The organism is Brevibacterium pigmentatum, assembly GCF_011617465.1.
Taxonomy (GTDB): Bacteria; Actinomycetota; Actinomycetes; order Actinomycetales; family Brevibacteriaceae; genus Brevibacterium; species Brevibacterium pigmentatum.
Genome location: NZ_CP050153.1, coordinates 1,843,099 through 2,304,471 on the forward strand (window position 1 = coordinate 1,843,099; position 461,373 = coordinate 2,304,471).

Genomic DNA, 461,373 nt, shown 5'->3' on the forward strand with positions numbered 1-461,373 from the left:
CGTGATCACGCGGTCGGTGATCTCGAGTCCGATGGTCTTCGACGTCGAACCGGTCGAGAGCAGAACGTTCGTGCCCTTGACGGTGTGGTTGCCGTCTTCGCCGGTGACCTCGACGGTGTCCTTGCCGACGAGCTTGCCGGTGCCGAAGTAGGTGTCGATTCCGCGAGCCTTGACCAGACCCTGCAGACCCTTGTAGTTGCGGGTGATGACCCCGTCCTTGTACTCGAGCACCTTGGCGATGTCGATCCCCTTGAACTCGGCTTCGATGCCGAAGGTCTCGGAGTTCTTGGCGGTGTCGGCGACTTCTGCGGCGTGCAGAAGAGCCTTCGTCGGCACGCAGCCACGGTGCAGGCAGGTGCCTCCCACCTTGTCGCGTTCGATCAAAGCGACTTTCATGTCGAGTTCAGCGGCTCGCAGAGCAGCGGCATAGCCACCGGTTCCGCCGCCCAGAACGACAAGGTCGTAGGTCAATTCGTCACTCACGGATTTCTCCTCGTAGCTGTGAATAAGCCTGCAGTACGCAGCTTTCAGTCTTATCTTTCCACTTTTCTTGCGCGGGGCGAAGAAAAACGCTGTCTGATTGGACACAGGTGGGCATCATCACGTTCACCTCGACAGCGTGTAGAACCATCGTCCTCAGGCCTTCGCCTTCGCGATTTCGATGAGCGTGCGAACCGCAGCTCCGGTCGCCGCCTTCGGTGTGTAGCCGAAAGGCGCGGACCCGTTGAAGCTCGGTCCGGCGATATCGATATGCGCCCAGTTCGCATCCTCGCCGACGAATTCCCGCAGGAATGCGGCTGCGGCGAGCATGCCGCCGGGACGCGGTCCCGAGTTCGTGAGATCGGCGGCAGTGGAGTCGAATCCGGAGAGCATCTCCTCGGGGATCGGCATCGCCCACATCTCCTCACCGGCCACGGACGCCGAGGCGATGACCTCAGCCCGTGCGGCTTCCGAACCCATGACACCGGAGGTGCGTTCGCCGAGAGCGACGATCTGAGCACCGGTGAGAGTGGCCACATCGATGAGCAGGTCCGGATTCTCGGCCCCGGCGTCGGTGAGCGCATCGGCGAGGACGAGGCGGCCCTCGGCATCGGTGTTCGTGACCTCGACGGTCTTGCCGCTGCGCATCGTGAGCACATCACTGGGCCTTTGCGCCGAGGATCCGGGCATGTTCTCGGCCATCGGCAGCCATGCGGTGACGCGCACCGGCAGTTTGAGGTCGGCGATGCCGAACAGCGCCTGCACAACGGCCGCGGAACCGGCCATATCGGACTTCATGTCCTCCATGCTCTTCGCGGGCTTGAGTGAGATGCCGCCGGAGTCGAAGGTGATGCCCTTGCCGACGAAGCTGAGATGACGCTTGGCTCCGCGCGGTGCGTATTCGACCTTGACCAGCCGAGGTCCGCGAGTCGACCCTTGGCCGACGCCGATGATTCCGCCGTAGCCGCCGGCCTTGAGCTCCTTCTCACCGAGGACGGTGACCTTGAGTTTGCGTTCCTTGGCCTGATCCTTGACGATCTCGGCATAGGACTCGGGGTAGAGATCGAGCGGGGGAGTGTTGACGAGGTCGCGAGCTCTGTTCGTCGCGGCCGCGATGACTTCTCCGGCGTCATGGGCGGCAGCGAAGGTCTTGCCCTTGGGGCCGATGACGGTGATCTCACCCGACGTCTTGCCTTCGCTGCGGTAGTCGAGGAATCGGTACGCTCCGAGTCCGGCACCCACAGTGACCGCTTCGACCTCGGCCGCAGTGACGGCAGGCAGGGCCAGAGCGATCGAGTCAACTGCGTCCAGGGCGCGCAGTGCCGCACCTGCACCTCGGCGCAGCGCTTCGGCCTTCGCAGCGATATCGGAGTCGTCGGCATCGAAATCGCCGAGCCCGACCAACAGGACGGAGTCGGCTGTGACACCCTTCGGAGCGGGAACACGGGCGGTGGAACCGGCCTTTCCGCTGAACCCGATGGCCCGAGCCGCATCGTCGAGGGCGGTCTTCGCCGCCTTCGCGCCTTCGAGCCCGAGGACCGTCGAATCCGCTGCCGCCAGCACCAGTACGGAGGCGGTGGCCTTCACCGGTGAGGTCGTGGAGTAGCTGCTGAGGGTGGATGCACCAGCCATGAGTTCCCTTTCAGTCGTCTTTGAACGTTGATTCGATCCTAATGCCTAAGACGTGCGCGTGCTGAAGCGGTGAAGCCGGCGCCTGCTGAAGCGCCGAGGGACTCTGACATATTCTTGACTCCGTGTACTCATTGATCTTCAGACTTCTCTTCGTTCCGATGGATGCCGAACGGGCCCATCACCTCTCGTTCACCGCCCTGCGGCTCCTTGACTCCATTCCCCTGCTCGGACGTCTGCTCCGCTTCGTCTGCGCCCGCGGCACCGTCCGGCCCGTCGAGGTGATGGGCCTGCCCTTCGCCAATCGCGTCGGTCTGGCCGCCGGGTTCGACAAGAACGGCGTCGGGGTCCGCGCGCTGTCGTCGTTGGGCTTCGGCCATATCGAGGTCGGAACGATCACCGCCCATGCGCAGCCGGGCAATGATCGCCCGCGGCTGTTCCGTCTGCGGAAGAACCTCGCCCTGCTCAATCGGATGGGGTTCAACAACGATGGTGCCCGGCAGGCATCGTTCAACATCACGACCGAACGTGCGAAGATCGACGCCCTCCCGCAGAGTCTGCGTCCGATCGTGGGCATCAACATCGGAAAGACGAAGGTCGTCGAGGCGACCGACGCGGTGGCCGACTACGCGGCCTCGACTCGTGCGCTGGCTCCCTTGGCCGACTACCTCGTGATCAATGTCAGTTCACCGAACACCCCGGGTCTGCGTGATCTGCAGTCCGCGAGCAGCCTGGCGCCGATCATCACGGCAGTCCGCGACACGGCCGCCGAGGTGGTGGACAGTCCGCGCTCGACGCTGGGACATGTGCCCCTGCTGGTCAAGATCGCTCCGGATCTGGCCGACGAGGATGTGGTCGAGATCTGCGAGTTGGCTCTGCGCACCGGCGTCGACGGACTCATCACGACGAATACGACGATCGACCGGTCCGTGCTCACCGGCGCCGAGGCGGACTTCGCCGCAGGTCAGGCCGGAGGGATCTCCGGACGCCCTGTGGCCGAACGCTCACTCGAGGTGCTGCGTCTGGTGAAGAGGCACGTGGGCGACGAGCTCACGGTCATCTCCGTCGGGGGAGTCGCAGACGCGAAAGACGCCCGGGCACGAGTGGCCGCGGGCGCCGATCTGGTTCAGGTCTATTCGGAGATGATCTACTCCGGTCCGTTCTTCCCGGGCCGCATCGTCCGCGGCCTCGAGTCGAGCCGACTGCTCACTCGGGGTACTGACGCCTCTTGACCTGAGGCTTGGGCATGCGCAGCGGACGCAGCTGGATGCTGCGCATGACCGCATAGAAGGTGATTCCGCGTTCGACTTCACCGAACTTGTTGCGCAGACGGTTCTTCAGGATGTAGTTGAGCACGAATCCGTCGAGCACGATAAGCGCAATGAGACCCCAGACAGCATAGGTGAAGTACTGCTGGATCTGCACCGGCTGGGTGAACGCGATGACGAGGATGAGGATCGCGGCGGGGATGAAGATCTCGCCGATCGAGAAACGGGCATCGATGTAATCCCGGATGTACCGGCGCTGAGGTCCCTTGTCACGGCGGGTGAGGTACTTCTCCTCACCGTTCATCATTCCGATGCGCGCGCGATCACGGTCCTGCCGAATCTGCTCCTTGGCCTTTTTGTTCGCAACCTTGCGATCCTTGTTCACCAGGGGCTGGCGGCGCGCAGACTCCTGTTGGCTGCGCTTGGGTGTGGGCCGGCCCTTCTTCGCCTCCGCATCGCGCCGGGCGTCGGCTTCTGCGGAGAGGTCATCATGGGCAGGCTGAGAGGCGGAGGTTTCGTCTTCCGCGCGAGATTTTTTGCTTCCGAACACGAGATGAATACTACCTTTGGAGAATGAGCGAATCGACTTCAGCACTTGACAGTGCACAATTGCATGCCGAACTGGACTCCATCTTCGACGAGGTCCTCGGCAATCTCACCGATCTCGTGGCCATCCCGTCCGTTGCCTGGCCGAGCTTCGACGCCGCGAATGTCACGGCCAGCGCCGAGGCGGTCGCCGGCTTGGCGCGCAACCTCGGCCTCGACGTCGACATCCTCAGTGCGGACCAGCCCGACGGAACCCCGGGCTACCCGGCCGTCGTCGCCTCGGTGCCGGCACCCGAAGGTGCCCCAACCGTCCTCCTCTACGCCCACCACGACGTCCAGCCGCCCGGACGCGCCGAGGATTGGGATACCGAGCCGTTCGTCGCCACCCGCAAGGGTGATCGGCTCTTCGGCCGGGGAGCCGCCGACGACAAGGCCGGAATCATGGTCCACCTCACGGCTCTGCGGCTGCTGGCCGACCGCCTCGGCGTCGGTGTGACCCTCTTCTTCGAAGGCGAGGAGGAAGCCGGCAGCCCGAGCTTCCGCAACTTCCTCGAGGCCTACCGGGACCGGCTGCGCGCCGATGTCATCGTCGTCGCAGACTCCGGCAACTGGGCCGCGGGAACGCCGGCGCTGACAACGAGCCTGCGCGGAATGTGCGCCGTCGAATTCGAGGTCTCCACCCTCGACCATGCCGTACATTCGGGAATGTACGGGGGAGTGGCACCGGACGCGATGCTCGCGATGACGAAGCTGCTGGCCACACTCCACGATGACAACGGCTCCGTCGCGGTCGCCGGGCTGCACTCGAGTACTGAGACGGACATCGACTACGACGAGGCGACTCTGCGCACCGATTCCGGAGTGCTCCCGGACACCGAACTCATCGGCGCGGGCACCCTGGCCTCCCGGCTGTGGACCCAGCCGTCGATCACCGTCATCGGCCTCGACATCCCGGATGTGGCGGTCTCGTCGAACACCCTGCAGTCCTCCCTGAAGGCCAAGCTCTCCATCCGACTCGCACCCGGGGACACCCCCGTCTCGGCGGTCCGCGCCGTCGAGGAGCATCTGCGGGCGAATCTGCCCTTCGGCGCGCAGCTGAGCATCGGTGAGACCGAGGGTGGCAGCCCCTGGCAGGCCGATGAGAGCGACCCCGTGGTCCAGACCGCTCGGCAGGCACTCACCGATGCCTGGGGAACCGAGTCGGTGACGATGGGCATCGGCGGATCGATCCCCTTCATCGCCGATCTGCTCGACGTCTTCCCCGGCGCGTCGATCCTCGTCACGGGTGTCGAAGACCCCGACGCCAGGGCCCACAGCGCCAACGAATCTCTCTACCTGCCCGATTTCAGGGCCGCGATCGTCGCCGAAGCGCTGCTGCTGCAGCGCCTCGGGGACATTCGATGACACGAACGGGGAATAGCTTGCCGGGCACCGATGTTGTCACCGGTGTAGCCTGGGGACAGGAACGCGAAAAGGAGTAACCATGACTGTGACCGAAAAAGCCGAAGCCACCCACGAGGTGGAGCTGTCGTCGACCGCTGCCGACAAGGTCCGCAGCCTGCTGGAACAGGAAGGTCGTGACGACCTGCGCCTGCGTGTGGCTGTCCAACCCGGCGGATGCTCCGGACTGATCTATCAGCTCTACTTCGATGAGCGCTTCCTCGACGGAGACGCAGTGCGCGACTTCGACGGCGTCGAGGTCATCGTCGACCGGATGAGCGTTCCCTACCTCAGTGGTTCGACCATCGACTTCTCCGACACCATCGAGAAGCAGGGCTTCACCATCGACAACCCCAACGCCGGCGGCTCCTGCGCCTGCGGAGATTCGTTCCACTGATCAGCCTCGGCTGAGGAGGACCGCTTCTCATGGACCTGGAAGATCTGCGTGCCGTGTCGTATACGGCCACGCAGTCCCAGGTCCTTTTGTCGTATCGGGCCGGTCTCTTCCCGATGGGAGTCGGCCACGGCGGGACCGGTCGGATGGGTTGGTGGGCTCCCCGCCGCCGCGGGGTCCTGTTTCCCGGTGACTTGCGCGTGACGAAGAGCCTGCGCAAATCGATGAAGCACTTCACCTTCACCACCGACCGAGCCTTCAGACACGTCATCCGCTCCTGCGCCGATCCACGGCGCACAGGCAGCTGGATCACCGAGGAGATGATCGAGCTCTATCAGGGCCTCCACGACGACGGTTGGGCTCATTCGGTGGAGGTCTGGAACGACGACGAGCTGGTCGGCGGACTCTACGGAGTCGCCATCGGATCATTCTTCGCCGGCGAATCGATGTTCCACACTCAGCGTGACGCGTCGAAGGCGGCGCTGGCCCACCTCGTCGGACTCTTCGACGGCATCGACGTCGTCAGCGGAGAGAGCCGGACCGCCTCGGCGGATGAGGGCACGAAGCCGGGGGACTGGCTCATCGATACGCAGTGGCAGACATCACATCTCTCGACCCTCGGCGTGTCGGAGATCAGCGGCCTCGAGTACTCTGCGCACCTAGATTCCGCGCTCAGGGGCCGCATCTGTCAGGATATTCTCAACAAATGAACACCTGCGGGTGAATTTCTACCGCGTGTAGCGGTAGTCTTATGGGTGACAGAGTAAGTACCCGTCTCTCGGCCTGACCTGGAGACGCAGAACGTTGTGAAAGGCTGCACGTGGATTCTCCGAATCAGTCAGGACCGCAGCGGTCCTGGGCGAAGCGGCTCGGCATTCTGAGCGCCGTGTTGATACCGGCGTTGCTATCGGGTTGCACGAAAGAGCAGATCGCCACAGGATTTTTTCCCGTCGAATCGCAAGGCGCGACGAACCACACGGATGCCTATACAGCGCTGTGGAACGGCGGATGGATCGCCCTCCTCATCGTGGGCCTCATCGTCTGGGGTCTCATCCTCTGGGCCATGGTCGCCTACCGCCGCCGTAAGCACGATCGCGGCCTGCCGGTGCAGATGCGCTACAGCATGCCGATCGAAATCCTCTTCACCGTGACTCCGGTCGTCCTCGTCCTCGGGTTCTTCTTCCAGAACGTCCAGGTCATGGAGAAGACGACGGATGACACGACCCCCGGCGAACAGGTCATCGAGGTCGCTGCCAAGCAGTGGGCCTGGGACTTCAACTACGAGACCGAGAACGTCTACTACGCCGGCACTCAGGTTGCGCTCGACGGCACCGAAGAGCCGGAGGAGACCGCTCCCGTGCTCTACCTCCCGGTCGACACCGACCTCGAGATCCGCCTGCACTCCCGCGACGTCCTCCACTCCTTCTGGGTCCCCGCCTTCCTCGAGAAGCGGGACATGATCCCCGGTCACGATCAGAGCCTGCATCTGCGTGCCGAGAAGGAAGGCGAATACGTCGGCAAGTGTGCCGAGCTCTGCGGTGAGTACCACTCGGAGATGCTCTTCAACGTCAAAGTCGTGTCCAAGGAAGAATTCCAGGAGTACACGCAGTCGCTTGCCGATCAGGGCAACACAGGCCAGCTGGGACCGGAGTACGACCGCAACTGGTACCCGAAAGAAGGTGCTGAGAAATGACCGCCACGATGGATCAGGCGGCTCTTGACGCTCCAGTAGTTCCACGGAGCAAGGGCAAGATCATCGTCGACTGGATCACGTCGACGGACCACAAGACGATCGGGTATATGTACCTCATCGGCTCGTTCTTCTTCTTCTGCGTCGGCGGCGTGATGGCGCTCATCATCCGCCTCGAGCTCTTCGAGCCCGGCATGCAGATCATCGAGACGAAGGAACAGTACAACCAGCTGTTCACCATGCACGGCACATTGATGCTGCTGATGTTCGCCACCCCGCTGTTCGCCGGCTTCGCCAACGTCATCATGCCGTTGCAGATCGGTGCGCCGGATGTGGCGTTCCCCCGCCTCAATGCCTTCGCATTCTGGATGTACCTCTTCGGCAGCCTCGTGGCCATCTCCGGATTCCTCACCCCGCAGGGTGCGGCATCCTTCGGTTGGACGGCCTACGCGCCATTGAGCAATACGACGTTCACACCTGGCGCCGGAGGAAACCTCTGGGTCCTCGGACTCGCTCTGCAGGGCTTCGGAACAATCCTCGGCTCCGTCAACTTCATCACCACTGTGATCACCATGCGTGCGCCGGGCATGACCATGTTCCGCATGCCGATCTTCACCTGGAACGTTCTGGTCACCGGTATCCTCGTGCTCATGGCCTTCCAGCCCCTGGCTGCTGCGCTGCTGGTCCTCGGTTCCGACCGTGTCCTCGGCTCTCATGTGTTCAGTCCGGGCAACGGCGGACCCATACTCTGGCAGCACTTGTTCTGGTTCTTCGGTCACCCGGAGGTCTACGTCATTGCGTTGCCGTTCTTCGGAATCGTCACCGAGATCTTCCCGGTGTTCAGCCGCAAGCCGGTCTTCGGCTACAAGGAGCTCGTCTTCGCGACGGTCGCCATCGCTGCTCTGTCGGTGACCGTGTGGGCCCACCATATGTACGTCACGGGCGTCGTCGCACTGCCGTTCTTCGCTTTCATGACGATGCTCATCGCGATTCCGACAGGTGTGAAATTCTTCAACTGGATCGGCACGATGTGGAGAGGCTCGATCACGTTCGAGACGCCGATCGTGTGGTCGATCGGCTTCCTCGCCACCTTCCTCTTCGGTGGACTCACCGGCGTCATCCTGGCCAGCCCCGCTCTCGACCAGCAGGTGTCCGACACCTACTTCGTCGTGGCGCACTTCCACTACGTCGTCTTCGGCACGGTCGTCTTCGCGATGTTCGCCGGATTCTACTTCTGGTGGCCGAAGTGGACGGGCAAGATGCTCAACGAGAAGCTCGGACACATCCACTTCTGGATGCTCTTCATCGGCTTCCACGGCACGTTCCTCGTCCAGCACTGGCTGGGTGTCGACGGCATGCCGCGTCGTTACGCCGACTACCTGCCGCAGGACGGCTTCACCTGGATGAACCAGGTGTCGACGGTCGGATCGCTGCTGCTGGGTCTGTCCATGGTTCCGTTCTTCTGGAACGTGTGGATCACTCATCGCAACGCACCCAAGGTCACGGTCGATGACCCGTGGGGCTACGGAGGATCGCTCGAGTGGGCAACCTCGTGCCCGCCCCCGCGTCACAACTTCACCTCGCTGCCGCGGATCCGTTCCGAACGTCCTGCTTTCGACCTCAACCACCCCGAGCTGCTCGAATACTCGGGCCACTCCAATGAGGAACAGCTGACGACAGGAGGAGCAGCCAAATGAGAGCTTCGATCTTCGTCTTCAACTTCTCTGCCCTGTTCTTCATCGCAGTGGCGGTCGTCTACGGCTTCTACACCGACTTCACCGAGATGGTCGGATTCCCCGCGCTGCTGCTCCTCGGTGGGATGGCGGGAATGATCGGCGTCTACCTCTGGCTGACCGATCGTCGCGTCGGACGCCAGCCTCAGGACAACGAGGATGCTGAGATCTCCGACGCTGATGCCGACTACGGCATGTTCAGCCCGTGGAGCTGGTGGCCGATCGCGAGCGCGGGCGCTGCCGCCGTCGCATTCTACGGAATCGCCATGGGTTGGTGGATCTTCCCCTTCGGTGTCGTGCTCGGCATCATCGCGCTCGTCGGTCTCACCTACGAACACGATCGTGGGGACTTCGCCCACTGATACGGTGATCTGATTTCCTCACCACTGTGGCCCGGACTCGATATGAGTCCGGGCCACAGTGCTATTCAACTGCTGATCCACTCGACTTCATAAGCTGCGCTCTCCGTCCCAAACAGGCATATTCTCCGCTTAATACAGGCGTTCTCCGCTTCTCCAAGCAGATGGGCAGGGCGTAGTCCCGCCGCACGGACATTGCCACCGCCTTTGCGGCGCACATAGGAATCCACTTGTTCGTGGGCGGCCCTATGTGCTCTGTTTGACAGCTTGTGTCCCCACTTAGTGGACACCGGACGAGCCACTTCTACCGCACGGAATCTGAACCATGGTCGGAATGGTGTTTTGGTCTGGTTTGTTCCGAACTCATCACCTTCTTCGGTGACCATTCCAGACGATTGAGTACCAATCAGTCAGATCGCACCGCTGCAAAGAAGCTTCTGCGCCGACGTCATCGTCGATAATCGAAGAGGATGAGTGGAAACGATGCACTCGGCATACGGGCGACTGAGCCCCTTTGAGCCTCTGAGAGACCATCGGACAAGCTTGGCGCTTTACGTCCCCTGGACGCGTTGAACCGCCACCGTTGATCCCATTCAGGCATACCTGGACGTACCCAGAAGCGACCCAAGGCGCACGGAAGTCTGTGTGACCTCCTTCGGTTGGCAATATCCGGGAGTGGAGTGGCGCCTCAGGGCGAAGGGAATCGCTCATTCAGAACCTTCCTGCGAGGCCCTCAGGAGCCGTTGAGAGGCGCAGACGAACTCGTTGGTCGTCCAGATCGAATTGAGGCGCGGGAAATGGTTCTCAGGACGTTCAGTGTGTATTCATTCGCGGAGGCGATATCCGGTCCACATGGGAATGATTCAAATGGTGGGGCACTGGCTCAGGGCAGGCAGCATCGGCTCCGACCAGGCTCTACCTGTCCAAGCGAAGTGGGACTGAAACTCCCCAACAGCCTCAGATCGTCAGCTCAGTACGAAGTGCATGTCGTATCTGCCGGGGGAGGGAGGCACTGCAGATCCTTCCGGTGAATAGAACGAGGGGCTCAGCAGTTCAACTGCTGAGCCCCTCGAGCTTCACTGGTCAGACCGGTCAGCGTCCGATCTCTTTGTGGTTCGAACCCTCGACCTCATCGTGGTCGTGGTGCGAAGCTTCGAGCTCCTGCTTCGTCACCGGTGCCACACGATCCTCGAAGAAGAAGCGAGACAGACGTGCGCGGAGCTTCTCCATGCCCGTGATCTTGCCTTCGGCGTTCGGTTCCGCCGGAATGTAGGCAGGGGACTCGAACGCGGTGATCTTCCACAGCTTGTGCGGGGGAAGAGCCTCGTGGCGTTCGAGGAACTCACCATGGGGCAGACGGATGATGTGTGCCGTCTCGCGTCCGTGCAGAGCGATCTCGCGATCCTTGCGCTGAAGTGCAAGGCACATGCGCTTGGTGATGACATATCCGATGATCGGTCCGAAGAAGAACAGGAACCGGAAGATGTAGATCATGTCATTGAGCGACATCTGGAAGAACACGGCGATGATGTCACCCGATGCTGCCGCCCACATGTTGCAGTAGAAGATGATTCCTGCAACGCCGATGGCGGTACGAGTCGGGTTGTTGCGCGGACGATCGAGGATGTGGTGTTCCCGATGGTCCTTCTGCAGCCACGCCTCGAAGAACGGGTAGATGAACATGACTGCGAACACGCCGCCCATGACGATCACTGCGCTGTTGATGTTGAACGAGATCGGCCATCCGAAGATGTAGAACTCGAACCAGCCCGGGACGATGCGGAGGAATCCGTCGGCCCAGCCGATGTACCAGTCAGGCTGCGTACCTGCAGAGACCGGTGACGGGTCGTATGGACCGTAGTTCCAGATCGGGTTGATCGTGAACAGGGCCGAGATCAGCGAGAGCAGACCGAAGATGAGGAAGAAGAATCCTCCGCCCTTGGCCGCGAAGGTCGGCAGAACGGGTTCTCCGACGACGTTCTTCTCGGTGTTGCCGGCGCCCGGGTACTGAGTGTGCTTGTGCACGACGACGAACATCAGGTGGATGCCGATGAGCGCGATGAGCAGTGCCGGCACGATCATGATGTGCAGTGTGTACAGGCGGGCGACGATGTCGATGCCCGGGAACTCGCCTCCGAAGAGGAAGAACGAGATGTAGGTTCCCACCAGCGGCAGCGACTTCAGGATGCCGTCGATGATGCGCAGACCGTTGCCCGAGAGCAGGTCATCCGGCAGGGAGTAGCCGGTGAAGCCGGCTGCCATGCCCATGATGACCAGCAGAACGCCGACGACCCAGTTGAGTTCACGAGGACGGCGGAAAGCTCCGGTGAAGAACACGCGCAGCATGTGAACGCTCAGTGCGGCGACGAAGAGCAGTGCGCCCCAGTGGTGCATCTGTCGGATGAACAGTCCGCCGCGGATCTCCAGTGAGATCGCCAGAGTGGAGTCGTAGGCCTCGGAGATCTCGACTCCGCGCAGCGGCAGCCAGGGTCCGTCATAGTGCAGCTCGCCCATGGCGGGTTGGAAGAAGAACGTGAGGAACGTTCCGGACAGGACGACGATGATGAAGCTGTAGAGAGCAACCTCGCCGAGCATGAACGACCAGTGCGAAGGGAAGATCTTGCGACCGAACTCGCGGACGAGGACGGACGCCCCGACGCGGGTTTCGGCGAAGTTCGCCGCCTTCCCGATGGTGGTGGTTGGCTGTGTAGTACTCATGGGTGGTTGATCTCCCAGAACGTAGGTCCGACAGGCTCAGGGAAGTCCGACTGGGCAACCAGGTAGCCTTCGCTGTCCACGGTGATGGGCAGCTGAGGAAGCGGTCGTTTGGCCGGGCCGAAGATGACCTTGCAGTGCTCTGTCACGTCGAAGGTCGACTGGTGGCAGGGGCACAGCAGGTGGTGCGTCTGGTGCTCGTACAGCGCCACAGGGCAGCCGACGTGCGTGCAGATCTTGGAGTAGGCGACGATTCCGTCGTGTGACCAGTCCTTGCGGTCCGGATCCTCTTTGAGTTCCTTGGGATCGATGCGCATGAGCAGCACGGCCGCTTTGGCCTTCTCGTTGATCGGGTGGTCGCTGGCCTCGTGATCGCCGATGCCCGAAGGCAGCACGTGGTAGGCCGAGCCGATCGTGACCTCGTCGGCCTTGATCGGACGCTCGGAATCCACCGAGGGGATGCCGCCCGGATCGCGGATGAGGCGAGTGCCCTTCTCCCACAGCGTGTGGAACAGTTTGTCGCCCGGCAGCGGTCCGAGGTCGCGGAAGACGAGGACTGCAGGCAGCGGTGCGATCGCCAGTGCGGCGATGAGCGTGTTGCGCAGCAGGGGACGACGGGCGATTCCCGACTCTTCCTTGGCCTGGTGGAGGATCTCGAGCGCGATCGCCTGATCCTCGTCGCTGCCGCCGATGTCATGACGTTCGTCGATGCCCTCATGGTCGCTCATGAGGTTCTTGGCCCAGAGCACAGCGCCGAAGCCGATGGAGAACATCGCGACAGCGGCGCCGAGGCCGACGAACATGTTGTGGAGGCGGATGCTCTGCATCGATTCGCCCGGCGTGAACAGGAAGTACGCCACGATGAACCAGATGGTTCCGATCATCGAGAGGATGAACCAGGCGGCTACCTGCCGTTCGGCGACCTTCTCGGCGCGCGGGTCCGTGTCGGACAGTCGTGGTTTGTGCTCGGGCAGACCTGGGTTCGTGAACCCGTTCAACTCCTCGAGCTGGCTGCCGCCGCCGGAGTGCTCTTTCGAGGTCATTGAATTCCCCGTCTATTCTCGTAATTGATGGTGAACGACACTGTCGGACTCACTTGGCCCTGGATGACAGCCACACTGTCAGACCGATGACAGCGGCAAGTCCGAAGAACCAGATGAACAGGCCCTCTGCCACTGGTCCCAGCGATCCGAGCTTGAAGCCGCCGGGGGAGGGGTTGTCCGAGACTTCCTTGACGTAGGCGATGACATCGCGCTTGTCTTCGGGAGTCAGGTTCGCATCGTTGAAGATCGGCATGTTCTGCGGTCCGGTCTGCATCGCTTCGTAGAGGTGCTTCTCGGAGACCTCGGAAAGGTTCGGTGCGTACTTGCCGCGGGTCAGTGCACCGCCGGAGCCGACCACGTTGTGGCACATGGCGCAGTTGGTGCGGAACAGACCGCCGCCGGCAGCCGGGTCGCCCTTCGAAGCATCGAGGTACTCGTCTTCGGGAACTGCCGGTCCGGGGCCGAGCGAAGCAACGTAGGCAGCGAGCTGAGCAGTCTGCTCCTCATCGAACTGCGGTTCCTTGACACGTGCCTGCGGACCGTTGGCCTGCAGCGGCATGCGTCCGGTGCCGACCTGGAAGTCCACAGCAGCGGCGCCGACGCCGATGAGGCCGGGTCCGGCCTTCGTGCCTTCGGCGTTCATGCCGTGACAGGTGGCGCAGTTGGCCGCGAAGAGTTTCTTGCCTTCTTCGATATCAGAGGCGCTGGCTGTGTCCGCCTTGGCGCTCGAAGTCTGCGTGAAGAGTGCATAGGCTCCGCCGGTCAGCAGCAGTCCCACGAGAAGAAGCGCGACCAGCGCCATGGGATGTCTGCGGCGATCTGCTAGAAGCTTCACTTGATCGTCCTTTGCTTGAAGTGTTGTGAGTCCTGGGGGCCGAGCATCTCAGGCCGGCTACTGGAGCAGGTAGATGACGCCGAACAGACCGATCCAGACGACATCGACGAAGTGCCAGTAGTAGGACACGCAGATTGCGAATGTGGCTTCATGGTGCCCGAACTTCTTCGCTCCGTAGGCACGTCCGATGACGAGCAGGAAGCAGATGAGTCCGATGGTCACGTGGATGCCGTGGAAGCCCGTTGTCAGGTAGAAGACGGAACCGTAGCCGTCGGAGTTGATGGAGATGCCCTCGCTGACGAGAGTCGCATACTCCATGACCTGACCGGAGACGAAGATCGCGCCCAGGGCGAAGGTGAGGTAGAACCACTCGACCATTCCCCATTTGGCGATGTTGAACAGCGAGCCGGTCCGCCGGGGGCGGAACTTCTCTGCTGCGAACACTCCGAGCTGGCAGGTGAACGAAGACGACACCAGGATCAGCGTGTTGCCGAGAGCGTAGGGGATGTCGAGGATCTGGGTCCTCGCCTCCCACAGCTCCGGAACGACGGACCGGATGGTGAAGTACATGGCGAAGAGCGCGGCAAAGAACATCAGGTCGCTCGCGAGGAACACGATGAAGCCCACCGTGGTCACATTCGGACGATTGACAACCGGATGTGCTGGCGCTGTTTGAGATGCAGTGGCAGTTGACACACCCCCATTATTACCCGTCTCGGGGTGAGTTTTCATCTTTTACCCAGGTTTCGAGAAAGAAATTTCTACACGACGTAGCAAAAACCGCGATCTGGTGCCGAAATCTCGTTTCCCAACCAGCTTCCGCCCGCGTGTCGAAGTCGCGATAGTATGCCGCAGGTAAGGTCCGCCCCAGATATCAGGGCGGCGGCAACGCCTAGTGAGAGTTCAAACGGATGACCGATTCCACGCCCTTGACCACCTCGGCAGCTCAGGCTTCCGAGGCCAGCACCACGGTTCCGGCGGCGGCTGTGAACTGGCCCGACCTGCTCATGGCGCTGATGCACCAGCAGGACCTCGACGGCGATAAGGCGGCTTGGGCGATGGATCAGATCATGTCGGGCAAGACTCCGGATGTGACAATGGCCGCATTCCTCGCCGCTCACCATACGAAGGGTGAGACGGTCGAGGAGATCGCCGGCCTCGTTGCGGCGATGATGGACCACGCCGTCCCCCTGCCCGGCCTCGAAGACTCCGTCGACATCGTCGGCACCGGAGGCGACCGTGCGAAGACGGCGAATATCTCGTCGACCGCAGCCATGATCATCTCCGCGGCCGGACAGCGGGTCGTCAAACACGGCAACCGCGCGACATCGTCGGCGTCGGGTTCGGCCGATGTGCTCGAAGCTCTCGGTGTGCGCTTCGACATCACACCCGAACAGACCGGTCAGATCGCGCAGGAGGTCGGACTGGCCTTCTGCTTCGCCAACGTCTTCCACCCGTCGATGCAGTTCGTCGCCGCCGTACGGCGACAGATCAGCGTCCCCACCGCGTTCAACATCCTCGGCCCTCTGACGAACCCGGCTCGGGCACGGCATACGGCCATCGGCGTCGCCGACGCCCAGATGGCCCCTCTCGTCGTCGGCACCCTGGCCAAACGCGGCCACCAGGCCGTGGTGTTCCGGTCACGCGACGGTCTCGACGAGCTGAGCAACACCGCCGTCAACGATGTGTGGGAAGTCCGCCACGGCGAGATCGAGCACACGACCTTCGATGCACTCGATCTCGGCATCGAGCGGGCGACGAAGGAGGACCTGCGCGGCGGCGGCCCGGATGAGAACGCCGCCATCACCCGAGCGGTCCTCGACGGTGAGCGGTCGGCCGTGCGCGACATCGTGGCGATCAATGCCGCGGCCGCTCTCGTCGCCGCCGACGAATCGGCGGTGGGCTCGTTCACCGAGCGCTTGGCTCTCAAGCTCGAGACTGCGGTGGAGACGATCGACAACGGCGGAGGCGCGAACAAGCTTCAGCAGCTCATCGACGTCTCACACCGGGTGGCTGAGACGAACCGCGCCTGAGCTGTGTGCGTGGCTGGTCGCTCCCTGCCGGGGCAGCGACCAGCCACAATCGTCTGCGGGGGTCACGGAGATGAGTTCGGCGGTCTCCAACCAGCCGGACAGCAGGCGCGTCTCCTCGGGAAGTGAGTCTGTGTCCTTGGGCAGCGGGCCGGGGGCAGGGACCCATTCGGCCGTCGAACGCAGCGCCATCAGGGAATCTCCCATGGCGGTCCTGGCTGACACATGGCCGGCACCGGCGAGCTTCCCGTGGCGGATGATCGCCAGGTCCCAGCCGGCCTCGAACCCGGGTGCGACAGCAACCAGTTCGGGAACTCTCCGCAGCGCCGTGACCTGTTCCGCACGTGCCGCGATCGCCACCGCCGAGCGCATCGCATCACGGACCTCGGCGGCCGTTTCGAATCTGGCCTCCCCGGCCAGTCTCTGCATCCGCTCGGCAGCCAGACGCTGCAGCGACGACAGATCTCCGGCGAGCAGGTCGAAGAGCTCACCGATGGACTTCCGGTAGTCATCGGCATCCGTGATCCTCGCACACGGACCGCCGCACTGACCGACCTGGGCACTCACACAAGGACGATGCTCGCCGAGGCTGCGCTTCGTGATGGTGGCCGTGCACCTCTTGACCGGGTAAAGGGTATCGAGGAGTTCCTTGACGGCCTGTGCCGACTTCCGCGATCTGAACGGTCCCAACGGCGGGGCAGGGGAGCGTTCGAGAGCTGAGTTCGCACGGACCACCGACAGCCGAGGGAACAGCTCATCACTGAGCACGACCCAGGAATTGCGTTCCGGGTTCTTCGAACGCCGGTTGTACGGCGGAGCGAGCTCACCGATGAGACGGATCTCGCGGACTTCGGCTTCCAGCGCATGGGCGCAGGGAAGGCAGCTGACCTCCTGTGCCGCGGTGATCATCTCGGCCATGCGGCCGCGGTTCTCCGAGGCGTTGAAGTACCCGCGCACCCGCCTGGCCATATTTCCGGACTTGCCGATGTAGAGCACACGACGCGTGCCGTCGAGGAACATGTACACGCCGGGTTCCGCGGGAACGCCCTTGGCCAGATGGGATTTCGCCTGCCGCTTCGCCCAGCCCGACTGGCGGACGGTGGACAGCTCCTCCAGGGTCGTCACTCCATAGCCGCCGAAGCGTTCGAACAGATGGTGGAGGAGCTCTCCGGTGGCACGAGCGTCGGAGAGAGCACGGTGATCGGGTTCGACCTGGGTGCCGAAATGTGCGGCGAGGGTCGAGAGCTTGTGATTGCGCACTTCGTCGCGGCCGACGACGCGTCGGGCCAGAGTGACGGTGTCGAGCACAGTGGGCGCCGGCCAGTGATAGTCGAGGCGTTCACATGCCGAGCGGAGGAAGCCGATGTCGAAAGGCGCATTGTGGGCCACCAGCACGGCTCCGATGGAGAACTCCAGAAAGCTCGGCAGAACGGAGCTGATCGGTGGGGCGTCATCGACCATCGCGTGCGTGATGCCGGTGAGCCGGGTGACGAACGGGCTGATGACGGAATGTTCGGGTTTGACTAAGGTCTGGAATTCGCCGATGACCTCGCCGCCACGTGTCTTGACCGCACCGATCTCGGTGATCTCCGACTGCCCGGCCCGGGTGCCGGTCGTCTCGAGGTCGACTATGACGAAGGTCACGTCTGACAGGGGAGTGCCGAGACTGTCGAAGGACAGCTGGGAGTTGTGCAGTGCGCTGGGTGCGCGGTCGAACGGGGCGGTCATGAGGTTCAGTCTCTCAGGTCCCGCTGACATGAACTGCGGTCAGTACGGTCACACCGAGGATCCGTCGCCGTCGTCGGCCGATCGATGGCTCGGCAGATGGAAGAACAGTCCGACCGCTCCGCCGATGCCGACGGCCAGTCCGATGAGCAGGTACCACCCCGGCAGCGGCCGGAAGAAGATGGCGCCGATGAGCAGCAGCACGACTGCGCCGAGGGCTGCGGCCCAGGACAGCACCAGAGTGGGCGAAGCGGTGCGCCACCCGATCGGTTCGGCCGGTTCGGGCTCCCAATGCTCGGCATCCTCGAGGGCGTCGCGCACATCCTCGGCGGGCATATCGCCCCCGGTCGCCGAGGGTTCGGCGATCTGCCGGACGAGGTCGTCCCACTCGTCGTCGCTGATGCGCGATCGGTCGTGTCCGATCCGCTCTGGATCGGGGACGTCTCGCCACCAATCGTCCCGGCCCTCGTCGTCGGGAGTCGAAGCGCTGCCGTCGTCGTTCATGTCCGTTTCAGCAATTCCTCGGTCCGCGCTATTCCCGGGTCTCCGACGGGGAATGGACGGCCGCCTCGGGGCGGGCTGCCTGCAGGACCGCCTCGGCGATGGTGTTGGCATCGAAATCGAGGGTCGCCACATGCCGGGACTGACGCAGAGCGACGATTCTCGGCGGGTGCGGAAGGTTCGATCGCAGCGCCCGCAGCGTCCGCGGGCCCACGACATTGTCCTCTCCGGAGACCATGGCGGTGACGGGGCAGTCGACCTTCCACAGATCGTCGCGCACGAAGCTCAGCGCACGATGGAACGTGGCCAAGGGAGCCACCGGCGTCCGGTCGTAGGCGTACTCGTCGCGGTCCGGGTGGGCGATGTCCCCGCCGATGGACGGGATCGTGCGCACGACGTGCCGGAGCACCGGCAGCAGAGAAGCGAAGGGCGAGTCGACATAGAGGGCGGGGTTGACGACGATGCCCTCGGCGGCGATCGCGCGGGCGATCGGCACCCAGGAGACGGGAGAGCCGGTGAGTCCGTGGAGGAACAGCACCGCAGTCGACGAACCGGCACCGAGGCTGCGATAGGCGGCCGTCGGATCCGCCCTGAGTGTGAAATCGATCTCCATTGTTCCAGCATGGCACGGATGTGTCGTCGACGGACTTCGCTGTTCACGGTTCGTGTCGATATATGATTGCCGAGGACGACAAAGAGTCGTAGTCGGAAGGGTGCGCGTGTTCTACTGGTTTCTCAAGCGAGTCCTCGCCGGACCCATCCTGCGGATCCTCTTCCGTCCGTGGGTGCGCGGCCTGGACAATCTGCCGGCCGAAGGTCCAGCGATCATCGCCGGAAACCACAATCACTTCATGGACTCGATCTTCGTCCCGCTGCTCGCTCCGCGCCCCGTGGTGTACCTGGCGAAGAAGGACTATTTCACCGGCCGCGGCATCAAGGGCGCAGTGACGCGCTGGTTCTTCAAGCTCAACAACCAGCTGCCCATGGATCGCGGCGGCGGCTCGGGATCGCAGGCTTCGCTCGAATCGGGGCTCAAGGTCCTGCGCGAAGGCAACTCGCTGGGCATCTACCCCGAAGGCACTCGCTCGCCCGACGGCAAGCTCTATCGGGGACGCACCGGCATCGCGCGTCTCGTCCTCGAATCCGGTGCCCCCGTGGTTCCCGTGGCAATCATCGGCACGGACAAGCTGCAGCCTGCCGGTCGCATCGTCCCCAAACTCCGGCGTGTCGGAGTGGTCTTCGGCGCACCGATGGATTTCTCGAAGTATTCGGGCCTTCCGGTCGACCGCTTCATGCTGCGGTCCGTCACCGACGAGATCATGTACGAGATCATGCGCCTGTCCGGACAGGAGTACGTCGACACCTACGCGTCGACGGTCAAGACGAAGCTGCTGACGAGCGCGAAGCCGAAGAGGCCGGAATCCGAGAAGAACGCCGCGAAGGGCCGGGATACGGCGAAGGGCAAGGACGCTCCGAAGGGCAAAGGTGCGACGAAGGCGCAGCAGGATTCAACGGACCGGAACGAGCCTGAATCCGGCAGTGAGAACCCGTCGACCTCGGCCTGAACGACCCGCCGCTTTCCGCTCCGAGACGCCTGAAAGACATCCATGTGACATGTTCGAATACTGCGGTAACGGCGACACGCGGAAATTGTTACCTCGAGGTGTTTGTCCTGGCCGGGACGGCAGAATAACTTGGAGTTGTTGAATCCCACTGTAGGTTCGCTGGGAAGAGAGCTAGAATGACTATGTTCTCGGTCCTTCCAAGCGACCTTCGCTTCCCCCAGGGACTTTAAGGAGGAGTCGGTGTGAACCGCTCAAGTCATGAAAGCGTCGACGTGACGCCGATGCCGTCAGCAGCCCAAGGGCTGCTGTTCGATGATGATCTGCCCGTACTCGATGAAGAGGCCGGCTACCGCGGTCCCACCGTCTGCAAGGTCGTCGGCATCAGCTACCGTCGCCTCGACTACTGGGCACGCACCGATCTGGTGACCCCGTCGATCCGCAATGCGACCGGATCCGGCAGCCAGCGGCTCTACAGCTTCCGTGACATCCTCGTTCTCAAGATCGTCAAGCGACTTCTCGACACCGGCGTCGGACTGCAGTCGATCCGCACAGCGGTTGAGCACCTGCGCTCCCGCGGCGTCGAGGATCTCTCCCAGATCACCCTCATGTCCGATGGTGCCAGCGTCTTCGAGTGCACCTCACCCGATGAGGTCGTCGACCTCCTCCAGGGCGGGCAGGGCGTCTTCGGCATCGCCGTCGGTCGCGTCTGGAACGAAGTCGAAGGCACACTTTCGGAGTTCCCGAGCGAACGGATCCTCGAAGATGATGCGGCACTCGAGGCCATGGACGAACTCGCCGCCCGTCGCGCACGCAAGTCCGGCTGACAGCCGACAGAGAACTCACACCACCACCGAGGCGGTCCGCTCAGTCCGAGCGGACCGCCTCGGTTCGCATTAGGGACCTGATGATCTCGGACAGTAGGGGATGGATCTCGCACAGCTCAGGATCACGGTCGATCTTCATCCGAAAACAGATCTGCCGCCGCGAACCTGAGTTCGCGACGGCAGTCGAATCGCTGTTGGGGGAGCGGCGGTGAGAGTCTCACTTCTTCTCGGGCTGCTGAGCACCGTTCTTCGCCGGGGCGGCACCACGCCGGCCGCGGATGTTCTCCGAACGCAGTGCGCGTTCGAGGAGAGCGTCGAATGAACCGGCGACTTCCTCGGCGGGCTTGCCCGGCCAGGAATGGATCGGACGTGCCGAACCCTGAGCCTGCTGCATGACGGCACGTTCGGCCAAAGGCGGATTGAGCACGAGCGGACCGAACATCTCACGCATCTCCTGGATGCGATAGTCATGTTCGGTCGAACCGGCACGCACCCGGTTGACGACCAAGCCGAGCGGCTGCAGGTCGGAAGCGCCACGCTGCCGCAGCTCATCCGTTGCCCGCAGGGCACGGTCGGCAGCCGCGACGGAGAACAGACTGGGCTCGGTCACGACCGCGACTCGGTTGCTCGCTGACCACGCTGTACGGGTGAGGCCGTTGAGGCTGGGCGGACAGTCGATGAGGACGAGCCGGTAGCCCTTGGCGATCCGAGACAGCGCATCTTCGAGCCGGCGCAGATAACGCTCGGACAGCGAAGGCCGATCGAATTCTGCGGCACGCGGAGAACCGGAGATCACATCGAGGTGGCCGAGCCTGTCGCCGACCCACCCGGAGGGGATGATCGCCTCGGACAGGATCTTCTGGGACTTCGGAGCAGCGAGCACATCGGCGATGTCGACACGCGTCGAGGTCGGCACATCGAGGCCGGTCGACGAGTCCGCCTGCGGGTCCATGTCGACGACCAGGGTGGGAATCCCCCTGTTGTAGGCCGCCGAGGCCAGACCGAGCGTCACGGATGTCTTACCGACTCCGCCTTTGAGGCTGCTGATACTTAGGACAAGCACCCTCCTACGTTAACGTATCGGCGGCTGCCGAGCCGTGCCGACCACGCCGAGACTCACGTCTCAGTCGAAAGTCGACCCCCGGTCGCAGAGGTGTTCCAGGTCACTGAGTAGAGTATGTTTCCGACAGCTTGTCGAACAGTCGCCCAGTGCGGCCGATACAGAAGTGAGAGACACCTATGTTCTCTAAAGTTCTCGTGGCCAACCGCGGAGAGATCGCCGTTCGCGCGTTCCGTGCCGCCTATGAGCTCGGAGCCTCCACCGTCGCAGTCTTCCCTTATGAGGACCGCAATTCCGAACACCGCATGAAGGCCGACGAGGCCTACATGATCGGTGAGGAGGGTCACCCAGTCCGCGCCTACCTCAGCGTCGAAGAGATGCTGCGGGTGGCGAAGGAATCCGGCGCCGACGCCATCTACCCCGGATACGGCTTCCTCTCTGAGAACCCCGACCTGGCGCGCGCCTGTGCCGAAGCGGGAATCACCTTCATCGGGCCCAAGGCCGATGTGCTCGAACTGGCCGGAAACAAAGTCCAGGCACTGGCCGCCGCACGAAATGCCGGCATCCCGGTCCTCGACTCCACCCGTCCCTCGGCCGATATCGCGCAGCTGCTCGCCGATGCGGAATCGATGGAGTACCCCCTCTTCGTCAAGGCCGTTGCCGGCGGCGGCGGACGCGGAATGCGTCGCGTGGGGCAGGCCTCGGACCTCGAAGACGCTCTCAAGGCCGCGATGCGCGAAGCCGAAGGTGCCTTCGGCGATCCCACGGTCTTCATCGAGCAGGCCGTGCAACGCCCCCGTCACATCGAAGTCCAGGTTCTGGCCGACAACGACTCGAACGCCATCCACCTGTTCGAACGTGACTGCTCGGTGCAGCGCCGTCATCAGAAGGTCGTCGAGATCGCTCCGGCGCCGAACCTCGATCCCGAGATCGCTGCCGCCCTGCATGCCGACGCCCTGAAGTTCGCGAAGGCGCTGGGCTACCAGAACGCCGGCACCGTGGAGTTCCTGCTCGAAACCGACGGTCCGCGCGCCGGCAAGCACGTGTTCATCGAGATGAACCCGCGCGTCCAGGTCGAACACACCGTGACCGAGGAGATCACCGACGTCGATATCGTCGCCTCGCAGATGCGCATCGCCGCCGGCGCGAGCCTCGAGGAGATCGGCCTGCGCCAGGACGAGATGCGCATCAAGGGTGCCGCCCTGCAGTGCCGCATCACCACCGAGGATCCCGCGAACTCCTTCCGTCCGGACACAGGCACCATCACCGCCTACCGCTCGGCCGGTGGTGCAGGCGTGCGTCTCGACGGCGGAACGGTCCACGCCGGTGCTTCCGTCAGCCCTCACTTCGACTCGATGCTCGTGAAGCTGTCCTGCCGTGGCCGCGACTTCGCTCAGGCCGTCGGCCGTGCCAAGCGCGCCCTCGCGGAGTTCCGCATCCGCGGTGTGTCCTCGAACATCGGATTCCTGCAGGCCGTCCTCGACGATCCCTCATTCGTCGCCGGCGACCTGTCCACCTCCTTCATCGAAGAGCGCCCGCAGCTCTTCGACGCCCGTGTGAGCGCCGACCGCGGCTCGAAGCTTCTCGACTACCTCGCCGATGTCACCGTCAACCGTCCCCACGGCGAACCGGGTCTGCGCATCCGTCCCGGCGACAAGCTGCCGAACATCGATCTCTCCGCTGCTCCTGCTGCGGGCAGCCATGACCGCCTCGCCGAACTCGGCCCCGAGGGCTTCGCCCGCGCACTGCGTGAGCAGACTTCTCTGGCGGTCACCGACACGACGTTCCGCGACGCCCACCAGTCGCTGCTCGCCACCCGCGTGCGCACTCGCGACCTCCTCGCGGTGGCCGGCCACGTGTCGCGGATGACGCCCGAGCTGCTGAGCATCGAGGCGTGGGGCGGTGCCACCTATGATGTGGCGCTGCGTTTCCTCGGGGAGGATCCCTGGGAACGCCTCGAGGCTCTGCGCGAAGCGGTGCCCAACATCAACCTGCAGATGCTCCTGCGCGGACGCAATACCGTCGGCTACACCCCGTACCCGACGGAGGTCACCGACGCCTTCGTCGATGAGGCGGCTCGCACGGGCATCGACATCTTCCGCATCTTCGACGCACTCAACGACGTCGAGCAGATGCGCCCGGCGATCGAGGCCGTGCGCGGAACGAATACGGCACTGGCCGAGGTGGCCCTGTGCTACACCTCGGACATCCTCGATCCGAAGGAAGAGCTCTACACGCTCGACTACTACCTGCGCCTGGCCGAGCAGATCGTCGATGCGGGCGCTCATGTGCTCGCTATCAAGGACATGGCCGGACTGCTGCGTCCCGCCGCTGCGGTCAAGCTCGTGACCGCTCTGCGGGAGAACTTCGACCTGCCCGTCCACGTCCACACCCACGACACTGCGGGCGGACAGCTGGCCACCCTCTATGCCGCGGCCGCCGCCGGTGCCGATGCCGTCGATGCCGCCTCAGCGGCCATGGCCGGAACCACGAGCCAGCCGAGTCTCTCCGCGCTCGTCGCCGCATTCGAGAACACCGAGCGTGACACCGGCATCAGCCTCGACGCCGTCAGCGACCTCGAACCCTACTGGGAGTCGGTGCGCAAGCTCTACGCACCCTTCGAGTCGGGACTCGCGGGACCGACGGGTCGCGTCTACCGCCATGAGATCCCGGGCGGCCAGCTGTCGAACCTGCGTCAGCAGGCCGTCGCACTGGGTCTGGGGGAGCGGTTCGAAGACATCGAGCACATGTATGCGGCTGCCGACTCGATCCTCGGCCACCTCGTCAAGGTCACCCCGTCCTCGAAGGTCGTCGGCGATCTGGCCCTCCACCTCGTCGGTGCCGGAGTCTCACCGGAGGAGTTTGCGGAGAACCCGGACAAGTTCGACATCCCGGACTCGGTCATCGGGTTCCTCAACGGCGACCTCGGTGATCCTCCGGGCGGATGGCCGGAGCCGTTCCGCACGAAGGCTCTCGCCGGTCGTTCCGCCAAGCCGCTCGTCGAACACCTCGAGCCCGCGGATGCGCAGGCTCTGGAGACTCCCGGCCGGGACCGGAAGGACAAGCTCAACGAGCTGCTGTTCCCCGGACCGACGAAGGAGTTCCAGACGATGCGCGCGAACTACGGTGACCTCTCCGTCGTCGAGACCTCCGAGTACCTCTACGGACTCACCGGCGGCGAAGAGCACGCAGTCGAGCTGGCGAAGGGCAAGAACCTGCTCATCGGCGTTCAGGCCATCGGCGGAACCGACGAGCGCGGAATGCGGTCGGTCATGTTCACCCTCAACGGACAGCTGCGTCCGCTGCAGGTGCGTGACCGGTCGGTCGAGAGCGAGGTCAAGACCGCGGAGAAGGCCGATCCGAACAACAGCGGACATGTCGGCAGCCCGTTCGCCGGTGTCGTGACCATGCAGGTCCACGAGGGCGACAAGGTCGCCGTCGGCGATACCGTTGCCACGATCGAAGCCATGAAGATGGAAGCGACGATCACCACGCAGACGGCGGGAACCGTCTCGCGTGTGGCCATCGCCGACGTCCAGCAGCTCGAAGGCGGAGACCTCGTCGTGGTGATCGATGCCTGAACGCGAGATCCGGCTGTGGGGCGACCCCGTGCTGCGCAGCAAGTGTGAGCCGGTGACGGTCTTCGACGATCACGTCGAAGCACTGGCCGCCGACCTCGTCGACACCGCACGGCCCGAGGGCCGTGCGGCGGTCGCCGCCCCGCAGATCGGAGTCGGTCTGAGGGCTTTCGGCTACGACCTCGACGGTCGCACCGGCTATGTCATCAATCCGGAGATCGTCGAGGTCGGAGGGCAGCTGCGCGATATCGAAGAAGGCTGCCTGTCCGTCCCGGGACTGTTCTTCCCCACCCCGCGCTACGAGTTCGCTCGGGTGCGCGGGGTGGACGCGAAGAATCAGCCGATCGAGATCGAAGGCTCGGAAGTCTTCGCCCAGATGCTCCAACACGAAGTCGGCCACCTCGACGGGCAGGTCTACATCCAGACCCTGCCCGCCGAGCGCCGGCGGGAAGCCATGAAGGCGATCCGCTCGGCTGACTGGTTCCTCGCCCGGATGTCCTAGCCGATCAAATCGCACACCATCGACCAATCTGACTTGAGAAGGAGAAGTTTATGAGCATCCAGCGCACCGCCGTCATCGGCAGCGGACTCATGGGAGCCGGAATCGCCGAGGTGCTGGCGAAGTCCGGCCTCGACGTCATCGTCCGCGAGATCAACGAGGAGGCGTCGGCTGCCGGTCGCGCCCGCATCGAGAACTCCCTCGCCCGCGCCGTGGACAAGGGCAAGCTCGATGCCGCTGCCCGCGACGAGGCCCTCGCCCGGCTGCGGTTCACCACCGATATCAGCGATCTCGCCGACCGTCAGCTCGTCATCGAAGCAGCGAGTGAGAACGAAGACATCAAGAAGTCGATCTTCGCCGAACTCGACAAGGTCGTCACCGACCCGGATGCGATCCTCGCATCGAACACCTCGTCGATGCCGATCATCCGCTTCGCCCAGTCGACCTCGCGTCCAGAACGTGTGCTCGGTGTCCACTTCTTCAACCCGGCACCCGTGCAGCCGCTGGTTGAGGTCGTCTCCTCGGTGCTCACCGCCGAGGATGTCCGCGACACCGTGACCACCTTCGTCGCCGATGTGCTCGGCAAGAACCCGATCCAGGCCGATGACCGGCCCGGGTTCATCGTCAACGCCCTGCTCATCCCGTACCTGCTCAGCGCCGTCAGGATGCTCGAGGCCGGGTTCGCCACGAAGGAGGACATCGACGCGGGTATGGTCGGCGGCTGCGCCCACCCGATGGGTCCGATCAAGCTCGCCGACCTCGTCGGTCTCGACACCTGCCTCTATGCCGCAGAGAGCATGTATGAGGAGACCGGTGATCCGGCCGCGAAGCCGCCGATCCTGCTCTCCCGCATGGTCGACGCCGGTCTGCTCGGTGTGAAGTCCGGTCGCGGCTTCTACGAATACTGAGCCGAATCGGCAGTGATTTCGGCAGAGTCGACGTCTCGGCCGAAATACCCGGCACAAACATGTCCGCCCCCGAAACGAAATGATTCGGGGGCGGACATGTCTCTGTCTGCAGGTTATGGGAAGTTCAGCCGGCCAACAGCTTCTCGTAGCTGGCCAGCCGCACACACGCGACGAGCCCCTGGGCCGCGAGTTCGACCTCGTCGAGGGTCGGCATCGTCGGGGCGATGCGGATGACGTTGTTGTGCGGGTCGAGTCCGTACGGGTGAGTGGCTCCGGCCGGTGTCAGCTTCACTCCGGCCTCTCTGGCGAGTTTGACGACTCGATCGGCGATGCCCTCCATCGTCGTCAGAGTGATGAAATAGCCGCCGTCGGGTGAGGTCCACTGTGCGAGTTCGTCCGCTCCGAGTCCATCCTCCAGCGCCCTGAGCACGGCGTCGAATTTCGGTGCGATGATCTCGGCGTGCTTGCGCATATGTGCTTCGACCCCGGCGGTGTCGGAGAAGAACCGGACATGGCGCAGCTGGTTGATCTTGTCGGGGCCGATCGCAACATTCCCGAGGTTCGCACGCATCCAATCGACCGTGGCCGGGCCGCCGGCGAAGAACGAGACTCCGGCTCCTGCATGGGTGATCTTCGATGTCGAGGCGAAGATCCAGGCTCGTTCGGGATGGCCCTCCTCGGCGCACAGGGTGAGGATGTCGAGATTGTCCGGGTGGTTCTCACGCAGATGGTGCACCCCGTAGGCGTTGTCCCACAGCAGCGCGAAGTCGGGTGCCGCGGTGGGCATGGCCGCGAGTTCCCGCGCTCGGGCCCCGGTGATGGTGATTCCGGTCGGATTGGAATACATCGGCACCAGCCACATGCCCTTGACAGCCGGGTCTTCGGCCAGACGCTGCGCCTCGGCGACGATCGGACCTTCCTCGTCCATCGGGATGGTCAGCAGCTCGAACCCGAGGGATTCGGCCAGGGTGAAATGCCGATCGTACCCGGGCACAGGGCACAGCAGTTTATGCGGACCCTGACCCCACGGACGATCGTCGACGGCCGTTCCGTGCATGAGTGCGAAGGTCAGCGCCTGGGACATGAACGTCAGCGAGGCATTGCCTCCGGCCAGCAGCTGCTCGGCCGGCACCTTGAGCAACGGGGCGAAGATCTCCCGCAGTTCGATGAGCCCATCGAGACCGCCGTAGTTGCGAGTGTCGACTCCACCGGGAGTGAGGTAGTCATCGCCGCTGACGGCGGTGAGCAGATCGGCGGCGAGGTCGAGCTGCTCCGGGGCGGGCTTGCCCCGAGTGATGTCGAGAGCGAGGCCGCGCGAGGCGAATTCCTCATAGGCGGCGGAGGCCTCATCCAGTTTGGACTGGAGATCGGACGGTGCGGACATACTGACTCCTCAGGGCTGGGAACGGGCCGTTGACTCCATCCTATCGACTCGCTGATCGGCGACGACGCTAGAGTGGTCTGCAGCGGTCGCCAGGACGACCGCTGCAGACCTGGTGAAAGGCAGAATCACGATGGTGCGACCACGCGCGCAGCCCGCCCACGGACGCAGTTTCGGCGTCCAGGCCGGAGTCTATGACGAGGTGCGCCCCGGTTATCCCGACGCGGCACTCGATCTGGCGCTTGCCGGTTGGGACCGGCAATGGTCCGATCTGCGCGTGTGCGACCTCGGGGCCGGAACCGGGATCCTCAGCCGCCGGCTGCGCGACCTCGGCGCCGAACTCATCGCCGTCGATCCCGACGCGGTCGCGCTCGAACGCAATCCTGCTCCCACCGTGGTCGGCACCGCTGAGGACACCGGTCTGGAGGCGGAGAGCCTCGACCTCGTCACCGTCGCGCAGGCTTGGCACTGGTTCGACGAAGCGAGTGCGGCCGCCGAGGTGGTCCGCATCCTCAACCCCGGAGGGCGGCTCCTCATCCTCATCAACCAACTCGATGTCCGCGTCGACTGGGTGCTGCGTTTGAGCCGGATCATGCATGCCGGCGATGTGTACCGGCCGCAGTACCGGCCTCAGCCCGGAGCCGGACTGACCCTCATCGACCACACGCTCGTGGAATTCGCCACTGAACTGTCCGTCGACGGTATCGTCGACCTGGCTCGGACGCGTTCCTATTGGCTGCGCTCGAATGAGAAGACGCGGGCCCGAGTCGAATCGAATCTGCGGGAGTATCTGCGAGTGGAACATCCGGTTCCGGACACGGTAGATCTGCCCTATATGTGTTTGGCCTACCTCCTCGAACGGCGCTGATCATCAACGCCACTGAACTCGAACGGTGCCGAACGAACGAAGCGGGCCGCACCCGAATAAGGGTGCGGCCCGCTGTCAGCGTCCGAGTGTCGGAGCGGAGTCCGATCCTCGGTTCACTCAGGTCCGCCGGAGCTCGGCGCCGTTGTCAGCTGTCGACGCCGGGGGAGTGGGGCTCGTCCGACGTGGAGGATTCGACCACCTCGGGGGTGGTCTGTCCGGAAGCGTGCGAGACTGAGATCTTCCGGGGGCGAGCCTCCTCGGCGACGGGGATCGTCAGCGTGAGGACGCCGTCGCTGTAGTCGGCGCGGATGCGATCCAGGGCCACCCGGTTGCCGAGCGTGAGCTGGCGGGCGTAGGTGCCGTTGGTGCGTTCCCTGGTCAGCCACTTCACGTCCTTGTCCGCGACCTCGGACTCGCGGCGGGCGCGCACGGTGAGCGTGCGGTCTTCGACGTCGACATCGATGCTGCTCGGATCGACTCCGGGCATGTCGATGCGGGCGATGAAGACTTCGCCGTCACGGTAGAGGTCCATCGGCAGGGTGGTGGCATTCGGAGTGCGGGTCACCTCGGAGAAGAATCGGTCGAGGTCACGGATGGGGTCGAAACGTGTAGCCATGTGCTTCCTTTCGTTCGGGTCCTACATTGAGTCAAACACACTCAACTTTGAAATGATTCCAAACTCATGAAATTCTCAGTCTGTGAGCCTGGTTCCGATACTCCTCGCCCTTCTTCCCGTCACGGTGCTCATCGCCTTCGGCCTCGTGCTGAAGCGGCTGCCGGGATTTCGGAGTTCGGAGTTCTGGTCCGGTGCGGAGAAGCTCGCGTACTACTGTCTCCTTCCGGTGCTCCTCTTCACCTCCGTCGCCGAGGTGGACGTGGCCCATGTCCCGCTCGCGCGCTTGGCAGCGGCGCTCGTCATCCCCACTGTGATCGTATCCGTGGGCATCGTCCTGGCCCGCCGAGTCATCGCCCGCGATCTCCCCGCCTTCACCTCCGTACTCCAGGGCGGGATCCGGTTCAACACCTATATCGGTCTGTCCCTGGCCGGCAGTCTGTTCGGGTCCGAAGGCAGCGCCGTGGCCGCGATCGTCGCAGCAATCCTCGTCCCCACGGTCAATGTCATCTCGAGCCTCGGGTTCGAGTTCCTGCGCACGGGGCCGACCTCGCTGCTCGCTCTGCTGCGGGCGATCGTGACGAATCCGCTGGTGCTCGGCTGTGTCGCCGGAGCCGCAGTGAACATCACCGGTCTGGGCCTGCCGGATGTGGCGGCGACAGTCCTCGATCCCTTGGCGGCCGCCTCACTGCCCATCGGTCTGCTGTGCGTCGGCGCTGGTCTGCAGATCTTCTCCGTGCGTGCCCATGCCCGGGCCATCATCGCGTCGACGCTCATCAAGCTGATCGTGCTGCCGGGACTGTCGCTGGCAGCTCTGTCCGTCCTCGACATCCCGACGGTGCCGGCGCTGGTCGGACTGCTCTTCCAATCGATCGCGACGGCGAGCTCCGGTTATGTCATGGCCCGGCAGCTCGGGGGAGATGCGAAGCTCATGGCAGCACTCATCGCCGGCCAGACGATCGTCATGCTCGTGACCCTGCCGGTCGTGCTCCTCATCGCACAGTCCGTTCTCGGCTGAGCACGGGGCTTCTTCGTCTTCCGCGCGTGTCTCCCTGCCGTCTGCACGTGCCGCTCTGCCGCCGGTCCGGTCCGGACAGCACAGCGGCCGACCCCGTGATGGGATCGGCCGCTGAGTTCTCGCCTCGCAGTCCCACTCGGCTCATATCGCCGGAGATGAGGGCTGAGCCGAAGTGGTCAGTCTGCAGATGTCACTCGCCGTCGGCGGTGATATCGGGGTGGCGCGAGCCGAGCTCGGAATCGATGCGCAGGACGCCGGCTCCGTCGGTGCCGACGCGCTCGAGGCGACCGATGATCTCGGAGATGCTCGACTCCTCTTCGACCTGCTCGTCGATGAACCAGTGGAGCAGTGGCAGGACGTCGAGGTCGGCTTCGGACTGAGCGGTGCGGTAGAGGTTCCGGATGGACTCGGAGACCTTCTCCTCGTGCGCAAGTGCGGCCTTGAAGAAGTCGATCGGCTGCGAACCGGAGACCTTCGGAGCGGCGATATCACCGATCTGAGGGGCGAATCCGCGGTCGAGGCAGTGCTGGGTGAACTTGGCGGCGTGAACCTGCTCTTCTTCGGACTGGGCACGCATCCAGCGCGTCATTCCGGGCAGATCGAGATCGTCGAGCTGGATGGAGAGCTGGAGGTAGACCAATGAGGCTTCGAGTTCGAGGGTGACCTGCTCGTTGAGGACCTTCTGCATTGCGGGGCTCAGGTGCATCTTTTACTCCTTTGCGGTTCGAGGCGGATCCATTCCGCCTGCTTAGACAATATCCTGACACCTTTTCTAGAACGGTTCCAGTGTGGAAAGGCTCGGCAAACTCTGCCCAGGTTTGCCATACCTGCCTTTCCCTGCCCTTCGTGCCGAAGCGAGCCCGGTTGCGAACTCCGCTTGCGAGAACCGCTCAGAACACGGGATGCCGCGCGTGGTGGCCGGTTGCTGCTTCGAAGGCATGCGCAACTCGGAGCAGCTCGACATCAGCACCCGGTTTCGCCACGATCTGCACACCGACCGGCAGGCCGGAGTCCGAGAAGCCGGCCGGCACCGATATCGCCGGGCACCCGGTTGCCGAGATCAGGCACAGTGCCCGCATCCAATCGAGGTAGTTGTTCAGGGGCACCCCGTTGATCCGCGTCGGGTATTCGATGTCGGCATCGAACGGCAGGACCTGACAGGTGGTGAGCACAAGGACATCGTGTCCGGCGAAGTAGCGGTCGATCTCGCCGTGCAAGCGCGTGCGTGCGGATTCCGCGGACACCACCTCGGCGCCGGTGAAGTCGAGGCCCATGCGGATGTTCCACCTCACCGATTCCTTGATCTTGTTGGGGTGGGCCTCATACAGCCCGCCCCAGGAGCTGACGAAGTCGAGGGCACGACGGACATTGAACACCTCATCGGCGTCGGTGAGGTTCGGGATCTCGTCGTCCACATGCGCGCCGAGGCGGCCGAACACCTGAGCGGCGGAGGCGACGATGTCCTTCACCTCGGTCTCGACCGGCAGCAGTCCGTCCAGATCGGGACTGAACCCGACCCGGAGACCGGTGGGGTCGGGGGAGCGGTCAGTCTCGAGGGCGAATTCCGGCAGGTCGAAGACTCCGCCCGACTCGGGGATCGATCCCGGCGCCGAGGCATGTGGACCGGAGGCCACGGACATCAGCAGCGCCACATCGGAGACCGTACGGGCCATGAACCCGCTCTGCGACAGCCACGCATAGGGATTGCCCGGGGCAACGTGCGGGATGCGGCCGTTGCTCGGTCGGAATCCGACGACGTTGTTGAACGATGCCGGCGAGCGCAGCGATCCGCCCATATCCGATCCGTCTCCGGAGGCCTGTATCCCGGCCGCGAGCACCGCCCCGACCCCGCCGGAGGATCCCGATGCCGATTTCGTGCGGTCGTACGGGTTCACCGTCGTGCCGAACACCTCGTTGAAGGTGTGCGAGCCGGCCGCGAACTCGGGCACATTCGTCTTGCCCGTCGTGGTGATCCCTGCGGCCTTGAGTCGGGCGATGATGAGCGCGTCCGTTTCGGGTACGCGATCAGCCATGAGCGGCGAACCCCAGGTCGTGCGCATTCCCGCGGTGTCGTGAGTGTCCTTATGGGTCATCGGAACCCCATGCAGGGCACCGTAGCTCTCTCCGCGAGCTGTCGCGGCATCGGCGGCTGCGGCCCGGGCGAAGGCAGTCTCATCATCACGGGTGACGACGGCTTTGAGGGCAGGGTTGACCTCGTCGATGCGGTCGAGGTGGGCCTGCAGCGCCTCTCGCGCCGAGACCTCCTTGGATGCGATCCGGGCCGCCAGTTCGCGAGTCGACCACCACAGCATCTCCTCGCTCATGCGCCGTCCTTTCCGACCTTGCTCAGCACTGCAGACAGGGCGGCTCTGATGCCGGTCTCGAGCGTGGTCTCGACATCGTCGGGGGCGAAGAACGGGGAGTGATTCCCGGGCGGAGTCTGCCCGTCGGCGAACTTCGCGGGGGAGTAGCCGCCGAAGAACCAGTACACGTACGGGACTCCGATGTCATCGCCGAAGGCTCCGACATCCTCGCTGCCGGTGGCCGGCTCGGACAGATGAACCTGCTCGGTACCGAGTTCGGCTCCCACGTGGGTGAGGAACGACTCGGTCTCCTCGGGATCGTTGAAGCAGCGCGGGAATCGATACATCTCCTCGATCTCCGGTTCCGGTGCCCCGGACGCCTGCGCCTCGGCGGTGATGATGCGGCGGACACGGTCGAGGACGACTGCGCGGACCTCCTCGGTGAAGGTGCGGATATTGAGTTTGAACTCGGCGGAGTCGGGGATGATGTTCTCCTTGAGTCCGCCGTGGAAGGTGCCCACGGTGACCACGGACATATCGCGACCGGAGATCTCGCGTGACACGACCGACTGGAGACGGGTGATCATATAGGCGCCGAGGACGATCGGGTCGATCGCGTTCTCCGGCTGTGAGCCGTGCGCCTGCTTGCCCTTGACGGTCACACGCAGGCAGTCGGACATCGCCATGGCGGTTCCGCTGCTGACGTAGAGGTGACCCGCTGCTCCGGGCCACACATGCTGGCCGAAGATGACCTCGGGACGCACGATCTGATCCCACAGTCCGTCGTCGAGCATTGCGCGCGCACCTTGGCCGGTCTCCTCACCGGGCTGGAAGATCATGACGACGGTTCCCGACCACAGATCCCTGTGCGTGACGAGGTGCTTGGCGAGGTAGAGCCCGACGGTGATGTGGGTGTCGTGGCCGCAGCCGTGCATGACCTTAGTGGTCTCCCCGTCGGGAAGCGTGCCGTCCGCGGTGGAGGCATAGTCGTACCCGGTGTCCTCGCTGATCGGCAGTCCGTCGATGTCGGCACGGTAGCCGATGACAGGTCCGTCGCCGTTCTCGATCACGGCGACGACTCCGGTCCCGCCGAAGGTGTGGGTCGTGAGGCCGTGGGACTGGAGCCGGGAGGCGATCTCGGCGGCGGTATTCGTCTCCTGCATCGACAGTTCGGGAGTGCGGTGGAAGTGTTTGTAGTCGGCGATCGTCTGGTCGAGATCGGCACTGATCGACGCGCGGATGGCGGGGTTGAGAGACATGATGTCCTTTCAGCAGTGGTCTGGTCTCATCTTGGCAGGATTCGTCGAATGCGGGGGTGGGTCTCGGCAGTCGAGCACCCACCGCATTGCGTTGTCGGCAGTGTTCGTCAGTTGATGCCGACGGTATCGGTGCCGTCGCTGTCGGGCCGCTTGTCCGTGACCGATTTGTTGCGGGTGAACCAGGTGATGAGGATGGTCAGGAACACGACGATCGCGACGTCTCCGGGCGCGAGCACGGGAAACAGCTGAACGAGGACGAGAATGACCAGCGCCGCCATGCCGAGGGCGATGAGCGTCGACTTGAGCTGTTTGAGGGACGCGATGAGCTGGACGGTGACGCCGCCGAGGATGGCCGGGAGGATGTAGAGCTTCGCGACGAGGGTGACCGGCTCGGGGACGAGGGTGACGAGCCACGTGCCGAGGATGCCGACGAAGATGACCATCGAGGCGACGTGGATGATCGCGGCCCCGCAGATCGCCATCGTCGCCGCGTATTCGCCCTTGCGGGTGCCCGGCTTCGCGCCGATGGTGTCCTGAGCGACGATTGCCGAGGGCAGCAGTTTGTTCGAGACGTTGCCGATCATGAACGCCTGGTACATGCCGGCAGGTCCGAGGATCGGGAAGTAGGTGAGTGGTTCGACGATGTAGAAGACTCCGTAGACGGCGAACACGGCGAGGAAGCCCTTGAGGATCTCCCCGAAATTGATGTTCGCGTCCGCGACGAAGAGCAGATAGAAGGGCACCGAGGTGGCGATGAGGAATCCGATGAACAGCGTGATCGAGCCCCATCGGCTGGTGGTGCGTTCGAAGGCCGCGTGTGAGGGTGATGTGATGATCGATGACATGGTCTCTCCTCAGGCTTCGGGCAGTCCGAGACCGGCGTAGTGGGCGAAATAGGCGGCGACGAGGCCGATGAGCAGGGAGAACCCCAGGCCCCATTCCTTCAGCCAGTTCTGTTTCAGTGTTTTGGCCAGCAGCAGGCAGATGCTCATGACCACTGCCGAGACGATGACGGCGATGACGTGGGTCGGCGATTTCGGCAATTCGCGGAAGGTCAGGGCCGCGAAGGCTGCGAGCAGTGCAGCGCCCGGGATGATCGACATGAGCGCAGGATTGACCTTCTCGAGCTTGTGGGAGCTGCGCTTGAAGACCGGGGTGAGGATGAGGGTGGAGATCATCCAGCCTGCTCCCGAGAGGCTCATCGCCATGAGAGCGACGATGAAGACTCCGCGAGTGAAGGTCTCATCGCCGAGGTTCGCACCCATGGTGCCTGCGGCCAGGGAGGCAGAGGCCACTTCTGTGGCGGCGGATCCGATGAGTCCGACGCGGACGATGACAGGGGGAGTGCCGAACAGCGGCAGCAGGGCGATGGCGACGAGCACCACCGACAGAGATGGTCCGATCGCGGCGACACCGCCGGCACGGAAAGCCGAACGGACCTCCTGTTGGCTCATTCCCGCGGACTCGGCGTTCTTCTTCACCGCGGTCATATAGATGAGCGATTGCACGACGACGACGCCCATCACCGCCATCGCGAGTATCCAGAGTATGGGGGCATTTGCGAGGCCGATGTAGTCGGCCGAACCGCTGGCCATAGGCATGGTCAGCTCCTCACTTCATTGTCGAGTTGCAGAGACGCAGACCGACAGGGCAGGTATGGTATACCATCAGTCGCTGCGCAGGAACAAACCTATACTGACCGAACGGTCAGGGACCATAGGTTGGAGAGAAGTTCTCATGTTGCGAGACTGATCACGGCGATAGCCGACTTCTGTCCCGTTGGTGAGGACGCCGCTTTTCGGAGACCAGTCGACGTAGGCTGATGGCATGGATGCAGCAACGGCAGAGCGACTCGATCGCGCGGAAGCCTGTTGGGTCGCAACGCTCCAGCGCGTGCGGGAGACGGACCTGAATCGCACGAGCGGTGCCGACGACTGGACGAATGCGGAGCTCATCAATCACCTCATCGGCGGGGGAGTCCGATACACGAAGCTGTTGGGGCAGGCGAGCACCGCCGAGGTCGAGGCCGTAAGGGGACTCGACCATCTCGGCGATGACATGATCCAGTCATTCTGGACGCACGAGAGCACATTCAGGTCACGTGCGGACACCTGCGATCTCACAGCGCTGGTGGCTCACCGGATCGGGAACATCCCGGGGGAGCAGCTTGTCCAGATGCGCATCCTCGAGCTATCGCTCCATGCCGCGGATCTCGCACGCGGCATCGGCTGCGACTGGCCCATCGACGAAGAGCTCGCTGAGTTCATCTACGTCGAACTCGGCGAGCTCATCATCACCCTCGGGGCCCTAGGCGGATACGAGCCGCCGCGCTCGAGCGGCGATGGGGCTTCATACGCCCAGCGGGTGCTGCGACTCTCCGGGCGGTGAGCGGAAGGGCATGGGCGCAGAGAGCGCCGGTGCTCTATTCCTTCTTCGGTGAGATGTACATGGTGATGTGTGCGGTGACGAAGGCGATGCCATTCGCGTCGAGGACATCGACAGGGACGACCAGGTCGAACTTCTCCTCGCCGAATTCGGGGATCCCTTCAAGTCGGGTGACAGCCGTGACCGGCCCTTTGCTGGCCTTGGCGTTGTATTGCACAGTCATTCCCGCCGGGATCCAGCGGTGAGTGGGCGGCACGGTCGCTTCCGTCATGACGCCGGCGGCGACTTCGGCCATATTGCACGACGCGATCGCGTGATAGGTGCCGATATGATTGTGCATTCCGCGGCGGTTAGGCGCGGTGACGCGGCACAGCCCGGGGCTCAGCTCTTTGATCTGCGGGCGCACAGTACGGAAGTAAGGTGCTTTGAAGCACACGGCCTGCGAGAACAGGCGCTTGCCGAGAGGCATCTCCTGCATCTTCTTCCACAGGGCAAAGATCTTTCCGGTGCCGGGCATCGCCGCCGTCTGCGTAGTATCTGCGGTCATCGTCGTGTCCTTCCGTTGCGGCGTGAAGACTGCGCTCTTGGTCCGACTGAGGCGTTCACGGTCGCTGTGAGCTAAGTTACCTGTCAGTAAACAGTAACAGAGTGGCACTGCAGGGTGACGGATCAGACACAGCACCGACGTCGCCAGGGGAGTGCCGCCTCGGCGCGTTGTCGCTTACTCAGGCGGAGACCGAACCGCGCACTATCTGCTTGTCCCTGTCGGGATCGGCGAGGACGATGACCAGCACTGCACAGACAGCCGAGACGATGCCCACGATGCGGAACGCAGTAGCGTAGCCGAGGCCGGGATCACTCGCAGCATCGACGATGAGGCCTGTCACATAGGGCCGATGAGTCCACCCACCGCCATGAGCGCGAGGAAGACACCGAGGGTTCCCGCCGTCTGCACCGGCGGGCAGATCTCGGAGATCGCCGCATTCGCCAGGGGCAGCACGACCGCTCCGAATCGCCGGCTGCTTCGCCGCCACGTCGCCTCGTGAATCAACCCAGCTGAACGTGCGGTGCCGCACGAGGGCAGTCTATACAGTCGATCTGTCGGAGCCGGTCACCAAGCGGTTCGAGAAGCGGTTCTCGGGCTGCGGAAGAGGTGCTTCTGATCTTTACTTAACATAATGTATATTATCGGCGTTCTATCCAGAGTCGGGCTGGAGCATGTAAAAATGGCCGTGAGCGACACGCTAATCGCTCACGGCCATTTCACGACCACAACGCACATATTCGCCTGCGCATCGTCGATCGTCAGATCATCGTGCGGTCTCAGCCGCCGACGGTGACGTTGCCGGCGAGGCCGACCTTGCCGCTGTCGCCGTCGCCCTTGGAGCCGCCGTCGTCCTTCTTGTCGTCATCGCCGGATCCGCCGCCGTCATCGGCTGCGCCGTTCTCCTTGGTCAATCCGGCCTTTTCGCCGCAGACCGGCCATGCGCCCGGGCCCTGCTCTTCGAGTGTCTTCTGTGCGATGTCGATCTGCTCGGCCTTGCTGGCCTCGTGCGGCATTCCCTCACCGCCGAAGGCCTTCCAGGTCTGCTCGGAGAACTGCAGTCCGCCGTAGTATCCGTTGCCGGTGTTGATATGCCAGTCACCGCCGGATTCGCATTCGGCGACCTTGTCCCAGACGCCCTGCTCAGATGCCTGCGCCGGCTGGGCCGCGCTCATTCCGGTCAATCCGGCGGCTGCAACTGCGCCGGCGCCAGCGAGCAGGGCGACCTTGCGGAGGCTTGTGCTGTAGAGGTTCACTGTGTCTTCTCCAAAGTACGACTGCATTTCGATTCTGTAACCCGGTCGTTACCGAGCCGTTATACACCGTAACGAATCGATTGCCGCATTTGAACCCGAAACCGTGAAATCAGCATCTGAATCGGCTCCGCGGAGCCTGGACGAAGCCTGAGTGGGCACGACTCCCCTGGTCAGGCACTCACATATGCGGCCAGATGCTCGGCGGTCAGCGAACCGTTCGTCTTCGCTCCTGTGACAAGTTCGGCCGGGCTGCCTTCGAACACGATCGAACCTCCGTCATGGCCCGCGCCCGGGCCGAGGTCGATGATGTGATCGGCATGAGCCATCACTGCCTGGTGGTGTTCGATGACGATGACGGTCCGTCCCGAATCGACGAGTCCGTCGAGCAGCCGCAGCAGGTTGTCGACATCGGCCAGATGCAGTCCTGTCGTCGGCTCGTCGAGGATGATCACCTGCGCCGCATCGGCGGCTTTCGCCGACAGATGGACCGCGAGCTTGAGCCTCTGTCGCTCTCCCCCGGACAGCGTCGTCAGCGGCTGGCCGAGGCTGATGTAGCCGAGTCCCACCTCGGCGAGGATCTTGAGAGTCTTGACGACCGCGGGAATACGCGACTCCCCCGCACCGAAATGCTCGATCGCCGAATCCACCGACAGATCCAGGACCTCTCGGATGTTTCGCCCGCCCAAGGTGAACTCGAGCACCTCAGCTTGGAATCCCTTGCCCTCGCACTCGGCGCACGGTGCCGACACACCGCCCATGAGCGCCATGTCCGAATAGATGATTCCGGCGCCGTTGCACACCGGGCATGCACCTTCGGAATTCGCGCTGAACAGGGCGGGCTTGACCCCGTTGGCCTTAGCGAACGCCTTTCGAATGGGTTCGAGCATCCCCGTGTACGTCGCCGGGTTGCTGCGCCGTGATCCCTTGATCGGCGCCTGATCGATCATCACGACCCCATCACGTCCCCGCAGGGCCCCCTCGATGAGGCTGCTCTTTCCGGATCCGGCAACACCGGTCACGACGGTGAGCACCCCGAGGGCCACATCGACGTCGACGCCTCGCAGATTGTGCGACTGTGCGTCGCGGATCTCGAGCGCTCCCGCCGGTTCCCGCACCGTATCCTTGAGCGCAGCGGTGTATCCGAGGTGCCTCCCGGTGAGAGTATTGGACTCCCGCAGACCGTCGACGCTGCCGGTGAAGGTCACCTCTCCCCCGTTGCTGCCCGCGCCGGGCCCGAGGTCGACGATGTGGTCGGCGATGAGGATCGTCTCGGGTTTGTGTTCGACGACGAGGACCGTGTTGCCTTTGTCCCGCAGTGCCATCAGCAGGTCGTTCATCGATCGGATGTCGTGTGGGTGCAGACCGATCGTCGGTTCGTCGAAGACGTAGGTGACGTCCGTGAGCGAAGAGCCCAGGTGGCGGACCAGTTTGATCCGCTGGGCCTCTCCCCCGGACAGTGACCCTGCCGATCGGTCCAGGGACAGGTATCCGAGTCCGATGTCGTTGAAGGCTGCCACATCCGCGCGCAGCGATTCGAGCAGCGCCGAGGCGGCTCCCGGCTCGATCTGGTCCAGCCAATCCGTGATGTCCGAGATCTGCAGGGCACAGACATCGGCGATCGATTTTCCGGCAATCAGTGAGGAGCGGGCGGCCGCGTTGAGCCTGGTTCCCTCGCATTCGGGACAGGTGGTGAAGACCACGGCACGGTCGACGAACTCGCGGATGTGCTTCTGCATCGAGTCCCGATCCTTGGACAAGAACGACCGTTGGATCCGCGGGATCAGCCCGTCGAAGGTGATGTTCGTGCCATTGATCTTGACCTTCTCGCCTTCGGCATACAGCAGATAGTGTCGCTCCGTCTCATCGAAATCGGCGACGGGTTTGTCCGGGTCGAAGTACCCGGATTCGGAGAACATGCGCACGGACCAACCGCCGGGTTTGTACCCGGGGACGGTGATGGCTCCGTCGTTCAAGGATTTCGACTCATCGACCACCTCGTCGATGGAGATGTCCGTGGCAGTGCCCATTCCCTCACAGTGCGGGCACATGCCGCCGTTGACGGAGAAGGACTTGCGTTCGACCTGCTTGCTCTCGCCCTTGTCGATGGTCACTGCGCCCTTCCCGCTGAGGGTGGCGACGTTGAAGGAGTAGGCGTTCGTCGATCCGAGGTTCGGCTCGGCCAGCCGGGCGAAGAGAGTGCGCAGCTTCGCATTGATGTCGGAGACCGTGCCCACGGTGGAGCGCGGATTCGCCCCGATCCGCTCTTGATCGACGAGGATGGCCGTCGTCAGTCCCTCGAGGACGTCGACCTCGGGGCGGGCCATCGCCGGCATGAAGCCTTGGACGAATGCGGAATAGGTCTCGTTGATCATCCGCTGGGATTCGGCGGCGATCGTGTGGAAGACCAGTGAGCTCTTGCCGGAGCCGGAGACTCCCGTGAATACCGTGAGACGACGTTTGGGGATCGCGACGCTGACGTCCTTGAGGTTGTTCTCTCTGGCTCCGCTGACGCGGATGAGGTCATGGCTGTCGGCTGCGTGCACCGGTTCAGCCTCTCTGCTGGATGCGGATCATGTTGCCGGCGGGGTCGCGCAGGGCGCAGTCACGCAGACCGTAGGGCTGGTCCATCGGCTCCTGCACGATATCGGCGCCCTTGGTCTCCACCTCGGCGAATGCCTCATCGACGTTCGGGGTGGCCAACACGATCGCACCGTAGCTGCCCTTGGCGATGAGCGCCTCGATGGTCTCCCGTTCTGTGTCGCTGATCGTCGGGTCGGTCACAGGCGGGGTGAGCACGATCGAGGTGTCGGGCTGTCCGACGGGGCCGACGGTCAGCCAGCGCATGCGTCCGGAGCCGACATCGAGGCGCAGCTCGAAGCCGAGGATGTCACGGTAGAAGGTCAGGGATTCTTCGGCATCGGTATGCGGCAGGAAGCTGGCGTTGATCGAGATGTCCATGTCAGCAATCGTAGACTGCTCAGCTCGGTGGGACTTCTCGATTCCTGACCGGTCTCAGCGCGTTCTTCACCACGACGGTCGGCAGCCGGTGCTCACCTGCGGCGACACCGTCGCGGTAGCGGGTCGGAGAGAGTCCGACGAGTTCGCGGAAGCGGGTGCTGAAGGTGCCCAAGGAGGAGAAGCCGACGGTGAAGCAGATCTCGGTGATCGTGAGATCGCCGCGGCGGATGAGCGCCATGGCCCGCTCGATCCTGCGCGTCATCAGGTACGAGTACGGGGATTCGCCGTAGGCGGACTTGAACTGGCGGCTGAGGTGCCCGGCGGACATGTGCACGCCCGCGGCCAGTGAATCCACGCTCAGCGGCTGGTCGAACTCGCGGTCGATGCGGTCTCGGACCCGGCGCAGAGCCACCAGCTGTTCGTTCATCCCGCGTCGACTCCCTGTTTTAGCGTGCGTCCGCGGAAGAAGTCGGGATGGCGCACGGACTGGATGATCATGATCACCACACCGAGCAGCAGCACCCCGATGCCGAGGACGAAGACGAGTCCGACACCGAAGACCGAGGACCCGGATCCGTAGGCGGGGTCGAGCGAGTCGATCGCGGTGGTGACGAAGATGATCAGCAGGGTCACTCCCCCGATGAGCGGGAACAGGAACCGGAAGAAGAACGTGCGTCCTGAGGCGAAGAGGCTGCGCCGGAAGTACCAGATGCAGGCCAGGCCGGTGATGCCGTAGTAGAAGCAGACCATGAGTCCCAGCGCGGTGATCGTGTCCCACAGGGCGTTCTCCGAGAGCAGCCGCATGACGACGTAGAAGATGATCGCAGCCCCCGCCGAGGTGACGGTGGCCACCGACGGCGACTTGTAGCGGGGAGAGACGCGACCGTACTTCTCCGGCAGCGCGCCGTAGTGGCCCATCGCCAGGATGGTCCGCGAGGGCGAGACCATCGTCGCCTGCAGCGAGGACAGGGAGGACGAGAGCACTGCGATGGAGACGAGCACCGCGAAGGGTCCCATGACAGGGCCGGCGAGAGAGGCGAAGATCGATTCCTGGTTGTCCGGGTTGCCGGCACCGAGGCCTTCGGCGCCGATGCCGGCGAACGAGATGACTGCGACGGTGCAGGCGATGTAGATGATGACGATCGCGATGATCGTGAGCATAGCGGCCCGGCCCGGGGTCTTCTCCGGGTCCTTCGCCTCCTCGTTCATCGTGATCACAGTGTCCCAGCCCCAGAACAGGAAGATCGACAATGACACGGCGGCCGCCACAGTGGAGAAGTCGCCGGCGGACAGCGGGTTGAACCAGTCGAGCGAGACCGGCGTCGGATCAAAGGCGGTGCCGTTGGAAGCCTGTACGATCGCGGCGACGACGAACCATCCCAGGGCCAGCACCTGGAAGGCGACCAGCCACACCTGCAGCTTTTCCGTGGCTTCTACTCCCCTGTACGACACCCAGGCCGCGGCTGCGGTGAGGAGGATCGTGACGGGGATGTTGATCCACAGGACGCGTGTGAGCTCGGCGATCTGCGGGTCGGAGAACACTTGGGACAGAAGGAGAAAGAGGAAGTCGACGGCGACGGCCGCGAGATTGGACAGCACGAGGACAGTGGCGGCGACGAGTCCCCAGCCGCCCATCCAGCCGAGCCACGGTCCGAACGCTCTGGTCGCCCAGGTGAAGGTGGTCCCCGAATCCGGCATCGCCGTATTCAGTTCCCGATAGCCGAAGACGACCAGCAGCATCGGCACGAAGCCGATGAGCAGAACGGCCGGGGTGTGCACCCCGACCTCGGAGATCGTCGGCCCCAGTCCCGAGGTCAGCGTATAGGCCGGGGCGATGCAGGAGATGCCGATGACGGCTCCCCCGATGGCTCCGATCTTGCCGGCGGACAGGCCCTTCGAGCTCAGTCCGCTCGTGTTCGTCGACGGTGACGGCTGTGTGCTGCTCATTTCAGGACTTCTCGCCGAGGATCCTCTCGGCGGTGGCGGTGCCGATGCGCACTGCTCCGTCGACGTGCTGGTAGCCTTCGGCGGCGATATCGGAGCTGGCGAAGTGGATCGGCCCGACGGGGTCGTTCTGGAACGGGCCCCATCGGTGCAGACCGCCGAGGTCGTAGCTCGTCGCATAGGCTCCGCGGGTCCATTCCTCCGCGCCGAAGTCGGAGAGGTAGAACACTCGTGGGTCGACTGCCTTCGGGCCGAGGAACTCGGCAAGGGCTTCGAGGATCCTCGTCCGGCGGGTCTCCTCGTCCAGTGCCCACATGGCATCGGCGTTGACATCGGAGATGAAGCCGACGAGGGTGCCCTGCTCTTCCCCGTGGTTCGTGTTGTCGTAGACCTCTTGGACGAGGCGGGAGGCGCCGAACCCGGTTCCGCAGAGCCCGTCCTCGCGCCAGAACGGGGTGTCGTAGGTGGCGTGGACCTTGATGACGAGTCCCATGGACTGGTGCTGGTGGAAGATCTGCTGGAGTCGCGGCAGGGGCGGTGAGTAGCTGATGCGCGAATACAGGTTCGGCGGAACGGCGACGATCGCGGACTCGGCGCTGACTGTGAGCTCGTCGGTCGAGACGCTGACTCCGGTCTCCGACCATTCGATCCGCCGCACCGGCTGCTGCAGACGGACGATGTCCGCACCGAGTTCGTCTGCCATCTGCACCGAGACCGACTGCATTCCGCCGACGACGCGACGGTCGAGGATGAAGTGATCATCGACGAGATTCGTGAATGATCCCGCCGAGGCTGCCATGAGGATGGCTTGGAGTGCTGAGAAGGCCGTGGCGGGCTTGGTCAGCATGCCGCCCGCGACGAACAGTCCGATGTTCTCGCACGCGAGTTCGTCCTCTGACTGCTCACGCAGCCAATGGTGGAAGGAGATCGAGTCGAGTTCAGCAGCATCCTCGGCGGCCCAAGGGGCCTGCGGACCGATCCGGGCAGCGAGTTCGTCGAGGATGCCGATGAGGCGTTCCATCTCTGCCTGAGTCGACTCCCCCACCGGGAACATCTCGCCCGAGTAGACGGTGCGGGTTCCGTCGGGGGCGATGTAGACGCTGTCGCCGTCACGGTAGCGCGGGTAGGTCTCCTTGCCGAGTTCGTCGACGAGAGCGAGCAACGCGGTCTGGTCCGGGGAGATCCACTGGCCGCCGAGTTCGAACATCTGTCCGTCGATGTGCTCGGTCCAGGTGCGTCCGCCCACACGATCGCGGGCTTCGAGGACGATGACGCTGCGTCCGGCCTTCCGCAGTCGGCGGGCGGCGCTCAGGCCGGATGGACCTGCTCCGATGATGACGACGTCACAGGTTTCCTTCGACATGGTGATCTCCTCGAAAGGGGCTGGGGTATTGGCTTCAGATTAGCCAGCCCACAGTCGAAAACCAAGGTCGAAATCGTGAATGCGAATTCCGTACCCAATAAGCAATTCGTCTGCTATCGCGCTTAGATGCGACTGATTCCTACTGTTTCGATGTCCGATCCGTTCGAAATTCGTCTTTCAGCGAGTTGGGGTGCGGAATCCGCAGTCACCTGCTCGCAGCTCGGTCACGGACTTGCCGTTTGCGGTGTTCGTGATCTTCACCTTGGAACCGAACGGCAGGGTCTTGTGGGCGGCGGTGAGCTTGTTGGTATCGAAGATATCTCCGTTGGCGGTCTTCCTGCCGTCGAATCCGTCACCGCCGCCGTAGTAGGACATCGGGCAGCTGCCGGATTCGCCGGCCGATTTGCCGGAGTTCGACGGTCCGTCGTTCTCATCAGCGTCTCCACCGCCGGACGACCCCTCGTTGCCGGATGTCTCTCCGCCGCCGGTAGATGCTTCGTCCTTCTTGTCAGCGGTCTTCGACGGCTCAGGGCTCGGAGTCTCGATATGAGTGTCGATCGTGACCTCGGCCGGTTTCTCCTTCGCCTGTTTCTTCGCCTTGGCGAGGAACTCATCCGTGGCCTTCGTCGGCTCGGAGACAGCGACGGCAGGCGCTTCCGCCACGACCTGACCGCTCGAGGAGGAGTCATTGGGAACCATTGCGAGGCTCGATGCGACGACAGCTGCGGTAGCGGCGGTCGGCACGATGAACGCGGAGAGCACCGGACGGGTGCGAACGGCTGCCAGCACTCCCCCGGCGGTGTTCTGCCGGCCGGCCGGTGCATGCCGTCCGGTCTTCTTCTTTGCCGTCAGCGCGGAGAAGATCGAGCCGGACTTCTTGGTGCTCGGTGCTGAGTGTCTGCCCACAGTCGTGTTCCTCGTCGTCATCAGAGAGTAATTCGGCAACTCGGAGATGCACGGGAAGACCTCTCGCAACAGTGCGCTCGAGGAAGAGCTCCAAGTTATCTGATCGTTACCTTGACAGATTCTAGTTAAGGAACTGTTACAAAAGCAATGTGGCGCACCCAAACGGTGTGCCACATGAATGCGATTCTGCTCACGGACGGTGTCCGCGCCTCGCCGGAGTTCAGGTCCTCGAAGGCAGTTCGCGGCCGGAGACGGTCACGACCGGAGTCGGTCACGGTCAGCGGGACTTGCGTGTCACCAGCTTCCGGACACCTGCGGCTCCGGACGTCACGGTTTCCTGTGCCTTGTCGAAGGCTCGCTCGACCTTGCCGCTGCGCACGGCGTCGTCGATCGCGTGCGACACGCTTCCCAGCACACGGTTGACGCTGTTCTCGGTGGCTTCGATGAGGCGAGATGTCGAGGCTGCCTCACGCACGTTCTTCACACCGGTGCTCGCAGCTCCGTAAGCGCGTCCGGCAACCCGGCGTGCACGTTCGGTCGGGGACTTCGCGGTCGCGTCGATGACGTCGTCGGGTTCGATGGGTTCGCGGTGTGAGCTCATGGCACCATCCTTGAACAGAGCCCGGATGAAATCAACACCCTGGTTAGGATTGGACTATGAATTCCCAGCGGGAGGTCATCGCGGACCCAGAGATCATCGCGCACCGAGGCGGCCTGTGGCCGGGAACGAGCGAAAACACCCTCGAGGCCTTCACTGCTGCGGCGGCTGCCGGAGTCGAGTTGATGGAGACCGACGTCCACGCCTCCGCCGATGGCGTCCTCTTCGCTGCCCACGATGCCGACCTCAACCGCATCGCAGGACTGGCACACTCCATTTGCGAACTGCCCGCAGACGAACTCGACGAGGTCGAACTCCTCGCCGGGGGTCGACTCCCCCGCCTCGAGGCGCTGTTCGAGACGCTGCCGCAGGTGCAATGGAACATCGACGTCAAGGCCGCCCACAGCATCGGCCCGATGATCCGATTCGTTCACAATTTCAACGCCGCCGACAGAGTCCGACTCGCCTCCTTCGACTCCGGCACCCTTCGTCGTCTGCGCACAGCTCTGCCGGGCGTGCGCACGTCGACAGGGACCACGGAGACTGCCCTCTTCGCCCTCGGTCGGCTGCCGGGAGTACCCGATCATGGGTTCGCTCCTCTGCCGCCGGGCGTCGACGCCTTGCAGGTGCCCGTCTCGTTCAAACGGATCCCGGTGGTCACCGCCGACTTCGTCGACCGGGCTCACCGCTCAGGACTGCTCGTCCATGTCTGGACGGTCAATGATGAGGAGACGATGGGCTCGATGCTCGGCCTCGGAGCCGACGGGATCGTCACCGATGATGTCGAGCTCGGCCTCGAGGTGCTGGCCCGCCGACGGGGTTAGCTGTGTGGACGCTCCGGGAACACCACCGCAGCCTGTCCACGAGGAATATTCGAGCACGGTAGACTGTTACATTGCGTCCAAGGTGTGCAGTCGAGTCGGAAGGTCTTAGATATGAGCGAACGCAGTCTCCGCGGAACACAGTTGGGCTCGCGCAGCCTCGAAACCGAAGAGGGCGTCGAGCCGGCACCCCGCCAGATGGTCGAATTCGAATGCGAAGACGGAACCCGCTTCAAGGTGCCGTTCTCGATCGAAGCCGAAGTCCCCTCGACGTGGGATTCCGGCATCCACGGCATCGGTGTCCGCGTCGGCGTCAACGAACCCGATGGTGAGTCCGTCAAGCACGTGCGTTCCCACTGGGACATGTTGCTGGAGCGCCGGTCCTTCGACGAACTCCAGGTGCTCCTCGACGAGCGCCTCGCGATCCGTCGCGGTGAGGTCCCGGCCCAGAGCTGATTCAGCTGCGCTGAAGGCACCGAAGGGGTGCAGGTCAACAGACCTGCACCCCTTCTCCTTTCGCCTATTGCTACCTGACGGCGGCCCAGCAACCTCGCGCCAGGTTGCTGGGCCGCCGTCAGGTAGCAATAGGGGGTTAGGCGGGTTGTTCGTTGCGACCCAGCAGACGACGGAACTGGTTGCGGCGGCGGGTGAGCCCCCAGCCGGCGACCTTGGTGAATGCTTCGGTGATGATCGAGCCGCTCATCTTCGACTCGCCGAGCTCGCGTTCGACGAAGACGATGGGCACCTCGGCGACGCGGAATCCAGCTTCGACGGTGCGGTAGGTCATGTCGATCTGGAAGCAGTATCCCTGCGACTGGACACCGGAGAGATCGAGCGCTTCGAGCACGGGACGGGTATACGCGCGGAACCCGGCAGTCGCGTCCTTGACCCCCAGTCCCATGACCGCGTTGACGTAGACGTTCGCGCCGCGGGAGAGGAAGTACCTCGACTTGGGCCAATCGACGATCTCTCCGCCGGGCACCCACCGCGATCCGATGATGAGATCCCCGCGCCCCTCTTCGGCGGCGCGGAGCAGCTGCCCCAGGTCGAGCGAACGATGAGATCCGTCGGCATCGAACTCGCAGATGATGTCGTAGTCGCGTTCCAGCGCCCATTCGAATCCGGCGATATAGGCCATGCCCAGTCCGGATTTCTCGCTGCGGTGGAGGACGTTGATGCGGGGATCGTTCTGAGCCTGATCGTCGGCCCACTCCCCCGTTCCGTCGGGAGAGCTGTCATCGACGATGAGGACGTCGACGTCGGGCTGCTGCTCGAACAATCCGGCCAGTGTCACGGGGAGGGCGAGACGTTCGTTGAACGTGGGGATGACGACAAGAATCTTGGAAGGCACGGACCCCACGATACGCGGTAGCCGGGCCAGACAATGAGTCGACACCCCCGCCTTCGGACCACGCAGCAGCGAGTTATCTATTGACGGGAGTGCCGACTCCATCCCACATCAAGCGGAATGTTCACGTCGAATCTAATGGCCGATGCGGACTTTGCAAAATCGCTGTGACCTGGCCTGATGACTGAAATTGCAGGTCACAGGCCCAATTGCAGGAATCGAAATTTTCTATCCATCGGCGTGTCGGCTGGACAGACCGAAGGTTCGTCTCAGAGTTCGACTCGTGTGGGCAGCGCCACGTCGGAAGACAATTCGGGCAAACCGGGTGTTCCCGATCGCGGGTCGGTGCTCCATGCGGCGACTCGCGGGTCGGCGACCTGAACGACGAGGCGCTCTACCTTCCACCGCACGATATCGGCATCGGCCCCTGGGGCGAGCACTCCGCCTTCGGGGTTTCCGGCCGCCCGGTGGGCGAAGCGGGTCGCGGCGTTGAAAGCGGCACGGGCACCGATTCCTCCGTCGCCGACGACGGCATTGCGAACTCCCGCCCAGGGTGATGCCTCGGAATGGCTGAAGGACACCTGCGCTCCGGCGGCGAGCAGCTGTGCCAAGGGCTGCGGCTGCGCCGGGTCGAGGGTGATGGCAATCCCGCTGCGGCCGAGGACCTCGACCTGGTCTTCCGAAACCGAGAAGTCCAGGCGCAGGCGGTAGCCGTGACGCTGGGCATGAGCGGCATCGCCACGCAGGGCCTCGAGCACATCGGTGAGCTGGCCATCCGAGTCGACGAGAATGAAGAGGCTGAGTGCCGGCAGCTGCTCCAGTCCGAGCAGATCGGAGGCGGTGATCGAGGCGCGGCGGGCCTCGGCGGATCCCGAGTCCAGCTGCGGGTAGTCGACGACCGACAGTCCCTCCGGCGCGTCGGCGGCGAACTGCGCGACCGCCTCGGCGGTGCCGATCGCATGCACATGGGTGAACCCCTGCGCATGCAGTTCCGCACCCGTCGGGGACGATTCGTCCACGGTCAATCCCGCATGGACGAAGCCCGGGGTGAGGAAGTCCTCACCGAGGTCGATCGCCTCCGGATCGAGGGCCTTGGCCGCTTCATCGGAACCGATGAACGAGACCTTTCCGTCCGCATGTCCCAGTGCCGTCGCAAAAGGGTCGACACTGCTGTAAACATCTCCACCAAAGTACATAGTCACAGCCGACAGGCTACACCGTCGGCCGTTGCGGCTACACCTGTGTCAGGAGGGTCGGGTATCGTCATCGATTGTGAAGCCCTTGGTTCTGCTCGATACTCCAGCCCTGTACTACCGCGCCTTCTATTCGGTGCCGGATTCGATCGTCAATGCCGACGGTCACCCGGTCAACGCCGTGCGCGGGGTCCTCGACACCGTCGCCCAGATGGTGCGGCGATTCGACACCGATCGTGTGATCGCGACGATGGACGCCGATTGGCGACCAGCCTTCCGCACCGCGATCATGCCCGAGTACAAGGCGGCACGCGTCAAGGACGAGGAATCCGGCACGGAGATCCCACCCGAGCTGGCCGTGCAGCTGCCGATCATGAACCGCGTCCTCACGGCCGCAGGAATCCCCATCGCCGAGGTGGCCGGAACTGAAGCCGATGATGTCATCGCCACGATGGCCGCCCAGTCGACGAGCCCGGTGGTCATCGTCTCACCCGATCGCGATCTGCTGGCTCTGCTCGACTCGTCCGCCGAGGTCAGCGTTCTGCGCCCCCGTAAGGGCGGCGAGTGGGAGGCCCTCACGCAGGCCGACCTGCCGAGGGCCTACGGAGTGCCCGACGGCACCCGCTACCGTGAGCTCGCAGCTCTGCGCGGCGATCCGTCCGACGGGCTGCCCGGAGCCCCCGGCATCGGAGAGAAGACGGCCGCGACCCTGTTGGAGAACTTCGGTTCCCTCGAAACGATCGTCAAGGCGGCCAAGGCCGGTGTGAAGACCGGTGGGCTCAGCCCCAAGCGTGCCGCAACGATCATCGAGGTCGAAGAGACCCTGTACAAGACTCTCGAGGTCATGCGCTGCCTCACCGACGTCGACCACGGCATCGATCTCGACAGCATCCCGAACACGTTTGACCGCACCGCAGTCGATGATGCCGCCGAAGGGCAGAACATCCGCCGCTCCGTCGACAACCTCACCAGTGCACTCGAATCCGTGTCGGGCACAGCCGGCGCGCCGGCGGCACACACCGGCGCACCGGGACTCACGACGGCGCCGCGGCTGTCGAACGAGTCCGCCGAGTCGGCTCCGCGGTCTGCAGCGACCGGTTCGTGGACACAGTCACGGCTCGTCGGCTTCGACCTCGAGACCACCGGAGTCGAACCGGCCACGGCCCGCATCGTCACCGCGGCCTTCGTCGAATCGGCTACCCAGGTGCGCACGTGGCTGGCCGATCCGGGCATCGAGATCCCCGAATCGGCGCGCGCTGTCCACGGCATCACCACCGAATTCGCCCAGGCCAACGGTGCGACAGCCGCCCAGGTCGTTGCCGAACTGTGCGCGGAATTCGCCGCGCTCAGAGAAGAAGGCGCCGTCGTCGTCGGACACAATGTCGTCTACGACCTCAGCGTGATGTCCGCCGAAGTGGCCCGCCATCGCCCGGACATCGACTTCCCGTCGATCATCCCGACGATCATCGACACCTTCGTCGTCGACAAACACATCGATGCGTACCGCAAGGGCAAGCGGACGCTCATCGAGACGGCGAAGACCTACCGCATCGAACTCCTCGACGCCCATGATGCCGCCGCCGATGCCTTGGCCGCTCTGGACATTTCCCGAGCATTGGCCGAAAAGTCCACGGAAATCTCTGCGATGAGCAACGATGAGATCATGGCCGCGCAGGCCGGTTGGAGACGCTCACAGGCGGCAGGACTGCAGGCCTGGCTGCGGAAGAAGGGCAACGCCGAAGCCGTCGTCGACGGTTCGTGGCCGATGTCCTGAACGCTAGACTCGACACCGACGTACAAACGACGAAGGACGACAATGGGATTCTTTTCTCGCCTGCTCAACCGACCCGGCTCTCACGCGGAGAAGACGACAGGTTGGTTCGAGCGCGCCGTCGACGATCTGGACGCGGCCGGGCGCGAATTCTCGAAACTCAGCGATGCCGAACTCACGGAGGCCGCCGGTGAGGTCTTCGCTTCGGGCACCCAGCAGCAGACGCTCATCCGCTATTGCGCTCTGGCGCGAGAAGCCGGTGAGCGGGTCCTGGACGAACGAGCCTATGACACACAGCTGCGCGGACTCGTCGGACTCCTGCAGGGCAGCATCGTGCAGATGGCCACCGGTGAGGGCAAGACTCTCGTCGGTGCCCTGGCCGCAGCGGGCTATGCGCTGCAGGGACGGCGCGTGCACGTCGTCAGTGTCAATGACTACCTTGCCGTCCGCGACCGCAATTGGATGAAGCCGCTGTTCGACCTCCTCGGGGTGAAATCCACTGCGATCTCCGGTGCGCAGGACGACGACGAACGCCGTGAAGCCTACCGTGCCGAGGTCGTCTACGCGTCGGTGACCGAGGTCGGATTCGATGTCCTCAGGGACCGGTTCCTCACCGAGGATGCCGATCAGCGGGTCCCCGAACGCGATGTCGTCATCGTTGATGAGGCCGATTCCGTGCTCATCGACGAGGCGCGTGTGCCGTTGGTCCTCGCCGGCTCGGCCAGTGTCCAGGACTCCGACGCCGCGATCGCCGCACTCGTATCCCGGCTCAGCCCGGGCACCGACTACGAGGTCAGCGCCGACCGCCATGCCGTCTCGCTCACCGATGCCGGAGTCGACCGGGTCGAGGAGGAGCTCGACGTCGAACTCTTCGGAGAGGATTCCGAGACGCTCGCCGCCGTCAATCTCGCTCTCCACGCCCGGGCGCTGGTCAAACGCGATGTCGATTACCTCGTCGTCGACGGACGAATCAAACTCATCTCCTCTTCCCGCGGACGCGTCGCCGAACTCCAGCGTTGGCCCGATGGGCTCCAGGCCGCGGTCGAAGCCAAGGAGAGCCTCGACGCCACCGACAGCGGAGAGATCCTCGACCAGATGACCGTCGAAGAGCTCATCCACGGCTATGGGACCGTCTGCGGAATGACCGGCACCGCCCTGGCCGTCGGTGACGATCTGCGCGAATTCTACGGACTGGAGATCGTGCCCATCGACACCCACCTGCCCGTGATCCGCATCGACGAACCCGATCGGCTGTTCACCTATCAGGAGTCGAAGGAGCGGGCGATCGTCGAAGAGGTCGCCGACAATCATGCCCGGAATCGTCCCGTGCTCATCGGCACCTCGTCGGTGGCCGAGAGCGAGTCGCTGGCCGAACGGCTGACCGAGCGCGGAATCGACGTCGCCGTGCTCAATGCGAAGGACGATTCCCGGGAGGCCGAGATCATCGCGAAGGCCGGTGCCCCCGGTGCGGTCACGGTGTCGACGCAGATGGCCGGACGCGGCACCGATATCCGTCTGGCCGACGATGATGTCGCCGATGCCGGAGGCCTCCTCGTCATCGGCGCCGGTCGCTATCCTTCGTCACGACTTGATGACCAGCTGCGAGGTCGCGCGGGTCGTCAGGGTGATCCCGGCACGTCCGTGTTCTTCACCAGCCTCGAGGATGAGCTGCTCACCAGAGTTCCCGAGATCCAACGGTTCGTCTCCGAAGGAGATGAGACCGGACTCATCGAATCCAAGCGTGCACTCGGCCTCGTCGAACACGCTCAGCGCATCGCCGAGGGGCAGAACACCGCATTGCACCGTGACACCTGGCGTTTCAATGAGCTCATGGCCAAACAGCGCGACCTCGTCCTCGAACGCCGTGCCGAGATCCGCAAGGACGACGAGCCGGTCGACCAGCTGCGAGAGGAGCTCGGCGACCGTGCCGATGAGATCGTGCAGGAGCATTCGGAGGAACTGCTGGACTCGGTACTCCGCGAAGTCATGCTCTTCCACCTCGACGCGCGCTGGGTCGACCATCTCGCCTTCCTCAACGATCTGCGCGAGGGCATCCACCTGCGCACCTTCGCCAGGGAGAAGCCGCACGAAGCGTTCAACACCGAATCCATCCGCGTCTTCTCGTCGTTCTGGTCCGATGTCATCGACGATTCGAAGGCGACGATCGAGGAAGCGACGATCACCGATGAGGGCATCGACCTCGAGTCGCACGGACTCAAGCGTCCATCGTCGACGTGGACCTATCTGACGACGGAGAATGCGTTCGGCTCCGATATCGAGAACATCGTCAAGAAGGCCCGCCGCTGAGACGTCGCCGGTCAGGAGTCGGCGACGACTCCGCGCCGAATGGCTTCGATCGAGCGTCGCACGCGGACTGCGGTCTCCGGGTCGATGACCTCGGCGACCTGGCCGAGCAGGTCGAGGCTCTGCTTGGCCCACCGGACGAAGTCTCCGGCGGCGATATCGCTTCCCCGCAGAGACTCCGACAGCGTTTTGCCCTCGGTCCACCGGTACATCGGTCTGATCAGCCCTCGGTCCGGTTCGTCGGTCGTATTGAGCGCATGCTGTTCCTCGAGGTGGAAGAGGCGCCGCCAGATCGTCTCGGACTCATCGCAGACGGCCTTGAGGTCGGCGCTCGGTGCCCGGTGCGCGGTCAGGGTGTCCCTGCGGGACTGGAAGACGAAGATCGAAGCGAAGGCCGCGAGCTCCGGCTCATTGAGTCGGTCCCACAGTCCGGCGCGGATCGTCAGCGCCACCAGCAGATCGCGTTCTCCGTAGATCCGACGCAGCATCGTCGAATGCTCGGGGTCGAAACCGAGACCGCGCAGGACATCCTGAACTCGTTCGAAGACGAGAGCGATCGAGGTGGTGCGACCTTCGATACGGGCGATGAGAGAGTCGTTCTCTCGGATGAGTTTGTCCGCCCGGTTGGCCCAGCGGGCGTGGAGCTCCCGGTCCGGGCAGTCGTGGCAGGGGTGTGCCCGCATCTGCGCCTGGAGTTCGGCCACAGTGGTGCTCTCACCCTGATGCTGTCTCTTCGATTCCCAGTGGGCCTCGGCATCGACCCTGCCGTCGTGAACGGCGGCTTCGAGGATGGACAGCAGCTGCCTGCGATCACCTGCCTGCCGGTGGTTGAACTTCTTCGGCACCCGGACTCGCCCCTGAGCGGCAACGGGCTCGGTCACCTCGTGCGGGCGCAGGTGCCACACTTTGCCCTGCTCGGTGAGGACGGTGGGGAGCCTGGAGACACCGTCCTTGTTGCTCATCGGGGCGATGATGACCGCGCGACCGCCGACGCGTTTGGCCGGCATCGTCACCACATCGCCGATCTTGAGCGCGGTGAGGGACTCGACGATATCGCGCTGTTTGTTCCGCGACTTCGTCCGGGTCTCCTGCTTCTGCGTGTCAGAGATCGCCCGACGCAGTGCGGCGTATTCGGAGAAGTCACCGAGATCGCAGTGCATCGACTTCTCGTACGCCTCGATCGTGGCTTCGTTCTTGCGTACCTTGCGCGCCAGCCCGACGACGGCCTTATCGGCCTGGAACTGGGCGAACGAGGTCTCGAGCACCTTCGCGGCTTCGTCCGAGCTCATCCGCGACAGCAGATTCGCCGTCATGTTGTAGGTCGGTCCGAACGCCGAGTTGAGTGCGTAGGAGCGGTTCGAAGCCAGCGCGGCCAGTTCGCTGACCTCGATGGTCGGGTGCCACACCACGACCGAATGGCCGATGCGGTCGATTCCGCGGCGACCGGCGCGTCCGGTCAGCTGCGTGTACTCCCCCGGGGTGATCATCACATGCGCTTCGCCGTTGAACTTCACGAGCTTCTCGAGCACGACGGTGCGAGCGGGCATGTTGATGCCCAACGCCAGGGTCTCCGTGGCGAAGACGACCTTGATGATTCCCTGCGAGAACAGCTCTTCGACGAGCTGTTTGAACTGCGGAATCATCCCCGCGTGGTGCGCGGCGACTCCGAGCAGCAATCCCTCGCGAAAGTTCTGATAGCCGAGGATGCCGAGGTCTTCGTCGGCGAGTTCATCGCGCAGCGATTCCAGTGCCGCGTTGACGATCGTCTTCTCTTCCCGAGAGTTCAGGTCGGTGCCTGTGCTCAGGTACTGTTCGACGGCTTCGTCGCAGCCGTTGCGGGAGAAGATGAACATGATCGCCGGCAGCATCGCCGCCTCGGCGAGGGACGCCACGACCTGGGTGCGACTGGGCCGGCGGAACCGTGCTCGGGTGGCCCGTGCGCGCTTCGAGCGCGGTCCTCCGTGCGTGCGCGTGGCATGGTTGAGGGCCGGATCGATGCGGTCGGAATCGCTGTGCGTGAACAGGTCGTACATCCGGTGGCCGACCAGGACGTGGTTGACCAGCGGCACCGGCCGGTGGCTCGTCGAGACGATCGTCGTCGGTCCTCGGACCTCACGCAGCCAGGCCCCGAATTCCTCGACGTTGGACACCGTCGCCGACAGCGACACCATCTGCACTCGGTCCGGCAGGTGGATGATGACCTCTTCCCAGACCGGGCCGCGGAACCGGTCGGCGAGGTAGTGGACTTCGTCGAGGACGACGAAGCCGAGGTCCGACAGTCCCGCCACGTCGTTGTAGAGCATATTGCGCAGCACTTCGGTGGTCATGACGATGATCGGCGCATCACGTCGGATCGATGTGTCACCGGTGAGAAGCCCGACGTTCTCGGCCCCATGGACCTCGGCCAAGTCGTTGAACTTCTGGTTGCTCAGTGCCTTGATCGGGGTGGTGTAGAAGACCCGTTTGCCCTCACCGCGTGCCAGCTCCACGGCAAATTCCGCGATGAGCGTCTTGCCTGCTCCGGTCGGCGCCGTGACCAGCACGTCCTCGCCCTGCTGCAGATGGCTGCAGGCCTCGACCTGGAAGTCGTCGAGGGCGAACTCGGTGCGTTCCATGAACTGTCCCAAGGGAGTGCGGGCGAACTCCGCACGGGCCTTGAAGTCGGCATAGGCGGCAGAGGGACTCAATGGTTCCTCCGGAGGAGTGTTGGTCGAAAGCGGTGTGGGATCAGTCATTCTTCTCTTCGTCGGTCAGTTCGTCCTCGTCGACCCACAGGCCCTGTGCGATGAGGCGCTTCTTGCGCCGGCGATCATTGAAGAGGCAGATCACCCATGCCAGGCAGAACAGGGTCATCATGGGGATGACGAGGAAGAACATGGACATTGCGTCCGGAGTCGGGGTGGCGATCGCGGCGAACAGGAACACGATCATGACGATGATGCGCCACGACTTCTTGATCCTCTCCGCCGACAGGATCCCGAGCATGTTGAGTCCCACCATGAGCACCGGCAGGACGAAGGCGAGTCCGAAGACCACAATGATGATCATCACGAAGCTCAGGTAGTCCTGTGCCGGGATGATGTTCGTGCCGCCCTCGGGAGTGAACGAGGTCAGTGCCTTCACCGCATTGGGCAATGCGAAGAACGCCATCGTCGACCCTGCCAGGAACAGCGGGATGGCCGCGCCGAGGAAGCCCAGCGAGTACAGCTTCTCCTTGCGCTTCAGGCCCGGGACGATGAACGCCCAGACCTCGTAGAGCCAGATCGGGCAGGAGAGGAAGAGACCGATGAAGAACGAGAGTTTGATCTTCAGGTCGAAGGGCGAGGCGACTCCGGCGAAGTTGATCTCGGCCATCCGTCCACCGTTGTCGCGGATGGTGCGGATCGGCTCTTGGAGGATGTCGAGGACGGGGTCGTAGAGGAACCAGCCGGCTACCGCACCCAGGGCGATGGCGATGGCGGCGATGATGACGCGGTTGCGCAGCTCGACGAGGTGCCCGACGACGGGCATCTTCTTCTCAGGATTGTTCTTCCGTGATCGAGAGGGCTTCCGCTGACTGTTCTCTTTCACTTCTCGTGAGACTGCGGGTCCTGCTTCTCTCGCCGCGATTCCTCGGTTCCGGTGGTCTCACCGGCGCCCGGGGTGGAATCGGTCGAGGAGTTCTTGTTGAGCGCTCCCGGCTCGGTGGTCTTGCCGGATTCGTCTTCGTCGTCGCGCAGGTCCTTGACTTCGGACTTGAAGATCTTCATCGACTGTCCCAGGCTTCGGGCCAGCTGCGGCAGTTTGGGCGCGCCGAAGATGATCACGATGATGAGGATCACGATCGCGATCTGCACGAAACTTGGTTTCATGGGAGCTCCTTGGATTGTTGATTCTGTGGACGATTCTACGCGCTGCGGCTGTGCCTTTCATCCACGTCCGGACGCGGTCTTCTTCTCAACCGAGCCTGCGCAGGGCGGCCGCGACCGCCTCGGTGTCGTCGATCTCGGTGATCACATCGGCATGACAGAGCAGGAAGCGGCTGAGCCACTCCACCGAATGCACGAGCAGGCGGATGCGTAGGCTCGTGTCCCCGCTGTCGAGGTATTCCCGATTCGTCACGTCGAGTTCATCTGCCAGCCATGCTCCCCCGGCCGCGAGACCGAGGGTGACCTCGTATGAGGTCGTCGTGGCAACGCTGACCGACATCGGCGGATGCACCGCCGGTTCCCAGGACCGGATGCGGCCCAGGGCGAAGCGACGCGGAGCTCCGGCCGAGTAGCACCAGGCATCAACGTACCAGTCCGCGCCCGGGACCAAGCGGGTCGGGGCGATGGTCCGCGTCGTGAGTTCGTCGCGGGAGCCCACGTAGTAGTCGATGCGCAGGGCGGCGCCGTCCTCGACCGCCTGTCGCAGGGCGCTCAGGAGGTCCTCGTCGGCGTCGATGGGGCTGACGTCGACGGCTGTGCGCAGGTTCTCGCCTGCCGCCGCTCGCAGTTTGGTCGCGGCGGTGGCCACTGCTTCCGAATCGAGTCCGGGCAGGGACGAGAGCATATCGAGCGCGAGGACGAGGACACCGGCTTCCTCGGCGCTGAGCCGCACGGGCACGGAGACCTCTTCGGCGTTGGAGATGAATATCTGCCCGCCTTCCCACGAGGCATCGATGAGGTCATCGGGCATGTGTCCGGGTCGACCGGTGACGAAGAGCAGCTGCAGATCGTCGATGAGGGTGTCGGAGTCGATGCCGAAGTAGGCGGCGGTCTCTTCGAGGTCCGCACCTGGGTGGGCATCGAGGTAGGGAACAAGGCTGAGCAGCCGGGTGAGGCGTTCACGCGCTGAGGACACTGGCGCCTCCCAGGCGGTTGAGGGATTCGCGAATCGTTTCGCGTCTGCGGTCGACGGCACGCACGAGCTCGGGCGGGTCGACCACGTCGACGGCGTCTCCGAAGCCGACGATCTCGGCGGCGAAGGTGTCGACGTCGGAATAGCCGATGATCACATCGTCTCCGTCGGTGCGGATCTGACGGCGCCGCAGCGGATCGGCCCGGTGGGCGCGGATGTGCAGCGTCGCCTCGGCGACGACGGCCATCTCCGAACTCGACTGCAGCGCCAGCTGCGGGGAGAAGTCCGCGGGGATCTCATAGTCCCCGGGCTCGCGGCCGCTGAGCTTCGCGATCCCGCCTTCGACACGGGAGAGCCGGAAGGTGCGCCGCGCCTGCCGATCGAGGTCGAAGCCGAAGAGGTAGACACGGTCACCGCGACTGAGCAGGGCATAGGGTTCGAGCCGCACCTTCCGCACGCTCTGACCGGGCTTGTGATAGCGGAAGCCGACGGCTTCGCGGGCGTTGATGTGGTGGAGCGCGGTGGCGAAGTTCGCACTCGCCAGCCTGTGTGCCGCGGTGCCCGGGTCGACGCTTCCCGGTCCGGCGGCGGACTGGTCGAGATCGATGCCGAGAGCACGCAGCTTCGTCAGCGCCTGGGCCGAGGACTCCCCGAGTTCGGTCTCCGACCAGAATGCGGCGGCCACGGTCACGGCAGCCACCTCGGCGGGGGTGAGCTCGACGTCACCCATGGCGTAGTCGGCGGTGGAGATCCGGTAGCCGGTCTCCCCCACGTCACCGTAGGCATCGTGTTCGGCGCGGGTCGCAATGGTGATGCCCATATGCCGCAGCAGGTCCTTGTCACGGGAGAACTTGCGGTCGAAGGCGACCTCGTCGAGCCCGGAATAGCCATCGATGGCGCTCATCAGCGTCTTTCGCGACACCCAGCCGCGGGACGCGCGCAGGGCGATCAGCAGATTCATCAGACGCTCGGTCTGCTGTCTCTGTCTGCTGGTGCGGGGTGTTTTCACGATTCCACCGTAACCTAGGCCGGGCGATAGTCTTGGGACCATGATTCATTGGCGCAAAGGAATCGTCACAGCGATTCGCTCCACCCGGCCAGGATACACAGAGGTCGACGTCGAACTGGACGAGGCCGTGCCGGGCACCGATGTGAGATCCATCCGGGCGGTCGCCTACACCGATGCCGTCGGGCAGCCGCGCACCCAGGACACCGTCATCGTCAATGTCTCGGCTCTGGCCAAGCGACTGGGCACCGGAGGCTTCGGTCTCATCATCGCCCTGCCCGATGCGCTGCCGGCCGACCCGCCGGACGGTCCCGGTCATCTGGTCAAGGACCGCTACTCCCCTCTCCAGACGATGGTCCTCGGCGTCGACGATCAGGAATCGCAGCATCATTCCACCCTCGCCGAGGCGGAGCACCTCGAGAACATGCCTGTGGTCGTGGCCGATCTGCATTCGGCTCTGCCCGCGGTGATCGCCGGGATCCGGAGCGTCGACCCCTCACTGTCGGTGGCGTATGTTCTCAGCGACGGTGCGGCTCTGCCGGCCCCGTTCTCCCAAGCCGTCGCCGGGCTCAAGGACGCTGCCTGGCTGGCCGGCGTGATCAGCACCGGCCAGGCCTGGGGCGGAGATCTTGAGGCGGTGACCATCCACACGGGACTGCTCGCCGCCAAGCACGTGATGGGCGCCGACATCACGATCGTCGCTCAGGGCCCAGGGAATCTGGGCACCGGCACGAAGTACGGCTATTCGGGCCTGGTCACCGGAGAGCATCTCAATGCTGCGGCCCTGCTCGGCGGACATCCGGTGGGTCTGCTGCGGATGTCGAACGCGGACGCCCGGGGCCGCCATTTCGGCATCTCCCATCATTCGCTGACGCCGCTGAGTGAGATCGCCCGACCGGGGACGACCGTGCCGGTGCCCGATTTCTCCACCCTCACCGAGGCGGAACGGGCAGAGATGGATCCGGACCCCGATGTTGTGGCCGAGACCGTTGCCGAGCAGCTGCCTCGACTGCAGATGCATGATCTCGTCGATGTCGATCTCACCGGACTGTGGGATGCGCTGCGCGCCTCACCGGTGCGTCTGTCGACGATGGGCAGGAAGCTGCCCGCCGATGCGGCATCGTTCCTCGCGGCAGCCGCCGCGGGACGCTGTGCCGCCGAGCTCGTCCGCAGCTGAGGGCCTGTCCCTCAGAAAAGACAGCTGTGGCCGGGTTCCGAAGAACCCGGCCACAGCTGTTTCAGTCAGAATCAGCGGGTGCCGATATCAGCGCACGTTCTCGAGGTCGCACACGAAGATCAGCGTTTCACCCGGCTGGATGACTCCGCCGGCGCCCTGGTCGCCGTACGCCAGGTGCGGCGGGATCTGCAGGGTGCGGCGTCCGCCGACCTTCATGCCCTGGATGCCCTGGTCCCAACCGGAGATGACCATTCCGGATCCGAGGCGGAACTCCAGCGGGGTGCCGCGGTTGTACGAGGCATCGAACTCTTCGCCCGTGGAATGGGCGACTCCGACGTAGTGCACGCTCACGGTGTCGCCGGGTCCCGCCTCGGCGCCGGTGCCGACGACATCATCGGTGATGATGAGCTCGGTCGGGGCGTCGCCGCCGGGGAAATCGACTTCGGGCTTCTGCTTACTCATGTGTTCCTCCTGGTGTCGGTTCTCTTGAGTTGTCGTTCGGGACAGACCAGTCAGTCACGGCCTGACCGGTCTCTCAGCCCTGGGCAGAGAGTATGTCGACGACGAAGATGAGGGTCGAATCGCCCGGGATGGACGGTTCGCTGCCCTGTTCGCCGTAGCCCTTGTCCGGTGGGACGACGAGGACGACCTGGTCGCCGACCTTCTTGCCGACGAGGCCCTCGTTCCAGCCGTCGATGACCTGAGCTTCGCCGACCGGGGCGACGACGAACGGCTGTCCGCCCTTCTTCCAGTTCGAGTCGAAGGTCTTCGACGTGTCGTCCCAGAGCCAGCCGGAGTACTTCACGGCAACACTCTGGCCCTTCTTGACCTCGTCGCCTTCGCCTTCGATCGTCGTGTAGGTCTCGAGCTCGGTCGGCTTCTTGCCCTTCGGCTTCGAGATCGACGGGGCACCGTCGTCGCCCCATTTCACGGTGACGGGATTGTCCGACTGGTCGGCCTTCTTGCCCTCGGCGCGGGTCAGCGGCTTCTTCGTGTCCTCGACGTCGATGACGTAGACGAGCGTCTGCGAGGCTTGACCCTGCTCGGCGCTGCCGTTGAGCGTCATCATCACGCGTGATCCGACCTTGACGTCGATGAGTGCGTTGTACAGATCTTCGGAGATCTGGGACTTGTCCATGGGGAATCCGGCGGCGGAATCCGAGTCGTAGCTGGATTCGACGGTCTTGCCGGTCGTTCCGGAGACCAGCGTCATCTGTGCCGTGACCTGCTCGCCGTCGGCGATCTTGTCGCCGGTGCCCTCCTTGAGCACCTTCTTCTCGGTCTTGTCCATGACCAGTGGGGCCTCGAAGCTGACCTCGGGCTTCTTCCCGATCTTGCCGTCGACGGTGATGTCGTCGAGGCTGGTCGACTTCGCGTCCTGAGCTGCGACCGACGGCGGAGGTGTGGTCGAGTCCTCTGACTCATCACCCTGCCCGCAGGCCGAGAGCAGCAGCAGACCCGCCGCGATGGCGCTGAGCACTTTGGTGCGCACTGGTTTCCTTTCGTCACAGGAGGCCGCGCCCGGGTAGGGGCTCGACCGGATCACAGGGCGATCTTACAGGCCCGCGATGAGTGTTTCCGCCTGCGGGTGAGTCGTGGCGAACGGGTCCTTGAGTGCGACCGCGCGACCGGATTCGTCGTTGAGGCGCAGATGCACCCAGTCGACGGTGTAGTCCCGACGGGCCGCATGAGCCGCCCGCACGAACTCACCGCGGATCGCCGCCCGTGTGCTCTCGGGCGGGACGTCCTTCGCGCGCTCGGCCGCCTCGGCGGGGACGAGGCTCTTCGCCATCCCGGCGGCTTCCAGCTTGGGGAACAGCCCCGTTGCGGGGGTGATGTCGTGGAAGGCGATGTCGAGGCGGTGGATCCGCGCATCGGCGATATCGGTGATTCCGCGCTGCATGGACCGTTCGATGAGGGTGCGTTTCATCACCCAGTCGATCTCCGTGTCCACGGTTGAGAAGTCCTGCGATTCGACCGCGGTGAGCATCCGCGTCCACAGGTCGATGACGTAGTGGGCGAGATCATCATCGCCGAGGCTGTGCTCCCCCGATTCCACGATCCGCTGAGCCCGATCCCGGTAGTCCGACAGCAGTCCCAGCGGAGTCGTGGTGGTCCCGTCGGTGCGTTCGAGCACGACCCGTCCCGTGAGATCTCGGGCGACGAGCCGGATGTCGCGCACCGGGTGGCGCAGTCCGTTCTCCGGGATCCGCGCACCCTGTTCGATGAGGTCGAGCATGAGCACCGCGGACCCGATCTTGAGCGCCGAGGTGGCCGTCGACATCGAGGAATCACCGACGATGACGTGCAGCCGCCGGTACTTCTCCGCATCCGCATGCGGTTCGTCGCGGGCATTGATGATCGGACGCGACCGCGTCGTCGCCGAGGACAGTCCCTCCCACATGACATCCGAACGCGCGGAGAGACCGAACATCATCTCCGTCCGGTCGGCTTCCTCGTCCGGGGTGAACGCCGACCGGCGCGGGATCACGGCTCCCGCCCCGACGAGCAGCTGCCGGGAGACGAGGAACGGCAGCAGCACTGTCGTCAGCCGATTGAAGTCGAGGGTGCGGCGGATGAGGAAGTTCTCGTGGGACCCATAGGAGTTTCCGGCCGCGTCCGTGTTGTTCTTGACCATGTGCACGCGTCCGCCGATGCCGTCGGCTTCGAGCGCGGCCTGAGCCTTGTCCAGCAGGTCGATCATCAGGCCCTCGCCGGCCCGGTCCTGGGCGAGCAGGTCGCCGAGGTCGTCACATTCGGCGGTCGCGTACTCCGGATGGGATCCGACGTCGAGGTAGAGGCGTGAGCCGTTGGGCAGGAACACGTTCGACGACCGGCCCCATTCGACGACGGGGCGGAAGAGGTAGCGGGCGATCTCCTCGGGGCCGATGCGCCGGCCGTCGGGATCGGCGGTGTGGGCGAGTCCGTATTCGGTTTCGAGCCCGTAGATGCGTGCCATTCAGTCCTCCCGCAGTTCGCTCATCGCCGCATCGTCGAGGCGGCGGGACGTCCGCTGCTTCGACGTCGTGCGATCGAGGACGGCGGCCTCGAGTGCGTCGGTGGCCAGCGTCGCCTGGGTTGCGGCGGCCAAAGCGGCGACACCGTGGTTGAACACTTCGCGCAGACTCATCTGCGAGCTGCGCACCCCTGCCAGAGATGCCGTAATCGCATCGGCCTGACCGCCGATGGCCACATGTTCGGTCTCGTCGATGACGGAGCCGTCGTAGCTGAGCCTGTAGAGCTGGTCGGTCTCCGGTGTGAGTCCGAGTTCGGCGACGACGAGTTCGACCTCGAAGGGCTTGGATTCAGTCGTGAAGACTCCTGCCAGCGTCTGCGCGTACGCGTTGGTCAGTCCGCGAGCGGTGACGTCGGTGCGGTCATAGGAGTATCCGCGCAGATCGGCATAGCGGACTCCGGCCTGGCGGAGGGTCTCGAATTCGTTGTACTTGCCGACGGCGGCGAAGCCGATCCGGTCGTAGATCTCAGCGATCTTGTGCAGCGTCGGTGACGGGTTCTCCGCCAGCAGCAGGATTCCGACGTCGAAGCGCATGACGACCACGGAGCGGCCGCGGGCGATGCCCTTGCGGGCGAAGTCCGCCCGATCCTTCATCAGCTGTTCGGGCGAGACGTAGAACGGTGCCTGACTCATCGACGATCCTTTCGCGGAAACGGTGCCGCACTCATCACCGGGCGGTGGCCGTGCGGCGGGCGACGACCTCGGTGGCGGTGTCCAAGACGGTGGCGGAATCGACTTCGGTGACCCCGTTGTCGAGGTCGACGGTGAAGATCGTCGGAGCGATCTGCCGGACGAAATCCGGTCCGCCCGTCGCCGAGTCGTCGTCGGACGCGTCGAAGAGAGCTTCGACGGCCACGGAGATCGCCTGCTCCTGGTCGAGATCGGCCCGCCACAGCTTCTTCAGTGCCCCGCGGGCGAAGCCGGAACCGGAGCCGATGGAATGGAACCGGTGCTCTTCGTACTTTCCGCCGGTGACGTCGAAGCTGAAGATCTGGCCCTGGGGTCGCGATTCGTCGACTCCGGCGAACAGCGGGACGACGGTCAGTCCCCGCATCGCCAGGCCGAGGTTTCCGCGCAGCATCGCCGCGAGTCGGTTGGCTTTGCCGTTGAGCGACAGGCGGGCGCCTTCGATCTTCTCGTAGTGTTCGAGTTCGAGTTGGAAAAGCCGGATGAGGTCGAGGGCGACACCGGCAGTGCCGGCGATGCCGATGACGGAGTAATCATCGGCGGCTTTGACCTTCTCCATCGAATGCGAGGCGATGAGGTTGCCGATCGTCGCCCTCCGGTCACCGGCCATGAGGATTCCACTGGCCGTGCGGAAGCAGATGATCGTCGTGCCCTCCGGGGACTGTTCGGCCAGATCCCGGGCACCGGGGTGCGGCAGCGCTTCGGGGGCGAGGGAACGGGCGAGTTCGACGAACGAGTTGCTCGTCGAACTCAAGAATGCAGGAGGGAATCCTGCCATCTCATTGGCCGCCCTTCTGCACGAAGTTCTTGACGAATTCCTCCGCGTTCGATTCGAGCACGCCGTCGATCTCGTCGAGGATGGAATCGACGTTCTGAGTGTTGATCTGTCCCTGCACGGCCTCCGGCGGATCGACGGGGGCGTCTCCCCCACCGGTCGATTTGTCTCTCTGGACCTGTTCCTGCGAGCTCATCTCACACTCCTTCAGTCGTTCTTCACGCTCAGTCTATCCACTCCGAGTGCCTTGAGCAGGCCCTCGGCGGTCTCGATTCCCTCGACTCGTTCGGCGAGCAGTTCGCGAGTGCCCTTGAGCGGTTCGTGCATGGGCAGGCGCACCACTCCGAAGGCTCCCGCATTGAGTACGAGGGAATCCCAGCTGGCGGCCACCAGATCCTCGCCGAGGCGGCTGACCGCCACGGAGCGCAGGAACGCCCGGGTCCCGTCGGGGGCGTTGGTCACGGCGGCTTCGACCTCGGCGTCGGTGGTCATCCGGCGGATGCGTCCGGCTCGTTCGAGCTTGTGGAAGAGCCCCTTCTCCGGGCGCACATCGTGGTACTGGACGTCGATGAGGGCGAGCTTCGGGTGGTCCCAGTCGATGTCCTCCCGTGTTCGGTAGCTCTCGAGCAGCACCCACTTGGCGACCCAGTCGATGGAGTCGGCGAGAGTCTTCGGGTCGGTCGAGAGTCCGTCGAGGAACCGGCGCCATTCGGCGAGCACCTCGGTGGTCGCGGCGTCGTCGTGATCCGCGTGTTCGATGCAGGCGGAATAGAAGCGCTCTTGGATCTCCAATGCCGTGAGCGTCGTTCCGTCGCTCAGCGGCAGCCGCGCAGTCAGGCCGAGGTCGTGGCTGACATCCCACAGCGACTGCAGAGAGTCGGCGAGTTCGATCCGCGGTGCCAGTCCGGCTTCGATGAGTCCGAGGACGAGGGATGTCGCGCCGAAGCGGACGAACGTTGCGGGCTCCGCGAGGGTGGCGTCGCCGATGATCACGTGCAGCCGACGGTACTTCGCGGGGTCGGCGTGCGGTTCGTCACGGGTGTTGACGATGGGACGGCGCAGGGTCGTCTCGAGGCCCACTTCGGCTTCGAAGAAGTCCGCTCGAGACGAGATCTGGAAGCCTTTGCCCTCTCCTTCACGACCGATGCCGACCCGTCCCGATCCGCACAGGATCTGGCGGGTGACGAAGAACGGGATGAGTCCTGCCACGATGTCCTCGAAATCCGTGGACCTGTCGACGAGGTAGTTCTCATGGGTGCCGTAGGAGGCTCCCTTGGAGTCCGTGTTGTTCTTGTACAGATTGACCGGTTCCGCGCTCTTCTCAAGCGTCCGCACCGATTCCAGGGCCACGAGGTCGCCGGCCCGGTCGAAGGTGACGATATCGCGCGGAGTGAGCACCTCCGGGGAGGAGTATTCGGGGTGGGCGTGGTCAACGTAGTACCGAGCGCCATTCTCCGTGACGACATTGGCCAGATACTGGGCTTCGACGTCGTCCTGAGGGATATGGGTCAGTTGCGAGGCGTCGGCATCGGCGATGTTCATGAAGAAGCCCCGGGCGTCGGCCAGCGGGGACTCGGTGGCGAAGTCCCAGAAGTTCTGCGACGACTTCAGCCCGCGAGGACCGGCATAGGCGTCGACGACCCGGGCCGAGTCCCGCATCGGGTTCGCTCGCGGGTTGCCCGGCTGGCTGAGGCCGAACTCCGTCTCGGCTCCCATGACGCGCCTGACTCTGAGCATCTGCTTCTCCTCCAAGGTCTAGACTCGGGGACGTGGCAACGAAGAAATCTCATCTCCCCATCGCACTGATCGTCGACCTCATCCTCGTGGTTCTGTTCGCGATCGTCGGTCATTACACACATTCTCACAATTTCGATCCGCAGGGGCTGATGACCACAGCGTGGCCGTTCGTCGCGGCCCTCGTCATCGCGTGGCTGCTCACTGCCGTCTGGGATCGACCGATCGCTCCCCTGGCCACGGGCACCGGCGTCTGGGCGATCACCGTCCTCGGCGGACTCGTCCTGCGCGGAATCGCCGGCCAGGGCGAGGATCCGGGCAATGTCGCCGTGAGCTTCATGATCGTGGCGACCTCGCTCAATCTCATCACCCTCGTCGGCTGGCGTCTCATCGCCACCGCCGTCTCCGGCGGTTCGGGCCGCCGCAGACGCAGCCGCTGAACGCCCTTCGCCTCGTCGCGAGGTCTACCCGCGGACATCCGCACACGAAGAGCCCGCCGTGGCCGTCAGCTGACGGAGACGGCGGGCTCTTCGCTCTTCCCGGGTTCGGGACGGCTCAGACGAGGTCGGAGTTCGGTCGCACCTCGGCGATCTCGGTCTCGTACGGCACGGTCGGGGCTCCCCTGGTCGTGTCGAGGTGCATCATCCGCAGATGTGTGACGCGTTCGCCCTTGCGGCCGGAGATCCGCGCCCATTCGTCGGGGTTCGTCGTGTTCGGCAGATCCTCGTGTTCGCTGAACTCCTCGGCGATCGCATCCTCGAAATGTCCGGGACGCAGACCGCGTTCGCCGGTGTCGAGCAGCGATTTGATCGCCGCCTTCTTCGCCCGGTCGACGATGTTGTGGATCATCGCTCCGGAGGCGAAAGCGGAGAAGTGGAGGACTTCCTTCGAACCGTCGGCATAGCTGACCTCGACGAATTCGTTCTCCGGGGTCTCTGCGAACATCCGTTCGACACAGCTGTCGATGAGTGCGGCGACCGCCTCGGCGGGGGTGTCATGACCGGCGAGCACGCTCGAGTGCAGGGGCAGCTCCGCGGTCAGGTACTTCTCGAAGATGTCCCGGGCGGCCTCGGCGTCTGGGCGTTCAATGCGGATCTTCACATCGAGTCGGCCGGGCCTCAGGATCGCGGGGTCGATGAGGTCCTCACGGTTCGACGCACCGATGACGATGACGTTGTCGAGCTGTTCGACGCCGTCGATCTCGGTGAGCAGCTGCGGCACGATCGTCGTCTCTACGTCCGATGATTTTCCGGTTCCGCGGGTGCGGAACAGGGATTCCATCTCGTCGAAGAACACCACGACGGGAAAACCGGCCGAGGCCTTCTCGCGTGCTCGGGCGAAGATCAGGCGCAGCTGACGCTCCGTCTCTCCGACGTATTTGTCCAGCAGCTCCGGGCCTTTGATGTTGAGGAAGTAGGTCTTGCTCGTGCGGACCTTGCCCGTGCGATCGGCCAGGGAGTTCGCCACGGCCTTGGCGATGAGCGTCTTTCCGCAGCCGGGAGGTCCGTAGAGCAGGATTCCCTTCGGTGGTTTGAGTCCGTGCTCGGTGTAGAGCTCGGGATGCTCGAAGGGCAGCTCGACGGCATCCTTGATCTGTTCGATCTGGTCGGCCAGTCCGCCGATGTCGGAGTAGGTGATGTCGGGGACCTCTTCGAGCAGCAGCGAGGAGACCTCGGGCTTTTCGACGACCTGCAGTGCGTAGTGGGTGCGGGTGTCGACGACGACGGCATCGCCGACGCGCAGTCCCGCGTCGACGAGGCCGGCCGCGAGGGTGAAGACCTGTTCGTCATCGCCTGGGGCTCCGACGAGGATGCGCTGGGAGTCGACGAATTCGCGGACGTTGACAACTGATCCCACGGGTGGGAAGTCGCCGGTGCCGATGACGACGAGACCTTCGGATAGGAGCACATCGGCTCCGGCCCGCAGGCCCTCGGGTTCGACCTCGGGCGCGACGGCCACGCGCATCCGGCGGCCGCCGACGATGACATCGGCGGTCACGGCGTTCTCGCCGAGGGCGACGAGCGTGCCCCAGTTGTTCGGCGGCTCGGTCAGGCGCCGAGCCTCCTCCTTGATCCGTCCCAGTTCGTCACGGGCCGTACGCAGAGTCTTCGACAGTGCCTCATTGCGTTTGCCCGCGGTGTAGAGCTGCTGGCGCAGAGCAGCGGTGTCCTCGCGCAGCTTCTTCACCTCGGTCGTGGTCTCTGTCATCGATCCTCCTTCGGCCCTGTGCTCGTGCCAGTCGGGCTGTCTGTGACATCTGTGGTCGGCGCGTCGCCGGATCCCTCGGGCGCGTCGCGCAGGCGTCGGCCTGCCTCGCGCATCACCCGGCGCAGCTTCTTCCCATGTGCGGTGCGGGTGCCGATGGCTGCTTCGGTGACTTCGGGTTCAGTCCACGCCGCCACATCCTCAGCGGCGGCGGTGGCTCCCTGTGGGCGTTTCTTCTTCTCCAGCGGGCTCACGCCATCGGCCATTCGGCGGGCCATGATGAGGAACCCGGTGTGGGCGATCATCCGGTGGTCGGGGCGGACGGCGAGTCCGTCGACATGCCAGCCGCGGACCATGGCCTCCATGGACTCGGGTTCGGCGAACCTGCCGGAGGCACGCAGCGCTTCGACGAAGCGGGAGAGCTGCGGAACGGTGGCCACATACGCGATGACGATTCCACCGGGTGTCAGGGCTTCGCTGACCGCGTCGAGCGTATTCCAGGGGGTGAGCATGTCGAGGACGACACGATCGACGCTGCCGGGTCCGAAGGTCTGCGGCAGGGTCTCGGCGAGATCGCCGACGGTGACCGACCAGTTCTCCGGTTCTCCGTCGAAGAAGTCGGCGATGTTTCCCGCCGCGATCGTCGCGAACTCCTCACGCAGCTCGAACGAATGGACGGATCCCTCCGACCCCACGGCACGCAGCAGCGCCATCGACAGGGCGCCGGATCCGACGCCGGCTTCGACGACGGTCGCGCCGGGGAAGATGTCGCCGAGGGTGACGATGAGTCCCGAGTCCTTCGGGTAGACGACTGCGGCCCCTCGGGGCATGGAGAGCACGAAGTCTTCGTAGCGTGGGCGGAAGACCTGGAAGTCGATTCCCCCGGTGTTCGCGACGATGATTCCCTCTGTGCGCCCGATGATGTCATCGTGGCTGATGAGGCCCTTGTTCGTGTGGAAGTGCTCACCCGGGGCGAGCACGAAGGTGTGCATCCGCCCCTTGGGGTCGGTGAGCTGGACCTTCTCTCCGCGGCTGAGAACGCGCGGGGGCCGGGAATGCAGTGGCTGAGTCATGATGAGTCCACTCTACGCTGGTGAGGATTGCCTCACACAACCGGCTCAGGCCGCGAGCAGTTCGTCGAAGAACTCCTGCAGGTCGATGACTCCGACCAGGGTGTTTCCGTCCATGACCAGGCTGAACTGTGCCTTCGGTCGATGCGTGAGCGATTCGAGCAGGTGCGGGGCGGTGATGTCCTTCGGCACTCCGATCCACCCGGCCAGGGGGCGGGCGACTTCACCGGTGGGAACGGCGTCGAGGTTCTCGGCGAGGCGACCGGCTGCGGCGTGCCGGTCGACGAGGCCGTACGGCAGCCCCTTCTGGTCGAGGACGACGATGAGTGTGCGCTCCTTCGCGTTCCCGAGTGTGTTGGCATAGTCGAGGGTGTCGGCCAGGTCGGCGTCCCAGGTGGCAGCGATCGCCGGTTGGATGACTTGGGAGAGGTCGTAGGTCTCCATCTTCCGGGCGCGTTTGGCGTGGGTCGCGGCATCTCCCGCGGAGAACCACAGCATGATCGCAATGAGCGACATCCAGGCCACGGTGAGCGGTTGGGGTCGTTCGCCGGCCAGCAGCGGGGTGATGACCGACCAGCCGATGAAGCCGACGGCGATGATGCGTCCGACCCAGCTGGCCACGATCGTGCCGAGGAACTGGGATCCGGTGATGCGCCACATGATCGCCTGCAGCGCCCAGCCGCCGTCGAGCGGAATGCCCGGCAGCAGGTTGATGGCACCGAGCGCGACGTTGGCGAAGGTGACGGCGATGAGCAGCAGCCACGGCACCGAGGTGGGGCTGGCGGCGCTGAGACACCACCATCCCAGCAGGGCCAGAACGATGTTGACGATGGGGCCGACGATCGAGATGACGAAGCTCGTCATCGCGGCCTTGTCGCGCGGATTGTCCATCTGGGGTTCGAAGCGCGTGAAGCCGCCCCAGATGTTGAGCTCGATCGCGGCGACCTTCTGCCCGTAGAACTGACCGGCGACGCCGTGAGCGAGTTCGTGGAGGAAGACGGAGGCGAAGAGGAGCACCGCGTAGGCGAAGGCCACGAACCAGGCCCCGATGCCCAGATCCGGTCGGACCTGATTGAGCCACGGGGTGAAGAGGATGGTGATCACGATGGCGGCGAGGAACCACGACCACGCCAGAATCACCGGTGCGCCGAGGACGGTGCCCAAGCGCAGACCCGATGACGCACCAGGGTGGTGGTTTTTCGCGGCCATTGAAGGGGTTCCTCCGGTCGATGTCGTGGTCAGCGGACCACTGGGGGTCGGTAACTCAGCCTAACAGCGACGACGCTCCGACCGCTGGTCGCCACGTCGTGTCCGGGCAGGTCGTTACAGTGGAGTTATGGCCGAGCTCACCAGTCTCTCGCCCTCCCGGGCCAACGACTTCATCCAATGCCCTCTGAAGTTCCGCTTCCGCAGCATCGACAAGCTGCCGGAGCCGCCTTCGCAGGCGGCGTTCCGCGGCACGGTCGTCCATTCGGTGCTCGAGAAGCTCTTCACCGCACCGGCGGCCGAGCGCACGGCCGAACTCGCGCAGACGATGCTCATGCCGGCGTGGGAGGAGCTCGTCGAGAAGGACCCGGACGTCCTCGAGATCTTCGGAGAGGAATCGGAGAAGGAGACGTTCTTCACATCGGCGCGTCGGCTCATCGATTCCTACTTCGTCCTCGAGTATCCGGAGCATCTCGAACCGGAGGAGACGGAGAAGTTCGTCCGCACGACCCTCGACAACGGACTCGAGCTGCGCGGGTTCATCGACCGGGTCGATGTCGCCCCCGGCGGCGAGCAGCGTCTGGTCGACTACAAGACGGGCAAGCAGCCGAAGCCGCAGTACGGGCGGGAGGCGAAGTTCCAGATGGGCTTCTACGCTCTCGTCGTCTACCGGCTCTCCGGCGAACTCGTCCACACCCTGCAGCTGATGTATCTGGGTTCGCGCAGCGTGCTGAAGTCGCATCCGACGATGGCTGAGGTCGAACAGACGCAGTTCGAGATCGATGCGATCTGGAAGGACATCATCGCCTCTGCCGAGTCGGATCGGTGGCGGCCGAAGAAGTCACCGCTGTGCAATTGGTGCACGTTCAAACCGCTCTGCCCGGCCTGGGGCAACACCGCTCCCCCGACTCCGGAGATCACGAAGATCGTCGGGGCCTGAGTTTCAGGCGCTCTGCTGAGCGCGGAGACGTCGCAGTTCGGCGACTCCGCGGCCTTCGAGGCTGTCCCAGAGGATGCGGCCCGGACGCGGTTCGAGGTCGACGAAATGCGGGATCCCGATCGCAATGGTTCCGGCCGCCTCGGCGCTGGCCAGGCCCGGCTTCGAGTCCTCGAGAGCCACACAGTCGGCCGGATCGAGGTCGAGCAGGGCCGCCCCGCGCAGGTACGGTTCGGGATCCGGTTTGCCGGCGGACACCTCATCGCCGGAGACGAGCCCGGCGAAGCTCTCGGGAGGGCAGCTGGCGATGACCGCCTCGGCGAGCGGCCGGTAGGACATCGTGACCATGACGCTCGGGATGCCTTCATCCTTGAGTTCGGCCAGCAGCTCCAGAGCACCGGGACGGAACGGCACGGACTGACGGATCTGTGCGATGACGTTGCCCATCAGAGTTTCGACGATCTCCTCGGCGGGCAGGTCGAGGCCGGCGTCCCGCATCATTCGGGCGGAGACGATCAGCTCGTTGCCGACGAATTCGAGCCCCTGCTCTTCCGACCAGGGCAGGCCGTGGGCGTTCATGAGTTCGGTCTCGGCACGGATCCAATACGGCTCGGTGTCGACCAGGGTTCCGTCCATGTCCCACAGGACAGCGGCAGGGTCGGCTGATGCATGGTTCGTCATACGCCCAGCGTAGTCTGGAACCATGAGTATTCTTCCATCCGGGTCCGGGGCACTCGTGTTCATCGCCTTCGAAGGTCAGGATGCCGATGCTTCCGAAGCGGCGAGTTCGCTGGTCAAGGATCTCATCGAGGTCTGGGACCTGAACGACTCCGAGATCCTCGATACTGATGGGTTCTACGAATTCCGCTTCTCCGAACCCGAGATCATCCGCGACGAGGATGGAACCGCCTCGATCGCCTGGCCGGGTGTCGCGGTTCATCGGGGCCGCCTCGGCGAACGGCCGATCACTGTCATCCACGGTCACGAACCGGGTCTGAAATGGCGGGAGTTCCTCTCCCTCGTCCTCGCTCACGTCGGTGACGACGATACCGTCGTCCTCCTCGGCGGGCTCCATGCCGAGGTTCCGCATACGCGTCCACTGCCGGTGGTGGCCAATACGGAGGACTCGGAGCTCGCGTCCGAGCTCGGCATCGACGCGAACGGCTATGAGGGCCCCATCGGCATTCTCGGGCTCCTCGGAGTCGCCTGCCGATGGCGGAGTGTCAGGGCGATCAATCTGTGGGTGGGTGTGCCGGACTACCTGGCCGAGTCGCCATCGCCGAAGGCCGAGCTCGCGCTGGCCAAGGCGGTCGAACGCTATGCCGGCATCGAAGTCGACATCCACGTGCTCGAAGAGGAGAGCCGGGCCTGGGAACTCGGCGCCGACGAACTCGTCTCCCTCAACCCCAGGCTGGCCGAACTCGTCAGAGCACTGGAGAAGCAGAACGATTCGGCAGAGCTGCCAGAAGCCAGCGGTGACGCCATCGCAGCCGAGTTCGAACGCTATCTGCGCAAACGCGGCCGCGATAAGTGAACCACGGGCATCCGGGGATCCGGCGATGAACGCCGATCGCCGTCAGTCCAGCAGCGTCAGTCCAGCAGCGTCAGTCGAGCAGCGTCAGTCGAGCAGGCGGATGCCCAGCAGGGCATCGACGGCATCGGCGACTCGGTCGCCGCTGAGCGCCGCGGTCTCCGAAGCCTGGGAGTCTGCGTAGTGTTCGGCCCATTCGTCGAGGATGCCCAGGGCCCGGGGGCTGTCGAGGTCATCGGTGAGTGCTTCGCGCAGCAGGCCGATGATGTGCTCGCGCAGACCCTGTCGACATTCTGATTCGCATTTGGCCGCGTGCTTCCATGCCTCGAGGCGAGCCTCGGCGATGGACAGCTGCTCCTCGGTGAAGCTCCAGTCGCTGCGGTAGTGGTTGGACAGGATCACGGTGCGGATGACCATGGGGTCGACTCCGCGCTCGCGCAGCTGCGAGACGAGAACGAGATTGCCTTTCGACTTGCTCATCTTCTCGCCGTCGAGACCAACCATCCCGGTGTGCATATAGGTCTTCGCCATCGGCTTCTTCCGCCACGCAGATGCGTGGGCGGCGCTCATCTCGTGGTGCGGGAAGATGAGGTCGTTTCCGCCTCCCTGCACATCGACGGGGAAGCCGAGGTATTTATCGGCGATGACCGTGCATTCGACATGCCACCCCGGTCGTCCGCGTCCGAGAGTTCCACCGTCCCAGGAGGGTTCGCCTTCGCGTTCGGCCCGCCACAGCAGCGGGTCGATGGGGTTCTCCTTGCCCGGGGTCTCGGGGTCTCCGCCGCGTTCGGCCGACAGTGCTGCCATGGTCTCCCGATCGTCATGGCTGACGGTGCCGAACGGCGGGGTGATCTGAGTCGACACCCGGTAGTAGACGTCACCGTTGTCGAGGGTGTAGGCGGCCCCCCTGTCCACGAGGTCCCGGACACCGGCGGCGATCTCGTCGACGGATTCGACGACGCCGATGAAGCTGGCCGGCGGGATCACCCGCAGGGCTTCCATATCCTCGCGGAAGAGCTGGATCTGGGAGGAGGCGAGTTCGCGCCAATCGACTCCCGTGGCATCGGCCCGCTCCAGCAGCGGGTCGTCGACATCAGTGGTGTTCTGTGCATAGTCGACCTCGAGTCCCGCATCGCGCCAGATCCGATTGAGCAGATCGAAGGCCACATAGGTGGCGGCATGCCCGAGGTGCGTCGCATCGTAGGGGGTGATGCCGCAGACGTAGAGTCGCGCGGTCTGCTCGGATCCGCGCAGTCGGCGCGGGCTGCGGGTGCTCGTGTCGAATACCGTGGGCACCTTGCCGGTGCTGGTCAGACGGGGCAGTTGAGGTTCGGGCCATGACTTCACGGCACCCAGCCTAACCGAGAGGCAGGCGTTCGGCACTTCCGTACCGCCGTGATGCCTGTTTCAGATCGGCGGCCAGGGAATCACGGTGCGATCGGCGGGTGCTTCGGGGAAGAACTCGGCGGAGAGAAGCCGGTTCGCCCGGTATTTCAGTGCTTCCAGTTCGTCGGCCGACAGGCAGTCGCTCAGCTGTGTCCGCAGTGTGTCGTCCATGGCGGCGACTTCCTGCAAGGCATCGATCTCTTCGGCGCAGAAGGAGGTGCGAGAGAAACCCCACAGTACAGTGCGCAGCTTCTCCTCATGGTGGAAGGTCAGGCCGTTGTCGATGCCGAAGATGCCGATATCGGCGGAGGCGGTGCTCGGCAGTGGGCTGCCGGTGATGACATGGCCGGCTTTGCGGTCGGCATTGTTGGCCAGCAGGTCGAAGAAGGCGATGGCTCGCAGCCCCTCGTCGACCGAATGGGAGAGCACGAGATCGCGACCGTCCTCAGTGCGCAGAGCGAAGATCGGGGTGTGATCGACGGGGATTGCGTTCACCGTCGACAGGGTCACCGCTTCGTCAGCGTCGGAGGCTTCGACATAGGCCTGCAGAGAGCCGCGACCGGCGGGCAGGTCGTCGCGCAGCACGGTCGGCGGGACCACTCCGAGGTCGAGTGCGTTGGAGAGTCGGAAGGCTGCGACCTCGCGCAGTGCCAGCGTCTCCAGCGGGAAGTCCGTCAGAGGCCGTTCTCCGGAGATGGGTTTGTACACGGCCTTGATCGCCCGGCCTTCGTGTTCGAGGACGAGCAGGCGGGTGTCGTTGCTGGCGCGTGGGATCGAGCCCATCTCCGTCCAGTCCCCCGCTTCCAGAGCGTCGAGGAGAATCCCATGGTCCATCACAGTTCAGGCGCGCGGGATCCCGTTGGCACGCGGACACAGATGGCCGTCGGGTTCGAGCGGAAGGGAGCAGAACGGACAGTCTCCGCGTCCGGCGCTGACGACCTGTTCTCCGCGGCGGGCGAATTCTCGGGCAGCGGCGGCGTCGAGGACGACGCGCAGGACTTCGCGTTCGACTTCGTCATCATCGGGGTCGGCGGAGGTTCCGGCCTGGGCGTCCGCCTCGGTGAGTTCGAAGCATTCGATGACGAGTTCATGTTTGACGGTGTCCCAGCCCAGGCTCATCGTGCCGACGCGGAACTCCGGTTCGATGGGAACGTTGAGCCCGGCATTGTCGATGCGATCATCGAGCGCCGTCTGCGGAACCCGGGCGGCCGGGTCCTTGATCATCACCATGTCGAGCAGTTCGGTGATCCGATCGGAGAGGATCTCGACCTGCTCCTTCTCGACGACCACGGTCGTGAGCGCATTGCCGGATTTCGCTTGGAGGAGGAACGTCCTCTCGCCGGGAAGTCCGATTGTGCCGACGACGAAACGATCGGGTGTGGGGTGGTCGTACAGAGCTGCCATGTCTTCAGCCTAGTTCAAACACTTACATGTCGGTCCGGCCTGGGATACATTTGAGTCATGAGCACTGATCCTCGTGAGGCCCTGGACGCATTCCTCGAAGCAGTGAGAGCGCACTACGCTGCATCCGCACACCGCAACGGTGACCAAGACCCCCGAGTCGAAGCCGCTTATATGGCTTTGGCCGATGCCTTCGAAATCTACGAAGACGCGATCTACACAGCGTTCGACGAAGTCACCCCGTTCGAACTCTTCGATGATGTCGAGGATGCCAAGGACGATGACGAGTTCCTCCTCGACGATGATGACGAGGACGACTGAGTGCTTCAGACAGAATCGGACCCGCGGCGCTGAGCCGACGGGCGCTCTAGGCCGGCGGACTCCACGAGATCTGGTCGAGCACCTCGGCGATCTCATCGGCCAATTCGACCGCGCTGCCGGTGACCTCGGCCAGTTGCGCCGGGGTGCGCGGCGAGACCAAGGTGCTGGCGATTCCGTGCTGGCGGTTGAAGGCCAGGGCGATGTCCAAGGGTGAGACACCCAGTGCGGTCGCGGCGCGACGGACGCCGGCGAGCACCCGATTCGACCGCTCGTCGAGGTAGGCACCGGCGTATTCGCTCAGCTCCCCCGCCAGGCGCGAATCCTGCGGTGTCGCGTTCCGGTATTTGTCGGTGAGCACTCCGCGGCCCAGCCCGGCTCCGGCGATGAGTGAGACGCCCGCATAGTCCGTGGCGGGGACAAGCTCAGCCTCTGCCTCGCGATTGAGCAGAGAGTATTCGGCTACGGCACAGGCGACCGGAATTCCGGCACCGCGCATCTCCGCCAGCTGCCAACCGGTGTGATGGGACACTCCGACGTAGCGGATCTTTCCCAACGTCAGCAGCGTCTCAACCGCCGAGGCGGTCTCGGCACGGTCGACCTCGGCATCGAAGACGTCGAGGACGAGCACGTCGAGGTGTTCGCGACCCACTGTGCGCAGAAGAGATTCGACCTGACTGAGGATTCTCGAGCGCCCGAGTCCGACCTCGATGTGGTCGGGTTCACTCATGGACACGCCCACTCGGGCCAGCACCAGAATCTCTTCGGGAAGTCGCAGCTGCCCGAGCACCTCGGCGGACATCGTGGCCGAACTGGGCAGCTCGATGAGGTTGCCACCTGCGTCTTTGTACTCATCGACGAGGCGTTGGGCGACTTGGTCATCGACCCGATGCCCCCACTCGAAGGTCCCGAGACCCACATCGCTGACTTCCAGACCGGTGGTGCCGAGGCGTTGGTGCTTCATGTTTCTTGAGGTTACCCGATGCTGCGACTACCGTGGTTTCGTTCCTACCTCATATTCTCAAGGAGTCGTATGTACGACTGGCTGGTCGCTGCCGTTCTCGGAATCGTGCAGGCACTCACCGAGTTCCTCCCGATCTCCTCGTCGGCGCATGTGCGCATCGTCGGCGAACTCATGCTTCCCGGTTCCGATCCGGGCGCGTTCTTCACCGCCATCATCCAGATCGGCACCGAGGCGGCCGTCGTCGTCTACTTCTGGAGCGATATCGTTTCGATCATCTCGAAATGGTGCAAGGCGCTCGTCGGCAAGCATGATCGCAAGGATCCCGAGGTGCGCCTGGGCTGGCTCATCATCGTCGGTTCGATTCCCATCGTCATCATCGGCCTGCTCTTCCAGGACTACATCGAGGGCGCTCTGCGCAGCCTCTGGATCACGGCGACGATGCTCATCGTCTTCGGTCTCATCATCGGCATCGCCGACTGGGCCGGAAAGCGCGAACGCACCCTCGAGGACATGACCTGGGGTCAGGGCATTCTGTACGGCTTCGCTCAGGCTCTCGCCGTCATTCCCGGCGTGTCACGTTCCGGCGGCACGATCATGGCCGGCCGGTTCATGGGCTTCGACCGTCCTTCCGCGGCCCGCTATTCGTTCCTCCTCGCCATTCCCGCCGTCGTCGGTTCGGGCCTCTACGGCGTGGCGCAGACGCTGGGTCGCAGCGAGGCCATGGTGCTCGGCTGGGGACCGACGATCCTCGCCACGATCATCGCCTTCGGGCTCGGCCTCGTCGTCATCCACTGGTTCCTCAAGTACGTGGAGACGAAGTCCTTCGCCATCTTCGTCTGGTACCGCGTAGCATTGGGCATCGTCCTCTATATCCTGCTCGGCACGGGAGTCCTCGCCGCCGTCTGAGTCGACGTCCCGTCCTGCACCAGCATGAACTGATCCCGGCACTCGCTCATGAGTGCCGGGATCAGCGCATTCACACGACTGCCGAGATCAGCGCATTCCGCCGCCGCCGACGGCGGCAGACTGTGCGAGTCCGGCTGCGGTCACTGACATCGCTGCGAGCACCGGCCTATCACCGGAATAGTCGATGACCGTGAATGATCCCGGAGCGACGCTCAGACGTTGGAATTCGTCGAGGGGCATTCCCAGTGCATCGGCGATGATCGCCTTGATGATGTCTCCGTGGGAGACGATCATCGCCCACCGAGGCGGCGCTGGCTTCCCAACGTCGGTCCCTGACTCCGAGGCAGTCCCTGATTTCGAAGCGGCCCCGAGGTCCGCATCGGCGCGTTCCTCCTCGCGCAGCTGCGCCACGAGGTCACGGACGCGGGCCGTCGATCGGTCGGCCGCCTCGGTGATGGATTCGCCACCGGGGAACCTCGCCTGCGACGCTGACGTCACCACGGTCTTCCATAGGGGCTCTCGCCCCAGCTCTTTGAGCGTTCGTCCCGTCCACTCGCCGTAGTCGAGTTCGATGACGGCGTCATCGACGGCGATGTCATCGAATTCGGCCACCTCCGCCGCGACCATCGCGGTCTCTTGGCATCGCTGCAGCGGTGAATGCAGAAGGCGGGCGAAGTGCCGGTGCGGCAGCAGTTCGAGGTTGGCCCGCAGGGCCCGTCTCCCCTCGTCGGTGAGAGACACGCCGGGGGCGCGTCCGGCCAGGATTCCGGAGACGTTGGCGCTGGAGAGGCCGTGCCGCAGAAGAACGATGACGGGCATACCGCCAAGACTAGCCCAGATCGTCTAGGGTGAGGCTATGAAACGTCAGCGTCCACGTATGACCTACGAGTTCCGGAAGGTCTCGTTCTCTCGTGATGTGCCGCGTTCGGTCAGCCTGCAGGAACTCAACGACCAGGCGGAATACGGACAGTGGGAACTCGCTCGGACCCGCATCTCCGTCGGCGGAGTCCGCACCGTCTGGCTGCGCCGGAAGATCATGCCGCTGACTCTGAGCAGCTGATGGTGTGAGGTCTTCCTCCCTCGTCACTGTCCTCACCGCTGGTCTCGTCACGATCGCTGCGGGAGCGGCGATGTCCCTGCAGGGACGAGCGAACGGCCTGCTCGGTCAGGTGCTCGGCCACGCCGTCTTCGCCGCGCTCGTCTCATTCGTCGTCGGACTCCTCTGTGTCGGCATCGCCCTTGCGGTCTCGGCCCGTTCACGAGGGGCGGCCCGACGACTCGTCGCACTGCTGCGTGAACGCACCGTGCCCTGGTGGATGCTCCTCGGGGGCTTGAGCGGCTGTCTCGTCGTCATCGCGCAGGCCACGACCATTCCTCGCATCGGCGTGGCCATGTTCACAATGGCTTTCGTCTCCGGTCAGGTCACCGGCGGACTCATCGTCGATTCCACCGATCTGCCGCCCGGAGGTCGGCAGCGGCTGGGAGTGCTGCGCATCCTCGGCGTGCTCATCGTGCTCGCGTCCCTGGCGTTTGCTGCTGGTGATCGTCTGCAGTCGGGGGTACCGCTGTGGGCTCCCCTGCTGCCGTTCGTCTCCGGGACGCTGACGAGTGTGCAGCAGGCCTTCAACGGCCATATTCGTGCCGCTACTGGGTCGGCGGTGGTCGCGACGACGGTGAATTTCACGGTCGGCTTCGCCGCACTCGTCGTCGGCACGCTCATCCTGCTCGGATCAGGCGTTCCCTGGAGCGGATTCCCGGCCTCCCCGGGTCAGTGGTGGATCCTCCTCGGCGGGGCCTTCGGCGTGGTCTTCATCGCTCTGACCACGGTGACCGTGGCACGGCTGGGCGTGCTGCTGCTCAGCTTGTTCGCGCTCTTCGGCAATCTGGTCGGGGCGTTGGCACTCGATGCGCTGCTGCCGATCCCGGGCTCCGACGTCACGCTGACCACGGTGCTCAGCGCTGCTGGAGTGCTCGTCGGGATCGTGACGGTGCTGCCGGTCCCGGTCAGGCGTTCATCAGGAAGTCGCCGAGAACCCGCGTCCCGAACTTGAGCGCCGAGATCGGCACCCTCTCGTCGACGCCGTGGAACATGGCCGGGAAGTCGAGGTCGCTGGTGAGCTGGAGCGGGGCGAAGCCGTAGCCGGTGATGCCGAGCTCGGCCATCGACTTGTTGTCCGTGCCTCCGGAGAGCGTGTAGGGCAGAACCTTCGCGCTCGGGTCATCGGCGAGCAGGCTCTTCTGCATCTGCGCGACCAGCGGAGTGTCGAACGGCGACTCGAGCGCCTCGCCTTCGTCCTCTGCGGAAATGTCGATGCCCTCCCCCGCGAGCTCCTTGATCTTGAGCATCACGTCTTCGTGCTGACCCGGCAGTGTGCGGCAGTCGACGTAGGCGGTCGCGGTGCCGGGGATGACGTTGTGTTTGTATCCGGCTTCGAGGAATGACGGGTTCGAGGTGTTCTGCAAGGTCGGTGCCACGAACTTCTCGACCGATCCGAGCTCGGCGAGCAGCTGCGGGATCGTCTCTGCCGTGAACTCGATCCCCGTGAGCTCCGAGACGCCTTCGAGCAGCTTTCGCGTGGCCAAGGGGATCTCCTGAGGCCACGGGTGATTGCCGATCCTCGTGATCGCGGCGGCGAGCCGCGTGACGGGGTTGTCGTCATTGCGCTGAGACCCGTGTCCGGCGGTGCCGTGAGCGATGAGGTTCAGCCAGGCCAGTCCCTTCTCCGCCGTCTGAATGAGGTAGACGCGCTGTCCGCGCACGTCCACGGAGTAGCCGCCGACCTCCGAGATCGCCTCGGTGGCTCCGGAGAACAGTTCGGGCCGGTTGCGCACCATATGACGGGCGCCGTAGTTGCCGCCTGCCTCCTCATCGGCGAAGAAGGCGATCACGAGGTCTCGGCGAGGGGTGAGTCCTTGGGCCAGCATCGCCCGGACGGAGGCGACGATCATCGCGTCCATGTTCTTCATGTCCACCGCGCCGCGGCCCCACAGCAGACCGTCCTTGATGACGCCCTCGAAGGGGTCGACACTCCAGTCCTCCGCGGCCGCGGGAACGACGTCGGTGTGGCCGTGGACGACGAGAGCCGGAGCCTGCGGATCCGAGCCCTTGACACGGGCGACGAGATTGGCCCGTCCCGGTGAGGATTCGACGATTTCGGACTTCAGGTCCACCTCGGCGAGCCAGGAGGCGATGAGCTCAGCGGCCGGCAGCTCCGGGTTGGCTTTGTTCCCGCCCCAGTTCTGGGTGTCGATGCGGATGAGCTGACGGCACAGTTCGGTCACTTCGTCCTCTGCGGCACTGAAATCAAACACGGGGACTCCCCTCGGTGGTGGGTGGATCACGCGGCAGTGCTGTGATCGGCCTGACAGTCACCACCGTATCCCACCCGCGCGTCGGAAGCCGGGGAGAATGCGAAGATGGCCTCCGGATCGAAATCCGGAGGCCATCTCCTCGTTGTGCGCGAAGGGGGACTTGAACCCCCACGCCCGATAAGTTGGGCACTAGCACCTCAAGCTAGCGCGTCTACCAATTCCGCCACTCGCGCTGGCAACAGAGATAACTCTACATGCGCGAAACGGTGTCGCAAAATCGAAATCGGCTTTTGTGACGCACTGCACTTCTCACGCCATCAGTTGAGGTGTGCCACCTGCGTGAGGACGTGCGGTTTGCCGTTCTTCAGATCGAAGACAGCCGACTGCGCGGCCTCGTGGCGACGCCCTTCGGTCAGCGCATAGCCGACCGTTCCCGGCAGCAGGATCGGCTTCGCGAACGACACGTCCCAACGGTAGGACTCGAGGCGGGGATCCATCGCCGAGAACGCCCGCGAGGCGCTGTACATCCCGTGTGCGATCTGCTTCGGGAAACCGAATCCCTTCGCGGCCAGACCGTTGAGGTGGATCGGGTTGTAGTCTCCGGAGACCTTCGCATAGCGCTGGCCGATGATCGGATCCAGACGCCATACGGCGCTCGCCTGCGGCGCCGTGAACTCGAAGTGCGGCACCTGCGCCTTCGGCTTGGCTCCCGACAGCTTCCGCCCCTTGGCCAGGTACGTGGAGATCTCGTCCATCACGGGGCGTCCGTCGACCTTCGCCTCGAGCCGCACCTCGATCGTCGTGCCCTTCGTGTGCTCGAAGGGACCGGCGAGTTCGAGGTGGAAGTCGACGACCTCGCCGAGGCGGGCCTGCGAATGCATATCGACGCGGTTGTGGATGTGGACCATCCCCATCATCGGCAGCGGCACCTCGGGATCGGCCAGCAGCTGCATGCTCAGCGGGAAGCCGAGGATGTGCAGATAGCCGGGGTGGACGATGTCGTCCAGGCCGTGGCCGACGACATGGGCGAAGCCCGCATAGGCGACCGGTTCGAGCGGGATGCTGCGATCGATCGCATAGTCCGGCAGCTCCGGACCGGTGCGCGGTCCCACCGGCAGGGTCTTGAGCAGGGCACGAGCGTAGATGGGAAGCATCGAATCCGCCATCATGCACCCACCATGTTCTGACCGCACACGCGCAGGGTCTGTCCGTTGATGCCGCGAGCACCGCTGGAGGCGAGGAAGCCGATGGCTTCGGCGACGTCGACCGGCTGACCGCCCTGCTGCAGGCTCGAGAGCCGGCGGGCGACCTGGCGGGTCAATGTCGGCATCTTCGCGGTCATATCCGTTTCGATGAACCCGGGCGCCACCGCGTTGATCGCGCCCCCACGAGCAGCGAAGTCCTCCGCCGAGGCGGCGGTGAGTCCGATGACTCCGGCCTTCGAAGTCGCGTAGTTCGTCTGGCCGCGGTTGCCCGCGATACCCGACGTCGAGGCCAGGGAGACGACCTGGGCGCCGTCGGCGAAGAGTCCCTTCTCCGCCAGTCGAGAATTGATCATCGTCTGCGCGGCGATATTGACGGCGATGACGGAATCCCATTTGGCCGCGTCCATGTTCGCCAGCATCTTGTCTCGAGTGATGCCGGCGTTGTGGACGAGGATGTCCACGGGTGCTCCGAGCGCCTCGGTGATCTTGTCCGGGGCATCGGCTGCGGTGATGTCGAGCTGCAGCGACTTGCCGCCGATCCGGTTCATCACCTGCGCCAGCGCCTGACCGGCCTGCGGCATGTCGACGCCGACGACGTAGGCGCCGTCACGGGCGAGATTCTCGGCGATCGCGGCTCCGATTCCGCGTGCGGCACCGGTCACCACAGCGGTGCGTCCGGCCAGCGGGCCGGCATCGCCGGTGGACATGAATTCGCTCAGGCTCAGTCGCTGCCCGGCGTCGGAGGAGACCGTGAGGAACTGGCCGGAGACATAGGCGGATTTGCCGGAGAGCAGGAACCACAGGGCCGCTGCCACCGAGGGTGCGGTGAGGTCGACTCCGTCGAGCAGGATCCCGTTGGCGGTGGCGCCGGCGCGCATCTCATGGGCGACCGACCTGGTGAAGCCGGTGATGCCCTGGGCGGTGGCGGCCTGCTCCGGCGTCTGGCTCTGCGCATCCGGTGCCGTCGAGATGGTGATCACTCGACCACAGGCGGCCAGTGAACGCAGGGCGGCACCGACTTCGAGGACGACCGGTGACAGATCGGCCGGAGACTGCGCATCGTCGAGGACGGCGATGACAGCCCGCAGCTTCTCACCGGTCTGGGCGTTGCGGCGGACCTCGAGTCCGTTCTCCAGCAGCTGATCGGCCAGGCCTTGGGCGCCGGGACCAGCACCGAGGACGAGGACCGGCTTGTTCTCATACGACGCCGGGGTGGAGCCGAAGCGGTTGAGCTCGACCGGCTGCGGCAGACCGAGGGTCTTGGCGACCTGCTTCAGCGGTCCGTTGACGAGGGAGAGATAGGTGTCTTTCATGCTGCCTCCACAATCGCGGTGAGTCCCTGTCCGCCTGCGGCGCAGATCGAGACCAGGGAGCGCTTCTTTCCGGTGGTCTTCAGGTGCTTGGCGGTGCTGGCGATGATACGTCCGCCAGTGGCGGCGAAGGGGTGGCCGGCGGCGAGGCTCGAACCCAGTGGGTTGAGCTTGTCGCGGTCGATGGTCCCCAGCGCCTTGTCGAGTCCGACCTTGCCACGGCAGAACTCCTCCGATTCCCAGGCCGCCAGATGCGAGAGCACGGTGGAGGCGAATGCCTCGTGGATCTCGAAGACGTCGAAATCATCGAAGGTCAGGCCATTGCGCGCGAGCAGGCGCGGCACGGCATAGGCGGGCGCCATGAGCAGTCCCTCGTCACCGTCGACGAAATCGACGGCGGCGGCTTCGGCATCGACGAGTCGAGCCAGCGGGGTGTATCCGTGTTCGGCGGCCCAGTCCTCGCTGCCCAGCAGCACCGAGGAAGCGCCGTCGGTCAGCGGGGTCGAGTTGCCGGCGGTCATGGTCGCCTCGGCGGCGAGCTTCTTGCCGAAGACGGGGTTGAGCTTCGCCAGCGCTTCCACGGTCGAATCGGCACGCACGTTCGTATCGCGGCTGACCCCGAGGTACGGAGTCGTGAGATCGTCGAAGAATCCGGACTCCCATGCCGCGGCGAGGTTCTTGTGCGAGGCCACGGCGAGTTCGTCCTGAGCCTGTCGGCTGATGCCCCAGGCAGCCGTGGTGATCGCCTGGTGCTCGCCCATGCTCAAGCCCGTGCGCGGTTCGCCCGTGCTCGGTGCCTGCGGTGCGAGGTAGGCAGGGCGGATCTGCGAGGCGATCTTCGCCTTCTGCACCATCGTCTTCGCACGGGTGAGTTCGAGGAGGATCTCGCGCATCGAATCGTTGATGACGATCGGAGCGTCGGACGTCGAATCCACGCCGGAGGCGATTCCGGACTCGATCTGTCCGGCGTTGATTTTGTTGTTGAGGCTGACCACGGCTTCCAGGCCGGTGGCGCAGGCTTGACCGAGATCGAAGGCGGGCGTCGTCGGCGCCAGGGCCGAGCCGAGCACGGCCTCACGGGTGAGGTTGAAGTCCTTCGAGTGCTTAAGGACGGCGCCTCCGGCGACTTCGCCGATATTCTCCCCGGCCAATCCGAAGCGGGCGACGAGCCCGTCGATGGCCGAAGTGAGCATATCGAGGTTCGTGGCCTTCGAGTACTGCTTGTTCGAGCGGGCGAACGGAATTCGGTTGCCGCCGAGGATGACGGCGCGGTTGTTGGGAGCGGACATGTGCACCTCCGAGTGGTTGATTTAGCCGATACCGACAGTACCTGATACTGTCGGTTACATGAAATCGATCACAGACGGCCGCTCGACGAGGTGGCAGAAGCACCGCGATGAGCGTCGTCGCGAACTTCTGCGCTCTGTGCGGCTCGTCGTCGACGAATACGGCGATGACATGTCGATGGAGCAGATCTCGGACGCGACCGGAACGTCGAAGTCGGTGCTTTACCGATACTTCGCCGACCGGGCGGGTCTGCAGGCAGCCATGGGCGAATGGGCGATGGGCGTCATCGTCCGGTCTCTCGATGAGGCCGCGGCCGCCTCGGCGAAGGGCGAGGGTTCAGCCGCGGCGCAGGAGTCCCTGGCCGCGATGATCCGCGCATTCGTCACGCTCGCCGGGAATTCCCCGAACGTGTATCGCTTCTGCGACACCGCGGTCAACCGGTTCGCGCCCGAGGAGACCGGCGGTTTCTTCAATTCCGTTGCCGGGCAGCTGGCCGAACGCCTCGACCTGAGCGGGGAGCAGGCTCGGCTGTGGTCGGCCGGAGCGATCGGTTTCGTCCGCGCCGCCACCGAGACGTGGCTGTCCCGACCGGACCGGCCCGAGGAATTCGCCACCACCATCACCCATTGGCTCTGGGCAACCCTGCCCGAACAACGAGGAGTAGAAAAATGAAGCTGTCTCTTGACCCGAAAGCCATGAACGACGTCCTCGACGGACATTGGGCAGAAGCTCGCCGACTCGGGCGGACCCTGGCCGAAGCGTCGTCGACCCATGACGATCCGGCCGATGATCTCGACACCGCACGGGCGAAGACCCTCGACGGGGTCATGATGATGGCCGAGACCGGACTGCCGATGACAGGGCTGTCACCGGAGATGGGCGGAAAGAACGAACACGCCACGAACGTCGCCGGGTTCGAAGAGACCGTCACGGCCAACCCGAGCCTGCAGATCAAGGCCGGCGTCCAGTTCGGACTCTTCGGCGGAGCGATCCTCCATCTCGGGGATAAGGAACAGCATCAGAAGTGGCTGCTCGACGCTCAGTCCGGCCGTCTGCTGGGTTCGTTCGCGATGACGGAGATCGGGCACGGATCCGATGTGGCGAACGTGGCGACCACCGCCACCTACGATGAGGCGACCGAAGAGTTCGTCATCGAGACCCCCTTCCGGGCCGCAACGAAGGAGTACATCGGCAACGCCGCCCGCGATGCCCGGGCCGCCGTCGTCTTCGCTCAGCTCATCACCAAGGGAGTCAAGCACGGGGTGCATGCATTCTTCGTGCCCGTCCGCGACGAGGCCGGTGAGCCGATGCCGGGAGTCTCGATCGAAGACGACGGCTACAAGGGCGGGCTCAAGGGAGTCGACAATGGGCGCCTCGCCTTCGACTCCGTGCGGATCCCACGCACGAACCTGCTCAATCGCTATGGAGACGTCACCGCCGACGGCACGTACTCCTCACCCATCGAATCGCCGGGACGCCGCTTCTTCACGATGCTCGGCACTCTGGTCCAGGGCCGCGTCTCGCTCGACGGCGCCTCCGTGGTCGCATCGAAGATCGCCCTCGACATCGCCGTGCGCTACGGACTCGAACGCAAGCAGTTCACGGCCGGCGATGACTTCGCCGAGACGACTCTGCTCGACTACGGCCGGCATCAGCGTCGCCTCATGCCAGCCCTCGCCGCCGTGTACGCCTCGGCGTTCGCGCACGAGAAGCTGCTGACCTCCTTCGAAGAGGTCTTCGCCGGAGCCGATGACTCCGAGGAGAACCGGGCTCTGCTCGAGACCCGGGCGGCTGCGTTCAAGGCCGACTCGACCTGGATGGCGCTCGACGTCATCCAGGAATGCCGTGAGGCCTGCGGCGGTGCCGGATTCATGGCGGAGAACCGCCTCGTGGGGCTGCGCGCCGACCTCGACGTCTATGTCACCTTCGAAGGCGACAACACGGTGCTGCTGCAGCTCGTGGCCAAGCGCCTCCTCGGCGATTATGCGAAGGAATTCGCGAACCTCGACGTCGGCGGAGCCGCCCGCTTCATCGGCACCCAGGCCGCCGAACATACGCTCTACCGCACCGGTCTGGCCAATGCCGGACGGGCGATCTCGGATGCGCTGACCCCGAACCTCGGCGACAAGCGGATCAGGTCGGGACGCCTGCAGCGGACTCTGCTCGAGACGCGTCTGGAGGTCATGGTCGCCGGAGTTGCTCAGGCGCTGCGGCCTGCGACGAAGATGCCGGCCGCGCAGGCGGCCGATCTGTTCAACGTCCACCAGCATGAGCTCATCGAGATGGCACGCGCCTATGTCGAGCTCGAGAAGTGGAAGGCGCTGGACGAGAAGATGAAGGAGCAGACCGACGCCGATCAGGCCAAGGCTTTCCGTCGTCTGCGTGACACCTACGGTCTCGGACTGATCGAGAAGCACATGGCCTGGCACCTCATGTACGGTCGCCTGCCGATGGCGCGTGCACGCCAGATCAACGAGACGCTGAACCGTCTGTGCAAGAAGCTCGCGGCCAATGCCCTCGACCTCGTCGAAGCATTCGGCTACTCGGACGTCCATCGTCGGGCCACCATCGCATCCGGCGTCGAAGCCGAGCGTCAGGCAGAGGCCGCCGACTACTACCGTCGGGCGCGGGCTCGTCAGGACTTCCCGGTCGACGAGAAGCAGCTGCGCCAGGCCACGAAGAAGAAGGCGAAGGCCGCCGCACGGTGACCGCAGGCCCGTGATCCGGGCCACCAGAAGACCCCCGCAGCGAACGGTCTGCGGGGGTCTTCTGGTGTTTGGGGTGATTCGGAGCCGTCTCAGTCGGCGAGGAAGTCGGCGAGTACCGCGGAGATCTTCTCGGTCTCGGTGAGGAACCCGTCGTGGCCGACCGGGGAGTCGATGATGTGGTGCCGGACCCTCCCGGGCAGCGCCTCGGCGAGGATGCCCACCTGCTCCGGCGGGAACAGCCGGTCCGAGGACACGGAGACGACGAGGTTGTCGGTGCAGGCATCGGCCAGTGCGGTCGTGAGGTCGGAGGACCGCCCTCGGCGCACGTCGTGATCGCGCAGGGCGCGGGTGAGCACGATGTAGCTGTGCGGGTCGAACCGTGCGGTGAGCTTCTTGGCCTGGTGGTCGAGGTACGAGGTCACCTCGTAGTAGTCCTCCGAACGCAGCCGACGGGAGAAGCGTTCGTTGAGATCGGCATCATTGCGATACGTCAGATGCGCGATCTGCCGGGCCAGGCCGAGGCCGTGGCTGGGAAAGCTGCCGACGGCCGAATAGTCACCGGAATAGTAGTCGGCGTCGAGTTCGATCGCACGTTCCTGCATCATCGCCCAGGCGATCTGGTCGGCTTCGCAGAAAGCCGGTGCGGCGATGACCGCACATTTGCGGACCTTCCGCTTGTCCAGCAGAGCGAACTCCAGCGCTCTGGCACCTCCCATGGATCCGCCGATGACGGCGACCCAGGAGTCGATGCCGAGGATCTGAGCGAGGTTGTGCTCCAGGCGTGCCATATCGCGGATCGAGACCCGAGGGAATCGGGAGCCGTAGGCCAGGCCGTCATCGTAGGTCGACTGCGGCCCGGTCGTGCCCGAGCAGCCCCCGAGGGAGTTCGCACACACCACGAAGTACTTGTCGGTGTCCACGGCCTCCCCGGGACCGACGACACCCGCCCACCATTCGGTGACGCGGGTGTCGCCGGTCAGAGCGTGTTCGATGAGGATCGCATTGGACCGGTCGGCGTTGAGGGTGCCGAAGGTCTCATAGGCGATCTCGACCGTGCCGAAGGTGTGCCCCGAGTCCGTGCCGAAGCCCAGGATCCTTTCGACGGAGGTGCTCTGGGTGGTCATCTCAGGCCGCGGCCGACGCCTTCGCCGCTGCCGCTGCGAAGCCCTTGTCGAGGTCGCCGATGATGTCGTCGATGCCTTCGATTCCCACGGACAGACGCACCAGGGCAGGGTTGACTCCGGCGGCCTTCTGAGCTTCTTCGTCGAGCTGAGCGTGCGTGGTCGAAGCCGGGTGGATGACGAGCGAACGAACGTCACCGATGTTCGCCACCAGGGAGTGCAGTTCGAGGGCGTCGACGAAGGCCACAGCCGCGTCGTATCCGCCGGCGATGTCGAAGGCGAGCACCGAACCCACACCGTTGGGCAGGTACTTCTTGGCCAGATGGTTCCAGGGGCTCGACTCGAGTCCGGCGTAGGCGACGCGGTCGACCTGGCTGTGTGCCTCAAGGTAGGAAGCGACCTTGTTCGCATTCTCCACGTGGCGTTCGATGCGCAGGCTCAGGGTCTCGATGCCCTGGGCCAGCAGGAACGCGTTCGTCGGGCTGAGCGAGGGTCCGAGATCGCGCAGGCCCTGCACGCGGGCCTTGAGTCCGAAGGACACGTTGGCTCCGAAGGGTCCGTCGGCGCCGAGGTCACGGGCGAAGACGAGTCCGTTGTAGGAAGCGTCGGGTTCGTTGAAGCCGGGGAATTTCTCCGGCTGTGCGCCGTAGTCGAAGTTGCCGCTGTCGACGAGGACTCCGGCAACGGAGTTGCCGTGGCCGCCGAGGTACTTCGTAGCGGAGTGGAGCACGACGTCGGCACCGAATTCGATCGGACGCACGAGGTAGGGGCTGGCGAGTGTGTTGTCGACGAAGAGCGGCACACCGGCTTCGTGGGCGATTCCGGAGATCGCCTCGATGTCGAGGATGTCCGAGCGCGGGTTCGACACGACCTCGCCGAAGAGGAGCTTCGTGTTGTCCTGGATCGCGTTCTTCCAGGCTGCGTGGTCGTCGACGTCGACAAAGGTGGTTTCGATGCCGAGCTTGCGCAGGGTGACATCGAAGAGGTTGACGGTTCCGCCGTAGAGGCTGGAGCTGGCCACGATGTGGTCACCGGCTCCGGCGACGTTCGTAATCGCGAGGAAAGCCGCGGACTGGCCCGAGGCGGTGAGGACGGCGTGGACGCCGCCTTCGAGATCGGCGATGCGGTTCTCGACGACTTCGTTCGTCGGGTTCGTCAGGCGGCTGTAGACGGGGCCGACGTCGGTCAGCGCAAAGCGCGCCGCGGCGTGGTCGACGTCGTTGAACACGAACGAGGTGGTCTGGTGGATGGGCAGGGCGCGCGAACCGGTGACCGGGTCGGGTGCCTGTCCGGCATGGATCTGACGGGTTTCGAATGCCTGGGTCATGGTGACTCTCCTCTGTGAGTGCGGTGGCGGTGTCGCTGGTTGAGGCGATGTGATGTGTCTACTGTCATCGACTTCTCCGGCTTGCGTCCGCCTGTCTGTCATGTTGGCGTCATCATGTGTCATCTTTCGTCACACCCGGACGTGTTCGTGCGTCACACAGCTGCTCCTGTGTCATACCTGGGCCGGCTGTCTGCAGCTGCCGGCGATGCAGGCTGTCTGCAGCTGCCGGCGATGCAGGCTGTCTGCAGCTGCCGGCGATGCCGAGGACACCGGAAATCGGGGTCACGGGGAATCGCGGTCACCGGAAATCGATGTCACCGGAAGTTGCGGGCCTTCGTCGGCAGCTGCACTTCGAGGGGGATGAGTTTGTGCGCGTAGAGGCTCACCACGTCTCCCCCGCGTTGGATGAGCCCGGTGACGACGAGTGCGTTGCGGGAGGTCGCGACCGTGCGGAAGCGCTTCATCAGCCCGGCCGTGGCCACCACATTGAGCATCCCGAATTCGTCCTCGAGGTTGATGAAGGTGATCCCCGAGGCGGTCGCCGGGCGCTGCCGGTGGGTGACGATCGCGGCCACCGTCATCCGGGTTCCGTCCGCTGCACGCGCCGCATCCGCGGTCGATGAGTATCCGCGGGCGATCAGCGACTCGCGCAGGATCTCCGTGGGGTAGCCGTCGACGGTGATTCCGGTGGAGAAGAGCTCGGCCAAGGTCACGTCGAAGGCGTCCATGGCCGGCAGGGTCGGGGCCGAGTCCACGCTCGCCGTCCCCGGCAGCAGCCCCGGATGGGCACCGGCGACTCCCCCGGCCAGCCACAGCGCCTGCCGTCGGTCGAGGTCGAATCCGGACAGGGCTCCGGCTGTGGCGAGGGATTCCAGGGCCTGTCTGCCGATTCCGGTGCGTTCGGCCAGGTCCGCCACCGAGGTGAACGGCGCGTTGTCGCGTTCGGTCTCGATCACCTCGGCGAAGGAGCCGACATGCGCGACGGTGTCCAGTCCCAAGCGGATCCCCAGCTCCTCCGCCGAGGCGGTGCCCCCGTCCCCGGCCCCCGCCTCGGTGATGGTGTGTCCCGGCTTTCCGGGTTCGACCCGTTCGAGGTCCGTGGCTGCTCGGGACCGGTGGATGTCGACGGGCAGGATCGGCACTTGGTGCCGGCGGGCGTCGGCGATGAGGGACTGCGGGGAGTAGAAGCCCATCGGCTGGCTGCGCAGCAGTCCGGCGGTGAAGGCTGCGTGGTGGTGGTATTTGAACCAGGCGGACTGATAGACGAGGTTCGCGAAGCTGATGGCATGCGATTCGGGGAATCCGTAGTTCGCGAAGGCGGCGATGGTGGAGAAGATCGTCTCGGCGGTGTCCTCGTCCACTCCGCGGTCCATGGCTCCGGTCCGGAACTTCTCGGCGAGTTCGGCCATCCGCTTCTCCGACCGACGTGAGCCCATGGCCTGCCGCAGCCGGTCCGCATCGGCCCCGGTGAACCCCCCGACGTCGATGGCCATCTGCATGAGCTGCTCTTGGAACAGGGGGACCCCGCAGGTCTTGGCCAGGGACTTCTCGAGCAGCGGGTGGAGGTATTCGACCTCGTCGAGGCCCTGCCGTCTGCGGATATAAGGGTGGACGGAGCCGCCTTGGATCGGTCCCGGTCGGATGAGAGCGACTTGAACGGCCAGGTCGTAGAACGTCGTCGGTCGCAGTCGGGGCAGAGTGGCCAGCTGAGCACGGGATTCGACTTGGAAGACCCCTATCGCATCGGCTCGGCAGAGCATCTCGTAGACGGCTTCGTCGTCGTCATCGATCTCCGCCCGGTCGATGAGGACCCCGGTGTGGCGGTGGACGAGCCCGACCATCTCGTGCAGGGCGGTGAGCATGCCCAGGCCGAGCAGGTCGAACTTGACCAGGTCCATGGCCGCGCAGTCGTCCTTGTCCCATTGGACGACGGTGCGGTGGCCCATCGTCGCCTTCTCGATCGGTACGACTTCGCCGATGGCGCGGTCAGCGAGGATCATCCCGCCGGAGTGGATGCCCAGATGGCGCGGGGAGCCGAGCAGATCCTCGGCGACGTCGAGCACCGGGGCGGGCACCGGTGAGTCCGCGGCATCGGGCAGGCTCGACCACCGGTTGCTCGACTTCGAGAACGCATCCTGCTGTCCGGGGGCATAGCCGAGGCTGAAGGCGGCGTCCCGGATCGCCGATTTCGCACGGTAGGTGATGACATTGGCGACCTGGGCGGCCCGGTCGCGGCCGAAATGGTCGTAGACGTATTGGATGACCTCTTCGCGGCGGCCGGATTCGATGTCGATGTCGATGTCCGGGTACCCCTTGCGGTCCGGGGACAGGAACCGGTCGAAGAGCAGTCCGTGTTTGACGGCGTCGACGGCGGTGATGCCCAGGACGTAGCAGACCGCGGAGTTCGCCGCCGATCCCCGCCCTTGGCAGAAGATGCCCATATGGCGGCAGAATTCGGTGATGTCGAAGACGATGAGGAAGTATCCGCAGAATCCCAGCTGCGCGATCATGTCCATCTCCCGGTCCAGCTGTTCCCAGGCCCGGGGGTTCTCGGCTCGGGTTCCGTAGCGGGTGCGGCCGCGTTCGGCGATGAGGCCGCGCAGATACGTCTCCCCCTCGGTCTCATCGGGCATCGGAGCCTTCGGCAGATCGGGTCGGGCCGAGGAGAGGACGAAGGAGCATTCCCGACCGATCCGCACCGCATTGTCCAGGGCCTGCCGAGGGAAGCGTGCGAGCATCTCCTCACCGGTATGGATGCGTGCGCTCGCCGTCGCCGGCAGCCATCCGGCCAGTTCGTCCAGGGACTTCCGCGACCGCACCGAGGCGCGCACTTGGGCCGACTTCCACGCGGCCCGAGTGGCGAAGTGGACGGCATTGCTGGCCATGACCGGCAGACCCGCCCGCTGTGCCAGATCGCCGAGGTGGCGCAGCCGTTCGTCGTCATCCGGGGTTCCGTCCCGGCTGAGTTCGACGGCGACCCGGTCGGGTCCGAAGAGTGCGGTGAGTTCGCGCAGAGCGCTGAGCCCGCCGTCATCGTCGCCCAACGCTCGTCGCAGCGGACCTTTGCGGCAGCCGGTGAGGATCATCCAGTCGCCGTCCTTTGCCGCGAGCTCTTCGAGGTCGAAGAGAGGGCGGTTCTTCTCACCGCGCAGGTTCGCCTCGGTAATGGCCTGAGAGAGCTGGTGATAGCCCTCGACGCTGCGGGCGAGGACAAGCAGGTGGGTGGCGTCGGGATCGGTCTGGCCGGGGATCTTCTCGGTCAGCCCGATGGACAGCTCGGAGCCGAACACGGTGTCCAGCCCCACCTCGGCGGCGGCGTGGGCGAAGCGGACGGCTCCGTAGAGTCCGTTGTGGTCGGTCAGCGCCAGGGAGCTCAGCCCGGCGGCGGCACCGGCGGCGACGAGTTCTTCGGGGTCGGAGGCTCCGTCGAGAAAGCTGAACTGGGAATGCACATGCAGCTCCGCCCAATCCACGCTGCTCCGGCACAGCAGCGGTCCGCTGCCGGGGCTTTGAGCGCCGCCGGTGTCTTTCGGCCCCTGATAGCGGCTGAGTCTGTCCGAACCGCCGGGACCGACCGAGACCTGGTAGCGGTCGGGGCGGGAGAACGCCGGGGCGTCGGAACCGTCGGCGTGCTTATCGACCGGGTGATCGGTCGGCTGGTCCACGGGCGGCTTGGCAGCGGACAGCTTATCGACGACCGGCTTGTCGACGTCGTCCTTGCCTTCGAGGCGGCGGGCCAGCTTCGACCACGGTGTGCGCGGGTTCGAGAATCCCATCGGGTCTCCTCCTCTCAGGTGGGGTTGCCGGTCAGCGGTAGCGGCCCGTGAGGTACCACTGGCCGCGTTCTTTGCTCAGCAGGAGAGCACGACCGGTATCGGTGACCACCTGCAGACGGGTCCGGTAGACGGCTCGGCTCGGGTCCCACCATCCGGATTCGATGGGCCAGGAACCGGAGTAGTCGGTGATGGTCTCGGTCTGCCCGGTGGGGAATCTGATCGTCGCCGGCGCCGCACCCAGCCCCGAGGGGCGTGCCTCCACCGGTGATCCGTCGGCGGCGAGCACGTCGACGGCGGAGTGTTCGACGGTCGTCGGACGGGGCGCGTGCAGGGCCCCGGGCCAGGGCGCGGCAGGACTGCGCTCGGGGGCGGCCGTCTGCTGCCACGGGGTCCACAGGTTCGTCTCGGCGGGGTCCCACCCGCCTTGGAGTCCCGGAACCAGGACGGCATCGGGACCGAACAGTCCCTGCAGACGCTCGAGCGTATGGGTGATCTGCCCGGTGTTCTCGTCGAACAGACTGCGCGTGGCACCGATCGGGGTGGTCAGTTCGGCCGCGATGAGACGCAGCGCGATGATGCCGTCCTCGGAGAAGTCCTCGGCATCGGGTGCCGGTTCGTCGACGATGTCGAGCGCCTGCGGGTCAGACTGTTCCGCGCCGGGGTTCTGCCCCGCACGGGTGCTCCGCCCCGGCCCGGGTTCCTGCCCTGGTCCGGAGCTCTGTTTCGGCCCGGAGCCCTGTTGCAGCCCGGCGTTCCCGACTCCGGTGCCCACTCCGGCCAGCCAGCCTTCGGCCTGCCACCGCAGACGGTCGGCGATCGCGTTCTCCTGCATGTCCTCGATCCGCCAGGTCCGGGACGAGGACTGGCCGGCCGCGGCATCGAGTTCGATCGTGATCTGGGTGCAGACCAGCCCCTGCCTGCGCACCTTCCCCAGCAGATCTGCGCCGAGCTGGCGGGCGAGGAAGCCGAGGGTGTCGCTGCGGGTTGTCGGGGCATCAAGGTCGAGTTCGACATCGAGCTGTTCGCCCCGGGCATGATCGGCGAGCGGGGCTCCTGCCCGCCCGGAGGCCAGGTCGTGCAGATGCCGACCGAAGGCACCGAAGCGCGCGTTCACGTCTTTGGCCTCGAGACGGGCGAAGTCACCGAGGGTGCGCAGCCCCAGCTGCAGGAAGACCTCGATCAGTGCGGTCGCCTCGGCGCCGGCGTATTCCAAGGTGGTGATCGGCTGGGCGGAGAGGAAGTCCACGGTCTGCCCGGGTTCGACCCGACGCGCCTGCCCGGCGGCGAGGACCGCGGCGAAGACGGTGTCGGCGATTCCGGGGAAGAACTCCCACCCGGTGTCGGCGACGAGAGCCGAGACCAGAGTCTCGACAGCACTGGCTTCGTCGGCGTAGCCGTGTCTGAGCGAGTCGAGGGGGATCGCCAATGTGCCCGGGCTGAGCAGGGTGAACCGGGCGACGAGGCCCTCGAGGGCACCGACCCCGGCGCTGAAATGTCGGTTGTCTGCCTCTTCGTCCCAGACCGCGACGTGGGCTTCCGGACAGCGGTATCCCACGGCGCGCTTGTTGTTCCCGGCGGTGATTCCGGCGGCACGGGCCGGAGCATTGGCGGCGATCACCCTGCCCGCGTGGAGGACCGCGACAGGACGGCCCGGAGCGATATCGTGTTCGACCGCTGCGGCCACCGCCGGCCAGTCGGGCACGGTGAGTACGAGGGTGCGGCCGGACTCATCCGACATGGCTGATCACCTTCCGCAGCTGCGTGATCGCCGACCACCGAGGATCATCGGCCGTGTCCGCGTTCGTGTCCGTGTCCTCTGCAGGAACGGCGCGGGCTTCGGCTGCCACGTTCGCAGTCCCTGCGGAGCCCCCGCCTGCCACCACTTCCAGCGTCCCCGCGGGGACGCTGGTGGGAGTCCCTGAGGGTCCCGGCAGCAGGAACCGGTGGGTTCCCGTCTGTGAACGAACACGGACGAGGCAGGACTGCAGACGTCCGCGACCGTGTTCGGCACCCGACCAGCGGGTGTCGGTGATCTCGATCTGCTCCGTGCTGCCGGACATGGGGCGGAGGCTGATGAGGCTCATCCGCCGTTCACGGATCTTCGCCAGGAGTCGGGCCCGTTCGGAAGCGCTCGGGGCGAAGCCGGGGTCGACGAGGATGATGTCGAAGGACTCGATGAGGATCGAGGCCACTCGCAGCCAGTCCTCACCGGGAGTCGCGAGGTTGACGAAATGGTCGAGGTCGACACCGAGGTCGGCGATCGAGGACACGGACGGCTCGCCGAGTCCGATGCCGGCACACCACTTCTGCTCCCGGGTCGCCGCAGCGATCGTCGCCAGCCCGCAGCTCAGCGACAGCTCACCGGTGACGGTGACGAGTTCCCCACGCGGCAGGCCGCCGCGACGGAACAGCGGAGAGAGCACAGGATCCACCGGATGGGGTGGGATCTTATCGAACAGCGCCGCAGCCGTGGAGATCCCCGTCTCCCGGCTGAGCTGTTCGATGACTGGTGCTGCTGACATGACATCCATTATCGAACTGGTGTTCTAAATTGGCAAGATTCAGGCAGCCGCATTCTTCTCCCGGGCGTGTCGCCATTCGGCTTCGAACATCCATGCGATACAGAGGCCGAGGTCAAAGCCGTAACCGCCACCGACGGTGCCAGGATCCGCCGCTTTCGTGATCTTCTTGACCTCGGCGACGCGAACCGCTGTGTTGAACATCATCCGTCCCCTCACTCGACTTTCCAGAGGAAGCAGCTGAGAGCCGTCGGGCATGTAGAAGGCAAAGGCGGCGGGACCGCGCATCGCTCCGGCGAAGTCCGCTCCGGTGCGTTCGATGCGCAGCTGGTACTTGTGCACCACGGTGTGGTGACGACGGCAGAGCAGGATGAGATTGTCCATGTCCGTCGCCCCTCCCTGCGACCAGGGGCGGATGTGGTGGGCGTCGCATCGTCGGCGGCTCCGGCAGCCGGGGAACTGGCAGCAGACATCGCGCACACTCAGAGCCAGTCGCTGCCGCCTGCTCACCAGACGCTTCGACCGCCCGAGCATGAGGACGTCGCCTCCGGAGTCCTTGATCACCCCGCTGATGAGAGCCTCGCAGCTCAGACGCTCCGCCGTCGCTGCAGTGATGCCTCCGAATCCCTCGATCCGACAAGTCGTGTCCGCGCGCTCTTTCTGCGTCCCCGCGGGGACGTCTTCCTCGTGCGTCGCCCCCGTCAGCATGTCCGCCCTGGACTTCCCTCCGGCAGACGTCCCCGCGGGGACATCGGTTTCGGTCGCAGCCCTTGCGGGGATGCTCCCCTTCGGGGGCTCAAAAGCAGGGGCGGCCTCCACTGTGGCGCCGCTGCGGGTGATCACCTCGGCGGAGGCATGGACGAGCAGGCGGGCACGGTCGGCATCGACCGAACCGGCGGGCGCAGCGCGCGGGAAGGCCCGGATGACCTCCATCAGGCACATCACCTGGGAGACCGGCTCGTACGGCACTTCCCCAGCACTGTTTTCGACTTCATCCTCCGCACCGGACTCTGCCGTCTCGCCCACCTCGGCGATAGGGCGCTCGAGAACCTGACGGGCGGCGTCGAGCATTGTGGCGATCTCCGCCGCTTCATCCTCCTCGAGCTCGATCGTGATGCGAGTGCGCCCCGGCGCCACCTGACGCATGCTCACACTGTCCTGGGCCAGGTACAACGGGAACGGGCCGTTGTCGATCTTGTCGGCCAGCTGCTGGTAGTTCTGCGAGATCCGACTGATCTGACTGCCGGTGGCAAGTGTGGCCAGACGCAGCGCCTCGTCGTCGCCGATCCGCTCCCCCAGCCGGGTCACCTCCCTCACCTTTGAGAAGCTGACATCACCGCCCGCCAAACTCTCCTTCACCTTCGGCATCTCCCGCAGCGCCCTCATCACACGCACATACTCGCGAGCCGTGTGCATGCTCACTGACGCCACATGCATCACCCACTCGGTCAGGGTCTTCACTCCGACCCATTCCGCCCACAGTCCCCGCCTTTCGACCTCGTCGATGAGGGCGATGACGCGTGCATGGCAGAACGAGATGCATGATATGTTGCGCCGAATGCCATCCACGATCTGCGCACAGGTGAGGGTGCTGAGATCTACGTCGTCCACGGATCCCCCATAGTCTTTCGAATCGACGCTCAGCCCATCGAGTTCTGCGGCCTTCGCCGCACGCGGTCGCACCGTCTCCCCCGAGGTCGAATCCGGCGCTGCCGCTTCCCTCGAGCGCCTTGCCCTCTCCACGATCACATCCCATGAATCGCCCTGTTCTTCGTTGCGCATGGCTCCCCTCCCCGCGGCCATTCGGCCCTCCGGCTCCGCAGCCCCCATGACCGCCGACCGTGCCATCACTCTAGAACTCGGCACTGACACGAGAATCCTTCTTATCCCTCTTTCCACTCATCATTCATTCCATAGATTCGATTCGTTTTCGTTTCCGATGGTGACACTCGCACACCCGACCCGGGCCACCGGTGCTGTGTCCAGACAACGTGCCCAGACGATGAGTCAGCGACGGCGCATCCGGGTAGGGTGACGTCATGACCGACGAAGCCCACGAGACCAGTACGCACGAATCCTCGACGCGTGATTCCTATGACGCGATCGCCCAGACCTATACGGAATGGATCGCCGATGAGCTCACCGCGAAACCTCATGACCGCGCAGTGCTCGGGGCCTTCTCCGAACTCGTCCTCGGCACCGGTTCAGCCGAGGTCCTCGACATGGGCTGCGGTCCGGGTCGCATCACTTCGTTCCTCGCCGCCCTCGGACTCGAGCCGCGCGGACTCGACCTCTCCCCTGCCATGGTCGAACTCGCTCGGGGCCTCTATCCGACACTTCCGTTCGACGTCGGATCGATGACCGCACTGCCCTATGCCGATGATTCCTTCTCCGGTCTCGTCGCCTGGTATTCGACCATCCACATCCCCGATGAGGAGCTTTCAACCGTCTTCGCCGAGGCGGCTCGCGTCCTTCGTCCGGGCGGCTGGTTCCAGCTGGCGTTTCAGCTCGGCGATCGAGTCGATCACTTCTCCGATCTCGCAGGCTTCGACGTCGACCTCGACTTCCACCGACGCTCGATCGATGACGTGCTCACCGCCCTTGCCCCTCATGGTTTCGTTCCGGCCACCCGTCTCGAACGCGAACCCGATCGGGCAGGCCGCTTTCCGGAGACGACTGGGCAGGGGTACCTCCTCGTGCGTAAGGCCAGTCTCTGAGGTGAGAAGATGAGGGGGATATGAATATCGACATCGTCTTCCATACTCCCGAGATCCCCGGCAACACCGGAAACGCCATCCGGCTTGCCGCGGTCACCGGGGCCCATCTTCATCTCGTCGAGCCCCTCGGCTTCGATCTCTCCGATGCGAAGCTGCGCCGCGCCGGGCTCGACTATCACGACCTCGCCCATGTCACCGTCCATCCATCGATCGACGAACTGTGGAGCCACCTCGGTGAGCGTCGGGTGATCGCGTTCAGCACGCACACGGACAATTCCTTCGCCGAGGTCGAGTACCAAGACGGCGACGTCCTCCTCTTCGGGCGCGAGTCGACGGGGCTGCCCGACGAGGTCATCGACGACGACCATGTGGACATGGCGGTGCGGATCCCGATGCTGCCGGCACGCCGTTCGCTCAACCTGGCGAATTCGGCATCCATCGCCATCTACGAAGCCTGGCGTCAGCACGGCTACGCAGGCGCCTGAACCCGCGTAGACTTCTTCGCGAACGCTTTACCTGAAAGGACCATAATGACCGCAAAGGTGCTCACCGTCGCCGGATCCGACGTATCCGGAGGAGCCGGACTCGAAGCCGACCTGAAGATGTTCGACGAATACGGTGCCTTCGGCACTGCCGCCGTCACCTGCATCGTCACCTTCGATCCCAATGACGGATTCGCCCACGTCCTCGAGTTCATCGAACCAGAGGTCGTCACCCGTCAGCTCGAATCGACGATGGCCGTGCACGAGTTCAGCGCCATCAAGTCCGGAATGCTCGGCTCCGTCGATTCGGCTCTAGTCCTCGCCGAGAAGCTGAAGACCAACGATCTGCCGTACGTCTTCGACCCTGTGCTCGTGTGCAAGGGCGCAGGCACCATGGTCGACCTCAAGGATCTCTTCGTCGAGAACCTCGTACCTCTGGCCACCGTCGTCACCCCGAACCTCGAAGAGGCCGCGACCCTGGCCGGGGTCGGCCCCATCGACTCCGTCGAAGGCATGGTCGAGGCCGCGAAGATCATCCACGGGCAGGGTGCGAAGAACGTCGTCGTCAAGGGCGGAGCCCGTCTCGCCGGAGACGATGCCATCGACATCCTCTTCGATGGTGAGAACGTGACGACTCTGCGTTCGCGCAAGGTCAACAACAAGCTCGTCAACGGCGCAGGCTGCTCCTTCGCTTCCTCGATCGCTGCTGGCATCGCCACCGGTCTGGACATCAAGGACGCGGTCGTCTCCGCGAAGGAGAAGGTCGCTCACGGAATCGCGAACTGCCTCGACAACGCCACCGGCGTCGCCTCGCTCTACCATCCGGCGGCTCGGGTGAGTCCCTCCCCCGAGGTCTCGGTCACCGTCGACTGATCACTGCTGCCGTAGCTGCGTCCCCGCGGGGACGCAGCCGGACGCAATCCCGCCGGAACGTCCGCGCGGGGACGCGGCCGACGTGCAGACAGCCAGTCCGCAGACAGCAGATTGCCCCGCACACCATTCGGTGTGCGGGGCAATCTGTATGAAGCTGTTGGGAACGCCAGAGATCAGCGCTTGCCGAAGCCCTTGTAGCGGTCCTTGAACTTCTCCACGCGGCCGGCGGAGTCGAGGATGCGCTGCTTGCCCGTGTAGAACGGGTGCGAAGCGGACGAGATCTCGACGTCGATCACGGGGTAGGTGTTGCCGTCTTCCCACTCGATGGTCTTGTCGCTCTTAGCGGTGGAGCGGGTGAGGAACTTGGTGCCGGAAGCCAGATCGTTGAACACGATCGGCGCGTATTCCGGGTGGATGTCCTTCTTCATTTTCTTACCTCTGCTGAATTCTTTCAGGCGCCTGATATGGGTCCGACCCATCTGCCAGTGCCCGAATTCGTCTGCTGGACACGCTCCGAACCGTAGGAACCGGACACGGAGCGACAGTCAATTCTAACTGATGGTCGTCAGCAAAGCGATTCGACACGGATCTCCTACACTGTGGCCATGACCACGAAGGAACGCCTGTCCACTCAGTTCACTCTCCAACCTGCCGCCACCGCTCCGGAACTCATGGCCGAATCGACGGCTGCCGCTCTGCCGACGGTCACCGGCGATGTCGACGTCTTCGCCATCGATCCGCAGATCGCCGGCACCGCTGCTCTCCTCGGGGCCACGGATCTGCCGCCGGCCACCTCGGCGAACTGCGTCCTCGTCGCCGGTTCGCGAGGCGGTGAAGAACGCATCGCCGCATGCATGGTGCTCGCGAACACGCGCGCCGATGTCAACAAACGAGTCAAGAAGCTCCTCGACGTCCGCAAGGCGTCGTTCCTCCCGCTCGAGCGCGCCGTCAGCGAGTCCGGGATGGAGTACGGCGGGATCGGTCCGATCGGACTGCCGGAGAACTATCGGGTGCTCATCGATTCCCGCGTCGCCGCTGCCGACGAGCTCATCATCGGTTCCGGTATCCGCGGCTCCAAGCTGCTTCTCTCCGGGTCAACGCTGGCGTCCCTGCCCGGCGCCGAGGTAATCGAGGACCTGGCCAACGACATCGAGTGACCGTGTCCCTCAGTCAAACACCAGCTGTCCGTCCAGCCCCACCGGCGTGCCAGTTGCCCACCGTCAGTTCAGTCCCGCTCGTTCGATGACGAAGTCGATGAGCGGGGCGTAGAGGTTGGGCACGACGTCGTCATCGAGTGGGATGGTCGCCTCGATCTGTCCCTGCGCCTCGGCGACGAAGAGGGCCGGATCGTTGCAGTCGGCGTAGCCGATGGTCCGCAGTCCCCTGCTCGCGGCGGCTCCGGCCCACCCGTGGTCGGCCACGACGAGGTCGGGAGCCGATCCGCCGCGGGCGGCGACATCGTCGAGCAGAGCGTGCATGGGCTCGGCCAGGTGGGTGTGCGGGCTGCCGCCGTGGAGATGCCAGGTCCATACGTCGTCGATCTGCCGGACGTCGCCCCCGATCTCCGGGACCGGGATGAAGTGATCGCGGAAGTCGATGACCGCGCCGGCGTACTTCGCGGCCCGGGCGATGGCCATGTGCACGGGCAGCAGTCCGGCCGGGTGACCGGTGGCGAAGAGGATCCGGCCACCTGCCCGGGTGACTTCACCGACTGCCTCGGCGAGTCTCTCCAGTGCGTCGATGCAGGCGTCGGTGGAGATCGTGTCCACCCCTTCGACGAAGTCGGGATCCGGTCGCAGTCCGCAGCGTTCGACCATGAGCGCGAACACCGAGTCATAGTCCCAGCCGCGGGTGAGTTCGACGCCGAAGTCGAACTGCCGTTCCTGGGCGAGGAAGCGGTGGATGTGGGAGAGGTTGTTCTCCCTGGGAGTGGCGACCTCCCCGGTGATCCGTCCGGCTTCAAGGGCATGGGCTAGAGTGCTGCGGTTCATCGGCATTCGCTCGCTCTCGACAGTGGTTCTGGTCAATATGTCTCCGGGACGATCATACGAATGATGAGAGCAATCATCAGATCCTTCTCGGTGGGATCGCTCATAGCGACCAGCAGAATGATGGCTGCCAGAGCATTGTTAGCGATGCGCTGATGTCCGTCGCGGCCGTCACCGTGCTCATTTCCGAAGAGTTGATCGTTGGGAAACCTCTGTGCCACACGTCGGATGATGTCGCGCGCACCTTCCAACGTCAGCGACCAGTCCGGCGCAGTATTCGGAGACGCAATGATGCTGCCCTCATCGAAGTCGCGCAGAAGTGAAAAGCTCGGCACATAGGTCGAAAGCACATCCGCCACTCCCGACACCAGTTCGTCATTCGACCGGGCCAGTACGGACACGATCGTGCCGATCTCAGACAGCCTCCGTTCATTGAGCGCGGCGCCATCGATCGCATATCGCCGGAGAACGTCGTTCGCCCATTTCCGAAAGCGAACTCCCTCGGCCGATTTCACCCGGTATCCGACAGAGAGCACCAGGTCGAGGTCGTAGTGTTCGACCTGGTAGGTCTTGCCGTCCGAGGCAGTTGTCGCAAATTTTGCGACAACTGGAAGGCCCGCCAGCTCTTCGCGTTGGGCATTCGCGATGTGCTTGCCGATAGTCTTGATATCCCGCCCGAACAGCTCAGCCAGCTGTTTTCGTGTCAGCCACACAGAACCCCGTGCAGTGCGGACATCCAAGCGGACTCCGCCATCTTCAGTTCGAAAGATTTCCACTGACTCGATCATGATGACACCGTAGCCTGAGGCACTGACTCAGCCTCACCCCTCCTGTAGGGCGAAGCAGGTGACCGCTGAGGCAGCTGCGACGTTGAGGGAGTCCACTCCCCCGCTCATGGGGATCATCACGGTCGAGTCGCAGGCGGCGATCGTCGATCTCTTCAGCCCGTCTCCTTCGGTGCCGAAGACTACCGCGGTGCGTTCGGGTGCGGTAGCGGCGAACTCGCGCAGGCTCACCGAATCATCGTCGAGTGCCAGAGCCGCGACATGGAATCCGGCCTCCTGGAGCTCGGCGATCCCGCCGGGCCAGGTCTCGATGCGCGTCCACGGCACTTGGAAGACCGTGCCCATCGACACACGGATCGAGCGGCGATAGAGCGGATCGGCGCAGCGCGGGGTCACGAGCACGGCATCGGCGCCGAACGCAGCGGCGGAGCGGAAGATCGCACCGACGTTCGTATGGTCGACGATGTCTTCGATGATGACGATGCGCCTGGCGTCCTCGACCAGGGAAGCGACCGGGGCCAGGACAGATCGGCCCATCGCGGCCAGGGCACCTCGGTGCAGGTGGAATCCGGTCAGTGTTTCGACGGCGGCATCCGTGCCGATGAAGATCGGCACATCGCTCTCAGAAATGATGTCGGCTAAGTCGAACAGCCACTTCGGGCTGGTCAGGAACGATCGGGGTGACAGACCGGCGGCATGAGCGCGGCGGATGATCTTCGAGGACTCGGCGATGAACAGCCCCTCGGCGGGTTCGCGGACGCTGCGCAGGGCGACATCGGTCAGCTGCGTGTAGTCGCGCATGCCCTCGAGGCGCCCGTGCGGGCCGTCGCTCGGACCGGCCCCTGAATTCCCGGCCTCCACGCCGTCGGCAGCCAGGTCCGCTTCGTCGAAGAAACGCAGACGCTCGACGGCGATCCCGAGTTCGGCGGACCGGTCGATGACCTGCTGACGGGTCAGGGGGGCCTTGGCCGGAGTGTTCACAGCGCAATTCCGTTCACAGTGTGAGGATCCTCCAGATCGCGACGAGACCGAGCGCGACGATGACGGCGCGCAGCAGCACCGGCGAGAACTTCCGACCGATGCGGGCACCGAAGTACCCGCCGATGAGGGAGCCGATGGCAATGCAGATCACGGCGATCCAGTTGATCCGGTCGTGACCGACGATGATGTACGTGCTCGCCGAGACCGTGTTGACGACGAGGACGAGGACGTTCTTCAGTCCGTTGAGTCGCTGCAGATCATCGGGCAGCAGAAGACCGAGCAGGGCGATGAGGATGATGCCCTGGGCCGCGGCGAAGTAGCCTCCGTAGATCGCGGTGAGGAAGACGACGAGGAGCACGGCGATGTACCGGCCGGTGGACAGTCGATCCCCCACCGAGGCAGCCCGATGCTCGACGCCTGCGGCCTCGGCCCGGCGCAGGGACCGGTGCTTCAGATACCGCGAGAGATACGGCTGCCCCACGACCATGATCAGAGCCACGACGAGGAGGACGGGCACGATCGTCTCGAACGCATCCTCGGGCAGGTGCAGCAGCAGATACGCCCCGGTCAGCGACCCGAGCAGCGAGGCGGGAACGAACCCGAGGATCCGCTTCCACTGCCCCCGCAGCTCTTCGCGGTACCCGAACGAGGACGCGATGTTGCCGGGGATGAGACCGACCGCATTGCTCATCGTCGACACCACCGGCGGCACTCCGAAGGCGACGAGCGCCGGGAAGGTGATGAGCGTGCCGGAGCCGACGACGGCGTTGATGCCGCCCGCCGCGATTCCGGCGACGATGACGAGGCCGATCTGCCACGGTTCGAGGCTCAGATTCGCCAGGAACTCCATGCTCAGATCGCGGAGCGAGCGTGGTAGCGCTGACCGTCCCGGGTGAGCTTGACGTCGAGGCCGAATGTCGCCGCGAGGTTCTCCGCCGTCAGGGTCTCCTCGATCGGGCCCGCGACCAGATCGGTGCCCTCGGAGAGCAGCAGCACATGCGTGATGCCCTCCGGGATCTCCTCGACATGATGGGTGACCATGATCGTGGCCGGTGCCCACTTCGACGAGAGGATCTCCGAGAGCGCACCGAGCAGCTCTTCGCGTCCGCCGAAGTCGAGTCCGGAGGCCGGCTCGTCGAGCAGCAGCAGCTCCGGGTCGGTCATGAGTGCGCGCGCGATCTGCACGCGCTTGCGCTCGCCTTCGGACAGCGTGCCGAAGGTGCGATCGGCCAGATGCGTGATGTGGAACGCGGCCAGCAGATCGCGGGCGCGTTCGATGTCGTCCTGCTCGTATTCCTCGACCCAGCGTCCGGTGACGCCGTAGGCGGCGGTGAGCACGGTGTCGAGCACCGCTTCGGAACTCGGAATGCGGTTGGCCAGAATCGTCGAGGCATAGCCGATCCGCGGGCGCAGTTCGAACACGTCGACGCGCCCGAGCTGCTCCTCGAGGATGGTGGCCGTACCCGTCGTCGGATGCATGCGACCGGCCGCCAGTTCGAGCAGGGTCGTCTTGCCCGCACCATTGGGTCCGAGCACCGCCCAGTGCTCGCCTTCGGCGACGGTCAGCGAGAAATCGTCGAGGAGGAAATTGGTCCCCCGGCGCACGGACACAGAATCCAGATTCAGGACTTCACTCATATCCTCAGACTCTATCGCAGACGAGCCGTCTATCCTGGTTCGACATGGACCTCACGACCGACTCACTGCTGCTGACCCTGGCGCTCAATCACCGTCTGCGCTCGACCCTGCCTCCTGACGAGGTCTCCTCTGCCTTCCTCGACGACGATCGTGATGTTCCTCTCATCGTCTCCGATGAGGTCTTCGACTCGGCCGTGCCCACCGGTCTGCTGCTGTTCATCGCCGAGGCGGCCGCCGCCGGAATCACTCATGCGCGCTTGGCACTGCACCACCCGTCCCTGCCGCATACGACTCCCCCGGTCGATCGCACCGCCAGGACGAAGGTCGGACGCCACACTGCCCCCGTGGTCCTCCATCGCGGCGACGAGCAGGCCGCGATCGCCCTCATCGGCGCCGAGGCGAACGTGGAGATCATCGCCTGTGCGCCCACCGTCTTCCGCCCCGTCACGGTCGGGTCCGCCCCCGAGGCGCTGCGGCGCCTGCGCCTGCTGGTGATGGAGGGCCTGCGCCTCGTCGAGACCATCGACGTTCCCGAGGACTGGCGGCAGGGGCCGTGGCGTGACTGGCAGGAGGAGCTGTCGACGATGCATCCGATCTCCCGGCTCATCCCCACCGAGGCGGATTCCCGCGCGATCTACGCCGCCCTCGACATCCACCACCGGATGCGCACGGTGCTCGCCCCTGCGACGGTCGCCCCGCCCGAGTTCGGTGCGCTGCTGTCTCAGCTGCACCCCGCCGCCGCGGACTACATCATGGCTGTGGCTACGATGAAGGGGTGAATGAGACGCCTCAGGCCACCGCCTCCCAGATCCCCGTCCAGCTGCTCGTCATGGACGTCGATTCGACGTTCATCAACGAGGAGGTCATCGACCTCATCGCCGCCCACGCCGGAGTCGGAGACAAGGTCGCCGACATCACCGAACGGGCCATGGCCGGCGAACTCGACTTCGCCGCTTCCCTGGCCGAACGGGTCGCCCTGCTGACCGGACTGCCGGAGACCGTGCTCGATGAGGTCCGCGAGCAGATCACCCTCACCGAGGGGGCCGCCGACCTGGTCGCGGCAGTGCACTCCTCCGGCGGCCAGGTGGCGCTGGTGTCGGGCGGCTTCACCGCCATCATCGCTCCCGTCGCCGCACAGCTGGGCATCACCGATGTCTTCGCCAACGGTCTCGACATCGATGACGGGCTGCTGACCGGGCGGACGAACGGCCGTGTCATCGACCCGAGCGCAAAGGCCGAGATCTTCGAGGATCTGCTGGCTGCCGGCGGATACGACCGTGCCGCCTCGGTGGCGATCGGCGACGGCGCCAATGACATCGGCATGGTCGAAGCCGCCGGTCTCGGAATCGCCTTCTGCGCGAAACCGGCCCTCGCCGCCGCAGCAGACGCGTCCGTGGAGACACGCGACCTGCGAGCCGTCATCGACCTGGTCGCTGCGCGTGCGGACGTGTGAGCGATACCTCCGAGGGTGTGGCACCGGCGCCATTGACCACTGACTGACCGAAGACGCCTGTGGCGCTGACGATTGCTTCGTCAGCGCCACAGGCTTCTTGTCGACAGATCGCGTCGGTCAGGCGGTGCGTTCAGACTCCGTGGAAGACCCGGATCTGTGGGGACGGGTAGTGGCCCGGCTCCACGTCCCAGCTCTCGAGGTCGAAGACCGCGATCGACGAGGGACGGAACGTATCGGGAACCCCGCCTTCCGGATTGAGGTGGCCGACCACCTCGGCGACGGTCGGCTGATGGCCCACGATATACGCGCACTGCGCATCCGCGGGGATCGAGTTGATCGCATCCAGCCAGTCGTCGACGGACCCGGAGTACAGCGAAGGATCCTCGCGCAGGGTCAGGTCACCCGGTTCGTCGAGAGTTCCTCCCTGAGCGCGGTTGACGGCTTCGACGACGGCCTGTCCGGTCTGCACGGTGCGCCTGGCTGCCGAGGCGATGGCCACATCGGGTGACCAGCGCTCGGCGATCTCGGCTCCGGCCTCGACCGCTTGAGCCAGACCCTTCGAGTCCAGGGACCGTTCGAAGTCGGTCGGACCGTGCGCTTCCGCCTTGGCGTGGCGGGCGAGGATGAGCACAGGCATGAGTGGTCTCAGGCGCCAGTGGAGTGGAATCCGCCGTCGACGTGGATCATCTCGCCGGTAGTGGCGGGGAACCAGTCGGAGAGCAGGGCGACGATGGCCTTGCCGGCAGGAGTGGTGTCCTTCTGGTCCCAGCCCAGGGGTGCGCGGTCGCCCCACATGTCTTCGAGCGTTCCGAAGCCGGGGATGGAGGTTGCGGCGGTGGTCTTCAGCGGTCCGGCCGAGACGAGATTGACGCGCACGCCGTCTTCGCCGACGTACTTGGCGAGGTAGCGGGCGGTCGATTCGAAGGCGGCCTTGGCCACACCCATCCAGTCGTAGACCGGCCAGGAGATGGTCGCGTCGAAGGTCAGTCCGACGATTCCGGCGCCCTTGTTGAGCACGGGCTTCGCGGCCACGGCGATGGCCTTGAGCGAGTAGGCGGAGACGTGGATGGCCGCGGACACAGAGTCCCAAGGCGTGTCGAGGAAGACTCCGCCGAGGGCGTCCTTCGGAGCGAAGGCGATGGCGTGGACGATTCCGTCGATATTGCCGCCGAGGCGCTCGGGCAGGGCCGCGAGGTCCTCTTCGTTCGTGGCGTCGAGTTCGATGACCTGCGGGGTCTGGGGCAGGCGTTCGGCGATCACCTGAGTGATCTTCATCTGGCGGCCGAAGCTCGAGAGGATGACCTCGGCTCCCTGCTCCTGTGCGATACGGGCAGCGGCGAAGGCGATCGACGCCTCGGTGAGCACGCCGGTGACGAGAATGCGCTTTCCGTCAAGAATTCCCATGGTGGTCCTTTCGAAAGGAAGGTGGTTGCGTGTGCATGACGCCGCTTCGGGCGGTGTCTCTGTATCGAAGTCTACGGGCTGTGGCCCGGCCGGGCCGCATCGTCTGCGACCCAGGATCCGGTTGTAACCGGCCCAGCGCCGTCTGAGTCAGTGGCCCATGCCCAGTCCGCCGTCGACGGGGATGACGGCACCGGAGATGTAGGCGGCTTCGTCGGAGGCCATCCAGCGGACGACCTTGGCGACCTCAGCGGGTTCGGCGAACCGCTTGGCCGGGATGGTGGCGAGATATTCCTTCTGCTGCTTCTCGCTGAGCTCATCGGTCATGTCCGTGCGGATGAAGCCCGGGGCGACGACATTGGCGGTGATTCCGCGGGAGCCGATTTCACGGGTGATGGAGCGGGCGAAGCCGACGAGTCCGGCCTTCGAGGCCGAATAGTTCGCCTGGCCGGGCACTCCGTAGAGACCCGACACCGAGGAGATGAGGACGATGCGGCCCTTCTTCGCTCGGATCATGCCGGTGATGCCGCGCTTGACGGTGCGGAACGCGCCGGTGAGATTCGTGTTGATGACGGATTCGAACTCATCATCGTTCATCCGCATGAGCAGGTTGTCGGCGGTGATTCCGGCATTGGCCACGACGACCTCGACGGGGCCGAGCTTCTCCTCGATCTCGGTGAATGCCCGATCGATCGAGTCGCTGTCGGTGACATCGGCGGCCACTGCCAGCGCCCCTTCCGGGGCCTGACCGTTGCGGGAGGTGACTGCCACCTTGTCCCCCTGGGCGAGGAATTCCTCGGCGATGGTGCGACCGATTCCGCGGTTGCCGCCGGTGACGAGGACTGTGCGTGGATCTGACACGTTGGTCTCCTGTTGATCGACTGTGTTCTTCAAATCTATCGTGGACAAACCTATCCTGTCCTTTGGTCGATGGATACGACTCTCACAAAGGACGAGTATCATGTTTGGCAGTCATCGATCGAAGAAGGATATGGTCAGGCACTCTCAGCAGATCACAACGGCAGACACCGCCCTTGATGACGATATGCGGTCTCGGATCATCAAGTATTCGATCACCATGGGCATCAGGACGGCCTGCTTCGTGGGCGCCTATTTCGCTTTCGTCGCCGATCTGCACATCCTCATGTGGATCTGCGTGGCCGGAGCTGTCGTCCTCCCCTATCCGGCGGTGATCTTCGCCAATGCGGGCCGCGAACGCACCCGAGATGATCGTTCCGCCCTGCTCGAACAGGCCCCGCTGGCAGAGCTGCCGCCGGCGCGCGGTGAGACGATCTCCGGCGACACCCTCGGAGGGGAGACGGTCGACGACCCAGATCCCCGGGGCGGCTCAGATCCCCGAGGCGGCTCCCCTGACGAGACCGATCCAGGCGCGGATCACCGGCACGAAACGATCCGGGGCGAGACGGTCCCGGACGAGACCATCCCGGACGAGACCTTCCAAGGTGAGACCGTCGACGACAACGACGAGGACAGGAGGGACCAGGCTTGAGCGAGCAGCTGCAGTGTTCCGCGAAGGAATGCCGGGCGTTCGCGACTCGCGCCCTGCTGTGGAACAATCCCCGCGTCCACACTCCCGAGCGGAAGAAGACGTGGTTGGCCTGTGATGAGCACCTCGACTATCTGCGTGACTTCCTGACTCTGCGCGACTTCTTCATCACCGACGTCTCCGTCGACGAGATTCCGGAGGACGCAGGTTGAGCCGCTATTCGTTCCTCTTCTCCGCACGCTGGCTCAAATACATCGCCATGGCGATCATCGTCATCATCGCCTGCGTGTTCCTCGCCCTGTGGCAGAAGGACCGCCGCGATCAGCGGGAGCAGGAGATCGCGACGATCACCGCGAACTACTCCGCCGAACCCGTCGACATCACCTCGGTGCTCTCGACACCGAATTCGACGCTGGAGACCACCGATGAGTGGACCCAGGTGGAGCTGACCGGATCGTTCTCCGACGAGGACACCGTCCTCGCACGCAACCGGACGGTCGAAGACAAACCCGGCTTCTATGTGGTGACTCCGTTCGAGATCACCGGCGGATCGACGATCGCCGTCGTCCGCGGCTTCACCGCCGAACAGGATTCCGTGCCGCCCGCTCCTCGGGGTGAGCAGACCGTGATCGCTCATCTGCGTCCCGCTCAGGACGGATCCGAGGATGAGAATCCGAAGGGCCTCATCAAAGCCATCGATCCCGCGCGCATTCCGGGAATGGACGATGCCTATGCACATGTCTACGTCGAGGCCTCACCGGCGGAGACAGGCGGTGCCCCGGAAGAGGGGCTGACCCCGCTGCCGATGCCCGAGCTCGATCCGGGCAACCACCTGTCCTATATGCTCCAGTGGTTCGCCTTCGGAATCATGATCATCATCGCCGTGGTCATCTCGGCCCGACGTGAGCACAAGGCAGCCGCCGAGGCGGTCGAGCACGGCGCTGTCGAGAACGAAATGGTCGTCATCGATAAGGCCGCCCTCGACGCGGGCGCGAAGATCAGCCAGCCCGGCAGCCGCTATGGCCGCAACCGCTGGGCCTCGCCCACCGTGCGCGGGCAGGCCGAAGCCGAGGAGGATGCCCTGTTCGAGGAGCGCTTTCGCTCAAAGTGAGCTTGCTCAGGCGAGCGTGACGAGATCGAGGTACGTGTCGTTCCACAGGTCCTCGTCACCGTCGGGCAGCAGCAGCACGCGGTCGGGGTCGAGCGCGGACACCGCACCCTCATCGTGGGTGACGAGCACGATCGCACCTTCGTAGCGGCGGATCGCCGAGAGGATCTCCTCGCGGGACGCCGGATCGAGGTTGTTCGTCGGCTCGTCGAGCAGCAGCACGTTCGCGCTCGAGACCACAAGGGTGGCCAGCGCCAGACGTGTCTTCTCTCCACCGGAGAGCACCCCGGCGGGTTTGTGCACATCATCACCGCTGAAGAGGAACGAACCGAGCACATTGCGCACCGCGGTGTCGTCGAGGTGCGGGGAGTTCCGCGACATGTTCTCCAGCACTGTGCGCTCGAGGTCGAGAGTCTCATGCTCCTGCGCATAGTAGCCGAGCTTGAGGCCGTGTCCGGGCACGACTTCTCCGGAGTCGGGTTCGTCGAGTCCGGCGAGCAGACGCAGCAGCGTCGTCTTGCCGGCACCGTTGTAGCCGAGCACGACGACTCGTGTGCCCTTGTCGATGGCGAGATCGACACCGGTGAACACCTCGGTCGACCCGAAGCTGCGAGAGAGTCCTTCAGCCGTCAGCGGCACACGTCCGCAGTCGGCCGGGGCCGGGAAGCGCAGATTCGCGACCTTCTCCGTGGCGCGTTCGTCCTCGAGCCCAGCGAGCAGTCGGTCGGCACGCTTGGCCATCTGCTGGGCGGCGACGGTCTTCGTCGCCTTCGCCATCATCTTGTTCGCCTGAGCGTTGAGCGCCGCGGCCTTCTTCTCGGCATTGGCACGTTCGCGGCGGCGACGCCGCTCATCGTCCTCACGCTGTTTGAGGTAGAGCCGGTAGCCCATCGAATAGATGTCGATGGTCTGACGGGTGGCGTCGAGGAAGAAGACCTTGTTGACCACTTCGTCGATGAGATCGAGGTCGTGGCTGATGATGATCAGACCACCGGAGTAGGCCTTGAGATGGTCGCGCAGCCACAGCACGGATTCGGCGTCGAGGTGGTTCGTCGGCTCGTCGAGGATCATCGTGTCCGGAGCCGAGAACAGGATCCGGGCGAGCTCGACGCGGCGGCGCTGACCGCCGGAGAGGGTGCCGATCTCCTGACTGATGAGGGCTTCGTCGAGGCCGAGATTCGCAGCGATGGCGAAGGCTTCGGATTCGGCGGCATAACCGCCGGCGGCGATGAATTCGGCTTCGATGCGCGGGTACCGATCGATGGCCTTCGTCGCCACCTTCTCATCCGGCGAAGCCATCTGACGTTCGGCCTTGCGCAGACGTTTGACGAGGACGTCGAGGTCGCGCACCGAGAGGATGCGCTCCATGCCGGTGGCGGTGAGGTCGCCGCTGCGCGGGTCCTGCGGCAGGTAGCCGACGGTGCCGGAGATCGATACGGATCCCGATTGAGCGGGGTGTCCGCCCATGATCACCTTGGTCAGGGTCGTCTTGCCGGCGCCGTTGCGCCCGACGAGACCGACACGGTCGCCCTTGTCGACGCGGAAGGACACCTCAGACATGAGGGTGCGGGCGCCGACGGCGACTTCGAGGCCGGAGGCCTGAATCATTCTGTCTCCAAACTGCGGCCGATGAGTTCGGCCAGGAATTCTTGGGGGTGGATGCCGCGAGCCTGTGCCCGGGCGACGAGTTCATCTGCGACTGCGGACGGCACCTGACACGACACGACGGTGGTGGCCGGCGCAGCCTCTGCGGTGGCGTGCTCGGTGAGGACATCCTCGTGCAGGGACGGAACTGACGGTTCTTCTGCAGGTGCGTCCTCAGCTGCCGCAGTCGATGTCCCCGCGGGGGACGAAGCCGGGGCCCTCCGGCACAGTCGTGCCCTTCTGGAATGCGGTGGCTGCGGCGCGGGCTCGATCATCGGCGGCCTCATTGAGTTCGTGGTTGTTGTGGCCTTTGACCCACTCGAACTCGACCGTCCGCCCGCTCAGCGCCTCATCGAGGGACGCTAAGAGGTCCTTGTTGAGGACTTCTTTTCCATCGGCCTTCTTCCACCCTTTGCGTTTCCACCCCGGCATCCATTTGGTCAGGGCGTTTGATCACGTACTGCGAATCACAGTATATCTTCAGACTGTCGTCGCACTCGGCGGTCGACCAGAGCAGGTCGAGGACGGCCATGAGCTCGCCGCGGTTGTTCGTCGCGTTCTTCCACCCGCCGGCGTGCCAGGAGGTGTCGTCGATGTACCAGGCCCACCCGGCGGGTCCGGGGTTGCCGAGCGCGGATCCGTCGGCGGCAGCGATGATCGTCAATGGTTCTCCTTGGAAAGTCGGATTCCATTCTTTCACGCCGCATGCGAGTTCTCGGTCCGCGGGGCGGTGATCTCCGCGACCCCGGCACCGGTCACGGTCACCCCGCCCAACGACGATCGCCGAGGCGGGGTGACCTTCTCAGGTCGCCCCGCCTCGGCGATGGTGTCGGGTATCGGATCAGATATTGAAGCCCAGGGCCCGCATCTGTTCGCGGCCGTCCTCGGTGATCTTCTCGGGACCCCATGGCGGCATCCAGACCCAGTTGATCCGGTAGGCCGGCACGATTCCTTCGAGCGACTGTGCGGTCTGATCTTCGATGACGTCGGTCAGCGGGCAGGCCGCCGAGGTCAGGGTCATCTCGATCACGGCGGTGCCGTCGTCTTCGACCGAGAGTCCGTACACGAGTCCGAGATCGACGATGTTGACACCGAGCTCGGGATCGACGACGTCCATCATCGCTTCACGCACTTCGTCGACGCTCGCATTCTGCGGTGCGTCAATGACTTCAGGCATTGTGTTTCTCCTCACGAGCTGCTTGTGATTGGTTGAGTGCGTCCTTGAACGCCACCCACGCCAGGAGAGCGCATTTGATCCTGGCCGGGAACTTCGACACTCCGGTGAACGCCGCGGCGTCCCCGAGTATCGACTCATCCGCTTCCATTGTCCCACGAGAATGCATGAGTTCGTGGAACGCTCCTTCGATCTCGAGCATCTGTGCGACGGACGAATCGGCGGCGAGTTCCGACAGCACCGAGGCCGAGGCCATCGAGATCGAACAGCCGTCACCGGCCCACCGCACCGCGATCGTGCCGTCCTCACGCAGTTCGGTCTCGAGCTCGATCTCATCACCGCAGGTCGGGTTCACCTGGTGCGAATAACCGTGCGGTGACTCTGCGGCGTCGCGGAGCAGTTCGGTGTTGCCGATGCGTGCCCGCGACTGGTCGAGGATGACCTGCTGGTAGAGCTGCTGCATCTGTGTGCTCATCGGTTCGCTTCCCCTCTCATGCGACTCCGAAGAAGGGCCGCACTTCCGCCAGAGCAGAAATGAAGCGGGTGCAGTCTTCGACATTGTTGTACAGGTACGTGCTCGCCCTCGTCGAGGCGGTGACCCCGAAACGGCGGTGCAGAGGCTGGGCGCAGTGGTGGCCCACTCGCACGGCGATCCCCTGCGAGTCGAGATACTGTCCGACATCGTGGGCGTGCACGCCGTCGACGTCGAAAGCCACGGTCCCGATCCGGTCTTTCGCCTCGCCGAGGATGCGGATCCCGGGGATCTCAGCGATCCCGTCGAGGAGGACTCGGGCGAGCTCCCTCTCATGCTCGAGCACATTGTCCAGCCCCACCTCGGAGAGGTAGCCGATCGCGGTCGCGAAGGCCGCCACCTCGGCGACCGGCTGAGTGCCGGCCTCGAACCGCTGCGGAGCTGGCATGAACTCGGTCTCCTCCATGGTCACCGTGGTGATCATGGATCCGCCGGTGAGCACCGGCGGCAGAGCGTCGAGCAGCTCGGACTTGCCCCACAGCGCACCCAGACCAGTGGGTCCGAGCGCCTTGTGCGCGGAGAACGCAGCGAAGTCGATGTCGAGGTCGACGAAGTCCACGGGCATGTGCGGGACGGACTGGCAGGCGTCGAGGACGACGTACGCACCGACGGCGCGAGCCCGATCCACGAGGCGGTCGACCGGGTTGATCGTGCCGAGGACATTGGAGACTTGCGTGAACGCGAGCACCTTCGTCGATTCATCGACGATCGTGTCGAGATCGGCAAGATCAAGCTCTCCCGAGTCGGTCACGGGCAGCCACCGCAGCTGCGCTCCCGTGGAAGCAGCCAGCTGCTGCCACGGCACGAGATTCGCATGGTGCTCCATCTCGGTGACGACGATCGAATCGCCGGGAACGAGGGCGAAGCGCGCCGCGTCCTCTCCCCCGAAGCCGTGGCTGGCCCGATCCATGCCGAGTGCCACGACGTTGAGCGCCTCGGTGGCGTTCTTCGTCCAGCACACCTGCTCCGGGGACCCGCCGACGAGTCCGGCAGCGGCGATCCGCCCGTTCTCGAACGCGTCCGTGGCCTCAACGGCCAGGGAGTGCGCGCCCCGGTGGACGGCGGCATTGCGCTGGCCGAAGTACTCGACGAAGGTATCGATGACGCACTGCGGCTTCTGGGATGTCGCGCCCGAGTCGAGATACGACAGCGGCGACTCCCCGACCCTCGCATCGAGAATCGGGAAGTCGCCCCTCAGACGTGAGAACATCAGACGCCGGCGGTGAAGAAGCGGTCGTAGCCTTCGTTCTCGAGGCGTTCGGCCAGCTCCGGTCCGCCTTCCTCGGCCACCTTGCCATTGATGATCACGTGGACGTGATCGGGCTTGATGTAGTTGAGGATGCGCGTGTAGTGGGTGATGAGCATGATGCCGACGTCGGTGGCGTCCTTGACGCGGTTGACGCCTTCGGACACGATGCGCAGCGCGTCGACGTCGAGGCCGGAGTCGGTCTCGTCGAGGACGGCGAACTTCGGCTTGAGCATCTCGAGCTGCAGGATCTCGTGACGCTTCTTCTCGCCGCCGGAGAAGCCTTCGTTGACGTTGCGCGAGGCGAACGCGGGATCCACACGCAGGTCCTCCATGGCCTGCTTGAGGTCCTTGGTCCAGTTGCGCAGCTTCGGAGCTTCGCCGTCGATGGCGGTCTTGGCCGAACGGAGGAAGTTCGTCACGGTCACGCCGGGAACCTCGACGGGGTACTGCATGGCCAGGAACAGGCCGGCCTTGGCACGCTCGTCGACGGACATCTCGAGGACGTCCTCACCGTCGAGGGTGACCGAACCGGAGGTCACCTCATACTTGGGGTGGCCGGCCAGGGCGTAGGCCAGGGTCGACTTGCCGGAGCCGTTGGGGCCCATGATGGCGTGGGTCTCGTTCGTGTTGATGACGAGGTTGATGCCGTTGAGGATGGGCTTGAGACCGGTTTCGGTGTTGACACCGACATGCAGGTCTTCGATCTTGAGAGTGGACATAATGATCCTTCTTCTTCGGTCTTGAGGTCAGTTCAGGGTGGTGTTCGGGTCGACGAGGATGCGACCTGCGATCTCTTTGCAGTCATAGACCGCGACGGGTTCGAACGCCGGAGGATTCACCGGCTTGCCCGTCGTCAAGTCGAACTGCGAGCCGTGCAGCCAGCATTCGATGGTGCAGTCCTCGACGTCTCCTTCAGCCAAGGACACCTCACCATGGGTGCACAGGTCGTCGATGGCATGGATCGTTCCGTCGGAGTCGCGAGCGATGCAGATCTCGAACTCGCCGACCTCGATGCGCATGGTGCCGCCGGGGGCCACCTCGTCGGTGGCCGCCACGTCGATCATGGTCACAGAACACTCCGGGACAGTTCGTCTTCGATGCGAGCATTGAGCACGTCTTCGATCTCGGGCACCTGGATCTTCTGGATCACTTCGTTGAAGAATCCGCGGACCACGAGCTGACGAGCGACATCCTCGGGGATGCCGCGCGACATCAGGTAGAACAGGTGCTCCTCATCGAAACGGCCCACCGAGGAGGCGTGACCGGCACCGGCGATGTCGCCGGTCTCGATCTCGAGGTTCGGCACGGAGTCAGCACGGGCGCCATCGGTGAGGATGAGGTTCCGGTTGAGCTCGTAGGTGTCGATGTCGAGTGCCTCGGGACGGATGAGCACATCGCCGATCCACACGCTGCGCGCGTCCTTGCCCTGCAGAGCGCCCTTGTAGTGGACGTTGGACTGGGCCTTCGGAGTGTTGTGGTCGATGTAGGTGCGGTGCTCGAGGTGCTGACCGGCATCGGCGAAGTAGAGTCCGAGCAGTTCGGCCTCTCCCCCGGCTGCCGAGTAGCGCACGTTCGTGTTCAGACGCACGACGTCACCGCCGAGAGTGATGTGGATGTGCTTGAACTTCGCATCCTTGCCCACGATCGCATCGTGCTGGCCGAGGTGCTGGGAGCCGTCGTCCCACAGCTGCAGCGACACGAAGGTCACGTCCGCACCATCGCCGATGACCAGCGAGACGAGCTCGGAGTATCGGGCCAGTCCCTCATGCTCGACGACGATCGTCGCCTTCGAGTTCGCTCCGACGGTGACGACGACATGGCCGTGGCCCAGGGCCTCACCGGTGCCGTCGGCGTGGATGATCGCGGCCCGATCGAGTTCGGTGTCCGCGGGGACCGAGTAGTGAGTCACCGCAGAGGCGCGGTTGGCGGCGACGGCCGCGGCGCGATCCTCGGGTTCGAGGATGCCCAGTTCCTGAGCCGACTCGAGCGAGATCTCCTCGACGGACAGACCCTCGGGCAGATCCGACTCGAACTTCAGCTTCGCCTCGGTGGCGGTGTCCTCGAAGAACTCGCTGAACTTGCGCACGGGAGAGAAGCGCCATTCCTCCTCCCGGCCGGTGGGCACGGGGAAGTCGGCGACGTCGAAGCTGCGAGTGCGCGCATCGCGCTTCGAATCGGGCACCTGGACCTCGGAACCGTGCGAGTGTTCCGAGATGCCAAGCGGGTTGGTGGTATCAGTCACAGATTTACTCCTTTGAGTGCAGTGGGCGCTGGATCGGGTCTCAGCCGACCGCGCCTTCCATCTGCAGTTCGATGAGGCGGTTGAGTTCGAGGGCGTACTCCATCGGGAGTTCGCGCGCGATGGGCTCGACGAAGCCGCGCACGATCATCGCCATCGCCTCGGTCTCCTCCATGCCGCGGGACATGAGGTAGAAGAGCTGATCCTCGCTGACCTTCGACACGGTGGCCTCATGGCCGAGTGTGACGTCGTCTTCGCGGATGTCGATGTAGGGGTACGTGTCCGAACGGGAGACGTTGTCGACGAGCAGAGCGTCGCAGAGGACATTGTTCGACGAGCCTTCGGCGCCCGGATGCACGTGGACGAGTCCGCGGTAGCCGGCACGGCCGCCGCCGCGGGCCACGGACTTCGACACGATCGACGAATGGGTGTGCGGAGCGGCGTGGACCATTTTCGCACCGGTGTCCTGGTGCTGCCCCTCGCCGGCGAAGGCCACGGACAGCGTCTCTCCGCGAGCGTGCTCACCGGTGAGCCAGATAGCCGGGTACTTCATGGTCACCTTCGAGCCGATGTTGCCGTCGACCCATTCCATGGAAGCGCCCTCTTCTGCGATCGCGCGCTTGGTGACGAGGTTGTACACGTTGTTCGACCAGTTCTGGATCGTCGTGTAGCGGACCTTCGCATCTTTCTTCGCGATGATCTCGACGACGGCCGAGTGCAGGGAGTCGGTCTTGTAGATCGGAGCGGTGCAGCCCTCGACGTAGTGGACCGAGGAGCCCTCGTCGGCGATGATGAGCGTGCGCTCGAACTGGCCCATGTTCTCCGTGTTGATGCGGAAGTAGGCCTGCAGCGGGATCTCGACGTGGACGCCTTTGGGGACGTAGACGAAGGAGCCGCCGGACCAGACCGCGGTGTTCAGAGCCGCGAACTTGTTGTCGCCGGACGGGATGATCGAACCGAAGTACTCTTCGAAGATCTCCGGGTGCTCGCGCAGGCCGGTGTCGGTGTCCATGAAGATGACACCCTGAGCCTCGAGCTCCTCGTTGATCTGGTGGTAGACGACCTCGGACTCGTACTGCGCGGCGACACCGGCGACGAGGCGCTGCTTCTCGGCCTCGGGGATGCCGAGCTTGTCGTAGGTGTTGCGGATGTCCTCGGGGAGGTCCTCCCATGAGGTCGCCTGCCCCTCGGTGGAGCGGACGAAGTACTTGATGTCGGCGAAGTCGATTCCGGTCAGGTCGGCGCCCCAATTGGGCATCGGCTTCTTGTCGAACAGGCGCAGCGCCTTGAGCCGACGCTTGAGCATCCACTCCGGTTCGTCCTTGAGCTTCGAGATGTTGCGCACGACCTCTTCGCTGAGACCGCGGGTCGCGGTCGCTCCGGCGTCGTTCTCGTCGTGCCAACCGTATGCGTACTGCCCGAGGTCTTTGAGCTCGGGATTCGCATCGATGATCCGATTTCCTGTGTCAGTCATCGTGAACCTCCTTGAGGTCGATCATTGCTGTGGATGAGTGGTCTGGTCAGTTCCGAAGTCGGAATGTGGGTGGTGCACACATGGTCTCCCTGGGCCAACGAGGACAGCCGGCGCACATCGACGCCGAGGTAGTCGGAGAACATCGCGAGCTCTGCTTCGCAGATCTCCGGGTACTCCGCCGCCACGGCCTGGATCGGGCAGTGCCCCTGGCACAGCTGCATCGCCTCCAACGGGGTTCCGGCCGCCACCGGTGTCGACGAGGCGGCGTACCCTTCCCGGGTGAGTGCAGCGGCGAGTGCACGCGAGCGTGACGCCACGGTGGTGCCGCCCCGCTTGTCGAGCTCCGGTCCGAGTCGGTCCCGCAGTCGGCCCACGAGGTCCTCGGTGAAGTCCTCGACTGCCGACTTGCCGTGCTTGTCCTCCATATAGCGCAGGATGTTCACGGCCAATTCGTCGTAGGAATGACTGACCGAATCATGTCCGGCCGTCGTGACCACGTAGTGTCGGGCCGGTCGGCCCCTGCCCGCCTGTTTGCCGGCGAGTTCACGGACCTCGATGAGGCCCTCGCTCTCCAGCGCGTCCAGGTGACGACGGATCGCCGCGGGAGTCAGCTCGAGGGCTTTGGCCAAAGACGAAGCCGTGATCGGCCCTTCGTCGAGCACCGACTGGAAGACCTTCTGCCGGGTGCGGCGATCTTCCGTGTCGTTTGCAGCCATAATCCACCTCCTTGACTAACACAACAATATTGTTGCGTAATTTGTTTCGTAAAACTAGGTGAGCCTAACCACGGCCCGATCCGGCCCCCGCCGCCTGCGGTTTCGACACCTGTTTCGACGCGTCGTAGAATAGCCTGGTGTCATCTCCGGCCCTGACCATTCGCGGTCTCCAATACTCCTACGGCACCCACCGTGTCGTCGACGGAATCGACCTCACGGCCGAGACCGGATCCGTCCTCGGCGTTCTCGGACCCAACGGTGCGGGCAAATCCACGACCATCTCCCTGGCTGTGGGCACCCGCCGCCCCGATGCCGGGACGGTGGCGATCTTCGGACACGACCCCGTCACCGAACACGCCACGACATCGCAGCTGGCCGGGGTCATGCTCCAGGACGGCGGACTGCCGATGAGCTCGAAGCCCCTGCAGGTGCTACGCCATCTCTCCTCCCTGTATGAGAATCCCGTGCCGGTCGACGAACTCGCCGAACCCTTGGGACTCCGTGACTTCGCCGGACGCACGATGCGCCGGCTCTCCGGCGGACAGAAGCAGCGAGTGGCACTGGCCGCAGCCCTCATCGGCCGACCGCGACTCGTCTTCCTCGATGAGCCCTGTGCCGGCCTCGACCCGCAGGCCCGCGAAGTCGTCCACAGCTTCATCCGCGACCTGGCCGACCGCGGGGTCGCGGTCGTCCTCACCACCCACGATCTCGCCGAAGCCGAGGAACTCTCCGACGAAGTCGTCGTCATCGATCGCGGACGGATCATCGCCCAGGGAGCCCCCGAGGAGCTGCGCAGCGCCTCCGCCGGGTCACGGTCGCTGACGATCCGCCTGGCCTCCCCCGTCCCCGCCGCTCTCGTCGCTCGGCTCGCCGAGCTCGGTCCCGCCTCGGCGCAGGACTCACTGATCACCATCGACGGAGCACCGACAACTGAGCAGATCGCAGCCGCGTGCACGGCCATCGCCGAGGCGGGAGCGCAGATCACGGACATCGGAATGCAGAGGCAATCCCTGTCCGATGTGTTCTTCGAACTGACCGGGAGGCCGCTGAGATGACATTCAGGCGCATCATCTCCCAGACGAAATTCGAAACCCTGTCCGTTCTGCGCAACGGCGAACAGCTGCTGCTCTCGGTCATCTTCCCCCTCGGCCTGCTCGTCTTCCTCGCGAAGACTCCCCTGCTCACCGGCCTCGGAGTCATCGACGCAGGCGCCGATCCGCTGTCCATCGCCGTGCCCGGCGCGCTCAGCCTGAGCCTGGCCTCCAGCGCATTCACCGGACAGGCGATCGCAACCGCCTTCGACCGCCGCTACGGAGTGCTCCGGCAGCTCGCGACGACTCCGCTGGGCACGAACGGGCTTATCCTCGGCAAGCTCGGCGCCGTCATCGTCGTCGTCGTCATCCAGTACGCGCTCGTCTTCGCTCTGGCGGCGGCGCTCGGATTCCGGGGACCCGTCGACGCTCTCGGGCTCATCCTGGCCACGCTGTTCGGCACCGCCGCGCTGCTGTCGCTGGGACTGCTCATGGCCGGCACGGTCCGCGCCGAGGCGACTCTGGCGGCGACGAACCTCATCTGGGTGCTCATGGCCGGCGTCGGTGGCCTCGTCATCGCGCATCCGGGAGAATGGGGAACAGTTGTGGGCTATCTGCCCTCCGGTGCGCTCGGCGACTCCATGCGGTCCGCCATCGGAGACGGCGGCACAGACATCAAAGCAATCATCGTGCTCCTGATTTGGGGGCTTGTGGGAACGCTTGCAGCACGCAGGTGGTTCCGTTTCGAATGAGGAGTGAAGTGGTCACCAAGAAGATCCGCATCGCCGCTTGGGCCATGCTCATCGCCCAGGCAGGGATCATCCTGACCGGCGGAATCGTCCGGCTCACCGGCTCGGGGCTCGGCTGCTCCGACTGGCCGAAGTGCACCCCGGATTCGCTCGTGGCCACCAGCGAGATGGGCATCCACGGCGCCATCGAGTTCGGCAACCGCCTCCTGGCCGTGGCGCTGGCGATCCTCGGCGTGGGCATTGCGCTCCTGCTGTGGAAGGGCCGGAAGCAGCGCCCGGATCTGTTCTGGCTCAACATCGGACTGCTGGCCATCGTCCCCGTCCAGGCAGTCGTCGGCGGAATCACCGTGTGGACGAAGCTCAACCCCTGGGTCGTCGCCGGACACTTCGTGCCCTCGGCCGTGGCCGTCGGCGTCGCCGCCTACTTCGTCCGCCGCACCTATGACACGGGCGTCCGCCTGAACATCAAGGCCCCAGCTCCGCTGCCGACATTGGGCTGGATCATCCTCGGCCTCACCGCGATCATCGTGATCTTCGGCGTGCTCACCACAGGAGCCGGGCCACACTCGGGTTCGACGATCTCGACCCGCAACAACCTCGACAACATCTGGATCACTCGCCTGCATGCCGCACCCGTCTGGCTGCTCGTCATCGCCACGATCTCCGCGCTCGTCATCGCACGGAAGAAGGCGCAGACGGCAATGGTCGCGCCGCTGATCGTGCTCCTCATCGTCGAGATCGCCCAGGGAATCATCGGCTACGTCCAGTACGCCCTCGGTGTTCCCGAACTGCTCGTGGCCTTACACATGGTCGGGCTGTCGGCTACGATTGCGGCAAGCGTTGCCGTCCTCGACAGCGCATACCCGAGGAGCACCGATGTCAGTACCGATCGTTCCGTGCCTGTGGTTTCCTGATTGCGCCGAGGAGGCCATGGAGTTCTACTGCTCCGTCTTCCCCGATTCGCGCATCCTCTCCATCGAACGCTATCCCGACGAGTCCCTCGATGAACACTTCAAGGGGATGAGCGGGAAGGTCCTGACCGGCCGGTTCGTTCTCGACGGCACAGAGTTCATCTGCCTCGACGGCGGACCGGCGTTCACATTCAACGAAGCGATCTCGCTGACCGTCGAATGCGCGGACCAGGCCGAGATCGACCACTATTGGTCCAATCTGTCGGCTTCACCCGAGCAGGAACAGTGCGGCTGGCTCAAGGACCGTTTCGGAGTCAGCTGGCAGATCGTTCCCGCGAACCTCGGCGAGCTGATGACCGGTCCGGCACAGACTCAGGCGCTCATGCAGATGAAGAAGATCGTCATCGACGACCTCGTCAACGCCGGCTGAGAATTTGCGTTCCGACCCGAAGCGCAAGGCACAGACGTACAACGGCCCAGTTTGAGCTGGATAGAACTGTTTCAAATCTGTGCTATCCAGCTCAAACTGGGCCGATTGGATCAGCGGGCTCTTCGGCGAGTCACCAGATCCCGGGGATCAGGGTGGGCACGAACGGGTCGATGGCCACCGCCAGGAAAAGCAGCGACAGGTAGGTGATCGATCCGTGGAAGACCTTCATCGCCTTGAGTGAGGTGCCGTCCTTGCCCTGCTTGGCCCGGGAGACCAGCGAGTAGCACGACCACAGGAACCAGGCTCCGGCGCCCACGGCCACGATCGTGTAGACCGGACCCATCGGCGCCACGGGAATGAGTGCGAGCGAGCAGGCGATCATCGCCCACGTGTAGAGGATCATCTGCCGGCCCACGGACGTCGGCGGAACCTTCGACGGCAACATGGGCACATCGGCGGCGTCGTAGTCGGCCTTGTACTTGATCGCCAGCGGCCAGTAGTGCGGCGGGGTCCAGAAGAAGACGACGAGGAAGAGCAGCACGGGCTCCCAGGCGACTCCCCCGGTCACGGCCGACCAGCCGATGAGCACGGGCATGCAGCCGGCGGCGCCGCCCCAGACGATGTTCTGGGTCGTGCGGCGCTTGAGCACGAGGGTGTAGAAGACGGCGTAGAGCAGGATCGCCGAGGCGGTGAGTCCGGCGGTGACCCAGTTCGTGAATCCGCCGAGCCAGAAGATCGAGCCGATGCCCAGCACGAAGGCGAAGGTCAGCGCAGAGCGGGGACTGATCTCACCGGTGACGAGGGGTCGGTCCTTCGTCCGCTCCATCTTCGCGTCGATGTCGCGGTCGACGTAGCAGTTGAAGACCGAGGCCGAGGCCGCAGCTGCGGCTCCGCCGATGAGGGTGTTGATGACCAGCCAGATGTTCGGCATTCCCTGAGCGGCCAGGAACATCACGGGCGCGGTCGTGACGAGGAGCAGCTCGATGACGCGCGGTTTGGTCAGTGCGATATAGGCACTGATGATCGAACGCGGTCGGGTGGAGAGGCTCTGCTCGTCGATGGCCCTCTGCAGAGGTCGTTCACTCTGCTCTTCCCGGTTCTGACGAAGTTTGCTCACGCCCTAGATTCTACCTGTTGTCGAAGTTTTTGCCAGTCGCGCGAAGGCGAGTCGAGTCACTGACGATGCGGACGAGGAAGGCCACTGCAGCACACACGGGAGCCAGCACGACGAGCTGCACGATGAGCACCGAGATGAAGCTCAGCGAAGCGGATTGCAGATCCGTGCCGAGCATGCTGACGTCGACGCAGAGTCCGATGGTGCCGGCGATGATGGAATAGACGAGAGCGGTCGTCCACACCAGCCCGCCGCGTCGCGCGTTGAGCATCACCGCCAACGCGGCGGCGAAGGGCGCGAGCAGAAGCAGTGTGCCGAGCGTCCACAGACCGAGCTCGCCGAGGTCGACGCCGCCGCGCAGCGGCTGCCCGATCGCCGACGATACGGCGACGGTCGCCACGGCGAAGAGCACGGGGCAGGCCGTGCCGATCCGTGAGATCAGCCGACGAATCCCTCGGGTCCGTTCGGCCACCTCGGCGAGGTCGGGCCTCTTGCCCGCCAGCCATTCAGGTCGGCGGTCTCCGCTGTCTTGGGCGGCGGCATCGATCACGGGATCAGCACCTTCGCTCACCCTGTCACCTCTCCTGTGCAGCACGATCTCTTCTCGGTCTGTTCGGCGCACAGCAGTTGTTGAATGTCGAACCACACCTGTGCGCGAGACCACACTCTACCCGTCGGTAGCCCGAATGTCGCGCACCCCGATATTGCGGCAGGTGAACAGGAGCGGCGCTTCCGGCATCCGACGGGTAGAGTTTGAATGCACGCTCTCAGACGAACGAAGGATCGCTCGACGACATGACAACTCTGTCCTGGACTGAACTCGACAATCGCGCAGTCGACACTGCCCGCCTCCTCGCCGCGGATGCGGTGCAGAAGGCAGGGAACGGGCACCCGGGCACCGCCATGAGCCTGGCGCCCATCGCCCATTACCTGTATCAGCACGGACTCACTCACGACCCGGCCGACCCGACTTGGGTCGGCCGTGATCGTTTCGTCCTCTCCTGCGGTCACAGTTCGCTCACCCAGTACGTCCAGCTCTACCTGGCCGGGTTCGGGCTCGAGCTCGACGACCTCAAGGCGCTGCGCACCTGGGGTTCGCTGACACCGGGCCATCCGGAGGTCGGACACACCGCCGGCGTCGAGATCACCACGGGCCCGCTCGGCTCAGGATTGGCCTCGGCCGTGGGCATGGCCATGGCCGCTCGCCGCGAACGCGGACTCTTCGACCCCGAGGCGGCTCCCGGCACTTCGCCGTTCGATCACTCGATCGTCGTGCTCGCCTCCGACGGCGACCTCGAAGAGGGCGTGTCCGGTGAGGCCTCCTCGCTGGCCGGAACACAGGAGCTGTCGAATCTGCTGGTGATCTGGGACGACAACAAGATCTCCATCGAAGACGACACCGCGATCGCCTTCGGTGAGGACACCGCCGCCCGCTACGCCGCCTACGGCTGGCACGTCCAGCACGTCGACTTCACCGCCGGCGATGACTACCACGAGGACATCGAAGCCTTCCACGCCGCCGTCGAGGCCGCTCGTGCGGATTCCCGTCCTTCGTTCATCCGTCTGTCAACGATCATCGCCTGGCCGGCGCCGAACGCACAGAACACCGGAGGGTCCCATGGTGCGGCCCTCGGTGAGGACGAGATCCGGGCGACCAAGGAGGTCCTCGGCTTCGATCCGGAGTCGACCTTCGCCGTCGATGACGAAGTCCTCGCCCACACCCGTCAGGCCCTCGACCGCGGTCGTGCCGCTCACCTCGAATGGGACAAGTCCTTCGCCGAATGGCGCAGTGCCAACCCGGAGAACGCGGCGCTCTTCGACCGTCTGTCCAAGCGCGAACTGCCCGCCGGCCTCGATGCGGCCTTCCCGGTCTTCGAAGCCAGCGAGAAGGGCATCGCCACGCGTGCAGCCTCCGGTCAGGTGCTCAACGCGATCGCCGAGACCATGCCCGAACTCTGGGGCGGTTCCGCCGACCTCGCGGGTTCGAACAACACCCTGATCAAGGGTGAGCCGAGCTTCCTGCCCGCTCACCGGTCCACCGGAGCCTTCTCCGGCCACGAGTACGGACGCAATATCCACTTCGGCGTCCGTGAGTTCTCCGCCGGTCTCGTCGGCAACGGCATCGCCCTCCACGGCGGAACCCGCCCGTACAACGGCACGTTCCTCGTCTTCAGCGACTACCAGCGCCCCGCCGTGCGTCTGGCCGCCCTCCAGCAGCTGCCGAACCTGTTCGTGTGGACCCACGACTCCATCGGCCTCGGCGAGGACGGACCGACCCACCAGCCGATCGAGCACCTCTCCGCGCTGCGCGCCATCCCCGGCCTCGACGTGGTCCGGCCGGCGGATGCGAACGAGACTGCTGTCGCATGGCGGAAGATCCTCGATCGCACCGACGGGCCCAGCGGACTCGTGCTGACCCGGCAGGCCGTGCCGGTCCTCGACCGTGAGAAGTACGCCCCCGCATCCGAAGCCGCACGCGGCGGCTACGTGCTCACCGATACCGGTGACGAGCCCGAGGTGGCCATCATCGCCAGCGGTTCAGAGGTCGCCATCGCCCTCGAGGCCGCCAAAGCTCTGCAGGCGTCGGGCACCGCTGCACGCGTGATCTCCATGCCGTGTCAGGAATGGTTCGACGCCCAGCCGGAGGACTACCGGGCCGCTGTGCTGCCGCGCTCGCTGAAGGCGCGCGTGAGCATCGAAGCCGCCTCGGCGATGAGCTGGCACAAGTACCTCGGCGATGCCGGTCGTGCCGTGTCCATCGAACACTTCGGTGCATCCGCGGACTACCAGACCCTGTACGAGAAGTTCGGCATCACGGCCTCGGCCGTCGTCGACGCAGCCCAGGAATCCATCAACGCAGCAAAGGCGGAAGCATGAGTGAACGTCTCCAGCAGCTCAGCGCAGCCGGAGTCTCGATCTGGCTCGACGACCTCTCCCGCACCCGACTCGAAACCGGGGATCTCGCCCGACTCATCGAGGACTCCTCCGTCACGGGAGTGACGACGAATCCGACGATCTTCGCGAACGCGATCTCGGCAGCGAACGACTACGATTCCGCGATCGCCGAACTCGGTGCCTCCGGTGCCGATGTCGACTCGGCCATCGAGGCCCTGACCACTGCGGATGTCGCCGAGGCGGCCCGCCTGTTCCGTCCGGTCTTCGATTCGACCGACGGTGACGACGGTCGCGTGTCGATCGAGGTCGCTCCCCCGCTGGCCCACGATGCCGCCGGGACCGTCGCCTCGGCGAAGGCCCTGTGGCAACGCGTGGGCGAGCCGAATGCGATGATCAAGATTCCCGCCACCGAGAAGGGGCTGACCGCGATCTCCGAGACGATCGCGGCCGGGATCAGCGTCAACGTCACCCTCGTGTTCTCCCTGACGCGATACCGTCACGTCGTCGAAGCCTTCCTCCAGGGCCTGGAGAAGGCCCGGGCAGCCGGGCACGATCTCTCGACGATCCGGTCGGTGGCCTCGGTGTTCGTCTCCCGTGTGGATTCGGAGATCGATTCCCGGCTCGACGCCATCGAGGATCCGAAGGCCGCAGATCTCAAGGGCAAGGCCGGCATCGCGAACTGCGTGCTCGCCCACGAGATCCACTCGCAGCTGTTCGCCTCCGAGCGCTTCCGGGTCCTCGAACTCGCCGGAGCCCGCCCGCAGCGCCTGCTTTGGGCCTCGACCGGAGTGAAGAATCCCGCCTACGCCGACACGATGTACGTCACCGGCCTCGTCGCTCCGAACACCGTGAACACGATGCCCGAACCCACCCTCGAGGCCTTCGCCGACCACGGTGAGGTCACCGGCGAGATCACGTCCGAGCACTACCGTGCCGCCGACGAGGTCTTCGATGCCCTGGCACGATTGGGCATCGACTACGCCGAGGTCATGACCGTGCTCGAAGAGCAGGGACTGGAGAAGTTCGACGTCAGTTGGACCGAGCTCCAGGAGACGATCCGTACGGCTCTGGACCGCTCATGAAGCTCTCACTCTCGGTACCGGTCGGTGAAGAGTTCGATGCCGAAGCCGCGCGTCTCATCGACGCCGGTCTCGCCTCCCGACTGAGCGCTCAGGATGCCGAACTGTTCGACGGCGCCGCGGATGCCGCGGACCGGATGGGCTGGGTGGATCTTCCGCAGCAGGCCGGGCAGCTGCTCGACGAGATCGAGTCCCTGCGGGCACGCCTGCAGGAGCAGGGTCTGCGCACGATCAGCCTGGCCGGAATGGGCGGCTCGTCACTCGCCCCCGAGGTGATGGCGCAGACGGCCGGCGTCCCCCTCGAGATCGTCGATTCGACAGACCCGAATCAGGTCGCCGAAGCCATCGGCACAGACCTCGAACATACGGTTCTCGTCATCGCGTCGAAGTCCGGAACCACCGTGGAGACGGATTCGATCCGGCGCAGCTTCGCCGCGGCTTTCGACGAGATCGGCGTCGATCCCGCGTCCCGGATGATCGCGATCACCGATCCGGGGACGGAGCTCGAGGCCGTGGCCGCCGAACAGGGCTTCCTCGCGACCTTCCTCGCGGAACCCACAGTCGGCGGACGCTTCAGTGCACTCTCGGCCTTCGGACTCGTTCCCGCAGGTCTCGCCGGTGCGGATGTGCGCGGAATCGTCGATGGAGCCGCTGCGGCCGCCGGAGACCTGTCCGCCGACAGTCTGGACAACCCCGCGCTGCGGTTCGGAGCGTGGCTGAGCATCGCTCACGCCAGGACGACGGAGAAGCTCGTCCTCGCCGAGACCTCCCAGTCAGCGACCGGGCTCGGTGCCTGGGTCGAGCAGCTCATCGCCGAATCCCTCGGCAAGGACGGGCAGGGCATCCTTCCCGTCGTCGTCGACTCCCCCGCGGACATCGGGTTCTCCGACGCACGAGCGGACGCCCTGCTGTGCCTGCTCGGTGCCTCGGCGGATGACACGGAGTTGGGTGCGCCGTCCGGTTTCGAGGCCACGATCGATGGCGGCTTGGGTGAGCTGTTCCTGTTCTGGGAATACGCCACAGCCATCGCCGGATACGGCATCGGCGTCAATCCCTTCGACCAGCCCGATGTGGAAGCGGCGAAGGCGCAGGCCAGGCACCTGCTCGACGGACCGGATTCCGGTACGTCCGAGCAGCCGCAGTTCCGTGAGGGAGCCGTCGACGTCCTCGAGGTCGTCGATGAAGCCACCGATCTCGTCGGTGCACTGCAGGAGCTCTTCTCCCAGGTCGACGAGTACGGGTATGTCGGAATCCAGGCTTACCTCGATCGGATCGCCGACGCCGAGGCGGTGCAGCTGCGTCCGCTCGTGTCCACTCATGCAGGGGTGCAGACGACGTTCGGCTTCGGTCCCCGTTATCTGCATTCGACCGGCCAGTATCACAAAGGCGGTCATCCGAACGGGGTCTTCCTCCAGATCACCGGTGAGGCGCGCACCGATCTGCTGGTCCCCGGCCGCGGCTATGGCTTCGCTCAGCTGCAGCGCGCCCAGGCTGCCGGCGATGCGGCAGTGCTGGTCGAGAAGGGTCGGCCCGTGCTGCGTGTGCATCTGCTTGATCGTGCCCGTGGGCTCGAGCAGCTGCGGGAGGCGATCGAGTCGATCAGCCCGCGCCACCACTTCGGCCAAGACTGATCTGCCGAAACGGCGACTGGCCTGACGAAGCGCACAGAGAAGGACCCCGACCGATTCGGTCGGGGTCCTTCTCATCTGCCCACCTGGCGGTCGCCTCGGTGGCGGTGTTTCACGGTTTCGGCATCAGAAATCGACGAGACTTCAGGAGTTGAACCGGGTGAGGACGCCCAGCAGGATGATGCAGGCGGCCCAGATGATCGCCATCAGCGTCGTGAACCGGTTGAGGTTGCGCTCGGCCACACCCGAGGATCCCAGCGACGAGGACATTCCGCCGCCGAACATGTCGGACATGCCACCGCCCTTGCCCTTGTGCATGAGGATCAGCAGGGTGAGGAAGATACTCGTGAGCACGAGCAGCACGATGAGAATGATGTTCAGGATTTCCACGTCGGATTCAACCTATGTTTCGTCGAGTGTTTCGTCGAATGATGCGTCTGTCAGTCTACTTCGCGACCGCGGCCTTGCACAAAGCGGCGAAGTCCGGGCCGCTCAGGCTCGCGCCTCCCACCAGTGCACCGTCGACATCCGCAGAAGCGACGATCTCGGCCACATTGTCGGCCTTGACCGATCCGCCGTAGAGGATTCGGGTGGTCTGGGCCAGGCTGTCGCCGTACTTCTCTTCGATGCGCGCCCGGATGGCGGAGGCCATCTCTGCGGCATCGGCGGCGGTGGCGGTCTCGCCGGTGCCGATCGCCCACACGGGTTCATAGGCGATGACGAGTCCCGAGAGGTCAGCGGCCTCGAATCCGGCCAGGGATTCGTCGAGCTGTCCGAGAGTGAACTCGACGTGGCTCTTCTCCTGACGCTGTTCCAGGGATTCCCCGACGCAGAGGATCGGGGTGAGTTCGGCCGAAAGTGCGGCCTTGATCTTCGCGGCCACGACCTCGTTGGTCTCATGGTTGTCAGCACGGCGTTCGCTATGGCCGATGACCACAAAGCTGCAGCCGAGGCGGGAGAGGAACGATGCTGCGATCTCTCCGGTATGCGCTCCGGGAGCGTGCTGGGACACGTCCTGAGCACCGTATTTCAGCCACAGCTTGTCGCCTTGGACGAGCGTCTGCACCGAACGGATGTCGGTGAACGGCGGGATGACGACGACTTCGCAGTGGCTGTCGTCGAGTTTGGCGTCCTCGAGTGCCCAGGCGAGCTTCTGGACGGCGGAGATCGCCTCGAGGTGGTCGTGGTTCATCTTCCAGTTGCCTGCCAGCAGCAGGGTGCGGTCGCTCATGGTGTCCGCCTTCCTCATCCGAGTGCGTCGAGTCCGGGCAGGGTCTTGCCTTCGAGGTATTCGAGGCTGGCGCCGCCTCCGGTGGAGATATGGCCGAAGGCGTCATCGGCGAAGCCGAGGCTGCGCACGGCGGCCGCGGAATCGCCGCCGCCGACGACGGTCAGCCGCTGTCCTTCTTCGGTGCCTTCTACGGTCAGTGCTTGGGCTACGGCCTTGGTGCCTGCGGCGAAGGCCGGGAATTCGAAGACCCCCATCGGTCCGTTCCAGAACACGGTGGTCGAGCCGGCGATGATCTCGGCATAGGCGCCGGCCGATTCGGGTCCGATGTCGAGGCCGAGGCCGTTGGCTCCTGCGGGGGTGTCTTCGAGTTCGGCAACGGGCCGGACCCAATTCTCAGCATCAGCGGCGAAGGAGGCGGCCATGACGATGTCCGTGGGCAGGACGATGCGAGCCCCACCGGCTTCGGCACGTTCGAGGTAGCCCGTGACGTCGTCGATGCGGTCCTTCTCGACCAGGCTCGATCCGATGTCGTGTCCGAGGGCGGCGAGGAAGGTGAAGACCATTCCTCCGCCGATGAGCAGATTGTCGGCACGGTCGATGAGGTTGTCGATGACGCCGAGTTTGTCCGAGACCTTCGATCCGCCGAGGACGACGGTGAAAGGTCGGGCCGGGTCATTGAGCAGCCTGTCGCTGACTTCGACTTCCGCACGCACCAGCGAACCGGCATAGTGCGGGAGGAGTGCGGCGATGTCATAGACCGAGGCCTGCTTGCGGTGGACGACGCCGAAGCCGTCGGAGACGAAGTCGTCGGCCAGCGCGGCCAATTGTGAGGCGAATTCCTGACGCTGTGCATCGTCCTTCGACGTCTCGCCGGCATTGAAGCGCAGGTTCTCCAGCAGCAGCACGTCGCCGTCGGACAGGGCTGCGGCCTTCGTCTGCGCATCGTCACCGACGGTGTCGGCGGCGAAGGCGACCGGACGGCCGATGGCGTCGGCGAGTTCGGGGACGATCGGGGCCAGTGAGAACTGCGGATCCGGTTCTCCCTTGGGCCGACCCAGATGCGACATCACGATGACCTTGGCGCCCGCCTCGGCGAGGGACCGGATGGTACCGGCCGAAGCCAGGATGCGGCCGCGGTCCGTGATAATGCCGTCGTCCATCGGCACGTTGAGATCGCTGCGGACGAGCACCGTGTGGCCGGCGAAGATGCCCGCATCGTCGAATGTTCTCATGAGTCCCTTTCGCTGAGAATATAGCTGACCATGTCCTTGAGTCGGTTCGTGTAGCCCCACTCGTTGTCGTACCAGGCCACGACCTTGATCTGGTCTCCGAGCACCATCGTGAGCTTGGAATCGATGATCGCCGAGGCGGTGGTGCCGACGATGTCGCTGGAGACGAGTTCGTCGGTGGAGAAGTCGAGGTAGGGCGATTCGTCCGCTGCGGAGGCGAGGATCGCGTTGACCTCGTCGCGGTCGGCGCTCTTGGACGTGGTGAAGGTGAAGTCGATGATCGATCCGGCCGGAACGGGCACGCGAACGGCCAGTCCGTCGAGCTTGCCCTCGAGGTGGGGCATGACGCGACCGACCGTCCGTGCGGCCCCGGTCGTCGTGGGCACGATGTTGACGGCGGCGGCGCGGGCGCGACGCAGATCTCGGTGGGGTCCGTCGACGAGCATCTGGTCGCCGGTGTATGCGTGGACGGTGTTGAGCAGTCCGGATTCGACGCCGAGGGCATCGTCGAGTGCCTTGACGACGGTGGCCATGCAGTTCGTCGTGCACGAGGCGTTCGAGACGACGGAATGTGCGGACGGGTCGAAGGTGTCTTCGTTCACGCCCATGACGAGCGTCGCGTCAACGTCCTTTCCGGGCGCGGAGAGCACGAGGGTCTGCACGGTGCCGCCGAGGTGGGCCTCGGCCTGGTCCTGGCGGGTGAAGCGTCCGGTGGATTCGACGACGAGTTCGACATTGTGAGAACTCCAGTCGATGGCCGACGGGTCGGCCTGGCTGGTCACGGCGATCTCTCGTCCGTCGACGATGATCGCCTCGTCGGCGGCCTCGACGTCATGGTCGAAGCGCGGCCACACGGAGTCGTGGGTGAGCAGATGGGCCAGGGTCGTCGTATCGGTGAGATCGTTGACGGCCACGACCTCGAAATCGGTATCGGGTTCGAGGGACAGACGGAACAGGGCACGGCCGATGCGGCCGAAGCCGTTGATGGCGATTCGTCTCATGCCTCGATCTTAGCGATCCTCGAGCATTTCCGGGGTGAGACTGGCTTCGGTGCCGGGAATTCCCAGTTCTTCCGCATGCTTGTCCGCCGTGGACAGCAGCCTGCGGATCCGGCCGGCCACGGCGTCCTTCGTCATCGGCGGGTCGGCGAGCTGGCCGAGCTCTTCGAGGGAGGCCTGCTTGTGGGTCACGCGCAGCTGACCGGCGTAGCGGAGGTGTTCGGGGACCTCGTCGCCGAGGATCTCCAGTGCCCGTTCGACGCGCGCGCCGGCGGCCACAGCGGCACGGGCCGAACGGCGCAGGTTCGCATCGTCGAAGTTCGCCAGGCGGTTCGCCGTCGCGCGGACTTCCCGACGCATCCGCCGTTCCTCCCACACCAGCACGGCACTGTGGGAGCCCATACGGGTGAGCAGCGCGGCGATATCGTCGCCGTCGCGGATGACGACACGGTCGACTCCGCGGACTTCGCGGGCCTTCGCGCTCAGTCCCAGACGGCGGGCGGCGCCGACGAGGGCAAGAGCCGCCTCGGGGCCGGGGCAGGTGACTTCGAGAGCCGAGGAGCGTCCCGGTTCGGTCAGGGATCCGTGGGCGAGGAAGGCTCCGCGCCACGCGGCTTCGGCATCGGCGACGGAGCCGTTGACGATGGCCGAGGGCAGTCCGCGGACGGGGCGACCGCGGTTGTCGACGAGTCCGGTCTGACGGGCCAGGGCTCCCCCGTCACGAGTGACACGCAGCAGGTAGCGGTTGGAGCGGCGGATCCCGGCGGCGTTGATGACGACGATATCGGCATGCTGGCCGTAGAGGTCCTTGATCTCCGCGCGCAGTCGTTTGGCGGCCTGGGCGGTGTCGAGTTCGGCTTCGAGAACGATCGAGCCGTTGACGAGGTGCAGTGCGGAGGAGAAGCGGAAGATCGAGGACACCTCGGCCTTGCGGGCGGAGGTGCGTGTGATCTTCACCCGCGCCAATTCGTCCTTGACCTGAGCGGTCAGTGCCATAGCTCGTCCTCCTGCACCTGAATTGCTACCACTGCTCGGCGACGCCGATCCCGGCGTCCAACAACATGTCACGGTAGCATGCCGCCAACTTGAGGCTGTCATGCTGTCCCTGCCTCCGTGAGCGCAGGGGACGTGTCCAGAGTTTCGCCCCGAACATGTCTTCGGCCCGCTGCGGCAGGTCGGGTTCGAGTTCGGTAGCCGCCTCGTCGACGAGGACGTAGTCCAAGGTCAGTGACCGGGCATGGCGGTGCAGGGAGGCGAGGTGTTCGCCGAGGCTCAGATCCTTCGTCTCACCGTCGGTGGAGCTGAGGTTGAGCGTGAGGGATTTCACCGCCTTCGAGGCCACGATCGCCTCCGCCAGAGAGGGCACGAGCAGATGCGGCATCACCGAGGTGTACCAGGAGCCGGGGCCGAGGTTGAGGACATCGGCTTCCTCCACGGCTTCGATCGTCTCGTAGCGGGCCGGTGGGGCCGCCGGGTCGAGGCGCACGGTTTCGACGTGGCCGATCGTCGAAGCGAGCACTGACTGACCGCGCACCACTTGGAAGGAGCCGGGGAACTTCACATCGGCTTCGATCGTCAGCGGCACCGAGGACATCGGCAGCACGCGACCGTGGGCGCGCAGCAGGCGGGCCATCCAGTCCAGTCCGGCCACATGGTCGCCGTGGATCTGCCAGAGTGCGGCGATGAGCAGGTTTCCCACCGCATGGCCGTGCAGCTCCCCGGCGGATTCGAAGCGGTGTTGGATGACGTCACGCCAGGTCTGGCCCCATGTGCCGTCGTCGCAAAGCGCGGCCAGTGCCATCCGCAGGTCACCGGGAGGCAGTCCGCCCAGTTCGTCGCGCAGACGTCCGGAGGAGCCTCCGTCATCGGCGACGGTGACGACGGCGGTGAGGTCCTCGGTGAGCAGACGGAACGCTCTCAGCGCCGCGTAGAGTCCGTGGCCTCCGCCGAAGGAGACGATGCTGGGACCATCGTTCTGTGCGCCCGTGGTGATGACGGGCAGATCTTCGGTCTCCATGTCATTCTCTTCCCAGATCGCGGTGGCGCACGGTCACGGGAATGCCGGTCTGGGCCGACAGCAGCCGTCCGACGCGTTCGCTGATCGCCACGGAACGGTGTTTGCCGCCGGTGCAGCCGATGCCGACCATCGCGTAGCCCCGTCCCTCGTGCAGATACCCCTCGGCGACCGTGGACAGAGTCGCCGCATAGCGTTCGATGAACTCCTCGGCGCCGTTCTGCTCGAGGACGTAGTCCGCAACATCAGAGTCGAGTCCGTTGTGTCCGCGCAGGTGGGGAATCCAGTACGGGTTCGGCAGGAAGCGGACGTCGGCGATGTGGTCGGCGTCCTTCGGCAGTCCGTATTTGAAGCCGAAGCTCATCACCGTCAGACGCAGCGGTGGTGTGTCGTCATCGCTGAAGCGTTTGCGCACCTCTGCAGAGAGCTGGTGCACGTTGAGGTCGGAGGTGTCGACGATGATGTCGGCACGGTGTCTCAGCGACTCGAGTTCGACGCGTTCGGCTTCGATGCCCTCGAGCAGGGTCCCCTCCCCCTGCAGCGGGTGGGGTCGCCTGGTCGATTCGAAGCGTCGGACGAGGACTTCGTCGGAAGCGTCGAGGAAGACGATGCGCAGGGACAGGCCCTGATCGACGAAATCGCTGATCGTCTGCTGCAGCTCGGTGTACTTCGTCCGACCCTTGGCGTCGATGACGATCGCGATCTTCGGCAGCGCGCCGTCGGCACGGGCGACGAGCTCGACGAGCGGACGCATCATCTGCGGCGGCAGATTGTCGACGACGTACCAGTCCATATCTTCGAGCACATTGGCCACGGTGGTGCGGCCTGCTCCCGACATGCCGGCGACGAGCACAACCTCGATGGGGTGGTCGGATCCGTTCGATTCGGCCTGGGTGCTCACGCGTCCTCCTCTGCTCGTGCCCGTTCGGTCGGTGGGCACTGTGTCTCTCGGCACTACTCTAGGGCAGAATAGCCGAGCTCAGTCGGCCAGAGCCGCGACGATCTTCGCTGCGAGTGAGGGACCGATTCCCTTGACCTCGCAGATCTCCTCGGCGGTGGCCGCACGGACCTTCTTCACGGATCCGAAATGGCGCAGCAGAGCAGTGCGCTTCGACTCCCCGAGGCCCGCGATGTCGTCGAGCACCGAGCTCGTCATCGCCTTCGCGCGCTTGGACCGGTGATAGGTGATGGCGAAGCGATGAGCCTCATCACGCAGGCGCTGCATGAGGAAGAGCCCTTCGGAGTTGCGCGGGAGGATCACGGGGAACGGATCGTCGGGAACCCAGATCTCCTCGAGGCGTTTGGCCAGACCGACGACGGAGATGTCGACGATGCCGAGGTCGGTCAGTGCCCGCGTGGCGGCGGCGACCTGCGGGCCTGCACCGTCGACGACGAGGAGGCTGGGCCGGTAGCCGAAACGCTCATCGGGTTCCTCGGACGTCATCTGTTCGAGATAGCGACTGAAGCGACGGGAGACGACGTCGTACATCGAAGCCGTGTCATCGGCGGCGGCCTCACCGTGGATGGCGAAATGGCGGTAGTCGCGCTTCTTCGCCATTCCGTCCTCGAACACGACGAGGGAGGCGACGACGTTCGAACCCTGGGTGTGGGAGATGTCGATGCATTCGATGCGCAGCGGGGCTTCGGGCAGGTCGAGGTGTTCCTGGATCTCCTTGAGCGCCTGGCTGCGGGTCGTCAGATCGGAGGAGCGTTTGAGTTTGTGCTGGACGAGCGCTTCCTTCGCGTTCTTCCCCACGGTCTCGAGAGCCGCCTTCTTCTCGCCGCGTTCGGGCACGCGCACGGTCACGCGGGAGCCGCGCTGTTCGCTCAGCCAGGCTTCCAGGGACTCCAGGTCCGCCGGCAGGGTGTCGACGAGAATCTCCTTCGGAATGGCATCGGCGTCGAGTCCGGAATAGGCCTGCCGCAGGTAGTCGGTGGTCAGTTCCGCGGGAGTGTGATCATCGGAGCGTTCGATGATCCAGCCGCGCTGACCGCGGATGCGGCCCTGGCGGACATGGAAGACCTGGACGGAGGCCTCGAGCTCCTCGGTGACGAGGGCGAAGATATCGCAGTCGGCGCTGACCGACAGGACCACGGCGGATTTGTCGAGGACCTTCTGCAGGGCAGAGATCTCGTCGCGCAGACCGGCCGCGCGTTCGTAGTCGAGTTTGGCTGCGGCGCTGGCCATCTCCTTCTGCCGGTGGCTGATGAAGCGGCCGGTGTTGCCGGACATGAAGTCGGAGATGCTGCGGGCCAGGTCCTTGTGATCGTCCTTGCTGATCTGACCGACGCAGGGAGCCGCGCATTTGTCGATATAGCCGAGCAGGCAGGGCCGGCCGCTGCGTTCGGCCCGCCGGTAGACCCCCGCGGTGCAGGTGCGCATCGGGAAGGCCTTGAGCAGCAGGTCGAGGGTGTCCTTGATCGCCCACACCTGCGCGAAGGGACCGAAGTACTTCACGCCCTTGCGTCGCTTGCCCCGGGTGATGAAGGCGCGCGGCACCTCGTCGTTCATCGTGATCGCGAGGTACGGGTAGGACTTGTCGTCGCGGAACATGACGTTGAACCGCGGGTTGAACTCGTTGATCCACGTCCACTCGAGCTGCAGCGCTTCGACCTCGGTGTCGACGACGGTCCATTCCACCGAGTTCGCGGTGTGGACCATCGTCGAGGTGCGCGGATGCAGCTGCGCGGGGTTGGCGAAGTACGAGTTGAGTCGGTTGCGGAGGTTCTTCGCCTTTCCGACATAGATCACCCGTCGGTCGGGGTCACGGAATTTGTAGACCCCGGCCGATGTGGGGATCGCCCCGGTGGCCGGACGGTAGGTGGATGGTTCAGGCATTCGGATCAGGACTTGAGCATCGGTTTGAGGAACCGTCCGGTGTGCGATTCGGCCACCTCGGCGACCTCTTCGGGAGTGCCCTGGGCGATGATCTGCCCGCCTCCGCGACCGCCCTCGGGGCCGAGGTCGATGATGTGATCGGCGTTGCCGATGACGTCGAGGTTGTGTTCGATGACGATGACCGTGTTGCCCTTGTCGACGAGTCCCTGGAGGACCATGAGCAGCTTCGAGATGTCCTCGAAGTGCAGGCCGGTCGTCGGTTCGTCGAGCACGTAGACCGTGCGCCCGCGGGAGCGCTTCTGCAGTTCGGCGGCGAGCTTGACACGCTGGGCCTCGCCGCCGGAGAGAGTCGTGGCCGGCTGGCCGAGTCGGACGTAGCCGAGTCCGACCTCGACGAGGGTCTTGAGGTGCCGTGAGATCGCGGGGATCGCGGCGAAGAAGTCGTTGGCTTCCTCGATGGGCATGTCGAGGACTTCGGCGATGTTCTTGCCCTTGAACGTGACCTCCAGGGTCTCCCGGTTGTACCGGGCTCCCTGGCAGACCTCGCAGGGGACGTAGACGTCGGGCAGGAAGTTCATCTCGATCTTGATCGTGCCGTCGCCGCTGCAGTTCTCGCAGCGCCCGCCCTTGACGTTGAAGGAGAACCGTCCGGGCAGATACCCGCGGACCTTCGCCGATTCGGTTTCGGCGAACAGTCGGCGCACATGGTCGAAGACGCCGGTGTAGGTGGCGGGGTTCGACCGCGGGGTGCGGCCGATCGGCGACTGGTCGACGTGGACGACCTTGTCGAGGTTGTCCAGACCGGTCACGCGCTTGTGCCGTCCGGGGACCCGGGAGGCGCCGTTGAGGACGTTGGCCATCTGCGTGTAGAGGATCTCGTTGACCAGAGTCGATTTGCCCGAACCGGAGACGCCGGTGACGGCGGTGAGCACGCCGAGGGGGAAGGACACCGTGACATCGCGGAGGTTGTTCTCCACGGCCTTCTCGACAGTGACCATTCGGTCCTTGTCAACGGGGCGGCGGGTCGGCGGAATCTGGATGGCACGGCGGCCGGAGAGATAGTCGCCGGTGACCGATCCTGCGGCCTCCTTGAGACCGGGCACGGGGCCGGAGTAGACGACCTCTCCCCCGTGTTCGCCGGCGCCGGGGCCGATGTCGACGATCCAGTCGGCGGATTCGATGGTGTCCTCATCGTGTTCGACGACGATGAGGGTGTTCCCGAGATCCTTGAGCTTGTTGAGCGTTTCGATGAGTCGGCGGTTGTCGCGCTGGTGCAGGCCGATCGAGGGCTCGTCGAGGACGTAGAGGACGCCGACGAGACCGGAGCCGATCTGTGTGGCCAGGCGGATGCGCTGGGCCTCGCCGCCGGAGAGCGTCCCGGCGGCCCGGTTGAGGCTGAGGTAGTCGAGGCCGACGTCGAGGAGGAATCCGAGTCGGGCGTTGATCTCCTTCATCACCTGCGCAGCCACGGCGGCATCGCGGGTGCTCAGTTCGAGCGAGCCGAGGAAGTCGGCCGCTTCGTCGAGGGCGAGTTCGGAGACCTCGGCGATGGATTTCTCGCCGACCTTGACGGCGAGGATCTCCGGCTTGAGGCGCGTGCCCTGGCAGCTGGCGCACGGGATCTCACGCATATAGGACTCGTAGCGTTCCCGCGACCAGTCGGATTCGGTTTCCTCGTGCTTGCGCTGAATGTACTGGTAGACGCCTTCGAAGCCCGTCGAGTACGTGCGTTCACGACCGAAGCGGTTCTTGTACTTGACGTGGACTTTGTAGTCCTTGCCCGTGAGAATCGCGGTCTTCGCGGTCTTCGGCAGCTTCTTCCACGGCGTCTTCATATCGAAGCCGAGCTCGTCGCCGAGGCCCTTGAGCAGACGGTTGAAGTACTTCGAGACCTGTTTGCCGCCCGACCAGGGGGCGATGGCTCCGGAACCGAGGCTGAGGTCCTCGTCGGGGACGACGAGGTCTTCGTCAACCTGCAGACGAGTGCCGATGCCGTCGCAGGTGGGGCAGGCGCCGAAGGGCGAGTTGAAGGAGAACGAGCGGGGTTCGATCTCGTCGATCGCCAGCGGGTGCTCGTTCGGGCACGACATGTGCTCGGAGAAGGTGCGGGTCGTGCCCTCGTCGACGAGTTCGATGTCGATGCGGCCGTCGGCGAGCCCCAGCGCGGTCTCGACGGAGTCGGTCAGGCGCGGACGCAGTCCGGATTTCGCCACGAGGCGGTCGACGACCACGGAGATCGTGTGCTTGTACTGCTTCTCCAGGGTCGGCGGTTCGCTCAGGCTGATCTGCTCACCGTCGACGATGGCCCGGGAGAAGCCCTTGGACTGCAGATCGGTGAAGAGGTCGACGAATTCGCCCTTGCGGGAGCGGACCACGGGTGCGAGGACGAGGAACTTCGTGCGCTCCTCGAGTTCGAGGAGCTGATCGACGATCTGCTGCGGGGTCTGCTTCGTGATGACCTCGCCGCAGACGGGGCAGTGCGGGATGCCGATCCGCGCCCACAGCAGGCGGAGGAAGTCGTAGACCTCGGTGATCGTGCCGACGGTCGAACGCGGGTTGCGCGAGGTCGACTTCTGGTCGATCGACACCGCAGGAGACAGTCCTTCGATGAAGTCCACGTCGGGTTTGTCCATCTGTCCGAGGAACATCCGCGCATAGGAGGACAGGGACTCGACGTAGCGTCGCTGTCCCTCGGCGAAGATCGTGTCGAAGGCCAGCGAGGATTTGCCGGAACCGGACAAGCCGGTGAACACGACCATCGAGTCGCGCGGCAGCGCGATCTCGACGTTCTTGAGGTTGTGTGCGCGTGCGCCTTTCACCCACAGGGTGTCGAGATGGGAGACGCCTGTCACTTGCTCACCGTTATTGGTTTTCATCACCTGACCACTGTATTACTCGGCACTGACATTGCTGTATTCGCAGCGGTTTCCGGCTCATCTGCCGATCTCTCCGACGGAGAGGATGCGGAGAACGATATCGCCGGATTCGTCGCTGGCGGCCACGTCCACCTCGGCGTCGATGGCCCAGTCCCTGTTGTCGTCGGGATCGGCGAGGATCTGTCGGACGCTCCATGTGTGCGAACCGGGTGTGATGTCGATATATTCCCGTCCGCGGGCCTTCTGGTCGACATGCAGCTCCCCGTATTCGTCGTAGAAGTCCTCGATCGCGTCCTCCCAGGCCCGGGAGTCGAATCCCGATTCGGCGTCGAGGCGGCCGAGCTCGGTGTAGTTCGCGCGTTCGGCCAGCAGCACGCGGTGGAACAGGGCGTTGCGGATCTCTGCGGTGAAGACCTTCGTGTTCTCGGAGAACCGGCGATCGAGTGCCGGCAGATCATCGTCGTGTTCGGTGGGGTCGAGTCCCTGCAGGGTCCGCCATTCGTCGAGCAGCGACGAATCCGTCCGGGCGATGGTCTCCCCGAGCCATTCGATGATGGTCTCGAGTTCCTCGGTCCGGTTCTCTGCGGGGACGTTGTGGAGCAGTGCACGGTAGACGTCGGTGAGGTAGCGCAGCAGGCTGCCTTCGGCCCGGGCGAGGCTGTAGTAGCCGACGAACTGGGTGAAGCCCATCGCCTGCTCGATCATGTCGCGGACGACGGATTTGGGTTCGAAGCCGCCTCGGTGCAGCCAGGGATGGGTTTCGACGAAATGGTCGAAGGCCGGATCGAGCATCTCAGCCAGGGGTGCGGGGCTTTCGATCTCGTCGAGGATCGCCATGCGTTCGGCGTATTCGACGCCTTCGGCCTTGAGCTCGGCCAGGGTCTCCCCCTTGATCCTGTCGAGTTGGCCCTTCAGTATCTGGAACGGCACGGAGGTGGTCGCCTCGACGATGGACACGACGTCGAGGGCGTAGGTGTCGTCGTCTTCGTCGAGCAGCTCGAGTGCGGCGAGGACGAAGGGCGCCAGCGGCTGGTTGAGCGCGAACTGCGGGCCGAGGTCCTGGGTGGCGATGAGCTCGCTGCCCCGGACCTCGATGAGTCCGGCGTCGATGAGGGAGCGTCCGATGCTGATCGCGGTCAGTTTGAGGTCGAGTCGGCGTTCCCGGGTCTCATGCGTCTTCTCGATGAAGTCGCTGATGGTCGCGACATCGGAGCCGGGGCGGGCGACGAGGTTGAGGATCGTCGAATGGTCGATCTTCATCCGGGGCCGCAGGGTCTCGGACTCGCCTTCGATGAGTTTGGTGAAGGTCTCTTCGGACCAACCGACGAAGCCCACCGGGGCGGCTTTCTTCTTGACCTTCTTCTTTTTCTTCTTGTCATCGTTCGCAGCCTTGGCTTCGGCCTTGAGGTTGTCGATGACGTGTTCGGGGGCTTGGGCGATCACGTAGCCGCGGGTGTCGAATCCGGCGCGGCCGGCACGTCCGGCGAGCTGTTGGAATTCGCGGACGCTGAGTCTGCGCATTTTCCGTCCGTCGAACTTCGTCAGTCCGGTCAGGAGCACGGAGCGGATGGGCACGTTGATGCCCACGCCGAGGGTGTCCGTGCCGGAGATGACGAGGAGCAGGCCCTTGAGCGCAAGCTGTTCGATGAGTCGGCGGTACTTCGGCAGCATTCCGGCGTGATGGACGCCGACGCCGTGCAGAAGCAGTTTGCGCAGGCTCTGCCCGAATCCCTTGCCGAAGGTGAAGCCCTTGATGGCTGCGGCGATCGCAGCTTTCTGCTCCTTGGAGGCGAGGTCGACCGAAAGCAGGTTGGTGGCGAGGTCGATGGCTCCGTTCTGGGAGTAGGAGACGACGTAGACCGGGGCTTTGTCGTTGCGGACGAGTCCGCGCAGAGTGTCAGAGAGCGTCTCCGTCGAGTATTCGTAGTCGAGTGGGACGGGCCTGGTCGCGGAGGTGACCACGGAGGATCCGCGTCCGGTCGTCTCCGTCATGGTCGACCGGATGTCGGTCGTGTCGCCCAAAGTGGCGGACATGAGAACGAACTGGGTCTGCGGCATCTCGAGGAGGGGCACCTGCCAGGCCCAGCCCCGGGAGGGATCGGCGACATAGTGGAACTCGTCCATGACGACCATTCCGGCGTCGAGCATTCCGCCCTCACGCAGCGCCTGGTTGGCCAGGATCTCTGCCGTGGCGCAGATGACGGGAGCGTCGGGGTTGACCGTGGAGTCGCCGGTGATCATGCCGACGTTCTCGGCGCCGAAGGCGTTGATGAGGGAGAAGAACTTCTCGCTCACAAGGGCCTTGAGCGGGGCCGTGTAGTAGGACCGGATCCCCCGGGTGAAGGACTGGTAGAGCGCGAAGAGAGCGACAAGTGACTTCCCCGAACCGGTCGGGGTCGCCATGATCGTATTGTCGCCGGCGAGGATCGTGAGGAACGCCTCGTCCTGAGCCGGATACGGCTCCACTCCGATCGCTTGGCAGTATTCGCCGAAGGACTCATAGATCGTGTCGTCGTCCGCGAATTCCGCTGGGATCTCCTGCAATCTGGCCACGCTGATGCACAGACCTTTCCGATTAGACTGGTTCCATCCTATTGCTCGACACCGAGGAGTCACATATGCCGGTCTTCGCCGTCACCTATCACTACGGTCCCGATACCGATACGCGGATGGAGCACCGCCCCGCGCACCGTCAATGGCAGGCGGAGATGAATGAGGCCGGAACGATCCTCGCCTCCGGTCCCCTGGACAACGATCCGCAGCCGGGAGGTCTGCTGATCCTCCGCGCCGCCGACCGTGCAGAGGTCGAAGGGCACCTGGCCGCCGATCCCTATGCCTCGCTCGGTGTCATCGAGTCGACGGACATCCGCGAGTGGACTCCCGTGTTCGGGCCCTTCGCCCAGGGCTGAGCGGCCTCCTTCCGGTTCGGGTCTGCCCGGACGGAGCAGACCCGAACGGGGTCCGTCTCGAGAGATCGAGACGGACCCCGCTCGTTCTGTGCCGACACCGAGGCGGTGTCGGCACGACCGAATCCGATCGGCTCAGGCCTCTTCGGACTCGTCCGACTGGTCGGCGCTGACGTCCTTGAAGGAGATTCCGTCCTTCTTCATCTTCATCAGCGAGGCGATCGTGGCGACCGCCATGGCGAGGACGATGACGGTCAGGGACAGCCACGTCGGCACCTCGGGGATCGAATGTCCCCACGCCAGGAACTCCCAATCGCTCGAGTGCAGAGCGTGGATGATGAGCTTGATGCCGATGAACCCGAGGATCGCAGCGATTCCGTAGTGGAGGTACACGAGCTTGTCGACGAGCCCTCCGAGTAGGAAGTACAGCTGACGCAGCCCCATGAGGGCGAACACGTTCGCGGTGAACACGAGGAACGCATTCTGCGTGACGCCGAAGATCGCGGGGATCGAGTCGAGTGCGAACATCACATCGGTCGAGCCGATGGCGATGAACACGATGAACATCGGGGTCCAGTACTTCTTGTTGTCGTCGAGGGTCACCCGCAGCTTGTTGCCGTGGTATTCGTCGACGACGTTGATCCGCTTCCGTAGGAACCGGATGAGGCCGTTCTCGCCGTCGCCCTCGTCTTCGGAGCTGAAGGCCTGACGGTAGGCGACGATGAGGAGGAAGATGCCGAAGATGAAGAAGACTTCGACGAAGGCGCTGATGATCGCCGCACCCGCGAGAATAAAGATGCCGCGGAAAATGATGGCGATGATGATGCCGACCATGAGCACTTCCTGCTGGTACTTCCGCGGTACCGAGAAGCTGCCCATGATGATGATGAAGACGAACAGGTTATCGATGCTCAATGAGTACTCGAGCAGCCAGCCGGTGAGGAATTCGCTGCCGTGCTGGGCATCGCCGATGGCGAAGAGTGCGCCGGCGAAGATCAGAGCCAGGGCGACGTAGAACGCGACCCAGATGCTCGCTTCCCGCATCGACGGGGTGTGTGGTCGCTTGACGACCAGCAGGAGGTCGAAGACGAGGATCGCAACGACGATGATTCCCGAGGTGATCATGAACCAGACGGGAATCGGAGATTCGCTCGCTGCAGCGGCGCTGCCGCCGGCCGCGAGCGTGGAGGACAGAATATCCATGGATGCCTTTCGTGGTGAACAGGATGTATCCAGGTCGAAAGTCTCTCCCACGCGGTGAAGCTGCGTGCGCTCCGCGGCCGGACCCCGTGAGGGGTCGTGGTGACGACCGCGGATGGACGGGATACTCCCTTTCGCCAGCACACCAGTATAAACACGCAAGCATCACTCGCGCTTCACCGGTGCGGCTCAGGCGTGCCCGGCCTCCTTCATCTGACGCAGCTCCTGCTTGAGATCGGAGAGCTCATCACGCAGTCGCGCGGCGAGCTCGAACTGCAGCTCCGCGGCCGCCGTATGCATCTGCGAGGTCAGCGATTCGATGAGCTCGGTGAGGTCGGCAGCCGGCGGACGCAGCGAACCGGGCTTGCCGGCGGCTTCCCTCTGTTCGTCGGTCAGCGTCGAGTTGTAACCGCGCTTGCCCTTTCCGTAGTCGAATTCGGTGAGCAGCTCGCGGGTGTCCTCGTCTTCGCGCTGCAGACGTTCGGTGATGTCTGCGATCCGCTTGACCAGCGGTGCCGGGTCGATTCCGTGCTCTTCGTTGTAGGCGATCTGAATGGCCCGCCTGCGGTCGGTCTCGTCGATGGCGGTGCGCATCGAATCCGTGATCGTATCGGCGTACATGTGCACCTGGCCGTTGAGGTTACGTGCGGCACGACCGATCGTCTGGATGAGCGAGGTCGATGACCGGAGGAAGCCTTCCTTGTCGGCGTCGAGGATCGCCACGAGGGAGACTTCGGGAAGGTCGAGGCCCTCACGCAGCAGGTTGATGCCGACCAGCACATCGAACTCACCGGCCCGCAGCTCTGTGAGCAGTTCCACACGGCGAAGAGTGTCGACGTCGGAGTGGAGGTACTGGACGCGGATGTCGTGTTCGAGCAGATAGTCGGTGAGATCTTCGGCCATCTTCTTCGTCAGCGTCGTCACGAGCACACGCTCGTTCGCGTCGACGCGCGTCTTGATCTCATCGAGCAGATCGTCGATCTGGCCCTTCGTCGGTTTGACCTTGATCTCGGGGTCGACGAGGCCGGTGGGACGGATGATCTGCTGGACGTAGCCGTTGGAATTGCCGAGTTCGAAGTTGCCGGGGGTGGCGGACAGGTACACGCTCTGTCCCACCCGCTCCCGGAACTCGTCGAACTTCAGCGGCCGGTTGTCCATGGCACTGGGCAGGCGGAATCCATGTTCGACGAGGGTGCGCTTGCGCGACATATCGCCTTCGTACATGCCGCCGATCTGCGGCACCGTGACATGGGATTCGTCGATGACGAGGAGGAAGTCCTCGGGGAAGTAGTCGAGCAGACAGTTCGGCGCCGAACCGGGATCGCGACCGTCGATGTGCCGGGAGTAGTTCTCGATCCCGGATGTGAAGCCCATCGACTCCATCATCTCGAGGTCATAGGTCGTGCGCATCTTCAGCCGCTGCGCTTCGAGCAGCTTGTTCTGCGACTCGAACTCGCTCAGGCGTTTCTGCAGCTCCTCCTCGATCCCGCTGATGGCCGTCGCCATCCGGTTCTCACCGGCGACATAGTGGCTGGCCGGGAACACGTGGATGGTGTCCTCGTCGCGGACGATCTCACCCGTCAGCGGGTGGAGGGTCTGCAGCGATTCGATCTCATCGCCGAAGAATTCGATCCGCAGAGCGAGTTCCTCGTACTGCGGGATGATCTCGACGGTGTCTCCGCGGACCCGGAAGGTGCCGCGGGTGAAGGCCATATCATTGCGGGCGTACTGCATGGACACGAAGCGTTTGAGCAGTTCGTCCCGGTCGCATTCGTCGCCCTTGTGGAGGGTGACCATCCGGTCGACATACTCCTCCGGAGTGCCAAGACCGTAGATGCACGACACCGTCGAGACGACGACGACATCACGCCTGGTCAGCAGAGAGTTCGTGGCCGAGTGGCGCAGACGCTCGACTTCGTCGTTGATCGAGGAGTCCTTCTCGATGAACGTGTCCGTCTGCGGCACATAGGCTTCCGGCTGGTAGTAGTCGTAGTAGGAGACGAAGTACTCGACAGCATTGTTGGGCAGCAGCTGTCGGAATTCGTTGGCCAGCTGTGCTGCCAGTGTCTTGTTCGGCGCCATGATCAGCGTCGGTCTCTGCACCTGCTCGATGAGCCATGCCGTCGTCGCCGACTTGCCCGTACCGGTGGCACCGAGGAGGACGATGTCGCGCTCCCCCGCGTCAAGGCGTTCGGAGATCTCCTTGATCGCCGTCGGCTGATCACCGGAGGGCGAGTACTCGGAGACGACTTCGAAGGGCGCCACCTCGCGGGTGACGTCGGGGCGGTGGCCGATCGCTGGCAGGGGGCGTTCTGAGCTCATAGTCCAACCCTAGCCCCCGGCCCTGACATTGGGCAGGCCGGAGCCGGAACGAGGCCACCGACTGAATGCCTGGTGCCGTATGTCACCGCGTCAGTCGAAGCTGTCGGGAACGAGCCTGCGACGCATCTCGAGGAAGTACAATTCCTTCGACTCCGCATAGGTTCGCGTCATCTGCGCGTCCGTCACGCCTGCTGCCTTCGCTTCGGCGGCGAGTTCGCGCTTCACCTGCAGGTACCTCTCCCGCTCCCCCGCATCCTCGGTGAGCAGGTCCCGGAATGCTCGGGCGAAGTGCGCACCGACGGAGTCGGCTGTGCGCACATGCAGGTTGACGGCCCGACCAGGATCCGTGTTCGCGTGGAACCACTTCGGCTCGGTTCCGCCCTCGCCGAGGTGGTCACTCATCTCTGTGCCCGGATACCCGAGCTCGGCCAATCGAGGCTCCAGCTCCCGGGCGGCGATGAGATCGGGGACGAGGAGCTGCAGGTCGATGACGTCCTTGGCGGGCAGTCCCGGCACCGAGGTGGAGCCGATGTGTTCGACGGTGAATTCGTCGCTGGTGCCGTGCCTCAGCTTTGCGACCACTCGCTGTGCGTCACCTGCCCAGTCCGCGTCTGCGGGGTCGACGAGGTCCAGAACAGTTCGCGGGGCCCGCCGGCCGGCCGTGAGATTGGCGGCGAAAGGGCGGATCCGCGATTCGATGAGGTGTCCGACGGCAGCTTTCGTCTCCGCGACCGAACCGGAGTTGTCGATGATGACGTCACAGGCCGCGCGGCGGGTTTCGTCGTCGGCTTGGCGGGAGATCCGTGCGGCGGCGTCGTCGCGGCCCATTCCGCGGGAGTCCATGAGTCTGCGCAGCCGCACCTCGGCGGGCACATCGACGAGGAGGTTGAGGTGGTAGGCAGGTGTCATCGAGTTCTCGACGAGCAGCGGCACGTCGTGGACGACGATCTCGGCATCGGCGTGACTCGCGAAGTGTTCGGCCGTGCGGTCGCGGATCGCCGGATGCATGAGTCCATTGAGCTGTGCCGTGCGGTCGGAATCGACGAAGGCCGCCGATGCCAGGGCCGGTCGGTTGAGCGAACCGTCGGGCAGCAGCACCTCGGCCCCGAAGGTCTCGGCCAGCCTCTCGAGCAGAGGCTGTCCGGGTTCGACGACTTCGCGGGCGATCTTATCGGCGTCGACGAGCACTGCCCCGTGGTCGACGAGCATCGCGGACACCGTTGACTTTCCGGCGCCGATTCCGCCGGTGAGACCGATTCTCAGCATGGGATCATCCTACTGATCCAGTCGGTAGACCCGCACTCCCTCATCGGCGAAGATCGGATCGCCGACAGCGGCGTCGAGGAAGCCCGCGTACTCTCCATCGTCTCCCGGCAGGAGGGGGGCGTCGGGGGCGAGAACGATGAAGTCGACCCCGACTGCCCGCAGCTCAGCGATCGCCGAGGCGACTTCCGGGCTGTCCCCGTCCGGCATGGGCTCCCCGTCGAAGACGGAGCCGTGCAGCAGTTCGTCGAGGGCATCCTCGGGGGCGGAATAGGTCACCGGCGATTCCGGACTCGACCCGATGAAATAGCCTCCGGTCTCTCGGTAGCGGAATCCGCTCACCGACTGCCACACCATGGCTTGGTCGGCGTGGGGCTCGGCCCACGCGAGAGGGCGGGGGAAGGTCTTGACGACGGATCCGGCGGGGACCACCTCGGCGATGGATTCGGTGAAGAAGTCGGGAACGGTCACTTCGTGGGCGGTCTGTGGAGCGGGGAGGACGGCCACGGCGGCGAGGACGAGCAGGATGAGCAGAGCGCGGGCGCGACGCAGCCTCCGGTGCTGCAGCACCCATTGGAGACCGATTCCGAGCACCGCGAACAGCGCGATCGTCGAGTGGAGGACGAGGCGCATCGGCAGGATGTTGTTGAGGACGGGGATCGCTTCGATGAGGGCGAACGGACCGGTTTCGACGAATACCCGACCGCCGAGGAGGATCGGCGAGCCTAATGCCAACAGGAAGACGAGGAGGCCGGTTGCGCCGGCGATGCGCACCGGCAGAGCGTGATCGGATCGGCGTCCGAGGCAGGCGACGATGAGCACGGCGGCCACCAGCGCGGGTGCGCCGACGTATGCACCGAGTTCGGCGGGGTCGATGTCCATGATCCGCGGCAGCGGGGAGACCCCGGAACTCAGCCAGGCCGGCGCCGCGGGCAGGATCGGGTCGAGCAGGTCGGTGTTCCACACTCCGTGCGGGCGGATGGCGCCGGATGGGGCGTTCGGACCCGCCATGGTCACCAGCAGCGGGATCGCGCACAGCAGGGCGATGATCCCGGCGACGGCGGAGCCGAGCCCGAGAGCCAGCCAGGACCGGGCTCTGAAGAACCGTCGGCCGAAGACGGCGAGGCTTGCCAGGAAGCACAGTGCGGCGAGGAATGTTCCGGCCAGGACTTCGGTGGAGACGTAGAACTGGAATCCGAGGAGAAGACCGAACCCGGTGCCGAGCAGCCAGAGGCGACGGCGGCGCAGCGGTGAGCGACCGTGCTCGGTCGTGGTCCTTCCGAGGTCGAGGAGCGCGAGGATCGCCCACGCGGTCAGTGGCGGGGTGACGATATAGGCGAGGTTCGGGTGGCCGCCCAGTTGGGCGATGACATAGCTGGAGAAGCCGACTCCGCCGGCGGCGATGAATGCGGGCAGACGGTCGAGGAAGAGGCGGAAGAGCACCGCTGTGGCCAGGCTGCCCAGCACCGGGAAGGCGAGGATGAGCAGGTTGTAGCTCACGATGGGACCGGCCACCCACGTCACGGGAGCGAGCAGGATCGCGAAGCCGGCCAGGGAGGTGTTCCACGCCCCGTTGACTCCCCCGCCGAGGGCGTTCATCGATTCCGTGTACAGCAGCCTCCCGGTCTCCCCCGGTCCGAATCCGAGGCCGTCGGCGAGCACCTGTGCACCGTGTCCGAGCCACCAGATGAACAGGGAGGTGTCATCGTTGGAGGCGACGACGCTGCCGCCGGGATCGGCAGCGACGGAGCCGAAGACGGTCAGGCTGCCGACGCAGAGGATGAGGGTGTACCACAGCCAGGGGCGCAGGCGCGCCCTGATTGTGGGGGCATACACAAAGGGCTCCCGGCTTTCCGACCGGGAGCCCTTGTGGGAGCTGTTATCAGCTGCCTGCAAGCTTCTCACGCAGAGCTGCGAGAGCTTCGTCGCTGGCCAGGGTGCCCTCGTCGTTCGCCTCTTCGGAGGAGAACGATCCGGTGGCCGGAGCGGCTTCGGCAGAGCCGACGGCATCGGCTGCGGAAGCCTCGGCGTCCGCTGCGATGGCCTTGGCGACCTGCTTCTTGTGCTCTTCCCAGCGTTCCTGAGCGGCGGCGTACTGCTGCTCCCAGGTCTCGCGCTGAGCCTCGTAGCCCTCGACCCATTCGTTGGTCTCGGGGTCGAAGCCCTCGGGGTACTTGTAGTTGCCGTCCTCGTCGTACTCCTGCGGCATGCCGTAGAGAGCGGGGTCGAGGAACTCTTCGGCCTCGGGGTCGACGCCTTCGTTCGCCTGCTTCAGCGACAGCGAGATGCGGCGGCGTTCGAGGTCGATGTCGATGACCTTGACGTAGATGGTCTCGTCGACCGAGACGACCTGCTCCGGCAGATCCACGTGGCGCACGGCCAGCTCGGAGATGTGGACGAGGCCTTCGATGCCGTCTTCGACGCGCACGAACGCACCGAAGGGAACGAGCTTGGTGACCTTGCCCGGCACAATCTGACCGATGACGTGCGTGCGAGCGAAGTGCTGCCAAGGATCTTCCTGGGTGGCCTTGAGCGACAGCGAAACGCGCTCACGGTCCATGTCGACGTCGAGGACCTCGACGGTGACCTCGTCACCCACGGTGACGACCTCACCCGGGTGATCGATGTGCTTCCAGGACAGTTCGGAGACGTGGACGAGTCCGTCGACACCACCGAGGTCGACGAACGCACCGAAGTTGACGATGGAGGACACGACACCAGGACGGACCTGGCCCTTCTGCAGGGTCTGCAGGAAGTCGTGGCGGACGGCCGACTGGGTCTGCTCGAGCCAGGCGCGGCGCGACAGGACCACGTTGTTGCGGTTCTTGTCGAGCTCGATGATCTTGGCTTCGACCTGCTGGCCGATGTAGGGAGCGAGGTCGCGGACGCGGCGCATCTCGACCAGGGATGCGGGCAGGAAGCCGCGCAGTCCGATGTCGACGATCAGGCCGCCCTTGACAACCTCGATGACGGTGCCGGTGACAACGCCGTCGTCTTCCTTGATCTTCTCGATGTCGCCCCAGGCGCGCTCGTACTGAGCACGCTTCTTGGACAGCATGAGACGACCCTCTTTGTCTTCCTTCTGAAGGACGAGGGCTTCGATGTCGTCCCCGACCTCGACGACTTCGCCGGGATCGACATCGTGCTTGATGGAAAGCTCACGTGCGAGGATGACGCCTTCCGTCTTGTATCCGATGTCGACGAGGACTTCGTCACGGTCGACCTTGACGACTTCGCCCTCAACGATGTCGCCATCGTTGAAGTACTTGATGGTCTCATCGACGGCGGCGAGGAAATCCTCAGCGGTTCCGATGTCGTTGACAGCGACCTGCTTCGGCTGCACCGATTCCGGCGTGGTGGTGGTCATATAGGTAGGGACTCCGATGGAATATTGGTCCAGATCCGGTACCCTGGCGGCAGGTCGTGTAAGTTGCCGCAAGAACCGAATCCGGTCTCGATTGCGAATTTGGACTTGTATGCACAGGCGCATACGGTTGTCAATGCTAGCACCTTTTCAGGCGTGAATGCACGCCGAAGAGTCGAATTATCACCACCTGGGGCCACGGAGGAACCATGAGCGAAGGAACTGACGGAGCCGAGGTCATCAGCGGTGGCTATCTCCCCATCGACGAAGAGGCTTCAGTCCGGGCCAATCGCAGCTATTGGGACAACTCTGCCGAGGAGTACCTGGCCGAACACGGCACGTTCCTCGGCGCTTCGGATTTCATCTGGTGTCCGGAGGGAATTCACGAATCCGATGTCCGCCTCCTCGGCGACGTCGACCGGAAGCAGGTGCTCGAGGTCGGCTGCGGTGCCGGTCAGTGCTCCCGGTGGCTGGCCGAACAGGGAGCGATCACCACGGGCGTCGACGTCTCCGCCGGAATGCTCGAACAGGCCTCACGTCTGCAGCGGGAACATCCCCTGACCACCGAGGCGACTCCCCCGACATTCCTCCTCGCCGATGCCCGACAGCTGCCGTTTGCGTCGAACAGCTTCGACGGTGCGTTCTCCTCCTATGGGGCCCTGCCCTTCGTCAAGGACGCCGAAGTCGTCTTCGCCGAGGTGGCCAGAGTGCTGCGCAGGGGCGGGCAGTGGGTCTTCTCGACGACCCACCCGATGCGGTGGATGTTCCCCGACGTCCCCGGTGAGGCCGGGCTGACCGTCGAGTATTCGTATTTCGATCGCACTCCGTACGTCGAGCTGTCCTCGGACGGTCAGCCGGTCTACGCCGAGCATCACCGGACGATGAGCGACTGGGTCAGCCTCCTCGTCGACGCCGGCTTCACGATCGATTCGGTGACCGAACCCGAATGGCCGGAAGAGAATCGGACCGCTTGGGGCGGCTGGTCGCCGCTGCGGGGGGCGCTCATGCCCGGCACCGTGATCTTCTCCACCACTCTGAACAAGGACTGAGGCGCCGCCCAGCCGAGCACTGAGGCGAACGCTCGGTCAAGCAGCGCCGCGCGCAACAACCTCGTTCAAGCGCCAGCTCGCATTTGGACAGGTACACGCCGCGTTAAGTGGGCGCGGCCTTGATCGAGCACGGGCAGCATCGATTTCTGCGCTGGCCCTTGAACGAGGAACGCTATAGCGCTCAGCCGGTCAGTGGGCGGCGGCGTGCCAGGAGCGACCGGTGCCGACGTTGACGTCCAGGGGCACATCGAGTTCGAATGCCGAACCCATCTCCTCGGTGACGATGGTCCTCACCTCATCGATCTCGTCGGGACGGACGTCGACGATGATCTCGTCATGGACCTGCAGCAGCATCGGCGACTGCAGGTCTTTCAGCCGCTCGGCGACCTTGAGCATGGCGATCTTCATGATGTCGGCGGCCGAGCCCTGGATCGGTGCGTTGAGTGCGGCGCGTTCGGCCATGTCGCGCAGCTGCCGACGGTCGCTGTGGAGAGCCGGCAGATAGCGGCGGCGGCCCATGATGGTCTCCGTGAACCCCTTCGCCCGGGCCTGTTCGACGATGTCGTCGAGGTAGGCCTTGACCGCTCCGAAGCGTTCGAAGTACTGGTCCATCAGCCCCTTGGCTTCGTCGACGCCGATCGCCAGCTGACGAGAGAGCCCGTAGGCGGAGAGCCCGTAGACCAGCCCGTAGGACATGGCCTTGACCTTCGAACGCATCTCCGAGTCCACTTCGTCGATGCCGACGCCGAAGACCTTCGAGCCGACATAGGAGTGGAGGTCCTCGCCGTCCTTGAACGCCTGGATGAGCGCGGCGTCTCCGGACAGGTGAGCCATGATGCGCATTTCGATCTGCGAGTAGTCGGCGGTGAGCAGAGTCCCGCCCGACACCTCGGGGTCGGCGATGAAGATCTCCCGGATGCGGCGACCTGATTCGGTCCGCACCGGAATGTTCTGCAGGTTCGGGTCCAATGACGAGAGCCGACCGGTGGCGGCCACGGTCTGCTGGTACGTGGTGTGGATGCGGCCGTCGTCGGCGACGGTCTTGAGCAGTCCGACGACCGTCTGCTTGAGCTTCGTCGAATCCCGGTAGGCCAGCAGGTGCTGGAGGAAGGGGTGTTCGGTCTTGACGAACAGTTCGGCCAGCGCTTCGGCATCCGTCGTATAGCCGGTCTTCGTCCGCTTGGTCTTGGGCATATCGAGCTCGTCGAAGAGCACGGTCTGCAGCTGCTTGGGAGATCCGAGGTTCACCTCGTGGCCGATTGCGTCGTAGGCCCCCTGAGCGCTGGCTTCGGCCTGCTTGGTGAATTCGTCGATGAGGTTCGACAGTCCGGCCTCGTCGACAGCGATTCCCGTCGCTTCCATGCGCGCGAGCACGGGCACGAGCGGCAGCTCGATCTCGCGGTACACCTGCGTCATGTTCGCGTCGTCGACGGCTTTCGCGAGCACCTCGTGGACTTCGAGAAGGGCGGCGGCGCGCTGGCCGTGCGTGGTCACTGCGACATCCGAGTCGAGAGCGAGGGCGAGCTGCCCGGAATCGGATTCGGGTTCGCTGAGGTCGATTCCGGCGCGATCGGCGGCGATCTGCCCAAGCTCGTACGCACGGGCATCGGGGACGAGGAGGTAGGCGGCGAGAGCCGTGTCCCCGGCGATATCGGTCACGGACAGTCCTATCGACTCCCACGCCTTGATCTGCAGCTTCGAGCTGTGGAGGATGAGCGAATGCCCGCCCAGTGCGGAGCCGAGCTTGCCGACGGCTTTCTGCCCCGCCTCGGCGAGGTCGACGACCCACGCCTGCCCGGGTTCGGCGGAGACCGCGAGGGTCCGTGCCTGACCATGGCCGAGTTCGAAGGTGGCATCCGAATCGAGCGCCAGCACATCGTGGTCGGAGATCTTCGTCATCAGTGCGTCGATGTCGACGGTCTCGATGCTCGTCTCCCGTGTCGGTGCCGGCTCGGATTCGGTGCCGGCTTCGGGGAAGATCGCGGCCAGACGTTTGCCGAGGGCTTGGAACTCGAGCTGATCGAACAGGCTCGACAGCTCGGTCGGGTCGCCTTCGCCCCACGCCAGGTCATCGAATTCCAGCCCCAGGTCGACGTCGTCGAGGAGGCGGTTGAGTCGATAGTTCCGCTCCACCTCGGTGATGTGGTCGCGCAGCTTCTCCCCGACCTTGCCGCCGATCGACTCTGCGTTCTCCAGCACTCCGGGCAGGTCGCCATGGGCGGTGAGCCATTTGGCGGCGGTCTTGTCACCGACTCCGGGCACGCCGAGCAGATTGTCGGCCTTCTCACCGACGAGAGCGGCCAGTCCTCGGTAGTTCGCGGGACTGACCCCGTACTTCTCCTCGACCGCGGCCGGAGTCATCCGGTTGAGATCGCTGACTCCGCGCTTCGGGTAGAGGATCGTCACCTTGTCGGTGGCGAGCTGGAACGAATCCTTGTCACCGCTCATCACCTCGACGACCGCACCGGCCTCGGTCCCCATCCTCGCCATCGTCGCCAGGGCGTCATCGGCCTCGAAGCCCTCCTTCGTCACGACCCGGATGCCCATCGCCGTGACGATGTCCTTGATGAGGTCGATCTGCGGGTGGAACTCGGGCGGAGTCTTCGCCCGGCCGGCCTTGTACTCGGGGTATTCCTCGAGTCGGAAGGTCTGGCGTCCGAGGTCGAAGGCCACGGCCACATGGCTGGGCTCTTCGTCGCGGAGGACGTTGATGAGCATGGAGATGAAGCCGTAGATGGCGTTCGTCGTCTGACCGGTGCTGGTCGAGAAGTTCTCGACCGGCAGGGCGTGGAAGGCCCGGTAGGCCAGGGAGTGTCCGTCGATGAGCAGGAGGGATTCGTTTGAGTGACTCACATGGCATAGCCTAGCGTTCGAAGCTGACTTGAAGGAGAACCGATGCTGCGTCCCGACGTGTCCCTGAACGCTCACACCACACCTGAGGAGATCGACACGCTGCTCGAGCAGCTGCGTGCGCCGGGTTCCGGGGGTGAGCTGGCCGAGAGGATGGGGATCGAGTTCGTCGAACTCGCCCACGACCATGTCACGGCCACGGCTCCGGTCGTCGGCAATCGGCAGCCGATGGGTCTCTTCCACGGCGGCGGCCATGTCGTTCTCGCCGAATCGCTGGCCTCGATGCACTCGTATCTGCTCTCCGGCGGCAAGAACGTCGTCGGGGTCGATCTCAATGCCACTCATCTGCGTGCCGCTCGTGAGGGTGTGGTCACCGGACGCGCCGAGGTGCTCCATCAGGGACGCACGATCGTCTCCCATGAGGTGAAGATGACCGACGAGGCGGGAAAGCTGCTCTCGATCGTGCGGATCACGAACATGATCCTGAAGACCGAACCGAAGGGCTGAGGAACCAGCCTCCACGACGAAAACAGAGCGAAAGCCCACACACGACGAAAGCAGAGGGCCGGCGAATCCATTTCGGATTCGCCGGCCCTCTCTGGTTCCGGGTTCGGACCTGTCTGGTCCGGGGGCGTTACTTCTTCGTGCCGATCTGCTTGAGCACGGTCTCAGCGACTTCGCGCATCGTCAGGCGACGGTCCATCGAGGTCTTCTGGATCCACCGGAAGGCCTCCGGTTCGCTCAGCCCCATGGAGGTCTGCAGCAGGCTCTTGGCGCGCTCGACGAGCTTGCGGGTCTCGAAGCGTTCGGTGAGATCGGAGATCTCCGATTCGAGCGAGCTGATCTCGGCGTGACGCGACAACGCGATCTCCAGCGCCGGGATGAGGTCCGCCGAGGTGAACGGCTTGACGACATAGGCCATGGCGCCGGCATCGCGGGCACGCTCGACAAGCTCCTTCTGCGAGAAGGCGGTGAGCAGGACGACGGGGGCGATGCGGGCGCGAGCGATGCGTTCGGCCGCGGAGATTCCGTCGAGGATGGGCATCTTGATGTCCATGACGACGAGGTCCGGGCGCAGCTCCTCTGCCAGGCGGATGGCGGATTCGCCGTCCGCAGCTTCACCGACGACGTCGTAGCCGACTTCGCGGAGCATTTCTACGATATCGAGACGAATCACGGCCTCGTCTTCGGCCACGACTACGCGGCGGACCGGCACGGACTCATCTGAAGTTGATTCTTCGCTGTTTGAAAGCACGGCACCAGTCTAGACCAGCCGCTCAGCGTCATGGACAGCGGACTGCTAAGTTTCTTCTGTGAGGGTCCCCACGGCCGGTGACGGTGGCCACCGGAGGGCATCCTCGGCGGGTGGCGATTGTGCAATCGGTCCGCGCGCGCAGTAGAATCGTCCCCGTTGCACAGGCGGTGCCTAAGGGCATCGCTCGTGACGAGCCGGATTGGCGGAATCGGTAGACGCGGTGCACTCAAAATGCATTGTCGAAAGACGTGCGGGTTCGAGTCCCGCATCCGGTACAGACGAAGGCACTGTCGACCATGATGTCGACAGTGCCTTCTGTGTTCCCCGGCGGCGGGTTCGCAGTCTGTGGAGCGCAGATCGAGAGTGACGACTTCCGTCCCGTGCTGACGCGCTGCCTGGATGAGCGCTGCCATCAGCCCCTTCCCCACGCCTCTCCCCTGCGCTTCCGGAGCGACCGCGACCTTTTCGATGTCGACGTGAAGTCGGAAGGTGGGCCGGGTGTACCGAGTCCAGTACGCGAACCCCGTGATCTCGTCGCCGTGACGAGCGATGGCCGCCGCGGTCTCCCCGGACTCGGCTCCAGCAGCCAGGCGCTCGACGAGTTCGCCGATCTCCCCGGTCGTGGGTGCGGTGACCCAGCCGAGTGCCGCTCCCCCATCGACAAGGCGGCCGAGCAGCGATGTCACCTGTCGGACATCGTGCTCGGCCAGTCCCGCGGCGGGGAGGAGATCAATTCCGGCTGCGGGCCTCCTCGGTGAGGGGCTCCTCGACATCTGCGTCCTCTTCGGTCGGAACGTAGCCGTTGATGCGCGGGGCATCGTAGCGTTCGACGTCCAGGATCTCATGCCGCTTGGCCACGATGGCCGGGACGAGCGCCTGACCGGAGACGTTGAGCGCGGTGCGGCCCATGTCCACGATCGGCTCGATGGCCAGGAGCAGTCCGACGCCCTCGAGCGGCAGACCCAGAGTCGACAGGGTCAGGGTGAGCATCACGGTCGCACCCGTCGTGCCAGCCGTGGCAGCCGAACCGATGACGGCGACGAAGATGATGAGCAGATACTGGATGAGGGAGAGGTCGATGCCGAAGAACTGGGCGACGAACACCGCGGCGATGGCCGGGTAGATCGCAGCGCAGCCGTCCATCTTCGTCGTCGCACCGAAGGGCACGGCGAAGGCGGCGTAGGAGTGGGGCACCCCGAAGTTGTCGGTGGCGACCTTCTGCGTCACGGGCATGGTGCCGATCGACGACCGGGAGACGAAGCCCATCTGAGTGGCCGGCCAGACTCCGGAGAAGTACTGGCGCACCGACAGCCCGTTGGCGCGAGCCAGGGCCGGATAGACGATGAAGAACACGATCGCGAGGCCGATGTAGACGGCGACGACGAACCACAGCAGCGACCCCATCGTGGACCAGCCGTAGGAGTTCACGGCGTTGCCGATGAGGCCGAGCGTGCCGATCGGGGCGATGCGCACGATCCACCAGACGACCTTCTGCACCACGGCCAGGGCCGCCTCGGTGAACTGGAGGAACGGCTCTGCGGCCTTACCGACCTTGACCGCGGCGATGCCGATGGCACCGGAGACGATGATGAGCTGGAGGATGTTGAAGTTGACCTCGGAGGTGACCGCTCCGGACTCATCCGGTCCGGTGGCCACCTCGAGCCCGAGGAAGTTCACCGGGATCAGTCCGGTGAGGAAGCCGAGCCAGCTGCCCTGGGAGTCGGGTGCACCGGCGTTGAGCGAAGCGGCATCGGCGTGGGCGCCGGGCTGCATGACGACGCCGATGATGAGTCCGAGGATGACAGCGATGAGGGCGGTGAGGGCGAACCACAGCAGCGTCGACATTGCGAGCCTGGCGGCATTGGTGACCTTGCGCAGGTTGCCGATGCTCGCGATGATCGCGGTGATCACCAGCGGTACGACGGCGGCTTTGAGCAGGGTGACGTACGACGAGCCGATGGTGTCCAGGGTCTGGCCGAGCCAGTTGTCAGTCGTTTCGCTGACCGGTCCCCATGAGCGGGCGATGAGCCCGAGGATGACACCGGCGATGAGTGCGATGGTCACCTGCACTCCGAAGGACTTGCTCCACGCGGGCAGTCTCATTGAATTCCTCTCCTAGCGGGTCCTCCCCTTTTGGGATCCGCAGGGAGGATTAGGCAACAGAGAGCACAACTGTTGAGCAATCCTTGAAATTCCGCGATTCGCTGTGATCTGTATCCCAGTCCGGAAGCACAGACGCCGGCGGCGCCTGTCTCGTCAATACAGGGCAGGCGCAGCCGGCGCTTCGGCTGGGAGTCGGTCAGTGGCGGGGCGAGTGGCCTTCGCGCACGATCGGCACCTCACGGGTGATGGGCGCTTCGGCCACGACTCCGTATCCGGCCAACGGGTCCTCCTCGGAGTCCGAGGCGTCCTGATAGGCGGCAGTCACGCCCTTAGCGGCATCACCGATGGTGTGGATGCGCAGGGCGTTCGTCGAGCCAGGGATCCCGGGGGGCGAACCGGCAACGAGGATGCTCTGGTCGCCTTCGCGGGCCGTTCCGTCGGCGAGGAGCACAGCGTCGACCTGTCGTGCCATCTGGTCGGTGTGGCGCACGGTCTTCACGAGGTACGGCCGGACTCCCCAGGTCAGCGCCAGCTGGTGGCGCACCTGCGGGTCGGGTGTGAAGCCGAGGATCGGCCAGGCCGGACGCAGGCGGGACATGCGTCGCACGGAGTCGCCGGTCTGCGAGAAGGTGCACAGCAGGTCGATATCGAGTTGCTCAGCAATCTGCACGGCCGCCGCGGTGACGGCTCCGCCCTTCGTGTGCGGGACGGTGCCCAACGGCGGAATCCGTTCGAGGCCGTGCTCCTCGGTGGAGCTGATGATCCGGCTCATGGTCCGGATCGCCTCGACCCAGTGGGCACCCACCGAGGTCTCACCGGAGAGCATGAGCGCATCGGTGCCGTCGAGGACGGCGTTCGCGCAGTCGCTGGCTTCGGCACGGGTAGGCCGCGGTGCATCGATCATCGTCTCGAGCATCTGCGTGGCGACGATCACGGGCTTGGCCTGCTGGCGTGCGATCTCGACGGCCCGCTTCTGCACGATCGGCACCTGCTCGAGAGGCAGTTCGACGCCGAGGTCGCCACGGGCGACCATGATTCCGTCGAAGGCGTCGATGACCTCATCGAGCTGGTCGACGGCCTGCGGCTTCTCGAGCTTGGCGATGACAGGAGCGGTGATTCCGACTTCGTCCATGACCGCACGGACATCGTTCATGTCCTCCGGGCTGCGGACGAAGGACAGGGCGACCCAGTCGAAGCCGAGCTGCAGACCCCATTTGAGGTCGTCGACGTCCTTCTCCGACAGCGCGGGGACGGATACCGGGACCCCGGGGAGGTTGATGCCCTTGTGGTTGGAGATGGTGCCGCCGATCTCGACCTCGGTGACCACGTCGGTATCGGTCACCTCGGTGGCGCGCAGGCGCAGGCGCCCGTCGTCGATGAGCAGCGGATCGCCGACGGAGACGTCTTCTGCCAGGGTCGGCAGGGTCGTGGCTACGAGTTCTGCGGTGCCGGGGACGTCACGGCTGGTGATGGTGAACGTGGCGCCTTCGACGAGCTCTTCCTTGCCGTTTGCGAAGGTGCCTACGCGGATCTTCGGCCCCTGGAGGTCGAGCAGGACGGCGACGGGGCGTCCGGTGTCGAGGGCGGCCTGGCGGACCCAGGCGAACTTCTCTTCGTGCTCTTCTCGTTTTCCGTGGCTGAGGTTGAATCGGGCGACATCGACGCCTTCATCGACGAGCTCGCGGATCTCTTCATAGGAGTTCTGGTTCGGACCTAAAGTTGCGACTATCTTTGCACGCCTCATACGCTCCACCCTACCTAAAGTCTCAGCGGGCGGTCACCACCGCTCTCCGCTGGTCACGAGCGGTGTGAGTGCGGCACTTCGCTGTGCCGCACCACCGCCGCTTCTCATTGTCTGACATGCATCATCTTAGCATTTGAACCCTTCGTCGGCAGGTCGGACGGGCGCCGGCAGTCTCGTCGATCCGGTGAGGAACCGGTCGACCTCGGCGGCCGCCGCACGTCCCTCCGCGATCGCCCACACGATGAGCGACTGTCCGCGTCCGGCATCGCCGGCGACGAAGACTCCCGGCTCAGCCGCGTAGTCCTCGGCTCGTGTGAACGCCCCTCTGGCTCCCGCTTCGAGCTCGATCGCGTCGGTCTCCGGTCCGCTGAAGCCCAGCGCGAGCAGCACGAGATCGGCGGGGATGACGTGCTCGGTGCCCGGTGTGGGGACGCGGCGGCCGTCGGCGAACTGCGTCTGCGCGACTTCGATTCCGCAGACCTTGCCCGAATCGTCACCGACGAACCGTGTCGTCGAGGCCAGGTAGCGCCTGGTTCCGCCCTCTTCGTGTGAGGATTGCACCTCGAAGATCCGCGGGACGGTCGGCCAGGGCGAGCTGGCATCGCGGTCGACCGGCGGCTGGCTGCCGATGGCCAGGGTCGTCACCGAGGCGGCTCCCTGGCGCAGAGCGGTGCCCAGACAGTCGGCGCCGGTGTCTCCGCCGCCGATGATGACGACGTGCTTGCCGGCCGCATCGATGAGCTCGCTCGGGTCCGCCGCCGAGGTCGCCTCGGCCGCCTGAGCTCTGTTCGACGGCACGAGGTAGTCCATGGCGAATTCGATGCCGTCGAGTCCGCGTCCCGGCAGCTCCATATCGCGGGGCACGGTGGCACCGGTGGCCACCAGCACCGCGTCGAACCGGGTCTGCAGAGCCGCGAAGTCGATATCGCGGCCGATTTCCACGCCGGTTTCGAACCGAGTCCCCTCGGCACGCATCTGCGTCAGCCGGCGGTCGATATGGTGCTTCTCGAGTTTAAAGTCCGGGATCCCGTAGCGCAGCAGCCCTCCGAGGCGGTCCTCGCGTTCGAAGACGACGACGGTGTGCCCGGCCCGGGTCAGCTGCTGTGCCGCGGCGAGTCCCGCCGGCCCGGAACCGACGACCGCGACGGTGTGCCCGGTGATCCGGTCGGGGACGACCGGGGTGATGAGTCCGGCGGCGAATCCGTCGTCGACGATGGAGACCTCGACCTGTTTGATCGTCACGGCAGGTTGGTTGATGCCGAGGACGCAGGCGTTCTCACAGGGGGCAGGGCAGGCCCGACCGGTGAACTCGGGGAAGTTGTTCGTCGCGTGGAGCAGCTCCACGGCACGCGGCAGCTCCCCGCGGTACATGGCATCGTTGAACTCCGGAATGAGATTGCCCAGCGGACATCCCTGGTGGCAGAAGGGCACTCCGCAGTCCATGCAGCGTGAGGCCTGTCGGCGCAGCTGTGCCGGATCGCCCTTTTCGTAGACCTCGGAGTAGTCCATAAGCCGGATCGGCACGGGCCTCCGGGCGGGGAGTTCGCGTTCGGTGGTGGTGAGGAATCCTCGCGGATCAGCCATGTGCGGCCTCCAGAATGGTCTGCCAGGTGTTCTCGGAATCGGCAGTTTCGCCGCGGTTCTCGAGCTCTTCCTGGATGTCTTTGATTCGCGCATAGGCGACGGGAATGATCTTGGTGAACCGGGACAGGATGTCCTGCCCGCGGTCGAGTCCGGCCAGCAGTTCGCCGGCCAGCGGAGAACCGGTCGCCGCGACATGGTCGCTGAGCAGTCTCTGCAGAATCGGCACATCGGAGTCGCCGATGCCGCCGAATCTGAAGACGCCAGCGGCTCGTTCCTTCGGGTTGAGTCGACTGGGGTTGAAGTCGAGGACGAAGGCCGTGCCTCCGGACATCCCGGCCGCGAAGTTGCGTCCGGTGGGTCCGAGGATGACCGCCACTCCCCCGGTCATGTATTCGAGTCCGTGGTCTCCGATGCCTTCGACGACGGCTTCGACGCCCGAGTTGCGTACGAGGAATCTCTCGCCGACCGTTCCGGACAGGAACATCGACCCGGCGGTCGCGCCGTAGCCGATGACGTTGCCGGCGATGACATTGTGTTCCGGTCGGGTGGAGTTCTCCGGGCGCGGCGCGACGCTGATCGTGCCGCCCGACAGTCCCTTCCCGACGTAGTCATTGGCGTCGCCGCGCAGATTGATGCTCACACCGCGCGGCATGAAGGCGCCCAGGGACTGGCCGGCCGTGCCGTTCAGGGATACGCGCACGGTTCCCGAGGGTAGCCCGTCCGCGCCGTGGGCCTGAGTCACTCGGTGGCCCAACAGGGTGCCGACCGACCGGTCCGTATTCTCCACCTCGGCATTCAGGTGCACCGGGGAGCCGGCAGCGACAGCCGCTCCTGCCTGCTCCAGCAGTCGAACGTCGAGTTCGCCCGCGAAGTCACGTGGTGTGCGCGTCTGGCTCACCCTCGCCGAGGCGGGAGCGCCGTCGAGATCGGTCGGAACCGTCAGGATCGGGGTCAGGTCGAGATCCAGTCCCGAGGCAGCCGCCCGATCTGCGTCGATGCGCAGACGTTCGACGGCGCCGATCGCCTCGTCAAGGCTGCGCAGTCCCAGCTGTGCGAGGTAGCCGCGGACCTCCTCCGCGATGAAGGTGAAGAAGTTCACGACGTGGTCGGCCTGACCGTGGAACCGTTCGCGCAGCTTCGGGTTCTGCGTGGCCACGCCGACCGGGCAGGTGTCCTGGTGGCAGACCCGCATCATGATGCAGCCGGAGACGACGAGGGCAGTGGTGGCGAAGCCGAATTCCTCTGCCCCGAGCAGGGCGGCGATGATGACGTCGCGACCGGTCTTCAGCTGCCCGTCGACCTGAACGCTGATCCGTTCGCGCAGACCGTTGAGCACAAGAGTCTGCTGGGCTTCTGCCAGTCCCAGCTCCCACGGAGTTCCGGCGTGTTTGAGCGAGTTGAGAGGGCTGGCGCCCGTGCCCCCGTCATGGCCGGAGATGAGCACGACATCGGCTCCGGCCTTCGCCACTCCGGCGGCCACCGTCCCGACTCCGATTCCGGAGACGAGTTTGACGTGGACGCGGGCGGCCGCATTGGCCCGACCGAGGTCGTGGATGAGCTGAGCGAGGTCTTCGATGGAATAGATGTCGTGATGCGGCGGCGGCGAGATGAGACCGACCCCGGGCGTGGCGTGGCGGGTCTTCGCGATCCACGGGTACACCTTCTCCCCCGGCAGCTGACCGCCTTCGCCGGGTTTGGCACCTTGGGCCATCTTGATCTGCAGGTCGTCGGCGGCGGTGAGGTAGTGGCTGGTGACGCCGAACCGACCGGAGGCGATCTGCTTGATCGCCGACCGACGTTCCGGGTCGAGCAGGCGCTCGGTGTCCTCGCCGCCCTCGCCCGTATTCGACTTTCCGCCGATCCGGTTCATCGCGATCGCCAGCGTCTCGTGTGCTTCGGCCGACAGCGAGCCGTAGCTCATGGCCCCGGTGGAGAAGCGACGCATGATGGCTTCGGCGGGTTCGACTTCGGAGATGTCGATCGGTCCCGATTCAGTCGGGACCAGGTCGAAGAGCCCGCGCAGAGTCATCAGCTCGGCGGACTGTTCGTCGACGGCACGCGTGTACTGGCGGAAGATGTCGAAGCGACCGGTCGCCGTCGAATGCTGCAGTTTGAAGATGGTCTCCGGGTTGAACAGGTGCCCCGGGCCCTCCCTCCGCCACTGGAATTCTCCGCCGACGAGCAGGTTCCGGTGCGCCGGACGCGGATGGTCCTCACGATAGGCGTCGGCGTGCCGCGCCGTCGTCTCGGCCGCGATATCGTTCAGCGTCTTGCCGCCGAGCTGATGCGGGGTCGAGGTGAAGTGCTCATCGATGACCGAATCCGCCAGTCCGAGGGCTTCGAAGGTCTGCGCCCCGTGGTAGGACTGGACGGTCGAGATGCCCATCTTCGACATGATCTTCAGCAGGCCCTTGTTGAGCGCCGTGAGCACATTGGACACCGCCGCCTCGGCGCTGATGCCCCGGATCCTCTCGGACTTCACGAGGTCCTCTGCCGACTCCATGAGCAGGTACGGGTTGACCGCCGAGGCTCCGAAGGACACGAGGGTCGCCGCATGGTGGACCTCGCGGACGTCTCCGGCCTCGACGATGATGCTCACCTGGGTACGGCTGCGCTCGCGCACCAGGTGATGGTGCAGGGCCGAGGTGAGAAGCAGCGACGGGATCGGTGCGTATTCCGAATTCGACTCCCGATCCGTGAGGATGAGGAACACGGCCCCGTTCGCGACTGCGGCGCTCGCCTCCGCGCACAGTTCCGCGAGGCGTCGGGCCATCGCGTCCTCACCGGCGCCGATCGGGTACAGCCCCGACAGCGTCACCGACGGGCGTGTGATTCCCTCGCCGAGGTGGCTGCCGGCCAGGTGCGCGATCGCCGTGAGTTCGTCGTTGTCGATCACCGGCCGCTCGAGCAGGATATGGGCGGAGTCCGGCCCGGTGGAGCACAGCAGGTTGCCTTCGCGGCCGATTCCCGCCGACATGCTCGTGACGATGTCCTCGCGGATGGAGTCCAGCGGCGGGTTCGTCACTTGGGCGAAGTTCTGGTGGAAGTGGTCGAAGAGCAGCCGAGGGCGGGTACTCAGCGCCGCGATCGCGGTGTCGCTGCCCATCGCGCCCAAAGGTTCGGCCCCGGTTTCGGCCATCGGGGCGATGAGCACACGCAGCTCTTCCTCCGTGTATCCGAAGGTCCGCTGTCGTCTCCGAACCGAGGCGCCGGGGTGGCTGACGTGGACGCGGGTGGGCAGTTCGGCCAGTCGGGTGGCCGAGGCGTCGACCCAATCCCGGTAGGGATGTTCGGTGGCGAGGCTGTTCTTGACCTCCGTGTCGGAGATGATGCGTCCGGCCTCGACATCGACGAGGAACATCCGGCCCGGAGTCAGTCGTCCGCGGGCGGTGACCTCGGCTTCCGGCAGGTCGACGACTCCGGCCTCGCTGGCGAGCACGACGGTGTCCTCGGTCATGATGTACCGGGCCGGGCGCAGGCCGTTGCGGTCGAGCACGGCTCCGGCGAGTCGGCCGTCGGTGAAGGCGACGCAGGCCGGCCCGTCCCAGGGCTCCATGAGCAGCGAGTGGTATTCGTAGAAGGCCCGCCGCTCCTCGGACATGGCCGGGTTGTTCTCCCAGGCTTCGGGAATCATCATCAGCATGGCCTGCGGCAGCGACCGGCCGGAGGCGACCATGAGTTCGAGTACCGAGTTGAAAGAGGCGGAGTCCGAGGCTCCGGCGGGAATGATCGGGAAGATCCGCTCGAGTCCCTTGGACGTCCCTGCGACCGGAGATTCGAGGAGGTCGCTGGCCAGGGCGGATTCGCGTGCCTGCATCCAGTTCCGGTTGCCTCGCACCGTGTTGATCTCGCCGTTGTGGGCGATCGTGCCGAACGGCTGTGCCAGCTGCCAGGAGGGAAAGGTGTTCGTCGAGAACCGCGAGTGGACGAGAGCGATCGCCGAGGTGAGGCGTTCGTCGCCGAGTTCGGTGAAGAAGCGGTCGAGCTGAGCGGTCGAGAGCATGCCCTTGAACGTCAGCGTCGTCGGCGACAGGGACGGGAAGTAGAGTCCGGCGTTGTCGAGCCGCTTGCGCACGATGAAGGCTCGTCGGGCGAGGTCGTTGTCATCGCGGGCTGGGTGGTCGGCGTCGAGGCCGAAGAACACGTAGCGCATGGACGGCATGGTCTCGGCGGCGATCCGACCGAGCACTCCGGGGTCGACGGCCGCGGGTTCCACGTGGAGGACCTGCAGTCCCTCTTCCGCCGCGATCCTGGACACGAGTGCGTCCTGGTCGACGCCTGCGGCGTCAACGTTGAAATCGGGCTGCGTCTCCGCGGTGAGCGGGGCGGTGACGGCGTTGAGATCGGCTGCGTAGTCCTGAGCGAAGAAGCCGATGCCCATGGCATAGCTGCCCGGCGCCGGAAGTGAGATTCCGGATTCGCCGAGAACGGCGGCGAAGTAGTCGTGCGGGATCTGGATGGTCAGTCCGGCACCGTCTCCGGTCCCGTCGTCGGAACCGATTCCGCCGCGGTGTTCGAGCCTGCGCAGAGCGTCGAGGGCCTGGGTGATGACCGTGTGGTCGGCTCCACCCCTGTAACGGGCGATGAGGGCCAGACCGCAGTTGTCGTGTTCGAGCGCCGGATCGTAGAGCCCGATGCGGCCAGGTGGGGCCGTGGTCTTGGGGGTCGACTGAGCGCTGTGGTTCATATGCTGCCTTCTCGGTGTTGAGTGCTTCCCGAAAAGACGGCGCTGTCCCTTGCGGTGTGGACAAGTTCGAAAAACAGCGTTTCCGAACCCGGCTGTGAGATCACTCTCACAGCCGGAGTCCTAACTTACACCATGTGCAATTTCAGAAAAAGCAGACAAAGGAACGAACAGCGAACCAATTCGTCTCATTTGTTGGACGTTTGCGGGTTCTCTTCGTGGGAGGCAGGCGCCGAATTTCCGCGCACATCGGGCACGATCGAGATCGCCGAGGTGACGGCGCCGAAGAAACCGAAGCTGTGGCGACCGCTGAGGTCGATGCCTGGCTCGTCGTCGAATTCCGAGTCGTCAGCGTTGTCTCCGGCCGCCGCCAAGTCGCCGTTCGGTGCCTTGTTCGGGGAGGCGTCGGTGCTCGAGGCAGGGGGCGGCGGCGTGGGGGCGCCGCGGCGACCGTTCCGATCGTCGGGATCGGCCACCCGCGCAACGGACGGCAGTGGGGCTCCGGAGTTCGCGGCCGCCTCGGCGATATTGGGCGCATTGATCTCGAAGGTGTGCTTCCCGCGGCGGTGGCGGCGCAGCAGGGTGCGGGACCCGTGCATGTAGACGCCGGTCTCATGTGTGCGGTGGCGCAGGCGGGAAACGACGAGCCAGCAGAGGCCGATGAGCAGGGCGAGGATGGCCGTCCAGACGTTGAACGGCAGTCCCAGGAGGAGGCGTGCATTCTCGGCTGCCGGGGTGCCGACCCGCAGGGCTTCGAGCAGGATGCGGCCGAGCCCGAACAGGCACAGGTAGAGAGCGAAGACCTGACCGTAGCCGAGCCGGAGGCGTTTGGACACGATGATGAGCACGACGCAGGCGATGAGGTTCCACACCGATTCGGTGAGGACCGTGACGCGTTCGAGGCGACCGTCGAACCAGTCGCTGAAGGCGCCGGCGACGTGGCCGAGGATGAGCCCCGGTGCGACCGAGTCGAGCAGCGGTCGGAACCTGATGCCCTGGAAGCGGGTGAGCAGCCAGACGGAGAGGAAGCCGAGGATGGTCGCTCCCCAGAAACTGAATCCGCCGTCCCAGAGGGCCAGTGCCCGCAGGGGACTGCCGTCGGGGCCGAAGTAGGTCTCCGGCGCCGAAAGCAGATGACCGAGGCGTCCGCCGACGACGGCGGCCGGAAGGCCGACGACCGTGATGGCCCACAAGTCTCCCTTATGGCCGCCGCGGGCGCGCCATTGGATGCTCGTCATCCACAGAGCGAGTCCGATGCCGAGGACGGTGAAGACGACCCATGCCGGGCTGAAGCTCATGCACACCCTTCTGCGAGCTCGGCGGCGAGTCGACCGACTCCGGCCACTCCTTCGGAGTCCAGCGCCCGGACGAGGGCAGAACCGACGATGACGCCGTCGGCGTATTCGGCGACTTCTGCCGCCTGTTCGCGGTTCGACACGCCGAGGCCGACGCAGGCGCGTTCGGCTCCTGCTTCCTTCAGCCGGGCGACGAGATCTCGGGCATGGTTGTCGACTTCGGAGCGGACACCCGTGACACCCATGGTCGAGGCGGCGTAGACGAAGCCGGAGCTGTGCTCGACGATTCGGGCCAGCCGTTCGGGCGTCGATGATGGTGCGGCGAGGAAGATGCGGTCGAGGTTGTGCTTCTCCGACGCAGCCAACCACGGTCCTGCCTCATCGGGGATGAGGTCGGGGGTGACGATGCCGCCGCCTCCGGCGGAGGCGAGGTCGCGGGCGAAGCTGTCGATGCCGTACTGGAGCACGATGTTCCAGTAGGTCATGACGACGGCGGTGCCGCCGGCGGAAGCGATGGCTTCGACCGCGGTGAAGATGTCGCTGGTGCGCACCCCGTTGTCCAGTGCCGTCTCACCGGCACGTTGGATGACGGGTCCGTCCATTCCGGGATCGGAGTACGGCATGCCGACCTCGATGATGTCGACGCCGTTGCGGACGAGTTCGACCATGGCCTCGACCGATCCCTCCACCGTGGGGAAGCCGACCGGAAGGTAGCCGATGAGAGCGGCCTTGCGGCCCGCCTCAGCGACGGCGTTGAGGGTGGTTCCTGTGCGTGGGCCGGAGTGCGTCATACCTGCACCGCTCCTTCGTCGATGTAGTCGAACCATTTCGCGGCGGTCGTCATGTCCTTGTCGCCGCGGCCGGAGAGATTGACCAGCAGGACCGCATCGGGTCCGAGCTCACGGCCGATGCGCATGGCCCCGGCCAGAGCGTGGGCGGATTCGATGGCGGGGATGATGCCTTCGGTGCGGGAGAGCAGCCGCATGGCCTCCATCGCCTCGTCGTCGACGACGGGTTGGTAGGTCACCCGGCCGGTGTCGTGGAGGTGGGAGTGTTCGGGACCGACCGAAGGATAGTCGAGTCCGGCCGAAACCGAATGGGAGGCCTGAGTCTGTCCGTCGGAGTCCTGGAGGATGTAGGTGGCCGAACCGTGGAGGACGCCGGGGCGTCCGCCGGAGAACCGGGCGGCGTGGTGGCCGGAGTCGACTCCTTCGCCGCCGGCTTCGAAGCCGAAGATCTTCACGTCGGCATCACCGAGGAAGGCGGCGAAGAGGCCCATGGCGTTCGATCCTCCGCCGACGCAGGCGCAGACGGCGTCGGGCAGGCGGCCGACCATGTCCTGGATCTGTTCGCGGGCTTCGACGCCGATGACGTTCTGGAAGGAGCGCACCATCGCGGGGAACGGGTGGGGTCCGGCGACCGTGCCGATGACGTAGTGGGTGTCGGCGACATTGGCCACCCAGTCGCGCATGGCTTCATTCATCGCGTCCTTGAGGGTGCGGGTGCCGTTGGTCACGGCGTTGACCGTGGCTCCGAGCAGACGCATGCGCGCGACGTTGAGGGCCTGCCGCTGGGTGTCCTCCTCACCCATGTAGACCACGCAGGACATGTCGAGCAGCGCGGCGGCGGTCGCCGTGGCGACTCCGTGCTGCCCGGCTCCGGTCTCGGCGATGACGCGGGTCTTGCCCATCCGCTTGGCCAGCAGAGCCTGGGCCAAGGCGTTGTTGATCTTGTGGCTGCCCGTGTGGTTGAGGTCTTCGCGTTTGAGGAACACGCGCGCACCGCCGCAGTGCTCGGCGAAGCGCGTGGCCTCGGTGAGCAGAGACGGCCGGCCGATGTAGTTGCGCTGCAGAGTGAGGAGTTCGTCGGTGAAGGCCGGATCCACCTGGGACTTGCGCCAGGTCTCTTCGATCTCGTCGAGCGCCGGGATCAGTGCTTCGGGGATGAACCTGCCTCCGAACTCGCCGAAGTACGGTCCGGTCTCCTGGCTCACATCGGTCATTGCGGTCCTTCTCGATCTCCTCGTGGCGTCGGCAGACGCAGGCGTTGAGCCTCCGCCGTGCCGGACGTCGGAATGGGTGCGGTATGGGCCATCGTCGGCCACGTGCAGCGGCCGATGGCGGCGGGGTTCAGGATGCGGACAGCGAGCGGCGTTCTCGACCGAGGGCGGTGTACTCCTCGACAGCGGCCTGAGGACGGCCGCCGGTGACGAGGGCTTCGCCCACGAGCACGAGATCGGCGCCGGCATCCGCGTACTTCGACACCTCGGCTCCTCCGGCGACACCGGACTCGGCCACGAGGGTGCATCCTGCGGGGGCGAGTTCGGCCAAAGGCGCGAACCGATCGGTGTCGACGCTCAGATCCTTGAGGTTGCGGGTGTTGACGCCGATGAGTTCGGCACCGAGTTCAGCAGCGATCTCCAGCTCTTCGCGGTTGTGGGTCTCGACGAGCGCGGTCATCCCCAGCTCGGTGGCGAGGGCGTGGAACTCGCCCAGCTGCACGGGGTCGAGGGCTGCGACGATGAGCAGAACGATATCGGCGCCGTGGGCACGAGCCTCATGGAACTGGTATTCGTCGACCATGAAGTCCTTGCGCAGGACCGGGATGTCCACGGCGGCGCGCACCGAGTCGAGGTCGGCGAGGCTGCCGTTGAAGCGGCGAGCTTCCGTCAGCACGCTGATGGCCCGGGCTCCGCCGGCGGCATACAGACCCGCGAGGGTGCCAGGATCGGGAATCTGCGCGAGGTCCCCGCGGGACGGCGACTTCCGCTTGACCTCGGCGATGACGCCGAAGTCAGCGGACAGGTCGAAGGGGCGGGCCGGCTCGGCCGCCGCGGCTCGTGCCGTGATCTCGCTCAGCGGAACTGCGCTCCGGCGCGCCTGCAGGTCTTCCCGCACGCCGGAGACGATGTCGCCTAGGACCGTCATTTCTTCTTCGGCTTGTTGCCCAGTCCGACGGCACGCAGGATCAGTCCGACGACGACGCCGAGGGCGACGATGCCGATGGAGATGTAGGTGATCGTGGGGTTGTGGATCGTGAAGCCCACACAGCCGACGCAGACGCCGATGAGCATGATGATGACTCCGGTCCATCCCGCCACCGAGTTGCCGTGTCCGGGATCGGCGATCGCGGCGTAGTCGATCGTGGATTTGTCGAGATCTGCGGCCCCGTTGCGGGCGATGGACTGCGACATGGCGCTCCTTTGTGTGAGTGCGTGACACGCGTATGGAATCTTTCCTCCATTGTGTCACGCTTCTTCTGCTGACCGGACACCGACCCGGTCACAAGGTCATTTCGAATCCGGCTCGTCGTCGGGACTGTTCGGCTCTTCGTCGTCGGGACCGTTCGGCTCTTCGTCGTCGGGACCGTTCGGCTCTTCGACGTCGGGGGCGTCTTCGACGACTTCTCCGCGAGACAGGGCGTCCCAGGTCGCGGCCGAGTCGAATTCTCCGCCGGCGGCTTCGGCGGTGCGGGCGTAGCGGTTGGAGTTCGTCCACCCGTTCGAGGCGATGGCGACCCAGACGATGCCGATGACGCCGATTCCCGCGGCCACTGCCGCGATGATCGCCCAGGAGGTGGCTCCCGGCGCCGAGGCGGCGCTCAGGGCCGTGATCCCGTAGCCGATGCCGGCGATCCCGGCCAGACCGAGGACGACCAAGCGTCCGATCCGACCGAGCATTGCGGCGAGCAGACCCGAGACGGCGATGATCGCCACACAGGCGGTGGCCACGGGCGAGGCCTGCGAGCTCGCATCCTCGGTGACCTTCGCCACACCGGTGGGTCCGAGTGTGTCGCCGCCGGCGCCGGCCTGCCAGGCAGAGATCGTCAGCGCCCACAGTGCGGCGGCGATGACGAGGACGATGAGGACTCCGCGTGATTTCGTCATGGCCTCACCTCCGGCTTCCTTCGCCCGTGCGCAGCGCGTCGGCCGCGGCGGCCGCACGCAGCACGGCCGCGGCCTTGTTCTCGGATTCCTGGTATTCGGTCTCCGGCACGGAATCGGCGACGAGCCCACCTCCGGCAAAGACGCTCATCGTGCCGTCCCGGAGCACTCCGGTGCGGATGGCGATGGCGAGATCGAGGTCACCGGTGAAGGACATGTAGCCGACCACTCCCCCGTAGATTCCGCGTCCGACGGGTTCGAGCTCGTCGATGATCTGCAGCGCTCGGGGTTTGGGCGCACCGGAGAGAGTGCCGGCGGGGAAGGTCGCCCGGAGCACGTCGATGGCGGTGGTTCCGGGCTCGAGTTCACCGCGCACGGTCGAGCTGATGTGCATGATGTGGCTGTAGCGGACGATGTCCATGAACTCGCTGACGTCTATGGTTCCGGCCGCGCAGACCTTCGCCAGGTCGTTGCGGGCGAGGTCAACGAGCATGAGGTGCTCTGCTCGCTCCTTCTCATCGGCCAGGAGCTCCCGTGCCAGGGAGTCATCAGCTTCCGGTGTGGCACCGCGGGGGCGAGAACCGGCGATCGGGTGCGTGACCACCTCGCCGGACCGGACGGTGACGAGCGCTTCCGGTGAGGAGCCGATGATGCTCACCGGCTCCCCTCCGTCGTCGTGGAGGTTGAGCAGGTACATGAATGGGCTCGGGTTCGCATGCCTCAGCATCCGGTACACGCTCAGCGCATCGGCATCGCAGGGGGTGTCGAAGCGCTGGCCGATGACGACCTGGAAGATCTCTCCGTCGACGATCTTCTGCTTCGCCGTCTCCACACCGTCGAGGTATACCTGCGGTTCGGTACGGGTTGCCACCTCGGGGTCGGCCTTCCTGGGGCGCAGAATATCGGCTGGGCTGGGCTGCTGGAGGCGCTCACACATCGCGGCGATGCGGTCGACTCCCGAGGCGTGGGCCTCGTCGATGCCGGTGTCGGTGCCGTTGACGTTGAACACGTTGGCCACGAGGGTGACCGTGCCCGAATAGTGGTCGAAGACGGCGATGTCACCGGGGATCATCAGCTGGACCGTCGGCAGGTGGTGTTCGTTGGTCCGCGGCGGGCCGAGCCTCTCGAAGCGGCGGACGATGTCCCACCCGAAGTAGCCGACGAAGCTCGAGACCATGGGCGGCAGCTCCGATTCCGCCTCGGCCACGGCGAGGAGCTCGAGAGTCGCGGTGACCGCGTCGAGGACGTCGCCGTCGGTGGGAATGCCCACCGGCGGGGTGCCGGTCCAGTGGAATCCGTCATCGGTCGAGATGAGGGTGGCCACCGGTGCGCATCCGATGAAGGAGTACCGGGCCCAGGAACCGGCGACGGCGGATTCGAAGAGGAAGCTTCCCGGTCCGCCGTCGGTGAGTTTGCGGTAGAGACTCAGCGGGGTCTCCGAGTCCGCGAGCACCTGGGTGTGGACCGGTACCAGCCGGTGTTCGGCGCCGAGGGCTCGGAACTGGTCGAGGCTGGGTCGGATCGGCAGGTCGGTCGGGTTCGCCGCTGGGTCAGTCGACACTGATGGTCCTTCCGGTGAAGCAGGTCGGGGTGTTCGTATGGCAGGCGGGTCCGGTCTGGTCGACGAGCATGAGCAGGGCGTCGGCATCGCAGTCGAGGGCAAGTGAACGGACATGTTGGACATGGCCGGAGGTCTCGCCCTTCACCCAGTATTCCTGCCGGGACCTGGACCAGTAGGTGGCCCGCTTCGTCTCGAGTGTGCGGGAGACGGCCTCAACGTCCATCCAGGCGAGCATGAGCACGTCGCGGCTCGTGGCCTCTTGGACGATGACGGGGACGAGTCCGTCGTCGTTCAGCCGGATGATCTCCCTCCAGTTCTCCGGGGTGGCATCGATATCGCTGCTCATCGGACCTCGATTCCCTCCTTCCGAAGTGCGTCCTTGATCTCGGCGATGCTCAGAGTGCCGAAGTGGAATACGCTGGCGGCCAGCAGAGCATCGGCGCCTGCTTCCACCGCCGGGGCGAAGTGTTCGACCTTGCCGGCTCCGCCCGAGGCGATGAGCGGCACGTCGACGGCGGCGCGGGCGGCGCGGATGAGCTCGAGATCGAATCCCTCACGGGTGCCGTCGGCGTCGATGGAGTTGAGCAGGATCTCGCCGACCCCGCGGTCGGCGGCTTCCCGGATCCAGTTGATGGCGCAGCGTCCCGTGCCTTCGCGGCCGCCGCGGGTGGTGACCTCGAATTCGGATTCCGTGGTCGTCCCCTGTGTCCGGCGGGCGTCGAGGGAGAGGACGAGGACCTGGTTGCCGAAGTGCCGGGAGATCTCGCTGATGAGCTCCGGGTTCTTCACCGCCGAGGTGTTGACCGAGACCTTGTCGGCCCCGTCACGCAGCAGACGGTCGACGTCGGCGACGCTGCGGATGCCTCCGCCGACGGTGAGCGGGATGAAGACCTCTTCGGCGCAGGCGCGGACGACGTCGTGGACGGTCTCGCGGTCACCGCTGCTGGCCGTGACGTCGAGGAAAGTGAGTTCGTCGGCGCCGGACTCGCCGTAGCGGCGGGCGAGTTCGACGGGGTCGCCGGCGTCCTTGAGGTCGGCGAACTTCACTCCCTTGACGACGCGTCCGCCGTCGACGTCCAGACACGGGATGACTCTGACAGCTACCACGCAGTCCTCCTAGATTCCCAGGCCCCGGTAGCGATCCATTCGGCGGGCCAGGCGCCGGGCCGATGGTTCGCGCATGAGCGAGATGAGTTCGTATTCGAGTGTCGCCCCGACGCGGGCGACGAAGTCCAGAGGTTCGTCGCTGGCATCGGGGTGTTCGGCGATGATCCGGTCGACGACTCCGTTGGCCTGCAGCATGGGAGCATGCACGCCCTGGCTCTGTGCCATCTCGGCGGCTCGCTCGGTGGTGCGGTGCACGATCGCCGAGGCGCCTTCGGGCGGCAGGGGCGAGAGCCAGCCGTGTTCGGCGCTGAGCACCCGGTCGGTCGGGATGAGTGCCAGTGCCCCGCCCCCGGAGCCCTCACCGAGGATGAGCGAGACGGACGGGGCGTCGAGGTTGGCGAGGTCGGCGAGGCTGCGGGCGATCTCGCCGGCGATTCCGCCTTCCTCGGCTTCCTTCGACAGGGCCGCGCCGGGAGTGTCGATGACGGTCACGAGCGGCAGGTGCAGCTCCGCGGCCAAGCGCATTCCGCGCCGGGCCTCACGCAGGGCCGCCGGTCCCATTGGGGCACGGGAGTCCTGCCGGAACCGGTCCTGACCGAGGACGATGCACGGCGCGGAGCCGAACTTCGCCAGGGCCAGCAGCAGTCCGGGATCCTTCTCCCCTTCGCCGGTGCCGTTGAGCGGCAGCACGGTGTTCGCTGCGGTGCGCAGCAGGTCACGGACTCCGGGGCGTTCGGGACGGCGCGAGCTGGTGATCGCGGCCCAGGCATCGGAGTTCGGGTCGACGGTGTCCGGAGCCGTGTCCGGATCCGGCACCCGGCTGGGGACCTCCTGGGCGCCCATGAGCACATCGAGGACGCGGGAGACGGTGCCGGCGATGCGTTCGGGACCGATGACGGCGTCGACGATGCCCATCTTGTGCAGGTTCTCTCCGGTCTGCACATTCTCCGGGAACTGCTCCCCGTAGATGGCTTCGAACACCCGGGGGCCGAGGAATCCGATGAGGGAACCGGGTTCGGCCACGGTGACGTGCCCCAACGATCCCCAGGAGGCGAAGACTCCTCCGGTGGTGGGATGGCGCAGGTACACGAGGTAGGGCAGTCCGGCCTTGCGGTGGGCGATGACGGCGTTGGTGATCTTCACCATCGACAGAAACGCGATGGTGCCCTCCTGCATGCGGGTGCCTCCCGAAGCGGGTCCGGCCAGCAGCGGCAGCCCTTCGAGGGTCGCACGTTCGATGGCGTCGACGAGACGTTCGGCCGCGGCCACACCGATGGAGCCGGCGAGGAAGCGGAATTCGCCGGCGATCACGGCCACGCGACGGCCGTCGATGGTCCCTTCGCCGCTGATGATCGCTTCGTCGACCCCGGACTTCTGCGCCGCGGCATCGAGTTCAGCGGCGTAGTCGTCCGAGATCCCACCGGCGGGTCGGACGGGCGCGGTGTCCCAGGACAGGAACGATCCTTCGTCGAGGACGATGTCGACGAGTTCATGGGCATTCAGACGCGTCATGACGGTCCTATTCAGTTTCCGTCGGCGAGCCACGCCACGATGGATTCGGCGTCTTCGTCGAGCAGCGGCGGAGCATCGTGAGCCGTGCGGGTGGTTTCGACCTCACCGGAGGCTCCGGCGTCGAAGAAGCGCAGGGGCGGTCCGGGCAGGTCGATGTCACCGAGCACCGGGTGGTCGACGGAGACCTTGAGCCCCTGGCTGAGCGCCTGGTCCCACTGGTAGACCTCGGGCAGGCTGCGGACCGTGCCGGACGGGATTCCCGCCTCGGTGAGCTTGGCCAGCAGATCGGCTGCGTCGAAGGCGGAGAAGCGGTCTTCGATGAGTTCGATGAGGGCGGGCCGGTTGGCCACACGGGAGGCGTTGTCGGCCAGTCCTTCGGCTGCGGGATCGATGTCGAAGGCGGCGCAGAACTTCTGCCACAGGTTCTCGTTGCCCACGGAGATCTGCACAGCTCCGTCGCGGCAGGTGAAGAGCCCGTACGGCGACAGCGACGGGTGGTGGTTGCCGCCGGGCTGCGGTTCCTGTCCGGCCACGGTCGCTCTTGTTCCCTGGAAGGCGTGGACGCCGACCATTCCGGCGATGAGCGAGGTGCGCACGACCTTGCCTTTGCCGGTCCGTTCGCGTTCGAGGAGCGCGGCCAGCACACCGTAGGAGCCGTAGATGCCGGCGAGCAGATCGGCGATCGGCACTCCCACGCGCTGCATGTCATCGGGTCCGGAACCGGTCAGGGACATCAGTCCGGCTTCGCCCTGGGCGATCTGGTCGTAGCCGGCGCGGGAGGCTTCGGGGCCGTCGTGGCCGAAGCCGGTGATGGAGAGGATGACCAGGCGCGGGTTGATCTCCATGCAGCGGGCGGTGGAGAAGCCGAGGCGGTCGAGGACTCCGGAGCGGAAGTTCTCGATGAGCACATCGGCGCGGGCGATGAGTCCGGTCAGGGTGTCTTTGCCCGTCTCGGATTTGAGGTCGAGGGCGATGGATTCCTTGTTGCGGTTGCACGAGAAGAAGTAGGTGGCTTGAGGGTTGTCCTCGGGCCCGACGAAGGGAGGACCCCAAGACCGCGAATCGTCGCCCTTGCCGGGGTTCTCGACCTTGATCACTCGCGCGCCGAGGTCGCCGAACATCATTCCTGCATGGGGGCCGGCAAGTGCTCGGGAAAGGTCGACGACGGTATATCCGGTCAGGGGTCCTGCCGCAGTCTCGGGTGTCTCGTTCGCCATTCCTAGTCCTCCTTGAAGTGGGTGCGTCTGCTGACGAGCATACGCAATCGTGCGACCTCCGCATGGGCGCGGCGACCGTCTGCATGCTGGATCGCCATCACCGCGTAGGTGGTGCCGTCGGTGAGGTCCAGCAGGGGCCAGGGGTCATCGCCCTCGGGTGAGAACGTCACCCCGAGGATCTGTCCCCAGTCGAACCGTCGGGTGCGCACCATGTTCTTGACCACCAGGCCCTCTGCGGTGGGTCGAGCGTGTATGTCGGAGATGCGCAGCAGGGCGGCTCCGAAGAGAATCCCCAACAGGTTCATCCATATCATGTCGAGCACTGTCCACGGTTCCCAGTCCACGACGAACAGCGCCACGGACAGGATCGCGAACCCCGTGGTCACGGCAATGGAGCCGACGATGCTGATGATGCGCACCTGCCGGGGCCGGAACACGGCGAGTTCAGATTCGGCAGGCGCCAATGTTCGTCACCAGGATCGCACGCGCCCCGACTCCGTAGAGTCGGTCCATGACGTTGTTGACTTCCTTCGCTTCGACCATGACCCGCACTGCGACCCATCCGGTCTCCTGCAGAGGGGACACAGTCGGGGATTCGAGGCCGGGGGTCAGCGAGATCGCTTCGGGCACCAGCCGCTGTTCGATGTTGTAGTCGACGAGCACGTACTGGCGGGCGACCATGACCGATTCGAGGCGGCGTTTGAGCACGCCGATGCGGGATTCGGCTCCGGCGCGCTGGATGAGCACACCTTCGGATTCGAGCAGCGGCTCGCCGAAGGTCTCGAGTCCCGCGGCGCGCAGAGTAGAGCCGGTTTCGACGACATCGGCGATGGCATCGGCGACTCCGAGCTGGATGGAGACCTCGATCGCACCGTCGAGCTGCACGGTCGTCGCGGCGATGCCGCGTCGCTGCAGGTCGGCGTCGACGAGGTTCGGGAAGCTCGTGGCGATGCGCGCACCGGCCAGCTGGTCGGGCGAGGTGAAGGAGCCGACGGTGCCGGCGTAGAAGAAGCGGGAGGCGCCGAATCCGAGTCCGAGCACCTCTTGGGCTTCGGCCTGTGACTCGAGCAGGAGGTCGCGGCCGGTGATCCCGGCGTCGAGGATGCCGGATCCGACGTAGATGGCGATGTCGCGGGGACGCAGGTAGAAGAATTCGACTCCGTTGACTTCGTCCTGATGGACCAGTGTCTTGGTTCCGCGTCGAGTGGAGTATCCGGCCTCGCTGAGCATATCGGAGGCGGCTTCGGACAGTGCGCCCTTGTTGGGCACGGCTACACGCAGCATGGGTTCCCTTTGGAGTTCGATGGCGACGGGTCGGTCAGGTTCGTGAAAGGCGCTTACAGGTGGGTGTTGACGTCGTCGAGGGTCAGCCCCTTGGCGATCATCATTACCTGCACGTGGTAGAGCAGCTGCGAGATCTCCTCGGCGAGCTCTTCCTTGGTTTCGTATTCGGCGGCCATCCACACTTCGGCGGCCTCTTCCACGACCTTCTTGCCGATCGCATGGACTCCGGCGTCGAGTTCGGCCACGGTCTTCGAACCGGCCGGTCGATCGAGGGATTTCTGCTGGAGTTCGGCGTAGAGAGTCTCAAAGGTCTTCACTTCTCCAGCCTAATGCATGCCTCTCAACCGCAGCATTCGGGGTCTCATGTTCCAGAACACCGCAGGCAGGCAGTCCCCGGCCGCGCGGTCGGCGCCGCTCAGTCCTCGGGATCGCGGCCGATGTCGGTGGCCGGACGGTGCGGTGCCGAGATCGTCTGGCGGGAGCGCTTCGACCAGTCGATGAGTCCGAGGATGACCATGACGAGGAAGAACAGGTACACGGCGCCGGAGAAGACGAGTCCCCCGGAGATCGCCAGCGGGATGCCGACGAGGTCGACTGCGAGCCAGACGAACCAGAATTCGACGATCGCCCGGCCCTGGGCGTACATGGCCACGATCGAGCCGATGAAGATGTACGCGTCGGGGTATGGGTTCCAGGACCATCCGCCCAGGGCGAGGACCCAGCCGAAGATTCCGGTGCCGATGACGAGAGCCGCGAGGAGGATCGCCCGTTCCTTCCACGTGGCCCAGCGGACGAGGACTTCACCGGAGGCGGCCTTGGACTTCTTCCACTGAGTCCACCCCCAGATCGCGGCGACGATGATGACGACCTGTCGGGAGGCGTTGCCCCCGAGGCCGGCGGAGATGCTGGCGGAGAAGAGCAGGATGGAGCCGAGGATCTGCACCGGCCAGGACAGGATGTTCCGCCGCAGCGCGAGGACGACCGTGGCCAGGGCACAGATGTTGCCGAACAGGTCGGAGTACGGCACGGGTTTGCCCAGCAGTTCGAATGCCGGGGTGTTCAACCAGGCGAACAGGTCCATCGCAGGCTCTCTTCAGGTATGGGCCGCTGAGTCATCCGGCCCGGATCGGTCAGTGGGTGTGAGCGGCGGCGAGGGTGCGCAGCTCGCTGATGGCCGCTGCTGCGTCCTCGGCACCGTAGACGGCGGAGCCGGCCACGAGGACGTCGGCGCCGGCGTCGACCACGCGGTCGATCGTCGGTGCGGAGACTCCCCCGTCGACCTGCAGTTTGATCTCGAGTCCGGCGGCGGAGATCGCTTCACGTGTGCGGCGGATCTTCGGCAAGCACACGTCGAGGAACTTCTGACCGCCGAATCCGGGTTCGACGGTCATGATGAGAATCTGGTCGAACTCGCCGAGGAGGTCGATGAAGGGTTCGATCGGGGTGGCCGGTTTGAGCGCGAGACTCGCCTTGGCTCCGAGGCGGCGCAGCTCCCGGGCCAGGCGGACTGGGGCGGCGGCCGCCTCGGCGTGGAAGGTCACGGAGGCGCAGCCGATCTCCGCGTACACGGGAGCATTGCGATCGGCGTCGGCGATCATCAGGTGGGCGTCGAGCGGGATCGGTGAGATCGCCTGGATGCGTTCGACGACGGGAGGGCCGAAGGTGAGGTTCGGGACGAAGTGGTTGTCCATGACGTCGATATGGGCCATATCGGCGGTGCTGATCTTCTCGAGCTCACCGCGCAGGTCGGAGAAGTCCGAGGACAGGATGGAGGGGTTGATGTCGATGGACATGGGTCATTTCGCCTTTCGGAGGAGGGCCAGGAACATTCCGTCGCTGTTGTGCAGGTGCGGCCAGAGCTGAGCGTATCGCCCGCCGTCCCGGGTCACCGAGGCGAACGATTCCGCCTCGGTGCCGGTGATCGCCGACAGCACGGTCGGGGTGTCGAGCACCTCGATATCCTGCGTCCCGGACTTGGCGCGCAGGCGCAGGACTTCGTCGACGATGAGCACGGTCTCGGCATAGTGCGGCGAGCACGTCGAGTAGGCGACCACTCCCCCGGGTGCGCAGGCGTCGAGGGCTGCGGTCAGCAGTTCGCGCTGGAGTCCGGACAGGGCCGTGATGTCCTCGGGTCGTCGGCGGTAGCGGGCTTCGGGACGGCGGCGCAGGGCCCCGAGTCCGGAGCAGGGCACGTCGACGAGGATCTTCGAGTAGGGGCCGCGGGCGTCGCGTCCGTCGCGGAGGGCCGCGGTGACGTTGCTCAGTGCCTTCGTCGAATCGCGGACGAGGTCGACGCGGTGCTCGCTGGAGTCGAAGGCCTCGAGAGTCAACGCTTCGCCGGCGGCTGCGGCTCCGAGGACGGCGGCCTTGCCTCCGGGGCCGGCGCACAGGTCGGCCCAGGTTCCGGCGGGTGCGTCGACCTCGGCCAGGGCCAGGGCGACGAGAGCAGACCCCTCGTCCTGAACGCGGGCGCGCCCGTCGGCCACGGCCGCGACGTCCCGGGGCACCGCGGTGTCCAGGGTGACGCCGATCGGCGACAGCGGAGTCGGCTCCCCAGGCAGTTCGGTGCGGTCGATGAGCCCGGGCAGGGCGGTCACACCGACCTTCGCCGGAGCATTGTCGGCGGCCAGCAGCGCTTCGAGTTCGGCGGCGTCGCGGCCGTGTCCCTTGAGCGCTTGCGTGAGTGCCCGGACGACCCATTCGGGATGGGAATGTTCGATCGCCAGTCGAGTCGACTCCGAGGTCTCAGCGGTCACCCGGTCGAGCCACACGTCCGGTTCGGCTTCCGAGATGCGGCGGAGCACGGCGTTGACGAACCCTGCGGTCTTCGCAGCCGAGCGTTTGACCACGGCCACGGTCTCGGACAGAGCCGCGTGGTTGGGCACCCGCATCGACAGCAGCTGGTGGGCGCCGAGGCGCATCGCGGCCAGGGGTTCGGGATCGATCTTGTCGATGGTGCGGGACGAGGCGATTTCGATGACCGCATCGTAGAACTTCTGCCGACGCAGGGCTCCGTAAGTGAGTTCGGTCGTGAAGGCCGCATCCTGGGCACCCATATGCGTGCGGGAGAGTTTGGCCGGCAGCAGCAGGTTCGCATAGGCGTCCTTCGTCGCCACATCGAGGAGGACTTCCCAGGCGATGCGCCGCGGCAAGTTCTTGCCCGTTCGTTCATCCTGCGGTGCTCCGCGTTCCTGACCTGTCCGGTCCCGATCGCCTCTGCCGCGGCCGTGGCCGCCGCGGCGGTCGGTGCCTCGGTGGCCGCCTCGGCCGCGGCTGCCGCCTCGGCGGTCTCTGTCTGCTGACTCAGCCATGGCTCTTATGATTCCTCATCGGTATAGGGGTCGAAGGTCACGTCACCGCGGCCGCGCAGGAAGTCGGCCGCATTCATCCGGGGCTTGCCGAAAGGTTGGATCTCCTCGACACGGACCCAGCCGTCGCCGCAGCGCAGCACCGGCCGCTGCTGCCAGGTCGTCAGTTCGCCGACGGGGCCGGAGGCCGTCGCCTCGGGTGCGGGTATGAGCCCGAAGAGCTTCGTCCTCTTGCCGTCGAGTTCCACCCATGGCCCCGGTGCGGGACTGGTTCCGCGGGCCCGGTTGATGACCTGGGCTGCGGGTGCCGACAGGTCGAGGTGGGCATCGTTGACGGTGATCTTCTCCGCGTGGCTGGACTCACCGGACTGCGGAGTCTCCACAGCGGTGCCCGCGGCCAGATCGTCGAAGGCAGCGACGAGTTCGGGAGCGCCTCTGCGCGCATAGTCCTCGAGTGCAGAACCGACGTCGGGATGATCGAGCGGCAGTTCGAGTCGGCGCAGCACGGGGCCGGTGTCCATGCCCGTGTCGATGCGGAACACGCTGACTCCGCTGGTGATCTCGCCGTCGATGAGTGCGCGCTGGACGGGGGCGGCTCCGCGGTAGGCGGGCAGCAGGGAGAAGTGGAGGTTGAACCAGCCGAGGCGTGCGGTGGCCAGCGCGGCGGGTCCGGCAATAGCTCCGAAGGCGACGACTGCAACGGCGTCGACGGCGAGTTCCCGCAGCTGGGTGATGACATCGCCGCGGAGTCGACTGGCCTCGATTACGGGCAGTCCGAGTTCGAGGGCGCGGGCCTTCACCGGTGACGGTGTGAGGACTCTTTTCCGCCCCACGGGTGCATCGGGTCGGGTGAGCACCGCACGGATCCGATGGTCCGAATCGGCTAAGGCCTCGAGGGCGGGAACTGCGACATCAGGGGTGCCGGCGAAGACGATATCCACACGGGGAATTCTACTTGTTCGACCGTCAGTCACAGCGACCGGGGATCATCGATGCGCACTCGCACCTGTGGCTGCTTCTTCGCCGAGCGGGAGGCGATGATCTCGGCCGCTCTCGTTCCGACCCGGTCTCCGGCGGAGAACGGGTAGGCGCTGACGCTGCGCTGCCCGTCCTCGGCGTCTTCGCGCAGGAGCTCCTCGACTTCGCCGATCTCGCCGATCACCTCGTCGATGTCCGCACCGGCTCCCGTGAGTTCGATGATCCGTCGGTAGGGCGGGAAGCCGAGGACCTTTCGGTCGCTCAGCTGCCGTGACATGAACGTCGTCGGGTCGAAGGCGGTCAGGGTCTGCCGGATGAGTTCGTCTTCGTCGCCGAGGTAGACGACTCCGCCGTCATCGCGCGAGCGGACGAGGGAGGCGGCGCGCAGTCGACGGGCCACGCTTTCGTCGATCGAGCGCATCCACGGTCCCGGCCACAGCGAGTCCAGGAGGATCGCCGCGGCGTAGCCGCCGAGCACATAGGGTTCGGCCCCCGTCGTGGCCACCACGAGTCGCGGGGTCTCGTCGAGTGCGGTGGAGATGTGGTCGCCTCCGGATTCGACGATCTCGACGTCCGGCAGCGCTCGGGCGAGCTCTTCGACGGTGCGGGCCCGGCCGCGCACGATGGACCGCACCTGGTGCGAGCGGCACCGCAGGCAGCTGAAGGTCTCCGAGTGGTACCCGCAGGATCGGCAGGCGAAGGGACCGACCTCCGACTGCGTGGTCAGCGTCGCCTGGCATTGGGGGCAGCGGGCGACTTCCTGGCAGCGGGCGCAGGCGAAGACCGGATAGTAGCCGGACCGCGGCACCTGCACAAGCACGGGACCGGGCACTCCCCCGTCGCGGGGACGCGGGCGCAGGGCCGTGCGCATGATCTGCCAGGCCCGGCTGGGGATGCGCTGCCAGGCGAACGGGTCCCGGTCCTCGTCGGGGACGAAGACGACCGGGGCGGCATGCCGCCTGGCCGGGCCGACCGGTGTGACGTCGGCCAGCCACCCGATTTCGACGAGCCGCTGCACTTCGGCGCTGCGGTCGGTGGAGACGAAGAGCAGTTCGGTGTCCTCGATCGTCGACCGCAGCAGACAGACCTCCCGGGCGTGCGGGTACGGGGCGTGCTGATCGAGGAAGTTGAGGTTCGCGTCGTCGGTGCAGATGATGAGCCCGAGATCGGCGACGGGTGAGAAGGCGGCCGCTCGCGTGCCGATGGAGACTCTCGTGTGACCGAGCAGTCCGCGCAGCCAGGCCTGCCATCGCAGCTCCGGTGACTGGTCGGCGCTGAGCACCGAGACCTCTGCGAGCCCGGCGTGGGTGAACGCCGCATGGAGCACGGCGAGTTCACGATGATCGGGTACGAGCCAGAGCACGGATCGGCCTGCGTCGAGGGTTGCCCGTGCGGCATCGAGTCCGGCGCGGATCCAGCTGAGACCCGGAGTCGACCCGGGAGTGCAGGCCAGAGCCCGGCGCCGAGGCGGTGCCGAGGGCTCGTCGGCCGTCGGCTCCTCCCCTGCCGCGAGAACCCACTCGCCGAGGCGGCCCAACAGCTGCGGATCATCCGCCGCACCGTCGTCCGGTCCTGCTATGGGGTTTTCGGTCTTCGCGTCGGCTGGATCGGCCGGTGTCCCGGACTTCTCCGCCTTGAGCACTGCCTTCTCCCCGCGGGCATGGCGCGGCGGGATGGCCAGGCGCAGCACATCGGCGAGCGTGCCGCCGTAGCGACGCGCAACGGCTTCGCTCAGTGCGAGCAGATCCTCACTGAGCACCTGGATGGGTCCGCTGATGCGTTGGATCGTCGCCAACGGCCCGATGTGCTCCGAGGAATCTGCGCGTTCGAGCAGATAGCCGTCACGCAGCTTCCCTGCGAATTTCACCCGCACGCGCACACCGGGCAGGGCCGCCTCGGCGAGCTTCTCCGGGACCGCATAGTCGAAGGTCCGCGCCAGGTGCGGGACGGGATGGTCGATGAGCACACGGGCGACCGGATCGGTCGGGGCCAGGGGCACCTGGCCCTCAGCCGAGGTTCCGGTGTCGATCGGGAGGGGTTCGTCCACGCCGACGGCAGACTAGTTGGAGGACACGGCGCGCAGCAGATCCTCGGCGCGGTCCGTGACCTCCCAGGTGAAGTTCGGAAGTTCGCGGCCGAAGTGGCCGTAGGTCGAGGTCTGCGAGTAGATCGGGCGCAGCAGATCGAGTTCCTGGATGATCATGGCCGGGCGCAGGTCGAAGACCTCGCGGATGGCTCGGGAGATCGCATTCGGATCGACCTTCTCGGTTCCGAAGGTCTCGACGTACAGGCCCATCGGGTCGACACGTCCGATCGCATAGGACACCTGCACTTCGGCACGGTCGGCGAGACCGGCGGCGACGACGTTCTTCGCCACCCAGCGCATCGCGTAGGCTGCGGAGCGGTCGACCTTCGAGGGATCCTTGCCGGAGAACGCACCGCCTCCGTGGCGGGAGAATCCGCCGTAGGTGTCGACGATGATCTTCCGCCCGGTCAGACCGGCATCGCCCATCGGCCCGCCCGTGACGAAGGGACCGGCGGGGTTGATGTGGATGTTCGCGCCCGAGGTGTCGAGACCGGAATTCGCGATCACCGGATCGATGACGAGTTCCTTGATCTCAGTGTGCAGCTGGGACTGGCTGGTGTCCGCCGAGTGCTGGGTGGAGACGACGACGTTCTCGATCGATACGGCTTCGTCCCCGTCGTAGCCCAAGGTCAGCTGCGTCTTGCCATCGGGGCGCAGGTAGTCGAGGCGACCGGACTTGCGCACCTCTGAGAGCTGCTCGGCCATCCGGGAGGCCAGGTGGATGGGCAGGGGCATGAGCACGTCGGTGGAGTTGTCGGCATAGCCGAACATCAGCCCCTGGTCTCCGGCGCCGAGGCTCGTACCGTGGTCGGAGGATTCGACGGCTTCGCGGAAGTCCAACGGGTTCGTCACACCGGAGTGGATGTCCGTGGACTGGCTGCCGATGGACACGGAGACTCCGCAGGAATGTCCGTCGAAGCCGGTGTCCGAGGAGTCGTAGCCGATTCCGGTGATGAGGCTGCGCACAATTCCGGCGACATCGGCATAGGCGGCAGTATTCACCTCACCGGCGACGTGGACGAGTCCGGTGGTGACCATGGTCTCCACGGCCACTTTGGCGTTGGGGTCCTGACGGAGCAGGTCGTCGAGCACCGCATCGCTGATCTGGTCGCAGATCTTGTCGGGATGTCCCTCGGTGACGGACTCGGATGAGAAGAAACGCAGATTTGTGTGTGTCACGTTGTCGATTCTACGTGGGTGAACTGGTCGGACACGGCCGCGATGACCTTTTGTGAAACATGGTCCTTCGACCCGTGGAATTCCTCGCCGACGGCGATGTCACCGCGCTCGGCGGAGATGATCTGGACCATGGTGTCGTCGTGGCCGAAGGCACGGTCGTCGGAGACGTCGTTGAACACGAGCAGGTCGACGCCCTTGCGTTGGAATTTGGACCGTGCGTAATCGAGGGCGGTTGTGCCGGCGTCACCGGTCTCGGCGGCGAATCCGACGATGATCTGCTCGCGAAGGCCGGTCTGCCGACTGCGCTCGTCGACGAGACCGCGCAAGATGTCCGGGTTCTGCACGAGCCGCAGGGTGAGCCCTTCGTCTCCGGACTTCTTCATCTTCGAGTCCGTGGTCTCGGCGGGTCGGTAGTCGGCGACTGCGGCGGCCATGATGATGGCATCGGCGCGCATCTGGGCCGAGTGCATCGCCTCCTGCAGTTCCAGGGTGGATTCGACCTGGGTGATCGTGATGTCACTGGGCAGTCCCGACAGCAGTCCGGTATCGATGTTCGCGGCGACGAGTTCGACGTGGGCGCCGGCGGCATGGGCCGCCTTTGCCAGGGCGATGCCCTGTTTGCCCGAGGAGCGGTTGCCGAGGAAGCGGACGGGGTCGAGCGGCTCTCGGGTGCCGCCGGCGCTGATGACGATGCGGCGGCCGGACAGGTCACCGCGCAGGTCGGATGCCGTGCTCACGGGATCGTTCGCGGAGGCGTTCTTGACCGAGAGTGCATAGTCGACGATGTCTTCGGGCTCCGGCAGGCGTCCGGGACCGGAATCGGGTCCTGTGAGGCGTCCGACAGCAGGGTCGAGGACGTGGATGCCGCGGGAGCGCAAGGTTGCGATATTGGCCACGGTGGCGGGATTGAGCCACATCTCCGTGTGCATGGCCGGGGCCACGACCACCTCGGCGGTGGTGGTGAGCACGGAGGCGGTGAGCAGATCGTCTGCCCGTCCGGCGGCGATCTTCGCGATGAGATCGGCGGTCGCCGGGGCGATGATGACGAGTTCGGCCTCCTGCCCGATCCGGACATGGTTGACGGTGTCGATCTCGTCGAAGACGTCGGTGGTCACCGTCTGCCCGGACAGGGCTTCGAGGGTGGGGCCGCCGATGAATTTCAGCGCGTTGGCCGTGGGCACGACCTTGACGCTGTGGCCGAGGTCCCGGAGTCGCCGGATGATGTGTGCCGCTTTGTAGGCGGCGATCCCACCGGCGACGCCGAGTACGATTCTCACTGGTCGCTGAAGTCGATCGCGCCGTCGTTGCTCACGGGAGCGGTGGCTTCGGCCTCGGGTGCGGCCTGGATGAAGTCGGCTTCGGAGACCTCGCGGGCGACGATCTTCGACTCGTTGACCTCACGCAGAGCGATCGACAGAGGCTTCTCGTTGGTGCCGGGCGTGACGAGCGGACCGACGTTCTCGAGCAGTCCCTCCTGCAGCTGGGCGTAGTAGGAGTTGATCTGACGGGCGCGCTTTGCCGCGATCGAGACCAGTTCGTACTTCGAACCGGTGACGTTGAGCAGATCGTCGATCGGAGGATTAGTGATGCCTTCAGGCTGTGCGGGCAAGGAGATTCCCATCTAATCGGAGGTGGATATACCCATCAATGATAGGAGTTCTTCGGCCGCAGTGCGAACGTGGTCGTTCACGATGGTCACGTCGAACTCCGATTCCGCGGCCAATTCGCGTTTCGCGGTGGCCAGGCGCCGTTCCTGCTCCTCCTCCGTTTCGGTGCCGCGACCGGTCAGTCGGGAGACGAGTTCCTCCCAGCTGGGCGGGGCGAGGAAGACGAAGCGGGCGTCGGGCATCTTCTCTTTGACCTGGCGGGCGCCCTGCAGGTCGATCTCGAGCAGCGCTGGAATCCCCTGTTCGAGCTTCTCCTCCACCGGCGCCGAGGGTGTGCCGTACCGGTGGCGTCCGTGGACGACGGCGTATTCGAGCAGCCGGCCCTCGGCGATGAGGGCGTCGAAGGCGTCGTCGGTGAGGAAGTGATAATGGACACCATCGATCTCTCCGGGGCGCCGGGGCCTGGTCGTGGCCGACACGGAGAACCAGACCTCGGGGTGGTTCTGCCGAATATAGGTGCTGATGGTGCCTTTTCCGACGGCGGTCGGACCCGCGAGGACGGTGAGTCGATTATTCACAGATCTGAGGTTGTCACACTCAGGAATATTTCTCCAACAGGGCGGACTTCTGGTGCACGCCCAGACCCTTGATCCGCCGGGAGGTGGCGATGCCGACCTCTTCCATGGCGGCCTCGGCTCGCCGGTCGCCGACTCCGGGCAGAGCCCTGAGCAGATCGAGCACACGCATCTTCGCGAGTGCTTCGTCGTCTGCCGCCTTCTTGAGCACGGCCGCGAGATCGGTATCGCCGGTCTTCAGCGCCGACTTGACTTCGGCTCGTGCCTGACGCGCCTTGAACGCTTTGTCCAACGCAGCGGAACGCTGTTGCGGGGTCAACGGTTCGAGTGCCACTTTGTCTCCTCTGTCACCATGAACGGGCAGGTAGGGAAGTTGTCTCAGTCTAAGACAAAATCCCTGCCGAGAGGCGATATGAGCCGAAATTTGTGGCACGGCGAGCCGGATTCCACCCGTCGAACGACTACCGATTCGGGCGACCACGGACCGACCTGCGGTCGGCACACCGGTGCTCAGACCGCTGCCGTCAGCTCACGATTGAGCGCGGCTGCCGCATCAGCCAGACCATCGGGTCCGGCACCGAGTACGGCCCGGGACGCGGTGGCGAGCACCTGTCCCGACGTCAGGGCTCGGTCGCCGAAGACCGCGCGCAGCTCGGGCAGACCGGCGCCCTGTGCGCCGACACCCGGGGCGAGGATCGGTCCCCCGCAGTCGCTGGGGTCGAACCCGAGGTCTCGTGCGGCCGTGCCGATGGTCGCTCCGACGACGAGCCCGAAGGGACCGAGTTCCTCGTTCGTCCCCAGTGCCTGAGCGTTGCGCGCCCGTACGCGGGACACGATCGATCCCGCCACCGAATCGCCGTCTCGCACGGCGTGCTGGACCTCGGTGCCTTCCGGGTTCGAGGTCAGAGCAAGGACGAATATGCCCTTGCCATGAGCGGCCGCGAGCTCGAAGGCCGGTTCCAGGGCGCCGAACCCGAGGTAGGGCGAGACCGTGATCGAATCCGCGGCCAGCGCCGAGGCGGGGTCGAGGTAGGCCTTCGCATAGGCGCCCATGGTCGACCCGATATCGCCGCGTTTGATGTCGAGGACGGTGAGCAGTCCGGCGTCCCCGGCCGCGGCCAGGGTCTCTTCGAGAGCGGCGACTCCGGCGGAGCCGTACTGTTCGAAGAACGCGGACTGCGGTTTCACCGCGGCCACCGAGCCCTTGAGTTCGGAGACCGTGCGCAGGGCGAACTCCCGGACGCCTGCGGCGGTGGCCGGCAGCCCCCAGGAGGACAGAAGATGCTCGTGCGGGTCGATGCCCACACACAGCGGTCCGTGCTCGTCCATGGCGGCCGCCAGCCGGGTGCCGAACATCAGGCGCTCCAGTCCTGCAGACTGCGCACGTCGAACTTCGAGTCCCGGATAACCTCGAGGGAGGTCACGGCGGCGGCGAATTCGGCCAGCGTCGTGATCAGCGGGACGGAGTTCGCGGTCGCGGCGGCGCGGATCTCATAGCCGTCGGCACGTTCCTGCCGGCCCGAGGGCACGTTGATGACCATGTCGATGGTGCCCGCCGTGAGGTAGTCGATGACAGTTCGGTCCTCGGCGTCGGCCTCGAAGTGCTTGTGCACCTGCGTGGTCTTGATCCCGTAGCGGGAGAGCACGGCCGCGGTGCCGGTGGTCGCAACGACGTCGAAGCCCATATCGACGAGTTCCTTGACCGGCAGCACCATGGCGCGTTTGTCCCGATCGGCCACCGAGACGAACACCGTGCCCGAGGTCGGCAGCTTCACTCCGGCGCCGAGGAGGCCCTTCGCGAACGCGGTCGGGAAGTTGTGGTCGATGCCCATGACCTCACCGGTCGAGCGCATCTCGGGCCCGAGAATCGAGTCGACGATCTTGCCTTCGACGGTGGTGAAACGACGGAACGGCAGGACCGCCTCCTTGACGGCGATCGGATGGTCGAGCGGCAGGGTCGAGCCGTCGCCTTCTTCGGCCAGCAGATCACCGCGCAGATCGTCGATCGTGCGGCCAACGGCGATGAGCGCCGCGGCCTTGGCCAGCTGAGTCGACGTCGCCTTCGAGACGAAGGGCACGGTCCGTGAGGCACGCGGATTGGCTTCGATGACGTGGAGGACATCGGCGGCGATTGCGAACTGGATGTTGAGCAGTCCGCGCACACCCACACCCTCGGCGATGGCCTTCGTGCCCTGACGGACGCGCTCGAGCACATCCTCGCCCAGGGTCGGCGAGGGCAGCACACAGGCGGAGTCGCCGGAGTGGATTCCGGCCTCCTCGATGTGCTCCATGATTCCGCCGATGTAGACCTCATTTCCGTCGAAGAGGGCGTCGACGTCGATCTCGATGGCGTCTTCGAGGAACCGGTCGACGAGGACCGGACGATCGGTCGAGATCTCCGTGGCGCTGGCCATGTAGTCGAGCAGCTGGGTGCGGTCGTAGACGATCTGCATTCCGCGCCCGCCGAGGACGTAGGAGGGACGCACGAGCACCGGGTAGCCGATGTTCTCGGCGATCGCTGCGGCTTCGCCGGCGGTCACCGCGGTGCCGTGCTTGGGTGCGGTGAGTCCGGCCCGGTCGAGGACGGCGCCGAATTCTCCGCGGTCCTCGGCCAGGTCGATGGCTTCGGGCTGGGTGCCTAGCACCGGCACGCCGGCTGCCTTGAGCTTGTCGGCCAGGCCCAGCGGGGTCTGGCCGCCGAGGGTGCACACGACTCCGAGGACCTCGCCGGCGGCGAGCTCGGCGTGGTAGACCTCCATGACGTCTTCGAAGGTCAGGGGCTCGAAGTACAGACGGTCTGCGGTGTCGTAGTCGGTCGACACGGTCTCCGGGTTGCAGTTGACCATGATGGTCTCAAATCCGGCCGACCCGATCGCCATGGTGGCGTGCACGCACGAGTAGTCGAACTCGATGCCCTGTCCGATCCGGTTCGGACCGGAGCCGAGGATGATCACGGCCGGGCGGTCGCGCGGCATGACCTCGGTCTCGGAGTCGTAGCTCGAGTAGTGGTAGGGGGTCTTCGCCTCGAATTCGCCGGCGCAGGTATCGACCGTCTTGAACACCGGGCGCACGCGCAGGGCGTGGCGGATGCCGGTGACGACGCTCGTCTCGAGGCTGCGCAGCCCCGCGATCTGCTCGTCGGAGAATCCGTGGTTCTTCGCGACCTTGAGCACCTGGGCATCGAGTTCGTCGGCGTCGCGGATGTACGCGGCCACCTCGTTGATGAGCTGGATCTGGTCGAGGTACCAGGGGTCGATCTCACAGGCGTCGAATACCTCTTCCGCGCTCAGTCCGGCGGCGAGTCCGCGCTGGACGGAGTGGATGCGGTCAGCGGTGGCATGCGAGATGGCCTCGAGCACGGATTCGCGGACGTCGTCATCGGTCACGTCGGGCAGGTCGGCCCAGCTGAAGGAGGCGTCCTTCTGCTCGAGCGAGCGCATCGCCTTCTGCAGGGCCGTGGTGAAGTTGCGGCCCAGCGCCATGACTTCGCCGACGGATTTCATCGTCGTCGTCAGGGTCGGGTCCGCGGCCGGGAACTTCTCGAAGGTGAAGCGCGGGATCTTCACGACCACATAGTCCAGCGTCGGTTCGAAGCTGGCCGGGGTGACCTTCGTGATGTCGTTGGGGATCTCGTCGAGCGAGTAGCCGACGGCGAGCTTCGCCGCCATCTTGGCGATCGGGAAGCCCGTGGCCTTCGACGCCAGCGCGGAGGACCGGGACACGCGCGGGTTCATCTCGATGGTGATGATGCGTCCGGTCTTGGGATCGACGGCGAACTGGATGTTGCAGCCGCCGGTGTCCACGCCGACGGCGCGGATGATGGCGATGCCGATATCGCGCATCGACTGGTATTCCCGGTCGGTCAGGGTCAGTGCCGGGGCCACGGTGATCGAGTCACCGGTGTGCACACCGACGGGGTCGACGTTCTCGATCGAGCACACGACGACGACGTTGTCCTTGTTGTCGCGCATGAGCTCGAGTTCGTATTCCTTCCACCCGAGGATCGATTCCTCGAGCAGCACCTCGTGGGTGATGGAATCGGACAGTCCGGCGCCGGCGATGCGGCGCAGATCGGCTTCGTCGTAGGCCATGCCCGAACCGAGGCCGCCCATGGTGAACGAGGGGCGGACGACGACCGGGTAGTTGAGCTCCTCGGCGGCGGCCAGGGCTTCGTCGAGGGTGTGGCAGATGGCCGATCTGGCCACCTCGGCGCCGCAGGCTTCGGCGATGTCTTTGAACTTCTGCCGGTCCTCACCGCGCTGGATGGCATCGACGTCGGCGCCGATGAGTTCGACGCCGTACTTCTCGAGCACTCCGGCGTCGTGCAGCGCAATGGCCGCATTGAGCGCGGTCTGTCCGCCGAGGGTGGGCAGGAGCGCATCGGGGCGCTCCTTCTCGATGATCGTCTCGATGACCTCCGGGTCGATCGGCTCGACATAGGTGGCGTCGGCGATGTCCGGGTCGGTCATGATCGTCGCCGGGTTCGAGTTGATGAGGATGACGCGCAGGCCCTCGGAGCGCAGCACACGGCAGGCCTGGGTGCCCGAGTAGTCGAATTCGCAGGCCTGTCCGATGACGATGGGGCCGGAGCCGATGACGAGGACGGAGTTGAGGTCTTGTCTCAGTGGCATGGGGTGTTCTCCTTAGGCCTGGGCAGCCGAATCGGCCTGGGAAGCGGACATGAGGTCGACGAAGCGATCGAACAGATAGCTCGAATCGTGCGGGCCGGCCGCAGCCTCGGGGTGGAATTGGACGGAGAAGGCGGGTATGTCGAGGCAGGCGAGTCCCTCGACGACATCGTCGTTGAGGCACACGTGGGAGACGGTCACCCGGCCGTAGTCGGCCTTGTGCGGAGCGATGGTCTCGCCCTTAAGCGGTGCGTCGACGGCGAAGCCGTGGTTCTGCGAGGTGATCTCGACCTTTCCGGTGGTCCGGTCCAGCACGGGCACGTTGATGCCGCGGTGGCCGAAGGGCAGCTTATAGGTGCCGAAGCCCAGTGCCCGACCGAGCAGCTGGTTGCCGAAGCAGATGCCGAAGAACGGCAGACCCGCGTCGAGGACGGCGCGCAGCAGTTCGACCTGGTCGTCTGCAGTGGCGGGGTCGCCGGGACCGTTGGAGAAGAAGACTCCGTCGACGCCCAGGGCTCGGATCTCTTCGAAGCTGATCGACGACGGCAGCAGGTGGACGTCGATTCCGCGTTCGGTCAGTCGTTCGGGGGTCATCGATTTGATGCCGAGGTCGACGGCGGCGACGCTGAACCTCTTCTCCCCCGTCGCGGGGATGAGCGTGGGTTCGGTGATCGAGACTTCGTCGACGAGGTTGGCTCCCGCCATCTGCGGGGAGGCCTGGACACGGGCGAGCAGCTCGGATTCGGGCGCCTCGGCGGCGGGTCCGGAGAAGATGCCCACGCGCATGGCGCCCTTGTCGCGCAGATGTCGGGTCAGGGCTCGGGTGTCGACGTCGGAGATTCCGACGATCCCGGACTCGGTCAGCCAATCGACGAGGTCGCCTTCGGACCGCCAGTTCGATGAGATCCGGGAGGCGTCGCGGACGACGTAGCCGGCGGCCCAGATCTGGGCGGATTCGTCATCGGTGCGGTTGATGCCGGTGTTGCCGATGTGCGGAGCGGCCTGGATGATGATCTGTCGGTGGTACGACGGGTCGGTCAGCGTCTCCTGGTAGCCGGACATGGCGGTGACGAACACGGCCTCACCGGTGGTCTCGCCGAGGTGTCCGTAGGCGGATCCGTGGAAGGTCCGGCCGTCTTCGAGGACGAGGACGGCGGGGGTGGTTGAAAAGCTCATTGTGCCTCTTCGATCATTTCGCGGATGCGGTCGACGGTGGGGGTGGTGGATGCGGCGTAGCGGGCGCGGAAGCCCGTGTCGACGAGGGTGTCGCCGAGGTGCCAGGTGATGCGGATGATGCCTCCGCGTTCGACGAACTTCCCGATCATCCCGTTCGTGGTGTCCACGGAGACGATGTCGCGGCGCGGGATGAGGAAGTCCTCGCGTCCGGCCAGGTCCATGATCACTCCCCCGTCGGTGACGACGAGTTCACCGGTGGTGCGGATGCCCAGACCGTGGACGGCGACGCGTTCGAGCGGATGGCCGGCCCTCGTCGTCGACACGTAGGAGCCTTCGACGGGTTCGGACACGGCTTTGATGCCCATGTGGGGCTTCGGCGGGGTGGCGACCTCTGACTGGGCCTGTTTGCGTCGGCTCCATCCCCAGGCGATCGCGACGATCACGACGAGGATGACTGCGGCGACGATGAGTGTGCCTACTGTGGTGTCCATGTTGCTCCTGCCGGGTGGGGTGTGGTGAGTGCCCCTGCGGCCAAGACCCGGTGGCCGTAGAAGAAGGTGTCGGTGACCTTCGCGGTCACCTCGACGCCGGCGAAGGGGTTGTTGCGTCCCTTCGTGGCGTGGTCGCCGGGTTCGATGCGGTGCGGTGCGGCCGGGTCGACGAGGACGATGTTCGCACTGGCCCCGACCTCGAGGCTGCCGTGTCCGGAGGCGCCGGTGACGCGGGCCGGGGCCGAAGACATCACACGGGCCACATCGCCGAAATCGAAGTCGAGTTCGGCCATGGCGGCGACGACGATGGACAGCGCGGACTCCATGCCGACCATGCCCATGGCCGCTGCGGTCCATTCGCTACATTTGTGTTCGGCGGTGTGTGGGGCATGGTCGGTGCCGACGACGTCGATCGTGCCATCTGCCAGGGCGGCCCGGAGCGCCTGCACGTCCTCATCGGTGCGCAGCGGCGGGTTGACCTTGTACACGGGGTCGAAGGTGCGCACGAGTTCGTCGGTGAGCATGAGATGGTGCGGCGTCACCTCGGCGGTCACGGCGATCCCCCGGGCCTTGGCCCAGCGGATGAGGTCGACGCTGCCGGCCGTGGACACATGGCAGATGTGCAGCCGGGACCCGACGTGTTCGGCCAGGAGCACATCGCGGGCGATGATCGACTCCTCGGCGACCGCGGGCCAGCCGGGCAGACCGAGTTCGGCCGAGACCGTTCCCTCATTCATCTGTGCGCCTTCGGTCAGGCGCGGTTCCTGTGCGTGCTGGGCGATGATTCCGTCGAAGGTCTTGACGTATTCGAGGGCGCGGCGCATGAGCAGCGGATCGGACACGCAGATGCCGTCGTCGGAGAACATCCGCACGCGGGCACCCGAGCGTGCCATGGCCCCGAGTTCGGCGAGCTGCCGGCCTTCGAGACCGGTGGTCACGGCACCGACGGGGACGACCTCGGTGAATCCGGCGGCGCGGCCGAGGCGGTGGACCTGTTCGACGACTCCTGCGGTGTCGGCCACGGGAGCGGTGTTGGCCATGGCATGGACACAGGTGAATCCGCCCGATGCCGCCGAACGGGATCCGGTGAGCACCGTCTCGGCGTCCTCTTTGCCCGGTTCGCGCAGGTGGGTGTGCATGTCGACGAATCCGGGCAGCGCCACGAGGCCCGCGGCCTCGACAGTCTCATATTCGCCTGCGCCCAGCAGCTCGGGATCGACGATGCGTCCGTCCTGGATCGCGATATCGGCGACTCCGCGTCCGAGGACGTCGGCTCCGCGGATGAGGTAATCAGTCATTGGTCTCCTCCTGACCGGTCAGCAGACGGTAGAGGACCGCCATGCGCACGCTCACTCCGTTCTCGACTTGGTCGAGGACGAGGGCGCGGGGTGAATCCGCTGCGGCAGCGGAGATCTCGAAACCGCGGTTCATGGGGCCCGGGTGCATGATGAAGGTCGACTCCGGCAGGTCGGCCAGCCGGGCCGCGCTCAGTCCCCACAGGCGGGCGTATTCGCGTTCGTTGGGGAAGAAGGACTCGTGCATCCTCTCCTGCTGGACCCGCAGCATCATCACGGCGGCGAAGTCCTCGGTGCTCAGCGCCGAATCGAAGTCGAAGTGAACGGTCACCGGCCAGTTCTCCACTCCCCACGGCAGGAGGGTGGGCGGGGCGATGAGATGGACGTCGGCGCCGAGGCGGGCGAGCAGGTGGACGTTCGACCGGGCCACACGGGAGTGCAGGATGTCTCCGACGATAGCGACCTTCGCGCCGTCCAGTCCCTGGCCGCGCGGTCCCCCGGACACCGGCCCCGAGGCGGGAACACCGGCCAAGGCCCGGCGCAGGGTGAAGGCGTCGAGCAGTGCCTGGGTCGGATGTTCGTGGGTGCCGTCGCCGGCGTTGACGACGGGGACGTCGATCCACCCGGTGTGAGCGAGACGGTGGGCGGTGCCGGCCCCCGAGTGGCGGACGACGATGGCGTCGGCGCCCATGGCCGAGATCGTCTGGATGGTGTCCTGGAGGCTCTCGCCCTTCGATACTGACGAGCCCTTCGCGGAGAAGTTGAGAACATCGGCCGAGAGCCGTTTGGCTGCGGCTTCGAAGGACAGCCGGGTGCGCGTGGAATCTTCGAAGAACAGGTTGACCACGGTGCGTCCGCGCAGCACGGGCAGCTTCTTGACCTCTCGTTCGGAGACGAGGGTCATCTCCTCGGCGATGTCGAGGATGCCGATGGCATCGTCTCGGCTGAGCGAAGTGGTGTCGAGCAGATGCTTCATTCGCGGCCTCCCGAGATGCTCACGGAGTCGTCACCGTCGGTTTCGGTGAGAGCGACGTTGACGCGTTCGCTGCTCGACGTCGGCAGGTTCTTGCCCACATGGTCGGCGCGGATCGGCAGGTCCCGGTGACCGCGGTCGACGAGGACCGCGAGGCGGACCTTAGCGGGGCGACCGACATCGGCGAGAGCATCGAGAGCGGCGCGGATGGTGCGTCCGGAGAAGAGCACATCGTCGACGAGGACGACGGTCTTCGCATCGATTCCCGCGGTCGGGATGGAGGTGGGTTCGGGTGCCCGGTAGGAGCCGCCGCGCAGATCGTCGCGGTACATCGTGATGTCGAGGCTGCCGGCCAGTTCGGATGCGGTCTCCGGCTGCCCGGAGATGGAGGCGATCGCCTCGGCGAGTCGGTGGGCCAGCGGGACTCCGCGGCGTGGGATGCCTAAGAGGACGAGGTCGTCGCTGCCCTTGTTGGATTCGATGATCTCGTGCGCGATGCGGGTGATCGCCCGCGAGATATCGGGGGCGTCCAGCACTGTTCGCTGTGTCATATTTCCCCTTCTCCGCCTCTCTGGACGGTGGTTAAAGGAGTGGTTCGATTCGATTGTAGACCCGGTGGGATGCCGACCGGAGGGCGGGTCCGGAATCCGGACCCGCCGGCTCAGATGAGTGTCGGTTTGACGTCGAGGATGCGGGAGAGCAGCCCCGAGACGAATCCGGGAGAGTCATCTGTGGAGAACTGTCGGGCCAGGGACACGGCCTCGTCGATGGCCACCTTGTCGGGTACCTCGTCGTTGAACAGCATCTCCCAGGTTCCGATCTCCAGCAGCGACCGGTCGACGGCCGGCATCCGGTCCAGGGTCCAACCTTCTGAGTAGGTGGAGATGATCTCGTCGATCTCCGCCTGCTTCTCGGTGATGCCCTTGACGATCTCGACCGCATATTCCTTCATCGGATAGTCGGGATCGTTCGACCGCATGGTGACGAGTTCATCCATGGCCAGCCGACGCTGCCCGGCTTCGAAGAGCAGCTCGAGAGCCCGGCGACGGGCTCGGGTACGTGCCGATGCCACTTACTTGACGCGACCGAGGTAGTCGCCGCTGCGGGTGTCGACCTTGACCTTGACGCCCTCTTCGAGGAACAGGGGCACCTGGATCTCGTAGCCGGTCTCGAGCGTCGCCGGCTTCGAACCGCCGGTCGAACGGTCGCCCTGGAGTCCGGGTTCGGTGTGGGTGATGGTCAGTTCCACAGACGGCGGGAGCTCCACAGACAGCGGGATGCCTTCGTGGAAGGAGATCTGCAGGTCCTGGTTCTCGAGCATGTAGTTCGCGGCGTCGCCGACGAGCTCTGCGGAGATGTTGACCTGATCGTAGTCCTGGGAGTCCATGAACACGTAGTCGGTGCCGTCATGGTAGAGGTACTGCATATCGCGACGGTCGACATTCGCGGTCTCGACCTTGGTGCCGGCGTTGAAGGTCTTGTCGATGATCTTGCCGGTCGTTACGCTCTTGAGCTTGGTGCGAACGAACGCCGGACCCTTACCGGGCTTGACGTGCTGGAATTCCAGCACCTGCCACAGGTGGTTGTCGAGGTTGAGCACAAGGCCGTTCTTCAGGTCGTTCGTTGTCGCCACTAATTCGTCCTTCTTCGGTTCAGTCCTGATCACCGAATGGTGATCGCAGTCGGCAGTACGCGCCGCTCAGCCCCGGGTTCGGGGTCGACGAACGCGCCACTGGGCAAGTCTAGCAAGATTGAGCGGGAGCCTTCCATCCGGGCGAGATCAGTTGAGGCCGATGCCGATGCCGAGGGGAACCGTCGGCGAATCCTCGCCGATCTCCTGGTAGGCGGTGAAGAGGATGGAGGCATCGGGGATCTCGACGGTGCTGGGCTCGCCGATGTCGCTGAGGAGCACCATCCGCAACATCGCTCCGCGGGCCTTCTTGTCCCTCTTCATCGTGTCCAGCAGCTGCGGCCAGACGTCGGAGCGGTAGCCGACGGGCAGCCCCAGCTTGCCGAGCAGTTCGCGGTGGAGGTCGACGACCTCGTAGGGCAGGCTCTTGATCATCGACGCCACCTCGGCGGCGAAGACCATGCCCACCGACACGGCGGCGCCGTGGCGCCACTGGTAGCGCTCCTTGTGCTCGATCGCATGGCCGAGGGTGTGGCCGTAGTTGAGGATCTCCCGGCGTCCGGATTCCTTGAAATCGCCGGAGACGACGTCAGCTTTGACACGGATGGAACGTTCGATGAGTTCGCGCAGCACCGGACCGTGCACATCGGCGATCTCGTCCTTCGAGTGGTTCGACACCAGATCGAGGATCGCGGGGTCGGCGATGAATCCCGTCTTGACCACCTCGGCGAGTCCGGTGAACAGTTCGTTCTCCGGCAGAGTCCCGAGCGTGTCGAGGTCGACGAGGACTCCGGCGGGTGCGTGGAAGGAGCCGACGAGGTTCTTGCCTTCGGCGGTGTTGATTCCGGTCTTGCCGCCGACGGAGGCATCGACCATGCCGAGGACGGTGGTGGGGATGTGGATGACCTTGATTCCGCGCAGCCAGGTGGCGGCGACGAATCCGCCGAGGTCGCTCACCGCTCCCCCGCCGACGGTGACGATGGCGTCGGTGCGGGTGAAATCGGATTGTCCGAGGACCTGCCAGCAGAACGCGGCCACCTGGACGTGCTTGGCCTCTTCGGCGTCGGGGATCTCCGCGGCCACGGCCTCGAGGCCGGCCGCGGCGAGGTCGTCACGAACGGTCTCACCGGTGGTGCGCAGGGCGCGCGGGTGGATGACGAGGACCTTCTCGACGCGGTTTCCGAGCAGCTCGGGCAGTTCGCCGAGCAGTCCCTGGCCGACGAGGACGGGGTAGTTCCCGCCGGCGTCCACATTGATGCGTGTGAGGCTCATTCGTCCGTCTTCCTGATCATTCGAAGTCATATCGGGCCCAGCCTAGTCCTCGCTGAGTCGCCGTGGCGACGCGGGTTCGCCGAAGGTCACGGATATCTCAGTCCGCGGATTGGGTTCCGCCCTCATCGGAATGGGCGTATTTCGCGTACTCTTCGGCACGCTGCAGACCGGTGAGGACGTCGACGACCCGGTTGACCACCGTCGACGGCGGTGAGTTCGAGGCCTGGACGCGGAAGGTCGCGACCTGTTCGTAGAGCGGTTCGCGCTCGTTGACCAGCGCCAGCCAGTTCTCCACCGGGCTTCCCGCACCGCGCAGCAGCGGCCGGTGCGGGGCGGTCAGCCGCTGTGCGACGGTCTCGACGTCGATATCGATGTGCACGACCTTGATCGCCGGGTGCTTCAGCTGTGCCCGGGTGCCGGGGTTGAGGATCGCTCCCCCGCCCAGGGAGACGATGCCCGGCCGATCAAGCAGCCGACGCAGCGCTCTGCGCACGACCTCTCGTTCGATGCGTCGGAAGTGATCTTCGCCCCGTTCGACGAAGATCTCCGAGATCACCCCGTACTTGTCGACGATGTTCGCGTCCGTGTCCGTCAGCGGCAGACCGAGCCGGTCGGCCAGCAGCCGACCGATCGTCGATTTCCCTGCCGCCGGCGGACCGGAGAGCACGATGCGCGAGAGCGCGGCGGGGACCGGTTCCAGGGGCGGAACCGGTTTGGGCAGCGGGGTGTGGTTCATCGTCCGATGCGGAGGTTCTCCGGAATGGCCGCGACATAGGCGTCCAGGTTCCGCTTCGTCTCGGCAACGGAGTCTCCGCCGAACTTCTCGACGACCGCCTCGGCGAGCACGAGTGCCACCATGGCTTCGGCGACGACGCCCGAGGCGGGCACCGCGCACACGTCGGAGCGCTGGTGGTTCGCCTTGGCGGCCTCGCCGGTTTCGACGTCGACCGTCGCCAGGGCGCGCGGCACCGTGGCGATCGGCTTCATTCCCGCCCGCACACGCAGCGGTCCGCCGGTCGACATTCCGCCTTCGGTGCCGCCGGCGCGGTTGCTCGTGCGGCGGAATCCGTCGGGTCCGACTTCGAGTTCGTCATGGGCGCCCGAGCCGGGACGCTTCGTGGTGAGGAATCCGTCTCCGACCTCGACTCCCTTGATCGCCTGGATGCCCATGAGGGCACCGGCCAGGCGGGAGTCGAGACGACGGTCCCAGTGCACGTGGGAGCCGAGTCCAGGAGGCAGATCGTAGGCGAGGACTTCGACGACTCCGCCGAGGGTGTCCCCGGCCTTCTTCGCCGCGTCGATCTCGGTGACCATCGCCGCCGAGAGGCCCGCGTCGAAGCAGCGGACAGGATCGGCATCCAGGGCCTCGACATCGGCCGCGGTCGGCAGTGCGGGCAGCGCATCGGCCGAGTGTTCGGCTCCGCCGATGGCCACGGTGTGGGACACGAGGGTGATGCCCAGTTCGCCGAGGAACTTCGCGGCGACAGTGCCCAGTGCCACGCGCATCGCGGTCTCACGCGCCGAGGCGCGTTCCAGTACGGGACGGGCTTCGTCGAAGCCGTACTTCTGCATGCCGACGATATCGGCATGCCCGGGGCGCGGACGGGTCAGCGGGGCGTTGCGTGCCAGTCCTTCGAGTTCGGAGGCGTCGACGGGGTCCGGGTTCATCACGGATTCCCATTTCGGCCATTCGGTGTTGCCGACCTCGATCGCCACCGGTGAGCCCAGGGTCTGTCCGTGCCGGACACCGCCGAGGAGGCGCACTTCGTCGGCTTCGAACTTCATTCGTGCGCCGCGGCCATAGCCGAGTCGGCGGCGAGCCAGGCTCGCTCGAATATCGTCCCTGGTGATCGGTACATGGGCGGGAAGCCCTTCAATGATCCCGGTCAGCGCTTCGCCGTGGGATTCGCCTGCAGTCAGCCATCTCAACATTCCACCGATTCTACAAAAGTATTGGGGCGAACAGGCACCCGAGCCACATGCCGGAAAGCATGGCGGGTCCGAAGGCGATGGTCACCCCGCGGACCCGACCGGCGCGCACCGCACCGATGAGCGCCCAGACGCCGGCGATGAGCATCATCACCACGAGAACGAGGGTCGGTGCCCACAGGTCGAAGAGACCGGCGACGGCGAAGACGATGAACGCGAGCTTGACGTCCCCGAGACCCATCGTCCGCGCCCTCAGCACTCGGCCCACCAGGTGCAGTGCGGCGAAGAAGGCGAGGGCGAGGACTCCGGCGAAGAATGACGAGAACCACATCGACAGCTCTCCGAGTACGGAGCCGGTGATGATGAGCCCCAGGGCGACCACCGTCAGGGGGATGACGATCCGATCGGGCAGTCTGCGGACGCTGACGTCCGCGGTGACGAGGAATGGAGTCGCTCCGGAGACGAGGCCCAGCAGCAGGGCGGAGACGATGCGATCGGCGGAGTTCGGCTGACCCGGGGCGAACGTCTCTTTACTCAGCGGCGCATACGCACTCCATCCGGTCTCCAGCGGAGCGAGCACTGCGAGGGTGAAGACGACGGCGGCGACTGCGGCGATGATGAGACCCGCCACGATCGGTCCCGGTCCGCGAGCCCATCTGGAGGCCTGCCACTGCTGCAGGTGTGCGGAGTCGTTGAGCCAGACCCGTGGGGTTGCGGCGAGGATGAGGCCGCAGGCCAGGGCGGCCAGAACCGTCACGCCGATGGTCATTCCGTGCAGCACTCCGGCATCCATCGCGGGCTCCGGTTCAGTCCCGAGCCCGGGCGGGCGGGCCTTCGAGTGCTGCGTACATGGCTGCAGCAACCCGAGAGGTCAGTTCTTGTCCGGTCGGCAGGTTCTCGATCGTCGGCAGGTTCTCCGTCGTCCCTGCGTCGTCGGCCTGGGCGGCGGCGAGGAACATCTCGAACTGAGCGACGGCCTGTTCGACGAGCATCGACGTGCCGTCGACGGGATGCAGGCCGTGTGCTGCGGCTGCGGTGAGGAACGCCGACTCTGCGGCGTAGGCGACGTCGAGGGCGACCCCACCGGGAACCGGCGTCTCCCAGATCGGGTTCGGGGCCGCCTCGGCGGGCAGGGTGGAGATGACGATCGCCGACGGGCCGATCCGGGTCAGATCCCCCACTGAGGAGGTCAGTCCGATCCGCTCGGCCAGGTCGAGGACCCGGCGTGCACGGTCGGGATTGCGGACGCGGAAGTCGACATGAGCGATCCCGAGATCACGGCAGGCCACGAGCGCCGAGGCGGCCGTGGCCCCGGCACCGAGGATCGTCGCCCGTCCGGCTCCCGCACTGCCGGTTCCCGCACCGTCGGCCGCGTACGGGACGGATTCCATGTGCGGGGCGATGGCGCGCACGATGCCGCGCACGTCGGTGTTCGCCACCTGCACCTCACCGCTGCCGCGGACAAGCGTGTTGCCGGCCGCCGTCAGTGTGGCCGTCTCGTCAACGGTCCACCCGCGAACGCCTGCGAGGGTGACGAGTCGGTCCTTCAGCGGCATCGTCAGCGAGAACCCGACGTGCTCGGGATGGGAGTCGAGGAATCCCTCGAGCTCTTCCGAGCCGAGTTCGAACCGGGAGTACTCGCTGGACTCCATATTCAGTGCTGCGAAGGCGGCGCGGTGGAGCAGCGGGGATTTCGAATGTGCGATCGGCGAACCGAGCACTGCAGCGAGGATCCTCACCGGCTATCCGTTCTCCTTGCTGTGCTCCCGCAGCCACTTGCGGTAGATCTCGACGTTCTTCTTGTGGTCCTCGTAGTTGTCGGCGAACTTCGTCTCGCCCGTGTCCGGGTTCGTTGCGACGAAGAACTGCCAATCGCCGTCGGCGGGATCGAGCGCCGCCTCGACGGCTCCCTGGCTCGGCGAGTTGATGGGTCCGGGAGGCAGCCCCTTCTTCTTGTACGTGTTGTACGGCGAGTCGGACTGGCGTTCCTTCTTCGTCGTCGTCAGGTCGGAGCGGGCACCGTGGATATAAGCCACGGTCGCATCCGATTGGAGGAGTCCTCCCGTCTGCGATTCGTCGGAGATGCGGTTGAGGAAGGACCTCGCCACCTTCGAACGCACCTCGGGGTCGCCCGGGGATTCCTTCTCCACGAGGCTGGCCAAGGTGAGGATGCGGTTGGCGTCCTTGCTCTCGATTCCCAGTTCGTCGATTTCGGTCTCGGTCTTGTCGACCATCTCCTGGACGATGTCCTCGGCGGTCTTCTGCTTGTTGAGGTCGTAGGTCGCCGGGTACAGATACCCTTCGAGGCTCGGTGCGTCGATCTCGAGTCCGTAGTCCTTCGGGGTCTTGTCGTCGATGGCCTTGTCGACCTCATCCGCGTTCATCCCGGATTCGATCATGATCGACTTGATCTCTTCGACCTGCTTGCCTTCGGCAACCGTGATCTTCGGCGGGGCGATGGGGTTGATGAGCGCTTCGACCGCGGCCTTCGAGCTCATCTTCTCCCGCATCGTCCAGGTTCCTGCCTGGATGGTCGCGTCACGGCGTTCGATCTCATCGAGGAAGGGTTCGGAGTTCATGATCACTCCGGATTCGACGAGCTGGTTGGCGACGGTGCGGGCCGACGAGCCGGGAGCGATCTCGATCGAGACCTCGTTCGTGCCCTGGCCCTCATAGTCGCCTTTGGGTCCGAACAGGTCGTCGAAGACTCCCCCGGCCGCGCGCACGCCGAAGAATCCTCCGATGCCGAAGACGAGGATGCAGATGATCACGATCGTCGTCGTCCGTCGCCGGCGCATCATTCTGCGCCGCTTCTTCGCACGGACTTCTGCGCGGGTGAGTCCTTCGTCGGACGAGAACTCTTCGGTGATGGGGCTCATGCGTCGTTCTCCTCGTCGGGCATCTCACGACCGGCGGGAACACCGGTGTTGTGTTCGTACTCGAGGGCGTTCTGGAGGATGATCACGGCGGCTTGGGCATCGACGATCTCGCGTCGCTGACGCGATGACTTCCCGGCCGCGGCGAGGGCATGGTGGGCCTCGACCGTGGTGAAGCGTTCGTCGACGAGACGAATCGAGGTGCCGGTCGCCGCGGCGATCCGGCGGGCGAATTCCAACGCCGAGGTGGCTGCGGCCCGGGCGGCTCCGTCGAGGGACTTCGGGTCCCCCACCAGGAGTTCGATGGGTTCGTATTCGTCGACGATCTCCCGCAGCTGCTTCAGTGCCGCCGGTTCGTCGCTGCGACGGACGACGGTGAGCGGGGTGGCCAGAATCCCGTCGGGATCGCTGGAGGCGACACCGATCCGCACGGAACCGATGTCGAGACCCAGCCGGCGACCTCGGCGGAAACTCACTGGATGGCTGCCTTGACCGCCGCAATGGCAGACGGGATCGCCGCGGGGTTGCTGCCCCCACCCTGGGCGAGGTCGGGCTTGCCGCCGCCTCCGCCGCCGAGTTCACCGCAGGCCAGCGATACGAGTTTGCCGGCCTGCAGTCCGGCGGTGCGCGCCGCCTCGGTGGTGGCGATGACGACGACAGGCTTTCCGCTGCTCACTCCGATGCCGACGATCACCGCCTGGCGGTCGGCGACGCGGTTGCGCAGGTCGGTGACCAGGGTCCGGATGTCTCCGGCATTGGCGATATCGCCGAGCTCGGCCTGCACGAACAGCGTCTGGCCCACGGTCTGCGCCTCGTCGAGGAACTTGCCCGAAGAGGCCAGCAGCTGCTGAGCATTGAGGCGGGCGATCTCCTTCTCTGCGTCCTTGAGACGGCTCATCAGGTCGGACACGCGCGATGTGACATCGGTGCCGGGGACTTTGAGCATCTCCGAGAGCGAAGACACGATGGCCCGTTCTGCGGCCAGGGACCGGAACGCGTCCATGCCGACCGCGGCTTCGATGCGTCGGACTCCGGAGCCGACGGAGGCTTCGGAGAGCACGGAGATGGGACCGACCTCGGCGGAAGCTCCGACGTGGGTGCCGCCGCAGAGTTCGCGGGAGAAGGGCCCGCCGATGTCGACGACGCGCACGACGTTCGGGTACTTCTCGCCGAAGAGCGCCATGGCGCCGGACTTCTTTGCGTCGTCGAAGGACATGTATTCGGTGCCGACTTCGTAGTTCGAGCGCACCGCGAGGTTCGCCACCTCTTCGATCTCGGACCGCATCTGGGTGCTCGGGGCTTCGGGGAACGAGTAGTCGAAGCGCATGTATCCGGGCTGGTTGAGCGAGCCGGCCTGCACGGCGTGGCTGCCGAGGATCTCGCGCAGCGCGGCGTGGACGAGGTGGGTGGCGGTGTGCGCCTGTGCACCTTGGAACCGGTGGTCGTGGTCGACGGCGGCGAGCACTTCGTCGCCGACGCGCAGCTCTCCGTCGATGACCTCGACCCGGTGGGCGGGCAGGCCCTTGACCGGGTTCTGCACGTCGGTGACGCGGGCGGTGAAGCCATGGCCGGAGATGAGGCCGACATCGGCACGCTGGCCGCCGGACTCCGCATAGAACGGAGTCAGGTCGAGGACGACATCACCGCTCTGGCCGGTGGTGAGCACCTCGGCGGCGACACCGTCGGAAACGATTCCGCGGACCCGGGAATCGGCCTCGAGGCGGTCATAGCCGACGAATTCGCTGATGCCTTCCTCGAGCAGGGCCGAATAGGCCGACAGGTCGGTGTGGCCGCCGCCCTTCTTCGCCTTGGCATCGGCTTTGGCGCGGGTGCGCTGTTCACTCATCAGTGCGCGGAATCCGGATTCGTCCACGTTCAGTCCGGCTTCGGAGGCCATCTCGAGGGTGAGGTCGATGGGGAACCCATGGGTGTCGTGGAGGGCGAAGGCGATGTCGCCGCTGATGGTCTTGTTCTCGCCGCTCAACGACTGCGCGGCAGTGGTGAACAGCTGGGTGCCGGATTCGAGGGTGCGCAGGAACGCCTTCTCCTCGGCGAACGCGACTCGGGAGATCCGGTCGAAGTCGGTTTCGAGTTCGGGGTAGGACAGCTTCATGGCCTGCATGGACACGGGCAGCAGCTCGGGCAGGACCTCTTCCTTGACGCCGAGCAGGCGCATGGCGCGCACGGCGCGGCGGAGCAGACGGCGGAGGATGTAGCCGCGGCCTTCATTGCCGGGGCGGACGCCGTCGCCGATGATGATCAGCGCCGAACGGACGTGGTCGGCGACGACGCGCATCTGCACATCGGCGTGCTCGTCCTCACCGTATTTCCGACCGGCCAGGCGGCTGGCGGCTTCGATGACGGGGAAGACCTCGTCGATCTCGTACATGTTCTCCACGCTCTGGAGCAGGAAGGCGACGCGTTCGAGACCCATGCCGGTGTCGATGTTCTTCGCGGGCAGGTCGCCGGCGATGTCGAAGTCGACCTTCGAGCGGACCTCGGAGAGTTCGAACTCCATGAACACGAGGTTCCAGATCTCGATGTAGCGGTCTTCGTCCGCCACGGGTCCGCCCTCGACGCCGTAGGCGGGGCCGCGATCGAAGTAGATCTCGGAGCAGTAGCCGCCGGGGCCGGGCTGCCCGGTGTGCCAGAAGTTGTCTTCGTTGTCGCGCAGCTGGATGCGCTCACGGGGAATGGAGGTCTCTTCGAGCCACATGTCGATGGTCTCGGCATCGTCCTCATGCACGGTTGCCCACAGCAGTTCGGGAGCGAAGCCCAGTCCACCCTCGGCGACGGGGTTCGTCAGCAGTCCCCAGGCGAACTTGATGGCGTCGCGCTTGAAGTAGTCGCCGAAGGAGAAGTTGCCGTTCATCTGGAAGAACGTGCCGTGGCGGGTCGTCTTGCCGACCTCTTCGATGTCTCCGGTGCGCACGCATTTCTGCACGCTGGTGGCACGGTTGAACGGCGCAGGCTCGCGTCCGGTGAGGTACGGAATGAACTGCACCATTCCCGCGATGTTGAACAGGATGGACGGATCGGAGCTGATCACCGACGCCGAGGGGACCACGGTGTGCCCGTTCGCTTCGAAGTAGTCCAACCAGCGCTGTTTGATCTCTGCCGTCTTCAATCCAAGGCCTTTCAGATATTGCCTGTGCGTCGCCCGGCTGATGAGCCCGACGCGACACTTACTCGTGCGTACCCGCACTTACCAGGGACCAGTTTAATGGCTCAGTCGCAATATGCGAGATGGCGCGGCGTGCCGGGGCCGTCGAAGTCGACCGCTCCCCGAGTCCGTAGCTCCCACTCCACTCGGCGGACCGCTTCCTCCCGCGCGGCGCGCGCTCCACCGAGTTTCGACCGAACGGCCCACTTTTGGGTGACTAGCCCCTGTTTGAAACAGTGCTGCTCACCTTAAAGTGGGCCGCAGCCGAACCAGTTGCCACCTGCGCGGTTCAGCGGACTCCCGCGAATTGAATGCACGACTGCCCGGAACCAAGAGGCCCCGGGCAGTCGTGGTGGCGCGATGCGCTGTGTTCAGCAGATCAGCGCGAGTAGAACTCGACGACGAGCTGAACGTCACAGGTGATCGGCACCTCTTCGCGCTTCGGGGCGCGCAGGAGAGTTGCCTGCAGGCCCTCGAGGTTCACGTTGAGGTAGCCCGGCGTTGCGGGCAGGACGTCCTTGTGACCACCGGCGGCGGCGACCTGGAACGGATCCATCGAAGCCGAACGCTCGTGCACCTGGATGGTCTGGCCTTCCTTCACGCGGAAGGAGGGACGGTCCACGCGCTGTCCGTCGACCGTGATGTGACGGTGGACGACGAACTGACGGGCCTGTGCCATGGTGCGGGCGAAGCCCGAACGCAGGACGAGGGCATCGAGACGCGATTCGAGGAGCTCGACCATGGTCTCACCGGTCAGACCGGGCAGACGGTTGGCTTCCTTGTAGGTCTTGAGCATCTGGGCCTCACGGATGCCGTACTGCGCGCGCAGACGCTGCTTCTCCTTGAGGCGGACCGAGTAGTCGCTGTCGTTGCGACGACGGGCGCGGCCGTGCTCACCTGGAGGGTACGGACGACGCTCGAAGTACTTCTCGGCCTTGGGTGTCAGAGCAATGCCGAGGGCGCGCGAGAGGCGCGTCATGCGGCGATTACGTGCTGGTGCTGGCACTGTATTACCTTTCATCAATGTGTTCTGTCACGAAGGGTCCCGCAGGTTCTCGCCCCGAACGCGACTGTTGTTTCCCCGGATGGGAAAGAGGGATTGAGCGTCGAGATCCGCTCGCACCGACCGCCTTTAGGGTGCAGGCACAACAGCTGCCTATCTTACCGGGTCCATGTCGACCGCCGCAAAGCGGAGCGGCGCCTCCCCGGCTGTGATCTTCCCGACTTCATTCCGACGGCGCGCCCCGGGCGATCGAGCGGTCCGCGCTCACTTCGGTCACTGCCGGCAGCCTTCTCCGTCGGTCACTGCCGGCAGTCGTCTTCGTGGCTGTCGATGGCGGCATCGGCGACGGCCGCTCCGGAACCGCTGTAGATGTTGATCACCGCGTGGACCCCGGCACGGGCGAAGTGCGCGGCCTGGTCGGGTCGTTGGACGACGGCGGCGATGGTTCCGGGGAAGCCGGCGATGCGCAGCTGTTCGAGTGCGAAGGTGTTCGAATCGTGCAGGGCCATGGCAGTACCACGGTGTGGGCGCTGCCGCCGACGACGAGGCGGTGCCAGAACTCGTGGTCGGTGGCATCGCCTTCGAGCAAGTTGAAGCCGTCGCCGCGCAGGCCTTCGACGACAGTGTGGTCGTTGTCGATGCCGATGACGCTGCGGTCGCCGCGTTCGACGAAGCGCTCGTAGGCGCCGCGGCCGATCCGGCCCATTCCGAGGACGACGACTTCCGCGTCTCCGGTGTCCAGCGGCTTATCGTTTGCCCGCAGACGGCTCTCGTTCTCGTCCGGCAGGACCGCATCGAGCTTTGCGACGGTCTGGAGACTGTAGGCATTGGCAAGCGAGGAGACGATCATGCCCAGGGCCACCGCGAGGGCGATGATGGTCAGCCAGTTGTCTTCGAAGAGACCGTTGTCGACGCCGACGGCGACGACGATGAGGGCGAATTCGGAGAAGTTGCTCAGGGCCAGGCTGGTGCGCACGCTGGTGCGGTTGCGCAGACCGAAGAGCCTCCCCATGAGGTAGAAGCTCGCGAAGTCGAACGGCAGCAGGACGACGCACAGCAGCAGAGCCATGAGCAGATCCGACCAGGTGGGGACCGCTTGGAGTCCGATGACGACGAAGAACCCGACGCGGAAGAGCTCCTTGACGCTGAACAGGGCCTTCGACATCTCCACGGCTCGCGGGTGGGTGGAGAAGGCCGAGCACCAAGGCTCCGAGGTCGCCGTGGATGCCGACGGATTCGAAGGCGACGCAGCCCGGCCCCAAGGCCATGACGACGCCGAAGAGGACGAGCAGCTCACCGCGTCCGGCCCGGTCGAGGATCCGTCGCAGCACCCAGACGGCGGGGACGAGCAGGACGAGGGCGAAGGCCCATGGGCTTGGGGACTCTTCGCCTGCGATCGTGATGAAGGCGACCGCCGCGAGATCCTGGAGGACGAGGATCGCGATGGCGATCTGACCGTAGTAGGACCCGTCGTCGGAACGATCTTCGAGCACCTTGACCACGAGCACCGTAGAGGAGAATGACAAGGCGAGGCCCAGCAGGGCCAAGGTGCCCACTCCCCCGTCGACGGTGACTATGCCGATGGCGGCGGCAGCTCCGATCGTCCCGGCACCGAGGAGGACCACCGTGATCATGTGCGGCGCGGCAGTGCCGTGGGCTTCGGGCTGGAGCAGGGAGCGCAGATCGAATTTCAGTCCGATGGTGAACAGAAGCAGGGCGACCCCGATGTCCGAGACCTGCTGGAGTCCTGCGAAAGCGGTGAAGCCGAAGAGGTGCAGGAGGAATCCGGCCGCGAGGAAGCCGACGAGCGGCGGAATGCGCAGCTCATGGGCGATGAGTCCGAGCGCCAGCGCGGCGGCGATGGTGATGACGATGTCTGCCATGCCGTCCTCCTCGATCGGCCCCGTCCGCGACGGCGCTGAGCGTCACCGCGTATGACTACAAAGCGATCAGGGCCGCAGCAGCCGCCGGAGGTTCTCGAGTCGTTCGGCCATACTGCGTTCCATCCCGTTCGTGCTCGGAGTGTAGTAGCGCTTCCCGCGCAGGGTCTCGGGCAGATATTCCTGGTCGGCGACCCCGTGCGGATAGTCATGCGAGTATTTGTAGCCCTCGCCGTGGCCGAGTTCCTTCGCCCCCGGGTAGTGAGCGTCGCGCAGGTGCATGGGCACCTGTCCGGCGAGTCCGTTCTTCACATCGGCGATCGCGGCGTCCAGGGCTCGGTAGCTGGCGTTCGATTTCGGTGCCAGGGCCAAATAGGTGACCGCCTCGGCGAGGGGAATCCGTCCTTCGGGCATGCCGATGTTGGCAACCGCGGTCGAGGCGGCCACCGCGATGGGCAGCGCCTGCGGATCGGCCATTCCGATGTCCTCGGCGGCAGAGATGACGACTCGGCGAGCGATGAAGCGCGGGTCCTCACCTGCGACGATCATCCGTGCGAGATAGTGCAGGGCCGCGTCGACATCGGAGCCGCGGATGGATTTGATGAACGCGGAGACGACGTCGTAGTGCTGGTCGCCGTTCTTGTCATAGCGCAGAACGGTCTCGCTGCTCGCCTCGGCGCAGGCGGATTCGGTGATCGAGATCGGCTCGTCGCCGGTCTCCTCCGTTTGGGCGGCTGCGATTCCGGCGGCGGCTTCGAGGACGGTCAGCGACCGGCGGGCGTCGGCTCCGGCGATGCGGACGATGAAGTTCCGGGCCTCCTCGGTGAGGGTGAACTGTCCGGCCAGCCCGCGATCGGATTCGACGGCGCGGTCGAGCAGATTGCCCACGGCCTCATCGTCGAGAGGACGCAGGGTGAGCATGAGCGACCGCGACAGCAGAGGCGAGATGACGGAGAACGACGGGTTCTCCGTGGTTGCGGCCACGAGCACGACGAGCCGATTCTCCACGGCCGGCAGCAGGGCATCCTGCTGAGCCTTGGAGAAGCGGTGGATCTCGTCGAGGAACAGGACTGTCGTGCGTGAGTACATCTCCCGTTCGCGGCGGGCGTTCTCGATCACCTGGCGCACGTCCTTCACGCCCGCGGTGATGGCGGAGAGTTCGACGAAGGTGCGGCCCGGGGCATGGGAGATGACATGGGCCAGCGTGGTCTTCCCGACTCCGGGCGGACCCCACAGGATCACCGAGGAGGCTCCCGCCCGGTCTCCCCCGCTGGCTTCGACGAGCTGGTTGAGCGGGGATCCGGGGAAGGTCAGGTGCTCCTGGCCGACGACCTCGTCGAGAGTCCGCGGACGCATCCGCACCGCAAGCGGGTCCAGGGCACGCCCCGAGGAGGTCCCAGAGGAACCGGCGAAGCCCGGACCCGATGTTTCCTGGTCCGGGCCGTCGGAGAACAGATTGGGTTCTTGGCTCATCAGGCCTCGGCGTCGTCGTCTTCCGGTTCGAAGTCGACTCCGGCCTCGGCGCGCTGGGCGTCGGTGATCGGGGCCGGTGCCTGCGTCAGCGGGTCAAATCCGCCGCCGGACTTCGGGAAGGCGATGACCTCGCGGATCGAGTCGACCCCGGCCAGCAGGGACACGATGCGGTCCCAGCCGAAGGCGATGCCGCCGTGCGGGGGTGCACCGAACTTGAAGGCTTCGAGGAGGAAGCCGAACTTCTCCTCGGCTTCTTCTTCGGAGATGCCCATGATCTTGAAGACGCGCTCCTGCACATCCTTGCGGTGGATGCGGATCGATCCTCCGCCGATCTCGTTGCCGTTGCACACGATGTCGTAGGCGTAGGCCAGAGCGGCACCCGGGTCCTCTTCGAGGATGTCGAGGAATTCGGGCTTCGGTGCGGTGAAGGCGTGGTGGACGGCCGTCCACTGTCCGCCGCCGACGGCGACGTCTCCGGCTGCCTGAGCCTCGGCGGCCGACTCGAACAGGGGCGCGTCGACGACCCACACGAAGGCCCAGTCGCCGTCCTTGATCAGGCCGGTGCGGGCCGCGATCTCGTTGCGGGCGGCGCCGAGGAGAGCGCGGGAGGAGTTCGCCTCACCGGCGGCGAAGAAGATCGCGTCACCGGGCTGTGCACCGGCCGCCTCGGCGAGTCCTGCCTTCTCCTCATCGGAGATGTTCTTGGCCACGGGGCCGGACAGGGTTCCGTCTTCGCCGATGAGCACATAGGCCAGACCCTTGGCGCCGCGCTGCTTGGCCCAGTCCTGCCAGCCGTCGAGCTGACGGCGCGGCAGCGATCCGCCGCCGGGGTACACGACGGAGCCGACATAGGGCGACTGGAAGACGCGGAACGGGGTGTCCTGGAAGAACTCGGTGAGGTTGTGCAGTTCGAGTCCGAAGCGCAGGTCCGGCTTGTCCGAACCGTATTTCTCCATCGCCTCGTGGTAGGTGATGTGCGGGATCGGCGTGGTGATGTCGTATCCGATGAGCTTCCACAGCGCGGTGAGGATCTCTTCGGCCAGGGCGATGATGTCCTCCTGCTCGACGAAGGAAGCTTCGATGTCGAGCTGGGTGAACTCGGGCTGGCGGTCGGCGCGGAAGTCCTCATCGCGGTAGCAGCGCGCGATCTGGTAGTAGCGTTCCATGCCGGCAACTTGGAGCAGCTGCTTGAACAGCTGCGGCGACTGCGGCAGGGCGTACCAGGAACCGGGCTTGAGGCGGGCCGGGACGAGGAAGTCACGGGCACCTTCCGGAGTGGACTTCGTCAGGGTCGGGGTCTCGACCTCGACGAAACTGTGGGCGTCGAGGACGGACCGTGCGGCCTTGTTGACATCGGAGCGCAGGCGGATCGTCTTGGCCGGGCCCGAACGGCGCAGGTCGAGGTACCGGTAGCGCAGGCGGGTCTCCTCGCCCACGGCTCCGGAGTCCTCGGCGTGGTCGGAGACCTGGAACGGCAGGGCCGCCGCTTCGGAGAGCACCTCGACGGTGGTGTCGATGACCTCGATCTCGCCGGTGGGCAGGTTCGGGTTCGTGTTGCCCTCGGGGCGGACCGACACGGTGCCCGTGGCCTTGACGACGGTTTCGTTGCGCAGCTGGTGGGCATCGTCCTCACGGACGACGACCTGCACGATTCCCGAAGCGTCACGCAGATCGATGAAGGCGACACCTCCGTGATCGCGACGACGATCGACCCACCCGGTGAGGGTGACGGTTTCTCCTGCGTTCGCGGCTCGCAGGCTTCCGGCTTCGTGGCTTCGCAGCACCTAGGGCTCCTTTGTGATGTTGTGGTCTAGCGCGTGAACAATGATAGTCGCCCTGCGCTCAGCTCCGGTACACGCGGGGCCAGAGGTCCTCGTCTGCCGGAGTCCAGGTGTCCGGATCCGCTGTCGTCTGCTCTCCCGAGCGGATGTCCTTGACCTCGTGACCGGACTCACCGTCGGTGAACCAGACGAACGGAATGTCGCGGCGCTCGGCATAGCGGATCTGCTTGCCGAACTTCGCGGCGTTCGGCGACACCTCGCAGGGAATGTTCCTGGACCGGAGCGTCGCGGCCACGACGTCGGCATCAGCCCGTCGGGCCTCCTCGGTGACGGCGATGACGACGGCCGAGGGGGTGCCGCGGGTGGCGCGGATCTGCGAGTCCTCGCCGAGGATGAACGCCATGAGGCGGGAGACGCCGATGGACATGCCCACCCCGGGATAGTTCTTCTTGCCCACCGTGACGAGCGAGTCGTAGCGACCGCCGGAGGACACGGAGCCGAGCTCTTCGTGGCCGATCAGCTGGGTCTCGTAGACCGCTCCCGTGTAGTAGTCGAGGCCGCGGGCGATCTTGAGCTGGGCGACGACGACTCCCGGAGCGCGTTCGGCAGCGGCTGTCAGGAGCGTCGTCAGCGATTCGAGTCCCGCATCGAGCAGGGGGTGCTCGACGCCGAGGGCGCGCACCTGATCGGCGAAGTCCGGGGAGTCGGATTCGATGGCGGCGAGTTCGAGGCACAGACGCTGCTGTTCCTCATCGGCGCCGGCTTCAGCGGCGAGCAGTCTGCCGACCTCGGCAGGACCGATCTTGTCGTACTTGTCGAGGCAGCGGAGCACGGCTTGGATGTTCGTCAGTCCGATTCCGCGGGCGAAGCCTTCGAGCAGCCTGCGGTCGTTGACGACGATCCTGATTCCGGGCACGCCGAGCGGGGCGAGCCGGGAGAACGCATCGGCCACTGCCAGGGGGATTTCGACCTCGAAGTGTCCGGGCAGCTCGCCGTCGGCGATGACATCGATATCGGCCTGGATGAACTCCCGGTAGCGGCCCGCCTGTGGGCGTTCGCCGCGCCAGACGGGCTGGACGCGGGCGGCCTTGAACGGGAAGCTCAGGTCGTTCGCGTTGTCGGCGATATAGCGGGCCAGTGGCACCGTGAGGTCGAAGTGGAGTCCGAGCGGGTTGCGTTCTGCGCCCTCCGAGTGGAGGCGGGAGACGGCGAAGATCTCCTTGTCGATCTCTCCGTCCTTGGCCAGCTGGCTGATCGGTTCGACGGCGCGGTGGTTGAGGGCGGAGAACCCGTGCAGGGCGAAGGTGTGTTCCAGCGTGTCGATGATGGCCTTCTCGATCACGCGTTCGGCCGGAAGCCGTTCCGGGAATCCGGACAGACGGGCTGACTTCGCCATGGTGCTCCTTGCTTTCGGTGCTGTTGCGATGCCGTGCGGCACCGTTGTGTCTTGTGGTGTGTGTCGTGTGATGTCTGAAACGAGTGGGGGGGGGCAGTCGCGGAGGCGTCAGAAGAACGGGTTCGTCGCGAGTTCCGTGCTCACGCGGGAGGCCGGACCGTGTCCAGGATAGATCGGCACGTCCGGGAGCGCGGCGAATGTCCGCAGCGACTCCTGCATCGCCTGCGGGTCTCCCCCGGGCAGGTCGACGCGGCCGATGGCTCCGGCGAAGACGACGTCGCCGGTGAAGATGACTTCTTCCGCGCCGTCGACGACGCGCAGGAGCAACGACCCTTCGGTATGGCCGGGAGCGGCGACCGCGGTGATGGTCAGCCCGGCGATCTCGAAGCTCTGCCCGTCGGTGATGTCGACGGCTTCGGGCGCGTTCCAGTCCTGCACGAGCGGGGCGAGCATCGCCGCGAACTGCGGATTGAGCGTCGTCGCGGGGGAGTCCAGACGGTACCGGTCCGCGGCGCCGAGGTGGACGGGCAGGTTCCAGCGCGCGAGCACATTGTTAAGGCCCAGAATATGGTCGGGATGACCGTGGGTGAGGAAGATCGCCTGCGGTTTGAGTCCCTCCTCGTCCAGCAGCTTCTCGAGTCCGGGGGCACAGTCGTATCCGGAGTCGATGAGAATGCAGTCATCGCGTCCGTCTGCACGCACGGCATAGCAGTTGACGTCGAGGAATTCGGCGTTGGTCGAGAACACATCCATGTGCAAAGTCTATCTACACGCGTGCCGATGGTTATGCTGGGATAACGTCTATCCCACAATCGAGTGATCGGCGGGTGGAATGACCCGCCGGTTCGACCGATGGAAACAAGGTGAGAACCATGTCGACCCCGACACCGAAGCCGACCCCCCGTCCGTCGTCGCTGCCGCGTCCGCAGGCCGCACAGGTGGTCAATGCCAGCCATATCGACCACGACGCCGAGGTGGCTCGCGCGGTGACTTATGGTCGTGCCGATGCGGACGGCAATGTGTTCGTCACCACTCCCGACGGCGAGCGGGCCGTCGGTCAGTACCCGGACGCCACCCCCGACGAAGCGCTCGAGTACTTCGCGAAGAAGTACGTCGAACTCGCCGAGAACGCGGTGCTGCTGCGCAATCGCCTCTCCGCCGGTGCGCCCGGTCGAGAGGTCGTCTCTGCGGCGAAGTCGCTGCAGGAGACACTGCCGGAGGCCAATGTCGTCGGTGATCTCAAAGGACTGAGCGCCACGCTCGACACCCTCATCTCCGATGCCGAGGCCACGGAGTCCCGCCAGGCCGCTCGCGCCCAAGCAGCGAAGCTAGCCGCCGCCGAGGACCGTGAGGCACTCGTCGTCGAGGCCGAGACCCTGGCCAAACAGGATCCGTCGAAGATCCAGTGGAAGCAGTCGGGTGCCCGCCTGCGTGAGCTCTTCGCCCAGTGGAAGGACATGCAGCGCAGCGGTCCGCGTCTGCCGCGTGCCGTCGATCAGGAGCTGTGGGGCCGGTTCTCGCAGGCTCGCAACACCTTCGAGCACAAGCGCAAGGAGTTCTTCGCCGAGCTCGACAAGGTCAATGCCGAGGGCAAGAGGATCAAGGAGAAGATCGTCGCCGAGGCGGAGTCGCTGTCGGCCTCGACCGATTTCCGCACCGTGTCCCAGAAGTACAAGGACCTGATGAGCCAGTGGAAGCGCGCGCCGCGTGCGTCCCGCAAGGACGATGACGCGCTGTGGGCGCGCTTCCGCGCCGCACAGGACGTGTTCTTCTCCGCCCGCGATGCGGAGAACGCTGCCCTGGACGAGGAGTTCAAGGGCAACCTCGTCGTCAAGGAGGAGCTGCTGAAGAAGGCTCAGGCGCTGCTGCCGATCACGGATCCGGTGGCAGCCAAGCGCGAGCTGCGCACCATCCAGGACGTGTGGGAGGACGCCGGAAAGGTCCCTCGCGCCGATGTGTCCCGGATGGAGAACGGACTGCGCGATGTCGAACGTGCACTTGCCGATGCCGAGGAAGCCGCGTGGCAGCGCAGCAACCCGGAGACGAAGGCCCGCACCTCGGGTGCTCTCAGCCAGCTCGACGAATCGATCGTCGAACTCGAGAAGAAGCTCGAGACCGCGAAGTCCGGCGGCGATGAGAAAGCCGTCGCCGAGGCGCAGGAGGCTCTTGACGCCCGCCGCGCCTGGAGGGATCAGCTCGCACAGACCGCCGCAGAGCTCGACTGAGGCCGCGGTCCTCATCCACAGCTTCTGACGTTCGAGTCAGCGCCTGTCCACAGGCGCTCACCGGAGTCTTGTCAACGCCTCCGTACCCGACGATAGTTCGAGTATGGAGGCGTTGTTTCACCTGCGGGACTTCGGGTACGAGCAGCTCACCGAGCTCACCCTCGACGGCCTGCTCATCCGACTGACCGAATCGACCTGGGTGCGCAAAGGCGCGATCCTCTCCCCTGCGGAGCGCATGGCCGCCCTGCATTCGCTCATCCCGCCCGGCCTCGCACTCTCGCACGACAGCGCCTGGTGGGTGCATCGCGGTCTCGGCCGGGCTCCGGCTCCGCTGAACTTCATCACTCTGCCCCGACGACGATGGATCGCCGATGACGGTTTCGACGTCCATGAGACGACTCTGGCCGACGACGATTGGTGCCTCATCGACGGGCTGCCCATCACCACGGAGGAGCGCACGCTCTACGATCTGCTCTTCCCGCACTTCCGTTTCCGGAACGCAGAGTCGCCGCGCGCGCTGCGGGGAATCATCGCGGAGATCCCCACCGGTCTGCGCCATCGCCTCCGGGACTACCTCACCGAGGTGGCCCGACGGCCGTTCGTCGCACAGATGCGTGCGGTGTTGGACAGGGAGGATCAGCCGCCGGAGATGCGGTAGACGTCGAAGACCCCTTCGACCTTGCGCACGGCGGAGAGCACCGTGTCCAGATGGCTGGCGTCGCTCATCTCGAAGACGAACTTCGATTGCGCCACACGAGCCCGCGAGGTGCCGACCGACGCGGACAGGATGTTCACATGGGTCTCGGTGAGCACCTTCGTGATGTCGGAGAGCAGACCGGCCCGGTCGAGAGCCTCGACCTGGATCTGGACGAGGTAGATGCCGCTCGTCTTCTCGCCCCAGGACACCTCGACCATGCGTTCGGGTTCTCGTTTGAGGGAGGTCACGTTCGGGCAGTCGACTCGATGCACGGAGACACCTGAGCCGCGGGTGACGAAGCCGAGGATCTCGTCGCCCGGCACCGGCGTGCAGCAGCGGGCGAGCTTGACGAGCACATCGTCGACGCCTTTGACGATGACGCCTTCGGACGAGGAATGGTGTCCCGAGGACTGGCCGGTGCGGTTGCGCGGCTCCGGCGGCAGCACGACCGAATCGTCGTCCTCCCCGACTTCCTTGGCCAGCAGGTCGACGACGTGCTGGGCCGAGGACACGCCGTTGCCGATCGCGGCGTAGAGGGCGCTGACATCGGGCAGCCGCATCTCCGTGGCGACGACTTGGAGGGCCTCCTGGCTCATCAGTGAGGCCGCGGAGATCGAGTGGCGGCGCATTGCTCGGGCGAGCTGTTCGCGGCCGTTCTCGATCGCCTCTTCGCGGCGCTCCTTCGAGAACCACTGGCGGATCTTGCTGCGCGCACGCGGGCTCTTGACGAAGCCGAGCCAGTCGCGGCTGGGTCCGGCGTTCTCGTCCTTCGAGGTGAAGACCTCGACGGAGTCGCCGTTCTTCAGCTCCGTGTCCAACGCGACCAGGCGACCGTTGACGCGGGCGCCCATGGTCTTGTGCCCGACCTCGGTGTGCACTGCGTAGGCGAAGTCGATGGGGGTGGCTCCCGACGGCAGGCTCATCACCTCGCCCTTGGGCGTGAAGACGTAGACTTCCTTCGAGTTCACCTCGTAGCGGAGGCTGTCGAGGAATTCGTCGGGGTCGGAGACCTCTCGCTGCCAGTCGAGCAGCTGTCGCAGCCAGGCGGCGTCGTCGACCTCACCGGCGTCGGAGACCTTCACCGAACGCGCGGTGTTCGAGGTCACGGCCTTCGACGACTTGTTGAGATCCTTGTACTTCCAGTGAGCGGCGACGCCGAATTCTGCACGGCGATCCATCTCGTGAGTCCGGATCTGGATCTCGACAGGCTTGCCGGCCGGCCCGATCACCGTGGTGTGCAGGCTCTGGTACATGTTGTACTTCGGCATCGCGATATAGTCCTTGAACCGTCCGGGAACAGGGTTCCAGCGGGCGTGGACGATGCCGAGGGTGGCATAGCATTCGCGTACGGATTCGACGAGGACGCGAACTCCGACGAGATCGTAGATGTCGGCGAACTCGTGTCCGCGCACGACCATCTTCTGATAGATCGAATAGTAGTGCTTGGGGCGCCCCGTGATGGAGGCGTCTATTCCGGATTCCTTGAGTTCGCCCTGGAGCTCTTCGGAAACCGTGGCCAGATACTTCTCTCGCTCGGGAGCCCGATCCGCGACGAGCCGGACGACTTCGTCATAGACCTTGGGATGGAGGACCTGGAAGGACAGGTCTTCGAGTTCCCACTTGATCGTGTTCATGCCCAGCCGGTGTGCCAGCGGGGCGAAGATGTCGAGGGTCTCGCGGGCCTTCTTCGTACTCGACGAGGCCGGGACGAATCGCCAGGTGCGCGCGTTGTGGAGACGGTCGGCGAGCTTGATGACGAGGACGCGGATGTCCTTGGCCATCGCCACGATCATCTTGCGCACGGTCTCAGACTGCGCGGCCTGCCCGTAGGTGAGCTTGTCGAGCTTCGTGACCCCGTCGACCATCGCGGCGACTTCAGATCCGAATTCCTCGGTGAGTTCGTCGAGCGAGTACGAGGTGTCTTCGACGGTGTCGTGCAGCAGAGCGGCGGCGAGCGTGACCGGCAGCATGCCGATCTCCGCAAGGATCGTCGCCACCGCGATGGGGTGGGTGATATAGGCGTCACCGGACTTGCGAGTCTGCCCGCGGTGGGCCTCCTCGGCGACCTTGTAGGCCCGGACGACGAGGTCGATGTCCGCCTTCGGATGGTTCGACTGCAGGGCCCGGATCATCGGGCCGAGCACTCGCGGGTAGCCAGGGTTGTTCTGCGCCCTGGCCGCCCACCAGGCTAAGCGGGAGATGCCTCGCGGACGGCGCGATTCAGCGGACGAAGCCACAACATCTCCTCTCTCGGGAATCAGACTTCGGCGTGTGTCACCGGTGGGACGTCTGCTCCCCCGTTCTTCAAGCGTAGTTCACGCACGGCCTCCTCCTGTGCCTTGACCGCCGGTTCATTCGCCCGGAGGAGAGCATAGAGGGGGCTCGCGACGAACAGCGTCGAAGCGGCTGCCACTATAGTACCGATGAACAGCGACAGCGAGATATCGACGAGCGTTCCCGCGCCGAGCAGGAATACGCCGATGAAGAGGATCGAGGCGATCGGGAGCACGGACACCACCGAGGTGTTGATCGAGCGCACGGTCGTCTGATTCACACCGAGGTTGACGAGTTCGGAGAACTTGAGGTTCCGCTTCTCCTCGAATCTGGTCGTGTTCTCTCGGATCTTGTCGAAGACGACCACCGTGTCATAGAGCGAGAAGCTGAGCACGGTGAGGAAGCCGATGATGGCCTCCGGAGTGACTTCGAAACCGGTGGCCGAGTAGATGCCCATGGTCACGATCATCACGACGAAGAGTCCGACGATCGCTGCCAACGACATCTTCCAGGTGCGGAAATACAGTGCCATGACGACGAGCGCGATGGCGACGAAGATGACGAGCGCACGGATCATCTTCGACGTCACGTCCTGTCCCCATTCGGGACCGACGAACGTCGAGGTGACGTCTTCGACCTTCACGTCGTACCCGGAGACGAGGGCGTCGCGGACGTCCTGCATCTGCGGATCTGTGAGCTGGTTCGTCTCGATCTGAACAGCCGTGTCGCTGGTCGGCGTCAGACGCGGCTCGGATCCGGAGACCACCTCGTTGACGATGCCCTCGCCCTTCGCCGCCGAGGTGTCGGTGACATGGTCGACCTGGAACTGCGAACCGCCCTTGAAGGCGATGCCGAAGTTGAAACCGAAGATGAGCGGGACGAGCAGGGACAGGAGGACGAGGACGCCGGAGATGCCCAACCACAGCTTCGCCTTGCCCACGAAGGGGATCGATGATTCGCCGCTGTGCAGGCGGTTGCCCCAGGCAAAGAACCGTTTCACTTGTCAGCCTCCTTGCCATCGTCAGTCGCCGAGTCGTCGTCGGCATCATCGTCCTCGGCTCGCCGAGCGGCGGCCTTCCGCTCTGCGATGGTCATTCCGCCCGCCGCAGTCGCGGTCTTCGCCGCTTTCGCGCTCTTCGACTTCGCGGCCTTGGTATTCTTCGTCGTCGAAGTCTCCTCCGATTCGGATCCGGTCGTTGCCGCGTTGGGCGTCTCGGAGCCGTCCTCGGGTGTCATTCCGGCCTTGCGCATCCGCGCCTTCTCGCGGCGCTTCGCCTCGGGCGTCTTGTCCTTGTCATCGATGGACAGGTTGAGTGCTCCGCGGTAAGCGGCGGGTTTGACCCCGAGCAGTCGCGGATCCATACCCGACATCGGGTGGCCTTCGCCGAAGAACTTCGTCCGGGACAGGAGCTGCAGCATCGGGTGGGTGAACAGGAAGACGATGAGCACGTCGATGATCACGGTCAGACCCAGGGTGAAGGCGAAACCTCGCACCGAGCCGACGGCCAGGATGTAGAGGATGACCGCGGCGAGCATGTTCACGGCCTTCGAGGCGTAGATCGTGCGCTTGGCTCGATCCCAGCCGACCTCGACGGCGGAGAGCAGATTGCGCCCGCTGCGCAGTTCGTCCCTCACACGTTCGAAGTAGACGATGAACGAGTCCGCCGCCATGCCGATGCCGATGATGATACCGGCGACACCTGCCAGGGACAGTCGGTAGCCGTATCTCCACGATGCCAACAACAGCAGCAGATACGTGAGCACACCGGCGACGACGAGGCTCGAGACGGTGACGAGGCCGAGGACTCGGTACTGCAGCAGCGAGTAGACGACGACGAGGAGGAGTCCGACGAGTCCGGTGAGCAGACCGATCTTGAGGTAGTTCGATCCCAGGGTCGGCGAGATCTGGTCCTCGCTCTGGACCTGGAAGCTCAGAGGCAGCGAACCGTTCTTGAGCTGATTGGCCAGAGTCTGCGCCTCGTCGAGGGAGAAGTCGCCGGTGATCTGGGCATTGCCGTCGGTGATGACCGCGTTCGATGACGGAGCCGAGAGCACGAGGCCGTCGAGCTCGATCGCGAACTGGTTGTACGGCTGCTGCTTGCCGGTGATGTCCGAGGTGATCTGCTTGAAGATCTCACGTCCGGTCGCATCGAAGGAGAGGTTGACGGCAGGGTTGTTGGTCTGCACGCCATTGGCTCCCGCGGCATAGCCCGCGTTGGCATCGGCGAGGTGATCACCGGAGAGTTCGACGGGCCCGAGGATGTACTTCGCCTGGCCGTCTTCGGAGCACGAGACGACCGGTTCGTCCGAGGGCTTCTGCTGGCCGCCCGTCCGGTTCTTCTTGTTCGTGCAGTCGAGCTCCGAGTATTGCTTGATGATCTTGTCGGTCTGCCACTCGGCGGCATCCTTCTCGGGATCGAAGAGGGGCCGCGGTGTCGAGTCGGTGACCTTCGAACCCTCGCTCGAGCCACTGCCCTCCCCGGACTTCTCCGCGTCCTTGCGCTCCGATTCCGAGGACTTCGTCGCCTCCGACGACTCATCGGTCTTCTTCTCGGCCGTTCCGCCGGCCTTGACGACATCGCCGCCGCCGGAGGGAGCCTGCTCCTCGCCCTGGTCGTCGCCCTGCGAGTCGGCTCCGGTGAGGTCCTCGAGGCGTTTGCGCTCTTCATCGCTCAGCCCGTCGTCGCCGCCCGACTCCTCGCCGCCGCTCTTCTCCTGCTCCTTCTGGATCTGCTCCTGTGAACGCGGGTCACCGACCAGCGCCACACGACGGAACACGAGCTGAGCCGACGAACGCACGAGGTTCCGGGTCTCCTCGTCGGGGTTGCCCGGGAGGTTCACGACGATGTTGCGGTCACCCTGCGTCGTGATCTCGGCTTCGGAGACGCCCGTCGAGTCGACGCGCTGGCGGATGATCGCCACGGCCTGATCGAGCTGCTCCTTGCTGATGTCCGTGCCCTCGGACACCTGCGGTTCCAGAATGATCGACGTTCCGCCCTCGAGGTCGAGAGCGAGTTTCGGAGTCGTCGTGGCATTGGACCAGATGACTCCTCCGGCGATGATTGCGGCCAGCACCAGAGTGATGATGGTCAGCCACAGGAAGCGCAAACCAGGGCGTGGTTTTTCTTCGATATCGGACACGTTTCAGCTTTCAGTCGGGAGCAGAGTGCGAGAACGGATCAGTTCTTCTTGTCAGTATCCGAGTCCGTGGAGTCCTCGTCCGCAGCAGCGGAGTCGGCATCGGTCTCAGCGGCAGCGTCGGCGTCCTCGGTCTTCGCAGCCGACTCGTCAGCGACGACGTCCTCGGCTGTGTCCTCGTCCGTGGTGTCCTTCTCGGCGCGCTTGCGCTCGTTCATGGCGTCGAGCTCGGCATCGGTGATGGCCGGCTTCTCGTCGTCGGCGGCGTCGGCATCGGCATCAGCGGCAGGAGCGGCGGCGCCGGGGGCATCGACGGGCGCTGCGGCCTGGTTGTTCTCGATCTGGCCGATGGCCTGACGGTGCACGCGCAGGACCGTTCCGGGTCCCGACTCGATGGTCACCTGGTTGCTCTCTTCGTCGATGGAGAGAACGGTGCCGAAGACACCGAAGGTCGTCATCACCTTTGCACCGGGCACGAGACCCGATTTGATCTCCTCCGCACGCGCCTTCTGCTTACGCCGAGAATTGAACAGGAAAAAGATCAGCAGCGCGGCAAGCGCAAGAGGGATCAGCAAATCCACAGATATCAGCCTTTCATATGAATGAATCAGTGAACCAGCTTAGTTCGTCCTCACCTCTCATAGCGAACTCAAATGCGGGGTTCAGAACTCATAATTTGCTGGGATCTGCATTTTCAGGTGGTCCCAGGCCGCCGTCGTGGCCACACGTCCACGTGGAGTGCGGCTGATCAGCCCCTCTCGAACGAGGTAGGGCTCGGACACGGTTTCGACCGTATCGGCTTCTTCGCCGACGGAGACGGCGAGGGTTCCCAGCCCCACCGGACCCCCGCCGAAGCGCTTGCACAGGACCTGCAGAACTGACCTGTCGAGACGGTCGAGTCCGAGTTCGTCGACTTCGTAGACACGCAGGGCATTGGTGGCGGCCTCCTCGTCGATGATTCCGCTCCCCCGCACCTGTGCCCAGTCGCGGACGCGGCGCAGCAGGCGGTTCGCGATTCGCGGGGTCCCCCGGGACCGCGTGGAGATCTCTTCGAGTCCGGCGAGTTCGGAGTCGATGCCGAGCATCCGGGCCGAGCGCTGCAGCACCGTGAGAAGGTCGGCACTCGAGTAGAAGTCAAGCAGCGCGGTGAAGCCGAAGCGGTCGCGCAGCGGTGCCGGCAGCAGACCGGACCGGGTGGTCGCTCCGACGAGGGTGAACTGCGGCAGATCGAGCGGAATGGCCGTGGCACCGGGGCCCTTGCCGACGATCACGTCGACTCGGAAGTCCTCCATCGCCACGTACAGCATCTCCTCAGCGGCCCGGGCCATCCGGTGGATCTCGTCGATGAAGAGGACTTCGCCTTCCTCGAGGGAGGACAGGATCGCGGCGAGGTCACCGGCATGCTGAACGGCCGGACCGGACGTCACCCGCAGGCTCGAGTTCATCTCATGGGCGACGATCATCGCCAGAGTTGTCTTGCCGAGCCCGGGAGGGCCGGAGAGCAGCACATGGTCGGGAGCCTTCTGTCTGGCCTTCGCGGCATCGAGCACGAGCGAAAGCTGTTCGCGCACCTTCGGCTGCCCGATGAAGTCGGCAAGCCCTTTCGGGCGCAGGGCCGCCTCGTCGTCGCGTTCGGCCGTTTCGGCCCGGCCGGAGACGAGCCGTTCGCGTTCGGCACCGGTCATCGTCTGATCGCCGAACTCCAGCTCATAGGAGTCGACCTCGTCTCTGCCCGTTCCAGGTTCGAACGATTCGGTCATTTCTTCGCACCCAGGACCTTCAGCGCGGCCTTGAGGACCACGGAGGTGCCGGCATCAGCACCGGTCTCCTTGACGACCTCGGCGACGACGTCCTCGGCCTGGGCTTCCTTCCACCCGAGTCCCACGAGTGCGTCGACGACCTGTTGGTTGCCGCCGCCGAAGGACAGGGTCGGTCCTGGAGCGGCAGCGGTGAGCTTCGGCAGCTTGTTCTCGAGTTCGAGGATGATGCGCGAGGCGCCCTTCTTCCCGATTCCGGGGACCCGGGTGAGCGCATTGGCGTCCTGATTCGTGATCGCTGCGGCGAGCTCGTCGGGTCCCATCACCGACAGGATCGCCATCGCCAGGCGCGGACCGATCCCGGAGATCGACAGCAGCACCTCGAAGGTGTGGTTCTCGTCCTCGGTGCCGAAGCCGTAGAGAGTCATCGAGTCTTCGCGCACCACGAGGCTGGTGACCAGTTCGATCTCGGCTCCGTGCCGAGTTCCGGCCAGGGTGTCGGGGGTGACATGGACCTTGCGGCCGACACCGTAGGTGAGGACGACGAGGTGGTCAGCTGCGATCCGATGCACCGTACCGCTGAGGAAACTGATCACGAGCAGCCTTTCTTAAGGGGAACACGTGTACGAATCCAGGTTAGCAGGCGCCCGCTCCCCCATGCTCATCTGGCGCGCCGCATGGCCTCGGCCCACTGCTGTTGGGCCTTCGTCAGTCCGCTGCCCTGCCGGCCGCCGGCCTTGCGTTCGGTGAGGTCTTTGTTCTTCCCCGGCGTCGATTGGGCCGACAGCGCCCCACGCCAGGAATGGCAGATCGCGATCGCCAGGGCGTCGGCGGCATCGGCGGGCTTCGGCGGGGCGTCGAGCCCGAGGATCCGCGTCACCATCGAGGTGACCTGCTTCTTGTCCGCACGTCCGGAACCGGTGATCGCGGCCTTGACCTCGGACGGGGTGTGCATGGCCACGGGCAGTCCGCGGCGGGCCGCCAGCCCCATGGTCAGCCCCGAGGCCTGGGCGGTGCCCATGATCGTGGACACGTCATTGCGGGCGAAGACGCGTTCGATGGCCACGACATCGGGTCGGTACGTGTCCAACCATGTGTCGAACGCCTCGGCGATGGCACCGAGGCGCAGGTCGACGGAGTCGGCGGAGGGAGTCCGCAGGACGTCGACGGCGACCATCTTCGCCTTCCGGGCGGGCAGGGTGTCGATGACACCGAGCCCGCACCGGGTCAGTCCGGGATCAACGCCGAGGATGCGCATCAGGCATCGAGTTCGGCGAGGACCTCATCGCTGACATCGGCGTTCGAGTACACGTTCTGCACCTCGTCGCTGTCTTCGAGCGCATCGATGAGGGAGAAGACCTTGCTCGCGGTCTCTGCGTCGAGGCTGACCTCGAGTTCGGGCACAAAGGAGGCCTCGGCCGAGTCGTAGTCGATTCCAGCGTCGACGAGGGCCGTACGCACGGCCACGAGGTCGGTGGCCTCGCAGATGATCTCGAACTTCTCGCCGACTTCCTTGACCTCTTCGGCTCCGGCGTCCATCGTCGCCAGCAGAATGGCCTCTTCGTCGGTCTCCTCGGCACCCACGGTGATGACGCCCTTGCGGTTGAAGTTGTACGTCACCGAACCGGGATCGGCCATCGAACCGCCGTTGCGGGTCACGGCCACGCGCACCTCGGAGGCGGCTCGGTTGCGGTTGTCGGTGAGACATTCGATGAGCAGAGCCACACCGCCGGCGGCGTAGCCTTCGTACATGATCGTCTCGTAGTTGACTCCGGAGCCGTCGAGACCGCCGCCGCGCTTGACCGCACGGGTGATGTTGTCCGCAGGGACCGAGTTCTTCTTCGCCTTCTGGATCGCATCGAACAGCGTCGGATTGCCGTCGGGGTCGGGTCCACCGTTGCGTGCGGCCACCTCGATGTTCTTGATCAGCTTGGCAAAGAGCTTGCCGCGCTTGGCATCGATGGCCGCCTTCTTGTGTTTAGTCGTTGCCCATTTGGAATGACCTGACACTGGTGTTCCTTCCTGTAGTTACAGCCTCTCAAGTCTATACGCTGACCGTCCGGACTCGTGCAGACGTCCGTTCGCGATTCCGTGCATACTCCCGCTGAACCGCAATCGCGAGTTCAGTCGATGACCAGCGGCACTTCGGGAACGGACCCGGCGGTTGCCAGATCGATGAGGCCGAGCAGATTCTTCGGATAGATCGTCTCTGTCGTGGTCAGGAGCTCCTCCCGGGTCCACCAGCGGAATTCGAGCAGGCTGCGTTTCTCGATATCCGTCCAGACTGCGTCTTCGAGTTCGATGTCCTCGCTGGTGCGGAACGCGAAATAGGTTTCGACTTGGCGCAGAGACTTCTCCGTGAATTCGAAGACTTCGTCACGAGTGGCCAAGGGACCGATGAGTTCGTGCGGTTCGCATTCGATCCCGGTCTCCTCTGCCAGTTCCCGCGCTGCCGTCTGCGCGGCCGACTCACCGAGTTCGGAACCGCCGCCGCAGGTCATCCACCATTGGTGACTGGGGGTCAGCAGATCTTGGGCTCGGATCAGGAGAACCTCGTCGCGCTCATTGAGTAAAACGACCCGTGAGGCTTTACGAGGTTTCATGTTTCTCCAGTGGTCGGCGGCGAAGGGAGGCAAGTGTTTGCAGAATAATGACGCTGGGGGATTTCGGCAAGAGCGCGACAGCGGTCCAGAGAACGATATCGGGTCTGCCCTTTACCGACCAACTCGACGTTCATGACGCGGTGTCAGAGGCAGAGGCGGCCTCTGGATCGGCCGCTTCCGGGATGTGTCGCTCTTCGGCCGGCGGTGTCCGGTTCCCACCGCTCAGTCGGCGGTCCCACCAGTCGAGGATGGCTTCGAAGCGCTGCCTGCGGTGGCGGGGCTGCCCGGCCCGGGAGAGTTCGTGGTTCTCGCCGGGGAAGATGAGCATCTCGGTGTCGACTCCGACTCTCTGCAGGGCCGCATAGTACTGCTGGGCCTGTTCCAGCGGGCAGCGCAGGTCGAGTTCCGAGTGCATCACCAGGGTCGGTGTGCCGACCTGCGGTGCGTGGGCCAGGGGCGACTGGCGTGTGATCGCCTCACGGCTGCGGCTCGTGTACTCCTCGGTGAAGAAGCGGCCGATGTCGGAGGTCCCGACGAAGCTGTCGGGGTCGAGGTAGCCGCGTTCGACGATGGCGGCACGGAACCGATGGTCCGCGGCGATCGTCATGGCTGTGAGATATCCCCCATACGATCCGCCCTGGATGCCCAGACGGCTGCGGTCCAGCGACGGATCGGATTCGAGGGCGTGGTCGAGGACGGCGAGCACATCGGCCATCGCGGGTTTCGCCATATCGCCCTGGACTGCGGTCCCCCAGCTGCGGGTGCGGCCGCCGGATCCGCGCGGGTTCGAGAACACGACGGCGTAGCCTGCCGACGTGAGCACCTGGGTCTCGTCGAACCACGAATGTGTGTACTGGGCGAAGGGTCCGCCGTGGATGTTGAGGATGACGGGGAACGGTCCCTCGCCGTGCGGTTTGGCCAGCCAGCCGGTGATCGTCCCGGAATCGCCTGGCACCCGCAGGACCTGAGGCAGGACGGAGTTCGCCGGTGCCGGATGCTCCTTGACGATGACAGAGGACCCCATCTCCGTGGCGGCCCCGGACGCCGTGGGCCCGCCGAGAGCGATGCGGCCGAGCACGGCCGGAGAGTGCGGGGTCGATCCCGTGAAGACGAGCGTCTCGTTGTCGGCATCGAAGCCGTTGACGACGGTGGTGTCGTCGGTGAGGAACTCGAGGTCGTCGATGCCGACCTCTGCGGCGTCGAGGCCGATGCGAACGATTCGGGTGGCCCCGTCCGTGTCGACAGCGGCGACGACCGCTCCCCCGCGGATCTGCGGCGGGATCGGTGCCAGCGCCACGGTCTCCGGGTCGGTCAGCCGCCTCGTGGAGCCGGTCGACACCGTGTGGATGAAGAGCCCGGGCATTTGCCCGACGAAGTCGAGTTCGTCCCGGGTCAGCGCATTGCCGAGCAGCAGCACCCGATCAGCGTCGATCCACACGTGCAGACTCACACTCATCGGCGGCAGGTCAAGCGGGCGCGACTCCTCGCGGCCGAGCAGCCACACGGTGCTGCGCAAGTCGGGCCGCCCGCGATCGGGTTCGACCGCTGCGATCACGCTCGCCCAGTGTCCGTCCGGGGAGAACTGCGGATCGTGGACGTCGCTGTCCGGGGTCGTCAGCAGAGTCGACAGCGGAACCTCGGACGCCCCGCGCAGGCCCACGGTGCCGAGACCGGGTTCGGCGAGGTCGACGAGGAAGGCCCGTGCGGGTCGGTCATTCGTATAGCCGAGGCCGTTGGCCAGGTAGGATGCCGTGGTGATCCGGCGTGGGGCTTCTTCGGTCGCCGGAATGGATTCGTCGAGTCCGTAGCGTCCGGGTTCGGCGACGCGGGCGACGTAGAGGGCCCTGGAACGGGAGTCGTCGAGCGCGAATTCGGCCACGCCGAGGTGGTTGTCCGTGATCTGGTGTGCCGTCTCCAGGCTGTCACCGACGTAGAGCTGCGGGGCTGCCTTCTTCTCCGCGCTGAGGTATCCCGACCAGTTCGGACCGCACTGCGGGGTCGAGTCCGACCATGAGTGGGTCAGCCGTCTGGAGGTGTCCTCGGTCAGCGAGAACAGCTGGGAGAGGTAGCTGTTGGACTCGAGGTCGGGTCGTCGGATCGTGATGACGGTGTCATGGCCGCGCAACACGGGTGAGGAGTACTCGGCAAGAGTGCCGAGGTCTTCAGGATTCATCTGTTCCATTCCTTTTTGAGCCGTGCCTGCACATCGGCGTGCACTTGCGGCAGGGCCTTGGTCTGGGCGATCACTGGCAGGAAGTTCGCGTCTCCGCCCCAGCGCGGGACGACGTGCTGGTGCAGGTGAGCGGCGATTCCCGCGCCGGCCACCGGCCCCTGGTTCATGCCCAGGTTGAATCCGTGGGGTCCGGATACCGCCCGGATGACGCGCATCGCCTTCTGCGTGAACTCGGCGAGTTCCACGGTCTCCTCCCCGGTCAGATCCGTGTAGTCGGCGACGTGGCGGTAGGGGCAGATGAGCAGGTGGCCGGGGTTGTACGGGTAGAGGTTGAGCACCGCATACACGGCCTGGCCGCGGGCGACGATGAGTCCGTCCTCATCCGACTTCGACAGTGCCGCGCAGAACGGGCATTCCTCGGGCTGATCGCCCTTCGGTTTGTCCTGACCGTCGATGTAGACCATCCGGTGCGGGGTCCACAGACGTTGGAATCCGTCGGGTTCCCCGGGGAACCCGGCGGCAGCCTCGGGGTGGGGAATCCCCTCGCCGAGGCGGCCGTCCGGGTTCTCCTGAGCGGATCGGTCGTCGTCGCCTCCGCTCATACCTGAGCCTTGGTTTCGATCGAGTCGAGGATCCGTCGCACCGCCTCGGCGACGGGGACGCCGTTCTCCTGTTCACCGCTGCGGAAGCGGAAGGACACGGCTCCTGCGTCGCGGTCCTCTCCTCCGGCGATGAGGGTGAAGGGCACCTTCGACTTCGACGCATTGCGGATCTTCTTGGGGAATCGATCGTCGCTGTCGTCGATCTCGACCCGGACTCCGGCCTTGCGCAGCTGGTCGGCCACCTCGGCGAGGTAGTCGTTGAACTCGTCGGCCACGGGGATGCAGGTCACCTGCACGGGTGCCAGCCACACGGGGAAGGCACCGGCGTAGTGCTCGGTGAGCACGCCGAGGAAGCGTTCGATGGAGCCGAACTTCGCGGAGTGGATCATCACCGGCTGTTTGCGGGAGCCGTCGGCGGCGACGTATTCGAGTCCGAAGCGCTCGGGCTGGTTGAAGTCGAGCTGGACGGTCGACATCTGCCAGGTGCGGCCGATGGCGTCGCGGGCCTGGACGGAGATCTTCGGACCGTAGAAGGCCGCGCCGCCCGGGTCGGGGACGAGTTCGAGTCCGGTCTCCTGGGCGACTTCCTCGAGCACGCTGGTGGCTTCGGCCCACTGCTCGTCGGAGCCGATGAACTTGTCGGCTTTCTTCCCGTCCTCGTCGCGGGTGGAGAGTTCGAGGTAGAAGTCGTCGAGGCCGAAGTCGCGCAGCAGGCTGAGCACGAAGTTCAGCAGGTGGCGGATCTCTGCGGCGGCGTCTTCCTGGGCGACGTAGGAGTGTGAGTCGTCCTGGGTGAGTGCACGGACGCGGGTGAGGCCGTGGATGACTCCGGAGGCCTCGTCGCGGTAGACGGTGCCGAACTCGAACAGGCGCAGCGGCAGATCGCGGTAGGAGCGGCCGCGGGACCGGTAGATGAGGTTGTGCATCGGGCAGTTCATGGCTTTGAGCCGGTAGGGAGTGCCCTCCTTGACGACCTCGCCGGACTCGTTGCGGACCTCGTCGACGGACATGGCCGGGAACATGTTCTCGCCGTAGTAGGGCAGGTGTCCCGAGGTGTAGTAGAGAGTCTCTTTCGAGATGTGCGGGGTGCCGACATACTCGAAGCCCTCGTCGATGTGACGGGCGCGGACGTAGTCCTCCATCTCCCGTTTGATGACGCCGCCCTTGGGGTGGAAGACAGGCAGACCGGAGCCGAGCTCCTCGGGGAAGGAGAACAGGTCCATCTCGGCGCCGAGCTTGCGGTGATCGCGACGTTCGGCCTCGGCGATGCGGTCCTGGTAGGCCTTGAGGTCATCCTTCGAGGCCCATGCGGTTCCGTAGACGCGCTGCAGGCTCGCGTTCGCCTGGTCGCCGCGCCAGTAGGCGGCCGAGGAACGAGTGATGGCGAAGCCGTTGCCGATGAGCTTGGTGTTGGGCAGGTGGGGGCCGCGGCAGAGGTCCTGCCACACGACTTCGCCCTTGCGGTCGACATTTTCGTAGACGGTGAGTTCACCGCCGCCGACCTCGACGGAGGCCTCTTCATCGGTGCCCTTGCCCTTGTCACCGATGAGTTCGAGTTTGTAGGGCTCGTTCGCCATGCGGGCGCGGGCCTCGTCCTCGGTGACGACGACACGGTTGAAGGTCTGTCCGGACTTGACGATCTGGGCGGCCTTCTTCTGAATCGCCTTGAGATCTTCCGGGGTGAAGGGTTCGGCGACATCGAAGTCGAAGTAGTAGCCGTCGGTGATGTAGGGCCCGATGCCGAGCTTGGTTCCGGGGAAGAGCTCCTGGACGGCCTGTGCGGTGACATGACCGGTGGAGTGGCGCAGGATGTCGAGTCCGGCGTCGGAGTCGATGGTGATCGGAGCGATCCGATCGCCTGACTGCAGCTGACGGCTGAGGTCGGCGGGTTCGCCGTTCAGCCACATGGCGACGACTGTGCGGTCGGTGGAGAAGATCTCCGTTCCGGTCAGACCCTCTTTCCAGGGAATGCTTTCGCCCGCGCAGTCGATGCTGTCTGCCACTGATCTTCTCCGTTCGTTAAGTGTTCAGTCGACCAACCCGTTCGGTGGGTTGGTCACCCTCAGATTCTAGTACCAATTCGCTTGTGACAAATCAGTTGGGTGGCAGTCGAATGACTGCCACCCACACTGAGTCTGCTGGGGACTTTACCCGAGCGTTCAGGACCGCATGCGCCCTGTCACCTCGGGGTTCAGTCGCTCACTGCTTGTAGAACTCGAAGTCCTTGCCCTTGCCGAGGTCCTCGCCGAGTTCAAGTTTGAGGTGCATCCCGTCGAGCTCGGCCTCGGGAACGCCGAAAGCGAGCTCATAGGTCTTCTCACCGCCGGCAGGAACCGGATCGGTGAAGACCAGAGAGCCCCTGTAGCTGTTCGCGGAGTCAAAGACGTCGTCGTATTCCGTGCTGCCGCCGTTGTTGGCGGACAGATTCGTGAGAGTCATCTCGATGTCGGAGCTCGAGTCGTTCTTCACGGTCATCGTCACGATGGCGACCTCACCATTCGATGACTCGGCGCCTGAGGCTGACGACGATGCAGTGCCGGGGCGGACATTGATCGCTGCGGTGACGTCGGTGCCGATCTCGACCTCGCCGGCCTGGGCGGGCGGAGCGTCTCCGCCGTCAGAGCCGCCGGATCCCTGGCTGGGATCCTGACCCGCGCCCTGGCTCGGGTCGGCGGGGGCGGAGGAGCTGGCGGCTTCGTCAGCAGCCTTGAAGATGAACGCGCCGAACATGACGGTCGCGACGATCACGGCGATCGAGATGACCACCGACACAATACCGAGGATGATGCCGGTGATGTTGAGGCCCTTATTGCTGGCGAGGCCCTTCTTGACTGCGGAGAGTCCGACGAAGCCGAAGATCACCGCTGCGATGCCGAAGAGTGCGCCGCCGCCGAAGACGAAGGCACCGAGGACACCGACGATGCCGCCGATGAGGGCGAGGATGCCCCAGATGTTCTTCGACGTGTTCCCGCCGCTGCCAGACGGGTACTGACCGTAGGCGGCGTTCGGGTTGGCTGGGATGAACTGATCGGAGGAACCGTCTGCACCTGCGTAAGCCGGCTGCTGACCGTACTGGTTGGCATCGTACTGCGCGTTGGCGTCATAGGGATTCTGCCCGTACTGGTTGTCTCCGTACGGGTTCTGGTCGCCCTGACCCTGGCCGTACTGGTTGTTCGGGTCCTGACCGTACTGATTCTGACCGTACTGGTTCTGGTCGTTCGACGCACCGTAGTTGGGCTGCGAACCGTACTGGGGAGCCTGCTGTCCGTATTGCTGCGAGCCGTCGTTGCCGCCCTGGCCGTAGTTCGGCTGCGAACCGTAGGGCTGGTTGCCCGCCGAGCCGTACTGCTGACCGGACTGCTCCGAGCCGGACTGGCCCGGCTGCTGGCCGGAATTCTGATCATTGCCGTAGTTGGGGGCATTCGGCGGCTGGTTGTTCGGGTTCTGCCCGTTGGGGTCGTTGGGCGAACCGTCACCCGAACCGTACGGGTTCTGAGGAGTAGACATAGGTGCTCCGAAGTCATCGTCGTTTAGTACAACACCTAGCGTACTAGCAAACCCCTTTGTTACCGCATGCTGACGGCGTTTCAGTCCTGGAACACGCTGAACTGAACGTACACAATTGTGTTTCGCGCGTTCCGCACACTCTAGGGTGAGCAGCCCCTGTTTGAACATGGGCTGTCCGCCTCAAACCGTGCTTCGCCGAAAGAGGAGACTCCAGGAGTGGGCTGATGAGAGTCAATGGGCAGAATCGGGTTAATGATCAGAATCTGCGCGAGCGTGAATGCACGAAGCCCCGAGTGGATCACTCGGGGCTTCTCCTGTGCGCGATACTGGGATCGAACCAGTGACCTCTTCCGTGTCAGGGAAGCGCGCTACCACTGCGCCAATCGCGCTCTATTCATTTGTTGCACCGGAACCCGAGGATCCCTGTGCGCGATACTGGGATCGAACCAGTGACCTCTTCCGTGTGAAGGAAGCGCGCTACCGCTGCGCCAATCGCGCTGGTCAACCGCCATTTCTGCCGGTCATCCGAGGTGGCGACGGGATTCGAACCCGTGTATACGGCTTTGCAGGCCGCTGCCTCGCCTCTCGGCCACGCCACCGCCAAGGCAGTGCCATGACGCCTCCGAGCGGATGACGGGACTCGAACCCGCGACCCTCACCTTGGCAAGGTGATGCTCTACCAACTGAGCCACATCCGCATTTCTCGCTGCCCGGTTTCCCTGGCAACGAGATATAACTCTATACGCAGGTGGCGGCATACGCAAAATCAGAATCGGGTGATCGTGGTCACACGTACCGATCAAGCTTTCAGGGTCACCATCTTATAGTGGTTGGGTGAACGCAGAGAGCTCGCAGACCCGCCCCAAAGGCTGGTTGTCACGCCACCATCGACAAGGTCCCCGACCGTGGAGGAAGCTGCGCCTGGGCTTCCTCCGGTGGCGACGCACTGTGCTGGCCAATGCGCACACGGCAGCCATCTATCGCAGCATCGTCGGCGGACTCGGCACGATCATCGTGCTCGTCGGCCTCGCCCTTGTTCCACTGCCCGGTCCCGGCTGGCTCATCGTCATCATCGGATTATTCATCATCTCCAGCGAGTTCCGCTGGGCTCAGCGCCTTCTGCACTTCGTACGGGTGAATGTCGAACGCTGGACGCAGTGGATCATGGCGCAGCCCCTGTGGGTGCGGTGGACTGTCGGGGCAGTGACAGCCGCCTTCGTCGGAATCATCGTGTGGCTGACTCTCAGGCTCACCGGTCTGCCAGATTGGGTGCCGGACCTGCGCGTCTTCGATCTGATCGGACTGCGCTGAGACGACCGTCTGGCCTGCGCTGAGACGAAAGACGCCCGTCGCACCTCGATCTGAGGTGTGGCGGGCGTCGTCAGTGTCGACCGTGCCTGTTTCTGGAGGGTGCAGACAGTGTCCGGCGTCTGCCGGCGGGGCTTTGACGAACCCGGTCCTGGATCAGGACGACAGAGCGGTCAGGCGTGAGAGGCAGCGCATGTACTTCTTCTTGTACCCGCCGGCCAGCGACTCCTCCGTGAAGACCTTGTCGAGGGCCGCGCCGGAGTTGATGATGTGCACATTGCGGTCGTAGAGCCGGTCGACGAGCGCAACGAACCGCAGAGCCACGCTCTCGTTGTCGATGGTGCGCACGTTCTCCCACACAGCCGCGTCGATGCCATCGACCATCCGCCCGTAGCGTGAGGGGTGGACAGTGGACAGGTGGCTGAGCAGCTGAGAGAAGTCGTCACGGGCGACGACCCCGTCGAGCTGGCTTGCGGCCGAATCGAGCTCGGATTCAGGCAGCGGGTCTGCCGGAGCGGTGAGCTCCCGAGCACGATAGTCCTTGCCGTCGATACGATAGACCTCGAACTGATCGGCCAGTGCCTGGATCTCGCGCAGGAAGTCCTGAGCGGCGAAGCGCCCCTCCCCCAGCGAACCGGGCAGAGTGTTCGACGTTGCGATGATCTTCACCCCGGCGTCGGTGAGCTCACGCATCAGTCGCGACATGAGCACGGTGTCGCCGGGATCGTCGAGTTCGAATTCGTCGACGCAGACGAGCTTCATCTTCGACAGGTCGTCGCGGGCTCGGGCGAAGCCCAAGGCTCCGACGAGGTTCGTGTACTCAACGAAGGTGCCGAAGGTCGCCGGCTTCTCATTCGCATGCCAGGCAGAGGCCAGCAGGTGGGTCTTCCCGACGCCGTAGCCGCCGTCGAGGTAGACGCCCTTCGCGCCGCCGGACTTGCCCTTCGAGAACAGCTTGCCGAAGAATCCCTGGCTGGTGGAGCGTTCGGTGAATTCCCGCAGCTTGTTCCGCGCTTCTTCCTGCGAAGGTTCGGCGGGGTCCGTGCGGTAGCTGTCGAAGGACACGTCCTCGAACTGAGGCGGCGGCACGAGGCCTGCGATGAGCTCTTCGGGGGCAACCTGTGGGGATCGGTCGCTCAGTGCGACCAGAGTCTGCTCGGCATTCACTCGGCCTAGTCTAAGGCAGGCTCGAGCACCCGGTTCAACTCGGCCGATACGAGGTGGCGTCCATCACAGAGCGCGGATCGACGCGGATCGGCGCGGATTCCGCCACCTGACAACTGACAGACAACGCGCGGTACACCCCGCCATCGGCGTCAGGCTTGACAGGCTCAGTTGTTGAAGTCGAAGCCGAGGCGGCCGAGCTGCTTCGGATCGCGCTGCCAGTCCTTGGCCACCTTGACGTGCAGGTCGAGGTAGACCTTCGTGCCGAGGAGCCGTTCGATGCCCTGCCGGGATTCCGAGCCGATGGCCTTCAGTCGGCTGCCGCCCTTGCCGATGATGATGGCCTTCTGACTGGGACGTTCGACATAGAGGTTGACGTGGACGTTCCACAGCGGATTCTCCTCGCTGCGTCCCTCCCGCGGATACATCTCCTCGACCTGCACGGCCAGCGAATGTGGCAGCTCATCCCGCACACCCTCGAGGGCTGCTTCACGGACGAGTTCGGCGATCATCTTCTCCTCCGGCTCATCCGTGAGGTCGCCGTCGGGGTAGAGCGGAGGAGATTTCGGCAGATGTGCCGCGAGCACCGAATCGACGGTGTCGACCTGGAAGTCCTCGACCGCGGAGACGGGGACGACGTCGGCGAAGTCGGCGAGTTCCCCGACGGCCAGCAGCGCCTCGGCGATCTTGTCCTTGGGCACCCGATCGACCTTCGTCACGAGCGCCACGATCGGGGTCCGTCCGTCCAGCAGCGCCAGCTGGGAGGCGATATAGCGGTCACCGGGGCCGATCGGCTCATCGGCGGGCAGGCAGAAGCCGATGACGTCGACCTCTCCCAGTGTGGACGCCACAAGATCATTCAGCCGCGAACCGAGGAGGGTGCGCGGTTTGTGCAGTCCGGGGGTGTCGATGAGGATGAGCTGGTGGTCGTCCTTGTGGACGATTCCGCGAATGGTGTGACGGGTCGTCTGAGGTTTGGCCGAGGTGATCGCGACCTTCTCCCCCACCAGAGCGTTCGTCAGCGTCGATTTGCCCGTATTGGGCCGCCCCACGAAGCAGGCGAAACCGGCCCGGTAGTCCTCGGGGTAGTCCGTGCGAAATTCCATCTCAGTCTTCTTCCTTCGTCCCCGAACCACCGGCTGCGGCGGTCTGCGCGTCGTCTCTGCTGTCCTCGTGGGTGCGGGTGACCCGCACGTGGGTGATCCGGTGGCGGCGGCCCTGCCCCTCCATGGCTTCGATCTCGAGTCCTTCGATCTCAGCGTGGGAACCGTCGATCGGCACCCGGTCGATGAGCTTCGACAGCAGCCCGCCGACGCTGTTGACATCGTCCTCGTCGATCCTGACATCGAAGTATTCCGCGAAGTCGGAGATCGACATGCGGGTGCTGATGATGAACGATCCGTCGTCGGCGGCGACGAGTTCGTCATCGCCGTTGTCGTATTCGTCTTCGATCTCGCCGACGATCTCTTCGACGATGTCCTCGATCGTCACAAGCCCGGCGGTGCCGCCGTATTCGTCGACGAGGATCGCCAGATGCGTCGAGTCCAGCTGCATCTGCCGCAGCAGGTCATCGGCCGGCTTCGTCTCCGGGACGAACAGGACGGTGCGAGCCAGGTTGCCCACGGGACGTTCGGCCTCCTCGGGGTGGAGGTGGAGACGACGCGCGACGTCCTTGAGGTAGGCGACTCCACGGACGTCGTCGAGATCCTCCCCGCAGACGGGGATGCGGGAGAAGCCGGAGCGGAAGAACAGGTTCATCGTCTTCTGCAGACTGACGTCCGCATCGACGGTGATGAGGTCGGTGCGCGGCACCATGACTTCGTTCGCCGAGGTGTCCGAGAGGTTGAACACGGACTGGATCATCTCGCGTTCGCCGTCTTCGATGACGTCGGATTCGCTGGCACGTTCGACGAGGTCGCGCAGCTGTTCGGAGGTCACGAACGGACCGTCCTTGTACACCTTGTCGGGTGTGAGCAGATTGCCGAGCACGACGAGGATGCGGGTCAGCGGTTTGAGCGCGACGAGGACGATGCGCACAACCCAGCTGAGGTTGAGGCTCACGGCCAGCGACCGCCGTTTGCCGATCGTGCGCGGGGACACTCCGGCGATGATGAAGACCGACACCGAGGCGGTGATCACCGTGAGGAAGACCATGAGCGGGCCCACGGAGTAGTAGGAGTCGTAGGCCAGGGCGATGAAGACCGTAGCGAGTGCTTCGAGGAAGTTGCGGACGAAGATGATGACGTTGATGTTCGTCGGCAGGTCCGCGAGGATCCTCTCCACGCGCACAGCTGAGCGTTTGCCGTCCTCCTTCGCCTCCTCGACCGCATGGTGGGAGACGTTGAGCAGCGCAGCATCCACAGCGGAGAGGGTGGCTGCGATGATGAGGCACAGTGCCGCCCCGAGGAAGAACATGAACACGATCAGACCTCGGTGGGGGTGGGGATGTCGGTGCGACCGTCGTAGCGGGCCGCGAAGAAGGTCAGCAGCAGATGCCGCTGGAGTGCGAACATCTCCTCCCGCGCCTCCGGCTCACCGTGGTCGTAGCCGAGCAGGTGGAGGAATCCGTGGACGGTGAGCAGAAGGATCTCGTCCATCGCCGAATGGCCGGCCGCACGAGCTTGGGCCTCGGCGACCTCGGGGCAGATGATGATATCGCCCATCTGACCCTCGGTCGGTTTGTCCGGCTCACCGCGGTGGAGCTGATCCATGGGAAACGACATGACGTCGGTCGGACCTTCGAGGTCCATCCAGGTGACGTGGAGTTCGGACATGGCCGCCGAATCGACCATCGTCACGGCCAGCTCTGCACCGGGGTGCATGTGCAGGGCATCGCCTAAGTATTCGGTCAGGGCCACGACTTCGTCCAGGTCCACCTCGGCGTCGGTCTCGTTGAGGATCTCGGTGTTCATTCGGCATTCCCCCACAGGTCGTAGGCTTCGACGATCTTCGTCACCAGCGAATGCCGGACGACGTCCTTGCTGCCCAGCTCGCAGAACTGCAGGTCGTCGATCCCGTCGAGGATGTCGCGGACGACCTTGAGTCCGCTGCGGGTCTTGCCCGGCAGGTCGATCTGGGAGATGTCGCCGGTGACGACCATGCGCGATCCGAAGCCGAGTCGGGTGAGGAACATCTTCATCTGCTCGGCGGTCGTGTTCTGGGCCTCGTCGAGGATGATGAAGGCGTCGTTGAGGGTCCGCCCGCGCATATAGGCCAAGGGAGCGACCTCGATCGTGCCGGTCTCGATGAGCAGCGGGATCGACTCGGGGTCGACCATATCGTGCAGAGCGTCATAGAGCGGGCGCACATACGGGTCGATCTTGTCGTTGAGCGTGCCCGGCAGATATCCCAGTGATTCCCCGGCTTCGACGGCCGGCCGGGTGAGGATGATCCGCGAGACCTCTTTGTGCTGGAGGGCATTGACGGCCATGGCCATCGCCAGATACGTCTTGCCGGTTCCGGCCGGGCCGATGCCGAAGGTGATCGTGTGGTTGCGGATAGCCTTGACGTAGTCGTGTTGGCCCATCGTCTTCGGACGAATCGACTTTCCCCTGGTGGAGAGGATGTTCGTGCCCAGCACCGCCGAGGCGGCCGCCCCTTCGGAGGAGAACGTCGTGACCCGGTCGATCGTCTCTTCGTTGATGCGATGGCCGGCCGTGTGGAGCTTCTTGAGTTCCCCGATGACGCTGACGAAGGCTTCCACGCGCTTGGGATCGCCGGTGACCTGGACCTGGTTGGCCCGAACATGGATGTCGAGGTCGTCGAAGGTCTTCTCCAGCGCGCGCAGGTTCTTTTCTCCGGGGCCGAAGAAGGCGACGAGGTCGATGGAGTCCGGGATGACCAGGCGCACGGTGTCGCGTTCGGCGCCGCGCGTGTCCGTCACGGCGTCCTTGTCTGCGGCACCGTCACCGGGGGCGGCGGTGTCCGAGTCGGTGGGGTTCATGGGGTTCGTGTTCGGTGGGGTGATGTCCAGAATGTTCCTTTGCAAGTGGGCGCACCATCTCCGGCAGCGCCTGAGTGTGCTTCCATCCTAGTCCGATGCCTCACCAACGGCCCAATGAATTCTGGGCCAGGACGAGGCCGGCGGGTCCCGCCGATGACGAGCGCAGGATCGTCGGTCCCAGCAGCACCGGAGTCGCTCCACAAGCGCTCAGGGCGTCGAGTTCTCTATCACTGATGCCGCCCTCGGGTCCGACGACGAAGACGATGCGCTCCGGCAGCGGCGAGGACTCGTCGGCGGTCAGCGCCGCCAGCGCTTCGGAGAGCCTGCGCTCGGCGGTCTCGTGGAGGACGAAGACCGCGTCGGTCTCGTCGAGGGATTTGGCCAGGGAGGCACCGCGGACGAGTTCGCGCAGCACCGGAAACCGCGAGCGTCGGGCCTGCAGGGAGGCTGCATTCAGGAGGTTCTCCCACTTCGCTGCCATCTTCTCCCGCTTCTTCGCCGGCCAGTCGGCGATCGAGCGTTCGGCGGCCCAGGGGATGACTTCGTCGACGCCGATCTCCGTGGCCGTTTCGATGGCCTGCAGGTCCCGGTCGCCCTTGGCCAGGGCTTGGACGAGCACGAGCCGTGGGCCCGTGCTGTCTTCATTCGTCACCGCGGTGACGTCGATCGTCACCTCGCTCGCCGAGGCGGCCGTGACGGTTCCGCGCACACGTGTGCCCTCACCGTCGACGATGTCGATCACCTCACCGGGGCCGATCCGACGCACCCGCACCGCGTGCCCGGCCACGTCCTCACCGAGGGTGAGGGCGGACCCGACGACCGCCTCGGCGGCGGTGGCGGAGCGGAAGACGGGAAGACTCACCGACCGGCGAACCTCTCACGCATGCGGGAGAACATTCCGCGGTTCTCGGTCGAAATCTGGGCACGCGGTGTCTCTTCTCCGCGCAGTTCGGCGAGCTTCTCGAGCAGTTCGCGCTGTTCGTCGTCGAGCTTGTCCGGGGTGAGGACGTCGACGGTGATGAGCATGTCGCCGCGGGTCTCCGAACGCAGGCGGGTGGCGCCGAGTCCGGGGAGCTTGACGACGGTGCCGGACTGGATGCCGGCTGCGATGGTGAGGTCCTGGGTGCCGTCGAAGGTCTCGAACGGGATGGTCGCGCCCAGCGTCGCTGCGGTCATCGGCACGGAGACCGCTGCCCGGAGGTTGTCACCGTCTCGCTGGAAGACCTCGTGGCGGGTGACCATGACCTCGACGAACAGGTCACCGGCGGGTCCGCCTCCGGGGCCGACCTCACCCTGGCTGCTCAGCTGGATGCGGGTGCCGTCGGAGACGCCGGCGGGGATCCGGATCTTCATGGTCCGCTGTTTGCGCACGCGTCCGTCGCCCTGGCAGTTGAGGCAGGGGTTCGGGATGACGGTGCCGAAGCCGTGGCAGGAGTTGCAGGTCTGGTTCGTGACCATCTGACCCAGCAGGGTCCGGGTCATGCGCTGGACGCTGCCGGCTCCGTGGCACAGCGAGCAGGTCTCGATCTTCGTGCCTTCCTGCGTGCCGGCACCCGAACAGGTGTCGCAGACGACCGCAGTGGTGACATCGAGATCGACGGTGCCGCCGAAGGCCGCGGTCTTCAGGTCGATATTGACTCCGACGAGGGCATCCTTGCCGCGCTGGGTGCGCGGGATCGGGCCTCCGGCCTGACCGCCGCCACCGCCGAAGAAGGTCTCGAAGATGTCTCCGAACCCGCCGAAGCCGCCGCCGGCGGGGAAGCCCTGGCCGTTCTCGCCGCCGCCCATATCGTAGTTGCGGCGCTTCTCCGGATCGGAGAGCACGTCGTAGGCCAGTGAGATGGCTTTGAATTCGTCTTCGTGACCGGGATTGACGTCCGGGTGGTACTTGCGTGCCAGCTTCCGGTACGACGACTTGATCTCAGCCGCGGAAGCATCTTTGGACACTCCGAGTGTTTCATAGTGATCGGCCACAGAAACTTCTCTCTCCCTGACGTAGTGGTCTTCTCTGTTCGTGGTGGTGGCTGCGCTGCTGCGCGGTGCTCACCAGTGTCGTGCTGCCCGTCTGCAGGCGCCCCTGGTCGTCGTCACTGCCGCGGCCCTACCCTCGGTCGAGGATCGAGGACACGTATTTGGCGACGGCACGGACTGCCGAGATGGTCGTCGGATAGTCCATCCGGGTCGGACCGAGCACTGCCAGTCTGGCCGACGAACCCGCGTCATGACCATATTCGGCGGCGACGACGGAAGTCGAACTGAATGATTCGTGAGTATTCTCACGCCCGATGCGCACGCTGATCCCCTCGTGGTCTTCGGCCATCGAGGTGAGCAGCTTGAGCAGGACCACCTGCTCTTCGAAAGCTTCGAGGATCGGGGCCATCTTCTCTCCGAATTCGCTTCCGGAGCGGGCGAGGTTCGCGGTCCCGGCCATGATGATGCGCTCTTCGCGGGTGGCGGCGACGAGGTCGACGACAGCGGCCCTGACCTGCGTCAGACCGGAGTCGTCACGACTGCTCGGCTCGGTCGGTTCAGGGGCGGCCGCCTCGGCGGGGCTCGATCCGAAGACCTGCGCGAGCGTGCGCCCGGCGAATTCGGCGTTGATCTGGTCGCGCAGACCGCGGACGGCGTCTTCGTCGAGCGGGCTCGGGGCGATCACGGACTTCTGTTCGACCTGACCGGCGTCGGTGATGAGGACGACGAGGATCCGCCCGGGGCCGAGGCCGACGATCTCGATGTGTTTGATGCGCGCCCGCGACACCGTGGGATATTGGATGAGCGCCACCTGTCGGGTGAGACCGGAGAGGACGCGGACCGTGCGGTCGAGCATCTCGTCGAGGTCAACATCGCCGTCGATGAGCTGGAAGATCGCGCGACGTTCGGCGGTGGTCAGCGGTTTGAATTCGTCGATGCGGTCGACGAACATCCGGTAGCCGAGGTCGGTGGGAATCCGGCCTGCGGAGGTGTGGGGTTGGGCGATGTACCCCTCTTGCTCGAGCTGGGCCATGTCGTTGCGGATCGTGGCAGGAGAGACGCCGAGGGTGTGGCGCTGCACGATGGCTTTCGATCCCACGGGTTCGTTGGTGGCGACGAAGTCCTCGACGATGGCGCGCAGCACCTGTGCTCGTCTGCTGTCGTTCATCGCGGGCCTCCTCTCCGTGTCGCTGGCCGATCGCGGTCTCGTGCCTGTGTTTGGCACTCCTTGAGTCTGAGTGCCAATTCTACGCTTCTCGTTCCCGGAATTCATTTCTGGGGGTGGCCTGCGGGTCTGCGCGCCTGCGCGGCCGACCTTGATTATGGTGGGTGCCCGTGAATGCTTTTGATCGTTACGGCCCTGATGTGCTCTCCGGTTCCTCGCCGTCGTCGCACCGTCCGAAGAAGTCCCGTCAGGTCGAGCTCGGCCTGGGCATGGTTCTCGAGGATGCGATGAGCGGCTATGTCGGTGCCGTCGTCGGCGCGGAGAAGACCACGGCCGGTGTCGTCGTCAAGCTCGAGGACCGCGTCGGCAAGGTCCGCGCCTTTCCGCTGGGACCGGGCTTCCTCCTCGAGGGGCAGCCCGTCGATGTGCAGCTGCCGAAGAAGAAGGCGCAGCAGCCCGGGCGGACGGCTTCGGGCTCTCGCGCCGTGGTCGGTGCGAAGGCTCGAGTGGCCCGCGGCTCGCGGATCTGGGTCGAGGGCAAGCACGATGCCGAACTCGTCGAGAAGATCTGGGGCGATGATCTGCGCATCGAAGGCGTCGTCGTCGAACCCTTGGGCGGTCTCGATGATGTCGCCGACAAGCTCGAGGCCTTCGGTCCGGATCGGGACCATCGCGTCGGCGTCCTCGCCGACCATCTGGTGAGCGGGACGAAGGAATCGAAGATCGCCGAGGCGGTCCGCGCCGATCCGCGCTACCGCGACGTCGTCCACATCATCGGTCATCCCTACGTCGACATCTGGCAGGCGGTGAAGCCCCATGTCGTCGGCATCCGCGAATGGCCGGTCGTCCCTCGCGGTGAGGATTGGAAGACGGGAATCCTCCGTCGCATCGGATGGCCGCATGCCGACCATCGGGATGTCGCTCGCGGATGGGTGCGCATCCTCGGGAAGGTCAGCACCATCGCCGATGTCGAGCCGACGCTGTCGGGGCGGGTCGAGGAGCTCATCGACTTCGTCACCGTCGGCTGACTGACTCAGCCGGGTCGGCATCTTTCCGTCAGATCGGCGCAGGCTGCTTGTGGCGAAGCTTGTGGCGAATCTGTCACAGGAGTGAGGCTTTCCCGACATCCCCGAGACACGTCGCTCGGCTAGTGTGAATGGCAAGCACGTGTCGAAAGGATCCCCATGTCGCATCACCCCGAACAGCCCGGCAGCCGACCGATGCCGCCGAACTATTCTCAGGCTTCGGGTCCGCAGCAGCCCTACGCGCCGCAGAACCAGCAGTACTCTCAGCCGCGCACGCACGGTGGTCAGCCGGGGTACGGCGCGCAGCCCGGGTACGGGTCTCAGCAGGCATACGGCGGGCAGCAGAATTACGCCGGGCAGCCCGGATATGGCGCTCAGCCCGGCTACGGCATGCCTCAGATGCACAATCCTGCGATGTTCGACTCACGCTCTCTGCCCGAGCGGGCCTACGGGCCCGGCTCCGAGCAGTTCTGGATGGCGCACGAACCCGACCGGAACACGGCCATGTGGACCCACCTCGGATCGCTGATCTTCGGGTTCATGCCGCTCATCATGTTCCTCGTGAAGAAGGATGAATCTCCGTTCGTCCGGGAGCATTCGCGTCAGGGACTCAACGCGATGATCACGAACACGATCGTCACTTCTGCGGCCATCTTCGTTTTCATGATCCTCGGTTTCATGCTGGCCTTGGTGACCTTCGGGTTCGGCCTCTTCATCGTGTATGCAGCCGCCATCGTCCCGATCGTCTACTGCGTCTTCTATATCATCGCTGCCGTCGCAGCGAACAAGGGCGAGGGCTACAAGTTCCCGCTCACCATCAACTTCGTCAAGTGACCATCTCCCCATCACCCCGCACACACTGGGTTAGTGTGGAGTGATCGCAATCTCTGAAGGGACTCTCATGTCGGACAACCCGCAGCAGCCGAACAACGGACAGTCACAGCCGATGCCTCCGAACTATTCGCCGCAGTCGGGCTCGCAGCAGCCCTACACTCAGCAGCCGCAACAGGGTTCGCAGCCTCACCAGGGCAGCCAGCCCCGGTACGGCTCCCAGCAGAATCCGGGGTACGGTTCGCAGCCTCAGAACCCTCAGCAGGGCTCGCAGCCCGGTTACGGTTCCCAGCAGGCGTATGGCAGTCAGCCCGGTTACGGTTCCCAACAGCCCTACGGCGCTCCCCAGGGTCAGCCGCAGCCGGGATACGGTTTCCAGGGAGCATCCTCGGCGCAGTCAGCTGCCGCAGGTGTGCCCATGGGAGCCGAACTGCCGGACGCAGCCTATGGTCCGAACTCACTCGGATTCTGGAACGCGGATCAGAGCGAACGGACGACCGCGCTGTGGTCACACCTCGCCCACGCCGCCACCTACGTGGTCGGTGTCGGCTGGATCGTCACGCTCATCCTCTTCATCATCAACAAGGACAAGTCGCCGTTCCTCCGCCATCATGGTGCGCAGTCGCTCAACCTGCTGATCATCGGCGTCATCGCCGGGTTCGGCATCGGACTGATCGGTGGAATCCTCTCGATCGTCGGCATCGGACTGCTCATCCTCCTGCTCCTGCCGGTGCTCTCGATCTACATGATCGTCATCGAGATCATCGCCGGAACGGCAGCCAATCGCGGTGAGGGCTACCGAATCCCGATGACTCCGAACTGGGTCAAGTGATCTGACGGTCTCCGAGAATCTCTCGTCAGCAGATTCGCCGAACAGCTCGCCCCGCCGCCCGATTCGGGTGGCGGGGCGAGACTCATTCACACGTATTCGGTGAGGATGCGCACCATATAGTCGGCCATAAGGCGTCCCGGCAGGGTCGGCTGGAACCAGCCTGCCTCCGCACCATCGGCGGCGAGCAGTCCCTGCTTGATGAATGTTCTGATCGCCTGCTGGCTGCCTGGTGCCAGAGAGTCCAGTCGCAGCTCTCGGTCGATGCGGGCGGCGAGCATGATCCGTTCGACCTCCCGGGTCTGGTCGTCGAGGACCTCACGACCGATCGACGGGGACTCCCCCGCCATCAGTCGGTCGGCCCAGGCGCGCGGGTGCTTGGCGTTCCAGAACCGGACTCCCCCGACATGTGAGTGCGCACCGGGTCCGAAACCCCACCAGTCCGCATTGCGCCAGTACGCCATATTGTGCTCACAGCGCGTATCGGGACCGGTCGACCAATTGCTCACTTCATACCAGTGCAGGCCGGCGGACGAGATCGCGGCGTCAGCGATCTCGTACTTGTCAGCCAGGTCGTCCTCATCGGGCATCGGCAGTTCGCCGCGGCGGACCATCGCGCCCATCTTCGTTCCCGGCTCGACGATGAGGGAGTAGGCCGAGATGTGGTCGACCTCGTTGGACAGGGCCACGTCGAGAGAGCGTCTCCAATCGTCGATCGACTCCCCCGGGGTGCCGTAGATGAGGTCGAGGCTGAGTTCGAGGCCCGCCTCCTTGACCCACCGGGCCACCTCGGGGATCTTCTCCGGATCGTGAGTGCGGTCCAAGGTCGCGAGCACATGCGGCACGGCCGACTGCATGCCCATGGAGATGCGGTTGAAACCGGACCCGGCGAGGGTCTCGATATACGCGGGGTCCAAGGTGTCGGGGTTGGCTTCGGTGGTGACTTCGACGTTTTCGGCCAGGGAGTATCGGGCACGGATTTCGTCCATCACCCCGGCGAGCACATCCGCGGCGAGCAGCGTCGGGGTGCCCCCGCCGAAGAAGATCGTCGAGACCTCACGGTCGCCCGCCCCCGCCTCGGCGAGGGTGGACACGGACAGATCCAGCTCACGGGCGAGATTGCCGCGGTAGTCCTCGCGGGAAGCGCCCGGGCCGAGGTCGTCGGCGGTGTAGGTGTTGAAGTCGCAATAGCCGCAGCGGACCCGGCAGTACGGGACGTGGACGTAGAGACTCAGCCCCCGCCCGGCGGAGCCGATCCCTGCCGATGTCGGCAGGGAACCGTCGCGCGGAGGGACCTCACCGGTCGGTTGTGCGGGCACTTACTTCTTGCTGTCCTTCGTCTCCGGCTCATCGGAGGACAAGGCCGCGATGAACGCCTCCTGCGGAACCTCCACGGTGCCGACCATCTTCATCCGCTTCTTGCCTTCCTTCTGCTTCTCGAGCAGCTTGCGCTTACGGCTGATGTCGCCGCCGTAGCACTTCGACAGCACGTCCTTGCGGATGGCGCGGATGGTCTCACGGGCGATGATGCGCGAGCCGATGGCCGCCTGGATGGGCACCTCGAACTGCTGGCGCGGGATGAGCTTGCGCAGCTTCCCGGCCATCGCCACCCCGTAGGAGTAGGCGTTGTCGCGGTGGACTATCGCGGAGAACGCGTCGACCTGGTCGCCGTGCAGCAGGATGTCGACCTTGACGAGGTCGGAGGCGTCCTGGCCGTCGTCGGAATAGTCGAGGGAGGCGTAGCCCTTGGTTCGGGATTTCAGCTGATCGAAGAAGTCGAAGACGATCTCGGCCAGTGGCAGGCGGTAGCGGATCTCCACACGGTCCGAGGACAGGTAGTCCATGCCCTGGAGTTTGCCGCGGCGGTCCTGGCACAGCTCCATCACCGCACCGATGTAGTCGCTGGGGGTGAGGATGGTCGCCTGCACCATCGGTTCGCGGACTTCCTTGATCTTGCCCGTCGGGTATTCGCTCGGGTTCGTCACCACGGTCTCCGTACCGTCTTCCATGGTCACGTCGTAGATCACGGACGGGGCCGTGGAGATGAGGTCGAGATCGAATTCACGTTCCAGCCGGTCACGCAGCACTTCGAGGTGGAGCAGGCCGAGGAATCCGCAGCGGAAGCCGAAGCCCAGAGCCGTCGAGGTCTCGGGTTCGTACGCCAGGGAGGCGTCGTTGAGTTTGAGTTTGTCGAGGGCGTCACGGAGCACCGGGTAGTCGGAGCCGTCGATCGGGAAGAGACCGGAGAACACCATCGGCTTGGGTTCGCGGTAGCCGCCGAGCGGCTCGGACGCGGGACCCGCGGCCGCGGTGACGGTGTCGCCGACCTTCGACAGTCGCACGTCCTTGACACCGGTGATGAGGTAGCCGACCTCGCCGACGCCCAATCCCTTCGTCGCTTTGGGTTCGGGCATGGAGGCGCCGATCTCCAGCAGCTCATGAGTGGTGCCGGTCGACATCATCTCGATCTTCTCACGTGGGGCCAGCGAACCGTCGATGACGCGGACATAGGTGACCACACCGCGGTAGGTGTCGTAGACGGAGTCGAAGATCATCGCGCGCGCTGGCGCGTCGGCGTCGCCGACGGGTGCGGGAATATCGGTGATGATGCGGTCGAGGACCTCCTCGACGCCTTCGCCGGTCTTGCCGGACACGAGCAGGCAGTCCTCGGGTTCGCAGCCGATGAGGTTGGCGAGCTCTTCCGCGTATTTCTCCGGCTGCGCGGCCGGCAGGTCGATCTTGTTGAGCACGGGGATGATCGTCAGATCGTTCTCCATGGCCAGGTACAGGTTGGCCAGAGTCTGGGCTTCGATGCCCTGAGCGGAGTCGACGAGCAGCAGGGCGCCTTCACAGGCGGCCAGCGACCGCGAGACCTCATAGCTGAAGTCGACGTGGCCGGGTGTGTCGATCATGTTGAGTGCGTACGGAGTCTCCTCGTGTTCCCACGGCATGCGCACGGCCTGGGATTTGATGGTGATTCCGCGTTCGCGTTCGATGTCCATCCGGTCGAGGTACTGGGCACGCATATCGCGGTTCTCGACGACGCCGGTCATCTGGAGCATGCGGTCGGCCAGGGTCGACTTGCCGTGGTCGATATGAGCGATGATGCAGAAATTGCGAATCAGCTCGGGTGAGGTGGCAGACGGTGAAATCCGCTTTGAAGCTTCCTTATTCACCTGAGGTGACATGAACGCCCTTCCTTTGACAGACCAGGTCCCCAGACAGACCGGATCCCCCATTGTTTCATGACTTGCGCACGGACCTGGAATCCGCGGGTGTGCTGGCGCTGTACAGGCTCTGAACGAACGTGTTCTTTGCGATTGACCTCCCTCCGAGAGGTGCCGCAGACAGGCCGCGACGACTGTTCCCGCCCCTCGCACGGAATGCCGTCGATCGGGGAAGATGGTGTCATGAGCGAATTCAAAGTGATGAGCTTCAATCTCCGCTATCCCGCCATGGACGGTCATCCAGTCGACGAGCGGCTGCCGATCGCCGCCGAGCTCATCCGGCGAGCCCATCCCCACCTCATCGGCACGCAGGAGGGCGAGCTCGACCAGCTCGAGACGCTCATCGGCCTGCTGCCCGAGGAATACATCTGGCTCGGCGAGGGGCACTCCGGTGGCAATTCCGGCGAGTTCACAGCCGTGATCCTCGATTCGCAGCGCTTCGAGGTCGAAGCCGTCGACATCAGCTGGCTCTCGGAACAGCCCGACACCGTGGCCTCGGAGTCGTGGGGAGTCTCCCATGCGCGCACCCTGACGACGGTCGACGTCCGCGACCTCACCTCCGACCGACGGCTGCGCGTGCTCAACACCCACCTCGATCACAGATCCGAGCGCGCACGTGTCGAATCAGCTCGGATCATGGCCGACACCATCGCCGAGGCGGCCCACCCCTGCGTGGTCACCGGTGACTTCAACGTCGCCACCGGTTCCCCGGTCTACGACTTCTTCTGCTCCGAGCTCGACCTCACCGACACCGCCGTCGAGGTGCCCGGGGAGGACATCGGCACCTTCCACCGGTACAAGGGTCCGAAGGCGGGCGAACCGCGCATCGACTGGATCCTCACCACCCCGGGCCTGCGCACTGTGTCGACTCGCATCGACACGTTCGCCGTCGATGGGAAGTACCCTTCCGACCATTTCCCAGTCGAGGCTGTCCTCGATTTCACATGACCGTGTCGGTTTCATATGTCTGCGTCGGTTCGCTGTTCTGCGCGACCTGCGGCAGTCGACTCGTTTAGGCTGGACATATGAATTGGAAATCACTGGTCAATCGGGCCGCGAGAATCGGAGTCCGTGAGGGGCTGCGCTACCTGCGACAGTCGCAGTCGAAGAAGAACTCCGGAGGCTCCTCGCAGCCCACGGATGCCCGCCGGCAGGATCCTCCGCGGTCGGGCGGTGGAGGTGCCACCTCGGCGAGGCCTGATGACCGTGCCGGCTCAGGCGGTTCGGGTTCGTACCCCGGTGATTTCACGGGGTCGATCAAGGTCAGCTACGCCCCCGATCTCGACGGCGATGCCGATCCGGGCGAGGTCGTCTGGGGGTGGGTCCCCTTCGAGGAGGACCACTCACAGGGAAAGGATCGCCCGTCGCTGGTCGTCGGCCGTGACGGCAGGTGGGTGCTCGCGCTCATGCTCACGAGCAAGGATCACATCCCCGGCGGCGTCGGCGAGGTCCGCGAGGACCGGCACGCCAAGTGGATGAACATCGGCACCGGGGACTGGGATTCGCAGAGAAGGCCTTCTGAACTCCGCCTTGATCGGATCATCCGCCTCGACCCGGATTCGATCCGCCGGGAAGGTGCGGTCATCCCCCGCGACGTTTTCGACCGCGTTGCCGAGCACATCTCCAGCTGAGACCCGCCTGACAGCCCGGACGGACCCTTGTGTGCACTGCGCGACGGGGCTGCACGGGATTTCCAGCCCGCGACCCGAGGCTGTATCATAGGTGATTGTGTCTTCATCAAGGCGTGTGTCTCGCCGAGGTCGGGTGAAGATGCCGTCGGATTCGATGTCGTCGATGTGTTTCCCCGCGGAGATGATCATGTCGGTTCGATGCGCCCTCACGACCATGTACCACTAACACGGAAGAGTGTTGAAATTGGCTAATATCAAGTCCCAGATCAAGCGGAACAAGACCAACGAGAAGGCTCGTCAGCGCAACAAGGCTGTCCGGTCCGAAGTTCGGTCCTACGTCCGCGTCGTTCGCGAGAACATTGCTGCCGGCAACAAGGAAGAGGCACAGCAGTCTTATGCTGTGGCTGCCCGCAAGCTCGACAAGGCTGTTTCGAAGGGTGTTCTGCACAAGAACAACGCTGCGAACCGCAAGTCGCGCCTGGCCACGCAGATCAACGCTCTCTGAGTCAACGACTGAGGCTATAGCTGCACGGGGTCCGAACCACATGGTTCGGACCCCGTTCTCTTCCCTTATTGCTACCTGACGGCGGCCCAGCAACCTCGCGCGAGGTTGCTGGGCCGCCGTCAGGTAGCAATTAGCGTTGGCGGGCTAGGCGGGCTACTTCGGAGACGAACCACTCGACCGCATAGACGGGGTCGCGTCCGCCGCCCTTGACGGCCGCATCGGCTTCGGCCGCGGCGATGAGCGACTGGCCCAGCGCCACCTCATTCCACCGCCGCACTTCCCGGCGGGCACGGTCGACCTGCCATGGCGCCATCTTCAGCTCCGAGGCCAGCTCTACGCTGGTGCCGGAGAATCCCTGCACCTTCGCCATGCCGCGCAGCTTCATCGCCACGGCCGCCACCAGCGGGACCGGATCGGACCCGGTCGACAGCGCATGCCGGAGCAGACTGAGCGCGTTCTTCGCATCCCCGGCAACTGCCGCATCGGCGACCTTGAAGCCGGTGGCCTCGACCCGGCCGCCGTAGTACTGGTCGACGACCTCAGCGGTGATCGTGCCTTCGGTGTCTTCGATGAGCTGGTCGACCCCGGCATTGAGTTCGGCAAGGTCGGAGCCCAGCGCGGACATGAGCGCAGCCATTCCCGCTTCGTCGATGCGCCGCTTCGCTGTCTTGAAACGGGTCTGCGCGAACTTCGCCCGATCGCTTTCGTTCTTCAGCACCGCCGCGTCGATGCGCGGGAAGCCTGCGGAGTCGATCTTCTTGACGAGTTTCGCTCCCCGGTTGCCGCCGGCGTGCAGCAGCACCACGACGGCGTCATCGTTCGGGGCATCGAGATAAGCCAGCGCGTCGTTGAGGAAATCTTCCGAGCACTTCTCGACGGCATCGACGACGATGAGCTTCGAGGAGGAGAACAAGGACGGTGACGCCGCCATCGCCAGCTCACCGGCCTGGTATCCGGCAGCATCGAACTCGATCTCCTCGGGATCCTGCTTCCGTGCAGCCGATACGATGCGGTCCTTAGCCATGCGCACGAGCACCGATTCGCCACCGGAGATCATGACGACAGGGGCCGGTTTCGCCGAGCTCCACGGGATCAGGGTCTTCTTCACTGCCATGGACCCCAGCCTATCGCGGCCGTCCGACACGACCGACATGACGGACCCTCACTCACGGGCTCACCCCTTGTCCTCAAGACAGTCGTGTCCGGTGCTGAAGCGACTCTGCGCGTAGAGAGCGACCGAACCGCAGCGATCGGTGCGCAGCACGGGCACGGGGCCGAAGGCCCGCAGAGACTTCTCGCTCGGATGTCCATAGCTGTTCTCCCCCACAGAGACGACACCGAGACCGGGTGCCGCGGCGGCGAAGAATTCGGGTGCCAGGTCGGAGGAGCCGTGGTGCGGCGCGACGAGCACATCGACCTGCTGGACCTGCTGGGCCAGCACGTACTGCTCCTCGGCTCCGACGTCGCCGGGCAGCAGGGTGCTCAGCCGCTCCTGCTCGACCCGCACCACCAGGGAGTCGTCGTTGCGCAGCTCTTCATCCTCCGCCGCGGGCACCGACCGCACCGGAGGCCACAGCACCTCAAGACTGGCCGAGTCGAAGTCGAGCGTCTGGCCACGGTGGGTGGGGACCACCTCGGCGCCGGTGTCAGCGCTCACGCGCTCTGATTCGGGCGAGGCAGCGACATTCGCGGAGACGTACAGACGGTCGACCCTGCGCCCCCACGTCGTGCCCGCGTAACCGGCGAAGTGGTCGGCATCGAAGTGGGAGATGAGCAGATCGAACTCTTCGATCCCGGATGAGTCGAGGCAGGTGTCGATGGGTTTCGGCTCGCGCCCCGTGTCGACGACGAGACCGCGACCGCCCCCGAGGTTGATCACCGCGGCCGACCCCTGACCGACATCGCAGACGAGAACCAACCAATCCGCGGCCGGCGGCTTCGACCTCACCGAAACGATGACGGCGGCGGTGAGCAGGCAGCACAGAACGAGGACGGGCAGACCCCAGAGCCGCCGGCGCACGAGCATCCATGTTCCGGCCACGGCAAGGACCAGCAGCCCGAGTGCCAGCATCGTTCCGACCGGCGGCACCGGCCAGTCCAGTGCTGCTCCCGGCAGTGCAGCACAGAATCGGGCGACGAGGACGATCCACCACGCAGGGAAGCACCCGACCCAGGCCAACAGAGCCGAGGCGAAGTCTGCTCCCGGCAGTCCGGTCGTCCCGATGCCGGTGGTCACGAGGCTGAGGAATCCTGCCACCGTCGCCGGCATGACCGCGGGCGCGGCAAGGGCGTTCGCGGCCACCGACCAGAGTCCGATCCGCGGATCGATCGCCACGAGAACCGGGGTGCACGCCAGTTGGGCGACGAAGGGGACGATGAGCGCGGTGACGAGCACCGTGGGCGCCAGCGGCAGGTGCACGGCGAGGCGGCGCAGCAGGATCGGGACGACGAACATGATCGCGGCCGTGGAGACCACGGACAGGACGAACCCCACCGAGGTGGCCAGGACGGGGACGAAGGCGAGAAGCAGGCTCGCCGTCGAGCACATGACCGCGACCGGCGAGATCCCGCCGCCGCGCAGGAACACGAGTGCCGCGGCGATCGCCATTCCGGCGGCGCGGATGGCGCTGGGTTCGAACCCGACGATGAAGACGTAGCCGAGGCAGGTGAGCACCCCGACGCTCACGCGCAGTCGCGGTCCGGCTCGGCAGGCTCCGGCGAGCAGTCCGGCACCGAGGCTGACGATCGTGACATTGCTGCCCGACACGGCCGAGACATGGGTGAGGGAGACGACGCGCATGTCATCGACCATCCGGTCGTCCTGCGGTGAGGTGTCGCCGACGACGAGTCCGGGCAGCAATCGGCCGCCGTCGTTGCCGGCGGCCAGCGAGTCAACCTGCAGTTCCGTGCGCAACGTTTCACGCCACCGCCACAGCCGATTCGGTTCGGCCAGCACGTGTGGGGCCGCCTCGGTGGAGCGGATGTCGTCGAGGCGCGCCGTGTGCATCCGCACCCGGGCTCCGTCCGCGACGGTTTCGGGACTGAGCACGTGGGTGAACCCGGTACGGGTGACCAATGTCAGTCGCGTCCATCCGGACGCCCCGGGTTCGCTGTGGCCGACGACGAGCCCAGTGGTTTCGGCCTCTGCGTCCGGCCCGTGGGCGGCGGCCAGGGCGGTGATCTGGATCGCCAGCAGGCAGGTGAAGACGAGGATTCCGACACCGAGGTGGTGGTACCGTCGCAGGACGACGATCCCGACGATTCCGAGCACAGGGATGCCGAACAGCGCCCACGGTTCCGGTGACAGGAGCGCGCAGGCCCAGAGTCCGGTCGCACAGCAGAGGAGACGCACGGAGCCCGGCCACAGTGCCGCCTGTGCCCGCACCCAAGCAATTACGGACCCGGACCTCCTCCGCAGTGCGCTGCGGCTTCGCTCCCACCTCCGTTGCCCAGATCGTCGCGTACGCGGGAGCGAATTCGGACGCTCCGGGTCAGCCGACGGTGACAAGGTCTTTGAGACTTTCGAAGGTCTTCGGTCCGATGCCTTTGACGAGCAGCAGGTCCTCGACACTGGCGAAGGGCTGCTGGCTGCGGTGGCTGATGATCGCCTCTGCCGTGACAGGGCCGACTCCGGGCAGGGTCTCCAGGGTGGTGGCATCGGCGGTATTGAGATCGACCTTTTCGGCCCCGGGTGCCCCGCCGTTCGCCCCGGCAGATGCGTCGCCGGTTCCCGTAGAACCGTTGCCGGCCCCTCCTGCCGCTGCTCCCCCGGCTCCGCCCGAACCGCCACCCGGCCCAGTCCCACTTTGACCGGTTCCGTCCGCCCCGCTACCTGCGCCTCCGGGTGGTTCTTCTCCCTCCTGCGGGATATGGATCTGCTCACCGTCGGCGAGCACGCGCGCCAGATTCACCGCTTCGCCGTCGGCGCCGGGGCTGAGTCCGCCGGCGGCTTCGACGGCGTCTTGGACTCGGGCTCCCGCTTTCAAGGTGACCACAGAGGGATCGTTCACCGCCCCGGTGATATGGACGATCACCTTCCCGTTCGCCTCGGCACCCTTCGCCGAGGCGGCTCCTTCCTTGCCCTCGGCTGTTCCCACCGCCCCTGCGGCAGGTTTCGCACCCGTCTCCCCCGGTTCGGCCCCGCCCTCGGTCGCAGCCGACGATGGACCGGCGGCGGGGACTTGACCGCCGTCGCTGCCGCTGGTGCCCGGCGTCTGCTGCGGCGTGGGCCGGAAGAGGAAGAAGGCGAGAACGAGGATGCCGACCGTGGCGATGCCGAGCGCCGCGAGCACGGGCAGCCGCACTCGGCGGGGTTCGACGGGTTCCTCGTCACCGGCGGTATCTGCGGTATAGATGTCGCCCGGCACCCAACCGCCGCGCTCGGCGCTGGCGCCCAGGAGGCCGGCGAAACGATCATCCGGAGACACAGCCATGGTCCGAGGGTAGGGACTGGAGTCACGACTGGGCTATGACAGAGACCGAGCCTGTGGACAGGCCTTCTGCGTCCACAGGCTCCAGGGGTCAAGTCACACGATCGTCCCCAGGCCCGGGTGCAGGCCCGGGTGTGTGAGTCAGGGTTTCGTCTGCACAGTCACTCCGACCGTGCCGGGCCCCACATGCGCGGTGATGATCGTCGACAGCGTCCTGAACGAGGGCTCGAATCCGAGTTCGCGGAGCCGTGAGCTCAGCAGCTCGGCGTCGGCTGCATCCATCTCCCCTTCGGCGTTCTGCACCTCCACGTGCACGGTGTCCTCCGGGTCGGCCACCTCGGCGGCGGCCTGAACGGCGAGAGTGACGAGCTTCTCCAGCGCTTTCGCGCGAGTGCGCACCCGAGCGAGCGGAACGACGACTCCGGCGTTGAGGCCGAGCACGGGAACGATCTGCAGGGCCCTGCCAAGCAGCGATGATGCGGCACCGATCCGGCCGCCTCGGCGCAGGAATTCGAGGTTGCCGGGGGCGAACACGGTACGGGTCTCTGCCGCGCACCAGTCGGCGATGGTTCCGGCGATCGATTCGGCGTCGAGCCCCTGCCGGATCCCGGCCACGGCCACGGACAGCGCCCCGGCCAATCCCGCCGAGGTGGTCCTCGAGTCGACGACATCAACGAGGATGTCCTCGGCCTCTGCGGCTACGACCGCGGAATCGCGGGTGCCGGAAAGCTCCGCGGACATCGTCACGACGATGATGGCATCGGCCCCGTCCTCCCGCAGCCGCCCGTAGGCCTCGGAGAATTGGGTCGGGGTGGCCATGGAGGTCGTGACCTCGACACCCTCGGTCATCTTCGCGCACAGATGCCCGGCATCGACCTCACCGTCGGCGAAAGCGACTCCGCCGATGAGCACGGTCAGCGGCACCACGGCGAAGAGGCCGCCGGTGGCCTCGCCCAGCTCTTCGCGTTCGCTTGCTGAGAGCTGCGCCGTGGAGTCGGTGACCAGCCCGATTCTCATGGACGGCCCAGGGCTCGGTAGGTCCAGCCCGCTGCACGCCACAGTTCGGGAGTGAGCACATTGCGACCGTCGACGAGCACCTTCCCGGTCACGAGCTCAGCGGTCGCCGCTGGGTCGAGGTCGCGGTATTCGCGCCATTCCGTCAGCAGCAGCACGGCTTCGGCCCCGGTGATCGCCTCGGCGGTGTCGGCGACGTAGTCGAGTTCGGGGAACGACTTCTGCGCATTGCCGATCGCCTGCGGGTCGGTGACGGTGACCAGCCCGCCCTGGGTGGCGATGAGTCGGGCCACGGCCAGTGCCGGGGAGTCACGGACATCGTCGCTGTCGGGCTTGAAAGCGGCACCGAGGATGGTGATCTTCTTGCCGATGAACGATCCGCCCAGGGCGTCGCGGGCGATGTCGACCATCCGGACACGCCGGCGCATGTTGATCGAGTCGATCTCCTTGAGGAAGGCCACCGCCTGATCGGCGCCGAGCTCGCCGGCCCGGGCCATGAAGGCGCGGATGTCCTTGGGCAGGCAGCCGCCGCCGAAGCCGAGTCCGGCGTTGAGGAACTTGCGGCCGATCCGGTCATCCATGCCGATCGCATCGGCGAGCTGGGTGACATCGGCGCCCGAGGCTTCGCAGAGTTCGGCCATGGCATTGATGAACGAGATCTTCGTGGCCAGGAACGAGTTCGCCGCCGTCTTGACCAGCTCGGCGGTCGCGAAGTCCGTGATCATCCGCGGGGTGTCGTCGGCGAGGATCGACGCGTACACCTCGTCGAGAGTCGCGGCCGCAGCCTGCCCGAGCTCACCGTCGGCGACTCCGTAGACCAGACGGTTCGGGTGGAGAGTGTCTTCGACGGCATGGCCTTCACGGAGGAACTCCGGGTTCCACATCATCGCGGCTCCGGTGTCGGCGATGATTCCGGCCAGACGCTCGGCGGTGCCCACGGGAACGGTCGACTTTCCCACAACCACTGACGTCGAAGTCAGGTGCGGGTGCAGCGATTCCACGGCCGCATCGACATAGGTGACATCGGCGGCGAATTCGCCCGGCTTCTGCGGGGTGCCCACGCACACGAAGTGCACCGTGGCGTCGGCGGCGCGGGAGACGTCGGTGGTGAACTCGAGCTTTCCGCGTTCCTGAGCCTTCACGAGGAGTTCACTCAGTCCCGGTTCGAAGAACGGCGGACGGCCCGACATCAGCGCCTCGACCTTCTCGGTGTCGACGTCGACTCCCGTGACCTCATGACCCAGGGACGCCATGGCCGCCGCATGGACCGCGCCCAGATATCCGCAACCGATGACTGAAATCTTCAAACCGAGCTCTCCTGGCAGTTGGCATGCGTTTTCGACCACACTATATGCCACCCGGTTGCACGATATGTGGAGGTTGAAACAGTAGGCTTGGAATTGTGAAGCGTTTCCTTGATTTCCTCACCAACTCACCGGCCGCCGTGACGTTTGCGGTGCTCACCGTGCTCGGCATCATCGCCTTCGCCATTCCCGGACTGCACTCCGCAGCCTGGATCATCGGACTCGTGCTGTGCCTCGGCGTGATCGCCGCACTGCTGATGTTCCACGGCGAATGGCGCCGCGCCCAGCAGCAGATCGATGCGCTGCGGCAGCAGCTCAGTGTCGAGCGCGGGCGGATGGACACGCTCGGGCTGACCCCGGTGGAGGACGCGGTCGAACTGCTTCCCGATGAGCGTCGCGCCCGCCGCATCCTCGAACTCATCCCGGACTCGTCGGGTCTCGTCCAGTCCCTGCGACTGGATGCGACCTTCGCCACCGTCGCCGTCGATGAGCTCGAACCGCTCACCACCTTCTGCGCCGAGTTCAAGAAGGCCAGCTTCGACAATCCGCGCTCGCACACCGCATTCATGAACCTCTATCGGGCCGCCGAGGGGCTGTCGCTCTGGGTGAAGGAAGAGACTCAGGTCTCCCCCGATGATTCCGGCATCCGTGAGATCCGCCCCGGAGATGCCCGCAAGGACGGCTGGCGCGGCTACACCGAAGCCCAGAGCCGCGGCGAACGCCTCAGCGACGACTTCGTCTCCTCCCGGTGGGAGTTCAACCAGACGGCCCTCGAACTCGGACTCGTCTCGGGCACCCCGCCGTTCAACGACTGAAGTACCGATCAACAGGTGAGGGCCCTCAGAGATTGAGGGCCCTCACCTGATTCACGTGTTCGCCTGTTCGGCTCAGTGCCGGATCCACCAGGTATCCGTCGGAGCCACAGGGGTCCGCCGTTTGTGCTCCGAACGGCGGTACTTCTCGATGAGCGCCGAGGCGGCCGCGGGCTCGATCTCCTTCCCCTCGAGGAAGTCATCGATCTGGTCGTAGCTCAGACCCAGCGAGGATTCGTCCGTCTGCCCCGGTTCGTCATCGAGCAGATCCGCGGTCGGAACCTTGACGATGAGATGGTCGGGAGCACCGAGGTGGCGCAGCAGTTCCCGTCCCTGCCGTTTGTTCAGACCCGCCAGAGGGATGACGTCGGCCGCACCGTCACCGAACTTCGTGAAGAACCCGGTGACCGCCTCGGCGGCGTGATCGGTGCCGACGACGAGCGCCTTCTTCTCCCCTGCCAGCTCGAACTGGGCGATCATCCGCATCCGGGCCTTGACGTTGCCCTTGCCGAAGTCGGTGAGCGGCTCTCCGGTGGCCTTCTCGTATTCCTCGGCGGTCGCATCCGTGGCGGCGCCGATATTGATCGCCAGCTCATGGTCGGCGGCAATGAAGGACAGAGCATCCTGAGCGTCAGACTCATCGGTCTGCACATGATGAGGCAGACGCACGGCCCAGAACTCGGACTCGGCACCGCGACGGCGCAGATCCTCCACCGCCAGCTGGCAGAGCCTGCCGGCCAGGGTGGAGTCCTGCCCGCCGCTGATGCCGAGCACGAGGCCTTTGACGCCGGTGGTGAGCACATAGTCGACGAGGAACTCGACCCGACGGGCGATCTCCGTCGCCGGGTCGATCTGCGGCCGCACGCCGAGGGCGTATCGGATCTCGTCCTGGACTCTGTCGTTCGTCATGCTCTCACCAGTCGTAGTCGAAGGGGCGATGCGCCAGTGCCCGGCGCCCGTACCCATGCAGTCTCCCAGAAGCTGTGTTACGACGAAGTATCGCCGTCACCTCAGGCGTCGGGAACGATGTTGACGAGCTTCGGTGCGCGCACGATCACCTTGCGCACTCCGGCTCCGCCGAGGGCCTTGACGGCGTTCGGCGATTCGAGAGCCAGCTTCTCCAGCTCGTCTGCCGCGATGTCCGGGGTCACCTCGAGACGTGCACGCACCTTGCCCTTGACCTGGACCACACAGGTCACGGTTTCGGCGACGAGGTGGTTCGGATCCGCCTCGGGGAACGCCGCGTAGGTGACCGTCGACTCGTGTCCGAGACGCGACCACAGCTCTTCGGCCAGGTGCGGGGCGAACGGTGCGAGCATGATCGTCAGCGGTTCGAGGAGGTCCCGGGTCGCGCCGCCCTGCTTGGTGGCGTGGTTGGTGAGCACGATGAGCTTGGAGATCGCAGTGTTGAACCGCAGATGGTCCATGTCCTCGTGCACGCCGTCGATGACCTGGTGGAGGACCTTGAGCGATTCGGCGTCGGCCTCACCGTCGGCGACCACGGACTCACCGGTGGTCTCATCGACGAAGAGTCGCCACACGCGCTGCAGGAACCGCTGGGCACCGACGACGGCGCGGGTGTCCCAGGGGCGGTCCTGTTCCAGCGGACCCATCGACATCTCGTAGACGCGGAAGGTGTCGGCGCCGAAGGCGTCGTACATCTCGTCGGGCATGACGGAGTTCTTCAGCGACTTGCCGATCTTTCCGTACTCCCGGTTGACCTGCTCGCCGCCCAACCAGAAGGTCAGTTCACCGTTCGATTCGGTCTTCTCCTCCACCTCGGCGGCGGGGACGTAGACACCTCGGGAATCGGTGTAGGCATAGGCCTGGATGTATCCCTGGTTGACCAGACGGTGGAACGGCTCGGACGAGGAGATATGACCGAGGTCGAAGAGGATCTTGTGCCAGAAGCGGGCATAGAGCAGGTGGAGCACGGCGTGCTCCTGCCCGCCGACGTAGAGATCGGCGCCGCCGCGCGGCTTCGAGGCCCGCGGTCCCAGCCAGTACTTCTCGTTGGCGGAGTCGACGAGGCGTTCGTCATTGTGCGGATCCGCGTAGCGCAGCTGGTACCACGACGACCCGGCCCAGTTGGGCATCGTGTTCGTCTCACGCTGGTAGGTCTTCGGACCGTCACCGAGGTCGAGCTCGATGCTCGTCCATTCCTGGTTCCGGCTCAGCGCCGGTTCGGGGCGGCTGTCGGCATCGTCGGGTGCGTAGGTCCGCGGTGCGAAATCGTCGACCTCGGGCAGCTGGACGGGCAGCATCTCGTCGGGCAGGGCGATGGGGGTGCCGTTCTCGTCGTAGACGATCGGGAATGGTTCGCCCCAGTAGCGCTGGCGAGAGAACAGCCAGTCGCGCAGACGGTACTGGGTGGACTCGGTGGCCAGTCCCTTTCCGGACAGCCATTCGGTGACCCGGGCCTTCGCCGCGTCGATCTCGAGACCGTTGATGTCGATCTCGGCGTTGGACGAGTTGATCATCACGCCGGTGCCGGTGAACGGAGCGTCCTCATCGTGGTCGGTCGGAGGCTGCACGGTGCGGATATAGGGCAGTCCGAAGGCCTTCGCGAAGTCCCAGTCTCGGGCATCCTCTGCGGGCACGGCCATGATCGCGCCAGTGCCGTAACCCATGAGCACGTAGTCGGCGATGAAGATCGGAATCTGCGCCCCGGTGGCCGGGTTGAGCGCATAGGAGCCGGTGAAGATGCCGGTCTTCTCCCGGCTCTGCTGCCGGTCGGCGTCGGTCTTGGCCGCGGCGGCGCGCTGGTAGGCGGCGATCGCCTCGGCGGGGGTGGCCTCTCCCCCACGCCACGACTCTGGTGTGGACTCGTCCCAGACCTGTGCGGTCAGCTCGGCGACCTGCGGGTGCTCGGGGCTGAGAACGAGGTAGGTGGCGCCGAACAGGGTGTCCGGGCGGGTCGTGTAGACCTCGATGTCGGAGGCGTCGTCACCGGCGACGGGCAGGCGCAGCAGGGCGCCCTTCGACCGGCCGATCCAGTTGACCTGCATCGCATGGATCGCATGCGGCCAGTCGAGTGCGTCGAGGTCATCGATGAGGCGATCGGCGTAGGCGGTGATGCGCATGTTCCACTGACGCAGCCGGCGGGTGAAGACCGGGTAGTTTCCGCGTTCGGACAGACCGTCGGCGGTGACCTCTTCATTGGCCAGCACGGTGCCCAGCCCGGGGCACCAGTTGACCGGGGATTCCGAGACGTAGGCGAGGCGGAAGTCCTGCAGGACGTTCTCTCGCTCGGCCGGACTCAGATCCGACCAGGCGCGGCCGTCGGGTGTGAGGCGCGCACCGGAGGCGAACTGCTCGATGAGCGTGCCGATCGGACGAGCCGCGCCCTTGGGCTCGCCGTCAGGGGTGGTCGCCTCGGGGTCGTACCAGGAGTTGAAGATCTGCAGGAAGATCCACTGCGTCCATTTGACGAAGGAGTCATCGGTGGTGGCGAAGCGGCGGCGCGCATCGTGGGCCAGACCCAGGCGACGCAGCTGCTCGGTCATGTTCGTGATATTGGCATCGGTGGTGATGCGCGGGTGCTGACCGGTCTGCACCGCATAGAGATCGGCGGGCAGCCCGAAGGCGTCATAGGACAGGGCGTGCATGACGTTGTGTCCGCGCATCCGCTGGTAGCGGCCGTAGACGTCGGTGCCGAGGTAGCCCAGCGGGTGGCCGACGTGCAGTCCCGCACCGGAGGGGTACGGGAACATGTCCATGATGTACAGGGACTCGCGCTGGCTGAGGTCGGCCGGCGGGCCGTAGGGCGACGGGGACTCCTGGGAGTCGAGCTCGCCGAGGTCTCCGGTGGGGTTCGGGGTGTGGAACGTGCCCGATTCCTCCCATGTGCGCTGCCAAGACTTCTCGATCTCTTCGGCCAGCGCCGCGTCATAGCGGAAACCGGTCTCCTCAGGGTTCGTCGTCATTACCTTCCTTCGCTGAACAGACGTGAGCAGGTTCTGACCATCGTACTCTGAACGTCCCCTGATTCGACTTGGTTAGACTGCTCACAGGTCAGCGGACGCCGGTTATCTCGGCAAACGTGATCGATTTCACTGAGACCCGGCCGAACTGTAAGATAACCGAGCAGTAACTTACGTCCTCGAAGGAGACTCATGAGCTCAACGACCATGCCGCAGTCGTCAACACCCGTCGTCGGTTTCGAGGTCGATACCGCCTCGTCGACCACCGATGTCTTCCTCAGCACAGTTGCTGAGAACCCCAGCCGCCCCCTGGTCGCCAAGCCAGACGGTGATGACTGGAACGAACTGACCGCGGCCGAATTCCTCGCCGAGGTCAAGGCGGCCGCGAAGGGGCTCATCGCCCTGGGCGTGGGAGTCGGCGACCGGATCGCGATCTTCGGCCCCACCTCCTATGAATGGACACTCAGCGACTACGCCATCTGGTACGCCGGCGGAATCTCCGTGCCCTTCTACGACACCTCTTCGGAGAGCCAGCTCAACTGGATGCTCACCGACGCCGATGTCACGCGTGGGCTCGTCGCCTCACGCGATCATGCCGATCGGGTGCGGGCGGCGGCGAAGTCCGCCGGACGCGAAGAGCCCGCCCTGCGAGTCTGGGATGAAGGCGCCTTCGCCGATCTCGCCGAGGCCGGCAAGGCCATCAGCGATGAGGAGCTCGAAGCAGCCCGATCCCAGGTCGGCTCCGAGTCCGTGGCCACGATCATCTACACCTCCGGCACCACCGGAAAGCCCAAGGGCTGCGTGCTCACGCATGCGAATTTCGTGCAGACCTCCCAGGCCGCACGTCACCAGATCCCCAGTGTTCTGGACACGAAGATGCGCTGCCTGCTGTTCCTGCCGCAGGCTCACGTCTTCGCCCGGTTCATCGAGGTCCTGGCCATCAGCAACGGTGCACTGCTGGCCCACCAGTCGGATCTGACGAAGCTCACCGACGCCATGGGCAGCTTCCGCCCCTCGTTCATCCTCGGTGTGCCACGCGTCTTCGAGAAGGTCTTCAACTCCGCACTGGCGACCGCTCAGGCAGGCGGCAAGGAGAAGATCTTCCGCAAGGCCGAGCAGGTCGCCGTCGCGTATTCGAAGGCCCTGGACACCGGCAAGGTGCCCACCGGTCTCAAGCTCCAACATGCCCTGTTCGACAAGCTCGTCTACTCCAAGCTGCGTGCGGTCATGGGCGACAACGTCACTCATGCGGTCTCCGGAGGCGGCGCGCTCGGCTCTCACCTCGGCCACTTCTTCCGCGGACTGGGCATCATCGTCCTCGAAGGCTACGGACTCACCGAGACCACGGCGCCGATCACCGTCAACATTCCGGAGAAGTCGAAGATCGGAACCGTCGGCGTGCCGCTGCCGGGCGCCTCGGTGGCGATCGCTCCCGACGGTGAGATCCTGGCCAAGGGCGTGCCGGTCTTCCGCGAGTACTGGAACAACCCGGAGGCCACGGCCAAGGAGTTCCACGACGGCTGGTTCGGCACCGGTGACCTCGGTTCGCTCGATGACGACGGCTACCTCACGATCAGCGGCCGCAAGAAGGAGATCATCGTGACCTCCAGCGGCAAGAACATCGCCCCGGCTCCGCTCGAGGATGTGCTGCGTCGCCACCCGATCATCGGCCAGCCGGTGCTCGTCGGCGAGAATCGGAAGTTCGTCTCCGCTCTGATCTTCCTCGATTCGGAGATGCTGCCCGGATGGCTGAAGAACCATGATCTGCCGCCGATGGATCTGCGCGAAGCCGCCGAGGACGATGCGATCCAGGCCGAAGTGGCCAAGGCCGTCGAACAGATGAACAAGACAGTCTCGCGCGCCGAAGGAGTCAAGAAGTTCACAATCCTGCCGATCGAACTCACCGAGGACAACGGCTACCTCTCGGCCAAGCAGTCGGTCAAACGCCACCTCATCAACAAGGACTTCGCCGCCGATATCGACGCGCTCTACGCCGGCTGAGGCACACACGCCGCCGGCGACGGTCGATCGCCGCCGACAACGGACAGTCGCTGAGCACAGCGTGCGGGCACGGCCCGGGCACGGACTCGAACGGTCCGTCCCGGGCCGTCGTCGTCCCACCTCGGCGAGGGTGAATGCCTGCCGTCCGGGAGGACGGCGGGGCGGGAAAATCGTCCCGCCTCGGCGAGGGCTTGCCTCAACGTCGTAAGCTGAGGACAGAAGTCGAACTCGTCGATCCCATGGGAGGCAGCGTCATGTCCGAGTCCACCGATCACACCCCCAGCTACGTGACCGAAGGTGCGGAATTCAACCGCGATACGAACTACATCGACGATCGCATCCTCAACGATCCGAACGCTCAGTGGCCCGTCGAACCGGGCCGGTATCGCCTCATCGCCGCCCGCGCCTGCCCCTGGGCGAACCGGACGATCATCGTCCGTCGCCTCCTCGGGCTCGAGGACGTCATCTCCCTCGGGACGCCCGGTCCCACCCATGATGCGCGGTCATGGACGTTCGACCTCGACCCGGGCGAAGTGGATCCGGTGCTCGGCATCGAACGGCTGCAGCAGGCGTTCTTCGCACGGTACCCGGACTATCCGCGCGGAATCACCGTGCCGGCCGTCGTCGACGTGCCCACCGGAGTCGTCGTGACCAACGACTTCCCGCAGATCACGGAGGACTTCTCCACGCAGTGGACCGACTACCACCGTGAGGGCGCCCCGAATCTCTGGCCCGAGGAATCCCGGGAGGAGATGGAGAAGGTGATGCGGCTGATCTACACGGAGATCAACAACGGCGTCTACCGGTGCGGTTTCGCCGGCTCTCAGGACGCCTACGACGCCGCCTTCGACCGACTGTTCACCGCTCTGGACGCGATCGAGGATCGGCTCAGCCGGTCAAGGTTCCTCATGGGTGAGACCATCACCGAGGCGGATGTGCGACTGTTCACGACGCTCGTGCGCTTCGATCCCGTCTACTTCGGTCACTTCAAGTGCAACCGTCAGCCGCTCACGGCGTTCGAGAACCTGTGGGGTTACGCCCGCGACCTCTATCAGACCCCGGGTTTCGGAGACACGGTCGACTTCGAGCAGATCAAACAGCACTACTACATCGTCCACCAGGATGTGAACCCGACACAGATCGTGCCCAAGGGCCCGGATCTGTCCGGCTGGCTCAGCGATCACGGGCGTGACACGAAGTTCGGCGGGTCTCCGTTCGGAGAGGGAACCGCGCCCGGTCCGGTCAAGCCCGGTGAAGAGGTCGATCCCGCTCATACGGCATCTGCTTGGGTGAAGTGATGCGGGGGTGAACCGGCTCAGTTTCTGGAGTCGAACTCTCCGGGCTCGATATGGTCGTCTTCGGTCGTGTCGAGCCCGGCGGCCTTCTTCCGTCGGTGCTTGCGCACCTTGAGCACGACCCACACGACGACGAAGACGATGACGGCGACGATGACGAGATTCTGGAAGTAGCCGGCGTAGGTCTCGACGACCGACCAGTTCTCTCCGAGGGTGAAGCCTGCGACGATGAGGATCGTATTCCAGATCGTGCTGCCGGCCGTGGTCAGCAGCAGGAACTTGATCAGTCGCATGTCCCGCATGCCGGCCGGGATGGAGATGAGCGATCTGAATATCGGGATCATCCGCCCGAAGAACACGGCCTTGTCCCCGTGCTTGTCGAACCAGTCGACGGTCTTGTGCACGTCATCGACGTCGACCAGCGGCATCTTCACCGCAATGCGGGCGATGCGTTCGATGCCGATCCACTTGCCCAGAGCCCACAGCAGGACTGCGCCGACGACCGAACCGATCGTGGCGAAGACGATCGCGGCCACGATGTTCATCTGTCCTTGGCTGGAGGTGAATCCGGCCAGAGGCAGGACGAGTTCGCTGGGGATGGGAGGGAAGATGTTGTCGAGGAAGACCATGAACCCGACACCAACCGGCCCCAGGGTCTCCATGATCGTCACGGTCCAGGCCGAGAAACCGCTGAGGCCCTCCGCCGCACTGCCGCCTGCTGCGAGGACATCGGCGGGGACTCCGCCTGCAGGCAAGCCGGCTCCAGGCACGCCGCCGGAGAGAGCGTCGGTGGCAGCGGGCGCGGAATCGGCGGCTGAAGCGTGCGAATCAGTGAACAGCATGGTCAAAAGTCTAGATAAGGGCGCGGCCTGCCGCTCACAGTACGCTCACAGCGGCTAGTGTGGAAACGAACACCTCGGACCGGAATACGAACGCACCTTGCTGAAACGCATCGAAGGAGCATACACGTGGCACCTGCCAAAGTACTGGCCTCGCGCAACACCGTCGCTGAGGTCGGACACAATGCCGTCAACAAGCCCGGGCCCGCCCACCTCATGCGCGCCGTCCAGCGTTTCGGACAGCGTCTGGGCAATCAGTTCGGTGCCGCGATCACCTACTTCCTCGTACTCGCGGTCATGCCCATCGCCATGGTCAGCCTCGCGAGCATCGGCTTCGTCCTCGACATCGCACGCCCAGAGCTCCTGCCCGAGGTCACGAAGCAGATCGAGACCTTCACCGCGGGCAACTCCTCATTGACGAAGACGCTCGAAGGCTACCTGCTGCAGTGGCAGGCAGTCGGAATCATCGGTATTCTCACCGGTCTCTACACGGGGCAGGGATTCATCGGCAACCTCGGTGCCGCGGTGCGGGCACAGCTGCACGACGACTTCGACGATGCCGTTCCGGAGAAGTCCTTCGTCGCCAAGGTCCTCGGCAATGTCGTCACCCTCATCGGACTCATCATCGGCCTGCTGCTGGCCGTGGCGCTCACCGTCGTCGGCACCGGCCTGCGCTCGATCATCGCCGATCTGCTCGGACTCTCCGGCTTCGCCGCGAGCCTGCTGTTCATCGTTCCGGTCATCCTCACGTTCGCAGCCGCCTGGATGATCTTCTGGTTCCTGTTCACGATGCTGCCGGAGAGGCCGGTCGACAAACAGGCGAAGAACCGCGGCTCCCTCATCGGCGCGACCGCGTTCCTCATCCTCATCAACTTCTCCACCGTGCTCGTCAATCTCTTCGCCGGAAACAAGGCCGCCGGCGTGTTCGGATCGATCATCGCGATCATGCTCACGCTCAACGTCTTCGCCCGCATCATCCTGTTCATCGCCGCCTGGATCGGCACGGCGAAACCGCCTCGGCCGCGTGAAGAGGAGCCGGAATACCGGTTCGTCGAACCGAAGGTGCAGGCGCAGAGCCTCGGCGCACTCATCACCGGCGCGGGTATCGTAGCGCTGACCCTGCTGGGCTTCAAGCGGTTCGATGAACGCCGGTCCGATCGCGAATAGGCGAGACGGTAGACTGTTGGCGCATCCGTTATAACTGACCGAGGGGACACGACCTTTGACTGACGCTACGACTGCTCGCCTGGACGATTGGGCGAAGAAGCAGACCGCCGCCGAAGAACTCATTCCGCTAGTCGGACGCCTGTACCGTGAGAACGACGTGCTGCTGACCCTGTTCGGGCGGTCGCTGCTGAACAAGTCGGTGACCGGCATGATCAAGGCACACCGCTACGCTCGCCACTTCCTCGGCGAAGAGCTCGACATCCAGATCACCCACCGCATCGTCAAGGCGCTGTCAGGGCTCAACCTGGCTCCGGCCCGCATCGACCTGGGCCGCCTCATCGAGAAGCTCGATGATCCGAACGCCGATGTCGACGCCTTCCTCGCCGCCGAGCTCGCCGAGGTCGTCGAATCGCAGTCCGGCAAGGGCGAAGTCCGCGACGTCGTCCTCTACGGCTTCGGTCGCATCGGTCGTCTGCTCGCCCGCATCCTCATCGACCGGGCCGGCGGCACCGGAATGCGTCTGCGCGCGATCGTCGTGCGCCGCAATGGCGACAACGACATAGTCAAGCGCGCCTCCCTGCTGCGCCGCGACTCGGTGCACGGAGCCTTCGACGGCAGCATCGTCGTCGATGAGGAGAACAGCACCATCCAGGCCAACGGCACCCTCATCCAGGTCATCTACTCGAATGATCCCTCGGAGGTCGACTACACCGCCTACGGAATCAACGACGCCATCATCGTCGACAACACCGGAAAGTGGCGCGACGAAGAGGGCCTGTCCAAGCACCTCGCCTGCCCCGGTGCATCGAAGGTCCTGCTCACAGCTCCCGGCAAGGGCGATGTCAAGAACATCGTCTTCGGAGTCAACGACGACGCGATCCTCGACACGGACACGGTCGTCTCGGCCGCATCCTGCACGACGAACGCGATCACCCCGGTGCTCAAGGCCATCAACGACAAGTTCGGTGTCCGCAACGGCCACGTCGAGACGGTCCACTCGTTCACCAACGACCAGAACCTCATCGACAACTTCCACAAGGGCTCCCGCCGCGGCCGTGCCGCCGGCCTCAACATGGTCCTCACCGAGACCGGTGCCGCCAAGGCCGTGGCCAAGGCTCTGCCGGAACTGGCCGGGAAGCTCTCGGGCAACGCGATCCGCGTACCCACCCCGAACGTGTCGATGGCGATCCTCAACCTCAACCTGGACAAGGCCACCACCGTCGACGAGCTCAACACCTTCCTGCGCGAGGTGTCGATGCATTCGCCGCTGCGCAACCAGGTCGACTACGTCAGCTCCCCCGAGCTCGTGTCCACCGACCTCGTCGGCTCCAAGCGCGCCGGTGTCGTCGACGGCCTGGCCACGATCGTCGATGAGGACCGCGTCGTCGTCTACGTCTGGTACGACAACGAATTCGGCTACTCCTGCCAGGTCGTGCGCTGCGTGGCCAAGATGGCCGACGTCGACGTCCCGGCCTTTCCCTGATATCGGCGAGGCGGCCCGCCGATCCGTTCGGATGAGCGGTCGGTGACCGGCTGAGACAGGCGCCCGGAGTCCCAGGACTCCGGGCGCCTTCGTCATTCACCGGCAGTGCCGCGCCCTATACCTCCCGCGGCCGCAAGTTCTGCACTTCGGGCCGCACCATCCCTCACCGGTACTGCCACGCCCTACACCTCCCGCCGAAACCTCTCGAAAATGACAGAACCTCCCGCAGGAACGGGAGGTTCTGCCGGCAACGAGGTGTTCTGCCTACTTCGCGGCGTCGGACTCCATGGCCTCATGCAGCCAGATCGGGGTGAAGGTGGCGAATCGCTCCGCCAGATCGTCGTCGCTGTCGAGGATGACGGCGAGTCGGTCATCGGCATTCGCCAGCTCATTCGCCCAGATGGGACCCAGGCAGGCCAGCAGCAGGCAGGCGATGACGACGGCGCCGGCCAGGATCGGAGTCTCGGCCCACAGCAGCATGCCGAACAGGATCCCGACGATGGCGAAGCCGACTGCGACGGCGAGTCCGGCGTTCCGCGTCCGCGGCGCCTTGGCACGGGCCGGTCGCGACGCAGCGATCGAGTCGAGCACGTCCCGGTTGATCCGCGTCCAGGCGATGATCGCGCCCAGCGCGCAGACGATGCCGATCATGATGAGGCTGAACGCCGAGAACAGCAGCACCGCATCGATGCGATCGCCTTGGGCTTGGAGGGCGGCCCCGAGTCCGGCGACGAGCATCGCCAAGGCAAGCACCAGCATGCTCAGCAGACGGGCGCGGCGCACGGCGATGAGTTCGGCGATCACCCTGGCCAGGAAGACCCTCTGTGCCGCGGGGTCGTCGGCCTGGCTCACCGCACGTACCCGAGCTGCTTGTCCACGGTGTGCGGGAACTGCTCCCCGGCCAGATACTGTTCGAACAGGCGATGGAACTGCTCGGCCAATCGCATTCTCCAGCCGTCGGTGTCTCCGCTCATATGCGGGGTGATGATGACATTGTCCATCGACCACAGAGGATGGTCGGCCGGCAGCGGCTCTTCATCGAAGACGTCGAGTCCGGCCCCGGCGATGTGCCCTTCGCGCAGGGCGGTGACGAGCGCGTCGGTGTCGACGGTGTCGCCGCGTCCGACGTTGATGAACACGGCAGTGTCATCCATGGCGGCGAATGCCTCGGCGCCGATGAGTCTTTCGGTCTTCTCCGTCAGCGGTGCGATATCGATGACCCAATCGAATCCAGCCACATGCTCGGGCAGGGTGGCGGAGTCGATGACCTCGCCGAAGTCGGCGTCGCCGCTGCGGGCTCGCGATCCGGCGCCGGTGATGTCGATGTCGACGGCACTCAGCAGACGGGCGATGCCCCGGCCGATCGCGCCGGTGCCGACGATGAGCGCCTTGGTGCCGGCGATGTCGCGGGTCGACCGACGATTCCACTTCCCCTCGGCTTGGTCGGCGAGAGAGCCGATCGAGCCCTTCGCGTGCATGAGGATGTAGTTGAGGACGAACTCGGCGATCGGGCGGTCGAAGATCCCCCGCGCGTTCGTCACCGTCACCGGCGAGTCGACGAGTTCATCGAAGAGGAGCGAATCGACGCCCGCTGCCGCGGCGTGGACCCAGTCGAGCCGGTCGGCGCTGCCATAGGCATCCTTGAGCGCTGTGGAGAAGAAATCCCACATCAGCAGCACATCGGTGCCGGGCAGCGCCTGGGACAAGGTCGACGCCTCGGCGATGCGCAGTTCGATCCCGTCCCGCTCCCCCAGATCAGTGATCAGTTCGGGGATCTCGGTCCCGGGTGAGTTGAGTATGGTCAGTACCGTCATTCCTCGGCTCCTTGGACAGTGGGCTTTCTGCCACACTAACCGATGAAGCCTCGACCGGGGTGGAAACCGACGCGGACTCAGCACCTGCATCCTCTGCTCCGATGTCGAGGTTCTCCCGCTTCGCCGGTTCGTTCTTCAGCGTCTGCGCCAGCGGAGTGTTGGGCAGGAAGCAGAGGAAGACGAATCCGAGGACGGCCAGCGGAGCCACCCACAGGAACAGGGGCACGAGGGCGTCGTTGTAGGAGGTGATGATGAGAGAATGCATCGGCTCCGGCAGCTTCGACACGATCTCCGGGGTCAGCCCCGTCGAGGAGATCTTGGGCATGTGACCCTGTGGGGCCGCCTTGGCGATCTCTGTGACTCCGGACTCGATGTTGTCCATGAGTCGCTGGGTGAACACGGATCCGATGAAGGCCATGCCGAGGGTGGCTCCGACCTGGCGGAAGTAGTTGTTCGACGCGGTCGCGGTACCGACCATCGATACCGGGAAGGCGTTCTGGACGACGAGGACGAGAGTCTGCATGCTCAGTCCCAGTCCGAGTCCGAGCAGCGCCAGGCAGCCGATGGTCTCCCAGGCCGCGCTCTCCGCCTTCAGCTGGGAGAGCAGGACGAGCGAGGCGGCCATGATGAGGATGCCGGTCAGCGGGTACTTCTTGTACTTGCCGGTGCGGGAGACGATGAATCCGACGAGGGTCGAGGACACGAGCATGGTGCCCATCATCGGCACCATCATGAGCCCTGCGACGGTGGCGTCGATGCCGTGGACCATCTGCAGGTAGGTGGGCATATAGGAGAGCACACCGAACATGCCGATGCCGACGAAGAGGCCGGCGATCGTGCACAGCAGGAAGTCGCGGTTGGTGAACAGGTGCATCGGGATGACCGGTTCGCTGACCTTGAGTTCGACGAACACGAAGGCGACTGCGGCGACGACTCCGGTGATGATGAGCCCGTTGATCTGCCAGGATCCCCATTCGTAGTCGTGTCCGCCCCAGGCCGAGGTGAGCACGATGCAGGAGGTGACGATGGAGACGAGCGCCATGCCGGCGACATCGATCTTCGGCCGTGGGCCTGCGCCCCTGTCGTGCTTGGGCACCTTGAGGAACACGGCGGCGGCGATGAGGGCGATGATGCCCAGCGGGAAGTTGATGGCGAACGCCCAGCGCCAGCCGGGTCCTTCGGTCAGCCAGCCACCGATGAGCGGTCCGGCCACTGACGACACGGCGAAGGCCGAGCCCATGATGCCCATGTACTTGCCGCGTTCGCGGGCGGGGACGACGGAGGCGATGATCGACTGCGAGAGGATCATCATTCCGCCGCCGCCGATGCCCTGGAGCACGCGGCCCAAGATCAGCGTCGACATCTCGTTCGCGATGAGGGCGAAGACCGATCCCAGCAGGAAGCAGCAGATCGCGAACATGAACAGCGGCTTGCGTCCGAACAGGTCACCGACCTTGCCGTAGACGGGCATCATGATCGTCGAGGCGAGCATGAATGCGGTGGAGACCCACAGCATCTGGTCGACGCCGTCGAGCTCGCCGACGATGGTCGGCAGCGCGGTGGCCAGCACCGTCTGATTGAGCGAGAACATGAACATCGCGATCATCAGGCCCACGAAGAGCAGAATGATCGCAGAGGTGGCCATCGGCTCGGTCTGTGAGCCGGGTCCCGCTGCTGCGGAGTTCTTCGAGGTTGTTGCAGGCATCGCCTTCACATCTGTTTCGTGGTTGCTTCTCATCACAGCTTTCGTCATTGCAGTCGGTCCAGAACCTTACGGAACAGGCTCAGGGAGTCTTCGAAGATCGCTTCCGTTCCGCCTTTGTGCTCGACCGTCTCGGGATGGGCTTTGATCGCCTGCCCCGCGTGATTGAGCGGGACGCGGCAGAGTTGGGTGAGCATGCGCGCGCTGCGCCAGGCGGAATCCTCGGAGGAGAACTCCTGTCCGAGGTGTCGCAGTCGGTCGAGCACGTGGCTGGTGACGATCTCCTCGAGTTCTTCGGCCCGGTCGAAGCTCTTGCTCACGATTTCCGGGTACAGGGCGAAGAGACGGCGACGCCGAGCCGGAAGTTTGGGGTCGACGGAGCCGATGAGTAGCGCTTCGCGGACGAAGCGCGCCGTGTCCTCGGCGAGCGTGTCGAGTCCGGCAGGGCTGTGGACGTAGTCGTAGGCAAGGCCTTCGTCGACGCTGACCTCGGGCCCGAGGCCGACGATCGCGTCCTCTTTCGTCTCGAAGTAGTTGAAGAAGGTACGCGTGGACACGCCGGCGTCTGCGGCGATGTTCGCCACGGTGGCGCAGGCCAAGCCGTCTTCGAGGACGCGGGTGATCGCCGCCTCATGGAGGGCATTGCGGGTCAGCCGCGCATTTTTCGAGCGCAGTGTTTCTTCTACGGGCATAGGTACATTTTGCACCACATGCAAACTTTCACCAACTGCAAATCTGCAATTGTGCACTATTTCACGGTGTGCAGAGTTCTACATGAGCATCTTCAGCCGCGCCCGGTGCTGTTCGAGGGTCTGCAGCTGACCGAGCAGTGCGGCCTGGCCGGCGCCGTCAGCAGTGTCCTGGCGCTGCAGTCGGGAGTGGAGCTCCTTGGCGATGCGTTCGAGGTCGTAGTCGAAGAGGCGGGCGACGATGCCGCGGGCGAACCGATCGATCCCGTCTCCTTCGATGACCGGCAGCGGTGTCACGAGCAGCTGGGCCACATAGGGCTTGAGATCCTCGGCAGCGGCTTCGAGGACACGTTCGGCCCATTTCGACTGGACTTGGCCGGCTGCCCCCAGTCCCCCGGCCTGTTTGATCGCGTCTTGGATCCGCCGGTAGCCGGGGTGTTCGAAGGCCTTCGCGGAAAGCGAGTCGAAGAGCTTCGCGTTGACGACCTCGGGGTGCTGGAGGGCGACCATGAGGGCGCCCTTCTCCGTCTTCAGCCGGGCGGGGTTGATCGGGGCCGAGAGGTTCGAGACATCGGGTCGTTCCTCATAGACGTACTCGATGCTGCGTTCGTCGGAGATCTCCCCCGCCGAGGCGGAACCGGGCCCGTGTGTACCCCCGGACGGGGCAGTCCCCGGCTCGGTTCCCGGACCGGGCCCCTGCCCAGGAGCCGGCTCACGCCCCGGACCAGGTGCGGCCGACGGCGAGGATGCAGGTGCGGTCGGTGCCGGTGGTGGACCGTCACGGTAGGTCGATTGGCGGGTGGGTGCCTCGGCGGTCTGGCGGTTCTGCTTCGCTTTGGGGTGGCGGGTCGCGGTGCGGACGGCGGCCTCCACCTCGTCGATGTCGACGCCGATGCGGCCGGCGACGAACCGGTAGTAGTGGGAGAGGCTGTTGCGATCGCGGATGTCGGTGAGCACATCGGCGGCGGCACGGACCGCGGAGATCCGACCTTCGACGGTGTCGAGGTCGAAGCGGGAGATCGCGGTGGTGATGACGAATTCGAAGAGCGGCTTGCACCCGTCGATGAGTTCGCGCAGGGCCGCGTCGCCCTTCTGCATGCGCAGATCACAGGGGTCGAGGCCGTCGGGTTCGACGGCGACGAAGGTCTGGGCGGTGAACAGGTTCTCGAATTCGAAGGCCTTGAGCGCAGCCTTCTGACCGGCGGCGTCACCGTCGAAGGTGAAGATCACCTGCCCGGTCGGGTCATCGCCGAGGAGCCGTCGGATGATCTTCACGTGTTCGGCGCCGAAGGCCGTTCCGCACGTGGCCACGGCCTGGTCGACTCCGGCGAGATGGGCGGCCATGACGTCGGTGTAGCCTTCGACGACGACGACGCGTTTGGTTTTCGCGATCGACTTCTTCGCCAGGTCGAGTCCGTAGAGGACCTGGTTCTTGTGATAGAGAGCGGTCTCCGGAGTGTTGAGGTACTTCGGTCCCTTATCATCGTCAAAGAGTCGGCGAGCACCGAAGCCGATGGTCCGGGACGTCATGTCCTTGATCGGCCAGATCACCCGTCCACGGAACCGGTCGTAGATACCGCGACCGCCCTCGCTGGCCAGACCTCCGGCGAGGATCTCCTCATCGGTGAAGCCGGCCTTGTGCAGGTGGTTCGTCAGGGCATCCCAGGATTTCGGGGCGAAGCCGATTCCGAACTCTCGGCTCGACTCGGCGGGGAAGCCGCGCCCGGTGAGGAACTCGCGGCCGATCTGTCCGGCCTCGGACTCCAGAGCCTGGGCGAAGAAGCGCTGCGCGACTTCGTGCATCTCCAGCAGCCGCTGCCGGCGACTCGCCTGCTCCCGGTCCGGTCCCTTCCCGTCCTCGTAGCGCAGGTGCATTCCGGCCTTGCCGGCCAGCGTCTCGACGGCTTCGACGAAGCTGAGCTGCTCGACCTTCTGCAGGAAGGTGAATACGTCTCCGGACTCTCCGCAGCCGAAGCAGTGGTACATCCCGACCTGCGGTCGCACGGTAAATGACGGGGTCTTCTCGTCGTGGAAGGGGCACAGGCCCTTGAGCGATCCGATCCCCGCGGTCTTGAGGGTGACGAATTCCCCGATCACCTCGTCGATGCGCGTGCGGCTGCGCAGTTCGTCGATGTCCTCGCGTTTGATGAGTCCGGCCATGGTCTAGAGCCGATCCTCCGCTCCGGCGTTGAGGTGGTGGTACAGGGCCCAGGCGGAGTGGTCGGTCAGGGACGCGATCTGGTCGACGATGACGCGCAGCCGTGCCGCGTCGTCGGCGGCCTCGGCGTGATCGGCGCGGAACATCGGGTCGAGTTTGTTCGGTGAGTGCCAATACCAGTCGGCGAGTTCGTTGATGACTGCGGCCTGGATGTCGTGGAGCCGCAGCCGATCCTCGGCGACCATCACCGTGAGTGTGGCCATGCCCTTGAGCACGGCGATCTCGACGGTGGTCGCCTCGGGTACGACGAGCGAGGCCGAGTACCGCGCGAGCGGCTCCCACCCGAACTCCTCACGCGTCGCGGATTCCGCGGCACCGACGAAGCGCCCGATGAGCTGACTGGTCATGTGTTTGAGACCGGCCTGAGCACGTCGGGATCCGTCGAAGACCTCCTTGGGCCAGTAGGCGGCGGCCTGCAGCCGGCCGAGCGCCTTGTCCATCTCCGCGTCGGTGGTCTCCGGCAGATACCACTGGCGGGTGATCTCGAAGAGTTCGGCGCGGCGGCTCTCGGCGGCGAAGTCGGCGAGGTCGAGGTGGCCTGCGACGATGGCGTCCTCGACGTCGTGGACGGAGTACGAGATGTCGTCGGCTAAGTCCATGACCTGGGCTTCGATGCATTTCTGGCCGTTGTCGATGCCGTCGCGGTAGAAGTCGAAGACGGCCCTGTCGTCATCGTAGACACCGAATTTGCGAACCCCGGAGTCGCGGCGACCGGCCGTGGCTTCGTCTCGCGGCCACGGGTACTTCGTCAGGGCGTCGAGGCTCGCACGGGACAGATTGAGACCGGCCGGGCGGCCGTCGTCGGCGATGACCTTCGGTTCGATGCGGGTGACCAGGCGCAGGGTCTGGGCGTTGCCTTCGAAGCCGCCGATGTCGGCGCAGAGGGCATCGAGGATCGTCTCTCCGTGGTGGCCGAAGGGCGGGTGCCCGAGGTCGTGGGACAGGCAGGCGGTGTCGACGATATCGGGATCGCAGCCGAGGTAGCGGGCGAGTTCGCGTCCGACCTGGGCGACTTCGAGGGAGTGAGTCAGCCGGGTGCGGACGAAGTCGTCCGTTCCCGGGGACACGACCTGGGTCTTCGCGCCGAGGCGGCGCAGACCCGAGGAGTGGAGGACGCGGGCACGGTCGCGCTGGAAGGCCGAGCGTCGTGGATTCTTCGCCGGTTCGCTCACCCACCGTTCCTCGTCCCAGGGCGAGTAGACCGCCACGGTACCCGTCCGCACCGAGGTGTGCGGGTGAGTGTCGAAGGGCATTCTCATCCTCCTGAGATGTCGAGTTCGGCCTCCGACAGCAGCGACTTCCCGCTGGGATCGAAGATGCGGGAGTCCAGCCAGCCTTCGGGCAGGTGCGGCTTCTTCGGCCGGGTGGTGCGGCCGCGCGAGCCTTCGGCGGCTTCTCCCGGGTACGGGGCGTCCTTGTCGAGCTGGTCGAGCAGTCCGGCGAGCTCCTCCAGGGAGGACACCATGGCCAATTGGCTGCGCAGCTCTCCTCCGACGGGGTAGCCCTTGAAGTACCAGGCGATGTGTTTGCGCAGGTCACGAACGCCGAGGAATTCGTCCTCGAAATGGTCGACGAGGTATTCGCCGTGTTTGTACACGGCTCGGGCCACCTCGGCGAGGCCGGGACGGTGGCGTTCGTCGCTGCCGTTCAGCGCGTTCGCGAGGTCGCCGAACAGCCACGGCCGTCCCTGGCAGCCGCGGCCGATGACGACGCCGTCGCAGCCGGTCTTGGCCATCATGGCCAGGGCATCCTCGGCGGCGAAGATATCGCCGTTGCCGAGCACCGGAACGGTGTCGCCGAGGTGGTCCTTGAGCCGGGCGATCGCGTCCCAGTCCGCGGTGCCCGAGTAGAGATCGGCGGCGGTGCGTCCGTGCAGGGCGACGGCGGCGACGCCGGCGTTGCGAGCGGTTTCGGCGGCGTCGAGGAACGTCGTGTGGTCGGCGTCGATGCCCTTGCGCATCTTCACGGTCACGGGCACGTCCCGGCGTGCCGCCTCGGTGACGGCCGTTGTGACGATTGACGTGAACAGGTCCTGCTTCCACGGCAGCGCGGAGCCGCCGCCCTTGCGGGTGACCTTGGGGACGGGGCAGCCGAAGTTGAGGTCGATGTGATCGGCGCGGTCCTCCTCGACGAGCATCCGCACGGCTTGGCCCATGGTCACCGGGTCGACTCCGTAGAGCTGGACGGAGCGCGGGGTCTCATAGGGTTCGTGGTGGATGATCCGCATCGTCTTCGGGCTGCGCTCGACCAGCGCCCGAGTGGTGACCATCTCGGTCACATAGAGTCCTGCCCCGTATTCGCGGCACAGTCGGCGGAAGGCGGTGTTCGTGATCCCGGCCATGGGCGCGAGCACGACGGGCGAGGACAACTCGATGGGCCCGATGCGCAGGGCTGTTTCGGGCTTCTGGGATGCGGTTTCTGGGGCAGGGCTGATGACACTCACGCAACCATTATCCCAGTCAAGTCAAAATCGCACATTCGCCTGCTTCTCCTCACCTGTTCACGCCCGGAATCCGTGCCGCTGCGGACGCGCTCCTCCCCCGTGGCGTCGACTCACATGTTCACATCAACTGATTCGGAGCGCAGAAATTCCCGCACGTCCCATTCGGTGTCGACGGAGAGTTCGGAGGCGAGTCGGTCGTCGTGGGTGACGATCACCATCGCACCGCCGAATCCTTCGAGAGCGGTCACCAGCGCTTCGAGCGATGACAGGTCGAGATTGTTGCCCGGTTCGTCGAGGATGAGCAGCTGCGGCGCCGGATCCTGGAGGAGTCCCGAGGCCAAGGCGACGCGGAACTGCTCCCCTCCGGACAGGGTCCGGCAGATCTGGTCGGTGCGTCCGGCACGCAGTCCCATGGCCGCGAGCACTTCGTAGACGCGGTGCGGGTCGAGCTGCGGATTGCCCGATCGCACCGCTTCCATCACCGTCAGCTCTCCCGGCAGTCGGTACTGCTGGTCGAGGTGGGCTGTCGGGGCGGCGACGGTGATGTCGAGGTCGCCGAAGAGTCCGGCGACCGGCGGACCGGAGTCGAACCGGGTGTGTCCCCCGGCTATGTCACGTTCGCCCTCGCCGCTGGTGGCCTGTCCGTTCGCGGAGCCGCTGTCCGCAGCACGGTCATCCGCGGTGCCACCGTCTGAGGCACGGCCGTCCGCGGCCGCCAGGATCGCCGCCAGCAGGGTCGATTTCCCGGCCCCGTTCGGTCCGGTCAGTCGGATCCGCTCCGGCCCGACGATCGTCTGTGGTCGCTCGGACTTCGCCGAGGCGGCTGTGGAGATCTCGAGGACCCGCTTGGTCGCATGGACCTGGGTGTCGGGCAGGTCGAGGCGGACGCTCGAGGTCCGACGCAGGGCATCCTTGGCATCGGTGAGTTCGTCCCAGGCCGCCGCCTCGTCGGCGGCTTTGTCGCCACGCCGTTTGGCCGCTGACTTCTCGGCGAAGTTCGTCAGCCCGTTCATGACGATCTTCGGTCGACGTTTGCTCTCCTTATCCCTCTTGGCTTTCCGGTCGGCTCGTGCGAGCTTCGTCTCCAGTTCGATCCGCTGTCGCTTTTCGACCTCGTGGGACTTCTTCGCATCGGTGACCTTCTGCTGCTTGGCTTCCTCTTCAGCGGCGACCATGGCTTCGTAGTCATCGAAGTTCCCGCCGTAGACGCGCAGCCGCTCGGTCATCTCGATGATCGAGGTCATATGGGTCAGCAGAGTTCGGTCGTGGGAGATGACGAGGGTCGGTCCGCGGCGTTCCGTGAGCAGCGTCGTCAGCAGCGCCCGCCCATCCTCGTCGAGGTTGTTGCTCGGTTCGTCGAGGATCAGCCAGGCGTCGCCGACCAGCGCCGCTCGGGCCAGTCCGATGCGTGTGGCCTGCCCGCCGGAGAAGCTGCTCAGACTCCGGTCGAGGTCGCTCGCGCTCAGGTGCAGACCGAGTTCGGACAGGGCCGCCAGGGCACGCTCCTCGATGTCCCAGTCATCGCCGATGAGGTCGAAGTCGGAGCCGGTCGCCTCTCCGTCCAGGGCGCGGCGCAGAGCTCGTCGAACGGAGGCGATGTCCAATGCGGAATCGACCCGCTGCGTGGAATGCGGCAGCAGCTGATCGATGTAGACCGCACCGTAGGTGCCCGTGACGGTTCCCGCCGAGGCGTGCAGGCTACCTGCGAGAATTCGGGCGAAAGTGGATTTGCCGATCCCGTTGTCGCCGACCAATCCGACGAGGTCAGCAGGGATGGTGGCAGTGAGTCGGGAGAAGATCTCGGTATCGTCGCCGAGGCGGTAGTCCAGTTCGGACACAGTGATTGCTGCAGGCATGAGGGTCCTCATTTCGTGTACGCAGAAGCGCTGCGGGCCCGTGGCACCCGCAAGTCACGGTATGAGGATTCACTTCACAGCAGAGACGTCTTTCGTCGGAAATGGAACATAACAATGATCGCCGAGGCAGCTCGCCGGGTCAAGACCACCCCTTATTACTACCTGACGGCGGCCCAGCAACCTGGCGCGAGGTTGCTGGGCCGCCGTCAGGTAGTAAAAAGGATGGGGTCAGACAATGATGAGCATGAGTTCGGCGGGTTCATCGTGGGGGTTGGCCAATTGATGCGGCACGTCGCCGGGAGCTTGGGCGCAGTCGCCGGCATGCAGGGTCGTACGACGATCGATGGTGACGATCTCGATTCTGCCCTTGAGGACGAAGAAACTCTCACGCGATCCGCTGCGGTGCGCGGCGAAAGCCGAGGTCTCGCTGCGCGGGTCGAGACGGTAGTGGACGACGTCCATGTTCTCGATCGCCGACGGCAGGTCCCGACGCCAGACTCCTTTCCCGAAGGTCGAGGACGTGGGGATCGTCTCGCTGCGGGTGATGGTGACTTCCGGCGCGGCCAGGAGTTCGCCGACGTCGACGCCGAGGGCACGGGAGAGGCCCATGGCATTCGAGACCGATGTGTCCTGCTCTCCTCGTTCGATCTTCGACAATGCGGCCCGGGACAGTCCGGCCCGAACCGCGAGTTCGTTGAGGGTGAGGTTGTTGTACTTGCGCCGGGCTCTGATGCGGGCGCCGAAGACACGTGCGCCGAGATCCTCTTCTTTCGCCATTGGAGCATCATATTCTATTCTTGGATCATAGAATCACATCTCACAAAGGAAACTTCACCCTATGGCGGCAGTGCTGGCTCTCACACCGATCCTCATTGCCATCGTCCTGCTCCTGCTCAAACAGAGCTCCTGGGTCGCCGCTCTCGCCGGCGCCGTGCTCGCGGCCGGTCTCGTCGCCTTCGTCTTCCCCACCCCCGCCTCGGTGTTGGTGGAATCGGGGATCGACTACTTTCCGCTCATCCTCGAGGTCGCGCTCATCCTGCTCTTCGGCATGCTGCTCGCCCGGCTGCTCGAGTCCGCGGGGTCGATGTCGCAGATCTCGTCCTGGGTCGAGTCGCTGTCACCGGGGCGCCCGCTCGGGGTCGCGCTCGTCGTGTTCGGCATCGTGCCCTTCGCAGAATCGGTCACCGGCTTCGGCATCGGCGTCACCGTCGGAGTACCGGTCCTGCGCCATCTCGGGTGCACTCTGCGGCAGTCGGCGATCCTCGGCCTCCTCGGTCTCATCGCGGTGCCGTGGGGTGCCCTGGGTCCGGGCACCACCGTCGCAGCGGCGCTGGCGGGCCTGGACGTCGACGAACTCGGTCTGGCCACGGCGTGGATCAATGCGATACCGGTCATCATCGTCGCGATCGCGGTGGTCGCGATCATGCGCCCGTCCGCCGTCTCGGCGCTGGGGATCGTCGGCGCCGGCGCGCTCATGTGGGCGGGGATCCTCGCCTCCAGCTCTGTCATCGGCATGGCCCCCTCGGGGATCATCGGATCGCTCATCGTCATCCTCCTGGTCGGTGCGCTGTTCATGATCCGGAAGAGGGCCACGGGACTGACGCGTCGCCTCGGCGTGGCCGTTCTTCCCTACGCGGTGCTCACGGTGGGCCTGCTGTTGGCACGGGCCATGCACGCCGCGCTCCCGTCGACGGCCACGCAGATCATCGCCTCTCCCCCGTTCTGGCTGGCCGCCGCCTGCCTCATCTCCGCCATCACCGTCGCCGGCAGACGCGAAGTCACGGTCGCGGCGGTGCGTTCCTGGGTTCCCATCGGGGTGGGCACGGCCGCGTTCATGCTCATGGGCTGGATCATGACGACGACGGGGATGAGCGAGGCGATCGGCGGACTGCTGCCGGCAGGGCTCGTCCTGCTCACTCCGTGGCTGAACTCCATCGGCGCGGTGCTCACCGGGTCGAACACGGGGGCGAACTCGATGTTCACCGGCACCCTGACCGCCGTCGCCGCTTCCTCTCACGTCTCGGCACTGCTGGTGGTCGCGGCCGGAAACGCGGCCGGTTCATTGGCCGCCCTCGCTGCTCCTCCCCGGGTGGCCATGGCCGCGCAGATCGCGGATTCGTCGGCGGCCGCCTCGGCGCGGGACATCTCCTGGGTGCAGGGCCGGGCGCTCGCGGTGGCCGGGATCAACGCCCTGGCCCTCGGCCTGTGGATCCAGTTCTTCGCCTGAGGGTCGTTCGGTGCGCATCTCAGACGCGGATGATCTCACGGGGGAAGTTCGTGAACGGTTCGCAGCCGATGTCGGTGATGAGCACCGGTTCGGACAGTTCGATTCCGTAGCCGTTCATCCACATTCCGCCGATGAGGTGGAAGGTCATTCCCGCCTCGAGGATCTGGTCATCCTCGGTGCGGATCGAGATCGTCCGCTCGCCCCAGTCCGGAGGGTAGCCGATGCCGATCGAGTAGCCCAGCCGGCTGGGCTTCTCGAGTCCCGAGAGTGCGAGAACACGATTCCAGGTGCGGGCGAGTTCCGCGGTGGGCACCTCGGGTGCGGCGACGTCGAGAACCGCGGACAGCGCCTCGGCGACGACGCCTTCGAGGCGCACGAGCTCCTGCTTGGGACGGCCTGTCACCGCGGTGCGCGCCAGCGGGACATGGTAGCGACGGTGGACTCCGGCGAGTTCGATGCTCACCGATTCGTCGGCGACGAACTTCCGGTCGGTCCAACTCAGGTGCGGTGTGTCCGCGCTTTCGCCGGTGGGCATGAGCGGCACGATCGAGGGATAGTCACCCCAGACTCCGTCACCGCCTCTGGTCTGGGCCTCGGAGATCGCCGCGGCCACCTCGTTCTGGCCGACACCGACGCCGATCGTGCCCAGCGCCGCATCCATGGCCGCGGTGGTCACTTTTGCGGCCTTGCGCATGAGCTCGATCTCGGCCGGGGATTTGACCGCGCGAATCCAGTTGACGAGTTCGAAGCAGTCGACGAGGCGCCATTCGGGCACCCCGTTGACGAGTGCTCGGAAGCCCCGCGGAGAGAAGAAGTGCGAGTCCATCTCGACGCCGACGGGCATGGTCGAGGCACGGGCGACCTCCCACCGCTGGCGCAGGGCGAAGGCGACCCAGTCGAAGGGGTGGATATGGGGTCGCTGCACATAGCGTTCGGGATAGCCGACGATGTCTTCGGGCGGCAGCCATGAGGTGTGTGAGGCTCCGCGGGCGTCCATATCGCGCATGAACAGCGTCATCGGCCCCGACGACGGCACGAACAGCAGCTGCGGGGTATAGAAGGACCACGCGTTGTATCCGGTGAGGTAGTAGATGTTCGCCGGGTCGGTGACGATGAGCGCGGCCAGGCCCTGGTCGAGCATGCGATTGCGCACCGAGGCGATCCGTCCGAGGTATTCCTCGGCGCTGAACGACAGTTCGTTCGCGCCGATCGTGTCGACCTCGCCGGGAACCGGCTGCGGGCGGGCTTTGACCTCTTTGCCGGCCTGCCCCTGCTCGGCTCCGGGACGCATCCCGTACACATCCGGGCGATTATCCTCGCCGCCGTAGAACAGCTCACCCTCATTCATGATCCCAGTCTGGTGATCCTGCTCACATACTGTCAATCACTGTCGATGCGCGTGTTGTCGACGGCGTGTCGATCCGCGCATCGGCGGGGATCGGCGGCCTCTGAAACCGAGTTCCGGACGGTCCGCGAAGTGCGGATCCGGGCGCCCGCGATACCGTCGCCTGGACACGGATACTCGTCGGTCACCTCGGCGATTTCTGACGAATCCAGAACCAAACATTTTCAGTTTCGACGGAATTCGCATACGAAACAGCGCATTTCAGCAGATTCGGTGATAGATTGGCCTGAGACGCACATCACGGAGGTGAAGAATGGACCCGCTCCTGCCGAACGGCAGCGGTTCCCGACTCGGGAATCTCGACGAGAAATCTAAGGCGATCATCGTCGAACTGCAGCACGACGGAAGGAAATCCTATTCGGCCATCGGCAAGTCCGTCGGCCTGTCCGAGGCCGCCGTGCGCCAGCGGGTGTCGCGGCTCATCGACTCGGGCGTCATGGAGATCGTCGCCGTGACCGACCCGCTGAGTCTGGGATTCGCGCGGCAGGCGATGGTGGGGCTCAAGGTCCGCGGGGACATCTCCGCGGTCGCCGAGAAGCTGCACGACTACGACGAGATCGACTACCTCGTCGTCACCGCCGGTTCGTTCGACCTCCTGGTCGAGATCGTGTGTGAATCGGATCGGCATCTGATCGAGTTCGTCAATGAGGAGCTCCGCTCGATCGATGCCGTCGTCGATACGGAGCTCTTCATGTACCTCTCACTCGAAAAGCAGAAATACAACTGGGGGACGCGATGACAGACAATGTCACCAGGGCCGGCACTCCTTATCAGGATGCCATCCGCAACAACGTGTGGATGCACATGTCACCACACCAAGCACTGTTCAACGGTGGTGAGGCGCCGGTCATCGTACGCGGCGAGGGTCACCACATCTTCGACGACAAGGGCAAGAAGTACCTCGACGGACTCGCCGGCCTGTTCACCGTTCAGGTGGGGCACGGTCGTGAGCAGATCGCGAAGGCGATGTACGACCAGACGCTGAAACTGCCCTTCATGCCGTTGTGGTCGTATGCCCACCCGCAGGCGATCGAGGTCTCGGAGCGCCTGGCCAGCTATGCGCCGGGCGACCTCAACCGAGTTTTCCTCACCTCCGGCGGCGGCGATTCGGTCGAATCGGCAATGAAGCTGGCGAAGAACTACTTCAAGCTCGTCGGCAAGCCCGGCAAGCACAAGATCATCTCCCGCGCCACCGCTTACCACGGCACCCCGCACGGTGCACTGTCGGTGACCTCACTGCCGGGGCTGCGTGAGCAGTTCGCTCCCTTGGTCCCCGGCGCTCATAAGGTGCCGAACACGAACTTCTACCGGGCACCGGAGCACCTCGCCCATGACGAGAAGGCCTTCGGTCGGTGGGCCGCCGATCGCATCGGCGAGGCCATCGAGTTCGAGGGCGCCGACTCCGTCGCCGCTGTGTTCCTCGAACCCGTGCAGAACTCCGGCGGCTGCTTCCCGCCGCCTCCCGGATACTTCGAGCGGGTCCGCGAGATCTGCGACGAGTATGACGTGCTGCTGGTCTCGGACGAGACGATCTGCGCCTACGGCCGCATCGGCGACATGTTCGCCTGCAACGACTTCGGCTATGTCCCGGACATCATCACCTCGGCCAAGGGCATCACCTCCGGCTATGCGCCACTGGGTGCGATGATCGCCTCCGATCGTCTCTTCGAGCCCTTCGGCCCCGGCGGCGATGAGACCTTCTACCACGGCTACACCTTCGGCGGTCATCCCGTCGCCTGTGCCGCCGCGATGGCGAATTTCGACGTCTTCGAAGAGGAGAAGCTCAACGACCACGTGCACGAGAACGCTGCAGCGTTCAAGTTCACGCTCGAAAAGCTCAAGGACCTGCCGATCGTCGGCGACGTCCGCGGTGAGGGATTCTTCTACGGAATCGAACTCGTCAAGGACAAGGACACGAAGGAATCGTTCACCGAAGAGGAATCCGAGCGGATTCTCAAGAACTTCGTGTCGGCGAAGATGTACGAGAGCGGTCTGTACTGCCGCGCCGATGACCGCGGCGACCCGGTCATTCAGCTCTCGCCTCCACTGACCGTCGGTCAGAACGAGTTCGACGAGATGGAGCAGATCATCCGCGGCGTCCTGCAGGAAGCCTGGACAATGTTCTGACCTCCTATTGCTACCTGACGGCGGCTCAGCAACCTCGCGCGAGGTTGCTGAGCCGCCGTCAGGTAGTTCTGGGGCGAAGTTCAGCGGTTCTGGTCGCGTTTACGGGCCTCGCGACGCGTCATCGGAGGCCGCTCCCCTGCTGGATCCATTGGACCCGTTGGACGTGCTGGTCCTGCCGGACCCGCCGGAGCCTCACTCTCGGGTCCTGGGTGCCCGTCCGAAACTCCGGCCACCTCGGCGGACGTACGCTCGATCGTCTCTCCACCGGGCACGGCTGGTACCGGCGTTGACACGGTTGTGGCGGGCTGCCTCGGCGGGCGCCGGCCGGAGCGGACGACGAGGACACCGAGTCCGGTCGTCAGCGGAATCGCAATGACCAGACCGATCGAACACACGAGGATGCTCACCACCTCCACCGACATGTCCCCGAGCGTGAACGTGTCCCACAGCGGCTGATCGTGCGCGGAGACGATGATGAGCGTCATCAGCGCCGAGCCCACATAAGCGAAGGTGATCGTATAGACGGTCGAGGCGATATGGTCCCGGCCGATGCGCATCGCTCGGGAGAACAGCTGACCGAGTTTCATCTCGGGGGCAGCGGCCGCCAGCTCCCACACCGCCGAGGCTTGAGTGATGGTGACGTCGTTGAGCACCCCGAGTCCGGTGATGAGGATCGCGCACACGATGATGTCGGTCATCCCCAGATCGGTCGTATCGACCAGCAGGTAGCCGTCCTCCGAATAGGCGATGCCCAGGTTCGCCCAGGACGTCATCCACGCACCGAGGATGCCTGTGATGATGATGCCGAGCACCGTTCCGAACAGCGCCGTCGACGTCCGAGTCGAGATTCCGTGCGCCAGATAGAGGGCGATGACCATGATCAGGCTCGCCGAGACCATCGTCACCAGCACGGGCGGTTTGCCGTCGAGCATGGCCGGGAGCATGAAGACGAACAGCACGGCACCGGCAAACCCGAGTCCGATCAGTGCGCGCAGTCCTCTCACACCGGCGACGAGGAGGACGACGATCGCGTAGATGATCGCCAGCGCCAGCATCGGAACGTTGCGGTCGAAATCGATGAACACGTAATCGGTGCCCATCTCCGCCCGGTCCGGGGACTGTGTGAAGTCGAGGACTTTGATCGTGTCGCCGACATCGACGCCGGCTTTGAGCGCGTCGGGCGTGACGTACAGGCTGCCGGCCTGGCCGTTCCCCTCCGCGGTGTACTTCGTGCAGTCGGCTCGCACCATCGGATCCGACTCCCCTGACTCACATTCAGAGGCGTCGACGGCGGTGACCGTGACCTTCGTATCGGTGGTGCCTTCGGCGGTGTTCGTTGTCGGTCCGCCGCCGGGCAGTTCCTTGTCGGGGCCGGACGGCCACAGGACGAACAGTCCGGCGATCGTGACCACGATGAGCGGGACGAGGCAGGCGAGCATGATCAGGCGAACCTTCGGCGACGCCTTCGGTTCGTTGTGGGACGTCATATGCACGGCGGTCCTTTGCGAAATGGCTGACCAAGGAGAGCTGTGGCGGTCGACCAAGGGAGGATGTGCGGCTGGTGCTCGCCGAGGCGGCCAACCGCTATCGGGACTACCTGACGGCGGCCCAGCAACCTGGCGCCAGGTTGCTGGGCCGCCGTCGGGTAGTAATTGGGGTCAGACTCCGGCGAGGTGGTCGGCCAGGTACTTCTCCACCTGATCGATGCTCACGCGTTCCTGGCTCATGTCATTACGCTTGCGGATCGTCACTGCCTGATCATCGAGGGTGTCGAAGTCGACGGTGATGCACAGCGGCGTTCCGATCTCGTCCTGGCGACGGTAGCGACGGCCGATGGCGCCGGCATCGTCGAAGTCGATGTTCCAGCGTCGACGCAGCGTCGCAGCGAGATCCTTCGCCGCCGGGGTGAGCTTCTCGTTGCGGCTCAGCGGCAGCACCGCAGCCTTGACCGGAGCCAGGCGCGGATCGAGCTTGAGAACGACGCGCTTGTCGACGCCGCCCTTCGTGTTCGGGGCCTCGTCTTCGCTGTAGGCCTCGACGAGGAACGCCATCATCGACCGGGTCAGGCCGAAGGAGGGCTCGATGACATACGGGGTGTAGCGGTCGCCGCTGGCCTGGTCGAAGTACTGCAGCTTCGCTCCCGAGACCTCGGTGTGGGTGCCGAGGTCGTAGTCGGTGCGGTTGGCCACACCCATCAGCTCGCCCCATTCGGACCCCTGGAATCCGAAGCGGTATTCGATGTCGATGGTGCCGGCCGAGTAATGTGCACGGTCCTCGGCGGGAACGTCGAGGCGACGCACGTTGTCCTCGGAGATGCCGAGGTCGAGGAACCAGGACCAGCAGTCTTCGACCCACTGCTTGTAGTAGTTGTCGGCCTCGTCCGGGTGGACGAAGTACTCGATCTCCATCTGCTCGAACTCACGCGTGCGGAAGATGAAGTTGCCGGGGGTGATCTCGTTGCGGAAGGCCTTGCCGATCTGGCCGATGCCGAACGGCGGCTTCTTCCGAGCCGCGGTGAGCACATTGTTGAAGTTCACGAAGATGCCCTGCGCGGTCTCCGGGCGCAGGTAGTGGAGCCCGGCCTCGGAATCGACGGGGCCGAGGAAGGTCTTGACCAGACCGGAGAACTCCTGCGGCTCGGTCCACTGTCCGCGGGTGCCGCAGTCGGGGCAGACGATATCGGCCATGCCGTTCTCCGGGGCCTTCTTGTTCTTCGCCTCATAGGCCTCGACGAGGTGGTCCTCGCGGTGGCGCTTGTGGCAGTTGAGGCATTCCACGAGAGGATCGACGAAGGTCTCGACGTGGCCGGAGGCTTCCCAGACGCGCTTGGGCAGGATGATCGAGGAGTCGAGGCCGACGACGTCTTCGCGACCGCGCACGAACTGCTGCCACCACTGGCTCTTGATGTTGTCTTTGAGCTCCACACCCAAGGGCCCGTAGTCCCATGCCGAGCGGGAACCGCCGTAGATCTCTCCTGCTTGGAAGACGAATCCTCTGCGCTTGGCCAGGGCGATGACGGCATCCAACTTGGACTGTGCCACTTGTTCTCTCCTTGTTTCAGTTCGCCGACGGCCGGCTGCCGTGGCTCGCAGGTACCAGCCTATCTGGTCACACCGCCGCGTCCTCAATACCGGCCAGACCAGCCGCGACGCTCGGCCCGACCAGCCCCGACGCCAACCCAGGCACCCGACCTGAACCCAGGCGGACGAGCGCCGGAGGCGACTGATCTCACACTCTGTTTCCCGCATCGGGACCGCCTCGGCGGAGGTGCGGCATGTAGACTTGGGGGTACACCCAAACCTTTCTCCGTACCGACGTCTTCACGTCTGTCCAAGCGAGTTCTTGGATCTCTACGGTTTCGGCCCGGATTGCTCACGATGATTGCACAAGCGGCCGCAGGGTAGATCGCCACTACAGTCATCTGCGATCAAGTGTGTGCCGACGTGAGAGAGATCACTCATGACCGATGTGTCCGCAAACGACGAAACCACTCCGAGATTCTCCGAACTGGGACTCCACCCGCTCGTGCTCAAGGCCGTAGAGGCCCAGGGCTACGAAGTCCCCACCCCCATCCAGGCCGAGACCATTCCGACCCTCCTGTCGGGCCGTGACGTCATCGGTCTCGCCCAGACCGGAACCGGCAAGACCGCGGCTTTCGCCCTGCCGGCTCTGTCCGACCTCGCCGAGGCGGGGCGCGCCGACGATGGCCCGTTCGCTCTCGTGCTCACCCCCACTCGCGAACTCGCGATCCAGGTCGCCGAGGCGTTCACCTCCTACGCGACGGAACTATCCGACTTTTCCGTGCTCCCCATCTACGGCGGTCAGGCCTATGGACCGCAGCTGGCGGGTCTGCGCCGCGGCGCGCAGGTCGTCGTCGGCACTCCCGGTCGTGTCATCGACCACCTCAAGAAGGGTTCGCTCAAGCTCGGCAGCCTGCGCCACCTCATCCTCGATGAGGCCGACGAGATGCTCAAGATGGGCTTCGCCGAAGACATCGAAGAGATCTTCAGCCAGGTCGGTGAGGACCGCCAGGTCGCTCTGTTCTCCGCGACCATGCCGACCTCGATCCACCGCATCACCGGCAAGTACCTGAACAACCCGCAGGAAGTCCGGGTCGCTGCGAAGTCGCAGACCGGCGCGAATATCCGCCAGCGCTACTTCATGGTTCAGCACTCGCACAAGCTCGACGCCCTGACCCGCATCCTCGAGGTCGAGGAGTACGAGGGCATCATCATGTTCGTGCGCACGAAGCAGGCCACCGAGGAGCTCGCCGAGAAGCTGCGCGCCCGCGGATTCAAGACCGCCGCGATCAACGGTGACATTCCGCAGCAGGCCCGTGAGCGCACGATCGACCAGCTGCGTGAGGCGAAGATCGACATCCTCGTCGCCACCGATGTGGCCGCCCGCGGACTCGACGTCGAACGCATCACGCTCGTCGTCAACTACGACATCCCGCACGACACCGAGTCCTACGTCCACCGCATCGGCCGCACCGGTCGTGCCGGACGCTCCGGCGAGGCGATCCTGTTCGTCACCCCGCGCGAGCAGCGCATGCTCGGCTCGATCGAACGCGCCACGAAGCAGAAGGTCGAGCCGCTGACTCTGCCCAGCGTCGAAGAGCTGACGAACACCCGCGTCGAGAAGTTCACGAAGCGCATCGACGATGTCCTCGCGCAGACCGAACTGTCCGAACTCACCGACGTCATCGAGCAGTACTCGCTCTCCCGCGATGTGCCCGCCTCGAACATCGCCGCCGCTCTGGCCTCCCTCGTCCTCGAGTCGAACACTCTCCAGGCCGAGCCGATGCCCGAACCGACACGCCGCCAGGGCCGTGACCGCGACCGCGACGGTGGTCGCGACGGCGGCCGTCCGGGCCGCGGAGGTCGTGCTCGCGATGAGAACATGACGACCTACCGTCTGGCGCTGGGTCGCAACGAGCGACTGCAGCCAGGGGCCGTCGTCGGTGCGATTGCGAACGAAGGCGGAATCACCTCGAAGCAGATCGGCCATATCGACATCCGTTCGAACCACACGCTCGTCGACCTGCCCAAGGATCTCGATCCGTCGGTGCTGCGCAAGCTCTCCCACACCGAGATCCAGGGCCGTCCCATCGACATCCGTCCGGATTCGGGTCGTCCGGGACGCCCGTTCAAGAAGCGCAACTTCGACAAGCAGCCCGGCGACGGCCGCAACTTCAAGGGCGATCGCCGAGGCGGCAAGAAGTTCGGCGGACGGGGCGACCGTCCCCGCGACCGCTACTGATCTGACTCAGACGGACGGCCCCGCAGCACTGAGCTGCGGGGCCGTCGTCGTCCGAGAGGCAGGTAGTCATGCTTCTACTCTGCAGCACTTCGGTGACTCGCCCCTCTCGAACCGCCGACGAACCACGCTCAGGTGGGCGAAATGGTCACGTCGCGCACGGTTTTTCGTGACCATTTCGCCCACCCAGTGGCCCACGGGGCGCCCACCCAGTGTGATCGAGTCGCCCAGCTGAGCGAACCTCAGAAGCCCTTGGCCGCCTGCCCGCGGCCCTCAGACGCCGCCTCAGGCAGAGGGCGTGTCGACGGCGCCACCGAAGCGACGGTCGCGGCGGGCGTACTCTTCGATCGCCGCCCACAGGGTGCGCCGGTCGACGTCGGGCCACAGCACGTCCTGGAAGACCATCTCGGCATAGGCGGACTGCCAGAGCAGGAAGTTCGAGGTCCGCTGCTCCCCCGACGACCTCATGAACAGGTCGACGTCGGGCACGGCGGGTGCGTAGAGGCGGGAGCGGACGGTCTTCTCCGAGACCTTGCCCGGTTTGAGCTTCCCCGCGGCCACCTCGTCGGTGATCTCATTGATCGCGTCGATGATCTCCGAGCGTCCGCCGTAGTTGACACAGAACTGGAGCACAAGGCCGGTGTTGTGCTTCGTCATCTCCGCAGCGGTTTCGAGTTCGTCGATGACCGAGCGCCACAGACGACCACGCCGCCCGGACCAGACGATGCGCACACCGAGGGCGTTGAGCTCGTCGCGACGTCGTCGGATGACGTCGCGGTTGAAGCCCATGAGGAACCGCACCTCTTCGGGTGAGCGCTTCCAGTTCTCCGTCGAGAACGCGTACGCCGACAGATAGTCCACGCCGACCTCGATCGCGCCGTGGATGACGTCGAGCAGCGACGCCTCACCGGCCTTGTGCCCTTCGGTGCGCGGCAGTCCCCGCTGATTCGCCCACCGACCGTTGCCGTCCATGACGATCGCGACGTGCTTGGGCACGAACTTCGCGTCGATGCGCGGAGGCTTCGCTCCGCTGGGGTGGGCCGGTGGTGCAGGGTAGCTCATGTGCTCTCCAGAACTCTCAGTGATCGGATATTGCGCTCGAGGTGCCAGGACACCCAGTCCGAGACCATCTTCGACCCGTCGATCTGATCGTGCAGGTCAGAGGCTTCGGCCCGCTCCCAGTCGCCGGACAGGAGCGCGGCCATGTGTTCGAGCGCATCGGTGTCGGGCAGCGCCGCACCGGAGGGACGGCAGTTCGTGCACACGGCGCCGCCCAACGCTGCGGAGAACGCGCGGTGGGGTCCGCGGCTGCCGCACTGAGCGCAGTCGAGCAGGCTCGGTGCCCACCCCGCCACGGACATGGCGCGCAGCAGGTACGCATCGAGGGACAGCCGCGGCGGGTGTTCGCGGTTGCACAGCGAACGGATCGCAGAGACGAGGAGAAGGAAATGCGTCCGGGACTGAGGTTCGGCTTCGGTGATGCTGCGTGCTGTTTCAGCCATCACCGAGGCAGCCGAATAGACATCGAAGTCCGTGGCGATTCCACGGGCGAAGGGTTCGACGAGTTCGACCTGGGTGACGATGTCGAGGCTGCGCCCGACATGGCATTGCAGGTCGACGAGCATAAAGGGTTCGAGGCGGGAGCCGAACCGCGATTTCGTCCGGCGCACCCCCTTCGCGACGGCACGGACCAGGCCGTGGCTGCGAGTGAGCACGGTGACGATGCGGTCTGCTTCGCCGAGCTTGTGCCCCTGGAGCACGATGCCTTCATCACGATAATTGTGCACCCGCCCATTATCGCAGAGCGCGGCGGGGAAACATTCCCGCCGCGCTTAAGCGACTGCTGTGAGATCGACCGTGGCGACTGCTCAAAGCGCCCAACGGCCTCGCGCAACGCGAAGGTCGCAGATCACGTCGCTGGCGACGACCTTTTCGACTTTCGCGTTGACCGAGAGCCCAGCGGCCTCAGTTCTGGCGGTCCCGAGCCGCGCGGTTGACGGCCGAGACGACGGCCTTGAGCGAGGCCTTCGTGATGTTCGGGTGCAGTCCGGCACCCCAGACGACGCGGTCCTCGACGGCGAGTTCGACATACGCCGCGGCGTTGGTGTCCGCGCCGGAGCCGATGGCGTGCTCGGAATAGTCCTGAAGGCGGACGTCGACGTCGAACTGCTCGATGAGGATCTTCACCAGCGCATCGATCGGGCCGTTGCCGCGGCCTTCGTAGGTGCGTTCCTGACCGTCGACGATGAGGTCGACCTCGATGCGCTCCGCGGACGAGCCGGCACCATCGACGTTGCCCGACTCGGTGCGCAGGCCGACGATCTGGAAGCGACCCCAAGCCGTCTCCGGGTCGTCGGAGGGCAGGTACTCGTAGTTGAAGATGCGGCGGATCTCCTCGCTGGTGACCTCACCGCCGGCTTCGGTGTGCTGCTGCACGGCGCGGGAGAATTCGACCTGCATGCGACGCGGCAGGTCGAGTCCGTGCTCGCTCTTGAGCAGGTAGGTCACTCCGCCCTTGCCGGACTGCGAGTTCACGCGGATGATCGCCTCGTAGGAGCGGCCGAGGTCCTTCGGGTCGACCGGCAGGTAGGGCATGTCCCATTCCATGAGGTCGACCGGAGTGCCCTGCGCGTTCGCCTTCTTCTCACGATCGGCGAAGGCCTTGTTGATCGCATCCTGGTGCGAACCCGAGAACGACGTGAAGACGAGGTCGCCGCCGTAGGGGTGACGTTCGTGGACGCCGATCTGGTTGCATTCGGTGACAGTGTGGATGACTTCGTCGATATCGGAGAAGTCGAGCTCCGGGTCCACGCCCTGCGTGTACAGGTTGAGGGCGACGGTGACGAGGTCGAGGTTGCCGGTGCGCTCACCGTTGCCGAACAGGCAGCCTTCGATGCGGTCGGCTCCGGCCATCATTCCCAGCTCCGCTGCGGCCACGCCGGTGCCCCGGTCATTGTGCGGGTGCAGGGACACGGCCACCTCGTCGCGGTAGGGCATATTGCGGCAGAACCATTCGATCTGGTCCGCATAGGTGTTCGGTGTGCCGCGTTCGACGGTGGCGGGCAGGTTGACGACGGTTTCCCGGCCGGCGGCAGGCTGCCACATGTCGAGGACGCTGCCGACGATGTCGAGGGCGAACTCGGGTTCCGTGTCGACGAAGATCTCCGGCGAGTACTGGTAGCCGAAGTCCGCGTCGGACAGCATCGTCTCGGCGTGCTTCATCACGGCCTGGGTGCCCTGCAGGGCGATATCGCGAGTCTGATCGAAGCCGTCACCGTCGAAGCCGAAGACGACTTTGCGGAAGACCGGCGCGGTCGCGTTGTAGAGATGCACGGTGGGCTTCTTCGCGCCGACGAGGGATTCGACGGTGCGTTCGATGAGATCCTCACGAGCCTGCGTGAGCACGGAGATGCGGACGTCATCGGGGATCGCGTCCTGTTCGATGATCTCGCGGACGAAGTCGAAGTCGACCTGGCTGGCGGCCGGGAATCCGACCTCGATCTCCTTGAAGCCGAGCTTGACGAGCAGGTCGAACATCTTACGTTTGCGGTCCGGTGTCATCGGATCGATGAGCGCCTGGTTGCCGTCGCGCAGGTCGGTACTCAGCCACCGCGGCGCCTTGGTGATGATCTGGTCCGGCCAGGTGCGATCGCGCATATCGAGGGCGATGCGGTCCTGGAACGACTTGTATTTGCCGAACGGCATGGGAGAAGGCTTCTGCAGTTTCATTGTTCCTCTAACTTAAGTTTCTCAACGCTTGACCAGCATACGAGGACTCCGCGACGAGCGTGCTGTCCGTTCAGGACTCGTCGCGGCAAGGAAGGAGGAGGAACCTGAATGCCACACAGCCACCGTAGTCCCCCTTCCGCGTTGCGTCCGAATCCAGTCCACATCCTAAGATCGCCGAGGCGGCTCCGCCCGGATCGGGCTCGATCCGTCCGGTCCGGGCAGGGTCCCCCGATCTCAAGGACGCCGCCCGGTTCTAAGGACGCCGCCCGAGCCGTGCCCGTCGGCCTACTTGAGGAAGTCGACCGAGGCGCGGCGGACGTTGAATCCGACCCCGGTGTCGTCGGACTTGCAGGTCATGCCCTCTTCGCTGGAGGTGCAGGTCATCCCCGCGGCGGAGATGGAGTCCCCGTATCCGAGGACGCGGGCCGGACCGTTGCTCGCGGGCGCGTCGGCACAGGAGAATCCCGCACCTTCCTTGTTCGCCACGACGATCGAGCCCCAGTTGTCGAGCTTGCAGTCCTCGGGCTTCTGCGGTGGAGAGTATTCATAGTCCTTGATCACGCAGCGCGCGCGTTCGGAATCGATGGTGCAGGCGATGTTGCCGGACGGGGAGGTGAAGGTCTCCTCGGCGACGGGTGCCTTCGAACTGCCCGAATCGGACGGCTCGGGGTCGTCGGTCTGTCCGATCGACGGTTCGTCGGTGGGCCCGACGGTGGTGGTGTCGTCGCCCTGGGTGGAGTCCCAGACGATGTAACCGACGATACCGAGGGCGAGGATGAGCGCGATGGCCGCGAGCACCCACAGCCACGCGGGGACCTTCTTCGTATCATTTCGCCGACCATAAGGGTCGTGTGGGCCGCCGGGATTCCCCGGTCCGCCGGGGCCTCCCGGCCCTCCTGGTCCGCCGGGTCCTCCGGGTCCGGCAGGGCCGCTCTGCCCATAGCCGGCGGCATATCCGGCTGGTGCGGCAGCGTAAGCGGGAACGTGGCCGGCCTGTCCGTATCCGGGGCCGCCGGAGTGACCCGTGCCGGGCTGAGCGTAATCGGGTCCCGCCGGCGACTGCACCGGTCCGGCCGCCTGCGGTTGAGATGCTGGGGCCTGACCGGCGGCACCGAACTCTCCACCCCACTGCCCCTGGTGCGGGTGAGGATCTCCCTGATGCGGGTGCGATTCGGGCTGCTGCGAATGCGGCTCGGCCTGGTGCGCGTCAGCAGGCACCGGCTGCGAGCCGGGCAGCGGGTTCCACTGCTTCGGAGCCGAGGGAGCCTCGGCGGCGGCGATATCGTCGGAGTTCACCTTGCGCGGCGCGGCCGGCAGCCCTCCGGTCTGATATCCATCGGCGGCGGCCAGTCCGCGCAGCTCTTCGAGGCTGAGCACCTCGGTGGCATCGGTGCCGTCGGATTCGACCATCGACCGCAGCCTCTGCAGTTCTGCGGGAGTGAGTGCTTGGGTGGAGCCATCAGCGGCCGCGGACTCATCGTCGCCGATGAACAACTGGGTTGTGATCGACTCCGGAGACTCCTCGGCCGGCTTCCGACGCCCGGGGCGCGGAGGATGGTTCGGCACAGGTGGAATGCTCATGGAGTCATTTTCGCATAGTCGCTACCGGCGAGTTCTCATGCTTCGTGAGATAATGACTTCATGTCCGATGGAGTCCTCCGGCGCGCGGGAGTGCCCGCGCTTCTCGCCTGCGCTCTGCTGGTGACCGCCTGCGGGGCCGAGGCCGACGACGGCACGGACGATTCCTCGGCGGCCGAATCCGCCGGTTTCGCCGCTCCGGCACAGCAGACGGGTTTCGGTGATTTCGCAGCCCCGGCCCAGGATTCCCCCACCGGAGCCGTCTCCGCATCGACGACATCCGATCAGTCCGGCACCGAGGCGACCGGCCCGGCCCATCCCGTCCCTGTCCCCGGTCTGACGAAGGAGTATACGGACCAGATTCCGGCAGAGACCTCGCAGGTCCTCGTCGCGACCTCGCCGTCGGCCGACTCCGAGAAGTCGAGTCTGAGCTTCTATGAGTTCACGGACAAGAAGTGGAAGAAGCTCAAGACCTTCGACACCCACAACGGCTCCAAGGGGTGGCTGAAGGATCGCCGTGAGGGCGACAAGACCACCCCGATCGGAGTGTTCACGCTCAGCGACGCCGGCGGCTTCAAGGCGAACCCGGGCACCGATCTGCCGTATACCCAGGACGATCGTCTGCCCTCCTCGGCGACGCTGGCCTACGGGGAAGACTACGAATCGGTCTTCGACTACATCATCGCCATCGACTACAACCGCAAGCCCGGCACCCCGCCGACGGACAAGACCCGACCGATGGGCTGGGACAAGGGCGGCGGAATCTGGCTGCACCTCGACCACGACTCGGGCACGAACGGCTGCGTCACCCTCGACGAGGCGGACCTCAAGTGGATCATGCGCACCATCGATCCCGACGCCCACCCGCGCATTGCCATGGGCCCGGCCCCCGAACTGAAGAAATAGCAGAGCCGAAGAAGCAGAAGAGCAGGAGCCCGTGCGCCGACTCATCATCTCCCTCGTCCAGTCGATCAACGGATCCTTCGCCGAAGACGGCTGGTCGACCGGAGTGTCCACGGACGCTGATTTCCGGCGCTTCCTCGCTCTGCGCCGTAATGCGAATGCGATCATCATCGACCGTCGGACCGCGCTGAATCCGCAGCTGCCCGTCATCAACGCTGTCGGCAAGACGCTCGAGCACACGCCCGTGTATGTGCTCACCGAGTCCGATCCGACGGCCCTGCAGAGCGAGCTCGACGCTCGCGGACTCGACTACCGTGCTCAGCATTTCAGTGCGGACACCGTCACCGAGGTGGCCGCCTCACTCCCGACGGCTGCGTCCCCCCAATCGCGAAAGTCCCCAGAGCCGGCACCATCGGACGACGTAGTGCTGCTGTGCGAATCAGGTCCGAATCTCGCGTTCCGGCTGCTCGAGCACTATCCGGGCGCGGAACTGCATCTGAGCGTGAGCCCGCGCTATATCCGCACGCCCGGCAGTCATTTCTCCGGGCTCGAGGCGAAGATCGATCTGGACCTCATCGACGTCTGCACCGAGGACGGCCAGGTCTTCCTCCGCTACCGCCGCGCCTGAGCACGAGACTCAGCCGTCTTATTTCTCAGCGTTTGCGTGGATCTCCGTGCTCACGTCGAAGCGTTCGGGTGAGTGCAGGATCGGGGTGAGTGCTTCGGCCACCTCGGCGAGGGGAACTGTATCGACTCCCCCGGTCAGATCATTACGATCGTCGCCGCCGATGGGGGCCATGATCCGCAGCTCTCTGAAGTCCACGGTCGTCGATTCCGCCGAGGCGACCTCGATGAGCATCTTCTGCGCAGCACCGAAGACGCTGATCGCCCCGGACCCGGTGAGCGCCTCGACGCTGGCGACTCCATTGAGGGCGAGATGGACGAACCGGGTGGGCGCCGGTTCTGCAGACGTTGCACTGTCAGTGGACGAATCGGCTGAGCGCTCAGACGTGCCGCCTCCTTCCGACCGATCATCGGCCAGGGACTGCGAGATCGCACAGGCGGTGAAGTGTCCGCGCAGATAGGAGTCGTAGTCCGCATCGAACTTCTCCAGACCTCGGTCGAGCACCGGTTCGTCGATGTACCACCCGCCGATGGCGGCGATGACGGCATCGACCGGGGGCAGGTCAGCGGAGGCGAGCGCCGAGGTGACGGCTTCCGGTTCGTCCACCCAGTCCGGCACGATCACCGGTTCGTACGCCGTCTCCGTTTCCGGGCGACGACGCACGATCCCGGTGACCGTGTGGTGCTGACTGAGCAGTCGGGCGAGACCGGCTCCGACGTGGCCGGAGGCGCCGAAGAGGAGGATGTGCATGACGGCAGTCTATGCTCCCCGCTCTTCAGCGTCCTATCTCCGCAAGCGCACCTCCGCAGAGGAACACGCGACTATTTGCGGATATAGACCTTGATGCCGGTCTTCTTCGTGTAGGTCATGTATCCGCGTTCGAAGTTCTGGCGTTTGACGCCGTTCTTCACGGTCCGGTCCGACTTGGGCAGTCCGAGCTTGCTGCGTTCGGTTCCCATCTTCTTCCACTTCGTGAGGAAGCCGCCGTAGATGACGTCGCTGCCCGTCTGCGGCGACCAGGTGATCATTCCGGAGCGGAAATTCTGGTACCGAGCACTCTTCCGGTGTTTGAACGTCTTCTTGTCGCTGCTGGGGAACCCGAGAACGCCCTTCTCGTACTTCACTCGCTTGTAGGCGACGCGGATCTGGCCCTTGGTCAGGAAGTGCGCACCGGTGGATTTCGACCAGTACACGGTGCCTTTGGCGAACGTCTGGTAGGCACCGTTCGGGTTCTTCAGCTTCTTCTCCGGGCCGACCGGTTTGCCGGTCTTCGCCACGTTCTTCTGGTAGTACGTACCGATTGCGCCCTTCGTCGGGTACGTCTTCGGTTTCGGTGCCGGGCTCTTGACGGGGGCCTTCGTCGGAGGTGGGGACAGTTCCGGCATCAGTGCTTTGGCTCCCGAGCGGATGCTGCCGAGCTTGTTGTAGAACGCGAGTCCCGGGCATTCGGTGTAACTGGTGTCCCGGTGTCCGGCGACGACGTTGAGGCTGACTTTCTTGCCCAGAGCAAACTTGCTCGTGCCGCCCCCGCCGGAGGTCAAGGTCATCTTCCCCGTGGGGTTGAAGCCGTACTGTCCGGCTTTCCACGCGACGAGGCGCTTGACTGAGGTCTGTGCGGCCGAATTCGGGGCCGCCGAGGAATAGGTGCCGAGCACGCTGATGCCGATGGTCCAGGAATTGAACCCGGAGGCGTGAGCTCCGGTCACTGCCTTGTCGAGGCTGCCGGCACGGCCCTCGTACATGGTGCCGTATTTGTCGACGAGGAAGTTGTACCCGAGGTCGCACCACCCGCGGTTCTGCGTGTGGTAAGCGAGGTAGCCGCGGATGATCGCCGGTGCCTGTGCTTTCGAGTACGAGTTCGAACCCGCTGTGTGGTGGATGAACACGCCCTTGGCCGACGACGTCTTGTCCGTGGCGCAGCGGACGAGCTTCTCATCGGCTCCCCACTGTTTGCGGGTGACGATCTTGGCCCGCAGGTCCTTAGCCGAGATCTGTGCGTTGAGGGCCGGTCCCGTGGCCGAATGGGTGCCCACTCCCCCAGCGGACTTCGCGACCTGCGCGTCGGCCTTGGTGACCGCAGTGGACACCTGGGTGATTCGCAGATCATCGGTATCGGCCTGTGGGTCGGCGGCCCGGACTTCAACGGCATCGGAGTCGAGCACCGGCAACGCCACGGACTGTGACTGGTGTGAGGCAGCAGGGATCTGAGCTGCTTCTGCGGAAGAGAGGTCCGGCCCGCCTTCGTCGTCCGTGGGCAGGGTCTCCCATGCCGACCAACCGTTCCCATCGCGGGTGCGGATCTCCAAGTCGGGGTCGTCCCCCTCCCAAGTGGCGCCGACGATTGTGACGTCCGAGGAATCCAGTGGAAGCGTTGTGACCTCGTCGGTCTGAGCATCGACGGTCGTCTCGGCCGGAATGCCGTCGGCGGCAGAAGCGCCGGGCGTGTTCGTGGGAGTTTCCGGTGCGGCGGCGAGCGCTGGTCCCGTTAGGGTCGCAGTGAGGAGAATTCCGGTGAGTGCCGAGGCGAGGAATGGCAACGGTTTCATCAGTTATGGTCCTTGAGGTCGTCCATGACCAAGTGAGCGTTCTTCTCACTGGATGGGGCCGAATTACGGGCACCCAGTGTGACCGCAGGAATATCGTAAGGTGATTCTCAGACTTTTGGAAGTGGGTACTTCAGCAGATGGCCGATCGCCGCGAATTGACGCGCCTCGAGGCTGTCCTCGACGCCTTCGCCGACAGACTGCTCCCCCGCGTCCCCGCCGGGATCCGAGAGTTCCTCGCCTTCGGAATCAAACAGGCGTGGGCGTGTCTCTTCGGTGCTCTCATGCTCGCCGCGATCGTCGCCACCGCTTGGCTCTACCCCGATGACGCGGCCATCGCCCGCAACGACTTCCTCGTCATCCTCGCCGTACTCATCCAGATCGGCATGCTCGTCGCTCGACTCGAGACCGGTCGCGAGCTCATCGTCATCATCGTCTTCCACATCGTCGGCACCGGAATGGAGATCTTCAAGACCGCCGTGGGTTCATGGAACTACGCCCCCGGCGGGGTCCTCCACATCGGCGCGGTACCGCTGTTCACCGGGTTCATGTACGCCGCCGTCGGCTCCTATATCGTCCGCGTGTACCGACTCTTCGACTTGCGGTTCAGCCATTACCCGCCGAGGTGGCTGACCGTGATCTTCGCCGCTGCCATCTACATCAACTTCTTCACCCACCACTTCATCGTCGACCTCCGACTGCTCCTCGTCGCAGCCACCGTGATCGTCTTCTTCCGCTGCCGCATGTACTTCCATATCCACCGCAGAACACTGACCATGCCGGTGCTGCTGGCCTTCGTCCTCGTCGCTTTCTTCATCTGGGTGGCCGAGAACATCGGGACCGCGGCCGGGGCCTGGCTGTACCCGAGTCAGGACGACGGCTGGCACCTGGTGCCGCTGACGAAGCTGGTGGCGTGGTTCCTGCTCATGATGATCTCCGTCGTTCTCGTGACTTTTGTCCACAGACCCAGGCCTCCTGACACCTATACTTGCTGAGAACCGAAACATTCAGGACAGCCGAAGGAGACTCATGGCGGCACCCGATGCGCAGAATGAGAAAGAATCGAGCGCATTGCTCAAGGTGCTCCGCCCATCCAGCGGTTCCAACCTGTCGGTCAGTGCACGTGTGCTGCTGCGCGTCGTCGCCGCAGTCCTCGTGCTTGCTCTCATCCTCGCCCTCGTCGGACTGTTCCTCGTCCGTCGGTCCTTCCCGACCACCGATGGTGAGATCTCACTGTCGGGGCTCGACGCGCCGGTCACCGTCCACCGTGACGAATCGGGCGTTCCCACCATCGAGGCCGAAACCGCCCACGACCTGTTCCTCGCCCAAGGATTCGTCCACGCTCAGGACAGGTTCTGGGAGATGGACTTCCGCCGGCATGTCACCTCGGGACGGCTCTCCGAGCTGTTCGGCAAATCCCAGCTGGGCACCGACACCTTCATCCGCACACTCGGCTGGCGGAAGGTCGCCGAACAGGAAGTGAAGAAGCTCGACAATACGAGCCTGGGCTACTACGAGGCCTACGCAGACGGTGTCAACGCCTACCTCAAGGACAAGTCCCCCACCGAGCTGTCCCTCGAATACGCCGTCCTCGGCCTGGAGTCCGGCAGCACCGAGGTCGAGAAATGGACCCCGGTCGACAGCGTCGCCTGGCTCAAGGCCATGGCCTGGGACCTGCGCTCGAACCTCGAAGACGAGATCGACCGGTCGATCCTCAGCTCGGAGCTCACCGACGAGCAGATGAGCGACCTCTACCCGGACTACCCGTACGCCACCCGGCCGACGATCCTCGGCGGCAAAGCCGGTGAGAAGGCCCCGAAGGACCGCACCGGTGACGACGTCGACAACCAGCCCCCCGGCAACGATTCGGCGCGAACCGAGGAACCGGCACAGCCCGACGACCAGGCCGATGCCGGCGGTTCCGTCACCGGGACGCGCCCCTCCGGGAGCACCGACACCGAGGCTGCACCCCCGACCGATGATCTCCTCGAACTGCGCAACACCGTCTCCTCCCTGCCGCCGATGCTCGGCCAGAACAGTGACGACATCGGGTCGAACTCGTGGGTGATCTCCGGGGAGCACACGAGCACCGGTCGACCGCTGCTGTCCAATGACCCGCACCTCGCCCCGGCGATGCCCTCGGTCTGGTATCAGGTGGGCCTGCGATGCAAGAAGGTCACCGATGAGTGCCCCTTCGACGTCACCGGGTTCTCCTTCTCCGGCCTGCCGGGCGTCGTCATCGGGCACAATCAGTCGATCGCCTGGGGGCTGACGAACCTCGGAGCCGATGTCACCGACCTCGTGGTGGAGAAGATCCGCGATGGGAAGGTCATCCACGACGACGGTGACGAACCGCTGCAGGTCCGCAAGGAGACGATCGAGGTCGCCGGTGAGGACTCGCGTGAGATCACCATCCGCTCCACCCGCAACGGTCCGCTGGTGTCGAAGCTTGACGGCACCTACCGCAAGGTGCTCGACTCGACGACCGGAGCGGATTCTCAAGATCCGAAGTCCGGACCGGCCGAGGAGCACTACGGGCTCGCCCTCGACTGGACGGCCCTGCGCCCGGGCAATACCGCCTCGGCGGTGTTCGCCATCAACAAGGCCACGAACTGGCAGGAATTCCGGCATGCGGCGTCCCTGTTCGACGTCCCCTCGCAGAACCTCGTCTACGCCGATGTCGCCGGCAATATCGGCTACCAGGCCCCCGGGATGATCCCACGCCGCGGAAAGGCCGACGGCAGCGTGCCCCGCCGAGGATGGAAGTCCGAGGAGGATTGGCAGGGCTGGCTCGACTTCGAGGATCTGCCGCACCTGTACAACCCCGAGCGCGGGTGGATCGTCACCGCGAACAATCCCGTCGCCGCCCCCGGTGAGACCGTGGATCTGGGTGAGGACTTCGACTACGGAGATCGTGCCCGACGCATTACGAAGCGCATCAAGGACGCCGTCGCCGAGGGGCGGAAGCTGCGACCGACGGACATGGCGGAGATCCAGGACGACAACCAGAATCCGTTCGCCGCGAAGCTCGTGCCCGAAGCGGTGAAGATCCACTCCCACGGGGACGAGGACATCCTCGAGGCGAAGAAGCTGCTCAAGCAGTGGAACGGCTTCGATTCCGCCAGCAGCGCCGGGGCCGCCTACTTCAATGTGCTCACGAAGACGCTGCTCGAGCAGACGATCAGCTCGAAGCTGCCCGAAGGCGTGTCCCCCGGCGGCGGTTCACGCTGGTACCTCGTGCTCTCGGAGATGCTCGAGGACCCGAATTCGCCGTGGTGGTCCGGTGACGGCGTCGAAGGCCGCGAAGAGGCCCTGCGCAAAGCCATGAAGTCGGCGTGGGAAGAGACGGAGGACCTGCTGGGACCCGAGCCCGTGACGTGGCGGTGGGGAATTCTGCACCGGCTGACGATCCGCAACGCCAGCCTCGGCGAATCCGGGATCACACCGGTGGAGAAGCTGTTCAACCGCGGTCCCTATGAGGTCTCCGGCGGTTCGGGCGTCGTCCATGCCACCGGATGGGACGCCTCGGTCGGCTACGAGACGAACTGGGTGCCGTCGATGCGGCAGACGGTCGATCTGTCGAACTTCGACGCCTCGAACTGGATCAACCTCACGGGTGCATCGGGGCATGCCTTCCACCCGCACTACGACGATCAGACGAATGACTGGGCCGCCAATGTCAATCGTCCCTGGCCGTATTCGAAGCAGGCCGTGGAAGCGGCGGCGGAGGACACACTCAGGCTCGAACCCTGAGGGCAGGGCTTCAGTCCTTGGGCAGGATCTTCGCCTCGAGGAAGTTCGCGACATCGTCTTCCCAGCGCACCGGGTCGATGTTCCATTCCTTCGTGTGATGGGCCTTGCTGTACGAGGGCATCGTCACCAGGTCCCGCCTGACCCCCGCCAGGGCATGGGAGGGACCGGAGGGGACGAATTCGTCGTCATCGGAGTGGATGAGCAGCACGGGCACATCGAGTTCGGCGGCACGGGTCACCCAGTCCATGCGGTCGAGGTCGAGCGGGGTCTCCAGTCCGGTGATCGGCCGCGCCCACGGCTGTGTGATCATTTCGAGCGTGAGCTTGGCGACCGGCGTCGGCAGCAGGTTCTTCTTCGCCTGACCATCGAGCACATTCACCCAGTCGACGACGGGCCCGTCGAGGACCAGCGAGGTCACGAATCGGCGGTTGCGTCCGCGGGAAGCCGCCTGCAGGGCGATGGCCCCGCCCATCGACCAGCCGAAGAGGACGACGTTCTTCGCCCCACGTGAGACGGCGTAGTCGATGGCCGCGTCGACGTCGATCCATTCGGTATCGCCGAGGCCGTAGCGCGATGTGGTCTCCACCCGCACTTCGGCGTCGTTGCGGTAGGACATGGCGATCGCGGGCACACCGAGGGTGTTGAGCACGGGTGCGGCACGCAGACCTTCGGCGCGGGTGCTGGCGCGGCCGTGGATGAGGATCGCCCAGGTGTCCTGCGGCTCCGGATGATCGGTCGGCAGCAGCCATGCGGGCAGGCTGCCGGCATCGGAGCGGATCTCGATGTCGTCGAAGTTCACGCCGGCCGCGATCGGATCGGGGTAGACGATGCCGGTCCAGCGTCCTCGCCAGGCCCGGCGGATATCACCGCGGGTGACGGACAGGATCTCTCGGGAGACGGTGCGCGAGCGCGGATCGTACTCGACGATGTCGCCGATCACCGCGTGTCCCGACCCCTGATTGAAGTAGAGGCCGTAGGTGCCGGGCACCGTGGTCTCCTCATCGGCAGGCAGATGGATGCGCATATTCGGCGGAAAGCCGTCGATGTGCAGGATGTCGAGTTCTTCCGGCGCATTCTCCGGGACCACAATCCTGCGGGCGAAGTAGGCGGCCAGCCCCGACGATGCCACAGAGATGAGGGCACCGAGCCCGGCGCCGACACCGATACCGGCGGCAAGCAGTCGAGCGGGGAACTTCGTGTCGCGGACCATGAAAACCTCCTGTGTTCATTGTTGCCTACGGAATGATCAGGCACCAAACGCTGTTGTGGGGAATGAGCGAGTGCCTCTCGCTGTTGCGATCAGCAGAGGCGGAGACCGATTCCTCCTCGCCGCACACACCGTCATGGACAGATACCGGAGGTCACGATGACTCAGTCATCAGATATCAACGCTGGAACTTCGACGAACGAGGGGGCCGTGGCAGAGGAGATCCGCTGGCAGGACGTGCTCACTCCCGAGGAGTTCGCAGTGCTGCGCCAGGGCGCGACAGAACGTCCCTTCACCGGTGAATACAACGATGAGACGGCTGCCGGGATGTATCAGTGTCGAGCCTGCGGAGCCGACCTGTTCCCCTCGGACACGAAGTTCGCCTCGCACTGCGGATGGCCGTCGTTCTACGCGCCTCTGGCCGAAGACCGGGTCCGCTACATCCGCGACACCTCCATGGGCATGGAACGCGTCGAGGTCCGCTGCGCGAACTGCGATTCGCATATGGGCCACGTCTTCTCGGGCGAGGGCTACGGCACACCCACCGACCAGCGCTACTGCATCAACTCGATCTCCCTGAAGCTCAACACCGACGCTTCGGACAGCTGAGGTGGCGACGGACTCTCGGACAGCGCCTCAGACCGTCGAGGCGACCGAACCGGTCGTCAAGACCTTCGACCAGATGCTGCCTGCAGAGCTCTACGGAATTCTGCAGCTGCGCTCCCGCGCCTTCGTCGTCGAACAGGAATGCGTCTTCCTCGACGCCGATGGAGTCGATACCCTGCCCGAGACGCTGCACTTCTTCTACCCGAGGTCCGCGACGGCGATGTCGGACACACACGGGGCCGAGCACGGACGCGACCTTGCACCCTGGGCCTACGCCAGGCTGCTGCCGGCCGATGTCCCCGACGGACCGGCCGCCCGACCCGGAGCGCGCAGCATCAGTCGTGTCGCCACCCATCCCGATGCCCGTGGACAGGGCTGGAGCCGCCGACTGCTCACCGATATCGTCGGCGCCTGGTCGGACTCGCCGCTGACCCTCAATGCGCAGTCGCATCTCGAAGGACTCTACGGATCCTTCGGCTTCGCACCCAACGGGCCTCGCTTCGACGAGGACGGCCTCGAGCACACCCCGATGGAGCGCCCCGCGGGCTGACCTCATTTCTGTTCTGCCTCGGCGGGCTGAGCTCAGCTCGCGCCGGCCTCGGCGGCGTCGACGGAGGCGATGATCTTCTGCATCACCGCATGCAGTTCGCGCACTTCGTCGACGTCCATGCCGAGCTTGGCCATCATCGTCCCGGGAATCGCCTCGGCGGTCTTCCGCAGGTCACGGCCGGTGTCGGTGAGGGTGACTTCGACGATCCGTTCGTCGCTGTCACTGCGCGTCTTCGTCACATAGCCCAGCGCTTCGAGGCGTTTGACCAGCGGCGACACGGTCGCAGGTTCGAGACGCAGCAGTCGAGCGATCTCGCGCATCGGCAGCTTCGCATGCTGCCACAGCGCAAGCATGACCAGGTACTGCGGATGGGTCAGACCGATCGGTTCGAGCACGGACCGGTAGGCGCCGATCACCCCACGTGAGGCCACGGCCAGGGCGAAGCAGATCTGGCTCTCGAGCGCCAGCGGATTGTCCATCTGCTCCGTCGAACCCTCTGATTCCAGCATCGTGTCTCGTCGATCCTCCGCGTCGGCAAACAGGGCATGCGCCGCCCTTTCGCATATTAGTTAGTGCACTAACCATCAGTGTACACTTGAGATGAAACCAGCCCAGTTCTCGCCCCTGCGGCGCCTCGTCGATAGGATCCTCAATGTCGTCCTCCTCGCAGCCTTCCGCCGATGGTTCGAACCGGCACCAGGACCCGAAGCAGAAGAAGTCGGCGCGGAACACCCAGCATCCGGAGTCCCAGCGCGGAGTCGGCTGGCTCAACAATTTCTTCCGCAAGATCGTCGGGCCGGCGCAGGTCGACAACACTCGACCGGGCGGATACTACGAGGACGAGACGCTGCGGCATCAACAGCTCGATGCCATGGGTCTGGAGATGCGCACCGACGCCAACGGTCACTCCTACGTGGTGAAGAAGGGCAGCAAGTAACCACCTCCCGCTCCTCGAGAATGCAAAGGGCCGCCGCACCGATACGGTGCGGCGGCCCTTTCGCTATCCGTCTCTGGCGCTGGCGGGCGAACCTCTCACCGTCAGTGCCGAACGAACGACTGACGGTCAGCGCCAGTCGGTGACGATGTCGACGAGTTCGCGGCGCGGTCCGGTGTAGAACGGGACCTCTTCACGCACGTGCAGACGCGCCTCGGTGTTGCGCAGGTCGCGCATCAGGTCGACGATGCGGTGGAGTTCGGGAGCTTCGAAGGCCAACAGCCATTCGTAGTCGCCGAGAGCGAAGGAGGCGATCGTGTTCGCCTTGATGTCCTTGTACCCAGCTGCGGCCATACCGTGGTCGCGCAGCATCTTCGACCGTTCGGCGGGATCGAGGAGGTACCAGTCGTAGGACCGCACGAACGGGTACACGCAGATGTAGTCGCCGGGCTCGGGATCGGTGAGCAGAGCCGGCAGGTGGGCCTTGTTGAACTCTGCCGGGCGGTGGATTCCGACGTTGGACCAGACGGGTTCGAGCACTCCGCCGATCAGGCTGCGACGGATCGCCGAGTACGCGGCCTGGACGACCTCGATCTCGGGGGCGTGGTACCAGAACATGACGTCGGCATCGGCCCGCAGAGCCGAGACGTCGTAGATTCCGCGGACGACGAGGCCGCGTTCCTTCAGCGGCTCCAGAGCCGCATGCAGCTCATCGGCGAGTTCCCTGCGATCGGCATCGCCGAGTTCTCCCGCAGAGGCGAAGACGGAGTAGGCGATATACCGCGTCTGCTCGTTCGCTTCCTCGATCTGGGCGTCGGTGGGCTGAGTGTATTCGCTCATATCTGCTCCTTCTGTCATCTCTTCATTCTCAATTGTCTTACGAGTCGTCGGCTGACCGGTTCAATCTCTGGGCCGCCGAGTCGGCACGGGCGATGCAGGCGGGAATGCCGATTCCCCCGTACGCGGATCCGGCGAGTTCGAGACCGGGCAGGTCTGCGATCTCCGCATCGACGGCGGCGATCCGTCCGGCATGGCCGGGCAGGTACTGCGGCAGGGCGGAGTTCCAGCGTTGGACTTCTGCGCTCAGCAGGCGCGATTCCGGGCGGGAGGTGATCGCCTGCCAATCGGCGAAGGCGCGTTCGACGATCTCCTCGTCGGACAGGCTGCTCCACACCTCTGGTCCGTCGCCGAAGCGTCCGATGCTCATCCGCACCAGGGCCGTGCCCGCGGGGATATGGGCGGCCGTCCACGGCCATTTGTTCGACACGAAGGTCGAGGCCTTGATGAATGTGCCCTCGGTGACGGGGACGAGGAATCCCGAACCGTCCAGCTCGACTCCCCCGAGATCGACGAGCGCCGCGACCAACGCGGTGGAGGCGTAGGGGACGGACTGCAGTGCCGCGGCCGCGGTGGGGGCCGCCTCGGCGAGGAGTCCCGCGCTGACGTGGGCAGGGGTGGCGAGGACGAGCCCGTCGGACTCGATATCGGTCCCGTCCGCGGTCACCGTCCAAGCGCGACCGTCACGCCGGATACCGGTGACACCGGCGCCGAGGCGGACCTGACCTCCTCGGGCCTCGATCGCCTCGTGCAGGGTCGGGATGAGGCGGTTGATCCCGCCTTCGAAGCTCATGAACACCGGTTCTGCCGGTCGTCCCGGGGCAGCCGCTTGAGCATCGCGTGCGGCAAGCAGCTGCGCCACGAGGTCGAGCACCGAGGTGCCCTCGACGGCGGCGGGCAGCAGGGCAGGAACCGTCTCGGCCAGGGACAGGTCCCGGCAGCGGCCCGCATACACTCCGCCGAGCAGCGGATCGACGAGGGAGTCGACGATGGCATCGCCGAGGCGCTCGGCCAGGAACGCACCCAGCGAGACATCGTCGCCGTCGATCGGGGGCGTCAGCTGCTCGGCAGCCAGACGTTCGGCCGCCTCGGTGCCGATGAGGGATTCGACCTCGGCGGCTTCGGCGGGTACTCCCATGATCGTCCGTTTGGGAATCGCGTGCAGGTCTCCCCGGCTCAGCACCTGCGAATTGTGGTGTGTCGAAGGGAACACCGAGTCGAGGCCGAGTTCGGCGGCCAGGCTCTTAGTCTCCGGACGTCGGTTGAGGCTCGCTTCGGCTCCGGTGTCGATGCCGACGGGCACGGCACCATCGAGCGTGGTCGATTTCAGGCAGCCGCCGAGGCGGCCGCCGGCCTCGAGCACGGTCACGTGGTGATCGGCGGAGAGACGGTACGCGGCGACGAGACCGGAGATCCCTCCCCCGACGACGGTGATCTGTCCCATCCGATCAGCCGCGGCTGCCGAGGATCTCTGCCGAGACGCGGTGCACGAGGTCGACGATGCGACTGGGCACCTCGGGGTCGGTGTCGGGAAGGACGCCGTGGCCGAGGTTGAAGACGAATCCGCGGTCGAGATCGAGTCCCTTGCGCACGATCGCCTCGACGCGGGCCGACAGCGCCTCCCAGGGGGCGAAGAGCAGGGCCGGGTCCAGATTGCCCTGGAGCGCCTGACCGGGCTTGACCCGAGTGGCGGCGTCGGCGAGGTCGACGCGGAAGTCGACGCCGACGGCGGTGGATCCGGCCCGGGCCATGGAGCCGAGGAGCTCACCGGTCTGCACGCCGAAGTGGATGCTGGGCACATCGTGGCCGGACAGTGCGTCGAAGACGGCGGTGGAGTGTTCGAGGACGTGGTTCTCGTAGTCCTCCCGGCAGAGGTAGCCGGCCCAGGAGTCGAAGAGTTGGAAGGCCTTGGCTCCGGCGTTCAGCTGCACGTCGATGAAGGTCGCCGACATCTGTGCGAGCTTGCCCAGGAGCGCGGAGAACGCCTCGGGGTCGGAGGCCATGAGGGACTTCGTCTTCTCATGGTTCTTGCTCGGCCCGCCTTCGATGAGGTAGCTGGCCAGGGTGAACGGGGCGCCGGCGAACCCGATGACGGGGGTGGTCTCGTCGAGTTCGGCGGTCACACGCTGGATCGATTCGGCGATATCGGGGATGTCGTCGGCGTCGAGTCCGGGCAGGGCGTCGATATCGGCGCGGGAGCGCACCGGGGACGCGATGACCGGGCCGACGCCGGGGACGATCTCCACATCGACACCGGCGGCCTGGAGCGGGACGACGATATCGGAGAAGAAGATGGCCGCGTCGACGCCGTGGCGGCGGACCGGCTGCAGAGTGATCTCAGAGACCATCTCGGGGTCGCGGCAGGCATCGAGCATCTGGGTGCCTTCGCGCAGCTTGCGGTACTCGGGCAGGGAGCGGCCGGCCTGCCGCATGAACCAGACGGGAGTGTGCGAAACCGGCTCCGAACGCAGGGCAGCCAACAAGGGTGATGTCATGGCTCCATCTTCCCATTCTTCGATCGCACATGCCCACTCGATCTCGGTTTCAAGACGGGCCGTCTTGCCGTCTCAGAATGCGGCCGAGGACAGCGCCGTCAGGAATGTCCGGGGCCGCCTCGGCGTGGATGATTCCCCTGCCGGCACGGCTGATCTATCGTGGCAACTGTGGTCAACACCTCACCTCTCAATCGCATTCCGGCGGAGTTCTCCGCCGTGACGTCGGTGCTGCGTCAGGCGCGCAGCACGAACAACGTGTCGATTTCCGAGATCCCCGCCCCGGCCCGGCTGGCCCCCTACTCCTATGCTCTCGGCGCCGAGGTCAGCGCCGACGAGACGTTCCTGCGGGCCAGCGGCGAGACCATCGATGAGCTCGCCACCGGCCGCATCGTCGTCCTCTTCGATCCCGCCGCCCCGGAGGAATGGGAAGGCTCGTTCCGGGTGGTCTCCTATATCCGCGCCGAACTCGAACACGAACTCGGCAATGAGACGATGCTCGGCCATGTGGCGTGGAGCTGGCTCGAGGATGCACTCGACTCCAACGACTGCCAGGTGCTCGCCGCCGGCGGGACGACCACTCGGGTGCTGTCCGAGAGCTTCGGCACCTTGGCCGATCGCCCGGCCACGATAGACTTGGAGCTGCGCGCTTCGTGGACACCCGTGATTGACGAGCCGGATCTGATCGGCAATCACTTCGAAGCCTGGATCGATCTGCTCAGCACAGTCGCCGGACTGCCACCACTTCCTGAAGGAGTCACAGCCCTGCCCGGGCGCCGTCGATGACAACCGAACTACCGCTTTTGGAAACACCCGCGAACGGCATCCCCGACGTCGTCGACACCCCGGAGGATCTCTCCTCCTCGATCGCCAGTCTGGCCGCTGCCGCGGGACCCATCGCCATCGACGCCGAACGAGCTTCGGGAATCAGATACGGTCAGCGCGCCTTCCTCGTTCAGCTGCGCCGTGAGGGTGCAGGCACGTTCCTCCTCGATTCCGAGTCTCTCGGTGATCTCAGCGAGCTCAACCCGGCGCTTGGGTCCGATGAGTGGGTCATCCATTCGGTGACACAGGATCTGCCGTGCCTGCAGGAGCGTGGGATGCGCCCGGCGGCCCTGTTCGACACCGAGCTGGCCGCCAGGCTGCTCGGATGGGAGAGGTTCGGTCTGGCCGCTGTCGCCGAGCGCACTCTGGGTGTGCGACTGGCGAAGGAGCATTCGGCCGCCGATTGGTCGACGCGTCCGCTGCCGAAGGAGTGGCTGAACTATGCCGCCCTCGACGTCGAGGTGCTCCTGCCGATCCGCGACATCCTCCACCAGCAGCTGCTCGATTCCGGCCGGTGGGAGTTTGCGCGGCAGGAGTTCACGCACCTGCTCGATTTCACTCCGAAGCATTTCGCTGAGCCGTGGCGGCGCACGCATGGGCTGTCGAAGATCAAGTCACGCCGGGACATCGCCCGGGTCCGTGAGCTCTGGCGGGCACGGGACTCCATGGCGCGCGAGGCCGACCTGGCTCCGTCGAAGATCCTGCGCGATCGTGACCTCGTCGCCCTCGCACAGTCCGGTGTGAAGTCCAGCGATGACATCCTGGCGCAGTGGCGCCGGCTCTCTCGCGCCGAGGCGGCCCGGCTCTTCCGTGCCTACCGCAAGGCCTCCCGGTTGGGTGCCGAAGAGCTGCCGGGACGGTTCGAACGCGGACGGTCGAAGCGCAGCGCGTTCAACCCGGCGGAGCTCAAGGAGCGGGTGGCGGCGCTGAAGGCCGCAATGTCGGAGCTCTCCGACGAGCTGACGATCCCCCATGATGTGCTCCTCCAGCCGGCAATCGTGAAGTCCCTGGCTGCGGAGTCGAACGTCGATGTCGAGGATTACCTCGCCGAGGCGGGGGCACGGCCCTGGCAGGTCGAGCTCAGTGCTCCCGTGCTGCAGAAGGCCTTGGCCGGACTCCCCCAGTCCTGAACCTCACACCGCACGGCGTGAGCTCTGCACCTCACACCGCACGGCGGGAACTCTGATCGGCTCGATCGGCCACCTCGGCGGGCAGGGCCTTAAGAATATCGGACACGATCGTGCCGACGTCGAGGCCCACCTCGGCGAGGATCTCTTCGCGCGTTCCCTGCGGGAGGAACTCATCGGGCACGCCGAGTTCGAGCACACCGATCCGCGAATCGGCTTCGCGCAGGTCGGAGCGGATCTGGGAGCCGATGCCGCCGATCTGCACGCCGTCTTCGATGACGGCCACGAGGCTCTGGTCGGCGGCGAGGTCGATGACGGATTCGGGTACGGGCAGCACCCATCTGGGATCGATGATCGTCGCGTTCAGTCCGTGTTCGGCCAGGCGGTCGGCGACGTCACCGGCCAACCTGGCGAAGGGTCCCACGGAGACGATGAGCACATGCGATTCGGACCCGGCCGGTCCCTCACGGAGGATGTCGACGCCGTCGTCGAGCCGCCTCAGCGCCGGGATGTCGGTACCGACGCCGCCGCGGGGAAATCTCACCACGGTCGGGGCGTCTTCGACGGTCACGGCTTCGCGGAGCTCTTCGGTCAGTCGGGCGGCATCGCGGGGTGCGGCCAGGCGCAGTCCGGGGACGACGCGGAGCATCGCGATGTCCCAGATTCCATGGTGGCTGGCTCCGTCGGGGCCGGTGATTCCGGCGCGGTCGAGCACGAAGGTCACGCCCTGGCGGTGGAGGGCGACGTCCATGAGCACTTGGTCGAAGGCGCGGGAGAGGAACGTGGAGTAGATGCACACGACCGGGTGGAGTCCGCCATAGGACAGACCGGCGGCGGAGGCGACAGCGTGCTGTTCGGCGATGCCGACGTCGAAGACGCGGTGTGGGAATTCCTCGGCGAATTTCGCCAATCCCACGGGCAGGAGCATGGCCGCGGTGATGGCGACAATGTCCTCGCGCTCTTCGGCGAGTTTGCAGATCTCGGTGCCGAAGACGGAGGTCCATGACGTGGATTTCGAGGGTGTCGATCTCCCGGTGACGGGGTCGATGACGCCGACGGAGTGGAACTGGTCGGCGTCGTCGTTGACGGCCGGGTCGAATCCGTGGCCCTTCTGCGTGATCATGTGGACGATGATGGGGCCGCCGTCGAACTGTTTGGCCAGCTGCAGGGCTTTTTCAACCGAGGGCAGATCGTGTCCGTCGACAGGTCCCAAGTATTTGATGCCGAGTTCGTCGAACATTCCGGTCTCGGGCGGGCTGACCATGTCCTTGAGTCCGCGTTTGACGCCGTGGATGGCGCTGTAGGCGGCGCGACCGGGGCGACCGGATTGGCGCAGAGTCTCTTTGCCCCAGCTCAGGAGCTTCTCGTAGCTCGAGGTGGTGCGCAGTTCGTCGAGGTGGGCGGCGAATCCGCCGACGGTCGGGGCGTAGGAGCGGCCGTTGTCGTTGACGATGATGACCAGTCGCCTCGGCGGGGTGGAAGTGTCGACAGCGATGGTGTTGAGCGCTTCCCAAGCCATTCCTCCGGTCAGGGCTCCGTCGCCGATGACGGCGACGACGTGGCGATCAGTCTCACCGGTGAGTTGGCGGGCTTTTGCGATGCCGTCGGCCCAGGACAGGGACGCGGACGCATGCGAGTTCTCGACGACGTCGTGGGCGCTCTCGGACCGGCTCGGGTAGCCGGAGAGTCCGTCGCGCTGTCGGAGGGTGGAGAACTCCTCCCGGCGGCCGGTGAGCAGTTTGTGCACGTACGTCTGGTGGCCGACGTCGAAGATGATGGTGTCGCGCGGCGAGTCGAAGGTGCGATGGAGGCCCATGGTCAGTTCGACGACGCCGAGGTTGGGGCCGAGATGTCCGCCCGTGCCGGACACAGTCGTGATGAGGTAGTCGCGGATCTCTTTGGCCAGTACCTCGCATTCTGATGCGTCGAGGCGGCGCAGATCGGCAGGCGAGCCGAGGGATTCGAGAAAGGTCATGCGGCCTCAGTTCTGACGACATCGTTGGCGGACAGATTCCATCCGCCCCATCCTATCGCTCACCGGCGCGCACCTCACCCTTCGCAGCATATCGCCGCGCTGCAGTACCTCTCACCCTTCGCGACATATCCCCGCGCTGCAGTACCCCTCACCCTTCCCGTCACACCGCCTCGGCGCTGGCAATTCACACCCCTGCGAACAAACCCCTCACCGTTAGTGGCACACCACCCCGTTGCAACGCGGTGTTGAGCGACTGCCGATGAGTGATGGTCGCATTCGCGCCCACTCCCACTCACGCCGAGGCGGCCGACCACCAGCGCACGGATTCCCGAGGACGCGCTCACGCTTCCTGACAATCCCGCTCGACAGCGACCGTCCCTCACCCTTCGCCGCACAGCGCACCGCTGCACCGAGGCGATTTGCCACGAACGGTGGCGGATTCCTTGGCAACGGTGTGTTTTGTCACGAACGGTGACGGATGCCGAACTGAGTGGAGGACGTGACACGAACGGTGAGGGATGCTCGATCAACGGCGCGGCCGCACGCATCCGGGCACGACGAAGGCCGGTGGGAAGAATCCCACCGGCCCTCGTTGTGTTCCGGTTCAGCGCCTAAGCGCGTCTCCTGCGATCAGGCTTCTGCGAGCTGACGCAGAACGTACTGCAGGATGCCGCCGTTGCGGTAGTAGTCGGCTTCACCCGGGGTGTCGATGCGGACGACGGCGTCGAATTCGACCTTCGTGCCGTCTTCCTTCTCGGCGGTGACCTTGACGGTCGCCGGGGTCTTTCCCTCGTTGAGCTCCGTGACGCCTTCGATGGAGAAGGTTTCGGTGCCGTCGAGTCCGAGCGAATCAGCGGATTCACCGGCGGGGAACTGCAGCGGCAGAACGCCCATGCCGATGAGATTCGAGCGGTGGATGCGCTCGAAGCTCTCGGTGATGACGGCCTCGACGCCGAGCAGCTTGGTGCCCTTGGCGGCCCAGTCACGCGAGGATCCCGAGCCGTACTCCTTGCCACCGAGGACGACCAGCGGGGTGCCGGCGGCCTGGTAGCTCACGGAGGCGTCGTAGATCGTCGTCTGCGGTCCGCCCTCCTGCGAGAAGTCGCGGGTGAAGCCGCCCTGGACTCCATCGAGGAGCTGGTTCTGCAAGCGGATGTTCGCAAACGTTCCGCGGATCATGACTTCGTGGTTGCCGCGGCGCGAGCCGTAGGAGTTGAAGTCCTTGCGCTCGACGCCGTGCTCGACGAGGTACTTTCCGGCCGGGGTGTCGGCCTTGAAGGAACCTGCGGGCGAGATGTGGTCGGTGGTCACCGAGTCGCCGAGCTTCGCGAGCACGCGAGCACCCTTGATGTCCTTGACGGCTTCGGGCTTGAGGCCCATGCCGTCGAAGAAGGTGGGCTTGCGCACGTAGGTCGACTCGTCGTCCCACTCGAAGACCTTGCCTTCGGGGGTGTCGAGCTGCTGCCAGCGCTCGTCACCATCGAAGATGCGACCGTATTCGTTGTCGAACATATCGGTCGAGATCGACGAGGAGATGACCGACTCGACCTCTTCAGGCGAGGGCCAGAGGTCGGCCAGGTAGACGTCGACGCCATCCGAGTCCTTGCCCAGGGGCTGGTTCTCGAAGTCGAAGTCCATGGTTCCGGCCAGCGCGTAGGCGATGACCAGCGGAGGCGAAGCGAGGTAGTTCATCTTCACGTCCGGGCTGATGCGACCTTCGAAGTTGCGGTTGCCCGACAGGACAGCGGTGACCGAGAGGTCGTTGTCCTGGATGCTGTTCGAGATCTCCGAGTCAAGCGGACCGGAGTTGCCGATGCAGGTAGTGCAGCCGTAGCCGACGATGTAGAAGTTCAGCGCCTCGAGATCCTCGATGAGGCCGGCCTTCTGGTAGTAGTTCGTCACGACCTTCGAGCCCGGAGCGATCGAGGTCTTGACCCACGGCTTCGAGTTGAGTCCGCGCTTGCGGGCATTGCGTGCCAGCAGTCCGGCGGCCATCATCACCGAGGGGTTCGAGGTGTTGGTGCAGGAGGTGATCGAAGCGATCGCCACGGCACCGTTGGCCAGCTCGAAGTTGCGTCCGTCAGCGGTGCTGACTTCCACGGACTTGTTCTCTTCGCCGGGAGCGGCGTAGTTGTGGATGTCCTTGGCGAACTGGTTCTTGGCGTCGGAGAGCTCGATGCGGTCCTGCGGGCGCTTCGGTCCGGAGATCGAGGGCACCACGGTGGACAGGTCGAGTTCAAGGTACTCGGAGTACTCGACTTCGTTCTCCGGATCGTGCCAGAGTCCCTGCGTCTTGGCGTAGTCCTCGACGAGCTGGATCTGCTCATCCGTGCGGCCGGTGAGCTTGAGGTAGTCGATGGTGACTTCGTCGATCGGGAAGATCGCGGCGGTCGAACCGAACTCGGGGCTCATGTTGCCGATGGTGGCGCGGTTGGCCAGCGGCACCTCGGCGACGCCCTTGCCGTAGAACTCGACGAACTTGCCGACGGCACCGTGCTGACGGAGCATATCGGTGATCGTGAGGACGACGTCTGTTGCGGTCACACCGGAGGGGATCTCACCGGTGAGCTTGAAGCCGACGACGCGCGGGATGAGCATCGACACGGGCTGGCCGAGCATGGCCGCCTCTGCCTCGATGCCGCCGACGCCCCAACCGAGCACACCGAGGCCGTTGACCATCGTGGTGTGCGAGTCGGTGCCGACCAGGGTATCCGGGTACGCCCGGAGAACTCCGTCGACCTCGCGCGGCATGACCACGCGAGCCAGGTGCTCGATGTTGACCTGGTGGACGATGCCCATGCCCGGAGGCACGACCTTGAAGTCTTCGAATGCGGTCTGGCCCCAGCGCAGGAACTGGTAGCGCTCACCGTTGCGCTGGTATTCGATGTCCATGTTCAGTTCGACGGCGTCGGCGGTGCCGAAGCGGTCGATCTGCACCGAGTGGTCGATGACCAGCTCGGCCGGAGCCAGCGGGTTGACCTGATCCGGGCTGCCGCCGAGCTCGACGACCTTCTCGCGCATGGTGGCGAGGTCGACGATGCAGGGCACACCGGTGAAGTCCTGCATCACCACGCGGGCCGGGGTGAACTGGATCTCGGTATCGGGTTCGGCATTGGGGTCCCAGCTGCCGAGGGCTTCAATATGTTCCGAAGTGATGTTTGCGCCGTCTTCCGTGCGCAGCAGGTTCTCCAACAGCACCTTGAGGCTGAAGGGAAGCTTCTCCGACCCTTTGACCTGGTCCAGGCGATAGATCTCATAATCCTTATCGCCCACGGTCAGGGTGCTCTTCGATTTGAACGTATCGACGTTGCTCATCGTGATTCTCCTGTTTCATCCGACACTCATCCAAGAAACCGGATCCGCCCGACTCGGCAGCCGGACCCTTGCATCACGCACCGATTTACGCGACACATATGTTTCCAAAAGTATCTTGACGTCAAGATAAATTCTATCGCATTTGAGGGGCTTTGACCACCATGGCACACGGAGTTGCGATTCGTTTCGATCGGGTTTTCCGCACGCCCTCGTGCGGGCATCACCAGGGCCGCGACCGGGCCTGAACGCCTAGCGTGGAAAGCACAGTCACACGATGCATCGCACCAGCGTGCCACCACCGAGGAGATCCCATGGACCCGTTCACCCTAGGCGCCGGATTCGGCTTCGGCGCAATGCTCGTCGGCATCATCTTCGCCGTCGTCTGCAGCTCGTTCGCAAAGGAGAAGGGCCGATCGGGCGGCTGGTGGGGGCTATGGGGCTTCCTCACGACGTTCATCGCCCTCATCGCGCTCGTCCTCCTTCCCCGCCGCTCGGTCACCGCCGCAGGACCGTGACCGTCTCCAAGTGCGCGGTCAACGGGAAGAGATCGAAGCCGGTGAGACTCTCGATCTCAAATCCCCCGCCCGTGAGCGCCGCAAGGTCCCGGGCGAGCGTGGCCGGGTCACAGGACACGTAGACCAGGGTGTGTGCGGAGGATTCGATGATCGCCGAGGTGGCCTTCCTCCCTGCGCCCGCCCGTGGCGGGTCGAGGATGACGACGTCCGAATCGGGCAGACGGGCCCGATCCACGCTGAGTGCGAGGAACTGTGCCTCGAGATCAGCGGCATTGTCTCGAGCATGTGCAATGGCCGTTGCCACTCCCTCGACTCCGAACAGGGGTGCGCCGGTGGCCCGGGCGGCGGAGATGCCGAGGAGTCCGACCCCGCAGTAGAGATCGGTGATCGCATCGACATCGGCCGGCAGTGCATCGACGACTGCGGAGCTGAGCAGTGCAGCCGCGTCCCGGTGGACCTGCCAGAAGCCGTCGGCGCCGACCGTGAAATCGCAGCCGTCGACCGTTTCGGTCAGGGTGCGGTCGCCGCGGAGTACCCGCAGGGCTGGAGCATGCGCATGGGAGCGGCCGCGCCCACGGGAACGACCACCGCGGCCACGGCCGCGGTTCTGCTCCGGTTCGGCCGCCTCGGCGAGGAGGGAGAAGGAAGTCGGCAGCCAGGATTCGATCTCGTTTAGCACCTGCGCGGTGGGCTGACCGCGGACGATGAGCGCACCGTGGTCGCCGGCCCACGCGAATTCGAGGCGACGGACCCCGGGCACGTACAGCGCCGCGATGTCGAGGTCGTGCAGCGCGCCGACGGCCAGGGGCGGCGTGCTCACGGGAACGACCTCGTGTGATCGGGGGGCGAGCATTCCGGCCCGCCCCTCGTCGTCGACGGCCAGCTGCACACGCGTGCGCCAGTCCGTGCCGTCGGTCTCTCCCGGTGCGGGCAGCACCTCGGCGTCGGAGTCGATGTGGCCGATGCGTGAGAGCTGGTCGCGCAGTACCTCGGCTTTGAGGCTGCGGGAGTGGGCGAGGTCGACGTGGGCGAACTCCATTCCGCCGAAGCCGGCCGGACCGGTGGAGACATAGTCGAGGCGACGGTTCGGCACGCGGTGGGCGGAGGCGTCGACCACCTCGGTGACGGCGGCGCGGAGGAATCGAGCGGGTGGTCCCGCCTCGGTGCGGGCACGGACCTTCTCACCGGGCAGGGCTCCGGAGACGAAGACGACCTGACCGTCGTGACGGGCGATGGAGGTGCCGCCGGCCGCCGGCGCCTCGATGTCGAGGGTGAGTTCCTGGGCGGGTACCGAAGTGTCGCTCATACGTGTTCTAGGCCTGTCTGTACAGCGAGGTGTCGGAATCGGGTCCGTCTCCGCTGTACTGTCGAGAGAAGGATTTCAGTCGCCAGGGCACGGAGACCACGACGACGTTGGGCACCAGCAGCAGTCGGGTGCGCAGTTTGAGGGCGATCTGGTTGTGCAGGATGTGCTCCCACCACCGGCCCACGACGAACTGCGGGATGTAGACGATGACGAGGTCACGCGGCGATCTGCGGCGGATGGCGAGGATATGCGCAAGCATCGGGCGGACGAGTTCGCGGTACGGCGAGCCGAGCACGGTCAGAGGCACCGGCAGCTCCATCTCATTCCACCGTTTCTGCAGATCGGCAGCGGCCTCTTCGTCCACGGCCACGGTGACGGCTTCGAGCTGGCTCGACCGGGTCACTCGGGCGTAGGAGACGGCGCGCATCGTCGGTTTGTCGATTTCGCTGACGACGACGATGGCGTGGGTGTTCGACGGGATCGTCCGTGAGTTCACATCCGCATCAGGGGCGAGCTCACGGGTCACGCGCGAATAGTGGCGGTGGATGGCCCCCATGACGAGGTAGAGCCCGGCCATGGCGGCGACCGCCAGCCAGGCTCCGGCGAGGAACTTCGAGACGATGACGACGATGAGGACGCCGGCGGCGAGCACACAGCCGATGGTGTTGACGACCTGGTTGAAGTGCATGCGCACACGCGTCTTCGAGTCGATGACCAGGCGCAGGCGTTTGCGCCAGTGCAGGACCATTCCCGCTTGGCCGAGGACGAAGCTGGCGAAGACCCCGACGAGGTAGAGCTGGATGAGCACCGTCGCCGAGGCGGATGTGGCGATGACGAGGACGATCGCCGCCGCTGCCAGCAGCAGGATGCCGTTTGAAAAGGTGAGTCGGTCGCCCTTCGTCGCGAGCTGCCGTGGCAGGAATTCGTCGCGTGCCAGACGCGAGGCCAGTCCCGGGAAGCCTTCGACCGCGGTGTTCGCCGCGGCGAGGAGGACGAGGGCGGTGATGAGGACGACGATGAAGAACATCACCGGCGCGTTGTCGAAGATCGCGTGAGCGAGCTGTGCGAGAACGGGTTCCTGTTCGTACTCGGCGCTGACCGGGCTGCCGTCTCCGCGGACGAGGTAGAGATGCGGATCGTCGACGTATTTGATGCCGGTGACCGACGCCAGATAGGTCAGCCCCGTGAGCATGAGAGCGGCGAGCAGGCCTGAGAGCAGCAGGGTGTTGCCGGCGTTCTTGCCGCGTGGCTTCTTGAACGCGGGAACCGCCGTGGCCACGGTCTGCACACCGGCCAGGGCGACCGCTCCGGAGGAGAACGCGCGGAGGACGATGAGGACGGTGGCCAGGCCGAGAGTCGCCTGGTCGCCGATGTTGCTGTGCACGACCGTATAGTCGGCGGTCTGGGCCTGCGGGGTGTCGCCGAGTCCGACCCGGATGAGACCGACCGACATTGTGAGGAAGACGGCACCCAGGAACAGATAGGTCGGCACGGCCAGCAGCATCGGAGTGGCTCGTGAGCCGCGCAGACCGGCGAAGCAGATGAGCAGGATGCCGACGATGGCCACGGGCACACGGTAGGGCGCGAGCATCGGGAACGCTGTGGTGATATAGGCGGCGAAGACCGTCATCGACACGGCCAAGGTGAGCACGTAGTCGACGAGGAGGGCCGCGGCCACGACGAGTCCGGCACCGGAGCCGAGGTTCTTCGACGCCACCTCGTAGTCTCCGCCGCCGGAGGGGTAGGCCTTGACGTTGATGCGGTAGCAGGCGACGATCACGAGGATGACGATGCCGACGGCGATGCCGATCCACGGGGCCACGCTCAGGGCAACCAGCGAGGTCAGCGACAGTGCCAGCAGGATCTCGTCGGGGGCGTAGGCCACCGAGGAGAGCATGTCGGAGGCGAAGACGGGCATCGCGATGCGCTTCTTCAGCGCAGGCGCACGCCTGTCCTCACTGCGGAAGGGCCGTCCAACGAGTAGTCTTTTGACGGCATCGGAAAAATTGCTGGCCACGGCAACCAATGGTAGATCACTGCGGAGAGGAAAACCCATGCACTTCGTGATTATGGGCTGCGGCCGAGTCGGGGCTTCTCTGGCCAAGGCCCTAGATGCGAATGGGCACTCCGTCGCCGTCGTCGACCGTGACCCCGACGCGTTCCTCAAACTGGGTCGGGATTTCAGCGGTTCGACGATCACGGGGATCGGTTTCGACCGTGAGACCCTGTCCCAGGCGAAGACTTCCGAGGCCTTCGCCTTCGCCGCGGTCTCCAGCGGTGACAATTCGAATATCCTCGCCGCGCGTGTCGCCCGTGAGACCTTCGGGGTGAGCAATGTCGCCGCCCGCATCTACGATCCCGATCGGGCGCAGGTCTTTGAGAGGCTCGGCATCCCCACCGTGCCCACCGTGCGGTGGACGGCCGAGCAGGTGATGCGCAAACTCGTCCCACAGGGGTCGATCACCGAATACCGTGAGCCTTCGGGCAACCTCGTCCTCGCCGAGGTGCATCTGGATCCTGGCTGGGTGGCGCGACCGATCAAGGAGATCGAAACACGGACCAAGGCTCGGGTCGCCTATGTCACCCGCCTGTCCGAGGGCATCGTCGCCCACGACGATCTGCTCCTCCAGGACGGGGATCTCGTTCATCTCATGGCTCCGGTCGACCGCCTCGGCGAGATCGAACGGATCCTCGATCAGCCCGTGCGCACCGTGGAGGAAGAAGAATGAGGGTCATCATCGCCGGAGCCGGTTCCGTCGGACGGTCGGTGGCCAGGGAGCTGCTGGACAAGGACCATTCGGTCCTGCTCATCGACCAGAGCAAGGAGGCGTTGGGTCATGAGCGCATTCCGGGTGCCGAATGGCTGCTCTCCGATGCGTGTGAACTCGCAGGTCTCGCCGAGGCGGGACTGGAGGAGGCCGACGTCGTCGTGGCCGCGACGGGAGATGACAAGACCAATCTGGTGCTCTCGCTGCTCGCGAAGACCGAGTTCGGGGTGCCGCGGACGGTCTCGCGAGTGAACAATCCGAAGAACGAATGGCTCTTCGACGACAACTGGGGAGTCGATGTCGCGGTCTCCACTCCGCGCCTGATGACCGCGCTCGTCGAGGAGGCCGTGGAAGTCGGCGGTCTGGTCCACCTCATGAGTTTCGAACGCGGCCAGGCAGGACTGCTCGAGTTCACCGTGCACGAGAACGCCGAGCTCGTGGCCGAGCGCATCGGCGGGATCACCTTCCCGCTCGATACGGTGCTGGTGGCGATCATCCGCAACTCGCGGGCGTTCGCTCCGAGTGCCGATGATGTCATCGAGGCCGGAGACGAACTGTTCTTCCTCTCCTCCCCCGATCAGGAGCCGGCGCTGCTCGCGCTGCTGCAGGAGACCGCGAAGACGGAAGGGAACGCCGACGGCTGAGTCAGGTCGTCTGTGGGCATCGAGTGATCGAGGCCGCTCAGTCCCTGTGACCGGTCAGCTCAGCCCCTGAGCCCGGTCAGTCGTCCGAGTCGTCGCGTGTCTGCAGGAGTTCGTAGACGGGGTTATGTGCGGTGAGCACTCCGTCCTTGCCGCAGAATCGTCCTTCCAGAACGATGAGGGATCCGGGACGGATGCCGCTGATCTCCCGGCGTCCGAGGAACTGGGCGCGGGCTTCGCCCGTGCCGTCGGCGACGGTGATATCGAGCCTGGGGCTGTCGCCGCTGCACGACTGCGTCGTCGCCGAGACGACTCCGGCGATGCGTGAGGTCTTCCGCGCCTCCAGCTCTTCGACCGGGATGGCCCCGGGGATCTGACTGACCAGACGCAGATCGGCCCGGGCCTCGGCCTCACGGGATCCGAAGTCACGCACGAGGCGAGGAATGAGGTTGCGCATCGGCGTTCAGCGGACCTCTGTGATCTCGGGGCCGCGTTCGAAGGGGTTGAGCTCGTCCTCGTCCTTCTCCTCCGTCTCGTCCTGGTCGACCTGTGGGGCGGTCAGCGCGATGAGCTCCCGGGGAGCCATGGCTTCCGCACCACGGTCGACGACGACTCCGCGGAAGAGTGCGGAGAGTTCGGCACGCACATCGTCATCGGTCACAGCCTTGCCGGAGAACACGGCGCGGACGAACCAGCGCGGTCCGTCGATGCCGGCGAAGCGCATGGCGCGTTTGCCGGGACGACCGGATTCCGTCTTCGCCGGAACCTCGATGGCCAGTTCCTTGCCGAGCGAGGTGTGCAGTTCGGTGGATTCTCCGCCCTGTTTGGTCACGGACTCGGCGAGCTGAGCGCGCACCGTGTTCCACAGACCTTCGGAGCGCGGTGTCGCGAACGCCTGCAGCTGGATACCTCCGCCGTTGTGAATGAGGGTCACGGCCAGCACGCGCTGGGAATCGTCGTCCGTGTCCAGGCGCACCTGCATTCCGTCGACGACGGGCACCTTGAGTGCGCCGAGGTCGAGACGATCATGCTCAGGGTATTCCTCGGAGATGTCGAACGGGCCCTTCTCGGACCGGTCGAAGGGCGCGGACTTCTCCAGCAGCGCCTCTTCCTCGTCGATGTCGTCATCGGACTCGGACGCATCGACCTCGTCGACATCGTCGTCTGCGGTGTCGGCATCCTCGGTGTCGGTGTCTGCGTCCTGAGCGTCGAGCTCGTCATCGTCGGTGAACTCGTCATCGGCGCGGACGTCGTCTTCGTTCGTCGGCGTGGATTTCTTGAACCGGGAGAACAGTCCCATGAGTCCTCACTTCTCCTTTTCGCTGAGGCCGGCGTCGATTCCGCCGGTGGATCCGAATCCCCCGGCGCCGCGGGCGCTGTCTTCAAGGGATTCGACGATGTCGAAGTCGGCGTGGGCGATCGATTGGATCACGAGCTGGGCGATGCGGTCGCCGCGGACGACGCGCAGCGGGGTCTTCGCATCGAGGTTGATCAGCGGCACCTTGATCTCGCCGCGATACCCGGCGTCGATGGTGCCCGGTGCGTTGACGACGGTGACCCCGTGCTTGCTCGACAGCCCGGACCGCGGGTGCACGAAGGCGGCGTAGCCCTCCGGCAGGGCGATCGCGATTCCGGTCGGCACGACTCGGCGCTCGAAGGGCTCGAGCACGAAATCGATCGTCGAACACAGGTCCGCCCCGGCATCGCTCGCATGCGCGTAGCCGGGCGCGCTCATGCCCGCGTCGAGGAGCTGAAGGTTGATCTTCACGGTTTCCGTCACAAAGATGCACTCTAACGCTCCAGCCTGAGCGTGGCCAAACCTCTCGCTATGGGACAATGGCCCCATGGCAACAACTCAATCCGGAACCCATGTGGTCTATCAGGAGAAGGTCCGCCCCTCGATCGGCATGTGGATCCTCGTCGTGGTCGCCGCTGCGTCGACGGCGCTCATGGTCATGCCCGTCTGGCAGCTCGGCACCATCATCCTTCCCGTCGTCAGCTTCATCCTCTTCGCCTGGTGGCTGAACTCGCTGACGCTGTCGATCATCGTCACCGAACGTCAGCTGTTCGTGGGCGAGGCTCATATCGACCGCACATTCGTTCCGAGTGCGGAAGCCTTCGACGGCGAGGAGGCCCGCCAGGCCCGCGGCGTCGATCTCGATGCTCGCGCTTTCCTCAAGATCCGCCCATGGGCGAAGTCCGTCGTCCGCATCCATCTCGACGATGATTCGGACCCCACCCCGTACTGGCTCGTCTCGTCACGCCACCCCCACAAGCTGGCAGCCGCCCTCAACCCTTAATCCCCCAATTACTACCTGACGGCGGCCCAGCAACCTCGCGCGAGGTTGCTGGGCCGCCGTCAGGTAGCAAGGAGAGAGAAACGGACCGCGCCCCTTTCGAGGGCGCGGTCCGTTTCTGCGAAGAGAAGCGATTCAGCCTGCACAGTCCGTGCAGATGGGGATCCCGCCTTCTTCGGTCGCAAGCTGCGAACGATGGCGGACCAAGAAGCACTCCATGCATGTGAACTCGTCGTTCTGCTTGGGCAGAACCCGAACGGAGAGCTCTTCGTTCGACAGGTCTGCACCGGGAAGTTCGAAGCCTTCGGCTACTGCAGTTTCGTCTTCGTCGATCTTGCTTGCCTGAGCCTGGGAACGCTGGGCCTTGAGCTGCTCGATCGAATCGCTTTTGATCTCATCGTCTTGCTTGCGAGGTGCGTCGTAGTCTGTTGCCATATGGCCTCTTCGCTCTCTGTCCGGAGGGGGTGCTGAAGAGGAGCATACTCTCCTCTTCCGAGATGTGTCCCCAGCATTGTGCACTGTATGCTTGCCGTTGGCAAGATGGAATGAACACTTGATGCGGTGATTCTCGTCACCAGCTTGTCTGCATGGACAGAGCACACATAGAGTTCACGAAGAGCTCTGCAAGAATGCTTGTGATGGACAGCACCGACAGCACTGCCTGTCGGTAGATTACCGGGTTCGTCCCCTGTGGAGGCGGCCCGAGGAAGGACGGATCCACAATGAGTGAATTCGCTGATCAGCTCGACACCCGAATCGATGATGTCCGTCATCGCATTCACGAGGCCCGGTCTGCCGGCGACGACTTCCTCGTCGAAAATCTCATCGACGACCTGCAGAACCTCATGGAACTGGCGGGTCGGAATGATGTCGACACCGGCCCCATCGCCGAGGTGATCCAGGCCGAGACCGGCGCCCTGCCGGTCATCCCGAGTCCCGAGGATTACTGAGGGACAGCACAGAGAAGAACCCTCCCCCACCGATTCGGTGAGGGAGGGTTCTTTCGTCTCCGGGGTTCAGTCCCGGGGCTCAGTTCAGGCGCACAGTCCCAGAACTCAGTTCGCCATGGTCCAGTTCGGGTAGGTCGCACGTTCGATGCGGCCGCGGCAGCAGTCGATGCTGCAGGCACCGCTGCCGGGGACCAGAGCCTTCGTGCCGGGCAGAGCCGGCGCGTCGACGGCGTCTCCGCGCAGCTGCGCGACGCGCTCCTCGACGAGGTCGATCAGTCCCCTGACGAAGGCGTCATGGGTGCCGACGGTGGCCACGCGAGTGAAGTCGAAGCCGAGCTCTTCGGCGGTCTCCTTCGCCTCGGTGTCGAGGTCGAAGGCGACCTCCATATGGTCGGAGATGAAGCCGATGGGCACGAGCACGACCCCGGTCACACCCTCCTCGGCGAGTTCGGTCATCCGGTCGTTGACATCGGGTTCGAGCCACGGCACCTCGGGCGAACCCGAGCGCGAGCAGTAGACGAGCTCGGCGGGAACACGATCGGCCTCATCGATGCGCCCCATGAGGTGGTCGATGAGTTCTTCGTGCTGGGCCTGGTAGCCGTTGGTGGTCACCGCAGAGGCATCCTGCATGACATTCGGGATCGAATGGGTGACGAAGAGGATCCGGTGCTTGGACGAGTCGATCTGCCCGACCTTCGCCCGGAAATCGGCGAGGCCCTGGTGCAGGCAGTCCGCGCAGGCGTCGGCATATCCGGGGTGGTTGTAGAACTGACGGATCTTGTCGATCGAGACCGAGAGGCCCTCGTCCTTGAGCGTGTCGATCGTCTTCGCGAAGTCCTCACGATACTGACGGCACGATGAGTAGGACGAGTAGGCGGAGGTGTCGATCGAGAGGAACTGTGTGGCACCGTTCTTGGCCAAACTGCGGACCTCATCGGTGAGATAGGGGTCCCAGTTGCGGTTTCCCCAGATCAACGGAGTGTCGATTCCGCGGCGATCGAGTTCGGCGCGCAGGGCGGCCAGCAGAGCCTTGTTCTGATCGTTGATCGGAGACTTGCCTCCGAAGCCGAAATAGTGCTCTCCCACCTCCTCGAGCCGCTCCTCGGGAATCCCGCGGCCGGCGGTGACGTTGCGAAGGAATGGAACCACTTCTTCTGGGGCCTCCGGTCCGCCGAATGACATGAGGACCAGGGCGTCGATGGGTGCAGTCGTTTTCACACTTTCGATCTTACAGACTGCACCTCAGCAAGGCCCGCTGTCCGCAGAGTGAGCCGTGCCCACTCACGGAGCAGACGCAGATCGGTCCGGCACCCAGGTCCATGCCCTCGCCTGCCGCGCCCACGCCTCCCGAGCCCTGCAGACGCCGTTCGGCCCAGCTCGCGGGCCCACGCCTGGCCCATTCGTGTCCGGTCTCACAGATTCGCACCCCTGACGGTCGATCCGGCCCGTGATTTCGCGACTCGCGCGGAAATCTGCCCGGCACGACGCGCCGAACGTGACACGATGCTTCTGAGACGCGACAAAGGAGCTTAAGGCAATGCGTGAACTGATCTTGAACGGAGTCAACGCAGACGGCACCCATCTGCTGTTGAACGACGAGAACGGGCTTCAGTACCGAGTCGTCCTCGATGAGGCTCTCATCGCCGCGGTCCGCAGGGACCGCTCCCAGTCCAAGCCCGAGGCTCCCGTGCGCCCGAAAGAGATCCAGGCCATGATCCGCGGCGGCATGGACGCCGAGGAGGTCGTGGCCGCCACCGGTGCCGACATCGAATATGTGCGCACCTATGAAGGTCCGGCGATGGCCGAGCGCGAACGCACCGCCTACCTCGCCAGCCGTCATCCCATCTATTCCGATCACGATCCCAACGGTGAGCCGACTCCGCTCATCGAGCTGTGTCAGGAACGTCTGGCGATGCGCGACGTCGATATCGAGACGATGGAGTGGGATTCCTGGAAGCAGCAGGACGGCAACTGGTACATCCAGCTCAGCTTCACTGCCGCCGACCGTGTCCGCACCGCCAGCTGGCACTACTACCGCAGATCGCTCACCCCGATCGACGATGAGGCGAAGTGGCTCGCCGATTCCGGGCCCACCGATACCGGACCGATCCCGAACTACGGAAGCGGTGCCGAACGTCAGAGGAACACCGAGGAGGTCGATGTCCTCCCGAACACCGATCAGTCGTCCGCGTCGATCGCCTCGGACGGACCGGTCCGTCCCACCGCCGGTTCCGCTCCGTCGCAGCAGGCCCGCGATCACCAGGCCGAGACCGGCCGGATCCTGGAGAACCTGCGCAAGCGCCGCCACACCGAGGAGGAGCCGCGGACTCGTCTGCGCGCGGTCACCGAGGATCCCGAGACTCACCCGCAGGGAGCGCACACCGCTCCCGGCCAGCCCGAAGCCGCCACCGATGACGAGGTCTTCGCCTTCGAGGATTCGGCTCCCTCTGCTGAGGAGCCGCAGGAGCCGACCGAGAAGGTCGGTGTCTTCGACGATGAGAATCAGCTCTCACTGCTCAATGAGCCCGGGGTGAGCGATCACTCCGATCAGTTCAAGGACTCCGCCTCGGCGAAGGATTCGAAGCCGAAGTCGAAGAAGAATTCGCGTGCCTCGATCCCGAGCTGGGACGAGATCATGTTCGGCTCGAAGCGGGACTGACCTCAGACTCTCGAGCGTTCGACCTCGGGAACCTGTGTTCCGAGATCGACGACCTCATCGCCGTCCGCGATCAGTCGCCGGTCATGGGTGACCATGACGACCGTGCGGTCGCGCAGGTTCCCGCGCAGATCGTCGATGAGCAGCCGTGCCGTCTCATCGTCCAGGTGTGCCGTCGGTTCGTCGAGGACGATCACATCGGCCCCGGTCAGCAATGTCCTGGCCACCGCCAATCGCTGTCGCTGACCGCCGGAGATCTCGGTCCCGCGGTCGCCGACCCACCGGTCGAGCCCCTCGGCGTCGGCCCAGTCGCCCAGGCCCGCCGCTCTCAGTGCGGCCGTCATCTCGTTGTCTCCGGGAACCGATCGCTGAGCGAGGGCGAGATTTCCGCGCACGGTGGAGCGGAAGACGTGTGCTTCTTGAGGGCACCAGGCGATTCGGCCGACCAGGTCCTCGGGTGAGCGTGTGAGCATATCGTGGCCGGTCCCGTTCCGGTCTCGGGCGCGGTAGCTTCCGAACCAGGGGTCGAGGAACCGCAGGAGCACACTCAGGCTCGTCGTCTTGCCCGTTCCGCTGTCGCCGCACAGCACGGTCCAACCGCCGCGTTGGGCTCTCAGGTCGAGACCTGAGACAGCAGCCTGGTCATCCCATCCGACGGTGATCGTGTCGAGTTCGAGGGCCTCGACTCCGACGAGCTCGTCTGCGGGGTCCGAACTGCGGGCCGATTCGTCGAAATCCTCGACATCGTCGACTGCCGTTTCGGCTCCCGACGAGGCCTCGGCATCGGAGTCCTCCGCACTGGTCGGTTCGGGCAGGCAGTCCAGTGCCGCGCCCAGCCCGGGCAGCTGACGGAATGCGTCGAGTGCCGAAGCGAACAATTCACCCAGTCCCAATGCAATGAGGGACAGCACGGCGACGATCTCGGTCGGAGCCTCTGTGCTCGCCGCCAGGATCACCGCGGTGGTGAACGTGCTCAGCTGCAACCACAGTTGGGCGAGTCCGAAGTTGCGGGCAGATGCCTTCTGCTTCGCCTCGAGATCGGACTCCAGACCGGCCAACAGGCCGAGCACTCGGGAATCGGCGCTGTTCGTGCGCAGATCGTCCTTCGCATGCAGGGCGCGAGAGAGCACGGACAGGATCCGGTTGCGGTCGTCCCTGATTCCGTGAACGAGGCGGCTCTCCTCCCGGATCACGACGATCGGGACGATGACGAGGTTGATGACGCCGAGAAGGACGAACCATCCCAGGGAACTCACGTCGAGGAGTGCGGCGGTGATGCTCACGCCGATGACGACCAGGGTCGAGACGAGCGGCGGGAACAGAGTCCGGGGCACCAGGTCACGGACGTCATCGGCGTCGGCGACCATGGCGCGCAGTGCGGAGTCAGAGGTCAGCAGTCGCCGATCGCTCATGCCGACGCGTTCGAAGTGCTCCCATAGCCGGGTGCGCAGTCGGGTGAGTGCGGCGAAGATCGCCGAATGCAGCTTCAGCCGGCTGACATAGAGCAGCACGGACCGGCTGAGCCCGAAGAAGCGCACACCGACGATGGCGACCATGAGCAGCATGATAGGCGGCTGGTAGGAGGCTTCGACGATGAGCCAAGCAGAGACCGCAGTCAGGGCGATGGCGGCGAGGCTCGACGCGCAGGCGGTGAGGGCGGCCACCAGCATGGTCGGGGTGAACAGGGGCAGGCTCGAGGACAGAATCGACCAGCGTCGACGCAGAGCCGCCGTCCAGGACTCTTCCCGGGACTGCCGCTTGTCGACATCCGGCTGCCTCTCGACCCCGGAGCGATATCCTGGGGCGCTTCCGGAACTTGTCCGGGACTCAGTCCCGGAGTCTTCGTCCCGCGCGGCTGCGGCAGCGGTGTCGACCGTGTCAGCTCTGCTCTGAGCCGCTGCCATGGCTGTCGTCGCGACCGCTGGTTCTGCGTTCTCGCCCACCGAGACCCGAGTCTTCTCCGGGCGGATCTCCGTGTCCGCCAGGGCACGGACCCGTTCGTCATGGCTGGCGAGGATCACCCGGTGGGTGGCGGCCGCCTCGGCGATCAAGCTGATGACGATGTCGGCGTTGTCGGCGTCGAGGTGCGCGGTCGGTTCGTCGAGGACGAGCACCTCGGCCCCGTCACCGAGGCGGTGCAGCACACGCACCAACGCCAGCCTGCGCTGCTGGCCGGGGCTGAGCGCCGCCGTCTGCACCTGCAGATCGGCTGGCAGTCCGGCGGCCGACAGAGCCGTCCGTGCGCGATCCTCATCGAGTCCGAAGAGGTCGAGTTCGGCACCGATGGTCTCAGCGAACATGCGCGGAGCCTGCGGCACATACGCGGCGGTCACCGGATCGACGGTCGAGTGCGCGTCTGCCGGCAGACTGCCGACCAGAGCGCTGAGCACAGTGGTCTTGCCGGTTCCCGACCTGCCGCTGATCGTCGTCACGCCCGGCCGGGTGTCGATGGTGCCCGACCAGGTGATGAGTGTGCCGTCGGCATAGGCGACCCGCTGCTCGCCCGGTCGACCTGATGTGTCGGGCGTGCGCTCCCCGGCCGCCGTCGAGTCGGTGACCGTCGACTCGGCGTCCGCCGTCGAATCGGTGGTGGCCGTCGGCTCCCCTCCCGCGTGCGTCTCCGACAGCAGCGCCTGGGCTCTGCCCCGGGCTTCGCGGCCGTTCTCGCTCGCGTGGTAGCCGGCTCCGAGTTCCCGCAGAGGGATGAAGCATTCTGGTGCGATGAGCAGGACCAGCAGACCATCGCTGAGGTCCATCGTCCCGTTGACCAAACGCAGACCGATGACGACGGCCACGAGGGCCACCGAGATCGTGGCGATGAGCTCGAGGGCCAGACTCGAGAGGAACGCGATGCGCAGAGTCGTGAGGTTCGCCTGATGGTAGCGCTCCCCCAGTTCCCGCAGCCGGCGCGCATGATCGCGTGAGCGTCCGAGACCGATGAGGACGGGAAGCCCCTCGGCGAGTTCGGCCAGATGGTCGGACAGTCTCTCCAGAGCCGCCATGGTCTCCGCGGTCGAGTCGGCCGTATAGCGGCCGATGAGCACCATGAACATCGGCACCAACGGCAGGCACACCGCGATGATGACCGCCGAGAGGACATCGCTGAAGACGATGCGCACCAGCAGCACGATGGGCACCACGGCAGCCGCGGTCAGCGCCGGCACCACGGTGGTGAAATAGTCGTCGAGATCGTCTATTCCGCGGGTGACAGTGACTGCCGCATTCGTGCGCGGGCGTCCCCGACCGCGCAGCAGGCCCGAGAGGATCTGCAGACGCAGTCCGCGTTTCGATGCGGAGGCCAGACGGGTGCCCAGGCTCCGGTCGAGCCAGAGGCCGCCGCCGCGCAGCAGCGCACCGAGGGCTCCGAGCACCACCCACAGTCCGGGCGCACTGTGGCCGATGATGGCTCTGACCAGGGCTTCGGCGATGAGGACGATTCCCACCGCCCGGCACAGGGCGGAGAGCACGGACAGTGCCAAGCCTCGCCGACCGGTCGGCAGCTCGAGCAGAATCGACAGAGGCGAGCTCACGACCGGATCGCCACCGGCACTTTGTGCGCGTCGGGGATGTGGGTCTCGGCGATGCGGCCGAGGAACATCCGGTAGCTGAAGATCTGGTAGGCGATGATGATCGGCAGGATCACGATCGTCACGATGAGCATGACGTTCAGGGTGTAATCCGACGAGGATGCCGCAGCGATCGTCAGCGAGTTCGCCGGATCGATCGTCGAGGGCAGCACGTTCGGGAAGGCACCGGCGAATGCCGCAGCCAGTCCCGCGATGAGGTAGATCCCGTGCAGGATGAAGGCGCGCTTCTCGGCACCGGCTCTGACCGCGAAGAACGCGGCGACGAGGGCGGCGATCGAGATGAGCACCGGGACGACGAGCCAGGTCCGCTGAGTGATCGAGTAGGCGAACCAGATGAGGAACGGAATCGCTGCCGGCAGCATGATCCGACCAGCCCAGCGCCGCGACCGTGCTCGGGCATCGTCCTGAGTCTTGAGGCCGAGGTAGATGAGCCCGTGGGCCAGGGAGAAGCCGAGTCCGCCGAGTCCGCCGACGAGCGCCGGCCACGAGATCCAGGCGAAGGCGCCGCCGATCATATCGCCATGGTCGTTGAGCGGCAGACCGATGGTCGTCAGTGCGAGCATCGCACCGATGCAGAAGGCGGTTCCGGCCGATCCCACAGCCAAGGCCCAGGTCCAGAAGGACCTCCACCTCTCCGAGTGTCCCTTTCCGCGGTATTCGATGGCCACGGCGCGGAAGATCAGTGCGAGCAGGCAGATGGTCAGCGGAATGTAGAGCGCTGAGAACAGGGAGGCGTACCAGTGCGGGAAGGCAGCGAACATCGCACCGGCCGCGGTGATCAGCCAGACCTCGTTGCCTTCCCAGACCGGACCGATCGAGTTGAGCAGAACGCGCTTGCCGCGTTCGCTGCGGCTGAGGAAGGGCATCATCATGCCCACACCGAGGTCGAACCCGTCGAGAAACAGGTATCCGATCCAGAGCACGACGATGAGGACGAACCAGATTGTGGCGAGGATTTCCATCGTGACCTTCCCTCAGTACGCGAACGACAGGACGTCGTCGCCGTTGTCGGTGATCGTGGGTTTCGTATTCGTCTGGTCGAGTTCGGGCATCGCCGAGGCGACTCCGCCCTTGACGTACTTCGTGATCAGCCGCAGTTCGACGACCATCAGAATTCCGTAGACGGTGGTGAGGCTGATCAGGGAGAACAGCAGCATCCCAGGCGTCACCTCCGGTGACAGCGCCGCCTGGGTGTACATATACACCCCGTCGAGCTGTGCCGGGTTCGGTGCGACGACGAAGGGCTGACGTCCCATCTCGGTGAAGATCCATCCGGCCGAATTCGCGAGGAACGGTGCCGTAATGGCCAGGACGAATCCGCGACTGAGCCATTTCGACTCGGGCACCGCGCCCTTGCGGGCCAGCCAGAGTCCGATGACGCAGACTCCTGCGGCCAGGGCGCCGAAGCCGATCATCATGCGGAAGCCCCAGTAGGTGACGATCATGATCGGCTGGTAGTCGACCGGTTCGCCGGCGTGCTCGCCGTACCGCGGGTCGTCGGGGATGTGGGTGCCGTAGCGCTCCTGGTATTCCGGCAGCAGCGTCGTCACTCCGTGGACCGGTGTGTCGAAGTCGCCGTTGGCCAGGAACGACAGCAGACCGGGGATTTCGAAGATGTTCTCGACTCCGTCGCAGTCGTTCGATGCGGGGTCGGCGATCGTGAGCACGGAGAATTGGGTGCCGTCGTGGCAGGCCGCCTCGGCGGAGGCCATCTTCATGGGCTGCTGTTCGAACATCAGCTTGGACTGGATATCACCGGTGATCGAGACCCCGGCGAAGGCGAAGATCCCGACGATCGCGCCGATGCGCAGGGACTTGATCCACACCGTGTGGTCCATCTTGTCCCGTCCGGGGAGTTCCTTCGACGAGCCGACGATGACCTTGCCGTCGGTGCCGACGCTGTCGATTCCGGCCTTGCGCCGGTGGTAGAGGTGGTACCACGAGATGCCGAGGAGGAAGGAACCGCCGACGGCCAGGGCGCCGAAGATCGCGTGAGTGAAGGCGGCGATAGCGGTGTTGTTGCCGAGCACAGCCCAGACGTCGGTCATCACTGGCCGACCGTCGACCATTTCCACGCCGACCGGGTGCTGCATCCAGGAATTCGCGACGATGATGAAGTAGGCCGAGAGCCATGTGCCGATGACGGCCAACCACAGTGAGCCGAGGTGGACCGCCCGGGGCAGTCGGCCCCAGCCGAAGATCCACAGGCCGAGGAACGTCGATTCGAGGAAGAAGGCCAGCAGGGCCTCCAAGGCCAAGGGCGCGCCGAAGACATCGCCGACGAAGCGGGAGTATTCGCTCCAGGCCATGCCGAACTGGAATTCCTGGACCAGACCGGTGGCCACACCCATGATGAAGTTGATCAGGAAGAGCTTGCCGAAGAACTTCGTGCTCCGCAGATACACCTCGTTGCCGGTGCGGTGGTATATCGTCTGCAGGACCGCCACGAGCATGCCCAGTCCCAGGGTCAACGGCACCATCCAGAAGTGGTAAACCGTCGTGATTCCGAATTGCCACCGTCCGATGAGGACCGGGTCCAGCTCCATGGGCGCTCCATTCAGGTTTCACACGAGCATTGTTTCTACGTCACGTAGAATTCTACAGTTCGTAGAAACCCCACCCGAGTGGTTTCATCATTCAAGACTCCCGGTTCCAAGTATGCGCTGGAACAAGGACGCCTGACCAGGGCCGCCACCGGACCGAAGCTCAGGCGCCTGTGTGGAATTCGACAGACTGTAGAGATATACTGGTGCGATCAGACCGACGAAGAAATTGAGGGCGAAAGAACTGTGGGAACACTGGGTGAACTCGAACGCAGCGTCATGGACGCCATCTGGGTCCACGACGACGGGTTGAGTGCCGCCGAGCTCCGCGAGGTCCTCTCGGATCGTGAGCTCGCACTGACGACGGTCCATACGGTCCTGTCTCGACTCGAGAAGAAGGGCTTCGTCACTCGCGATCGCAGCATCCGACCGCACCGCTATGTGGCGGTCTCGACCCGTGAGGATCACGTGGCCGAGCTGATGACCGAGATGCTGTCTCAGGCACCGGATCGTCAGGCTGTCCTCGCTCGCTTCCTCGGCACCGTCTCGGAGGCCGATACCAAGGCGCTGCGCAATCTGCTCGGGCGCAATCACTCGACGCAGTCCTGACCCAGGCCGGTCACCTCAATGACCATCGTGGGAATCATTCTGGCCGTGCTGGCTTTTCTGCTGGCATGGCCAATTCCTGCGGCACTCGCTCGATTCCGCGGTGACCCGATCTCCGAGGTCGTCCTCTGGCAGGCCGTCGGACTCTCCGGAGGGCTCTCCCTCATCGGCGCCGCTCTCGCCTTCGCCGTCGCCCCGGGCACGACGAGCCTTCCCCAGGGGCTCTTCGATCTCATCCGCGGCAAGGACCACACTCAGCTGTCGCTTCTGGCATGGATCTTCCTCGTCATCGCCGTCCTCCTCATCGCCCGCCTCCTCGGCTGTTTGATTCTGACGCTCTATTCGGCACGACAGACCCGCCTGCGCCACGACGAGATCCTGCACCTGCTCAGCGAACCGTCGAGCGCGTACCCGGATACTCGCATCATCACCACCGATGAAGCCGTCGCCTACTGCCTGCCCAAGGGGCCGCGGAAAGGCACTGCGGTCCTGTCGACCGGTCTGCTCAAGGCCCTCGACGAGGATGAGCGCACTGCCGTCATCGCCCATGAGCGGGCCCATCTGGACTTCCGGCACGATGTGCTCGTCATCCCCTTTGCCGCCTGGCATCGTGCTCTGCCGTACTTCTCGGCCACGGCGATCGGGTTGAATTCGGTGAATCGGCTCATCGAGCTCATGGCCGATGATCAGGCGCGCGACCATGTCGATCCGCAGATCCTGGCAAAGGCAGTGAGCTCCGCCGCAGCGATCAGTCCCGAGCACCGCGGTGATCTGTCAGCCCTGCGCATCCAGCGCCTGTCACATCCCTTGGACCCGGCGCGGATCCCCGTGCGGCTGATGTCGATCGGACTCGCCGTTCTGCTTCTGCTCCTGCCGACTCTGCTCATCGTCACACCGTCCGCCTTCGGCATCTGAGCCCGGACCGACAATCGGCCCGGGCTCAGTTGGGTTGGTGTTGACTCGGATCAGTTGGTGCTGACCCAGTCCGTCGATCTCAGCTGTCGATGCGTTCGGCATCGAGGACGGCGGCGCCGGAGACGATGAACTCCTTGCGCGGCCCGACCGAGGATCCCATGAGGAGTTCGAAGGTGTTCTCCGCCATCTCGGCATCGGCCATCGTCACCCGCCGCAGGGTGCGCATGCTCGGGTCCATGGTCGTCTCGGCCAACTGGTCGGCATCCATCTCGCCGAGGCCTTTGTACCGCTGGATCGGTTCCTTGTAGGTCTTCTTCTGCTTCTCGAGTTTCTTCAGCAGAGCGTGGAGCTCGGCTTCGGTGTAGGTGTAGATGACGTCGTTGGGCGTTCCGCGCTTCGTCACGACCTCCACCCGGTGCAGCGGAGGCACTGCGGCGAAGACGCGACCGGCTTCGACCAGCGGCTTCATGTACCGGAAGAACAGGGTGAGAAGCAGAGTGCGGATATGCGCGCCGTCGACATCGGCATCGGTCATGATGATGACTCGTCCGTAGCGGGCGGAGTTGATATCGAAGCTGCGCCCGGAACCGGCGCCGATGACCTGGATGAGCGCGGAGCATTCGACGTTGGCGAGCATGTCGGCCAAGGTCGCCTTCTGCACGTTGAGGATCTTCCCGCGGATGGGGAACAGCGCCTGGTGGTCGGAGTTGCGCGCGGCCTTCGCCGTGCCCATCGCAGAGTCGCCCTCGACGATGAACAGCTCCGTGTCCTCCACCCCGTTGTCGCGGCAGTCGTAGAGCTTCGCCGGCAGCGAGGAGGCTTCCAATGCGGTCTTGCGCCGCTGGTTCTCCTTGTGGGTGCGGGCGGAGATGCGCGACTTCATCTCGGCCACGACCTTCTCCATCAGCACCGCGGCCTGCTGCTTATCGGCACGCTTGGTCGAGGCGAGCACCTCGCCGAGCTGAGTCTCGACGGTCTTCGCCACGATCTGTCGCACAGCCGCGGTGCCGAGGACTTCCTTGGTCTGGCCTTCGAACTGCGGTTCGGCCAGCTGCACGGTGACGACGGCGGTGATGCCGGCGAGCACATCGTCCTTCTCGAGTTTGTCCTTGCCGACCTTGAGTTTGCGTGCGTTGGCGTCGACGACCTTGCGCATGGCCTTCAGACAGGCCTGTTCGAACCCGGCCAGGTGCGTGCCGCCCTGTGGTGTGGCGACCACGTTGACGAAGGACTTCAGCTTCGTGTCGTAGCCGGTCCCCCAGCGCAGAGCGATATCGACGCCGACTTCACGTTCGACTTCCTTGGACTCGAGGTGGCCCGAGGAGTTCAGCACCGGGACGGTCTCCCTGAAGGTGCCGGTGTTCTGCAGCCGCCAGGTGTCGGTGATCGGCGGGTCGATCGAGAGGTGGTCGACGAATTCGGTGATTCCGCCGTCGAACTTGAAGACCTCTTCGCGCTCCTCGACGACAGCACCCGTCTCGTCTCGGGCGACACCGCGCCGGTCGACGATGCGCAGCTCGAGGCCGGGCACGAGGAAGGCCGTCTGACGGGCGCGCTCGACCAGATGCTGGTAGTCGAATTGGGCTTTGGACAGGAAGATCTGCGGATCGGCCCAGTACTGGACACGGGTTCCGGTCGCGCCGCGCTTGACTTTGCCGACGATGTCGAGGCCGGTCGGTTCCTGGAATTCCTCGAAGGGGTTGTCGGGGCTCGGGGTGCCGGAGGAATCGTCGAAGCGTCCGGGTATGCCTCGGCGGAAGGACATCTTGTGCACCTTCGAACCGCGGGTGACCTCGACGTCGAGGCGCGCGGACAGGGCGTTGACGACCGAGGCGCCGACTCCGTGCAGGCCGCCCGAGGCGGCGTAGGACGAGCCGCCGAATTTGCCGCCGGCGTGGAGCTTGGTCATGACGACCTCGACGCCGGTCAGACCGGTTTTCGGTTCGATGTCGACGGGGATGCCGCGCCCCTTGTCGGTGACGGCCACCGAGCCGTCGGCCGCGAGTTCGATGAGGATCTCGGATCCGTACCCGCCGAGGGCCTCGTCGACGGAGTTGTCGATGACCTCCCACAGACAGTGCATGAGACCGCGGGAATCGGTCGTGCCGATGTACATGCCGGGTCGCTTGCGAACCGCTTCAAGACCCGACAGGACGGACAAGTGCCTGGCGCCGTAGCTTTCGTCTTCCACACAATTCCTCTCGTTCGATTAAATTCTAATCGCTGCGTGCTCAGGACCCTATTCTCTGCGGCTCGTGTCGGGAATCCATTCGGACGAACGCGACCATGGGCACTGCGGAGCTGAAACAATAGAGCCATGCGTCATCGCCTCCTCGTACCCAGCCTCCTTGCCGCTGCCGCACTGAGCCTGCCCGGCTTGGTGGCCTGTTCCCAGGGCTCGGATGCCCCCGGACGGACGGCTCAGGCGACCGAGACCACCGACCGGTCCCCCTCTGCCGGCAGCGACTCCGACGTTGGTGAAGACGCGAAGTCGGGGACCGCCTCGGCGAAGGCGGACGATGCGGACCTGGAGGGGAAGGTCATTGCGATCGATCCCGGACACAACGGCGGCAATGCGAAGCATCCGGACGAGATCAACCGGCAGGTGCCGGACGGGCGCGGCGGGACGAAGGCCTGCAACACCACGGGTACCTCGACGAACTCCGACTACCCGGAAGCCGATTTCACCTGGGCGGTGGCGAAGAAGCTGGAGAAGTCGCTGACCGGCGCGGGAGCCGAAGTCGTGCTCAGCCGCAAGGACAACAAGGGCGTCGGACCGTGTGTGGACGAGCGCGGGACGTTCGCCGACGATGCGGACCTGCTCGTGAGCATCCACGCCAACGGCAGCGAGTCGAGTTCGGTGAAGGGCTTCCACATCATCGTCGCCGATCCCGGCGAGGACGCGAAGACGGAGAAGAAGTCGGTGGACCTGGCGAAGTCCGTGGGCAGTTCGATGGGTGAGGAGTTCACTCCGAACAAGGCCTATGGAAAGGACGCGATCAGCCGGCGCCCGGACCTGGCCGGTCTCAACAATGCGTCGGTTCCCGCCGTCATCGTCGAATGCGGGGAGATGCGCAATCCGTCCGAAGCGGAGCTCATGGAGTCGAAGTCCGGGCAGAGGAAGTACGCCGATGCCCTGTTCGACGGCATCATCGACTGGTTCTGAATCGCGCACGGTGCCGCCGGTTCCGAACCGGACGCAGTCGCTGATTCCCAACGCTGAATGCCGAACGCCCCTGGGAGATCCCCAGGGGCGTTCGCTCATCTCACCTCGAGCAGAACTCGAGAACGAGACTCAGTCGAGGTAGTCTCGCAGCACCTGCGAGCGGGACGGGTGGCGCAGCTTGGCCATCGTCTTCGACTCGATCTGGCGGATGCGCTCACGGGTGACTCCGTAGACCTTGCCGATCTCGTCGAGGGTCTTCGGCTGACCGTCGTTGAGTCCGAAGCGCATGGACACCACTCCGGCTTCACGCTCCGAGAGCGTGTCGAGCACGGAGTGCAGCTGCTCCTGGAGGAGGGTGAAGCTCACCGAGTCCGAAGGCACAACGGCTTCGGAGTCCTCGATGAGGTCGCCGAACTCCGAGTCGCCGTCTTCACCCAGCGGGGTGTGCAGAGAGATGGGCTCGCGGCCGTACTTCTGCACCTCGACGACACGCTCGGGCGTCATGTCGAGTTCCTTCGCGAGCTCTTCCGGGGTCGGTTCGCGACCGAGGTCCTGCAGCATCTGACGCTGCACACGGGCGAGCTTGTTGATGACCTCGACCATATGCACAGGGATGCGGATCGTCCGCGCCTGGTCCGCCATCGCACGGGTGATCGCCTGACGGATCCACCACGTGGCGTAGGTCGAGAACTTGAAGCCCTTCGTGTAGTCGAACTTCTCCACGGCGCGGATGAGGCCGAGGTTGCCTTCCTGGATGAGGTCGAGGAAGAGCATTCCGCGGCCGGTGTAGCGCTTGGCCAGGGACACGACGAGACGGAGGTTGGCCTCCAACAGGTGGTTCTTCGCGATGCGACCGTCGTGGATGATCCACTTGTAGTCCATCGTTTCGCGAGGGTCGGTCACCTCGCCGCCGTCGAGCAGGTGCTCGGCGTACATTCCGGCCTCGATGCGCTTGGCCAGGTCGACTTCCTCGGCGGCGTTGAGCAGTGCCACCTTGCCGATCTGCTTGAGGTAGTCCTTGACCGGGTCCGCGGTCGCACCGGCGGAGACGACCTGCTGGGCAGGTGCGTCCTCTTCGTCGGCGTCGGAGACGATGAAGCCTCCGGCCTCGGCAACGGCGGCGTTCTTCTCCTTCTCTTCCGAGTTCTTCGTCTCGGTCGCCTCGGCGGGGCTCTCCTCTGTGGCCAGAGCGTCCGCTGCCGGTTCGACCTCCTCGGTGGTGTCGATGACGTCGTCGGCCTTCTTCTCCTTGGTCGCCTTCTTGGCTTCCTTGGCGGCGGTGGCCTTCGTCGTGGTCGTCTTCGCAGCGGCAGTCGACTTCACTGCGGTGGTCTTCTTCGCAGCAGTCGTCTTCTTCGACGCAGCCGTCTTCTTCGACGCAGCCGTCTCGGCTTTTGCGGCAGTCGACTTCGCAGTCGTCGCCTTCTTGGTTCCGGCAGCGGTCGTCTTCTTCGCAGTGGACTTCGACGCCGCAGTGGTCTTGGTTCCACCGGTCGAGGTCGAGCCAGCCGTTCCCTCCGACTTCTCCGTCACCGTTGTGGATTCCTTGTCGACTCTGGGCACGTGTTCACCTTTCGCGAGCGTTGAAACTTCCCCATGCATTCGGACAGTACTAAGACCCAAGTCAAGTGGTCCGCGTGCGGTCCGGGGCGAACGCACAGTTCGCCCATCGTGCAATGACTGGGTCAACGCTTAATTTTCTCACGTTATTCCCGGCTTTGCGAATCGGCCCTCCAAGGGTCCGCGGCGTTACAACCTGACTTTCCCCGGCAACAACGTGACCTGCGAAACTGTTCCCTTTTCGCCTCCCCGTTGTCTCCCCTCGCCGAGGCGGCCGACCGTCCCAGCCGATCCATCGGTGACGGAATCGATCGATGGGTGACAACGTCGGTCCGTAGGTGACGGCACGGTGCCGATGTTCAGTCGGTGACAACGTCGATCGCTCACCCTGGCCCGATCAGATGGTCGAACTCTGAGTCTCTGTCAGCCAGCGGGGCAGGCATCCCATGTTGACCGCGCTGACGATGAGTTCGGCCAGGCCGTGTTCGGATTCGAGTTCGATGGCGGCGCGTGCATAGTTCAGCGCCATCGTCGATCCACCCAGCGACCATTCGAACCAGGCAATGACGGCATAGGTGTTGGCTCTCGCCTGCGGGTGGCCGGCCTGCAGGTAGTCCTTGAGCAAAGCGATGGTGAGCAGCAGGTCTCGCGGCCGCGGCGCACGTGAGGAGAGCCCGACCAGCTCCTGAGCGGCCCGTGCTTGGGAGACGACACGGCGGCTCAGCGTGCAGAGTTCGTCACCGTCGAGCCCTTTGACCAGGGAGGGCGGGAAGTCGGGGTGGTCGAAGCTGAGGATCATCTCGAGGGCGTCGCGTGACCAGAGCTCCACGAGCAGAGTGTCGAACGCCATCACTGTCGGCAGGTCCATCAGGTCGTGGATGCGCGCCTCGTCGATCGCCTCCTCCTCGCGCCGCATCGCGTTCAGGCGCGGATAGACATCGGCGAGGATCGCGAAGGCCTCGTCCGTGCCCATCCACTCCTCGGCGTGTCCGCGACGACTGTCGGCGAAGGCTGCGGCGGGCATCGGGGAGATGACGAGATCCTCGGGGTCGCTGACGGGGTTGGATCCCCCGGCGACGAGTTCCGTGGCACACGCCGAGGTGGTGGCCTCGATCAGCGGTGTGCAGTCATAGCCGTCCTCGTCGATGCGTCCGAAGTGCTCCTGGTTGACCCACCATGCGCTGAGAGTGTCGACGCTTCTGGCGGCGAAGGTCAGGGCCAGCTCATCGATGGCCGCCCGGATGAGACCACGGTGGACCTCCGCGTATTCCGCGTCGGCACCGGCCTCGAAGGCGCTGACCGGCTGGTAGTCGTCATCGTAGAGAACGAGGAAGACCCCGGTGACCGTGCAGGCGCGCATGATGAGATCGGCGTACCAGCCGCCGCCTTCGGACAGTGTCTGCGCCGCACTCTCCCGGTCGAAGTCGATGCGCATCGTCGTCGAACTGGTCTGGGCCCCTTGCTTCTCCGTGCCGACGATGACGGCGACGAGGCTGCGGCGCGGGGTGTAGCCGAGAGTGTGCGGGATGATCCCGATGATGTCCTCGGGTGTGCGGGCCGGTGTCTTCACTGTGTCCTCCTGTGTCGGTTGGGAACCCGCCTGTTGTTGAGGTTCCCGTGGGTGAGGGTGGGCCCGTTCCTCGAGTGGACCTCCTGTCTGCGAACCACTCAATCCGACTCCGCGGCGATTCCTCCAGGCCCCGGCCGGCGCCTGTGGACGGGCCGAATCCGTCCACAGCGCAGGAGTGGATGAGTCACGGCCGTCGTCCCCACGAGATTCCGAGCCGAATTGCCTCAGACGCCTCACTGGCATACAAGTGAGGGGTGGCGAAGCGACGGATATACACAGCTCCTGGTTCTCAAGTGGTCGACATCTCGACGGGTGAGGCCCGGTTGGAGAAGGTCGACGGTGAGGCCGATTCCTATGTGCTCCACGTCAACGGGGTCCCCTCTTCGTCGATCACTCTCAGCGATCCGCAGCGGCTGGATTTTGAGTACCTCGACTGGATGCGACGCATCATCGACGTCGAACTCCCCGACCAGACCCTGCGGGCCGCGCATATCGGGGCCGCCGGCTGTGCCCTGGCCAGGGCACTGGACTCGGAACGGCCGGGATCGAAGCAGACGGCGATCGACATCGATGCCAAGCTGCTCGACTTCGCCCGCGACTGGTTCGATCTGCCCCGCTCCCCTGCCTTGGCCCTGCGTGCCGGCGACGGCGCGGTGGAGATCGGCAAGTTCCGACCCGACACCCTCGACGTCCTCGTCCGGGATGCCTTCGACCACGACTCGGTTCCCCCGTCCCTGCAGACATCGGAGTTCTTCGCCTCCTGCGCCGAGGCGGTCAAGGACTCCGGACTCTATGTCGCCAATGTTCCTGACACCGGTGACCACCACGTCCTCCGGTCCGAGCTCCGCATCCTCGGCGAACATTTCGCCCATCTTGCCGCCGCCACGGAGCCAGCGATACTCAAAGGACGTCGACGCGGCAATGTCGTCGTCCTCGCCTCCAACACCCCGCTCGATACGAACGGTCTCGACCGCAGTCTCCGCACCGCCGCCTCCTCCGCGACATTCCTGGCAGGGTCGAGTCTGCGCTCGCGCTTAGGTCTCTGACTCCACCACCTGCCCGCGCTGTTCGAGCGCCTGCCTCCCGCGTCGGCATGTGCTCGCGTCCGGCCCTCTGACCACAGCGTCCGCCCACACTCTCCTGGAATGTGAGGTACGCCCCGGTCCGAAATGACGTTGCGACTACAGACGCGGGGGAAAGTTCGGCATAATTGAATGCCGACCCAAGAAGGTGAGATGACGGAAACTTCAGAAATTCGTGTCGAGCAGACCAAGCTCGACGAGCTCTATGCCCGCCTCGATGAGCTCCGGGAGGAGACGACAGCCCGCCTGGGCACGGTGAGGATCTCCGAGGTCGGAGGCAACCACCAGCACCGCGCCGAACGCGATGCCTTCGCGACTCTGTACGAAGATCAGCTCATCCGCCTCGACGGCGCCGAAGAGGGACTGTGCTTCGGTCGCCTCGACATCGTCGATGAAGACGCCCCTGCCTATATCGGCCGCATCGGGCTCACCGACGAACAGCGTCAGCAGATCCTCATCGACTGGAGGGCCCCCGCCGCCGAACGCTTCTACCAGTCAACTGCCGCCAACCCCGACGGAATCGCCCGTCGCCGTCACCTCGTCACCGCGAACCGGAAGGTCACCGGCATCGAAGACGATGTGCTCGACATCGACGCACTCGATGACACTCAGCGGTCGAACCTGCAGGGCGAAGGCGCACTGCTCGCGGCACTGACCACTCATCGCACGGGTCGGATGGGCGACATCGTCGCAACCATCCAGGCCGAACAGGATGCGATCATCCGCCGTCCGCTCTCCGGCGTCCTCGTCGTCCAGGGCGGACCGGGCACCGGCAAGACCGCCGTGGCCCTCCACCGTGCCGCGTTCCTGCTCTACCGTCACCGGGAGCGCATCGCGAAATCCGGTGTCCTCCTCGTCGGACCGTCGACGGTGTTCCTCAAGTACATCGAGAAAGTTCTGCCCAGCCTCGGCGAGACCGGTGCCGTCCTGCTCACCCCGGGTCAGCTGTATCCGGGACTCGACACGGATGCCGCGGATGCACCGGCCGTCGCCGAGATCAAGGGCCGCTCCGTCATGGCTCGGGTGCTGAAGAACCATATTGCCAACTACCAGCGCATTCCCGATGAGGATGTCGAGATGCGGGTGCGTTCGCACACGATCGTGCTGCGTCGCCGGGACGTCCAGTCCGCGCGCGATCGGGCTCGTCGCAGCGGAGATCCGCACAACGCCGCCCGCACCGGTTTCGTCACCGGTCTGCTGAAGACCCTCGCCGAGGATCTCGCCCGTGAGATGGGCTTGGATGGACCCGGAGAGCGGCTGCCCGAGCTGCTCGAAGATCTGCGCAGCTCCGTCGACGTCCGTCGCGCCCTCAACCTCGCGTGGTTCCCCATCGGACCCGCCGCCGCTCTGCGATCTCTGCTGGGCAGGCCGCACAAGCTGCGGGCCGCCGCTCGCAAGCTCCTCACTCCCGCCGAGCAGTCGATTCTGCTCAAGCAGCGTCGGGAGGAGTTCACGGTCGACGATGTGCCGCTGCTCGACGAGCTGGCCGAACTTCTCGGTTCCGCTCCGCAGCAGACGCAGGCCCAGGACGACTCGGCCCGCGAATATGCCGAAGCCGTCGTCGATATGACCGAGACCGGCGGAATGGTCTCCTCCGAGACCCTCGCCGCCCGCTGGGAGGAACAGGGACCGTCGCTGACCCTGGCCGAACGCGCACTTGAGGACAGGGAGTGGACGTACGGCCACCTCGTCGTCGATGAGGCGCAGGAGCTCACCCCCATGCAGTGGCGGATCCTCTTCCGTCGCGTGCCGTCGAAGTCGGCCACCGTCGTCGGCGACCTCGCACAGTCCTCGCAGGTCGACAACGCCCGCACCTGGTCATCGATCCTCTCCGAATTCGTCGGCGACCGTTTCGCGCTCCAGGTGCTCACGGTCTCCTACCGCACCCCGCAGTCGGTGATGGACCTGGCCAATCGCTATCTGCATCGGCACTTCCCGCAGCTCGAGCTCGTGGAGTCGGTTCGCCAGGGAGGATCGGATCCGCAGTTGGATTCGTTCGCCGACGAATCCGAGCTGCTGTCCGCCCTCCCCGAGGCGGTTGCGGCCGAGGTGTCCGCCGCAGAAGACGGGAAGATCGCAGTCATCGCTGATGAGGGGCTCATCGACCCCATCGCCGAGGCGATCGCGGACTTCGATTTCGGGCGTTCGGTCACGGGCTTGGACCATCAGATCGCCCTCATCACCCCGCAGCAGGCCAAAGGCCTCGAGTTCGATGCGGTGGTCATCGTCGAGCCCGGCCGCATCGCCCCGCTCGGCAGCGAGGAGGGCGTCGGCGGTCTCTATGTGGCGCTGACCCGAACGACGGAACGCCTGCGCGTCCTGGCCTCCGTGTCCACGGAACTGACGGAGCTCTTTCCCGCCGAGGCAGTCCCCCAAGCCGGCTGACCTCCCCTATTACTACCTGACGGCGGCCCAGCAACCTCGCGCGAGGTAGCTGGGCCGCCGTCAGGTAGTAATTGAGGGGTGAATGTGGAAGGCCGCTTGGGTTCGGCTTCCCCTCCGAACCGCAAGCGGCCGCGCGCCGTAGCGCGCACGTTCAATACTACACAACTATTTCTGTACCGCGGTACTCGAAACGGCAATTTCTGACAGAAATCTCAGCCGTCTCAGGATCCGATCTCGCGCACGCTCCGCGACGCTCAGTCCGCGAAGTCGTCGGGGGCGGGTTCGCGGGTCTGTCCGGACTGCAGAAGCGCATCGGCACGCAGCGAATCGATCGCGGTCTCGAAGTCTTCGAGCGAGTCGAAGCCCTGGTACACGCTGGCGAATCGCAGGTAGGCGACCTGGTCGAGTTCGCGCAGAGGTTCGAGGATCGACAGGCCCACTTCGTCGGCATCGATCTCCGCGATTCCGCGCGACCGGATGTTCTCCTCCACCCGCTGTGCGAGCTTCGCAAGATCATCGTCGCTGACCGGACGTCCCTGGCAGGCCTTGCGCACACCCGACATGATCTTCTGACGGGAGAACTCCTCGGTGACTCCGGAGCGTTTGATCACCGACAGACTCGTGGCCTCCATCGTGGTGAAGCGGCGGCCGCAGTGACGGCACTGCCGGCGCCGACGGATCGCGGCGCCGTCTTCGCTGGTCCTCGAATCGACGACCCGCGAATCGGACTCGCGGCAGAACGGACAGCGCATCTCTACTCCTCGAACCTGATGTCGACAGCCCGGCCGTGGGCCGGCAGCTGTTCGCTGGCGGCGAGAACACCGATGTGTCCGGCCACCTCGTGCAGTGCCGCCCGGTCATAGTCGATGACCTGGCTGGCCTTGATGAATGAGTGCACACCCAGACCCGAACCGTGAGCGGCGGTGCCCATCGTGGGCAGCACGTGGTTCGATCCGGCACAGTAGTCGCCCAGCGACACCGGTGCCCAATCGCCGAGGAAGACCGCTCCCCCGTTCGTGATCCGAGCCCCGACCGCTTCCGCCTCGGCAGTGTGGACCTCGACGTGTTCACCGGCATAGCCGTTGACGACGGTGATCCCGGCGTCGATGTCGTCGACGAGGACGATCGCCGACTGCCGTCCGGCCAGCGCCGTCGCGATCCGTTCGGTATGCATCGCCTCCGGCACCTGCACGTCCAGCTCTGTCTGCACCGCTTCGGCGAGTGCGACGGAATCGGTGACCAGCACCGAGGCGGCCAGTTCGTCATGCTCGGCCTGGCTGATGAGATCGGCGGCGACGAAGCGCGGGTCCGCCTGGTCGTCGGCGAGGATGATGATCTCCGTGGGTCCGGCGACCGCGTCGATGCCGACCCGTGAGCGGACGAGCGACTTCGCCGCGGCCACATAGGCGTTTCCGGGGCCGGTGATGAGGTCGACGGGCTCGAGTTCCTCGCCGTCGTCGAAACCGAAGGCCAGGGCACCGATCGCCTGTGCTCCGCCAATCGCCCAGACTTCGTCGACGCCGAGGATGTGTGCGGTGGCGAGCACCGTCGGGTGAGGCAGGCCGTTGCTCTGCGGCGGGCTGGCGATCGCCAGTGAGTGGGCGCCGGCGGTCTGCGCGGGCACGACGTTCATGATCACCGTCGAGGGGTACACGGCCAGTCCGCCGGGCACATAGAGTCCGACGCGTTCGACCGGCAGGTGGCGGGTGGTGACGAAAGCGCCGGAGGCCAGCTCGGTGCGGACATCGACGGGGCGCTGATCGGCGGCGACCGTCCGAGCTCGGGCGATGGATTCGACGAGCGCGGCCTTGACCGCGGGGTCGAGAACTGCGGCAGCCTCGGCCAGTGCGGATTCCGGTACGCGCAGGGTTTCGGGGCGCACTCCGTCGAAGCGTTCGGTGAAGTCCTTCACCGCGGCCGCTCCCCCACCGGCGACGGTGTCGAGCAGTTCGGCCACCCGTCTTTCGATATCGGCATGGGTCTCGGCGGCCCGAGGCAGCTTCTGCGCCAGGAATCGCTTGTTGAGGGTCTCACCACGGAAGTCCAGAATGTTCACCCGCACCATTCTAGTCTCCGCGGCAAGACATCGGTCCTCCGGCTCGAACTGCGGACCGACCGCAACGACCTCAGACGCTCAAGCAGCGAGAGCCGAGCAGCGCCTTGAGATCGCCGTAGAGGCTCGGGTTCGGGTCGACACGGATCGACCGATCCAGACGCATCACGGTCTGCCGCCCCGGCTGGGACAGGGTGATGTGGACGTCGGTCTGTCCCTTGTTGGCCTCGAGGATCTGCTTGAGTTTCGACGCCATCTCCTCGGTCGCCTTCTCCATCGGCATGATGAGGTTGAGCGGCCGGTCGTTGGGGTCGGTGACATCGGGAATCGTCATCGACATCGCCATCAAAGAGGTCGGCCGGTCATCGGAGGTGCGGATGCGTCCGGTCAGAGAGATGACGAGGTCGGTCGCCAACAGGCTCGCCACCGGTTCGTAGGTGTCGCCGAAGAACATCACTTCGATCTCGGCTTCGAGGTCCTCCAAGGTCACGATCGCATAGGGACGCCCGGAGTTCTTCGACACCTTGCGGGTGACCTGCGTGATCATTCCGCAGACCTTGATCTGGGATCCGTCGTGGCGGTGCGATTCCGGATCGACCACCTCGGCGATGGAGGCATCGGATTCGGCAGCCAGCACACCTTCGAGACCGTTGAGCGGGTGATCGGAGACGTAGAGGCCGATCATGTCGCGCTCGAAGGACAGCTTCTCCTTCTTCTCCCACTCCGGACGGTCGGGAATGGTCACGGAGAAGCCCGGTGAGTCGTCGCCCCCGCCGAGCCCGGCGAAGAGGTCGAACTGTCCGTTGGCTTCCTGCCGCTTGACGCCGATGACCGAGTCGACAGCCTCCTCGTGGACTTCGACGAGGGCGCGGCGGCTGTGGCCGAGCGAGTCGAAGCCGCCGGCCTTGATGAGGGATTCGATCGTGCGCTTGTTGCACACGTGGCTGGGCACCTTGTCGAGGAAATCCGTGAACGAGGTGTAGGCGCCCTTCTCCCCGCGGGCTTCGACGATGCCCTCGACGACGTGGGCGCCGACGTTGCGGACCGCTCCCATGCCGAAGCGGATATCGGTCCCGACAGGGGTGAAGTGGAGCGCGGATTCGTTGACGTCCGGCGGCAGCACGGTGATGCCGAGGCGGCGGCACTCGTTGAGGTAGATCGCGAGCTTGTCCTTGTTGTCACCGACCGAGGTCAGCAGGGCCGCCATGTATTCGGCCGTGTAATGGGCCTTGAGGAAAGCGGTCCAGTAGGACACGACGCCGTAGGCGGCCGAGTGCGCCTTGTTGAACGCGTAGTCCGAGAACGGCAGCAGGATGTCCCACAGTGCCTGAGCGGCGGCTTCGGAGTAGCCGCGTTCCTTCATACCGCCGAAGAAGCCGACCTGCTGCTTATCGAGCTCGGACTTCTTCTTCTTGCCCATCGCACGGCGGAGGATGTCGGCTTGACCGAGGGAGTAGCCGGCGACCTTCTGCGCGATCGCCATCACCTGCTCCTGGTAGATGATGAGACCGTAGGTGGTGTCGAGGATCTCCTTGAGCGGCTCCTCGAGCTCCGGGTGGATCGGCGTGACTTCCTGGAGCCCGTTCTTACGCAGCGCATAGTTCGTATGCGAATCCGCCCCCATCGGACCGGGTCGGTACAGCGCCAGAGTCGCGGAGATATCCTCGAAGTTGTCGGGCTTCATCATCCGCAGCAGGGCGCGCAGACCGCCGCCGTCGAGCTGGAACACACCGAGAGTGTCACCGCGGGTCAGCAGCTCATACGCCGCCGGATCGTCGAGATTCAGATGTTCGAGGTCGAGGTCGAAGTCCCGGTTGGCTTTGATGTTCTCCACTGCGTCGGAGATGATCGTAAGGTTTCGCAGTCCCAGGAAGTCCATCTTGATGAGCCCGAGGCCCTCAGAGGTCGGATAGTCGAACTGGGTGATGACCTGACCGTCCTGGAACCGACGCATGATCGGAATGACGTCGATGATCGGGTCCGAGGACATGATGACACCGGCGGCGTGGACACCCCACTGCCGCTTCAGCCCTTCGAGTCCCTTCGCAGTTTCGAAGGTCTCTCGGGCCTCCGGGTCCGTGTCGACGAGCTCGCGGAACTCGCCGGCTTCCTTGTAGCGCTTCGACTCAGGATCCTCGATGTCCTTGAGCGGGATGTCCTTGGCCATCTCGGCCGGCGGCAGCGCCTTCGTCAGCCGCTCGCCCATCGAGAAGGGCTTGCCGAGCACACGCGCGGAGTCCTTGAGCGCCATCTTCGTCTTGATCGTGCCGTAGGTGACGATCATCGCGACACGCTCATCGCCGTACTTCTCGGTCACATAGTCGATGACCTCGGAGCGGCGACGATCATCGAAGTCGACATCGAAGTCGGGCATGGACACACGGTCCGGGTTGAGGAAGCGCTCGAAGAACAGTCCGTGCTGCAGCGGATCGAGGTCGGTGATGCGCATCGCGTAGGCGACCATGGAGCCGGCTCCCGAACCGCGGCCGGGTCCGACGCGGATGCCGTTGTCCTTCGACCAGTTGATGAAGTCGGCGACGACGAGGAAGTAGCCGGGGAAGCCCATCGAGATGATGATGTCGAGCTCGTAGTCGGCCTGTCGGCGGACGTCGTCGGGAACACCGTCGGGGTAGCGGTAGTCGAGTCCCTTCGCGACTTCCTTGATCAGCCACGAGGTCTCGTCCTCGCCGGGAGGGCACGGGAACTTCGGCATATAGTTCGCCGAGGTGTCGAAGGAGACTTCGCACTTCTCGGCGATCTCGAGGGTGTTGTCGCAGGCTTCGGGGAACTCTTTGAACAGCGACCGCATCTCTGCGGGAGTCTTGAGGTAGTAGCCGGAGCCGGAGAAGGCGAACCGCGAACCGCCCTGATCATAGGTGGGTTCGATGAGTTTGGAACCGGATTGGATCGCCAGCAGCGCTTCGTGCGCCTTCGCATCCGATTCGTGCGTGTAGTGGAGGTCGTTGGTGGCGACCAGCGGAATGTCGAGTTCCTTCGACAGCCGGATGAGGTCCTTCGTCACCCTCTTCTCGATGGACAGGCCGTGGTCCATGAGTTCGACGTAGTAGTTGTCCTTACCGAAGATCTCGCGGTACTTCCCGGCGGCCGCTTTGGCTTCTTCGTACTGTCCCAGTCGCAGCCGCACCTGAACCTCTCCGGACGGGCAGCCGGTGGTGGCGAGGAGTCCGTCGGAATAGCTCTCGAGCAGCTCCTGGTCCAGCCGGGGCCATTTCGCGGTCACCGAGTCCAGGGAGGCATAGGACGATGCCTTGAACAGGTTCCGCATGCCCGTGTTGTTCCGCGACAGCAGGGTCATATGTGTGTAGAGACCACCGCCGGACAGGTCGTCGCTCTTCTGTGATTCGTCGGTGCGCCACTTCACGCGTGTCTTGTCCCGGCGGTCGGTGCCGGGGGTGACATAGGCTTCGACGCCGATGATCGGTTTGATGCCGGCGGCGGTCGCCTGGGACCAGAAGTCGAAGGCTCCGAACAGATACCCGTGGTCGGTCGTCGCGATCGCGGACATTCCCGATGCCTTCGTCGCCGCCATCAGATCGGCGAGGCGGGCCGCACCGTCCAACATGGAGTATTCGGTATGGACGTGGAGGTGGACGAAGTCCTCATTCGGCACTGGGCGCCGCCTTCCTGAAGTTGCCGGTGTTGCCTGCCCAGCTTAGTCCATCAGCGCCCTCGCGGAGGGTCCCGGGATGTTGTTCCGGGCACGGGGCTCAGTTCGGCCGGATGCGGTCGAGTGCAGTCTGCAGATCCTCGGGATAGCCGCTTTCGAATTCGACCCACTTCTGCGTGTCGGGGTGATGGAAACCGAGTTTGACGGCGTGCAGCCATTGGCGTTCCAGGCCGAGTTCCTTCGCCAACACGGGATCGGCGCCGTAGGGCAGGTCGCCGACACAGGGATGCTTGGTGGCGGAGAAGTGGACGCGGATCTGGTGAGTGCGTCCGGTCTCGAGATGGACCTCGACGAGCGCGGCACGGCGGTGGGCTTCGATCACTTCATAGTGGGTGATCGCGTTCTTGCCTTCGGTGCGCACGGCGTAGAGCCCGTCGTGCTTCGGATGCCGGGCGATCGGAGCGTCGATGGTGCCGAGCACGGGATCGGGCAGACCCTGCACGACCGCGTGGTAGGTCTTCTCCACCGTGCGCTCTTTGAAGGCGCGTTTGAGCACGCTGTAGGCGTATTCGCTCTTCGCCACGACCATGAGTCCGGAGGTGCCGACGTCGAGTCGCTGCACGATGCCCTGACGTTCGGGCGCACCCGACGTCGCGATGCGGAAGCCCGCTGCTGCGAGCCCGCCGACGACCGTGCGTCCGGTCCAACCGAGAGCCGGGTGGGCCGCCACGCCGACGGGCTTGTCGACGACGACGAAGGCATCCTCGTCGTGGACGATGCGCATTCCCGGCACGGGGTCGGGCACGACCTCGAGCGGCTTCCTGGGTTCCGGCATCATGATGTCGAGCCGTTCGCCGGCGATGACGCGATCGGATTTGATGACCGAGCGCCCCGACATCTCCACTCCCCCGTCTGCGCAGATATCGGCGGCCGCAGTGCGGGAGAGGCCGAGCAGCTTCGACATCGCGGCGTCGACGCGCTGTCCGTCGAGTCCCTCGGGGACGAGGATGGAGCGTTCAGTCATGAGAGTCCTCTTTCACACGGGTGGAGTCCGATCCGTCGATGTCGATGCCTCTGAGGCTGACGATGACAAGCGTGACTGCGGCGGCGGAGATCGCGATGTCCGCGACGTTGCAGATGAACAGCGACAGATCGATGAAGTCGACGACGGCTCCGTGCAGGAATGCGGGTTCCCGGAAGAGCCTGTCGATGAGGTTGCCGAAGAGTCCGCCCAGGAGCAGACCGAGCCCGATCGCCCACGCGCGCGAACCGAGCTTGCGGGAGATCACGAGGATCGCGATGAAGACGCCGACGGCGATGATCGGGAAGATCCACGTCACGCTCGAGCCGAGGCCCAGCGCAGCTCCGGGATTGCGGTAGAAGGTGAATCCGGCCAGAGAGCCGATCACGGGCACCGGCGGCTGGTCTTCGAGGAGGCTGACGGCGAGGAATTTGGTGAACTGATCGATCACGACCACGATTGCCGCGATTGTGAACAGCATGGCCTTCATGGCGGCACGAGGTCTTTTCACCCGTGAGGCAGGATCGTTCATTTGGTTCATTCTAGCCCACAGCCGATCGATTCCGACTCAGGCCTGCGACCGCCCGGTGTGCGAACACGACCGAGGCCCGGGTACTCCGCAGAGTTCCCGGACCTCGGTCGGTGATACTTGAGGATCAGAGCTTGTGGTTCGAGGAACCGCCCAGCGGGCCGTTTCCGTCGAGGGTCTCCGGAGCCAGGCTCGTGGAGTTCTCGAGGTCACGCAGCTGATCGTTGAGGTAGCTCTTGAGTCGAGTGCGGTACTGGCGCTCGAAGTTCGAGAGCTGGTCGATCGAACGCTCGAGGGTCGACTTCTGCGTTTCGAGGGTCGACAGCGTTTCGTCGCGCTTGGCTTCGGCCTTGCCGACGATGTCGGCGGCTTCCTTCTCGGCGCCCTTGATGAGTTCGTCGCGCTTGCGCTCACCTTCGGCAACATGCTCGTCGTGGACGCGCTGGGCCAGAGCGATGAGACCATGAGCGTCTCCGTCGCCACCGACTGCGGCAGCACCGAGACCGGCACCCGCAGCTCCACCGGCAGCACCGGCGGCCATCGATGGGGCCGCGGAGTTGTCCTGCTGAGCGGGAGCGGCTTCCTTGACGGCCGGGGCCGGGGTCTCTTCGACCGGTGCCGGAGCGGCAGGTGCCTCGGCCTGAGCCGGAGCTTCTGACTTCTCCTCGGGTGCGGGAACCGCGGCGGGCATCGCCTGAGTGGCGTCGATGTCCTGAGCCGGTGCAGCGGAAGCGCCGCCGGCTTCGAGTTCCTTCACACGCTGTTCAGCGGTGGAGAGCTTCTGACGCAGTTCGTCGTTCTCCTGGTAGAGACGGCGAATCTCAACGACGACCTCATCAAGGAAATCGTCGACTTCGTCCTGGTCGTACCCGTCGCGGAACTTCACATGCTGGAACCGCTTGTTTACTACGTCTTCAGGCGTGAGCGCCATGAGGTCACCTTCGGTCGATCTACATTCATTACGCTGCCGCCCAGAAGGACGGCTTCAACGTCACATTAGCGTAACACCTGCAGTTTTGTCCCGCAGTAATGGCGTGTCTCGCATTCAATGACGAAGTTTTACGCATTCGAGGCTAACAACTCAGGTATGCTGACAGCCAATTCCCGTGAGCATATTCACCATTTATCAGGTATTCGCACAATGGAATCCCGATAATCGATCGGCGCATTCCGCAGGCGGTTTCCAGCGCCCATTCACAGTGATTCATCAGCCGAGATCACTGTGCGGACGGGGATCAGGCGGAGGCGTGCGAGAGGTTGAAGAACACTGACGCGATGATCTGGATGCCGATGAGCAGGACGATGAATCCCAGATCGAGTGAGACCTGCCCCAGACGCAGCGGCGGAATGATCTTGCGCAGCAGCTTCAGCGGCGGATCGGTGAGTGTGTACACGATCTCGGCAAGGACGAGGAGGAAGCCCGTGGGCCTCCAGTCGCGGGAGAACACCTGGACCAGGTCGAGCACGACTCGTGCCAGGAGCACGTAGACATAGAGGCTCAGAGCTGTACCGAGGATGTAGAAGATGATGGCCACGTGGGTCCCCCGCGCCTTTCGTTGTTGCTTGAGTGCTGAGCCTTCAGCCTATCGGCTTCAGCTGAGGACGAGTTGAGAGATTCGCCGGGCCTGTTCAGCTCTGGTTGAAGAAGCTGGCCTGAGTGTCCGAATCTGCTTCGTTCTCACCGGCGACTTCGATGTTCTCGGGCGTCAGCAGGAACACCTTGTTCGTGACCCGCTCGATCGATCCGTGGAGGCCGAAGATGAGGCCCGCGGAGAAGTCGACGAGGCGCTTGGAGTTGTTCTCGTCCATCTCCGAGAGGTTCATGATCACGGGGGTGCCCTCACGGAAGGCGGCGCCGATGACCATGGCGTCGTTGTAGCTGCGGGGGTGGATGGTCCTGATGCGATTCATTGAGGTTCCTGGCGCAGGGGTGTCTACGGGACGGATCGGTGACGGATGGATCGGTGTCACCGGTGCCGGAGTCCGCTCCTCCGCCGCAGCCGGTTCGTCGTACTGCTCGGCGTCATCGAAGGTCTCGACGACCTCGCGATCCCGGTGCGCGGTATCACGACGATCGGTGTGCTGGGTGGTCTCGTCCTCTTCTTCGACGAAACCCAGGTATTCCAGCGTCTTCTTGATTGCTGACATGTCTAAAGCTCCTCGGACTTCGGCACTTGCTCACCTGTCGCCCAAACTATCGCACGCGAGCATCTGGGCTGGTGAGTCCTACGGGTGTGTCGCGGTCTTTTCTTCCTGCAGCCAGATGATCCCGGCGAACCGGCCCGTCCGCTTCTGCCTGCGGTAGGAGAAGAGGTCCTCGGACTCCTTCGTGCAGGTGCGTGAGAAATGATCGATGGTCACATCATTGCGGCGCAGCTGTTCGGCCACGCCTCCGGCGACGTCGAGGGCCGGTGTTCCGGTCACCGACACCGAGGCGGCCGTCGGCTCGATCGCCGCGACCTCGCTCCTCAGCTCGGGCGGGACTTCATAGCAGCGGGGACAGACCGAGGGTCCGATGACCGCGTGGATGTCCCGTGCACCGGCCTCGCGCATCGCCGCCACCGTATTGCCGACCACTCCTGCGGCCATCCCCGGTCGTCCCGCATGGATCGCGGCGATGACGCCGGCGTCGGCATCGGCGAGCATGACCGGGGTGCAGTCGGCGACCATGATCGCCAGCCCGAGACCGGGGACGGTCGTCAACTGGGCATCGGCTTCGACCGGAGTCTGCCGCAGCTGCGCTTCGTCGCTGATGAGGTGCACATCGGTTCCATGCACCTGGGAGACGAACGAGAGCCGCTCCCCGCTCAGGCCGATGACCTGAGCGAGAGCGGCTCGGTTGGCTGCGACGAGTTCGTCATCGTCGCCGACGTGGCGGGCGAGATTGAACGAGGAGAAGTCCCCGCTCGAGTATCCGCCGTGCCGGTCGGTGAAGGCGATGTGGGCGGTGCGCCCGCCCGGGATGACGAACCTCGAGCGCAGCATATTACTTGAGGAAGTCCGGGATATCGAGGTCGGAGTCGAAGTTCGAGCTGCTGCGTTCGCCCGGCAGCGTGGCGGGAATCTGGTGTTCCTCGCTGCGGCGCGGAGCGGCTGCGGGCTCCTCGGCTGCCGGCGTCTCGTTCTCGGATTCGGACTCGGCGACGACGGGCGACTCGACTTCGGGCTCCGCCGGCGCGGCGGCCGGGATCGGGGCCGGAATCTGGTCGGAACCGGCGGTCTCCGCATTCGGCGAGGTGTTGTCGAATCCTGCGGCGATGACGGTCACGCGGCACTCGTCGCCGATGTTGTCGTCGATGACGGCGCCGAAGATGATGTTCGCTTCGGGGTGCGCTGCTTCCTGGACCAGGCGTGCGGCCTCATTGACCTCGAAGAGTCCGAGGTCGCCGCCGCCGGTGATGCAGAAGAGCACTCCGTGGGCGCCGTCGATGCTGGCTTCCAGCAGCGGGGAGGCGATGGCGGATTCGGCGGCCTGCACGGCACGGTCGTCTCCGGTTGCCGCACCGATGCCCATGAGCGCGGTCCCGGCATCCTGCATGACCGACTTGACGTCGGCGAAGTCGAGGTTGATCAGACCCGGGACCGAGATGAGGTCGGTGATGCCCTGGACGCCGGAGCGCAGGACCTCATCGGCGGAGCGGAATGCTTCGACGACGGAGACGCTGCGATCGGAGATCGAGAGCAGACGGTCGTTGGGGATGACGATGAGGGTGTCGACCTCTTCGCGCAGCGCCGCGATTCCGGCTTCCGCCTGCGCGGAACGGCGACGTCCCTCGAAGGTGAAGGGGCGGGTGACGACACCGATGGTCAGTGCGCCGAGCGAACGGGCCACCCGGGCCACGACGGGGGCGGCACCGGTTCCCGTGCCGCCGCCTTCGCCGGCGGTGACGAAGACCATGTCCGCACCCTCGAGGGCGTCGCGGATGGCGTCTTCCGAGGATTCGGCGGCTTTCTTGCCGATCTCCGGGTCCGCGCCGGCGCCGAGGCCCCGGGTCTGGTCACGGCCGATCTCGAGCTTGACATCGGCGTCGGAGAGGACGAGAGCCTGGGCGTCGGTGTTGATCGCGATGAACTCCACGCCGCGCAGGCCGACGTCGATCATCCTCTGTACAGCGTTGACACCGCCGCCGCCGGTTCCGGCAACTTTGATGTCCGCTCCGGATTGTGGGAATTCAGCCAAGTCGGTTCCTCGTCTCAAGCGCTTGCGCTCCGCAGGGTCTGCGTGCGCATTCGGTCTGTGTTCTCTGCCCTGAGGCTATTGGCCGGGGCAATCTCACTGCAACCATTCTCGCCGGAGTGTCGGGGTTCGGCCAAACTTCATTCCCGGTGTGTCGGGGCCAAACGGAGGCAATCGCAGCGGCTGGCCCGTACGGGTCAGCTCACGGAGGCCCGAACCGGCCGCGACGGAGTGTTCGAGACTGGCTCCGACCGAACGCCGGCCGGGCAGGCCTCAGTCGGTCACGGGCACAGAAGGCACGGAGACATCGATCTCGGTGCGGCCTTCGGCGGCGAGCTGGGCAGCAGTGCGCATCTTGAGACTGGCGTCCGAGGAATCGCCGAAGACGACCGTGGCTTTCTGCTTTCCGGTGTCGAGGCGACCCTGGAGGCTCATGGCGTCCTTGGCTTCGATCGTCACCAGCTGACGGCGCAGCTCCGGCCGCAGCTCGCCCATGAACCGGATGACCGCCGACACGGTCTCTCTGTCCGGCTGGTGTCCGCCGCCGCTGAGCACGGTGAGCTTCTTCGGCGCCTTGTCGACCGTTCCGAGGTCGACGGCGTCGGAGTCGTAGAGACGGTAGCCGGATTCGCCTTCGATCGCGATGACCGGGGTGCGGTCGGTGATCTCGATCTTCAGCGCCCGGGGACCTGCGTAGTGGACCGAGGCCGCTTCCGCTTTCGGGAACTCCCCCAGCACGGAGTCCTCGACCGTGCCCGGACGCACCTGCGGCAGCGGTCTGCCTCTCTGACTGTCGAGCACGAAGTTGCTGACCTTGTCGGTGTCGACCAGCCGACTGCCGCTGACCTGCACTTTCGTCAGTGTCAGCAGGGGTGAGAACCAGGCGACGGCGACGAGGGCGATGAGGGCCGCCACGATGCCGATGGCGATGAGACGGCGACGCCAGGTCTGCCTGCGGCGGGCACGGATGACTCCGGTGAGGTCCGCAGTGGAGTTGTCACCGGCCTGGGCCGGGGGAAGCAGCGCCATGGGCCTCAGCCCTCCAGTGCGCTCAGCAGCTCGGGCCCGAGGATCGTGACATCTCCGGCCCCGACGGTGAGCACGAGGTCTCCGGGCCGCACTCGGGCGGCGACGAAGGGGACCGCCTCGGCGAAGGACTCGAGGAAGGTCACGTTCTCGTGCGGGACCCGATCGGCGATGAGCGCGCCGGTGACTCCCGGCACGGGATCTTCGCGAGCGGGGAAGACGTCGAGGACGACGACCTCATCGGCCAGGCCGAGGGCCTGTCCGAACTCCTCACGGAATTCCATCGTCCGCGAGTACAGGTGCGGCTGGAAGATCGCCCAGACGCGTCCCCCGTCGGTGACGACTCCGCGGGCGGCGCTGAGCACGGCGCGCACCTCGGTCGGGTGGTGAGCGTAGTCGTCGATGACCCGCACTCCGCCGGCGATTCCGCGTTCTTCGAAGCGGCGGCGGGTGCCGCCGTAGCCGGCGAGTCCGGTGGCCGCACGTTCGACGTCGCCGCCGAGGCTGTGAGCCACGGCGATGGCGGCGGTGGCGTTGAGCGCGTTGTGCATTCCCGGCTGACGCAGTTCGACCTTGAGCGCCTCGTCCCGTCCGGGTAGGTCGAGGACGAAAGTCGACCCGATCCCGGAGTCGAGGTCGCGGAGCACGATATCGGCGTCCTCGGAGGTGCCGTAGAGGACGACGTCGGCGCCCTGGCTGCGGGAGTGGAGGGCGACGTCGTGGGATCCGGGATCGTCGGCGCAGGCGATGATCGTTCCGCCCCGGGTCTGGATGCCGTCGCAGAATTCGATGAAGGCTTCGCGCACCTTCTCCGGGGTCCCGTAGTGGTCGAGGTGGTCGGCTTCGACGTTGGTGAGGATGCCGATCGCCGGTTCGTAGAGGAGGAACGATCCGTCGGATTCGTCCGCTTCGGCGACGAACACGTCGCCGGTGCCCAGGTGGGCGTTCGTGCCCGTCGTCGACAGCACTCCCCCGATGACGAAGGACGGGTCGACTCCACAGGCCTGCAGCGCCACGGTGGTCATCGAGGTGGTCGTGGTCTTTCCATGGGTGCCGGCCACGGCCACTGCCCGCCTGTCGACCATGAGCGAGGCGAGAGCCCCTGAGCGGTGGAGGATGCGCAGCCCACGGCGCTGGGCTTCGACGAGTTCGGGGTTGTCCTTGCGGATGGCCGAGGAGATGACGAGGGTATCGGCCTCACCGAGGTTGTCGGCCGAATGTCCGATCGTGACGGTGGCGCCGAGGGTGCGCAGCACATCGACGACGTTGGATTCCTTCGCGTCCGATCCGGTGACGGCGACTCCGTTCATGACCATGATCCGCGCGATTCCGGACATTCCCGAACCGCCGATGCCGATGAAGTGGACGGCGCCGAGGTCGCCGACGGGAACGATGTTCTCAGGGATCGTGTTCGCAGAGGTCATGTTCAGCCTTCCAGCGCGCGGTTGACGATGGCGGCCATGCGGGCCGCGGCATCGGTGGGGTAGTTCAGCTGCAGTGCCGCCCGGCTCATCTGTGCGAGTCGGGACTCGTCGGCGAGCAGCGGCAGGATGGTGTCGACGACCGTCGACGGTGAGAATTCGGCATTGTCGACCATGAGCGAGGCACCGGCCGAGACGCTGCCGGAGGCGTTGAGCCGCTGTTCGCCGTTGCCGATGGCCAGGGGCACGTAGAGTGCCGGGACTCCGGCGACCGTGGCTTCGGAGACCGTGGCGGCTCCGGACCGGGCGACGAGCAGATCGGCGACCGCATAGGCCCGATGCATTCCGTCGACATAGTCCACGACGTGGTAGTCGCTCAGCTCGGCGGCGACCTCGCGCAGCGCGTCGCCCTTTCCTGCTCCCGTGATGTGGAGGACCTGGATGCCGGCTTCCTGGCACGCCGTGGCGGTGGCGAGGAAGGCTTCGTTGATCTTCTGCGCACCGGAGGATCCGCCGGTCACGACGAGGACCGGACGGTCGTCGCGCAGCCCGAGATCGGCACGGAACGCCGCGCGCTGTCCCTCGTCGCCGCGGTTCAGATCGGTGATCTCGGTGGGCATGGGCATGCCCACGAGCGTCGAATTGCGCAGCTGCGTGTCCGGGAAGGTGATGCCGACCCGACCGGCAGTGGTCAGTCGAGCGCCGAGGCGGTTGGCCATTCCCGGCTTCGCATTGGCTTCGTGGACGATCAGCGGGATCTTCGCCTGTTTGGCGGCGAGGAACGCCGGTGGGCACACATAGCCGCCGACGCCGACGACGGCGTCGATGCTCCGGGAGGAGATGATCTGCTTGACGGCGGAGATGTTTCCGCGGAAGCGACCCGGGAATTTCAGCAGTGCGGGGCTGATCGACCGCGGCATGGGCACTTTGTCGATGGTGAGCAGTTCGAATCCGGCGCGGGGAACGATATCGGCTTCGAGCCCATCGGGGGTGCCCAGCGCCACGACATCCCAGTCCGGGTGCTGCCGGCGCAGCTCACGGCCGATCGCCAGCATCGGCGAGATATGGCCGGTGGTGCCTCCACCGGCGAGGAGGATACTCGTCATCTCATTTCCTTTTCTTGCGGGCAAGCACGGCGAGAGAGGATCGCAGGCGATCCTTGTTGGCGGCGATGGCCGCCTCGGCGCCCGGTTCAGCACGGGCAAACGACAGCACCACTCCGACGGCGAGGAGCGAGGCGATGATCGAGGAGCCGCCGTAGGACACGAACGGCAGCGGCAGACCGATGACCGGAAGCAGTCCGGTGACGACGCCGATGTTGATTCCGGCCTGCCCGACGATGAGGGCGAAGAAACCGGCGGTGGCGACCTGGACCATGAGGCTCTTCGAGCGCATCACCACACGGACCATGCCGTATCCGAGGACGGCGAAGATGAGGATGACGACAAGGGTGCCGACGAGGCCCAGCTCCTCTCCGATGATCGCGAAGATGAAGTCGTTGTGGGCTTCAGGCAGCCAGGACCATTTCTCACGGCTGGCGCCGAGCCCGACTCCCAGCCATCCGCCGGATGCCAAGGAGAACAGCCCGTGGTTGGACTGCCAGGCTTGGCCCATGGTGTCCGCGGCGGTCTGATCCGCATGCCCGGTGAGCATCGCCTGGATGCGGTCGAGTCGGTTCTGAGAGCTGAGGACGAAGAAGCTGACGACGGCGGCCCCCACGCCGATCAGCAGCAGGAAGTACTTCGTCGGGAATCCGCCGACGAACAGGCACACGGCTGCCATGGCCATGATGACGAGTCCGGTGCCGAGGTCGTTGCCGGCGACGACGAGTCCGGCGGCAGCGAGCACTCCCGGGACGATGGGGATCATGGCGTGGCCGAAAGTGGTCATCTTCCCGGCCTTCTGAGCCAGGATGAAGCCGAGCCACAGGGCGAGGGCGACCTTGAGGAACTCCGAGGGCTGGATCTGGAAGCCGCCGAAGCCGATCCAGTTCGCATTGCCCTTCGTCTCTTTGCCGAGTCCTGGGACGAAGACCAAGGCTTGCATCAAAAGACCGACGAAGATGGCGAACCAGGCGATCCGCTTCCAGAACAGCAGAGGCATCCTGCTCGCCACGAACATGAGCACGAGGCCGACCCCTGCGAACATCGCCTGCTTGTTGAAGTAGGCGAACGAGGAGCCCGCTCCCCCGTCGTAGGAGGTGACCGATGAGGCGGAGAGCACCATGACCAGGCCCAGCCCCGTGAGCAGCACGACGCAGACGAGGATGAGGAAGTAGGTCGTCAGCGGATGAGCCGACAGGCTGGCGATGTCGCCGCGCAGATGATCCCATGCGTTCCTGATCACCGAGACGGTCTTCACCGAGCTCTTCCCCGTGCCCTTCGCCGGTTTCTTCGCGGGTTTCTTCGACGGCTTCTTCACGTTTCCGGCAGTGGATGCGGTGCCGCGTGCGGCCGATGTCCCCGAGGCGGTCCCCGTCGTTCGTTTCCCTGCCGTCTTCGCCGAGGCGGACGGTGTGGAGGCAGACCTCGTGCCGGACGTCTTCGCTGCGGTCTTCACACCCGCAGGCTTCGTCGCGGTCGCCGCGCCGGCGCGCTTCGACCTCGGCGGTGCGGATGCGGAAGCCGACGTCTTCGCGAGCTTGCGGCGGCGACGTTCATCCGCCTTCGCGGTGGTCTGCCGTCCCATCTCAGCGCTCCAGGTGAGTGTTGACGGCCTCGGTGAACAGTTCGCCGCGAGTGTTGTAGTTGAGGAACTGGTCCATGCTCGCGGCCGCGGGCGCCAGCAGCACGGTGTCTCCTGCTTCGGCCAAGCGTGCGGCAGCGTCGACGGCGGCCGCGGCAACGGCTTCCCCGCGGCGCTTCGGGACTCCGGAGTCCACCGCCAGGGCCGGTTCGATCCTCACGACCTCGAGGTCGGGGATGGTTGCGGCGATCGCCTCTCGGTAGGCCGAGTCGTCGGAGCCGATGAGCACGAGTGCCTTCAGTCGGTCGCGGTGGTCGGCGAACAGGGAAGTGAAGTCGGCACCTTTGGGCAGTCCCCCGGCGATCCAGATGATCGAGTCGAAGGCGGCCAGCGAGGCATTCGCGGCGTGGGTGTTCGTCGCTTTCGAATCGTCGACCCAGCGGATGCCCTCTGCTTCGGCGACGGTGACCATGCGGTGTGCACCGAGCGAGTGGCTGCGCAGTCCGGCGGAGATCGCCTGGCCGGGCACGTCGATGGCACGGGCCAGACAAGCGGCGGCCAGAGCATTGGCGACCTGGTGCGGGGCGGGCTGCGAACCCGCGACGCCGGTGGCGGCCGCCACGTCGTCGAGCGAGGCAAGTTCGGCCGCCGATAAGTAGCGCTGCGGGATGTATGCGCGGTCGACCAGCAGATCCTCGACGACACCGAGCTCGCCGGGGCGAGGCACGCCGGAGGTGAAGCCGATGGCCTTGGCGCCTTCGATGACGTCGGCGTCCTCGACCATGTGCAGAGTCGCCTCGTCGGCGCAGTTGTACACGCAGGCGAGCTTCGCGTTGTGGAAGATCTTCGCTTTGTCAGCGGCATATGCTTCGGCGCTGCCGTGCCAGTCGAGGTGATCGGGGGCGATGTTGAGCACGGCCGCGGCGTCGGCGCTCATCGACTCCTGCCAGTGCAGCTGGAAGCTCGAGAGTTCGATCGCGAGGACCTCGAGCCCGGGTTCCAGCACCGCCTCGAGCAGCGGGGTGCCGATGTTGCCGCAGGCCTTGGCCTTGAGTCCGGCGGCCAGCAGCATCGATTCGAGCATCGTCGTGGTCGTCGTCTTGCCGTTGGTGCCGGTGATGGCCAGCCATTTGGCGTCGTTGGTGCCGCGGATCCGCCACGCGAGTTCGACTTCGCCGATGACGGGGATGCCGGCTTCCAGGGCCGCGGCGAGCACTGGCTGGTCGGGGCGCCATCCGGGTGAGGTGACGACGAGGTCGAGTTCGCCTTCGGGCAGAGCTTCGACGTGTTCGGGTCCGCGGCGGATGTCGACGTCGAAGACCTCGAGGATCTGTGCTTTCTCGCTGACGTCAGCGGTGGCGTCTCCGTCGATGACGATGACGTCGGCACCGCGTTCGCCGAGGTGGACGGCGGCTGGGAATCCCGTCACGCCCAGACCGGTGACGAGGATGCGCAGTCCCGCCAGCGAGGAGCTCGGTCCGCTCAGCGCGGCCGGGATCTCCTTAGGCGTGGTTTCATCAGCCAATTCGGGCCACCCAATCGGCGTAGAACAGGCAGATTCCGGCGATGACGAAGAGTGCTGCGATGATCCAGAACCTCACCACGATCGTCACTTCCGCCCAGCCCTTGAGCTCGAAGTGGTGTTGCAGCGGTGCCATCCGGAAGACGCGTTTGCCGGTGGTCTTGAAGGAAGCGACCTGGATGATCACCGACAGGGTGATGATGACGAAGAGTCCGCCGAGGACGATGAGCAGCAGCTCGGTGCGCGACATGATCGCCAGTCCGGCGAAGGCGCCGCCGATGGCCAGCGAGCCGGTGTCGCCCATGAAGATCTTCGCGGGCGAGGTGTTGAACCACAGGAAGCCGAAGCAGGCGGCGGCCATCGCACCGGCGACCATCGCGAGATCGCGGGGGTCGCGCATGTAGTAGCAGGCGTTCGTGGCCTCGGACATGAGGTTGCAGTTCTGGGTCGACTGCCAGGTGCCGATGACGACATAGGCGGCGAAGACGACCACCGAGGCGCCGGCGGCCAGACCGTCGAGACCGTCGGTGAGGTTCACGGCGTTCGACACGGCGGTGACGATGAGGTTCGCCCAGATGACGAACAGGATGAGGCCGAGGATCGCGGACCCGAACGCGAGATCGAGGTTCGTATCGCGGATGAACGAGATCTTCGTCGACGCCGGGGTCTCGCCGAAGGAGTTCGGGAACTGCAGGGCGAGGACGGCGAAGGAGATTCCGACGAAGGCCTGGCCGATGAGCTTCGGCATCGGACGCAGACCCAGCGACCGCTGCTTCTTGATCTTGATGAAGTCGTCGAGGAATCCGACGACCGCCAGTCCCGCAGCCAGCCACAGGACGAGCAGCCCCGATGCCGTGGGCACGGAACCGGTGAACAGGTGTCCGAGCAGGTAAGCGAGAACTGCTGCACCGATGATGACGACGCCGCCCATGGTCGGGGTGCCGCGCTTCGTCGCGTGCGAGGTCGGACCGTCGTCACGGACGAACTGACCGTATCCCTTCTTGACGAGCACCCGGATGAACAGCGGGGTGCCGACAAGGGCGAAGATGAGAGCCAGGCAGGCTGCGAGCAGTACGGCAATCATTGGGCCCCCGATACTCCGGCGATTTCGTCTCCCAGATAGCGCAGACCGGCGTCACGGGAGGATTTGAATAGGACGATGTCACCGGGAGCGAGTTCGGCGTTGAGCAGGTCCCTCGCCTCGGCCGCGGTGGCGACCCAAGCCGCCTCGTTGCCCCAGGAGCCCTCGAGGTTCGCCGCATTGAAGATCGGCTTGGCGCCCTCTCCCACCACGATGGTGCGGGTGATGTTGAGCCGCACGACGAGTTCGCCGATGTCCGAGTGCGCGGACACCGACTCGTCGCCGAGTTCGAGCATCTCGCCGAGCACGGCGAAGGTGCGACGCGGGCTGGTCTCCTCGTCGCCGCGACCCATCGAGGCCAGGGTCTTCAGAGAAGCCCGCATGGATTCGGGGTTCGCATTGTAGGCGTCGTTGAGCACGGTCACACCCGATGGTGAGTCGATGAGCTCCATCCTCCAGCGGCTGGCCGCCGAGGAGGTCGACAGGGTCGTGACGATCGACTTCGTCGTGACTCCGCAGGCGTGGGCGATGGCGGCTGCGGCCAGAGCGTTGCCGACGTGGTGTTCGCCGATGAGCGCCAGGCGCACATCCCGCGGCTCCTCACCGGGCAGGGTGAGGGTGAACGTCGGGTGGCCGGAGGAATCAGTGGAAACGGACGTGCCGCGCACGACCTGGTCGTCGGCTCCGACCCATTCGGGCAGGGACTCACGCTGTGAGAACCACAGGGTTGACACCTCGGGAGCGAGGACCTCGCGCATCGCTGACACGCGGGTGTCGTCGGCGTTGAGCACGGCGGCGGACCCGGCGGTGAGGGACTCGACGAGTTCGGCCTTGGCCCGTGCGGTGTTCTCGATCGAGCCGAAGACTCCGGAGTGGGCGGGCCCACGGCGAGCTCGACGGCGATGTCCGGTCGGATGAGGCTGGTCAGGTAGGCGAGGTTGCCGATCGACCGGGCGCCCATCTCGAGGACGAGGAAGCGGGTGGACTCGACCGCCCGCAGCGCCGTCAGCGGGACGCCGACCTCGTTGTTGTAGGAGTTCGGCGGCCACACGGTCTCGGCAACGCCTGCGAGGAGGTCGGCGGCGAGGTCCTTCACAGTGGTCTTGCCGACGGATCCGGTGATCGCGATGACGGTGATCTCACCGTCGGCGCGCAGGCCTTCGATGCTGTGCTTGGCCAGCTGGCCGAGCGCTTCGGTGGCATCGGCGACGACGACGACCGGCAGCGGTGCGTCGTCGATGGTGGGGACGGATTCGCCGATGATCAGGGCCGCTCCCGCCTCGACGGCGGCGGCGGCGAATTCGATGCCGTCGAAGCTCTCGCCTCGGCGGGCGACGTAGATATCGCCGGGTCCGATTTCTCTCGAGTCGGTCACCACACCGGCGGTCAATGGGGTCTCGGGGTCGATGCCGTACAACTCGCCGCTCAGGGCGGTTGCGATTTCGGCTGCAGTCAGTCGCTTCATATCATCTGTGAACTTTACCTGGTTGTGCGCCGCCCAGTCGCATGGACAGCGCTGAGCGTGTCCTGGCCCGGTCGTCGAAATCGGTGACCGTGGTGCCCACGGTCTGGCCTGTCTCGTGCCCCTTGCCCGCGATGAGCACAGTTGCACTGGGGTCTGCACCGGCAATCGCCTCATCGATGGCGGCACCGCGATCGGGGACCTCGATGATCTTTTTCACACGGGCCCGCCCCGCATCCACCTCGGCGTCAATTCCCTGCCTGATGGCAGCGCGGATCGTGTCGGGATCCTCGGTGCGGGGATTGTCGTCGGTGAGAACGATCACATCGGCCTCGCGTGCCGCAGCCTGCCCCATTCCGAAGCGCTTGCCGCGGTCACGGTCGCCTCCGGCGCCGAAGACGATGATGAGTTCGTCGGAGTCGGCGTGCAGTGTCGCCAATGCCTTCGCGATCGCGTCGGGGGTGTGCGAATAGTCGACGATGGCCCGCGGCAGGATTTCCGGGTGCGATTCCTCGAGTGCCCGCGGTCCGGACACGTCGATGATCTCCATCCGTCCGGGCACCGTGGCCACGAAGCTGCGACCGATCGCGTCGATCTCAGCGGCCGGGATCCCCGACTCGATGAGCATCGAGGCCGCCAGGGCCGTATTCGTGACGTTGAAGTCGCCCGGCAGCGGTGAACGGAGGCGAATGCTCTGCCCTTCGTCGAGGTGGAGTACGAAGTCCGCTTCGCCCGGGGTGTGTTCGATGCGCCACTGGCTGCGGTCGTCGCGCCCGAGAGTGCGCACGGGCACCTGCGCTGCCGCCGCCATTCGCTCGCCCCATTCGTCTTCGATGACGATGACGGCCCTGTCGGAGAATGTGCGGGTGAACAGCTGAGCCTTCGCCTCGAAGTACTCCTCCATCGTGTTGTGGAAGTCGAGGTGGTCCTGGGACAGGTTCGTGAACCCCGCAACGCCGAAGTGCGCCCCGTCGACGCGGTGCTGGCTGAGCGCGTGGGAGGACACCTCCATCGAGCAGGTGTCGACTTCTGCCGTCCGCATCTTCGCGAACAGGGCGTGCAGTTCGGGCGCTTCCGGCGTCGTGCGCACACTGGGCACGGTGTCGCCGGCGATGAGGATGGCGACCGTGCCGATGACGGCGGTGCGGTGGCCCAGTGCCGCGAGCATCCCGTCGGCCAGATAGGTCGTCGTCGTCTTCCCGTTCGTTCCGGTGACTCCGATCAGCTCCGGCACCGAGGTGGTCCCGTAGACGGCGGCGGAGACGAACCCGAGCACGGCGCGGGGTGCTTCGACGATGAGGGCGGTGACTTTGTCGAGCAGCTGCCTGTCGGCCTCGTTCTCGCTCAGTGCTTCGGTGATGACCTGCCAGCCGGCGTCGTCGGTGAGGATGGCGTCGACTCCGCCCCGGATCAGCTCGGGGGCGAACTTCGCGCCGTGGACGTTCGCACCCGGCAGGGCCGCGTAGAGCTGACCGGGTGAGACCGCCCGCGAGTCATGCGAGACTCCGGTGACCTCTGTCTCGGGATCGCCGTGGACGGTGCCGGGTGCGACCGGCAGCAGCTGTGAAAAACGCATCATTTCCATTCTCGAGCGGGCAGGTCGGGCTTCTGCGTCGACGGTGGGATCTTGAGATGCCGCATGGCGAAGCCCGCGACGTCGGAGAAGACGGGGGCTGCGGCCTGTCCACCGTAGTAGCCGTCACGTGGCCGCTGCAAAGTCACGGAGATCGCGAGCTCGGGGTCTTCGGCGGGCAGGACGCCGACGAAGGAGGCGGTGTATCCGTCGTAGCCTCCGCCTTCGGCCGCAGGCGCCTGCGCGGTACCGGTCTTTCCGGCGACTCGGTAGCCCGAGACCTGGGCGGACTTGCCTGTGCCTTCGGCGACAACGCCTTCGAGTATCCGAAGAGTCTCGTCCGCAGCTTTCTCGCTGACGACGCGCTGCTTCTCCCCGGCCGGTGTCGGAATGGTCCGTCCCTTCGGTGAGACCATTCCGTCGACCAGGCGAGAGGGAACGTGGACTCCCCCGTTGGCGATGGTGGCGATGACGTCGGTGGTCTGGATCGCGTTCGCGGCCACACCCTGACCGAACATGACCGTGTACTTCGTACGGCCGTCCCACTCCTCGTACGGGTGCAGGATGCCCGAGGTCTCGGCGGGGAAGCCGATGCCCGAGGCGGTGCCGAAGCCGAACTTCTTCATGTACTCGTAGCGCTGAGCCTCGGTGAGTTCCTTTCCGGCGATCACAGTGCCGGTGTTCGAGGATTCGGCGAGGATTCCGGCGAAGGTGAGCTTCTCGTCGGGGTGCTCGTGGGAGTCGCGGAACTCCTCGTCGTTCGGTGCCTTCCACTTGTCCGGAACAGTGAACTCCTGCTCCGGAGTGACGAGTCCCTTGTCGAGCAGCGCCGCGGCGGTGACCATCTTCGCGGTCGAACCGGGTTCGAACATGTCGGTGAAGATACGCGAGCCGCGGTCGGGTCCGTCGACCTTGCCCGGAGAGTTCGGGTCGACCGTGGGAGCATCGGCGGCGGTGATGATGCGTCCGGTCTTGACCTCTTTGATGACGATCGACGCGGATTCGGCCTTGTGCTTCTTCCGCTGCTCCTCGATGGCCTGCTGAGCGTAGTACTGCATCGCCGGATCGATCGTCGTCTGCAGTCCCTGACCGTCGACGGCGTCCTTCATGTTGTTGTCGCCGAGCGGGATGATCTCTCCGCGCGCACCGCGTTCGTACTGCCGCTGGCCGTCCTTGCCGGACAGCTGCTCGTCATAGGCCTTCTCCAGTCCGGCCTGGGCCGTGCCGTCAGAGCTGAGGAAGCCGACGAGGTTGCCGGCGACTCCGCCGGCGGGGTACGACCGAACCGCATATTCTTCAGCAGAGATGCCGAGGACTTCGAGTTCCTTCACTTCACGCCAGGTCTCCGAGGTCAGTCCTTTGGCAACAGGGTTCCAGCGCTTGTCGCCGACGAGCTTCGGGTACAGCAGACCCGGGTCGGTGTTGAGCGGCTTGGACAGGGCTTCGGCGGCACCCCACGCCCCGACGAGTTTGCCGTCGACTTCGTACTGGGCGACGTTCTGCTGATCGACGACGAGCTGGTAGCGGGAGACGCTGTCGGCGAGCACGGTCCCATCGGAGGCCAGGATCTGTCCGCGATCGGCGGGCAGGGTCTGAGTGACGAGTCGGTTCGACAGAGCCTTCTCCGCCAGCTTCATCGAATCCATTCCCTGGATCGACACGAGGCGGACGGAGGCGATGAGGAGCGCGAGGACCGACACCGCGGCGATGAAGCCCATCCGCCACCGCAGATCGGGGCCTTCGCCCTTGCGCTTCCTCTTCAGTCGGGTCTTGGCTGAGCCCATTGCTCTGTCCTCGGTCCTTGGTGTGGTCGGCGAATGTTTCGGTCAGGCCGTTCCCTGGTCCCGGTGAGCTCGGACTACTTCGGCGCCTCCTGGCTCGGAGCCGCCACGTCCTGGCTCGGGCTGCCCCCGACGACCGGGAGCTTCTCATCCGATCGTAGATTGGGTCGGAGGTCATCACGTGTATCGGCACGCGGGCCGGGCACGACTGTGGGCTCTTTCTCACCACTGACGTCGATTCCGGGGGCGTCGATGATCTTCCCGGTCTTCGCATCGAGGAATTCCGGCGAGGAATCACGGACGAGACCGAGCTCTTCGGCGGCCAGGGAGATGTTCTGCGGGGACTCGCGGTACGAGTTGTCCTCGATGAGCCGGTCCTTCTGCTCGGCCAGGGCTTCCTTCTCACTCGTCAGCTGGTCGACCTTATAGGAGGTGTTGGCGACGAAGATGTTGAGCAGCAGCACGGCCACGAGGGTGGCCAGCAGGATCCCCAGGCACAGCATCGAGAAGGGCAGACGGGACTTGGGCAGTTCGAACTTGAGCAGCCGCAGCTTCGCCCCGCCCTGCTGACCACCGGCCTCTTCGAGCCGACGGACGCGTTCGGTGAAGTGGGGCTGACCTGCGGTCGCCTGGGAATTCCTCACGATCGTGCCTCCCTCATCTTCTGCACTGCCCGCAGTCGGACGCTCGCCGCCCGCGGATTGGTCTCTGCTTCTTTCTCGTCAGCCATTTCGGCACCCCGGATGATCTCCTTCAGCCAGGGCTGGTGCTCTTCGGGCACGACCGGCAGGTCCGGCGGCGCCGAGGAGGTCGTGGCGGCCCGGAAGGTCTTCTTCACGATCGTGTCCTCCAGCGACTGGTAGGACTCGATGACGGCCACTCCCCCGATGTGCAGGGCTTCCAGTGCTGCCGGCAGCGCGGTGCGCAGCACTCCGAGCTCGTCGTTGACCTCGATGCGCAGGGCCTGGAAGGTGCGTTTGGCGGGGTGGGACTTCTTCTTCGTCTGCGGAATCACGCGCGAGAGCATGGCCGCGAGCTGGTCCGAGGTCTCCCAGGGGGCGTCAGCCCGGTCGGTGACGATGATCTTCGCGATCCTGCCGGCCATCTTCTCCTCGCCGTATTCGCGGAGGATGCGGCGCAGCTCGGATTCGGAGTAGGTCGCCAGCACTTCTGCCGCGGTGAGTTCCTGGGTGCGGTCCATGCGCATGTCCAGGGGCGCCGGCCGGGCGTAGGAGAATCCGCGTTCGTCTTCGTCGAGCTGCAGGGAGGACACCCCGAGGTCGAGGAGGATCGCGCTGATCTCGTCGATGCCCAAGTCGTCGAGGACCTCGGGCAGCTCATCGTCGACGGCGTGGACGATATCGACTCGGTCGGCGAAGGGTGCGAGACGTTCGGTCGCGATGGCGATGGCCTGTAGATCGCGGTCGATGCCGACGAGGTGGACATCGTCGAAGGCTGTGAGCACGGCTTCGGCGTGCCCGCCCATTCCCAGAGTGCCGTCCACGACGACCGGGGTGAGCCCGGTCTCCCGTGCGGCTTCGACTCCGACGCCGATGAGTTCGACCACGCGCTCCAGGAGCACCGGTACGTGCTGAGCTGTCATTCGTGGGTCCTTCATTCGGTGGTGGTCGGGGGTGCGCTGCTGGAGCCAGAACCTTGACCGCCGTGGCCCTGCCACCGGGGAAGTGTGTCAGGACGTCCGAGCTTCGGAAACGGGGAAGTTCCCCGAAACTCGAGCACGGCGGGCAAGGATCAAACCCGAGCAGAATCAGATCACTCCGGGGATCACCTCCTCTTCGCGTTCGGCGAAGGCCTGCTGAGCGCCGACGAGGTAGTCCTCCCAGGTCGGTGCATCCCAGATCTCGACTCGGTTGCCCATGCCGATCACTGCGACTTCCCGATCAAGTGATGCGTACTGCCGCAATATGTTCGGGACCGTGATGCGTCCCTGTTTGTCCGGTTGTTCCGCAGATGCCGCTGACAGGAACACACGCTGGTAATCGCGAGCTTCCTTATTCGTCTTCGGCGCGTTCTGGATTCGCGCGTGCTCGGCTTCGAATTCCGTGGTGGGGAACAGGGTGAGGCAGTTCTCCTGGCCACGGGTCAGAACGAGTCCGGGCGACAGCTCCTCGCGGAACTTTGCGGGCAGGATGAGCCGACCTTTGTCGTCGAGCTTCTGCATATGAGTGCCCAAGAACATGTCGTCTCACCCCTTTCGAAACCCATCGGCTCCGATAGCAACCACAGTACTCCACTTCCCTCCACGGATTCCAGCTTTTTGCCCCACCGATGCCCTGAACTCATTGTTTTCCCAGGTCAGATACGTGGAGGAAAGTGGGGAAAATTTTCCAGAGGCGCGTCGTGGGAGTGTCGGACACCCGGAAATCGGGGCGTTCACGATGGGGTGGGCCGCCTCGGCGAGAGCGTGGAGAACGGCTGAGATCCGCGAGAATCCGCGGATCTCAGGCGATTCCCGCACCGAGGTGGAGGCGAGTGGGGAGGAAAGTGGAGGGTCCGCGTGGAGGGAAGTGGGGAGCAGGGTGGGGAGTGGAGTGGGGACCGCCTCGGGGAGGGAAGGGGAGTGGGGAGGGCGACAGAGTGACGAAGCTGAAAGAAACTCGTGTGGCTGGGGTGCCGGCTTTAAGGGACAATGGAGGGTATGTCGACCAGCCAAGAAGGAACACAGACCAATTCCGTGATCGGCGCCGAACACATCGAGTGGGTGCAGAATCTGACCTCGCGGGCACGCACAGCGATGAACTCGGTCCTCGAGGGCAAGGATGAGGCCGTCGGGCTCTCGCTCATCGCGCTGCTCGCCGGCGGACACGTCCTCCTCGAAGACGTCCCCGGCGTCGGCAAGACCCTGCTGGCCCGTGCCATGGGCAAGGTCGTCGACGGCTCCGTGCGCCGCATCCAGTTCACTCCGGATCTGCTGCCCACCGACGTCGTGGGCGTGAACCTGTTCAACCAGGAGACTCGTCACTTCGAGTTCCGGCAGGGCCCGGTGTTCGCGAACATCGTCATCGCCGATGAGATCAACCGTGCGTCCCCGAAGACGCAGTCGGCGATGCTCGAGTGCATGGCCGAGGGTCAGGCGACGATCGACGGGCAGACCTATCCGATGCCCACCCCGTTCATCGTCGTCGCCACTCAGAACCCGATCGATATGGAGGGCACCTACGCTCTGCCCGAGGCGCAGCGTGACCGCTTCCTCACGCGCATCTCCCTGGGGTATCCGGCGACGTCCGACGAGGTCGACCTGCTGGACAACCAGATCCAGAACGATCCCCTCGAGACCGCCGCCGCGGTGACGAACCTCGAGCAGATCACTCAGGCGCGCACGATCGTCCGCCATGTCTCCGCGAGCCGGCAGCTGCGCGAGTACATCGTGGCGATCCTCCACGCCACCCGCAACGATCAGGCGATCCTGCTCGGCAGTTCCCCGCGCGGCGGCGTCCATCTGCTGCGTGCGGCGAAGGCCCGCGCGGCCCTGTCCGGGCGCACCTTCGTCACCCCCGACGATGTGCAGGCCCTGGCCCCGTACATCCTCGCCCACCGCATCATCCCCCGCGACGGCGACGACGCGGACCTGGCAGCCGACCTCATCGGTCGGGTGCTGTCCCGCGTGCCCGTCTCGACGAACCAGTGACCGCATGCGACTGAGCACTTCGGGCATCATCTTCGTCCTTGCCGGGGCGGCCCTGATCATCACGGCCTACCGCTTCGCGCTGCCCGGCCTGCTGCCGGCCGGCCTGCTGCTGCTCGGCCTGGTCCTGCTCTCGGCGCTGCTCATCCTGTGGGGCACCCGTCGGGTGTCGATTGCGATGAGCACGAACCTCCACGAGGTGGCGCTGGCTCCCTCGGGAGACCGCTACCCGCTGGCCGCCGAGGGCAAGGAGGTCGAGGTTCAGGCGAACGTGACCAATGTCGGCCAGCTCGCGATCCCCGGCGCGACGATCGACTTCGTTCCGGCCGAGGGGTTCGGCGATTCGACCTCCGGCGATGTTCCGCCTCTGGCCCATGGGGCGTCGCAGACGGTGCTGACCTCCTTCACTCCGAACCGCCGTGGTGTCTCCGGAATCGACTCTGTCCTCATCACGGTATTCGGGCCCTTCGGCCTGGTGAAGATGAAGAAGAAGGTTCACGGGGCCTACCCCGTGGCCGTGTCCGTGCCGATTCTGCCCGCACGCATCCCGCAGGATTCGTCCATCCGGCCCGCCCGCCTCGACGACGGCGAGGTCCGCACCGGACACACCACCCGAGACTTCCACACACGGGAGTACGTCCCCGGCGACGATCTGCGGCATGTGCATTGGCCCTCGACGGCGAAGTCCGGCGAACTCATGGTCCGGCACGAAGCCGATGAGGAGACGCTCTATGCGCTCATCCTCATCGACCTCGTCGCCGATGAGGGCACCGAGGAGCCGAGCGATCTCGAGATCGAGTTCCTTCTGGCCGCCGCCACCGCGGCCGGAACGGCGTTCCTCCGGGCCGACTACGAGGTCAACGTCGTCGCTCCCGGACACCAGATCAGATTCAAAGGAGCCCGCGAGATCGACAAGCTGCGTCTGCTCTCCGCCCTCGTGCGTCCGGGCAGTGTCGAACTGCCCTCGCACGACAACCCGAATCACATCGTCATCTGCTCCGTCGGTGATCAGCGCGGGCAGGAACTCGCCTCCCACTTCTCCCGTCGCGTGCCGGTGACTCTGCGCACCCTCAGCGAGATCGACGATCTGACGATGTTCGGTCTCAGCGAGGACCTGCCGGAGTCGTGGACGACGTTCGAGTCCAAGCGATCCCGCGGCGGCACCGGTCGGAGCTCGGCCGAGCCCGGGCCGGGCACCGCCGGCGCCGGAGCCTCTGCGGCTCCGGGCAGCGCGAGCTCGACTCCGCAGGGGGTGCGCCGATGAGTCTCCATACGCCTGACACCCGTCCGCGCGGAGCCGATTTCGAGCCTCCGGCGCAGGACTATTCGGCACCGGTGTCGACGAACGACGAGCGTCCGAGCACGGGCTGGCTCGAAGCGATCGTCGTCTTCGTGGCCATGGCGCTGACCGCGGTCGCCGTGTCGGCCGTGTTCAAGGACTTCGCCTGGCTGTCGCCCGTGCTCATCTCCGTGGCCGTCGTCGTCATCGTCGGTGCCGTCTTCCGCACCGTTCCGGCGCTGCGGTCGACCGGCACCGCGGTCATCGCCCAGTGCGTGGCCGGTCTCATCACCGTGTTCGTCGTCTGTGCCGGGGATTCGCTGCTGCTCGGGTTCATCCCGACCGGTGAGGCCTTCGGCGCGGTGATCGACCTGCTCTCCGAGGGAGTCAGCGACCTCTATGCGACCGCACCTCCGGCGGCGAGCACACCGGGCTTCATCGCGATGCTCACGATCGCCTTCACCCTCATCACGATCCTCATCGACGGTCTCGTCTCGGATCTGCGGGCGCCGAAGGTCGGCGGTGTCCTGCTGCTCGTGCTGTGGATGATCCCCGTCTACTTCGCCGCTCAGGAGGTGAAGTGGTGGCATGTGGTCGCGATCCTCGCGGCATTCCTGCTGCTCATGCTCAGCCCCTATCTGCCCGCGACCCGGTGGCGCGGAGGAATGACAGCGATCCTGGCCGGAGCTCTGGCTCTGGCGATCGGCATCGGCCTGCCCCTTCTGCTGCCGCCGGTGCCGACCCTGCCGGATCGGGCGTCGAAGGGCCAGGGCGACCTGACCGTGACGAACCCGTTCCTCAACCTGCGACAGAACCTCGGCGATCGCGATGACACGACGCTGTTCCGCTATGAGACGACGGCCGAGGAATCGGATCCGATCCGGTTGACCTCGATCGATGACTTCGATGGGGAGAACTGGGCGCCGAGCCCGTTCAGCCTCGATCCCTTCGCGATCGCCGCCGACGGCATGCCGTGGCCCGAGGGGATGCCGCGGGACAAGAACTTCAACGAGGAGACGATCAACGTCGCCGTCGGCGACAACTACGACCAGCAGTACCTGCCGTCTCCGTATGCTCCGCAGCAGCCGAAGGACCTCGACCGCCGGTGGATCTTCGACGAGAAGACGCTGACGATCGTCGGCAACGGTCAGAAGACCGGCGGCCTGCAGTATTCGATGGACTATCTGTCCCCGAATCCCGCTGTCGAGGATCTGCAGTCGGCGACTCCGGTGTCCGAAAGCGACTTCGAGACCGAACTCGCAGTCCCCGATTCCCTGCCCACGAGCGTGAAGGAGACGGCGGAGCGAGTCACCGCCGATGCCGAGAATCAGTGGGAGGCCGCAGTCATGCTGCAGGCGTATTTCCGCGGCGGCGATTTCGAGTATTCGCTCGATGCTCCCGAACGCGCCAGCGGCGATGCGATCTCGGACTTCCTGGCCGATAAGCAGGGGTATTGCGTCCAGTTCTCCTCGGCCATGACGATCATGGCCCGCACGATGGGCATCCCTGCGCGCATCGGCGTCGGCTACGCCGGCGCGGATGAGGGCGAGGACGGCTACGACGTGAGCATGCAGGATTCGCATGCCTGGCCGGAGCTGTATTTCGAAGGCGCCGGTTGGGTGCGCTTCGAACCCACTCCCGGCGGTCCCGCCGGTGATCCGCCGAAGTGGACTCTCGCCAATGGTGCCGACCAGCAGGAGGAGAGCGACGAGACGGAATCGGCGAGCCCGAGCGAAGAGCCCTCCGAATCCGCGTCGCCGACCGGTGGCTCCGACGAGCCCACCGAGGAGGAGACGAGCACGGAGGCCGCAGAGCCGACCGGTTCGGATCTCGGCACGATCTTCGGCATCGCAGCGATCGTACTCGTCCTGCTGCTGCTCGCCGCGCTGCCCGCGATCTGGCGTTCGATCCTGCGATCGCGCCGGACGAAGGATCCGCACGACCTCGAAGCCGTGTGGACCGAGGTGCGTGCGCTGGCCACCGACTACGGACAGAGCCTGGATTCGAGTCGGACGCTGCGCTTCAACGAGCTCGTGCTCGCCGGCGCAGCCCCGGCGGCCGGGGCTGCCGGTGGCGCTGCCGCTGGGTCCTCGGAGGCTACGGGGGCGACCGGTGCGGATGCGGGCTCCACGGAGCCCGACATCGACCCTGACACCGGTGAGCACGCACGCAAGTCCGCCGCCGAGGTGGCCGCCGGTTCCGGTGCCGCCGGAGCGAGTGCGGGGGCTGCCGGTTCTTCGGCTTTCGATCGTTCGGACGAACGGCTGCAGCGACTGAGCAGCCCGGCCCCGTCAGGACCGACCGATTCGGGTGTTGATGACACCGCGCTGGGAGCGTTCGTCGATGCTCTCGAAGCCGATCGCTACGGAGCCACGTCCGAGTCTCTCGACGACTCCGAGGTGCGTGCGCTCGTCGACGAGGTGCGGACGGATCTGTCGGAGCGAGCGACGCCGGGCAGCCGGATCTCCGCGAAGATCTGGCCGGCCAGCCTGTTCAATCGCCCGAAATGATGGGCTGACGATATCGGTCAGAGCGCAAGCTGACGATAGGCGGTCAAAGTGCAAGAGGCGGTCCTATGTGGCCGCCTCTTCGCTGTCGCAACTCGTCCCACACCACCGCACGGTTTCCACACCGGCACGCGACGGGTTCCACGGCGCATCGCCGCTCAGTCCCGCGCTCGAGCCTGTCTCGCGTTCTCCCGGTTGAGAGTGTCCAAGGCGAGCAGTCCGCGCACGGCGGCTACGGGTCTGACAAGGGGATGTTCACCGAATCGGTAGTCTCCCCCGCGGACCAGTCGGCGTGCCAGGTCCGGTCGCATCTGCCACAGGTGGTCACGGGCTTTCTCCGCGTGATGAGAGTTCGAGACGATGCTGATCGTGGTGGCGGGGGTGAGTTCGCGGTCGATGATCGGGATCGCGTTGGCGATGTTCTCCCACGTCGTCGTGCTCTGCGTCTCAACCACTGATCGGCCGGTGAAGCCGAGTTCCTCTTGAGCGAAGCGTTCGAGGATGACCGCCTCCGGTGTGAGTCCCGTGACGGCTCCTCCGCAGAAGATGAGGAGGCTCGAACGCGCCCTCGAGTCGATCGACCGCAGACCGGCAAGGACTCGGAATCGGTTAATTCCGTTCGGCCGCTGCCCGCGGTTGGCATATCCGAGGACCACGATGATCTGGTCACTGTCCGTTGGTGTCAGACCCGTCAGGTGAGCGTTCCGAGCTCGATGACCACCGGCACCTTCATAGTCACCAAGACGTCGGTGGCTCGATCTCCAATGGGCCACCTCGGCGACGGCGAAGACGCCGGCGAGGACGACTCCGGCGGTCACGAGCACCCGTGCAACGCTCACTCGCTCCCGCGCAACGTACACGCGCCCCAGAGCAGCGGTCACGTGACCTCGAGTGGGGATTGAAAAAGGCACCCTCATATCGAGAGTGCCTTGATCGTTTCGAGCAGGATCATTCGCCGCGCTGGCGCTTCTCCCACCGGTCTTCCATCCGGCTCATGAACCCGGAGTTGCCTTTGCTGCCGGACTTCGTTCCGGAGTTCCGAGTATCGGTCTGAGTCGTGTGCGCAGGGCCCGGACGGCTGAACGCCCAGTACATTCCGGCGACCATGAGGCCGAAGCCGACGACGCCGAGGGCGATCCACCAGGTCGAGCTGGAGACGAGCGCGATCGCGAGGATCGTCGCGGCCAGTCCGGCAAGAGCGATGAGGATGCCGAGGACGAAGCGCTTCGCGGAGATTCCGGGCCCCGTGGCAGCGGCCTGGGTTTCCGAAATATTGCGTGCAAAACGAGGGTCTTCACTGCGCAGCTGCTTCTCCAGTTGATCCAACAGCTGCTGTTCGTGATCGGAGAGTGGCATCTCGAACCCCCGTTTCCCTACTCAAGTCTTTCACTCAATCATAGTCTCTGAGGCCCGAAAAAACATCTCCGGGGGTCGTCTGGAGCCGGATTCCCACGGGGTCTTCAGACTGTGCTCCCGCTCACCCGCTCTCAGGCGTCGGGGCGCTTGCGCAGAAGCGAGGCCTGCGAGATCGCTTCGCTGCCGAATCGACGTCTCACCTCGTCGAGCGCGACCTCGGCATCGCGTCCTGAATGCTCCGGTTCATCCAAGGTGGCCTGCCGCCCGGTGACGGCGAAGTCGCTGAGGCCCGCGGCCCTGACTCCGAGCAGCCGGACTCCCTGGGAACGCTGCTCGCGCAGCTTGCGCAGGGCCGGACGCAGCGCCTCGTACATCTCCCGGGCCAGATCCGTCGGAGCCGAGAGGGTCACCGACCTCGACAGTGTCGTGAAATCGCCGAGGCGGTACTTCAGTCCGAGACTCGTGGCCACCTTCCCCTCCGCACGGACCCGGTAGGCGACCTTGTCGGCCAAGCGCAGCAGTTCGTGTTCGAGGACAGAGATGTCCCAGATGTCATCGCCGAAGGTGTTCTCCGCGCTGATCGAGTGTTCCTTGGCCTGGTGGTCGAATCCGGAGGAGTCTCGGCCGTGAGCGGCCCGCCACAGCTGATGGCCGTGGGCTCCGAAGACGCGTGCGGCCCAATCCTCGTCCACAGCGGCGAGGTCGCCGATGAGTCGGATTCCGTAGCGGGAGAACCCTTCTTGGGTCTTCTCCCCCACCCCGGGCAGCGCTTCGATCGGCATCGGGTCGAGGAACTCCTGGGTTGCTGCCACGGGGACGAGCAGCTGACCGTTCGGTTTCGCCCTGGTCGAGGCGAGTTTCGCCACTACCCTGCTGACGGCGATGCCGACCGAGGCGCTCAGACCGGTCCGTTCCCGAATCTGGGCACGCAGCTGCGTGGTGATCTCCACCGGGGAGCCGAGGCGGCGCACGGCTCCGGAGACATCGATATAGGCTTCGTCGACGCTGACCTGCCGCACATCGGGGGTCACCGCGGCGACGAGGTCGAAGACTTGGCGTGAGTACGAGGAATACAGGCCATGGGACGGCGGGATCACCTCGGCGACGGGGCACAGATTCATGGCCCGCGACATCGGCATCGCCGCGTGCACTCCGAACTCGCGTGCTTCATAGCTGGCCGAGACGACGACTCCACGGCCGCTGCGCCCGCCGACGATGACGGGCCGGCCGACGAGGTGCGGACGGCTGAGCAGCTCCACGGAGACGAAGAACGAGTCCATGTCGAGGTGGAGCATAGTGGCACCGGCGTCGTCCGTGCCCAGTCGGCTCAGATCGCCTCCGGATCGTGCCAGCTGCTTCCGACTCATCTCCTGCCCCTCGCGCTCGTTCCTTTCGGCTCCGCCGAACAGTCCAGGTACTCTTGAAGCATGGTATCGCGCACCGCTGTCATGACACTGCCCATCGTTGCCGCTCTCGCGCTTGCGGGCTGCTCGGGAAACGGTGGAGACAAGGCCGAATCGACCCCTTCGGCCTCACAGGAGACCTCTGCCTCCGCATCCCCGACCGCGGTCGAGGCCGCCTCGGCAGAAGCATCGACCGAGGCCACCGGTTCGGATCCCGATACGTCGAACGCTGTGAAGGATCTGCCCGAGTACATCAAGCCGTACCCGGACTCCGAAGTGCTCTCGGCCTCAACAGTCAAGGCCCATAACGACAAGGACAAGAAGCTGCCCGAGCAGGTGAGCCTCGTCGTCCGCGCCAAGGCCGATGCCAAGGACATCTTCGCATTCTACGAGAAGGAGCTCGGCAAGGCCGACTTCGAACCCCTCGGCGAAGAGATGAAGACGAAGAGCGCCCGCGTGGTCAACTTCAAGCACAAGGACAATGACAGCGTCCTCGTCGTCACGGTCGCCGAGGATTCCGAAGACAAGGCGAATTCGATCGTGACCGTCGGCGGAAACATCGCTTCATGAACTCACATTATTCTGCGACGCCCGGCGACGTCCCCGAGCCCGCCCCGCCCGCCGCACCTGCCCCGCCCGCCCTCGTCGAGGCCCTCGATTCCCCGGAGGCCATCGCCGCCGAGGTGTCCACCCAGCTCGAGGCGTTCCTCGCCGAGAAGGCCTCTGAGTTCGAGGCGATCTCACCCGATGCGACGGCGATCGGCGAAGCCCTCATCGAGTTCACTCGCGGGGGCAAGAGGATCCGTCCCGTCCTGCTGTGGTGGGGTTTCCAGCTCGCCGGGGGTGAGGTCCGCGCCGGGACCGCAGGCGACGTCACCGTAGGTCTGGCTCAGGCAGCCGGTTCGCTCGAGCTGCTCCACGCCGCCGCGCTCATCCATGATGATGTCATCGACAATTCGAACACCCGCCGCGGTCGGCCCGCCCTGCACCGTCAGTTCGAGGCCCGCCATCAGTCCTCCGGATTCCACGGCGACGGTGCCTCATTCGGCGTCTCCGCCTCCATCGTCATCGGCGATATCTGCCTGGCGCTGAGCGAGGAGCTCTTCGAACGGTCGCAGGATGCCCTGGGCGACAGACACTCGGCCCGTGAGCTGCGTGGAATCGTGCGCCGCGATGTCATGGTCGGCCAGTACCTCGATGTGCTCGCCGAGGTCATCCCCCTCAGCGACGAGCGGATCGCCGACCGCGCGTGGGAGGTGCTCAGCTATAAGTCCGCGAAGTATTCGGTCGAGCAGCCGCTCCTCCTCGGCGCGGCCCTGGCGGGAGCGGACAGCCGGCAGCTCGAGGAGATCTCCGGCTTCGGCCTTCCCCTCGGACAGGCCTTCCAGCTGCGCGACGATGTCCTCGGCATGGCCGGCGACCCGGAAGCCACCGGCAAGCCTGCCGGAGACGACATCCGCGAGGGCAAGCGGACCGTCCTCATCGCCGAGACCGCTGCCAGGATCTCGGCCGACCAGCTCGAGGTCCTCGCCTCACGCTTGGGCGATTCGGAGCTCACCGACGCCGAGGTGGCCGAATGCGTTGACATGATCACGGACTCGGGCGGCCTCGCCGCCGTCGAATCCTTCATCGCGGACAAGCACGCCCACGCGGCGACAGTCGTCGACACGTGGGCGGAAGGTGCCGCAGGTGCAGCATCGGCGGAACGGTCGGCCGCCTCGGCGCGGGTGCGCATCGGATCGGCCGCGCAGGAACGACTCAAGGGATTCGCGACAGCCCTGAGCTACCGCTCCAGCTGAACCCGCCGATCGAAACGGCAGATCAGAACGCGAGGGCCTGCGCGCGGCGGCGCACTTCCTTCTTGTTGCCGGCGCGAAGCAGGTCGATGGGTCGGCCGGGCAGGGACTCGTCGTGGGTGAAGAGCCACACGATGGCTTCTTCGTAGTCGAACCCGGCATCGTAGAGAGTGTGCAGGGTTCCCTTGAGCGGCTTGACGACCTCGCCGTCGACGAAGAAGTCCAACGGAACCCGCAGGACCTTCGGATCACCGATCTTGATTCCGCAGATGGCGCCGTCTTCGAGCAGCCTCCGCACCTGGGAGATGCCGAGTCCGGTGAGTTCTGCGATGTCGGGCAGCGGGGCCCAGTCCTGGACGAGTTCTTCGGTATTCACGCCCTCAAGCGTAGCAATATTCGACAGAAACACCCCGCCATGCGGTGCGGAATGCTCGGGTCGGGCCCGCCTACTCGTTAGGCTGGGGACCGTAGCTTCCCCACTCGACATGAAGTCAACAGGTGACAGATGACACGACCGCGACGGCACAACCCCGTCACCGCCGCTCCTGACATCCGCGCCGCATCGAAGGTGAATTCGACCGGTCCGATCCCAGGAGCCGAACGGGTCGACCCCGAAAACGAATTCCCCACCGAGGCGGCCCCCACCACCGACTCCCCCGACGAGAACGCAACGGCCGCCTCGGCGACAACGCCGGACCCGGGCTCGCCCGCGTCCGCTGACGATATCGCGGCCGCCGACGAGAACGCGGCCGCCGACGATCGGCCCGACGACGGCGCCGATGACGCATCCGACCGTGCTTCCACTGATGACAAAACAGCGACTGCGAACACCGCGGCCGCGACCACCGGCCCGCAGTGGATCTCGGGCACCGCGAGTGCGACCGTTCCCGTCACCCACGGCGGTCGCACGTACAAGGTCAAGCAGGGCGACACCCTCTACGGTGTGGCCAGCAAGCACGGCGTCTCCGTGCCCGCACTGGCCGAGCTCAACCGCATCTCGCCGCGTCAGAATCTCCACCAGGGCCAGGTGCTGTCTCTGCCGGAGAAGAACGACCTGCCCGATGATGATCCCTCGCACGTCGTCGCCCCCGGAGAGACCCTGCAGGGGATCGCCGCGCGGCACGGAATCTCACCGGCGACTCTGCGCCAAGCCAACGCCATGGGTGATGATTCGTTCATCACGGTCGGCGAGCTCCTCCTGCTGCGCCCGTCGAAGGCGCGCCCGCGTCGCACAGCGGCCGAACCGCCGCGTGATATCCCCCGCGTCGCCGCCAGCGCCCAGGTCGAGGGCATCCGCCCCTCCGTGCTCCACGCGGCGCGGCTGAACAAATACACTCTGCTGCACCGTCGCCATCCGGCCCCGGCACAGGCGAAGCTGCTCGTCGCCTCGTTGGCTCTCGAGCTCGGTGCCGACCCAGCCCTCATGCAGGCTGTCGCCGCTCAGGAGTCCGGTTTCCAGCACACGACCGTCTCGGCCGGCAACGCGATCGGCATCATGCAGATCACTCCCCGTTCCGGCCGTTGGGCCTCCGATATCGTCGGTCGCGGACTCGATCTGCTCGACATCGAGGACAATATCGTCGCCGGCACCGTCATCCTCGGCTGGCTCGTCGAAACCGCGGAATCGGAGAATGAGGCCATCGCCGGCTACTACCAGGACCTGCGCTCGGTTCGCGCCGACGGGCTGCTGCCGGAGACGAAGGCCTTCGTCCGCGGCGTCCAGATGCAGCGTGCGCGGCTGAAGGAGGCCCTGTGAACGCCCGCCGAGATCCCCTCATCGGCACGGTGCTCAACGACCGCTACCGCATCGATGCCAAGATCGCCCGCGGCGGTATGGCCATGGTCTACCGCGGCACCGATCTGCGTCTCGATCGTGAGATCGCGATCAAGGTCATGCATGAGCACCTCATCTCCGATGACACCTTCGTCGAACGCTTCCGCCGGGAGGCGATCAACGCCGGTCGCCTCACCCACCCGAACCTCGTGGCCATCCACGATCAGGCGCGTGACGGCGACATCGTCTACCTCGTCATGGAGTACCTGCCCTCGGTGACGCTGCGCCGTGAGCTCAAGCACCGCGGCACCTTCACTCCCAGACAGGCGATCGTCGTCCTCGACGCGATCCTCGCCGCGCTCGAGGCCGTGCATTCGACAGGGATCATCCACCGTGATCTCAAGCCCGACAATGTGCTGCTGGGCACCGACGGTCAGGTCAAGCTCGCCGACTTCGGTCTGGCCCGTGCCGTGACCACGGCGACGACGACGAAGACCCTCATCGGCACCGTCGGCTATGTCGCTCCCGAGCTCGTCACCAGAGCCGGCGCCGATGCACGTACCGATCTGTACACGGTCGGCATCATGTTCTACGAGATGCTCACCGGCGCTCAGCCCTATACCGACGATGTCCCGATCCAGGTCGCCTACCGTCACGTCCACGACACGGTTCCGCCGCCGTCGGACGTCGTTGCCCGCCTCAGCCCGCGTCTGGACGCGCTCGTGCTGTGGGCGACGTCGAAGGACCCTGAGGACCGCCCTGCCGATGCCGCCGAATTCCGCCTGGCGTTGGCCGAAGCACGTGCGGAGATGAGCGAGGCCGAACTCGACCTCGGAGATCCGCAGATCGCCGCCGGCGAGCACTCCCCCGTGCTCACCGCGAGCATCGATCTCGGCGAAGTGGTCCCGAAGGAGAAGCGCTCCCGCACCGACGAGATCCCATACCTCGAGGACGAGGAAGAGGACCCCACCGACGCCGCGGCGGCCGCAGCCGAAGTCTCGGACGATGACGAGCACGGTGACGCCTCCTCAGGCGACGGCTCCGGTACGTCCGGAACCGATGGCGATGGCGAAGCCGATGATCAGTCGAAGGACGAATCGACCGGCACCGGTGCGAAGACCGGTGCCGGAGTCGCGGCTGCCGCAGCCGGAATCGGCGGAGTCACCGCTGCCGCCGTCGCGGCCGGATCAGACGACGATTCCGACGGCGAGGCATCGTCCGATCACCAGTCGAAGGATGAATCGGACGCGGACGCATCTGCCGAGAGTGACGGTTCCGACGACCGGGACGAGTCCGCGGATCATGACGTCTCGCACGCAGCGGTCGTCGGCACTGATGCCGACAACGACGATCACGATGATCGTGACGGCAAGGACAAGGCCGCGGTCGTCGCCGGCTCCGCGGCCGCCTCGGCCGGGGCATCCCCGGTCCGACGTCGCCGACGTCGCGTCCTCACCGGACTCGTCGCCGTGGTCGCCGTCCTCGCTCTCGTCGCCTGGTTCGTCGTGGCGAACCTGCCTGCTCCGACGTCCATCGTCCCCGGTGAGCTCGCCGGAAAACCCGTCGAGGAGGTCACCTCGCAATTGGAGGACAACGACCTCAAGGCCGAGCCCAAGGAAGTCTTCGACGACAAGGTGCCCGCCGGAACGGTCATCGGCACCGACCCCGTCAGCGGTGCCGAGCTCGCCCCCGAGTCATCCGTCACGGTCGTCGTGTCCAAGGGTGAGGAGAAGTTCGCGGTTCCCAAGCTCGAAGGCGTGAGCCGCGACGAGGCAGAAGCCGCTCTGAAGAAGGTCAACCTCGCGGTCGGAAAGGTCGACGAGGAGTACAGCGACACGGTCGCCGAGGACACCGTCATCTCGGCTTCGCAGAAGCCCGGGACGAAGCTGTCGAAGGGTGAGAAGATCAACCTCGTCGTCTCCAAAGGCGTCGCCCCGATCCCGGTTCCCAACGTCGAGGGCCTGACCTTCGACGCCGCCTATGCGACCTTGGCCAAGCGCGGATTCCGCGTCGGCAAGGACGAGGTGTTCTCCGATGACGTGCCCAAGGGCAAGGTCGTCTCGCAGTTCCCGAAGAGCACCGAGGCGAAGCCGGCGAACTCGCTCATCATCGTCCGCGTGTCCAAGGGCAAGGAGAAGAAGGAAGACTCCGAGAAGAAGGACGACAAGAAGGACGAGAAGAAGGACGATTCCGAGGACAAGAAGTCCGACGAGAAGAAGGACGAGGACAAGTAGGTTTCGTCTAAGTCGCGTCGGTCAGACGTCTAAGTCGAATCGGTCAGACGAACGACTCGTCGCTCATACAAATGCCGGGGGCTCCGCAGATATTCTGCGGAGCCCCCGGCATTATGCGTCGGTAGCAGCTGCTACTTCCGGCGGGTGAGGTACTCGGCGACCTGGAAGGCCATCTCCAGCGACTGGTCGTGGTTGAGGCGCGGGTCGACGAGGGTCTCGTAGCGGCGACGCAGACCTTCGTCGTCGATCTCGGTGGCTCCGCCCATGATCTCCGTGACGTCATCGCCGGTGAGTTCGATGTGGAGTCCACCGGGGATCGTTCCTGCATCCTGGTGGGCATTGAAGAACCCTTCGACCTCGGCCATGACATCTTCGAAGCGACGGGTCTTGTACCCGGTGTTCGAGGTGATCGTATTGCCGTGCATCGGGTCGCAGACCCAGGTCACGTGCGGAAGTCGGTCGCCGATTCGCGACAGGAGAGCCGGCAGCGACTCACCGATCTGTCCGGCACCCATGCGGGTGACGAAGGTCAGGCGGCCGGGCTCGGCATCCGGATCGAGCTTCTCGGCCAGGGCCAGAGCGTCGTCGGCGGTGGCCGTGGGTCCGAGCTTCACGCCGATGGGGTTGCGCACCTTCGACAGGAAGTCCACATGGGCACCGTCGATCTCGCGGGTACGCTCACCGATCCACAGGAAGTGGCCGGACACGTCGTAGGCTTCGCCGGTGCGCGAGTCGATGCGGGTCAGTGCACGTTCGTATTCGAGCAGCAGCGCCTCGTGGGCGGCGTAGAACTCGGTGGTCTTGAGAGCATCGAAGTCGGCTCCGCAGGCATCCATGAAGCGGATGGCGCGATCGATCTCGGCAGCGGTCTGTTCGTAGCGCTGGTAACCGGGGTTCGATGCGAGGAAACCGCGGTTCCAGTCGTGGACGAACCGCAGATCGGCGAAACCGCCCTGGGTGAACGCACGGATGAGGTTCAGCGTGGATGCGGAGATGTGGTACGCCTTGAGCAGACGCTCCGGATCGTGGCGGCGGGATTCCTCGGTGAACTCGTAGCCGTTGACGATGTCGCCGCGGAACGACGGCAGGGTGACTCCGTCACGGGTCTCCATATCGGCCGAACGCGGCTTCGCGAACTGACCGGCCATGCGACCGATCTTCACCACGGGCATCGATCCGCCGTAGGTGAGCACGGCCGCCATCTGCAGAACGGTCTGCACACGGGCGCGGATCTTGTCCGCCTGGGCTCCGTCGAAGGATTCGGCGCAGTCCCCTCCGGCGAGGACGAAGGCCTCTCCGCGCGAGGCGGCGGCGATCCGCTGCTTGAGCACATCGGCTTCACCGGCGAAGACCAGCGGAGGCGAATTGCGCAGATCGGTGAGCACCTCGTCGAGCGCGGCGCTGTCGAGATACGTCGGCTGCTGCTTCGGGTCCATCTCTCGCCAGTCGTCGAGACCGCGGAGATTGTCGTGGCCGGCAGCGGCGATTTCTCTGTTGGACAGAACCGGATCGGTGTGGAGACTCACTGTTTCACTTTCATGGGTTTTCGGTGCCGGTCTCGAAGTCCTCGGCCGAGACGTTGTCGAGGAAGTCTCTGAACTGGGCGACTTCCTCTTCATCGGCCTCGGGGGCTTCGATTCCGGACTCTTCAAGCAATTGTGTTTCGACGAAGACGGGGCAGTGCGCTGTCAGCGCCAGGGTCACCGCGTCCGAGGGGCGCGCGGAGATCGACTTCCCGTCATTCGTGTGCAGCTCGGCCAGGAAGATCTGACCATCCTTGCCGGTGATCGTCACGTCCTGCAGCTCGGCGCCGTACTTCTCGAGGACGTCGAGCAGCAGAGCGTGGGACATGGGACGCGGCGGGGTCAGTCCCCGCTGCGCGATCGACAGCGCATTGGCCTCGATCGCTCCGACCCAGATCGGCAGATAGTACGCGGGTTCGCTGGCCTTGAGCAGCAGAATCGGTTGGTTGGCGGGCATTTCGATGCGGACGCCGACAACCTCGACTTCAACTTTTGACATTATCCCCCGGTCAGGAGCGCGGACGCTGCTGGAAGATCATTCGGAACTTGCCGATCTGCACATCGGCTCCGTTCTGCAGTTCGATGGAGTCGATGAGCTGACGACCCACATAGGTGCCGTTGAGCGAACCCGTGTCGCGCAGCGTGAAGCCGCTGGGCGTGCGGATGAACTCGGCATGCTTGCGCGAGACGGTGACGTCGTCGAGGAAGATGTCGGCGTTCGGGCTGCGGCCCACCGTCACCACGTCGGTGTCGAGCAGGATCTGCGAACCGGAGTCCGGACCGGAGACGACGACGAGCAGAGCGTCGGCGTCCTGCAGACCTTCGAGGTCGGGCACCGGGTGGATCTCGCCGGTGTGCGGGTCGAGGATTCCCTGGAACTGCTGGCTGCCCGAATCGCTCATCGGATCCTGGCCGTCGTTCGTCGGGGCACCCTGCGGCTGGCCGTACTGAGGCTGACCGTTCTGGGGCTGGCCTGACTGAGGCTGACCGGATTGCGGCTGTCCGTACTGGCCAGGACCGGGCTGGCTGCCCTGCTGCTGGTTGGGATCGAACTGGCCGTACTGGCCGGCCCCGTTCGAACCGTACTGCTGCTGGCCGCCCTGCTGCGGATGGTTTCCGTACGGCTGGCCCTGGCTGCCCTGGGGCTGCGCAAACTGGCCGGCGCCATTGGAACCATACTGCTGCTGACCCTGGCTGCCCTGAGGCTGACCGGAATGCGGTTGACCGCTCTGCGGCTGGCCGAAGTTCTGCGGCGGATACTGATTCTGCTGAGGCTGATACTGCTGCTGGCCCTGGCCGCTCTGACCGTTTCCGGCGTAGGGCTGGTTGGCCGGTTGCGACGCACCAAAATTCTGGCCGCCCTGAGGCGTGCCGCCGTGATTCTGGCCATTGCCGTAGGGCTGGCCGCCCTGCGGGGTCCCGCCGTGATTCTGGCCGTTGCCGTACTGCGGTGCCTGTGGGGCGCCGTTGGCCGGCTGCTGTCCGTAGGGAGGGGTGTTCCCCTGGCCGTTCTGGTCGACCTGAGGGTTCATCCGAGTCGCCGACTCGTCGCCGCCGTTGCCGTTTCCGGCCCCGAACGGGAACTTCTTCGACTGCGGGACCTGTCCGTTGTCATACCAGGGCTGCGAGGGGGTCGGACGATTCTGATCGTGATTCTGCGACATTACGCCTCCTCGCTCTGAATGAGCTCTTTGTACGCCTCGCTGTCCATCAGCGATTCGAGCTGTGCGGGGTCACTGAGTTCGACGAGATACATCCACCCGTCTTCGAAAGGCGACGAGTTCACGGTCTCGGGTGAATCGTCGAGTGAATCGTTGACTTCGGTGACGGTCCCCGACACAGGTGCGATCAGGTCAGAGACGCTCTTCGTGCTCTCGACTTCGCCACAGGACTCCCCTGCGGTGACCGAATCCCCGGCTTCAGGCAGGTCGACATAGACGACGTCACCCAGCTGTTCCTGGGCGAAATCAGTGATACCCACACGGACTACTGCATTGTCATCCGTGGTCGCAACCCACTCATGGTCGCGCGAGTACCGCAAAGACACTGGATAATCCAGATCTGCCATGTCGACTCCTCTAGTTTGTCGGTGTACCAAGCATAGCGGCCTAGTCCACTTTCATAACAATCACGAAACGGAAATGTTACCGGGTCACCCTGTCAGGCATCTGCAAGTCCCGCTTCTTCGGTATCTACCTGGGATGATACCTGTTTTTCGAAGGTCACGGAACGCGGTTTTGGCAGTTGGCCCTTGATCGGTATAAGCTAGTTCTCGTTGCCCACGAGGGAGTACGGTAACGGGCTATGGCGCAGCTTGGTAGCGCGCTTCACTGGGGGTGAAGAGGTCGTGGGTTCAAATCCCGCTAGCCCGACCACCACATGTGTCGCCACTTCGCATCGACGAGGCAGCGGCACATTTTTCGTTCCCGGAACTGCTCTGCACCCTGAGCAGTCGCGAGCCCACCCATACATTGCGCAATCTCGACCCCGCTCCCGCGCCGACTCCGGCACGTGTCAGGTCCGGCGCACGTCCAAGCGGTTCGCGAAGACCATCGTCAGGATGCCGACGAGCACGAGTATGCCGAGGCCCCAGCGCAGTCCGGCTCCGGTGGCGACGACCCCGATCAGCGGGCTCGTCCCGAGGTAGCCGACCCGCATCAGCCAGTTCACAAGCGTCACTCCCCCGGCCCGGCCCACTCCGGGCAGACGGCCAGCAGCGCCGAGTGCACCGGGCACGAGCGTCGCAGACCCGAATCCGAACGCTCCCATCGAAATGAGCAGCAGGATCGGCTCCTGGGCCGTGATGGCCCCGATCCCGCCGAGAGCGATGAGTCCGCCACCGAGGCGTGCGATCCGACCGGCCCCGAACCGCGTCACGAGCACGTCCCCGCTGAACCGTCCGAGACATTGACTGCCGATGACGATGCTGAAGGCGATCCCCGCCGAGGCGGCCGGAACGTCCGCGAAATCGACCGCGGCCAGCCCTGCCCAGTTGTTCGCGACGTCTTCGACCACGGCACCGCAGATCGCCACGATCGCCAAGGGCAGCGCCGCCAAGAGAACCGCTCGCTTCGATCGCCCCGCGGCCCCGGCGCCGCCACGGCTCGCGCGCTCAACCTCTCCGGTCAGATCAGCCGCACGGGAGTCCGATCCGGATTCCGATCCGGAGTCGGCCCCGGAATCGGACGTCGAGTCCGGATCGGAATCGGCGACCCGCCTCGGCGAGGCATATTCGCCGATGAGGCGCCGACCCACGATCGTGATGAGCACGGCTGCGGTGCCGATGATCGCCAGCCACACCCGCATGTCGGCACCTGCGCTGGCGGCCGCGGTCGCGGCGGCTCCGCTGAGCAGTCCGCCGAGGCTCCACAGCGCATGCATCGATGACAGGATCGAGCGGCCGACCCGCTCCTGAACGGAGATGCCGACGACGTTCTGCGCGACGTCGACGATCGCATCGCAGCACCCCAGCAGGAGCAGGCAGATTGCCATCATCACGCCGTTGACCGACCATGCCGTCGCCGAGGCGGCCACGCCGAGCATCACCGTCCCGACGATGACGACCCGGTGCGCTCCGAACCGGGCGATGAGCGCGGCGGGCAGGGCCGAGGACAGCAGCGATCCGACTGCGAAGCAGGCGACGACGAGTCCGAACTGCCAGGAGCTCAGCTCGAGGCGGTCGACCAGCAGCGGATACCACGGCAGCAGCGCCGCGAAGACGGCCCCGTTTCCGGTGAAGTAGAGGCCGACTCCGGCAGCGGCGCTCACACCATTGCGGCCCCGGCCGGAACCGGACCGCCCAGCCTCATCGCGCGGACTCATAGTCCCACCGCATTCGACCTGCGTGACTCACTGGTTCCGGGCATGACGATTCAGTCCGCCTTCACGGCCTTCGCCGCACGCAGGTCTCGCCCGGCCTGTCCGAGGATCACTAGTCCGACCAGCACTCCGAGCAGCATCCACCACAGCGAACCGGTCATGAAGATGAGCACCATCGAGACGAGGATCGGCACGAGGCGGCGCAGCGACCACCAGACGTAGCCGCCGAAGCTCGGCATCGCGACGCCCGCCGAATCTGCGACGGATTTGACCATGAAGTTCGGTCCGTTGCCGATGTAGGTGATGGCTCCGCCCATGACGGCACCCAGCGAGACGGCGATGAGCAGCGTCTCGGGCACTCCCGCCACCTTCGGCTCGCCGGGCACCTGGGCGGCCATCTCGAAGAAGGTGACATAGGTCGGAGCGTTGTCGAGGACGGAGGAGAGGCCGCCGGTGAAGATGATCAGGGAGATCTCGCCCAGCGGGATCTTGTGGGCGATCTGACCGAGGTACTGCAGAGCAGGCATCATCGTAAGGAAGATGCCGATGAAGAGCGCCCCGACTTCGAGGATCGGCGTCCACGTGAACTTGTTGAGGTTGAACCTGGCACCACGGTCGCCGACGAGGAACGAGGTCACCGCGGAGAGGAGCATGACGACCTCACGCCACGGCACGTAGTCCGAGGCGGTCGCATGCCCGGTTTCGATCGCGTGCAAGTCGACCGAGGGGATGAACGCGACGGCGATGATGATGATCGCGAGGAACAGCAGTCCGCTGGCGCCGCGCAGGCCGAGCTTCGTCGCATACTCGGCGTCCTTGGCCAGTGCCTCGGCCGGTTCCTTCGCATACATCTTCGAGTCGAGGGCGAAGTAGCTGATGAGCAGCAGGACATTGACGAACAGCCAGTACGGCCAGAGTCCGAATGTCCATTCGAAGGGCACTCCGCGCAGCATGCCGAGGAACAGCGGCGGGTCGCCCAGCGGAGTGAGCAGACCACCGCAGTTCGCGACGATGAAGATCGTGTAGATGACGGTGTGGGTGCGGTGCTTGCGGTCCTGGTTCGTGTTGAGGATCGGCCGGATGAGCAGCATCGCCGCACCCGTGGTGCCGATGAACGAGGCCAGCACACCGCCGACGGCGAGGAAGATCGTGTTGTTGCGCGGTGTCGCTTTGATGTCTCCGACGAGGAAGATTCCGCCCGAGGCGACGAAGAGGCTGCCGATGAGCATGATGAACTGGAAGTACTCGACCAGCGCGTGGATGACGGCCGTCGACTCACCGCTGAGCAGGAACCACACGGCGATCGGCACACCGAGGACGAGTGCGACGATGAGCTTGACGAGGTTGCGATCCCAGATCTTCTCCGTGGCCGGGATGAGCGGGAGCACCGCGATGCACCCGAGCAGCAGAACGAACGGAATGATGCTCCACCAGGCCACGACCATCCGGGGACTCCTTTTTACTCACTGTCGACGAGCAGTCTCGTCATGTCGACGCTGACGCCGTCCCACTCTACTGAACGCGCGCGGCACCTCGGACCACAGTCTGCCTGGCGAACTCCGAGGTGGATCCTTCAAATCGCTGAGATGGATCCTTCAAATCACCGAGGCGGCAGCGCAGTTCGCTCAGTTCCCCGAGGCGGAGGCCGACTCCTCGGCGGGAGTTCGATCCTTGCGCAGTCCGATGAGCAGACCGATGATCGCGACGACGAAGACGAGGCCGAGCCCGACGGTCAGTCCCGGTTCGGCCTGGTAGGCCTTGGCCACGGCTTTGAAGCCGAGGAACCCGACGGTCGAATAGATGAGCGCCCACAGCGATCCGCCGACGGCGAGCGCCGGGACGTAGCGGCGGTAGCGCATCCCCGTGGTTCCGGCAGCGAGGTTGACCACGGTCTGCAGCCCGACGGTGAGGAAGCTCAGGGCCACGACGGGTGCACCGAAGCGGTCGATGGTGTCCTCGGCGCGGCGGTATTTGGGTCCGGCCATGATCTTCTCGACCCGGTGGAACTTGCGGATTCCCTTGCGGGCGAAACGGCCGAGGACGAAGGTGCCGCCGGCGCGGAAGATGATGATGCCGAACATGATCAGCCAGGTCACGGCGATCGGAAACGACCAGTCGAGCGGATTCATCGCTGAGGCACACTCTCCTCTCTGGGCATTCCCGCCGCAATGACGCGCCGCGGCCCTATGGCTCGGTCACCCTCATCATAGCCCCATCAGGTTAGGGTTCCCTCACCAAATGACGAGGCGAGACCGATCTCACCCACCGAGGCGGCTGTGCCCTCGCAGACGTACGATCAGGGCGCACCGCCTCGGCGACGTTCCGCTTCGGTCAACGACTCAGACGAGTTCGCCGTCGAGGTAGACCGCGTTGACTCGGTTCTCGATTCCGCGGACGTCGGAAGTCCGCAGGTCGCCGTCCACGACGACGAGGTCGGCCAGACCGCCCGCGCCGAGGCGACCGACCCGATCGTCATCGAGCAGGCGAGCCGCCACGGAGGTGCCGGCGGCGAGCGCCTCCGTCGTGGAGAGCCCCACCTCGGCCAACAGGCTGATCTCTTCGAGGTTCTCCCCGTGTGGGCCGACTCCGGCGTCGGTACCCAGAGCGATCGGGACTCCCGCCTCGTGGGCCCGGGCGATCGACTCCTGGTGCGCCTCGACGACGCGGCGGGCCTTGTCGACGACTGAGGCGGGCAGTGCGGCACCGGTGTCGGCGGCTTTGATGACCGCCTGTGGTGCCTGCAGGGTCGGGACGAGGAAGGTGCCGTGCTCACACATGAGGTCGATGGCCTCGTCATCGAGATAGATTCCGTGTTCGATCGAGCGCACCCCGGCACGGACGGCGTTCTTGATTCCCGGTGCGCCCTGGGCATGGGACATGACGGACGCACCTTGAGCGGCCGCCTCGGCGACGATGACGGCGATCTCGGCTTCGGTGAACTGCGAGTGGCGCGGGTCATCGCGCGGGGAGAGCACTCCGCCGGTCGAGCAGATCTTGATGTGGTTGGCGCCCGCCCGCAGGAGTTCACGGGCCTTCTTCTGCACCCCTTCGAGTCCGTCGGCGACTCCCGACGGCCGGCCCGGGTGCGGGGCCAGGAACGGCGATTCGGCTCCGGAGACGAGGTGGAAGTCCCCGTGCCCGCCGGTCTGGGACATGATGTTGACGGCGATCGTCAGGCGCGGACCGCGCACCACGCCGGTCTCCACTGCCACCTTTGCCCCGAGGTCGGTGCCGCCGGCGTCGCGCACGGTCGTGACTCCGCCCTTGAGGGTGGCTTCCATATTCGCCACGGAATTATAGAACTGCAGCGAGAACGGATCGTGGAAGTTCGCGGTGGCTGCCGCTCCGGAGCTCGTGAGGTGGACGTGGCAGTCGATGACTCCGGGAATGATCGTCTTGCCCGTGCAGTCGACGTAGTCGTCCCCGGCGTTGTGTGATCCCTGTCCCCCTTCGGTCACCGAGGTGGTTCGTCCTCCGTCGATGACGACGTCCCGGGTGCCGGGCAGAAAGCGGGTGCCGTCGAAGACGGTGGCGTGGGTGAGAACTGTGACCATGGGCGTGCTCCTCATCGTTGAAAATCAGCTGGTCGACCGCGGACGGTCGTCTACTCACATCTATCACGGACGCCTGAGCCGTGACGATAGCGCTTGTCCCGTGGCGCTAGGATCAGTCCGTGGAACCGGGATCCGCTCCGTGCGCCCCGACCTGTGTTCACGTCCGCGACACCTTATTGGACTAAGGTCACCGGCGATGCCGGTCGGCCCGGTGCCAGTCAGCTCCCGAACGACCCGGAAGATCCGTGAGAGAATACGCACCGCAGTTCCCGTCCCCCGTGCGGCCCCGCGAGGACCGCACCCTCATCGACGTCCTCCTCGAGTCGGCCGGCGCCCATCCCGATCAACCGGCCCTCGATGACGGCACTCGGGTGCTCAGCTACGCGGAGCTCATCACCGCGATCCGCGATCTCGCACTGGAGATGGCCGAAGCCGGAATCGGCCCAGGTGACAAGGTCGGCATCCGCGTCCCCTCGGGGTCGGTGGATCTGTACCTCGCGATCCTGGCCACGCTCATGCTCGGCGCGGCCTACGTTCCCGTCGACGTCGACGACCCGGATGAGCGGGCGCGCACCGTATTCGCCGAGGCGGCCGTGACCGGAGTGCTCACCGCCGGACCACACATCGAATCCCGCACCGACCGCGGTCCTCTCGACCGTTCCGAGCTGCGTTCGCCTACCCCCGATGACGACTGCTGGGTGATCTTCACCTCCGGCTCGACGGGCACTCCGAAAGGCGTGGCCGTCACCCATCGTTCGGCGGCAGCCTTCGTCGACGCCGAGGCGGCCCTGTTCTGCGTCGAGGAGCCGCTGGGTCCCGGCGATCGCGTCCTGGCCGGACTGTCCGTGGCCTTCGACGCCAGCTGTGAGGAGATGTGGCTGGCCTGGCGGCACGGCGCGTGCCTCGTCCCTGCCCCGCGTGCACTGGTGAAGTCCGGAATGGATCTGGGACCGTGGCTGTCATCGCGGCAGATCACCGTCGTCTCGACCGTGCCCACCCTGGCCGCACTGTGGCCGGCGGAGAGCCTCGACAATGTCCGCCTCCTCATCTTCGGCGGTGAGGCCTGCCCGCCCGAGCTCGGACGTCGGCTCAGCGACGACGACCGTGAAGTGTGGAACACCTACGGCCCCACCGAGGCGACCGTCGTCGCCTGCGCGGCCATGCTCGACGGGTCCGGGCCGGTGCGCATCGGTCTGCCGCTCAAGGGCTGGGACCTGGCCGTCGTCGATGCCGAGGGTGTACCCGTCGCCGAGGGCGAGACCGGCGAGCTCATCATCGGCGGAGTCGGACTGGCCCGCTACCTCGATGCTGCCAAGGACGCCGAGAAGTTCGCCCCCATGCCGAGCCTCGGCTGGGACCGGGCGTACCGGTCCGGCGACCTCGTCGTCAACGATCCCGCCGGGCTCATCTTCGTCGGTCGCGCCGATGAGCAGATCAAACTCGGAGGCCGACGCATCGAACTCGGCGAGATCGACGCTGCCCTGCAGGCCCTGCCCGGTGTCGAAGGCGCTGCGGCCGCGGTGAAGAAGACCGCGGCCGGCACGGACGTCCTCATCGGCTACCTCGCCCCCGGCGCCGGTTCCGGCGAGGCCGACCTTCCCGACTGGGAGGCCCGGCTGCGTGACGAACTGCCGGCCGCGCTCGTTCCCCGTCTGGCCCTCGTCGAGGAACTGCCCACGAAGACCTCCGGCAAGGTCGACCGCAATGCCCTGCCGTGGCCACTCGATGACGGCGCCGAGTCGGCCGGATCCGATGAGGTCTTCGACGAGGACGTGGAGTGGGTCGCCGAGCAGTGGGCCGCGGTCCTCGGTGCCCGACCGGGCAGCGATACGGATTTCTTCACCGCCGGCGGCGGTTCGCTGGGCGCCGCACAGCTCGTCTCCCGACTGCGCACCCGCCATCCCAGCGTCACCGTCGGCGACATCTACGCGCATCCGCGCTTCGGCGCCCTGTCCAGGCTCTGCCTCGGCGAGGAAGGGGCCGGAATCGGACCGGCAGGTCCGAAGCGCACGATCACACGGACTTCCCGGGGGATGCAGGCCTTCCAGGTGCTGCTCGGGATACCGGTGCACATCCTCGGCGGGGTCCGGTGGGTCGTGTTGGCGATGCTCGCGGCCAATATCGGGGTCGGTCTCGGCGCGGACCTGCCGTTCACTCCGTGGCTGGTCCTCCTCGTCCTCTTCCTCGTCTTCGTCACCGCGTGGGGGCGGATGCTCATCTCCGCGGGCGCGGCACGTCTGCTCATGATCGGGATCCGGCCCGGGGTCTATCCGCGGTCCGGTTGGGTGCACAAGCGGCTGTGGCTGGCCGAGCACATCGCCGACCTCGCCGCGGCGGTCTCGGTGGCGATCGCACCCTGGGTGACCTGGTATGCGAAGCTTCTGGGCAACCGGATCGGCAGCGATGCCGATCTGCACTCGGTGCCGCCGGTGACCGGTTTCCTCACTCTCGGCGAGGGCGCTGCAGTCGAACCCGAGGTCGATCTCAAGGGCTGGTGGGTCGACGGTGATCTGCTGCGCATCGGTCGAATCGACGTCGCCCGCAACGCCACGATCGGTGCCCGGTCGACGCTCATGCCCGGCGCCGAGGTGGGGGTCGGGGCCCTCGTCGAAGCCGGATCCGCGGTGACCGGTCGGGTGCGGAAGAACCAGATCTATTCGGGCTCACCCGCGGTTCGCGTCGGGAAGGCGAAGAAGTCCTGGCCGGCTCCCCCGCCACGGCGACGTCTGCCTTTCCTGTTCTATGCCATCGGCTCGCAGATCAATGCTCTGCTGCCGTATCTTGCGGTGGTGCCGGGCGTCGCGATCATACTCGGGGTCTCCGGGATCGAGGTCGTCGAGTCTCCCTGGCTGCTGGTGGCGTGGTCCCCCGTGGTTGCCTGCCTGTGGTTCCTCACCACCGCCCTGCTCGTCCTCGTGGCCGTGCGGATTCTGGCAATCGGGATGGAAGAGGGTGAGTTCCCCGTCCGTTCGGCTCGCGGATATCGGGTGTGGGCGACGGAGCGTCTGCTCGACATGGCCCGGGATCTGCTGTTCCCTCTCTATGCGTCGATGCTCACCCCGTGGTGGCTGCGCCTCCTCGGCGCGAAGGTGGGGCCGGGTACGGAGATCTCGACCGTCGTCTTCGTTCCGAAGATGACGACAATCGCGGCCGGTGCCTTCCTCGCCGATGACACCATGGTCGCCAGCTACGAGCTCGGCCACGGATGGATGCGCGCCGGGCGAGCGAAGGTCGGCAAACGCGCCTTCCTCGGCAACTCGGGAATCGCGTCCCCCGGCCGCCGGGTGCCGAAGAACTCCCTCGTCGCGGTGCTCTCTGCGGCACCGGCGAAGGCGAAGAAGGGCTCGTCCTGGCTCGGTTCTCCCCCGGTGCAGCTCCGCCGTGCCGCCGTGGAATCCGATGAGTCGCTCACCTATGCCCCGACCTTCGGGGTCAAGGCCGCCCGGGCCTTCTGGGAGACGCTCCGAGTCTCGTCGATCATCGCCGGCGGCGTGCTCATCACCGGAGTCGTCCTCACCATCTGGTTCTTCCTCGGGCTGCCGGGCGGGGTCGCCGCGCAGGAGACGACGTTCGTCGCCTCGGTGCTGTTGGCCCTGCTCACCTCGGGCGTCGTGATGATGGCCGCGGGTGCCGTGGCTGCCGGACTGGCCGTGGCGGCGAAATGGGTCCTCGCCGGTCCCATCCGCCCCGGGGAGCATCCGCTGTGGTCGTCGTTCATCTGGCGCAACGAGGTCGCCGACTGCTTCGTCGAGCTCGTGGCCGCTCCCTGGTTCACCCGCAATGCCGTGGGCACGCCTGCGATCGTGTGGTATCTGCGGGCGATGGGCGCGAAGATCGGCCACGGAGTGTGGTGTGAAAGCTACTGGCTGCCGGAGGCTGATCTCGTCGACCTCGGTGACAATTCGACGGTCAATCGCGGCTGCGTGGTCCAGACGCACCTGTTCCACGATCGGGTGATGAGTCTTGACACCGTGCAGCTCGATCCCGGTGCCACTTTGGGACCCAACAGCGTCATCCTCCCGGCCTCCACGCTGGGCGAGAATGCCACGGTGGGAGCGACGTCTCTGGTCATGCGCGGAGAGTTCGTGCCGGCCCATGCCTACTTCAGCGGCAATCCTGTCATACCCTGGGTGGATGCCCCAGAACTTCCCTCACTCAACGAAGAAGGCCGAGAAGACGTCGGTCGCGAAATCGACAACGAAGAAGCAGGCCGGCACGTCGCAGTCCCCGACGACGGAGACGAATCGGGCCGATCGCATGCTTGATACCTATACACAGGGCGTCGGCAACGCGGACCTTCATATCGACCATTACGATCTCGACCTCGACTACCGGATCGGGCCGAACCGGCTCTCAGCCAGGGCGGTGCTCAAGGGCCGCGTTCTCGCGGACACCACGTCGGTCGTCCTCGACCTCACGGGTCTGCGGGTGACCAAGGCCAGCGTCAACGGCAAGAAGGTCCGTTTCTCCGCCCGAGGGAAGAAGCTGCGCCTGACGACCCCGGCGTTGAAGAGCGACCAGCCGGTGGTCATCGACATCAGTTACGCGGGCAATCCGGAACCGGCGATCGGCACCTGGGGTGACGTCGGCTGGGAGGAGCTCGAAGACGGGGTGCTCGTGGCCGGACAGCCCGTCGGTGCTTCGACGTGGTTCCCGTGCAACGACCATCCCTCGAACAAATCCCAGTACAGGATCTCGGTGCTCGTCGAGTCCGAGTACACGGTGGTGTCCAATGGGTCGCTGACGAAGAAGACGCGCAAGGCCGGGCGAACCCGCTGGACCTATGAGTCGACGACTCCCCTGGCGACCTACCTGGCGACGGTGCAGATCGGCCGCTACAAGTATGGGCAGATCCCGCTGAGCTCCGGAACCACGAGGTTCGGTGCCACGATGCTCGGCGCAGCGAAGGACGCAGTCGCGGGTTCGCACCGAGATGCCCTGTCGAGCGCCGCCCGAGGGGTCGCCGGTGCCGCCGGCAGGGATGTGCCTGTTCACGACGAATCGGGCAGACGCACGAGGCACAGCCGAACCGAGTCCCCCGTTCCCCTGGGCGTCTATGCCGACGATCATTGGGATATGGCGATCGAGCGCCTCGGCGTTCAGCACGGAATGATGAACCTGTTCATCGAACGCTTCGGTCCGTACCCGTTCGACGTCTATGACGTGGTGGTGACCGATGACGTGCTCGAGATTCCGCTCGAGTCGCAGCCGCTGTCCGTGCTCGGGCCCAATCATCTGGGACCCGAATGGGAGGCCGAGCGCCTCGTCGCGCATGAGATGGCGCACCAGTGGTTCGGGAACTCGCTCACACCGTCCCGGTGGAAGGACATCTGGCTCAACGAGGGCTTCGCCTGCTACGCCGAATGGCTGTGGTCCGAGGAGTCCGGGCGCGCAAGTGCCGATGAACGTGCGCGGCAGTGGTGGGACGATCTGTCCGCTCAGCCGCAGAACATCAAGCTCGGTGATCCGGGTGGGCCGGACATGTTCGACGACCGCGTGTACAAGCGCGGCGCCCTGTGCCTGCACGCCCTGCGCCTCGAGCTCGGCGATGCGGACTTCTTCGCGGCCGTCGGCGAGTGGACGAAGCGGTACCGTCATTCCTCGGTGAGCACCGAGGAGTTCATCCGCTGTGTCTCCGATGTGGCAGAGCGTGACATCGCCGAGGTGGTCCGACCCTGGCTCGAAGAGCTGGAGCTCCCGCCGCTGCCGTAAGGGGCTGGCCGCGCACTACTCACGACCGAGTCCGGCGGCGCCGCGGTCGACGCTGCCGGGCTGTTCTGCGGCCCTGAGGCTGCCCGCGTCTCAGCCGAGCCTGCGGACGAGCACGTCCGAGTCGCCGTTGCGTCCGACGGACACGAATCCGTGGTCGGCATAGAGTTTCGCTGCCCCGTTGCCGTCTTCGACGGACAGGCTCACGGCCGGGAATCCGCTCATCCGCACCAGCGCACAGACGGTGTCGAGGAGGGCACCGCCGATTCCCTGCCCCGGTGGTCGGGCAGCACCGCCATCGAAAGTTCGGGGATGTCGGCGGCGACCCAGCCGTAACCGGTAAACGGCGCATGATCGGCGCTCGGCGTCAGATCGGCGGGTGGTTCACTCGACTCAGCATTCGCATCACCCTCGGGCACGACCTCACTCCGAACCACCTCGGTGCCGGTCTTGTCCAGGGCTGCGGCGAAGTCTCCGCCCACCCGTTCGTCGGCTTTCCCGACAACGTCTTCGATATCGGCCAGGCGCACCCAGGCGAGTCCGATGATCGGCGACTGCGCATCGGCTTCGGCGTGCGCGGCGACGGCGATGTCACCGTCACGACCCCAGTCGCGGAAGTAGAAGACGGCATCGCTGCGATGGCGGAGGTCCTCGAGCTCGATCCGAGGTTTGTCCATCGACCAGTTGAAGCACAGGTCGACGAACGGCAGGAAGGTCTCGTCATCGGTCTCGGCCGGCAGCGGACGGATACGTCCGCGCAGGGAAGAGGCGGCCGCCTCGGCGGAGGAGTTCTGCGAATCATGAGCGTCAGTGTGTGCAGCGTTCATGAGATTCCTTTCTCGACGGCGCGTTCGATCCACGCCCGGTTGCGTACTCGCCAGCCCAGGGTCAGGGCGCGGAAACCGACGAATCCGATGCAGAAGCCGGCCCAGAGCCCGGGGGCTCCCGGCCAGATGTTGACGATCGGGATGAGCAGAATCGCGTATCCGATCACAGCGACCAATTGTGCCAGAGCCAGGTACCTCGCGTCCTCGGCTCCCATGAGCACACCGTCGAGGACGAAGACGTACCCGGCGATCGGCATGCTCAGCGCCAGCACTGGCAGGAGGGCAGCCAGCGCCGACACCACCGCGGGGTCTGAGGCGAAAGCGCGCGGGATGATTCCGGATCCGGCGAACAGGACGACGCCGACGACGATGCCGAAGACGATCCCCCACAGGCACAGACGGCGGTTGATCGCGGCGACCGCCTCGGTGTTCTTCTTACCCAGTTCGAGACCGATCATCGCCTGGCCCGCGATGGCCAATGAGTCGAGGGCGAGCGCGAGGGCGAAGAAGATGCTCTGAGCGACCTGGATCGCGGCAAGGTCCGTCGTGCCCATCGCGGTGGCCAGGAATACGAGGAGGATGAGGGCAGCGCGCAGCGAGGCGTTGCGCACCAGCAGCCACCCAGAGGTCTTCGCCGAGGTGAACACGCCGGTCCAGTCGGGACGGATACTGGCGTGGAGGCGGCGGGCGGCGCGGATGGAGATGGTGAGGTAGACCGCGCACATTCCGGCCTGCGCGATGACCGTGCCCATCGCTGATCCCGCGACTCCCATATCGAGCCCGTAGATGAAGACGGCATTGAGGCCGATATTGGCAATGCATCCGGCAGCCGCGACGATCAGCGGGGTCTTCGTGTCCTGGAGCCCGCGCAGCAGTCCGGTGGCCGCGATGACCATGAGCATGAATGGAAGGCCCCACCATGAGATCGCCAGGTAGGAGTGTGCGCCCTCGGTGGTCGCCGGGTCCGGCTCGAAAGCCTCGATCGCAGTTTTCAGCAGGGGCAGTCCGATGATGATGAGCAGGATCGAGGTGCCCACTGCCAGCCAGATTCCGTCGAATCCGGCCGTGATTGCGCCCGACCTGTCCCCCGACCCCATCCGTTTCGCCACACGCGGTGTCGTTGCATAGGCGAGGAAGATCATCAGACCGAGCACCGTCTGCAGGATCGTCGAGGCGATCGCCAGCGATCCCAGAGCACCGGCACCGAGGTGGCCCACCATGGCCGTGTCCGTGAGCAGGAAAATGGGTTCGGCGATCAAGGCTCCGAGTGCGGGAAGAGCCAAACGGAGAATGTCCTTGTCGATCGCTGCCACGTCCCCGATTCTAGCGAACCGAGGCGGTGGAGCCGTTCGATATGGGTCGACGGACTGGGCCTGCGGGGCCGGTCGATATCGGTCGGCGGACTGGGCCTGCGGGGCCGGTCGATATCGGTCGGCGGATGAGGACCGGAGGTGCGCGGGCAGTTGAGGCGCAGGTCCACGAGCGCCGCACCCACCACTATTGAACGGCGATACGCGGACGGACCGCCAATAGCCAAGAACCCGATCGCAATGTCGTGTCAGTGCCGAACTGTAGAGTCAGAGGACAAACAGATCAGTACCGATTCGGACAGCTCTGAATCAGTCACTATCAGACAGACTAGTATCTCCGTTCTATTTGTAATCGTATTGTGACATTCATTCATACGCTCAGATTATATAATTGAGATAGGCAGCTTCCCCGACGACCAACTTCCACAGCGACGTGGAGAGGTGAAAGACCGATGAAGCACATCGGAGACAACGACGGACGGGAATTCGGCCTGCCCGCCGTTCCCCCTGCTGAGGCAGACCACCGGACTCTGTCCCAGTTCCGTCGGGCCCACGGACGTCGCTTGGAGATCGCCCAGGACAATGAGCTCGTCTCCCTGCTGGGCACCTATTCACAGAGCAGCCTCGCCCAGATCCGTTCCTTCGTCGCCACCAGCCATGTCGTCGCCCAAGACGTCGCTTATGCCCTCGGGCTCACAGGCAGTCAGCCCGACTCGGTCTACGAGTTCGCGTCATTCACCAGGACTGCCGCACGCTGCAACCAGTCCGAGAACAAGGGAACCGAAGTCGACCCCAGCAGCGACGACTGCATAGTCGACGTGCCTGCCGACGACGTGTTCTCATCGCGCAGAGCCTGGACCCGCCGAGAAACACTGGCAATGGCACAGGCAGTTGTCCAGGTCGAAGCCGAAACCGGGACGAAGATCGGCGTAGTCTCAGGACGGAAGAAGAATCGTGCCGTCGGCCGCCGCCATCGTCGAGTGCGGAAGCTCGCCGAGGAGTTCCTGACCGACCCCGCTCTCCTACCGGACTTTCCCGGCTATGACCCGAAGCTGACCTTCTTCACGTGGCTGCGCGGCAACGTCGAGCCGACCGAGGCCGGCGTCTATTCGAGTCTCCTCGGCGCAACGACGAGCAACGCTCTCAGGCACATGACCTCGTCGATGACGCTGACCCACGGACTGCCGAAGTTCCTCAAACGATGCCTGGACGGAGACTTCACAATCGAGCACGTCGACTGCGTGACTCGCGCGTGCCGTGACCTGCACTTCGAACATCTCCCGAAACTCGACGACTATCTGGCGCGCAGGCGCGCCGACATTACGATCGAGACGTTCAAGCGCTCGGTCGCCCTGCAGATCTCGGTGCTGCAGCCGGCCGTGGACATGCTGAAGAGCGTTTCACTGCGGCGCCGGGTCGACTTCAGCACCGGCGACGACGGAACCGCGTACCTCACTCTGACCGGGCCTGCCCCGGAGCTGCAGGCGTGCTTCAGAAGGCTCGATGCCTTCGCCCGGGCAGTTCATAAGAACAATACGAACGCGTTCTCGAATCAGCTGAAAGCAGGCGACTGCTTCGATGAGGAGCGTTCGATCTCAGCACTGATGTTCGACATTCTCACGCGCACGCGCCCACAGATGAAGCTGCGCATCATCAGCACGAACGCGACGGACAACGAGTCAATGAGCACCGATTTCTCTCTCGATGGTCTCTTCGCCGGACCCGACGGCACCCCGATGCACGAAGGCGAGGCCCTGCTCGACTACATCGAGCGGGTGTTCGACGACCTGCACACGAACGGATACGCAGCACAGACACAGTCTGCGCCAGCGGATTCGGGAGCCTCCGCACACACCGAATCCAACCCCCAGAATTCCGTTGGCCATGGTGAATCTGATGATGCAACCCGCACGCCGCAAGTCGATTCCTGCCAGGCGCCCACCACTCCGGCCGACCGCGCTTTCGAATCCCAACTGCTCGAGGCCATCCTCAGCAGCAACAGCACCACAGATCGCGATACGGCCGAAGCACTCTCGAATCTCATCGGCTCGCAGTCCAGCGGAGCTCGCCCCACGGCCGAGGGATCCGAAGCTGCAGCATCGGGCGCCGTCGACGCCTTCGGCAATCCGATCCTCGATGCCGGCGAGCGCCGCATCAGCTTCGAATTCCTTCTCGACATGCCGACCAATGAGTCTTGGCTGGCGAATCAGGCCAGCACCTTCATCACCGTTCCCATGCTGACTCTGCTCAGCCGATTCCAGTCTGATGACGACGGCCAGCCGCCACCGAACTCAGATCCCCCAAGCCCACCGCCTCCACCCGTCGATACCTCAGATCCGCCACCACCAGCCACCGGTCCCCCGGTACCACCACAGGTAGAACCACGACCATCGCCGCTCTCCACCGCGCAGTCAGCACCTCATGCACCGCTGACTTCAGGAGAGGTGTGCGACCTGGCGGGCATGCTTCCAAACGGGTCACCGATCCCAGCCGACATGGCACGGCGGGTCGCCGGCTACTCCACCACATGGACCAGGTTGCTGACCGACCCGGCGACCGGAACTCCTGTCGATGCGAAGGCAACGTCCTACGCAATCCCCAACAGCGTGCGCAAAACACTTGTTGCTCAGTTCGTGACGTGCACTTTTCCGGGATGCACTCAACCTGCTGAGGTGACCGAGGTCGACCATATCGACCCGTTCAATCACTCCGACCCGACTCAGGGTGGTCTCACCCGCTTCGGAAATCTCCACTGCCTGTGCAAGGCGCACCACTTGCAGAAGACCAACGGCAACTTCGACGTGCGGATGACCGAGCCCGGTCACCTGGAGTACGTATTCCGCAAGGGCGTCTCCGTGGAGGTCGTCTCACCGGATAACCCCATCAGCGTTGAGCATGCCCGGCTCTTCCTTGCACGATTCGGCGCTGGCATCTCCCCGGCAGGTCGAGCAATCGCACCGGAGCACACGAGCATGGACGATCCACTTGCCCGCGAGCATGTTCCTGCCTCCGAGCGTGATTCCGATGCCGAGCGTGGAACCGCTGCTGAGAGTGCATCCGATGCCGAGCGTGGAACCGCTGCTGAGAGTGCATCCGACACTGAGACAGCATCTGTCGACAATGGCAGTGCAGCCGCGAAGCACCCCGTTCCCGGCGATCGGAAGCAGGCGCGAGAATGTCCCGAACCAGCTGCGGCCGACGGAACACCCGGTTGGAGGGAACTCCTTGCCGAGGACCTCTGCGCGTTCACACCCAACCCTGCGGAGTGTAACCCTGAGAAGGCACGTGGCACCGAGCCTGCAGACCAGGAGGACGAGGAGAGCTCCGAGTTGCGCGACTGGTTCTGGGACTCGGGCGAACCTCCGCCGTTCTGAGCTGAGTCCTACCTCGTGATCGCGAACACGGAAAGGGCCGACGACACTCAGATCAGAAACGATCCGAATATCGTCGGCCTTCCAGGTTCAGCGACAGTGTTGCCCTGTTCCGGCTGAACGGTTGGTTGAATGCCTCAGCAGACTTCGAACAGTCCGGCCGCCCCCTGTCCGCCACCGATGCACATCGTGACGACGACGTACTTCACTCCACGGCGACGCCCCTCGATGAGGGCGTGTCCGACGAGGCGAGCACCGGTCATTCCGTAGGGATGTCCAACGGAGATGCCACCGCCGTCGACATTGTACTTCTCCGGGTCGATGCCGAGGCGGTCCCGGCAGTACAGCGCCTGCACTGCGAAGGCCTCGTTGAGCTCCCACAGTCCGATGTCGTCGATGGAGAGACCATGGTTCTTCAGCAGCTTCGGAATGGCGAACACGGGACCGATGCCCATCTCGTCCGGCGCACAGCCGGCCACGGCCATACCACGGTAGATGCCCATCGGTTCGAGTCCGCGTCGACTGGCTTCATCGCTCGACATGACCACAGAAGCAGACGCACCATCGGAGAGCTGCGACGCATTGCCCGCAGTGATACTCGGAACCTTCGACGCCACACCGGGCTCGAGTACGGGGTTGAGGCCGGCGAGACTTTCGAGAGTCGTCGACGGGCGGTTGCCCTCGTCGGCCTCGAGGAGCACATCCTGACGCGAGGTCTCCTTCGTCTCCTTGTCGACGACGACCTTCGTCGTCGGCAGGGGCACGATCTCGTCGTCGAACCGTCCGGCTTCCTGGGCGGCGGCGGTACGCTGCTGCGACGACAAGGAGTATTCGTCCTGAGCCTCACGGCTGACGCTGTAGCGCTCGGCAACGACCTCTGCGGTGGCGAGCATCGGATAGTAGATTCCGGGAACGTTCTCTTCGAGCCACGGATCCTTGGCCCGGAATGTGTTCATCTTGTCATTCTGAACGAGCGACACCGACTCCACGCCACCGCCGACGACGATCTCCTGACCGTCGAAGAGGATCTGCTTCGCTGCGGTTGCAATACCCATCAACCCGGATGAGCACTGCCTGTCGATCGACATTCCCGGAACCGTCACCGGCAGACCTGCTCGCAGTGCTGCCTGCCGAGCGACATTCGTACCTTGGCTGCCCTGCTGCAGAGCGGCACCGAAGACGACGTCCTCGACTTCGCCGCCTTCGAGACCGGCACGCTCCACGGCGTGCTTGATCGCGTGGCCGGCCAACTCCTGAGCCTGGGTGTCGTTGAAGGCACCACGGTAGGCCTTGCCGATCGGCGTACGTGCCGTCGACACAATGACTGCTTCCCTCATGGGTCTCACCTTTCGAAGATGTTCGTTGATTCGTCGTGAGGACGGCGGCGATCAGTCCTTCGGACCGCCAGCGACGTAGATGACCTGACCGGAGACGAAGCCGGCTCCCTCGGAGGCGAGGAACGATGCAGTGTGAGCAATGTCCTCGGGCTTTCCCGATCGGGCGACGGGGATCTGCTGGACCGAGGCCTCCACGAAGTCCTCGAAGCCCATACCCACGCGCTCGGCGGTGGCCTTGGTCATATCCGTTTCGATGAAGCCGGGAGCAATGGCGTTCGCGGTGATGCCGAACTTGCCGAGCTCGATCGCCCAGGTCTTCGTGATGCCCTGGATGCCGGCCTTGGCAGCGGAGTAGTTCGTCTGTCCGCGGTTGCCCTGTGCCGAAGTGGACGACATCGAGATGATGCGGCCGAACTTCTCTTCGACCATGTAGGACTGCACGGCCCGCGCCATGAGGAAAGCTCCGCCGAGGTGGACGGAGAGGACTTTGTTGAACTCCTCGTGAGTCATCTTGAACAGGAGGTTGTCGCGCAGGATTCCGGCATTGTTTACCAGGACGGTCGGCGCGCCGAGTGTCTCGGCAACCTGCTTGACCGCGGCATTGACCGAGTCCTCGTCAGAGACGTCGGCCTCGAGGCCGAGGGCTTCGCCGCCAGCGTCCTTGATGGCGGCAACGGTCTCGTCGGTGGGGCCCATATCGAGAACGGCGACCTTGAGTCCGTCGGCTCCGAGTCGCTTGGCGATGGCGGCTCCGATGCCGCGGCCTCCACCGGTGACGATTGCTGTACGAGTCATGAACAAGCTCCTAAAGATGATGTTGCGTCATTGCCGAGGGGAACCGAGTGGGCACCTGCGGTTCGCGTCTGCATCGGACCTGATGTGATGCAGATCTCCCATGCAGCTATGCCCACTGTAGACCAATTCCGTCACTGAACGATTGTTTGCTCACTTTTCAGACACATGGCCAGGTCGAACGCTTCAGAACCGCAGAGCCGATCTGAGAAATTCGGCACGCACGCAGTCCGACCTCGCCTTATGCTCTCCGCGACTGGGTCAGTCCCGAAGATTATCGAACGTTCAAGAATCTAGCCCAAAACCATTGACTTCACCAGAGTGATTTGGAAATGTTCACACCAGTCGAAGTCCATTACGGATTGACGACGACTCCGGGAACTGTCACTGACGACGTCCCGGACACCGTGTGGAGCAAGCTCGCTCCAGGAGCTTTTCAAAGGAGAAAAGATGAACTCTGTCTCGCGAAGTCGCCGCCGGAGACTATCGGCAGCAGCAGCTTTGGGCGCAATCGCATTGACTGCCACAGCCTGCGGAGGCGGTGGCGGTTCAGGTGAGGGCGACACGGTCGTCATCGGCTATACAGGACCGCTCAGCGGCGGTGGCGCCGCATACGGTGAGAACGTCAAGATCGGTCTCGAAATGGCCATCGACGATCTCAACGCAGACGGGGTCGAGGTCGATGGCAATCCCGTGATCCTTGAGCTGAAGTCCCTCGACGACAAATACGCACCGTCCACCGCCGCGAGCAATGCTCAGCGGTTGGCCGATCAGGACAAGGCCCCTGTGGTCGTCTCCCCGAACGCCGGAGCAATCAAGGCGATTCAGCAGATCAACAGCGGCAGGTCGAACTTCCTCATCTCTGCGTACACGTCCGATCCCGCGATCGTGCAGGCGGACAACCCCCTGACGATGATGATCCCTCCGAATTTCGAATCCTATGCTGAGGAATTCTCCGAGACTGCCATGGAGCACGGGGGCAAGAAGCTCGCTCTGCTCGGAACTCAGAGTGAGTACGGGCAGCAGTGGACCAAGTCGATCAAGGACGCGTGGAGCGAAGCCGGCGGGAAGATCGGCGGCGACAACAGCGTTGACTACGCAACTGTGTCCGATTTCGCGGGCCCTGTCTCGAAAGCCCTGTCGGAGAAGCCCGATGCGATCTTCGTCGGCGGACCATCCCAACCGACAGCATTGATCATGGAAGAAGCTCGTAAGCAGGGCTTCAAGGGCAGCTTCCTCGTCATGGATCAGGCAAAGCTGGATGAGATGGCCACGGTGACGAAACTCGACAATCTCAAGAATTCGGTCGGCGTTCTGCCGGTTTCCGAATATGAAGATCCCGGCACTAAGGACTTCCTGAAGAAGTTCGCTGAGAAGGCCGGAAAGAAGAAGGTTCCGACCAGCGAAACGGCGCTGAACTACCAGGGCATTGCGATCGTCGCGAAGGCGATGGAGGTTGCGGGGACAACGGACGACCCGGAGAAGATTCGCGAATCCATCGGTGAAGCGCTGCCAGAGGTCGACGACAAGTACAAGGTCAATGGCTTCCCGAACGAGATCACGGAACAGGGACACCTCCTCAATCCCGATCTGGAGGCAACCTTCCTCAATGAGGACGGCAAATACACCAAGGTGCCGATCGAACAGGTATCCGACGATAAGTAACTTCCGTCAGCGGCTGTATTGAAGGTGAGGCGCATGAGTGCGCCTCACCCGGCCGAACTCATGCCTGCAGAGGACCCGACTGATCATGACCCTCTTCATCCAACAGCTTTTCAACGGCCTCGCGCTGGGCGGCGTCTACTGCCTCGCTGCGATCGGTCTGACCTTGGTTTTCGGAGTGCTGCGCATTCCCAACCTGGCTCACGGTGCGCTGTATATGCTCGGCGCCTACATCACCTACTTCTTCCTCACGACCGTCGGCGTTCCCTATATCGCCGCGATCGGCATCGCGGCGATCATGCTCTTCGTCGTCGGTGTTGGGCTCGAACGCCTCGTATTCCACCCCTTGCGCAACTCCCCGCATACCCACCACATGATCGCGGCCGTCGGTGCGATGTTCTTCTTCCAAGCCCTGGCTCAAGCGATATGGGGTGCTGACTTCCGACGTATGGACACACCGATCACCGGCGAACTGCGCATCCTCGGCGCCGAGATCTCTGCTCAGCGGATCGTCATCATCGTCACTGCGGTGATCGTCTTGGCGCTGTTGGCGCTGTTCATCAAGCGGTCCATCCACGGCCAGACGATCGAAGCGATCGAACAGGACCGCGTCGGTGCATCGCTGGTCGGCATCAACCCGTCGATGGTATCGATGCTGACGCTGGGGCTGTCCGCCCTGCTGGCCACGATCGCGGCGGGCCTCGTCGCACCGATCAATCTCCTGTCTCCGACGATGGGCGATGCGCTCAATCTCAAAGTGTTCGCCATCATCATCCTCGGTGGTCTGGGTTCGCTTCCGGGCGCCATCGTCGGCGGATTCGCACTCGCCATCGCAGAAACGATGACGGCGACCTACATCTCCTCAGCCGTCGGAGAAGCCGTGGCATTCGTCGTTCTCGTCGCTGTGCTGGCCATCAAACCGAACGGACTGTTCACGAAGGCGGTGCAGCGATGAGCTCAATGAAGAATCCTCGGATCATCGGCACTATCGCCGTCATCGTCCTGCTCGGCCTGACGCCCCTGGCGTTTGCGCAGGAGAACTACACGATGCGAGTGATCACCGTCGGCATGTGCGCGGCGATCGCTGTCTACGGTCTCAACATCATCCTCGGCTTCACGGGACAGCTGAACCTCGCCCAAGGCGGGTTCTTCGGCATCGGCGCCTACGGAGTCGGGCTGCTCACCACCGACTACGATTGGAGCTTCTGGACCGCATTCGTCGCAACCGTCATCGGAACTGCGGTCATCGGCTACCTCTGCGGGCTGATCGCCCTGCGCACGAAGGATGAGTACTTCGCCATCTTCACAATGGCCATCGGCTTCATCATCTTCCTCGTCATCAGCCGTTGGGAGTCCGTCACCCACGCACATTCCGGCGTCAACAACGTGAAATTCCCCGAAGGCGGAGGACTCATCGACTTCGAATCTCCGGTTGCGATGTTCTACCTGGTCTTCGCCATCCTGCTCGTGTGCATCTACACGACGTACGCGATTCGGCGCTCGAGTGTGGGTCGCACGCTGCTGAGCATCAGGACGAGCGAAGATCTGGCGGATGCGATAGGTGTGCGCGTCGGATTCAGCAAACAGCTCGCATTCGCCGCCTCGGCTGTCCTCGGAGGAATCGGCGGCGGACTCTACGCAACTGTGGTCGGATTCATCGGCCCCCATGCGGCATCGATCGACAAGACCTTCGAATTCCTTATGTTCATCCTCGTCGGAGGCATGGGCACTGTCGCAGGTCCGCTGCTCGGAAGCATGATCGTGACATTCCTGTTCGAACTGTTCCAAGACTTCCAGGCCTATCGATTCATCGTGCTGGGACCCATCATCGTCGCCCTCGTGATCTTCGCACCGCGGGGAATCGTCGGATACCTCGGCGGATTCGTCGACAAACGCAATCGACGACGAAGGAGTGCAGAGGCCCGCGGTTCAGAACACAACGAGTCCTCACGATCGGATTCAGCCGCCTCAGTCGGCACCAACTCCGAGGAGGAGAAATGACGCTGCTCGAAATTCGCGGTCTCGGTAAGCGCTTCGGCGGGCTCGACGCGGTCAAGGACGTGACCCTGGACGTTGAAGAGGGTCAGATCACCGCGGTCATCGGTCCCAATGGTGCCGGCAAGTCAACGCTGTTCAACCTTGTCCACGGCTTCTATCGGCCCACGGCAGGGACCATCAGCTTCAAAGGCGAGGACATCACGCATTCGTCCCCGCACCGTACCGTAGCCGGCGGCATCGCCCGGACGTTCCAGACGACGAACCTGTTCGATGACAGCACCCTGTTGGAGAACGTCCTGGCCGGTCGGATCGTCCGCTCGAAGTCCAATGTCTTCGACGCCGTCTTCCACACGCCGCGCCACCGTCGTGAATCACGCATCAACGAAGACAAGGCGATGGAAGCTCTTGAGTACTGCGGGGTAGCGGAGTATCGGCACGATCTGGCCTCCAACGTTCCGCAGGAGGTGCAGAAGCGCACCGCAGTGGCAATGGCACTGGCCACGGAGCCCGAACTGCTGCTGCTCGACGAGCCCGCCGGCGGCATCCCCGAAGAGGAGACTGTCGATTTCGGCGACCTCATTCGATCATTGCCGGAGCGAGGGGTCTCCGTCCTGCTCGTCGAACACAAGATGACGATGATCATGGACCTCGCGGACACGATCCTCGTCCTCGACCACGGACAGAAGCTGGCACTCGGCGCACCGGCGGAGATCCAATCCGATCCGGACGTCATCCGCGCCTACCTCGGTTCGACTGCACAGGAGGAGAACTGATGCTCACGCTCGACAATGTCAGCACCGGGTACGATGCCACCGATGTGCTCCATGGGGTGAGCATCACCGCGCAGCCCGGAGAGCTCACCGTGGTGCTCGGAGCGAACGGCTCAGGAAAGACGACTCTCTTCAAGACCATCAGCGGACTGATGCGGGTCCGGTCAGGATCGATCGCCTATGAGGGCCGTCAGCTTCATCGAGCGCGCCCCAATGCCATCGTCAAAGCCGGTATCGCGCACTGTCCTGAAGGTCGCCATCTGTTCGGCAAGATGTCTGTGGAGAAGAATCTGCGTCTGGGGTCGTACCCGCACCGGAACAAGTCGCGAACCGAAGAGATCTACGCTGAGGTCCTCGACATGTTTCCGATCCTCAAGGAGAAGGCGAAGCAGCCGGCAGGCTCCCTGTCCGGCGGACAGCAGCAGATGGTCGCAATCGGCCGGGCATTGATGTCGGATCCGAGCCTGCTGATCCTCGACGAGCCGTCGATGGGCTTGGCTCCCATCGTCGTCGAGCAGGTCCTCGAGTCGGTCGCTCAGATCAATCGGAACGGTATCGGAGTCCTGCTCAGTGAGCAGAACGCGAAGGCGTCACTGGCGATCGCCCACCGAGGGTACGTTCTGGCCGAGGGGCGGATCGTCCTCGCTGATGATGCCTCACGACTGCTCGACAATCCCGACGTGCAGGCGGCCTACCTCGGCCTCTGACGGCGGTTCGCAGTCTTTCGGTTGAGGGCGGCGATATCGCGGAAACGAAATCTCGCCGAGGCGGCTTGGCCACCTCGGCGAGATTTCGTTGAGTTATTCTGCCAGATCGTTGAGACCCTCGGTCACGCTCGTTCAGTGCGGCGGGTTCATCAAGACCGACTTCCATTCCGTCTGACTCATCACGGTCAAAATTCAGCCAGCCGGACACATCATTGGAGACGTTGCCCGCTGTCTCACTCGTCGAGGAACCGGGAGACGTCCCCGGCTCCGACGCGGGCCACCTCGGGGAACTTTCCGGTGAAGTCGACGACCGAGGTCGGCACGACTCCGGGGACTCCGGACTCGATGACGATGTCGAGGTCATTGCCGAGCTGGTCCATGACATCCTCGGCGTGGGTCAGCGGATCCTCGTCGCCGGGCAGCAGCAGAGTCGATGACAGGATCGGCTCCCCCATCGCCTCGACGAGGGCGAGGGCCGTGACGTTCTGCGGAATACGAGCGCCGACCGAATGCTTCTTCGGATGCATCATCCGGCGCGGTACTTCCTTCGTCGCCTTCATGATGAACGTGTAGGGTCCCGGCGTCATCGACTTGATGGCTCGGAAGTCGGAATTGTCGACGATGACGAACTGACCCAGCTGGGCGAAGTCGTGGCACATCAGCGTGAAATGGTGCTTCGAGCCGAGGTGCCGAATGCGGGTGATCCGCTCGATGCCTTCCTTGTTGTCCAGGGCGCAGCCGAGGGCGTAACAGGAATCCGTGGGATAAGCGATCAAGCCACCGTTCCTGAGTGACTCAGCGGCCTTCTCGATCAGTCGGTCCTGCGGGTTCTCCGGATGGATATTCAGTAGTGTCGCCATACTTCATGCTAACCACTCTGCCGCCACAGTGCGAGGGGTCACTCGCAGACGCTCCTCAGCGCACGAGGCTGGGTATCGTCAGACCGCAGCCTCGGGCTTCTTCAGGCCTTTGACCAGCTCGGCCCGCGCGGTGTTCGGATCAGAGGCGAGGAGGATATTCACCCACCTGGCTCTCGGATCCGCGTCGACGAGCAGAGCCTTGATGAGCAGGGTGGCCGGCAATGCCAGCAGCGCGCCGAGCCAGCCGAGGACCCATACCCAGAACAACAGTGACAGGAACGACACCAAGGGAGTGACGCCGACGGATTCGCCCGTGAACTTCGGCTGGATGATCGACTGGATGACGAAGTTGAGCACGCTGTAGGCGATGACCACCCACAGCGCCGACTGCCATCCGCTGTCGACCAGCGCCAGCAGTGCCGGCGGGAGAAGGCCGATGACGAAGCCGATGTTCGGAATGTAGTTCGTCAGGAATGCCAGCACGCCCCACACCCAGATGAGCGGAACGTCGATGATCGCCAGGGCGATGACGTCGAGGAATGCGACGATGAGACCGAAGACCGTGGCCACCACCCAGTAGCGGCGGACACCGCTGGCGAAATCACCGATCGACGCCGACAGCGTGGGCTTCACATCGAGCAGCATCGCCATCCGCTTGTCGATGCCCATCGAATCCATCGCCACGAAGAACACCGCCATGATCACAGTGGTCAACAGGCCCGCAACCGACGACAGATTCGTCAGCAGCGGGTAGACGGCGTCGAGGACGGAGCGGACGTCGAAGGCCGAGAGCTGCTGCTGGATCACCGAGGAGGTCACACCGATGTCCGAGAGCAGCGCCAACGCATTCTGGTACGTGTTGACGAGTTCGTTGCTGTAGCTGGGGATGAGGATGACGAGCTCGGCGACCGACCACGCGGTGAGGCCGAAGAACGCGAAGATCATGCACAACACGAGCACGACCGAAATGCACGCCCCGATCGCTCGGGGCACCTTGATCCGGGTGAGCAGCCGCTGCACCGGGTAGACGACGATGTAGAAGTTCAGCGCGAGGAATACCGGAGCCACGATGTCCTGGAGCCCGCGGAAGAACATCAGCGCGTACGCCAATCCCGCCAGCGTCACCGCGATCATCAGCGCTCGCGCCGGCGGCCGCGCGTGCCAGGGCCGCTTCTCTCCTGCGGGGTCGGACTCTGGTGCGGATTGTGTGCCGGATGCCGTGCCCGATTCTGTGCTGGAAGAATTGGATCCCACCATCACCGAGGCGGTGGGTCCGGCCGACCCCGCCTCAGTCACCGGTCCTGAGGACGACGCAGACTCATCTGGGCGCGCGGCATCGCCGGTTCGTCCGGTTCGCCCGGTCGCACCGTCTGCGGCACCCGGCGCCTTCGCCTGCTCGTCCTCGTTCATTCAGCGTCCCCGACGCTTCTCGCGGATGCGCATCGACACCTCGATGGGGGTGCCCTTGAAACCGAAGGTCTCACGCAGACGGCGGATGATGAACCGCCGATAACCGGGGTCGAGGAATCCGGTGGTGAAGAGCACGAACTTCGGCGGACGCGACTGCGCCTGAGTGCCGAAGAGGATACGCGGCTGCTTGCCGCCGCGCACCGGGTGCGGGTTGGCCGCGACGAGCTCACCGAGGAACGCATTGAGTCGTCCCGTCGGAATGCGGGTGTCCCAGCCCTCGAGAGCGGCCTCCATCGCCGGCACGAGCTTCTCCGCGTGACGTCCGGTCTTCGCCGAGATGTTCACGCGCGGTGCCCACGCCACATGGCCGAGGTCCCGTTCGATCTCTCGCTCGAGGTAGAAGCGGCGTTCGTCATCGAGCAGATCCCATTTGTTGAATGCCAGCACCACGGCACGTCCCGCCTCGACGGCGGTCGTGACGATGCGGACGTCCTGCTCGCTCAGCGGGTCCTGGACCTCCATGAGGACGAGGGCCACCTCGGCGCGTTCGAGCGCGGTCTGCGTACGCAGTGCGGCATAGAAGTCGGCGCCGCTGGCCTGATGAGCGCGACGGCGGATGCCGGCGGTGTCGACGAAGCGCCACTGCTTCCCACCGAGCTCGATGAGCTCGTCGACGGGGTCACGAGTGGTACCGGCGACATTGTCCACGAGCACCCGGTCGGAGCCGATGAGCTGGTTGAGCAGGGAGGACTTGCCGACGTTCGGGCGACCGACGAGGGCCACACGACGCGGTCCGCCCTCTTCGACACGGGTGTCGACGGCCGAGACCTCGGGCAGGATCGTGAGCACTTCGTCGAGCAGGTCGGCGACTCCCCGACCGTGCAGAGCAGAGACGGTCCACGGCTGGCCGAGGCCCAGGCCCCAGAGTTCGGCGGCCATGAGCTCGCCGCGTTCGTCATCGACCTTGTTCGCGGCGAGGAGCACCGGCTTCTTCTTCCGGCGCAGCATCTTCACGACCATCTCATCGGTCGAGGTCGGACCGGTCGTGGCATCGACGACGAGGAGGACGGCATCGGCCATGTCCACGGCGACCTCGGACTGGATCGCAATCCGCGAGGCCATGCCCTTCGAGTCCTGATCCCACCCGCCGGTGTCGACGAGGGTGAATTCCTTCGTGTTCCACTCCGCCCGGTAGCTCACGCGGTCACGGGTGACTCCGGGTACGTCCTCGACGACGGCTTCACGGCGGCCGAGGATGCGGTTGACCAGCGTCGACTTGCCGACGTTGGGGCGACCGACGACGGCCAGCACCGGTGCGGCACCGAGGGTCTCGTCTTCGTCTTCGTCGAAGCCGTAGGCGCGCAGCAGCGCACGGTCCTCGTCTTCGAGCTCATAGCTTTCGAGTCCGGCCTCGAGCGCGGTCGCGCGCTGCTCGGCCTCCTCGTCGCTGATGCTCTCGACACGATCGACGAGGTCTTCGTGTCTCGTGGAATTCGGATTCGCTCATTGTGAGTCCTTCACCAGCTGCAGCACCGTCTCGACCACCTGGTCGAAGTCGATGTCGCTGGTATCGAGTGTGAACACTCCGTCGGCGGCCTCTAAGAAGCTCGTCGTGGCGGAGTCCTTGGCGTCACGGCCCGTGACGAGGTCTTGGGTGGCGGCGATCGCCTCGGCGTCGGCATTGCCGTGCACTTCCTTCGCCCGGCGGGCCACGCGGACCTCATCGCGGGCGGTCATGAGGATGCGCACATCGGCATCGGGTGCCACCACGGTCGTGATGTCCCGGCCCTCGACGACGATGCCCTCGGGTGCGGCGGTGATGTAGGCCCGCTGCATCTCGATGAGCTCCTCGCGGGCGTCGATGACGCCGGAGACAGTCTGCACGTTCGCAGACACATCCTCACCGCGGATCTCCTCGGTGACGTCGATATCGTCGACGGAGACGAAGAATTCGTCGGGGCTCAGCGAGATCTCCAGATCCGCACCGCGCACCTGCTCGAGCACGTCGACGGGATCGGTGACCCCGCGGTTGAGGCACAGCCACGCCATCGCCCGGTACATCGCACCGGTGTCCAGGTACTGGTATCCCAGCCGACGCGCCACCTCCTTGGCGGTGCTCGACTTGCCCACTCCGGACGGTCCGTCAATGGCTACGACGCTCATGCAGTTCCTTCTTTCTCGATGGCGGATTCGGGGATCTGCCATCCCTTCGACAGCAATCCGATCTCCAGCTCCTGCTGGATGGCCGGGACCACGGACACGTCGACCATGCCCAGTTTCCGACCGGAGGCGTGATCCATCCGGAAGTCCTCGACATTGACGCCGAGGTCGCCGATGTCCTTGAACAGCCGGGCCAGCATTCCGGGCGTATCCGGAACCAGGATCGTGACAACAGCATAGGTGGTCGGCGGCTGCCCGTGCTTGCCGGGAATCCGGTCGTGTCCCTCATTGCCCAAGGCGATCGCCTTGGCGAGCAGTCCCGTCGACCCGGGTCCGAGTTCGAGTGCGCCGATGACCTCGTCGAGCTCGGTGCGCAGATCGATGAGCACGGAGCGGACTTCGTCGGCGTTCCCGGTCAGGATCTGCGTCCACAGTCCCGGGTCCGAGGCGGCGATGCGCGTGACATCGCGCAACCCCTGCCCGGCCAGCGAGATCTCCTCGAGCGGCGCGTGCCGCAGCTGGGAGGCGACGAGGGAGGCGACGATCTGCGGCACGTGCGAAACCTTCGCGACCGCGGCATCGTGGATGCGCGGATCGAGGTGGAGCACCGAGGCGCCCGTGTCCTCGGCCATGGCGATGACCTCGCCGAGGCGGTCGGCCGGGGTGTCCTCGTCCGAGCAGATCACCCAGGGTCGGGCCGTGAACAGGTCCGACTGGGCGGCGATCGCTCCGGACTTCTCGCGTCCGGCCATCGGATGGCATCCGATATAGCGATCGAGCTGAGTGCCCGTGACCAGCCCCCGCACCGACTCGAGCAGGCGGGTCTTGACGCTGGCGACGTCGGTGACCGTGGCATTCGGGTAGTCCTCGAGCGCCGAGGCGATGACCCGAGCGGCGACGTCGGGCGGGGTGGCGACGACGACGATGTCCGGGTGCGCGGCAGGCGACGCAGCGTCGGTGGCACCGGTCGGGTCGGCCGCCTCGGCGACGGTTGTCTTCGAGTTGAGGACCTGACCGGCACCGAGGTCCGCGGCGAGCTGCTGCGCGGTCGGTGAGGTGTCTTCGAGGGTCACCTGATGGCCGTTTGCGCTCAGCGCCAACCCCAGGCTGGCACCGAGCAGGCCGGTGCCGATGATGTGGACTCTCACAGACCGACGGCCTCGAACAGTGCGCCGACCTCATCGGAGCGCAGCGGGCGGATCTTGCCCTGCTTCTGCTCGTCGAGGACGATCGGTCCGAACTTCAGCCGCACGAGACGCTCCACCGGGTGGCCGATCTCGGCGAGCAGGCGGCGCACGACGCGGTTGCGGCCGGAATGGAGGGTGAGTTCGACGACGGACTTGCCCGGGGTCGAATCGACGAGCTTGAAGTCATCGACCTTGACGAAACCGTCTTCGAGGTCGATTCCGGCTTTGAGGATGGCTCCGGCGTCCTTCGCCAGCTGACCCTTGACCTTCGCGATGTAGGTCTTCGGAATCTCGTAGCGCGGGTGGGCGAGTCGGTTGCTCAGCTCCCCGTCATTGGTGAGCAGGATGATGCCTTCGGTCTCCGTGTCGAGGCGACCGACGTGGAAGAGGCGCTCCGTGTTGTTGCGCACGTAATCGGCCAGGCAGGGTCGACCCTCGGGATCGCTCATGGTCGACACGACGCCCGCGGGCTTGTTGAGCACGAGGTAGACCTTCTTGGTCTGTGTCGAAATTCTCACTGTGTCCACGTACACGGACTGCGTTTCGGGGTCGATCCGGGTGCCCAGTTCGGTCACGATGGTGCCGTCGACCTCGACGCGGCCGTCGACGATGAGCTGCTCACAGGCACGACGTGATCCAAGGCCCGCATCGGCGAGCACCTTCTGCAGCCGCACACCCCCGCTGACGTGGGCATCCGATGCCTGACCGGCACCCGAACCGCCCTTGTTGGAGGCCTGATTGGCCGTCGCTGCGCGCTGTTTTCGGCTGGGTCGGTTCTGGCGCCCGCCGGGGGCGCGGTGATCACGGTAGGGACTCATACTTCCATTCTCTCAAATCAATCAGCGACTCGTGACATCTCGGCGGACGAATCAGTCTCATCGTCGAAATCGTCGTCGAGGGCGCCGTCGATCTCGGCGAGCACCTCGGTGTCCTCTGCACCGAGTTCGGCGACATCGGCGTCTTCGGGCAGGTAGGGGGCGATATCGGGCAGATCGTCGATCGCATTCATGCCCATCGTGTCGAGGAACGTACGCGTGGTGGCATAGAGCAGCGCCGAGGTGGACGCCTCCTTGCCGGCTTCGACGATGAGTCCGCGCAGCAGCAGGGTGCGGATGACGCCGTCGACGCTGACTCCGCGGATGGCGGCGATGCGGGGCCGGGAGATCGGCTGCCGGTAGGCGATGACTGCGAGGGTCTCGAGGGCGGCTTGGGAGAGCTTCGCGCTCTGTCCGGCGGTGAGGAAGTCCTTGACGACTTCGTGGTAGTCGCCGCGGGAGAAGATACGGAAGCCTCCGGCGACGTGGCGGATCTCGAACCCGCGCTGCCGCCGGTTCTCATCTCCGTCGTAGTCGGCTTTGAGGGTGCCGATGGCTTCGAGGACGGTGTCCTCGTCGAGGCCGAGGGAGCCGGCGAGGTCTTCGGCGGTCACAGCCGAATCGGTGATCATGAGCACGGCTTCGATGCCGGCGAGGATCTCGTCATCGATCATGAGTGCACTCCCCCAGTGTCGTTCGCGGCTTGGTCGCCGCCTGCGTCTTCGTCTTTCCCCGCAGTGAGTTCGCCTGCCCCTGCCCGTTCGCCGTCTACGGCCTCATCGCCGCTCCAGTCGCCTTCGGTGCGCAGGTCGACTCCGTCTTCGTTCATCTCGGTCCGGTGGATGAGCAGCCGGCCCAAGGGCTCGGGCTGGTCGAAGTCGCAGAGGCCGACCTTGAACAGTTCGAGCAGGGCGAGGAACCGCGCCACGACCACCAGAGTGTTCTCGGCTGATTCGAGCAGATCCTGGAAGTCGACGTCTCCGACGCGCAGCAGAGAAAGGATGTGCCCGCGCTGCTCGGACACGCTGACCAGCGGCAGGTGGATGTGGTCGACGGCCACGCTCGGCGGTGTGTGATCGCGTTGGAGGACGGTGGCGAAGATTCCGGCCAGTTCTCCCGGACCGATGTTGAGTTCCAAGGGCGGCAGCACATCTTGGAACTCCGGTTCGAGGTCGACGTCGCGTGGGGCTCGGATCGACCCGGCGGCCATCGCCTCGGCCAGATAACCGGACACGGACTTGTACGCCTTGTACTGCAGCAGCCGGGCGAAGAGCAGATCGCGGGCCTCGAGCAGTTCGAGGTCGAGGACCTCTTCTCCCTCTTCGTGCGGCAGCAGCCGTGCGGTCTTGAGGTCGAGCAGGGTCGCCGCGACGAGGAGGAACTGGGAGATCTCGGCGAGGTTCGCCTGATCCTTCAGCTCGGTGGTGTAGGCGATGAACTCATCGGTGACCTCGGCCAGGGCGATCTCCGTGACGTCGAGGCGACGCTTCGAGATCAGACCGAGCAGCAGGTCGAAAGGGCCGGTGAAGTTGTCCAACCGCACCTGGAATCCCTGCGCGGCATCATCGCCGGAGGCTACTTCGCTGCCGGAGGCAGAGCCCTCGCCGGCGACGACTTCCGCACCCGCGGATGCTTCGCCGGAAGCGACTGCCACATCACCAGCGACTGCATCGCCCGAAGCGGCCTCGGTTGAAACGGGGGCCGCTTCCTCCTCGTCGGTTACGGAGTCGCTCAGGGTGCGCCTCCGCGGGCGATGAGCTCCCGGGCCAGTCGACGGTAGGCCTCGGAGCCTGCGTGCTTCGGCGCGAAGCTCGTGATCGGTTCGGCCGCCACGGAGGCATCGGGGAACTTCACGGTGCGATTGATGACGGTCTCGAAGACCTTGTCACCGAAGGCCTCGGTGACCCGCGACATGACTTCCTTCGAGTGCAGCGTCCGCGAGTCGAACATCGTGGCGAGGATTCCGTCGACCTCGAGCGAGGGGTTGAGACGGTCCTGGACCTTCTCGATGGTCTCGACGAGCAGGGCGACGCCGCGCAGGGCGAAGAACTCGGTCTCGAGCGGGATGACGACACCATGGGCGGCGGTCAGAGCATTGACGGTGAGCAGTCCCAGCGAGGGCTGGCAGTCGATGAGGATGACATCGTATTCGTCGGCGACCTTCGACAGGACACGGGCGAGAACCTGCTCGCGGGCGACCTCGCCGACGAGCTGGACTTCGGCGGCGGAGAGGTCGATATTGGCCGGCAGGATGTCGATGTTGTCGAATTCCGTTTCGACGATGACCTCGTGCGGGTCCAGTCGCGGATTCATCAGCAGGTTGTAGATGCTGATATCGAGCTCATAGGGATTGAGTCCCAGTCCGACGGACAGTGCGCCCTGCGGGTCGAAGTCGACGAGCAGCATCTTGCGGCCGTAGGCGGCCAGGGCAGCACCGAGGTTGATCGACGAGGTCGTCTTCCCGACCCCGCCCTTCTGGTTGACCATCGCGATGATGCGGGCGGGTCCGTGCGAATCCAGGGGTGCCGGCTCCGGGAAATCCTGGGGCTCGACTGCTGCGGTCCTCTGCTGGGGGATCTCCAACGCCTCTTGCGTATTCATCACTCGGATGGCCACCTTTCGTTGCTCTTCATACAACCCTACCGCGCCCGAGGGTGCGAGGTCGCGTACACTTCCCGCAGTGTCTCCTCGGAGACTTTCGTATAGATCTGCGTCGTCGTCACCGAGGCATGCCCGAGCAGCTCCTGGACGACGCGGATGTCCGCCCCGCCCTCGAGCAGATGCGTGGCGAACGAGTGCCGGAACGTATGCGGAGAGACCTCGGCGTCGATCTTGGCAGCCTCCCCGGCGTCCTTGACGATCTGCCACGCCGAGACCCGGGAGAGCCTGGTCCCGCGAGCGTTGAGGAACAGCGCCCCGGCCGGAGCCGAGGACTTCGCTTTCGCCGCCATCGACGGCCGCACCCGTGCCACCCACGCACCCAGGGCTCGGGCCGCATGGGATCCGAAGGGCACGATCCGCTCCTTCCCGCCCTTTCCGTAGAGCCGGACGAGCCCGGAGTCGAGGTCGAGATCATCGAGGTCGACCCCCACGGCCTCGGAGATGCGCGCCCCCGTGGCATAGAGGAGTTCGAGAAGGGCCGCAGCCCTGATCTGCACCGGCTCCTCCCCGTCCGCGGTGGCGATCATCGCTTCGATATCGTCGAGCGCCAGGGCCTTGGGCAGGCGCAGTCCCTCCTGCGGCGGGCTGACCTCGGAGGCCGGATCCGTGGACGTGAGGTTCTCCCCGAGGGCGAAGGTGTGGAATCGTCGCACCGCGACGAGTGCGCGGGCACGACTCCGCGGTGCCAATCCCGAATCGAGCAGGTGAAGCGCATAGCTCTCCACTTTCTGTCGATCGACCTCGCCGACGCGGCTCACCCCGTCCTCGGTCAGCCAGGTTCCGTACCGGGCGAGGTCACGGGCGTAGGCATCGATCGAGTTCATCGACAGTCCCCGTTCGAAACGCAGGGAGGACAGATAGGACGCAAAACCGCGACGCAGATCGTCAGGCAGATTCTCTGGCAGCAGTTCAGCACCGTGCCGGGCCACGGGTTATCAGCCCTCGCCCGTGCCGACCTGCGTGGACGGCGCATCCTCGCTCGTGCCGGTCGTCTCGACGCTCGCACCGCGACCGAAGTCGGGGCGGCCGTCGACAAGCCGCCTCGGCGCATCGACCGGACGCAGTGCAACCGGCTCCCCTGCCGCCTCGGCCTGCAGCACGCGGTCGACCTGGAAGATCGCGAGCTGGGCGATCGCGTTGGTGATCCGCCCATCGGCGACGGCATCGAGCGCCTCGGAGATGTCGACCCAGGCGTAACGGAACCCGGCCTCCTCCTCACCGCGTTCGTGACGGTCGGCTTCGGGAACCTCAGTGAGACCGCGGGCGAGGTACAGACGCATCGTCTCGGAGCTGCCACCCGGAGTCAGGCAGGAGTCGCTGAGGACGTCCCAGTGAACGGCGGTGAGGTCGGCCTCTTCGACGAGCTCCCTCTTCGCCGCTTCGAGCGGGTCCTCTCCGGGGATGTCGAGCAGACCCGCCGGCACCTCCCACAGCCGGGCCCGGACGGGGTGCCGATACTGCTGCGCCAGGAGGATCCGCTGCTGATCATCGACGACGGCGACGCCGACGGCACCGGTGTGCGCCATGAGATCACGGACGAGTCCGGACGCCTCGGGAAGGTCGAAGGTCTCCTTGCGGATGTCCCACACGGCGCCTTCGTAGACGACCTCGGACGATGAGATCGGTGGGATCACCGGTTCGTCCTGCAGGATCTCTTCACTCGGTGTGCTCATCGGCTGCCTCCCGGATCTCGACTGTGGTGAAACGGCGAATGCCGCCGGCACTGTCGCCGACGGCATTCGCAGTGAGGATGGACAACGGTCACTGACGCTCGAGCGCCGCGGCGACCAGGCCCGCGAACAGCGGGTGCGGAGAGGTCGGACGCGACTTCAGCTCGGGGTGCGCCTGAGTGGAGACGTAGAACGGGTGCGTATCGCTCGGCAGTTCGACGAATTCGACGAGCTCACCGTTCGGTGAGGTGCCGGAGAACTCGAGTCCCGCCTCGGCGAGCTGGTCCCGGTAGGTGTTGTTGACCTCGTAACGGTGACGGTGGCGTTCGCTGATCGTCGTGTCTCCGTACACGCCGGCCACAACGCTGCCTTCGGTGAGCTTCGCCTCGTAGGTGCCCAGGCGCATGGTGCCGCCCAGGTCGCCCTCACCTTCGACGATCGAGAGCTGCTCGGCCATCGTCGCGATGACGGGGACCGTGGTCTCGGGGTCGAATTCGGATGACGAGGCCGCCTCGATGCCGGCGACGTTGCGTGCATATTCGATGACCATGCACTGCAGACCCAGGCACAGGCCCAGCGTCGGAATGCCGTTGGTGCGGGTGTACTCGAGTGCGCCGAGCTTGCCCTCGATGCCGCGGATGCCGAAGCCGCCGGGCACGCAGATCGCATCGAGGCCGTTCAGAGCCGCTTCCGAACCGGCCTCGGTGGAGCAGTCATCGGACTGGATCCACTTGATTGTGACCTTCGCGTCGTTGGCGAAGCCGCCGTGGCGCAGCGCCTCGGTGACGGAGAGGTAGGCGTCGGGCAGGTCGATGTACTTGCCGACGATGCCGATGGTCACTTCCCGGGACGGATTGTGCACGCGCTCGAGTACCCAGTCCCACTTCGTCCAGTCGACGTCGCGGAAGGGCAGGTTGAGGTTGCGGATGACGAACACGTCGAGGCCCCCGTCGTGGAGGACCTTCGGGATGTCGTAGATGCTCGGGGCGTCGACGCAGGACACGACCGCTTCGGTCTCGACATCGCAGGCGCCGGCGATCTTCGCCCGGATCGAATCTGGCAGCTCCCGGTCGGAGCGGAGCACGATCGCATCGGGCTGGATGCCGATGGAGCGCAGAGTGGCCACCGAGTGCTGGGTCGGCTTCGTCTTCAGCTCCCCGGAGGGCCCGAGGTAGGGAACGAGGGAGACGTGGATGAAGAACACGTTGTCTCGGCCGATGTCGTGACGGACCTGCCGGGCCGCCTCGAGGAAGGGCTGGGATTCGATATCGCCGACGGTGCCGCCGATCTCGGTGATGATGACATCGGGGCGGTCCGCCTCGGGGCGTTCGGCCTGGGCACGCATGCGCGCCTTGATCTCATCGGTGATGTGCGGGATGACCTGGACGGTGTCGCCGAGGTACGCGCCGCGGCGTTCCTTCGCGATGACCGAGGAGTAGATCTGTCCGGTGGTCACGTTCGCTGCGCCGTCGAGGCTGTTATCGAGGAAGCGCTCGTAGTGGCCGATGTCGAGGTCGGTCTCTGCACCGTCCTCGGTGACGAAGACTTCACCGTGCTGGAAGGGGTTCATCGTGCCGGGATCCACGTTGAGGTAGGGATCCAGCTTCTGCATGGCCACGGTGAGGCCGCGCTGAGTGAGCAGGTGGCCGAGGCTCGATGCCGTCAGACCCTTGCCCAACGAGGAGGCGACGCCTCCCGTGACGAAGATGTGCTTTGCCGTATGTGTGCCGCCAGGGCCAGTTCGATTCACCACGGGATTTGATTCTATCAAAGTCCGGCTCACGAATCCGAGACTGCGTCGACCTCGGCGTACAGATCGAGCAGCGTCTCGGAGATCGCCGCCCCGTTGCTCACATCGATGACCCGCTTCTTCGCTGCCACAGCCGAGGTTCCGCGTCCGGCCGGGTCGTCGAGAAGATGATTGATCTCACGCAGCAGCGCATCCGTGTCGTCGGCGGGAACGGCCTTCGCGGCCTCTCCCCAGATGCCCGCGCGGCGTTCGCTGCCGATGAATACCGCCGGCTTCGACAGCTGCATGAGGTCTTCGTGGGACAGTCCGGTCATGGTTTCGCTGGCGATGACGACATCGGCGGCGGCAGCCACATCGACGAGGTCGCCGGCGGGAGCGACGAGGACGCCGCGGTCGGAGAATTCGCGGGAGATCGTCGAGCGGTCCTTGCCGGTGCCGGTGAGGACGAAGACGACGTTGCGGTCGCGGCGGCGCTGGTTGATCTGGTCAGCGGCGTCGAGCACCGTCGCCAGGGCCGTGTGGTCGCGCAGTGCGATGGGGCTGGCGACCATCCAGGTGCCTTCGGCGAGCCCGAGTTCACGGCGGACCTCGGCGCGCGGTGTGCGCACAGTGAGATCGACGTCGATGTCCGGGTGGACGAGTTCGGCGCGTTCGACGACGGGGACGCGGCCGCCGTAGTAGTCGACGACGGGTTCGGTCGTGCCGAGCACTGCTGTTGCGGTGCGGCCGACGATCTCGGCTCCGGTCTTCTCGATGACGTTTGCGGAGTCGAAGGATTCGATGGTGGCGACGACCTTCGGGTGGAGGCGGGCGGGCAGACCGGTGAAGGCCAGGCCGGCGAGCGTCGCCGCGTGCAGTCCGTGCGCGTGGACGATGTCCACGTGCTGGTAGTACTTGTGAAGAGTGAAAGCGGTGTTGGGGTCGGCCATCGTGAAGCGTCTGCGTGCCGCGAGTTCGATCTCACGGAATTCGCCGGCCAGCTCCTCCGGGACTCCGAAGGTGCCCAGAATCGACCGGTGCGCGGCGACGGCGACCTTGTAACCGGCTCGGAGGTGACCGAGCACGGCGAGCTTCGCCACTTCGACGACGGGACCGGTGGTCTCGGCGAGCACGTGCAGAATTCGTGTGTCTGCGCTCAGTGGGTTGACCTCGCCGGATTCGCTCATTTCCTCATCCTCTTCTTTCGTTCGACGCTGGTTCTAGCCTACCTGGGCAGACACGAGTTCCGTGTAAAGACCTGCGAGTTCTTCGGCAACTTCCCTCTCATCGGGAAGCTCGGCTCCGCGTGCCCTGGCGCGGGCCCCGAGTTCGGCGCGACGGGCGGGATCGACGGCGAGTTCGGCCACGGCTGCGGCGAAGGCGGCATCATCGTCATGGGCGATGAGGATGCCTGCGTCGCCGACGAGTTCGGCGCTGCCGCCGGTGGCGGTGGCCACGATCGCCTTGCCGGAGATGAGTGCCTCCTGGAGCACGAGCGCCCGGGCCTCCCACACACTGGTGAGGGCGAAGACGTCCGCGGCGGCGGCGAGTTCGGAGATGTCGTCGCGGGGTCCGAGGAAGTGCAGGGCCGGAATCGCCGAGGCGGCTGCGGCGCCGGCGTACTGAGCGCGGACGTCGGCGAGCACCTCGTCATCGGCGGCACCGGCGATGAGAGCGACGATCTCGCCCTGCCGGTGCTCTTCGCCGAGGCGGGCGAGTCCGCGCACGAGCATCGGATAGTTCTTCTGTTCGGCGACGCGACCGACGGCGAGAACGATGAGCGCCCCGGGGTCGAAGTCGAACTCCTCGGCCAGGCCTGCACGGGTGGCGGCGGCCGCCTCGGCGGACACATGTCTGACCTCGGGGGCGGCGGCCGGGAGGAAACGGGCATCCTGCGCGCCGAGCTCGCGGGCACGGTCGACGAGGTCGGTGCTCGCGCCGAGGACGAGGTCGGCCCCGCGGGCGAGCATCGTCTCGACCCGGGTTTCGACGCGGCCGCGCAGTCCCTGTCCGCTGGCTTGGTTGTGGAGGCTGAGGACGAATTTCGGTCGAGTTCTCAGCGTGCGCAGGGTCAGCAGGGTGATCAACCCCGCCCGGAAGCCGTGGGCGTGAACGATCTGCGGGGCGAAGCTGCGCAGCAGTGTGCGCTGGCGGCGAATGAGGGCGACGTCGGAGGCGCCGATTCCGGTGCCGAGTTCGAGGACGCCGAAGCGGACTCCTGGCAACAGGGAGAAGCCGAAGTGCTCGTCGGTGGCGGCCGGTCCGATGACGCCGATCTCGTGCCCGGCGGCGGCAAGGTCACGGGCGAGTGCGTGCACATGAGTGCCGACTCCCCCGGTCGAGGTGCCGATGGTGAAGACGATTCTCATGAGTTTTTCTCCCTGTCGGTGTCGCTGGGTCCGTTGTCTCTATTGTGCTCGCCAGCCGCATGGACGGTCGTCTCGTCGTTGACGCCGGCCCGGTTGCGGTCGGCCAGCAGGCTGCGGACTTCACCGAGGAAACCGCGGTCGACGACGAGCACGATGAGACCGAAGACCACGCAGCCGATGAGCGCGGCGACGACTCCGGCGATGACGGCCGAGCTCGCGGAGTTGTCGAAGAGTCCCCCGAACCACTGCGAGGTGACGACTCCGGCGGTGCCTGCGACGATTGCGGCTCCGAGCGCGAGCAGCGACCGGCGTCCGACGAGAGCGAGACCGGCGGGACCGAGGACGCGGCGCATGTTCACGAGCAGGAACACTCCGGCCACGGTCATGCCCAACACATAGCCGCTGCAGATGCAGATGAGGGTCAGCCCGGGATTCCCGTTCGAACCCGTGACCAGGATCGCTCCGATCATGCCGACGATGACGAGGATCCACCCTGTCGTCGTGGCGGCGGCCGAATAGCGGGAGCGTTCCACCGCATAGAAGACGCGAGTGCCCCACGCCACGAAAGACCACCCGGGCACGGCCAAGGCCATGACCATGATCGCCGTGGCCATGGAGTCGAAGGGGGCGGCGGACTCACTTTCGGCGTCGATGGCGATGAAGAAGGTCTGCAGGGGGCCCGCAGCTGAGAGCAGGATGACGGCGCCGAGTCCGCCGACGGCGATGATGAGCGCCGTCGTCGTCGAGGTCACCGACCGCAAGCGTTTCCCCGCTTCCGCACGTCTGTGCTCGGTCGCCTCGGGGTCGGTGGATCGTCCCACCCAAGTCGACAGGGTCGGGAAGACCACGGTCGCCACGGTCACGGCGAGCACCGCATAGGGCAGGAGGTAGACGGCGTTGATGTAGCTGAAGAGGACGAGCGTGCCGTCCCCGCCGATGTGGTTTGCCAGAGTCAGGGTCGCGAGCACAGCGGCCTGCTGGGCGAGCAGGGCCGACATTCCGGCACCGGCGAGGCGCAGCGCACGGTGGGCGACTCCGGGCGGGAAGGAGAACGTGGGGCGCAGCTTCAGCCCGGTCGAGGCCATCGGCAGGGCGAGCGGCAGCGCGAGGGCTGCGACGCCGACGGTGGTGCCCCAGCCGAGCCAGCCGAGGTGGGTCTGCCAGGTGTCGTCGCTGCCGCCAACGGAACTGTAGGCGATGTAGCTGCCGATGACGATGAGGCTGGAGAGCAGCGGGGCGAACGCCGGCCACAGGAACTTCCGGTGGGCCTGCAGCACTCCGGTGAGCACGGCGCCGATTCCGTAGAGGACGAGCTGCGGGGAGAACATGAGCAGCAGCTCCACGGTCGCCTGCACTCCCGCGGCGCTCGTCTTCTCATCGACGAGGATCCTCGCGATCTGCGGAGCGAACACGGCCAGCAGGATCGACAGGGGCAAGGTGACGCTGACCGCCCAGGTCAGCAGCCCCGAGGCGATGCGACCGGCGGTCCCTCTGTCCGATCTGGCCAGGGGGACGGCGAGCAGCGGAATGACCGCTCCGGCCAGGGCGCCGCCGGCGACGACCTCGAAGAGGATGTTCGGGACCTGGTTCGCGCTCTGGTAAGCGGTGCCGACGGTGCCGGCGCCGACGTTCGCCGAGAACACGAGCCAGCGAAGGAAGCCGACCAGTCGGGTCAGCAGGGTGATGATCGATACGAGCAGCGCCGTGGCGGCGAGGACTCGAACGAGCTTGTTCACACGTCCTCGCGGCCGAACGAGTCGATCTCCCTCAGGCCGGGGGTCGATTCGATGACGGAGGTGAAGGACACCTTCTCGCTGGCCAGGGTGAGCCCGACGAGGACGGCAAGGATGAGGCGTCGCTGCGCCGGTGTGGCGGTCTCGGCGAGGATCACGCCGATCGCAGCCCCCAGGGCATTGGCTCCGGTGTCGCCGAGCATCGCATCTCCGGCCAGGTCATCGGGCCAGACGGCGGCCGTGACTCCGGCGATCGCACCTGAAGGTGCCCAGGACACGCGGCGTTCGTGGTCGGTGAAGGCCAGCGTGAGCGCTCCGACCTTGAGTGCCCGGCCGGGACGCAGATCGAGGAGGTTGAACAGGTTGGCCGATCCGGCGATCACTCCCCCGGTGACGATGACATCCGCGGCGGCCGCGTACCAGGGCCGGTCGTCCTTATGGCTGATCCCGAAGATCCCAGTCGGGCGGGTGCGGCTGCGCAGGATCGCGGCGGCCGCGATCGACGCGAGCGGGATGCCGGTGATCTTCAACGTCCCGGTCGTGATCTCCCCGCGGGCCAGTGCGGACAGGTGGCCGCGCAGGCCTTTGGAGGACCCGGACTCACAGAAATCGTCGACAGCACCGAGGCCGCCCGCCGCGGCCGTGGCCAGCAGGGTCGCCGTCCGCTGGCGGGGATCTTCGATGAGCAGACTGCCGGCCAGCAGTCCCGCTGCGACGGCGGGGCCTTCGGCGAGTGAGACGTCGTGTCCGGCGTGGTTGGTGCGCACCACGCTCTCATGGGTGCGCAGCCGTGATCTGAGCACGGCCTTCGTCGCGGTGAAGCCGGCGAGTCCGGCCACGGCGGTGCTGACGATGGAGCGGATCATTTCTCGTCTCCGTTCTGCGTGTCATCGGAGGATGTGTCTTCGATCTTGCCCGGCAGGATGCTTTCGGCATCCTCGGCGAATCCGAAGTGCCCGTGTCGGCCGTCTTCCCCGGAGGCCAGTGCCCGCACGGTGATGACGGGGCCGGCACCGAGGCCGAGTCCGTCGACGGTGCTGGCGCGGGACTTCTCCGACCGCAGCACGCTGACGAGTCCGTTCTGTGCCGATCCGGCGTCACCGGCGACGACCACCGAGGTGGATTCGGCGGTGAGCGCGGTGACGAAGTCGGTGACGAGGGTGCGGGTGCCCTTGTCGTCGGAGGCCTGCGGACTGGGCTCGGTATCCTCGGCGAGGGTCGAGTTCTCATCGTCGACGACGATGAACAGCGAGGTCGTCTTGTGGTCCGTGTCGGTGCGCAGACGGTCGGCTTCGACGAAGGCGTCGTAGAGCTTCGCCGCCTGCTTCTCCGCATCCGCCTGGTCGTCCTCGTCCTCGAGCATCGAGGCGTCACCGGTCAGAGCGATGACGAGGGCGGCGCGGATCGCGGTCGAGTCGTCCTTCGGCAGGTTCGGCACGAGGGTCCGCAGCTTCTTGAGGAACTGAGCGGAATCGGCGAGGCTGAGCGTGTTCGGCACGAACGAGACGTCGCCGGCGATGGTGCCGTCGGCTTCCTTGACCCGGTTGCTCACCTCTTCGACCTGCTCGGAGTCCGCTTCGGGAGCGGCGATGATGCTCACTTCCTGCCCGTCGAGGGTGCCGCCGATGAGTTCGGGGGCGGCGGCGGTGACGAATTCGTTCTGCTTGTCGATATTGCCCTTGGCCGCGTCGAGATCAGAGCGCAGGTTGTCGCGGTCCGAGCGCAGGGCGTCGACCTGGCTCTGCAGGGATTCGCCGATCGGCTCCTTCAGCGGTCCCGCACCGAGGACGATGCCGACGGCCAGCGCCAGGAACACCGAGACGAGGGAGACGAGGTGGTAGCGGAAATCAATCACGGGTCAGTCCTTGGATGAGGCCGGCGGAATCGGTCGATGCTGTGGGTTCGCCGCCGAAGAGTGAGCCGATCCAGCCGAAGAGGCCGTCGAGTTGGGCGCCGATGAGGCCGAGGAAGGTCTGTCCGGCCGAGGTCGCGGTCATCGCCACACCGAGGGCGACGAGGCCTGAGATGATGAGCACGGCCAGCTGCAGGCTGGAGATGCGCTGCCGGTAGAGCAGGGACACGCCCTTGGCGTCGATGAGCTTCGAGCCCACGCGCAGTCGGGTGATGAAGGTCGAAGCCATGCCCTTGCGGCCTTTGTCGAGGAACTCCATGACGGTGTCGTGGGTGCCGACGGCGACGATGAGTTCGGCGCCTTTGTCGTCGGCGAGCAGCATGGCGATGTCCTCGCTCGTGCCCGAGGCTGCGAAGGCCACGCATTCGACGCCGAGGGCTTCGACCCGTTCGGTGCCGGGTGCCGTGCCGTCGCGGTAGGCGTGGACGACGATCTCGGCGCCCGAGGTCAAAGCGGTGTCGGACACGGAGTCCATGTCCCCGACGATCATGTCCGGTCGGTAGCCGGCTTCGATGATGGCGTCAGCTCCGCCGTCGACGCCGATGAGCAGCGGCCGGTATTCGCGGATGTAGGAGGCCAGCATCGCCAGGTCCTCCTTGTAGTGGTACCCGCGGACGACGATGAGCACATGCCGGTCGGTGAACTTCGTCTTCACCTCGGGCACGACGAGTTCGGCCGAGAGCAGATCGGAGTCCTTGCGGATGTATTCGATCGTGTTGTCGATGAAGTCGACGAGCACGGAGTTCATTCCGGCTTCGGCGGCGTGCATGTCCTCGGCGATCGTCTCGGCCGTCTGCAGGACTCCCGTGGCTACTTCGGTCTCGCCAGAGTAGATGGTGGCGCCTTCGATGGAGATCTCGGCGTTCTCGTCGACGGTATCGAAGATCTCCGCTCCGGCGGCGTCGATGAGGGGGATGCCGGCGTCGACGATGATGCTCGGGCCGAGGTTCGGGTAGCGGCCGGAAATCGATCTGTCCGCGTTGATCACCGCGGCCGGCCGGCAGGCGACGAGAGCTTCGGCGGAGATGCGGTCGATATCGGAGTGTTTGATGACGGCGATATCGCCTGCCTGGAGGCGTTTCGTCAGATTCTTTGTGCGTCGGTCCAGACGGGCAGGGGCGGGACCGGACCGAGTCGGTGCGGTGAGGTTCTCACGGTGTCTGCGCACTTTCATGGTCCGCCCATTCTCTCATCTGCTGCCAACGCCGGCCTCCTTGACCTGCCGAGCGTTGTCGAGCAGTTCGGCCGCGTGGGCCTTCGCCGAGGCGGAGTCGTCCATACCTGCCAACATGCGGGAGAGTTCGACGACGCGTTCGGCATCGGTCAGCTCCTGCACGCCCGAGCGCACGGTCTCGGCGTCATCGTCCTTGACGATGGTCACATGGGTGTCGGCCCACGCGGCGACCTGCGGCAGGTGGGTGACGACGATGACTTGGGCATTCCGGGCGAGCTTGGCCAGCCGGCGGCCGATCTCCACGGCCGCTTTGCCGCCGACTCCGGCGTCGACTTCGTCGAAGACGTAGGTGGGGATGGATTCGCTGGCGGCGCGGACGACTTCGATGGCGAGCATGACGCGGGAGAGCTCACCGCCGCTGGCGATCTTCGCGATGTCGTCGGGGATGGAGGATTCGTGGGCGGCGAAGGTCAGCCGGACCTCGTCGGCCCCGTGGGTGGTGGGTTCGCGTTCGGAGATCTCGAAGGCGACCGATGCCTTCGGCATCGACAGGGCGGTCAGTTCTTCGCTGACGGCTGCGGAGAACTCCTCCGCGGTGGACTTGCGGATCTCTGTGAGCGCCGAGGCGGCCGCCTCCATGGTCTCGCGAGCCTCGGTGAGTTCGGCGTCGAGTCCGTCGAGGTCGCGGTCCTCGGCTTCGAGTTCGGCGAGTTCCGCGGCCGATCGGGTTTCGAAGTCGAGGACTTCGGCGACGTCCTGACCATAGGGGGCCAGAGATCCGAGTTCCGCGCGACGGGCTTCGGTCTCCTCAAGCGAGGTCTCGCCGAGTTCGTCGAATCCCGAGAGGTAGGACGACAGTTCCGCGGCGGAGTCGGACAGGCGCAGCACAGCGTCGTTGAGTGCCTCGCGGATGGTGACGAGTTCCTTGTCGGAGCCTTCGACATCGGAAATCGTGCTGATGGCTTGGTGGACGAGGTCGACGGCCGCCCCGGCATCGTCGATCTCAGAACCGAGCAGCAGGTCGTGGGCGGCGCCGACGGCGCGGGTGATCTCGGCGGCGGACCCGAGCTTCGCCGCCTGCGCGGCCAGGGTCTCGTCCTCACCGGGTTCGGGACGGACCTTGTCGATGGCCTCCAGGCAGCCGCGCAACCACAGGATGCGTTCGCGGCGGGCGGCGGTTGAGTCTTTGATGCGAGTGACGCGGGCTTCCGTCTCGCGCCAGTTCTCGAAGGCGACACGGTAGCGGTCGGCCACCTCGGCGAGGGCCGACCCGCCGGCGACGTCGAGGAGGTGCCGCTGCTGGGCGGCGCCCTTGAGGCGCAGCTGTTCGGACTGACCGTGGAGGGTGATGAGGTCCGAGGAGATGTCGGTGAGCACGGAGATCGGCACGGTCCGTCCGCCGGCCGTCGCCCGGGCGCGGCCTTTGAGTGCGACGGTACGGGAGATGATCGCTTCGTCGTCGGCGCTGCCTCCGGCTTCCTCGATGCGTTCGCGCACTGGTTCGGCAACTCCGGTGAAGATGCCCTCGACTTCGGCCTTCTCCGCGCCTTTGCGCACGACTCCGGAACCGACCTTGCGGCCCATGAGGAGGGACAGGGCGGAGACGAACATGGTCTTGCCCGCACCGGTCTCACCGGTGACGACGGTGAAGCCGGTATCGAGTTCGACGGCGGCCTCGGCGATGACGCCGAGGTGGGAGATGCGCAGTTCGGAGATCATTCAGGCCTCCTTGATCGGTCCTCGCCAGCCGGAGACGGGCAGGCGGAACTTCGCGACGAGTCGGTCGGTGAACGGGCCGGTGTGCAGGCGAGCGAGACGGATCGGTGATTTCGAACGCGTGGCTTCCACACGCGCCCCGGACGGCAGTTCGAGGGCACGGCGACCGTCGCACCACAGCACGGCGGAGAACTCGGGATTCGACTGGGAGATCTCCACGCCGAGGCGGGAGGTCGGGTTGACGACCAGGGGTTTGGAGAACAGGGCGTGGGCGGAGATCGGAACGAGGATGAGCGCTTCGACCTCGGGCCAGACGATGGGACCGCCGGCGGAGAACGAGTACGCGGTCGAGCCGGTGGGGGTGGCGAGGATGACGCCGTCGCAGCCGAAGGAGGATACGGGGCGAGCGTCGACGCCGAGGACGACGTCGATCATCCGGGACTTCGAGGTCTTCTCGATGGTCGCCTCGTTGAGAGCCCAGGCGTTGAAGATGTTCTCGCCTTCGTGCCACACGGACACGTCGAGGGCGAGCCTCTCCTCGACGGAGTAGTCACGTTGGGAGGCGCGGTGGACCGCCTCGGCGAGGTCTTCCTTCTCGCTTTCGGCGAGGAATCCGACATGGCCGAGGTTGACGCCCATGAGCGGGGCGCCGGAGCCGTGGAAGCGTTCGGCGGCGCGCAGGATCGTGCCGTCCCCGCCTAAGACGATGACGAGTTCGCAGGCGTTCTTCCACTCCCCCAGTTCGGAGGGATCGATGATGGTGCAGTGGTGGAGGATGGGTTCGTCGTCGACGGCTTCGGCCTGGCGGGCGCGAATGCCGACGATCTCGTCGGAGAGGACGACGGGGGTGACTCCGTCGTCGAGGAGGGCCTTGAACACGCTGACGGCGGCCACGGCCGACTCATCACGTTGGGGGTGCAGCAGCACCATGATGTGTCTGGTCACGACTCTCCTCTCATCATTTCGTCCAGGTGGGCGGGGATGTCTGCTTGGTCGAGCCTATCGGACTGGTCATGTGTTCGGCCTGGGCGAACACGCAGGAAGTACTCTCGGTTGCCGCTGGGGCCCGGCAGCGGTGAGGGTGCGATATCGGTGACGCGCGCGCCGTTGTCGGTGACGGCGGCGAGGACGGAGTCGATGGCGCGGCGGCGTTTGTCGCGGCTGGTGACGACTCCGTGTTTGTCCAGGGAGGCGCGTGCCAGTTCGAATTGGGGTTTGACCATGAGGAGGAGTTCTCCGTATGCGGCGGTGGCGGCCAGCAGCGGGCCGATGAGCAGGCGCAGGGAGATGAAGGAGACGTCGGCGACGACGAGGTCGACGGTCGGCACGTCGGAGTCGGCCAGTTCGCGGAGGTTGAGTCCTTCGCGGACGTGCACGCGCGGGTCGTCGCGGAGGACGGGTGCGAGTTGGTCGTGGCCGACGTCGACGGCCCAGACCTGTGAGACTCCGCGGGTGAGGAGGACTTGGGTGAAGCCTCCGGTGGAGGCTCCCGCGTCGAGCGCGGTCAGACCCCGAAGTCGGTCGGAGAGGTCGAAGGCGTCGAGCGCGCCGAGGAGTTTGTGGGCGCTGCGGGCGACCCAGGGGTCGGGTTCGGTGACAGCGACGTCATCGGTGTCTTTCACGTCTTGGGAGGCTTTGGAGGCGGTGCGGCCGTTGACGCTGACGCGGCCGGCGGCGATTTCGCGGGCCGCGCGGGAGCGAGAGTTCAGCAGTCCGCGGTCGACGAGAGCCCGGTCGAGTCTGCTCACAAGGAGCCCACCTGTGCGTCGAGATCGTTGAGTAGGGAGTTCAGGTGTTCATGGCGCTCTGCGGCCGGTGCCTCTTTGGCTTCGGCGAGGCTGGCCCGCCATGTCTCGACCGGCACGTCCCCACTCACCGAGGCGGGGGTTGGGTTCTCGCTCATTCGTCCTCCCCGATCCGGTGGGGCAGGCGTCCTTCGGCCAGGACCGCCTCGGCGTCGGTCTCCCCTGCGTCGATGGCCGCCCATGCCCGCCGGAGTTCGGCTTCGATCCGGCCGGATTCCCCGCGGTCGGTGCCGGTGATGAGGGCTTCGAGTCCGCGCAGATTCGGCAGGATGAAGGTCGGTCGGCTCCCGGGCCCAGCGCGCAGGGCGTCATGGACGTCGTGGATTCCGGTGAGGACGAGTGCCGTGTCGATTCCGGCGGCGCATCCGCCTTCGATGTCGGTGTTGAGTCGGTCCCCGACCATGAGCGGGCGATGCGCGCCGAGGCGGCCGGCCGCGAAGTCCATCATGTGCGGGGCGGGTTTGCCGACGATGACGGGGGTGGCGTCGGTGAGTCGGGCGATGAGCTCGACGAAGGCACCGTTGCCGGGGACTTTCCCGGTTTCCGTGAGGAGGGAGAAGTCGGGGTTGCTCGCCCACCATTCCGCGCCGGAGCGGATGATGTCGCAGGTGCGGACGATCTTCGCGTAGTCGATCTCCGGGTCGAGTCCTTGTGCGACGGCAACGGGACTAGCGTCGAGCGAGTCGGTGATTTCGAGGCCTGCGTCTTCGAGTGCGATGCGCAGTCCGGTGGTGCCGAGGAGGTGGACGCGGGCGCCGGGTCCGAATCGTTCGGCCAGGCGTTCGGCGAGCACCTGCGCCGAGGTGGTCACCTCGTCAGCGGAGGCGTCGACTCCCATGCCGGTGATCTTTTCGGCCGTAGCTTCTGCGGTGCGGGTGGCGTTGTTCGTGACGTAGTTGACCGGGATCGACTGCGTGTGGAGCCAGTTGATGCCGTCGGCGGCACCGTCGATGGCGTGGTTGCCGTGGTAGACGACTCCGTCGAGGTCGAACAGGACACAGTCGATGGGCGTGCCCGGGGACTCGGGCAGGCGCCCATCTGCTGTGTTGTCCTGTTCGGCGGTCAGTGTCACTGGTCTCCGTCGGCCTCGGCGGGTGCTGCGTCAGAGTCGGAACCGTCTGCGTCAGAGTCGGAACCGTCTGCGTCAGAGTCAGATCCTGCTTCGGCATCGGCGAGGATCTCGTCGAGTTCGGCTTCGATCTCGTCGTCGGTGACCTTGACCGACTTCAGTTCCTTCGCCGAGACATGCGTCTTCGACTTCGGGGCTGCCGCCGGAGCTTCGGGCTCTGCGTCGGCTTCCGTCGAGGGTTCGCCAGCTGTGACAGGAGCGGCGATTGCTTCGGCCGACGAATCATCGGCTTCGCTGGTTGAGTCGTCCGCAGGCTCAACAGTCTCAGCGTCCGCGGCCTCGCCCTCGGTTGCCTCGGCGTCAGCGGCCTCAGCGTCAGACTCTTCGGAGGTCTCAGCTTCGGGAGTTTCGGGCTCGTCTTCGACCTCTTCGACGGTCTCGATCTCGACGCCGGCGTTGAGGTCCGGCATCTCGTCACCGAAGAGGGTGCCGGTCGCCTTGGCGGTGCGGCGGGAGAGCTCTTCATATTTGTCGGCGAGTTCGGTTTCGCCGTCGATGCGCAGCACCTCGGCGTACGCGGCCATGAGTCGGACGAGTCCGCCGCTGGGCTTCTGAGTGAAGTCCTCAGCTTCGATGAGTCGGCGCGCACCGGCGATGTCGTCGAGGTCGGACTTCGCTCCGGCTGCGACGATGACGAGTTCGGTGCGGGTCTCGTTCTCGAGGTCGAGTTCCTCGGAGTTCTTCAGCAGCTCGAGGGCTTTCTCGGGCTTTCCGCGGCCGCGTTCGGCGTCGGCGATCAGCGCGATGTTGTCGTTCGAACCGGAGATGCGACGATGGGTACGCAGCTCGCGGACGGCTTCGTCGTACTGCTCCACGTAGTACGCGGCGATGCCGAGTGCTTCGCGGACGACGGCGACACGACCGGCGCGGGCCATGGCGGCCTTGGCATGTTCGTGGGCTCGTTCCGGGTCGAGGTCGAGCAGGCCGCCGGCGGCGACGAGGTGCTTGGCGACCATGTCGGCGTTCTCTTTATCGAGGGAACGCAGCTGTGACGAGATCTCTTTGTCGAGTTCGCGGCCGGTGACGCCTTCGGGGATCTCGGGTTCCTGGATGCGCGGGCGACGGGCCCGCTGTTCGCGTGCGTAGTCGCCCGTGTCGGTCTTGCGTGATGCACGACGGTCGTTGTCGATGCGGCCATGGCCGCCGCGTCCTCCGCGGTTGTCGTCGCGGCGGTTTCCGCGGTAGCCGCCCCGACGGTCGTCTCCGTCGCGACGGTCACGGTTGAAGCCGCCTCGGCGATCATCGTCATTGCGGCGATTGCCCTGGTAACCGCCTCGGCGGTCATCTCCATCACGACGGTCACGGTTGAAGCCGCCTCGGCGGTCATCGTCGTTCCGACGGTTGCCCTGGTAACCACCGCGACGGTCGTCATCGTTCCGGCGGTTGCCCTGGTAACCACCGCGACGATCATCACCATCACGGCGGTCCCGGTTGAACCCACCTCGGCGATCATCGTCATTGCGACGGTTGCCCTGGTACCCACCGCGACGGTCGTCATCGCGACGATCTCGGTTGATTCCACCACGGCGATCGTCATCACGGCGATCCCGTTGGAAGCCACCACGACGATCATCGTCATTCCTGCGGTTCTGACCGTACCCTCGGCGATCGTCGTCATTGCGACGATTGCCCTGGTAGCCGCCTCGGCGGTCGGAATGGCGTGGCCCGCGGCCGTCCCGGTTGTCCGGTCGACGGTTGCGATTGTTGTCGCGATCTGAGCGGTGACCGCCATCTGCGCGGCGGTTGTCCTGGCTGTCTCGCGAATCCCCTTGGGCCACGATTCTCCCTATGAAGTCTTTTTGATGTTCCGCTCTATTCTAGTGCACTCACTGCTCCAACGCCGTGTGGGCGGGGACACGTCAACGCCCCGATTCTGCTCACCATCGTGCCCGCTGTCACGAGCGTCGAGACCCAGGTCACCGCCTCAGCGCTCTGTTAGAATCAAGGCGAATCCAGTCGAACACGGCCGACGGCAATCGAAGAGGTTCGGCGGCAGCGGAGATCCGCGCCGCCTCGACACCAGGAGATGAATGACACCTGACGTGGAAGCCCATTGTGCGGATGACGGACGTCTCCGCTTTTCCACGATCAGAATTTCAGGTTGCACCGCCCGCTTCTCCCCCGCGGCGACCGACCTGCCCGTCGCGCTTTCTGCGAACGACAGCACAGCCCCTTCAGCCGCAGTCCCCTGCCGCGCCATGAGCAATATCACTTGCCTATGTGACCAGCATCATCGGATTGCGCATTCGGCCCCTGACTTCGCCTATTGTGATTGCCGGAAGCACGCGAGTCGACGCCGCAGAGCTCAGTCGCCGTGCAGGTCAGACGGCGCGTAGACCATTCGACTCCACAGAACTGCAACTCGTTCACCCGCTAGGAAAAGGAGAAATCGTGCCAAACACACTCTTCATCGACGGACAGTGGGTTTCAGCCGTCAACGGTGGAACCCGGAAGATCCACAACCCGGCCGACGGCAGCTTCGTCGCCGAGGTGGACGAAGCCAGCCCCGAAGATACCGAGCTGGCGATCAGGGCCGCTCGTCGCGCCTTCGACTCCGGCGTCTGGTCGTCCGTTCCCGCCAGCGAACGCGGCGATCTGCTGCTGAAGTTCGCCGCTGTGCTGCGTGAGCGCAAGGACGAATTCGCGAAGGCCGAGTCCCTGGACACCGGCAAGCGCTTCGTCGAATCGCAGATCGACATGGACGACATCGCGAATTGCTTCGACTACTTCGGCAAGCTCGCCGCAAACGATGCCGGTCGCGTCGTCGACGCCGGCACCGACACCGTTGCGTCGAAGATCGTGCACGAGCCCGTCGGCGTCTGCGCGCTCATCACTCCGTGGAACTACCCGCTGCTGCAGGCAGCGTGGAAGATCGCCCCGGCCATCGCCGCTGGCAACACTTTCATCCTCAAGCCTGCCGAGCTCACCCCGCACACGGCGATCCTCACCATGCAGGTGCTCGAAGAGCTCGGTCTGCCGGCTGGAGCCGGCAACCTCATCCTCGGTGCGGGTGCCGATGCCGGTGCCCCGCTGTCGACGCATGAGGACATCGACATGGTCTCGTTCACCGGTGGCCTCGTCACCGGTCGTCTGCTGTTCCGCAACGCCGCCGACTCGATCAAGAAGATCGCCCTTGAGCTCGGCGGCAAGAACCCGAACGTCGTCTTCGCCGATGCCGACTTCGATGCGGCTCTGGATAATGCTCTCAACGGCGCCTTCGTCCACTCCGGTCAGGTGTGTTCGGCCGGCGCCCGACTCATCGTCGAGGATTCCATCGCCGAGGAATTCGTCAGCCGCCTCGTGGAGCGTGCCGAGCAGATCCGCCTCGGCGGACCTTTCGATGAGAACGCCGAGACCGGTCCGCTGATCTCTGCGGCACACCGCGACAAGGTGCACGCCTACGTGGAGAAGGGTGTGGCCGAAGGTGCGCGTCTGCGCTGCGGCGGCAAGTTCGGTGAAGGCGATCTGGCCGATGGCTTCTACTACCTGCCGACCGTGCTCGACCAAGTCAAGCGCGGAATGTCCGTCGTCTCCGATGAGGCCTTCGGTCCTGTCGTCACGGTCGAGACCTTCTCGACCGTGGATGAGGCCGTCGAGATCGCCAACGACACCTACTACGGTCTGGCCGGGGCAGTGTGGAGCCAGGATGCGGGCAAGACCCAGCTGGTCGCCCAGCGTCTGCGGCACGGCACCATCTGGATCAATGACTTCCACCCCTACCTGCCGCAGGCTGAATGGGGCGGTTACAAACAGTCCGGCTTCGGGCGCGAGCTCGGACCCACGGGGCTGGCCGAGTACCAGGAAGCCAAGCACATCTACCAGAACCTCGAGCCGGCGGTCACCGGCTGGTTCCCCGATCACACCAAGTGATCCGCCGCAGCCTGTAGACGATTACCGCAGTTTAAGGAGAGATGAACAGTGAAGACTACTCATAGCTTTGATTACGTCGTCGTCGGCGGCGGCTCCGCCGGCGCAGCGGTCGCGGCCCGACTGAGCGAGGACCCCGAAGTCACCGTGGGACTCCTCGAAGCCGGCCCCACCGACACGGACAAGGACGTCGTCCTTGAGCTCAACCGTTGGATGGAGCTCCTCGAATCCGGCTACGACTGGGACTACCCGATCGAAGAGCAGGAGAACGGCAACTCGCACATGCGCCACGCCCGCGCCAAGGTGCTCGGCGGCTGCTCCTCCCACAACTCATGCATCGCCTTCTGGGCTCCGCGCGAAGATCTCGACGAGTGGGAAGAGAAGCACGGCGCAGCCGGATGGGGTTCGAAGGACACCTTCGGCCTGTACAAGAAGCTCGAGAACAATGAGCTGCCCGGTGACCACCACGGCCATGACGGCCCCGTCCGTCTGATGAACGTGCCCCCGGTCGATCCGTGTGGTGTCGCGCTCCTCGACGCCTGCGAGCAGGCCGGCATCCCTCGCGTGCAGTTCAACGAGGGCCAGACCGTCATCAACGGTGCGAACTTCTTCCAGGTCAACCGCAAGGACGACGGCACCCGGTCGTCCTCCTCGGTGTCTTACCTCCACCCGATCCTCGACCGTGAGAACCTCACGATCCTCACCGACACTCAGGCCAAGGAGCTCGAGTTCGACGAGGACGACAACTGCACGGCCGTGCTCGTGGTCAACAATGCCTTCGGCAAGACCAACCGGATCGAGGCTAAGAAGGAAGTCATCGTCTCCTCCGGCGCGATCAACACCCCGCAGCTGCTCATGCTCTCGGGCATCGGCCCGAAGGCCCACCTCGCCGAGGTCGGCATCGAAGCTCGCGTGGATTCGCCGGGAGTCGGCGAGCACCTGGGCGATCACCCGGAGGGCGTCATCTCCTGGGAGGCCAAGAAGCCGATGGTCGAGGATTCCACCCAGTGGTGGGAGATCGGCATCTTCTCCCCCACCGAGGACGGGCTCGACCGTCCCGACCTGATGATGCACTACGGTTCGGTGCCCTTCGATATGCACACCCTGCGTCAGGGCTACAAGACCTCGGAGAACTCCTTCTGCCTCACCCCGAATGTCACTCATGCGAAGTCGCGCGGCACCGTGCGCCTGCGTTCGAAGGACTTCCGTGACAAGCCGAAGGTCGACCCCCGATACTTCACCGATCCGGAAGGCCATGACATGCGCGTCATGGTCGCCGGCATCAAGAAGGCTCGCGAGATCGTCTCCCAGGACGCCATGTCCGAATGGGCTGGCGAGGAGCTGTTCCCCGGCAAGGACGTCCAGACCGACGAGCAGATCGCCGACTACATCACCCGCACCCACAACACCGTCTACCACCCGGTCGGCACGGTGCGCATGGGTGCACCTGAAGACGAGATGTCGCCGCTGGATCCGCAGCTGCGGGTCAAGGGCGTCAACCGTCTGCGCGTCGTCGACGCCTCGGCGATGCCCGAGATCACCACGGTCAACCCCAACATCACCGTGATGATGATGGGTGAGAAGTGCGCGGAGATGATAAAGAACGGTCAGTGATCTGACCCGATCGTCTGAATCCCAGATCACCGAGGAGGCCCTGCGCTGATTCGATGACCTGAGTGGGAACTTCGGCCCAGACTCGAAACGACGAAGGGGGCGCTGCATGTGCAGCGCCCCCTTCGTCATGCCCGGCCGCGCCGATCAGGCTGATCGCTCCGGGCCGCGACAATCAGACTGTCGCCGCTGGCCACGGTGAGCCGCCTCAGCCGGCGTCGTCGTCCTGTCCTGGGTCGCCGCCCTTGCCTTGGCCCGAGCTGCCCGAACGGCTGCCCGTGCGGCTGGCCAGCGTTCCTTCACGCCGGCCCTTCTTCTCACGAGAGACCTCGATGTAGGGATCCCGGAACTTCGGCGCCGGTTCAACGGCTTGAGGTTCGGTGACGACGTCCTCATCATCGTCGTATTCGTGTCCGAACTGTTCGTCACCGCCTTGTCGGCGTTCGACCTCTTCGGGCGGCAGGACCTTCTTCCAGCGGCGCATGCGCACACGCGGCAGAACGCCTGCGTCCTCACGCAGGGCGCGCATGAGGGCGTAGATCTGGAAGTAGGCGATGATGAAGAACGGCAGACCGACGAGGATGATCGTCGACTGCAGAGCCTCGAGGCCGCCGGTGCCGGAGAACACCAGCAGCGCGGCGGTGACAACGGCGACGGCAAGGGCCCAGAAGATACGCTGCGGCAGCGGGTTGAAGTCTTCGTGGCCGTTGTTCATCGTGTCGACGACGAGAGCTGCGGAGTCCACCGAGGTGACGAAGAAGATCACCACGAGGACGATCGCGATCACCGACACGGGTCCGGCCAGTGGGTAGTGGTCGAGGAACGCGAACAGCGCTCCCGGGATGTCTCCCTGGTCGACGACTCGGTCGACCAGTCCTCCGCCTTGGTTGAGCTCGATGTCGAAGGAGGCGTATCCGAAGATGCCGAACCACAGGATGGAGAAGGCCGAGGGGATGGCGAGCACGCCGATGACGAACTGGCGAATGGTGCGTCCGCGGGAGATGCGGGCGATGAAGATGCCGACGAACGGCGACCAGGTGATCGTCCACGCCCAATAGAAGACCGTCCAGGTGTTCTGCCAGCCGGTGTTGGCGAATGTGTCGTTCCACAGCGCGAGTTCGGGCAGCTGTTGGATATAGGTGCCGAGGGATTCGAAAACGCCCTTGGCCATGAACAGGGTCGGGCCGAAGACGACGATGAAGACGAGCAGCAGCACAGCCACGACGATGTTGAGGTTCGACAGGACCTTGATGCCTTTGTCGAGGCCGAGCGAGACTGAGATCGTAGCCAGTCCGCAGACGACGCCGATGATGATCAGCTGCCACAGAGCGTTCTCGGGGACGCCGATGACCTGGGCGAGACCGCCGTTGATCTGCAGCGTGCCCAGACCGATCGAAACGGCGATGCCGAAGACGGTGCCGATGATGGCGACGACATCGATTGTCTTGCCGATGGGACCGTGGATCTTCTCACCGAGGATGGGCTGGAAGATCGAGCTCACCCGCGGCGGCAGGTTCCGCTTGTGGATGAAGTAGGCGAAGCACAGCGCGGGCAGGGTGAAGATCGCCCAGGTGTGCAGGGTGAAGTGGTAGTACGTGAAGTTCATGGCATCTACCGCGGCGGCAGGCGTGCCCGGTTCGATGCCGAGGGAAGCACGCGGTGGATCGCCGAAGTGGCTGACGGGTTCGGCAACGCCCCAGAACATGAGGATCGAGCCGATGCCGGCGGCGAAGAGCATGGCGAACCAGGCGCCATTGGAATGCTCCGGGGGTTCGTCGTCGGGGCCGAGCTTCGCTCGCCCGTAGCGGGAAGCGGCGATGTAGATGAGGAACGCGACGAAGACGGTGACGCCGAGGATGTAGAACCAGCCGAGGTTCGTCAGCAGCCAATCCGAGGCGACCGAGACGCCTGCGTCGAGCTGATCGGTGAAGAAGATCGTCCCCAGGACGAAGATGATGATCACGGCCGCTGAGGAGAAGAAGATGGCCGGGTTGGTGCGGAGTCGAAGTGCGTCGTGCAGCTTATCGAGCATAGGGTGCCTTCCTTAGGATCTTGCCGTACACACTACAGAAGCATCAATCGATTTCAACGCAACCGCTTGTCACGAATTCGTGTCGTTGTTCTCAGCTCGATCCCTCGCCGAGGCGGCTGTTCCCATCCGAAGCACGATCGCTCGCAGTGCCCGGAGGTCCGAGACCAACGAGACGGTGCCCGAACCGTGGGTGGTTCGGGCACCGTCTCATCTGACTCAGGCCGATGATGCGTCAGTGTTTCGGAACGTCGGGGTCCCCTCCGTCATCGAGCGGATCCACCCTCCGATCGCCGCGAGCGTATGGGCCTTGAGTGCCGCGTCGGTCGACTCGAGGATCGTACTCCTCGGCCGGCGGCTCCTCGGCGTGGGGCCGGACTCCGTTTTCCGGCGGTTGTTGGTCAGCTCGGATGTCCTGCTGCTGTGCGTGGGGATCGCGGTGCACCGGCTCCTGAGAGCCAGGCTGGTCCGGACGCGGCGCATCCTGCCGAACAGGCTGTTCCACATAGGCGTGATCACGATGACCAGGATGGTCCTGACGAGGTGCGTCCGGCCGAACAGGCTGTTCATGGCGGACATCGTTTCGCTGGACTGGCTCGTCGGGCCGATGCCCGGCCTGCGGTACGGTTTCGTCGGGGCGGTGCTCAGTCTGGCTGTTCGTCGACGTCCCATGAGCCCCGGCCGCGGCCGCCCCAGCAGCACCGGCGTTGTCTGCACGACGAGCGTCACCGGAATCCTGCTGTGTATCCGGGTCAAGTTCGTCGGCATGTTGCAGCCTGCGGTCGTGCTCGAGCCGTTCGGCCTTCACAGCTTCTTCGCGCTTCGCGGCCTGGGTATCCAGCTGTTCAGCCTCGGCCGCTTGACGATCAGCCTCGGCAGCTCGAGCATCGGCCTCAGCCTTTGCGCGCTTTGCATCTGCCCTCTGTTTCTCGACTTCGGCCTCTCGAGCGCGAACATCATGTTCGGATTCGGCAGCTTCCTGTCGAATCTGGGCGGCCTCTTGCCGCTGGTGTTCGCGCTTCTTCGCCGCCGCCTTTCGGCTGACTGCGATGATGATGCCGACGATGATCAGGACCACGACGATGGCGACGACGATCCAGATGATGGTTGATACGTTCATGCGGTCTCTCCCTTGCTGTCTATTCGGATGTCACTATTCACTTGCATCCGGCGCAACGGACAGTTTCATCATGACATGCGACATAACTATGGACAAGCATGTGAGCTTCGGTGCGAGAACGCGTCGCCTACCATCCGGAAGGGATCTCCTCAGGAGGACACCGGGGTGAAAGTCGTCGTTGGACTGTCGGGATGAAAGTCAGATCGGGTTGCCGCGTTCCATCAGTTCCATGACGATCCATTTGGCCAGTTCTTCCGGATCGACCGTGAGCATATGCGGCAGACGCAGCGAACGCCGGCGGTCAGGCGTATCGGGAGTTCTGATGCTTACGTCGATATACGAGCTGACGTTCACCTTGGTGATGTGGACTTCGAGAATACGGGCCCATGGCACGCCGCCTTCGGGGAATCCGTCCACGGCGGCCCACAGACCGAAGTTGTTGACGATCACCTGTGGTGAGGGCGGGGAGGAACGGCGCAGCCCGAGAAAACCGGCAGGATTACGCAGAAACTGCTTCGTCCGATTGAACCCGATCGCAACCTCGCCGTCGCGAGCAAGCTCGGCTCTGAGAGCGTCAATTCTGTTCGTCTCCATCCCTTCCCCTCTCCTGTTTGCTACCTGGCGGGGGCGCAGCAACCCCGCGCCAGGTAGCAACACCCCCGCCAGGTAGCAATAACCGGTGAATACAGTGATGGCCCCGCCCAACCCAACAGGATCGAACGAGGCCATCACCCCAAAAAATATTGCGGCAGTCACTTACTCTCCCACAACCACCAAGTTGCAGTACCATCAGCGCGAATGGGCTTAGCTACCGGGATCGGAACGGTTAACCGGGCGTTTCCCCACCACTATCACCACCGCAAAACCAACAAACCACCACACCCAAACAACGTTTGGGTGGTAATGGTCCAAGAACCGCACAGCGAACGCGAACACCAAACATGCAACATGCCCACCCCATCAGGGCGAACAATCAAGCCATCACTAAAAACCTAGCCAGCGAGCAAAACACTTTCTCGCACACACCAACCCCATGAAAAGAGTTGATGAGTGATCGGTGTATTAGTACCAGTCAACTCCACACCTCACAGTGCTTCCATACCCGGCCTATCAACCCCATCATCTATAGGACACCTCCCCTGACTCAAAGTCAGTTGGAAATCTCATCTCGGAGCCGGCTTCCCGCTTAGATGCTTTCAGCGGTTATCCATCCCGAACGTAGCCAACCAGCCATGCTCCTGGCGGAACAACTGGCACACCAGAGGTTCGTCCGTCCCGGTCCTCTCGTACTAAGGACAGACCTCCACAAATTTCCTACGCACGCAGCGGATAGGGACCGAACTGTCTCACGACGTTCTAAACCCAGCTCGCGTACCGCTTTAATGGGCGAACAGCCCAACCCTTGGGACCGACTCCAGCCCCAGGATGCGACGAGCCGACATCGAGGTGCCAAACCATGCCGTCGATATGGACTCTTGGGCAAGATCAGCCTGTTATCCCCGAGGTACCTTTTATCCGTTGAGCGACCACGCTTCCACAAGCCATGGCCGGGTCACTAGTCCCAGCTTTCGCTCCTGCTCGACACGTCCGTCTCACAGTCAAGCTCCCTTGTGCACTTACACTCGACACCTGATTGCCAACCAGGCTGAGGGAACCTTTGGGCGCCTCCGTTACTCTTTAGGAGGCAACCGCCCCAGTTAAACTACCCATCAGGCACTGTCCCTGAACCCGATCAGGGTCCGAAGTTAAGGAATCCACTATGGTCAGAGTGGTATTTCACCGATCGACTCCACCCTAACTAGCGTCGAGGCTTCCCAGTCTTCCACCTATCCTACACAAACCACACCGAATCCCAATACCAAACTATAGTGAAGGTCTCGGGGTCTTTCCGTCCTGCTGCGCGTAACGAGCATCTTTACTCGTAATGCAATTTCGCCGAGTTCGTGGTTGAGACAGCAGAGAAGTCGTTACGCCATTCGTGCAGGTCGGAACTTACCCGACAAGGAATTTCGCTACCTTAGGATGGTTATAGTTACCACCGCCGTTTACTGGGGCTTAAATTCTCCGCTTCACCCCAAAGGGTTAACAGGTCCTCTTAACCTTCCAGCACCGGGCAGGCGTCAGTCCGTATACATCGACTTACATCTTCGCACGGACCTGTGTTTTTAATAAACAGTCGCTTCTCTCTGGCCTCTGCGACCACCACCAGCACATCCCCACGCATGGTGGGTTCACCGGGATGGTCCCCCTTCTCCCGAAGTTACGGGGGCATTTTGCCGAGTTCCTTAACCACGATTCTCTCGATCACCTTAGTATTCTCTACTCGACCACCTGTGTCGGTTATAGGGTACGGGCAACACACACCCTCACGTCGATGCTTTTCTCGGCAGCAGAGGATCACCAGATCACCCCACCAACGTGGGGCGCCCATCAGCTCTCACACCAAATGTGGGGACGGATTTACCTACCCCCACGTGCTACAACCTTAGACCGTGACTACCATCGCACGGCCTGGCTACCTTTCTGCGTCACACCTCACGCTTACCGACTCCACACTCAGGTCCCCCACTCAAACCCAACCAGGTACCCGCAGGCACCACGGGGTCATCACAGGGTTAGTATCGTGTGTTTTGGTACTGTCGGTTGTGTGTCGGTACCAGAATATCAACTGGTTGTCCATCGACTACGCCTGTCGGCCTCGCCTTAGGTCCCGACTTACCCAGGGCGGATTAGCCTAGCCCTGGAACCCTTGGTCATCCGGTGGACGGGTTTCTCACCCGTCTTTCGCTACTCATGCCTGCATTCTCACTCGAATCGCTTCCACCACTCGTTCACACGATGACTTCACCAGCGACTCGACGCTCCCCTACCCAACACCACACCATTACGGTTGTTTGTGGTGCTGCCACAACTTCGGCGGTGTACTTAGCCCCGCTACATTATCGGCGCTCAATCACTTGACCAGTGAGCTATTACGCACTCTTTCAAGGGTGGCTGCTTCTAAGCCAACCTCCTGGTTGTCTTCGCAACTGAACATCCTTTCCCACTGAGCACACGCTTAGGGGCCTTAGTTGATGGTCTGGGCTGTTTCCCTCTCGACAATGAAGCTTATCCCCCACTGTCTCACTGCCACGCTGAACCTTGACTGGCATTCGGAGTTTAGTTGACGTCAGTAACCCGGTAGGGCCCATCAGCCATCCAGTAGCTCTACCTCCAGCAAGAACCACGCAACGCTGCACCTAAATGCATTTCGGGGAGAACCAGCTATCACAGAGTTGAATGGCCTTTCACCCCTAACCACAGGTCATCCCCTCCATTTTCAACTGAAGTGGGTGCGGGCCTCCACGCGCTCTTACACACGCTTCACCCTGCCCATGGCTAGATCACTCCGCTTCGGGTCTAGGACACGCGACTAGGTACGCCCTATTCGGACTCGCTTTCGCTACGGCTACCCCACACGGGTTAACCTCGCCACGCACCGCTAACTCGCAGGCTCATTCTTCAAAAGGCACGCCATCACAGTCATCTAGATACTGCTCTGACGGATTGTAAGCACATGGTTTCAGGTACTCTTTCACTCCCCTCCCGGGGTACTTTTCACCATTCCCTCACGGTACTAAATCCGCTATCGGTCATCAGGAAGTATTTAGCCTTACCAGGTGGTCCTGGCAGATTCACACGAAATTCCACGAGTTCCGTGCTACTCGGGCAACGCACACACTGCAACTGGCTGACGTTTCGCCTACGGGACTCTCACCCACTCCGGTCCTGTTTCCCACCAGGTTCGACTACACCAACACTCGTCACAGACCGGCCATGCTGGACCGGACCATGTACACCCCACAACACCGTGTACGCAACACCAGCACGCTTGACACGCACACGGTTTAGGCTCGTCCAGTTTCGCTCGCCACTACTCCCGGAATCATTGTTATTTTCTCTTCCTGCGGGTACTGAGATGTTTCACTTCCCCGCGTTCCCCCCACATGCCCTATATATTCAGACACGGGTCACCACCCTCACGAGTGGCGGGGTTTCCCCATTCGGACACCCTCGGATCAACGCCTGTTTATCGGCTCCCCGAGGCTTATCGCAGATTTCCACGTCCTTCATCGGCTCCTGATGCCAAGGCATCCACCATGCGCTCTTACACACTCACCCAACCCCACTAGGATTGGTTCATGTGCGCGAAAAATTGTTTCATTCACCTAACTAGATGATGACAAGAAAAATCACATTACATAAACAACACTTTCGTGTTATTTGATGCTCGCGTCCACTATACGATTCTCAAACCACTACCAAACACCCACCACCACCAGACAACACACAGCTGCCAGTCGGTACCGGGGTTGGTCCTGTTGGTTGAAACCACACCCAACCAATCGGTTGGGGTTTGTGATTCCAGGACCCAATAACGTGTTCGTTCTAGCCCATACAACAATCAACATCGACACGGCAGTCACCGGACAACGCTGGAAGGTATGAGCAGAAGTTGTGATGTTCCACCCTTGAGCTCCCAACACCAACACGTGCGGCTGGTTCGCTGGGGTTCTTATGTGTGCTCCTTAGAAAGGAGGTGATCCAGCCGCACCTTCCGGTACGGCTACCTTGTTACGACTTAGTCCCAATCACCAGTCCCACCTTAGACGGCCCCCTCCACAAGGGTTGGGACACCGGCTTCGGGTGTTACCGACTTTCGTGACTTGACGGGCGGTGTGTACAAGGCCCGGGAACGTATTCACCGCAGCGTTGCTGATCTGCGATTACTAGCGACTCCGACTTCACGTAGTCGAATTGCAGACTACGATCCGAACTGAGACTGGCTTTAAGGGATTCGCTCACCCTCACGGGTTCGCCTCTCTCTGTACCAGCCATTGTAGCATGCGTGAAGCCCAAGACATAAAGGGCATGATGATTTGACGTCATCCCCACCTTCCTCCGAGTTGACCCCGGCAGTCTCCTATGAGTTCCCACCATCACGTGCTGGCAACATAGAACGAGGGTTGCGCTCGTTGCGGGACTTAACCCAACATCTCACGACACGAGCTGACGACAACCATGCACCACCTGTACACCAGCTCCAAAGAGAAGAACTGTTTCCAGAACGGTCCAGTGTATGTCAAGCCTTGGTAAGGTTCTTCGCGTTGCATCGAATTAATCCGCATGCTCCGCCGCTTGTGCGGGCCCCCGTCAATTCCTTTGAGTTTTAGCCTTGCGACCGTACTCCCCAGGCGGGGCACTTAATGCGTTAGCTACGGCGCGGAGAACGTGGAATGTCCCCCACACCTAGTGCCCAACGTTTACGGCATGGACTACCAGGGTATCTAATCCTGTTCGCTCCCCATGCTTTCGCTCCTCAGTGTCAGTTACAGCCCAGAGTCCCGCCTTCGCCACCGGTGTTCCTCCTGATATCTGCGCATTTCACCGCTACACCAGGAATTCCAGACTCCCCTACTGCACTCTAGTCAGCCCGTACCCACTGCACGCGCAACGTTAAGCGTTGCGTTTCCACAGCAGACGTGACCAACCACCTACGAGCTCTTTACGCCCAATAATTCCGGACAACGCTCGTACCCTACGTATTACCGCGGCTGCTGGCACGTAGTTAGCCGGTACTTCTTCTGCAGGTACCGTCACTTTCGCTTCTTCCCTGCTGAAAGCGGTTTACAACCCGAAGGCCGTCATCCCGCACGCTGCGTCGCTGCATCAGGGTTTCCCCCATTGTGCAATATTCCCCACTGCTGCCTCCCGTAGGAGTCTGGGCCGTGTCTCAGTCCCAGTGTGGCCGGTCGCCCTCTCAGGCCGGCTACCCGTCGTCGCCTTGGTGGGCCATTACCCCACCAACAAGCTGATAGGCCGCGAGCCCATCCCTGATCGAAAAACTTTCCACCACCCAACATGCGTCAGGTGGTCGTATCCGGTATTAGACCCGGTTTCCCAGGCTTATCCCGAAATCAGGGGCAGGTTACTCACGTGTTACTCACCCGTTCGCCACTCATCCACCCGAAGCAAGCTTCGGGCTTCAGCGTTCGACTTGCATGTGTTAAGCACGCAGCCAGCGTTCGTCCTGAGCCAGGATCAAACTCTCCAAAAAAAATTATGTTACGAATGAATCCCGGCAAGACAGCCGATCGTCACGGGGTGACAGACCGGCTCATCAAAAAATATCCCGACCAAACACACTCACCCCACAAAACGGTTGGCGGTTCGGCGAAGAACCACCCACCAGGAGTGAAATACTGTTCGATCAGGTGATTGTCTTACCAGAAATAATAAATGTTCTGGCATCACAACTTGTTCAAACAAACACGCTATTGGATTCTCAAACCACAAACACACACCCATCACCACCACCCGAAAAGACGAGCGTGTTCACTGGGGGTATCAGTTCCTATTATGTGTCACCCACCCGGTGTCCTGACACTTGGATCAAACCGTGTTTGTCCTGGTCAGACCCAGTGGAAACGGTGTTCCGTGAACCTCGTTTCCGGCGGGGCAACGAGATATAACTCTAGACCACTCCATCCGCACCGTGCAACTCGAAAGCGGAAATTCCGCTGTGACACCCGTCACCGGGTGCAAAGACCCGGGTCTACGCCCAACTTCGCTGGCACAGCCGCACGCTTCCCGACCCCGCCAGACGCTCGCCCGTTGAAGTCGTTTGCCATCACTGCGCAGGTGATTCCCAGCGTTTCAGCACGCCCCGGCCCCTACACTGACGGAATGACTCAGAAGGAGCAGCGGGAACGTCTCGGCCGCAACGACCTCGATCTCGAAGATGCCCTCATCGACGAAGCGGCCAACACAGTCACTGAGGGTGCCAAGCGGCTCAATCGGAAGTGGCCGGAACTGATAGTCACCGGGCTCTTCGGCGGAATCGATGTCGGGCTCGGCATCTTGGCCATGGTGCTCGTCAAGCAAACGACCGGGTCGGAGATTCTCGCGGGGATGGCGTTCGGCATCGGCCTATTGGCTTTGAAGCTGGCGCATTCGGAGCTATTCACCGAAGAGTTCCTTCTTCCGATCAACGCCGTCATCGCCGGCCAGGCGAATTGGATCCAGGTGTTCCGCCTCTGGCTGACGACTCTCGTGACGAACCTGGTCGGCGGTGCGGTCTTCGCCTGGCTGATCGTCATCGCCCTCCCGGATTACCACAAGACGATTGCGGATATGGCGCTCAGCTATATCAATCAGTCCTCGCTCATCGTCATGCTCTCCCTCTCGCTTCTGGCCGGCGCGACGATCACTTTGTCGACTCGCATGCAACAGGGAACGTCGAATGACGTCGTCAAGGCAATCGTCTGTATGATCACCGGCTTGCTGGTGATCGGAGCGAGCATGTTGCACGGAGCCATCAATGCGATCGTCGTCTTTGCCGCCATGATGGCGGGCGCGGACATTTCGATCCTTGATTTCCTGCAGTGGTTCGGAATCGTGATCCCGTTCAACATGCTCGGTGGGCTGCTGATCATCACCCTGCCTCGGATCGTACGCACTCGCCGTGTGCTCTGGGCAGTGCGCAGAGGCCGCATCTCGCTCGAGGAACTCGAGGAGCAGAGCGCTTAAGCCGTTGGTTCAGGCTCCGCGGTAACCGGGCATGAGCTGGTCGCTGTCGACGATCTGCTTGCCCAGGGGCATGAGCGAGACGGGGATGAGTTTGATGTTCGCCCAGCCGAGCGGGATGCCGATGATCGAGACGAACAGCGGGATCGAGGTGATGACGTGGCCGATGGCCAGCCAGACGCCGGCGACGATGAGCCAGATGATGTTGCCCAGGGTCGTCGCCACTCCTGCCGGGCGGGTTTCGATGACCTCGCGGCCGAAGGGCCAGAGTGCGTAGTTGCCGATGCGGAAGGACGCGATTCCCCACGGGATGGTGACGATGAAGATGCAGGCGATGATGCCGGCGGCCCAGTATCCGAGTGCCAGCCAGAGGCCGGAGAAGATGAACCAGATGATGTTGAGCAGGGTGCGCATGATCTCCTCGTGCGTTCGTCAGTCGGTATTCGTTCGGTTATCCGTCATCTGCCAGTCTGCTCGATGACCGCATGCTTTTCCATGGTGATGGCCCCACATCGCCAGTCCGGTTGACCGCCGGCTGCCGGAGCGCACGCTGATTGACCGCGTTCCGTTGGCCGCAAGGCTGCCGCTGAAGCCGCCTCTACAATGCAGCCTCTTGTATTCGTCGATGACAAGGTTTTCCGTTGTCGAACGGTCCCAACTGTCGTGAATACGACAATGCCGCGCCCTCCGGGTGCGGAGGACACGGCATTATCAATGACGGAGGCTGCTCAGCCGACGATGTCGACAGCACCGAGGGTCTTCTTGCCTCGGCGCAGGAGGACGACTCCTCCAGCTTCTGTCGAGAGCACATCCGCAGAAGACAGGGTCTGCTCCTGGTCGGCGACCTTGACGTTGTTGACGTACGCTCCCCCGTCCTTGATGGCACGGCGAGCCTCACCCTTGGACTTGACGATGCCGGCAGCGACGAACGCATCAGCAACCGGCAGGCCTTCGGCCAGCTGGGTCGTCGACACCTCACCCCGCGGCAGCTCGGAAGTTGCCGCACCCAGCGTCGACGAATCAAGGCCGGTGAGCTCTCCCCCGCCGAAGAGGGCGGAGGCCGCGGCGATGGCCTGTTCGTAAGCCTGGCGTCCGTGGACCAAGGTGGTGACATCCTCGGCGAGGGCCTTCTGCGCTACACGGGTATGCGGGGCAGCAGTGAACTCGGCTTCGATGGCGTCGATCTCGTCGAGCGGGCGCAGCGAGAACACCTTGAGGTATTTCACCACGTCGCGGTCGTCGGCGTTGAGCCAGAACTGACTGAAGGCGTACGGGCTGGTCAGCGACGAGTCGAGCCACACGGTGCCGGATTCGGTCTTGCCGAACTTCGTTCCGTCGGCCTTCGTGATCAGCGGGGTGGCCAGGGCGTGAACGGACTTCTGCTCGACGCGGCGGATGAGGTCGACGCCCGAGGTGAGGTTGCCCCACTGGTCGGAGCCGCCGGTCTGCAGGGAGCAGCCGTAGCGGCGGTTGAGTTCGAGGTAGTCGTTGCCCTGGAGGATCTGGTACGAGAACTCGGTGAAGGAGATGCCGGCTTCGCTGTTGAGGCGCGCGGAGACGGATTCCTTCGCGAGCATCCGGTTGACCGGGAAGTGCTTGCCGATGTCACGGAGGAAGTCGATGGCCGACAGCTGGGAGGTCCAGTCGAGGTTGTTGACGATCTGCGCGGCGTTGGGGCCGTCGAAGTCGAGGAACTTCTCGACCTGGGCGCGGATCTTCGCCACCCATTCTTCGACGACCTCACGCGGGTTGAGCGTCCGCTCCCCCGACATGCGCGGGTCGCCGATGAGACCGGTGGCGCCGCCGACGAGGGCCAGCGGGTTGTGTCCGGCCTGCTGGAGGCGGGCGGCGGTGAGCAGCTGGACGAGGTTGCCCATGTGCAGGCTCGGGGCCGTCGGATCGAAACCGACATAATAGGTCAGCGACTCCTCGGCCAGGGCTTTCTGCAGGGCGGTCTCGTCTGTGGAAACTGCGACGAGCCCGCGGGCCTTGAGTTCGCTGAAGATGTCGGTCACTTCGGTCCTTTCGAATCTTTGGTCTGTGCCGGCGCGGAGCCGACGGGGTCAATTCTACGTGTTTGCCGAGGCGGCACTTCCCTTGCCTGCCATCTGAGCAACAGCGACGGACTGAACAACTCACGGTTCGCCATCTCGTCCTCGGCGCAGGAGCACTATCCCTGCACCCGCGCCGTGGCCAAGGCCGTTCATGCGTCCGAGCAGAACCTTGCGGGAATCGTTTGGCACTCTCGACAAGCTGAGATCAGCCACCAGCCAGACGCCGAAGTCCTTGTCCTGTTCGCCGACCGATTGGCCAAAGGCCGTGATGGGCTGGTTCCCACACAGTCGCTGACGGCGGTCGGTTCGATCGGCGAAGGAGCCGGACGCATCGTATTGGACGAGCTGCTCGAGGATCTCGGCGTCACCGTGGTCTCACCGCTCAGCTGAGGCCAGCTCCCCCTCATCGGCGTATAGAGGAGCGATTCCTCAACCGGACCAGTCACACGCTGCGAGCCGACCCCGCGAACTCACGTAGACGCGTGACCTCGGCCTTCGCGTTGGCGATCTGCTGATCGACGGCCGATCGTGCCGTGCCGCCCTTGGCGTTGCGCGAGTCGATCGACCCGAGCGTCGTGAGAACCTCGCGCACAGCAGGCGTCAAGTGCGGTGAGATCCCCGCAAAGTCCTCATCGCTCAGGTCCCACAGCTCGACGTCCCGCGACTCTGCCAACTGCACGCATGCGCCGGAGAGCTCATGGGCGACACGGAACGGCACACCTTCACGGACGAGCCATTCGGCGATGTCCGTGGCCAGGGCGAATCCGCGCGGAGCCAGGTACGCCATGCGCTCGGTGTCGAACTTCAGGGTCGCTACCATCCCAGTGAATGCCGGCAGCAGCAGCTCGAGAGTGTCAGTGGCGTCGAAGACCGGTTCCTTGTCCTCCTGCAGATCCCGGTTGTACGCCAGTGGCAGCGCCTTGAGCGTCGACAGCAGACCGGTGAGGTCACCGATGAGACGACCGGACTTGCCGCGAGTGAGCTCGGCGACGTCGGGGTTCTTCTTCTGCGGCATGATCGACGACCCCGTCGAGTACGCATCGTGGAGGGTGACGAACGAGAATTCCTTCGTCGCCCACGCGATGACCTCCTCGGACAGACGGGAGAGGTCGATGCCGATCATCGTCGTGATGAACAGGTACTCGGCGAAGACATCGCGCGAGGAGGTGCCGTCGATGGAGTTCTCCACCGAATCGTTGAATCCGAGGTCCGCGGCCACAGCCTGCGGGTCGAGGCCCAACGACGACCCGGCCAGAGCACCCGAACCATAAGCCGAGACACCGGCCCGGGCATCGAAATCGACGAAGCGAGCGACATCGCGCAGCAGCGGCCACGCGTGGGCAAGCAGATGGTGGGCCAACAGAACCGGCTGAGCGTGCTGAAGGTGCGTGCGTCCGGGCATCGGCGCCTCGGGATGCTCTTCCGCCTGAGCGATGAGCACCTCGACGGTGTCGAGGACGAGACCGGCGACCTCACGAGCATGGTCACGCAGGTACATCCGACCCATCGTCGCGATCTGATCGTTGCGGGACCGGCCAGCACGCAGCTTCCCGCCGAGCTCGGACCCGGCGATCTCGATGAGTCCGCGCTCGAGCGACGAGTGGACGTCCTCATCGGACTCGGCGGCGACGTATTCGCCGGCTTCAACGCGACGCAGCAGCTCGTCGAGCGCCGAGTGCATTCCGGACAGCTCGTCATCGGAGAGCAGTCCCGCGTGGTGGAGGACCTTCGCGTGGGCCTTGGACCCGGCGATGTCGTACTTCGCCAGGCGCCAGTCGAAGTCCGTGGACTTGCTCAGCGCGGCCAGCGCATCGGCCGGACCGTCGGAGAATCGTCCGCCCCACAGGCTCAGTCGTTCGCTCACAGATCGTCCTTTCCCACCAGCACGGATGCGCCGGCCCGTTCATTGAAATGAAGAAACTCAGTTGTCATTGTTCCAGTTTTCCCTCGCCGAGGCGGCCGTCCGTCCCGTGGATTCCCACCGAGGCAGCGCGCCCGGCTCCAGGGCACGCCGACAGAAGCTCACCCCTCGGCCAGCCCACCGGCCGCATATTCGAGGAAGGTCTCGGCCACGGCTGCTCCCCCGACCGCGGCATCGGCGATGACG

Annotated in this window: 394 protein-coding genes, 7 tRNA genes, 3 rRNA genes and 4 pseudogenes (2 of these 408 cut by a window edge); 110 read left to right on the forward strand and 298 right to left on the reverse strand. The window is 65.1% G+C overall.

Features of this window, described 5'->3' with window-relative positions:
• Together lpdA and GUY30_RS08390 are read right to left on the reverse strand one after the other, a co-directional pair.
• Positions 1 to 483, reverse strand: the start of a protein-coding gene (gene lpdA / locus GUY30_RS08385) for a dihydrolipoyl dehydrogenase (RefSeq protein ID WP_167196108.1). The gene continues 906 nt to the left of window position 1, outside the view; 483 of the gene's 1,389 nt are visible here — the first part of the coding sequence; its start codon is at positions 481 to 483; its stop codon lies beyond the left edge, outside the window.
• A gap of 153 nt (positions 484 to 636) precedes the next feature.
• Complete coding sequence (locus GUY30_RS08390) at positions 637 to 2,112, reverse strand: leucyl aminopeptidase (protein ID WP_167196111.1); 1,476 nt, start codon at positions 2,110 to 2,112, stop codon at positions 637 to 639.
• Positions 2,113 to 2,234: 122 nt separating this feature from the next.
• Here GUY30_RS08390 and GUY30_RS08395 point away from each other — a divergent pair, with 122 nt between their 5' ends.
• Positions 2,235 to 3,341, forward strand: coding sequence for a quinone-dependent dihydroorotate dehydrogenase (locus GUY30_RS08395; RefSeq protein WP_167196114.1), 1,107 nt, complete (start codon positions 2,235 to 2,237; stop codon positions 3,339 to 3,341).
• Here the strand turns inward: GUY30_RS08395 and GUY30_RS08400 are convergent.
• The gene (locus tag GUY30_RS08400) at positions 3,316 to 3,927 is read right to left on the reverse strand and encodes a DUF3043 domain-containing protein (RefSeq protein ID WP_167196117.1); all 612 of its coding nucleotides are present in this window, start codon (positions 3,925 to 3,927) and stop codon (positions 3,316 to 3,318) included. The genes GUY30_RS08395 and GUY30_RS08400 overlap by 26 nt on opposite strands.
• Positions 3,928 to 3,950: 23 nt before the next feature.
• On the opposite strand from GUY30_RS08400, the gene GUY30_RS08405 reads away from it, so the two are divergent.
• The 6 genes from GUY30_RS08405 (at position 3,951) to GUY30_RS08430 (ending at position 9,542) form a co-directional block, all read left to right on the forward strand.
• Positions 3,951 to 5,327: a dipeptidase gene (locus GUY30_RS08405; RefSeq protein ID WP_167196120.1), complete on the forward strand. Its 1,377-nt coding sequence runs from the start codon at positions 3,951 to 3,953 to the stop codon at positions 5,325 to 5,327.
• A gap of 79 nt (positions 5,328 to 5,406) precedes the next feature.
• Positions 5,407 to 5,760, forward strand: coding sequence for a HesB/IscA family protein (locus GUY30_RS08410; protein WP_025778316.1), 354 nt, complete (start codon positions 5,407 to 5,409; stop codon positions 5,758 to 5,760).
• Positions 5,761 to 5,789: 29 nt separating this feature from the next.
• The gene (aat, locus tag GUY30_RS08415; protein ID WP_167196122.1) at positions 5,790 to 6,467 is read left to right on the forward strand and encodes a leucyl/phenylalanyl-tRNA--protein transferase; all 678 of its coding nucleotides are present in this window, start codon (positions 5,790 to 5,792) and stop codon (positions 6,465 to 6,467) included.
• A gap of 110 nt (positions 6,468 to 6,577) precedes the next feature.
• Complete coding sequence (gene ctaC, locus GUY30_RS08420; RefSeq protein WP_167196126.1) at positions 6,578 to 7,450, forward strand: aa3-type cytochrome oxidase subunit II; 873 nt, start codon at positions 6,578 to 6,580, stop codon at positions 7,448 to 7,450.
• The gene (gene ctaD, locus GUY30_RS08425) at positions 7,447 to 9,144 is read left to right on the forward strand and encodes an aa3-type cytochrome oxidase subunit I (RefSeq protein ID WP_167196129.1); all 1,698 of its coding nucleotides are present in this window, start codon (positions 7,447 to 7,449) and stop codon (positions 9,142 to 9,144) included. The genes ctaC and ctaD overlap by 4 nt, the downstream gene beginning before the upstream one ends.
• On the forward strand, positions 9,141 to 9,542 hold the full coding sequence (locus GUY30_RS08430) for a cytochrome c oxidase subunit 4 (protein WP_167196132.1): 402 nt from the start codon (positions 9,141 to 9,143) through the stop codon (positions 9,540 to 9,542). Before ctaD ends, GUY30_RS08430 begins: the two co-directional genes overlap by 4 nt.
• Before the next feature lie 1,089 nt (positions 9,543 to 10,631).
• Here GUY30_RS08430 and qcrB read toward each other — a convergent pair.
• The 4 genes from qcrB to ctaE are packed head-to-tail and all read right to left on the reverse strand — an operon-like array spanning position 10,632 to position 14,864.
• Positions 10,632 to 12,257: a cytochrome bc1 complex cytochrome b subunit gene (qcrB, locus tag GUY30_RS08435; RefSeq protein ID WP_167196136.1), complete on the reverse strand. Its 1,626-nt coding sequence runs from the start codon at positions 12,255 to 12,257 to the stop codon at positions 10,632 to 10,634.
• Positions 12,254 to 13,297 (reverse strand): cytochrome bc1 complex Rieske iron-sulfur subunit, encoded by a 1,044-nt coding sequence (gene qcrA / locus GUY30_RS08440; protein WP_167196140.1) that lies wholly within the window; start codon positions 13,295 to 13,297, stop codon positions 12,254 to 12,256. Before qcrA ends, qcrB begins: the two co-directional genes overlap by 4 nt.
• Positions 13,298 to 13,346: 49 nt before the next feature.
• A complete protein-coding gene (qcrC, locus tag GUY30_RS08445; RefSeq protein ID WP_167196143.1) occupies positions 13,347 to 14,132 on the reverse strand; it encodes a cytochrome bc1 complex diheme cytochrome c subunit in 786 nt (261 codons plus the stop codon).
• Positions 14,133 to 14,189: 57 nt separating this feature from the next.
• Entirely contained in the window at positions 14,190 to 14,864 is a 675-nt protein-coding gene (ctaE, locus tag GUY30_RS08450) for an aa3-type cytochrome oxidase subunit III (RefSeq protein ID WP_208091502.1), read from the reverse strand.
• A 179-nt stretch (positions 14,865 to 15,043) separates the two neighbouring features.
• Here ctaE and trpD point away from each other — a divergent pair, with 179 nt between their 5' ends.
• Positions 15,044 to 16,165, forward strand: coding sequence for an anthranilate phosphoribosyltransferase (trpD, locus tag GUY30_RS08455; protein ID WP_167196145.1), 1,122 nt, complete (start codon positions 15,044 to 15,046; stop codon positions 16,163 to 16,165).
• Here the strand turns inward: trpD and GUY30_RS08460 are convergent.
• The 3 genes from GUY30_RS08460 to GUY30_RS08470 are packed head-to-tail and all read right to left on the reverse strand — an operon-like array spanning position 16,133 to position 19,001.
• On the reverse strand, positions 16,133 to 17,890 hold the full coding sequence (locus GUY30_RS08460; protein WP_167196148.1) for a DEDD exonuclease domain-containing protein: 1,758 nt from the start codon (positions 17,888 to 17,890) through the stop codon (positions 16,133 to 16,135). The two genes, trpD and GUY30_RS08460, sit on opposite strands and share 33 nt — an antisense overlap.
• A 48-nt stretch (positions 17,891 to 17,938) precedes the next feature.
• Positions 17,939 to 18,391: a YiaA/YiaB family inner membrane protein gene (locus GUY30_RS08465; protein WP_167196151.1), complete on the reverse strand. Its 453-nt coding sequence runs from the start codon at positions 18,389 to 18,391 to the stop codon at positions 17,939 to 17,941.
• A gap of 28 nt (positions 18,392 to 18,419) precedes the next feature.
• Positions 18,420 to 19,001, reverse strand: coding sequence for an alpha/beta hydrolase (locus GUY30_RS08470; protein ID WP_167196154.1), 582 nt, complete (start codon positions 18,999 to 19,001; stop codon positions 18,420 to 18,422).
• 106 nt (positions 19,002 to 19,107) lie between these two features.
• Here GUY30_RS08470 and GUY30_RS08475 point away from each other — a divergent pair, with 106 nt between their 5' ends.
• Both GUY30_RS08475 and GUY30_RS08480 read left to right on the forward strand, forming a co-directional pair.
• Positions 19,108 to 19,953, forward strand: a complete 846-nt coding sequence (locus GUY30_RS08475) for a lysophospholipid acyltransferase family protein (RefSeq protein ID WP_228281822.1) — start codon at positions 19,108 to 19,110, stop codon at positions 19,951 to 19,953.
• 242 nt (positions 19,954 to 20,195) lie between these two features.
• On the forward strand, positions 20,196 to 20,777 hold the full coding sequence (locus GUY30_RS08480; RefSeq protein WP_167196157.1) for a MerR family transcriptional regulator: 582 nt from the start codon (positions 20,196 to 20,198) through the stop codon (positions 20,775 to 20,777).
• 217 nt (positions 20,778 to 20,994) lie between these two features.
• Here the strand turns inward: GUY30_RS08480 and GUY30_RS08485 are convergent, their stop codons facing one another.
• Entirely contained in the window at positions 20,995 to 21,840 is an 846-nt protein-coding gene (locus GUY30_RS08485) for a ParA family protein (protein ID WP_167196161.1), read from the reverse strand.
• Between the two features lie 176 nt (positions 21,841 to 22,016).
• Between GUY30_RS08485 and GUY30_RS08490 the strand changes: the two genes are divergently transcribed.
• Genes GUY30_RS08490 through GUY30_RS08500 form a run of 3 tightly spaced genes read left to right on the forward strand, consistent with a single transcriptional unit; the run spans position 22,017 to position 26,822 of the window.
• Complete coding sequence (locus GUY30_RS08490) at positions 22,017 to 25,418, forward strand: pyruvate carboxylase (RefSeq protein ID WP_167196164.1); 3,402 nt, start codon at positions 22,017 to 22,019, stop codon at positions 25,416 to 25,418.
• Positions 25,411 to 25,917 (forward strand): peptide deformylase, encoded by a 507-nt coding sequence (locus GUY30_RS08495; RefSeq protein WP_167196167.1) that lies wholly within the window; start codon positions 25,411 to 25,413, stop codon positions 25,915 to 25,917. Before GUY30_RS08490 ends, GUY30_RS08495 begins: the two co-directional genes overlap by 8 nt.
• A 50-nt stretch (positions 25,918 to 25,967) precedes the next feature.
• A complete protein-coding gene (locus GUY30_RS08500) occupies positions 25,968 to 26,822 on the forward strand; it encodes a 3-hydroxybutyryl-CoA dehydrogenase (RefSeq protein ID WP_167196170.1) in 855 nt (284 codons plus the stop codon).
• Between the two features lie 124 nt (positions 26,823 to 26,946).
• Here the strand turns inward: GUY30_RS08500 and GUY30_RS08505 are convergent, their stop codons facing one another.
• A complete protein-coding gene (locus GUY30_RS08505) occupies positions 26,947 to 28,206 on the reverse strand; it encodes an aspartate aminotransferase type Ic (RefSeq protein ID WP_167196173.1) in 1,260 nt (419 codons plus the stop codon).
• A 130-nt stretch (positions 28,207 to 28,336) separates the two neighbouring features.
• Between GUY30_RS08505 and GUY30_RS08510 the strand changes: the two genes are divergently transcribed.
• Positions 28,337 to 29,071, forward strand: coding sequence for a class I SAM-dependent methyltransferase (locus tag GUY30_RS08510; RefSeq protein WP_167196176.1), 735 nt, complete (start codon positions 28,337 to 28,339; stop codon positions 29,069 to 29,071).
• 145 nt (positions 29,072 to 29,216) lie between these two features.
• On the opposite strand, the gene GUY30_RS08515 is transcribed toward GUY30_RS08510, so the two are convergent.
• On the reverse strand, positions 29,217 to 29,687 hold the full coding sequence (locus GUY30_RS08515; RefSeq protein ID WP_167196178.1) for an Hsp20/alpha crystallin family protein: 471 nt from the start codon (positions 29,685 to 29,687) through the stop codon (positions 29,217 to 29,219).
• Between the two features lie 82 nt (positions 29,688 to 29,769).
• Between GUY30_RS08515 and GUY30_RS08520 the strand changes: the two genes are divergently transcribed.
• Entirely contained in the window at positions 29,770 to 30,702 is a 933-nt protein-coding gene (locus GUY30_RS08520; RefSeq protein ID WP_167196181.1) for an AEC family transporter, read from the forward strand.
• 190 nt (positions 30,703 to 30,892) lie between these two features.
• Here GUY30_RS08520 and GUY30_RS08525 read toward each other — a convergent pair whose 3' ends face one another.
• The 5 genes from GUY30_RS08525 to GUY30_RS08545 form a co-directional block, all read right to left on the reverse strand.
• On the reverse strand, positions 30,893 to 31,408 hold the full coding sequence (locus tag GUY30_RS08525) for a ferritin (protein WP_167196184.1): 516 nt from the start codon (positions 31,406 to 31,408) through the stop codon (positions 30,893 to 30,895).
• Positions 31,409 to 31,592: 184 nt separating this feature from the next.
• Positions 31,593 to 33,026: an amidase gene (locus tag GUY30_RS08530; RefSeq protein ID WP_167196187.1), complete on the reverse strand. Its 1,434-nt coding sequence runs from the start codon at positions 33,024 to 33,026 to the stop codon at positions 31,593 to 31,595.
• Complete coding sequence (locus GUY30_RS08535; protein WP_167196189.1) at positions 33,023 to 34,264, reverse strand: amidohydrolase; 1,242 nt, start codon at positions 34,262 to 34,264, stop codon at positions 33,023 to 33,025. The genes GUY30_RS08530 and GUY30_RS08535 overlap by 4 nt, the downstream gene beginning before the upstream one ends.
• A gap of 107 nt (positions 34,265 to 34,371) precedes the next feature.
• Positions 34,372 to 35,109, reverse strand: coding sequence for a hypothetical protein (locus GUY30_RS08540; protein ID WP_167196192.1), 738 nt, complete (start codon positions 35,107 to 35,109; stop codon positions 34,372 to 34,374).
• Positions 35,110 to 35,118: 9 nt separating this feature from the next.
• Entirely contained in the window at positions 35,119 to 35,865 is a 747-nt protein-coding gene (locus GUY30_RS08545) for a DUF5058 family protein (RefSeq protein ID WP_167196195.1), read from the reverse strand.
• Between the two features lie 226 nt (positions 35,866 to 36,091).
• Here GUY30_RS08545 and GUY30_RS08550 point away from each other — a divergent pair, with 226 nt between their 5' ends.
• A complete protein-coding gene (locus GUY30_RS08550) occupies positions 36,092 to 36,652 on the forward strand; it encodes a maleylpyruvate isomerase N-terminal domain-containing protein (RefSeq protein ID WP_167196198.1) in 561 nt (186 codons plus the stop codon).
• 34 nt (positions 36,653 to 36,686) lie between these two features.
• Here the strand turns inward: GUY30_RS08550 and GUY30_RS08555 are convergent, their stop codons facing one another.
• From GUY30_RS08555 to GUY30_RS08600, 10 genes are all read right to left on the reverse strand, one after another.
• Positions 36,687 to 37,196 (reverse strand): hotdog fold domain-containing protein, encoded by a 510-nt coding sequence (locus GUY30_RS08555; protein WP_208091503.1) that lies wholly within the window; start codon positions 37,194 to 37,196, stop codon positions 36,687 to 36,689.
• A gap of 178 nt (positions 37,197 to 37,374) precedes the next feature.
• A complete protein-coding gene (locus tag GUY30_RS17765) occupies positions 37,375 to 37,536 on the reverse strand; it encodes a hypothetical protein (protein ID WP_208091504.1) in 162 nt (53 codons plus the stop codon).
• Between the two features lie 436 nt (positions 37,537 to 37,972).
• Positions 37,973 to 38,476 (reverse strand): transglycosylase family protein, encoded by a 504-nt coding sequence (locus GUY30_RS08565; protein WP_167196201.1) that lies wholly within the window; start codon positions 38,474 to 38,476, stop codon positions 37,973 to 37,975.
• A 143-nt stretch (positions 38,477 to 38,619) separates the two neighbouring features.
• Positions 38,620 to 40,992, reverse strand: a complete 2,373-nt coding sequence (locus GUY30_RS08570; protein WP_167196204.1) for an ATP-binding cassette domain-containing protein — start codon at positions 40,990 to 40,992, stop codon at positions 38,620 to 38,622.
• A 4-nt stretch (positions 40,993 to 40,996) separates the two neighbouring features.
• Positions 40,997 to 41,407 (reverse strand): VOC family protein, encoded by a 411-nt coding sequence (locus GUY30_RS08575; RefSeq protein ID WP_167196207.1) that lies wholly within the window; start codon positions 41,405 to 41,407, stop codon positions 40,997 to 40,999.
• 19 nt (positions 41,408 to 41,426) lie between these two features.
• Positions 41,427 to 41,834, reverse strand: a complete 408-nt coding sequence (locus GUY30_RS08580; protein ID WP_167196210.1) for a helix-turn-helix transcriptional regulator — start codon at positions 41,832 to 41,834, stop codon at positions 41,427 to 41,429.
• The gene (locus tag GUY30_RS08585; RefSeq protein ID WP_167196213.1) at positions 41,831 to 43,354 is read right to left on the reverse strand and encodes an APC family permease; all 1,524 of its coding nucleotides are present in this window, start codon (positions 43,352 to 43,354) and stop codon (positions 41,831 to 41,833) included. The genes GUY30_RS08580 and GUY30_RS08585 overlap by 4 nt, the downstream gene beginning before the upstream one ends.
• A 1-nt stretch (position 43,355) precedes the next feature.
• Entirely contained in the window at positions 43,356 to 44,714 is a 1,359-nt protein-coding gene (locus GUY30_RS08590; RefSeq protein ID WP_167196215.1) for a flavin monoamine oxidase family protein, read from the reverse strand.
• Positions 44,715 to 44,891: 177 nt separating this feature from the next.
• A complete protein-coding gene (locus GUY30_RS18105; RefSeq protein ID WP_208091505.1) occupies positions 44,892 to 45,620 on the reverse strand; it encodes a septal ring lytic transglycosylase RlpA family protein in 729 nt (242 codons plus the stop codon).
• Between the two features lie 277 nt (positions 45,621 to 45,897).
• Positions 45,898 to 46,221 carry a hypothetical protein gene (locus GUY30_RS08600; RefSeq protein ID WP_167196218.1) on the reverse strand — a complete coding sequence of 108 codons (324 nt, stop codon included), beginning with the start codon at positions 46,219 to 46,221 and terminating at the stop codon, positions 45,898 to 45,900.
• 56 nt (positions 46,222 to 46,277) lie between these two features.
• Here GUY30_RS08600 and GUY30_RS08605 point away from each other — a divergent pair, with 56 nt between their 5' ends.
• On the forward strand, positions 46,278 to 47,042 hold the full coding sequence (locus tag GUY30_RS08605) for a glycerophosphodiester phosphodiesterase family protein (RefSeq protein ID WP_167196221.1): 765 nt from the start codon (positions 46,278 to 46,280) through the stop codon (positions 47,040 to 47,042).
• 111 nt (positions 47,043 to 47,153) lie between these two features.
• Positions 47,154 to 47,495, forward strand: a complete 342-nt coding sequence (locus GUY30_RS08610) for an RNA polymerase-binding protein RbpA (protein WP_167196224.1) — start codon at positions 47,154 to 47,156, stop codon at positions 47,493 to 47,495.
• A gap of 136 nt (positions 47,496 to 47,631) precedes the next feature.
• On the opposite strand, the gene GUY30_RS08615 is transcribed toward GUY30_RS08610, so the two are convergent.
• On the reverse strand, positions 47,632 to 48,390 hold the full coding sequence (locus GUY30_RS08615) for a polyprenol monophosphomannose synthase (protein ID WP_228281830.1): 759 nt from the start codon (positions 48,388 to 48,390) through the stop codon (positions 47,632 to 47,634).
• Positions 48,391 to 48,656: 266 nt separating this feature from the next.
• A complete protein-coding gene (locus GUY30_RS08620; RefSeq protein WP_167200838.1) occupies positions 48,657 to 49,583 on the reverse strand; it encodes a metal-dependent hydrolase in 927 nt (308 codons plus the stop codon).
• A 76-nt stretch (positions 49,584 to 49,659) separates the two neighbouring features.
• On the opposite strand from GUY30_RS08620, the gene GUY30_RS08625 reads away from it, so the two are divergent.
• Positions 49,660 to 51,354 (forward strand): 5'-3' exonuclease H3TH domain-containing protein, encoded by a 1,695-nt coding sequence (locus GUY30_RS08625; RefSeq protein ID WP_228281832.1) that lies wholly within the window; start codon positions 49,660 to 49,662, stop codon positions 51,352 to 51,354.
• Positions 51,355 to 51,396: 42 nt separating this feature from the next.
• On the forward strand, positions 51,397 to 53,658 hold the full coding sequence (gene secA2, locus GUY30_RS08630; protein ID WP_167196230.1) for an accessory Sec system translocase SecA2: 2,262 nt from the start codon (positions 51,397 to 51,399) through the stop codon (positions 53,656 to 53,658).
• 11 nt (positions 53,659 to 53,669) lie between these two features.
• On the opposite strand, the gene GUY30_RS08635 is transcribed toward secA2, so the two are convergent.
• The 5 genes from GUY30_RS08635 to GUY30_RS08655 form a co-directional block, all read right to left on the reverse strand.
• Complete coding sequence (locus GUY30_RS08635; RefSeq protein ID WP_167196233.1) at positions 53,670 to 56,390, reverse strand: DEAD/DEAH box helicase; 2,721 nt, start codon at positions 56,388 to 56,390, stop codon at positions 53,670 to 53,672.
• A complete protein-coding gene (gene tatC / locus GUY30_RS08640; RefSeq protein WP_167200842.1) occupies positions 56,383 to 57,165 on the reverse strand; it encodes a twin-arginine translocase subunit TatC in 783 nt (260 codons plus the stop codon). Before tatC ends, GUY30_RS08635 begins: the two co-directional genes overlap by 8 nt.
• A gap of 56 nt (positions 57,166 to 57,221) precedes the next feature.
• Positions 57,222 to 57,506: a Sec-independent protein translocase subunit TatA gene (tatA, locus tag GUY30_RS08645; RefSeq protein WP_167196236.1), complete on the reverse strand. Its 285-nt coding sequence runs from the start codon at positions 57,504 to 57,506 to the stop codon at positions 57,222 to 57,224.
• A gap of 85 nt (positions 57,507 to 57,591) precedes the next feature.
• The gene (locus GUY30_RS08650; RefSeq protein WP_167196239.1) at positions 57,592 to 58,479 is read right to left on the reverse strand and encodes a WYL domain-containing transcriptional regulator; all 888 of its coding nucleotides are present in this window, start codon (positions 58,477 to 58,479) and stop codon (positions 57,592 to 57,594) included.
• On the reverse strand, positions 58,463 to 59,485 hold the full coding sequence (locus GUY30_RS08655) for a helix-turn-helix transcriptional regulator (protein WP_228281834.1): 1,023 nt from the start codon (positions 59,483 to 59,485) through the stop codon (positions 58,463 to 58,465). The genes GUY30_RS08650 and GUY30_RS08655 overlap by 17 nt, the downstream gene beginning before the upstream one ends.
• A 40-nt stretch (positions 59,486 to 59,525) precedes the next feature.
• Between GUY30_RS08655 and GUY30_RS08660 the strand changes: the two genes are divergently transcribed.
• Complete coding sequence (locus tag GUY30_RS08660; RefSeq protein WP_167196242.1) at positions 59,526 to 60,659, forward strand: DUF3866 family protein; 1,134 nt, start codon at positions 59,526 to 59,528, stop codon at positions 60,657 to 60,659.
• An 87-nt stretch (positions 60,660 to 60,746) separates the two neighbouring features.
• Here the strand turns inward: GUY30_RS08660 and GUY30_RS08665 are convergent, their stop codons facing one another.
• From GUY30_RS08665 to dop, 7 genes are all read right to left on the reverse strand, one after another.
• The gene (locus GUY30_RS08665; protein WP_167196245.1) at positions 60,747 to 61,121 is read right to left on the reverse strand and encodes an FKBP-type peptidyl-prolyl cis-trans isomerase; all 375 of its coding nucleotides are present in this window, start codon (positions 61,119 to 61,121) and stop codon (positions 60,747 to 60,749) included.
• Between the two features lie 73 nt (positions 61,122 to 61,194).
• On the reverse strand, positions 61,195 to 62,151 hold the full coding sequence (locus GUY30_RS08670; RefSeq protein ID WP_228281835.1) for an FKBP-type peptidyl-prolyl cis-trans isomerase: 957 nt from the start codon (positions 62,149 to 62,151) through the stop codon (positions 61,195 to 61,197).
• Between the two features lie 63 nt (positions 62,152 to 62,214).
• Positions 62,215 to 63,618, reverse strand: a complete 1,404-nt coding sequence (gene pafA, locus GUY30_RS08675) for a Pup--protein ligase (protein WP_167196248.1) — start codon at positions 63,616 to 63,618, stop codon at positions 62,215 to 62,217.
• Entirely contained in the window at positions 63,619 to 64,308 is a 690-nt protein-coding gene (gene prcA / locus GUY30_RS08680; RefSeq protein ID WP_167196251.1) for a proteasome subunit alpha, read from the reverse strand.
• 34 nt (positions 64,309 to 64,342) lie between these two features.
• On the reverse strand, positions 64,343 to 65,140 hold the full coding sequence (prcB, locus tag GUY30_RS08685) for a proteasome subunit beta (RefSeq protein WP_167196255.1): 798 nt from the start codon (positions 65,138 to 65,140) through the stop codon (positions 64,343 to 64,345).
• Between the two features lies 1 nt (position 65,141).
• A complete protein-coding gene (locus GUY30_RS08690; protein WP_167196257.1) occupies positions 65,142 to 65,333 on the reverse strand; it encodes a ubiquitin-like protein Pup in 192 nt (63 codons plus the stop codon).
• An 11-nt stretch (positions 65,334 to 65,344) separates the two neighbouring features.
• Positions 65,345 to 66,874 carry a depupylase/deamidase Dop gene (dop, locus tag GUY30_RS08695; protein ID WP_167196260.1) on the reverse strand — a complete coding sequence of 510 codons (1,530 nt, stop codon included), beginning with the start codon at positions 66,872 to 66,874 and terminating at the stop codon, positions 65,345 to 65,347.
• A 32-nt stretch (positions 66,875 to 66,906) separates the two neighbouring features.
• Here dop and GUY30_RS08700 point away from each other — a divergent pair, with 32 nt between their 5' ends.
• Positions 66,907 to 67,311, forward strand: a complete 405-nt coding sequence (locus GUY30_RS08700) for a DUF3054 domain-containing protein (protein WP_167196263.1) — start codon at positions 66,907 to 66,909, stop codon at positions 67,309 to 67,311.
• Positions 67,312 to 67,426: 115 nt separating this feature from the next.
• On the opposite strand, the gene arc is transcribed toward GUY30_RS08700, so the two are convergent.
• Genes arc through GUY30_RS08715 form a run of 3 tightly spaced genes read right to left on the reverse strand, consistent with a single transcriptional unit; the run spans position 67,427 to position 71,355 of the window.
• Positions 67,427 to 69,079, reverse strand: coding sequence for a proteasome ATPase (arc, locus tag GUY30_RS08705; protein ID WP_167196266.1), 1,653 nt, complete (start codon positions 69,077 to 69,079; stop codon positions 67,427 to 67,429).
• A complete protein-coding gene (locus tag GUY30_RS08710; protein WP_167196269.1) occupies positions 69,076 to 70,149 on the reverse strand; it encodes a tRNA (adenine-N1)-methyltransferase in 1,074 nt (357 codons plus the stop codon). The genes arc and GUY30_RS08710 overlap by 4 nt, the downstream gene beginning before the upstream one ends.
• A 45-nt stretch (positions 70,150 to 70,194) precedes the next feature.
• Positions 70,195 to 71,355 (reverse strand): site-2 protease family protein, encoded by a 1,161-nt coding sequence (locus GUY30_RS08715; protein ID WP_167196272.1) that lies wholly within the window; start codon positions 71,353 to 71,355, stop codon positions 70,195 to 70,197.
• A gap of 127 nt (positions 71,356 to 71,482) precedes the next feature.
• On the opposite strand from GUY30_RS08715, the gene GUY30_RS08720 reads away from it, so the two are divergent.
• Positions 71,483 to 72,292 (forward strand): RecB family exonuclease, encoded by an 810-nt coding sequence (locus GUY30_RS08720; protein WP_167196275.1) that lies wholly within the window; start codon positions 71,483 to 71,485, stop codon positions 72,290 to 72,292.
• 3 nt (positions 72,293 to 72,295) lie between these two features.
• On the opposite strand, the gene GUY30_RS08725 is transcribed toward GUY30_RS08720, so the two are convergent.
• Positions 72,296 to 72,970 (reverse strand): HAD family hydrolase, encoded by a 675-nt coding sequence (locus GUY30_RS08725; protein ID WP_167196278.1) that lies wholly within the window; start codon positions 72,968 to 72,970, stop codon positions 72,296 to 72,298.
• A gap of 22 nt (positions 72,971 to 72,992) precedes the next feature.
• On the opposite strand from GUY30_RS08725, the gene GUY30_RS08730 reads away from it, so the two are divergent.
• Positions 72,993 to 73,823 carry a proteasome assembly chaperone family protein gene (locus GUY30_RS08730; RefSeq protein ID WP_167196281.1) on the forward strand — a complete coding sequence of 277 codons (831 nt, stop codon included), beginning with the start codon at positions 72,993 to 72,995 and terminating at the stop codon, positions 73,821 to 73,823.
• Between the two features lie 84 nt (positions 73,824 to 73,907).
• Here the strand turns inward: GUY30_RS08730 and mshC are convergent, their stop codons facing one another.
• The 3 genes from mshC to GUY30_RS08745 are packed head-to-tail and all read right to left on the reverse strand — an operon-like array spanning position 73,908 to position 76,610.
• Positions 73,908 to 75,167 (reverse strand): cysteine--1-D-myo-inosityl 2-amino-2-deoxy-alpha-D-glucopyranoside ligase, encoded by a 1,260-nt coding sequence (gene mshC / locus GUY30_RS08735; protein ID WP_167196284.1) that lies wholly within the window; start codon positions 75,165 to 75,167, stop codon positions 73,908 to 73,910.
• Between the two features lie 60 nt (positions 75,168 to 75,227).
• A complete protein-coding gene (locus tag GUY30_RS08740; RefSeq protein WP_167196287.1) occupies positions 75,228 to 76,040 on the reverse strand; it encodes an SCO1664 family protein in 813 nt (270 codons plus the stop codon).
• A 6-nt stretch (positions 76,041 to 76,046) separates the two neighbouring features.
• Complete coding sequence (locus GUY30_RS08745; protein ID WP_167196290.1) at positions 76,047 to 76,610, reverse strand: DUF3090 family protein; 564 nt, start codon at positions 76,608 to 76,610, stop codon at positions 76,047 to 76,049.
• A gap of 57 nt (positions 76,611 to 76,667) precedes the next feature.
• On the opposite strand from GUY30_RS08745, the gene GUY30_RS08750 reads away from it, so the two are divergent.
• Positions 76,668 to 76,928 carry a hypothetical protein gene (locus GUY30_RS08750; RefSeq protein WP_167196293.1) on the forward strand — a complete coding sequence of 87 codons (261 nt, stop codon included), beginning with the start codon at positions 76,668 to 76,670 and terminating at the stop codon, positions 76,926 to 76,928.
• A 46-nt stretch (positions 76,929 to 76,974) separates the two neighbouring features.
• Here GUY30_RS08750 and GUY30_RS08755 read toward each other — a convergent pair whose 3' ends face one another.
• Positions 76,975 to 77,889 carry an aldo/keto reductase gene (locus GUY30_RS08755; protein ID WP_167196296.1) on the reverse strand — a complete coding sequence of 305 codons (915 nt, stop codon included), beginning with the start codon at positions 77,887 to 77,889 and terminating at the stop codon, positions 76,975 to 76,977.
• 69 nt (positions 77,890 to 77,958) lie between these two features.
• On the opposite strand from GUY30_RS08755, the gene GUY30_RS08760 reads away from it, so the two are divergent.
• The gene (locus GUY30_RS08760) at positions 77,959 to 78,795 is read left to right on the forward strand and encodes an undecaprenyl-diphosphate phosphatase (protein ID WP_167196299.1); all 837 of its coding nucleotides are present in this window, start codon (positions 77,959 to 77,961) and stop codon (positions 78,793 to 78,795) included.
• Positions 78,796 to 78,882: 87 nt separating this feature from the next.
• Here the strand turns inward: GUY30_RS08760 and GUY30_RS08765 are convergent, their stop codons facing one another.
• Positions 78,883 to 79,614 (reverse strand): histidine phosphatase family protein, encoded by a 732-nt coding sequence (locus tag GUY30_RS08765; RefSeq protein ID WP_167196302.1) that lies wholly within the window; start codon positions 79,612 to 79,614, stop codon positions 78,883 to 78,885.
• A gap of 58 nt (positions 79,615 to 79,672) precedes the next feature.
• Between GUY30_RS08765 and GUY30_RS08770 the strand changes: the two genes are divergently transcribed.
• Positions 79,673 to 79,855, forward strand: a complete 183-nt coding sequence (locus GUY30_RS08770) for a DUF5703 family protein (protein WP_167196305.1) — start codon at positions 79,673 to 79,675, stop codon at positions 79,853 to 79,855.
• A gap of 4 nt (positions 79,856 to 79,859) precedes the next feature.
• The gene (locus GUY30_RS08775; RefSeq protein ID WP_167196308.1) at positions 79,860 to 80,846 is read left to right on the forward strand and encodes a DMT family transporter; all 987 of its coding nucleotides are present in this window, start codon (positions 79,860 to 79,862) and stop codon (positions 80,844 to 80,846) included.
• On the opposite strand, the gene GUY30_RS08780 is transcribed toward GUY30_RS08775, so the two are convergent.
• The 5 genes from GUY30_RS08780 to GUY30_RS08800 form a co-directional block, all read right to left on the reverse strand.
• Positions 80,800 to 82,107 carry a M20/M25/M40 family metallo-hydrolase gene (locus tag GUY30_RS08780; protein ID WP_167196311.1) on the reverse strand — a complete coding sequence of 436 codons (1,308 nt, stop codon included), beginning with the start codon at positions 82,105 to 82,107 and terminating at the stop codon, positions 80,800 to 80,802. The genes GUY30_RS08775 and GUY30_RS08780 overlap by 47 nt on opposite strands.
• Before the next feature lie 145 nt (positions 82,108 to 82,252).
• A tRNA-Leu gene (locus GUY30_RS08785) sits at positions 82,253 to 82,340 on the reverse strand.
• Positions 82,341 to 82,424: 84 nt separating this feature from the next.
• Positions 82,425 to 83,261, reverse strand: a complete 837-nt coding sequence (locus GUY30_RS08790) for a MaoC family dehydratase (protein WP_228281836.1) — start codon at positions 83,259 to 83,261, stop codon at positions 82,425 to 82,427.
• 11 nt (positions 83,262 to 83,272) lie between these two features.
• Complete coding sequence (locus tag GUY30_RS08795) at positions 83,273 to 84,625, reverse strand: 3-oxoacyl-ACP reductase (protein ID WP_167196317.1); 1,353 nt, start codon at positions 84,623 to 84,625, stop codon at positions 83,273 to 83,275.
• Positions 84,622 to 85,911, reverse strand: coding sequence for an acetyl-CoA C-acetyltransferase (locus GUY30_RS08800; protein ID WP_167196320.1), 1,290 nt, complete (start codon positions 85,909 to 85,911; stop codon positions 84,622 to 84,624). The genes GUY30_RS08795 and GUY30_RS08800 overlap by 4 nt, the downstream gene beginning before the upstream one ends.
• 58 nt (positions 85,912 to 85,969) lie before the next feature.
• On the opposite strand from GUY30_RS08800, the gene GUY30_RS08805 reads away from it, so the two are divergent.
• Entirely contained in the window at positions 85,970 to 86,581 is a 612-nt protein-coding gene (locus tag GUY30_RS08805) for a TetR/AcrR family transcriptional regulator (RefSeq protein WP_167196323.1), read from the forward strand.
• Positions 86,578 to 88,617: an acyl-CoA dehydrogenase family protein gene (locus GUY30_RS08810; RefSeq protein WP_167196326.1), complete on the forward strand. Its 2,040-nt coding sequence runs from the start codon at positions 86,578 to 86,580 to the stop codon at positions 88,615 to 88,617. The genes GUY30_RS08805 and GUY30_RS08810 overlap by 4 nt, the downstream gene beginning before the upstream one ends.
• 89 nt (positions 88,618 to 88,706) lie before the next feature.
• Here GUY30_RS08810 and metX read toward each other — a convergent pair whose 3' ends face one another.
• The 6 genes from metX to GUY30_RS08840 all read right to left on the reverse strand — a co-directional run bounded on the left by metX (position 88,707) and on the right by GUY30_RS08840 (position 99,142).
• Positions 88,707 to 89,741 carry a homoserine O-acetyltransferase MetX gene (metX, locus tag GUY30_RS08815; protein WP_167196329.1) on the reverse strand — a complete coding sequence of 345 codons (1,035 nt, stop codon included), beginning with the start codon at positions 89,739 to 89,741 and terminating at the stop codon, positions 88,707 to 88,709.
• 1 nt (position 89,742) lies between these two features.
• On the reverse strand, positions 89,743 to 91,065 hold the full coding sequence (locus GUY30_RS08820; RefSeq protein ID WP_167196332.1) for an O-acetylhomoserine aminocarboxypropyltransferase/cysteine synthase family protein: 1,323 nt from the start codon (positions 91,063 to 91,065) through the stop codon (positions 89,743 to 89,745).
• A 314-nt stretch (positions 91,066 to 91,379) separates the two neighbouring features.
• A complete protein-coding gene (locus GUY30_RS08825) occupies positions 91,380 to 94,841 on the reverse strand; it encodes an error-prone DNA polymerase (RefSeq protein WP_167196335.1) in 3,462 nt (1,153 codons plus the stop codon).
• 31 nt (positions 94,842 to 94,872) lie between these two features.
• Positions 94,873 to 96,579 carry a DNA polymerase Y family protein gene (locus GUY30_RS08830; protein ID WP_167196338.1) on the reverse strand — a complete coding sequence of 569 codons (1,707 nt, stop codon included), beginning with the start codon at positions 96,577 to 96,579 and terminating at the stop codon, positions 94,873 to 94,875.
• Positions 96,569 to 97,363, reverse strand: coding sequence for a DnaE2-dependent mutagenesis accessory factor ImuA' (locus tag GUY30_RS08835; RefSeq protein ID WP_228281837.1), 795 nt, complete (start codon positions 97,361 to 97,363; stop codon positions 96,569 to 96,571). The genes GUY30_RS08830 and GUY30_RS08835 overlap by 11 nt, the downstream gene beginning before the upstream one ends.
• Positions 97,364 to 97,402: 39 nt before the next feature.
• Positions 97,403 to 99,142, reverse strand: a complete 1,740-nt coding sequence (locus GUY30_RS08840) for an HNH endonuclease signature motif containing protein (RefSeq protein ID WP_167196368.1) — start codon at positions 99,140 to 99,142, stop codon at positions 97,403 to 97,405.
• Between the two features lie 257 nt (positions 99,143 to 99,399).
• On the opposite strand from GUY30_RS08840, the gene GUY30_RS08845 reads away from it, so the two are divergent.
• From GUY30_RS08845 to GUY30_RS08855, 3 genes are read left to right on the forward strand one after another with little or no spacing between them, the layout of a single operon-like run.
• Positions 99,400 to 100,077, forward strand: coding sequence for a class I SAM-dependent methyltransferase (locus GUY30_RS08845; RefSeq protein ID WP_167196372.1), 678 nt, complete (start codon positions 99,400 to 99,402; stop codon positions 100,075 to 100,077).
• A gap of 20 nt (positions 100,078 to 100,097) precedes the next feature.
• The gene (locus GUY30_RS08850; protein ID WP_167196375.1) at positions 100,098 to 100,562 is read left to right on the forward strand and encodes a tRNA (cytidine(34)-2'-O)-methyltransferase; all 465 of its coding nucleotides are present in this window, start codon (positions 100,098 to 100,100) and stop codon (positions 100,560 to 100,562) included.
• A gap of 45 nt (positions 100,563 to 100,607) precedes the next feature.
• Positions 100,608 to 101,432, forward strand: coding sequence for a PfkB family carbohydrate kinase (locus tag GUY30_RS08855; RefSeq protein ID WP_167196378.1), 825 nt, complete (start codon positions 100,608 to 100,610; stop codon positions 101,430 to 101,432).
• Between the two features lie 173 nt (positions 101,433 to 101,605).
• On the opposite strand, the gene GUY30_RS08860 is transcribed toward GUY30_RS08855, so the two are convergent.
• Positions 101,606 to 101,860 (reverse strand): type B 50S ribosomal protein L31, encoded by a 255-nt coding sequence (locus GUY30_RS08860; protein ID WP_009375892.1) that lies wholly within the window; start codon positions 101,858 to 101,860, stop codon positions 101,606 to 101,608.
• Positions 101,861 to 102,037: 177 nt separating this feature from the next.
• Between GUY30_RS08860 and GUY30_RS08865 the strand changes: the two genes are divergently transcribed.
• Entirely contained in the window at positions 102,038 to 102,589 is a 552-nt protein-coding gene (locus GUY30_RS08865) for a YbaK/EbsC family protein (protein WP_167196381.1), read from the forward strand.
• A 63-nt stretch (positions 102,590 to 102,652) separates the two neighbouring features.
• Here GUY30_RS08865 and GUY30_RS08870 read toward each other — a convergent pair whose 3' ends face one another.
• The 5 genes from GUY30_RS08870 to GUY30_RS08890 are packed head-to-tail and all read right to left on the reverse strand — an operon-like array spanning position 102,653 to position 106,824.
• A complete protein-coding gene (locus GUY30_RS08870) occupies positions 102,653 to 103,423 on the reverse strand; it encodes a phosphatase (protein ID WP_167196384.1) in 771 nt (256 codons plus the stop codon).
• 32 nt (positions 103,424 to 103,455) lie between these two features.
• Positions 103,456 to 104,208, reverse strand: coding sequence for a RhuM family protein (rhuM, locus tag GUY30_RS08875; RefSeq protein WP_208091506.1), 753 nt, complete (start codon positions 104,206 to 104,208; stop codon positions 103,456 to 103,458).
• A gap of 33 nt (positions 104,209 to 104,241) precedes the next feature.
• Entirely contained in the window at positions 104,242 to 105,186 is a 945-nt protein-coding gene (locus GUY30_RS08880; protein WP_228281838.1) for a TrmH family RNA methyltransferase, read from the reverse strand.
• Between the two features lie 13 nt (positions 105,187 to 105,199).
• Complete coding sequence (locus GUY30_RS08885; protein WP_167196387.1) at positions 105,200 to 106,036, reverse strand: sulfite exporter TauE/SafE family protein; 837 nt, start codon at positions 106,034 to 106,036, stop codon at positions 105,200 to 105,202.
• A gap of 2 nt (positions 106,037 to 106,038) precedes the next feature.
• Positions 106,039 to 106,824: an ABC transporter ATP-binding protein gene (locus GUY30_RS08890; RefSeq protein ID WP_167196390.1), complete on the reverse strand. Its 786-nt coding sequence runs from the start codon at positions 106,822 to 106,824 to the stop codon at positions 106,039 to 106,041.
• 44 nt (positions 106,825 to 106,868) lie between these two features.
• Between GUY30_RS08890 and GUY30_RS08895 the strand changes: the two genes are divergently transcribed.
• Positions 106,869 to 107,603 carry a hypothetical protein gene (locus GUY30_RS08895; RefSeq protein WP_167196393.1) on the forward strand — a complete coding sequence of 245 codons (735 nt, stop codon included), beginning with the start codon at positions 106,869 to 106,871 and terminating at the stop codon, positions 107,601 to 107,603.
• Complete coding sequence (serB, locus tag GUY30_RS08900) at positions 107,600 to 108,277, forward strand: phosphoserine phosphatase SerB (protein WP_228281843.1); 678 nt, start codon at positions 107,600 to 107,602, stop codon at positions 108,275 to 108,277. Before GUY30_RS08895 ends, serB begins: the two co-directional genes overlap by 4 nt.
• A gap of 130 nt (positions 108,278 to 108,407) precedes the next feature.
• On the opposite strand, the gene GUY30_RS08905 is transcribed toward serB, so the two are convergent.
• The 3 genes from GUY30_RS08905 to GUY30_RS08915 form a co-directional block, all read right to left on the reverse strand.
• The gene (locus GUY30_RS08905; protein ID WP_167196396.1) at positions 108,408 to 108,914 is read right to left on the reverse strand and encodes a SixA phosphatase family protein; all 507 of its coding nucleotides are present in this window, start codon (positions 108,912 to 108,914) and stop codon (positions 108,408 to 108,410) included.
• Positions 108,915 to 108,922: 8 nt separating this feature from the next.
• Positions 108,923 to 109,681, reverse strand: a complete 759-nt coding sequence (gene fabI / locus GUY30_RS08910) for an enoyl-ACP reductase FabI (protein WP_167196399.1) — start codon at positions 109,679 to 109,681, stop codon at positions 108,923 to 108,925.
• 147 nt (positions 109,682 to 109,828) lie between these two features.
• Complete coding sequence (locus GUY30_RS08915; RefSeq protein WP_167196402.1) at positions 109,829 to 110,539, reverse strand: beta-ketoacyl-ACP reductase; 711 nt, start codon at positions 110,537 to 110,539, stop codon at positions 109,829 to 109,831.
• A 100-nt stretch (positions 110,540 to 110,639) separates the two neighbouring features.
• Between GUY30_RS08915 and GUY30_RS08920 the strand changes: the two genes are divergently transcribed.
• From GUY30_RS08920 to GUY30_RS08930, 3 genes are read left to right on the forward strand one after another with little or no spacing between them, the layout of a single operon-like run.
• Positions 110,640 to 111,188, forward strand: a complete 549-nt coding sequence (locus GUY30_RS08920) for a DUF3099 domain-containing protein (protein ID WP_228281845.1) — start codon at positions 110,640 to 110,642, stop codon at positions 111,186 to 111,188.
• On the forward strand, positions 111,185 to 111,397 hold the full coding sequence (locus GUY30_RS08925; RefSeq protein WP_101544269.1) for a hypothetical protein: 213 nt from the start codon (positions 111,185 to 111,187) through the stop codon (positions 111,395 to 111,397). Before GUY30_RS08920 ends, GUY30_RS08925 begins: the two co-directional genes overlap by 4 nt.
• Entirely contained in the window at positions 111,394 to 112,296 is a 903-nt protein-coding gene (locus GUY30_RS08930) for an SURF1 family cytochrome oxidase biogenesis protein (protein WP_167196405.1), read from the forward strand. Before GUY30_RS08925 ends, GUY30_RS08930 begins: the two co-directional genes overlap by 4 nt.
• A 6-nt stretch (positions 112,297 to 112,302) precedes the next feature.
• Here GUY30_RS08930 and GUY30_RS08935 read toward each other — a convergent pair whose 3' ends face one another.
• The 10 genes and pseudogenes from GUY30_RS08935 to GUY30_RS08980 form a co-directional block, all read right to left on the reverse strand.
• Complete coding sequence (locus GUY30_RS08935) at positions 112,303 to 113,901, reverse strand: ABC-F family ATP-binding cassette domain-containing protein (RefSeq protein ID WP_092013696.1); 1,599 nt, start codon at positions 113,899 to 113,901, stop codon at positions 112,303 to 112,305.
• A gap of 243 nt (positions 113,902 to 114,144) precedes the next feature.
• Positions 114,145 to 114,601 (reverse strand): annotated as a pseudogene (locus tag GUY30_RS08940) (ribonuclease H family protein); the annotation flags it as partial.
• A 177-nt stretch (positions 114,602 to 114,778) separates the two neighbouring features.
• Positions 114,779 to 115,114 carry a metal-sulfur cluster assembly factor gene (locus tag GUY30_RS08945; protein WP_025778421.1) on the reverse strand — a complete coding sequence of 112 codons (336 nt, stop codon included), beginning with the start codon at positions 115,112 to 115,114 and terminating at the stop codon, positions 114,779 to 114,781.
• Positions 115,107 to 115,586: a Fe-S cluster assembly sulfur transfer protein SufU gene (gene sufU, locus GUY30_RS08950; RefSeq protein ID WP_167196408.1), complete on the reverse strand. Its 480-nt coding sequence runs from the start codon at positions 115,584 to 115,586 to the stop codon at positions 115,107 to 115,109. Before sufU ends, GUY30_RS08945 begins: the two co-directional genes overlap by 8 nt.
• A gap of 16 nt (positions 115,587 to 115,602) precedes the next feature.
• Positions 115,603 to 116,853, reverse strand: a complete 1,251-nt coding sequence (locus tag GUY30_RS08955) for a SufS family cysteine desulfurase (RefSeq protein ID WP_167196411.1) — start codon at positions 116,851 to 116,853, stop codon at positions 115,603 to 115,605.
• A complete protein-coding gene (gene sufC / locus GUY30_RS08960) occupies positions 116,853 to 117,611 on the reverse strand; it encodes a Fe-S cluster assembly ATPase SufC (RefSeq protein WP_167196414.1) in 759 nt (252 codons plus the stop codon). Before sufC ends, GUY30_RS08955 begins: the two co-directional genes overlap by 1 nt.
• A 27-nt stretch (positions 117,612 to 117,638) precedes the next feature.
• On the reverse strand, positions 117,639 to 117,962 hold the full coding sequence (locus GUY30_RS08965; RefSeq protein WP_407645271.1) for a non-heme iron oxygenase ferredoxin subunit: 324 nt from the start codon (positions 117,960 to 117,962) through the stop codon (positions 117,639 to 117,641).
• A complete protein-coding gene (sufD, locus tag GUY30_RS08970; RefSeq protein ID WP_167196417.1) occupies positions 117,959 to 119,134 on the reverse strand; it encodes a Fe-S cluster assembly protein SufD in 1,176 nt (391 codons plus the stop codon). The genes GUY30_RS08965 and sufD overlap by 4 nt, the downstream gene beginning before the upstream one ends.
• Positions 119,135 to 119,174: 40 nt before the next feature.
• Positions 119,175 to 120,605, reverse strand: coding sequence for a Fe-S cluster assembly protein SufB (gene sufB / locus GUY30_RS08975; RefSeq protein ID WP_039207512.1), 1,431 nt, complete (start codon positions 120,603 to 120,605; stop codon positions 119,175 to 119,177).
• The gene (locus GUY30_RS08980; protein WP_167196420.1) at positions 120,602 to 121,321 is read right to left on the reverse strand and encodes a helix-turn-helix transcriptional regulator; all 720 of its coding nucleotides are present in this window, start codon (positions 121,319 to 121,321) and stop codon (positions 120,602 to 120,604) included. The genes sufB and GUY30_RS08980 overlap by 4 nt, the downstream gene beginning before the upstream one ends.
• A gap of 137 nt (positions 121,322 to 121,458) precedes the next feature.
• Here GUY30_RS08980 and GUY30_RS08985 point away from each other — a divergent pair, with 137 nt between their 5' ends.
• The 4 genes from GUY30_RS08985 to GUY30_RS09000 are packed head-to-tail and all read left to right on the forward strand — an operon-like array spanning position 121,459 to position 124,442.
• Positions 121,459 to 122,376, forward strand: coding sequence for an ABC transporter ATP-binding protein (locus GUY30_RS08985; RefSeq protein WP_167196424.1), 918 nt, complete (start codon positions 121,459 to 121,461; stop codon positions 122,374 to 122,376).
• Positions 122,373 to 123,104, forward strand: coding sequence for an ABC transporter permease (locus GUY30_RS08990; RefSeq protein WP_167196427.1), 732 nt, complete (start codon positions 122,373 to 122,375; stop codon positions 123,102 to 123,104). The genes GUY30_RS08985 and GUY30_RS08990 overlap by 4 nt, the downstream gene beginning before the upstream one ends.
• Before the next feature lie 8 nt (positions 123,105 to 123,112).
• On the forward strand, positions 123,113 to 124,015 hold the full coding sequence (locus tag GUY30_RS08995; protein ID WP_228281209.1) for a COX15/CtaA family protein: 903 nt from the start codon (positions 123,113 to 123,115) through the stop codon (positions 124,013 to 124,015).
• Between the two features lie 16 nt (positions 124,016 to 124,031).
• Entirely contained in the window at positions 124,032 to 124,442 is a 411-nt protein-coding gene (locus tag GUY30_RS09000; RefSeq protein ID WP_323127742.1) for a VOC family protein, read from the forward strand.
• Positions 124,443 to 124,572: 130 nt separating this feature from the next.
• Here GUY30_RS09000 and GUY30_RS09005 read toward each other — a convergent pair whose 3' ends face one another.
• Together GUY30_RS09005 and GUY30_RS09010 are read right to left on the reverse strand one after the other, a co-directional pair.
• Positions 124,573 to 125,559 carry a heme o synthase gene (locus tag GUY30_RS09005; RefSeq protein WP_039207502.1) on the reverse strand — a complete coding sequence of 329 codons (987 nt, stop codon included), beginning with the start codon at positions 125,557 to 125,559 and terminating at the stop codon, positions 124,573 to 124,575.
• Between the two features lie 10 nt (positions 125,560 to 125,569).
• Entirely contained in the window at positions 125,570 to 126,127 is a 558-nt protein-coding gene (locus GUY30_RS09010) for a hypothetical protein (protein WP_167196436.1), read from the reverse strand.
• 224 nt (positions 126,128 to 126,351) lie between these two features.
• Between GUY30_RS09010 and tkt the strand changes: the two genes are divergently transcribed.
• Genes tkt through GUY30_RS09025 form a run of 3 tightly spaced genes read left to right on the forward strand, consistent with a single transcriptional unit; the run spans position 126,352 to position 131,161 of the window.
• The gene (tkt, locus tag GUY30_RS09015) at positions 126,352 to 128,433 is read left to right on the forward strand and encodes a transketolase (protein WP_167196439.1); all 2,082 of its coding nucleotides are present in this window, start codon (positions 126,352 to 126,354) and stop codon (positions 128,431 to 128,433) included.
• Positions 128,430 to 129,533, forward strand: a complete 1,104-nt coding sequence (tal, locus tag GUY30_RS09020) for a transaldolase (protein WP_167196442.1) — start codon at positions 128,430 to 128,432, stop codon at positions 129,531 to 129,533. Before tkt ends, tal begins: the two co-directional genes overlap by 4 nt.
• Complete coding sequence (locus GUY30_RS09025) at positions 129,530 to 131,161, forward strand: phosphoglucose isomerase-related protein (RefSeq protein ID WP_167196445.1); 1,632 nt, start codon at positions 129,530 to 129,532, stop codon at positions 131,159 to 131,161. Before tal ends, GUY30_RS09025 begins: the two co-directional genes overlap by 4 nt.
• A gap of 141 nt (positions 131,162 to 131,302) precedes the next feature.
• Here the strand turns inward: GUY30_RS09025 and secG are convergent, their stop codons facing one another.
• The 10 genes from secG to GUY30_RS09075 form a co-directional block, all read right to left on the reverse strand.
• The gene (gene secG, locus GUY30_RS09030) at positions 131,303 to 131,548 is read right to left on the reverse strand and encodes a preprotein translocase subunit SecG (RefSeq protein WP_167196447.1); all 246 of its coding nucleotides are present in this window, start codon (positions 131,546 to 131,548) and stop codon (positions 131,303 to 131,305) included.
• A 55-nt stretch (positions 131,549 to 131,603) separates the two neighbouring features.
• Entirely contained in the window at positions 131,604 to 132,389 is a 786-nt protein-coding gene (tpiA, locus tag GUY30_RS09035; RefSeq protein WP_167196451.1) for a triose-phosphate isomerase, read from the reverse strand.
• Positions 132,390 to 132,403: 14 nt separating this feature from the next.
• Positions 132,404 to 133,621: a phosphoglycerate kinase gene (locus GUY30_RS09040; protein WP_167196454.1), complete on the reverse strand. Its 1,218-nt coding sequence runs from the start codon at positions 133,619 to 133,621 to the stop codon at positions 132,404 to 132,406.
• Complete coding sequence (gap, locus tag GUY30_RS09045; RefSeq protein WP_167196457.1) at positions 133,618 to 134,619, reverse strand: type I glyceraldehyde-3-phosphate dehydrogenase; 1,002 nt, start codon at positions 134,617 to 134,619, stop codon at positions 133,618 to 133,620. Before gap ends, GUY30_RS09040 begins: the two co-directional genes overlap by 4 nt.
• 9 nt (positions 134,620 to 134,628) lie before the next feature.
• A complete protein-coding gene (gene whiA / locus GUY30_RS09050) occupies positions 134,629 to 135,612 on the reverse strand; it encodes a DNA-binding protein WhiA (protein ID WP_039207494.1) in 984 nt (327 codons plus the stop codon).
• Positions 135,613 to 135,637: 25 nt separating this feature from the next.
• Positions 135,638 to 136,633: a gluconeogenesis factor YvcK family protein gene (locus GUY30_RS09055; protein WP_167196460.1), complete on the reverse strand. Its 996-nt coding sequence runs from the start codon at positions 136,631 to 136,633 to the stop codon at positions 135,638 to 135,640.
• A gap of 1 nt (position 136,634) precedes the next feature.
• Positions 136,635 to 137,531 (reverse strand): RNase adapter RapZ, encoded by an 897-nt coding sequence (gene rapZ / locus GUY30_RS09060; RefSeq protein WP_167196463.1) that lies wholly within the window; start codon positions 137,529 to 137,531, stop codon positions 136,635 to 136,637.
• 78 nt (positions 137,532 to 137,609) lie between these two features.
• Complete coding sequence (uvrC, locus tag GUY30_RS09065; RefSeq protein WP_167196466.1) at positions 137,610 to 139,469, reverse strand: excinuclease ABC subunit UvrC; 1,860 nt, start codon at positions 139,467 to 139,469, stop codon at positions 137,610 to 137,612.
• A gap of 5 nt (positions 139,470 to 139,474) precedes the next feature.
• The gene (uvrA, locus tag GUY30_RS09070) at positions 139,475 to 142,345 is read right to left on the reverse strand and encodes an excinuclease ABC subunit UvrA (RefSeq protein ID WP_167200856.1); all 2,871 of its coding nucleotides are present in this window, start codon (positions 142,343 to 142,345) and stop codon (positions 139,475 to 139,477) included.
• 57 nt (positions 142,346 to 142,402) lie between these two features.
• Positions 142,403 to 144,898, reverse strand: coding sequence for a DEAD/DEAH box helicase (locus GUY30_RS09075; protein WP_167196469.1), 2,496 nt, complete (start codon positions 144,896 to 144,898; stop codon positions 142,403 to 142,405).
• A gap of 65 nt (positions 144,899 to 144,963) precedes the next feature.
• On the opposite strand from GUY30_RS09075, the gene GUY30_RS09080 reads away from it, so the two are divergent.
• Positions 144,964 to 145,254 carry a YciI family protein gene (locus GUY30_RS09080; protein ID WP_167196472.1) on the forward strand — a complete coding sequence of 97 codons (291 nt, stop codon included), beginning with the start codon at positions 144,964 to 144,966 and terminating at the stop codon, positions 145,252 to 145,254.
• Between the two features lie 132 nt (positions 145,255 to 145,386).
• Here GUY30_RS09080 and GUY30_RS09085 read toward each other — a convergent pair whose 3' ends face one another.
• From GUY30_RS09085 to rpsA, 5 genes are all read right to left on the reverse strand, one after another.
• Positions 145,387 to 146,454, reverse strand: coding sequence for a TerC/Alx family metal homeostasis membrane protein (locus tag GUY30_RS09085; RefSeq protein WP_167196475.1), 1,068 nt, complete (start codon positions 146,452 to 146,454; stop codon positions 145,387 to 145,389).
• Between the two features lie 186 nt (positions 146,455 to 146,640).
• Positions 146,641 to 148,773 carry an excinuclease ABC subunit UvrB gene (gene uvrB, locus GUY30_RS09090; RefSeq protein ID WP_228281210.1) on the reverse strand — a complete coding sequence of 711 codons (2,133 nt, stop codon included), beginning with the start codon at positions 148,771 to 148,773 and terminating at the stop codon, positions 146,641 to 146,643.
• A gap of 90 nt (positions 148,774 to 148,863) precedes the next feature.
• On the reverse strand, positions 148,864 to 150,039 hold the full coding sequence (gene coaE, locus GUY30_RS09095) for a dephospho-CoA kinase (protein ID WP_167196478.1): 1,176 nt from the start codon (positions 150,037 to 150,039) through the stop codon (positions 148,864 to 148,866).
• A 9-nt stretch (positions 150,040 to 150,048) separates the two neighbouring features.
• Positions 150,049 to 151,872, reverse strand: a complete 1,824-nt coding sequence (locus tag GUY30_RS09100; RefSeq protein WP_228281211.1) for a hypothetical protein — start codon at positions 151,870 to 151,872, stop codon at positions 150,049 to 150,051.
• 46 nt (positions 151,873 to 151,918) lie between these two features.
• Positions 151,919 to 153,403, reverse strand: a complete 1,485-nt coding sequence (gene rpsA, locus GUY30_RS09105; RefSeq protein WP_167196481.1) for a 30S ribosomal protein S1 — start codon at positions 153,401 to 153,403, stop codon at positions 151,919 to 151,921.
• Positions 153,404 to 153,609: 206 nt separating this feature from the next.
• On the opposite strand from rpsA, the gene GUY30_RS09110 reads away from it, so the two are divergent.
• Positions 153,610 to 154,449 (forward strand): class I SAM-dependent methyltransferase, encoded by an 840-nt coding sequence (locus GUY30_RS09110; protein ID WP_167196484.1) that lies wholly within the window; start codon positions 153,610 to 153,612, stop codon positions 154,447 to 154,449.
• 189 nt (positions 154,450 to 154,638) lie between these two features.
• Here the strand turns inward: GUY30_RS09110 and polA are convergent, their stop codons facing one another.
• Complete coding sequence (gene polA, locus GUY30_RS09115) at positions 154,639 to 157,302, reverse strand: DNA polymerase I (RefSeq protein ID WP_167196487.1); 2,664 nt, start codon at positions 157,300 to 157,302, stop codon at positions 154,639 to 154,641.
• A 42-nt stretch (positions 157,303 to 157,344) separates the two neighbouring features.
• On the opposite strand from polA, the gene GUY30_RS09120 reads away from it, so the two are divergent.
• Positions 157,345 to 157,806, forward strand: a complete 462-nt coding sequence (locus GUY30_RS09120) for a PaaI family thioesterase (protein WP_167196490.1) — start codon at positions 157,345 to 157,347, stop codon at positions 157,804 to 157,806.
• A gap of 127 nt (positions 157,807 to 157,933) precedes the next feature.
• On the opposite strand, the gene GUY30_RS09125 is transcribed toward GUY30_RS09120, so the two are convergent.
• Positions 157,934 to 158,554 (reverse strand): ANTAR domain-containing response regulator, encoded by a 621-nt coding sequence (locus GUY30_RS09125; RefSeq protein WP_373284070.1) that lies wholly within the window; start codon positions 158,552 to 158,554, stop codon positions 157,934 to 157,936.
• A 193-nt stretch (positions 158,555 to 158,747) separates the two neighbouring features.
• Here GUY30_RS09125 and GUY30_RS09130 point away from each other — a divergent pair.
• Positions 158,748 to 158,829: transfer RNA gene (locus GUY30_RS09130), tRNA-Leu, on the forward strand.
• Between the two features lie 129 nt (positions 158,830 to 158,958).
• On the opposite strand, the pseudogene GUY30_RS18185 reads toward GUY30_RS09130, so the two are convergent.
• The 53 genes and pseudogenes from GUY30_RS18185 to GUY30_RS09395 form a co-directional block, all read right to left on the reverse strand.
• Positions 158,959 to 159,399 (reverse strand): annotated as a pseudogene (locus tag GUY30_RS18185) (N-acetyltransferase family protein); the annotation flags it as partial.
• Positions 159,284 to 160,657, reverse strand: coding sequence for a dicarboxylate/amino acid:cation symporter (locus GUY30_RS09140; protein WP_167196493.1), 1,374 nt, complete (start codon positions 160,655 to 160,657; stop codon positions 159,284 to 159,286). The gene GUY30_RS09140 and the pseudogene GUY30_RS18185, both read right to left, overlap by 116 nt.
• Before the next feature lie 196 nt (positions 160,658 to 160,853).
• A complete protein-coding gene (pyk, locus tag GUY30_RS09145; protein WP_167196496.1) occupies positions 160,854 to 162,401 on the reverse strand; it encodes a pyruvate kinase in 1,548 nt (515 codons plus the stop codon).
• Between the two features lie 126 nt (positions 162,402 to 162,527).
• On the reverse strand, positions 162,528 to 163,985 hold the full coding sequence (locus GUY30_RS09150) for a glutamate synthase subunit beta (RefSeq protein WP_167196502.1): 1,458 nt from the start codon (positions 163,983 to 163,985) through the stop codon (positions 162,528 to 162,530).
• Complete coding sequence (gltB, locus tag GUY30_RS09155; RefSeq protein WP_167196505.1) at positions 163,978 to 168,672, reverse strand: glutamate synthase large subunit; 4,695 nt, start codon at positions 168,670 to 168,672, stop codon at positions 163,978 to 163,980. Before gltB ends, GUY30_RS09150 begins: the two co-directional genes overlap by 8 nt.
• Before the next feature lie 185 nt (positions 168,673 to 168,857).
• Positions 168,858 to 169,967, reverse strand: a complete 1,110-nt coding sequence (locus GUY30_RS09160) for a prolipoprotein diacylglyceryl transferase (protein WP_167196508.1) — start codon at positions 169,965 to 169,967, stop codon at positions 168,858 to 168,860.
• On the reverse strand, positions 169,964 to 170,755 hold the full coding sequence (gene trpA / locus GUY30_RS09165; protein WP_167196511.1) for a tryptophan synthase subunit alpha: 792 nt from the start codon (positions 170,753 to 170,755) through the stop codon (positions 169,964 to 169,966). The genes GUY30_RS09160 and trpA overlap by 4 nt, the downstream gene beginning before the upstream one ends.
• Positions 170,752 to 171,966 carry a tryptophan synthase subunit beta gene (gene trpB, locus GUY30_RS09170; protein ID WP_167196515.1) on the reverse strand — a complete coding sequence of 405 codons (1,215 nt, stop codon included), beginning with the start codon at positions 171,964 to 171,966 and terminating at the stop codon, positions 170,752 to 170,754. The genes trpA and trpB overlap by 4 nt, the downstream gene beginning before the upstream one ends.
• Before the next feature lie 127 nt (positions 171,967 to 172,093).
• Entirely contained in the window at positions 172,094 to 172,891 is a 798-nt protein-coding gene (gene trpC, locus GUY30_RS09175) for an indole-3-glycerol phosphate synthase TrpC (protein ID WP_167196518.1), read from the reverse strand.
• The gene (locus GUY30_RS09180) at positions 172,888 to 173,157 is read right to left on the reverse strand and encodes an HGxxPAAW family protein (protein ID WP_167196520.1); all 270 of its coding nucleotides are present in this window, start codon (positions 173,155 to 173,157) and stop codon (positions 172,888 to 172,890) included. Before GUY30_RS09180 ends, trpC begins: the two co-directional genes overlap by 4 nt.
• 96 nt (positions 173,158 to 173,253) lie before the next feature.
• On the reverse strand, positions 173,254 to 173,850 hold the full coding sequence (locus GUY30_RS09185; protein WP_167196523.1) for a Trp biosynthesis-associated membrane protein: 597 nt from the start codon (positions 173,848 to 173,850) through the stop codon (positions 173,254 to 173,256).
• A gap of 4 nt (positions 173,851 to 173,854) precedes the next feature.
• Positions 173,855 to 175,495, reverse strand: coding sequence for an anthranilate synthase component I (locus tag GUY30_RS09190; protein WP_167196526.1), 1,641 nt, complete (start codon positions 175,493 to 175,495; stop codon positions 173,855 to 173,857).
• Positions 175,398 to 175,754, reverse strand: a complete 357-nt coding sequence (gene hisI / locus GUY30_RS09195; protein WP_167196529.1) for a phosphoribosyl-AMP cyclohydrolase — start codon at positions 175,752 to 175,754, stop codon at positions 175,398 to 175,400. Before hisI ends, GUY30_RS09190 begins: the two co-directional genes overlap by 98 nt.
• Positions 175,751 to 176,515, reverse strand: coding sequence for an imidazole glycerol phosphate synthase subunit HisF (gene hisF, locus GUY30_RS09200; protein WP_167196533.1), 765 nt, complete (start codon positions 176,513 to 176,515; stop codon positions 175,751 to 175,753). The genes hisI and hisF overlap by 4 nt, the downstream gene beginning before the upstream one ends.
• Before the next feature lie 9 nt (positions 176,516 to 176,524).
• Positions 176,525 to 178,027, reverse strand: a complete 1,503-nt coding sequence (locus GUY30_RS09205; RefSeq protein WP_167196537.1) for a carboxyl transferase domain-containing protein — start codon at positions 178,025 to 178,027, stop codon at positions 176,525 to 176,527.
• Positions 178,028 to 178,038: 11 nt separating this feature from the next.
• The gene (locus tag GUY30_RS09210; RefSeq protein ID WP_167196540.1) at positions 178,039 to 179,244 is read right to left on the reverse strand and encodes a CaiB/BaiF CoA transferase family protein; all 1,206 of its coding nucleotides are present in this window, start codon (positions 179,242 to 179,244) and stop codon (positions 178,039 to 178,041) included.
• Positions 179,245 to 179,246: 2 nt separating this feature from the next.
• On the reverse strand, positions 179,247 to 179,681 hold the full coding sequence (locus GUY30_RS09215; protein ID WP_228281214.1) for a PH domain-containing protein: 435 nt from the start codon (positions 179,679 to 179,681) through the stop codon (positions 179,247 to 179,249).
• Positions 179,682 to 179,688: 7 nt separating this feature from the next.
• Positions 179,689 to 180,528: an ATP phosphoribosyltransferase gene (gene hisG, locus GUY30_RS09220; protein ID WP_167196547.1), complete on the reverse strand. Its 840-nt coding sequence runs from the start codon at positions 180,526 to 180,528 to the stop codon at positions 179,689 to 179,691.
• A 53-nt stretch (positions 180,529 to 180,581) separates the two neighbouring features.
• On the reverse strand, positions 180,582 to 180,845 hold the full coding sequence (locus tag GUY30_RS09225; RefSeq protein ID WP_167196551.1) for a phosphoribosyl-ATP diphosphatase: 264 nt from the start codon (positions 180,843 to 180,845) through the stop codon (positions 180,582 to 180,584).
• 98 nt (positions 180,846 to 180,943) lie between these two features.
• The gene (locus tag GUY30_RS09230) at positions 180,944 to 181,609 is read right to left on the reverse strand and encodes a nicotinamide mononucleotide transporter family protein (RefSeq protein ID WP_167196554.1); all 666 of its coding nucleotides are present in this window, start codon (positions 181,607 to 181,609) and stop codon (positions 180,944 to 180,946) included.
• 49 nt (positions 181,610 to 181,658) lie between these two features.
• Entirely contained in the window at positions 181,659 to 182,321 is a 663-nt protein-coding gene (gene rpe / locus GUY30_RS09235; RefSeq protein WP_167196557.1) for a ribulose-phosphate 3-epimerase, read from the reverse strand.
• 3 nt (positions 182,322 to 182,324) lie between these two features.
• Positions 182,325 to 183,839 (reverse strand): RsmB/NOP family class I SAM-dependent RNA methyltransferase, encoded by a 1,515-nt coding sequence (locus GUY30_RS09240; RefSeq protein WP_167196560.1) that lies wholly within the window; start codon positions 183,837 to 183,839, stop codon positions 182,325 to 182,327.
• A gap of 5 nt (positions 183,840 to 183,844) precedes the next feature.
• Complete coding sequence (locus tag GUY30_RS09245; protein WP_167196563.1) at positions 183,845 to 184,777, reverse strand: methionyl-tRNA formyltransferase; 933 nt, start codon at positions 184,775 to 184,777, stop codon at positions 183,845 to 183,847.
• Positions 184,778 to 184,806: 29 nt separating this feature from the next.
• Positions 184,807 to 186,861, reverse strand: a complete 2,055-nt coding sequence (locus GUY30_RS09250) for a primosomal protein N' family DNA-binding protein (RefSeq protein ID WP_167196566.1) — start codon at positions 186,859 to 186,861, stop codon at positions 184,807 to 184,809.
• Positions 186,862 to 186,873: 12 nt separating this feature from the next.
• A complete protein-coding gene (metK, locus tag GUY30_RS09255; RefSeq protein ID WP_167196569.1) occupies positions 186,874 to 188,079 on the reverse strand; it encodes a methionine adenosyltransferase in 1,206 nt (401 codons plus the stop codon).
• Positions 188,076 to 189,356 (reverse strand): bifunctional phosphopantothenoylcysteine decarboxylase/phosphopantothenate--cysteine ligase CoaBC, encoded by a 1,281-nt coding sequence (coaBC, locus tag GUY30_RS09260; RefSeq protein ID WP_167196572.1) that lies wholly within the window; start codon positions 189,354 to 189,356, stop codon positions 188,076 to 188,078. The genes metK and coaBC overlap by 4 nt, the downstream gene beginning before the upstream one ends.
• Positions 189,353 to 189,688, reverse strand: a complete 336-nt coding sequence (gene rpoZ, locus GUY30_RS09265) for a DNA-directed RNA polymerase subunit omega (RefSeq protein ID WP_228281215.1) — start codon at positions 189,686 to 189,688, stop codon at positions 189,353 to 189,355. Before rpoZ ends, coaBC begins: the two co-directional genes overlap by 4 nt.
• Before the next feature lie 12 nt (positions 189,689 to 189,700).
• Positions 189,701 to 190,264, reverse strand: a complete 564-nt coding sequence (gene gmk / locus GUY30_RS09270) for a guanylate kinase (RefSeq protein ID WP_127364400.1) — start codon at positions 190,262 to 190,264, stop codon at positions 189,701 to 189,703.
• Positions 190,265 to 190,283: 19 nt separating this feature from the next.
• Positions 190,284 to 190,595: an integration host factor, actinobacterial type gene (gene mihF, locus GUY30_RS09275; RefSeq protein ID WP_025777825.1), complete on the reverse strand. Its 312-nt coding sequence runs from the start codon at positions 190,593 to 190,595 to the stop codon at positions 190,284 to 190,286.
• A 176-nt stretch (positions 190,596 to 190,771) separates the two neighbouring features.
• Positions 190,772 to 191,617 (reverse strand): orotidine-5'-phosphate decarboxylase, encoded by an 846-nt coding sequence (gene pyrF / locus GUY30_RS09280; RefSeq protein WP_167196574.1) that lies wholly within the window; start codon positions 191,615 to 191,617, stop codon positions 190,772 to 190,774.
• Positions 191,617 to 194,892, reverse strand: coding sequence for a carbamoyl-phosphate synthase large subunit (carB, locus tag GUY30_RS09285; protein ID WP_167196577.1), 3,276 nt, complete (start codon positions 194,890 to 194,892; stop codon positions 191,617 to 191,619). The genes pyrF and carB overlap by 1 nt, the downstream gene beginning before the upstream one ends.
• 12 nt (positions 194,893 to 194,904) lie before the next feature.
• Complete coding sequence (gene carA / locus GUY30_RS09290; RefSeq protein WP_167196580.1) at positions 194,905 to 196,065, reverse strand: glutamine-hydrolyzing carbamoyl-phosphate synthase small subunit; 1,161 nt, start codon at positions 196,063 to 196,065, stop codon at positions 194,905 to 194,907.
• Positions 196,062 to 196,556 (reverse strand): PH-like domain-containing protein, encoded by a 495-nt coding sequence (locus tag GUY30_RS09295; protein ID WP_167196582.1) that lies wholly within the window; start codon positions 196,554 to 196,556, stop codon positions 196,062 to 196,064. Before GUY30_RS09295 ends, carA begins: the two co-directional genes overlap by 4 nt.
• A complete protein-coding gene (locus GUY30_RS09300; RefSeq protein WP_167196586.1) occupies positions 196,541 to 197,854 on the reverse strand; it encodes a dihydroorotase in 1,314 nt (437 codons plus the stop codon). The genes GUY30_RS09295 and GUY30_RS09300 overlap by 16 nt, the downstream gene beginning before the upstream one ends.
• A complete protein-coding gene (locus GUY30_RS09305) occupies positions 197,847 to 198,827 on the reverse strand; it encodes an aspartate carbamoyltransferase catalytic subunit (RefSeq protein WP_167196588.1) in 981 nt (326 codons plus the stop codon). The genes GUY30_RS09300 and GUY30_RS09305 overlap by 8 nt, the downstream gene beginning before the upstream one ends.
• On the reverse strand, positions 198,824 to 199,375 hold the full coding sequence (pyrR, locus tag GUY30_RS09310; protein ID WP_167196591.1) for a bifunctional pyr operon transcriptional regulator/uracil phosphoribosyltransferase PyrR: 552 nt from the start codon (positions 199,373 to 199,375) through the stop codon (positions 198,824 to 198,826). Before pyrR ends, GUY30_RS09305 begins: the two co-directional genes overlap by 4 nt.
• A gap of 110 nt (positions 199,376 to 199,485) precedes the next feature.
• Positions 199,486 to 199,896 (reverse strand): transcription antitermination factor NusB, encoded by a 411-nt coding sequence (gene nusB, locus GUY30_RS09315; protein ID WP_039207417.1) that lies wholly within the window; start codon positions 199,894 to 199,896, stop codon positions 199,486 to 199,488.
• A complete protein-coding gene (efp, locus tag GUY30_RS09320; protein ID WP_167196594.1) occupies positions 199,897 to 200,457 on the reverse strand; it encodes an elongation factor P in 561 nt (186 codons plus the stop codon).
• Between the two features lie 147 nt (positions 200,458 to 200,604).
• Entirely contained in the window at positions 200,605 to 201,726 is a 1,122-nt protein-coding gene (gene aroB, locus GUY30_RS09325) for a 3-dehydroquinate synthase (protein WP_167200862.1), read from the reverse strand.
• A gap of 97 nt (positions 201,727 to 201,823) precedes the next feature.
• Complete coding sequence (locus GUY30_RS09330; RefSeq protein ID WP_167196597.1) at positions 201,824 to 202,462, reverse strand: shikimate kinase; 639 nt, start codon at positions 202,460 to 202,462, stop codon at positions 201,824 to 201,826.
• Entirely contained in the window at positions 202,459 to 203,658 is a 1,200-nt protein-coding gene (aroC, locus tag GUY30_RS09335) for a chorismate synthase (RefSeq protein WP_167196599.1), read from the reverse strand. Before aroC ends, GUY30_RS09330 begins: the two co-directional genes overlap by 4 nt.
• A 10-nt stretch (positions 203,659 to 203,668) precedes the next feature.
• Positions 203,669 to 204,448, reverse strand: a complete 780-nt coding sequence (locus tag GUY30_RS09340; RefSeq protein ID WP_167196603.1) for a prepilin peptidase — start codon at positions 204,446 to 204,448, stop codon at positions 203,669 to 203,671.
• A 13-nt stretch (positions 204,449 to 204,461) separates the two neighbouring features.
• A complete protein-coding gene (locus GUY30_RS09345; protein ID WP_167196606.1) occupies positions 204,462 to 205,394 on the reverse strand; it encodes a shikimate dehydrogenase family protein in 933 nt (310 codons plus the stop codon).
• Between the two features lie 3 nt (positions 205,395 to 205,397).
• A complete protein-coding gene (mltG, locus tag GUY30_RS09350) occupies positions 205,398 to 206,534 on the reverse strand; it encodes an endolytic transglycosylase MltG (protein WP_167196609.1) in 1,137 nt (378 codons plus the stop codon).
• Entirely contained in the window at positions 206,531 to 207,007 is a 477-nt protein-coding gene (gene ruvX, locus GUY30_RS09355; RefSeq protein WP_167196612.1) for a Holliday junction resolvase RuvX, read from the reverse strand. Before ruvX ends, mltG begins: the two co-directional genes overlap by 4 nt.
• Positions 207,004 to 209,658, reverse strand: a complete 2,655-nt coding sequence (alaS, locus tag GUY30_RS09360; protein WP_167196615.1) for an alanine--tRNA ligase — start codon at positions 209,656 to 209,658, stop codon at positions 207,004 to 207,006. The genes ruvX and alaS overlap by 4 nt, the downstream gene beginning before the upstream one ends.
• 415 nt (positions 209,659 to 210,073) lie before the next feature.
• A complete protein-coding gene (gene rpsD, locus GUY30_RS09365) occupies positions 210,074 to 210,715 on the reverse strand; it encodes a 30S ribosomal protein S4 (RefSeq protein ID WP_407645272.1) in 642 nt (213 codons plus the stop codon).
• Positions 210,716 to 211,073: 358 nt separating this feature from the next.
• Positions 211,074 to 211,547: an NAD-binding protein gene (locus tag GUY30_RS18190; protein WP_167196618.1), complete on the reverse strand. Its 474-nt coding sequence runs from the start codon at positions 211,545 to 211,547 to the stop codon at positions 211,074 to 211,076.
• Between the two features lie 48 nt (positions 211,548 to 211,595).
• Positions 211,596 to 212,580 (reverse strand): annotated as a pseudogene (locus GUY30_RS18045) (cation:proton antiporter domain-containing protein); the annotation flags it as partial.
• Positions 212,581 to 212,646: 66 nt separating this feature from the next.
• Positions 212,647 to 214,050: a replication-associated recombination protein A gene (locus tag GUY30_RS09380; protein ID WP_167196626.1), complete on the reverse strand. Its 1,404-nt coding sequence runs from the start codon at positions 214,048 to 214,050 to the stop codon at positions 212,647 to 212,649.
• Positions 214,050 to 215,834: an aspartate--tRNA ligase gene (gene aspS, locus GUY30_RS09385; RefSeq protein WP_167196629.1), complete on the reverse strand. Its 1,785-nt coding sequence runs from the start codon at positions 215,832 to 215,834 to the stop codon at positions 214,050 to 214,052. The genes GUY30_RS09380 and aspS overlap by 1 nt, the downstream gene beginning before the upstream one ends.
• 58 nt (positions 215,835 to 215,892) lie before the next feature.
• A complete protein-coding gene (gene hisS, locus GUY30_RS09390) occupies positions 215,893 to 217,227 on the reverse strand; it encodes a histidine--tRNA ligase (protein WP_167196632.1) in 1,335 nt (444 codons plus the stop codon).
• A gap of 108 nt (positions 217,228 to 217,335) precedes the next feature.
• A complete protein-coding gene (locus GUY30_RS09395; protein ID WP_167196635.1) occupies positions 217,336 to 217,980 on the reverse strand; it encodes an MBL fold metallo-hydrolase in 645 nt (214 codons plus the stop codon).
• Positions 217,981 to 218,099: 119 nt separating this feature from the next.
• On the opposite strand from GUY30_RS09395, the gene GUY30_RS09400 reads away from it, so the two are divergent.
• On the forward strand, positions 218,100 to 219,452 hold the full coding sequence (locus GUY30_RS09400) for a DUF349 domain-containing protein (RefSeq protein ID WP_167196639.1): 1,353 nt from the start codon (positions 218,100 to 218,102) through the stop codon (positions 219,450 to 219,452).
• A gap of 103 nt (positions 219,453 to 219,555) precedes the next feature.
• Positions 219,556 to 220,110, forward strand: a complete 555-nt coding sequence (locus GUY30_RS09405; RefSeq protein WP_062242786.1) for a hypothetical protein — start codon at positions 219,556 to 219,558, stop codon at positions 220,108 to 220,110.
• On the opposite strand, the gene GUY30_RS09410 is transcribed toward GUY30_RS09405, so the two are convergent.
• The 17 genes from GUY30_RS09410 to GUY30_RS09490 all read right to left on the reverse strand — a co-directional run bounded on the left by GUY30_RS09410 (position 220,089) and on the right by GUY30_RS09490 (position 236,901).
• Complete coding sequence (locus tag GUY30_RS09410) at positions 220,089 to 222,386, reverse strand: RelA/SpoT family protein (protein ID WP_167196642.1); 2,298 nt, start codon at positions 222,384 to 222,386, stop codon at positions 220,089 to 220,091. The two genes, GUY30_RS09405 and GUY30_RS09410, sit on opposite strands and share 22 nt — an antisense overlap.
• Before the next feature lie 20 nt (positions 222,387 to 222,406).
• Entirely contained in the window at positions 222,407 to 223,423 is a 1,017-nt protein-coding gene (secF, locus tag GUY30_RS09415; RefSeq protein WP_167196644.1) for a protein translocase subunit SecF, read from the reverse strand.
• The gene (gene secD / locus GUY30_RS09420; RefSeq protein WP_228281216.1) at positions 223,420 to 225,564 is read right to left on the reverse strand and encodes a protein translocase subunit SecD; all 2,145 of its coding nucleotides are present in this window, start codon (positions 225,562 to 225,564) and stop codon (positions 223,420 to 223,422) included. Before secD ends, secF begins: the two co-directional genes overlap by 4 nt.
• Positions 225,565 to 225,602: 38 nt before the next feature.
• Positions 225,603 to 226,142, reverse strand: coding sequence for a preprotein translocase subunit YajC (gene yajC / locus GUY30_RS09425; RefSeq protein WP_228281217.1), 540 nt, complete (start codon positions 226,140 to 226,142; stop codon positions 225,603 to 225,605).
• 81 nt (positions 226,143 to 226,223) lie between these two features.
• On the reverse strand, positions 226,224 to 227,321 hold the full coding sequence (ruvB, locus tag GUY30_RS09430; protein WP_208091395.1) for a Holliday junction branch migration DNA helicase RuvB: 1,098 nt from the start codon (positions 227,319 to 227,321) through the stop codon (positions 226,224 to 226,226).
• Positions 227,318 to 227,914, reverse strand: a complete 597-nt coding sequence (gene ruvA, locus GUY30_RS09435; protein ID WP_167196647.1) for a Holliday junction branch migration protein RuvA — start codon at positions 227,912 to 227,914, stop codon at positions 227,318 to 227,320. The genes ruvB and ruvA overlap by 4 nt, the downstream gene beginning before the upstream one ends.
• 65 nt (positions 227,915 to 227,979) lie before the next feature.
• The gene (gene ruvC / locus GUY30_RS09440; protein WP_039207386.1) at positions 227,980 to 228,576 is read right to left on the reverse strand and encodes a crossover junction endodeoxyribonuclease RuvC; all 597 of its coding nucleotides are present in this window, start codon (positions 228,574 to 228,576) and stop codon (positions 227,980 to 227,982) included.
• Positions 228,576 to 229,328 carry a YebC/PmpR family DNA-binding transcriptional regulator gene (locus GUY30_RS09445; RefSeq protein WP_139467356.1) on the reverse strand — a complete coding sequence of 251 codons (753 nt, stop codon included), beginning with the start codon at positions 229,326 to 229,328 and terminating at the stop codon, positions 228,576 to 228,578. Before GUY30_RS09445 ends, ruvC begins: the two co-directional genes overlap by 1 nt.
• 113 nt (positions 229,329 to 229,441) lie before the next feature.
• Entirely contained in the window at positions 229,442 to 229,921 is a 480-nt protein-coding gene (locus GUY30_RS09450) for an NUDIX hydrolase (RefSeq protein WP_167196649.1), read from the reverse strand.
• 130 nt (positions 229,922 to 230,051) lie between these two features.
• The gene (locus GUY30_RS09455) at positions 230,052 to 232,094 is read right to left on the reverse strand and encodes an alpha/beta hydrolase family protein (RefSeq protein WP_167196652.1); all 2,043 of its coding nucleotides are present in this window, start codon (positions 232,092 to 232,094) and stop codon (positions 230,052 to 230,054) included.
• Positions 232,091 to 232,696 carry an HIT family protein gene (locus GUY30_RS09460; RefSeq protein ID WP_167196655.1) on the reverse strand — a complete coding sequence of 202 codons (606 nt, stop codon included), beginning with the start codon at positions 232,694 to 232,696 and terminating at the stop codon, positions 232,091 to 232,093. The genes GUY30_RS09455 and GUY30_RS09460 overlap by 4 nt, the downstream gene beginning before the upstream one ends.
• Positions 232,693 to 234,699 carry a threonine--tRNA ligase gene (gene thrS / locus GUY30_RS09465; RefSeq protein WP_167196658.1) on the reverse strand — a complete coding sequence of 669 codons (2,007 nt, stop codon included), beginning with the start codon at positions 234,697 to 234,699 and terminating at the stop codon, positions 232,693 to 232,695. Before thrS ends, GUY30_RS09460 begins: the two co-directional genes overlap by 4 nt.
• A 196-nt stretch (positions 234,700 to 234,895) precedes the next feature.
• The gene (locus tag GUY30_RS09470; RefSeq protein WP_167196661.1) at positions 234,896 to 236,203 is read right to left on the reverse strand and encodes a DUF4190 domain-containing protein; all 1,308 of its coding nucleotides are present in this window, start codon (positions 236,201 to 236,203) and stop codon (positions 234,896 to 234,898) included.
• A 317-nt stretch (positions 236,204 to 236,520) separates the two neighbouring features.
• Positions 236,521 to 236,592, reverse strand: a tRNA-Val gene (locus GUY30_RS09475).
• Between the two features lie 37 nt (positions 236,593 to 236,629).
• Positions 236,630 to 236,701, reverse strand: a tRNA-Val gene (locus tag GUY30_RS09480).
• Between the two features lie 30 nt (positions 236,702 to 236,731).
• A tRNA-Cys gene (locus GUY30_RS09485) sits at positions 236,732 to 236,802 on the reverse strand.
• Between the two features lie 26 nt (positions 236,803 to 236,828).
• A tRNA-Gly gene (locus tag GUY30_RS09490) sits at positions 236,829 to 236,901 on the reverse strand.
• Between the two features lie 136 nt (positions 236,902 to 237,037).
• On the opposite strand from GUY30_RS09490, the gene GUY30_RS09495 reads away from it, so the two are divergent.
• Positions 237,038 to 237,514 carry a TIGR02611 family protein gene (locus tag GUY30_RS09495; RefSeq protein ID WP_228281218.1) on the forward strand — a complete coding sequence of 159 codons (477 nt, stop codon included), beginning with the start codon at positions 237,038 to 237,040 and terminating at the stop codon, positions 237,512 to 237,514.
• Between the two features lie 153 nt (positions 237,515 to 237,667).
• Here the strand turns inward: GUY30_RS09495 and zapE are convergent, their stop codons facing one another.
• The 8 genes from zapE to hrcA all read right to left on the reverse strand — a co-directional run bounded on the left by zapE (position 237,668) and on the right by hrcA (position 245,757).
• The gene (zapE, locus tag GUY30_RS09500; RefSeq protein WP_167196664.1) at positions 237,668 to 238,678 is read right to left on the reverse strand and encodes a cell division protein ZapE; all 1,011 of its coding nucleotides are present in this window, start codon (positions 238,676 to 238,678) and stop codon (positions 237,668 to 237,670) included.
• A gap of 164 nt (positions 238,679 to 238,842) precedes the next feature.
• Positions 238,843 to 239,781 carry a GTPase Era gene (gene era, locus GUY30_RS09505; protein WP_167196667.1) on the reverse strand — a complete coding sequence of 313 codons (939 nt, stop codon included), beginning with the start codon at positions 239,779 to 239,781 and terminating at the stop codon, positions 238,843 to 238,845.
• Position 239,782: 1 nt separating this feature from the next.
• Entirely contained in the window at positions 239,783 to 241,090 is a 1,308-nt protein-coding gene (locus GUY30_RS09510) for a hemolysin family protein (RefSeq protein ID WP_228281880.1), read from the reverse strand.
• Between the two features lie 8 nt (positions 241,091 to 241,098).
• Positions 241,099 to 241,587: an rRNA maturation RNase YbeY gene (gene ybeY, locus GUY30_RS09515; RefSeq protein ID WP_167196673.1), complete on the reverse strand. Its 489-nt coding sequence runs from the start codon at positions 241,585 to 241,587 to the stop codon at positions 241,099 to 241,101.
• Positions 241,584 to 242,618 carry a PhoH family protein gene (locus tag GUY30_RS09520; RefSeq protein ID WP_167196676.1) on the reverse strand — a complete coding sequence of 345 codons (1,035 nt, stop codon included), beginning with the start codon at positions 242,616 to 242,618 and terminating at the stop codon, positions 241,584 to 241,586. Before GUY30_RS09520 ends, ybeY begins: the two co-directional genes overlap by 4 nt.
• 100 nt (positions 242,619 to 242,718) lie before the next feature.
• Positions 242,719 to 243,480, reverse strand: a complete 762-nt coding sequence (locus GUY30_RS09525; RefSeq protein WP_167196679.1) for a 16S rRNA (uracil(1498)-N(3))-methyltransferase — start codon at positions 243,478 to 243,480, stop codon at positions 242,719 to 242,721.
• Positions 243,477 to 244,592 carry a molecular chaperone DnaJ gene (gene dnaJ, locus GUY30_RS09530; protein WP_167196682.1) on the reverse strand — a complete coding sequence of 372 codons (1,116 nt, stop codon included), beginning with the start codon at positions 244,590 to 244,592 and terminating at the stop codon, positions 243,477 to 243,479. Before dnaJ ends, GUY30_RS09525 begins: the two co-directional genes overlap by 4 nt.
• A 127-nt stretch (positions 244,593 to 244,719) precedes the next feature.
• Positions 244,720 to 245,757: a heat-inducible transcriptional repressor HrcA gene (gene hrcA / locus GUY30_RS09535; protein ID WP_167196685.1), complete on the reverse strand. Its 1,038-nt coding sequence runs from the start codon at positions 245,755 to 245,757 to the stop codon at positions 244,720 to 244,722.
• A gap of 161 nt (positions 245,758 to 245,918) precedes the next feature.
• Between hrcA and GUY30_RS09540 the strand changes: the two genes are divergently transcribed.
• The 3 genes from GUY30_RS09540 to GUY30_RS09550 all read left to right on the forward strand — a co-directional run bounded on the left by GUY30_RS09540 (position 245,919) and on the right by GUY30_RS09550 (position 248,442).
• Positions 245,919 to 246,782 (forward strand): DUF3097 family protein, encoded by an 864-nt coding sequence (locus GUY30_RS09540; protein ID WP_139908139.1) that lies wholly within the window; start codon positions 245,919 to 245,921, stop codon positions 246,780 to 246,782.
• 156 nt (positions 246,783 to 246,938) lie between these two features.
• Positions 246,939 to 247,613, forward strand: a complete 675-nt coding sequence (locus GUY30_RS09545; protein ID WP_167196688.1) for a magnetosome magnetite crystal formation protein family — start codon at positions 246,939 to 246,941, stop codon at positions 247,611 to 247,613.
• Between the two features lie 67 nt (positions 247,614 to 247,680).
• The gene (locus GUY30_RS09550) at positions 247,681 to 248,442 is read left to right on the forward strand and encodes a DUF4870 domain-containing protein (RefSeq protein ID WP_167196691.1); all 762 of its coding nucleotides are present in this window, start codon (positions 247,681 to 247,683) and stop codon (positions 248,440 to 248,442) included.
• Positions 248,443 to 248,528: 86 nt separating this feature from the next.
• Here GUY30_RS09550 and hemW read toward each other — a convergent pair whose 3' ends face one another.
• Positions 248,529 to 249,758, reverse strand: a complete 1,230-nt coding sequence (hemW, locus tag GUY30_RS09555) for a radical SAM family heme chaperone HemW (protein ID WP_167196693.1) — start codon at positions 249,756 to 249,758, stop codon at positions 248,529 to 248,531.
• Positions 249,759 to 251,627 (reverse strand): translation elongation factor 4, encoded by a 1,869-nt coding sequence (gene lepA / locus GUY30_RS09560; RefSeq protein ID WP_228281219.1) that lies wholly within the window; start codon positions 251,625 to 251,627, stop codon positions 249,759 to 249,761.
• 222 nt (positions 251,628 to 251,849) lie between these two features.
• Between lepA and GUY30_RS09565 the strand changes: the two genes are divergently transcribed.
• The 3 genes from GUY30_RS09565 (at position 251,850) to rpsT (ending at position 253,802) form a co-directional block, all read left to right on the forward strand.
• Positions 251,850 to 252,614, forward strand: coding sequence for an endonuclease/exonuclease/phosphatase family protein (locus tag GUY30_RS09565; protein ID WP_167196696.1), 765 nt, complete (start codon positions 251,850 to 251,852; stop codon positions 252,612 to 252,614).
• Between the two features lie 77 nt (positions 252,615 to 252,691).
• The gene (locus GUY30_RS09570; protein ID WP_167196699.1) at positions 252,692 to 253,297 is read left to right on the forward strand and encodes a type II toxin-antitoxin system PemK/MazF family toxin; all 606 of its coding nucleotides are present in this window, start codon (positions 252,692 to 252,694) and stop codon (positions 253,295 to 253,297) included.
• Between the two features lie 244 nt (positions 253,298 to 253,541).
• On the forward strand, positions 253,542 to 253,802 hold the full coding sequence (gene rpsT, locus GUY30_RS09575; RefSeq protein WP_167196702.1) for a 30S ribosomal protein S20: 261 nt from the start codon (positions 253,542 to 253,544) through the stop codon (positions 253,800 to 253,802).
• A 130-nt stretch (positions 253,803 to 253,932) separates the two neighbouring features.
• Here rpsT and holA read toward each other — a convergent pair whose 3' ends face one another.
• The 5 genes from holA to GUY30_RS09600 all read right to left on the reverse strand — a co-directional run bounded on the left by holA (position 253,933) and on the right by GUY30_RS09600 (position 260,553).
• On the reverse strand, positions 253,933 to 254,916 hold the full coding sequence (gene holA / locus GUY30_RS09580; RefSeq protein ID WP_167196705.1) for a DNA polymerase III subunit delta: 984 nt from the start codon (positions 254,914 to 254,916) through the stop codon (positions 253,933 to 253,935).
• 60 nt (positions 254,917 to 254,976) lie between these two features.
• Positions 254,977 to 257,187 carry a ComEC/Rec2 family competence protein gene (locus GUY30_RS09585; RefSeq protein ID WP_167196708.1) on the reverse strand — a complete coding sequence of 737 codons (2,211 nt, stop codon included), beginning with the start codon at positions 257,185 to 257,187 and terminating at the stop codon, positions 254,977 to 254,979.
• Positions 257,188 to 257,293: 106 nt separating this feature from the next.
• A complete protein-coding gene (locus GUY30_RS09590; RefSeq protein WP_167196711.1) occupies positions 257,294 to 258,235 on the reverse strand; it encodes a ComEA family DNA-binding protein in 942 nt (313 codons plus the stop codon).
• Positions 258,236 to 258,373: 138 nt separating this feature from the next.
• Positions 258,374 to 259,249: a DegV family protein gene (locus GUY30_RS09595; protein ID WP_167196714.1), complete on the reverse strand. Its 876-nt coding sequence runs from the start codon at positions 259,247 to 259,249 to the stop codon at positions 258,374 to 258,376.
• A complete protein-coding gene (locus tag GUY30_RS09600; protein WP_167196717.1) occupies positions 259,246 to 260,553 on the reverse strand; it encodes a UDP-glucose dehydrogenase family protein in 1,308 nt (435 codons plus the stop codon). The genes GUY30_RS09595 and GUY30_RS09600 overlap by 4 nt, the downstream gene beginning before the upstream one ends.
• A 95-nt stretch (positions 260,554 to 260,648) precedes the next feature.
• Here GUY30_RS09600 and GUY30_RS09605 point away from each other — a divergent pair, with 95 nt between their 5' ends.
• Positions 260,649 to 261,365, forward strand: coding sequence for a hypothetical protein (locus GUY30_RS09605; protein WP_101553426.1), 717 nt, complete (start codon positions 260,649 to 260,651; stop codon positions 261,363 to 261,365).
• Between the two features lie 72 nt (positions 261,366 to 261,437).
• On the opposite strand, the gene nadE is transcribed toward GUY30_RS09605, so the two are convergent.
• Together nadE and leuS are read right to left on the reverse strand one after the other, a co-directional pair.
• Positions 261,438 to 262,271 carry an NAD(+) synthase gene (nadE, locus tag GUY30_RS09610; protein WP_167196719.1) on the reverse strand — a complete coding sequence of 278 codons (834 nt, stop codon included), beginning with the start codon at positions 262,269 to 262,271 and terminating at the stop codon, positions 261,438 to 261,440.
• Positions 262,272 to 262,372: 101 nt separating this feature from the next.
• On the reverse strand, positions 262,373 to 265,288 hold the full coding sequence (gene leuS, locus GUY30_RS09615; RefSeq protein WP_167196722.1) for a leucine--tRNA ligase: 2,916 nt from the start codon (positions 265,286 to 265,288) through the stop codon (positions 262,373 to 262,375).
• 189 nt (positions 265,289 to 265,477) lie between these two features.
• Between leuS and GUY30_RS09620 the strand changes: the two genes are divergently transcribed.
• Together GUY30_RS09620 and GUY30_RS09625 are read left to right on the forward strand one after the other, a co-directional pair.
• The gene (locus GUY30_RS09620) at positions 265,478 to 267,286 is read left to right on the forward strand and encodes an AMP-dependent synthetase/ligase (protein WP_167196725.1); all 1,809 of its coding nucleotides are present in this window, start codon (positions 265,478 to 265,480) and stop codon (positions 267,284 to 267,286) included.
• A gap of 254 nt (positions 267,287 to 267,540) precedes the next feature.
• A complete protein-coding gene (locus GUY30_RS09625) occupies positions 267,541 to 268,584 on the forward strand; it encodes a glutathione S-transferase family protein (RefSeq protein ID WP_167200874.1) in 1,044 nt (347 codons plus the stop codon).
• A gap of 17 nt (positions 268,585 to 268,601) precedes the next feature.
• Here GUY30_RS09625 and GUY30_RS09630 read toward each other — a convergent pair whose 3' ends face one another.
• A complete protein-coding gene (locus GUY30_RS09630; protein WP_323127743.1) occupies positions 268,602 to 269,423 on the reverse strand; it encodes a DedA family protein in 822 nt (273 codons plus the stop codon).
• A gap of 126 nt (positions 269,424 to 269,549) precedes the next feature.
• Here GUY30_RS09630 and GUY30_RS09635 point away from each other — a divergent pair, with 126 nt between their 5' ends.
• Positions 269,550 to 270,587, forward strand: coding sequence for a YhjD/YihY/BrkB family envelope integrity protein (locus GUY30_RS09635; protein ID WP_167196728.1), 1,038 nt, complete (start codon positions 269,550 to 269,552; stop codon positions 270,585 to 270,587).
• Positions 270,588 to 270,642: 55 nt separating this feature from the next.
• Positions 270,643 to 272,070: a glyceraldehyde-3-phosphate dehydrogenase gene (locus GUY30_RS09640; protein WP_167196730.1), complete on the forward strand. Its 1,428-nt coding sequence runs from the start codon at positions 270,643 to 270,645 to the stop codon at positions 272,068 to 272,070.
• 264 nt (positions 272,071 to 272,334) lie between these two features.
• Here the strand turns inward: GUY30_RS09640 and GUY30_RS09645 are convergent, their stop codons facing one another.
• The 9 genes from GUY30_RS09645 to GUY30_RS09685 all read right to left on the reverse strand — a co-directional run bounded on the left by GUY30_RS09645 (position 272,335) and on the right by GUY30_RS09685 (position 283,569).
• On the reverse strand, positions 272,335 to 272,922 hold the full coding sequence (locus GUY30_RS09645; RefSeq protein WP_167196733.1) for a hypothetical protein: 588 nt from the start codon (positions 272,920 to 272,922) through the stop codon (positions 272,335 to 272,337).
• The gene (locus GUY30_RS09650) at positions 272,919 to 273,884 is read right to left on the reverse strand and encodes a D-2-hydroxyacid dehydrogenase (protein WP_167196736.1); all 966 of its coding nucleotides are present in this window, start codon (positions 273,882 to 273,884) and stop codon (positions 272,919 to 272,921) included. Before GUY30_RS09650 ends, GUY30_RS09645 begins: the two co-directional genes overlap by 4 nt.
• Positions 273,826 to 275,589: an MDR family MFS transporter gene (locus GUY30_RS09655; RefSeq protein WP_228281220.1), complete on the reverse strand. Its 1,764-nt coding sequence runs from the start codon at positions 275,587 to 275,589 to the stop codon at positions 273,826 to 273,828. Before GUY30_RS09655 ends, GUY30_RS09650 begins: the two co-directional genes overlap by 59 nt.
• 44 nt (positions 275,590 to 275,633) lie before the next feature.
• Positions 275,634 to 276,278, reverse strand: a complete 645-nt coding sequence (locus GUY30_RS09660) for a TetR/AcrR family transcriptional regulator (protein WP_167196741.1) — start codon at positions 276,276 to 276,278, stop codon at positions 275,634 to 275,636.
• Between the two features lie 78 nt (positions 276,279 to 276,356).
• On the reverse strand, positions 276,357 to 278,435 hold the full coding sequence (dnaG, locus tag GUY30_RS09665; RefSeq protein WP_167196744.1) for a DNA primase: 2,079 nt from the start codon (positions 278,433 to 278,435) through the stop codon (positions 276,357 to 276,359).
• 3 nt (positions 278,436 to 278,438) lie between these two features.
• Positions 278,439 to 279,746, reverse strand: a complete 1,308-nt coding sequence (locus GUY30_RS09670) for a deoxyguanosinetriphosphate triphosphohydrolase (protein ID WP_167196747.1) — start codon at positions 279,744 to 279,746, stop codon at positions 278,439 to 278,441.
• A 2-nt stretch (positions 279,747 to 279,748) separates the two neighbouring features.
• Positions 279,749 to 280,936, reverse strand: coding sequence for a tRNA dihydrouridine synthase DusB (dusB, locus tag GUY30_RS09675; RefSeq protein WP_167196750.1), 1,188 nt, complete (start codon positions 280,934 to 280,936; stop codon positions 279,749 to 279,751).
• A 110-nt stretch (positions 280,937 to 281,046) separates the two neighbouring features.
• On the reverse strand, positions 281,047 to 282,792 hold the full coding sequence (locus tag GUY30_RS09680) for an ATP-binding cassette domain-containing protein (RefSeq protein ID WP_167196754.1): 1,746 nt from the start codon (positions 282,790 to 282,792) through the stop codon (positions 281,047 to 281,049).
• Positions 282,793 to 283,020: 228 nt separating this feature from the next.
• Positions 283,021 to 283,569: a helix-turn-helix domain-containing protein gene (locus GUY30_RS09685; protein WP_167196757.1), complete on the reverse strand. Its 549-nt coding sequence runs from the start codon at positions 283,567 to 283,569 to the stop codon at positions 283,021 to 283,023.
• A gap of 61 nt (positions 283,570 to 283,630) precedes the next feature.
• Here GUY30_RS09685 and GUY30_RS09690 point away from each other — a divergent pair, with 61 nt between their 5' ends.
• Positions 283,631 to 285,019, forward strand: a complete 1,389-nt coding sequence (locus tag GUY30_RS09690; protein WP_167196760.1) for an L-lactate permease — start codon at positions 283,631 to 283,633, stop codon at positions 285,017 to 285,019.
• A 19-nt stretch (positions 285,020 to 285,038) separates the two neighbouring features.
• Here GUY30_RS09690 and GUY30_RS09695 read toward each other — a convergent pair whose 3' ends face one another.
• Positions 285,039 to 286,367 carry a M24 family metallopeptidase gene (locus tag GUY30_RS09695; protein WP_208091396.1) on the reverse strand — a complete coding sequence of 443 codons (1,329 nt, stop codon included), beginning with the start codon at positions 286,365 to 286,367 and terminating at the stop codon, positions 285,039 to 285,041.
• A 310-nt stretch (positions 286,368 to 286,677) separates the two neighbouring features.
• On the opposite strand from GUY30_RS09695, the gene GUY30_RS09700 reads away from it, so the two are divergent.
• Together GUY30_RS09700 and GUY30_RS09705 are read left to right on the forward strand one after the other, a co-directional pair.
• Positions 286,678 to 287,163: an Lrp/AsnC family transcriptional regulator gene (locus GUY30_RS09700; protein WP_101547408.1), complete on the forward strand. Its 486-nt coding sequence runs from the start codon at positions 286,678 to 286,680 to the stop codon at positions 287,161 to 287,163.
• Positions 287,160 to 288,551, forward strand: coding sequence for an aspartate aminotransferase family protein (locus GUY30_RS09705; protein WP_167196763.1), 1,392 nt, complete (start codon positions 287,160 to 287,162; stop codon positions 288,549 to 288,551). The genes GUY30_RS09700 and GUY30_RS09705 overlap by 4 nt, the downstream gene beginning before the upstream one ends.
• 80 nt (positions 288,552 to 288,631) lie before the next feature.
• On the opposite strand, the gene GUY30_RS09710 is transcribed toward GUY30_RS09705, so the two are convergent.
• Together GUY30_RS09710 and GUY30_RS09715 are read right to left on the reverse strand one after the other, a co-directional pair.
• Positions 288,632 to 290,038, reverse strand: coding sequence for a YibE/F family protein (locus tag GUY30_RS09710; protein ID WP_167196766.1), 1,407 nt, complete (start codon positions 290,036 to 290,038; stop codon positions 288,632 to 288,634).
• Between the two features lie 171 nt (positions 290,039 to 290,209).
• Positions 290,210 to 291,592, reverse strand: coding sequence for a glycine--tRNA ligase (locus GUY30_RS09715; RefSeq protein ID WP_167196769.1), 1,383 nt, complete (start codon positions 291,590 to 291,592; stop codon positions 290,210 to 290,212).
• A gap of 418 nt (positions 291,593 to 292,010) precedes the next feature.
• Between GUY30_RS09715 and GUY30_RS09720 the strand changes: the two genes are divergently transcribed.
• Positions 292,011 to 293,813, forward strand: coding sequence for a DEAD/DEAH box helicase (locus GUY30_RS09720; RefSeq protein WP_167196772.1), 1,803 nt, complete (start codon positions 292,011 to 292,013; stop codon positions 293,811 to 293,813).
• A 282-nt stretch (positions 293,814 to 294,095) separates the two neighbouring features.
• Here GUY30_RS09720 and GUY30_RS09725 read toward each other — a convergent pair whose 3' ends face one another.
• From GUY30_RS09725 to GUY30_RS09740, 4 genes are all read right to left on the reverse strand, one after another.
• Positions 294,096 to 294,872, reverse strand: a complete 777-nt coding sequence (locus GUY30_RS09725; protein ID WP_167196775.1) for an isoprenyl transferase — start codon at positions 294,870 to 294,872, stop codon at positions 294,096 to 294,098.
• Entirely contained in the window at positions 294,869 to 295,597 is a 729-nt protein-coding gene (gene recO, locus GUY30_RS09730; RefSeq protein ID WP_167196778.1) for a DNA repair protein RecO, read from the reverse strand. Before recO ends, GUY30_RS09725 begins: the two co-directional genes overlap by 4 nt.
• A gap of 178 nt (positions 295,598 to 295,775) precedes the next feature.
• The gene (gene leuA / locus GUY30_RS09735) at positions 295,776 to 297,539 is read right to left on the reverse strand and encodes a 2-isopropylmalate synthase (protein ID WP_167196781.1); all 1,764 of its coding nucleotides are present in this window, start codon (positions 297,537 to 297,539) and stop codon (positions 295,776 to 295,778) included.
• Positions 297,540 to 297,824: 285 nt separating this feature from the next.
• Positions 297,825 to 299,120 carry a DUF6636 domain-containing protein gene (locus GUY30_RS09740; RefSeq protein WP_167193007.1) on the reverse strand — a complete coding sequence of 432 codons (1,296 nt, stop codon included), beginning with the start codon at positions 299,118 to 299,120 and terminating at the stop codon, positions 297,825 to 297,827.
• A 60-nt stretch (positions 299,121 to 299,180) separates the two neighbouring features.
• Here GUY30_RS09740 and GUY30_RS09745 point away from each other — a divergent pair, with 60 nt between their 5' ends.
• Complete coding sequence (locus GUY30_RS09745) at positions 299,181 to 300,023, forward strand: L,D-transpeptidase family protein (RefSeq protein WP_167196784.1); 843 nt, start codon at positions 299,181 to 299,183, stop codon at positions 300,021 to 300,023.
• A 31-nt stretch (positions 300,024 to 300,054) separates the two neighbouring features.
• Positions 300,055 to 300,648, forward strand: a complete 594-nt coding sequence (locus GUY30_RS09750; RefSeq protein WP_167196787.1) for a hypothetical protein — start codon at positions 300,055 to 300,057, stop codon at positions 300,646 to 300,648.
• An 18-nt stretch (positions 300,649 to 300,666) separates the two neighbouring features.
• On the opposite strand, the gene GUY30_RS09755 is transcribed toward GUY30_RS09750, so the two are convergent.
• Both GUY30_RS09755 and GUY30_RS09760 read right to left on the reverse strand, forming a co-directional pair.
• Complete coding sequence (locus GUY30_RS09755) at positions 300,667 to 301,395, reverse strand: NAD(P)-dependent oxidoreductase (RefSeq protein WP_167196790.1); 729 nt, start codon at positions 301,393 to 301,395, stop codon at positions 300,667 to 300,669.
• A gap of 71 nt (positions 301,396 to 301,466) precedes the next feature.
• Positions 301,467 to 303,191 (reverse strand): N-acetylmuramoyl-L-alanine amidase, encoded by a 1,725-nt coding sequence (locus GUY30_RS09760; RefSeq protein ID WP_167196793.1) that lies wholly within the window; start codon positions 303,189 to 303,191, stop codon positions 301,467 to 301,469.
• Between the two features lie 137 nt (positions 303,192 to 303,328).
• Here GUY30_RS09760 and GUY30_RS09765 point away from each other — a divergent pair, with 137 nt between their 5' ends.
• Positions 303,329 to 304,183: a DUF817 domain-containing protein gene (locus GUY30_RS09765; protein WP_167196796.1), complete on the forward strand. Its 855-nt coding sequence runs from the start codon at positions 303,329 to 303,331 to the stop codon at positions 304,181 to 304,183.
• Between the two features lie 34 nt (positions 304,184 to 304,217).
• On the forward strand, positions 304,218 to 306,941 hold the full coding sequence (locus GUY30_RS09770) for a penicillin acylase family protein (protein WP_167196799.1): 2,724 nt from the start codon (positions 304,218 to 304,220) through the stop codon (positions 306,939 to 306,941).
• 10 nt (positions 306,942 to 306,951) lie between these two features.
• Here GUY30_RS09770 and GUY30_RS09775 read toward each other — a convergent pair whose 3' ends face one another.
• Positions 306,952 to 308,151 carry an alpha/beta hydrolase family protein gene (locus GUY30_RS09775; protein WP_167196801.1) on the reverse strand — a complete coding sequence of 400 codons (1,200 nt, stop codon included), beginning with the start codon at positions 308,149 to 308,151 and terminating at the stop codon, positions 306,952 to 306,954.
• 156 nt (positions 308,152 to 308,307) lie between these two features.
• Here GUY30_RS09775 and msrB point away from each other — a divergent pair, with 156 nt between their 5' ends.
• Entirely contained in the window at positions 308,308 to 308,757 is a 450-nt protein-coding gene (gene msrB, locus GUY30_RS09780; protein WP_167196804.1) for a peptide-methionine (R)-S-oxide reductase MsrB, read from the forward strand.
• Position 308,758: 1 nt separating this feature from the next.
• Positions 308,759 to 309,304, forward strand: coding sequence for a GNAT family N-acetyltransferase (locus tag GUY30_RS09785; RefSeq protein WP_228281221.1), 546 nt, complete (start codon positions 308,759 to 308,761; stop codon positions 309,302 to 309,304).
• Positions 309,305 to 309,336: 32 nt separating this feature from the next.
• Here the strand turns inward: GUY30_RS09785 and GUY30_RS09790 are convergent, their stop codons facing one another.
• Positions 309,337 to 309,813 (reverse strand): MarR family winged helix-turn-helix transcriptional regulator, encoded by a 477-nt coding sequence (locus GUY30_RS09790; RefSeq protein WP_167196807.1) that lies wholly within the window; start codon positions 309,811 to 309,813, stop codon positions 309,337 to 309,339.
• 143 nt (positions 309,814 to 309,956) lie between these two features.
• On the opposite strand from GUY30_RS09790, the gene GUY30_RS09795 reads away from it, so the two are divergent.
• Complete coding sequence (locus GUY30_RS09795; RefSeq protein ID WP_167193008.1) at positions 309,957 to 310,241, forward strand: hypothetical protein; 285 nt, start codon at positions 309,957 to 309,959, stop codon at positions 310,239 to 310,241.
• Positions 310,242 to 310,367: 126 nt separating this feature from the next.
• On the opposite strand, the gene hemQ is transcribed toward GUY30_RS09795, so the two are convergent.
• Genes hemQ through hemE form a run of 3 tightly spaced genes read right to left on the reverse strand, consistent with a single transcriptional unit; the run spans position 310,368 to position 313,570 of the window.
• A complete protein-coding gene (gene hemQ, locus GUY30_RS09800; protein WP_167196810.1) occupies positions 310,368 to 311,078 on the reverse strand; it encodes a hydrogen peroxide-dependent heme synthase in 711 nt (236 codons plus the stop codon).
• Positions 311,079 to 311,115: 37 nt separating this feature from the next.
• Complete coding sequence (gene hemG, locus GUY30_RS09805) at positions 311,116 to 312,519, reverse strand: protoporphyrinogen oxidase (protein ID WP_167196813.1); 1,404 nt, start codon at positions 312,517 to 312,519, stop codon at positions 311,116 to 311,118.
• A 4-nt stretch (positions 312,520 to 312,523) separates the two neighbouring features.
• The gene (gene hemE / locus GUY30_RS09810; RefSeq protein WP_167196815.1) at positions 312,524 to 313,570 is read right to left on the reverse strand and encodes a uroporphyrinogen decarboxylase; all 1,047 of its coding nucleotides are present in this window, start codon (positions 313,568 to 313,570) and stop codon (positions 312,524 to 312,526) included.
• 168 nt (positions 313,571 to 313,738) lie between these two features.
• On the opposite strand from hemE, the gene GUY30_RS09815 reads away from it, so the two are divergent.
• Positions 313,739 to 314,353, forward strand: coding sequence for a DUF3000 domain-containing protein (locus GUY30_RS09815; RefSeq protein WP_062242954.1), 615 nt, complete (start codon positions 313,739 to 313,741; stop codon positions 314,351 to 314,353).
• 17 nt (positions 314,354 to 314,370) lie between these two features.
• Positions 314,371 to 315,522, forward strand: a complete 1,152-nt coding sequence (locus GUY30_RS09820) for an HRDC domain-containing protein (RefSeq protein ID WP_228281222.1) — start codon at positions 314,371 to 314,373, stop codon at positions 315,520 to 315,522.
• A 31-nt stretch (positions 315,523 to 315,553) separates the two neighbouring features.
• On the opposite strand, the gene dxs is transcribed toward GUY30_RS09820, so the two are convergent.
• Together dxs and acnA are read right to left on the reverse strand one after the other, a co-directional pair.
• Positions 315,554 to 317,494 (reverse strand): 1-deoxy-D-xylulose-5-phosphate synthase, encoded by a 1,941-nt coding sequence (dxs, locus tag GUY30_RS09825; protein WP_167196821.1) that lies wholly within the window; start codon positions 317,492 to 317,494, stop codon positions 315,554 to 315,556.
• Between the two features lie 630 nt (positions 317,495 to 318,124).
• Positions 318,125 to 320,809, reverse strand: coding sequence for an aconitate hydratase AcnA (gene acnA, locus GUY30_RS09830; protein WP_167196824.1), 2,685 nt, complete (start codon positions 320,807 to 320,809; stop codon positions 318,125 to 318,127).
• Between the two features lie 311 nt (positions 320,810 to 321,120).
• Between acnA and GUY30_RS09835 the strand changes: the two genes are divergently transcribed.
• Positions 321,121 to 321,324 carry a hypothetical protein gene (locus tag GUY30_RS09835; protein ID WP_167196827.1) on the forward strand — a complete coding sequence of 68 codons (204 nt, stop codon included), beginning with the start codon at positions 321,121 to 321,123 and terminating at the stop codon, positions 321,322 to 321,324.
• On the opposite strand, the gene GUY30_RS09840 is transcribed toward GUY30_RS09835, so the two are convergent.
• Complete coding sequence (locus tag GUY30_RS09840; protein ID WP_167196830.1) at positions 321,305 to 322,630, reverse strand: class I SAM-dependent RNA methyltransferase; 1,326 nt, start codon at positions 322,628 to 322,630, stop codon at positions 321,305 to 321,307. The genes GUY30_RS09835 and GUY30_RS09840 overlap by 20 nt on opposite strands.
• Before the next feature lie 7 nt (positions 322,631 to 322,637).
• On the reverse strand, positions 322,638 to 324,548 hold the full coding sequence (locus tag GUY30_RS09845; RefSeq protein WP_208091523.1) for an APC family permease: 1,911 nt from the start codon (positions 324,546 to 324,548) through the stop codon (positions 322,638 to 322,640).
• Between the two features lie 136 nt (positions 324,549 to 324,684).
• Between GUY30_RS09845 and GUY30_RS09850 the strand changes: the two genes are divergently transcribed.
• Both GUY30_RS09850 and GUY30_RS09855 read left to right on the forward strand, forming a co-directional pair.
• Positions 324,685 to 325,359, forward strand: a complete 675-nt coding sequence (locus tag GUY30_RS09850) for a potassium channel family protein (RefSeq protein WP_167196836.1) — start codon at positions 324,685 to 324,687, stop codon at positions 325,357 to 325,359.
• The gene (locus GUY30_RS09855) at positions 325,356 to 326,042 is read left to right on the forward strand and encodes a potassium channel family protein (protein WP_167196838.1); all 687 of its coding nucleotides are present in this window, start codon (positions 325,356 to 325,358) and stop codon (positions 326,040 to 326,042) included. Before GUY30_RS09850 ends, GUY30_RS09855 begins: the two co-directional genes overlap by 4 nt.
• A 76-nt stretch (positions 326,043 to 326,118) precedes the next feature.
• On the opposite strand, the gene GUY30_RS09860 is transcribed toward GUY30_RS09855, so the two are convergent.
• The 3 genes from GUY30_RS09860 to dut are packed head-to-tail and all read right to left on the reverse strand — an operon-like array spanning position 326,119 to position 327,819.
• Complete coding sequence (locus GUY30_RS09860; RefSeq protein WP_167196841.1) at positions 326,119 to 326,496, reverse strand: OB-fold nucleic acid binding domain-containing protein; 378 nt, start codon at positions 326,494 to 326,496, stop codon at positions 326,119 to 326,121.
• 6 nt (positions 326,497 to 326,502) lie between these two features.
• A complete protein-coding gene (locus GUY30_RS09865) occupies positions 326,503 to 327,339 on the reverse strand; it encodes a DUF3710 domain-containing protein (RefSeq protein WP_167196844.1) in 837 nt (278 codons plus the stop codon).
• A gap of 6 nt (positions 327,340 to 327,345) precedes the next feature.
• On the reverse strand, positions 327,346 to 327,819 hold the full coding sequence (dut, locus tag GUY30_RS09870; protein ID WP_228281223.1) for a dUTP diphosphatase: 474 nt from the start codon (positions 327,817 to 327,819) through the stop codon (positions 327,346 to 327,348).
• 64 nt (positions 327,820 to 327,883) lie between these two features.
• On the opposite strand from dut, the gene GUY30_RS09875 reads away from it, so the two are divergent.
• Positions 327,884 to 328,339, forward strand: a complete 456-nt coding sequence (locus GUY30_RS09875) for a DUF3093 domain-containing protein (RefSeq protein WP_167196850.1) — start codon at positions 327,884 to 327,886, stop codon at positions 328,337 to 328,339.
• Between the two features lie 132 nt (positions 328,340 to 328,471).
• On the opposite strand, the gene GUY30_RS09880 is transcribed toward GUY30_RS09875, so the two are convergent.
• A complete protein-coding gene (locus GUY30_RS09880) occupies positions 328,472 to 328,771 on the reverse strand; it encodes a DUF4193 domain-containing protein (protein WP_039210296.1) in 300 nt (99 codons plus the stop codon).
• A 287-nt stretch (positions 328,772 to 329,058) separates the two neighbouring features.
• Between GUY30_RS09880 and GUY30_RS09885 the strand changes: the two genes are divergently transcribed.
• Positions 329,059 to 329,286: a hypothetical protein gene (locus GUY30_RS09885; protein ID WP_167196853.1), complete on the forward strand. Its 228-nt coding sequence runs from the start codon at positions 329,059 to 329,061 to the stop codon at positions 329,284 to 329,286.
• A 105-nt stretch (positions 329,287 to 329,391) separates the two neighbouring features.
• Here the strand turns inward: GUY30_RS09885 and GUY30_RS09890 are convergent, their stop codons facing one another.
• Positions 329,392 to 330,504, reverse strand: a complete 1,113-nt coding sequence (locus GUY30_RS09890; RefSeq protein WP_167196856.1) for a ferrochelatase — start codon at positions 330,502 to 330,504, stop codon at positions 329,392 to 329,394.
• A gap of 319 nt (positions 330,505 to 330,823) precedes the next feature.
• Between GUY30_RS09890 and sepH the strand changes: the two genes are divergently transcribed.
• Entirely contained in the window at positions 330,824 to 331,945 is a 1,122-nt protein-coding gene (sepH, locus tag GUY30_RS09895; protein ID WP_167196859.1) for a septation protein SepH, read from the forward strand.
• A gap of 2 nt (positions 331,946 to 331,947) precedes the next feature.
• Here the strand turns inward: sepH and cydC are convergent, their stop codons facing one another.
• The 3 genes from cydC to GUY30_RS09910 are packed head-to-tail and all read right to left on the reverse strand — an operon-like array spanning position 331,948 to position 338,069.
• On the reverse strand, positions 331,948 to 335,472 hold the full coding sequence (gene cydC / locus GUY30_RS09900) for a thiol reductant ABC exporter subunit CydC (RefSeq protein WP_167196862.1): 3,525 nt from the start codon (positions 335,470 to 335,472) through the stop codon (positions 331,948 to 331,950).
• Positions 335,469 to 336,491 carry a cytochrome d ubiquinol oxidase subunit II gene (gene cydB / locus GUY30_RS09905; RefSeq protein ID WP_167196865.1) on the reverse strand — a complete coding sequence of 341 codons (1,023 nt, stop codon included), beginning with the start codon at positions 336,489 to 336,491 and terminating at the stop codon, positions 335,469 to 335,471. The genes cydC and cydB overlap by 4 nt, the downstream gene beginning before the upstream one ends.
• A gap of 12 nt (positions 336,492 to 336,503) precedes the next feature.
• The gene (locus tag GUY30_RS09910; RefSeq protein ID WP_167200882.1) at positions 336,504 to 338,069 is read right to left on the reverse strand and encodes a cytochrome ubiquinol oxidase subunit I; all 1,566 of its coding nucleotides are present in this window, start codon (positions 338,067 to 338,069) and stop codon (positions 336,504 to 336,506) included.
• 249 nt (positions 338,070 to 338,318) lie between these two features.
• Here GUY30_RS09910 and GUY30_RS09915 point away from each other — a divergent pair, with 249 nt between their 5' ends.
• Both GUY30_RS09915 and GUY30_RS09920 read left to right on the forward strand, forming a co-directional pair.
• Complete coding sequence (locus GUY30_RS09915) at positions 338,319 to 338,681, forward strand: BlaI/MecI/CopY family transcriptional regulator (protein WP_092013109.1); 363 nt, start codon at positions 338,319 to 338,321, stop codon at positions 338,679 to 338,681.
• An 18-nt stretch (positions 338,682 to 338,699) separates the two neighbouring features.
• Positions 338,700 to 339,593 (forward strand): M56 family metallopeptidase, encoded by an 894-nt coding sequence (locus tag GUY30_RS09920; protein ID WP_167196868.1) that lies wholly within the window; start codon positions 338,700 to 338,702, stop codon positions 339,591 to 339,593.
• Positions 339,594 to 339,672: 79 nt separating this feature from the next.
• On the opposite strand, the gene GUY30_RS09925 is transcribed toward GUY30_RS09920, so the two are convergent.
• Entirely contained in the window at positions 339,673 to 341,784 is a 2,112-nt protein-coding gene (locus GUY30_RS09925; protein ID WP_167196871.1) for a DNA gyrase/topoisomerase IV subunit B, read from the reverse strand.
• A gap of 126 nt (positions 341,785 to 341,910) precedes the next feature.
• Here GUY30_RS09925 and GUY30_RS09930 point away from each other — a divergent pair, with 126 nt between their 5' ends.
• Positions 341,911 to 342,759 carry an N-acetylmuramoyl-L-alanine amidase gene (locus GUY30_RS09930; protein ID WP_167196873.1) on the forward strand — a complete coding sequence of 283 codons (849 nt, stop codon included), beginning with the start codon at positions 341,911 to 341,913 and terminating at the stop codon, positions 342,757 to 342,759.
• A 129-nt stretch (positions 342,760 to 342,888) separates the two neighbouring features.
• Here the strand turns inward: GUY30_RS09930 and GUY30_RS09935 are convergent, their stop codons facing one another.
• A complete protein-coding gene (locus GUY30_RS09935; protein ID WP_266096022.1) occupies positions 342,889 to 344,322 on the reverse strand; it encodes an RNA polymerase sigma factor in 1,434 nt (477 codons plus the stop codon).
• Between the two features lie 394 nt (positions 344,323 to 344,716).
• Positions 344,717 to 345,889, reverse strand: a complete 1,173-nt coding sequence (locus GUY30_RS09940) for a DUF4192 family protein (RefSeq protein WP_167196880.1) — start codon at positions 345,887 to 345,889, stop codon at positions 344,717 to 344,719.
• A 293-nt stretch (positions 345,890 to 346,182) separates the two neighbouring features.
• Here GUY30_RS09940 and GUY30_RS09945 point away from each other — a divergent pair, with 293 nt between their 5' ends.
• The gene (locus tag GUY30_RS09945; protein WP_228281225.1) at positions 346,183 to 346,935 is read left to right on the forward strand and encodes a spermidine synthase; all 753 of its coding nucleotides are present in this window, start codon (positions 346,183 to 346,185) and stop codon (positions 346,933 to 346,935) included.
• A gap of 189 nt (positions 346,936 to 347,124) precedes the next feature.
• Positions 347,125 to 349,356, forward strand: coding sequence for a HelD family protein (locus GUY30_RS09950; RefSeq protein ID WP_167196886.1), 2,232 nt, complete (start codon positions 347,125 to 347,127; stop codon positions 349,354 to 349,356).
• A gap of 254 nt (positions 349,357 to 349,610) precedes the next feature.
• On the opposite strand, the gene nrdR is transcribed toward GUY30_RS09950, so the two are convergent.
• From nrdR to mraZ, 22 genes and pseudogenes are all read right to left on the reverse strand, one after another.
• The gene (nrdR, locus tag GUY30_RS09955) at positions 349,611 to 350,108 is read right to left on the reverse strand and encodes a transcriptional regulator NrdR (RefSeq protein ID WP_167196888.1); all 498 of its coding nucleotides are present in this window, start codon (positions 350,106 to 350,108) and stop codon (positions 349,611 to 349,613) included.
• Between the two features lie 2 nt (positions 350,109 to 350,110).
• Positions 350,111 to 351,421, reverse strand: a complete 1,311-nt coding sequence (hisD, locus tag GUY30_RS09960) for a histidinol dehydrogenase (RefSeq protein ID WP_167196890.1) — start codon at positions 351,419 to 351,421, stop codon at positions 350,111 to 350,113.
• Positions 351,422 to 351,482: 61 nt separating this feature from the next.
• A complete protein-coding gene (gene dnaE, locus GUY30_RS09965) occupies positions 351,483 to 354,992 on the reverse strand; it encodes a DNA polymerase III subunit alpha (protein WP_407645312.1) in 3,510 nt (1,169 codons plus the stop codon).
• Between the two features lie 145 nt (positions 354,993 to 355,137).
• The gene (locus GUY30_RS09970) at positions 355,138 to 356,061 is read right to left on the reverse strand and encodes an RluA family pseudouridine synthase (RefSeq protein ID WP_167196894.1); all 924 of its coding nucleotides are present in this window, start codon (positions 356,059 to 356,061) and stop codon (positions 355,138 to 355,140) included.
• A complete protein-coding gene (locus GUY30_RS09975; protein WP_167196896.1) occupies positions 356,054 to 356,590 on the reverse strand; it encodes a signal peptidase II in 537 nt (178 codons plus the stop codon). Before GUY30_RS09975 ends, GUY30_RS09970 begins: the two co-directional genes overlap by 8 nt.
• A gap of 124 nt (positions 356,591 to 356,714) precedes the next feature.
• Positions 356,715 to 357,518, reverse strand: coding sequence for a DivIVA domain-containing protein (locus GUY30_RS09980; protein WP_167196899.1), 804 nt, complete (start codon positions 357,516 to 357,518; stop codon positions 356,715 to 356,717).
• 304 nt (positions 357,519 to 357,822) lie between these two features.
• A complete protein-coding gene (locus GUY30_RS09985) occupies positions 357,823 to 358,122 on the reverse strand; it encodes a YggT family protein (RefSeq protein WP_062243070.1) in 300 nt (99 codons plus the stop codon).
• Between the two features lie 94 nt (positions 358,123 to 358,216).
• Positions 358,217 to 358,735 (reverse strand): cell division protein SepF, encoded by a 519-nt coding sequence (locus GUY30_RS09990; RefSeq protein WP_167196902.1) that lies wholly within the window; start codon positions 358,733 to 358,735, stop codon positions 358,217 to 358,219.
• A gap of 78 nt (positions 358,736 to 358,813) precedes the next feature.
• Entirely contained in the window at positions 358,814 to 359,572 is a 759-nt protein-coding gene (pgeF, locus tag GUY30_RS09995) for a peptidoglycan editing factor PgeF (RefSeq protein ID WP_167196905.1), read from the reverse strand.
• Between the two features lies 1 nt (position 359,573).
• Positions 359,574 to 360,767 (reverse strand): cell division protein FtsZ, encoded by a 1,194-nt coding sequence (gene ftsZ / locus GUY30_RS10000; protein ID WP_167196907.1) that lies wholly within the window; start codon positions 360,765 to 360,767, stop codon positions 359,574 to 359,576.
• Between the two features lie 270 nt (positions 360,768 to 361,037).
• Complete coding sequence (locus GUY30_RS10005; protein ID WP_167196910.1) at positions 361,038 to 361,793, reverse strand: cell division protein FtsQ/DivIB; 756 nt, start codon at positions 361,791 to 361,793, stop codon at positions 361,038 to 361,040.
• A gap of 5 nt (positions 361,794 to 361,798) precedes the next feature.
• On the reverse strand, positions 361,799 to 363,214 hold the full coding sequence (murC, locus tag GUY30_RS10010; protein ID WP_167196912.1) for a UDP-N-acetylmuramate--L-alanine ligase: 1,416 nt from the start codon (positions 363,212 to 363,214) through the stop codon (positions 361,799 to 361,801).
• Between the two features lie 2 nt (positions 363,215 to 363,216).
• Entirely contained in the window at positions 363,217 to 364,317 is a 1,101-nt protein-coding gene (gene murG, locus GUY30_RS10015; RefSeq protein WP_167196914.1) for an undecaprenyldiphospho-muramoylpentapeptide beta-N-acetylglucosaminyltransferase, read from the reverse strand.
• A gap of 1 nt (position 364,318) precedes the next feature.
• Entirely contained in the window at positions 364,319 to 365,899 is a 1,581-nt protein-coding gene (ftsW, locus tag GUY30_RS10020) for a putative lipid II flippase FtsW (protein WP_167196917.1), read from the reverse strand.
• Position 365,900: 1 nt separating this feature from the next.
• Complete coding sequence (gene murD, locus GUY30_RS10025; RefSeq protein WP_228281226.1) at positions 365,901 to 367,421, reverse strand: UDP-N-acetylmuramoyl-L-alanine--D-glutamate ligase; 1,521 nt, start codon at positions 367,419 to 367,421, stop codon at positions 365,901 to 365,903.
• Positions 367,414 to 368,502, reverse strand: a complete 1,089-nt coding sequence (gene mraY / locus GUY30_RS10030) for a phospho-N-acetylmuramoyl-pentapeptide-transferase (RefSeq protein ID WP_167196920.1) — start codon at positions 368,500 to 368,502, stop codon at positions 367,414 to 367,416. The genes murD and mraY overlap by 8 nt, the downstream gene beginning before the upstream one ends.
• Positions 368,499 to 369,964: pseudogene (locus GUY30_RS10035) on the reverse strand (UDP-N-acetylmuramoyl-tripeptide--D-alanyl-D-alanine ligase). Before GUY30_RS10035 ends, mraY begins: the two are co-directional and overlap by 4 nt.
• Before the next feature lies 1 nt (position 369,965).
• Positions 369,966 to 371,537, reverse strand: coding sequence for a UDP-N-acetylmuramoyl-L-alanyl-D-glutamate--2,6-diaminopimelate ligase (locus GUY30_RS10040; RefSeq protein WP_228281227.1), 1,572 nt, complete (start codon positions 371,535 to 371,537; stop codon positions 369,966 to 369,968).
• The gene (locus GUY30_RS10045) at positions 371,537 to 373,318 is read right to left on the reverse strand and encodes a peptidoglycan D,D-transpeptidase FtsI family protein (protein ID WP_167196926.1); all 1,782 of its coding nucleotides are present in this window, start codon (positions 373,316 to 373,318) and stop codon (positions 371,537 to 371,539) included. The genes GUY30_RS10040 and GUY30_RS10045 overlap by 1 nt, the downstream gene beginning before the upstream one ends.
• A gap of 74 nt (positions 373,319 to 373,392) precedes the next feature.
• Entirely contained in the window at positions 373,393 to 373,959 is a 567-nt protein-coding gene (locus tag GUY30_RS10050; RefSeq protein ID WP_167196928.1) for a cell division protein FtsL, read from the reverse strand.
• Positions 373,956 to 374,918, reverse strand: coding sequence for a 16S rRNA (cytosine(1402)-N(4))-methyltransferase RsmH (rsmH, locus tag GUY30_RS10055; protein ID WP_167196930.1), 963 nt, complete (start codon positions 374,916 to 374,918; stop codon positions 373,956 to 373,958). The genes GUY30_RS10050 and rsmH overlap by 4 nt, the downstream gene beginning before the upstream one ends.
• Positions 374,919 to 375,083: 165 nt before the next feature.
• Positions 375,084 to 375,515: a division/cell wall cluster transcriptional repressor MraZ gene (gene mraZ / locus GUY30_RS10060; RefSeq protein ID WP_025777975.1), complete on the reverse strand. Its 432-nt coding sequence runs from the start codon at positions 375,513 to 375,515 to the stop codon at positions 375,084 to 375,086.
• Positions 375,516 to 375,974: 459 nt separating this feature from the next.
• Here mraZ and GUY30_RS10065 point away from each other — a divergent pair, with 459 nt between their 5' ends.
• The 3 genes from GUY30_RS10065 to GUY30_RS10075 are packed head-to-tail and all read left to right on the forward strand — an operon-like array spanning position 375,975 to position 380,750.
• Positions 375,975 to 376,964, forward strand: a complete 990-nt coding sequence (locus tag GUY30_RS10065; RefSeq protein WP_167196933.1) for an AAA family ATPase — start codon at positions 375,975 to 375,977, stop codon at positions 376,962 to 376,964.
• 4 nt (positions 376,965 to 376,968) lie between these two features.
• A complete protein-coding gene (locus GUY30_RS10070) occupies positions 376,969 to 378,225 on the forward strand; it encodes a DUF58 domain-containing protein (protein WP_167196936.1) in 1,257 nt (418 codons plus the stop codon).
• The gene (locus GUY30_RS10075) at positions 378,222 to 380,750 is read left to right on the forward strand and encodes a transglutaminase TgpA family protein (RefSeq protein ID WP_167196938.1); all 2,529 of its coding nucleotides are present in this window, start codon (positions 378,222 to 378,224) and stop codon (positions 380,748 to 380,750) included. Before GUY30_RS10070 ends, GUY30_RS10075 begins: the two co-directional genes overlap by 4 nt.
• A 155-nt stretch (positions 380,751 to 380,905) precedes the next feature.
• Here GUY30_RS10075 and GUY30_RS10080 read toward each other — a convergent pair whose 3' ends face one another.
• The 3 genes from GUY30_RS10080 to dinB form a co-directional block, all read right to left on the reverse strand.
• Positions 380,906 to 381,586, reverse strand: a complete 681-nt coding sequence (locus GUY30_RS10080) for a YdcF family protein (protein WP_228281228.1) — start codon at positions 381,584 to 381,586, stop codon at positions 380,906 to 380,908.
• 109 nt (positions 381,587 to 381,695) lie between these two features.
• Positions 381,696 to 382,103 carry a DUF3040 domain-containing protein gene (locus tag GUY30_RS10085; RefSeq protein ID WP_167196944.1) on the reverse strand — a complete coding sequence of 136 codons (408 nt, stop codon included), beginning with the start codon at positions 382,101 to 382,103 and terminating at the stop codon, positions 381,696 to 381,698.
• Between the two features lie 131 nt (positions 382,104 to 382,234).
• Positions 382,235 to 383,470 carry a DNA polymerase IV gene (dinB, locus tag GUY30_RS10090; protein ID WP_167196947.1) on the reverse strand — a complete coding sequence of 412 codons (1,236 nt, stop codon included), beginning with the start codon at positions 383,468 to 383,470 and terminating at the stop codon, positions 382,235 to 382,237.
• Between the two features lie 60 nt (positions 383,471 to 383,530).
• Here dinB and GUY30_RS10095 point away from each other — a divergent pair, with 60 nt between their 5' ends.
• Together GUY30_RS10095 and GUY30_RS10100 are read left to right on the forward strand one after the other, a co-directional pair.
• Positions 383,531 to 384,076, forward strand: coding sequence for a hypothetical protein (locus tag GUY30_RS10095; RefSeq protein ID WP_228281229.1), 546 nt, complete (start codon positions 383,531 to 383,533; stop codon positions 384,074 to 384,076).
• Positions 384,073 to 385,305, forward strand: a complete 1,233-nt coding sequence (locus GUY30_RS10100) for a polyprenyl synthetase family protein (protein WP_167196950.1) — start codon at positions 384,073 to 384,075, stop codon at positions 385,303 to 385,305. The genes GUY30_RS10095 and GUY30_RS10100 overlap by 4 nt, the downstream gene beginning before the upstream one ends.
• A gap of 22 nt (positions 385,306 to 385,327) precedes the next feature.
• On the opposite strand, the gene GUY30_RS10105 is transcribed toward GUY30_RS10100, so the two are convergent.
• Entirely contained in the window at positions 385,328 to 385,678 is a 351-nt protein-coding gene (locus GUY30_RS10105) for an Rv2175c family DNA-binding protein (protein WP_167196953.1), read from the reverse strand.
• A 129-nt stretch (positions 385,679 to 385,807) separates the two neighbouring features.
• Between GUY30_RS10105 and GUY30_RS10110 the strand changes: the two genes are divergently transcribed.
• The gene (locus GUY30_RS10110) at positions 385,808 to 387,058 is read left to right on the forward strand and encodes a lytic transglycosylase (RefSeq protein WP_167196956.1); all 1,251 of its coding nucleotides are present in this window, start codon (positions 385,808 to 385,810) and stop codon (positions 387,056 to 387,058) included.
• The gene (locus tag GUY30_RS10115) at positions 387,055 to 389,310 is read left to right on the forward strand and encodes a protein kinase domain-containing protein (protein ID WP_167196959.1); all 2,256 of its coding nucleotides are present in this window, start codon (positions 387,055 to 387,057) and stop codon (positions 389,308 to 389,310) included. Before GUY30_RS10110 ends, GUY30_RS10115 begins: the two co-directional genes overlap by 4 nt.
• A 131-nt stretch (positions 389,311 to 389,441) precedes the next feature.
• On the opposite strand, the gene GUY30_RS10120 is transcribed toward GUY30_RS10115, so the two are convergent.
• Genes GUY30_RS10120 through gcvH form a run of 4 tightly spaced genes read right to left on the reverse strand, consistent with a single transcriptional unit; the run spans position 389,442 to position 392,901 of the window.
• Positions 389,442 to 390,836 carry a class II 3-deoxy-7-phosphoheptulonate synthase gene (locus GUY30_RS10120; RefSeq protein ID WP_167196962.1) on the reverse strand — a complete coding sequence of 465 codons (1,395 nt, stop codon included), beginning with the start codon at positions 390,834 to 390,836 and terminating at the stop codon, positions 389,442 to 389,444.
• A 10-nt stretch (positions 390,837 to 390,846) separates the two neighbouring features.
• Positions 390,847 to 391,332 carry a bifunctional nuclease family protein gene (locus GUY30_RS10125; RefSeq protein WP_167196965.1) on the reverse strand — a complete coding sequence of 162 codons (486 nt, stop codon included), beginning with the start codon at positions 391,330 to 391,332 and terminating at the stop codon, positions 390,847 to 390,849.
• Positions 391,333 to 391,342: 10 nt separating this feature from the next.
• Positions 391,343 to 392,497, reverse strand: coding sequence for an FHA domain-containing protein (locus GUY30_RS18195; RefSeq protein WP_167196968.1), 1,155 nt, complete (start codon positions 392,495 to 392,497; stop codon positions 391,343 to 391,345).
• On the reverse strand, positions 392,497 to 392,901 hold the full coding sequence (gene gcvH / locus GUY30_RS10135) for a glycine cleavage system protein GcvH (RefSeq protein ID WP_092012993.1): 405 nt from the start codon (positions 392,899 to 392,901) through the stop codon (positions 392,497 to 392,499). Before gcvH ends, GUY30_RS18195 begins: the two co-directional genes overlap by 1 nt.
• 230 nt (positions 392,902 to 393,131) lie before the next feature.
• Between gcvH and GUY30_RS10140 the strand changes: the two genes are divergently transcribed.
• A tRNA-Pro gene (locus GUY30_RS10140) sits at positions 393,132 to 393,208 on the forward strand.
• Positions 393,209 to 393,347: 139 nt separating this feature from the next.
• On the opposite strand, the gene GUY30_RS10145 is transcribed toward GUY30_RS10140, so the two are convergent.
• The 4 genes from GUY30_RS10145 to GUY30_RS10160 all read right to left on the reverse strand — a co-directional run bounded on the left by GUY30_RS10145 (position 393,348) and on the right by GUY30_RS10160 (position 398,206).
• Positions 393,348 to 394,655, reverse strand: coding sequence for an MFS transporter (locus tag GUY30_RS10145; protein WP_167196971.1), 1,308 nt, complete (start codon positions 394,653 to 394,655; stop codon positions 393,348 to 393,350).
• A 50-nt stretch (positions 394,656 to 394,705) separates the two neighbouring features.
• A complete protein-coding gene (locus GUY30_RS10150) occupies positions 394,706 to 396,097 on the reverse strand; it encodes a sodium:proton antiporter (RefSeq protein ID WP_167196974.1) in 1,392 nt (463 codons plus the stop codon).
• A gap of 180 nt (positions 396,098 to 396,277) precedes the next feature.
• Entirely contained in the window at positions 396,278 to 396,781 is a 504-nt protein-coding gene (locus tag GUY30_RS10155; RefSeq protein ID WP_167196977.1) for a DedA family protein, read from the reverse strand.
• 210 nt (positions 396,782 to 396,991) lie between these two features.
• Entirely contained in the window at positions 396,992 to 398,206 is a 1,215-nt protein-coding gene (locus GUY30_RS10160) for a metal-dependent hydrolase family protein (protein WP_167196979.1), read from the reverse strand.
• 245 nt (positions 398,207 to 398,451) lie between these two features.
• On the opposite strand from GUY30_RS10160, the gene GUY30_RS10165 reads away from it, so the two are divergent.
• Complete coding sequence (locus GUY30_RS10165; protein WP_167196982.1) at positions 398,452 to 402,471, forward strand: Pls/PosA family non-ribosomal peptide synthetase; 4,020 nt, start codon at positions 398,452 to 398,454, stop codon at positions 402,469 to 402,471.
• Positions 402,464 to 403,918: a M1 family metallopeptidase gene (locus tag GUY30_RS17925; RefSeq protein WP_228281882.1), complete on the forward strand. Its 1,455-nt coding sequence runs from the start codon at positions 402,464 to 402,466 to the stop codon at positions 403,916 to 403,918. The genes GUY30_RS10165 and GUY30_RS17925 overlap by 8 nt, the downstream gene beginning before the upstream one ends.
• A 90-nt stretch (positions 403,919 to 404,008) precedes the next feature.
• On the opposite strand, the gene GUY30_RS18050 is transcribed toward GUY30_RS17925, so the two are convergent.
• The 3 genes from GUY30_RS18050 to GUY30_RS10185 are packed head-to-tail and all read right to left on the reverse strand — an operon-like array spanning position 404,009 to position 406,055.
• The gene (locus tag GUY30_RS18050; protein WP_266096023.1) at positions 404,009 to 404,140 is read right to left on the reverse strand and encodes a hypothetical protein; all 132 of its coding nucleotides are present in this window, start codon (positions 404,138 to 404,140) and stop codon (positions 404,009 to 404,011) included.
• The gene (locus GUY30_RS10180; protein WP_167196985.1) at positions 404,137 to 404,742 is read right to left on the reverse strand and encodes a hypothetical protein; all 606 of its coding nucleotides are present in this window, start codon (positions 404,740 to 404,742) and stop codon (positions 404,137 to 404,139) included. The genes GUY30_RS18050 and GUY30_RS10180 overlap by 4 nt, the downstream gene beginning before the upstream one ends.
• On the reverse strand, positions 404,739 to 406,055 hold the full coding sequence (locus GUY30_RS10185; protein ID WP_167196987.1) for an MATE family efflux transporter: 1,317 nt from the start codon (positions 406,053 to 406,055) through the stop codon (positions 404,739 to 404,741). Before GUY30_RS10185 ends, GUY30_RS10180 begins: the two co-directional genes overlap by 4 nt.
• Before the next feature lie 449 nt (positions 406,056 to 406,504).
• Here GUY30_RS10185 and GUY30_RS17770 point away from each other — a divergent pair, with 449 nt between their 5' ends.
• Entirely contained in the window at positions 406,505 to 409,426 is a 2,922-nt protein-coding gene (locus GUY30_RS17770; RefSeq protein ID WP_228281230.1) for an HNH endonuclease signature motif containing protein, read from the forward strand.
• 134 nt (positions 409,427 to 409,560) lie between these two features.
• Here the strand turns inward: GUY30_RS17770 and GUY30_RS10195 are convergent, their stop codons facing one another.
• Positions 409,561 to 410,760, reverse strand: coding sequence for an acetyl-CoA C-acyltransferase (locus tag GUY30_RS10195; RefSeq protein ID WP_167196991.1), 1,200 nt, complete (start codon positions 410,758 to 410,760; stop codon positions 409,561 to 409,563).
• A gap of 51 nt (positions 410,761 to 410,811) precedes the next feature.
• On the reverse strand, positions 410,812 to 411,555 hold the full coding sequence (locus GUY30_RS10200) for an SDR family oxidoreductase (protein ID WP_062243154.1): 744 nt from the start codon (positions 411,553 to 411,555) through the stop codon (positions 410,812 to 410,814).
• Between the two features lie 447 nt (positions 411,556 to 412,002).
• On the opposite strand from GUY30_RS10200, the gene GUY30_RS10205 reads away from it, so the two are divergent.
• From GUY30_RS10205 to GUY30_RS10225, 5 genes are all read left to right on the forward strand, one after another.
• A complete protein-coding gene (locus GUY30_RS10205; protein WP_167196994.1) occupies positions 412,003 to 413,217 on the forward strand; it encodes an ABC transporter substrate-binding protein in 1,215 nt (404 codons plus the stop codon).
• Positions 413,218 to 413,302: 85 nt separating this feature from the next.
• Positions 413,303 to 414,169: a branched-chain amino acid ABC transporter permease gene (locus GUY30_RS10210; protein ID WP_167196997.1), complete on the forward strand. Its 867-nt coding sequence runs from the start codon at positions 413,303 to 413,305 to the stop codon at positions 414,167 to 414,169.
• Positions 414,166 to 415,215: a branched-chain amino acid ABC transporter permease gene (locus GUY30_RS10215; RefSeq protein WP_083532665.1), complete on the forward strand. Its 1,050-nt coding sequence runs from the start codon at positions 414,166 to 414,168 to the stop codon at positions 415,213 to 415,215. Before GUY30_RS10210 ends, GUY30_RS10215 begins: the two co-directional genes overlap by 4 nt.
• Positions 415,212 to 415,985, forward strand: coding sequence for an ABC transporter ATP-binding protein (locus tag GUY30_RS10220; protein WP_167197000.1), 774 nt, complete (start codon positions 415,212 to 415,214; stop codon positions 415,983 to 415,985). Before GUY30_RS10215 ends, GUY30_RS10220 begins: the two co-directional genes overlap by 4 nt.
• On the forward strand, positions 415,985 to 416,689 hold the full coding sequence (locus GUY30_RS10225) for an ABC transporter ATP-binding protein (RefSeq protein WP_167197003.1): 705 nt from the start codon (positions 415,985 to 415,987) through the stop codon (positions 416,687 to 416,689). Before GUY30_RS10220 ends, GUY30_RS10225 begins: the two co-directional genes overlap by 1 nt.
• 233 nt (positions 416,690 to 416,922) lie before the next feature.
• Here GUY30_RS10225 and GUY30_RS10230 read toward each other — a convergent pair whose 3' ends face one another.
• From GUY30_RS10230 to GUY30_RS10345, 24 genes are all read right to left on the reverse strand, one after another.
• Positions 416,923 to 417,549, reverse strand: coding sequence for an L-threonylcarbamoyladenylate synthase (locus tag GUY30_RS10230; protein WP_062243165.1), 627 nt, complete (start codon positions 417,547 to 417,549; stop codon positions 416,923 to 416,925).
• Positions 417,550 to 417,627: 78 nt separating this feature from the next.
• Positions 417,628 to 418,959 (reverse strand): AI-2E family transporter, encoded by a 1,332-nt coding sequence (locus GUY30_RS10235; RefSeq protein ID WP_228281231.1) that lies wholly within the window; start codon positions 418,957 to 418,959, stop codon positions 417,628 to 417,630.
• On the reverse strand, positions 418,960 to 420,411 hold the full coding sequence (der, locus tag GUY30_RS10240; protein ID WP_167200895.1) for a ribosome biogenesis GTPase Der: 1,452 nt from the start codon (positions 420,409 to 420,411) through the stop codon (positions 418,960 to 418,962).
• A 51-nt stretch (positions 420,412 to 420,462) separates the two neighbouring features.
• Positions 420,463 to 421,122: a (d)CMP kinase gene (gene cmk, locus GUY30_RS10245; protein ID WP_167197006.1), complete on the reverse strand. Its 660-nt coding sequence runs from the start codon at positions 421,120 to 421,122 to the stop codon at positions 420,463 to 420,465.
• A complete protein-coding gene (locus GUY30_RS10250; RefSeq protein WP_167197009.1) occupies positions 421,119 to 422,267 on the reverse strand; it encodes a prephenate dehydrogenase in 1,149 nt (382 codons plus the stop codon). The genes cmk and GUY30_RS10250 overlap by 4 nt, the downstream gene beginning before the upstream one ends.
• Positions 422,264 to 423,124 carry a pseudouridine synthase gene (locus GUY30_RS10255; RefSeq protein WP_167197012.1) on the reverse strand — a complete coding sequence of 287 codons (861 nt, stop codon included), beginning with the start codon at positions 423,122 to 423,124 and terminating at the stop codon, positions 422,264 to 422,266. The genes GUY30_RS10250 and GUY30_RS10255 overlap by 4 nt, the downstream gene beginning before the upstream one ends.
• 17 nt (positions 423,125 to 423,141) lie before the next feature.
• Positions 423,142 to 423,795, reverse strand: a complete 654-nt coding sequence (gene scpB, locus GUY30_RS10260) for an SMC-Scp complex subunit ScpB (protein WP_167197015.1) — start codon at positions 423,793 to 423,795, stop codon at positions 423,142 to 423,144.
• Entirely contained in the window at positions 423,792 to 424,775 is a 984-nt protein-coding gene (locus tag GUY30_RS10265) for a segregation and condensation protein A (protein WP_228281232.1), read from the reverse strand. The genes scpB and GUY30_RS10265 overlap by 4 nt, the downstream gene beginning before the upstream one ends.
• A gap of 77 nt (positions 424,776 to 424,852) precedes the next feature.
• The gene (locus GUY30_RS10270; protein WP_167197018.1) at positions 424,853 to 425,722 is read right to left on the reverse strand and encodes a ParA family protein; all 870 of its coding nucleotides are present in this window, start codon (positions 425,720 to 425,722) and stop codon (positions 424,853 to 424,855) included.
• A gap of 38 nt (positions 425,723 to 425,760) precedes the next feature.
• Positions 425,761 to 426,711, reverse strand: coding sequence for a site-specific tyrosine recombinase XerD (gene xerD, locus GUY30_RS10275; protein ID WP_167197021.1), 951 nt, complete (start codon positions 426,709 to 426,711; stop codon positions 425,761 to 425,763).
• Positions 426,712 to 426,717: 6 nt separating this feature from the next.
• The gene (locus GUY30_RS10280) at positions 426,718 to 427,455 is read right to left on the reverse strand and encodes an NUDIX domain-containing protein (RefSeq protein ID WP_167197024.1); all 738 of its coding nucleotides are present in this window, start codon (positions 427,453 to 427,455) and stop codon (positions 426,718 to 426,720) included.
• Positions 427,456 to 427,543: 88 nt separating this feature from the next.
• Positions 427,544 to 429,223, reverse strand: a complete 1,680-nt coding sequence (locus tag GUY30_RS10285) for a CTP synthase (RefSeq protein WP_407645276.1) — start codon at positions 429,221 to 429,223, stop codon at positions 427,544 to 427,546.
• Positions 429,224 to 429,231: 8 nt separating this feature from the next.
• Positions 429,232 to 430,368, reverse strand: coding sequence for a glycosyltransferase family protein (locus GUY30_RS10290; RefSeq protein WP_167197029.1), 1,137 nt, complete (start codon positions 430,366 to 430,368; stop codon positions 429,232 to 429,234).
• 33 nt (positions 430,369 to 430,401) lie between these two features.
• On the reverse strand, positions 430,402 to 431,550 hold the full coding sequence (locus GUY30_RS10295; protein ID WP_167197032.1) for a glycosyltransferase family 4 protein: 1,149 nt from the start codon (positions 431,548 to 431,550) through the stop codon (positions 430,402 to 430,404).
• The gene (murJ, locus tag GUY30_RS10300) at positions 431,547 to 433,286 is read right to left on the reverse strand and encodes a murein biosynthesis integral membrane protein MurJ (RefSeq protein ID WP_167197035.1); all 1,740 of its coding nucleotides are present in this window, start codon (positions 433,284 to 433,286) and stop codon (positions 431,547 to 431,549) included. Before murJ ends, GUY30_RS10295 begins: the two co-directional genes overlap by 4 nt.
• A complete protein-coding gene (locus GUY30_RS10305) occupies positions 433,283 to 434,149 on the reverse strand; it encodes a hypothetical protein (RefSeq protein ID WP_167197038.1) in 867 nt (288 codons plus the stop codon). The genes murJ and GUY30_RS10305 overlap by 4 nt, the downstream gene beginning before the upstream one ends.
• Positions 434,146 to 435,138, reverse strand: coding sequence for a copper transporter (locus GUY30_RS10310; RefSeq protein ID WP_167197041.1), 993 nt, complete (start codon positions 435,136 to 435,138; stop codon positions 434,146 to 434,148). Before GUY30_RS10310 ends, GUY30_RS10305 begins: the two co-directional genes overlap by 4 nt.
• A complete protein-coding gene (steA, locus tag GUY30_RS10315; RefSeq protein WP_167197044.1) occupies positions 435,131 to 436,369 on the reverse strand; it encodes a putative cytokinetic ring protein SteA in 1,239 nt (412 codons plus the stop codon). Before steA ends, GUY30_RS10310 begins: the two co-directional genes overlap by 8 nt.
• Positions 436,370 to 436,384: 15 nt before the next feature.
• On the reverse strand, positions 436,385 to 438,088 hold the full coding sequence (recN, locus tag GUY30_RS10320; RefSeq protein WP_167197047.1) for a DNA repair protein RecN: 1,704 nt from the start codon (positions 438,086 to 438,088) through the stop codon (positions 436,385 to 436,387).
• Positions 438,089 to 439,030 (reverse strand): NAD kinase, encoded by a 942-nt coding sequence (locus tag GUY30_RS10325; protein ID WP_208091398.1) that lies wholly within the window; start codon positions 439,028 to 439,030, stop codon positions 438,089 to 438,091.
• On the reverse strand, positions 439,027 to 439,833 hold the full coding sequence (locus GUY30_RS10330) for a TlyA family RNA methyltransferase (RefSeq protein ID WP_167197049.1): 807 nt from the start codon (positions 439,831 to 439,833) through the stop codon (positions 439,027 to 439,029). Before GUY30_RS10330 ends, GUY30_RS10325 begins: the two co-directional genes overlap by 4 nt.
• The gene (locus tag GUY30_RS10335) at positions 439,830 to 439,988 is read right to left on the reverse strand and encodes a hypothetical protein (protein ID WP_167197054.1); all 159 of its coding nucleotides are present in this window, start codon (positions 439,986 to 439,988) and stop codon (positions 439,830 to 439,832) included. The genes GUY30_RS10330 and GUY30_RS10335 overlap by 4 nt, the downstream gene beginning before the upstream one ends.
• The gene (locus GUY30_RS10340) at positions 439,985 to 440,962 is read right to left on the reverse strand and encodes an HAD-IIA family hydrolase (protein ID WP_228281233.1); all 978 of its coding nucleotides are present in this window, start codon (positions 440,960 to 440,962) and stop codon (positions 439,985 to 439,987) included. The genes GUY30_RS10335 and GUY30_RS10340 overlap by 4 nt, the downstream gene beginning before the upstream one ends.
• On the reverse strand, positions 440,959 to 441,975 hold the full coding sequence (locus tag GUY30_RS10345; RefSeq protein ID WP_228281234.1) for a hypothetical protein: 1,017 nt from the start codon (positions 441,973 to 441,975) through the stop codon (positions 440,959 to 440,961). The genes GUY30_RS10340 and GUY30_RS10345 overlap by 4 nt, the downstream gene beginning before the upstream one ends.
• A 180-nt stretch (positions 441,976 to 442,155) precedes the next feature.
• On the opposite strand from GUY30_RS10345, the gene GUY30_RS10350 reads away from it, so the two are divergent.
• From GUY30_RS10350 to GUY30_RS10360, 3 genes are all read left to right on the forward strand, one after another.
• On the forward strand, positions 442,156 to 442,737 hold the full coding sequence (locus GUY30_RS10350; RefSeq protein WP_167197057.1) for a hypothetical protein: 582 nt from the start codon (positions 442,156 to 442,158) through the stop codon (positions 442,735 to 442,737).
• A gap of 673 nt (positions 442,738 to 443,410) precedes the next feature.
• Positions 443,411 to 444,889 (forward strand): aldehyde dehydrogenase family protein, encoded by a 1,479-nt coding sequence (locus tag GUY30_RS10355; RefSeq protein ID WP_208091399.1) that lies wholly within the window; start codon positions 443,411 to 443,413, stop codon positions 444,887 to 444,889.
• Between the two features lie 48 nt (positions 444,890 to 444,937).
• Complete coding sequence (locus GUY30_RS10360; RefSeq protein ID WP_098731268.1) at positions 444,938 to 446,500, forward strand: GMC family oxidoreductase; 1,563 nt, start codon at positions 444,938 to 444,940, stop codon at positions 446,498 to 446,500.
• A gap of 205 nt (positions 446,501 to 446,705) precedes the next feature.
• Here the strand turns inward: GUY30_RS10360 and GUY30_RS10365 are convergent, their stop codons facing one another.
• Entirely contained in the window at positions 446,706 to 448,529 is a 1,824-nt protein-coding gene (locus tag GUY30_RS10365; RefSeq protein WP_167197060.1) for a BCCT family transporter, read from the reverse strand.
• A 235-nt stretch (positions 448,530 to 448,764) separates the two neighbouring features.
• Between GUY30_RS10365 and GUY30_RS10370 the strand changes: the two genes are divergently transcribed.
• Entirely contained in the window at positions 448,765 to 449,637 is an 873-nt protein-coding gene (locus tag GUY30_RS10370; protein WP_167197062.1) for a hypothetical protein, read from the forward strand.
• A gap of 207 nt (positions 449,638 to 449,844) precedes the next feature.
• On the opposite strand, the gene GUY30_RS10375 is transcribed toward GUY30_RS10370, so the two are convergent.
• The 4 genes from GUY30_RS10375 to GUY30_RS10390 all read right to left on the reverse strand — a co-directional run bounded on the left by GUY30_RS10375 (position 449,845) and on the right by GUY30_RS10390 (position 455,743).
• On the reverse strand, positions 449,845 to 450,402 hold the full coding sequence (locus tag GUY30_RS10375) for a hypothetical protein (protein WP_167197065.1): 558 nt from the start codon (positions 450,400 to 450,402) through the stop codon (positions 449,845 to 449,847).
• Positions 450,390 to 450,508, reverse strand: a 5S ribosomal RNA gene (rrf, locus tag GUY30_RS10380). Before rrf ends, GUY30_RS10375 begins: the two co-directional genes overlap by 13 nt.
• A gap of 180 nt (positions 450,509 to 450,688) precedes the next feature.
• Positions 450,689 to 453,807, reverse strand: a 23S ribosomal RNA gene (locus GUY30_RS10385).
• 411 nt (positions 453,808 to 454,218) lie between these two features.
• Positions 454,219 to 455,743: ribosomal RNA gene (locus GUY30_RS10390) — 16S ribosomal RNA — on the reverse strand.
• Together the 16S, 23S and 5S rRNA genes form the textbook arrangement of a ribosomal RNA operon.
• Before the next feature lie 629 nt (positions 455,744 to 456,372).
• Here GUY30_RS10390 and GUY30_RS10395 point away from each other — a divergent pair.
• Complete coding sequence (locus GUY30_RS10395; protein ID WP_167197068.1) at positions 456,373 to 457,215, forward strand: formate/nitrite transporter family protein; 843 nt, start codon at positions 456,373 to 456,375, stop codon at positions 457,213 to 457,215.
• 9 nt (positions 457,216 to 457,224) lie between these two features.
• Here GUY30_RS10395 and GUY30_RS10400 read toward each other — a convergent pair whose 3' ends face one another.
• Entirely contained in the window at positions 457,225 to 457,626 is a 402-nt protein-coding gene (locus GUY30_RS10400) for a YccF domain-containing protein (RefSeq protein ID WP_167197071.1), read from the reverse strand.
• A gap of 314 nt (positions 457,627 to 457,940) precedes the next feature.
• Positions 457,941 to 459,227 (reverse strand): tyrosine--tRNA ligase, encoded by a 1,287-nt coding sequence (gene tyrS, locus GUY30_RS10405; protein WP_167197075.1) that lies wholly within the window; start codon positions 459,225 to 459,227, stop codon positions 457,941 to 457,943.
• A gap of 174 nt (positions 459,228 to 459,401) precedes the next feature.
• Between tyrS and GUY30_RS10410 the strand changes: the two genes are divergently transcribed.
• Positions 459,402 to 459,656, forward strand: coding sequence for a hypothetical protein (locus GUY30_RS10410; RefSeq protein ID WP_167197078.1), 255 nt, complete (start codon positions 459,402 to 459,404; stop codon positions 459,654 to 459,656).
• Positions 459,657 to 459,708: 52 nt separating this feature from the next.
• Here GUY30_RS10410 and argH read toward each other — a convergent pair whose 3' ends face one another.
• Complete coding sequence (gene argH / locus GUY30_RS10415) at positions 459,709 to 461,130, reverse strand: argininosuccinate lyase (RefSeq protein WP_167197081.1); 1,422 nt, start codon at positions 461,128 to 461,130, stop codon at positions 459,709 to 459,711.
• Positions 461,131 to 461,288: 158 nt separating this feature from the next.
• Positions 461,289 to 461,373 carry the 3' end of an arginine repressor gene (locus tag GUY30_RS10420; protein WP_167197083.1) on the reverse strand. Its footprint extends 437 nt past the window's final position, so the window shows 85 of its 522 coding nt (coding positions 438-522); its start codon lies off the right edge, out of view — the gene reads right to left on this strand; it ends in the stop codon at positions 461,289 to 461,291.

Excerpts from the sequence above, each read along its gene's own strand:
- GUY30_RS08590 (WP_167196215.1), bottom strand. The coding sequence starts at position 44,714 with ATGTCGAAGGAAACCTGTGACGTCGTCATCATCGGAGCAGGTCCATCC.
- GUY30_RS09140 (WP_167196493.1), bottom strand. The coding sequence starts at position 160,657 with ATGAGACTGCCCGCGTGGAGCAAGTCCTTCGGAGTGCAGGTGACCATC.
- GUY30_RS09770 (WP_167196799.1), top strand. The coding sequence starts at position 304,218 with ATGGCGGCACCCGATGCGCAGAATGAGAAAGAATCGAGCGCATTGCTC.
- nrdR (WP_167196888.1), bottom strand. The coding sequence starts at position 350,108 with ATGCGCTGTCCGTTCTGCCGCGAGTCCGATTCGCGGGTCGTCGATTCG.
- GUY30_RS09620 (WP_167196725.1), top strand. The coding sequence starts at position 265,478 with ATGAGCTCAACGACCATGCCGCAGTCGTCAACACCCGTCGTCGGTTTC.
- whiA (WP_039207494.1), bottom strand. The coding sequence starts at position 135,612 with ATGGCACTGACCGCTCAGGTCAAGGACGAATTGGCGCGGGTGAAGATC.
- GUY30_RS08800 (WP_167196320.1), bottom strand. The coding sequence starts at position 85,911 with ATGTCCGCTCCCAACAACCGCGCCGTCATCCTCGGCGGCAACCGAATT.
- ftsW (WP_167196917.1), bottom strand. The coding sequence starts at position 365,899 with ATGGGACGGCAGACCACCGCGAAGGCGGATGAACGTCGCCGCCGCAAG.
- cmk (WP_167197006.1), bottom strand. The coding sequence starts at position 421,122 with ATGAGCGTCGTAGCCATTGACGGACCGTCCGGAGTGGGCAAGTCGAGC.
- GUY30_RS10335 (WP_167197054.1), bottom strand. The coding sequence starts at position 439,988 with ATGAGCGAGAACCCAACCCCCGCCTCGGTGAGTGGGGACGTGCCGGTC.
- GUY30_RS10205 (WP_167196994.1), top strand. The coding sequence starts at position 412,003 with ATGAACTCTGTCTCGCGAAGTCGCCGCCGGAGACTATCGGCAGCAGCA.
- GUY30_RS10065 (WP_167196933.1), top strand. The coding sequence starts at position 375,975 with ATGTCGACCAGCCAAGAAGGAACACAGACCAATTCCGTGATCGGCGCC.
- GUY30_RS09970 (WP_167196894.1), bottom strand. The coding sequence starts at position 356,061 with ATGACTGAACGCTCCATCCTCGTCCCCGAGGGACTCGACGGACAGCGC.
- GUY30_RS08790 (WP_228281836.1), bottom strand. The coding sequence starts at position 83,261 with ATGCTTCCCATCTACGCTCGTGCCCTGCTCAAGACCCTGCCGGTGGGA.
- GUY30_RS08830 (WP_167196338.1), bottom strand. The coding sequence starts at position 96,579 with ATGTCGGATGAGTCCGGCCGCACCCTCGTACTCACCGTGCCCGACTGG.
- GUY30_RS08890 (WP_167196390.1), bottom strand. The coding sequence starts at position 106,824 with ATGAGTGAAGTCCTGAATCTGGATTCTGTGTCCGTGCGCCGGGGGACC.
- GUY30_RS09790 (WP_167196807.1), bottom strand. The coding sequence starts at position 309,813 with ATGCTGGAATCAGAGGGTTCGACGGAGCAGATGGACAATCCGCTGGCG.
- GUY30_RS09455 (WP_167196652.1), bottom strand. The coding sequence starts at position 232,094 with ATGAATCCTGAAGACCTCGGCACTCTTGCCGAGTACTCCTCACCCGTG.
- GUY30_RS09550 (WP_167196691.1), top strand. The coding sequence starts at position 247,681 with ATGTCGGACAACCCGCAGCAGCCGAACAACGGACAGTCACAGCCGATG.
- GUY30_RS09380 (WP_167196626.1), bottom strand. The coding sequence starts at position 214,050 with ATGAGCCAAGAACCCAATCTGTTCTCCGACGGCCCGGACCAGGAAACA.
- rpsA (WP_167196481.1), bottom strand. The coding sequence starts at position 153,403 with ATGACCACCACCACGCCGGAATCGGTGCAGCCGAAGCAGGTCGCTGTC.
- hisI (WP_167196529.1), bottom strand. The coding sequence starts at position 175,754 with ATGAGCAGCGATATCGATGCCACCCCGGAGAACTGGAGGGAGATCATC.
- pyrR (WP_167196591.1), bottom strand. The coding sequence starts at position 199,375 with ATGACACAGCGAACAGTGCTGGACGCCCCCGATATCTCGCGGGCGATC.
- GUY30_RS08895 (WP_167196393.1), top strand. The coding sequence starts at position 106,869 with ATGGACCTCACGACCGACTCACTGCTGCTGACCCTGGCGCTCAATCAC.
- sufB (WP_039207512.1), bottom strand. The coding sequence starts at position 120,605 with ATGACTGACACAGGAAATCGGATCATCGATGCGAATCCCGAGCTCAAA.
- GUY30_RS08980 (WP_167196420.1), bottom strand. The coding sequence starts at position 121,321 with ATGGCTGCAAACGACACGGAAGATCGCCGCACCCGGCAGAAGGTCTTC.
- aroB (WP_167200862.1), bottom strand. The coding sequence starts at position 201,726 with ATGAGCCTCACACGCATCAATGTGGACGCCGGCGGGAACTACCCCGTC.
- GUY30_RS09845 (WP_208091523.1), bottom strand. The coding sequence starts at position 324,548 with ATGCCCGTCTTCGCCTCCGACATGCTCTCCTCGGTGGCCTACGCCCCC.
- GUY30_RS08550 (WP_167196198.1), top strand. The coding sequence starts at position 36,092 with ATGGATGCAGCAACGGCAGAGCGACTCGATCGCGCGGAAGCCTGTTGG.
- GUY30_RS09740 (WP_167193007.1), bottom strand. The coding sequence starts at position 299,120 with ATGAGCATTCCACCTGTGCCGAACCATCCTCCGCGCCCCGGGCGTCGG.
- GUY30_RS09875 (WP_167196850.1), top strand. The coding sequence starts at position 327,884 with ATGGCAACAACTCAATCCGGAACCCATGTGGTCTATCAGGAGAAGGTC.
- GUY30_RS09545 (WP_167196688.1), top strand. The coding sequence starts at position 246,939 with ATGTCGCATCACCCCGAACAGCCCGGCAGCCGACCGATGCCGCCGAAC.
- GUY30_RS09680 (WP_167196754.1), bottom strand. The coding sequence starts at position 282,792 with ATGCCTGCAGCAATCACTGTGTCCGAACTGGACTACCGCCTCGGCGAC.
- GUY30_RS09295 (WP_167196582.1), bottom strand. The coding sequence starts at position 196,556 with ATGGACACCACAGTAGGCACACTCATCGTCGCCGCAGTCATCCTCGTC.
- GUY30_RS09720 (WP_167196772.1), top strand. The coding sequence starts at position 292,011 with ATGACCGATGTGTCCGCAAACGACGAAACCACTCCGAGATTCTCCGAA.
- GUY30_RS09880 (WP_039210296.1), bottom strand. The coding sequence starts at position 328,771 with ATGGCAACAGACTACGACGCACCTCGCAAGCAAGACGATGAGATCAAA.
- GUY30_RS08460 (WP_167196148.1), bottom strand. The coding sequence starts at position 17,890 with ATGACCGCCCCGTTCGACCGCGCACCCAGCGCACTGCACAACTCCCAG.
- GUY30_RS09650 (WP_167196736.1), bottom strand. The coding sequence starts at position 273,884 with ATGACGGTACTGACCATACTCAACTCACCCGGGACCGAGATCCCCGAA.
- GUY30_RS10395 (WP_167197068.1), top strand. The coding sequence starts at position 456,373 with ATGACTCAGAAGGAGCAGCGGGAACGTCTCGGCCGCAACGACCTCGAT.
- GUY30_RS08665 (WP_167196245.1), bottom strand. The coding sequence starts at position 61,121 with ATGAGTAAGCAGAAGCCCGAAGTCGATTTCCCCGGCGGCGACGCCCCG.
- GUY30_RS08635 (WP_167196233.1), bottom strand. The coding sequence starts at position 56,390 with ATGACTGATCCCACACCGCTTTCGACCAACACTCCTCCGGAGGAACCA.
- dop (WP_167196260.1), bottom strand. The coding sequence starts at position 66,874 with ATGCTCAGAGTCAGGCGCGTCATGGGAGCCGAGACGGAGTTCGGCCTC.
- gcvH (WP_092012993.1), bottom strand. The coding sequence starts at position 392,901 with ATGGCAGATCTGGATTATCCAGTGTCTTTGCGGTACTCGCGCGACCAT.
- GUY30_RS08850 (WP_167196375.1), top strand. The coding sequence starts at position 100,098 with ATGAATATCGACATCGTCTTCCATACTCCCGAGATCCCCGGCAACACC.
- mraZ (WP_025777975.1), bottom strand. The coding sequence starts at position 375,515 with ATGTTCTTGGGCACTCATATGCAGAAGCTCGACGACAAAGGTCGGCTC.
- GUY30_RS09835 (WP_167196827.1), top strand. The coding sequence starts at position 321,121 with ATGGACCCGTTCACCCTAGGCGCCGGATTCGGCTTCGGCGCAATGCTC.
- prcA (WP_167196251.1), bottom strand. The coding sequence starts at position 64,308 with ATGAGTCAGGCACCGTTCTACGTCTCGCCCGAACAGCTGATGAAGGAT.
- GUY30_RS08565 (WP_167196201.1), bottom strand. The coding sequence starts at position 38,476 with ATGCAGTCGTACTTTGGAGAAGACACAGTGAACCTCTACAGCACAAGC.
- trpA (WP_167196511.1), bottom strand. The coding sequence starts at position 170,755 with ATGACGCACTCCGGCCCACGCACAGGAACCACCCTCAACGCCGTCGCT.
- GUY30_RS09840 (WP_167196830.1), bottom strand. The coding sequence starts at position 322,630 with ATGAGCGACACTTCGGTACCCGCCCAGGAACTCACCCTCGACATCGAG.
- GUY30_RS10350 (WP_167197057.1), top strand. The coding sequence starts at position 442,156 with ATGGCCGCCGCGTCCTCCGCGGTTGTCGTCGCGGCGGTTTCCGCGGTA.
- GUY30_RS10200 (WP_062243154.1), bottom strand. The coding sequence starts at position 411,555 with ATGACTCGTACAGCAATCGTCACCGGTGGAGGCCGCGGCATCGGAGCC.
- GUY30_RS09510 (WP_228281880.1), bottom strand. The coding sequence starts at position 241,090 with ATGTTCTTCCTCGGGGCGGCACTGTGCCTCATCATCGCAGCCACCCTC.
- GUY30_RS10110 (WP_167196956.1), top strand. The coding sequence starts at position 385,808 with ATGACACGACCGCGACGGCACAACCCCGTCACCGCCGCTCCTGACATC.
- rpsD (WP_407645272.1), bottom strand. The coding sequence starts at position 210,715 with ATGAAAGGTAATACAGTGCCAGCACCAGCACGTAATCGCCGCATGACG.
- GUY30_RS10225 (WP_167197003.1), top strand. The coding sequence starts at position 415,985 with ATGCTCACGCTCGACAATGTCAGCACCGGGTACGATGCCACCGATGTG.
- era (WP_167196667.1), bottom strand. The coding sequence starts at position 239,781 with ATGGAATTTCGCACGGACTACCCCGAGGACTACCGGGCCGGTTTCGCC.
- dnaE (WP_407645312.1), bottom strand. The coding sequence starts at position 354,992 with ATGTTGGACGGTGCGGCCCGCCTCGCCGATCTGATGGCGGCGACGAAG.
- GUY30_RS08610 (WP_167196224.1), top strand. The coding sequence starts at position 47,154 with ATGAGCGAACGCAGTCTCCGCGGAACACAGTTGGGCTCGCGCAGCCTC.
- ruvB (WP_208091395.1), bottom strand. The coding sequence starts at position 227,321 with ATGACCGAATCGTTCGAACCTGGAACGGGCAGAGACGAGGTCGACTCC.
- msrB (WP_167196804.1), top strand. The coding sequence starts at position 308,308 with ATGACTCAGTCATCAGATATCAACGCTGGAACTTCGACGAACGAGGGG.
- GUY30_RS08495 (WP_167196167.1), top strand. The coding sequence starts at position 25,411 with ATGCCTGAACGCGAGATCCGGCTGTGGGGCGACCCCGTGCTGCGCAGC.
- tal (WP_167196442.1), top strand. The coding sequence starts at position 128,430 with ATGAGTGAACGTCTCCAGCAGCTCAGCGCAGCCGGAGTCTCGATCTGG.
- leuA (WP_167196781.1), bottom strand. The coding sequence starts at position 297,539 with ATGAAACTGCAGAAGCCTTCTCCCATGCCGTTCGGCAAATACAAGTCG.
- GUY30_RS10095 (WP_228281229.1), top strand. The coding sequence starts at position 383,531 with ATGGTATCGCGCACCGCTGTCATGACACTGCCCATCGTTGCCGCTCTC.
- GUY30_RS10365 (WP_167197060.1), bottom strand. The coding sequence starts at position 448,529 with ATGCTCGATAAGCTGCACGACGCACTTCGACTCCGCACCAACCCGGCC.
- uvrB (WP_228281210.1), bottom strand. The coding sequence starts at position 148,773 with ATGAGCTCAGAACGCCCCCTGCCAGCGATCGGCCACCGCCCCGACGTC.
- GUY30_RS09690 (WP_167196760.1), top strand. The coding sequence starts at position 283,631 with ATGGCGGCAGTGCTGGCTCTCACACCGATCCTCATTGCCATCGTCCTG.
- hisD (WP_167196890.1), bottom strand. The coding sequence starts at position 351,421 with ATGGTGCGGGTGAACATTCTGGACTTCCGTGGTGAGACCCTCAACAAG.
- GUY30_RS10180 (WP_167196985.1), bottom strand. The coding sequence starts at position 404,742 with ATGAACGCTGCACACACTGACGCTCATGATTCGCAGAACTCCTCCGCC.
- GUY30_RS10210 (WP_167196997.1), top strand. The coding sequence starts at position 413,303 with ATGACCCTCTTCATCCAACAGCTTTTCAACGGCCTCGCGCTGGGCGGC.
- sepH (WP_167196859.1), top strand. The coding sequence starts at position 330,824 with ATGCGTGAACTGATCTTGAACGGAGTCAACGCAGACGGCACCCATCTG.
- ybeY (WP_167196673.1), bottom strand. The coding sequence starts at position 241,587 with ATGAACACCGAGATCCTCAACGAGACCGACGCCGAGGTGGACCTGGAC.
- GUY30_RS09190 (WP_167196526.1), bottom strand. The coding sequence starts at position 175,495 with ATGCCGACGCCCTGCTCATGCTCGTCGACCAGACCGGACCCGCCTGCC.
- GUY30_RS08555 (WP_208091503.1), bottom strand. The coding sequence starts at position 37,196 with ATGACCGCAGATACTACGCAGACGGCGGCGATGCCCGGCACCGGAAAG.
- mraY (WP_167196920.1), bottom strand. The coding sequence starts at position 368,502 with ATGATTGCCGTACTGCTCGCAGCCTGCCTGGCTCTCATCTTCGCCCTT.
- GUY30_RS18195 (WP_167196968.1), bottom strand. The coding sequence starts at position 392,497 with ATGTCGCAGAATCACGATCAGAATCGTCCGACCCCCTCGCAGCCCTGG.
- sufC (WP_167196414.1), bottom strand. The coding sequence starts at position 117,611 with ATGTCCACTCTCAAGATCGAAGACCTGCATGTCGGTGTCAACACCGAA.
- murC (WP_167196912.1), bottom strand. The coding sequence starts at position 363,214 with ATGACCTCTGCGAACACGATCCCTGAGAACATCGTTCCCGTCGGCGAC.
- GUY30_RS08470 (WP_167196154.1), bottom strand. The coding sequence starts at position 19,001 with ATGGAGATCGATTTCACACTCAGGGCGGATCCGACGGCCGCCTATCGC.
- GUY30_RS09470 (WP_167196661.1), bottom strand. The coding sequence starts at position 236,203 with ATGTCTACTCCTCAGAACCCGTACGGTTCGGGTGACGGTTCGCCCAAC.
- GUY30_RS09595 (WP_167196714.1), bottom strand. The coding sequence starts at position 259,249 with ATGAGAATCGGGCTGGTCACCGACTCCACGGCGCAGCTCTCAGCAAGC.
- GUY30_RS08410 (WP_025778316.1), top strand. The coding sequence starts at position 5,407 with ATGACTGTGACCGAAAAAGCCGAAGCCACCCACGAGGTGGAGCTGTCG.
- GUY30_RS09865 (WP_167196844.1), bottom strand. The coding sequence starts at position 327,339 with ATGGGACTGTTCTCCCGGTTCAAGAAATCCACGCCGACGAACGAAGAC.
- nadE (WP_167196719.1), bottom strand. The coding sequence starts at position 262,271 with ATGACGAACGACAGAGTCCAGGACGAGATCCGATACGCCCTCGGCGTG.
- GUY30_RS08920 (WP_228281845.1), top strand. The coding sequence starts at position 110,640 with ATGTTTGGCAGTCATCGATCGAAGAAGGATATGGTCAGGCACTCTCAG.
- arc (WP_167196266.1), bottom strand. The coding sequence starts at position 69,079 with ATGACAGAGACCACGACCGAGGTGAAGAAGCTGCGCGAGGACACCGCT.
- GUY30_RS09160 (WP_167196508.1), bottom strand. The coding sequence starts at position 169,967 with ATGAGCTTCAGCCCGGCATGGGTCGTCTTCACCGTCCTCGGCATCGGA.
- GUY30_RS08620 (WP_167200838.1), bottom strand. The coding sequence starts at position 49,583 with ATGTACTTTGGTGGAGATGTTTACAGCAGTGTCGACCCTTTTGCGACG.
- GUY30_RS09330 (WP_167196597.1), bottom strand. The coding sequence starts at position 202,462 with ATGAACCACACCCCGCTGCCCAAACCGGTTCCGCCCCTGGAACCGGTC.
- tatA (WP_167196236.1), bottom strand. The coding sequence starts at position 57,506 with ATGAAACCAAGTTTCGTGCAGATCGCGATCGTGATCCTCATCATCGTG.
- GUY30_RS09340 (WP_167196603.1), bottom strand. The coding sequence starts at position 204,448 with ATGGATGCCGGAGTGCTGCACGGAATGACCATCGGCGTGACGGTTCTG.
- GUY30_RS09760 (WP_167196793.1), bottom strand. The coding sequence starts at position 303,191 with ATGAAACCGTTGCCATTCCTCGCCTCGGCACTCACCGGAATTCTCCTC.
- GUY30_RS09795 (WP_167193008.1), top strand. The coding sequence starts at position 309,957 with ATGTCGTCCTCCTCGCAGCCTTCCGCCGATGGTTCGAACCGGCACCAG.
- GUY30_RS08580 (WP_167196210.1), bottom strand. The coding sequence starts at position 41,834 with ATGAACGAACAGCTGGTGGCTCTGCGCCGGGTCCGAGACCGCATCGAC.
- GUY30_RS08575 (WP_167196207.1), bottom strand. The coding sequence starts at position 41,407 with ATGGACATCTCGATCAACGCCAGCTTCCTGCCGCATACCGATGCCGAA.
- GUY30_RS09400 (WP_167196639.1), top strand. The coding sequence starts at position 218,100 with ATGTCGACCCCGACACCGAAGCCGACCCCCCGTCCGTCGTCGCTGCCG.
- ctaE (WP_208091502.1), bottom strand. The coding sequence starts at position 14,864 with ATGAAAACTCACCCCGAGACGGGTAATAATGGGGGTGTGTCAACTGCC.
- trpC (WP_167196518.1), bottom strand. The coding sequence starts at position 172,891 with ATGACGGTCCTAGGCGACATCGTCTCCGGCGTGCGGGAAGACCTGCAG.
- GUY30_RS08810 (WP_167196326.1), top strand. The coding sequence starts at position 86,578 with ATGAAGCTGTCTCTTGACCCGAAAGCCATGAACGACGTCCTCGACGGA.
- GUY30_RS08855 (WP_167196378.1), top strand. The coding sequence starts at position 100,608 with ATGACCGCAAAGGTGCTCACCGTCGCCGGATCCGACGTATCCGGAGGA.
- GUY30_RS08865 (WP_167196381.1), top strand. The coding sequence starts at position 102,038 with ATGACCACGAAGGAACGCCTGTCCACTCAGTTCACTCTCCAACCTGCC.
- GUY30_RS18190 (WP_167196618.1), bottom strand. The coding sequence starts at position 211,547 with ATGATCGTCTCCTCGCTTGCCAATGCCTACAGTCTCCAGACCGTCGCA.
- murG (WP_167196914.1), bottom strand. The coding sequence starts at position 364,317 with ATGACGAGTATCCTCCTCGCCGGTGGAGGCACCACCGGCCATATCTCG.
- GUY30_RS08525 (WP_167196184.1), bottom strand. The coding sequence starts at position 31,408 with ATGCACCTGAGCCCCGCAATGCAGAAGGTCCTCAACGAGCAGGTCACC.
- GUY30_RS08870 (WP_167196384.1), bottom strand. The coding sequence starts at position 103,423 with ATGAACCGCAGCACTCTAGCCCATGCCCTTGAAGCCGGACGGATCACC.
- aat (WP_167196122.1), top strand. The coding sequence starts at position 5,790 with ATGGACCTGGAAGATCTGCGTGCCGTGTCGTATACGGCCACGCAGTCC.
- GUY30_RS08510 (WP_167196176.1), top strand. The coding sequence starts at position 28,337 with ATGGTGCGACCACGCGCGCAGCCCGCCCACGGACGCAGTTTCGGCGTC.
- GUY30_RS09775 (WP_167196801.1), bottom strand. The coding sequence starts at position 308,151 with ATGGTCCGCGACACGAAGTTCCCCGCTCGACTGCTTGCCGCCGGTATC.
- GUY30_RS09205 (WP_167196537.1), bottom strand. The coding sequence starts at position 178,027 with ATGACGCGTCTGAATGCCCATGAACTCGTCGACATCGTCCTCGACGAA.
- sufU (WP_167196408.1), bottom strand. The coding sequence starts at position 115,586 with ATGAGCACACAGATGCAGCAGCTCTACCAGCAGGTCATCCTCGACCAG.
- GUY30_RS08585 (WP_167196213.1), bottom strand. The coding sequence starts at position 43,354 with ATGAGCAGCACACAGCCGTCACCGTCGACGAACACGAGCGGACTGAGC.
- GUY30_RS17925 (WP_228281882.1), top strand. The coding sequence starts at position 402,464 with ATGCTTGATACCTATACACAGGGCGTCGGCAACGCGGACCTTCATATC.
- GUY30_RS08740 (WP_167196287.1), bottom strand. The coding sequence starts at position 76,040 with ATGGACCATGGGATTCTCCTCGACGCTCTGGAAGCGGGGGACTGGACG.
- cydB (WP_167196865.1), bottom strand. The coding sequence starts at position 336,491 with ATGGAAATCCTCGCCACAATCTGGTTCGTCCTCATCGTCGTGCTCTGG.
- GUY30_RS09755 (WP_167196790.1), bottom strand. The coding sequence starts at position 301,395 with ATGCACATCCTCCTCTTCGGCGCCTCCGGCCACGTCGGAGCCGGTCTC.
- pafA (WP_167196248.1), bottom strand. The coding sequence starts at position 63,618 with ATGGCACGCATCTACGGGCTCGAAACCGAATACGGACTCGCCCACACC.
- GUY30_RS10230 (WP_062243165.1), bottom strand. The coding sequence starts at position 417,549 with ATGGCGACACTACTGAATATCCATCCGGAGAACCCGCAGGACCGACTG.
- pyk (WP_167196496.1), bottom strand. The coding sequence starts at position 162,401 with ATGAGGCGTGCAAAGATAGTCGCAACTTTAGGTCCGAACCAGAACTCC.
- GUY30_RS08600 (WP_167196218.1), bottom strand. The coding sequence starts at position 46,221 with ATGAGCTCACACCGCGAACCCATCGAACCCGACGACGTCATCGACGCG.
- GUY30_RS09920 (WP_167196868.1), top strand. The coding sequence starts at position 338,700 with ATGACCATCGTGGGAATCATTCTGGCCGTGCTGGCTTTTCTGCTGGCA.
- GUY30_RS09305 (WP_167196588.1), bottom strand. The coding sequence starts at position 198,827 with ATGAAGCATCTGCTCGACACCACTTCGCTCAGCCGAGACGATGCCATC.
- GUY30_RS09180 (WP_167196520.1), bottom strand. The coding sequence starts at position 173,157 with ATGTCGCAGTCCATCGCCCGCAACGGGGCCGCAGATCTCGACAAATCC.
- GUY30_RS08710 (WP_167196269.1), bottom strand. The coding sequence starts at position 70,149 with ATGACTCAGCCACTGCATTCCCGGCCCCCGCGCGTTCTCAGCCGCGGA.
- GUY30_RS08755 (WP_167196296.1), bottom strand. The coding sequence starts at position 77,889 with ATGAAGCACCAACGCCTCGGCACCACCGGTCTGGAAGTCAGCGATGTG.
- GUY30_RS08515 (WP_167196178.1), bottom strand. The coding sequence starts at position 29,687 with ATGGCTACACGTTTCGACCCCATCCGTGACCTCGACCGATTCTTCTCC.
- GUY30_RS09695 (WP_208091396.1), bottom strand. The coding sequence starts at position 286,367 with ATGAATGAGGGTGAGCTGTTCTACGGCGGCGAGGATAATCGCCCGGAT.
- GUY30_RS08845 (WP_167196372.1), top strand. The coding sequence starts at position 99,400 with ATGACCGACGAAGCCCACGAGACCAGTACGCACGAATCCTCGACGCGT.
- rsmH (WP_167196930.1), bottom strand. The coding sequence starts at position 374,918 with ATGACAGCTCAGCACGTACCGGTGCTCCTGGAGCGCGTGGTCGAACTC.
- GUY30_RS09080 (WP_167196472.1), top strand. The coding sequence starts at position 144,964 with ATGCCGGTCTTCGCCGTCACCTATCACTACGGTCCCGATACCGATACG.
- GUY30_RS09565 (WP_167196696.1), top strand. The coding sequence starts at position 251,850 with ATGAGCGAATTCAAAGTGATGAGCTTCAATCTCCGCTATCCCGCCATG.
- GUY30_RS08720 (WP_167196275.1), top strand. The coding sequence starts at position 71,483 with ATGGCCGAGCTCACCAGTCTCTCGCCCTCCCGGGCCAACGACTTCATC.
- GUY30_RS10345 (WP_228281234.1), bottom strand. The coding sequence starts at position 441,975 with ATGGTCGCCAAGCACCTCGTCGCCGCCGGCGGCCTGCTCGACCTCGAC.
- GUY30_RS08405 (WP_167196120.1), top strand. The coding sequence starts at position 3,951 with ATGAGCGAATCGACTTCAGCACTTGACAGTGCACAATTGCATGCCGAA.
- leuS (WP_167196722.1), bottom strand. The coding sequence starts at position 265,288 with ATGACGACGAACCCTGAGGAGACCGGTTTCCGCTATGACGCGGCGCTG.
- GUY30_RS09660 (WP_167196741.1), bottom strand. The coding sequence starts at position 276,278 with ATGCCCGTAGAAGAAACACTGCGCTCGAAAAATGCGCGGCTGACCCGC.
- GUY30_RS09120 (WP_167196490.1), top strand. The coding sequence starts at position 157,345 with ATGCTGCGTCCCGACGTGTCCCTGAACGCTCACACCACACCTGAGGAG.
- GUY30_RS10100 (WP_167196950.1), top strand. The coding sequence starts at position 384,073 with ATGAACTCACATTATTCTGCGACGCCCGGCGACGTCCCCGAGCCCGCC.
- GUY30_RS09990 (WP_167196902.1), bottom strand. The coding sequence starts at position 358,735 with ATGTCAGCAATCAAGAAGACGCTGGAATACCTGGGTTTCGTCGAAGAA.
- GUY30_RS09975 (WP_167196896.1), bottom strand. The coding sequence starts at position 356,590 with ATGAACGATCCTGCCTCACGGGTGAAAAGACCTCGTGCCGCCATGAAG.
- GUY30_RS09930 (WP_167196873.1), top strand. The coding sequence starts at position 341,911 with ATGCGTCATCGCCTCCTCGTACCCAGCCTCCTTGCCGCTGCCGCACTG.
- GUY30_RS10255 (WP_167197012.1), bottom strand. The coding sequence starts at position 423,124 with ATGAGTCCCTACCGTGATCACCGCGCCCCCGGCGGGCGCCAGAACCGA.
- GUY30_RS08825 (WP_167196335.1), bottom strand. The coding sequence starts at position 94,841 with ATGGGATTCTCGAACCCGCGCACACCGTGGTCGAAGCTGGCCCGCCGC.
- GUY30_RS09210 (WP_167196540.1), bottom strand. The coding sequence starts at position 179,244 with ATGGCGAACGAGACACCCGAGACTGCGGCAGGACCCCTGACCGGATAT.
- GUY30_RS09405 (WP_062242786.1), top strand. The coding sequence starts at position 219,556 with ATGGAGGCGTTGTTTCACCTGCGGGACTTCGGGTACGAGCAGCTCACC.
- hrcA (WP_167196685.1), bottom strand. The coding sequence starts at position 245,757 with ATGAACGACAGCAGACGAGCACAGGTGCTGCGCGCCATCGTCGAGGAC.
- tpiA (WP_167196451.1), bottom strand. The coding sequence starts at position 132,389 with ATGAGCGACCGCACCCTGCTGCTGGCAGGCAACTGGAAGATGAACCAC.
- GUY30_RS08725 (WP_167196278.1), bottom strand. The coding sequence starts at position 72,970 with ATGACGAACCATGCATCAGCCGACCCTGCCGCTGTCCTGTGGGACATG.
- GUY30_RS08490 (WP_167196164.1), top strand. The coding sequence starts at position 22,017 with ATGTTCTCTAAAGTTCTCGTGGCCAACCGCGGAGAGATCGCCGTTCGC.
- mltG (WP_167196609.1), bottom strand. The coding sequence starts at position 206,534 with ATGAGCCCCATCACCGAAGAGTTCTCGTCCGACGAAGGACTCACCCGC.
- GUY30_RS09185 (WP_167196523.1), bottom strand. The coding sequence starts at position 173,850 with ATGACGAAATCACGCGGAGTCCTCATCGTCCTCGTCATCGCCGCCGCA.
- GUY30_RS10290 (WP_167197029.1), bottom strand. The coding sequence starts at position 430,368 with ATGAGCGAATCCGGCGAGGTCAACCCACTGAGCGCAGACACACGAATT.
- prcB (WP_167196255.1), bottom strand. The coding sequence starts at position 65,140 with ATGGCAGGATTCCCTCCTGCATTCTTGAGTTCGACGAGCAACTCGTTC.
- ctaD (WP_167196129.1), top strand. The coding sequence starts at position 7,447 with ATGACCGCCACGATGGATCAGGCGGCTCTTGACGCTCCAGTAGTTCCA.
- dnaG (WP_167196744.1), bottom strand. The coding sequence starts at position 278,435 with ATGGCCGGACTCATCAAACGCGAGGACATCGACGAACTGCGCAGCCGC.
- GUY30_RS08715 (WP_167196272.1), bottom strand. The coding sequence starts at position 71,355 with ATGGCCGCGAAAAACCACCACCCTGGTGCGTCATCGGGTCTGCGCTTG.
- GUY30_RS08390 (WP_167196111.1), bottom strand. The coding sequence starts at position 2,112 with ATGGCTGGTGCATCCACCCTCAGCAGCTACTCCACGACCTCACCGGTG.
- GUY30_RS10295 (WP_167197032.1), bottom strand. The coding sequence starts at position 431,550 with ATGAGAATCGTCTTCACCATCGGCACCTCGACCGGGGGAGTCGGCACT.
- aroC (WP_167196599.1), bottom strand. The coding sequence starts at position 203,658 with ATGTTGAGATGGCTGACTGCAGGCGAATCCCACGGCGAAGCGCTGACC.
- GUY30_RS09085 (WP_167196475.1), bottom strand. The coding sequence starts at position 146,454 with ATGGATATTCTGTCCTCCACGCTCGCGGCCGGCGGCAGCGCCGCTGCA.
- rpe (WP_167196557.1), bottom strand. The coding sequence starts at position 182,321 with ATGTCCATCGACATCAACCCCTCCATCCTGTCCTCGGACTTCTCCGAC.
- GUY30_RS09860 (WP_167196841.1), bottom strand. The coding sequence starts at position 326,496 with ATGCGCAACCTCATTCCTCGCCTCGTGCGTGACTTCGGATCCCGTGAG.
- GUY30_RS08500 (WP_167196170.1), top strand. The coding sequence starts at position 25,968 with ATGAGCATCCAGCGCACCGCCGTCATCGGCAGCGGACTCATGGGAGCC.
- GUY30_RS09150 (WP_167196502.1), bottom strand. The coding sequence starts at position 163,985 with ATGGCTGATCCGCGAGGATTCCTCACCACCACCGAACGCGAACTCCCC.
- GUY30_RS09655 (WP_228281220.1), bottom strand. The coding sequence starts at position 275,589 with ATGCCTGCAACAACCTCGAAGAACTCCGCAGCAGCGGGACCCGGCTCA.
- GUY30_RS10075 (WP_167196938.1), top strand. The coding sequence starts at position 378,222 with ATGAGTCTCCATACGCCTGACACCCGTCCGCGCGGAGCCGATTTCGAG.
- GUY30_RS08945 (WP_025778421.1), bottom strand. The coding sequence starts at position 115,114 with ATGCCTGAAGTCATTGACGCACCGCAGAATGCGAGCGTCGACGAAGTG.
- GUY30_RS08760 (WP_167196299.1), top strand. The coding sequence starts at position 77,959 with ATGTACGACTGGCTGGTCGCTGCCGTTCTCGGAATCGTGCAGGCACTC.
- GUY30_RS09230 (WP_167196554.1), bottom strand. The coding sequence starts at position 181,609 with ATGGACCTGTTCGCCTGGTTGAACACCCCGGCATTCGAACTGCTGGGC.
- GUY30_RS09000 (WP_323127742.1), top strand. The coding sequence starts at position 124,032 with ATGGAGTTCTACTGCTCCGTCTTCCCCGATTCGCGCATCCTCTCCATC.
- qcrB (WP_167196136.1), bottom strand. The coding sequence starts at position 12,257 with ATGAGTACTACACAGCCAACCACCACCATCGGGAAGGCGGCGAACTTC.
- GUY30_RS17770 (WP_228281230.1), top strand. The coding sequence starts at position 406,505 with ATGAAGCACATCGGAGACAACGACGGACGGGAATTCGGCCTGCCCGCC.
- GUY30_RS09765 (WP_167196796.1), top strand. The coding sequence starts at position 303,329 with ATGGCCGATCGCCGCGAATTGACGCGCCTCGAGGCTGTCCTCGACGCC.
- GUY30_RS10040 (WP_228281227.1), bottom strand. The coding sequence starts at position 371,537 with ATGCGTTTTTCACAGCTGCTGCCGGTCGCACCCGGCACCGTCCACGGC.
- GUY30_RS10215 (WP_083532665.1), top strand. The coding sequence starts at position 414,166 with ATGAGCTCAATGAAGAATCCTCGGATCATCGGCACTATCGCCGTCATC.
- GUY30_RS10305 (WP_167197038.1), bottom strand. The coding sequence starts at position 434,149 with ATGATCCGCTCCATCGTCAGCACCGCCGTGGCCGGACTCGCCGGCTTC.
- GUY30_RS10280 (WP_167197024.1), bottom strand. The coding sequence starts at position 427,455 with ATGAGCACACCGAGTGAAGAGATCCTGCAGGACGAACCGGTGATCCCA.
- GUY30_RS09980 (WP_167196899.1), bottom strand. The coding sequence starts at position 357,518 with ATGGCGCTCACGCCTGAAGACGTAGTAAACAAGCGGTTCCAGCATGTG.
- secA2 (WP_167196230.1), top strand. The coding sequence starts at position 51,397 with ATGGGATTCTTTTCTCGCCTGCTCAACCGACCCGGCTCTCACGCGGAG.
- qcrA (WP_167196140.1), bottom strand. The coding sequence starts at position 13,297 with ATGACCTCGAAAGAGCACTCCGGCGGCGGCAGCCAGCTCGAGGAGTTG.
- GUY30_RS09850 (WP_167196836.1), top strand. The coding sequence starts at position 324,685 with ATGCACTTCGTGATTATGGGCTGCGGCCGAGTCGGGGCTTCTCTGGCC.
- uvrC (WP_167196466.1), bottom strand. The coding sequence starts at position 139,469 with ATGCCTGAACCATCCACCTACCGTCCGGCCACCGGGGCGATCCCCACA.
- GUY30_RS08770 (WP_167196305.1), top strand. The coding sequence starts at position 79,673 with ATGACCTACGAGTTCCGGAAGGTCTCGTTCTCTCGTGATGTGCCGCGT.
- GUY30_RS09240 (WP_167196560.1), bottom strand. The coding sequence starts at position 183,839 with ATGGCTGAGTCAGCAGACAGAGACCGCCGAGGCGGCAGCCGCGGCCGA.
- GUY30_RS09685 (WP_167196757.1), bottom strand. The coding sequence starts at position 283,569 with ATGGCGAAAGAAGAGGATCTCGGCGCACGTGTCTTCGGCGCCCGCATC.
- GUY30_RS09110 (WP_167196484.1), top strand. The coding sequence starts at position 153,610 with ATGAGCGAAGGAACTGACGGAGCCGAGGTCATCAGCGGTGGCTATCTC.
- GUY30_RS09855 (WP_167196838.1), top strand. The coding sequence starts at position 325,356 with ATGAGGGTCATCATCGCCGGAGCCGGTTCCGTCGGACGGTCGGTGGCC.
- tkt (WP_167196439.1), top strand. The coding sequence starts at position 126,352 with ATGACAACTCTGTCCTGGACTGAACTCGACAATCGCGCAGTCGACACT.
- dxs (WP_167196821.1), bottom strand. The coding sequence starts at position 317,494 with ATGACCTTTCTCGAATCCCTCGGCTCGCCTGCCGATCTGCGCCGCCTC.
- GUY30_RS08840 (WP_167196368.1), bottom strand. The coding sequence starts at position 99,142 with ATGCGCAACGAAGAACAGGGCGATTCATGGGATGTGATCGTGGAGAGG.
- GUY30_RS09625 (WP_167200874.1), top strand. The coding sequence starts at position 267,541 with ATGTCCGAGTCCACCGATCACACCCCCAGCTACGTGACCGAAGGTGCG.
- GUY30_RS10005 (WP_167196910.1), bottom strand. The coding sequence starts at position 361,793 with ATGGCGCTGCTTCCCCCGGCCCAGGCCGGTGACAACTCCACTGCGGAC.
- GUY30_RS09630 (WP_323127743.1), bottom strand. The coding sequence starts at position 269,423 with ATGCTGTTCACTGATTCGCACGCTTCAGCCGCCGATTCCGCGCCCGCT.
- GUY30_RS09055 (WP_167196460.1), bottom strand. The coding sequence starts at position 136,633 with ATGGAGACCGAAGATCTGCCCGTCATCACCACGGGCGCACAGAACGAT.
- GUY30_RS08765 (WP_167196302.1), bottom strand. The coding sequence starts at position 79,614 with ATGCCCGTCATCGTTCTTCTGCGGCACGGCCTCTCCAGCGCCAACGTC.
- steA (WP_167197044.1), bottom strand. The coding sequence starts at position 436,369 with ATGAAAGTGCGCAGACACCGTGAGAACCTCACCGCACCGACTCGGTCC.
- coaE (WP_167196478.1), bottom strand. The coding sequence starts at position 150,039 with ATGCTGAGAATCGGTCTCACCGGCGGAATCGGCGCCGGAAAGTCAACG.
- GUY30_RS08750 (WP_167196293.1), top strand. The coding sequence starts at position 76,668 with ATGAGCACTGATCCTCGTGAGGCCCTGGACGCATTCCTCGAAGCAGTG.
- GUY30_RS09670 (WP_167196747.1), bottom strand. The coding sequence starts at position 279,746 with ATGCCCTTCGACACTCACCCGCACACCTCGGTGCGGACGGGTACCGTG.
- GUY30_RS08990 (WP_167196427.1), top strand. The coding sequence starts at position 122,373 with ATGACATTCAGGCGCATCATCTCCCAGACGAAATTCGAAACCCTGTCC.
- pgeF (WP_167196905.1), bottom strand. The coding sequence starts at position 359,572 with ATGCTGCGCTCGAGGTTCGTCATCCCGGGCGGGCGCACCGCCCACATC.
- GUY30_RS10195 (WP_167196991.1), bottom strand. The coding sequence starts at position 410,760 with ATGAGGGAAGCAGTCATTGTGTCGACGGCACGTACGCCGATCGGCAAG.
- ruvC (WP_039207386.1), bottom strand. The coding sequence starts at position 228,576 with ATGCGCATCCTCGGCGTTGATCCCGGACTGACCCGGTGCGGGCTCGGT.
- GUY30_RS10145 (WP_167196971.1), bottom strand. The coding sequence starts at position 394,655 with ATGAGTCCGCGCGATGAGGCTGGGCGGTCCGGTTCCGGCCGGGGCCGC.
- carB (WP_167196577.1), bottom strand. The coding sequence starts at position 194,892 with ATGCCACTGAGACAAGACCTCAACTCCGTCCTCGTCATCGGCTCCGGC.
- rhuM (WP_208091506.1), bottom strand. The coding sequence starts at position 104,208 with ATGATCGAGTCAGTGGAAATCTTTCGAACTGAAGATGGCGGAGTCCGC.
- GUY30_RS08795 (WP_167196317.1), bottom strand. The coding sequence starts at position 84,625 with ATGAAAGACACCTATCTCTCCCTCGTCAACGGACCGCTGAAGCAGGTC.
- GUY30_RS09700 (WP_101547408.1), top strand. The coding sequence starts at position 286,678 with ATGGACCCGCTCCTGCCGAACGGCAGCGGTTCCCGACTCGGGAATCTC.
- GUY30_RS08535 (WP_167196189.1), bottom strand. The coding sequence starts at position 34,264 with ATGTCTCTCAACCCCGCCATCCGCGCGTCGATCAGTGCCGATCTCGAC.
- dinB (WP_167196947.1), bottom strand. The coding sequence starts at position 383,470 with ATGAGTCGGAAGCAGCTGGCACGATCCGGAGGCGATCTGAGCCGACTG.
- GUY30_RS08530 (WP_167196187.1), bottom strand. The coding sequence starts at position 33,026 with ATGAGCGAGGAGATGCTGTGGTGGTCGACTCGCGAACTGGCGGCCCGG.
- holA (WP_167196705.1), bottom strand. The coding sequence starts at position 254,916 with ATGGCAGTGAAGAAGACCCTGATCCCGTGGAGCTCGGCGAAACCGGCC.
- GUY30_RS08955 (WP_167196411.1), bottom strand. The coding sequence starts at position 116,853 with ATGTTCTCACGTCTGAGGGGCGACTTCCCGATTCTCGATGCGAGGGTC.
- gap (WP_167196457.1), bottom strand. The coding sequence starts at position 134,619 with ATGAGACGAATCGCCATCAACGGCTTCGGCCGCATCGGCCGTGCCCTG.
- GUY30_RS09025 (WP_167196445.1), top strand. The coding sequence starts at position 129,530 with ATGAAGCTCTCACTCTCGGTACCGGTCGGTGAAGAGTTCGATGCCGAA.
- GUY30_RS09040 (WP_167196454.1), bottom strand. The coding sequence starts at position 133,621 with ATGAGAACATTCGACGATGCGGGCATCTTCGCCGGCCACACGGTGCTC.
- scpB (WP_167197015.1), bottom strand. The coding sequence starts at position 423,795 with ATGATCGATGACGAGATCCTCGCCGGCATCGAAGCCGTGCTCATGATC.
- GUY30_RS08505 (WP_167196173.1), bottom strand. The coding sequence starts at position 28,206 with ATGTCCGCACCGTCCGATCTCCAGTCCAAACTGGATGAGGCCTCCGCC.
- GUY30_RS10160 (WP_167196979.1), bottom strand. The coding sequence starts at position 398,206 with ATGGTCACAGTTCTCACCCACGCCACCGTCTTCGACGGCACCCGCTTT.
- GUY30_RS08465 (WP_167196151.1), bottom strand. The coding sequence starts at position 18,391 with ATGAACGACGACGGCAGCGCTTCGACTCCCGACGACGAGGGCCGGGAC.
- GUY30_RS09300 (WP_167196586.1), bottom strand. The coding sequence starts at position 197,854 with ATGACTGATTACCTCATCCGCGGAGCCGACGTCCTCGGACGCGGAGTC.
- trpB (WP_167196515.1), bottom strand. The coding sequence starts at position 171,966 with ATGACCGATGTGAGCCAGGAGACCGGACCGTACTTCGGCGAGTTCGGA.
- GUY30_RS09950 (WP_167196886.1), top strand. The coding sequence starts at position 347,125 with ATGACGGAAACTTCAGAAATTCGTGTCGAGCAGACCAAGCTCGACGAG.
- GUY30_RS10070 (WP_167196936.1), top strand. The coding sequence starts at position 376,969 with ATGCGACTGAGCACTTCGGGCATCATCTTCGTCCTTGCCGGGGCGGCC.
- GUY30_RS10150 (WP_167196974.1), bottom strand. The coding sequence starts at position 396,097 with ATGGTCGTGGCCTGGTGGAGCATCATTCCGTTCGTTCTGCTGCTCGGG.
- recN (WP_167197047.1), bottom strand. The coding sequence starts at position 438,088 with ATGATCTCCGAACTGCGCATCTCCCACCTCGGCGTCATCGCCGAGGCC.
- hemE (WP_167196815.1), bottom strand. The coding sequence starts at position 313,570 with ATGACATCACCCTTGTTGGCTGCCCTGCGTTCGGAGCCGGTTTCGCAC.
- hemG (WP_167196813.1), bottom strand. The coding sequence starts at position 312,519 with ATGGGACAGATCACCGTCGTCGGGGGAGGGATCTCCGGTCTCGTCGCC.
- GUY30_RS09705 (WP_167196763.1), top strand. The coding sequence starts at position 287,160 with ATGACAGACAATGTCACCAGGGCCGGCACTCCTTATCAGGATGCCATC.
- GUY30_RS10235 (WP_228281231.1), bottom strand. The coding sequence starts at position 418,959 with ATGAACGAGGACGAGCAGGCGAAGGCGCCGGGTGCCGCAGACGGTGCG.
- GUY30_RS10270 (WP_167197018.1), bottom strand. The coding sequence starts at position 425,722 with ATGAATACGCAAGAGGCGTTGGAGATCCCCCAGCAGAGGACCGCAGCA.
- GUY30_RS08820 (WP_167196332.1), bottom strand. The coding sequence starts at position 91,065 with ATGACCCAGGCATTCGAAACCCGTCAGATCCATGCCGGACAGGCACCC.
- hisG (WP_167196547.1), bottom strand. The coding sequence starts at position 180,528 with ATGCTGCGTGTAGCCGTGCCCAACAAGGGCGCACTGTCCGAAGCCGCC.
- GUY30_RS09885 (WP_167196853.1), top strand. The coding sequence starts at position 329,059 with ATGAGTGAATTCGCTGATCAGCTCGACACCCGAATCGATGATGTCCGT.
- GUY30_RS09450 (WP_167196649.1), bottom strand. The coding sequence starts at position 229,921 with ATGAAACCTCGTAAAGCCTCACGGGTCGTTTTACTCAATGAGCGCGAC.
- GUY30_RS08545 (WP_167196195.1), bottom strand. The coding sequence starts at position 35,865 with ATGCCTATGGCCAGCGGTTCGGCCGACTACATCGGCCTCGCAAATGCC.
- GUY30_RS10085 (WP_167196944.1), bottom strand. The coding sequence starts at position 382,103 with ATGCCACTCTCCGATCACGAACAGCAGCTGTTGGATCAACTGGAGAAG.
- GUY30_RS10125 (WP_167196965.1), bottom strand. The coding sequence starts at position 391,332 with ATGTCAAAAGTTGAAGTCGAGGTTGTCGGCGTCCGCATCGAAATGCCC.
- GUY30_RS08730 (WP_167196281.1), top strand. The coding sequence starts at position 72,993 with ATGAGTATTCTTCCATCCGGGTCCGGGGCACTCGTGTTCATCGCCTTC.
- tatC (WP_167200842.1), bottom strand. The coding sequence starts at position 57,165 with ATGCCCGTCGTCGGGCACCTCGTCGAGCTGCGCAACCGCGTCATCATC.
- GUY30_RS08905 (WP_167196396.1), bottom strand. The coding sequence starts at position 108,914 with ATGCCTGTGCTCATCCTCGCCCGCCACGCCAAGGCGGAAGCGCACGGT.
- metX (WP_167196329.1), bottom strand. The coding sequence starts at position 89,741 with ATGACCACCCAGAGCACCTCCGTCGAAAGGATCCTGGGCTTCGGCACG.
- gltB (WP_167196505.1), bottom strand. The coding sequence starts at position 168,672 with ATGAACCACAGCGCTCAGTCGACCCCCAAGACCACGGCCCCACCTGGC.
- GUY30_RS10220 (WP_167197000.1), top strand. The coding sequence starts at position 415,212 with ATGACGCTGCTCGAAATTCGCGGTCTCGGTAAGCGCTTCGGCGGGCTC.
- carA (WP_167196580.1), bottom strand. The coding sequence starts at position 196,065 with ATGAGCTTTTCAACCACCCCCGCCGTCCTCGTCCTCGAAGACGGCCGG.
- trpD (WP_167196145.1), top strand. The coding sequence starts at position 15,044 with ATGACCGATTCCACGCCCTTGACCACCTCGGCAGCTCAGGCTTCCGAG.
- GUY30_RS09570 (WP_167196699.1), top strand. The coding sequence starts at position 252,692 with ATGAATTGGAAATCACTGGTCAATCGGGCCGCGAGAATCGGAGTCCGT.
- GUY30_RS08660 (WP_167196242.1), top strand. The coding sequence starts at position 59,526 with ATGATTCATTGGCGCAAAGGAATCGTCACAGCGATTCGCTCCACCCGG.
- GUY30_RS10400 (WP_167197071.1), bottom strand. The coding sequence starts at position 457,626 with ATGCGCACCCTGCTCAACATCATCTGGTTCATCTTCTCCGGCCTCTGG.
- GUY30_RS09710 (WP_167196766.1), bottom strand. The coding sequence starts at position 290,038 with ATGACGTCCCACAACGAACCGAAGGCGTCGCCGAAGGTTCGCCTGATC.
- acnA (WP_167196824.1), bottom strand. The coding sequence starts at position 320,809 with ATGAGCAACGTCGATACGTTCAAATCGAAGAGCACCCTGACCGTGGGC.
- GUY30_RS09725 (WP_167196775.1), bottom strand. The coding sequence starts at position 294,872 with ATGAGCTACCCTGCACCACCGGCCCACCCCAGCGGAGCGAAGCCTCCG.
- GUY30_RS08540 (WP_167196192.1), bottom strand. The coding sequence starts at position 35,109 with ATGTCATCGATCATCACATCACCCTCACACGCGGCCTTCGAACGCACC.
- GUY30_RS08935 (WP_092013696.1), bottom strand. The coding sequence starts at position 113,901 with ATGATTCAGGCCTCCGGCCTCGAAGTCGCCGTCGGCGCCCGCACCCTC.
- GUY30_RS08430 (WP_167196132.1), top strand. The coding sequence starts at position 9,141 with ATGAGAGCTTCGATCTTCGTCTTCAACTTCTCTGCCCTGTTCTTCATC.
- lepA (WP_228281219.1), bottom strand. The coding sequence starts at position 251,627 with ATGTCACCTCAGGTGAATAAGGAAGCTTCAAAGCGGATTTCACCGTCT.
- GUY30_RS09745 (WP_167196784.1), top strand. The coding sequence starts at position 299,181 with ATGTCCGATGGAGTCCTCCGGCGCGCGGGAGTGCCCGCGCTTCTCGCC.
- GUY30_RS08885 (WP_167196387.1), bottom strand. The coding sequence starts at position 106,036 with ATGGAGTTCCTGGCGAATCTGAGCCTCGAACCGTGGCAGATCGGCCTC.
- hisS (WP_167196632.1), bottom strand. The coding sequence starts at position 217,227 with ATGGCGAAGTCAGCCCGTCTGTCCGGATTCCCGGAACGGCTTCCGGCC.
- GUY30_RS18050 (WP_266096023.1), bottom strand. The coding sequence starts at position 404,140 with ATGAGCGGATTCCCGGCCGTGAGCCTGTCCGTCGAAGACGGCAACGGG.
- GUY30_RS09590 (WP_167196711.1), bottom strand. The coding sequence starts at position 258,235 with ATGGCTGTGTCTCCGGATGATCGTTTCGCCGGCCTCCTGGGCGCCAGC.
- GUY30_RS08605 (WP_167196221.1), top strand. The coding sequence starts at position 46,278 with ATGAATTCCCAGCGGGAGGTCATCGCGGACCCAGAGATCATCGCGCAC.
- GUY30_RS09460 (WP_167196655.1), bottom strand. The coding sequence starts at position 232,696 with ATGAGCGGAGGCGACGACGACCGATCCGCTCAGGAGAACCCGGACGGC.
- GUY30_RS10155 (WP_167196977.1), bottom strand. The coding sequence starts at position 396,781 with ATGAATCCGCTCGACTGGTCGTTTCCGATCGCCGTGACCTGGCTGATC.
- GUY30_RS09395 (WP_167196635.1), bottom strand. The coding sequence starts at position 217,980 with ATGGATGTGTTCTCGACCAACGCCGAATTCCTCGACGTCAACTGCTAT.
- GUY30_RS09520 (WP_167196676.1), bottom strand. The coding sequence starts at position 242,618 with ATGAACCCCACCGACTCGGACACCGCCGCCCCCGGTGACGGTGCCGCA.
- fabI (WP_167196399.1), bottom strand. The coding sequence starts at position 109,681 with ATGGGAATTCTTGACGGAAAGCGCATTCTCGTCACCGGCGTGCTCACC.
- uvrA (WP_167200856.1), bottom strand. The coding sequence starts at position 142,345 with ATGAAAACCAATAACGGTGAGCAAGTGACAGGCGTCTCCCATCTCGAC.
- GUY30_RS08835 (WP_228281837.1), bottom strand. The coding sequence starts at position 97,363 with ATGTCAGCAGCACCAGTCATCGAACAGCTCAGCCGGGAGACGGGGATC.
- GUY30_RS08745 (WP_167196290.1), bottom strand. The coding sequence starts at position 76,610 with ATGGCAGCTCTGTACGACCACCCCACACCCGATCGTTTCGTCGTCGGC.
- GUY30_RS08805 (WP_167196323.1), top strand. The coding sequence starts at position 85,970 with ATGAAATCGATCACAGACGGCCGCTCGACGAGGTGGCAGAAGCACCGC.
- GUY30_RS08860 (WP_009375892.1), bottom strand. The coding sequence starts at position 101,860 with ATGAAGAAGGACATCCACCCGGAATACGCGCCGATCGTGTTCAACGAT.
- hemQ (WP_167196810.1), bottom strand. The coding sequence starts at position 311,078 with ATGAGCGAATACACTCAGCCCACCGACGCCCAGATCGAGGAAGCGAAC.
- GUY30_RS10045 (WP_167196926.1), bottom strand. The coding sequence starts at position 373,318 with ATGGGCTCAGCCAAGACCCGACTGAAGAGGAAGCGCAAGGGCGAAGGC.
- GUY30_RS08690 (WP_167196257.1), bottom strand. The coding sequence starts at position 65,333 with ATGAGCTCGCAGGAACAGGTCCAGAGAGACAAATCGACCGGTGGGGGA.
- pyrF (WP_167196574.1), bottom strand. The coding sequence starts at position 191,617 with ATGTTCGGCACCCGGCTGGCGGCCGCCATGGACGAGCACGGACCGCTG.